This is a genomic window from Rhizobium sp. B21/90 (assembly GCF_019355815.1).
GTDB classification, from domain to species: domain Bacteria; phylum Pseudomonadota; class Alphaproteobacteria; order Rhizobiales; family Rhizobiaceae; genus Rhizobium; species Rhizobium rhododendri.
The window spans coordinates 2,988,280-3,442,447 of record NZ_CP072162.1 but is presented as its reverse complement, the minus strand read 5'-3'; the positions used below and the strand labels follow the sequence as shown (position 1 = coordinate 3,442,447).

Here is a 454,168-nt window from a genome sequence, read left to right as displayed (position 1 = left end):
GGCACCCTCGACGCTCTCGCTTTCGCAGCCGGGCATCGCTATCTCTGCCTGGAGCGGCGGCGAGGCTGCATCGATCGTGGAGGCGTCACGAATCTGATCCAGGGTCGGTGCAACGAAGCCGAGACGGACATAGGCCTTGCCCGCGCCATCGCGCAACCGCTCGAAGGTCAGCGCCCCGGTCGGCGGCGTTTCGTCGTCCAGATAGGGCGGAATGTGCCAGTGCAGACCAAGAAGCGCCGCGATTTCGGCCTGTTGGGTATCGCTGCCCATGAAGAGCAGGAAGTTGGCGTTCGGTGGTCCTTCCGCTGATTTCGCGTCCTTCGGGTCGGCAGCGATGGCGAGCAGTACCTGGTTGAGGAAATTCGAAACGTCGCGCGCAGCGAGGTAGGGTACACGGTTGCCAATGTCGTATTTGACCTGGCGCAGCTGCGACAGGCGGATGATGTCGGCAGCGCTCGATGCCTTCCCGAAGGCCACCTGGTCTGCAGGAAAACCATTGGCATATTGCAGCAGGAAAACCTGCACGATCGTGCCGGCTTCGACGATGGGTCCCTTCATGGAAACGCTTGCCGGCTTTCCGTCCTTTGCCGCCTTGGTCTCGATCGTCCAGGGCCGCTGTTCCATCGAGCAGGCAGGCGTCGCGCATCCGAGGATGGTGTCGAGCTCCTTCATCAAGGGCGCCGCCTTGGCCTTCATCGCATCGAAGCTGCCGCCGGCCGTGGCAAGGATGGCAGCTTCTGCCTTGGCCGGATCGACGGCCCCAAGGGAGGTTTCCGAGGCCGCGTAAAGCGCGTCGACATCCCTGGTCCCGTTGAACCCGACGGAAAGGCCGCAGCCGGGGAACATCGCCGATAACAGCACATTCCCGGTATCGATGGTGCGCTGGATGGCACCATTGGCCCAACCGAAGACGGAACCAGGGACAGGGCAACCGCTCTTGGGAACGAGGTTCTTGGCGCGCAGCATGGAAACCTCCCAGGCGGCGAGTTTCTCGGCCGCCACTTTTCCGTGCCCTGTCAGCATGCCGTCGGCGACGTCCCATGTCGGCCACTGCCGGGACGAATAATGCAGCAGCTCCCGGCTGCTGGTCTGCGGCCGGACGCCGTGACGCATGACTGCGATGTATTTGTCTGGGGAAAGCGCACCCGCGCCAGCGGGGCTCCCCGCAGCAGCAAACATCAGGCTGGCGATGACGAAGGATTTCAACGACATGGTTGCTCCATGGGAAAAGAGCGACCGGCCGCGTTATTGCAACGAAAAATGCCGCTCCGGTCGGAAGGTGACCGAAGCGGCATGTAATAGGATTACGTGAACATTGAGCGACAGTTTTGTGGCGGACATAGCCAAGCAAAGTTGTGGCAGATGCCGCCTCGGTGCCGAGGAAAGGACCGTCAGACTATGCGTTGTCGGTTCCGCGCAGGCAGTGCTGCCGGCACGGGCTCGATCAGTTGACGAATTCAACGACCACGCCGGGTTTGACCATGCCGGCCAGCTCTTCGGCATCCCAGTTCGTCAGGCGGACGCAACCGTGCGAGCCGACCTTTCCGATAAGGTCGGGCTCTGGCGTCCCGTGGATGCCGTAGGTCGGTTCGGTGAGGTCGATCCATACGCTGCCGACAGGGCCGTTCGGTCCCTTGGGTATCGTCAGGACCTTGTCGTTCTTGCCCTGCTTGAAGTTCTTGGCCGGGTCATAGCGATAGACCGGGTTGCGGGCGACGCCCTTGACCTTGTGCAGTCCCTTTGGCGATGGATTTTCCTCGCTGCCCACTGTCGCAGGATAGACGGCGATCGGCTTGCCTTCGGCGTTATACGCAAAAACCTGGCCACTCTTCTTATTGGCTTCGATGCGCTTGACCTGGCCCTGCATCGGCGGACCCGGCATCACCACCTGGATCGTCTTGCCAACCGCGAAATCGCTGCCTTCGTTGAGTTTTTCGAGCAGCGCCTGGGCCATGTGGAAACGCTCCGAAAGCTCCTCGGCGACGCTGGTGTAGCCCATGCTCTCCATCTTGGCTTTTTCGGCGTAGTCCGTCGGAATGTGATCGACGATGCCGGTGGCATCGTCAGCGGTGATCACGTAGCTCTCGATCACCGGAGCCTTGCCATCGAGACGGCTGGTGACATCAGGTCCAACCTTGCCGTCAGTCGCCAGCCCATTCATCGCTTCGAAGCCAGCGACCGCCTTGCTGACGTTCTCGCCATAGAAACCATCGATCACCCCCGGAGACGCGCCGGCGCGGTCGAGCAGCACCTGCAGGCGGACAATCGCCGGATCGGGATTGTCGGACGCTGTCGCCGGACGGTCCGCCGGGATCGACGCGAGCGACGAGGCATTGATTGCGTCGGGCTTCATCTCCTGAGCCGTGGCGGCAAAGGGGACGAGGAGGGCGAGGGTGGTGAGGAGCGCGGTTGTTTTCATGCTGCTCAATGGTCTCGAACCAAAGTTGTTCCGTCGCCGTAGCATATATCGTCGGTGCTCTCGTGCGACGCCCCATAGTCCCTTGCAAACCAACGCAATTTCCGTGCTTAGCGGCGGCAGCGAAGTGGCGAGTTCTCTAGCTCTTCCGGAATATGAAGCTGGCGGTCCAGCCCGTCACGACGGCGAGGAAAACTGCGAAGAAACCGTAGGCGATCGGTTGCTCATGGGCGGCGTCGGTGATGGTCTGTTCGATGCCGGTCTTGATGACCCGCAGCGGCAACGACTTTTCGGCGACGAACTTGCCGCTTTTGAAGAGATAGGCGCGCACAGTGTGTACGCCGTTGGGCACATTGGCCGGCAGGCGTAGCGTCGCCTTGAACAGGCTGGAGCTGACAAAGCGAACGCCGCCCGGATCGCGGTCGTAGAGGCCGCCGCTCTCTTGCAGCCTCCGGAACGCGTCGCGGAACTCACGCAGGTTTCCGACGTCGCCAACGAAGCCGACCGGGTTGAGCGGAATATGATCGAGGCCGATGCCGTGGTCGTTCAGTTCCAGCGGTGTCGTGACGCTGTCGACAGCACGCGTGCTCGATAGCGAATAGGCTTCCGGCACTCGCTCGAAGGTCATCGATCGCGTATTGACCCAGATACCGAACACCCGCTGCTTCTTGCGCACGGTGGCGTTCTCTCGTGGACCTTCCAGCACCACGACGATGTCATACTGGCCGATTGCCAGCAGCAGCTGGTCGGTGTTGCCGAGTGCGCCGAAAATCGTCAGGTCGGCGCCGGCGAAATCCGACGTGATGGCGATTTCGCTGGTCGAGGTACCGATCTCCATCGTCTCGGGCAGGGGCGTCGCCGGCGCGTCGAGCATCACCTGCGCCCGGGCGCCAAACGCTGCCAGCAGCAGGGCGGCGGCAAGGACAAGGGTACGTCCGATCATTGGCCGATGCCCTCCATGACGATGGAGTAGATATCGGTCGGCGTGACGATCAGCGCGATGGCAAGGCGCACGCCGACGGCGAGCACGAGAAGCCCGAGCAAGGCACGCAGCTGCTCGCCACGCAGCCGCTGGCCGACCCGCACGCCGTATTGCGCACCGATGACGCCGGCCACCATCAGCACGAAGGCGAGCACGATATCGACGGAATAGTTGGTGGCTGCCTGGACGATGGTCGTATAGCCGGTGACAAAGATGACCTGGAACAGCGATGTACCGACCACGACATTGGTCGGGATGCGCAGAAGGTAGATCATCGCTGGAACCAGGATAAAGCCGCCGCCGATCCCCATGGGGGTCAACACGCCGACGAAGAAACCGAGGCCGAAGACCGGAATGACACTGAGATAGAGCTTCGATTTCTTGAAACGCATTTTCAGCGGCAGCCGCTGCACCCAGTTATGGTGGCCGGGCCGCTTGGGCAGCGGCTTGCCCCTGCCGGCTGCGCGTCGCAGCGCATTGATGCTCTCCCACAGCATCAGCGTCCCGACCGTGCCGAGCAGGAACACGTAGAGAAGCGAGATGATCAGGTCGATCTGGCCGACGCGCCGCAGGATCACGAAGACCCAGAGGCCAAGCGTCGAGCCGACGAGGCCGCCGGCAAGCAGGATCGATCCGAGCTTCAGATCCAGTGAGCCGCGCCTGAAATGGCTGATGGCGCCGGAAACCGAGGAGGCAACGACCTGGTTGGAGCCTGTGGCGACGGCGACGATTGGGGGAATGTTGTAGAAGATCAGCAGTGGCGTGATCAAAAACCCGCCGCCGACGCCGAACATGCCCGAAAGGAAGCCGACCGCCGCGCCCATGCCGAGGATGATGAAGATATTGACCGATAATTCCGCTATCGGCAGGTAAATCGTCACGGCCGGACCCCAAATGAACTGCGCTCGTTCAGCAAACCCGGCGCCTAATGAAATTTCCCCTTTGAACGCGCGACGCTCATACGAAACCCTAGCCGGAACCCGTTAAGGAAAGTTTGGGTTTGGCGATGTTAAGTCAATCGCCATTCCTGGGCCGAAGCATTTTTCCGAAAGGTGTGGTAAATGCCACAACGCCCGATACCGCGCGGGAATGCTGTCGCTCATCGCGCCTTCTGGAACATCTCGAAAGACAACGAGAGAACAAACCCGACCAGAAACAGAATTCCAAACGATGATAGCGAGTATTTTACGCTGTCATCCGGAAATGCAATTCCCCAAAGATGCTGCGCCCCGACAATAGTCAGGCTGATGATCAACGACCTCAACGCGATGAGGGCAACATGACGCAAATCAGCACTCCGGATTAGGCTCCCCACTCACGGGGGGCGTTGATGCCGCCAGGACGAGGCTTCACGAGGAGAATATCTCCCGCCAGCGAGCCGCGTCAACGCTCGGGCAGACCTGGTTACCTGACGCCGATGAACGGCAAGGCGCCGCCGGGCGTCATCGAGGTAGGCAACTTGCCATCCCAACCATTGCCGATAGCCTGGTATTGAATAAGCGCGGGGTTGTCGCGGAGCGCCTCTCCCTTGGCCCGGATGGCGTTCGCATCGGCTTCGCCGCGAAGCGTGATGGCTTTGGCCTGGGCAGTCGCGAGTGCAAGCTGACTATCCGCATCGGCCTGCGCCTTGGTGACGGTGATCTGCGCCAGCTGCTTTTCGTTCTGCGCCTTCTGTGCCGATTTCTGAACCTCGACTTCCGCTGTCATGCGGGCTTCGATTGCTTCCTCGTATGGCTTCGAGAACTTGATGTTTTCCAGCTGTACGCCCTCGATCATGACCGGCCCCTTGACGGAGTCGCTGAGCGCCTGGCGGATATCGGTGTTTAGCTTGTCGCGCTGGCTGATGGCCGTTGCCGCCGTGTAGTGTCCAAAGACGTTTTTGACCTGCTGCTGGATGCGCGGACGGATCAGGCGGTCGGCAAGGCCCTCGGCGCTGCCGAACTGGCTATAGACATCGACGACCTGCGAAGGCGTAATGCTGTAATTGACGGAAAGCTGCATATGGGCAGGCTGCTGGTCCTGCGAGTAGGCTTCCGTGTCCTCGATCTTGATGATCTGTGTCTGGACTGGAAAGCGCGTAACGACCGTGACGAACGGCGTCTTGAAGCCAAGGCCCGGATCCGCCGTGCCAACGACTGCACCGAAGCGCGTGATCACACCGCGTTCGCCTTGATCGATGGTGTACCAGGAACCCAATATAACCGGCAGTCCGACCAGCGCGATGACTGCGACGCTGGCAATAAATTTGAGCGGTATGCGTGAGTCACTTTCGGTCATGGTACGTCTCACTGTCTGTTGCGGCGGACTTTCACTGGGCTAGAAGCGGCATAATCATATTATATGAAATAAACGAAGGCTCCACGGCAATGGCCAGACGCTCGGCTCTCATGACATCGATACTGCGCGCGGGGACGTTCGACGGAAACTTTCGTCCCAAAGGACCCGAACGACCGTCGTGCATCATGCCGGAGAGGCGGCCCCTGCCTTAAGCTCCGGATTGCTGTTTGCGCGCCGTTTTCCCAGCCTGTCGAGTAGCAGATAGATCACCGGGGTCGTGTAGAGCGTCAGGATCTGGCTGACGATCAGGCCGCCGACGATGGCGTAACCGAGGGGCTGGCGCAGTTCTGATCCCGTGCCATGTCCTATCGCCAAGGGAATTCCGCCGAGCAAGGCTGCCATGGTCGTCATCAGGATCGGCCTGAAACGCAGATGCGCCGCCTTGGTGATGGCCTGTTCGCTGGTCAGGCCCTCTTCTTTCTCTGCCTGGATAGCGAAATCCACCAGCATGATGCCGTTTTTCTTGACGATGCCGATCAGCAGGATGACGCCGATCATGGCGACGAGACCGAAGTCGAAGCCCGAAATCATCAGAGCCGCCAGCGCCCCGAGGCCTGCGGACGGCAATGTCGATAGGATCGTCAGCGGATGCAGCAGGCTTTCATAGAGCACGCCGAGGATGATGTAGACGACGATCAGCGACGCCAGGATCAGCAGCGGTACCGTCGCCAGCGACTCCTGGAAGGCCTTGGCGCTGCCGGAAAAGCTCGCCTGCAGCGATGCCGGTGGTTGCAACCCTTGTACCGCGGCCTCGATTGCCTGCGTTGCCTGTCCGAGTGCGACAGAGGGTGCCAGGTTGAACGAGATCGTCACTGCCGGCGATTGTCCCTGATGAGAGATCGAAACCGGCGACACCCCGTTCGTCGTCCACTTGGCAACAACTGACAGCGGAACCAGCGTGCCGCTGCTGGAGCGGACGGAAAGCTGGTCGAGCGTCGCGATCTTGCGCTGCAGGTCTGGTAGAACCTCGAGGATGACGTGGAAGGTGTCGGTCTGTGTGGAGTAGGAAGCCACCTGCCGCTGTCCGAAGGCATCGTAGAGTGTGTCGTCGATCGTTGCCGGAAGGACGCCGTAAAGCGAGGCAGCCGCCCGGTCGATATGGATCGACAGGTTGGGAGCCTCCGCCTGCTGGTCATTGCCGACGTCGCGCAGTTCCGGCAGGCTCTGCAGCTTGTTCGTCACCTTCGTTGCCCATTGCGAGAGCTCGCTGATGTTGCCGTCCTGAAGCGTATATTGATACTGGGTCTTGGCGGGCCGCGCGCCGATGTTGATATCCTGCGCGGACTGCATGAAGAGCTTGATGCCCTGCTGCTGGTTGAGCGCAATACCAAGCCGCTGGATGACCTCCTTGGCGCTTGCGTCGCGCTCCGACAGCGGTTTCAGCGTGATGTTGACATGGCCCTGGTTGAGCGCGTTGCCGCCATTGCCGCCGCCGATATCCATGAACACGCTATAGACAGCCGGGTCCTTCAGGATGATGGCGCTCACCCGCTCCTGCAGCTTGGCCATCTCGGTGTAGGAGATATCCGGCGAAGCCTGTGACTGGCCGGCAATGAAGCCCGTATCCTGCTCGGGGAAAAAGCCTTTGGGGATAATGAAGAAGAGGTAGCCGGTCAGCGCGACCGTGCCGAGGAAAACGGTCAAAGTCACATAAGGGTGGCGAAGCACTCGCGCCAGGCTGCGAGCGTAAAGCGACAGCAGCCAGTCGAAGAAGGCTTCTCCAGCGCGGTAGAGGCGACCGTGCTGCTCCTTTGGAACCGATTTGATGAAGCGCGATGCCAGCATAGGCGTCAGCGTCAGCGACACGAAAGCCGAAATTGCGATGGCTATCGTCAGTGTCACGGCGAACTCGCGGAACATCCGTCCGACGATGCCGCCCATAAGCAGGATGGGGATGAGAACGGCGATCAGCGAAAGGCTGATGGAAATGATCGTGAAGCCGATCTCCCGCGCGCCCTTCCGGGCCGCTTCTTTTGGCTCCAGACCCTCCTCGATCAGGCGGGTGATGTTTTCGAGCATGACGATAGCGTCGTCGACGACAAAGCCGACGGCCACCACCAGCGCCATGAGCGACAGGTTGTCGAGGCTGAAACCCAGCACCCACATCGGTGCGAGCGAGCCAACAAGGGCAATCGGCAGGGTAAGCGCCGGGATGATGGTAGCCCTGATATCCCGCAGGAACAGGAAGATCACCAGCACCACGAGCCCGATGGTCAGCATCAGCGTAAACTGGACATCCTCGACGGACGCCCGGATCGTCGATGTCCTGTCGGTCACGAGTTCCAGCTTGATAGCGCGTGGCAGCGATGCCTGCAGGGCGGGAAGCTGGGATTTGATTGCGTCAACGACGCCGATGACGTTTGCGCCCGGCTGCCTGAATACGTCGAGGGCGATCCCGCGCTCGCCGTTCGTCCAGTGTGCCATCTTCGAGTCTTCGGCGCCATCGACGGCGGCACCGATATCGCGGATACGCACCGGGCCGCCGTTGCGGTAGGCGATGACAGCATCGTTCCAGTCGGCCGACTTTGTGATCTGGTCGTTGGTGTAGATCGGAAAGGTCCGGGTCGGATCGTCGATGTTGCCCTTGGGGGCGCTGAGGCTGAGATTGCCGATGGCCGAGCGGACATCTTCTAGCGTCACATCTGATTGCGCGAGGCGGCCGGGATCGACACCGATGCGGATCGCTGGCTTCTGCTTGCCGCCGATATTGACATAGGCAACGCCGGAAACCTGGCCGATCTTGGTAGCGACATTCCGTTCAATGTACTCGTCGAGCTCCGGTAGCGTCAGCGTGTCCGAGGTCGCCGACAGCTGCATGACCGGCGCATCGGCGGGATTGACCTTCCGCACCGTTGGCAGGGACGGCATGTCCTTCGGAAGCGTTGCGGACGCCTCACTGATCGCCATCTGCACATCGCTCGCCGCGGTTTGTATGTCCTGGCTGAGTGCGAACTGGATGGTGATCGACGTGGTGCCGAGCGAGCTGCTCGACGTCATCTCGGTGATCCCGCTGACCCGGGAAAGCGCCTCCTCGATCGGCTGGGCAACGCTCGATGCCATCGTCTCCGGCGACGCGCCGGGAAGGCTTGCCGCGATCTGGATCGTTGGAAAGTCGATCTGCGGCAGCGCCGATACCGGCATCAGCGGATAGCAGATGGCACCGACGAGGAAGATACCGGCCATGATGAGACCGGTGGCGACGGGGTGATCGATAAAAAAGCTGAAGAAATTTGAGTCTTTAGGCTGAGCGGTCTGGGAGGGATCGATGCCGCTCATGGGGATTTCTTCTCCGCAAGTTCTCCGGTCGTGGAACCGGTCCAGGGGGTGACGCTGACCTTGACGCCGTCGCCGATGCGCGACTGGCCGTCCATGACGACCTGATCGCCTTCCGAAATACCCTTCGTTACCAAGGCTCGCGCATCGGTCACGAAGGCGGAGACGACATCGCGTTTCTCAACCTTGCCGTCTTTTCCGACGACATAGGCATAGAGACCCGACGGGCCGCGCGCCAAAGCCTTGTCGGGCACCACGACGCCGTCGCGAACCTCGACCGTCAAGCGCGTCGCAACCGGCAGGCCGGGCCACAGGCGGCTGTCGCCATTGTCGAAATCGGCACGAAGGTGGATCGACCCATTGCTCGCATCGACCGAATTGTCGATGACCGAGAGTTTGCCCTTGGCAAGTTGCCGGGTGCCATCTGTTGCCGATACCTCGACCTCGGCAATGCCCTGTTTCAGAGCATCCCGGATTTCCGCAAACCGATCGCCGGGAGCGACGAACGACACGCCGATGGGGTCCATCTGTGTGATAGTCACGATCCCCGTGGACGAACTTGCGCTGATAACGCTGCCCGTATCGACTTGGCGAAAACCGGTGCGGCCGGTGAAAGGGGCGACGATGGTCGCAAATCCGAGTTGGGTCTCGGCATTTTTGATTGCCGCATCGTCGTACTGGACGGCGGCGAAAAGCTGGTCGCTGGACGCATTTTTCTGCTCGACGGTTGCAGTGGACGCGATCCCCTTTTGCGCAAGGCCTGCATATCTCTCCGCATCCGCCTTGGCGCTGCGCAGCTGGGCCTCGTCCTGGGCTTTTTTCGCCCTGGCAGACGTCAGGTCGGATACCAGCTGGCGGTCATCCAGCCGCAGCAGGACTCTTCCTTTCTGGACGATCTCCCCCTCCGTGAAAGGGATTTCCATCACCTGCCCGTCTATGCGCGGACGCACCAGAACGGACTGGAGCGAAGACACCGTTCCAATACCGTTGATGACCCGGTGGATGGTTTCGCGCTTGGCGGTGATTGCCGTGACCGGGATGGGCGGCGCTTCCGTCGGTTCGCTATCGGCAGCAAAAGCACCACTGATGGGTTGGAGGATAAGAGCCGCGGCCAGGATGGCCATGCCACGAGACGCAGACGTCAGCGCAAAAAACTTCATTCGCCACCCTTGCTTGGATTTCGCTCTGTAACGCAGCAATCCGATTTTGGTTCATTCCGGTTAACTTTATGAGATTTGGGTAATCTATGCCGCCAGTGATGCGGGGCTGAAGAGACCTTTTTTCTCGACAATCTCGATACAAAAAAGCCCGACAGGATTTCTCCGGCCGGGCATTTGCGGATGAATGATCGATCTCAGGCGGGTTTGTTGCGGGCCAGCAGCTGCTTGACGACCTGATCGGTGATCTTGCCGTCTGGCGTCAGGCCGACCGATTTCTGGAAGCTTTTCAGCGCTGCAACTGTCTTGTCGCCCATGTTGCCATCAGGCGTGCCGGCGTCGAAGCCGTTGTTGTTGAGGATCGCCTGAATGTTGCGGACAGCCTTTTTCATATCGACCGAGCCGGTGTGGACGCTCTTGCCCGCCCATGCGTCGGGAATATCGGCCCGGTTGCTCTTGTCGTCCAGTGGCTGCTGCTTCCAGGCGTCGACCTTTTCCTTGGCGGCCTGCAGCTGGTCCGGCTTCAGGGAGTTGGCCACTTCATCGCGCTTCTGTGCCGCATCCTTGTCGCCGCCCTTTGCGGCAATAGCGAACCACTTGTAGGATTCTGTGAGATCCTGCTTCACGCCGTTGCCCCGTGCATAGAGGATGGCGAGGTTGAACTGGCTGTCGGAGACACCGAAATTGGCTGCTTTCGTAAACCAGTCGACGGCTGCGGCATAATCCTGCGCGCCGGCGGCTCCGGATGCGAACAGAACAGCCAGATTGTGCATGGAGCTGGCGTTACCCTGGTCGGCTGCCAGCTGGTAATATTGCTTGGCTTTTGCGAGGTCCCGGTCGAGGCCATTGCCCTTTTCATACATGCTGGCAAGACGGTACTGTGCCGGGGCAAAGCCCTTGTCGGCAGAGAGCTGGTACCAGCTTGCCGCCTGCTTCAGATCGGTCGGCAAACCACGGCCTTCGGTGAAGCGCGCGCCGATCTCGAAGAGTGCCAGAGGATCGCCCAGGCGGGCCGCATCTGCAAGTGCCGGTGGCTGGACGCTATCCGGAACGGCGATGACGGCAGCTGGAGTTGCCGGTGCCGTCGCATCGCCCGCGGTGTTGGCTGCAGCGACGTCCGGCGCGGTTGTCGCCGACGGCGTCGCATTTGCCATTCCGGGCGCCGGTGTGCCCGGCGAGGCCAGCGGCGGGCTGGCAGGATCGCTGCCGGCCGGAACGGGGGATGCCAAGGGGGCAGTCTGCGTCGCCATGCCAGGCTCTACTGGCGCAGCCTGTGTTGGGCCAGGGGCGGGCTGCGGCTGAACGGCGGCTGCAGGATCGGTTGCTGCCGGCGCCGGGGTCGCTGCCGAGGTCAAGGCGGACACTTCGGCGGGTGCCGGTGCCTGCTTGCCGGTCAACGAGTGGACCAGCGGAAACGCCATGAGCGCCAGCAATGCGGCGCCGACGGCGAGCAGAATCGGGCGGCGGTAGCGCGCGAAAGTTCCCGTCTTGCCGGGGCCCTTGACCGTGGGCGCTGTTCGCGATTGGTCGACTTCCATGGCAGCGGCCTGGGCAGCGCGGCGGGCGGCGGCGATGTAGTCGGCACGTTCGTTTTCGGTCTGCGGCTTGCCTGCGCCATTGCGGGCGGCATTCTGGCTGGCCCGCACCCTTTCGAGGATCTTCTTGATATCCGGCGCGCCGGAGCCGGGCTCCAGCAACTCGTTCGCCTCGTCGGCATGCATCATGTCGCCCGAATCGATCGACGGCGTCGGGTCGATCACCTGGCGGTCGGTCGAGGCCTCTGTGTCTGCCTTGCGGCCCGGTCGCAGACGCTTGCCGAGGGCTGCAAACAGGCTCGGCTTGCCGCCTTCGCTCTTGACCGCCGCCTTGATGCGCGCCTTGGTTTCGGCGTCCATCGGAATTGCGTCGGCGTTGGTGACATCAGCTACGCCCGGTACCGCAGTATCGGCAGCAGCTCGTGCCGCAGCGACGGTTGCCATCGGCACTGCAGCGGATGCGGTGCGGATCACCGGTCCGCTTTTCTGCGCAGGGGCGGCAGCACGGGCTTGCGGCGCATCGGCATATTCGAGCGGCGGCGGATTGAACTCGGCGGCCGGCATGCGGGCGGCGGGCTTGCTGCGCTCCATGTTGTCGAGACGGTCGGCGATCTGGACCAGCGTATTGTGCAGGGCTTCGAATGTGCGGTGCGTGCGCTCGTCGCTGCTGCGGCTGATGTCCTCGAGGTGACGAAGATCCTCGGCCAGCGCCGCCAATGCCGACATCTCGGCCGCAGGTGCCGCGCCGTTCATCGCGCCCTGCCGGGAATAGGCCTGCACGACAGTCTCGGCTGCCTGCCGAGCAGCTTCGATGACATATTCGTCGTTGGTGCTCATATAGTCTTCGATAGCGCTCATGCGCTGGTCGAATTCGACTGGAAAACCGTTGCGCGGCTCGCTCAAAAGTTCGGAGAGGTGGGCGATCTGGTCTTCCAGTCCGCGCAGGGCCAGACTGTCGGTGGGTGCTGCGGCAGTGCTTTCCTCCAGCCGGGAAGCAATATCGGCAAGCCGGCTCTCGAGCCTGACGACGACCGTCTCGTCGAAGGCCGACACCGGCGGATGCATGTCGATCTGGTCGATGCGGCGGGCCAATTGCTCCAGCCGTTCGGCAAGCACGTCGTTGACCGCACCTTGGTCGAGCGCGTCGATCTTGCGCGAGATATCGCTGAGGTGAACGGTGAGATCCGGCTGCGGCGCCTGGCTGTATGAGCTTTCCATCAGCCGCGACAGCTCGTTCAGTCGCTCTTCGAGGTTGATCGCGGTTTCCGCATGAGCCATGTCGTCGATGCGGTTGCTGAGGCTTTCGATACGGCTTGCCAGATCCATGGTCGGTTCGAAGCGCAGCATGGCTTCGCTGCTCATCACGTCGATCTGGTCGGCGAGGCTGCTGATACGGTTTTCGAGGCGCTGTATCAGCGCCGGATCGGCCGTGTTGGCGGTGCTGCGGCCGCTGGCGGCAATCGCCCGGCTGATTTCGTCGAGGCGCGCATCGATCGCGGTGAATTGCTCGGTCATGGCGCGGTCGCGCGGCTGCATGAGGTTGCCAAACTGCTCCATCGCGGTGGCAATGGAAATCAGCTTTTCTTCCAGCGCATGCACCGCAGGGCTATCGTTCATGCCGCCGAGCTGCCGCTTGATATCGTCGATGCGGTAGGCCAGCGCGACAAGCTCTTCCTGCAGGCCGGATGTGTCGATAGCCTGCAGCCGATCTTCCACGCTGTCCCAACGGCTCTCCATTCCCCGCACGGATTCCTCGCGGGCAAGTCCGTCCATCAGCGCGCGAAGATCGTCGAACTCTGCCTTCAGGGCGGCGGCCTCGGAGCCGTGGCTGGCACCGGTGTTTGCCAGCTGGTCGATGCTGTCGGCAAGACGCGTCAGATCGGCGCGCATGCTGTCTGCGAAATTATGGTCTTCGGCGGCGCCCTTGATCGTGCGGATCTCGGCCCGGAGTGCGCCCATCTCGCGCGCTACCCCGTCTGCGATGTCTTTCTTGAGGTCGTGGCGCAGGCTCACCAGGGCCTGGGCGATCTCGGTCATCGCATCCGCTGCAGGGCGGCTATCGGCCGCAACGCGGGCAACGGGCTGGCGCGAGGCCATGGGTTCTGAGGCGCGCGGTGCGAGCGGCGGACGGACGGGTGCCTCTTGCTCTGCGGCCTGGCTGCGGTCGCGGCTGGCCCCGAGTATGCGCTGGCGCTGGCGGATTTCGGCAAAGGGATCGGAGCGTGGAGCTGGCGCCGGTGCTTCGGCGCGCGACGGCCGGTCGTTAGCCTCGCGGCTGGCAACAGCGCGGTCCAGACGATTGGATCTCTCTGCGAGCGCCGGGCGGGCTGCAGACGACACGGCTGCCGCTGGTGCCTGCGGGCGCGGTGTTTCCAGACCGCCTGCTGCGCCCATCAGACCTTCGATGCGGGCCTCCAGACCCTCGATCGTGCGGCTGAGTGCATCGAGAGCCGTCCTGTCGTTCATCAGGGGAGGATGTGATGGAGATCCGCTCATCGTGTTGCTCACTTCGACATTTGACCCTTGCGGGCTGTTTCCCCCGGTACTCGCGCCGCTGCCATCGAAAACTGCAGTGACTGAAGAGCACCAGACGCAAGGGCGTATTACGGTACGCATTCCTGAGACCGGTGGAGATCGCTGTATTCCAAAAATCTAAACTGCTGCATGGAATACGGATCACTCCGCTCACGCCGCAAAATTCGCAAAACGTGGTAAAGAACCCGTTAACTTTCCCGAAAATTTCTTTAACCTTTGTTCAATGCGCACCAGCCCGGCCATTGCGGGCACAAGATATCTCAGAGGAAGCCGAGCCGCACTTTCTCCCGGTGCCAGCGCCTGGGGTCTCGCATACGGCGCCCATCGTCCCTCCGACACAAAAGTTTTACCCTCGGGTCATACATTTGACGTTTACGCGCACGTCAATATTTCATAGGCTTGTTGCAAAGACGGAGCCTTGGTCTCGTCTTTGCGAATTGGAGGATTTGAACGATGCCGGTCTATCGGGCGCCCGTCAGCGACACGCTGTTCATTCTCAACGATGTGCTCGGCCTCGAGCGCTATAATAATCTGCCGGGCTTTGCCGATGCGACGCCCGAGATGATCGAGGCCATCCTTGGCGAAGCCGCCCGGATGGCCGAGGAAGTACTGTTTCCACTCAATTATTCTGGCGATCAGGAAGGCTGCCGGCGCAGCGATGACGGCAATGTCTCGACGCCAACAGGTTTCAAGCAGGCCTATGAATCCTATTGCGCCGGTGGTTGGACAGGGCTTGCCGTGCCCGAGGAATTCGGCGGCCAGGGGCTGCCCTATACGCTGCATGCGGCCGTCGGCGAATATACCTCTTCAGCCAATATGGCACTTATGATGTATCCCGGCCTGACGCACGGAGCGATGGCTGCAATCTTCGTGCACGGCACGGAGGAGCAGAAGCGCACATACCTGCCGAAAATGGTCGAAGGCAGATGGTCGGGGACGATGAACCTGACGGAGCCCCATTGCGGCACCGATCTCGGCCTGCTGCGCACGAAGGCCGTGCTACAGCCTGATGGCAGCTACCGGATTTCCGGCCAGAAGATTTTCATCTCGGCGGGCGAGCATGACCTGACGGAGAATATCGTTCATCTCGTGCTTGCCCGCATCGAGGGCGCACCGGAGGGCACCAAGGGTATCTCGCTGTTCATCGTGCCGAAATTCCTGGTTGGCGAAGACGGTGCACCGGCCGGCAGAAACGGCGTCAGCTGCGGCGCCCTCGAGCATAAGATGGGCATTCACGCCAACGCCACCTGCGTGATGAACTACGACGACGCGACGGGCTACCTGATCGGCACCGAGAACCGAGGCTTGCCCGCCATGTTCGTGATGATGAACGAGGCGCGCGTCAGCGTCGGTCTGCAGGGCGTGTCGATCTCGGAAGTCGCCTACCAGAACGCCGCCGCCTACGCCCGCGATCGTATCCAGGGCCGCTCGCTGTCGGGGGCCAAGGCGCCGGACAAAAAGGCCGATCCGATCATCGTCCACCCCGATATCCGCCGGACGCTGATGACCATTCGAGCCTTCAACGAGGCCGGTCGTGCCTTCCTGCTGTGGACGGCCCTGCAATCCGACATCGCCCACCGCGCGACCGATGAAAGGGAGCGCCAATTGGCCGACGACATCCTTGGCCTTTTGACGCCCATCCTCAAGGGCGTCATGACGGACAAGGGTTTCGAGCACGCCGTCATGGCCCAGCAGGTGTTCGGCGGCCATGGCTATATCGAGGACAACGGCATGAGCCAGTATGTCCGCGATGCCCGCATTGCGATGATCTACGAGGGCGCCAACGGCATCCAGGCGCTCGATCTGGTCGGCCGCAAGCTCGGCCTCAACGGCGGCCGCGCGGTGATGGCGCTGTTCAAGGAGATCGGCGATTTCTGCGAGGAGAACCGCGCCGACGAAGCGATGGCGCCGTTCACCAAGGCCTTGAAAAAGAGCCTCGGCGATGCCCAGGCCGCGACCATGTGGTTCATGCAGAACGCCATGGCAAAGCCCGACAATGCCGGTGCCGGCTCCACCGATTACATGCACCTCTTCGGCCTCGTCGTGCTCGGTTACATGTGGGCGAAGATGGTCAAGGCGGCGCAGACAGGCCTTGCCTCCGGCGACGGTGCTCGTTCGGAGTTTTTCGAGACCAAACTGGTGACCGGGCGCTTTTACATGGAGCGCATCCTGCCGGAAACCGCGCTACGCCGGACCCGCGTCGAGGCCGGCGCAGACACCATGATGGCGCTGCCGGCGGAGGCGTTTTGATCTGCGGGAGCGGTATCTGTGGTCGAGTCCGCATCTTGTGCAGCATGATTGAAAGTTATATATTGATATAACTTTTGGAGGCGAAAATGGCGACATCGACACTTCGCAATGTGGGAGGCTCTGTCATGATGACGATCCCGAAAGCTGTCGTTGATGAGTTGGGACTGACAGCCAATACCAAGGTCGAGGTATTGGCAGAGGATGGGCGCGTCGTTGCGGTTCCGCACAAGCGGCCGAAGTACACGCTCGATGAGCTTTTGGCGCAGTGCGATCTTGATGCACCGTTCACAGAGGAAGATCGGCAATGGCTCGATGATGCACCGTCTGGCCGAGAGGTCATCTAGTGGATCGCGGAGACATCTGGCACGTCGATCTGGAACCGATCCGTGGACGTGAACAGGCCGGCGCGCGGTATGTGCTGGTGGTTACCAAGAAAAGCTTCAATGCCATCGGCACGCCGATAGTGGTGCCTATAACGACCGGCGGTGAGTTTGCCCGTTTCAAAGGATTTGCCGTGTCGTTGTCCGGCGCGGGAACGCGGAGTTCGGGTGTGATCATGTGCAATCAGTTGCGGTCGCTCGACCTTAGGGCGCGCGGCGGGAAATACGTGGAAAGTGTGCCCGATTTCATCATGTCCGAAGTTCTCGCCAGGATCAGTACGTTCTTCGACTGATATAAAAAGTTCGAATTTTGGTGCCCATGGCGCCAGGGAGAGAGACGATGACCGAGGTTTTCATTTACGATCATGTCCGCACACCCCGCGGTCGCGGCAAGAAGGATGGCGCGTTGCATGAGGTGCCGTCGGTGCGTCTCGCGGCCCGCACGCTGGAGGCGATCCGTGATCGCAACGGTCTGGATACGGCGACGGTTGACGACATCATCATGGGCTGCGTCGATCCGGTAATGGAAGCCGGCGCGGTCATCCCGAAGGCTGCGGCGTTCGAGGCGGGCTATTCGACCCGTGCACCCGGCATGCAGATTTCGCGCTTCTGCGCGTCCGGCCTGGATGCCGTCAATCTGGCTGCGGCCAAGATCGCCCAGGGCGCGGACGACATCGTCATTGCCGGCGGTGTCGAAAGCATGTCGCGGGTCGGGCTCGGGATGGGCGGTGGTGCCTGGTTCATGGATCCATCGGTCAATTTTCCAGCCTATTTCATGCCGCAGGGCGTCTCCGCCGATCTGATTGCCACAAAATACGGTTTCTCGCGTGCCGATGTCGATGCTTATGCGGTCGAGAGCCAGAAGCGTGCGGCGCATGCGTGGAAGAGCGGTTGGTTCGACAAGTCCGTCATACCGGTCAAGGACCAGAACGGCCTGACCATCCTTGCCCATGACGAACATATGCGCCCCGGCACGGATATGCAGGCGCTCGGCGCCCTCAATGCGTCCTTCCAGATGCCCGGTGAAATGGGCGGCTTCGAAGCTGTCGGTATCCAGGCGCATCCGGAAATCGAGCGCATCAACTACGTCCACCACGCCGGCAATTCCTCCGGCATCGTCGATGGCGCGGGCGTTGTCCTGCTCGGCTCCAGGGCTGGTGGCGAGAGCATGGGCCTCAAACCCCGGGCCCGCATCAAGGCCTTCGCCAACATCGGCTCCGACCCGGCACTGATGCTGACCGGCCCAGTCGATGTGACCGAAAAATTGCTCAAGCGCTCCGGCCTGTCGCTGGCCGATATCGATCTGTTCGAACTGAATGAGGCCTTCGCCGCCGTCGTTCTGCGCTATTGCCAGGCTTTCGACATCGATCACGGCAAAATCAACGTCAATGGCGGCGCCATCGCCATGGGCCATCCGCTCGGCGCCACCGGTGCGATGATCCTCGGTACCGTGCTCGACGAGCTGGAACGCCGGGATCTCAATGTGGCCCTGGTTACCCTCTGCATCGGCGCCGGCATGGGCACCGCCACCATCATCGAAAGGGTCTGATGGCTTCCTCCGCACCCCCCCCCTGATGGGGGGCAAGCGAGTGAGTGTGCAACCCGGCAACCACGAACATTTACTGGGAGAGGAATCCCGCGATGAGCAGCTATACCAATTTCACTGTCGAGACTGATGCAGACGGCATTTCGCTGGTCACCTGGGATATGCCAGGAAAGTCGATGAATGTGTTCACAGCCGAGGTCATGGAAGAGCTTGACGCCATCATCGATGCAAGCGTCGCCGATGCTGCCGTGAAGGGCGTGGTCATCACTTCGGGCAAGGCCAGCTTTTCCGGAGGCGCCGATCTGTCGATGATCAAGTCGATGTTCACCTTCTATAATGATGAGAAGGCGAGAGACCCTGCGACGGCGGCACAAAAGCTGTTCGACCTCGTGGGCCGCATGACCGGCCTTTTCCGCAAGCTCGAAACCTGCGGCAAACCATGGGTTTCGGCGATCAACGGCACCTGCATGGGCGGCGCCTTCGAGATGTCGCTCGCCTGCCACGGTCGTGTCGTCTCCAGCGCCAAGCATGTCAAGCTGGCGCTGCCGGAGGTCAAGGTCGGCATCTTTCCGGGCGCTGGCGGTACGCAGCGGGTTTCGCGGCTTGCCAATGCCCAGGACGCCCTACAGATGATGACGACGGGCGCCTCGCTGTCTCCGGCGCGCGCCAAGGCGATGAACCTCGTGCATCAGGTCGTCGAACCGGATCAGCTGATCGCTGCGGCAAGGCAGATGATCAGGGATGGACTGAAACCCGTCGCTCCGTGGGACGAAAAGGGCTTCAAGGTTCCCGGCGGCGGTATCTGGACGCCGGCCTCGGCCCAACTCTGGCCGGCAGCGCCTGCCATTCTCCGCCGCGAGACAGCGGGAAATTATCCGGGCGCGCTCGCCATCCTCAAATGCGTTTACGAAGGCCTGCAGGTGCCCTTCGATCTCGGCCTGAAGATCGAGCAGCGCTATTTCACCGAGGTCCTGCGGACGACCGAAGCGTTCTCGATGATCCGCTCGCTGTTCGTCTCGATGCAGGAGCTCGGCAAGGGCGCCCGTCGCCCGGCTGGCATCCCAAAGACGGCCCTGCGCCATGTCGGCATCGTCGGCGCCGGCTTCATGGGCGCCTCCATCGCCTATGTCACCGCCGCAGCGGGCCTGCGCGTAACCCTGATCGACCGCGATATGGACGCCGCCAACAAGGGCAAGGCGACCGGCGAGGGGCTCGTCAAGGATGCCATCGCAAAGGGTCGGTTGACGCAGGAGGAGGGCGCGGCCCTGCTTGCAAACATCACGCCTTCGACCGATTACAACGATCTCGGCGATGCCGATCTCGTCATCGAGGCCGTGTTCGAGGACCGCGATGTCAAGAAAGCGGTGATCGAGGCCGTCGAGGCGATGTTGCCGGAGAAGGCGATCTTCGCCTCCAACACCTCGACGCTGCCGATCTCGGGATTGGCGGCAAACTCGAAGCGCAAGTCCAATTTCATCGGCATCCACTTCTTCTCTCCAGTGGAAAAGATGATGCTGACCGAGGTCATCATGGGCAAGGAGACCGGCGACCGTGCACTGGCCGTGGCGCTGGATTTCGTCGCCGCCATCAGGAAGACGCCTATCGTCGTCAACGACACCCGTGGCTTCTACGTCAACCGCTGTGTCTTCCGTTACATCCATGAGGCCTATGACATGCTGATCGAAGGCGTGCCGCCGGCCATGATCGAGAATGCCGCCAAGATGGCCGGGATGCCCGTCGGACCGCTGTCGCTGAACGACGAGGTGGCCATCGATCTCAGCCAGAAGATTCTGAAGGCAACGGTAGCCGATCTCGGACCTGCCGCCGTCGATCCCGGGCACATCAAGCTCATCGACCGTATGGTCGACGAACTCGACCGTAGGGGCCGCAAGAACGGGCGTGGTTTCTACGACTATCCTGCCAAACCGGCGAAGAAGACGCTTTGGCCCGGCCTGAAGGAATTCTTCCCTCAAAAGAAGCCTGAGGATGTGGATGTCGGGGTCCTGAAGCAGCGCATGCTGGTGACAATCGCGCTCGAAGCCGCACGGACGATGGAAGAGGGCATTGTCACCGACCCCCGCGAGGCCGATGTCGGCTCCATCCTCGGCTTCGGCTTCGCGCCTTACACCGGCGGCACGCTGTCCTACATCGATGGAATGGGAGCAAAGGCGTTCGTGGCGCTTTGCGAAAATTTGGCGGCCGAGTACGGCGACGATTTCAAGCCGACGCCGCTGCTGATCGATATGGCCGCAAGCGGGGAAACGTTCTACGGACGGTTCGATCCGTACAAGGTGGAAAACGCAGCCTGACATAAGTCAGGTTGACTATCGCCGCATTTCGGGAACGGTCGTAGCGACGAAAGCGTCGTCGAAATCATGTGATCAAAGGTGAAAAGCGGCAGCGTCGCTTTTCTCGCGCATCAGGCAATCGGCTCGGTGCCGGTAGATCAGAGGCTGCTCCAGACGATCAGCCCGATGGCTGCCCAGATGCAGGCCGACAATTCGAAAGCTATGACATATGCTTTTGCACGATCGCTCATGAAATCCTCCTCCGCATGGTCTCCCAACCATGTATATTATTTAGTTCGATATTCCGCAGAAAGTCAAACGAACTTTGTCAATTTTGCGACAATTACGTGCCATTTGGCTGACGTCCGAAATAGAAGACAGCCCCGCGGAGTTCGGGGCTGTCGGTCTCGGGGCTGATCAGCCAATATAAGATTACTGGCAGTTCGAAGTCTGCGCGCTGTCGGCGTCGGACTTCATATTCGTCGTATTTTTGTTGGTTTTTGTAGCGTTGCAATCCTGCGACTTCCCGTCGCCGTTGCTGCCGCCGCTGTTGGTGCCGGTGCCATTCGTCATGCCACCGCTTGTGCCGCCGGTTCCCGTGTTCGAGCCCGGTGTTCCGGTGCTGGTGCCATTGCCTGTGCTATCGCTGCCCGAGCTGGAACCGGAGGCGCCGGATGTCCCGGAGCTGCTACCTGGGCTGCCGGTGCCGGCTGCCATCGCGCTTGTGGCCATTGCGAGCGTCAGAGCAGTCACTGCCAAGATCTTGGAATACATTGGGTATCTCCCTGGTTTGTTTTTTACAGACAACCAACCAGTGTTCGAACAGGTTGTTCCAGACTATGTGAAGGATTGCTGATGAAAAGCCACGGCGTGCATGTTTTGCCAGGATAGTTCTCATCGGCCGCAATTGCTGCGCGGCGACGATCGTCGTCGTCAGGGGAAAATGCGGAAGGCCGGCCACCAATGACTTGGCGGCCGGCCTCCTGTTAATTCGAGTGCCGTGTCAGGCTTTGATCGTCGACTGGCTCAGAATTCTTCCCAGTTCTCTGCTGCAGCCGAGCTGCCGCCTCCGAGGCCGACGGCGCCGGCAACCTTGGAAAGCATGCGTCGTGCGGGCGAAGGAACGGGCTTGTGGCTGGCATGGGCCACTTCAGGACGGCGCATCGGCGTTGCTTCGCGGCCTCCCCCGACATTGAATTCGGAGATGATCTCGCGCAACCGCTCGACTTCCCCGGCCAGAGCTGCGCTGGCAGCGGTCGACTCTTCGACCATGGCGGCGTTCTGCTGGGTCACCTGGTCCATCTGGTTGACCGCCGTGTTGACTTCGGCGAGCCCCACCGACTGTTCCTTGGCGGATGTCGCAATCGAATCCAGCTGTGTGTTGATCGATATGACCTGTTCTTCGATGATCTTCAGGGTATGTCCGGTTTCCTGCACGAGCTTGACGCCATTGCTGACCTCCTCGCCGGAATTGCGGATCAGGTCCTTGATCTCCTTGGCGGCCTGGGCAGACCGCTGCGCGAGTTCGCGGACTTCCTGGGCTACGACCGCAAAGCCCTTGCCCGCCTCGCCGGCACGAGCGGCTTCGACACCTGCGTTTAAGGCCAGAAGATTGGTCTGGAAGGCGATCTCGTCGATGACGCCGATGATGCTGGAGATCTGGTTGGAGGATTGCTCGATGCGCTGCATCGCAACGACCGTGTTGGAAACGACCTCGCCGGAGCGCCGCGCCGACTTGTTGGCCTCGATCGCTACGTGGCGGGCCTCTTCAGTCCGCTTCGAGGAGTTGGCAACGTTGATGGTGATCTGGTCGAGTGCCGCCGCAGTTTGCTCGAGCGATGCAGCCTGCTGTTCCGTGCGCCTGGAAAGATCGTCGGCACTCTGGCTGATTTCGCGCGCACCGTTGTCGATGGATCCCGTTGCAATGGAGACCGACCGCAAGCTGGAGGCAAGCTGGTCGACGGCAGCATTGAAGTCGGCACGCAGGCTTTCGAAGTCGCCGGCAAATGCTTCGTCGAGGCGGAAGGTCAGGTCGCCGCTCGAGAGATGCTTGAGCCCGTTTGCAAGCCCCGAGGTCGCCTGGGCCATTTCCTGGGCTCGCTGGCGATCGGCCTGGGCGACGCGGCTGCGTTCGGCCTCGCTTGCGGTGCGGGTCTGTTCGGCATCCCGCTCGAGTTCCTTGGCGCGCAGTCCATTATCCTTGAACACCTGGACCGCCTTGGCCATGGTGCCAATTTCGTCGCGCCGATCCACGCCGTCGACTGTTGCGTCGAGGTTGCCATTGGCAAGCACGTTCATGGTTTTGGCCAATTTCTGGATCGGGCTGACAAGCCACGAGCGAACGGCGAGGAAGCCAAGCACGAGCACCGCGACAAGACCAACGGCGACGATGATGAGGGTCGTCATGATCGTACCGTTCGTGACACTGGTAAGCCGGTCGCTTTCCTTGGAAGACGCATCCGCGATGTCAGTGACGAAAGACGAAAATTTCGGAGAGATTGCAGCGAATGCAGGTTGGCACTGGCTCAGGAAAAGTTGCTGTGAAGCGAGAACGTCGGTGGGGCTAGTGGCAGCTCGACCGGCAACAATCGCTGGTGCGCAGGTCGTGGAAAGAATTTGGATGCCTTCCGTTTTCAGTTGGGGCAGCGAAGCGTTCTCGGGTAACGCAGCGATCGCTTGGTCCATGAATTTGACAAAGCCATCGCTAGCCTCTTTGAGGCTTTTCTCGGAGCGCGCATTGAGCTCGTCCGTATTCGCCATCAAGATATCGCCGATCGACGCCCGCGCGGTTTGCAAACTGCGGTTGGCTCGGGCCGAATTAAGCGCGGCTGCCGACTCGTGATCCAGCAGCGCATTGTAGCCCGTGTCGATGCTGCTGAGCTGCTGGCCTGAATACAGCGAGACGCCGATGGCAAAGAGCCCGAAGCCTGCCATGATGAGCAAAAATTTTCCAATGATAGATATGTGTTTCACCTGCAACTCCGGCAAATCTGTTTTTCGGGGAGGGGTGCCACGAGCAAATCATTCACTGGGCAGACCGTGAGAAGCGGACGGTGAGGATGCTGCCGATTTTTGACAGAGGCGCCCTACCCACGAAACCCGCTGACCTCTGCTGGATGACGACTCAGCCATGCATATCAGTCGACTAAAATGTAGGACATACTTTCTAAGTAATTCTTAATTCTAAAGAGCAGGCCATGTATCTCTAAAATTGCCAATGAACAGCCGGAATATCGCGGCAAAAAATTGCGCTTTCGCAAGTCAGTGCCATTCCAGCATTAGAAATAAACGAAATAACGCATGAAAAAGCAAAGCCTGGCTGTCTGTTTATACACTAACAGTAATGATCCCTCGTAGTTTGAAAGCTCCATGGATAATCGGTTGCTGGAAATCGCGGTTAGCGTGTCGACAATGTGAATGCATTGAGTATCGCTAACCACTTCGGGGAACGACCTGAAAGTTGCTGCAATCGTTGATTCGTGACGCTTCGGGAGCCATCGCTCAAAGGTGGAAGTGGACCTGGGATTTTAGACTTTGACAGAGCCATTCCAGGTTGAATTTGCATTTTTTTGGGCCGCGCCCGCCACGCCGTTGCCCCATCCAAACGTCGGGTGTGCAAGGCCTTCCGGCATCCGATCAATGCACCCGTATCAGTAACCGGCTTTCGGCGGTGAGACTTTGCACTCGCTGTGGCTTGAAACAGCGACGGAGGTCGGATATAAACGTTGCCATCGATCTTGCTAGATGAACTTTGTTGCGGCCATTCCAGCCGTTGCTGGCGAACTTCCCTTCAAAATCGGTTTTCACCGCGATCCGGGCGTTTTCCGGGTTGCGTTCTTCTCTACTCGCGATTCGAAAAGGATATCGTTATGGCATCAGGTACAGTTAAGTGGTTCAACGCAACCAAGGGCTTCGGCTTCATTCAGCCTGACGACGGCGCAGCCGACGTTTTCGTACACATCTCGGCCGTTGAACGCGCCGGCATGCGCGAACTCCAGGAAGGTCAAAAGATCTCCTACGAGCTCGTTGCTGACAAGCGTTCGGGCAAGATGTCTGCAGACCGCCTTCAGGCAGCCTAAGACATTTTCATCACGGGCGGCAGGCTTTGCCAGCGTCCGTGACGACAGACTGGAAAGGCCGGGCTTTGTCCCGGCCTTTTTGCATTTGGCAGTTCGCGGTGGAGTGCTGCCTGCCTGTCAGAAGCGGTAGGTGATGCCGGTGCCGATCATGAGAGGATCGAGGTTGGCCTTGCCACTGACATGGCTTCCTCCAACGGTCGCGTCGAAGTCTGGCCGCAGGATCAGTTTCTTGACATCGACGTTCAGGCCCCAGTGTTGGTCCAGCATGTAGTCGAAGCCTGCCTGGAAGGCGACGCCGAACGTGTTCTTCACATTGAGGCTGTCGGCGCTGTTGCCGGACTGGTTATAGAACATCGTGTAGTTGATGCCGGCGCCGACATAGGGGCGAAACGCGCCGAGGCTGGTGACGTGGTACTGCAGCGTCAGTGTCGGTGGCAACATCCAGGTCTTGCCGATATTTCCGAGGCTGGAAATCGATCCCTGGCCATGGACTGTCGATTTGGTGGTGCCAAGTATCAGTTCCACGGCAATGTTGTCGTTGAAGAAATAGGACACATCCAGTTCCGGGATAACGGTATTGGAAAACGACAATCCGGAGCCGTCGATACCGTCGACCCGGCCTGAATCGCGCGGAATGACGCCAAGCGCCCTCAGCCTGATCTGCCAGGGGCTTTGCGCCTGCAGGGATATCGACGGATCTACGGTGGTGTCGGCTGCACCGGCCGATGTCGCCACTGCCAGCATTCCGGCAGCCAACAATATCCTGATCGGTTTATAAAATTTCATGGATCTACGTCCTTCGTGAGCGGAATTGCTTCCTGAAGGGCAATCATCGCGCGCTGGCGGGAGGCCGGGTTTGAGCGAGATCAAACGAGCACCCCGAGTGTTGCCAGGAGTTACCATTCTGCGCCAAGCTGTCGTATTTTCGCCACAGTTGGATGGGGCTCAACTTGAATATGAGGCTGCACGCCACTCTCCCGGTTGCAGAATGACTATTGAATTCAGTCGCAAAAGATGTTGCTAATCAAATCGGGATCAACGTACTGCCAATCCTAAAGGGGGGCGTCCATGCTCAATGAATTCAAATCTTTCATCGCCCGTGGCAACGTCATGGACCTTGCCGTTGGCGTGATCATCGGCGGCGCATTCAGCGGCATCGTCAAATCGCTGGTGGACGACATCATCATGCCGGTCGTCGGCGCGGTTTTCGGGGGCTTCGATTTCTCGAACTATTTCATCGGCCTTTCGAGTGCAGTCAATGCGCCGACACTGGCAGCCGCGCGCGCGCAAGGCGCAGTCTTTGCATACGGCAACTTCATCACCGTGCTCATCAATTTCCTGATTCTCGCCTGGATCATTTTCATGATGGTCAAGGGCGTCAACGCGCTGCGCCGGCAGGTGGAGCGCAAGGAAGAAACGACAACAGCCGCGGCACCTCCGCCGGCCGACGTCGCGCTGCTGACAGAAATTCGCGACCTTCTCGCCAGCCGGACTGCCGTATGATCGTGTTTACCGGAACCCGCCGCATTGCGGTGGGGTTTCTTCCATCACTGAAATCGATTGGTCATCCAAGCAAAGTCATGGGATTTCCGCGTCGAACTGCCTTATGAAGGCGGCTAACCGGAGACCCCAGCATGTCCATCGTAAACAGCCTCAGCCCGCGCGCGCTTGCAGCCCCCGAAAGCGGTATCGTCGAAGTCCTCAACTATGCACGTGGGCGGGAAGGCCTGCTGCCGCTCTGGGTTGGCGAGGGTGATTTGTCGACGCCTGATTTCATCAACCAGGCCGCCATGGCCTCGCTTGCCGCCGGCGACACCTTCTACACCTGGCAGCGCGGCATCCCGGAATTGCGCCAAGCGCTATCGGATTATTATGCCCGTCATTTCAACGTGGCGCTCTCACCCGACAATTTCTACGTCACCGGCTCAGGCATGCAGGCGATCCAGCTCTCCGTCCAGGCGATTACCTCGCCGGGCGACGAGATGATCTATTTGACCCCGGCCTGGCCGAACATTGCAGCGGCCCTCGAAATCGCCGGCGCACGCTCGGTCGGTGTCCAGCTCGATTTCGAAGGCGGCAAGTGGGCCCTCGATATCGGTCGCATCGAGGCCGCCATCACGCCGAAAACCAAGGGCCTGTTTCTCAATACACCGTCCAACCCCACCGGCTGGACTGCGAGCCGTGAGGATCTGACCACGATCCTGGCGCTCGCCCGCAAGCACGGTCTCTGGATCATGGCCGACGAGATCTACGCGCGTTTTCACTACGCAGGCGGTCGCGCGCCATCGCTGCTCGATACCAGGCAGCCGGATGATCGCATCCTCTTCGTCAATTCCTTCTCAAAGAACTGGTCGATGACCGGTTGGCGCATCGGCTGGATCGTCGCGCCGCCTGAAACCGGGCAGGTGCTGGAGAACCTCGTGCAATATTCGACATCTGGCGTTGCCCACTTCATGCAGATGGGCGCGGTCGCTGCGCTTAATGCCGGCGACGTGTTCGTGGAGAGCAACATCGAAAAGGCGACGCTGTCGCGGGATATCCTCTGCGAGGCACTGGTTGCCACCAACCGCGTCGAGACGCTGAAGCCCGACGGCGCGCTATACGCTTTCCTCAAGATCGACGGTATTACCGACAGCCGCCAGGCAGCGCTCGATATTGTCGACAAGACCGGCGTCGGCCTGGCACCGGGAACGGCGTTTGGGGCTGGCGGGGAACTGTTCCTGCGCGCCTGCTTCCTGCGCGATCCCCGACAGATCACCGCCGCCGCAGAGCGGTTGAGCAAGTATATCCTCAGCCTCTGATCGCCCACGCGAAAGTCTCCACACTCCCGGCACAGGCTCAGGAGTGTGTTCTTCCGCGCAAATTCGCTAAAAGCCTGTCTATCTCATCAAGACATTGCTAACTACGCCACCATTCTCCGACCCTTAAAGTTGTGGAAAGGTGGATTGATAATCAAATATCAAATGACGCGAGCCAATGCTCCCGCGATGACAAGCCAGGGATGCAAGACATGGCGATATTGGTAACGGGCGGTGCCGGCTATATCGGCAGCCATATGGTCTGGACCTTGCTGGATGCCGGCGAGGACGTGGTGGTGATCGACAGACTGTCGACCGGCTTCCGCTGGGCTGTGGCACCGGCTGCGCGTTTTTACCTGGGCGATGCAGCCGACGAGACCGTGCTGCAAAAGATCTTTGCCGAAAACGATATCGAAGCGATCGTCCATTTCGCGGGCTCGGCCATTGTCTCGTCCTCGATCAAGGATCCGCTCGCCTACTACGAGAACAACACCGGCAAGACGCGCGTGCTGATGAGCGCTGCCGTCAGGGCAGGGGTTCGCCATTTTGTCTTCTCCTCCACAGCCGCCGTCTACGGGCCGCAGCCGACGGGCGAACCGGTGCCGGAAACTGCCTCGCTCAATCCGGAAACACCCTATGGGCTCTCCAAGCTGATGTCGGAGTACATGCTGCGCGACGCCGCTGCTGCCTACGATTTCCGCTATGTCGCACTGCGCTATTTCAACGTCGCCGGAGCCGACCCGGAAGGCCGCACCGGCCAGTCGACGGAAGGTGCCACGCATCTCGTCAAGGTGGCCTGCGAGGCAGCACTCGGCCGGCGCCCGGCCGTCGATATCTATGGCACCGACTATCCGACCCATGACGGCACCGGCGTACGCGACTACATTCATGTCAGCGATCTCGCCGAGGCGCACCTGAAGGCCCTGCAGCACCTAAGGGCAGGCGGGCCTTCGCTGATTGCCAATTGCGGCTATGGCATGGGCTATTCCGTCCTCGACGTGCTCAACATGGTGACGCGGGTCCACGGACGCGCCTTCCGGATAAACCACGCGCCGCGCCGGCCGGGCGATGCAGCCTGCGTCGTTGCCGATGCAAGCTTCGCTCGGGATGTGCTCGGCTGGACGCCACGGCGTAACTGCATGGAAACCATCGTGCGCTCGTCGCTCGCGTGGGAAAATCATCTGGCGCAGCGCCGCGAGACCGACCGTTTCACGACCCCCACCCCCGTCGCCGTCTGCTGATATCGCAAGGGCATGCACAGAGCGCCTGCCGCCGCGCTCGTCGATCCCGGTGTCTTATTCTTAGATGCCGCTGGACAGACCGCCAGATGGTGCCCATCTCCTTCGCAAAAAGGGTGGAGTTCGGCAATGCAGGCAGCAGACGAGATCATCATCGAACGCAACGGCTCGGTCGGCGTCATCCGGCTTAACCGGCCGAAGGCGCTGAACAGCCTGACGCTATCCATGGTTCGGGCCATAGCCGGCAGCCTCGAAAGCTTCGCCGCCGATCCGGCGATTGCCAGTGTCGCTATCATGGGCGAGGGCGAGCGAGGACTTTGTGCCGGCGGCGACATCCGCGCCCTGCACCAGAGCGGCAGCACCGGCGGCGAGGACGCCACCAGCTTCTGGCGCGAGGAATTCCGGCTCAACCGGATGATTGCCGAATACCCGAAACCCTATGTGGCACTGATGGACGGTATCACCATGGGTGGCGGCGTCGGCCTCTCCTCCCATGGCAGCCACCGCATTGTTACCGAGCGGACGCGCCTGGCTATGCCCGAGACCGGTATTGGCTACTTCCCCGACGTCGGCGCCACGTGGCTGCTCTCCCGCGATGGAGGCGAGACCGGCACCTGGCTTGCCCTGACCGGCCTTGCCATCGGCGCTGCGGATGCGATCGATGCCGGCCTTGCCGACCATCACGTAGCCTCACAGGACCTCGCCGAGGCGATCGATGCCATCGGCCGATTGCAACCGGGCGCTTCGGCGGAAGACGTCCACACGGCGATTGCAGCCTTCGCCACGCCGCCGGAAGACGGCATCTTCGTCGCCAACGCCGGGACAATCGGCCGTGCGTTTGCCCATGACAGCGTCGAGGCCATCATGGCGGCGCTGGCCATGGAGCCTGACGCCTTCGCCGCCGACAGCCTGAAAGCCATCGCCACACGCTCCCCGACCAGCCTGAAGCTGACGCTGCTCCTGCTGCGCGCCGGGCGGAAAAGCCGGGATCTCGCCGAATGTCTGGAGCGGGAACTCGGCGCCTGCCGCCAGATCCTCAAGACTACCGATTTCTACGAGGGTATCCGCGCCGCCATCATCGACAAGGACCGCAATCCGCAATGGTCCCCCGACAGCCTCGATGCGGTGGACGAGGCGGCGCTGGAACGCTTCCTTGAGGTGTCCGAGGCAAAGCTGTTCGACCGGTAAAAACGGCTGCGTCGCCCCCGCTCAGTCCTTGGGCGTATATTCGACCATCATCGCCAGCACCTCGTCGAATTGTCCCGCCCGTTCGGCATTGCGAAAGTAGCGCACACGCTCGACGCTCACTTCTTCCGGCGATTGGTCGCCATTGCCATGGAGCAATGCCAAGACCTCGTCGGCAAATTCGCCGAGCGGCTGCGAGTTCGGGTCCAGGGATTGACCAGGTGTCAGCTCGGTCTGCACCTGAGGCGGAATGATCTCGATGATCTCGACCCGTCCCTTGAGCAGCGGGCGGATGGCGGCAGTGTAGGAGTGGATCGCTGCCTTGGAGGCGCTGTAGGTGGGCGAGGCCGGAAAGGGAACGAAGGCGGTGCCAGACGAAACATTGATGATCGCCGCATGCTTTTGCGCGGAGAGGTGGTCGATCAGCGCATTCGACATCCGGATCGGACCCAGCACATTGGTCACGATCATACGTTCCGCGTCGGCGAGGTCGCGCCTCCGGGTCGGGTTTTCGCTCTTGTAGGTCCCGGCATTGTTCACCAGCACATTCAGGTCTGGATAGGCAGCGACGATCTCGCCTATGCCCGTTTCGATCGCAGCGGCATCGTCGATGTCGAGTTCGTGCACGAAGATGTTGGCCCGACCCTGCGCTGTTTCCTCCAGCATCTCGCGGCGGCGCCCGGTGACGATGACGCGATTGCCGGCATCGTGCCAGCGCTGGGCAAGCGCACGACCGATGCCCGAACCACCGCCTGTGACGAGGATTGTGTTGCCGCTTGCCTTCATGTCGTTCTACTCCTTCATGAGATACCCGAAAATTCGGGATGCAGGAGATTACTCCTGCGAGAGTATTATCGTGAGAGTAAGATGTCGTCAATTCGGTTGTTCATTCTGTCGTCCTTCGATCTGCTCGGGCCCATGCATGGCCATCGGCTCCGTCTAGAAGCCGAAAACCGCTATGTATCGCTTTGGACAGACATATCGGTTGGTGCGGTCTACGGTGCAATGTCGAGGCTGGCGGAGGAGAAGCTTCTTCGTCAGGTCAGCGAAGAGCGTGATGGCAATCGTCCCGTGCGGCAGATCTATGAGATCACTGACGAGGGTCGGCGCGTTCTCTCCGATCTCCGCCGTTCGGGCCTCACCGACATCTGGTACAAACACGACCCGTTCGACCTTGCCCTGATCCGGCTCGATCCCGCCAGCGCCGCCGAACTGCCGCGCCTCCTCGATATCAGGTTGAAGGCGCTCGAAGCGCAGCTGGCGGAAGCCAACCGCATCAACGACTGGGCCGCTCCCTACATCGGCATCACCAAACGATCGGCGCTCAAGCACGGGCAGCATCGGTTGCGGGCCGAGATCGGCTATCTGCGCGAGGTGATCGCCGATATCGATGCCATCGTCGCCGAGGTGAGTGAGGGCAAAGTCTGACCGCTGCCGCCACAAGCCCCGCATTCGCGCCCGTCCTCGGCAAGGGTCGCAATTCGCGATGGCTGCCCGCAGCCCTGGCAGCCATCGCCGGTTTCGGGCTCGTATCAGCAGTGACACAACACTGCGGTCGAATCTAAGCCTTTGCCGGCAGGCGGGCGATCACCTTGATCTCGAAATCAAAGCCGGCGAGCCATGTCACCCCGATGGCAGTCCAGGCTGGATAAGGCTTTTCCCCGAGTAGCGCTGCTTGATCGGCATGATGGTGTCGAACTGGTTCTGCGGATCGGTGTGGAACGTCGTGACATCCATCACATCCTCGAATGTGCAGCCCGCTGCTTTGAGCACGGCAGCCAGGTTCTCGAAGGCACGTTCAACCTGGCCCTGGAATTCGGGTTCAGGTGTCCCGTCGATGCGGCTGCCAACCTGGCCGGAGACAAACAGCAGGTCGCCGGACTGGATCGCTGCCGAATAGCCGTGTGCTTCGTAGAGCGCATGTCTGTGAGGTGGAAATATTGCGTTTCGCGTGGTCATTTTATTCCTTCTGGCCACCGTGGGAGCTTCGCCATCAGGCTTCCCACAGCGGACAATTTGAGATACGTTACGTATGCGAAAGTAGATGACGTACGACGCGTATGTCAATACATATACGGTGCGTATGTGAAATTGGAATGAGGAATGGCAAAGCGGCGTGCCGAGACGATGGAAGAAAACCGGGGCAAGCTCATTGCCGCCGGGCGCAAGGCGTTTGCGGAAAAAGGCTATTTCGCCGCGTCCATGGACGAATTGACGGCTGATGCTGGCCTGACGCGCGGCGCGCTGTACCACAACTTCGGAGACAAGCGCGGACTGCTCGCCGCCGTGGTCAACGAGATTGATTCAGAAATGGCGCAACGGGCCAAGGCGATTGGGGCTGCGCAATCAGACGAGTGGCAGGGTCTGCTCGCGGAGGCGACGGCCTATATCCAGATGGCGCTGGACCCCGAGGTTCAAAGGATTGTTCTGCTGGACGGCCCCGCTGTCCTCGGAGACCCATCGAAATGGCCCAGTCAGGATAACTGCCTCGATGTGACAAGGCAGGCGGTGCAAAGGCTTATGGAAAAAGGAATACTCAAGCCCCTGGATGCCGAGGCGGTTGCCCGACTTCTCAGCGGGGCTGCGCTGAATGCCGCGCTGTGGGTCGCTGCAAGTGAAGATGCGGAGGCCGTCCTCCCGAAGGCCCTCGACGCGTTTCAGGCACTGGCCACGGGCCTGCTCTCCAGACCAGTGTGAGGCACATCAAAGCTTGTCGGCTAAATCCGCCAGAATTCGGAGCCCCGGCACCCCTCCGCGGCTCTTGAAGCGAAGTCCCCCGGAAACTGGTTTGTTGACAAAGATTTCCCGCAGTGATTGAAGTGGCACGGGTTACGAACACCTGCCGCCTGCAGACGCAAGTCACGGTGAAGTTCGGCAGACAGATTATCCTCACCCTCGAAGCATTTCGGTGGTGGCAATGCGGGCCCCCATCCTCAGCCGAAATGCCTCTCTGGAGGAGTGAGCAATGTCCACAGGACATTCTGACGACAACCTATTTCTGACTGCGCCCGTGCACAAAATATTTGCTGCTACCGCCTTGCCCATGGCTGCCATCATGCTGATGAATGGGCTTCTCGGTATCGTCGACGCCGCATTCCTCGGTCGGTTCGTCGGCACGAAAGCCATGGCTGCGGTCGGCATCGCCTTCCCCGTGCTCATGCTGACCATTTCCCTCTCCACGCTCGTCAGCGCCGGGATGTCCAGTTTGCTGGCTCGCCAGCTTGGCGCCTCTGCCCGCGACGCGGCTGCCGCGACCTTTGCGGCCGCCCATGGGCTTGCCCTGCTCATCGCCGCAATGCTGATCCTGATCTTTATGGTGGGAGGATGGAGCTTCGCGTTGCGAACGGCCGGATCCGACCGCTCCGTTGCGGAAATGCTTTGGGTTTTTCTGGCGATCAGTATATTCGGAACATCGGTGCAGTTCCTGCTGGGAATTCATGCCGATGCCTGGAGAAACGAAGGAAAAGCCGGATTGATGGCGCTCCTGTCGCTTGGCGTGACGCTCGCGAATATCGCGCTGAACTACATCCTGATCGTGCCGCTCAAGCTCGGGATCGCCGGATCGGCTCTCGGCACGATCCTCGCCCAGGCCATAGGGCTGGCACTTTTGGTCGGCTTGCGCCCCTTTGTCGACGGGATGATGCCCCTTGGGAGCCTCTGGCAGAACCGCTGGACGGGGGGATGGCGACGGCTGCTGGCGCTGGGCGCGCCGGTCAGTCTGGGTTTCATCGGCATTGCCCTTTCGGGAACGGTCGTGCTTCTTGCCTTGCGGCTCGGCGACGGCGCAAATTACGAGAAATCCATCGCTGCCTACGGCATCGTGACCCGCGTCTTCGGCTTCACCTTTTTGCCGATCATGGCGATCGCGATGGCCATGCAGAGCATCGTCGGCAACAATGTCGGTGCGCGGCTCTACGCGCGTTCGGATAATGTCCTGGGGATCGCGGTCGCAACGGCCTTGGTCTACTGTTTCGCGGTGGAGTTTTGTCTGCTCCTCGCGGGGAGCAGCATCGGCGCATTGTTCGTCTCCAATCCCGATGTGGTCGCTCAAACCGGAAGGCTTTTCCGGCCGATGGCGGCGCTCTATCTGGTGTCGGGGCCGGTTTTCGTGTTCGGACTGTATTTCCAGGCTGTGGGCCAGCCAGCGCTTGCGGGCTTGCTGACCGTGGCCAAGCCTTTCGTGCTGTTGCCGCTTCTCATTGCTGCGCTTGCTGTTTCAGGGGGCGCCGATTTGATCTGGTTCGCCTACCCTCTGGCCGATAGTCTCGCCGCAATTGTTGCCGTCCTGGTGCTGTCCTCCGCGTTCAAGACGCGAAGGCGCGCGGGCGCAATCGGCCTTGAGGGAATGGAGCGCGCGTCATGACTGTCAGAACCATTGCCGAAGCCAAGGCGCAGGCAAAGAAACTCAAGACCGCCCTGGCTGCCCAGGATGTGGTGCTGGGCCATGCCCAGGCGCTCGAAGTGATCGCCCACCAGTCCGGCGCACGCGACTGGAACACCCTGTCGGCGCGCTTGGCAAAGGCTGCCCCTGTACCTCTCAGCATCGGCCAAAGGGTGCAAGGCCGCTATCTCGGGCAACCCTTCAAGGGAGAGATCAAATCCCTGTCGTCCATGGGGAACCAGTACGCCGTCTCCGTCCGGCTTGACGAGCCGGTGGACACCGTGACCTTCCCCGGCTTCTCCAACATGCGCCGCGCGGTCAGGAGCGTTATCGACAGCCATGGAAACTCAATCCGGAAAACATCGAACGGAGCATTCCACCTGACCTTGGCACCGTTGTGAGGGGGCTCGAGGCAGGCTTCGGCCCGTTGACCCTGCTGCGGCCGTGCGGCTGGCGAGCCTCAAGCCGCTCCCGGCATGCGGGCGATCACCTTGCTTTCGAAATCAAACCCGGCGAGCTATGTCACTACGACCGCGGTCCAAGTCGAATAGGACTTCCCGTCGAAGAACTGCTGTTTGATCGGCATGATGGTTTCGAACTGCTTTTGCAGATCAGTATGGAATGTCGTGACATCCAGGACATCCGAACGTGCAGCCGGCAGCTTCGAGCACGGCTGCGAGGTTGGTGAATGCAAGTTGCACCTTGGCCTGGAAGTCGGGCTCGGGTGTTCCATCTGCGAGGCTGGCGACCTGACCGGAAACAAACAGCAGGTCGCCAGATCGGACGGCTGCGGACTAGCCGTGCGCTTCGTAGAGCGTATGTCTATTTGCGGGAGATATTGCGGTTCGCTGGGTCATTCTCTTCCTTAGATCGATTCTGAGATTGCTCAGCGTGCCAAGGAGATCGCTGCAGCGGAAAAGACGAGTGGCAGGGGCTGTTGGCAGAGGCGACGGCCTATATCGAGATGCCGCTCGACCCCGAGGTTCAAAGGATTGTCCTCCTCGATGGATCGGCGGTACTGGTAGACCCATCGGAATGGCCCAGCCAGGACAGCTGCCTTGAAGTGACGCGGCAGACGGTGGAAAGGCTAATGGAAAAGGGAATCATAAAATCTCTCAACGCGGAAGCGGCAGCTTGCCTTCTCATCGATGCTGCCCTGAATGCTGCACTATGGGTCGCCGCAAGTGAGGACGCCAAGGCCGTTTTGCTTAAGGCCGTGGAAGCCTTTCAAGCCCTGGCCACAGTTCTGCTCCGAACACCGCTGTAAGGCGATCTTAGTTTTTTGCTGACGCCAGTCGCTGGCATGGTGCCTAGCGCTAGTGATTTAACCACGCAAGCGTCACGAACAGGCCAATCCGCCAGAAGGCCTCCGGAGTCAAATATCGATGACCACTAATATTAAAAATAAGGAGTTAATAATATCGGATTCGTTCGGGATGTGGATCACCGGGCTATGGGGGAATATATTTTTTCAGAATCCTGACTTTACATTCGGTGAACACAAGCAGGCGTTCCTAAGTATTATCAAGGAGTTATTTGATGATGGTCGTGTGAGTTTTGTTAAGCCGGGCGCTGATGTCTACTATAACGAAAAGACAAACCCGAACCCAAAATACACAATTCAGCAACCAGAAAGCCATTGGGGTGTCTCTAGTGATGAAATTGTTGATTTTTTGCTCGCGGAATGGCCAGAAGATGCCTCTCACAGAGATGATCCGCAGCTAAACGGTTACTTTTACAAAGTGCCAGCTATAATCTGGAAAAATAACGACGGGGAGTGGTTTGGCTCCTAAATTAGCCCTCAATACCGACGCGGGAGCCCGCTTTCTCAGCGGAGCTTCGCTTTGTAGCCGCAATCAAAGACAATCGGTCCGGCTGCCAATGGCCTCGAAGAGCTGGTCACAAGTCTGTTTCAAAAACTGATGTGGCGCGAACTGAGTTTCGCTTGCAAATTCGATACGCCGGATAGTGCGGGGCACCGAATGCTTCCGCTCGCTGGTCCCCCCAGCACCCCTACCGCCACATCCCCCGCATCCGCGCGCCGACATTCACCCGGATCTGCCGTGCCTGCTGGGCGGCGGGTGAGCCTGAGCGGGCGGTGGGCCAGCCGCAGACTTCGAAGAACTGCAGCAGCGTTGCCGGGATGAAGCGGGTGCGGTTGGCATAGACGTGGCGGTCGCCCTGGGCGTTCTGGCCGTGGACGAAGAAGCGTTGCGGCAGCACCAGGTCTAGATTGTCCTTGGCGCGGGTCATCGCCACGTAGAGCAGCCGACGCTCCTCCTCGATCTCGGCGCTTGTACCGACGCCGAGATCGGAGGGAATGCAGCCGTCGATGACGTTCAGCATGAATACCTTGGTCCATTCCTGGCCCTTGGCGGAATGGATCGTCGAGAGGATGAGATAATCTTCGTCGAGCAGCGGAACTCCGGCCTGGTCGCTCGTCGCATCCGGCGGGTCGAGTGTCAGTTCGGTCAGAAAACGTTCCCGCGAGGGATAGCCCGAGGCGATCTGTTCGAGCTGCAGAAGATCCGCCTGCCGTGTCGCTGCATCCTCGTGCAAGCGCTCCAGATGTGGCGCATACCATTCCCGCACCAGACCGATTTCAGCCGGCCAGCCGGCCTTGCCCGATTTCACCGCCTGCAAGGTCTCGACAAAACTGGTCCAGTCATCGCCGCTGCGAGGCGGGGCGGGGATTTCGGTCAGCGCGGTAATCGGGCTCGCCTCGTCGTCCATCCGGTCGAGCACTTTTTGTGCTGTCGACGGCCCGACGCCGGGCAGAAGCTGCATCAGTCGGAAACCGGCCACGCGGTCGCGCGGGTTCTGGGCAAAGCGCAGGGCGGCCAGCATGTCCTTCACGTGGGCGCTGTCGAGGAATTTCAGGCCGCCGAACTTGACGAACGGAATGTTGCGCCGCGTCAGTTCGATCTCCAGCGGGCCGGAGTGATGCGAGGCCCGGAACAACACGGCCTGCTGTTTCAGGATGGTGCCGCCCTCGCGGTTTTCAAGCACCATGTCGGCGATGTAGCGGGCCTGGTCGGCCTCGTCGCGAACGGTCACCAGCTTCGGGCGCTGTGCCGACGTCCGCTCGGTGCGCAGGTTCTTGGTGAAACGCTCGGAGGCCAGATCGATGACGGCGTTGGCGGCGGCAAGGATCGGCTGCGTCGAGCGATAGTTGCGGTCGAGCGTGACGATACGGGCGGCCGGCGAAAACGATGCGGGGAAATCGAGGATGTTGCGGACCGTCGCGGCGCGGAAGGAGTAGATCGACTGGGCGTCGTCGCCGACAACCGTAAGGCCCTGTCCGCCGGGCTTCAGCGCCATCAGGATCGAGGACTGCAGCCGGTTGGTATCCTGGTACTCGTCGACCATCACATGGTCGAACCGGTCGCCAATGTCTTCGGCGATCAGCGGCTCATGCACCATATGTGCCCAGTAAAGCAGCAGGTCGTCGTAATCGAGTACGTTCTGCACCTGCTTCGCCTCGACATAGCTGGCAAAGAGTTCCCGCAGCTGGTTTTCCCAGGTGGCGCACCATGGGAAGACATCGCGCAGAACCTGGTCCAGCGGCGTCTCGGAATTGACCGCGCGCGAATAGATGGCAAGGCAGGTGCCTTTGGTCGGAAAGCGGTTCTCGGTCTTCGAACAACCGAGGTCGTGCCTGATCAGGTTCATCAGGTCGGCGCTGTCTTCGCGATCGTGGATCGTAAACGCTGGGTCGAGGCCGATCTGTTCGGCATAGTCGCGCAGCAGGCGCGCGCCGATGCCGTGGAATGTCCCGCTCCAGGCCAGCGCATCCGTCATGATTCCGGCTTTCGGGCCGAGCACCTGGGCGCAGATCTTCTCGACGCGGCGGCCCATCTCGGCAGCAGCCCGGCGCGAGAAGGTCATAAGCAGGATACGGCGCGGGTCGGCGCCCTTGACGATCAGGTGGGCAACGCGGTGGGCGAGCGTGTTGGTCTTCCCGGAGCCCGCGCCGGCGATCACCAGCAGGGGGCCGGACACATGGCTTCCGTCGATGTCGGTGCCGTGCTCGACGGCCAGCCGCTGCTCGGGATTGAGTTTTTCCAGATAGGCGGCGTTCATTGGCTCTCCTCTATTGCTCCGGAGCGGCCGCTGCCATGCCGTTATTGTATTTCCGAAGATTTTCGAAGCACCATTAGATTGCCCGAATGTTCGTTAAATGTTCTGAATCGGCGAAAACTGTCAAGCGAGCTTGGGCCGGTTTGACGCAACGACGCGCAGAATGGCGGCGGTCGGCTTTCGTTTACTTAATGAATCGGAAAGGTTAGCAATGTCTTTAATATTATTGCGTGCCCCGGGAGATGCGTCGGAATGAATGAGACGATTGCAGTCGGGTTACACCAGCCTGATGGGCCGGTCGGACTGCAGGATGGGCGCATTGCATGTGTCGAGATGGAAGACGGTCGCCGATGCGTATCGGTAATCGCACCGCACGGCCAACGCCGGGAAATCTGCCGACCGGGCGGACGTCCGTCCGGGTTGGCTGTCGATGGCGATGGCTGCTTCTGGGTGGCCGGCGGTCCGGAAAACTCGCTGGTGCGCCTGTCGCCCGAAGGTCGGATGCTCCAGATGATCGAAGGCAGCGAGACGGGACCCTTCGTCCTGCCGCGTGATCTCGCTTTCGGTCCGGACGGGCTTTTGTACATGAGCGACGCCGGCGTTCGGATCGCCGATCTCGTCATCGGCCAAACAATCCGGCCGGACTTTTTGAATGCGCCCTACAATGGTTGCATCTACCAGATCGATCCAGCCGACGGACGCGTGCTCCGGTCGCTGGCGGCGGGCCTGCTGCTGGCGAGCGGCATTGCCTTCGATTCGAACGGCTTGCTCTATTACAGCGAGATGCTGACCGGTAATATCTATCGTCAGGTGCTCGGGGGCCGGCAGGAAATCTTTGCCCACGCCCTGCGCTCGCCGATGGGTACGCGCCTGAAGGGACCGGCCGGCCTGGCCTTCGATCGTGACGACACGCTTTATTGCGCCGTGTATGGCCAGGGCGACATCTGCCTGATCGACACGTCCGGCAAGCTCTCTGGCCATATCCGCACCAACGGCACGTTGCCGAGCAACGTCGCCTTCACCGTCGATGGCAAGCAGGTGCTGATCACCGAACAGGAGCACGGCGCCATCGAGCGCATCCCGGCGCCCAAGCCGGGGCTGCCGCTGCACCGTCCAAAGATCTGATCCGGCTATGGAGTAAAGAAAAAGGGCGCCTCCTGCCGGCCAGCCCCTAACCGAAATATGGAACCCAGGTAGAGACTGGTGCCGAATCCCTTCCGGCATGGGTGTTTCGGGCGGTTTGTCTTGCCGGAAATATCTTCGTGAAGCATCCTGGGGACTCACCCGTCGCAAAACATTGGTTTTTGCGACGTCGAAAAGTTCAGCCGCAAAACTGTCGCATTAATTGGAAGATTTGCGACAAAGGTGAAAGGCTGCTTTTGGCCCAAAGCGGACAAGCCAGGGTGTGCAAGCTGTCCGGTTCATGCGGCGACTGTCGTCCTCATGATGCGATATACGCTTGCAGGCGGCAGGTTTGCATAGGTGGTGCTGATGCGAATAGCCTTGAGCCCCAGCCGCTGGAGTAAAGTATCAGCAATCCTCCACTAAGCAGGCGGCTGCATCAGCTCTATGGTGATACCATCCGGGCCGGAGATGTACGCGACCATTGTTCCGCATCGGGGGCCGGCTGGTATCGGCTGCGGCGAACCGTTCACTGCCCACCCCGCCGTCTCAACCCGCGCGATCGCCGTGCGGATATCCTTAACCGTGAAGGCGATATGAGCGGCGCCGATCGCACCCGCGCTACGAGGTGTCTGGCCCAGCGTACGGCCTGTCGAATACTCGAGAAGCTCGATAGGGTAGCCATTTGGAGCCGTCACCAGCGCCATTCGGCAACGGGGGTCGTCAACCCCGGTAGCCTCCCGTAGAAACTCCCCACCCATCTCTCCTCGGCGAGCAAGGTCGAAACCCATCGCCTCAGTCCAGAACTGGATCGCCTCCTCCAACGAGGCGACCGAGAAGCCCGTGTGGTCCACAGCTACTACGCCGGCATCTTCGGCCATCTTTAATCCTCACATATCTACCAGTTACGTCTGCCCGATCTAGCGACGGCTCGATAGCCTTACGAACTTTCTTTCGTCTCTCGACACCGTTCGGAGCATCACTTCAAGTCAGTTAATTCAGCAAAATGAAGATAATAAATCGCATGTTCCGCCTACCATCGAAATGAGAATTAACCCAGCCAGCAAATGCAGAGACTGAGTATCCACCGGAGGGCTTGGCCGGAATTCGTTATGCCAGGCCAAAAAACCACTCCTTTTATCCTTCAGCAGGTTCAAATTTCTTTCTTCGATGAAAGGCAGAAAATATCGTTCTTTTTGAAGAGCGAAACTCTGATGTTCCCGCTCAGCCTTGCGCAGGCACCATCGCGTCAGTGGTGGCTTTCTCTTTCCTCTGCTGCGTATCCAAACACCAGAACACACGACTATCTGTGCGACGACCTTCCAAATTAATGAATATCGAACGGTCCCGTGGAGCCGACGGCTTACTGCGATGACTGCTTTTGACGCAAAGCGGACGTGCTGTCGCAAATATCCTAACATCCTCGACAAGATCATCGATCCCTGACTTTTCAGGGGAATTTCTGTCGCAAAAGCCACTCGCAAAAGTGGGAGTTTCGCGACAGACATTTGCGACAGAAAATATTCCACATTTCAGTTAAAGGGCGCCTCCTGCCGGGGCGCCCTTTCTTTTCTATTCCGCTGCCGGAAGCTGCTTTTTCGGCTTGGCCGCTTCGGCTTCTGCTGCCTTGGCGTCGTTTGCGACGGTAACTGCGCGGTGGCGGGTGCGCCAGTCGCCGAGGAACAGCAGGATCGGCGCTGCGATGAAGATCGACGATGCACCGGCAACGAGGATGCCGAACACCATCGGAATGGCGAAGCTCGACACGGCGCTGCCGCCCCAGATCGCCATCGGGACCAGCGCCAGGAATGCGGTAGCGTTGGTGTAAAGGCTTCTGGCGAGCGTTTCGTTGATCGACTTGTCGATGATCTCGCGCAAGGGCATCGACTTGTAGAGACGCATGTTTTCACGCATGCGGTCGTAGACGACGACCTTGTCGTTGACCGAGTAGCCGACCATCGTCAGCACCGCGGCAATGGCCGTCAGGTTGAAGTCGAGGCCGGTGATGGCGAAAAAGCCTACCAGCTTGGTGACATCAAGCACCAAGGTCACGATGGCGCCGACGGCAAACGGCCATTCGAAGCGGAACCAGATGTAGAACAGCATCGCGAAGCTGGCGATGACCACCGACAGGATACCTGCCCAGGCCAGTTCGCCCGAAACCTTCGGGCCGATGACATCGGTGCCTTCGACCGTTGCTGTCGGGTCGATCTTGGTGACTTCGGCTTTCAGCTTTGTAACTGCTGCCGTCTGGGCCTCCTCGCCGCCATCCTGGCGCTGGGCGCGGACCAGAATGGTGTTCTTGTCGCCGAACGACTGCAGGGTGATTTCACCCAGGCCGAGTGTGTTCAGGCCTTCGCGGAACGTCGAAAGATCGGCCGTCCCTTGCGTCTTCACCGACATCTGGATGCCGCCACGGAAGTCGACGCCGTAGTTGAGGCCCGGATAGATGAACAGTCCGATCGAGGCGAGCGACAGGATCGCCGACACTGCGACGCCGAAGAAGCGGGCCTTCATGAACTGGATGTGCCGGTCGTAGGGTGAGAACCGGAACATCGACTGGATGTTGATGACCTTCAGCTTGCGGCGGCGGGCGATGGCGATCATCACGACGCGCACGAAGGCGACCGAGGTGAACATCGAGATGATCAGGCCGAGACCCATGGTAACGGCGAAGCCGCGAACCGGGCCAGAGCCGAAGTAGAACAGGATGGCGGCGGCAATGAGCGCCGTCATGTTACCGTCGATGATGGTCGAGTAGGCGCGCCGGAAACCGTTGTCGATAGCGGCAAAGGCTCCGCGTCCCTTGCGGGTCTCTTCACGGATACGCTCGTTGATCAGCACGTTGGCGTCGACCGCAAGGCCGATACCGAGAACGATACCCGCGATGCCCGGCAGCGTCAGCGTGGCGCCGACAAGCGTCAGGGCCGAGAAGGTCAGGATCGTGTGGATCAGCAGGGCGACGTTGGCAAGGATACCCCAGGTGCCGTAGAGCACGAAGATGAATAGGGCGACGAGGGCAAAGCCGACGAGGCCTGAATAGATGCCCATCTTGATGGCATCGGCGCCAAGATCGGCGCCTACCGTGCGCTCTTCGATGACGGTGAGCTTGGCGGGCAGGGCGCCGGCGCGGAGCAGAGCCGACAGCGTGGTTGCGCTTTCGGCGGTGAAGTTGCCCGAGATCTGGCCGGAGCCACCGGTGATCGGCTCGCGGATGACCGGCGCGCTCAGCACCTTGTTGTCGAGAATGATGGCAAATGGCTTGCCGACATTGGCACGGGTGATTTCAGCAAAGCGGTTGGCACCGGCGCTGTCGAAGCGGAACGTCACCAGCGGTTCGTGGGTATTCTGGTCGAACGAGACGCGGGCATCGGCGAGGCGGTCGCCGGAGAGCTCGACGCGATCCTGGATCGCATAGCTGTTGCCCTTGTCGTCCTTCATGACGGTGACGCCGGGGCCGGGGTTGGTGATGTCGCCGCTGTCAGACAGCATGTGGAACGACATTTTTGCTGTCGAGCCCAGCAATTCGCGCAGGCGCGAAGGATCCTGGGTGCCCGGCAGCTGTACGAGAACGCGGTTGTTGCCGATACGCTGGATGGTCGGCTCGGACACGCCAACCTGGTCGACGCGCTGGCGAATGATCTCGAGGCTCTGCTGGACGGCGGCATCGACGTTGGAATTGATGCCGACCTGCGAATAGGCAAGCGTGATGATGCCGTTATTCGAGGCCACGTTCAGGTCGGATTGGCCGGCGCTGATGCCGGTGGTGATGGTGTTTGCCAGCGTCTTCAGCTCGGTCACGGCCGCGTCGCTCTGCGACGGGTCGGTGAGCGCAATGACGACCTGCGTCGCATTCTGGACGACCGACTTGGTCTGGATGTTCTTCGCCCTCAGTACGCGGCGGGCATCCTGGACAAGCGTCTGCAGACGTTCATGTACCAGATCGCCTTCGTCGACTTCGAGAACGAGGTGCGAGCCGCCGCGAAGATCGAGGCCGAGTGAGACCTGGCTGTGGGGCAGCCAGGCGGGAATGCGGTTGAGAGCCGATTGCGGCAGGACGTTCGGCAGGGCGATGAGCATGCCAAGCACGATGATCACCGAGTAGGTGAACACGAGCCATGGAGAGGTGCGCATGATGTCTATCCTTGAATACGCGTTTGCCAGCGGGAAAAGCGCTGGCGCGTGTGTCTGGTGTAAGGGAGATGCGCCGAGGCGCGCGTTCGGTCAGGCGGAAGCAGCCGGCGGGCCACGGGCCAGGTAGGCGCGGACATTGCCGGGCCCGGAAAGAGATGAGGCCAGCGGTGGCAGGCACCCGGCGTCGTAGTCGAAAGTGTGGATCGGCGTGGCGAAGGCCAAAAGCGCAGCGTTGCCGTCATGCCAGCTGGCTTTGGGCTCGGCACTGCGCTCTGCAGCGACGACGCCTCGGGAATTGTCGCGCTGGGCGATGTAATGGGGCTGCTGGCTGCCCTTGGCCGCAGAGAAATTGTTGGTCTCTGTACTGGCGAACGTTGCAAAGCCGCCACCGAGGGCAAGACCCAGATAGGCAAAGAAAGCAACGATCAACGACGCCATCACGCGGGGCATCGCGCCGCGAGGCTGTCTCATCTCTTCGCTGTCGGCAATGCCGTCGTCGGACAGGCTCAAGGGCTAAACGACCTATTCACGTGTAGTTACAAGCGTGTCAGCTATTCTATCAGCCGACGGCGCATCTTCATAGAGAGGCCTGTCATGATGCACTTGGCGCAGCCGGTCAACCATCCCCAGCGCAATTTCCCGCTCGCCCATGATCACGGTATCGGCGCCATAGCGCGTCAGTTCGTCCACCTCGGCGTCCGAATGGGCCCGGGCGACGATCAGGATTGATGGATTGAGGCTGCGCGCCTGTTCGGCGACGCTGCACGCCTCGAAGGCATTCGGGATGGCGATCACAAGGCTACGGGCGGCGCTGAGATTGGCGAACCCCAGAACTTCCGCAGAGGCAGCATTGCCGGAAATTGCCTCTATGCCGCTGTCCCTGAGGTCAATGACGCGCTTTTCGGCATCTTCGATGACCAGGAATGGTGTACCGGAAGACAGGAGGTTCTGACCAACGATGCTGCCGACCCGGCCGTACCCGACGACCACGACATGTCCGGTGAGTGTCGTCGGGCCAGGGTCCCGCTCGGCGCCGATAACCGGCACCTCCTCTTCCGCAGCGTGCGTCTGTGCCGCTGCATCCGCTTCAGCACTGGCGTCCTGCAATGAGCTGTTTTTGGCATCGAGATGACGCTTGAGCCGGCCGCAGCCATAGAAGACGAGGGGGTTGAGGATGATCGAGATGATGGCGCCGGCAAGGATGAGGTCGCGTCCCTGCTCGGGCAGCAAACCGAGTTCGACTCCCATTGCTGCGAGGATAAAGGAGAATTCGCCGATTTGCGCCAGACTTGCTGAAATTGTCAGCGCCGTACCGATCGGTTTGCGAAATGCCAGCACGATCAGAAAGGCGGCGGCAGACTTGCCGACCACGATGATGAACACCGTCGCCAACACCAGCAGCGGATGCTCCAGCAGGATGCTGGGATCGAACAGCATGCCGACCGATACGAAGAACAGCACCGCGAAGGCATCGCGCAACGGCAGGCTTTCCTGCGCGGCGCGATGGCTGAGTTCGCTTTCGGCAAGCACCATGCCGGCAAAGAAGGCGCCGAGTGCCAGCGACACGCCGAACAGCTTGGCTGCACCGAAGGCGACGCCGAGCGCAATCGCCAGCACGCCAAGACGGAAAAGTTCGCGCGAGCCGGTATGGGCGGTGCGGTGCAGGATCCACGGAATGACGCGGCGCCCGAACACCAGCATCAGCGCCACGAACAGCGCCACCTTCAGCAAGGTCATGCCGATGATGCCGCCAATTCCGAGATCGAGATCGAACAGCCTGTTGACAGCGGCGGAAAGCGGCTCGACCGGCGCATGACCATCGCCGGAAATACTGGCGGCCGCGGGGATCAGCACCAGCGCCAGAACCATCGCCAGATCCTCGACAATCAGCCAGCCGACTGCGATCTTGCCGCGCTCTGTCTCGACGAGACGACGCTCCTGCAGCGCCTTCAGCAGCACGACGGTAGAGGCGACAGACAGCGCCAGGCCGAAGACGAGACTGCCGCCGAGCGACCAGCCCATCAATTCGCCGAGCCCCCAGCCGAGCAGTGTGGCAAAGGCGATCTGCACGAGAGCTCCCGGAACCGCGATGAAGCGCACCGACAGCAGGTCTTTCAGCGAAAAATGCAGGCCGACGCCGAACATCAGGAGAATGACGCCGATTTCAGCAAGCTCGGGTGCCAACCCCTGGTCGGCGACGAAGCCCGGCGTATAGGGGCCTGCAAGGACACCGGCGACGAGGTAGCCGACCAGCGGCGGCATGCGAAGCTTGTTGGCGATGGCGCCGAAGATGAAAGCCAGCACGAGACCCATGACGATCGTTGAGATCAAAGGTGTGTCGTGCGGCATCGTGGTGTCCCCCGGCTGGAAATCCTGTAAATAATATGACATATATGGTCTAGAGTGACCAATATGGGTATTTTTGAGCCGTGAATCAAGGCAGTAAGCCAGCTATTCTGACGCCAGCGCATTGTCGTGCGGCGCGCGGCTTCCTGGATTGGACGCAAAGCGACCTTGCGGAAAAAGCCGGCGTCTCGCGCAGCACCATACGCGACTACGAAGGCGCCCGGCACGACATCCATCGCGCCACCGAAGCACAGCTTAAACTGGCTCTAGAAGACGGCGGCGTCGTCTTTACCAACATCGATCCGCTTGGATGGACCGTCGGTTTGCGGAAGTGAAGCATCCACCAGGGTAGGAGTTAGACCTTCGAGCGACTTCGACTGCGAAGAAAGCTGACGATACTTTCCAGCCGGCAATCAATCCTGTCAACGCCTGAAGGTTTCATTCAAGATATTGGGACAGGTGGCTCGCTGCCACGAGGAAACGCGTCGGCTTCCGACAACGTATCGAATATCCATCGCGTGGCAGATCGCGATATTATTGAAGTTGCGTTTGCGAAGCTTGCTTAAAGAACCCGGAGGGCAACCCTTTGCCGCGAGTCGTCGATGCGGCTCAAAATGGTGAATGCAAACAGCGTTATGCTGGCAATGAGCGTAGCGCTCAGACCAAGAACAATCATTGCTCTTACCTCAAAGGGGCGTGGACGTGACTCTGACTTTACAGTTAGGCCACCAACCTTGCGTGTGACTTGTGGCTCTACTCTAGCAGCAATAATACTTCGCCGCATAAAAGATTTATTCGAATGCGCTCATCTTCGACGGTGTGTTAACCTTCAAGCAAGGAATTAACCATAAACATTGCGTTACACGTCGGAATGGGAAGATGTTGCTCCTCCCCACCAGGCATGACGCCGCCCCCTCGTACCGGATATTGGCCCGGATCTCTCCTAGACAGTTTCAACCTAGATGAACGCGTCGCGCATTGCCGTCGGGTCTCAAGATCCCCAATGCCCGTGCCCCATCGCAGACCGTTGATATTGAACGATTGCATAATTCCGCTGGGACATTCGTCCCGGCATCGCGGCGGGAATGGTTTTGACACAGGACTCGATACCAGAGCAGGGACAAAGGACGCAGGCAGGCAGCCTTCGCGATCGTTTGCGCTTTGCCGGCCTCGATGCCGACCAGTGCGAAGCGCTCCGCCGCCACCGCCCAATGCTCCAGTCGCATCTGAAAGCGGGCCTGCGCGATCTCTTCCACCGCTTCCAGTCCATGCCCGATGCGGCACGAAATTTCACCAGCGAAGCCCAGCTCGAGCGGCTGCACGATCTGCAATCGTCCCATTGGGATGTGCTGACGGATGCGCGCTTCGACAGCCTCTATGCCGAGCGGGTCAAAGTCCTCGCTGATTCCGAAAGCAAGATGGGTCTCGACCCGCGTTGGCACGTTGCCGGCCACGGTGTCATATTGGAGCATCTGCTGGCGGGCGTCATCGGCGATCTCGCCGGTGGTTCGATGTTGCCTGCAAGCAAGCGCCGTGCCCGGGAATCTGCGGAACTTGTGGCAAGCCTCGTCCGGCTTGTCATGGTCGACGTCGAAATCGCCGTGTCGTTGCGCTTCAATGAAATGCGCATCCAGCACCAGCGCACCTTGGCAGAGCAGCGCGTCACCGACCAGGCCGAGGCCCGCGCTATCTTCGCCGATGTCATCAGTGGTCTCGGTGAACGTGACCTGACGGTGCGCGCACCGACCGACGTCCCCGAAGCCTATGCCGAGCTTGTCGCAATGCTCAACACGACGCTCGAAGCCATACAGGGTGAATTCGGTTCGCTCTCCGCCCGTGTGCAGACGATAGAGACCGCCGCAGACCGCATCGCCGTCGACAGCCGCAGCCTCGATACATCAGCCGCCGACCACGCCGGGCAGTTGATCGCCAATGCACGGCTTCTGGCCGGGCTGGCAGATCAGGTGCGCGACAATGCTGCGACGACGCGCTCGGCCGAGCGGGAAGCGGTCAAGACGCGCAAGGCCGCCGAAGACAGTGGCCAGATTGTCGGCGAGGCGATTGCCGCCATGGCTGACATCGAGACCTCCGCCGAAAAGATCGGCCAGATCATCGGCAGCATCGACGAGATTGCCTTTCAGACCAACCTGCTCGCCCTCAATGCCGGCATCGAGGCAGCCCGGGCCGGGGATTCAGGCCGCGGATTTGCTGTCGTCGCCCAGGAAGTGCGGGCTCTAGCCCAGCGCTCCGCCGAGGCCGCCCGCGAGATCAAGACACTGGTGACCGGCACCAAGGCGCAGGTCGTTGCCGGCGTCCAGATGGTTGGCCGCACACAGGATGCCATCGGCGGCATCGTCCTCCAGGTTACCGGTATCAACGACGCCATCTCGGGTATCGCCGATGCGACCGATGCACAGGCAGCCGACCTTCGCGCGGTCACCGCAGAAGTCGACATGCTGGGCACGAAGGTCGCCGCATCGAGCAGCCTTGCCCGCAGTTCGGGCGATGAGGCCGATCACCTCCACACGGTGGTGGTCGAGCTCGGCCAGACGATCCGCGAATTCCGCGTGGCGCGCCAGAAGCAGTTTTCCAGCGACAGGGTTGCGCCGGTACGCCCGGACATCAGGCCCGTCGCACCGCTCGGCGAAGGGGCAGCCGGGGATCACTACGATTTCCCGTTGCGGGTCGCAGGCTTCGGGGGAGACCGGAGTGTCTACTGACGATCGCACCTCTCGGCCGCATGCGTCGAAGACAGAATTCAACCGACAAGGAAGGCAGTAATGGCAGCGAAGAAGGCAGACAAAAAGATCAGCCTGGTGGCAGTGCTGGACCTCAACGAGGCCTCGACGCTCCGCAGCAAGCTCATGGGGCTACGGGGAAACAATGTTGTGGTCGACGCCTCCGGCGTCGAACGGGTCGGCGCCCTCTGCGTCCAGGTGATCATGGCTGCTGCCAAGACCTGGGAAGAGGACAAGCTTTCCTTCACCTTTTCGAAGGTGTCGGATGCATTTCAGAAAACCATGCAGCTGATCGGGGTCAACATAGATCACCTGCTCGCAAAGGAGATCCGGCAATGAAGAAAAAAGTGCTCACCGTGGATGATTCACGGACAATTCGAAACATGCTGCTCGTCACCCTCAACAATGCCGGTTTCGAAACGATCCAGGCAGAGGACGGCATCGAAGGCCTGGAAGTGCTGGAAGGCGCCAATCCTGACGTCATCGTCACCGACATCAACATGCCGCGTCTCGACGGTTTCGGCTTCATCGAAGGTGTCCGCCGCAACGAAAAGTTCCGCGCCATACCGATCCTGGTGCTGACGACGGAAAGCGACGCGGAAAAGAAAAACCGCGCACGCCAGGCCGGCGCCACCGGCTGGATCGTCAAGCCCTTCGACCCGGTCAAACTGATCGATGCTATCGAGCGTGTAACCGCTTAATTAGGATTTCTTCCGATGGATATGAACGAAATCAAAGAGATTTTTTTCCAAGAGTGCGAAGAACAGCTCGCCGAACTGGAATCGGGTCTTCTGAAGTTGAATGATGGCGACCGCGATCCGGAAACCGTCAATGCCGTCTTTCGTGCCGTTCATTCCATCAAGGGTGGGGCAGGGGCTTTCGGTCTCGAAGACCTTGTTGCCTTCGCCCACGTTTTCGAGACGACGCTCGATTGCGTCCGCTCCAACAAGCTTGAGCCGAACCAGGACGTTCTGAAGGTCATGCTGAAGGCGGCCGATGTGCTCGCCGACCTCACCAACGTCGCCCGCGACGGCGGTACCGTCGACCAGAGCAGAAGCCGTGGCCTCGTCAAGGAACTCGAAGCACTGGCTCAGGGCGTCATGCCCTCCGCCTCGTCGCACCACCACGAGGCACCCGCGCCCAAATCTGTCGCGGTTGCTGCTCCCGTTGCTGCGCCCGCACCGAGCGACGACAGCGGCTTCCAGCCTGTGCCCTTTACCTTCGACGAGTTCGACGGCGCCGAGGATGTAGTGGCCGAGTTGCCGCAATACGATATCAGCTTCAAGCCTCGCAACGAGCTCTATGCCAAGGGCAACGACGCGACGCTCTTGCTGCGCGACCTGTCGCGACTGGGCGAGATGAGCATCCGCTGCAACATGCAGACGCTCCCCGCCTTGCAGGATCTCGATGCGGAAGGCGCCTATTTCAGCTGGACGATCTCGATCAAGACCGACAGGGGCGAAGACGCGGTCCGTACCGTATTCGAATTTGCCGAATGGGACTGCGAACTGGAGATCAAGGTCGCTGAAGATCTCGACGCAGCCGTCTCGGCTGAAGAGCTTCCGATGATACCGGTGCCGTTCGATCTCTCGTCGCTTGATGATGACGTTGCACCCGCAGACGATGAAGTGGCGTCCACGCCGGCCGCCGCCGCTGTCATGGCTGCGGACACCGCAAGCAATGTCACGCCTATCGCCTCGGCCGCTGCCCGTGCTGAAAAGAGGGAGCCGCCGGCAGCCGCCGCGAATGCAGCCGGTGCCAACAGCACCGTTGCCGCCGGCCAGACCATCCGCGTCGACCTCGACCGTGTCGACAGGCTTATCAATCTCGTCGGCGAACTGGTCATCAACCAGGCAATGCTCTCGCAGAGCGTCGTCGAGAACGATAGCAACGGTACATCGTCGATCAATATGGGCCTCGAGGAGCTACAGCAGCTCACCCGCGAGATCCAGGACTCGGTCATGGCGATCCGCGCCCAGCCGGTCAAGCCGGTGTTCCAGCGCATGTCGCGTATCGTCCGCGAAATTGCCGACATGACCGGCAAGCAGATCCGTCTCGTTACCGAGGGGGAAAATACCGAAGTCGACAAGACGGTTATCGACAAGCTCGCCGAGCCGCTGACCCACATGATCCGCAATGCCGTCGACCACGGCGTCGAGAGCCCTGAAAAGCGCATCGCGCTCGGCAAGAACCCCGAGGGCACGGTTCGCCTTACGGCCAAGCACCGCTCCGGCCGCATCCTGATCGAACTGGCCGACGATGGCGCCGGAATCAATCGCGAACGTGTCCGCCAGAAGGCTATCGAGAACGAACTGATCCCGTCCGACGCCAATCTGACGGACGAGGAGATCGACAACCTGATCTTCCTTCCAGGCTTCTCGACTGCCGACAAGATCTCCGACATCTCCGGTCGCGGCGTCGGTATGGACGTGGTCAAGCGCTCCATCCAGGCCTTGGGCGGCCGTATCAACATCACGTCCAAGCCGGGCCACGGCTCCGTCTTCACGATGAGCCTGCCGCTGACCCTCGCCGTCCTCGATGGCATGGTGGTGACTGTCGCCGGCCAGACCCTTGTCGTGCCTTTGACCGCCATCGTCGAAACCCTGCAGCCGGAAGCCGCCGCCATCCACTCCTTCGGCGCCAACCATCGCCTGATCTCGATCCGCAATTCCTTCTGCCCGCTGATCGACGTCGGCCGCATCCTGAACTTCCGTGCCACCCAGGCCAACCCGGTCGAAGGCGTCGCACTGCTGGTGGAATCGGAAGGCGGAGGCCAGCGCGCGCTCATGGTCGATGCCATCCAGGGCCAGCGCCAGGTCGTCATCAAGAGCCTCGAGGCCAACTACACCCATGTCCCGGGCATCGCGGCAGCGACAATCCTTGGCGACGGTCGCGTGGCCTTGATCCTGGACGTCGATGCCGTCGTGGCGGCTTCGCGCGGCCAGGCACTGAAGGCCGAGATGTCCTACGCGGCGGCGGGGTAAGATCATGTCCCAACCGCTCAAGGCTGCAGCACAAGGTATGCGCGAACTGATCGCCTTCCGCATCGGCGACCAGGAATTCTGCATCAATGTCATGTCGGTGCGAGAGATCCGCGGCTGGACGCCGGCAACGGGGATCCCGTACGCTCCACCCTATGTCCTCGGTGTCATCAATCTGCGCGGCGTCGTGCTGCCGATCATGGACCTGTCCGCCCGCCTCGGCATGCGGCCATCCGAACCGAGCGTCCGCCACGTCATCATCGTGACGCAGGTGAGAAGGCACACGGTCGGCCTGCTGGTCGAGGCCGTCTCCGACATTCTGACGATCAACGAAGACATTATCCAGCCGACGCCGGAAATGGCGTCCGACCTGCAGAAGCAGTTCGCCCGCGGGATCTTGTCGATCGATCGCCGGATGATCTGCCTGATCGAACTCGAAACCCTGTTCCCCGACATCGAAAGCCAAGCAGCATGAGTGTTATGGGATTTGCAGAAAGCCGGCAGTCGCCCGATGAAGTCCTTGCCAGTGGTGAATATCCGCTGACACGCCGGGACCTGATGGAAGTCGCCGCGATGATCTACGCCGATGCCGGTATCTCGCTCAACGAGACCAAGGCATCGCTCGTTTACTCACGGCTGTCGAAGCATATCCGCAATCTCGGCATTTCCGGCTTTCGCGAATATTGTCAGCTCGTGTCGTCGCCCGCCGGAGCTGCTGCCCGCAGGGAAATGCTGTCGCACCTGACCACCAATTTCACCCGCTTCTTCCGCGAAAATCATCATTTCGACCATCTGCGCACAGAAGTGTTGCCGGGACTGCTCGCCCGTGCCAAGGCCGGCGGCCGGGTGCGGATCTGGTCGGCAGCCAGTTCAGACGGTCAGGAGCCCTATTCGATCGCGCTCACCGTCCTGTCGTTGATGCCGAACGCTGCGGATTACGATTTCCGGATCCTGGCGACCGACATCGATCCGAAGATCTTGGCTATCGCACGCACCGGCGCCTATGACGAAGCGGCTCTCGAGACGGTCTCGCCTGCGATGCGCAAGCAATGGTTCCAGGAAGTCGAGATCCAGGGCCGCAGGAAGTTCCAGGTCGACGATCGCGTCAAGCGGCTGGTCACCTACAACGAATTGAACCTGATGGCACAATGGCCGTTCAAGGGCAATTTCGACGTCATTTTCTGCCGCAACGTCGTCATCTACTTCGACGAGCCGACCCAGGTGAAAATCTGGCAGCGCTTCGCCGGTCTTATGCCGGACAAGGGGCATCTTTATATCGGCCACTCCGAGCGCGTGTCCGGCCCGGCCAAGGACGTCTTCGACAATATCGGCATCACAACCTACCGCTATATCGGCAAAGGCGCGGGGAACAAGTCATGAGCGCTCCGGCCCGCGTCCTTGTCGTCGATGACTCCGCCACCATGCGGGGCCTGATCACGGCCATCCTCAGTTCCGATCCCGGGGTCAACGTCGTTGGCCAGGCGAGCGATGCCTTGGAGGCCCGTGCTGCCATCAAGGAACTCAATCCCGACGTCATCACGCTCGACATCGAGATGCCGAACATGAACGGCCTGGAGTTCCTCGAGAAGATCATGAAGCTTAGGCCGATGCCGGTGATCATGGTATCGACCATGACACACCGGGGCGCCGAGGCGAGCCTCGCGGCACTGGAGATCGGCGCCTTCGATTGCGTCGGCAAACCTGTCGCCGGCGAGCGCAACCCCTTCGGCGATCTCGTCGAAAAAGTGAAGGCTGCGGCCCGCTCGCAGCGCCAGTTTGCCAGCCAGGCGGCCCGCCAGGCTCCGGTAACGCCAACTGCCGTCGCCGACTTCCGGGTCGGCCGGAAGATCGTTGCCATCGGCTCGTCGACAGGTGGTGTAGAGGCGCTGATCGCCGTTCTGCAGAAATTCCCGGCAAACTGTCCGCCGACCGTTATTACCCAGCACATGCCGCAGACCTTTACCAAAAGCTTTGCCGAGCGGCTGAACCGTCTCTGCGCACCGGTGGTGCAGGAAGCCACCGACGGTGCACGGCTGGAGATCGGCAAGATCTATCTCGCCCCCGGTGGCGAGCGTCATCTGCAGGTCGCCAGTGCCTCGGCGCCGCATTGCCGCCTGATCGACCGCGATCCGGTAAACGGTCATCGCCCCTCCGTAGACGTCCTGTTCGATTCGGTTGCAGAACTGGCCGGGCGCAACGCCGTGGGTGTGATCCTGACCGGTATGGGTCGTGACGGGGCCGCAGGTTTACTAAAAATGCGCCATGCTGGTGCAAGAACCATCGGACAGAACGAAAAAACCTGCGTTGTTTACGGAATGCCAAGAGTTGCACACGAACTTGGCGCGGTTGAGCAGCAGCTTGCACTGTCTGCCATCGGTGACGAAATATTGAAAATGACAGCCGCCCGAAAGGAGAGCGAATAATGTCTCTTGCGGAGAAAATCAAAGTCCTGATCGTTGATGATCAGGTCACCAGCCGCCTACTCTTGAGTGATGCCTTGACCCAACTCGGCTTCAAGCAAATCACGTCGGCTGGCGACGGCGAACAGGGGATGAAGATCATGGCGCAACAGCCCCATCATCTTGTCATCTCTGACTTCAACATGCCGAAGATGGACGGCCTGGGCTTGCTCCAGGCGGTCCGGACGAATCCGGCCACCAAGAAAGCCGCGTTCATCATCCTGACCGCGCAGGGCGACCGTGCCCTGGTGCAGAAGGCGGCGGCCCTGGGTGCAAACAACGTTCTCGCCAAGCCCTTTACCATCGAGAAGATGAAGGCGGCTATCGAGGCTGTGTTTGGAGCCCTGAAATGATCACCGAGGGTGCAGTCCGGCGCGTGCACATCATACAAGGCGAGTACAAGGTTCTCAGCGACCCGGATGCGGTGCTGTCGACCATTCTCGGCTCGTGCGTGGCTGCATGTTTGCGTGATCCTGTCGCCGGTGTCGGCGGCATGAACCACTTTCTGTTGCCGGGCAATGCCGGCTCGCCGATGACCGGCGGAGATGCGACGCGCTATGGCGTCCATCTCATGGAATTGCTGATCAACGGGCTCCTTAAGCAGGGAGCCCGCCGCGATCGGCTGGAAGCCAAGATATTTGGGGGTGCGAAGACGATTGCGACCTTCTCGAATGTCGGCGAACAGAATGCCGCATTTGCCGTGCAGTTCCTGCGTGACGAAGGCATTCGTGTTGTCGGCTCCAGCACGGGGGGCGACCACGGGCGCAAGGTTGAATTCTGGCCGGTATCGGGTCGGGCGCGGCAATATCCGCTGACCGGTGCCGAAACCAAGAAGACGGTCGATCTTGAGCGCCGTCCGGTCGTTGCGGCCAGGCCTGTCGAAAACACGGTCGAATTCTTTTGAAAAGCGAGGTCTACTCATGAACGCTATCTCGTCAACGGAGGCTTCGACTGTCGAGGAGGCGCTGCCCGCCATCCTCATGCGGATAGTTTCTGAGTTGCATGACGTCGCCTACCTGATCGAGCGCATCGAGCCGCAACTGCTGGAACTGAAGGGCATCGACGCGCAGTCGCCGGATTCCATGAAGGTCATGCAGGGCATCGATCTCGCCGTGCAGAAAACCCGCGGCATCGCCGAGTTCATCGATACCTTCACGGCTGAAATTCCGGAAGCGTGGATCGTCGACGTCGCGACCGCACTGAGCCTGGTGAAGCTCTCCGAAATGCAGAGGGCCCTCGGCGGCGGAGTTCGTCACGGCCATTCGCAGCCGCTAAGTAAGGCTGCCGGCGACTTCGACTTCTTCTAGTCGCCACGAAAATCGAAACGCAAGACGCGGCCTCCCGCGGCTTACTCCGAGCCCGCGCAAACGCCGACTGCGTTGGAAGAAACGCTCGCGCAAGCTTCGCTGCCTATCTTCGCTGCAGGGCACAAAGCCAGTTTGGTCTTTGACGAAGCGTGCGAGAACAGAATGAATCTGTTAAATCAACTACTTCAGATATTGAAGAATGTTCAGAATCTAGGCCGAAACCGCCTTATGGCGTTGGGCGGCGTCGCAGTGCTTTCCATTGCCGTGGTTCTGGGCGCAGCCCTTTACGTCAATAAGCCCGCCCAGGAGACGCTTTACGTCGGCCTGGACAAGCCGGACCTCAACCAGATCAGCATCGCGCTTGCAGAAGCAAATATCGCATTCCAGGTCGGCACCGACGGTACCAGCGTCACCGTTCCTGCAGGCACCACAGGCAAGGCACGTCTGCTGCTCGCCGAAAAAGGCCTCCCCAACAGCACCAATGCCGGCTACGAACTGTTTGACAATGTCGGCTCTCTCGGCCTGACCTCCTTCATGCAGGAAGTCACTCGCGTTCGCGCTCTCGAAGGTGAGATCGGTCGCACCATCACCTCGATCAACGGCATCAGCGCCGCCCGCGTTCACATCGTCATGCCCGATGTCGGCAACTTTCGCAAAGCCGGGCAAAAGCCCACAGCCTCCGTCATGATCCGCGCCGGCTCCGAAGCCGGCCGCAAGTCTGCCCAGTCCATTCGCCATCTCGTCGCCTCGGCCGTGCCCGGCCTCGAAGTCGACGACGTTACGATCCTGGATTCCACCGGCCAACTGCTCGCCTCCGGCGACGATCCGGGCAACAATGCCCTCAACCGCAACCTCGGCATTGTCCAGAACGTCCAGAGCGAGGTCGAGAAGAACATCGACAAGGCGCTTGCTCCGTTCCTCGGTATGGACAATTTCCGCTCCAGCGTCACGGCGCAGCTGAATACGGACACGCAGCAGATCCAGTCGACGGTCTACGATCCGGAGTCCAAGGTCGAGCGCTCGGTCCGCACCACCAAAGAAAACCAGAAATCACAGCAGCAGCAGTCCGACACGGCTGCAACGGTCGAACAGAACATCCCCCAGGCGGCGCCCGCATCGGGTGGCGCCAGCCCGCAAAACAGTGACCAGACCGACAAGAAAGACGAGCAGACCAACTACGAGATCAACAGCACGACAACGGCCACGGTCCGTAACAGCTACAAGCTCGAGAAGCTTTCGGTCGCCGTCGTCGTTAACAAGGGTCGCATCGCCAAGATGGTTGGTGAACCCGCCGATCAGGCGAAGATCGACGCCTATATCGCCGACATGCAGAAGATCGTGGCGACGGCTGCCGGCCTCGACCCCAAGCGCGGCGATATCATTACCGTCAACGCCATGGATTTCCTCGACACCCAGTTGCTCGACGACACGGCCTCGAGCCCCGGCATCATGGACATGCTGAGCCGCAACATGGCTGGCATCATCAACTCGCTCGCCTTCGTCGTCGTCGCCTTCCTGATCATCATGATGGGCTTCCGTCCTTTGATCCGCTCGGTAGCCGGTGGACGCCTGGCCGGGACAGAAGCCGATAGCGCCCTTCCAGATGCAGCAGGCCTGGAACTGCCGGACTTTGCACCGGGCGGTGCCGGCGCCGGGGGTGCCCTGATGGACGGCTTCGGCTCCGACTTCGGCTTCGACAGCACCGACGACCTGCTGACGATGGGCGACGACGACGGCAACTTCAATCGCCGTGTCAAGGAAGGCCCGGAACGTCGCCTGTCGCGCATGGTGGAAATGAGCGAAGAACGCGCGGCGAAAATCCTCCGAAAATGGGCAGTCGACGTCGCCGCCTGACACAAGGGCCGGGTTCATTCCCGGCCTTTTTTCGTGATCGGCCTGATGCCTTCGTTCTTTGCAAAAGCCGGCCATTGATGGTTTTGCAGAATCGTTTTAACGTTCAATCGGGGTGTGGATTGAGGGGCCGGTTTTGATCAGATACTCAAAATACAGAGAATAGATGCTTCCGAAATCCTTAGAACTTGGAGGTCCGCTGCTCCAGGGTGTACGTTTGTTTATAGTGATTCGGGGACAGAGAGTTAAAGCACTCAAGGTCAGATTTAGTCCAGGCAGGACGTCCTAGCGCCCACGTTAAACGTTTAACATGGCAGGAAATGCAAATGGACATGAATATACTTCAGGCCAGCCGCAGCGAAGGGGATGTTATTATCCCAACGCTTCCCGCCAAGAGCATGACACGTGACCAGCTGATCTTGCGTCTCATGGACGTCGCAGGCTCCCCCTACATCCATTCGGGCTTGCGCGCCCTGACCGATTATATCGGCGCCTCCCACTATATGCTCGCCCGCTGCGACCTGCTCCAGGAAAGCGGCCTCGATTTCGTCATGTCGTCCGACTGGCCGTTCGATCTTGTCCGGCGTCTGGCATCCGATCTCGTCGGCGCCTACGTGCGGACCACCGAGCTTGAGAAGTGCATGTTGCTTTTCCAGCCGAGCTTTTCGGTTTTGCCAGACGACGTGACCTTGCCGGAAGGCTCGAGCCGCCAGTACTGCTCGCTGACACTCAATGTCGGCCGCACCCGGCTGTCGCTGATGCTGCTCTATCGCGACGGTTTTATCCTGTCGCCCGAGCGACTTCGTGAAGTCGGGTTGCTGACGGCCTATTTCGCGAGCTTCGGTCATTGCATCGAGGGCAAGGGCGAGCGCAGTTTCGAATTGACGGACCGGGAGCTGGAATGCCTGTTCTGGATCGCCGAGGGCAAGACGAGCGACGAAATCGCCATGATTCTCGGTATCTCACGCAACACGATCAACAATTACATAACCAGCGTCATGCGCAAGACCGCAACCAAGACCCGGTCCGAAGCGATCGCGTTTGCGGTCAGAAACAATCTGGTCTGAGGGGTCACGATGAAATACGCGCCGGACAGAACGACCGTATCGCGCGAACTGAAGATGACGCGGGTTCACCGTATCTCCAGCCGTTCCGACCTCTTTCCTCGCCTGGTCGCGATGCAAAAGCTCATCGACGCCCAGAATTTCGCAATTTACCGGGTCGCCGGTTCTGGCCTTCCCAACAGGCTGCGTCTTGTCTGTGAGCTGGAAAACTTCGGTCCGGCCAATCCGCTGGTCACGAAGGCCATTCTCGACGCTTATGGCGACGACATGCTGGAGCATCTCGAAAAATCGTTGTTGCCGCTCATGTGGAACGGCGTCGATGACGAGAGCACAGCGGAAGCCATCGATTTTGCCTCGTTCACATTGCGCCTGAAATCCAAGATGCTGCCCTATGCCGGCATCGCTTTCCCCGTCCGGCTGGGAACTGTCGGCAATGGCATCGTCCTGTTCACCGCTAATTTCATTGACGTCAGCAGCGACGTCATCGTCGACCTGCATGGTCGAAGCTGCCAGATCATGATGGATCTGCTATCGCTGGACGAACGGCGCAACTCGGCCGTGGAATCCCTGAGCGAACGGGAAATCGCCTGCCTGCAACTGGCTGGAGACGGACGGATCAGTGAAGAAATTGCGGACAAGCTTGGCCTCTCCGTGCACACGGTCAACGCCTATCTCGGCTCGGCAACGATCAAGCTCGACAGTGTCAACCGCATCCAGGCAATCGCGAAGTCCATCCGGCTTGGCTATATCAGCTGACATCACCGTCATCCATTCGGCCCGCAGGCCGAAACGCGCTTCACCCGGCGTGTGCCGGGTGAAGCTTGAGCTCTGGACAGTATCAGGCAGCGGCGAAAGGCACGGCCACGAAGGTCTTTGTGCCGTCCCGTTCGATCATCAGCAGAACTGACTTGCGACCGGCCTTGCTGGCCTGCGCCACCTCCGCCTGAACGTCATGGGCGTTGCGGGCCGGCTTCTGGTTGACCGAGACGATCACATCGCCTGGCTGGATGCCGGCGGACGCTGCAGCCTTGTCGGGATTGACGCTTTCCACCACGACGCCTGTGACGCTATCGGGAAGATTGAGCGACTGGCGAACTTCCGGCGTCAGTTCCGCAAGGCCGATGCCCAGCGCAGGCTTGTGGCTCTGCTGCATGTCGCCGCTCTCGACGGAAGCCTGCTCGTCGCCCTTGTCGTTACCGCCAACCGTTACCGGCAGGTCAACGGACTTGCCGTCGCGCCACACGGTCAGGCTCTCTTTCGTGCCCGGCGACAGGTCGGCTACGAAGCGCGACAGGTCCTTCGGCATTTTCACGGTCCTGCCGCCAAGTCCGGTGATGATGTCGCCGCTCTTGACGCCGGCATTTGCGGCCGGTGTCCCGTCGCTTACCTGCGCAACCAGGGCGCCCTGCGGCTGGTTGAGGCCGACGGCTTCGGCGATATCCTGCGTCACCGGCTGAATTTCTACGCCGAGATAGCCATGGTCGATCGAGCCGCTCTTCTCGAGCTTGGCGACGATGGTCTTGGCCTCGTCTGACGGAATTGCGAAGCCGACGCCGACGCTGCCGCCGTTCGGCGAGTAGATGGCCGTATTGATGCCGACCACCTGGCCGTTGCTATCGACCAGCGGACCGCCGGAATTGCCGTGGTTGATCGGCGCATCGATCTGGATGAAATCGTCGTAGGGGCCGCTGTGCAGGTCGCGGCCACGGGCGGAAACGATGCCGGCGGTGACCGTCGTGCCGATGCCGAAGGGATTGCCGATGGCGAGAATCTGGTCGCCGAGCTTCAGCTTGTCAGAATCGCCCCAAGCGATGGTGGCAAGGGGCTTGGGAGACTGGATCTTGATGACTGCGAGGTCGGACTTGGGATCGGCGCCGAGCAGCTTGGCCGGCAGTTCCCTCCCGTCATCGAGTGTCACCTTGATGTCGATGGCTTTGTCGATCACATGGTTGTTGGTGACGATCACGCCGTCCGAGCTGATGATGAAGCCGGAACCGAGTGCCTGGCTGTGACCCTGGCGGCCCTGCGGCGCCTGCTGCGGCATCGGCATGCCCTGGCCACCGAAGAACTGGCGGAACTGCTGGTCCATCGGCGAACTGTCGCTGTCGTCGCTGACATTGTCGGCTTTCATCGTCGTGGTGATGGTGACGACCGCAGGCTTGTCGGCGCTGACGATCGGCGCAAACGAACCGTTGGCGGCGATGATCCCGCCGACGGCGCCTGATTGGCCTGCAGCATTGGCGGCCGTGCCATTGAAGACCAGCGGCAGCGAGGCCGCGCCAAGGATGAAAGCAGCGCCAACGAGGGCTGCAGTACGGTGTCTCTGAAGAATTGACGACATGATATTGGTCCCTTGCGAGCGTGTGAACACGATGCCGGGCCGCCTGTCTCGCGTTAGCGGTCGATTGCATCAAAGGTTCGGGCAGGTCTGCCATGCAGCAGATGGGTTCGCCTGAACTTCGACGCCAAGTAATAGCCCGCTCGAAACAGGTGTCATGTTAAACATAAATAATCAGAATATGGCGGATATGACCACATTTTTGCCTATAAAGCGGGATTAGAGGCCGGAGTTACAGAAAAGTAATTCAAATCGCAGCCAGCATTACTTGACGGCAATGTTGGCCGCCATGCCGTGTAATGCTTCAGGGATGTGGGGCTGAACACGCTTGAAAAAAAACCAAGGCGACGGTCATGCGTCGCCTTGGTTTCGGATTTGGATGTCGGCAGTTCAGACGCTTCAGGCGTTCATCGCCGGGGATGTCGGTATGGTGTAACGTGCCTGGCTGAGGCTCTGGGCGAGCATAGCCGTATTTTCGTCCGGATCGCTCGACGGATTGTCGAAGGCGATGTGGTTGATCTCCACGCCGGCATGGTGTTCGGTCAACGCCAGCTTGGCGTAGACGGTTATGCCGACCGGTTTGATCTCGAGGTCGATGCTGACTTCCGCCGGGCCGCCCCATTCGAGGGCATAGTCGCCCCCTAGGCCAAAATTGACCGTGCCCGGAAGGAAGTAGAGTTCTGCGGCAGAGGCAACCAGGTCGGCAAGGTTGCCATAGGATTCAAAACGCAGCAGGGAAATCAGGTCCGCTGCGTCAAGCAGTCTCAGTTCGCTTGCCACAGGGCTAATGGCCTCGGCAAGGATCTGTTCGCGTTTTTCGGAGTAGGGGCATCTTTTCATTCGTTATGGTACCCGCTTATTATTTGATTTCGCCGCATAGATACGATGAATCAGTTCTGCGACGGCCTTAAAAAATACTGACGGGATGACACTATCGACCGAGACTTGCGCAAACATGGAGCGCGCCAGCGGCGGATCCTCGAACACGGGGATGTTGTTTTCCTCGGCAATTTCCCTGATTCTGAGTGCAATCAGGTCCTGGCCTTTGGCAACGACCACCGGCGCATCGTTTTCCGACCTGACGTAGCGCAGCGCCACGGCAAAGTGGGTCGGGTTGGCGATGACAAGTGTTGCGCGCGAAACGTTCTTCATCATGCGCCGGCGAGCCCTGTCGCGGGCGATCGATCTCTGGCGGGCCTTGACGATAGGGTCGCCCTGCGACTGCTTGAATTCGTCCTTGACGTCCTGCTTCGTCATGCGCAGCTGGTCGTACCAATGGTAGCGCGTCCAGAACAAGTCGATGATACCGACGATCGCGGTCGCCAGCAGCACGACCACGAGGATCTTCTTGATGATGCTCGCAAGCCGGACGAAAATCGTCTGTGGATCGGAAAACATCGAATCGATCGAGCTGAAGAACTCGCTGCGCAGCACGAAAAACATGATGATCCCGACAACGACGATCTTCATCATCGATTTGCCGAATTCCACCAGTCCGGGGACGCTGAAGATGCGCTTCCAGCCGGCAACGGGCGAAATGCGCGATATCTGCGGCCGGATGCGATCGAGCACGGGTGAGGGCAGGTGCTGGGCGACCGAGGAACTGATGCCGAACAGGAAGAACAGCACGACCGCCGGCAGCAGCAGGTTGCCAACTTCCCAGCCGATCTTGACGAACAGCGACATCACGTCCGAGCCGGTTTCCAGGCTCCATTGGTCCGGATTTTCGAACAGGTCGCGAAGCACCTGGCCCATCCGGGCCATCCGATCCGGCAGGAAGAAGATCATGTAGATGAATGTGGCAAGCATGGAGGCAAACAGCGTTGCCTCCCGTGACATCGGGATATTGCCCTTGTCTGTCGCTTCCCGAAGTTTTTTCTCGGTCGGATTTTCGGTCTTGCTGTCTTTGTCCTCGTCGGCCAAATCCGCTGCCCTTTTCAAACCGAAAGGCCGCGCATCATGCGCAGCCTGATATTTGGGGGAGTCTAGACCTCCCGGTCGCCGGGTTCAACTCGGGCTATGTGCCGTAACGGCCTTGTCAACAGCTGCGGTTAAGCGGCCTCGGTGTCGGCAACGACGGGTTCCTTGAGTTGGATCTGGCCGGAATTGGCCAGCCGGATCGCTTCCTGGGCAATTGCGCGGCGGGCGATGGCGATCTCGCGCGGGTTGATGCCGTTCGTACCGGCAGCAAGGTCCGATTCGATCATGCGGCGCTGACGCGGGCTGATCGAGGCAAGCACCGTCTCGCGCATCTCGCTGGAAGACCCGCGCAAGGCCATCGTCAGGATGTCTGCGGAGATGTCGTTGAGCAGCAGGACGCGGCCGCGCTGCGGCATCAGCATCAGGTCGTCGAACAGGAAGATCTTCGGGCGTACCTTGTCGACAGAAGCCTGGCTCAACGTTTCGAGCGAGCTCAGTAGCGTATCGACCTGCGGCTTCTCCATTTCGTTCATCAGTTCCGCAACCTTGGCCGAGCCGCCTGCGTTGCGTTCCATCTCGATCTCCGCCAACAGCGCCACGACGCGGTTTTCGATGATCTGTGCCGCCTTCGGACTGACGTCCTTGAGGTTGACAGTCCGGTTCATGATGTCGGCGCGCTGGGCGTCGGGGATCTGCATCAACACCTTGGCGCCGAACGACGATGGCATCATCGACAGGATGTAGGCGATGGTCTGCGGATGTTCTTTCAGGAGGAAGCTGCCGACAAAAGCCGGTTCGCCTTCGCCGAGGCGGTCCCAGATCGACGTTTCGAAGGCCTGGAAGGCTGTGCGACGGCCGAGCAGGCTGTCGACTTCGTCTGGCGTCAGGCCCTCCTCGAGAATGCTCTCGATGGCCTTGGCGTTATCCATCAGACCGGCACCCTCGGTGAACAGGTCTTCGAATTCGGCAACGAGGATCGCCAGTTCATCCGGGGGAATGGGGCGCAGCGACTGGGCGGACGAAATGATCAGCTGCAATTCGTGCTGGGTAAAATATTTCAACAAACGTCCCGCGACCTCCTTGCCCATGGCAAGAAGGACGGCCGCGGCTTTTTCAGCCTGAGATAACGGTTTCTCGGCTACAGCGCCGCCGAAATCGTCAAAGTCCATCATGGTCTTCTCCGTCCCAGACTTGGGGGGTATTAGGCTTTCTTCGTGCCCAAGACTTCAATTAGCTTGATCCCGAAGCGCGTATCGTCATTTTCCAGCACGGTGATTTCGCCGCGAGCAATCCGCCGGCCGTTGACCGTGATCTCGACCGGCTCGCCGATTTTCTTGTCGAGGGCGATGATCGCCCCTTCCGTCAAATTCATCAGGCCGGAGACCTGCATGCGGCTGCTGCCAAGCACGATCTGGACATCGATCGGGATGTCCATGATCAGGTCCATGTTCGAGGTCAGCGCGCTGCCTGGCGCCTGCTGTGTCTCGAACGACGAACCGCCGAAATCTCCGAGGTCGCTAAGATCCGAATCTGTCGATGCGCTATCATCGCCGAAATCGCCAAAACTGGAAAGGCTCATCGGCGAGGCTGCAGCGTCGTCGTCCTCAGCGCCGAAATCGCCGCCGAAGTCTGAAAGGTCGCCGGCATCCTTTTTCAGGACGCCGCGCAAACCGTCGATCGCATCGTTCAACTCGTCCTCGTTGCCGGGCAGGTCGAGAGCGTCTTCGCCAACAGTTTTTGTTTTCCTGGGTGCCATAACTTTACTATTCCATTTGAAACTTGCCTCAAGCTGCCGTTGGCAGCCCCGGGCTTTGGAAACCGATCAATTCATGAGGTGCTTGAGCAATTCGCTATCGGAGTTGACGGTGTCCTTGACACGCACCGTGTAGTTTTCGCCGGACTTGCCGAATTCGCAGATGTAGATGTCCTTGCCGTTGGCGCTGACCTCGACGTTCACATCGCTGCTGTCCATGAACGGAATGACGTCGCCGACGGCAAGCTTGGAGATTGTCTCCAGCGTCAGCGATTGCAGCCGGATGCGGGCGTCGATCGTCACATGGGAACGGTGAACCTGCTCCGTGATCTGTTGGGTCCAAGCTTCCGACTTCACCGTCTGGTTCTTCGCCTTCGGTGGCGTGACGACGGTTTTCAAGAGGACCTTCTGCGGCACCACCAGCATGAAATGCGATGTGGCGGCGCCCAGCTTGATCGACATCTTGATGGCTGCCGCATACTCGTCCGGCTGGCCTTCCGCCGGCGGCTTGCGGTCTTCGATATTCTGCGCTGGCTCGAGGTAGGGCTCGAAACCGCCCGGTGCGTTGACGGCGGAGCGCAGCACGCTGGCGATCTTGTCGAACACCATGACGGCAAGGTCGAGCTCCATTAGCGAGAGCGGCCGCAGCTTCGGCGTTGTGATGGTCTCGGGCATCGCGCCCAGCATCCGCTCCATCAGCGTCAGGATAAATCCGGCGCCGCAGCCGAGCACGAAGTTCGGCGACCAGTTGCGCAACGAGCCGTGGACGACGGCGACGTTCGCGCCGAGCCCTTCGATCAGCTCGTCCATGGCGCCGGTCTTGCTGCCGGCATAGGAGACGACGACGTCGATGCCGATCTCGCTCTTGATAAGGTCAGGCAGGAATTCGCTGTAGACCTGACCGATCGAGGCACAAAGTTTCTCGACCCGTTGGTGATCGCCCAGGCCGCCGGTCAGCTTGGCGAGAAGGGTCGGACTCATCGGCGTACGCGGTGTATCATCCATCATCAAGCTGCCTTGTTCTCGCCGCCCGGATTCATCATTTCCTGCTCGACGGCATCGATCGAGGGACGCTCATAAGCCGAAATTGTCTTGCGGCCGTATTCCAAGGCAACCTGCGGTACGGAGCCGTTCATGTAGGCGAGCAGCGTTTGCTTGACGATGACATAGAGGCGATGCTGCTTGCTGCGGACGATCTTGATCTGCGAAACCAGCGGCGCGCACACCGAATAGGACAGCAGGATGCCGAGGAAGGTGCCGACCAGTGCCGAGCCGATCAACTCGCCCAGCACTTCCGGCGGATCGTTGATATGGCTCATGGCCTTGATGACGCCGAGAACGGCCGCGACGATACCGATAGCCGGGAAGGCGTCGCCCATCGTCGTGATCGCGTAGAATGGCTTCATCTTGTCATGCAGGATGGTGTTGATTTCCTCGTCCATCAGCGCCTCGATCTCGTGTGAGCGGGCATTGCCGATGATGATCAGGCGGACATAGTCGCAGATGAAGGCCGTCAGTTCCTTGTTCTTCAGGATCGTCGGAGCCGTCTGGAAGATCGAGGATTCGTCCGGATTGTCGATGTGTGCTTCGATCTCGTTGCGCGACTTGGTGCGCAGGTCGCGCATCAGGGCATAGAGGACGCCGAGCACGTCGAGGTAGTTGCGTTCCTTCGGCACCGAATGCTTGAACGCCTCGCCCAGTGCCTTCCCGGAATCCTTGATGACTTTCATGGTGTTGGCCATGATGAAGCCGCCGAAGCCGGCACCCCCGATCACCAGGAACTCGAATGGCTGCATAAGCGCACCGAGATGGCCACCCATGGCCATAAAGCCACCGATGATGCAACCAAAGGTCACAACGAATCCGATTATGATGTTCATCGACGGTCCATACCTGACGTTGTTTCTGATGTCTGGAGTAGGTTGCCTATCTTGCGTGAGGCTGTTTCCCACGCCGTTTTTGCCAAGTCTTCCATAGTGTCAGCTTCGCACAAGGAAGTGCTGAGATAAGGCAGGGCAAGGGCATCCATGCCCATCTAACGAATGGACATGCACGTCACCGGCGGCTTCCATTTCCGTTATTCTCCAATGTCCGGAGGGCGTTGCCATGCAGTCTGGTATCTATGTGTCTCTATCCTCGCAGATGGCCCTCGAGCGGCGGCTGACGACGATCGCCGATAACATGGCCAATGTGAACACCACCGGCTTTCGCGGCACGGAGGTCAAGTTCAACCAGGTGCTGAGCAACACCGACAACAAGCTCGGCTCCAAGGTCGCCTTCGTGACGCAAGGCAACGATTATCTCTCAACCGAGTCCGGCGAACTGCAGAACACGGGAAGCCTCTTCGACTTCGCGGTCAAGGGCGATGCCTGGTTCGGCATAAATACCCCCGCCGGCACAGTTCTTACACGCGACGGACGGTTTTCGATGACATCGACTGGCGCGCTGGTATCGGAGCGGGGTTTCCCCGTGCTCGATCCCAATGGCGGCCAGATCCAGCTCAATCCGCAGGGCGGAGAGCCTAATGTCACGGCCAACGGCGAGATCTTCCAGAACAACAAGCAGATGGGCACGATCGGTCTCTACACTGCCGACCTCAGCAAGGGCTTCGTGCGCTATTCCAACAGCGGCATCATTGCCTCGCAGACACCGCAGGCGGTCGTCGACAGCTCCAAGGTGGGCGTTGCTCAAGGATATCTCGAAAATTCAAACGTCAACGGCATGCGCGAGATGACGCAGCTGATCGAAGTCAGCCGCGCCTTCGACAACATATCGACGCTGACGGGCTCGAGCGAAAGCTCGCTCGACGAGGCAATCAAGACCCTCGGCAGCAAGTCATCGTAAGGGGTCGGTAAATGGATCAACTCGAAGACACGATCTTGGATCCGCTGGACCTCGAAGATCCCGAGGAGACACCAGCTGCCCCCGTGCTGCCTGAGATACCGATTTCGCAGAAGCTCGGGCAACTCGCCGAGCTTGCCCGCTACTACGGCACCCCGGAGAACGCCGTTGCCCATGGCGGTCATGTCAGGACCATTGCCGCCGGCCACTATACGGTCTCCGGCCTCTCGCGGCACGTCCGGCTTGGCGAATTCGTCGGCCATCTGTCTCCGACGGGCGTCCACCTCGGCGAAGTCGTGCGGGTCGAGCAGGACCTGATCTTCGTCTGCCCGATCGAACCGGGCGAGCCGATCGGCATTCACGACAAGGTCATCCAGAAGGGTGCCTTCCGCATCAGCCCATCCAGCGACTGGTGTGGGCGCACGATCAATTCGCTGGGCGAGCCTATCGATGGGCTGGGTCCCTTGACGCAAGGCTCGACGCCCCGCTCGATCTCGAACCTCGCCCCGCCGTCGATGACCCGTCAGCGCGTCGAGACCGGGTTCAAGACCGGCGTCCGCGCCATCGATATCTTCACGCCGCTGTGCCTCGGCCAGCGCCTCGGCATTTTTGCCGGCTCCGGCGTCGGCAAGTCGACGCTGCTGTCGATGCTGGCGCGCGCCGAGGCTTTCGACAAGGTCGTCATCGCGCTGGTCGGCGAGCGTGGCCGCGAAGTCCGCGAGTTCATCGAAGACACGCTCGGTCCGCATATGAGCAAGTCGGTCGCAGTCGTCGCCACCAGCGATGAAAGCCCTATGCTGCGCAAGATGGCGCCGCTCGCAGCCATCACCATCGCCGAGCATTTTCGCGATGCCGGCGACAATGTGCTTCTGATCGTCGACAGCGTCACGCGCTTTGCCCACGCCATCCGCGAAGTCGCGACGGCGTCCGGCGAGCCGCCGATTGCCCGTGGCTATCCGGCCTCTGTGTTCACCGAACTGCCGCGCCTGCTCGAGCGTGCCGGTCCCGGCCCGGAAGGTACCGGGACGATCACCGCGATCATCTCGATCCTGGTCGACGGCGACAATCATAACGACCCGATCGCCGATTCCACCCGCGGCATTCTCGATGGCCATATCGTCCTGCAGCGCAGCCTAGCCGAAGAGGGACGCTATCCGCCGATCGATCCGCTGTCGTCTGTCTCGCGTCTTGCCCGCAAGGCATGGACGCCGGACCAGGAGAAGCTGGTGTCGCGGCTGAAGTCGCTCGTCCACCGCTTCGAGGAAACCCGGGATCTCCGTCTCATCGGAGGTTACCGGGCCGGCAGCGACGCGGACGTCGACATGGCGATCAAGCAGGTCCCGCTCATCTACGACGTTCTGAAGCAGTTGCCGAACGATCGCCCCTCGATCGATGCCTTCACCGACCTTGCAACGGCGTTGAAGAATGGTGCTGCCGCCCCGGCCAACGCAAGACCCAGAGGCTGACGTGAAAGCAATCGATACAGACGCCGGCGCAAAGCCGTTGACGGAGCAGAAGCGCAAGCGTGTCTTGCGTGGCGATACGGCGCTGAAGGGTGCCGGTCTGGCGCTGGCCGCACTGTCGGCTTTCTTCCCCTGGTATGTATTCCTGAACCCCGACAAGTTCGGCATGCAGGTGGCCGAGGGCGAACGCACCCGTGCTTTGCCGAGCAGCTGGGAGCAGCGCAACGTCTTCAGCGTCTCTCCGATGGGATTGGCCAACAGCAACGAGACGGACAGCAAGCCCCTGGTCGATACCGATCGATTGACCACGGCGACGACCGGCACCGCCGCTCCCGCCGACGTCAAAGGCGCCGATGCCGAAAACCAGCCGTTTCCGGGCTTGTCCGATTTTCGCCTGCTGCACGTTTCCAACGGGCGTGCGCTCATCCAGGATGCAGCCGGCATGTATGTCGTGAGGATCGGGTCTGTCCTTCCCGACAACAGCCGCCTTTCGCGCCTCGAGCAGCGCAAGGGCAAGTGGGTGATGATCACCTCGACCGGCGCTGTCTACGACGCCAACTGACGGCGCGCCTTTGGGCGCTTCGTTTCATGGAAAAACCTCCCGACGGAAGGACGGCAGCATCGCCCGCGCGGTGCTGGGCGGAGAGGCATATCGGCGACGGCCGCGCATATTCGAAGTTACGCAATCAAACGCGTTTGCCGCAAGTCCCACGCAAGATTACCGGCCTAGTGTCTAGGCATACGAATGGAGATGATCCCCATGCAACCGATCCAGCTTTTTGACCTAGCATCGCGCCAAGCAGAATGGTTGTCGGTGCGTCAGCAGGTGGTTGCAGGCAACATCGCCAACGCCAACACCCCCAAATTCCATGCCAAGGACGTCACGCCGTTCGAAGCCGTGCTCAACAACCAGACGGTTGGCATGGCGCGCACGAACCCGGCGCATCTTTCAGGCACCGAAATGGGCAGCACCGACAAAATCGGTGTCGAGGAAGCCTCTCTAAACCAGGAAATCGGTGTCCAGGAATCGGGCAACACCGTTGGCCTGGAATCCGAACTGACCAAGACCGGTGAAATTCAGCGGCAGTACGGTTTGAACACCGCCCTCGTCAGTTCCTTCAATCGCATGATGATGATGGTCGTGGGGAAATAAAAAATGGATCCATTAACTGCTGCCATGAAGGTGGCAGGCTCAGGTCTCGAAGCTCAATCGACCCGCCTGCGCATCGTTTCGGAAAATATCGCAAACGCCCGTTCGACGGGCGACACGCCGGGCGCCAACCCCTACCGCCGCAAGACGGTAACCTTTGGCGCCGAACTCGACCATACCAACAACCTGACCACGGTCGGCGTCAAGAAAGTCGGTCAGGACCAGGGCAAGTTCGTCGAGGAATACGACCCCGGCAATCCAGCTGCGGACCAGAGGGGCTACGTCAAGATGCCGAATGTCAACGTTCTCGTTGAAATGGCCGATATGCGCGAAGCCAATCGCTCCTACGAGGCCAATCTCCAGACGATCAAGCAATCGCGCGATCTAATCAATTCCACCATCGATTTGTTGAAGTCCTGATCATGATTGACGCTATCAAAAGTCTCACCTCACTTTCTTCGATGACGCGCGGCCTCGGCAGCGTTTCGGAAGATGCGTCCTCGTCGCTGACAACAGGCTTGATGCCCGGCCTGACAAGCGGCCTCGCGACGCCGGGTGCAACGCCTGGCGCCGACACCGGCATGAGCTTTGCTTCTGTCATGAGCAACATGGCCAAGGATACGGTCAGCACCCTGAAGGGAGCTGAAGCGGCTTCCTTCGCCGGGATCAAGGGCACCATGGGCACTCGCGAGGTGGTCGATGCCGTCATGCAGGCCAACCAGACCCTGCAAACGACCGTCGCAGTCCGTGACAAGCTTGTTTCGGCCTTCCTAGACATCACGAAAATGCAGATTTAACGGGATCGGACGAAGACATGAGAGCGCTTGCCATTGCGGCTACGGGCATGGATGCCCAGCAGACCAATCTCGAGGTCATCGCGAACAATATCGCGAACATCAACACGACGGCTTACAAGCGCTCCCGCGCCGAGTTTTCGGACCTTCTCTACCAGACGGAACGGGCCAAGGGCATCTCCAACCGCCCCAACCAGGCAGCCGTACCCGAGGGCGCCAATATCGGTCTCGGCGTGCAGACGTCCGCCGTCCGCAACATTCATATCCAGGGCGAGCTGTCGCAGACCGAGAACGATCTCGACGTCGCGGTCGTCGGTCGTGGATGGTTTCAGATCCAGATGCCTGACGGTACGACGGCCTACACCCGCGCCGGCTCCTTCAACAAGAGCGACACCGGCCAGATCGTCACCGTCGACGGCAATGTCCTGCAGCCCGGGATCACCGTTCCGAGCAATGCCAGCAAGATCACGATCAGCACCTCCGGCGAAATTTCCGCCACCATCGGCACATCGGCCACGCCGACGATCCTCGGGCAAATGCAGCTCGCCAATTTCGTCAACGAGGCAGGCCTGCAGCCAATGGGCAGCAATCTGTTCACCCAGACCCCGGCCTCGGGCGATCCCGTGGTTTCCAATCCCAATCTCGATGGCTTCGGCGCGATCAAGCAGGGCTACCTGGAATCGTCGAACGTCGACCCGGTGAAGGAAATCACCGAGCTGATTACGGCCCAGCGCGCTTACGAAATGAATTCCAAGGTTATCACCACGGCCGACGACATGGCCTCGGTGGTCAGCAAAAACCTCAAGTAGCAAAGAGAGAGCCGGACATGATCGTTCGCCAGGCAAAAAGCGTTGCAGTCGCGTGGCTCGCCGTCGTCGGCCTGGCCTGCGGATTCGTGCTGGCCCCCAGCGCCAGTGCGGAAGATCTGGGAATGGGCAAGGCGGTCGTCCCGACGGAAGCCATCTATCCCGGCGACGTCATCAGCAGCGGTCAGCTGGAAGAGGTGCAGATCACCAATCCAAACCTCACCGGCGACTTCGCCCGCTCGATCGACGAGGTCGTCGGTCGGGTGTCGAAGCGGACTTTGCTCTCCGGCCGGACGATCGCGATCTCTGCGCTTCGCCAGCCCTTTGCCGTGACGCGCGGTTCCAACGTCCGGCTGGTGATGAGCATGGGCGATATGATGATTTCGGCTGCCGGAACGCCCCTCGACGACGGTTCTATCGGTGACAAGGTCCGCGCCCGCAACATCGATTCCGGCATCATCGTCAACGGCACGGTCCTCGAGAACGGTACGATCCGTGTGGTAGCAAAATGAGAAGCCTGCGTCTTTTCCTGGCCATCCTGCTGATGCTACCGAGCCTGACCGCACCCGGTCCGGCGGCAGCGATGAGTTCGCGCATCAAGGACATTGCCTCGCTGCAGGCCGGCCGCGACAACCAGCTGATCGGCTACGGCCTGATCGTCGGCCTGCAGGGCACCGGCGACGGCCTGCGCTCGTCGCCGTTCACCGAGCAATCGATGCGCGCCATGCTCCAGAATCTCGGTATCTCGACACAAGGCGGCCAGTCCAGCGCGAAGAACACCGCCGCTGTCATGGTTACCTCGAACCTTCCCCCATTCGCCAGCCCCGGTAGCCGCATCGACGTGACGGTCAGCTCGCTCGGCGACGCAAGCTCGCTGCGCGGTGGTACGCTGATCATGACATCGCTCAGCGGTGCCGATGGCCAGATCTATGCCGTCGCGCAAGGCTCCGTCATCGTTTCGGGCTTTCAGGCCCAAGGCGCTGCAGCAACGGTGACCGAAGGCGTCACGACTGCCGGCCGCGTGCCCGGCGGTGCCATCGTCGAGCGCGAGCTGCCGTCGCGCTTCAAGGACTCGGTCAATCTTGTCCTGCAACTGCGCAACCCCGATTTCTCGACCTCGATCCGCATCGCCGACACAGTCAATGCCTACGCCTCGTCCCGTTTCGGTGCGCCGATTGCCGAAGCCAAGGATTCGCAGGAAGTGGCGATCGCTAAGCCGAAGACGGCTGATCTTACCCGATTGATGGCCGATCTCGAAAATCTCGAAGTCCAGACCGATACGCCGGCCAAGGTGGTCATCAACGAGCGCACCGGAACGATCATCATCGGCGCCGACGTCCGCGTCTCGCCGGTTGCCGTGAGCTATGGAACGTTGACCGTTCAGGTCAGCGAGAACCCGCAGATCATCCAGCCGCAGCCATTCAGCAACGGCGAGACGGCGGTCCAGGACCAGACCGATATCTCGGCGACCAAGTCCGGCGGCCGCGTCGCAGTCCTGCAGGGGCCCGACCTGAAGACCCTGGTGTCCGGTCTCAACAATATCGGCGTCAAGCCCGATGGCATCATCGCCATTCTCCAAGGCATCAAATCGGCTGGCGCACTGCAAGCGGAGCTCGTTCTTCAATGATGGGTAGAGACGTCCTCGTGCATCTTCGGGCCAACTGCAAGACTGTCGCCCTGGCGGCAGTCGGTGCGGCGCTGCTGACCATCCCCGGTGCGTTTGCCGAGGACACGGCAAAGCCGGCGGTCGATCCATCGAGCAGCCAGGACGAGATCCGCCAGTTCTGCACCAATATCGCGGAGCCGGCTCGCGACCAGCGCTACCTGCTGCAGAAGCAAGCGCTTGAAAAACTCCAGGCCGATGTCGACGCCCGCATTGCCATCATGGACCAGCGCAAGGCTGAGTACGAGGACTGGCTCAAGCGCCGCAACGATTTCCTTGCCAAGGCTGATGACGGCCTCGTCCAGATCTACAAGAACATGAAGCCGGATGCCGCCGCCGCCAGCCTCAACGACGTGAAGATCACCATCGCTTCGGCGATCATCATGAAGCTGAAACCAAGCCAGGCAAGCCTCATCCTCAGCGAAATGGACCCGCAGAAGGCGGCGACCGTGACCAACATCATGTCCAGCGCGTCTGATCCGAACACGTCGAAGGCCAAGGACACACAATGAACAAGTCGCTCCCCGTCACATTGGCTGCAATGGTGTTCCTCGGCGGTTGCCAGTCGCAGGCGATCAAGGAGATCGGCCGGGCGCCGGCCATGAGCCCGATCGGCAGCGGGCTGCAATATGCCCAGACGCCGCAGATGTCCCTCTATCCGAAGCGGCCTCATCAGGTGGCGCAAGGCTACTCGCTGTGGAGCGATTCCCAGGCGGCGCTATTCAAGGACGCCCGCGCGTTGAATGTCGGCGACATCATGACGGTCAACATATCGATCAACGACAAGGCCAACTGGGATAACGAGACCAATCGCGACCGGACCAACAAGAGCGGCATGAACTACGACGTCAACGCCAATATTCTGGGCTGGAACCCGAAGACGTCGGGCACCGGGACGTACGGCTCTGACACCTCAACCGATGCCAAGGGCAAGATGCAGCGCTCCGAGCAGGTCACACTGCTGGTGGCCGCCGTCGTCACCGGCATCCTGGAGAATGGCAACCTCGTCATCAGCGGCTCGCAGGAAGTCCGCATGAACCAGGAAATCCGCATTCTCAACGTCGCCGGTATCGTCCGGCCGCAGGATGTCACCGCCGAGAATACCATCTCATACGAGAAGATCGCCGAAGCCCGCATCTCTTACGGCGGTCGCGGTCGCCTGACGGAAATCCAGCAGCCGCCGCGCGGCCAGCAGGCCGTCGACCTTCTGTCGCCATTGTAACGGCTGCAGACGAGATACAACGAAAGGCGGACCGTCATGGCAGACGACGAAGACGGCAAGAAAAAGAAGAGCACCCTGATCCCGTTGATCGGCGGCGTGCTGGTGCTGACCCTGGTCGGCGCCGGCGGCGGCTGGGCCATCGGCAATATGGTCGCGCCGAAGATACTCACCGCTGAAAAGACCAAGGCAGCCGAGGCGAAGCCCGAGGCCGGCGGCAAGAAGGGCGAGGACGGCGCGCTGCCAACCGTTGTCCCCGAGGCCAACGGTATCCTCCAGCTCGACCCCATCACGTCCAACCTTGCCTACCCGTCGGAAAACTGGGTTCGGCTCGAGGTCGCGCTGATGTTCAAAGGCCCGACAGACGTCAAGATGGCGGAAGACATCCACCAGGATATCGTCGCTTACATCCGCACTGTTTCCCTCCAGCAGATCGAGGGTCCGCGCGGCTTTCAATATCTTAGGGACGACATTCAGGAACGTGTTGACCTGCGCTCGGAAGGGCGCGTATCGAAGGTGATGTTCAGAACCTTCGTCATCGAATGATTCGATTTCTATGCCTTTTCATCGCCATCATGGCGGTGCCCGAGTTGGCGGCGGCGCAACAGCTTCCGACAGACCTGTTCAACGCGCCTGTCAGCGGCTCGGCGGCGGCCTGGATCATCAGGACATTCGGCCTTCTGACCATCCTGTCGGTGGCTCCGGGCATCCTGGTGATGGTCACCAGCTTCCCGCGCTTCATCATCGCGTTTTCGATCCTGCGCTCCGGCATGGGCCTCTCGACCACCCCGTCCAACATGATCCTGCTAAGCCTGGCGCTGTTCATGACTTTCTATGTCATGGCACCGACTTTCGACCAGGCATGGAAGGATGGCGGCGCGCCGCTTCTGGCGAACCAGATCAACGAGACGGAGGCCGTGCAGCGCATTGCCGAACCGTTTAGAACCTTCATGTCCGCCAATACGCGTGAGAAGGACATCAAGCTGTTCGTCGATCTCGCCCAGGAGCGCGGCCAGACGGTCGTCGTCGACAGCAAGATCGACTACCGTGTTCTTATCCCGGCCTTCATGATTTCCGAGATCCGCCGCGGCTTCGAAATCGGCTTCCTCGTCGTCCTGCCATTCCTGGTGATCGATCTTATCGTCTCGACCATCGTCATGGCGATGGGCATGATGATGCTGCCGCCGACATCCATTTCGTTGCCGTTCAAGATCCTGTTCTTCGTGCTGATCGACGGCTGGAACCTGCTGGTCGGCAGCCTCGTCCGATCCTTCCACTGATCTGATTTGATGTAAGTCGTGACGGCAGCGCGCCGGCGCCGGAGTATCCCCCGGCGCGTGCGAACTATTCTGCGGCGATAGCGTGCGGGTTTTCGTCCTCTACCATGAACGGCACGGTGCGCGGGGGCAGGGCAGGTACATCGAAGTGCTCCGGCTCCAGCCCCTGTCTGCCGCGCTCGTACATCGTTTCAAAAGCCATCTGCAGGTGATCGCAGAAGCGCTCCGCGTCGAACAGCGGCATGACGTAGCGGTTGCGGATCAGCCGTTCCTTGTATTCCTGCACGCGAGCGCGATCGTTGGCCAGCGCAACGGCCATGTCCTCGTAGCCCTGCATGTCCGGGGCAACCAGTTCGGGTACGCCGATGGCATTCAGCAGGCTCTCGCTGACCCTGGAGGCGAAGTTCGTACCCTTGAGAGTGAGGACGGGCAGGCCGCCCCAGAGCTGTTCGGACGTCGTTGTATGGCCGTTGACCGGAAAGGTATCGATGCCGAGGTCGGCCAGCGCCTGGCGGTCGATATGCTCGTCATAGCGGATGCGGGTGGTGAATACGATGCGCTTGCGATGAATGCCGCGTGCCTCGAAGCGGGCGGAAAGATTGGCTTCCGCGCGCGGTCCGTTGCAGATGATCCAGAGCACGGTGTTCTTGGTTCGCCTGAGGATATTGCACCAGACGTCGACCATCTGGGAGGTAATCTTGCGGTTGCCGTTGAATGACGCAAACACGAAAGCGTCTTCCGGCAGGCCGTGCTTGGCACGGCTGGTCGGGCGCGGCTTCGGGCGATGGGTCGGATCGTTCGGCTGGTAGCATTCCGGCAACCTGCAGAACTTTTCGTGGAAATGCGCCTTGGAGTGATCGGGAAGCACATAGTGGTCGCCGATGATGTAGTCGAGGTCGATGTTGACGGTCGTGCCGGGAAAGCCAAGCCAGGCTACCTGGATCGGCGCCGGCATGTGGTTGAGGATCTTTGCCCTGGTATCCTTGGTGTGGCCCTTGAGATCGACGAGAATGTCGATGTTGTGCGACCGGATGAGATCGGCTGCTGCCTTGTCGCTCATGTCGCGGACATCGACGACACGGCCCCATTTGGAAAAATCGAAAGGTTGAGCCTGCTGGCTGTCCAGCGGAGAATGGTCGAACAGGACGATCTCGAAGCGATCCCTGTCCTGCAACTCGAGAACACGCTGCATCAGCTTCATCGTCGCATGGCCAGGCCAGAAGTCCGATGACAGATAGCCGAGGCGGATCTTCTCGCCCCATGTGTGCGGCATCTTGCGGCGCTTGTCGCTGTGTCCTTCGGCTATCGGCGACGAATCGTGCACCGCGAGCTTGTTCAGCGCCTCGTCGCCACACCAGTGCAGGTGGAAGAAGGGGTTGTCGTAGCGGACGTAGTCGAGCTTGCCCGCAGCCGTTGCCGCATAAACGGGTGCTGCCTGGATATCGATGGTGGCAAGATCCGAGAACTCGCGGCTGAAGATCAGGCTGAGCGTCCGGAAGGTGATGTTGTCGGGATATCGCTTGAAAAGCGTTGTCGCGATATGGCGGTTGCCATCGTCGTAGAGATCGTCGCTGAGAAGCTTGGCCGCCAGCGTCAGATGGCGCAGGTGCAACCCGTCTGCCAGGATTTTCTTGAGGCCGCCCAGCAGTGCCTTCTGCTGTCGCGCGAGCAGGATGGTGGCCAGCACATAGGCCACGTCGGGGTCCTTGAGCGCCAAAGGGAAGATCAGCGAGCCGATGGCTAGTGCTGCGTCTTCATTGCCGCTCTCGAAGTGCAGCAGCAGGGCCTCGCGCAGATATTCCTCCCGCACGGGCTTCTGGCGACCCGCGAGTTCGAACGAACTGGCCGCCTCGGATTTGAAGCCGAGTTTCTGCAGTGTCTTCCCAAGCAGGGCGTAGGTCTTCGGCGAGGTATCGACGTCGATCAGCGCGTTGAGCGCCTCGAGGGCCCGCGTGTAGTGGCCTTTTCGGTAGTGATCGGAGGCGATCGAAAAAGCAGCTTTGTAATTCAAGAGCCAAACTCCACGCGGATCGTGATGATAGTCAGGGACGGACGACGCCCGTCTCCAGAGATTCGAGTGCCATAATGGCGCCCGGACCTTGCGTCAGGCCGGAGCGTAAATTAGCGGATTCAGCAGTCGTTAATGATGACTCCAAGGACTCCGGCGGTTCCAAAAGGATTTAAGTAGTTGGAAATAAATAGATGTGATTTTGATCACACATGACGGGTTTGGTGTCCATTGCGATGGCACCGAGGCATGAAGCCGCTCCGTGATCGCCGGTAAAGAAGTCCGGTAATGTCCCTCCATTTGTATCCAGTCCAGGGGACAAGCCTAATGACGAGTATTCAGACCAACAACTCCGCAATGGCAGCACTGCAGACACTGCGGAATGTCAACACCAACCTGAACAGCACGCAGACCGCTGTTTCTACCGGCCTGCGCATTTCCAAGGCCTCCGACAATGCCACATACTGGTCGGTTGCCACGACGATGAAGTCTGACGTCGGCGCCCTCAGTGCCGTCTCCGATACGCTCGGTCTCGGTGCTGCAAAGGTCGACACAGCCTACACCGCAATGGACAGCGCCATCGACATTGTCGGCCAGATCAAGGACAAGCTCGTCACTGCCAAGGAAGGCAGCGTCGACAAGACCAAGGTTCAGGCTGAACTTACCCAGCTCCAGGCGCAGCTGAAGAGCGTTGCCCAGTCGGCTTCGTTCAACGGCGAAAACTGGGTCGTTGCCGCTTCCGGTGGCGATGCTTCGGTCGTCTCTTCCTTCGTTCGCAATTCCTCGGGCGGTGTGTCGGTATCTTCCGCAAGCTACACCTTCAACGCAGGTGCAAAGGGCAACGTTCTGTTCGGTTCGAGCGGTGGCAGCATCGATCTGACGTCGGGCATTCTCGGCACCAAGGACACCAGCGCCGGCAACTTCTCGGTCGCCAGCCTCGATATCTCCGGCATGACCGGCGGCCAGATCGACAGCGCCATGAACATGGTGGAAACAGCTCTGTCGTCGATGACAAGCGCTGCTGCACAGCTGGGTTCGCTGTCCAGCCGTATCGACCTGCAGACGACGTTTGCATCGTCGCTGAGCGACGCCATCACCTCGGGTGTTGGCAAGCTGGTCGACGCCAACATGGAAGAAGAATCGAGCAAGCTGTCTGCCCTGCAGACACAGCAGCAGCTGGCCATCCAGTCGCTGTCGATCGCTAACTCCTCGTCGCAGAGCATCCTGTCGCTCTTCCGTTAAGGCTAAAAATACCGATCGTTCGCGATCGGTAAACCTTCCTAAACAAAGAATTAACCGCGCCTCTCTAAGGCGCGGTTTTTTTTAATCTATTTCTTCTTTGACGTTCTTCTTTCCTTAACTGTATTGGTGTCATCTAGGCCTATGAAACGGTGAGTTAACCCTAACATTAAAGGTTAACAGGCATGATGCTGGATGCCGTTTCCGGCCCTGACCCGGAATGTCCCTTCTATTAACCAGTGCCAAAGGGGCAATGAATCCTATGACGAGCATCAACACCAACAATGCAGCAATGTCCGCTCTGCAGACACTGCGCAATGTCAATGCCAATTTGACGAACACGCAGACCGCCGTTTCGACAGGCCTGCGCATTTCCAAGGCTGCCGACAACGCTACCTATTGGTCGGTCGCTACCACGATGAAGTCCGACGTCGGCGCCCTCGGTGCCGTATCCGACGCCCTCGGCCTCGGTGCTGCCAAGGTCGACACAGCCTATACTGCCATGGACAGCTCGATCTCCATCGTCAGCCAGATCAAGGACAAGCTCGTCACTGCCAAGGAAGGCAGCGTCGACAAGTCCAAGGTCCAGGGCGAACTCACCCAGCTGCAGGCGCAGCTGAAGAGCGTTGCCACGTCTGCTTCGTTCAACGGCGAAAACTGGGTCGTTGCAGCTTCCGGCGGTTCCGCTTCGGTCGTGTCTTCCTTCGTTCGTAATGCTTCCGGCGGCGTTTCCGTCACCACGTCGGCCTTTGCCTTCGACGCCAGCTCGCAGGGCAACGTCCTGTTCGGCTCCGACGGCTCCGGCGGTGCCAACCTGACCACCGGTATCCTCGGCTCCGCCGAGACAATCGGCTCGTCGAGCTTCTCGGTCTACAGCCTTGACATCAAGGGCATGACAGGCGCCGGCATCGATAGCGCCATGAACATGGTTGAAGCTGCTCTGTCTGCCATGACGAGTGCTGCTGCACAGCTGGGTTCGCTGTCGAGCCGCATCGATCTGCAGACATCGTTTGCCTCTTCGCTCAGCGACTCCATCACCTCGGGTGTTGGCAAGCTGGTCGATGCCAACATGGAACAGGAATCGAGCAAGTTGTCTGCCCTGCAGACGCAGCAGCAGCTGGCCGTCCAGTCGCTGTCGATCGCCAACTCCTCGTCGCAGAGCATCCTGTCGCTCTTCCGTTAAGCGCCGCAGGGTAAAAGCTTCGGCCGCTGGTCGAACTCTTAAAAATAGGTTAACCGCGCCCCGCTAAGGCGCGGTTTTTTTATCTAAATTTTCATCAGGTGTTCAGTTTTCATTAACCATGATGGTGTCATCTAGGGTCATTGAAACGGCAAGTTAACCTCTGCGATTTGGGTTGCTAGGCATGATGCTGAAAGCTGTTTCCGGCACAGACCCGGAATGTCCCTTTTAATCACGCCGCCAAGGGGCAAAAATCTTATGACGAGCATCAACACCAATAATGCTGCGATGGCAGCCCTTTCCACATTGCGTGGAATCAACAGCAGTCTCCAGTCGACCCAGAGCGCTGTCTCTTCGGGCCTGCGTATTTCCAACGCTTCCCAGAACGCAGCCTATTGGTCGATTGCAACCACAATGAAGTCGGATATCGGCGCGATCGGCGCAGTATCGGACGCCCTCGGTCTGGGTGCTGCAAAGGTCGACACGGCCTACACGGCGATGGATAGCGCCATCGACATCGTCGGCCAGATCAAGAACAAGCTCGTCACCGCCAAGGAAGGCAGTGTCGACAAGGCCAAGGTCCAGGAAGAACTCGGTCAGCTCCAGGCCCAACTGAAGAGCGTTGCCGAGTCGGCCTCCTTCAACGGTGCAAACTGGGTTGTTGCCGCCTCCGGCGGTTCTGCTTCGGTCGTCTCCTCCTTCGTGCGCAACGGTTCGGGCGGCGTCGCTGTCACAGAGTCCTCCTACTCGTTCAACACAGGGTCGCAGGGCAACGTGTTGTTCGGCGTCAACAGTAGCGGCGAAGCCGAAACCAGCTCCGGCATTCTGGGCACGACCGAACACATCGGCTCCTCGGACTTCTCCGTTTACAGCCTCGATATCCGCGGCATGACGGGTTCCGGCATCGACAGCTCGATGAACATGGTGGAATCTGCCCTGCAGGCCATGACCACTGCTGCTGCCCAGCTCGGTTCGCTGTCCAGCCGTATCGACCTCCAGACGACGTTCGCCTCGTCGCTGAGCGATGCCATCACCTCGGGTGTCGGCAAGCTCGTCGATGCCAACATGGAACAGGAATCGAGCAAGCTCTCGGCGCTGCAGACGCAGCAGCAGCTGGCGGTCCAGTCGCTGTCGATTGCCAACTCCTCTTCGCAGAACATCCTGTCGCTGTTCAAGTAAGCGTACGCCTTACTACATAAGCCAATCACTGAGCCGCGCCCCAAGGGGCGCGGTTTTATTTTTACGATACATAAAAAAGGCCAGAGTTAACGATCTGTTAACCAAATTTGTGTCATCTCGAGCTAACGCAACGGTTGGTTAACCTGTCCTAATGGTCTGTTAACAGGCATGACGCCGGTCTCCGTTCCCGGCCCTTCCGGAATGTCCCTTCTAATTCACGCCGATCAAGGGGCACCTCGACATGACCAGCATTCTTACCAACGTTCCAGCCATGTCTGCATTGCAGACACTGCGCAGCATCAATACCAACCTGCAGGACACGCAGAGCCGGGTATCTTCCGGATATCGCGTCGGCAAGGCTTCGGACAATGCGGCCTACTGGTCGATTGCGACCACGATGCGCTCCGACAACAGCGCCCTTTCAGCTGTCTCCGACGCCCTTGGCCTTGGCGCCGCGAAAGTCGATACAGCCTACACGGCTATGGATAGCGCCATCGAGGTGGTCCAGAACATCAAGAACAAGCTCGTCACCGCCAAGGAAGGCAGCGTCGACAAGAAGGATGTCCAGGAAGAAATCTCCCAGCTCCAGCAGCAATTGGAAAGCGTTGCCGAGTCCGCGTCCTTCTCCGGCCAGAACTGGATGATCGCTTCAGACGGTGCCTCAGCCTCGGTCGTATCGTCGTTCGTGCGCACCAGCACCGGCGGTGTCGCGGTCAACAGCACCAGCTATCGCTTCAATGCCAGCTCGCAGGGCAATGTCCTGTTCGGCTCCAACGCCTACGGAGAGGTCAACACCTCCAGCGGCATCATCGGCAGCGGCTCCCTTTTTGGCGCGACGACATTTTCTGTCTACAGCCTCGATATCAAGGGCATGACCTCCGGACAGGTCGACAAGGCCCTGACCATGGTCGAATCAGCGCTGCAGGCGATGACCACAGCGGCATCGCAACTGGGCTCGCTTGCCAATCGCATTGATCTGCAGACGAACTTTGTCTCGGCGCTGGGCGACACGATCGATGCCGGCGTCGGCAAGCTCGTCGATGCCAATATGGAAGAGGAATCGAGCAAGCTGACTGCCCTGCAAACCCAGCAGCAGCTCGCCATCCAGTCCCTGTCCATCGCCAACAGCAGCGCCCAGAACGTCCTGTCGCTGTTCAAATAACGGCCCGCCATCCGGCGGTCTCAGAGGCCAAGCCTTGAGTGTAGCTTGCGCGGCAATTGCTAAGGTCGATTTAGCGCTTGCCGCGTGGCTTCATCGCTTGTTAATGATAATACGCAGCAGTTTGTTGCAAGCGACAGGCCAAGCCGGAGAACATCCGCGCAGGCTGGCATGAAGCCGAAAAGTCGCCGCCGGTCAGCCCGGCCTGGCACCTTCACACACATCGCGGGCATCATTCCATGAGCAGCTTGACCACGAACGCTTTTGCGCTTGGCGCACTCACTGTCTTGCGCGGTGTCAACAAGGACCTGAGCACGGCCCAGCAGCAGGTGTCGTCCGGCTACCGTATCGGCTCTGCCGCTGACGATCCGTCCTACTGGTCGATGTCCATGACGATGAAGTCGGACAGCTCGAGCCTTAAGACCATCGGCGACGCGATGTCGCTTGGCGCCAGCAAGGTCGACACCGCCTACACGGCGATGACCTCGGTGATCGACGTGCTGACGGAGATCCAGGCAAAGCTCGTCAGCGCGAGCGAGACGGGTGTCGACAAGGACAAGCTCAATACGGATATCCAGGCACTCAAGGCGCAGTTGCAATCCACCGTCGAATCCGCGTCCTTTGCCGGTTCGAACTGGCTGTACAATTCGCAAGGGGTCGCCGACACGAGCCAGTCGGTCATCAGCAATTTCGTTCGAGGTACCTCAGGCCAGGTCACGCTCAACACGATCGACTACGATTCCTCGCAGTCCCTGATGATCGACACGGCTGATCCCAGCCGCGGCTTGCTCACCAAGACCGTCGATGCCAACAGCATCGCTTCCGACGGCACAGGCACGGCGCGCAATTACTATCTTCTGGCGCCGGCAGGCTCGATAGGGACGTCTGGAGGCACGGAAATCTCGCTGAGCGCCGCCACGACGTCCGGCCAGGTGACCGACATGCTCAATGTCACGCATTCGCTGCTGACGGCAGCAACGTCTGCGGCATCGAACATGGGCGTCACTAAGGCGCGCATCGACAGCCAGACGACCTTCGTTGCGGGTCTTCAGGACGCCATCGACACCAGTGTCGGCGACCTCGTGGATACCAACATGGAAGAGGCCTCGGCGCGCGTCACGTCTCTGACGACAGCCCAGCAACTGGGCGTCCAGTCGCTTTCCATTGCAAACACGATGGCCAGCAAGATCCTGGTCTTGCTGCAGAACGGCTGAGGGTCGATCGAACGGGCCGGGTGGCATCATTCACCTTCGCACAAGTTTGAACTCCTACTTTCCCGTCATCGGGTACGAACCTGTCGGTCGAACGACTGGGCGTGCCGGACGGAATTTGCAGTCGCTTGACGGAACCGGAAGCGGAATGATCAACGTGTTGAACACCAAAGTCCCACCGACGGCGCCAGCCGCCGCACGTCTGAAGGCGATTTTCCAGCAAGCATTCAGGGTGGCATCATGACCCGGATGCTATCGCGTTACCTGAAGGACTTCGGTGCGGAGCAGCCGGCCCCGGCAGCACCCCCTGCGCCGGTGCTCAGAAGCATGCCGTTCGAAGACACCATGGTCTTTCCGGAGCCGGAAGAGCTACCGATAGTCGATCTCGCGGCCGAGCGTCGCGAAGCCTATGCCGAAGGGCATGAGGCAGCCACGCTTTCGTTGTCCGAGGCGCACCAGGAGGAACTGGACGCGATCATGCTCGCCCATGAAGCGGCGCTGGAAGAACTGAAACAGAAATTTGAAACCGAAGCGGTGGAGCGCATCGCCGAGAATTTCCAGCAGATGGCGACTGCAATCGGTCTCGCCGTCAGTGCCGAGGTTGCCCGCGCGCTATCGCCGATCCTCACCGAAACGCTCACGCAGAAGGCAATCGACGAACTCGCAGGCCGCGTCACGGCGGCGGTTCTCGACGGCGCTGTGGGCCCGATTGCCGTTAGTGGACGGCGCGTCATGTTCGACAGCCTTGCCGCCAAGATCGATCCGGACGGCGTGCTTCTGACCTTCGTCGAGGCGCAGGACGTCGACCTCTGCGTTACCATTGGCGACGCCGTGCTCGTGACCCGCATGTCGGCCTGGGCCGATAGCCTGAGGAACGTCCTTTCATGAGCGACGCTGAAAATCACCACAACGGCAAGAACGAAATCATCATCATCAAGCGGCACGGCGGCGGCGACCACGAGGGTGGCCACGGCGGCGCCTGGAAGATCGCTTATGCCGACTTCATGACCGCTCTGATGGCCTTCTTCCTGGTGATGTGGCTGGTCAATGCATCGAATGCGGAAACCAAGGCCTCCGTTGCGTCCTACTTCAATCCCATCAAGCTTGCCGATACCAAGCCTACCGAAAAAGGCCTGAAAAAGCCGGTAGACGCTGCGGAAGGCGAGCAGAAGCAGGAAAAATCCAAGGAAAATTCCGACCAGCAGACGAATGGCGCCTCGGCCGCTTCCGGCGAGGACCAGACGTCGACGGCCGGCGACCAGACCAACTATTCCGAAGCCGATTTTTTCGAGAACCCCTATTCGGTTCTGTCGGAAATCGCCCAGGAGGTAGGTCAGCAGGCCAATGTCAGCGCCAAGGGCGAAGGCGGTGCCAGCACCTCCGGTCCGGCAACCGGCGCCGACGGCGGCAAGGCCTACCGGGATCCCTTCGATCCCGATTTCTGGACGAAGCAGGTAAAGGTTACTCCTAGCTCCAAACCGGACGGCGGTGAAGCCAGCAAGACGGACGACGAGCCGAAGGGCGAGGTCGTTGCCATGGCAAAGGCCACCGCGTCCGACAACGGTCCGGTATCCGACAAGCCGCAGACACCCGAGACGCAGGCCTCTGCCAGCGATCAGGCGCAGCAACCGCCGCCCGACAATCCGCCGATCCCTGAAAAGATGCCCGAGGGTATGCAGAAGCCGATGGATGCTGCCGAGAAAGCAGCCGCCGATGCCGCGCAGGCTGCGGAGACCGCCGCGGAAAAGGCTGCCGATGCGGCAAAGCCAGTATCGACCGCCGCCGAGAAGCAAGACGCCAAGGCGCTGCAGGCCACCATCCAGAAGGAAATCGGTGGCGTCGCCGGGAAACTCGCCGAAGGTCTGATCGTCACCCCTGCCGAGGGCGGGTTGCTGGTAACCATTTCGGACCAGAGCAACGACCCGATGTTCAACATCGGCTCAGCCGTGCCGCGCAAGGAGATGGTTCTGGCAATGGCGAAGATCGGCAAGATACTCGCTGACCGGCCCGGCGCCATCGTGCTGCGCGGACACACCGACGGACGGCAGTACAAGGCTGGTGAGAGCGACAACTGGCGCCTGTCGCTGGACCGCGCCCAGAGCGCCTATTACATGCTCGTCCACGGCGGCCTCGATGAGAAACGCATTTCGCAGGTCTCTGGCTTCGCGGACCGTCGCCTGAAGATGCCCGAGGACCCGTTCAACAACGCCAATCGTCGTATCGAGATCCTGGTTCAGGGGAGCCAGGGATAGTTCATGGCGCGCAGGAAGCATCGATACGGGCTGACGCTCACCCTGGCTCTCGGCGCGTTTTCGCCGGGAGTAGGGCATGCCGACGACAAGGACCTGGCACCCTACAAGATGCTGAGATCCCTGCAGTTTGTGCAGGATTCCGTCGTGCTCGGCGATCACTCTGCCGAGGAGATGCAGCGCTTCATGCTGTCGACCATCGACGATCGCCTGCGATCTGCCGACAGGTCCGTCTTCGACGATGTCCGCAATGTCGACGCGGCGCTGGTGTATACGATGAGCGGCGGTAATCCGGACACTCTGGAATTCCTGATGGCACGCGATGTCGACGGTCATTTCGACAATCGCGTCGCAGATGTCCTGCGCAAATACCTGAGTGGCAAAGGCTTGCTCATCGTCAAGACGCTGGCCGACACGGCCAAGGAATATCGCGACAAGAAGATCGGTCCTTACCTGTCGCTGGTCGCAGCCAATGTCATGAGCGCCAAAGACCCGAAGGCTGCCCTTAAGCTCTACGACTGGGCGCGCCTGACGAGCCCCGGGACGATTGTCGAAGAGGCGGCCCTCAGGCGCTCGATGGCTTTGTCGACCGAGGCAAAGATGGTTCCGCAAAGCCTCACCTACTCGCAACTCTACGCCCGCCGCTTCCTGCATTCGCCCTATGCCAGCCAGTTTGCCGATCTCTTCGTAAAGCTCGTGGTCGATCACAACACCGAGATAAAGCCGGAGGACATAATCGATATCCTCTCGTTCATGGACGGGGCGCGAAAGCGTGAGGTCTATCTTCGTATCGCCAGGAGCGCGACGATTGCCGGCAAGAACGATCTCGCCCGGATGGCATCGGCCCAGGCGGCGGCTATTCCGAGCGATGGCAGCGACTCGTTCAACCAGCTTGCCAACTTCTACGGTGGCGTCGCCAATGTCTCGACGGACAAGGCTGACGCCGCGGCCCACGATATCAACGAAATTCCAGAGGGCGAGTTGAACGCCAGGGACCGGGCGCTGCGCGACGCTGCGAAGACGGTCGCCGACGCGGTGACGCGGCTTCCCGAGCCGCAAAGCTTGACGCAAGCTTCACTCACTAAGCCTGCTAACGGAGAGACCCGACACGATGGAGCCGCAAGCGTCGAGACGCTAGGGACGAAAAGTCCCGCTGCGGCGGCTGTCGGGCAAGGAGCCGCCGCAAGCGCGGCTCAACCCCATGATGGAGGGGGGCAGGATGCCGACTCTTCGTTCACCACATTCGTGACATCAAGCCAATCGAAGCTCGACGCGCTTGACGGACTTTTGAAGCAGGAAGGCAATTGACCATGGCCGGTATCGGTATCACCAGCGCTTCCGCCGGGTCTGATGTCGTTTCTCTTTCAAAAAGCAGCAGCCGGAGCAAGGGCTCGGGTAGCGATTCCCAGGGGTTCCAGGATGCGCTCAGCAGCTCCGGAAACAGCACGGACGCGAATGCCGCGTCTAAGCGCAGCGCCGCCGATACAAGTTCGGTCGACACGACCGCTTCTGAGCCCGATACCGGCAAGGCGACAGGCGATACCCTGCTTCAAGCCAGCAACTCGGCCACTGGGTCGGCCACCCCGGCGCCAGTCGGCGACGGCACGTTGCTTCCCGTACCTCCGGTCGCGCCACCCGTGCCCGGCGCCCCCCTCGTTTCGCTGCCCGCTGCCCCGGTGGCCGTGCCCGCTGCCCTCGCTCTTGTCGTCCCTGCAGATGATGGTGCTGCGGTGAAATTGCCAGCCGCCGATATCGCCCAGCAGCTGGCCGATGTCGTTGCCGGCGCGGCGACAGGCGAGCCCGCCACACCCGTCAAAGGCGATCTTCCCGGCGTCAAGGGCAGCAAAAGCGGCGCTGCCGCCGACGATAGCAAGGACGGTGATGCCAATGCATCAGACGCCAGTGTCGCCAGCGGCGCGGTGGCTGACGTGCTGTCGCTGCTCGGAGCCGGTTTGTCGGCCGCTGCCATCCCCGCGCAGACCTCCGCCAGCGTCCTTGCCGCAGCCGGGCAGCTCCACACCGGCAATGGCAAGATCGATCCCGGCGCGGCCTCTGTTGCAAATGCGCTTCCGGCCGACGCCGCGGACGACAGCGGCGACGCCGTTGCCGTGGGCATGGCCATGCTGGCGCCGTCAATGGGCAGCGCTGGCCAGGGCAATGCCGTTGCCGGCACATCTACCGACGGTGACGCCCCCGTAACGTTCAACGTCGATCGGGCGAGTGGCAAGGTACAGTCGCTGGATCTCTCAGCGAGCCGGAATGCGGACGATACGCCTCAGCTCGACATCAAATCGGCAGGTAGCGATACCGGGGCCACCGTCACTGTCCTCGACTCCCGACGCTTCGTCGGCCTCGCCGATGGCTCGAATTCGGCACTGGTTGCCAATTCGCTGACGGGCAACAAGGACTGGGCAGCGGCCATGCAGCCCAATGCGGCGCTGACCGGAGCATCGGCGACAACAAGTGCCAGCAAAGTCATGAACACTCTGAAAATTCAGATGAATCCGGATAATCTCGGGATCGTCACCGCGACCATGCGGCTTTCGGGCGAGCAGCTTTCCGTCGATCTCAAGGTCCATTCCGCCGAGGCCTACCGGCAGCTCAGCAACGACCAGAGCGCGATGATCGATTCATTGCGCCAGCAGGGCTATAGCGTCGATCGCATGACCGTGACCTATACCGCGCCGGACACATCGAGCAACAACCAGCAGAGCCCCCAGGGCCAGCAGCAGCAACAACCCGGCACAAGCCAGGGGCAGGGCAGCGATGGCCAGGCTCGCAGACACAATTCAGGACGACAGGCCGGTGATCAAGATGGTATCTCGCGCGCAGGCAACGTGGGTACGGACGATAGCGTTGCTGGCGGTGCTCAGCGGGCTCGTGCCGGGGGCGTCTATCTCTGACGCCAGCGCTTCCACCACGGAAGGAATGTGCGAGCGGGAAATCCAGGCGGCGGCGCTGAAATACGGAATTCCCGAAGGCATACTCTACTCGGTCGGGTTGACCGAAACGGGGCGCAAGGGCTCTCTCTACCCCTTCGCCATGAATATCGAAGGCAAGCCATTCTTCCCGGCATCTGAAAATGCGGCACTGCAGCTCTTCGCGCAAGCGCATCAGAGCGGTGCCAAATTGATCGATATTGGTTGTATGCAGATCAACCAATACTTTCATGGCGAGAACTTCGCGTCGGTCGAGGCGATGTTCGATCCCCACAGCAATGTCGAATATGCGGCCAAGTTTTTGAGCGTTTTGCACGACAAGCACGAGACCTGGACGATGGCGGTGGCGCGCTATCATGCTGGTCCGAACAACAACCCGGCGCAGAAGGTTTACGTCTGTCGGGTGATCGCCAATCTCGTCGCCACCGGTTACGGAAAATGGACGCCTAACGCAGCCACATTTTGCCGGGAATGACCCCCGATAAAGTTGTATTAATGCCACATTTTAGCGCTTCTCAATATGGCGAGAACGTGAACGAAAAAGGCATGGCAATAGCCGTCTTCAAAATGTATTAATTTTTCCACCGCTTTCTTGTGTTAAAATGATGCGCCACCCACTAGATATGGTTCAAATCGGGGCGTGAAACTTAAGCAATTATTAACTCTCGCCACTCACTTCCCACAGTTGTTCGCGATTCGCTCGATTCGTACCCATAGCGACATTGGAAACATCCACAACTGATTCGGAGGCGGCGAATGATCGTAGTGGTTGACGAACGCGGACTTGTTAAAGACGGCTACACATCTCTCTTTGGGCGAGAGGGAATTCCTTCAACGGGGTTCGACCCCAAGGAGTTTGGCGAGTGGGTCCAGACGGCGGCAGATAGCGATATCGCGGCAGTCGAGGCCTTCCTCATCGGCCAGGGCGAGCATGTACATCAGCTTCCCCGGGCGATCCGCGATCGGACACTTGCGCCGGTCATCGCGGTCAGCGATCACCCCTCGCTTGAAGCGACGCTTGCACTTTTTGATTGTGGTGTCGACGATGTCGTCCGTAAGCCGGTGCACCCTCGCGAAATCCTGGCACGGGCAGCGGCCATCCGCCGTCGCCTGAAGGCAGTCGCTAATTTCACTGACGTCGGTGGCATCCGGGTTTTCTCCGATGGTCGCGATCCGGAAGTGCATGGCGAAGTCTTCGCCCTGCCGCGCCGCGAGCGCCGCATCCTGGAATATCTGATTTCCAACCGCGGACGTCGCGTCACCAAGACGCAGATCTTCAACGCGATCTACGGCATCTTCGACGAGGAAGTCGAAGAGAACGTCGTTGAAAGCCATATCTCCAAGCTGCGCAAGAAGCTGCGCAAGAAGCTCGGCTTCGACCCAGTCGATTCCAAGCGTTTCCTTGGCTACTGCATCGACTGGAGCTAAGCCTGCGGCTTCGACTGGGAATGATTTCCAGTCGATTTTGAACTACCCGAAAAGCCGCCTCATGATGATCTGCTTTTCCTCTCCCCACCAGACAGCTTCACGCAAGGCCCATTGATTAGTCTTGCGATAACGGGAAAACGAGGATTTCAGATGAGTCTTTTCGGTAGCATGAAGACGGCGGTTTCGGGGATGAATGCCCAAGCAAACCGCTTGAGCACGGTCTCCGACAACATCGCCAATTCGGCAACGACGGGCTACAAGTCCTCGTCGACAAGCTTTTCATCGCTCGTCCTGCCGACCACGGCCGGCACTTACAGTTCCGGTGGTGTTGCCACCTCGGTACAGTATGCGATTTCACAGCAGGGCGGTCTCTCCTACACCTCGTCCACGACGGACTTGGCCATCCAGGGCGAAGGATTTTTCGTCGTCCAGGATGCGGCCGGAACCCCTTACCTGACACGCGCCGGTGACTTTTCGCCGGATGCAAACGGCAACCTGGTCAATGCTGCGGGCTATAGCCTTATGGGTTATTCCTACGGCTCCGGTTCGCCGTCGGTGGTCGTCAACGGCTTTGATGGTCTCGTGCCGATCAATACGGAATCGCAGGGCCTGACGGCTGTCGCATCGACCACAGCTTCGTTCTCCGGCAATCTCGATTCGACAGCCGCAGTCGCCACCGGCAACTTGCCCGCAAGCAACACTGCTCCGGTGACAACCGATACCAAGAAGACTTCGCTGATTGCCTACGATACCCAGGGCAACAAGGTGCAGTACGACTTCTACTACACGAAGACGGCGGCTGATACCTGGGACGTCTCGGTCTATCGCGGCTCCGATGCCGCCACCGGCGGCACGTCATCCTTTCCGTATTCATCTGCAGCAGTCGGCTCCGGGACGTTGGTCTTCGATTCCAGCGGCAAGATTACCAGTGGTGGTACGCTTGCCATCAGCGACCCGAATGCTGTCAGTGGTACACAAGACATCGCTGTCGACATCTCCGGCTTCTCGCAGCTCGCGGCCTCTTTCGGCGCGACCGGCAAGGCAGACGGTCAGGCACCGAGCGCAGTCAACAAGGTCACCGTCGGCACCGATGGCACCGTAACGGCGCAATATGCAGACGGCACCAGCAAGCCGCTGTATCGCATTCCGCTGGCCAATGTCGCGAGCCCGGACAATCTGACGGTTCTCAGCGGCAACGTTTACTCCGCCAATGGACAGTCAGGCGTCACGGTTACCGGTTTCCCGCAGTCGAGCGGTCTTGGCTACATCCAGGCAGGTGCGTTGGAAGAATCCAATGTCGATCTCGCCGGCGAACTGACGACGATGATCCAGGCACAGAAAAGCTATACGGCGAATTCCAAGGTGTTTCAGACCGGTTCGGATCTGATGGACGTTCTTGTGAACCTCGTCCGATAATAAATTAAGGTACTGCCGAGCATGACACTCACCCAGGCACTCAATACCGCGCAGGCGATCTTCAACAACACGGGCAAGCAAAGCGCCGTCGTGTCGAACAACATCGCCAACTCCAGCAACGCGGATTACACCCGACGTCAGGCGATGACTACCATCTCCGCCGACGGTGCGACGGTGGTACAGATTGCCCGCTCGGCAGAACCTTCGCTTCAGCGCCAGCTGCTCGCGTCAACCTCGGCAGATGCCGCCCAGCAGCGGCTTCTGACCGGCCTCGGCGACATCCAGTCGACGATCGGCGGCAACGACAGCGAGACAGCGCCGTCGACCTACCTTGCCAATTTCCGAGAGGCTCTCCAGGCTTATGCTGCGGCCCCGAACAGCAACACGACAGCGCAGGCGGCTGTAACGGCGGCCCAGGACGTTGCCAATTCGCTGAACCAGTCGACAGCATCGGTGCAGACCATCCGCACCAACGCCGACAAGGAAATCGCTACCACCGTCGGTACGCTGAACTCATTGCTCGGCCAATTCCAGACCGCCAACGATGCCGTCAAGACGGCGACAGGATCGGGTGCAGACGCCAGCAATGCGCTCGACCAGCGCGATGCGGTCCTCAAGCAGATCTCTTCCATAGTCGGGGTCAAGACGGTCAACCGCGCCAACGGCGACATGGCACTGTATACGTCTGACGGCGCGACCCTGTTTGAAACACTTCCCCGGGCAGTCACCTTCACCCCGACCAATGGCTATTCGGCCAGCAGCACCGGCAACAGCGTTTATATCGACGGCGTTGCCCTCGCACCGGGAAGTGGCGCCAACACCACGGCCAAGGGTACGCTGCAGGCGCTGCTTCAGATCCGCGACGTCGAGGCGCCGACCTATCAGAAGCAGCTGGACGAGATCGGCCGCGGCCTGGTCACGATGTTCTCCGAGACCAACACGACGGACGGTTCCAAGCTCCCCGGCCTGTTCACTTATACGGACTCCGGCGGCAATCCGGGCGACACGCCCACGTCTGCCACCGTCATCGACGGCATGGCGGCCTCGATCACCGTCAATCCGGCGGTCATTACCTCTGCGGACGGAAACCCGAACCTTCTGCGCGATGGTGGTATCAACGGTACCGACTACGTCAACAATACTTCCGGCGACGCAGGCTATTCCACGCAGCTGGATGCCTACGACACGGCAATGGGCACGGCCATAGACTTCGATCCGAGCGCCGGTGTCGACAGCAACTCCAGCATCATGGATTTTGCATCGAACTCGGTTGGCTGGGTGGAAAGCGAACGCAGCGCCGCATCGACCGCAGCTGAAAATACGGCAGCTTCCTCGTCTCGCTCGACGGAAGCCTATTCGAACGGAACGGGGGTCAACCTCGACGAAGAACTCACTTTGATGATGGACATCGAGCAATCCTACAAGGCCGGCACAAAAATCCTGAGCGCGGTCAACGATATGCTCACTGCCCTCCTTCAACTGAACTGACGGGTTAAGCCATGAAACTCTCCGCCATCTCAAGCAGTGCCATTCAGAACGCCATGCGGCTGACGATAAAGCAGTCGCAGAACGAGATGACCAAGGCCTCTCTGGAGGCAACGACTGGCGTCTACGCCGACATGGGCGTATCGCTGGGTGGCAACATCTCGCAGAGCATCGACATGACGCGCGACGTTTCCCGTCTCGACTCGCTTACGGCCAGCAATTCCACGGCGGCGGCGCGCATGACCGCGACGCAAAGCGGGCTTGCGGATATGACGAGCCAGTCACAGACGTTCCTAGATCAGCTGGTAGCCTTGCAGGGCAATCAGGATGCAAGCAGCATCGCGCTGTCCCAGACCACGGCGACATCGACGATCTCCTCCTTCGTCGCCGACGCAAACACGCAGCTGAACGGCCAGTACATCTTTGCGGGTACCAATACCGACGTCCAGCCTGTGACCGACCAGACCACGGCCGCAACGGCAGCAATACAGTCGGCACTGACAGATTACATGGCGGCCCAGTCGCCACCGGTGACTTCCAAGAGCGACCTGACTGCCGACCAGATGAACGATTTCATCAGCACCAAGGTGCAGCCGATGTTCTTGGACGACACGTCGCCGGCCCCGAACTGGAGCAGCTGGTCGAGTGCTTCCGACCAGAACATGACAAGCCGGATCAACAACTCCGAAGTGATCGAGACGTCGACCAACAGCAACGCTTCCGGCATGCGTTACATGGCGCTGTCGGCCACGGTCGCCAAGGCGCTGATGGGAACCGATATCAGCAAGGCGGCGCTAAACGCGGTGACGACGAACGCCATCAGCTTCGCCCGCCAAGGCATCGACGGCATGAATGCGCAGGCCAGCCAGCTTGGCCTGTCGCAGTCCCGGGTCACCAAGGCGAACGATGCCATCAGTGCCCAGAAGGACATCATAAACAACCGGATCGTCGACCTTCAGGGCGTCGATCCGTACGAGGCATCTACCAAGGTCAACAGTTTGGAAACCCAGCTGCAGACTGCCTACACCATCGTCTCGAAAATTCAGCAGTTGAGTCTCGTAAATTACCTTTGATGATCAAAGGGGCGTAATGACCAGGAAGGATGCATGAATGTATCAGTTCTCATATGCAGAAATCATGCAGGACGCAGTGGCCGACGCAAAGGAGCGGGAACGCCAGGTCCTTGATCGGTCGGTCGCTCTTCTGACGGCTGCGATGCAAAAAGAAAAATACGGTCGAGAATCGATCGAGGCACTTTTTTACACAAGACGTGTCTGGGTTGCCTTCATCGAGGATCTCAAGAACCCCGAAAATCAGCTTGATGTCACCCTGCGTGCCAACCTTATCTCTATCGCCATCTGGATCTTGAAGGAATGCGACAGGATAAGGCGACGGAAGTCGACAAACTACCAGGGCATCATCGACGTCACAACCATCATCAGGGATGGACTTAAATGAAAAGTACACTTCGCATATCGCTTAAAGCCGGCGAACGGATCTTCATCAACGGAGCCGTGCTGCGCGTCGACCGCAAGGTCGCTCTCGAATTCCTGAACGACGTGACATTCCTCCTGGAAAACCACGTTCTCCAGCCCGAGGACGCAACGACTCCATTGCGCCAGCTCTATTTCATCGCCCAGATGATCCTGATCAATCCGGAAGGCAAGGATCAGTCGACGGTGCTGTTCCGCAAGTCGATCGTCATGCTGCTCAGCTGCTTCAAGAATGAAGAAGTCCTGGCCGAACTGAAGCGCATCGACGGGCTGGTCGCGACCGGCAAGGCATTCGATGCACTGAAGTCTATCCGCGGCCTCTACGTCGTTGAAGACAGCATCCTCAACAGCCCGGAAATGCCGGCTGCCACCATCGAGCAGATCCGCCGGGAAATCGCACCATGGCGGTAACACCAGTCAGCACCGTCGCAGGTGCTACCGCGACGGGGGCCACGGCAACTGCTACCGCCACGGGGACAAGCAGCGCCGCAGCAACCAACGCGACGACTGCGGCGGCAAGCGCATCGCTGAACTACAACGACTTCCTTCAGCTGCTGATTGCCCAGATGAAGACGCAGGATCCGACGTCACCGATGGACGCCAGCGCGCAGATCTCGCAGCTCGCCAGCTTCTCGCAGGTGGAACAGCAGATCAAGACGAACGCCCATCTGGAAACTGTCCTGTCGAACCAGATGCTGTCCCAGGCGGCAAGCTACGTCGGCAAGACGATCGTCAGCGCCGATGCCACGGTAACCGGCGTCGTCAAGGAAGTCAGCGTCTATTCGGACGGTATCCTTGCAATTACCGCTGCCGGCGATAAGGTCCTGATACAGCCGGGAATCAGTGTCACCGACGGAACAGTGGTGAAGCCGACAGGCACGAGCACGACGACAGACACCGCTTCGACAGCCAAATAGAGCTTTCGATCTGGCTTCAGTCACTCCTGCTGTGGAGGTCCACTGAAACCGAAAATATATTGGCGCGGTCGCGGCTGGCGAGCGTGCCTTGAACACAGGAAATTGGCCGAGATGAACGAAGCCGATGCATTGGATATCTTTCAGGCGGCGATCTGGACCGTGCTGATATCGGCCGGTCCGGCGGTTGCCGCAGCGATGATCGTCGGCATCGTCATTGCGCTCGTCCAAGCGCTGACGCAGGTTCAGGAAGCGACCTTGACGTTCGTGCCGAAGATTGTCGCTGTTTTCGTGACGATCGGCATCACGGCGCCGTTTGTCGGTTCGCAGATCGGCATTTTCACTAATCTGGTCTTTTCCCGTATCCAGTCTGGCTTCTAGCGGACCAGATCGGGCTGCAGGCGTGTGAGCCATCCTCGCGCAAGCTTCATCCTGTAACTCGACAGGAGAATACGGCAAGCGGTTCGTCCGCCGGCCTCCTCTCATGAAGAGACGGACCTGAAGAATGGCGTTACCTCCTTCGCTGCCCCTGCCGAAAGTCGCCCCGAGTTTCCGCGACGTAGGATTTGCCGTCGGCATCGTCTCGATGCTCTGCATCCTGTTCCTGCCGATCCCGCCGTTCCTCATCGACATGGGCCTGGCTTTCTCGATCGCGCTGTCCGTCCTCATCCTGATGGTCGCGCTGTGGATCCAGAAGCCGCTTGAATTCTCGTCGTTCCCGACCATTCTTCTGATCGCCACGATGACCCGCCTGGCGCTGAATATCGCGACGACGCGCGTGATCCTGGCCCATGGCTACGAGGGCGACTATGCGGCCGGCGGCGTTATTGCAGGCTTCGCCAATCTCGTCATGTCCGGCGACTTCGTCATCGGACTGATCGTCTTCCTGATTCTCATCACCATCAACTTCATCGTCATCACCAAGGGTGCAACGCGTATCGCTGAAGTCGGCGCCCGCTTCACCCTCGATGCCATTCCCGGCAAGCAGATGGCCATCGACGCCGACCTTTCGGCCGGCCTCATCGACGAGCGAGAGGCACAGCGCCGGCGCAAGGAGCTGGAAGAGGAGAGTTCCTTCTTCGGCGCGATGGACGGTGCGTCGAAGTTCGTGCGCGGCGATGCGGTCGCCGGCCTGATCATCACCTCGATCAACATCTTCGGCGGCATCATCATCGGCTATTTCCGCCATGGCATGCCGATCGGCCAGGCGGCCGATGTGTTCGTCAAGCTTTCGGTCGGTGACGGCCTTGTGGCGCAGATGCCGGCGCTGATCATCTCGCTTGCAGCCGGCCTGCTCGTTTCGCGCGGCGGCACGTCAGGGTCCACCGACCAGGCCGTCGTCAACCAGCTGAGCGGCTATCCTCGTGCGCTCGGCGTTGCCGCCGGCATGATGTGCCTGCTGGCTATCATGCCCGGACTTCCGTTCATTCCGTTCATCACACTTGGCGGCATCATGGGCGCCGGCGCCTGGTTCATCCCGCGCCAGGCAGAGGCTCTCAACAAGCTCCGCCGCGACGCCGAAGAACAGAAGGTCAGCCAGTCCAAGGATCTCGAGAAGGATTCGGTCAAGAACGTCCTCAAGACCTCCGAGATCGAGCTGGCACTCGGCAAGATCGTCTCGACAAGGCTGCTCGGCGCCCATCAGGAACTGGCATTCCGCGTCGGCAAGATGCGCAAGAAGTTCGCCTCGCAATACGGCTTCGTGGTTCCGGAGATCAAGGTCACCGACGATATCTCCATTGCCGACAAATCCTACCAGATCCGAATCCACGGCACGACCATCGCGTCCAACCTGCTGCGCGTGGGCGAAGTCCTGGTGGTCACCGGCGCCGGCCGCAAGCCGACCGTTCCGGGCGACGATATCCGCGAACCAGCCTTCGGCATGCCGGCCGTCTCGGTCCTCGAAGCCTTCACGGAAGACCTCAAGCGCGAAGGCTTCCAGCCGATCGACAACGTCTCGGTGGTGCTCACCCACATGAGCGAAGTCATCCGGAACAACCTTCCGGCGCTGCTGTCCTACAAGGACGTCAAGATCCTGATCGATCGCCTCGACCCGGAATACAAGAAGCTCGCCGATGAGATCTGCTCCTCGCACATGTCCTACTCGGGCCTGCAAGCCGTGCTGAAGCTGCTGCTTGCCGAGCGCGTGTCCATCCGCAACCTGCATCTCATCCTCGAAGCGGTCGCCGAACTGGCGCCGCATGTGCGCAAGACCGAGCAGATCGTCGAGCACGTCCGGGTCCGCATGTCGCAGCAGCTCTGCGGCGACCTTGCCGACAATGGTGTGCTGCGCGTCCTGCGGCTGGGCTCGAAATGGGATCTGGTGTTCCACCAGGCATTGAAGCGCGATCCAAAGGGCGAAATCATCGAGTTCGACATCGATCCACGCAATCTCGAGGAATTCAGCGAGCAGGCGACGCGAGTTATCCGTGAATTCATGGACAAGGGCTTGCCTTTCGTACTTGTCACGTCGCCGGAAACACGCTCCTATGTGCGCATGATCATCGAACGCCTGTTTGCGACGCTGCCTGTCCTGTCGCATGTGGAATTGGCCAAGGGAATCGAGATCAAGATTCTGGGCGCTATTTCATGATTACAGACCCTCAGGGGACCGTCCTCGCACTCTTTTTGTGCTTCTGTCGCATCGGCGGCTGCGTTATGGTTCTCCCGGGGTTCTCATCGGCCCGCGTGCCGCAGCAGATTCGCGTGCTGCTGGCGGTGGCGCTGTCGATGGCGGTTCTGCCAGTGCTGTGGGACACTATCTATCCGAAGGCCTCACTCGGTGGGCCGCAATATGTGATGCTGATCGCCACCGAATCGCTGATCGGCGTGATGTATGGAATGATGGCCCGGCTCTATACGCTGGGATTGCAGTTCGCCGGGACGATCATCGCCATGATGATCGGTTTGACGTCTCCGGGCGGTGCCGATCCGGTGGAAGACGGCAGCGAAACCGCCATTTCCGGCGTGATTACCTTCTGCGGCCTGATGATCCTCTTCATCATGGATTTCCACCACTACGTTTTCCGCGCGCTTATCGATTCCTACACGCTGATCCCCTTCGGCGGTCATATCGAGATGCAGGCGACGCTGATCTCTTTTACCGATACCCTGCAGGCGACCACCTACATCATGCTGCGGCTTGCCAGCCCTTTTCTGATCTACGGCCTGATGTTCCAGGTTTCGATCGGCTTCATCAATAAGCTCGCACCTCAGATCCCGGTCTACTTCATCTCTACGCCCTATCTGCTGATGGGCGGACTTTTCATGCTCTATCTCAGTCTGGCGGCGATGATCAGCCAGTTTTCCGATGCGTTCCTCAGCGTCTACAACGGTCATTAGCGGGCAGGGCACGAAATGGCGGAACAGAGCCGATCCAAGAAACTGAAGCGCCTCGTGGCCGTCCAGCGCCATCTGGAGCAGATGGCCGAGCAGGAGCTGGCGGAAGCCATGCGCGTGCGCGCCGAGGTCGGGCACTCGATCGACCAGGTTGTGGATGCCATCGGCTCGATCGATGTGGTGCATATGGCCTTTGCCCAGCAATATGCCTGGCGACTGGGTCGCCTGACGCTGCGCGACCAGCAGCTTGAGGGCATGCAGGCGCTTATCGAGATGAATGTGCTGAAGGAGCGGACCAAGGCGGACCGGCTCGAGGAGCATATGATGGATGCCCGCGCCGCAGAATTGCGCGAATCCGACGACAATGCGGTCTACGATATCATCGATCAGCGATTTGCCGCCGTCGCACCAGCCTCCAGCAAGGTTCAAAAACCATAGTCGTCACGAGTTCATACGAAAGGAACGTGACGTGGCTATTTCGCCCCCCAGTGATTTGGTCCTGGATGTTGTAAGAGCAGCCGACCCGACAGACCTGCAGGCAGCGCAGGCCAAGCTTCAGGCCAACCGCGCAGCCTTTGCCGCCACCAGCCTTGCGGAAGCCGGAAACGGCTTTGCGTCGACGGTCGACGTTCTGAACAAGGCCGGCACGCAGGCGGGTCTTGCCAATGCCAACGAACGATCGACGACGGGCAAGGTGCCTGCCGCCTATCAGAAGTTCGAGGCCATGGTGCTCCAGAATTTCGTCAAGAACATCCTGCCAAACAGCGACACGCTCTACGGCAAGGGTACTGCCGGTGAAATGTGGAAGGGCATGATGGCCGAACAGCTCGGTAACACCATGGCCAAGGACGGCGGCGTCGGCATCGCAGCGAAGATGTACCACGAGCAGCTTTCCAAGACCCGGGGAACCGGCGCCGACCACGTCGAGACGAGCGACAACGACAAGCGGCAGGCACTCAGCATGATCGACGACTTCGAGCGCAAGACGTTCGGAACGCCGTCGGCAGAAAACGACAATACCGGTACGACCGTGACAAATCAGGATTCCCTGACGTCGCAGAAAGTGTAAGTGGGGCAAGGCTATGGAAATTATTTCGAACGACTACCGCATCAAGTCTGTCCTGGGCCGGCTGGAACTGATCATCGACAACGAGAACAACCGCATCGGCAAGGACGCGGAATTCGATCTCAAAGTCTCCAACGCCCACAAGAGCCGTTGCCTTTATGAACTGTCGATGCTGTTTCGCGATACCGACCCCGCTGAAATGGCAGCTGCCCACATCGAGCAGCTGCACGGCCTGAAGAAGAAGCTGGTGCTCAACGCGCGTCGCGTCGAAGCCCATCTGGAAGCCGTGCGCGCTGTGGCTGAAATTTTGAAGAATGCCGTGCAGGATGCCGATGCAGACGGCACCTATTCCCAGGAACAGTTCGCGGTGCGTCAGGCAGGATGATCAAGCTCGTCGCCACAGGCCTTTGGGTGTGCGTCGTCACCTTGGTGGCGGTCTACTTTTCCATCCAGATGGCGACAGCCCCGGCCGCAAGCCCGGATGCCAAGCCTTCTGCCAAGGAATTCGTCAAGGGCGAGTCGATCAATGTCCCGATCATTGGCGACACAGGCGTCAGCGGTTATTTTATCACCAAGATTTCCTACATGATGGACAAGGACAAGGCGAAGGATCTCGAAACACCTTTGCCGGCCCTGACGACGGATGCTTTGTTTACGCTGCTGGTCGGCAACAAGATGATCGATATGTCAAAGCCGAAGGCGTTCAATGTCGAAGCCTTTCGCGACGAGATCAAGAAGAACCTGAACGGCCATCTGGGCGGCGAGTATGTCGACAGCGTGGTGATCGAGCAGCTCGACTATCTCTCCAAGGACGAGGTGCGCGCCAACGAGGGCGCGCCTGTCAAGAAAAACATGAAGACGGTACCGATTGTCCCACCGGAAGCCCCGCCCGGCGGCGACGCGGTGAAGGCTGAGAAAACGCACTAAAACAGCGCGCCAATCGTGGAAAGTCGCTTGCCGCGGCCGACTGTTAACCTTTTCTTTCCTATCAAAATTTACAATCGGTTAATCATCCGAATCTGCCGCCGATTGATCGACGGTCCTGTGCGCGAGATCGGCCGTCATGGTACAGAGCGATTTTAAAAACAGAGTGTTCCAGTCCGACAACGACCGGACCGACACTACCTCCGACAGCCGCCAATCCGGGCTGAGCCAGGCCGAATTGCTGGATTTCCTGCAGCGGTCCCTGGCTGGCGAACCTTTTCCCGTTTCCGCTCCTGGTGCCCGCACCGCGCCGGAAGCGACAGTGCCGCTTGCCCTGCGGATTCGGGAAATTCTGCGCACCGATGACAGCCGACCGGCTGCTCCGGAGATGGACGAACCGGCTCAATCCATGGCGATAGACGAGCCAGCGCCCGTTCAGCCTGCGTCGGCCGAATCATCAGCGGTGGATGCCGCGTATTTCGACGCCGATTTGCAGCCCCCGACCGAGTACTCTCCGTCGCTCTCCGAGCCGCAAAAACGCGCAGCCATTTCCTGGGGATCTGCAGCCTTCATCCTCGCGGTCACGGCCGGAAGTGCTCTCGTGCCAATGATGCTTGCGACCCCGCCACACTACGCCGCCCAATCCCGCCTGCAGTTTCTGGGCGCTGCCCGCACGACGCCCGGCTTCGTGGAAGCGACCCTCCAGCGGATCACCTCGCAGCATGCGCTGGCGCAGGTCGTGACGCGCCTGAAACTGGATCATGATGCGGAGTTCAGCGGCGGAAAGGCGACGGCCTATAGCGTCGTCAGGGACCTCCTCACCGACAGCGGTGCTGCAGCCGACAGTTTTTCACGCGCCCAGCTTGCCCTCAAGCAAAGACTGACCATCGCTCCCGATCTGCAATCTGGCGCCATTGCGCTTGTGGCGCGGTCGGAAGATCCGGCAAAGTCTGCCCGCATCGCCAACCTTCTTGCCGACATCGCCGTCCGCGACGCTGCGACCAATCCTTTGGCTTCAGTGCCCGGCGCGGCTGAGCTTGCGCTCGAAAGCGACCGCAAGCGTTTCGACGACGCGACCTCCGCCCTTGCGAATTTCAAAGCGGCTGCCGGTGACGAGAAGATAGCCGCCGCGACCGATCTGATGGCCAGCCGCGAGGCTCTCGGCAACCGGCTTGCCACGGCAAACGCTGCAGTCCAGGCAGCTTCCATCCGCCTGACAGCGGCCAAATCTGTCAGGATGGCCGACGTGCTCGATGGTGCGATCTCCCCAGACCTCGGCTCGCCTGCAGCGCTCGAAGACCTGCGCAATCGCTATGCAGCGGCGAGGAGCACGCTCAGTCAGTTGTCGACACAGCTCGGCCCGCGCCACCCGCGCCTGATCGCGGCTCAGTCGAGCATCGATACCCTGGGGGCGTCGATCCTTGCTGAGATCCGCAAACTTGTGGTTGCCAGCGACGCCGAAGTCAAGACGACCACGGCTGAGGTGAAGCAGTTGAAGGATCGCCTCGCCGAACTCGATGGCCAAAAGGTCGATGTCGATCTCGAGGCATTCCGCCGGTTGCAGGAGAATGTCGAGACCGCCCGGCAGGCCTATGATGCAGCACTCACGGCATCTGAAGAAGCGGCCCCGCAATCGAAGCCCTCCGAGGTTCCGCTGGCGCTGACCACACCTGCCGTGCCCGCAGCAGCACCCATCGATGACGATATGACATGGCGGAGCCTTCGCAGCGCGCTCGGCGGTCTTGCCATCGCGCTGGCGCTCGTGGCCGCCCGTCTGCTGACCCGGAGATCGTTCCGACGCCCGTCGGACGACCATCACGCCGTCGATTTCGATAAGGTCGATCTACTGGTGGATTTTCCTCAGGATCAGGCGCCGGTTCGGGTGCCGCTGGATCAGCCGCAGAAATGTTTTGACGCCAGTGTCGCTGTTGCCAACGACCGCCTGGAACCGGTTGCCGGGCGCACAGAGCCTGAAGCAGCACTGGCCGCAATCATCGATGATGTGGCCTTGCTGCGCGAAAGGGTCGCCAACTACGCTTCGCGGCGCCAGGCCGCTGGCCGCTGAACAAGTCTTCCCGCCGTCTTGCAAATATCGTGTTTTGACATCATAGGGCGTAGACAGGCAAATCCCCGCTGCAGGGCAGGGCTAGATTGCCGCGGCATCGATATCCGGGAGAATACGCGTGGCGACAGTAATCGACGGCAAGCAGGTGGCGGCATCGGTCATCGAGGCCGTGAAGGCGGCTGCATCCGTGTTGGCAACGGAAACCGGCAAAAAAACCGGCCTCGCGGTCGTGATCGTCGGTGACGACGCCGCCAGCCACACCTACGTCGCCGCCAAGAGCCGCATGGCCAAGGAATGCGGTTTCAATTCAATCCAGCATACCTTGCCTCTGGAGACGAGCCAGGAAGAACTCGCAACCCTGGTTTCAACTCTCAATGCAGATCCGGCCATCGACGGCATCCTGGTGCAGCTGCCATTGCCGAAGCACCTGGATTCGGACGCAATCATCCAGTCCATCCTGCCTGAAAAAGATGTCGACGGCCTGCATGTCGTCAACGCCGGGAAGCTGGCCACCGGCGATCTGGCGACAGGACTGATCTCGTGCACGCCAGCCGGCGCCATGCTCTTCGTCCGCCAGACCCATGGTGACGATCTGTCGGGTCTCAATGCCGTGGTCATCGGTCGCTCCAATCTGTTCGGAAAGCCAATGGCCCAGCTCCTGCTCAATTCAAATGCGACGGTCACCATCGCTCATTCGCGCACGAAGGATCTGGCCACCGTCTGCGCCCGCGCCGATATCCTTGTAGCGGCCGTCGGCCGGCCCGAGATGGTCAAGGCCGACTGGGTGAAGCCGGGCGCGACGGTGATCGATGTCGGCATCAACCGCATTGCCGCACCGGAGCGCGGCGAGGGAAAGACCCGATTGGTCGGCGATGTCGCCTTTGCCGAATGCGGCGATGTCGCTGATGTCATCACACCCGTTCCCGGCGGCGTGGGCCCGATGACGATCGCCATGCTGATGGCAAATACGGTGATTGCCGCCTATCGCGGCGCCGGCCGGACCGCGCCGACATTCTGAAGCAACGTCAGGAGGCTGGTGCGGCCCCCGTGGATGCGCGCACGATAAGTTCGGCCTTCCAGAGTTCGTGTTCAGGGTAGGGGCCCTGGTTCTTGATCCCGCCGATCAACCGCTCCGCGACGCGGACGCCGGCTGCCCGCAGCGATGAACGGGTGGTCGTCAGCGGCACCGAGAAATTCTCCGGCTTCAAGAGCGCCAGCACGTCGTCATGGGCAATCAGCGAGATATCCTCGCCGAGCCGGAGGCCCGCCTGATTGACAGCGCGGATCGCCCCCAGCGCCAGAACGGTGCTGGAACAGAGGATGGCTGTCGGTCTTTCCGTCATCTGCAGGAAACGCTCCATTGCCACAAAGCCCTGTTCGTCGGTCATCGGCGTGTTGCTGACAGAGGTCTCGTCAAGCATAAGGCCGCGTTCGGCGAGCGCTGCGACCACGCCGTTTTGCCGGCGCATGGCGAAGTCGAGATGGGCCGGCCCGTTCATCAGCGCGAACCTCCGATGCCCGAGTTGCAGCAGCAGCCTTGCCGCATCGTAGAAGGCGGCCTCGTTGTCGATGTCGACGAACGGGTAGTCAGGCTCGCTCCCGAACGAGCGCCCGTGTACGACGAAAGGAATCGACAGCGATTTCAGCATGACGACGCGCGGATCATCGGCCCGCATATAGGCGACGAACAGCGCATCGACGTTGCCACTGACCGCCAGGCGCCGCAGGGCCGCCACTTCATCCTCCGGATGTGCCGGCATGATGACGAGGTGGAAATCGTGACGCAGCGCCTCCTCGCCAAGCCCTGTGAGAAATTCTCCGAAATGCACGTCGGAAGGATGGCCCGGCGCTGTCGGCATGACGAGCCCGATCGAGCCCGCCTTGCCCGTGGCTAGCCGTTGCGCCGCCGTATTCGGCCGGTAGCCGGTGTCGCGCACAGCGGCCAGCACCCTTTCGCGTGTCTCGCGGCTGACTTCCGGGTATCCGTTAAGGGCGCGGCTGACAGTCGTCTGGGACAGGCCGAGCATTTGCGACAGCTGTTTCAGGTTCACACCGATGACCTCCCCACGCGCATTCCATACAGTGGACAAAGGGCCACCCAAACCCGGCAGCTCCGCCCAAACGCCTCCCAAAGCGCTTTCAATTATGATGTCTTTGCCATCCTTGACTCAAGAAAAATCGCGTCATATTTCGTTTATTCGATGTTGCAATGCGAGATTTCGCATCTGCAGTTGTCGTTTCGTAAAATCGCTTGACTCACGAGAGCCGCAGTAGAATGAATTCGCAAGCCAAAGCGCTTTGAGGATAGCGTGTCACTCGCTGTTTTGTGGGAGATGCTTTTGGATATTGTGACGGGAGGGAAAATCACATGAAGACATCATTTCTGATGAGCATTGCTTTGGCCGCAGTGATGGCCGGCTCCGTATCGGCCGCCGACCTGAAGTTTAAGCCGAATGAAGACTCCAAGTTCAACTGGAAGAGCTACGACACCTTCAAGACGGCCCATGCCGATCTGAAAGGCCAGACGCTCACCATCTTTGGACCGTGGCGTGGCGAAGACGAAAAGCTGTTCGCCAGCGTTCTCGCCTATTTTACCGAAGCTACCGGCATTGACGCGAAATACTCGTCGTCGGAAAACTACGAGCAGCAGATCGTCATCGACACCCAGGCCGGTTCGCCGCCGAATGTCGCGATCCTGCCGCAGCCGGGCCTGCTCGCCAATCTCGCCAGCAAGGGCTACCTGACGCCGCTCGGCGACGACCAGGCCAACTGGGTGAAGACAAACTACGGCGCCGGCGACAGCTGGGTCAGCTATGGCACGTACAAGGGCAAGGATGGCAAGGATGCCTTCTACGCCTTCCCCTACAAGGCCGACCTGAAGTCGCTCGTCTGGTACGTGCCGGAAAACTTCGAGGAAGCCGGTTACAACGTGCCGAAGACGATGGAAGATCTGATCAAGCTCTCCGACCAGATCGTCAAGGACGGCGGCGTGCCGTGGTGCATCGGGCTCGGATCGGGCGGCGCGACCGGCTGGCCGGCAACCGACTGGATCGAGGATCTGATGCTGCGCACGCAGTCTCCGACCGACTACGACAAGTGGACCACCAACGAGCTGAAGTTCAACGATCCGAAGGTCGTGGGCGCTATCGAGGAATTCGGCAAGTTCGCCAAGAACGCGAAATATGTCGACGGTGGCGTTGCAGCCGTTGCCTCGACCGATTTCCGCGACAGCCCGAAAGGCCTCTTTTCGGTGCCGCCGAAGTGCTATCTGCACAAGCAGGCTTCGTTCATCCCGTCTTTCTTCCCTGAGGGAACGAAGCTCGGGCAGGACGCCGACTTCTTCTACTTCCCGCCCTATGCCTCGCATCCTGAGCTCGGCAAGCCGGTTCTCGGCGCCGGTACTCTGGCTGCGATCACCAAGGATTCGAAGGCAGCCCGTGCTTTCATCGAATTCCTGCAGACGCCTATCGCCCATGAAGTTTGGATGGCACAATCCGGCTTCCTGACGCCCTACAAGGCCGTCAACACCGGTGCCTATGCCAACTACACGCTGAAGAAGGAAGGCGAGCTTCTGACCTCGGCCACAGCCTTCCGTTTCGACGGATCGGACCTGATGCCAGGCAAGATCGGCGCCGGCGCCTTCTGGACCGGCATGGTGGATTTCGTCGGCGGCAAGTCCGCACAGGCCTCGGCAGACGATATCCAGAAGGCCTGGGACGGCATCAAGTAGGACCCTCATCTAAAAGCCGCCGCCGGTATCCGGCGGCGGTCAGGATGGCCGCCAGCGTCGGGGAGGACGACGATGGCGGCCGCCACAAGCAGCAATCAAATGCGCAAGGGGAGGGACTTATGATCTGGCAGATCGCTTCGGCACTGGGCGCCGTGGTCTTGGGCGTTACAGCCTGCGCCGCCTATTTCCTGTTTTCCAACAAGTTGCTCGATTTCGCATTCCCGGCCCGGGATGGCGACGACGTTTTCGTCGCATCACGCAATTTGCGCCGGCGCTCGATCATCCGCCCATGGCTGTTCATCGGGCCGGCACTGCTGTTGCTGGTCGTCTATCTCGTCTACCCGGTCGTTGCCACGTTCATCCTGTCCTTCTACGACAAGGGCGGCGAGCAGTATGTCGGGTTTGCCAATTACCAGTGGGCGATCGGCGACCGCGAGTTCCGCCAGGCCATCTTCAACAACATCCTCTGGCTCGCGGTTGTGCCGGCCGCCTGCACCTTCTTCGGCCTCGTCATCGCAGTGATGACCGACCGGATCTGGTGGGGAAATATCGCGAAAAGCATTGTTTTCATGCCGATGGCGATCTCCTTCGTCGGCGCCTCCGTCATCTGGAAGTTCATCTACGAATATCGTGGTGGCAACGACACGCAGATTGGCCTGCTGAACGCCATCGTGCAATTGTTCGGCGGCACGCCTGAGGTCTGGATCTCCATTCCCTTCTGGAACAATTTTTTCCTGATGATCATCCTCATCTGGATCCAGACCGGCTTTGCGATGGTCATTCTGTCGGCAGCCCTGCGTGGCATTCCGGAGGAGACCATCGAGGCTGCCGTCATCGATGGCGCCAACGGCTGGCAGATCTTCTGGAAGATCATGGTGCCGCAGATCTGGGGCACGATCGCCGTCGTCTGGACGACCATCACCATCCTGGTGCTGAAAGTCTTCGACATCGTGCTCACCATGACCAATGGTCAGTGGGACTCGATGGTGCTCGCCAACCTGATGTTCAACTGGATGTTCCGTGGTGGTGGCGACAGCGGTCGCAGCGCCGTCATCGCCCTAATCATCATGGTCGCCGTCATGCCGATCATGGTCTGGAACGTCCGGCGCGCCAACCAGGAAACGGGAGAGCACTGAGATGACCTTCGACAGAAGCTTCTTCCGCATCGGTCCCGCCCGGCTGTTCGTCCACGCCATGGTGCTTTTGATCGTCATCGTCTGGCTGGTGCCGACGCTCGGCATCTTCGTCACCGCGTTGCGCGACAAGGACCAGATTACCGTCTCCGGCTGGTGGACGGCCTTTTACGGCTCCTCGCAGACGACAGCAGTACGGCTCGACGCTGCAGACAAGCAGCAACCGGACGGTACAAACTACGTCATCTCAGGCTCGGTCTTTTCAGCCGCCGGTTCGCTCGGCAAGGTCAGTGCGTTCGGCGTCAAGGCGCAGGACCCCTCGGCCTTCAAGGCCGGCGAGCCCGCCGATATCGGTAACGGCGAAACGCTGCTGATCAACACCGACGGCACCTACAAATACACGAAGAACGCTGCCTTCGACGACACGCGCGGCAAGCGCATCTATATCTCCGTCGCCTCGCCGCCGGCCTTCACGCTGCAAAACTTCAAGTCGGTGGTGACGGGTGAGGGGATCGGCCAGTCCTTTATCAATTCGCTGACCGTCACCATCCCGGCCACCATCATCCCGATCCTGATCGCCGCGTTTGCGGCCTATGCGCTGGCCTGGATGGAGTTTCCCGGCCGATCGCTGATGATCGCGCTGGTGGTAGGGCTGATCGTCGTGCCGCTGCAGATGTCGCTGATCCCGCTGCTGCGGCTCTATAACGACATCGGCTCTTTCCTCGGCGTGCCCTCGAAAACCTATCCCGGCATCTGGCTTGCCCATACGGCCTTCGGCATGCCGCTCGCCATCTATCTGCTGCGCAATTACATCGCCGGCCTGCCGAAGGAGATCATCGAATCCGCCCGCGTCGATGGCGCCAGCGATTTCGACATCTTCGTCAAGATCATTCTGCCGCTGTCCTTTCCGGCGCTCGCCTCCTTCGCGATCTTCCAGTTCCTCTGGGTGTGGAACGACCTTCTGATCGCCATGGTCTTCCTCGGCACCGCCAAGGACCAGCTGGTACTGACCGGCAGCCTCAATGCGCTGCTCGGCTCGCGCGGCGGCAACTGGGAAATCCTCACAGCCTCGGCTTTCGTCACCATCATCGTGCCGCTCCTCGTCTTCTTCGGTCTGCAGCGCTACCTGGTGCGCGGTCTGCTGGCCGGATCTGTCAAGGGCGGCTGACGCCTACAATTCGCATTCAGACAGGATCTCCCGGGAATGACTATTGCTACTCCATCGATCACGACGGCCGACAAGAACTGGTGGCGCGGTGCTGTGATCTACCAGATCTATCCGCGCTCGTTCCAGGACTCCAACGGCGACGGTATCGGCGATCTCAAGGGCATCGCCGCCCGCCTGCCGCATGTCGCTTCGCTCGGCGCCGACGCCATCTGGGTGTCGCCCTTCTTCATGTCGCCGATGCGCGACTTCGGCTATGACGTCTCTGACTACGAGGACGTCGACCCGATCTTCGGCACGCTCGCCGATTTCGATTCGCTGATCGCCGAAGCGCATCGTTTGGGCATCAAGGTGATGATCGACTTGGTCATCTCCCACTCCTCCGATCGCCACCCGTGGTTCGTCGAAAGCCGCTCCAGCCAAGATAACCCGAAATCCGACTGGTATGTCTGGTCGGACGCCAAGCCCGACGGCACGCCACCCAACAACTGGCTGTCGATTTTCGGCGGTTCGGCCTGGGCCTGGGATCCGACCCGCATGCAATACTACATGCACAACTTCCTGACCTCGCAGCCGGATCTCAATCTCCATAATCCCGAGGTTCAGGATCGCCTGCTGCAGGTCGTCCGATTCTGGCTCGAGCGCGGCGTCGACGGCTTCCGTCTCGACACCATCAATTTCTATTTCCACGACCGCGAGCTGCGCGATAATCCGGCGCTGGCCCCGTCGCGCCGCAACGCCTCGACGGCACCGGCCGTCAACCCTTACAATTTCCAGGAGCACATCTACGACAAGAACCGGCCGGAAAATATCGCCTTCCTCAGGCGCTTCCGTGCTGTGCTGGAAGAGTTTCCGGCGATTGCAGCCGTCGGCGAGGTCGGCGACAGCCAGCGTGGCCTCGAAATCGTCGGCGAATACACCTCCGGCGATGACAAGATGCACATGTGCTACGCCTTCGAATTCCTCGCGCCCGACGCGCTGACCCCTCATCGCATCGAGGAGGTGATGAAGGATTTCGGCGCGGCGGCACCGGACGGCTGGGCCTGCTGGGCGTTTTCCAACCACGACGTCGTGCGCCATGTCAGCCGCTGGGGCAGCCTGGTGGCCGACCGTGAAGCCTTCGCCAAGCAATATTCGGCGATCCTGATGACGTTGCGCGGCTCCGTCTGCCTGTATCAGGGCGAGGAGCTTGGCCTGACCGAAGCCGAGATTGCCTTTCAGGACCTGCAGGATCCCTACGGCATCCAGTTCTGGCCGGAATTCAAGGGCCGCGACGGTTGCCGCACGCCCATGGTCTGGGACAGCCAGGTCGTGCAGGGCGGGTTCTCGACGGAAAAGCCATGGTTGCCGGTGCCTGTCGAACATATCCTGCGCGCCGTCAGCGTCCAGAGCGGCGATGAAAACTCGGTGCTCGAGCACTACCGTCGTTTCCTCGCGTTTCGCAAACAGCACCCTGCCTTCGCCAGCGGCGAGATTTCCTTCTATCCGCCGCAGGATGACGTGATGCTTTATACGCGCACGTTCGGCAACGAGACGATCCTCTGCGTCTTCAACATGAGCGCCTCGGATGGATCGGCCGAACTGCCGGAGGGAGCATGGGAAGCGCTGGCCGGCCATGGTTTCGCCAGCGAAATTTACGGCAATAAAATCGATATTCCGGCCTGGGGCGCTTATTTCGCGCGCCTCGCCTAAAGACAAGAACGGGAGGGGCTTGCGATGACTGGACTGGTTCTGAAGGATATCCGGAAATCCTACGGCGCGGTGAATGTGCTGCACGGCATCGACCTTGAAATCGCCCATGGCGAGTTCATCGTTTTCGTCGGGCCGTCCGGCTGCGGCAAGTCGACATTGCTGCGGATGATTGCCGGTCTGGAAAGCATCACCGGCGGCGAGATGATCATCGACGGTCGCGTCGTCAACCAGGTGCCGCCCTCGCGGCGCGGCATCGCCATGGTTTTCCAGTCCTATGCGCTGTATCCGCATATGACTGTCTACGACAACATGGCCTTCGGCATGCGCATTGCCCATGAGAGCAAGCAGGAGATCGATCGCCGTGTGCGCGCGGCGGCCGACAAGCTGCAACTGACCCAGTATTTGGACCGCCTGCCGAAGGCACTCTCCGGCGGCCAGCGCCAGCGCGTCGCCATCGGCCGCGCCATCTGCCGCAATCCGAAAGTCTTCCTGTTCGATGAGCCACTGTCGAACCTCGACGCTGCGCTGCGCGTCGCCACCCGCATCGAGATCGCCCGGCTGAACGATTCCATGCCGGATACGACGATGATCTACGTCACCCACGACCAGGTGGAGGCGATGACCCTTGCCGACCGTATAGTGGTGCTGTCGGCCGGCCGCATCGAGCAGGTCGGCCCGCCGCTGGAACTCTACGAGCGTCCGGCCAATCTGTTCGTTGCCAAATTCATCGGCTCGCCCGCCATGAACATCATCCCGGCAACGATCGCCGAGGCAGGCGTATCGACCGTGGTGACGCTGAAGGGCGGCAAGTCGGTAACGCTCGATATTTCTACCGATGCATCTGACAAGGGCGCCACGGCAAGTTTCGGTGTGCGCCCTGAAGACCTGCGGCTGGCAGAGGGCGACGACTACCTGTTCGAGGGTGAGGTGGCGATCGTCGAGGCCTTGGGCGAGGTGACGTTGCTCTACATCGAAGGTCTCGTCGACGGCGAGCCGATCGTCGCCAAATTGCCCGGTGTCGCCCCTGTCGAGCGCGGCCAGAAGATGCGCTTCATCGCCGACAAGGAAAAGCTGCACCTCTTCGACAGCGAAGGAAAGACCTATCGCTGGACGCGAGAAAGCGGTGCCTATTTTGCAACTTTCGCGACGTCAGCCTCGCACATCTAACAAAGTGTTAAATAACGGCTGCTATTCTTGAAGCACGCCGTAACATTTGAAGGCTCACGATCATGGCAGCATCCGTGCCGAAACCGCAGAACCATTTCCTGAACAAGGAAGAGTCTTTCATGTACGACCGCGAAGGTCGCTACAAGATGCAGGACACGATGAATGCGGCACGGATCGAATATACCGAAAAAGGCGTGATGCACCTCGCCTCACGCCGCTGTGACATCGTAAAAATTTCCATGAGCGGCGCCATTCTGGCGATCCTGACGCAGTATAACCTGCCGAAGCAATTCTATCTCGATATCCCGGACGCGCGCATCAACAAGGTGGGCTGCGTTCTGATGAAGGTTTTCCCCAACAACACCGTCGAGGTGCGCTTCCTGTCGCTGCTGAGCGAAAAGGAAATGAACAAGATATTCGTCTACAGCACCCACCCGGCCCACCGGAACCATGTGCTGGATATCCGGGGTTAGATCAGGAGGGCACTGTCGCCTCATGCGCCGACTGATTGCGCCATTTCGGCAATCTGGCCTCGACTTATGTCGTCGGCGCCTGCAGGTGTTTCTGCATGATCGAGTATGCCTTGCCTGACTTTTCGAAGGTCTCCACCATCGTCCAACCGTATTTGGCATAAAAGCTCGCCGAATTCGGCGTATAGAGAGACAGCCGCGCGATGCCCTCCCGAGAGGCTAGCGCTTCAAGCTCTGCTATCATTCGCGCGCCGTAGCCTTTACCCCTGTGTGGCGTGTCGACGTAGACGCCGGCCAGCCAGGGGTTCAGTTCCGGGCGTCCCTCGAGGTCATCGAGGCAAATGGCCGACATCGCAACGGGCACCTCGTCTTCGAGCATGACAAGCACGGTCGGCATCAAGCCCGAAACGTTGGCGCCCTCGACTTCGCGCGTCAACATCTCCTCGTGCGTGACGTCGCCGCCTTTGAAGAATTCTTCCCAGCGCCAGGTGCCAGTCGTGCGCAGGAGGTCCCGGCGTTCTTTTGTCGTCACGAAGGTCAGGGTCATGTCGCTCTGCCAAAGATGAGGAGGGGTGGTATGCCCTTAGGAGCAGTTTGCAAAAGCGATATGACGCTCGGACTCCGCCAGTTTGTCACGCAATATCTGTGTAGCCTGCGGCCCGGCCTCAGAGCTTGCGCGCTGCCAGGCGACGCTTGTCACGCTCGACATATTCGGCGCCGCGCGCGGTCAGCCGGAACTCGCGCTTCTGAAATTCGCCGCGGATCGTGATGAAGCCTTGCTCTTCGGCCTCCTTCAATGTCTTCAGGCTGGTGCCCTTGGGGGGAGACTGCCAATCCAGGCCTTCGGCGCTGTGCAGCAAAACCATGATCTTGATAATGTCGTTTCTCCATGGCCGATGCAAACAGCGGCGCTACGTGGTCGAATGCACGTCCCGAACGGCACCATTGATCTGGAAAGACAATGTCGAAGCCGTCGCGGGTTTCATCAGGAGCCAGTCTATAAAAGCCTGCCGTGCTTTGGTCAATTGACGCGCTGCGACGGGTCGGCTTGTCTGGAGATGCCGAGAGTTTTTCCGGTTTTGGCGCGATGCAGCCAACCTATCTGGCAGACACTTGCATCAACTCTATCCGATTGCCGAAAGGGTCGTTCACATACTCTCGCATAAATCCCTCGAGCGGCTGGTCCGACGTCGTCGCCATCAGTTCCACTGCGCCGGCGCCCGTCGGCCGAGGGCCAGCATATTCCGGAACTGCGGCAGGCTCGGGCTTCTGCCGCCGAGAAGCAGGGCCAGGAAGCCGGGTGCGACGAGGCTCAGCACGAAGGTGGCGCAGACTGAGGCAGCCAACCCGACGAACGGTGCTGTCGCGAAGAACAGCATGTGCGCTGTGCCGCCGATGCGAAACCCGAGGGTCTCGAAGCACATCCAGATGGCACCGGCGATTAGGGTATGGCCGCAAAAGGCAAAGAAGATCACCGGCTCGAATGCGACCGTGAAGGCAACCAGCCGGGGGAAGCGCAGCAGTGCCTTCGTTGCCCACCAGAAGAGGATGGCGCCGGCGAACCGGTCAACGAGCTGCAAAACGCGAAGCGCCCAGTCGTGCTCGTGGTCGCCGATCCAGTCGTAATTCGCATAGAATGGCAGGCAGCCGATCGCCAGCAGGATCGCAAACGACAGAGGTGCGAGAATGCGGCTGTGACGATCTATGATATCAGGCGACGCCATTCCTTTGGCAAAGGCGAGACCGATCGCAAAGAACAGCACGATCGCGCTGTTGGTGAATATTACGCCGTCTAGATTGAAAATACTGTTGGCAATCAGCAGTGCGAACAATACCCAGGGTTTTCTTTCAAGCGCATAGAGCAGGACCGGCGTCCAAAGAACGCAGACGAAGACGTCGCGCAGGAAATAGAGCGGCCCGTTGCGAGGGTAGCCCGAAATGCCGAAGAGATGCTGGGGGATGGCGCTGACCTCGGGAAGGGTAGCCGGCCCGTCCAGCACAGCATCCTTGGCAATGATCACCGCGCTCCACAGGGCGAGGGGAACGACGACGGTCAGGATCTTCCGGCCCACCTGATCGCTCCAGGATTTAGAGCCGGCGAGGATGACCAGCAGATAGCCGGAAACGATGCTGAGCAGGGGTACGCTCGATCGGCCGATGATCTCGCGTATCATCCAGATGATGCCGGAGCTTGAAAACGCGGTGGTCGGAGGGTCGATCAGATAGGGCGGGATATGCATGTAGATCACCGCCAGGATGCAGCAGACCCGGGCAATCTTGATCCGGCTCGACATTGTCGGTGAGATTGTCTTCGGTGAAGTTGTCTCGGCGATATCCGGTAAAGTTGTCTTTGAGACCATTGGTTTTTCGCTTTTCCGCTAGAGCCAAACTGGGTTTCGGGTCACCACTACACGCTGAATGAAAGGCATGCTACCAGAAATTGCCGACATAACCGGGTTATCTCACTGTTTATTCAGTGATATATTTTAGTCGATGGCGAAGTGCGGATAAGTTGGGTTGTATGTTGACGGTACAGGACCTCTTCACCGTCCGTATCTTGGTAAAAATTTGGGTTGTCATTTCAAACCGATAGAATGAGATTTATCGCGATTCCCTCAAGGGTTACACAGGATAGCGCGATCGGCGAGAGCGCATCGAAGCTCAGGCAGGAGAGAGTTCGCGATCGTTGTGAGGCCGCTATGACCTCGCCTGTCGAAATGCAGGCAAAACGCGCCTGAGGGTGCATGTCCCAACGACTGGCGGCCGAGGATGCCGTGACCTGGTACGGCAGTTTAGGTCGCAAAGACCCGGGTGTGCCGCAGCAAGCTTCAGGCGATCATACCGAAATGCGAAGCCGCTACCGGCCAGCCCGAGCTGGCTGGCCGCGCCTTGCCTCAGGAAAACACACCCGCGCCCTGGTCGGCCGGGCCGGCGGCGCGGCGGAAGGGGGCGAACAATTCGCGGCCCATGCCGTATTCGTTGTCCGACAAGTCGATCATGACTGGTGTGCGTTCCGCAAGGTCGGCGGCATCGACCATCAGTTCGAGCGTACCGGCGATAGCGTCGATGCGGATCATGTCGCCTTCCTGGATGCGGGCGATCGGGCCGCCGTCGACGGCTTCCGGCGTCACGTGGATCGCTGCCGGGATCTTGCCGGACGCGCCGGACATGCGCCCGTCGGTCAACAGTGCCACCCGGAAGCCGCGATCCTGCAGCACGCCGAGTGCCGGCGTCAGCTTGTGCAACTCCGGCATGCCGTTGGCCTTCGGACCCTGGAAGCGCACCACGGCGACGAAGTCGCGGTTGAGCTTGCCTTCCTTGAAGGCTTCCTGCAGCTCCTTCTGGTCGTGAAAGATGACTGCCGGCGCTTCGATGACGTGGCGCTCCAGCTTGACGGCGGAAATCTTGATGACCGCCTTGCCGAGATTGCCGCGCAGCATCTTCAGTCCGCCATTGCCCTGGAACGGCATTTCGATGCTGGCGAGCACCTTCGGATCGGCACTCTTCTCGGCTGACGGCTGGCGGGTGACCGTGCCGTTTTCGCCAAGCAGGGCGTCGACGGTGTAAGCCTCCAGCCCATGGCCGAACACGGTCCTGACGTCGTCATGGACGAGGCCGTGCTTCAGGAGCTGCTTGATGAGGAATCCCATGCCGCCGGCGGCGTGAAAATGGTTCACGTCGGCCTGGCCGTTCGGATAGACGCGGGCGAGCAGCGGCACGGCGTCGGAGAGCTCTGATATATCCTGCCAGGTCAGCATGATACCGGCCGCACGTGCCATTGCAACCAGATGCATGGTGTGGTTGGTCGAGCCGCCGGTTGCGTGCAGGCCGACGACGCCGTTGACGATCGAGCGCTCGTCGATCATCTCGCCGGCTGGTGTGTATTCGTTGCCGAGCGCGGTGATCGCCAGCGCCCGCTTCGTCGCTTCGCGGGTGAGCGCCTCGCGCAGGGGTGTGCCGGGATTGACGAAGGAGGCGCCGGGCATGTGCAGGCCCATGATCTCCATCAGCATCTGGTTCGAGTTGGCCGTGCCGTAAAAGGTGCAGGTACCTGGCCCATGATAGGATTTGGACTCTGCTTCCAGCAGTTCCGCCCTGCCGACCTTGCCTTCGGCGAACAGCTGGCGGACACGTGATTTCTCGTCGTTCGCAAGACCTGATGTCATAGGCCCGGCGGGAACGAAGATCGCCGGCAGATGGCCGAAGCTCATGGCGGCAATGAATAGGCCCGGCACGATCTTGTCGCAGACGCCGAGATAGAGCGCCGCGTCGAACATGTTGTGCGATAGGCCGACGGCCGCCGACATGGCGATCAGGTCGCGCGAAAAAAGCGACAGTTCCATGCCCGGCTGTCCCTGCGTCACGCCATCGCACATGGCGGGAACGCCGCCTGCGACCTGCGCAATGCCGCCGGCCTCGGTGGCTGCGGCCCTGATGATGTCTGGGTAGCGCTCGAAGGGCTGATGGGCCGACAGCATGTCGTTATAGGAGGTGATGATCCCGAGATTGGCAACCTGGTCTGCGGCCAGGGCATCCTTCTCGGAGGGGGAACAGACGGCGAAGCCATGGGCAAGGTTGGCGCAGCCGAGCGTGCTGCGCTGAGCGCCTTTGCTGCCTACCTCTCTCAGACGACCGAGATAGCGTTCGCGCGACGCTTTGGAGCGTTCGACGATGCGGGCGGTGATCGCGGATATGCGTGCGTCAGCGGACATGAGGAACCCCTGTCTTCAATCGGTTGCCGTGTTTTTGTGGCGGCGCGGACGCGGCCTTCGGGCTCCGGTCAGGGAGCCCAATAGATTTCGACCGGCGAGGCGGCCCGGCGCATGATGGCGCGGATCGGCATCTCGGTCTCTTCGCCGGCAGCTTCTGCCTTGGCGAGAACGTCTTTCTTGCTCTGCCCTTCGATATGCAGCACGAGGAGGCGAGCATCCTGAAGGCTGGCAAAGGTGAAGGTTAGGCGAGGTTCGCCAGCGCCTTCAGCTTCCATGGTGATGATGCCGCGTGGTGTCTGCGGATCAAGCGCCTTGGCAAGATTGCTACCGCCGGGAAAGAACGATGCCGTATGGCCATCGCCGCCCATGCCGAGGATGGCGATATCAAACGGATCGTCGATGCCCCTGGTCTCGGCCGTCGCAATGACGGCGGATTTTTCGGCATCCGCCGCCGGCTGGTACAGCGGCAGGAATTTGGCTGCCGCTGCGTTATTCTTCAGAAGGTGCTGCTTGACCAGAAGATGGTTCGAGCGTGGATTGTCGGCGGGCACGAAGCGCTCGTCGACCAGCGTAATCGTCACCTTGCTCCAGTCGATGGCGCGCGATGACAGCGCTTCGAAAAACGCCTTCGGCGTAGAGCCGCCGGAGACCGCAATGCTGGCCGTGCCCCGTGCGGCAACGGCAGCCGAAAGAGTTTCGGCAACCTTGTCCGCCAGACCGGTGGCGAGCGCCGCGCCGCTTTCAAAAGCATGCATGTTTGCTGTCATCGCAGTTGCCTCAGATTTCGTCGTGCCAGGTGCGTCCATCGCGCTCGATCAGCGCGATCGATTGGCTTGGTCCCCAGGTGCCGGATGTGTAGCCCTGAACCTGCTGCCCGGTGGTTTCCCAGCCCTTGAGGATAGGATCGACCCACTTCCATGCGGCTTCGACTTCGTCGCGGCGCATGAACAGCGTCTGGTTGTTGCGGATAACGTCCATCAGCAGGCGCTCGTAGGCATCGGCGCTGCGGACATGGAACGCGTTGGCAAAGCTCATGTCGAGCGAAACGTTGCGCAGGCGCATGCCGCCCGGGCCCGGATCCTTGATCATCAGCGACTGCTTGACACCTTCGTCCGGCTGCAGGCGGATGATCAGCTGGTTCTGCTGAACGCGGCCGGCAGCGGCGTCGAAGATAACGTGCGGCAAAGACTTGAAGGTGATGATGATTTCCGACATGCGGCCGGCAAGACGCTTGCCGGTGCGGATGTAGAAGGGAACGCCGGCCCAGCGCCAGTTGCCGATCTCGGCCTTGATGGCGACAAAGGTCTCGGTGTTGGAAACGCCGCCTTCCAGCTCGTCAAGGTAGCCCTTGACCGGGCCACCAGCCGAAGCGCCGGCGCGGTACTGTCCGCGCACGGTCGCGTGCTCGACATTGGAGGCGTCGATCGGCTTCAGGGCGCGCAGCACCTTGAGCTTTTCGTCGCGCACCGCTTCCTGGTCCATCGACGACGGAATTTCCATCGCCACCAGGCAGACGAGCTGCATGATGTGGTTCTGCACCATGTCGCGCAGGGCGCCGGCGGTGTCGTAGTAGCCGGCACGACCTTCGAGGCCGACCGACTCGGCGACCGTGATCTGCACGTGGTCGATGTGGTTGGCGTTCCAGAGCGGCTCATAGAGCGCGTTGGCAAACCGCAGCGCCATCAGGTTCTGCACGGTTTCCTTGCCGAGATAGTGATCGATGCGGAAGATCTGTTCTTCCTTGAACACCTTGCCGATCGTGTCGTTCAGTTCGAGTGCCGAGGCCAGGTCGCGGCCGATCGGCTTCTCGACGACGATGCGCGTCGATTTGGTGATCAGCTTGTGATCGCGGATCTTTTCCGAGATGTCGCCGAAAATGCCCGGTGCAACGGCCAGGTAGAAGGCGCGGACGCGATCCTTGCCGTCGTCGAGCAGCTTCTTTAGCTTGTCCCAGCCGGCATCGGACTTGGCATCGACCGGAATGTAGAACAGGCGTGCGAGGAATTTTGCGACTTCTTCCTCTTTGTACTCGCCCTTCTTCAGATGCTCCTTGAGAGCAGCCTTCGCGAAGTTCCGGTATTCCTCATCGGAAAGTGCGCTGCGGGATGCGCCGATGATGCGGGTCGGCTCGGTGAACTGGCCTTCGATCTGCCGATGATACAGGGCGGGCAAAAGCTTGCGCTCGGCAAGATCGCCACTGCCACCGAATACGACATAGTCAAAGGGATCGACGGGGATGATTTGGCTGCTCATGAGGTATCTCTCAATCAGACTGGGGTGGCGCCTTTTTAATCTAATCGATTTAAAAAGGCCAGTGTGCGTTGCAAGGAATCTCTACTCTGCTTGTAAAACGAATTGTGATCGGCGCAACGTCAAAAGGTCAAAACCTGTCGCGCAGCGCAAACCACGTCAGTGCGAGGAACAGAAGCGGCGCCCGGAAGCGCCCGCCGCCGGGGAAGGCAGGGATGTCGAGCGACCGGAATAGATCGAGGTCGGTCGAGCCGCCAAGCACCATGTCGGCATAGAGCTTGCCGCAGTAATTCGCCAGCATCACGCCATGGCCTGAATAGCCGCCGATCGAGGTGACGCCGGGCATGACCTCGCGAACGAAAGGTTGCCGCGTCATGGTGATGCCGACCGATCCGCCCCACGCATGGCTGATCTCGATGTCCTTGAGTTCCGGATAGATCTCCGAGATCTGCCGGACGATGTGTTGCTTGATGTCGCGCGGATTGTCGGCCGTATAGGCCTCGCGGCCGCCAAACAGCAGCCGGCCGTCCTTCGACTTGCGGAAATAGCGCACAACGAATCGCGAATCGGCCACGGCTTCCCCGCCGGGGATGATGCCGGGAAACTTGTCGAGCGGCACGGTGGTCCCGATGAACGAACGCAGCGGCATGACGTGGCCAGAGGTCACCGGTTCCAGATTGCCGATATAGCCATTGCAGGCGATGAGCACACGGCCGGCTGTTATCGTTCCGGATGGCGTGTCGATCATGGTCTTGCCGCCGGATTGGCGAATGGCGGTGGCCTTGGTCATCTCGAAGATCGAGGCACCTGCGGCCTGCGCCACGCGGGCAAGCCCGATCAGCAGCTTCAACGGGTGGATATGGCCGGTGCCTGTATCGCGCACGCCACAGAAATAGCGCGTCGATCCGAGCCTCTCCTGCGTTTCCGCCTGGTCCATGAACGTCATGTGCGGATAATCGTAGCGCGTGGCGGCGATCTCGGCATTCTCGATATAGGCCTGCCGATACCCCTTCTTATGGGCAACATTCATCTGGCCCGGCATGTAGTCGATGTCGATCCCGTTTTCCTTGGCGAAATCGAGAAGGTTGTGCTTGGCGCGCTCGGCAAGATCGAACAGCGCCTTGGAGCGCTCGTAGCCGAGCGTCTCCTCCAGCTCTTCCGGCCACCAGCGCTGGCCCGTGCCAAGCTGGCCGCCGTTACGCCCCGAAGCGCCATCGCCAAACCGCTCTGCCTCGATCAGCACGACGTCGACGCCCGCCTTGGCAAGATTATAGGCGGCCTGCAGCCCGGTATAACCGCCGCCGACGATGGCGACGTCGGCCGTGCGCGAACCGTCCAGGGCAGGATAGGTCGGCCTTTCGCCGGATGTCGCCTGGTACCAGGAAAGGCCGGGGGCGATGGGGCTTTGCCACGTATCGGATAATGCCATCAGCAGTGTCTCGTCTTAAACGTTGAGCAGCAGGAACTCACGCTCCCACGGGCTGATCACCTGCATGAAGGTCTCGAATTCGCCGCGCTTGACGCCCGCGTAGAGCCCGATGAACTCGCGGCCGAACACTTCCTCGAATGCCGGTTCGCCTTCCAGAAGGGCAATGGCCTCCAGCAGGCCGCGCGGAAGGTCGATCGATCCCTCGTTGGCCGAATCCTCGGTCGGTGCCGTCGGTTCGATCTCGCGGGTGATCCCGAGCAGGCCGGAGGCGAGCGATGCCGCCAGCGCCAGATAGGGATTGGCATCGGAACTTGGAAGCCGGTTCTCGACGCGACGGGCCTGCGGGTCCGAGACAGGAACTCGGAAGGCGGTGGTGCGGTTATCGTAGCCCCAGGCGTTGTTCACCGGGCAGGACATGTTCGGCATCAGCCGGCGATAGGAATTGACGTAGGGCGCCAGCATCGACAGCGCGCTCGGCACGTATTTCTGCATGCCGCCGATGAAGTGGAAGAACGCCTGCGATGGCGAGCCGTCTTCGTTGGAGAAGACGTTGCGGCCGGTCTCGATGTTGACGATCGACTGGTGGATATGCATCGCCGAGCCCGGCTGCGCCTGCATCGGCTTGGCCATGAAGGTGGCGTAGATATTGTGCTTCAGCGCCGCTTCGCGGATCGTCCGCTTGAACATGAAGACCTGGTCGGCGAGTTCGATCGGGTCGCCATGACGAAGGTTGATTTCCAGCTGCGCCGGACCTTCCTCGTGGATCAGCGTGTCGATCTCGAGGCCCTGCTTTTCGGAGAAGTGGTAGATATCGTCGATTAACTCGTCGAATTCGTTGATGCCGGCGATCGAATATCCCTGGCCGGCGAGGATCGTCCGTCCGGAACGGCCCTTTGGTGGATGCAGCGGATAGTCGGGGTCGTCGTTCTTGGCCACGAGGTAGAACTCGATTTCGGGCGCCACCACCGCTTTCCAGCCACGCGCCTGGTAGAGCGCCATCACCCGCTTCAAAAGGTTACGCGGCGTATAGGACACCTGCTGGCCGTCGGAGTCGACGATGTCGCAGATCACCTGGGCCGTCGGGTCGCTTTCCCACGGAACCACTGACAGCGTCGAAAGGTCAGGTACGAGCTTGAGGTCGCTATCGCGCGGCTCATAGCGAAAGCTCTCGGTCTCCTCCGGATATTCGCCCGAGATCGTGTGGCGGTAGATGGCCGAGGGCAGGGCCAGCGAGGTATTCGACGTGAACTTCGATGCCGGCATCATCTTGCCGCGCGGCACGCCGGCAAGGTCAGGGGTGATGCATTCGATATCCTCGATGCCGCGCACCCTCAGCCATTGGACCGCTTCCTTCCAGTCGGACACTCCACGAGCCGACCGCAAGCTCGGCGGAACGCTCTTCGATTTGGATACGGGCTTGGCGGGTTTAAGCAGGCTCTTTTTGGATGGCATGAAACACCGGGTTCGCATTGATCTAGGGCGACATCATAACGGCAGTTTGCTAATTGGCGAGTGACAACCTGCCGTGTTTTCCGCAAATGACAAGTCGGAGGCCGGCTCCAAAGCCTCAAGGTGGCATGCGAGAAGGAATTTAGCGTGGATCGCAAATGTGATGTCGTCATTATCGGCGCAGGCGCTGCCGGCATGATGTGCGCCATCCGCGCCGGCCAGCGTGGACGCTCGGTGATTGTGCTCGACCATGCCGCTGCACCCGGCGAGAAAATCCGAATCTCCGGGGGCGGGCGTTGTAATTTCACCAATATCCACACGACGCCGAAGAACTTCCTCTCTGCCAACCCGCATTTCGCCAAGTCCGCCCTGGCGCGTTTCACGCCGCAGGATTTTGTCGCCATGGTCGATCGCCATCGCATCGCCTGGCACGAAAAGACGCTCGGCCAGCTGTTTTGCGACGACAGCGCCAAGGATATCGTCCGGATGCTGATGGAGGAGATGCGCGACGCGGATGTCATGCTGAAGCTTAAGACGACCGTATCGGATGTCGCACCTTCGGGCGGTGGTTTTGTCGTCTCGACCGACGAAGACACGATAGAAGCAGCGTCGCTGGTCATTGCCACCGGCGGCAAGTCTATCCCCAAAATGGGAGCGACCGGCTTTGCCTACAGGATCGCCGAGCAATTCGGGCTGCCGCTGATCGAGACACGCCCCGGTCTGGTGCCGCTGACGCTCGATCCGTCGCTTCTGGAGCGCCTGGCACCTCTTTCCGGTATCGCAGCGCCTGCCGAGATCCGCTGCGGCAAGACCGGCTTTCGCGAGGCGCTGCTGTTCACGCACCGCGGCCTCAGTGGCCCGGCTGTACTCCAGGCCTCTTCCTACTGGCGCGAGGGCGAGGAAATCACACTGGTTATCGAGCCCGAGATCGACGTGCTTGCAAAGCTGAAGGCTGCGAGACAGGCAAACGGGCGCATCGCGGCGCAGACAGCACTCGCCGAATTCCTGCCGAAGCGCCTGGCGCAATACGTTGCCGAAGCGGAGGGTTTCACCGGTAATCTCGCCGACCAGCCCGACAAGCAGTTGCAGCGACTGGCCGCAGCAGTCCAGGACTGGAAGATCAAGCCCGCCGGCTCGGAAGGATACCGCACGGCAGAGGTGACACTTGGCGGCGTCGATACCAAGGCGCTCGATTCGCGCACCATGCAGGCAAAGGATGTGCCGGGACTGTTCTTCATCGGCGAATGCGTCGATGTTACCGGCTGGCTCGGCGGCTACAATTTCCAGTGGGCCTGGGCCTCGGGCCACGTGGCTGGCGAAGCGGCGTAAGCTTAATTAGCTGCGAAGCACATTCAAGACTTGTTAACAGCCGTGCTCCATGATGTACTTTATCGCTGTTGAAGGTCTGCCCAATATTAGTGGTTGCAGGCTGGCCGCATCAGCGGTTATCGTGTCAGTGTCGAAATGGGATACGTGCTCATGAACAAGACATCGCGTCGCGCTCGCGCAATTGCAATCGCTGAAACCCGGGACAGTGCCAAGCTGTTCGCTGTCCGCTTCGCGATGCTCGCGACCGGTGCGACGGCAGCCTGTATCGCCTACATGGTCTCTCGCGCCATCTAACGGGCTTCACTAGGGACGTCGTCGTCCGTGCGACACCGCGTTCTCCAGCTGTGCCCTGCTCTGACCTTCGCATCTCCCGCGGTCAAAAGAGTTTCTTTCAAACTTAGCGTACTAACCTTCTTTATCCGAATATTAACGGGTTTTCGGCAGTATTCGCCTTAGATAAGGGGCGTTTCTCCGGCAAGCAGAAACGACGCAATGATTGCCTCCTGCCACCACGCGGGACCCCGCCTGTGATCCAAAAATTCAGGGGATACACCCAGTCAGCGCCGCCGCGCCGACGGAGCGGTTGTGTATGGAAGGCAAGGCCCGAATGTTGATTGATAAAGTTCTGTCGCGTTTCAAGATCAAGACCAAAGTCCTACTCTTCGTATTGCCATTCGTGATCAGCATCTCGGCCGTTGGCTTGACCGGTCTCTACGCCTCAGGACTGTTGCAGGGACGCATGGAGATTTCCAACAGCGTGCTGCAGTCGCTGACGGGCTTCAAGAACCTCTACGCTTCCATGGACGACTTCCTGCGCATCACCAACGAGCAAGCGCGCGACAAACTGTATGCCGACGTCAAGTCGCAGCAGGCAGTGCTCGCAGCGACGCTCGACCAGGTCGGCGTGAGCGCACAGGGCCATGATGAACTTGCCGATGCGACGACCAGAACGGCCGATATCAGCAATGTCGTCGGCAGCCTCTGGACCCTGCATGATCAGGAACTCAATTTCCGCAAGTCGATAGACGATGCGCAGCGCGTGCTGATCGGCACCCGCTTCAATGTCAATTTCCAGGCACAGCAGTTGCAGGACGCGATGCGCAGCGACGAGGCCGATGCCACCGCGACGCTTCGGTCCGCAGACCGCCTGCTCAAAGGCGGAGACGCCCTGGCAAGCGTAACCGATGATTTCGGGAAAGGCGCCACGCCGGCCGACAAATTGAAGATAGTCAAGGATCGCTTGCCGGATATCGCCAAGGCGCAGCGCTCGATTGAACTCGCCATCCCGCAGAACCAGAAGAGCATGGTGACGTCGCTCGCAGGCACGATCAAGGACCTGACGACCCTGGTCAATGGTGTCGACGCCGCTGCTGCCACGGATCAGACCGTGACCGATGTCGGCCGGCTGCTTTCCCGCTTCCGCCAGATGTCGACCTACACGCAGCTTGCCGCAACCCAGATGATGCGCAAGGCCACCACAACCTTTGTCGAGATCGACACCCGCATCGTCCAGACCAATTCCGTTCTCGAAGACATTCGTCGCCTCGAAGCATCGATCTATTCGCTGCAGCTCGTGCTCGGCGAATTCCTCGCCAACACCAGCAAGGACAACCTCGTTCGTCTCCGCCAGGAAATCGCCAAGCTCGGCACGGACATGAACACGCTCGACCAGAGCGCCAAGGGCATGGACTTTGCCGCAGACCTCGACACGGCGATCGTGCCGGTTCTGACCTCCATGGACAGCGATGGCGGCAAGCTGGTCGACATCATCGACCAGCGTATCGCGGAATATGCCAATGCCCGACAGCAGCTCGACCAGATCTGGGGCAAGCTGACTACATTCGCCCAGACGCAGAAGCAGAGCGCCGGCGCCGAACGAGAGCAGGCAAACTCCATCTCGGTGCTTGCAACGGTCCTCGGCATCATCCTGTCGATTGCCGGCGGCATCGCGCTGGTGCTGACGCTGCAGCGGCCGATCGGCCAGATCACCGCCGCCATGCGCCGCATCGCCGATGGCCGGCTTGAAACCGCCATCTCGGGCGAACAGCGGCATGATGAAATCGGCGACATCGCCCGTGCTCTTGGCATCTTCAAGGAAAATGCCATCGCCAAGATCCGCATCGAGGAGCAGAGCGACGAAGAACGTGCTGCTGCCGAACACGAGCGGCAGCGCAACGACGCCGAAAAGCGCGAGCTCGACCGCCAGATCGACTTCGCGGTCAACGCCCTCGCGGGTGGCCTCGATCGCCTGGCCCAGGGGGATATCTCCACCACCATCGAAACGCCGTTCATCGGTCGCCTCGAACAGCTGCGCCGCGACTTCAATGCATCGATGCTTCGCCTGCAGCAGACCCTCAGCCAGGTCCGCGACAATGTCGAACTGATCCAGAACAACGGCAACCAGATGGCGGCCTCCGCCGAGGACCTGTCGAAGCGCACCGAGCAGCAGGCGGCCTCGCTCGAGGAAACGGCAGCGGCCGTCGAGGAGATCACGGTCACCGTGCGCTCATCTGCCGACCGTGCCAAGGACGCCGATGTCATCGTGCGCGAGGCTAAGCGCAGTGCCGACGATAGCTCCGTCGTCGTCAACAATGCCATCGACGCGATGTTGCGCATCGAGGATGCCTCCACCGAAATCGGCAAGATCATCGGCGTCATCGACGAGATCGCCTTCCAGACTAACCTCCTCGCTCTCAATGCAGGCATCGAAGCGGCCCGCGCCGGAGAGGCTGGCAAGGGCTTCGCAGTCGTCGCCATGGAGGTTCGCGAGTTGGCTCAGCGTTCCGCCGCAGCCGCACAGGAGATCAAGACGCTGATCAACAAGTCGACCCGCGAGGTCACCGCCGGTTCGCAGTTCGTACAGCAGACCGGGACCGTCCTGTCGCAGATCAGCAGCCAGATCGTCACCATAAGCCAGCACGTCGAGATGATCGCCCGTGCCAGCCACGACCAGTCGAATGCCCTGCAGTCAGTCAATTCGACGGTCAACCAGATGGACCAGATGACCCAGCAGAACGCGGCCATGGTCGAGGAAACATCGGCAGCCAGCCGCGAACTGGCGACCGAGGCGGACTCGCTGATGCACCTCATCCAGCAGTTCAAGATCGAGGCCGAAAACGAACGCGGCTACCACCGCGCGGCCTGATAAAGCATTCCATCAACAGCAATTAGAACGACCGGGAAATGTTTCCCGGTCGTTTTTCGTTGACGGTCCTCCTTCACGGCTCGCCCGCGATCCCAATGGTGGCGGCAGGCCGCAGCAACGCGATCTTGCCAGCTCCGCCCAGCAGCCTGCCGGCTTTGCCAATCGTCGCCGAAAAAAGCGGCACGCTGTGCGGGCCCCGCGAAAATGCCCAGTTCGACTGACGGTTTCCCCCTTGTGGCCTTCTGAAATCCTTTCTAGTCTGATCAGAAAAACAGAGGGTTGGGCATTGTCTCGATGCCCGTGAACGGAACAGGAGAGAAAATGAAAGCCATTATCGCACGCCTGGCTGCCACAGCTCTTGCAGTGGTCGGCCTGGTTGCCTCGGCGGAGGCTGCCGACCGTGTCGTCAATGTCTACAACTGGTCTGATTACATCGACGATTCCATTCTCGCCGATTTCACCAAGGAAACCGGTATCAAGGTCGTCTATGACGTCTATGATTCGAACGAGACGCTGGAAGCCAAGCTCCTGGCCGGCGGCACCGGATACGACGTCGTGGTGCCGACAGCGACCTTCCTGCAGCGCCAGATCGCTGCCGGTGTCTACCAGAAGCTCGACAAGTCCAAGATCCCCAACCTCTCCAACATGTGGTCTGAAATCACCGATCGCGCCCAGAAGTACGATCCGGGCAACGACTATGCCGTCGACTATATGTGGGGCACCACCGGGATCGGCTACAACATCGACAAGATGAAGGCCATCCTCGGCACCGACGAACGGCCGAACTGGGATGTGCTCTTGAAGCCGGAAATGGCCGCCAAGTTCAAGGATTGCGGTATCTACATGTTGGATTCGCCGTCCGATGTGCTGCCCTCGGTGCTGGCCTATCTTGGACTCAATCCGGACAGCCGCGATCCGGCCGAGCTGAAAAAGGCGCAGGACGTTCTGACGGCCGTCCGCCCCTATATTCGCAAATTCGATTCGTCCAACTACATCAGCGCTCTGGCCCAAGGCGACATTTGCCTGGTGCTCGGCTATTCCGGCGATATCTTCCAGGCTCGCAGCCGGGCGGAAGAAGCCAAGAACAATGTCAAGATCGGCTACTCGATCCCGTCTCAGGGTGCCCAGATGTGGTTCGACATGATGGCTATCCCCAAGGATGCCCCGCATGTGGCCGAGGCGCATGAGTTCATCAACTACATCATGAAGCCCGAGGTCATCGCCAAGGCATCGAACTTCGTCTTCTACGCCAACGGCAACAAGGCCTCGCAGGCGTTCGTCGACAAGGCGATCCTCAGCGATCCAGTTATCTACCCGCCGGACGACATGATGAAGAAGCTGTTCACCACGACGCCCTACGACAACAAGATACAGAAAACCGTGACCCGGTTGTGGACCACGGTCGTCACCGGTCAGTAGCAGAGCGAATACCGGCCCGGGCCCCTAAAGTCCGGGCTTTTTCATGCTGCAGCGCCCGTGGGGGCGTCGACAATGCATCGCATCATTCGGGGATCATGATGAAGTCTCTCGGCAACATCCGCCGCTCTTTCGCGCCATGGACGGATCCTGCGGCAAAACCGTTTATCTCGGTGCGCAATGTCACCAAGAAATTCGGTGACTTCACAGCCGTCGACAATCTCTCGCTGGATATCTACCATCGCGAATTCTTCGCTCTTCTCGGCGCCTCCGGCTGCGGTAAGTCGACGCTCCTGCGCATGCTCGCCGGCTTCGAGCAGCCGACATCGGGTGAAATCATCCTCGATGGCCAGGATCTTGCCGGCACGCCGCCCTATCGGCGACCGGTCAACATGATGTTCCAGTCCTACGCGCTTTTCCCGCACATGACGGTCGAGAAGAACATCGCTTTCGGCCTGCGCCAGGATGGCATGAGCAAGGCCGAGATCGCAGAGCGCGTCGCGCAGATGTTGAAGATGGTGAAGCTCGAGCAGTTCGCCACCCGCAAGCCCAACCAGCTGTCCGGCGGCCAGCGCCAGCGCGTCGCCCTGGCGCGTTCGCTCGCCAAGCAGCCGAAGGTGCTGCTGCTCGACGAGCCTCTCGGCGCGCTGGACAAGAAGCTGCGCGAGGAGACCCAGTTCGAGTTGATGGACCTGCAGCAGAGCCTCGGGCTCACCTTCGTCGTCGTTACCCATGACCAGGAAGAAGCGATGACGATGGCAGATCGTATCGCCGTCATGAGCCACGGCAAGGTGGCGCAGGTAGCAACGCCTGCGGAAATCTACGAGGCGCCGAATTCCCGTTTCGTCGCCGGCTTCATTGGTGACGTCAATATTCTGGACGGCAATGTCGTGTCCTCGCAGCCGGGCGTTGCCGAGATCGCAGTCGACAACGCCTTCACGCTGCGCACGGCGACATCAGATGCACCCGCCGTCGGCAGCCGCGCCGGCTTTGCCATCCGTCCCGAAAAGCTCCGCGTCACCCGCAACCCGCCGGCCAATGCCGGTGTCAATGCCGCAGAGGGTGAAATCTGGGACATCGCGTATCTCGGCGACATGACCGTGTTCCACGTCAAATTGCAGGGCGGCCAGGTCGTCAAGGCGTCTTCGCTCAACGCGGTGCGCTCCGTCGACGACCCCTTCGGCTACGACCAGCAGGTATGGGTCTCCTTCGATGAAAATGCCGGCGTGCTGTTGAAGGATTGAGATCATGGGAACGTTCGGTTCAGCGCTCTACCGCCGCCTTGTGATCATCATCCCCTATCTTTGGCTGCTGATCTTCTTCCTGGCACCGTTCTTCATCGTCTTCCGCATGTCGCTGTCGACCTCGGCGACCGCGATGCCGCCTTACACACCCGTCTTCTCGACGTCGAACGGCCTCAGTGGCTTCATCGATAACCTCCGGCAGCTTTCCTTCGACAACTACGTATGGCTGACCGGCGATCCCCTCTATTTCAAGTCATATGTCTCGAGCGTCACGATAGCCGCCATCTCGACCCTGCTGACCCTGCTGATCGCCTATCCGCTGGCCTATGGCATGGCACAGGCGCCGCGCACGATCCGGCCGACCCTTTTGATGCTGGTGATCCTGCCATTCTGGACCAGTTTCCTGATCCGCGTCTACGCCTGGATCGCCATCCTGAAGCCGGAGGGCCTGCTGAACCAGGTGCTGCTCTATCTCGGTATCATCCACGAGCCCCTGATCATCCTCAACACCAATACCGCCGTCTATATCGGCATCGTCTACTCGTACCTGCCGTTTATGGTGCTGCCGCTCTACTCCGCGCTCGAAAAGATGGATCACACGCTGATCGAGGCAGCCCAGGATCTCGGCTGCCCGCCGATCACGGCTTTCTGGCGCGTGACCTTTCCGCTGTCGTTGCCGGGCGTCATTGCCGGCTGCATGCTGGTCTTCATTCCGGCTGTCGGCGAGTTCGTCATACCCGATCTGCTCGGCGGTTCGCAGACATTGATGATCGGCAAGACGCTATGGAACGAGTTCAACGCCAACCGGGACTGGCCGGTGTCCTCGGCGGTTGCGACCATCCTTCTCATCATCCTCGTCGTACCGATCGTGTTCTTCCAGAATATCCAGGCGAAAGCCGACGAGCAGGGGAGATAGACGATGGTCAAATGGTCCCGCTTCAACATCGTCTCGGTCACCCTCGGCTTTGCCTTCCTCTACTTGCCGATAGCGCTGCTGGTCATCTTCTCGTTCAACGAGTCCAAGCTGGTAACGATCTGGACCGGCTTCTCGGTGAAATGGTATGTCCAGCTGATGCACAATCAGGCGCTGCTGGACGCAGCTTGGGTCACGGTGCGGGTCGGACTGCTGTCGGCGACGCTGGCAACCGTGCTCGGTACGCTCGCCGCCTTCACGCTTGTCCGCTACACCCGTTTTCGCGGCCGGATGCTGTTTTCCGGCATGGTTTACGCGCCGCTGGTCATGCCGGATGTCATCACCGGCCTTTCGCTGCTGCTGCTGTTTGTCGCCATCGACTTCGATCGCGGCTTCTGGACGATCACGCTCGCACACACGACGCTGACCATGTGTTTTGTCGCCGTCGTCGTGCAGTCGCGGCTGATGAGCTTCGACCAGTCGATCGAGGAGGCGGCGCTCGATCTCGGCGCCACGCCGCTGCGAACATTCCTGGAGATAACCCTGCCGATCATCTCACCGGCTGTGTTTTCAGGCTGGATCCTGGCGTTCACGCTGTCGCTCGACGACCTTGTCATCGCGAGCTTTACCTCGGGCCCCGGGGCCACCACGCTGCCGATGAAGATCTACAGCCAGGTGCGGTTGGGCGTCACGCCGGAGATCAACGCCGTCTGCACCATCCTGATCGCCATCGTGGCAATTGGTGTGATTTGCGCCTCTGTTGTCACGAAAAGACGGGAAATCCAGCGCCAGCGTGACGAGCATGCCGCCAACGCGCTGTGATTAGGGCTGCGTTGCCTTTTGCTGAACCGGCGATACCGGCGAGACGATCGCGTCCGGCCATGTGCCGCCGATAAAGAATGGCAGCACCGGCAGGTCGGCTCCCTCCGCCGCATTGGTGGCATCCAGCACACCGGATAAAGCCAGCGAGTTGGTGCGGAACGGCACGATGCCGGAAAGCGACAAGGTCTCGTTTCGCCCGACGATCCTGGCGTTCTGCACATCGACCGACCCCTTGGCAAAGCTCGCATCGAGATCGATGGTCTGGAAATCGAAGGTCGAATCCGCGACGTCGCTGAGGTGGAAGAATTTCTTCTGGGCGGCAAGGGCACGGAATGTCGAGACATTGAACTGGCGGAAGGCACCGGCCTTCGACCAGTAGCGCAGCTTGCCGGCCACGTCCCCGAGATTGGCGGCCCAGATCGGCTTGTTGGTCATCAACGACAGGTCGAGCGAGCCATTGGCAAGCGGCAGCGGCCCCTGCAGGTTAAGGCGGGTGATGAGGCTGGCAAAATCGGCATCGCGGATCGAAATCTGCAACTTGCCGCCGCCATCGAAGTTGCGCTCGGTGACTTCGAGATGGGCGGTCAGGTCCCCGCCTTCAAAGCCACTGTCGCCGATGTCGAACTTGGCCGTGCCGCCGGCCACCAGCAATCCTGCGCCGATATTGTCGAAATTGAAGGGCCCGAGCGACGCGCTTTTTGCCGACAGGCGCAGATCGAGGTCCAGCCTCTGCAGCGGATTGCCGTTCAGCAGCGTGTCGATAGCCGTGCTGGCGGCAAGTCGCATCGAAAAGGCGGCGAGGAACGGATTAAGGTTCATCTTGTCGAAGGCAAGCGTGCCTGAAATCTTCGGCTTCCCGGTACTGGTATAGCCATAATCCATGACGCCGGAAGCGGCGGCGTCGTTGAGCACGAAGTTCAGGTTGTTAAAGCGAATGCCGTCCGTGACTGTCAAGACATCGGCATTCATCGACAGGTTCTTGAGTGTAGCGCTGCCGGGCAGGCGCTCGCCGCTCCAGGCGAGGAAGGACGGCATGTCGGGAATGGCGAGGTCCAGATTTCCGGACAGCGCTGAAAAATCGGACATGTTGGTAATGCCGGTAAAGGTTCCGCGGATCAGCGGTGAGGAAAACGTCGTCTTGGCGTCGACATTCTTGCCGGCAAACAGCAGCAGCGGCTGTTCCGAGAAGAAATCGACCTTGATGTCCTGGCCGTTGAGGCGGGCAAGCAGCACGGCGCTCATCGGCTTCGACAGTCGTGGCCAGGAAATATCGGCATTGACCCCGTCGAGCCTGAAGAGCCTGCCGGTCTTGTCGTCGGTCAGTTCGACCACGCCATCCTCGACCGTGACGCCGCCGATCTTGGCGTCCTGCGATTTGGTGATCACGGTGCTGCCGGTCGGGGATCTCTCGACCCGGTCGATGGCCTTGCCGAGCAGTCCGGCATTGGTCCAGTCGATCAGCCCGGTATCGTCGCGGCGCACGTAGACGACCGGCCGCAGGAAGTGGAATTCGTGGAAATCGGCCTTTCCGCGCAGGGCGGCCAGCAGCGAGAAGTCGGCGGACAGGCTGTCGACATGACCGAGCACCTTGCCACCGGCAGTGCGCTCGCGGATCGTCACCTGGTTCAGCGTGACGCGCGGCGTCGGCCAGAAGTCGATCGCCGGGGATCCCTCGATCTCGGCGCGATAGCCGGTCCAGCGCGACAGGGCTTCCTCTATCCCGGAGCGCACCAGGCCGCTGGAAATGAGGAAGGGTGCCGTGGCTCTAAACACGACGGAAACGATGATGATGGTGAGAACGACGATGCCGGTCGTGCGCGCGACGGCTGGAAGCCAGCGTTTCATCGACCGCAAGGCGGGCCGCCACCTCTTGTTACCTGACGCCGTCATGTTGATGCAGAAACTTTCAAACCGTTGCGCATGATTTCGCCTGCGTTTGGCGGATATAGGAAATGCCGATCATATGCAAACGTCGCATCCTGACACGCCGCCAACCTCTGATATTAATATTGCTGCGCGGCGTGGTAGAGAGCGTCGAGCGGGAGGGATGGGAATGCAGGACGAGCAGCCGTTATGGTCTTTGTCTGAGGTCGAGCGTCGGAAGACGCCGATGTTCGCGTTCATGCAGCATTGCAATGCAAGGCATGGGCTTTCCCTCGATGATTTCGAAAGCCTGCATGCCTGGTCGATTGTTGATCGCGAAAGCTTCTGGACCGCCGTCTGGGAGTTTTGCGGCATCAAGGGCACCAGAGGTTCGCGGGCTCTAGTCGATGGCGACAACATGCTGGACGCGCGTTTCTTCCCAGACGCGGAACTGAATTTTGCCGAGAACCTTCTCACCAGAAGCGGTCCTGGGGATGCACTGATCTTTCGCGGCGAGGACAAGGTCAGTTCACGCTGGTCCTGGGACCGGCTACGCGCCGAAGTGTCGCGTCTGCAGCAGGCCTATCGTGCAATCGGCATCGGCAAGGGGGATCGCATCGCGGCAATGATGCCGAATATGCCGGAGACCATTGCCTGCATGCTGGCCGCAGCATCCATCGGCGCAATCTGCTCGTCCTGTTCGCCTGACTTCGGCGAGCAGGGCGTCATGGACCGTTTCGGCCAGATCGAACCGAAGCTGTTCATCGCCTGCAGCGGCTACTGGTACAATGGCAAGCTCCAGGATGTCGCCGACAAGATCCGCGCCGTGACGCAGCGCCTCGGTGTCGCCTCTGTCATCATCCCCTATGCCGGGGATGCGGATGCCGTGGCGGCCATGACGCCTGATGCCACGACGCTCGATGCCTTCCTCAAGGCGTTCACGCCGAAGCCTGTCGAATACGAGGCATTGCCCTTCGCCCACCCGCTGTTCATCCTGTTTTCGTCGGGCACCACGGGCGTGCCGAAATGTATCGTTCACTCGGCGGGCGGCACGCTGCTGCAATTGGTCAAGGAGCATCGCCTGCACTGCGGTGTCATGCCTGACGACAGGGTATTCTATTTCACCACCTGCGGCTGGATGATGTGGAACTGGCTAGCGGTCGGCCTTGCCGCCGGCGCGACGCTCTGCCTCTACGACGGCTCACCCTTTGCGCCCGATGGCAACGTCCTCTTCGATTATGCCGCAGACGAGAAGTTTGCCATTTTCGGCACCTCGGCGAAATATATCGATGCCGTACGCAAAAGCGGATTGCGGCCGAACGCCTCGCACGACCTATCCCACCTGCGGCTCATCGCCTCCACCGGCTCGCCGCTGTCGCCGGAGGGTTTTTCCTTCGTCTACGAGGGCATCAAGGCCGATGTCCAGCTGGCATCGATCTCCGGCGGAACGGATATCGTCTCCTGCTTCGTGCTCGGCAATCCGCTGCAGCCCGTATGGCGCGGCGAAATACAGGGCCCGGGGCTGGGACTGGCCGTCGACGTCTGGAACGAGGATGGCCAGCCGGTGCGGCTGGAAAAGGGCGAACTTGTCTGCACCAAAGCCTTTCCGTCGATGCCCATCATGTTCTGGAACGATCCCGACCGCCTCAAATACCGGGCCGCCTATTTCGAGCGCTTCGACAACGTCTGGTGTCATGGCGATTTCGCCGAATGGACGCGGCATGGCGGCCTCGTCATTCACGGCCGATCCGACGCCACCCTCAATCCCGGCGGCGTCCGCATCGGCACTGCGGAGATCTACAATCAGGTCGAGCAAATGCCCGAGGTGGCGGAAGCGATCTGCATTGGCCAGGATTGGGAGGATGACGTGCGGGTCGTGCTGTTCGTCAAACTGGCCACCGGCGTCACGTTGACCGACGATCTCGCCACCGCGATCAAGGCTCGCATCCGAACAGGTGCCACGCCGCGCCATGTGCCGGCGAAAATTGTTGCCGTCGCCGATATCCCCCGTACTAAATCCGGAAAGATCGTCGAACTCGCGGTGCGCGAAGTGGTGCATGGCCGGACAGTGCGCAACAAGGAAGCGCTCGCCAATCCGGAGTGCCTGGCACAATTCGCTGATCTCGAGGCATTGAAAAATTAACCGAACGCAAATGCGCAATAGTCACGGGTGAGAGATTGCCGGTCTTTTTAAGATTGTGTTAGGAGATAGCGATCAAGCTACCCTCAGTTGCGCGGCGTCTAATATTCACTCCGCGCACGGCCCGACCATGGAGAACTCCCAGATCTGCGGGTCTCTATCTCCAATCAACAGCATGACTTAGGGCGGCCCTCGGCCGCCCTTTTTTAATGCATCGGCCTAATCGGCAAGAACGCGTGGCGAGGGGAAGGTGACTTCCACCAGAGTGCCTTCGTTAGGAGCGGAGTGGATGGAAAACAGCGCCCTGTTGGCATCCACCATCGCCTTGGTCAGCGGCAAGCCGAGACCGGTGCCGTCGCCGCGCTGGCGCGAGTTTGTTGCCACCTGGCGAAACGGCTTCATTGCCTGTTCCAGTTCCGTGCGCGTCATGCCCACGCCCGTGTCGCGGATGCGCAGCACAACGCTGCCATTGCCCTCGTAGGACGTCGAAACCACGATCTGGCCGCCGGAAGGCGTGAAGCGGATGGCGTTGGAAAGGATATTCAGGGCAATCTGCTTGATCGACCTCAGATCGGCAACGACATTCGGCACTGACTGCGACAGGCCGGTGCGGATAATCACACGCTGTCCGTTAGCCTGCGGCTGGACGATCGATACGGCTTCGGCGATGGCCTCGTTGAGGCCGACGGCGCCGAACTCGAGCTCCATCTCGCCGGCTTCGATCTTCGAGATGTCGAGAAGATCGTTGACGATATCGAGCACATGGCGGCCGGAGCGACCGATGTCGCCGGCATATTCGACATAGCGTGCGTGTCCCATCGGCCCGAGCCGCTCGCTGGCCATCATGTCGGAAAAGCCGATGATGGCATTGAGGGGTGTGCGGATCTCGTGGCTGACGCGGGCAAGAAAATCGCTTTTGTGGGCGTTGGCTGTTTCGGCCGCACGCTTGGCATTGCGCAGGTCTTCCTCCGTGCGCTTCCACTGGGTGATATCGCGGATCACGGCACAGTAGCCGTTCGACGACGTCAGCACGCCCATCGTCATGAACAGCGGCACGAACCCGCCGGACGCCTCGCGCCCGATGACCTCGCGTCCGTCGTTCAAAACGCTGGCCACGCCGTTGCCGGTGAGCCCGCTCAGATAATCGAGCACGGCTTTCTGGCTCTCGTGGGCAAAGAGCATGACGAAGGGTTTGCCGCGCGTCTCCTGCTCATCATAGTTGAAAAGCGCGCTGGCCGAGCGGTTCATCGACCTTATATCGCCCTCCGGCCCGATGATGGCGACGCCATCTGTCGCGGTCTCGAGGATCGATTTCAGTTCCTCGACCTCGACCTGCAGCTTGGCAACCTTTTCAAGCATGCGTTCCGGACGAGGCTCCTCGCGGCTGTCGATCCGCGTCGTCAATATCGCCTCGCCATCCTTCTCGACAGGCATCAGCGCCAGCATCAGTGCGCTGGCATCCTCCCAGCGGATGGATTGAAGACGGGCGGTGACCGGCACCAGCGCGTCGTCGGCTCTGACCACCATCATGACGCCGGAGCGCTCTGTCTTATCCTGCAAATCCTCCCGCTGCAGCAGCGCATCGATGCCACCAACCCCCTCCAGCTCCGCCAGCGAGGCATAGCCCGTCAGCCGCATGAACTCGGGATTGGCGTGGATCAGCGTGTCGCCGGCATGGACGAGGACCGCGACCGGCAGCTGATCGACCACAGCAGCCGACAGCCCGTCGGTCATTTTCACGCGCGGCGGAATGGCAGTGTTGAGAACGTCGAGTGCGTTGAATTCGTCGCCGCTTTCGCGTCCCTCGGCAGCATCGGCAGCTTCGGGCGTCTCGGAGCCTTCGATATCGTCGTTAGCCGCCAGCAACGCCGTCGGGTAAAACGCCTCGAGCTCTACCTCGGGTGCACCCCGTTGCTCGCTCTCGTCGTCTGTCGGGCTGACAGGGGCGGCATCCGTCGGCCCCTCTGGCTCTTCGCCACGCTTGCCGAACGGCTCGAGTTGCTTGGCGATCTCGCGGAAGGCAGCCTGTTCGGCAAGCGACAGGCCGTCAGTGAGGTTATGCCGCCGTTCATGCAGCTGGATGATCTTGTCGGAAAGCCTGCGGGCGGGCGTCTCTGCTATCTTCAGGGCAGGCGGTTCGACGTGGAATGGCAGCTCCGGCTCATTGGGTTCGAATATCCGCTCGGACGGTCCATCCAGCCGCGCGACGCTATCAGGCACATGCTCCGGCTCGACGGCGGCCGTTTCGTTCTCGTCAGTGCTCTCGTCGAAAACCACCGGATCTGCGACCGGAGCTTCCTCATCCGGATGCTCCGGGTGCAATGAATCAGCCGCTTCGTTGCCTGACGCGGTATCATCGATGGCCGGCAACCCGAGGGTCAGCCCCGTCCGCAGCGGATCCTCCGCCGCATCCGACAGGCGGACGACGCCAAAACCACGAAAGCCGTCGAACTCACGACTGCGCGTATAGGTCGGCAGGGCCGCGAGATCGACGGGAACGGTCAGGGTCGTTCCCTCGACCGGCCAATGGATGGTGCGCCCCGACCATGTGTCGCGACGGGCAAGCAACTCGGCGATCTTGCCATCGGGATCGAGGTGGAACAGTGCCGCGATATCGGCAAAGGCGACGCCCGCGAGCGCCTTGGCATGCGGGCCGACGGCCTCTGCGAATTCCCGCGAAATCTCGCTGAAATGGCCCTCTGCGTCGATCTTCCAGACGAAGCGCGTCGCCCGTCCCTGCCGATTGAAAACGAAATGCTGCGGCTGATCGGTCTGGGGTGCTGCAGCCGCAACGGCGTCCGCTCCGGTTGCGGGCTCGGCGATGTCGACCGATGCAGCTGGTGCTGCTTCCTGTTCGGACGCAGCCGGCTCCGATGGCTCGATCTCGGCATTGGCAGTGAGGGGTTGCCCTTCACTCGGCTCCCGATCAGGCACTTCCCGCTCAACGCTTGCGTCATCCGTCGAAGCACCCTCGGTGTCGTCCGCTGACAGCTCTATGTCAGGCGTCAGTTCCGAGCCCCGCTCGGGCGATGCCTCGACCGGATCCTCGACATGCGTTTCCGCATCCTCATTCGTCAGGGCCGCAGTCTGCTCGTCCTCGGCAATCTGGTGATGGGCGTCGTCGCCATCGTCCTGCACGGCAGGTGTCGCCGGTTGCTCGGGCTCCTCGACGGCGCTCGGATCGCTTTGTTCGATGTCGGCAATTTCTTCCGGTTCGTCTTCGACATCTTCGATCTCGGCAAGAGCATCGATCGCCGCCGAGAACTCCCGTTTCCCGGGATCTATCTGATTGACTAGTTCGTCGGCGCTCGAAGATGGAATGGCGGCGTCGGTTCCAGCTTCTTCCGAGGCGCTCTCGACGTCGCCGCGATTTTCATGAACATCGGCAGGCGCTTCTGCGGCGGTAGTCGCCGTAACAGCAGCTGGCTCGATATGGGCGGAGCCATCATCGGCGACGGCTGCCGTCGTTTCGGCCTCTGCCACCGGCGTTGCCAAGGTTTCGGCCGCCGCTGGCACCACTGCCGAAACGGTTTCAACGGGATCGAGATGGCCGATGACCATTTCGACGACAAACAGTAGGTTGAGCGCAGGGGTATCGGACAGGCGGCCAATGGCAGCGGGCAGATAGCCCTGGCCGGTCCGGATCGGCCTTTTGATAAGCCGCTCCGGCTGGCCACCGGCCATTGTCACCAGCATGCCCGCAGTTTCCGTCGTGATCCCGAGGGCTGCGAAACCGGGCGAGGCGGCGATGATCTCCCCGTCGCGGCCGATGACGGCGATATGGGTGTCGGGATCGTCGAACCCGTCGAGCATCCGCTGCGCACGCTCGGTGGTCTCCAGCGGTTTTGCGGAAACCGGGCAGGAAAACAGAATTGCGTCTTCGCCGGCAGGGGTGCGGATCTTTTCGACCGCCGCATTGGTAACAACACGCTGGAACCCTGCCGCTATCCGGATCAGGAAGCTGCGAGTATCGCCGACGGCGACCAGCTGGTGCGCAGTGGCTGCAATCTGGCGGAAGGATACGTCACCGGCCTTTGCGCCCTGGTCGAGAAAATCATAGATGGCAGCATAGCCGAAAAGGTCGGCGCCGGCGCCGTTTGCCCACAGCACCCGGTCGAGTTCGACCGAGAACAGCGCCATCGCTTCGCCGCGCGCAAACCGGTCGCGGATGCTCGGATGAACGGCAATGTCGATGAACGGATACTGTACTGCCGGCATTGTCCAACCTGATGTTCGAGCCGAGGCCTTCTCGCATTAACGCTTTGTTAATATAGGTGACGCTCCGTCCGGTCCAGCAAGTGCCGATGCTTTCGCCAGAAAGGGTTAATGGACGGCCCCGATATGCCGCCGCAAGCTCTCCGCAATGCCGAAGACACGGCATACCCGCTTCCAGACATCATTCTCGGCGTTGCTACCTTATCCACAGCCTGCCGATTTTCAATCGCCCCCGATGCGTCATCCACGGCCTTGAGGCCCCATTGGCGCCCAATCCGGCAACGAATATCCGTGCGGAACGAAAAGAGGTTCTTTCAAGCACGACCGCAGCCGACATCGCGCCGCCGGGCCTGAGCCGGGGCCTATCGGCATTTTTCTCAATTCGCCGAGATAGGGCTTGAAAAAAAACTGAACTCCCAGTATTTCACCCGAGTTGCGTCCAGACGCGGCATGTGCGGTTGTAGCTCAGTTGGTTAGAGCGCAGGTTTGTGGATCCTGAGGTCGGTGGTTCGATTCCACCCAACCGTACCATTATTTTCTCTTTCTTTATGACGCTTCGTTTTAGTCAATGGACGGACGCCCGTATTGGGTTGATGCCCTGATCTGCGGCACAAACCATTTCCACCAAAAAAACCTCATAAACCACGCTTTGCCTGCTGGCGTTGACGCTATTCGGTCTTAAACTGGGCGCAGATGCGGATTGGTGACGTCGTCGTCTCCAGTCCAGTTTTCAAGCCCGGTGAAAGTTTTCATGCGTATCCTGCTTATCGAGGACGACCATATCCTTGGCTCATCGTTGAAGAAGGCCATGGAGAAACATGCCTATGGCATCGACTGGCTGCGGGACGGCGAGGCGGGGCTTGCGGCGGCCGAGGCGTCGGAGTTCGCAGCCATCGTGCTGGACCTCAACCTGCCGAAGCTGAATGGCATCGGCGTCCTCAAGGCGCTGCGCAAGCAGGGGAACGATGTGCCCGTCCTGCTGCTGACCGCGCTCGACAGCGTTCTCCAGAAGGTCGACGGCCTCGACCAGGGCGCCGACGACTATATGGTCAAGCCTTTCGATCTCGACGAGTTGCTGGCCCGTTTGCGCGCCCTGATCCGCCGCCGCGAGGGGCGCGTCGAGACGACCATCCGGTGTGGCGAGGTCGAGGTCGATCCCGCCGCGATGGTGGCGCGCCGCAACGGACAGTCGGTGCCGCTGACGGCCAAGGAATTCCATCTGCTCAAGCTGCTGATGGAACGCAGCGGCCGCTACGTCACGAAGAACGATATCGAGTATGCGCTCTACGACGCCCAGAACGCTGTAGAAAGCAACACTACCGAGGTGACGATCTACAATCTGCGCAAGAAGCTGGGATCGGAATTCATCAAGTCGATCCGCGGTGTCGGATACATGATCGAGCGATGACCCGGGCAACGCTCACCAGCAAACTCTATCTGCGCATCATTCCGGTCATCGTCATTGCCATCAGCGTGATCGGATTGCTGGCGTTCAAGAGCGCCCGGCACGAAATCGACAATATTTATGATGCCCAGCTGATCAACGAGGCCAATGTTCTGTGGGGATTGCTGCAACGGCCGCTGTTGCGCCAGACGGACGATCCGCCCCGCAGGATCGACGATATCGACTTCAAGATGGACAACCAGCTGTCCTTCAATCAGGACGCCGACGACTACGCCGACGCGCATATGGTTCGCGCCTGGAAAGACGGGAAAATCCAGGTTTTCAGCAGCACCGCCTTCCAGGCTGACATGCCCGAGCAGAAGGCCGGATTTCATACGATAAATTACAAGGGCGAGCGCTGGCGGGTGTATGCCTTGCCCATTCCCAATACGACGATTGCCATGGAGGTCGGCGAGAAGATCGCGCTGCGCGACCGGCTGATATCGAATATCCTGCGCAACCTGGTGTTTCCGCTCTTTATTCTGCTGCCGATCATCGCCTTCCTGATCTGGCTCGGCATCAACAGGGGGCTTGCCCCGATGAGCGACTTCGTTCGGCAGATCCGCCTGCGCTCGCCCGACGACCTCTCGGCTATACCCGTCGAGGGCTTGCCGCTGGACCTGATGCCGCTCGGCACCTCGATCAATCAACTACTCGACAAGCTCGGTCACTCGCTCACCCTCGAGCGACGGTTTTCGGATCTCGTGGCGCATGAGTTGCGCACGCCGCAGGCAGGCGTCAAGCTGCTGCTGCAGATGCTGCGTGACACGGAGGCGGGTCGCGAGAGGGATGCCATCGTCGCGGATCTCGTCGAAAGCAACAATCGGGCGATGCACCTGATCGAACAGCTTCTGCGACTGGCGCGGGTCAGCCATCATCCGCTCAAGCTCGGTGCGGTTCCGCTCTACCACCTTGTGGCGTCCATCGCTGCCGGTTTCGGCAGCCGCATCACCGCCAAGCGGCTCGACCTTTCCCTGCAGGGCAGCGAAGACGCCGAGGTGCTGACGGACGAATCCCTGCTGCAGTTGATGATCAGCAACCTGCTCGACAATGCGCTGAAATATACGCCGGAGGATGGCAGGGTCGAGGTGACGATCATGCCGGAGGGCGAGGCATGGTTCCTGTCCATCGACGACACCGGTCCGGGCATCCCGGCAGACCAGAGGTCGGCGGTTTTCCAGCGGTTCTACAGGGTAGACTCGCCGCAGGAACAGGGATCGGGACTGGGTCTGGCGATCGTGGCAGACGTGGCGACCCGCCTGGCTGTCACCATCGAGCTGTCGACGCCAAGCTGGGGATACGGCCTCAGCGTCCGGGTGCGCTTGCCCGCACCTGCATGAGGCGGCCTCGGAGCAGCTGCAGCCATCAGTTTCATATCATCGACGCTTGCTAGTCACGCGCGCTCTTGCAAACAGGAAACCAGACGTTGTCGCGCAAAACGGCCATCATCGTTGGCAACGGAGAATTGCCGACCGACCTATCGCCTGTTGTCGATGCGGCCGATTTCGTCTTGCGCTTCAACGAGCCGAAACTCTCCATCGACATGAGCGGAACGAGGACCGACCTCTTGATGCTGGCGACGTCCAGCAAGCCGATGCAGCGGCGCCTCCGCGATCCGGCCTTCTATACCAGTCCGACATTCCAGGCGGCCAAGACCGTCATGCTGGTCTATCATCCGGCGATCCTGCGCACCTATCATCCGAAGCCAAATATATTGTCGTGGCTGAAGGGCCGCAGGTCTGACTGGACGCAGCAGACGATCGAGCGCGTCGGGTCGGCGGGAAAAGAGATCCGCATCATGCCGCCGCAGTTCTACAAGGCCGGGTGCACAGAGCTTGGCCTGTCCGAGGCCGACATGCATCGGATATTCCCGAGCACCGGCTTTTTCGGACTTTACCATTGTCTGCAGCAGTTTCCCGCCGACCGGTGGGACATAAACCTCTGCGGTTTCAGCTGGGAGGGATGGAAGCGCCACAGCTGGGACGGTGAGCGGCAGTGGGTGGCAAACCACGTTGCCGAGGGCCGGCTCACATTGATCGAGCCTTGATCGACGACGAGGCTGCCGCCGGCCTTCAGTTTGGCTTCACTTTCACCTAAGGCATCGATCAGATCCGTCTTCTAGACCGTCCATGGCCACGAAAACGAGGACGTATCGATGCACAACGCCTATCACCTGGAACGGCCGCAGACCCTGGGCCTGCAGAAGCGTGCGACGAGCGTCGAGTCTGGCCTGTCCTTGAAGGTGGAGCCGTCTGCAAGGCCGCAGACGATCAAGGCATTCATCGTCCACCTCGGTCGGGCAAAGCAGCGTGCGGGCCAGGTCGAGCGGCTTGTGGAAACCTTGCCGGTGCCGGCCGAAATCATCGATGCCGTCGATGGCCTCGCTCTCAGCCAGGCCGACAGGGAGCGGGTCTACCACCGCAATCTGCACAAGCCTGCCTATCCCTTCCAGTTGAGCAACTCCGAGATCGCCTGCTTCCTGTCCCATCGGAAAGCCTGGGCGGCCATCGTCGAGCAGGGGCTGGATGCGGGCTTTGTCATCGAGGACGATGTCGAGCTGACGGCCGATTTCCCAGCAGCTTTTGCGGCTGCCAGCGCATGCCTGACGCCGGGCGCATTCGTGCGCTTTCCCTTCCGGGACAACCGTGAGAGCGGCGAGGAAGTGTTTGCGCAGGATGCCGCCCGCGTCATCCGCCCGCAGGTCATCGGCCTCGGGATGGTTGCCCAGCTCGTCAGCCGTGGCGCCGCGATCCGCCTTCTGCAGGCAACCGAAATATTCGATCGGCCGGTCGACACGATGGTGCAGATGGAGTGGCTTTTGCATCTGTCACCGCTTACGGTGCTGCCGGGTGGCGTTCGCGAGATATCGTTCACCCTCGGAGGCACAAGCATGAAGCGCCACAGCACCTTCGCCGAGAAACTGACCCGCGAGGTCATGCGCCCGCTGTACCGGGCCAAGGTGGCATTTCGTTCGCGATACTTCGTCTGAGGATCAGGATTGCCCGTTCCCATCCTCACCTACCACCAGATCGCCGTTCCCCCGTCGCGTCGGATACCGTTTCGGAGCATGGCCGTGCATCCGGATGATTTCCGGCGGCAGATGCATTTACTGAAACGGTTTGGTTTCCAAGGCCTGTCGCTGCGCGAGGCGCTGCCCTACGTCAACGGCAAGAAGAAGGGCAAGGTCGTCGCCATCACCTTCGACGACAGCTATGCCAACGTTCATGAAAATGCCTTGCCGGTGCTGCGCGACTGCGGATTTACAGCGACGAATTTCGTCGTCGCCAATCAGATCGGTGGCCGCAACGAATGGGATATTCCGCTGGGCGTCCCGCCGTCGGCTTGCATGAACCTTGCACAATTGCGCGAATGGACGGCCCTCGGCAACGAGATCGGCTCCCACACGATGGATCACGCCCGCCTGCCGGACCTGTCGGCCGAGGATGCATGGAACCAAATTTTCCTGTCGCGGGTTGCGCTGGAGGATACGATCGACGACGAAGTCTCCTCCTTCTGCTTTCCCTACGGCGACGAGCGCTCCCTGCACCGTCAACTGGCGATAGAAGCCGGCTACAGCGTTGCGACGACGACGTGGCGACGGCGGGCGGGCAAGTGCGATGACCCGTTCGGGCTGCCGCGGCTGACGATCCGCCGCAACGATTCATGGCTACATTTCCTGAAGAAATGTCTTGTTGGGTAGTCGGGGGAGCGTGCGTTTGCCGGGATCAGAAGCGCTGAAGCGAAACGCGTCGGAATGGCTTGTCGTCCTGCTATGGGTTGTGACCGCATCGGCGACGCTGATTGAAAACGACGCCTATCGCTACAGCGGCATTCTTCTTTTCGCCTACGGCCTGTATCGCTATCTCGCAATGGCAGAAAGACCGGCTGTCGGTTTGCCGGCATGGCTCTGCGTCGGATGGGGCAGCTACGCGCTCGGCCGCTTCCTGCTGCAATATCTTCTGGGAGCGGGCCATCCCGAGGGGGATGGCGAACTCATGTACGCGATGCCGCTGGCGTTCCCGAGCCTCGGCTTTGCGATGTTCATCGGCTGGCAGCAAATGCAGAAGGTGATCGCCACCTATTTCGGCGTTGCTCTTGCCACCTTGCTGCTCACCACCCGTTACCGGGCGATCATGGCCGGTGAAACCGTGCGGCCGCTGATCCAGCACAATCAGATCCACGGAGCGGTATGCTGCGGCGTCATCCTGATCTCCGCCTGCTTCTGGTTCATCCATTGTCGCAAATGCCCGACGGTCTCAAGGCAGTTGAGGACCTATGCCAGCATCGTCGCGCCGCTTGTCGCAATGCTCTGCATCTTCTGCATCTACGGGGCAAAATCCAAAGGCGTCTGGCTGGCGCTCGGCTTCTCCGCCCCCTTGCTGCTCCTGTCTATCGTCGGCTGGTTTCGCTCGAAGGCCGGACTGGCCTTCATCGGGTGCTTCGTGCTGTTGCTCGCAGTTGGCGGTTACTTCGTCTGGGGCAATCTGGAGAAAACTGCCGGACCGACCTTCATGGCGACCACGGGGCTCTATCAGGACATCGCTGCCGGAGAGCCGATCGGCAAGGCCGTGGCGGCCCGTATCGATGATGCGACGACGCCAAGGGCCATGGACGAGCGCCTGCAACTCTGGTCGAACGCCTGGGAACTCGTTGCCAGTGCGCCGCTGTTCGGCCTCGGAAACGCCTGGGAACCGCGCTGGCACAAGACCCACTATACGTCGGTCGACTACAACGCCATGCACAACGGATATCTGGAAATTCTCGTGCGGTATGGCGCGGTTGGTAGCGTATTTCTGGCTTTCATGGCTGTGGTCATGCTGCTTCAGGTCCAACGTGCCGCAAAGCTCGGCCTCGTTCCCCCGGCTGCCTTCCATGGCTACCTTCTCGTGCAGATATTCTTTGCCATCACGCTTCTCAGCAACTCCAACAATCGGCTGGCAATTGGTGAAACCATCATCATGCTGAGTTTCACGTTCGCGTTGGCCTGTAATCTCAGGATCCGTGCCAGCGCCAGCGAGGCGCGCGAAGGCATTGTCCTGGAGCGAGCTGGCACTTAAGTCTTCCGCAAGCCCAGCCGCCCACCGCATGTGTGGCAAGACGGGCTGCGGGGAGGGCGATCATGGCAAGCGGGAGCAAAAACCGAGGGTCCGGTTTGTGGCCAGGAATGAAGCATCCGACCATGCCGAGGCAGAGTGACAACCAGAACACCTTCAGTGTGCTGACATCGGCACAAGCGAGAAAAGCATAGGACGCGAAAAACATCGCTGTCCCGCAGGTGGAGCGCGCAATGATGGCGCAGGGGTCGTTTGCCACGTCCGTGAATGTTATCGTCGAATGCATGCCGCCGCTCCCCGTCTATACGCTAGCAAAGACGAAGTGACCAATCCAGTCGTTCTGCAGCGGTACATGGAGTAATCGCTTCTCTTGCCGATCGCCGATCCGTTCAGTCGCGGCCAAGGTTGCAGATTTGTCATGGAACTGCTCCGACCGATTTCCGTTGAATGGATGACGGGAGATTTACATGAACAAGACACTTCTCTACGGCGCCACGAAAGTCGATGGTTCCACCGCCGTATCAAGCCTCGATATCTATCAGTGGAAACGCCGTGTGCTGGTGATTTTCACGGACACCGACAACGCGCGCGGCAGCCGGCAGGAAAACCTGCTGCTCTCCGACAGGGAGGGACTGCAGGAGCGTGATCTGGTCGTCCTGAAAGTGACGCAAGACAACGCGGTTGCGGTTTTCGGTGATGCCGGCCCGCTGGAGGCGGACCGTCTCCGGGAAGAACTGGAAGCTCCGGAAGCCGGCATCTTTGCCGCGATCCTGATCGGCAAGGACGGCAGCGTCAAACTGCGTGCGGTCGAGCCCGTCGCCTGCGAGGAACTGTTCGAGATCATCGACGGAATGCCGATGCGCGCCGCCGAGACCACGCGCCAGCAAGATCTCTGATTTCCAATCCGCAACCCTGTGAAAGGAGCACCAATGTCTCAGCCCCTGAAGCCCGAAGAACAGCCCCCGATGCCGGCGCCGGGATGGACGCCTGTCCCGCCCATCGGCGAGCCAGAGCCTGACACCCTGCCGGACGAGGTGCCGCTGCCCAATCCGGACGAGAACGACGATCCGCCGATGCAGGTGTAATCCGGCTCGTCAGAGAAACATGCCCCTTTCGTCGGTGACCAGTTCCTGAAGATAGTCGACGACGGTCCGGACGCGTATCAGGTCGCGTGCGGACTCATGATATGTCGTCCAGTAGGCCCGGCGTATGCTGGCGTCCGGCAGGATCTGGATCAATTCCGGATATTGGCGGGCAATGTAGTCGTGGAGGATACCCACCCCTGCGCCGGAACGCACCGCTTCGGTTTGGCCGATAGCCGTCGAGATTTCGAATGACGCATCCCAATTGCGCATCACCTCGTTGGTAAAGGCGAGGGACGCGGTGAAAATCAGATCCTCGACATAGCCGATCCGGAGATGCGATTTCAGAGCGTCCACGCTGCCGGGCACTCCGGCGCGGTCGAGATAGGCCTGCGAGGCATAGAGGCCGAGTGAATAGTCGGTGAGTTTCGCCGATATCAGGCGCCCTTGCTCCGGTCGCTCCAGCGTGATCGCGATGTCGGCTTCGCGCTGCGAGAGCGAGAACGAGCGCGGCACGGGGACCAGCTGGATGCGCAATTCCGGATGCCGGGCGATCAGCTTGCCGAGCCTCGGTGCGAGGAACGATACGCCGAAGCCGTCAGGTGCGCCGATACGCACCGTTCCGGCTACCGTGCTGTCGAGGTGCCCGACGCTCGCCTGCGCGCGCAGCATCTCGGCCTCCATCCTTTCCGCAGCATGCAGGAAGATTTCACCCTCGGCCGTCAGTTCGCAACCGTTGGTCCGGCGCACCAGCAGCCGCGTCTTCAGCCGCTGCTCGAGCGTCGTCACCCGGCGGCTGAGCGTTGCGTGGTTGACGCCGAGCCGTTTAGACGCGGCGAGGATCTGCCCGGTCCGGGCGACGGCGAGAAACATGCGAACGTCGTCCCAGTCCATGATCGACCTTATGTCTATTTATGCACAACGGTTGATTATAGCAGCACATTGATTTGTGCAAATTGAAGTGCGAATGTCGGCCGTCGCAAAACCAACAGAAACCAGGGTAGGAGGCACCATGCGCGAGATCGGTCATTTCATCGGCGGCAAGGCCGTAGCCGGCACCAGCGGCCGCACCAGCAATATCTTCAATCCGGCCACCGGCGAGATCCAGGCAACCGTCGCGCTGGCCAGTGTCGACGAGCTGCGCGCAGCCGTCGCCAATGCCAAGGCAGCGCAGCCGAAATGGGCCGCCACCAACCCGCAGCGCCGCGCCCGCGTCTTCTTCAAGTTTGTCGAACTGCTCAACAAGCACATGGACGAGCTGGCCGAGCTGCTGTCGCGCGAACACGGCAAGACCATCGAGGATTCCAAGGGCGACATCATTCGTGGCCTGGAAGTCTGCGAATTCGTCTGCGGCATCCCGCACCTGCAGAAGGGTGAGTTCACCGAGGGCGCAGGTCCGGCCATCGACATGTATTCCATGCGCCAGGCCGTCGGCATCGGCGCCGGCATCACGCCGTTCAATTTCCCCGCCATGATCCCGATGTGGATGTTTGCTCCGGCCATCGCCTGCGGCAACGCCTTCATCCTGAAGCCCTCCGAGCGCGATCCGTCCGTGCCGATGCGTTTGGCCGAACTCATGATCGAAGCCGGTCTGCCGGCAGGCATCCTCAACGTTGTCAACGGTGACAAGGGCGCGGTCGACGCCATCCTCACCGATCCCGATATCGGCGCCATCTCTTTCGTCGGCTCCACGCCGATTGCCCGCTATGTCTACGGCACGGCGGCGATGAACGGCAAGCGGGCGCAGTGCTTCGGCGGCGCCAAGAACCACATGATCATCATGCCCGACGCCGATCTCGACCAGGCTGCGAACGCCCTGATGGGCGCCGGCTACGGCTCGGCCGGAGAGCGCTGCATGGCGATCTCGGTCGCCGTCCCGGTTGGCGAGGAAACCGCCAACCGTCTTATCGCCAAGCTGACGCCGATGGTCGAAGCCCTGCGCATCGGCCCCTACACAGATGAAAAGGCCGATCTCGGCCCGCTCGTCACCAAGGAAGCCCAGGCCCGCGTCACCGGCCTGATCGATCGCGGTGTGGAAGAGGGCGCCAAGCTCGTGGTCGATGGCCGCGGCTTCAAGCTGCAGGGCTATGAAGACGGCTATTTCGTCGGCGGCTGCCTGTTCGACAACGTTACGCCGGACATGGACATCTACAAGACCGAAATCTTCGGACCTGTTCTCTCCGTCGTTCGCGCCAAGAACTATGAAGAAGCGCTCGAACTGCCGATGAAGCACGAATACGGCAACGGCGTCGCCATCTATACCCGCGACGGCGATGCCGCCCGCGACTTCGCCTCGCGCATCAACATCGGCATGATCGGCATCAACGTGCCGATCCCTGTGCCGCTTGCCTACCACTCCTTCGGCGGCTGGAAGGCATCGAGCTTCGGTGACCTCAACCAGCACGGCTCGGACTCGATCAAGTTCTGGACCAAGACCAAGACGATCACCGCCCGCTGGCCATCCGGCATCAAGGACGGTGCCGAATTCGTCATGCCGACGATGAAGTAAAAGTCTTCAAGTGATCGACTTATCGACGGGCTCCCCTCAAGGGAGCCCGTTGACGTTGAGAGCCTGTGATGAAAACGAGTAAACGTGAACGAAAATTTCATCTTTTGGAATTGTTCAAAACTACCGTTGGTCCTATATACTTGGCTGAGGCTTTGATTCAGGAGACTGGCATGCGTTTGACCAAACAGACCAACTACGCGGTTCGCATGCTGATGTACTGCGCTGCCAACGAGGGCTACCTCAGCCGTATTCCTGAGATCGCCAAGGCCTATGGCGTTTCCGAGCTTTTCCTCTTCAAGATCCTGCAGCCGTTGACCAAGGCCGGCCTCATCGACACCGTGCGTGGCCGAAATGGCGGCGTGCGTCTCGGTCGTGCTGCCGACAAGATCAGCCTCTTCGATGTCGTCAAGGTCACCGAGGATAGTTTTGCAATGGCCGAATGCTTCGAGGACGGCGCTGTCGAATGCCCGTTGGTCGATAGCTGCGGCTTGAACTCGGCGTTGCGCAAGGCGCTCAATGCCTTTTTCGACGTGCTGGCAGATTATTCGATCGACGATCTCGTCAAGGCCCGTCCGCAGATCAACTTCCTGCTCGGCATCACCGATCGCGATCACAATGCCCTGAACAAGCGCATCGCCATCGCCGCCCCGGCAGCCTGAAGCTCTCCTCCGTCGCTCCGTCGTTTGATATGACAGCGCCTCCGCCATCGCGGATGCGGCCAGGTTGGGCTGTGACAAGTCCGTGCTGGCGCATCGTTCTTGGCCTGGTTGGAAGTACTTTAGCCCGCTTCAATTCGGAATCGCCTGTTCGGCCTGTCTAAAGCAACTAGTCAGATTTTGTTGTGTCTGCAGAAGGCGCGAATAAAACATCTGCTAAACTTGACCATCCGGAAAATTTTTGCCTTTGACATGTTGCTTTCGCCTCACAAATGTCGTTCCATCGCCACGCTCTGCGGATTGCATGGCCGCAAACACACAACTTCGAATAAGAACAAATTTGGGAAACGGCACCATGAAAAAGATCTCTGTTCTCTTGGCAGCGACGGCCCTGGCTTCGGTCATGGCAACGTCCGCCTGGTCTAAAACCCTGGTATACTGCTCGGAAGCATCGCCAGAGGGCTTCGACCCTGGCCTCTACACCGGCGGTCAGACCTTCGATGCGTCGTCGCGGACGGTTTACAATCGCCTGGTCGAGTTCAAGCATGGCGGCACCGAGATCGAGCCGGGTCTTGCCGAGAGCTGGACGATTTCTCCCGATGGCAAGGAATACACCTTCAAGCTGCGCCCGGGCGTCAAGTTCCAGACCACGGATTTCTTCACCCCGACCCGCGAGCTGACCGCCGACGACGTGATTTTCTCGTTCAATCGCCAGCTGAAGTCTGACAATCCCTGGAACAAGTACGTCGAAGGCGCATCCTGGGAATATTCCGCCGGCATGGGCTTCCCCGATCTGGTCAAGTCGATCGACAAGGTCGATGACCACACCGTCAAGTTCGTGCTGAACAAGCCCGAAGCGCCGTTCCTCGCCGACCTTGCGATGGACTTCGCATCGATCCTGTCGAAGGAATATGCCGACAAGCTGCAGGCTGACGGCAAGATGCCAATGTTGAACCAGCAGCCGCTTGGCACTGGTCCGTTCACCTTCGTCGCCTACCAGCCCGACGCCGTCATTCGCTACAAGGCCAACGACACCTATTGGCATGGCAAGGAAAAGATCGACGATCTCGTCTTCGCCATCACCACGGATGCTGCCGTTCGCGCCCAGAAGATGAAGGCCGGCGAATGCCATATCATGCCTTACCCGAACGCCGCCGACGTGGCTGATCTGAAGAAGGACCCTAACCTCAACGTGCTCGAGCAGCCTGGCCTGAACGTCTCGTTCCTCGCCTACAACACGATGGTTGCCCCTTTCGACAAGCCTGAAGTGCGCCGCGCGCTCAACATGGCCGTCAACAAGCAGGCTATCGTCGACGCCGTATTCCAGGGTGCGGCTGCCGTTGCCAAGAACCCGATCCCGCCGACAATGTGGTCGTACAACGATGCCGTGAAGGACGACAAGTACGATCCGGAAGCTGCCAAAAAGGCCCTCGAGGCTGCCGGCATCAAAGACCTGAAGATGAAGATCTGGGCCATGCCCGTCTCGCGTCCCTACATGCTGAACGCCCGTCGTGCAGCTGAACTGATGCAGTCGGATCTTGCCAAGATCGGCGTCACCGTCGAAATCGTCTCCTACGAATGGGCCGAATACCTCAAGCTGTCGAAGGACAAGGCCCGTGATGGCGCCGCCATCCTCGGCTGGACGGGCGACAATGGCGATCCGGACAACTTCCTCGACACGCTGCTCGGCTGCGAAGCCGTCGGCGGCAACAATCGCGCTCAGTGGTGCAACAAGGACTTCGACAAGCTGGTGAAGGCTGCCAAGCAGACCTCCGACCAGGCCGAACGCACCAAGCTGTACGAAGAGGCGCAGGTCGTCTTCAAGCGCGAAGCCCCATGGAACACGCTCGACCACTCCATCGCCTTTGCGCCGATCAGCAAGAAGGTCACGGGCTACTTCATGGACCCGCTCGGCATTCACCGCTTTGACGGCGTGGATATCGCTGAATAAGATAGTACCCTAAAATCCGGTTCCCGGGCTTCATCCGGCGGTCAGGTCTCCTGATCGCCGGTGAATTTTTTGGATATATACGCCATGCTGCGCTTTCTCCTCGGACGCATCGCCATTCTGATCCCCACTTTCCTCGGGGTCTCGCTGATCGCGTTCTCCTTCATCCGGCTTCTGCCGGGCGATCCCGTGATGCTGATGTCCGGCGAACGGGTCATGTCCGATGTGCGTCATGCCCAGATCATGCACGATCTCGGCTTCGACAGGCCGATGTACATCCAGTATTTCTCCTATCTCGGCAACTTGCTGCACGGAGATTTCGGCACCTCGATCGTCACCAAGCGGTCGGTGCTTAGCGAGTTTCTGACGCTGTTTCCGGCCACGCTCGAACTGTCGCTCTGCGCCATTCTCCTGGCAATCTGTCTTGGCGTGCCGGCCGGTGTGTTCGCCGCCGTCAAGCGTGGCACCTGGTATGACCAGTCGATCATGGGCGTGGCGCTCGTCGGCTATTCCATGCCGATCTTCTGGTGGGGCCTGCTGCTGATCATCTTCTTCTCGGGCTATTTGCACTGGACGCCCGTTTCCGGTCGTATTTCGCTCATGTACTTCTTCAAGCCGGTGACGGGCTTCATGCTGATAGACAGCTTGCTGTCCGGCCAGCCCGGCGCCTTCAAGTCGGCAATGAGCTATCTGATCCTGCCGACCGTCGTGCTCGGCACCATCCCGCTCGCGGTCATCGCCCGCCAGACGCGTTCGGCCATGCTCGAAGTGCTCGGCGAGGACTATGTCCGCACCGCCCGTTCCAAGGGCCTGACGCCGTTTCGCGTCATCGGTGTGCATGCGCTGCGCAACGCCATGATCCCGGTCATCACCACCATCGGCCTGCAGATCGGCGTGCTGCTGGCCGGCGCCATCCTGACCGAGAGCATCTTCTCATGGCCCGGTATCGGCAAATGGATGGTCGATTCCGTCTTCAAGCGCGATTATGCGGTGGTCCAGGGCGGTCTTCTGCTAATCGCCGGCGTCATCATGCTCGTCAATCTGCTGGTCGATGTCACCTATGGTTTCATCAACCCTCGCATTCGTCACTAGGAGAGGCTGCATGAGCTCGGTCAGCACCAACACCGGCCATCCCTCCGCGCTTTCGGAGTTCTGGTACTATTTTTCCCGCAACAAGGGCGCCGTCATCGGACTTGCGGTGTTCCTTATCGTCCTCTTTCTGGCGATCTTCGCGCCATTCGTAGCGCCGCACGGCCCGAGCGACCAGATCCGCGAGAAGCTGCTGATGCCGCCGGCCTGGATGGCGGGCGGCGAGTGGTCGCATGTGCTCGGCACCGATGCCGTCGGTCGTGACATCCTGTCGCGATTGATCTTCGGCGCCCGCTTCTCGCTGTTCATCGGCTTGGTGGTGGTGACGCTGTCTGTTCTGACGGGCGTCGTCATCGGCCTGATCGCCGGCTTTTTCCGCGGCTGGCTCGACATCGCCATCATGCGGGTGATGGACATCATCCTGGCCTTTCCGTCGCTGCTGCTGGCACTGGTGCTGGTGGCGGTCCTCGGCCCCGGCCTCGTTAACGCGATGATCGCCATCTCGCTCGTCAACCAGCCACATTTCGTGCGCCTGGCGCGCGCCTCCGTCATGACCGAGCGCGAGAAGGAATATGTCATCGCCTCACGGGTGGCCGGTGCCGGCACCATGCGGCTGATGTTCAAGACCATCCTGCCAAACTGTCTCGGGCCGCTGATCGTCCAGGCGACGCTCGCCTTCTCGGCGGCGATCCTCGATGCGGCCGCCCTCGGCTTCCTCGGCATGGGCGCCCAGCCACCGACGCCGGAGTGGGGCACGATGCTCGCCGAGGCACGGGAATTCATTCAGCGCGCCTGGTGGGTGGTGACCTTCCCGGGTCTTGCCATCCTGATCACGGTGCTTGCCATCAACCTGATGGGCGACGGCCTTCGCGATGCCCTCGATCCAAAATTGAAGAGGTCGTGATGTCCCTTCTCGATATCCAAAATCTGACCGTCGAATTCCAGACCTCGTCCGGTGTGTTCCGCGCCGTCGACGGCGTGTCGCTCACCTGCGACAAGGGCGAGATCCTGTCGATCGTCGGCGAATCCGGTTCCGGCAAGTCGGTGGCGATGCTGGCCGTCATGGGCCTGCTCCCATGGACGGCGAAGATCACCGCCGATCGCATGATGTTCGACGGCAACGACCTGCGCGGCATGTCCGGTCGCCAGCGCCGCAGCATCATCGGCAAGGACATGGCGATGATCTTCCAGGAGCCGATGTCCAGCCTCAACCCGTGCTTCACGGTCGGCTTCCAGATCGGCGAGACCCTGCGGGTCCACATGGGTCTAGATCGCAAGGCAAGGCGCGCCCGCTCCATCGAATTGCTGCAGTTGGTCGGCATTCCCGCCCCGGAGGAGCGTCTCTCCAACTTCCCCCATCAGATGTCCGGCGGCATGAGCCAGCGCGTGATGATCGCCATGGCGCTCGCCTGCGATCCGAAGCTTCTGATCGCTGACGAACCGACAACGGCGCTCGACGTCACCATCCAGGCCCAGATCCTCGATCTGCTCGTGCGCTTGCAGCAGGAAAAGGGCATGGCCCTTGTGCTCATCACCCACGACATGGGCGTGGTGGCCGAAACCGCCGAGCGCGTCCAGGTCCAGTACGCCGGCCAGAAGGTCGAGGAGCAGCCGGTCAAGGAACTGTTCCGCGACCCGCATCACCCTTATACCGCAGCGCTGCTGTCGGCACTTCCGGAACGGGCCGTCGTCGGCCAGCGCCTGCCGTCTATCGCCGGTGTCGTTCCCGGCCAGCACGACCGTCCGCCGGCCTGTCTGTTTGCGCCGCGCTGTTCGTTCGCGACCGCCGAATGTGATCGCGCGGTCGTCCGCCAGGGCGCCGATCTCGGCAATGCCCTGTGCAATTATCCGCTGGTCAAGGGCGTCCCGCTCAACCATCCCGGCGTTCGTGTCGCAGAATCTGCAGGAGACGTCCGATGACCGGCGCCGTTCTCGAAGGGCGCGATCTCGCCCGCTACTACACCGTCAATCGTGGCATGTTCAAGCCGGACGCCACCGTCAAGGCGCTGAACGGCGTCAGCTTCAGCCTCTATTCCGGCAAGACGCTGGCCGTCGTCGGCGAATCCGGTTGCGGCAAGTCGACGCTCGCAAGGCTCGTGACCATGATCGAGGATCCGACGGCTGGCGAACTGCTGATCGACGGCAAGCCGGCCCGCATCGGCGACCGTAGCCTGCGCAGCCAGGTGCAGATCGTCTTCCAGAACCCCTATGGCTCGCTCAACCCGCGCCAAAAGGTCGGGGCCATTCTCGAAGAGCCGCTGAAGATCAACACAACGGAAGATGCAGCCACCCGCCGCGCCAAGGCGGAGGCGATGATGGAGCGCGTCGGTCTGCGCCCCGAGCATTATGATCGCTATCCGCACATGTTCTCCGGCGGCCAGCGCCAGCGCATCGCCATCGCCCGCGCGCTGATGCTGCGGCCGAAAGTGCTTGTGCTCGACGAGCCTGTCTCGGCGCTCGACCTGTCGATCCAGGCGCAGGTGCTGAACCTGCTAATGGATCTGCAGAAAGAGATGGGGCTCGCCTACCTGTTCATTTCCCATGGCCTGTCGGTCGTCCGCCATATAGCCGATGACGTCATGGTCATGTACCTCGGCCGCCCGGTCGAAACCGGCAGCGCTGCCGATGTCTTCGCCCATCCCCGCCATCCCTACACAGCGGCACTCCTGTCGGCGACGCCGATTGCAGATCCCGAACGCGCCAAGACCCGCATCCGTCTTCAGGGCGAACTGCCGTCGCCGCTCAATCCGCCGACTGGCTGCCACTTCAATCCGCGCTGCTGGAAAGCGCAGGATCTCTGTCGGACAAACGAGCCGCTGCTTGACCAGGCTGCGGCGCATGGGTTTGCCTGCCATTTTCCGCTGGACTGAACACGAGTAACAGGACCGCATGCAATGAGTGAACCAATCGGCCCCCGGGCTATCGTCGTCATGGGCGTCAGCGGCAGCGGCAAGACCTCGATTGCCGAGGCAATTGCCGGCAAGCTGGTCTTCAAATTCGTCGAAGGGGATGCCCTGCATCCGTCTGCCAACGTCGAGAAGATGAGCCGTGGCACACCTTTGACGGATGAGGATCGCTGGCCCTGGCTCGACCTGATCGGTGCCGAGATAGCCGCAGCCGTCGCTCGCGGCGAAGGCATCGTCGTGACATGCTCGGCGCTGAAGCGCATCTATCGCGACCGCCTGCGGCGCGAAGCCGGCGGGGCGCTTGCCTTCGTCTATCTCGAAGGCTCCCGCGCCTTGCTCAACACCCGCATGGGCGAGCGCAAGGGCCACTTCATGCCGACATCGCTGCTCGAAAGCCAGTTGGCGACGCTGGAAGTGCCGACCGGCGAACCCGGCGTGGTCACCGTCGATATCGACGACAGCATCGACGGCATCGTCGCTGCGGCAGTCAAGGGTCTCGCTGCAATCGGCTGACCAGAACTGGTCAGCCGTCTGCCCGCGACAGCACTCTGCGCTCGAAGAAGAAGTAGGGGCGGAGTCGCACGCCGAGCACGTTGCCGGCGAAAGCGGCAACGGCCCAGAGATAGCCGTGAAGACTGCCGGAGGCTATGCCGGAGAAATAGGCGCCGATATTGCATCCGTAGGCGATGCGGGCGCCATAGCCGAGCAGAAGCCCGCCGACGACAGCCGCGAGAATCGAGCGCAGCGGAATGTCGAGGCTCGGCGCAAACCGCCCGGCAAGCGACGATGCCAGCATCGCGCCGGCAATGATGCCGAAATCCATCACCGAGGTGACATCGGCAAAGACGCTGTCCGTCAGAGCTTTCGCATTGGCCGGCGTCTGCCAGTAGGCCCAGGCGGTCGGATCGATGCCGATGAGCGCTGCGCCCTTGGCGCCCCAGAGCGCGAATGCGGATGTGATACCCCAGGGACGACCGGCAATCGAAAGCGTCGCGAAATTCAGCAGTGCCAGCGCGACCGCACCGAGGACGAGCGGCCATGGACCGCGCAACAGGCGCTGCAGGCCGTGATGCCTGGCTGGCGGTTCGGTCTCGAGTGCCCCGTGCCGGCGCTTTTCCACCATGACCGTCAGCCCGGCGATGACTGCAAAGATGGCGAGCGACACCGCAATGCCGCCAACTGCGCCGAAACTCTGTACCAGCGAAATCGGTGGAAGCGCGGGCAGGCTCACCCACCAGTCGAAGTTGACGGTTCCCAGTACCGAGCCGACGATAAAGAAGAGAAGCGTGACCAGCATTCGGGCATTGCCGCCGCCAGCGGTAAACAGCGTGCCTGAAGCGCAGCCGCCGCCGAGTTGCATGCCGATACCGAACATGAAGGCACCAACGATGACGCCGATCCCGGCCGGCGAGACCGAGCCCTTCACCTCATGGCCGAACAGCGACCCGCTTGCAAGGAATGGAAAGAACAAGATGACAGCGAGCGCCAGCAGGATCATCTGCACCCGCAGCCCGCGTCCTCGCCCATCGACGATGAACACCCGCCACGCGGAGGTGAAACCGAAGGCAGCGTGGTAGAGCGCAATGCCGAGTGCTCCACCGACGAGGAACAGCGCACCTTGGGCCGGGCCGTAGAAATAGCCCAGAAGCACTGTGCCCAGTACCAATGCGGCGAGCGATCCTACGCCCGGCGCTCCCAGCAGTGGGGCTTTGGTCTCGTTGATGGACGGCGAGGCGACAGACATGACATGCTCCTGATTGCAGAAAGCACTTTTACGCCTGTTCCTATCCGGGCGAGAGGAACACTATTCTTCAGTTGTGCGAAAAAGCGAACGAGCATGCCACGACTGCGGGCAACGGAGACATGATTGTCGCCCCTCAGGGCCGAAAGCGCTCCGGTCCATAGGCCGAAATATCGATGAACGGCGCTTCACCGGTGATCATCTCGGCCAAAACGCGACCGGTGACCGGGCCAAGCGTCAGACCGTGATGCGCATGACCGAAGCCGAACCACAAGCCTTGATGGCGCGGTGCCTTGCCGATGACGGGCATCATGTCGGGCGTGCACGGACGGGCACCCATCCATGGCTCAGGATCCAGCCGCTCGCCGAGCGGGAAGATGGTGCGGGCAACCTTTTCAGCGCGGTCGAGCTGCACCGGCGTCTTCGGCGCATCGCGGGATGCAAATTCGGCGCCTGTCGTCAGCCTGATGCCCTGGTTCATCGGCGCCAGGAAATAGCCGCGCTCCTTGTCCAGCGTCCAGTTGTTGAGAACCGCGTTGCCCTCGGTCGCATAATGCATGTGATAGCCGCGCTTGACGCCAAGCGGAAAATTGTAGCCCAGGCGGTAGGTCGCGGTGTCGGCCCAGGGACCGAGCGCCAGCACGGCATCGTCGGCCTGTAAGGGGCCTTCCGAAGTCATCACGCGCCAGCCCGATCCCGACTGGCCGAGCGAGGCTGCGTCGCCGCGCACGAACCGGCCGCCGAGGCTCTCGAAATAGCGCATATAGGCGTTTGTGAGCCCGGCCGGATCGAGCACGGACCACGGATCCTTCCAGCGCAGACCGCCGACGAACTGGCCCATGATATTCGGCTCGGCACGAGCGACGTCGGCGGGGGTCATCGCCTCGAAATCCACCGCGTATTCGCGTTTCAGCTTGGCGGCCTCGGCAAATTCCTCGTCGCGCTTGGCCTCGGTGCGAAAGATCTCCATCCAGCCATCCTTACGGATCAGATGTTCGGCGTCTGAGGCCTGGATCAGGTCGGCATGTTCGAGGATCGAGTTCTCGATCAGCGGCGCATAGGCCCGGGAGATCAATGCATGCCGCTTGGCATTGGAGTTCCACCAGTACTTCGCGAGGAAGGCCAGTTGGCCGGGCAGGGCGCGCAGATGATAGTGGGCATCGATGCGGTTGTTTAGCGCATATTTCAGCAGCAGGCCGAACTGCTGGGGGAAACCATAGGGAACGACACCTTCGCGCTGGATCAGCCCGGCATTGCCGAAACTCGTTTCCTGGCCGGGCGGCTTGCGGTCGATCAGCGTCACCTGCCGTCCGCGGCGCTGCAGGTGTATTGCGGTCGATACGCCGACGATGCCGGCGCCAAGCACGATTGCGTCTTTTGTCATAATTCCCTGCGGTCGGTCAGCATTTTCAAACCCGGAAAGTGCCTGTCGAATTGCTGCGTTGCAAATAAAAAATTGAGACCGTGCAAGCTTAAAGCATCGCGTCCCTCAATGCCTTGTTCTCGGCCTTGATGCGGACGGTCAACATCGCTGCGTTGAGCAGGGAGAAAACGAGGGCAAACAGTGGCAGTCCGAACACCAGCGGCAGGGCTGGGATCTCGCCGACGACGATCACATAGTTCGGATGGCTGAAGAAGCGGTAGGGTCCCGTGACGATCCTTGGGGTATTCGGCAGGACGATGATCCGCGTCGTCCATCGCCCCCCGAGCGTGGCAAGAATCCAGACGCGTAGCAGCTGCAGAACGGCAAAGACCGCCAGCCAGAACAGGTTGATGGGCTGGTTCCAGCCGAATATCCACAGGCCAACCAGCCAGGCCGCGTGCATGACGACCATATAGGGGTAATGCTCCGCCCCTATCTCGCGTCCGCCTTTGGCCATCAGCGCCTTGGTGTTGCGCTTGGCGTGCACCAGTTCTGCCAGGCGTTGCAGGGTGACGAAGGTCAGGAGTGCAATGGCAGGCAACATCAGGCGACCCTCTTCAGCGTGACGCAACTGGCCGTGAAGCCCGGCCCCATGGCCACCATCGCCGAGCGCTCTGGCAGGCCTGCGGCAATGGCCCGTTCGAGCACGAAAAGCACGGTCGGCGACGACATGTTTCCATATTCGGAGATGACCGCGCGCTCGTGGTCGAGCGATCCCGGCTCCAGCCCGAAGGTCGCTTCCAGCGCGACCAGGACCTTGGCGCCGCCGGGATGGCAGATGAACCGGTCGATATCGGAAAGTGCCAGCCCCGAGCGCGCCAGGATCGAGGCGATTGCCGGGCCGACCTCGGCTTCTGCGAACGGCGGCAGCGACTGCTCGAGGATGATGCCGAAGCCGGCGTCGTCGATCTGCCAGCCCATGATACCGAGCGTATCCGGAAACAGGTGCTCGCCCGTCGTCTCCACCTCGGCCAGCCCGCCGGGACCTGCGCGCAGGATACAGGCAGCGGCACCGTCGCCGAACAGCGCGGTGGCGATGATATTCGGCTTGGTCGGGGCATCCAGCCGGAACGACAGCGAACATAGTTCGATGGCGACGAACAGCACGGCCGCCCCGGGCCGGCCCCTGGCCATGCGCGTGGCGATGCCAAAGCCGGAGACACCGGCAGCACAACCCAGCCCGAAAACGGGAACGCGCTCGATATCGGCGCGGAAACCCATCTGTCCGGCCAGCCGCGCCTCGAGGCTTGGCGTCGCAAAGCCGGTCGACGATACGGTGACGATGCAGTCGATATCGGCCGCCGTCAGACCAGCGTGATCGAGCGCCTTTGTGGTTGTCTCGACGAAAAGTGCGCTGGCGACCTCGGCATAGGCGGCGAGCCGGTCTTTCCAGGCATGCGGTTCGGAGAACCATGACAAAGGTCTCGCCGAATGCCGCTTGGTAATCCCGGCATTGTCGAAGACGCGCGAGAGTGGCTTGAATTCGCGGTAGCGATCCGAAAACAGGCGGGCCGCCATCTCCTTGGCTTCCGACTGCAGGATGACGTGCTCGGGCGTGGCGACGGCCAGTCCGACGAGCTTAACTTGGTCTGTCAAAAACTGTCTCCTTTGGCGCTGTTCGCGCGCTGCTGCCGACAACACCTGGTACGTTCGAATATTCGATGTGGGGCGATCACTTGGTCGTGAGAACAGGCAAACGAGTGATGCACGGAAATAGTTGCTCAACCGTCGAATAATCCATCGGCCTCGGGTGTTCTCCTGCCGCAACGTTCAATTCAGCCAAGGAGACCTTCCCATGACGAACACTGCAATTCGCTTCGCAACCATTGCTCTCGGTGCCTGCCTGACCCTCGGCACCCTGACATTGCCTGTCTTTGCCGCCGGCGACAGCGAAAGCGCGCCGCCGACCTGCAAGAAGGGCGAGGTCTACGACAAGAAAGAAAAGAAGTGCGTCAAGCAGTCCGGCGCCAACATCAGCGATGAAGATCGCGCCGACTATGCTTATGCGCTGGCCAAGGAAGGCCGTTACGAGGAAGCGCTGGCCATGCTCGATACCGTGAAGGACCAGAACAACGCCGAGGTGCTGAACTATCGCGGCTACGCAACCCGCAAGCTCGGCCGCACCGACGAGGGCATCTCCTACTACCTGCAGTCGGTCAAGCTCGATCCGAAATACGCCAAGGTCCGCGAATATCTGGGCGAGGCCTACGTCATCAAGGGCCAGGTCGATCTCGCCAAGGATCAACTGGCCACCATCCAGTCGATCTGCGGTACCGGCTGCGAAGAGTATCAGGACCTCCACGAAGCCATCGAGCATCCTGCCAAGATCTGATCTCCCCTCTCGGCATCATCAGGCCGGTCACGATCAACGGCGTCTGCGAAAGGGCATCCGCTTGTCAGTCGCTCCTTTGACATTTCCGCCCTATGGTCGGATGACGGTTCCGGCCTATAGTCGGACAACAGCGCAGTCGCCGGTAAACCCGGCGGCTCGCAGCACAACCTTGCCTGCGGAGGATGCCATCGCCAGCGAAGACGACATCAGGGCCGGCTTGTCGCAGCATCTGAAGCGCCTCTGGCGCTATGCCATCGTGCTCTCCAGGCAGCGCGACGTTGCCGACGATCTCGTCCAGGCAACATGCGTGCGGGCCCTAGAGCGAGCCGGCCAATACGATCCCGGTACAAGGCTTGATCGCTGGCTGTTCGCGATCCTGCATTCGATCTGGCTGAACGAGGTGCGTTCGCGGCGGGTCCGGATGGGCCAGGGCTTTGTCGAGGCTGACGAAATCCTCGTGTTCGACGGCGCCGCGCAGACGGAAACGCATCTCATGGCCGTACAGGTCATGCGCAAGGTCCAGGACCTGCCGGAGGCCCAGCGGACTGCTGTCTTTCTGGCCTATGTGGAAGGCCTATCCTACCGCGAGGTGGCGACCGTCCTCGACGTGCCCATTGGCACCGTGATGAGCCGGCTGGCCGCCGCAAGGGCCAAACTCGCGGAGAACATGGCGCCATCGGACGGCGAGAGACGATCGAACGAGGAACGGCGATGAGCACCCGCGACAGAAATCATGGTCTCTCCGACGAATTGCTGACCGCCTTCATCGATGGTGAACTCGGCGCCGACGAGGCTGCAAGGGTGGAGGCGCTGATCGGCGCCGATCCTTCGGTTGCCGAGCGCTTCGACCAGCTCAGCCGCGCCGATCTTCCCTATGCCGCTGCCTTCGAGCCGCTTCTGGACGCAGCGCCGGGCGACCGGCTGGAGGCCATGCTCGCATCCATTCCACCCGTAAAAGCCAGTCATCGATTTACCGCCGCCATCGGCCGGCGCGGTTTCCTCGCCGCGGCAGCCGCCTGTGTCATTGCCGGCATTGCCATCGACCGTGCCGTCATCGGTGTCGATCGCCGATTGAACCAGCCGGGCGAGGGCGCCGAATGGCGCGCTGTCGTCGCCGACTATGTCGCGCTTTACAGCCCGGATACGCTGAGTGCGCCCGCAGGCGACAGGGCGGCGCAACTGGCGGAACTCGACCGGGTCGGATCGAAGATCGGCCTTTCCCTCAGCCCCGAGGCCATCGCTCTTCCCGGTGCCGATTTCCGTCGAGCTCAAGTGCTGCAATACGACGGCGAACCGCTGGCCCAGATCGCCTATCTCGACCCGGAGGACGGCCCGATGGCGCTGTGTATCGTCAAATCTGCAGGCGCTGCCGCAGGACCTGAAACGGAACGCCGTCACGGCATGAATGTCGTCTACTGGTCGGCCAGAGGACACGCCTTCATGCTGATCGGCCACGCCGACGCCGACCGTATGAAGATCGCGGCGGAGCAGGTGCGGGCCAGGCTTTCCGCATGAGACGGTAGCATGGTGGCTCAACCGGCACTGTATTCAAAAAGAATTTGGCGAAAGCCGCGCATGCTGGTATCCTCGCACCAACGAAAATCAAATGAGTGCCAGCTGCATGCCGTTACGGCCTTGCGCGGTGCGATGGAAGACACACGTGGAAGACCCCGACAGCGGCTCAAAGCCGCAAACAGGCGGGGCGTCGGTAGCAGAGCGTGGGAAAAAACCTTCCCGGCGCGCGAGGCGAAAGCGTGGCGGACCTCCGCGCGAAATAGCCTCCCCTGCGGAACCAGGCCCGATCAGCGCCGCTGATCCCGCCATGCGCCCCAAGGATAACAAAAGCACCCAGCCGCATGGCAAGCGGAAGCGTCGCCGTCGTGCCAATGGCGGCGAGCGCACGACCGTCGCGGTGGCCGATGCAACGATCCATGTCATGACGATTGTCGAGGCACATCCCGAGCGGCCGTCGCCGGCTCAGGCTCCCAAAAACGGTGCGAACCGACGCAAGCATCGTGGCAAGCGTGGTTTGCAGGGGCGTCCCCTCGCGCAGGAAAAGCCGGCGCATGTGGTCCCTCCAGCCCACGGCGCACCAAATGCCCGCAATGCCGCGCAGCACCATGTGCATGGCCGGCATCAGCCGCAGACCCATGCCGATCCGAAGCCTGCCGCCGACAGCATCGATCATCATCACCAGCAGCCGGTCGATCTTTATGCGGCGCTGGATCTCGGCACCAACAACTGCCGGCTGCTGATCGCCCAGCCGACGCGTCCCGGGCAGTTCCGCGTCATCGATGCATTCTCGCGCATCGTCAGGCTCGGCGAGGGGCTCGGTGCCAGCGGGCGGCTTTCGACCGATGCCATGGACCGCGCCGTGGAAGCGCTGCGCATCTGTGCCGCGAAACTGAAGGCGCGCGATATCCGCCGGATGCGGTTGATTGCCACCGAAGCCTGCCGCGCCGCCGAAAACGGCGAGCTGTTCCTTGCGCGCGTTCTCGAAGAAACCGGCCTCGAACTCGAGATCATCGACCGGGAGACAGAAGCGCGCCTTGCCGTCTCCGGTTGCTCCTCGCTGGTCGGCCCGGAAGCCCGCTCCGTGGTGCTGTTCGACATCGGTGGTGGCTCGTCCGAGATTGCCGTCATTCGCATCGACGATCACCGCTCCAGCCGCCTTGCCAACCACATCACCCACTGGACGTCGCTGCCGGTCGGCGTCGTCACCCTGTCGGAGCGTCACGGGGGGCGCGACGTCAGCCCTGTCGTCTTCGAGGCGATGATCAACGAGGTCGAGGGCATGCTCGACAAGTTCGATTGCCCGCCATCGCCGCTTGCCATGCGCGACAGCGCGGATTTCCACCTGATCGGCACCTCCGGGACGGTCACGACGCTCGCCGGCGTCCATCTCGATCTACCGCGTTACGACCGCCGCAAGGTCGACGGCGTCTGGCTGTCCGACGACGAGGTGACGGCAATGCAGGCAAAGCTGCTCTCCTGGGATTTCGCCGGTCGCGCTGCCAATCCGTGCATCGGGCCCGATCGTGCCGATCTGGTTCTGGCTGGCTGCGCCATTCTCGAGGCCATCCGCCGCCGCTGGCCGAGCCCGCGCATGCGCGTCGCCGATCGTGGATTGCGTGAAGGCCTGCTCACCGACATGATGGCAGATGACGGGGTCTGGCGGCGCGGTCGCTCGCGCCGCGGCTATCGTCCGAACAATTGAAGGGGTCGTATCGATGACCAAACCACCCGTAGGTGCCAACCGCACCGGCCGCAAGCTTGGCCAGCGCGTCACCAAGAAGAAGATGAAAGCCTCGTCGCGCCAGTGGCTGCATCGGCACATCAACGATCCCTACGTGCAGCGGGCGCAGCTCGAGGGTTATCGCGCCCGAGCCGCCTTCAAGCTGCTGGAGATCGACGAGAAGCATCACATCCTCAAGGGTGCGCAGCGCATCATCGACCTCGGTGCCGCTCCCGGCAGCTGGTCGCAGATCGCTGCCAAGGTGACCGGCTCGACCGACGAGGACATCCGCGTCGCCGCGATCGACTTTCTCGAGATGACGCAGCTGCCGGGTGTCAAGATCCTGCAGCTCGACTTCCTCGACGAGCACGCGCCGCGCCTCCTGATCGAGGCGGTTGGCGGCCAGCCGGATATCGTTCTCTCCGACATGGCAGCCCCGACCACTGGCCATCATCGCACCGACCACCTGCGCACCATGCATCTCTGCGAAGTTGCTGCCTATTTCGCCATCGAGGTGCTGGCCGAAGGCGGCCATTTCCTGGCGAAGACCTTCCAGGGGGGCGCCGAGCGTGACCTGCTGACGCTGCTCAAGCAGAACTTCAAGCAGGTCGTGCACGTCAAGCCAGCGTCGTCGAGGCAGGAATCGGTCGAGATGTTCCTGCTTGCCAAGGGCTTCAAAGGTCGCAAGGCAGATATCGAAGAAGAGACGAATTAAGCCTAGTTTCCAAATTATTCAAAGCATGACTATGAATAGCCAGTCTCTCTGGCTAATCTTTGCGGATGCTGCTTTACGTCACCATCGGAACCAACGATATCCATCGCGCCGGCGATTTCTACGATGCTGTTCTGGCGGGCCTCGGCTACAGGCGCCAGCGGGATTCGGAGGAAGAGATCGGCTATGCTGCCGATGGCGACAGCCGTTGCCGCCTCTGGGTGGTAATGCCCTTTAACCGGCGCGCGGCCAGCATCGGCAATGGCTCGATGGTTGCGCTGGATGCGGAAAGCCGCGCCGCCGTAGATGCCTTCCATGCGCAGGCGCTGGCCCATGGCGGCAGCGACGAGGGTGCCCCCGGCCTGCGCTCCTATCACGCCAACTTCTACGCCGCCTATGTCCGCGATCCCGATGGCAACAAGCTCAGCGCAGTTTGCGAGCAACCTTCCTGATCGAGGGCTGACGCGTCACTCTGCGGCGGGCGTCTGCGGCACGGCCAGAACCTCAGCCTTGCTGGGTCCTGCCCCATGGCCAGAGAGCAGGGCACCGGCGTTGCGGTCGAGGCGCAGGAACGGCAGCGTTGCGATGACGGTCAGCACCGAGAGCGTGAAGAAGGCGATGTGGAAATCGGCGACCTGCAGGCTGGTGCCGCTGAAGAAGGTCGTCGTCTCCAGGATCGCGGCGGCCACGGCAACGCCGAGCGCCAGGCTGACCTGCTGCATTACCGAGCTCATCGACGTCGCCTGGCTTGCCTCCCGGTCATCGACATCGGCAAAGGCCAGCGCATTGATCCCCGTAAAGAAGAACGACCGCGAGAAGCCGCCGAGAAGCAGCACGCCGATGATCACGAGGTGAGACGTCGTTGGCTCGAAGAAGCCGATGGCAATCGTGGTCATGGTCGTGACGCCGGCGGCCGTCAGCAGTGCGGTCCGGAAGCCGAAGGCGGCAAAGACGCGCTTGGCGATAAACTTGGTGCTGATCGCCCCGATTGCGCCGGCAAAGGTGATCAGCCCCGATTGGAACGGGTTCAAGCCGAATCCAAGTTGCAGCATCAGCGGCAGTAGGAACGGCATGGCGCCGATGCAGATGCGAAACAGAATGCCGCCGGTGACCGAGGCGCGGAAGGTCGGCTTCCGCAGCAGTTTCAGATTGAGGATCGGCGACGGATGATTGCGGGCGTGGCCGACATAGAGAAGGCCGCAGACAAAGCCGATGACCACTGCCGAGATGCCGATATAAGAGGGCAGGGCCGGCAGGCTGATGACGGACATGCCGAAAACGATGCCGGCAGCAGCGAACGAGGTCAGCAGGAAGCCGATGATATCCAGCTTCGGCGGCGCCATGGCCTCGACTTCCGGCAGGAATATGGTCGCAAGGATAACGCCGACGATGCCGACCGGGACATTGATCAGGAATATCCAGTGCCAGGAGAAGTAGGTGGTGATGAAGCCACCGAGCGGCGGGCCGGCGAGGGGCCCGACCAGCGCCGGGATGCTGAGCAGCGCCATCGCCGAGACCAGATCGCTGCGCTTCGTGGTGCGCACCAGCACCAGTCGCCCGATCGGCGTCATCATCGAGCCGCCGACGCCCTGCAGGAAGCGCGAGCCGACGAACTCCAGCAGGCTGCCCGATGCGGCGCAGAAGATCGATCCGACGACGAAGACGCAGATGGCAATGCGGAAAATCCGCTTGGCGCCGAAACGATCCGCCATCCAGCCGCTGATCGGGATGAACACCGCGAGCGCCACCATGTAGGAGGTCAGCGCAAGCTTCAGCGTGATCGGCCCGACATGCAGATCCGCCGCAATCGCCGGCAGTGCCGTGGCGATCACCGTCGAGTCCATCTGTTCCATGAAAAGTGCGATAGCGAGGATGAGCGGGACGATGCGATTCATAGGCTGGTGCCTTGCATGGGATGCCGTCGTGGAGATGCCGCCTGGGCGGTAGCCGCTCTCTATTCCTCCGCACTTCCTCTGCCAATCCCCTAATAAGCCTGCTGTCGCCATCGGGATCACGTCTTCGTGAAATCGCTTGCCAACCTCGCTGCCTGTCTAGTTTTGACATGTGCCATCAGCATGAAAATGCTAATCGCACCGAGCCGCGCGGGCACGCATCCGATCTTCGGTTGGAGAGTTCGCGCGCATTGTTGGCGGCATTGCCGCACTGTAGGAGCAAGACTGTATGACTGTTTTACCGCTGCCGGAAATCAACCAGTTCAAACTGGGTGCGCTGAAATTCACGGTCATCAAGGACGGCGTCAGCATTCTGGATAGACCCTGGGAAACCTTCGGCGTCAATCAGAGGCCCGAGACGGTGCAGGCACTGCTGGCAGACAACTTTCTGCCGACCGACCGCTTCGTCAACAGCTATTCGCCGGTCATCATCGAAAACGGCAAGGACGTGATCCTCGTCGATACCGGCTTTGGCGCGGCGATGCGCGAAAAGGGCGGCGGTCGCCTGGCGGCCGGCATGAAGGCGGCCGGCTATGCACCGGAGAGCATCACCCGCGTCCTGCTCACCCACCTGCACGGTGACCACATCGCAGGCTTGATGGAGGACGGAAAGCCGGCCTTCGCGAATGCCAGCTACACAGCCGGTCGCATCGAATATGACTTCTGGACCGATGAGGCTCGGCAGGGAACTCCTGCTGAAGGCAACCAGAAAAGCGTGCTCGCCAACGTCGTGCCGCTGGCGGAGAAGATCACCTTCGTCAACGACGGAGATACGGTGGTGCCCGGCATGACAGCCATGCTGGCGCCCGGCCATACGCCCGGCCACATGGTCTTCCACGTCGAGTCCGAGGGCGAGCAGATCGTGCTGACGGCAGATACCGCCAACCACTATGTCCTGTCGCTGCAGCAGCCGGACTGGGAGGTCCGTTTCGATCTGGACAAGGTGCAGGCCGCCCAGACACGCCGGCGTATCTTCGATCTGATTGCCAAGGACCGCATCCCGTTCCTTGGCTACCACATGCCGTTCCCGGCGGTCGGTTTCGTCGAGAAAATCGACACCGGCTTCCGCTTCGTGCCGAAAAGCTATCAATTCGACTTCTGACGGCAGCCGACAGGGCAAGGCCCCAATGCCCACGCATACATCATCCATGAAACTACGACCGGTGCCATCGGCTCCGGTCGTCGTGGCCTCTCGCCGTCTCTTGCATAGCTGCGTTGCAACCGCGCGACTGCGTTTTGCTATTTCCATCGGTCCGCGGACGTGGTACCAGCCCTCGCCAACTTCTTAATCAATTCTTGCATCACCGCCGGGGCGGATAATCATTCCGGGGGTGCTCCGCATTTTCTTAAAGACGAGGAATTGGCATGGCCCGCATCATTGAAACAGCAACTGGGCTCGAAGCCCTGACCTTTGACGACGTGCTTCTGCAGCCCGGACATTCCGAAGTGATGCCCGGCCAGACCAATGTCTCGACCCGCATCGCCCAGGATATCGAACTGAACCTGCCGATCATCTCGGCGGCGATGGACACCGTCACGGAAGGTCGCCTCGCCATCGCCATGGCCCAGGCCGGCGGCATCGGCGTCATTCACCGCAACCTGACCCCCGCGGCTCAGGCCGAGCAGGTCCGCCAGGTGAAGAAGTTCGAAAGCGGCATGGTCGTCAACCCGGTGACCATCGGTCCCGACGCCACGCTTGCCGATGCGCTCGGACTGATGAAGCACTACCACATTTCCGGCATCCCTGTCGTCGAGAGCCCTGGCAGCGACACCGAGAAGCCCGGTCGCCTGGTCGGCATCCTTACCAACCGCGACGTCCGCTTCGCCTCCGATCCGAACCAGAAAATCTACGAGCTGATGACCCGTGAGAACCTCATCACGGTGAAGGAAAACGTCGATCAGCAGGAAGCCAAGCGTCTTCTCCACTCGCACCGCATTGAAAAGCTGCTGGTCGTTGACGCCGAAGGCCGCTGCGTCGGCCTGATCACCGTCAAGGACATCGAGAAGTCGCAGCTCAACCCGAATGCCTCCAAGGACAGCCAGGGCCGCCTGCGCGCCGCCGCTGCCATCAACGTCGGCGACGACGGTTTCGAGCGTGCCGAACGGCTTATCGAGGCCGGCGTCGACCTGCTGGTCGTCGATACCGCCCACGGCCATTCGCAGCGCGTCCTGGATGCCGTCACCCGCGTCAAGCGGCTGTCGAATTCGGTGCGTGTCATGGCCGGCAACGTTGCCACCTATGACGGAACGCGTGCCCTGATCGATGCCGGTGCCGATGCCGTCAAGGTCGGGATTGGCCCGGGCTCGATCTGCACCACCCGCATCGTTGCCGGCGTCGGCGTGCCGCAGCTGGCAGCCATCATGTCGGCCGTCGAGGCAGCACAGGCCCAGAATATCCCGATCATCGCCGATGGCGGCATCAAGTTCTCGGGCGATCTGGCCAAGGCCATCGCCTCCGGTGCGTCAGCCGTGATGATCGGCTCGCTGCTGGCCGGCACTGATGAGAGCCCGGGCGAGGTCTATCTTTACCAGGGCCGCTCCTTCAAGGCCTATCGCGGCATGGGTTCCGTCGGCGCCATGGCGCGCGGCTCGGCAGACCGCTACTTCCAGGCGGAGGTTCGCGACACCCTGAAGCTGGTGCCCGAGGGCATCGAGGGCCAGGTGCCCTACAAGGGCCCGGTCTCGGGCGTCCTTCACCAGCTCGGCGGCGGCCTGAAGGCGGCCATGGGCTATGTCGGCGGCAAGGACATCGCCGATTTCCAGCAGAAGGCGACCTTCGTGCGCATCTCCGGCGCTGGCCTGCGCGAAAGCCACACCCACGACGTGACGATCACCCGCGAAAGCCCGAACTATCCTGGCGGCGGTCTCTGATTGATGCAGCCGGACGGCGGGCCTCTGAAACGGTGGATCTCGGGCCTGGCGGCGCTTTGCGTAGCGCTGGCAGCCTGGATTTATATGGGTTTCGTGCTGCCATTCCGGGCTGCCGCTGCGGGTCGAGATGTCCTCGCGATCCGCATAGCGGGCTACGAGGCCGCCGACGTCCGTGACATGGCGGAATTTCTGCGCACCCACCCCGATGCGGCGGCCATCCAGCAAGGACTGGATACCGGGCCGGCGCTGGTGTTCGCGATGGCGTCCTCAGCCCTGCTTTTCCTGCTGCTGAAGCGCGTTAAACCCGGCGGCATTTTTTTCGGCAGACCGATTCCTCCGGCCGGCGTCTTCCTGCTGTTCTGCCTGCCCATCCTCTACGGACTGGTCGGCTGCGGTGAGACGATCCTCGCCCTCCTGACCTTTCCACCAGCCGTCCCCTCGGAGCAATCGCTGGCATTTGCCTCCGCGGTCATGCCCGTGCTCGGGCGACTTAAGTTCCTGACGCTGGTTGTGGCCGTCATACTGCTTATCCGCTTCGCCGTCCTCAGCCGCCAGCCCGAACCGGATTGATAGGCCAGTTGCTGGGCTCGTGGGCAATCCGAAAGCTGCCGCAAAGTGATCGGCGGATACCCGTTGCAGGCGCTGGCAGGCGCGTGTTTTTTCGACTAGAGCAGCGTCATGTTCCCGCAGTTCTTGGAGTCGCTGCATGACCGGCTATGAAATGTTTTGGCCCTTGGTGGCGCAGACCGTTCTGGTGTTTATCCTCTACGGCCTGCTCAGCCTGCGCCGCTCTGCTGCCATGAAGAGCGGCAGGGCCAAGATGGAGCAATTCCGAGAAAATCGCGACGAGCCAGCCGAAAGCCTGGTGGTGCGCAATGCCATCGCCAACCAGTTCGAATTACCGGTGCTGTTCTACGTCGTCTCCATCGTCCTGTTCATGACCCAGGCCGACAATCTTCCGGCGGTCGCGCTTGCCTGGTTCTTCGTGGCGATGCGCTATGGCCACGCCTATGTGCATGTCACCAGTAACAACCTGCGCTATCGCAGCCCCCTGTTTGCCTTGAGCTTTCTGGCGCTCGTCGGCCTCTGGGTATGGCTGGCGGTATGGCTCGCCTTTTCCTAATCAGCCGGCCACCGGTGCTGGGCTTGCCGCAATGACGGCGTCTGCCAGCGCCTGCATGTCGATGTCGCTCTGGTTGTTGCGCCGCCACGCCAGCCCGATCTCGCGTGACGGCTGAGGCTCCGCGAAGGGGACGATGCGGATGCTGGTACGGCCGGTCTCGGTGGCGACGGCCATTTCGGGGATCAGCGTCATTCCCATGTCGTGCGACACCATCTGCAGCAGCGTCGTCATCGACGTCGCCCCGAAATTGATAAGGCTGCGCTTGCCGGCGCCGCAGACGGAAAGCGCCTGTTCGCGCAGGCAATGGCCCTCTTCCAGCAGCAGCAGGCGGTCGACATCCACTTCGTTTTCGGTGAGCGGCGACATCAGCACATCATCGCCGTTCTCGGCCATCGCCATGAAGAACCGGTCGGTGAAAAGCGATCGGGTGCGAATGCCGTCGCCCTCGAGCGGCAGCGCCGCAATGACGGCATCCAGCCTTCCTTCGGCGAGATCCGCCAGCAGCCGGCTGGTCACCGCCTCCTTCAGTTCGATCTCGACGTTAGGATAGGCGCGGCGCAGGTAGGGCACGAACTGCGGCACCAGGTAAGGTGCGACGGTCGGAATGATGCCGATGCGGATCAGCCCGTCGAGCACGCCGCCCTCTCGCCGCACCGACCGCTCGAGCCGATCGACCTCATGCAAGATGGTGTGGACATGGGTTAGCACCTCCTCCCCCTTGCGCGTCAGGATTGTGCTGCCGCGCGTGCGCTCCACCAGCTTGGCACCGAGATAATTCTCCATCTCCATGATCTGCGCGGAAAGTGCCGGCTGGCTGATGTGGACGAGATCGGCGGCCCGGCCGAAATGGCGGGTAGTGGCAAGGGCTTCGAAATAGCGCATCTGGCGTAACGTCAACATGATAGGAATTCCTGATCGAAGTTACATTTAATAAGATTGGAAATTATCGAAAGTCAATGGGACAAGATGCGACCGAACCTGCAGGAGGGTTCAATACGCATCTGAGCCATGCCGGAAATGGATGCAAAAAAGACATTCTACAATCCGTTCGACCTGACGAAAGTCTGGCCACCCTCGGAGTGTCCGCCGATCGAAATCGGCGTGATCGAACTGAACCGCAATCCGGAAAACTACTTCTCCGAGATCGAGACGCCGCGTTCTCGCCGTCGAACATCGCCGCTGCCATGGGCGAGATCGTCGAGCGTCAGCTGGCCCATTTCAAGCTGGTGCATCCGGAATACGAGGCCGGTGTCCGTATCGCGCTCAAGAACGCGCACGGCTACGAAGCCGATACGATCAGCGCCGCCGCAGAGTAGGGCTTTTTGCTGCGAAAACAGAGTTTGGAAATCGGGGCTTTTGCCCCGATTTCTGTTTCAGGCGGACCCTGCCAGATGGGCGATTACCAGCTCGGAAGCACCAGGGCGGCCTTGGAGCGCGGCAGGTAGCGGTTGAGGCCCTTGCTGTCGGCTTCACTCTCTTCGCCCGTGGCGGCCGGCGTGATGTTATCCAGGCAGGCCGAGATATGCGCGGTGATGGCGTTCATCAGCGATGCGGAGACACCCGGCCGCTTCATGATGCCGATCTGCACCGGCGGCAGTGCTGGAAAGCCATCTGCGTGGCTGAGAACCTTCATGCCGTTGCGCAGCGCCGATTCCGGCATCACCGACACCGCAAGGCCCGCCAGCACTGCAGATGCAATGACGGTGCACGACCAGCTCGTGAACAGCACCTGATATTCGCGGCCGACAGCATCGAGCGACGAACAGCTGACCTGCCGCCACGGGCAATCCCGCCTGCCCAGCGCCAGCGGCACCGGTGCGTCGTCACGCAGCGGATGGTTGGCCGAACTCACCCAGCAGAGCGGCTCGGTCCTGACCACGTCGGACACACGTTCGCGCGGATTGTGGGTGACGAGCGCGATGTCGAGTTCGCCGCGCGCCATCTTCTCGGCGAGGTCGACCGACGGCTCGCAGACGATGTAAAGCTCGACATTCGGATGGGTCTTGGCAAAGCGGCCGATGATCTCCGGCATATAGCGGTCGGCGTAATCGTCGGGCGTGCCGATGCGCAGCGTGCCTTCCAGCCGGTTATCGTCGAAGGCCGCAATCGCCTCGTTGTTGAGGCGGATGATGCGCCGCGCATAGTCGAGCAGCTTTTCGCCCTCGGCCGTCAGCCGGTTGCCGCGACCGTCCTTGATGAACAGCTGCTTGCCAACCCGCTCCTCGAGCCGGCGCATCTGCATGGAGACCGCAGACTGGGTCTTGAAGATCCGATCGGCCGCCTTGGTGAAGCTGCCTGTGTCTACAATGGCGATAAAGGTCTGCAACTGGTCGATGTCGAGCGGCGCTGCCATCGTCTCACCTATGAAAAGAGTTGATGACAAGCATTAGAAACATTCGTTGGACTGATCAATAGCCATTTGGCATCTTCCAACTGCAAATTGCATCGCAATCGAACGGCAGCGTCGTCGTTCGCGCCCGATCAACACCACCTGATCTCCCGGATCCCCCCATGAGGAGGGTGGTTTTTGCGTGCCTTGGGAAGGATAGTCAAATGAGCACGACGGAACTGAGACTGCCAATGAAGACCGCCACACGCACCCTGCCGCTTGCAGCCCGCGTGACCTATGTCTTTGCCATGCTGATCTCTGCAGGCCGCGTGTTTCGTCATCGCACCGAAATCAATCGGCTGCAGGATCTCGACGACAACCAGCTGCGTGACATCGGATTGACCAGGGGCGAGCTGAACAGGGCCCTCATGGGTTCCTCGTTCTTCGAAGACCCGTCGTTGCACCTGACGCAATCCGCCCGGCGCCGTGCGCGCAGCTTCGGCAGCGATGATTTTCGCGGCTGAGAATTCAAGTTTCCCCGCAGGGTGATAGCCAATTGCCCTGCCTCTTGCCCGGTGTCCGGCCTAGCCGACACCGGGTTTTTTTGTGCCGGCCCCGCGCGTGCCGAATACTCTAATACTGGTATTCGTCGAACACCGGCTCCACAGACTGGTTCCAACGACCGTTGTAGCGCGTCAGCATGTCGTCGGAGAGGGTCGCCTTATTGGCCAGCACTTCTTCGAGAGGCGCGAGGAACAGGCTTTCGTCCTGGCCTTCGCTGTTGAGACGGGCACGGGATTTTAGGCCTGCGCGCGAGATCGAAACCACGTCATGGGCGATGTCGAGCAGCGAGCGACCGCCAAAGCTTGCAGTCAGGCCCTGCACAGGCACCGCGTTGCGCAGCGTCTCGACCTCGTCGAAGCCCCAGCCCTTGGTCAGCTCGTCAGCCGCCGACAGGGCAGCATCGTCATAGAGCAGGCCGACCCAGAAGGCCGGCAGGGCACAGATCCGGCGCCAGGGGCCACCATCCGCACCGCGCATTTCCAGGAATCGCTTCAGCCGCACATCGGGAAACAGGGTAGAGAGGTGGTTGGTCCAGTCGCCCATGGTCGGCTCCCACGATGCAATCTCGCCCTTCAGCGCCCCGTTCATGAACTGGCGAAACGTCACGTGGGTACAGTCGTGGTAGCTGCCGTCACGAACGATGAAGTACATCGGCACGTCGAGCGCCCATTCGACATAATGCTCGAAGCGGAAATCGTCGCCAAAGGTGAACGGCAGCAAGCCGGAACGGTTGTTGTCCGTATCGCGCCAGATATCGCCTCGCCAGGAGGAAAGGCCGTTGGGCTTGCCTTCGGTAAACGGCGAGGCGGCAAACAGCGCGGTCGCCAGCGACTGCAGCTTCATCGATACGCGCATCTTCTGGCGCATGTCGGCCTCCGAGGAAAAGTCGAGGTTCACCTGGATGGTGCAGGTGCGGTACATCATGTCCAGACCCTTGCTGCCGACTTTCGGCATGTAGCGGGTCATGATGTCATAGCGCGATTTCGGCATGCGCGGCGTTTCGGCCAGCGTCCATTTCGGGCTACCACCGACGCCGAGAAAGCGGATACCCATCGGCTCGGCAACTTCGCGTACGGTTGCGAGGTGCTGGTTGGATTCCTTGCAGGTCTGGTGGATTGTCTCGACCGGCGCCCCGGACAGCTCGAACTGGCCACCGGGTTCGATCGATATCGCACCCATGCCCGATGGTTCGGCCAAGCCGATGACATGGCCGGCATCGATGATCTCGTCCCAACCGAGCTTTTCGCGCATGCCTTTCAGAAGGGCCGAGATGCTGGCATCGCCGAAATAGGGAACCGGGCTGTTGTCGGCGCGGAAAAAGGCGAACTTCTCGTGCTCGGTGCCGATGCGAAAGCTGTCCTTCGGCTTGCTGCCGGCGTCGAGATATTCGGTCAGTTCCGACACCGATGCGATCGGGGTCTGGTCGGTCGTGTCGCGGGCCATGAAGCTACCTTGATCTCGGAACGGTGCCTGTGCGGAAGACAGACATAAAGAATGGCTGATAGGGCTGGACTCAGTTACGGTGCAAGTGAATTTGTTTCAAGGCTTGTTCAAAAAAATACGATCTCGCCCAAATTTGTACAGTGCCTTTAGTATTTATTGCCAATCGCCGATCGCTGCCTGTATCACCGCCATCGCAGCCACCGCTGCGGTGTCGGCCCTGAGAATGCGGGGCCCGAGCGGAATGGCGGTCACGAAATCCAGGGATCGCAACCGAGCGCGTTCGTCCTCAGAAAACCCGCCCTCCGGCCCGACCAGGAGTGCCAGCTTTGTCTCCTTTATGGACCGCAGCAGCGGCAGCGGGTTCTGTCCTGCATCGCCCTCATCGCAATAGATGATCCGGCGCTCGCTCGGCCAGCGATCGAGCAGATCGTTGAGCTTCACGGGCTCGGCTACCTCGGGGATCGCCAGGATGCCGCATTGCTCGGCTGCCTCGACGGCGTTGGCGCGCAGCCGGTCGATGCTGCCGATCTTGCCCTGCACATGCTGTGTCATCACCGGCTGCAGAATGCCTGCGCCCATTTCCACGGCCTTCTGGACCAGATAGTCGAGACGGCCGACTTTCAGCGGCGCGAAGAGATAGTGCAGATCCGAAGGTGCGGGCTGCGGGCGGGTCTGCAAATGCGGGATCAGCAGCAGGCGCTTGCGGGTCGGAAAGGCGAGCTTGGCCTGCCATTCCCCGTCGCGGCCGTTGAAGATCAAAATCTCCGCATCCGCTTCGAGCCGCAGCACGTTGGCCAGATAGTTGAATTGCTCTACGCCGACCTCGACGGGTTGGCCCTCTGAGATATCGGCGGCGACGAACAATCGCTGCATACGAAAATTGGCGCGCATGAAAACCCTGGCTGTTAGACGAAGAGCGCGAACATAACCGAATAAACCCCGGCCGCAAGCAGGGCTGCCGCCGGCACCGTCACGATCCACGCGCCGATGATCGTCAGGAAATGCGACCGGCGTACCAGCCGTCGGCGGCTGATCTCGTCCGGATTGTAGACTTCCTGTTCCTCGATATCCCAGTGCTCCGCCTTCATCCGCATATAGGCCATCCGCCGTTTCGAGTTGCGGGTGTACCATTCACGGAAGAATCCGACGCCGAAGACCGCGCCGATTGCGACATGGGTCGAGCTGACCGGCATTCCGAACCAGGAAGTGACGATAACGGTCAGCGCCGCCGAAAGAGCGACGCAATAGCCACGCATCGGGTTGAGCTTGGTGATCTGCTCGCCGACCAGCCGGATCAACCGGGGCCCGAACAGCAGGATGCCGACGGCAATGCCGCAGCCGCCGATCAGGACGACCCAGAACGGCGCTGGACCGGCGGGTAAGGTCCCCGCAGAGCGCACGATCGCGCTCAGTGGACCGACGGTGTTGGCGATATCGTTGGCGCCATGGGCAAAGGACAGCAGCGCCGCCGAGCAAATCAACGGCAGCCGAAACAGGCCGCGCAAGGCGCTGTTCTTGTTCTCGAGGCCGACTGACTGGCGCGCCACCAGCGGTCGCGCCATCAGCCACACCAGCAGGCCGACGGTGATGCCGATCGTCAGAACCGTTGCCGGGGAATAGGGCGCGGCGCGCGTCAGCACCATGACGAGGTAGGAGGCAAAGGTGCCTGCCATCGTCCCCGTCAGGATCGGAATCCAGTAGCGGGCCGCACTTATCTTGTCGTCGCGGTAGATGATGAAGGTCTTGATCAGGTACAGAAAGCCTGCGGCAATCGCCCCGGCGATCATCGGCGTCAACATCCAGGTGACCGAGATGGCGATGACCGTGCGCCAGTGGATGGTATCCACACCGACGCCGGCAATCCCCGCACCGATGACCGCCCCGACGATGGCATGCGTGGTGGAAACAGGCGCCTTCAGCCAGGTTGCCAGATTGATCCAGACGGCGGCGGCAGTGAGCGCCGAGATCATCACCCAGGCGAGCAGGCCGCTCTGGGCGATCCGCGAGGTGTCGATGATCTCCGAGGATATGGTCCGCACCACAGGCCCGCCGGCGATGGTGGCGCCCAGCACCTCGACGACCGCTGCCATCACCAACGCCTGCCGCATGCCGATGGCGCGCGCACCGACGGCAGCGCCCACCGTATTGGCCACATCCTTCGCGCCGATGTTGAGCGCCATGTAGCCAGCCAGCGCCACGCCGGCAATGACCAGCGTCGCGCCGGGTCTGTCGAACACGTAGATGCCGGCAAACAGCATGGCAACGCCGAGGAATATCAGCGCATAGCCGGGCGCGATCAGCGGCTTTACCACGTGATCGGCGGCGTCCTCGACATAGGTGAGCTTGTCGAGATCCTTGTCGAGAGTTGGCTTTATCAATCCGGCCGGCCGCTCAGACATGCTTTTTCCTCGACGTTGAGGCGCAATGCTGTGAGGTCACGACGTGGAACTGCGGTCGGTGTCTTCGGCCTGGCCGGTAAGTCCCATCCGCTGCTGGAAGGCGAGGATGAGATCGCGCAGTTCCGGTTCACGGACGCGCCTGACGGCTTCGTTGCAGGAAACCCATTCGAGCGTGCGTTCGCCCTTTTCCTTGAAATTCTTGGCAAGTTCGGTGACGGCAAGGGCATAGACCTGCACTTTGCACGGCACGGTCAGGCCGTCCTTCATGACCTTGGGGTAGGTGAAGAAGCCGAGAGATGTGGCTTCCACTTTTCCGCGCACGCCGGCCTCCTCGTAAGCCTCGCGGGCGGCCACTTCATGCGACAGCTTGCCTGACATCGGCCAGCCCTTGGGAATGACCCAGCGACCGGTATCGCGGCTGGTCATCAGCAACATTTCCAACTCGCCTGTCTTCTTTTTAAAGCGATAGCACAGGGCTGCGTACTGCTGCCGCGGCGGGCGGCGCAACATCAGATGCATATCGGTGGCGAGTCGGGCTAGGAGAGTCAACGGGCGGTTCACCTTAGTAATTTTCGCGAGGAATCATTAAACAAGTTTATTCTACATCAACCTGGGCTAGAACCTATGAAAAAGCGGTTTGGGCCCGGCTTCCAAGGTTGATTATCAGCAAATCCGCGTCTCCATCGTCAGAATGCGCCGCCGTTCGTCCCTGTGACGACGAGACGCGAGATAGCCGATGGAGGAGGGTCGGTGACACCAGACGTAAGATGGACGCGGTAACTCTCAATCGTCCGGGGGCCTCTATAGCTTCACTTTTACGATATTGCAAAAATTAAAGAGTTTCCCTTAGTGTCTCAATGTCTCTGCTCCGGACGTGGAATGCGGAGCGTATTTCAGTGCAACGGGGATTGCCGACATGTGGCGTCGACTACTGCTTTCTATCGGCATCTGCGCGGTTGCGGTGCCTGCTTTGGCCGCCGACCGTTTCTACTGCGCAGCCGACGACGCCTCCATCAAGTTCAGCATAGACAGCGGCTTTTCAGACGGTGCGGGCCACAAGCTCAATCATTTCCGTGGCCTCATGGTCGGCAAGTCCCCTCTCATTCCAGAAGACTTCCGCAAGCTGCCGCTCGAATCCACACAGTTGACGCAGTATTGGGCCTATGCTGGCGAAGTGCGGCTTGCTGTCGCAGCCTTTAACGGCAATGGCGACAACGCGGCCAGTGCCGAGCTTGTCATCGTCGCATCAGGCAAGGAAGATGGAACCCCGATGCCGGGCAGCTATGTCCTGACAATCTCGACGCCGGACGGTGCCAAGCCGGCCAAGCTGAACGGCCGGCTCACCTGCAACGCCAAGTGACGGGCCGCCAAACTCGCCGCTCTAGAACTTGAACGAAACGCCGAAGTTGATGGCATTGGTGAAGACGCGCGTCTTCAACGTGTCGCCACTGTCGATGGAAACGTTGTCGACAAAGGAGTAATTGCCTTTGTATTCGACGAACGTCGCCCAGTGCTTGCTGATATCGTAGCTCACGCCTGCCTGCGCCTGTAGCGCAAGTCCGCCGAATTCATAACCGAATGTCCGACCGGAGGGACGCGTGACTTCCACGTGCGGTACGTTGATGCCCGCGCCGGCACCCACATAGGGCGTCCATCTGCGGGAGGGGTCCTGAAAACGATAGAGCGCGTTGGCCGTCAGCAGATTGAGCCCGTCCGTGAACTCGAAGTGCGACCAGCCCGGTGTGTTGCCGAGGTCGCCATAGACCTTGGCGTGGGTGTAGTCGAGCGACACGCCCCAGTTCGGCTGGTTCAGTTCGTCCAGCCACCATGTTCCGCGAACGCCGTAATAAGGCGGGTTGCTGAAGGATTTGCCGGACCAGTTCGGATCGAAATCGACGCCGTCTGACGTGGTGACATTGCTGCCGGTCGCTCCCTGCACCCCGCCATAGGCCGAAAACATCATGTCGGCAAAAGCGTGGTCGGCAACGGTAAGAACCGTAAAGAACGCCACGGCAGCAAAGGCCGACTGGCGAAGTCGATTGGCACGGCGCATGAAGAACCCCCGGATGATTCAGTCATCCATTGATGTCGGGATTTCATGACATGGCTATTACAACAGGTGGTAGAGTGGCCATTTGCTGACCTTGTTCGCCAAGATTGCTGGTTTTGCGACGGAGAATTCGGTCGCAAAACTCAGGTTCGGATTGCTAGAGTTTGCGACGTTACTCGCCGCCACCGTTCGTCGGAGGCTCCAAGCCGAAGGTCTTTTTGTGACCGTCCCAGCCCGTGGTCCTGACGAACTGCTCCCAGCCAAGGCAGTCCGGATTGATCCGCCGGCTCCATTCAAGGTCGCGATCGCCTCGGAAGTAGCCGTACTCCACCGCAAATTCGGCCATGCCGATGATCTCGCGCACAAGTTCTGGGCTTTCGGCAAAATGCGGGAAGTATCGAAGCAACTCTTCGGTTCGGTAAGCCGAGGCGTAAACCGCCTTTTGACCGGTGACGCGAGTAAAAGCCTCGATCATCTCTGCCGGCGAGATGACGTCGCCAATCACCGGCAGCGTCAGGCCGGAATAAGTGCCGGGATGATCGAATATCTCAAGGACTGCCGGTCCCGTCGCAGTTAACGGGTCGACAAAAGGTGCCTTGAAGTGCTCGGGCAAATAGATAGGAAATACCAGCGTGTCGCCATCCATGCGGGGCGCGTAATATTCCAGGAGATTTGTGTAAAAGAACGCAAGCTCGATAAACGAACTCAGGATCGGCAACCCACGGATATAGCCTTCGACCCTGCTTTTGTCGGTGAAGTGTGGCGCAAACTTGATGCCGCCCGTGATTTGGTCGACATTCTCCAAAGTGCTGAAGACCACATGCTGGACGCCGGCCTCGACGGCGGCATCCGCCAGGTCCTTGCCGATGTCGAACTCGTATGTTGCTGGCGGCGCCACGCCCGGGGTCATGAGGAATGCCCCGTGAGCGCCCCTGAACGCGTTGACGAAATCCATTTTGCGGCCTTGCGCGAGTGGGACTGCGAAAAGCTCAGCCCCTTGTGCCGCCAAGGCAAGCGCCTCGGGAGAACCGACGTTGCCGGTGAGGGCGCGCACATGATAGCGCCCGCTTTTTAGCAGCGAGTGGGCCACGCTACGGCCCTGTTTGCTCAGACTTCCTGCGATTGCGACGATAGGTTTGCTGTTCGATGGCATGCAGATCTCCCATGCATTTGGCGTCAATAGAAGCCCATGGGATGGCAGGCGGCATGGTATTTGTGAAATCGATTTAATTCTGGGTTACAATCCATCTGATGGATATCAAGCGTATGGATCTCAACCTGCTCGTCAGCCTGGAAGCTTTGATCATCGAGCGAAATGTCACGAAGGCTGCAAGACGGCTGAACTTAAGTCAGCCAGCGCTCAGCGCGCAGCTGAACCGCCTCCGCGATGTCTTCGATGATCCATTGCTCGTTCCGGGACACCGCGGAATGATCCCGACTGCGAAGGCGTTCGAATTGCTGGAGCCATTGCGCGCGGCGCTGGAACAGCTGCGCAGCACTCTTGATAGTCACAAGAGCTTCGCACCCACGAGTGCCGACCTCGTTGTTTCAATTGCATGCACCGACTATGTCGAGGCGGCGGTCGTCCTTCCCCTCATATTGGCGTTGCGCGAGAAGGCCCCAGGCGTACGGATCGCCGTGCATCGGCTAAACCCGCCGAGACTGGACCAGCAGCTTTCGGATGGCAATGTCGATCTGGCGATCGCCACGCCCGATGGCAGCCATCCACACCTGCGCACGCGGCATCTGTTCGAGGAAACCTACGTTCTCATAGGTCGAGAAGGCCATCCGCATCTGGAGAACAGCCTTTCCGCCGAAGGGTTTGCCGAGCTGGAGCAACTGATCGTCTCGCCGTCCGGCGGCGCATTCACAAGCCCTGTTGATGCAATGCTGGGGACATTTGGTCGTCAACGCAAGATAGTCGCCTCGGCAGCGTCTTTCCTTGTCGTCCCGGAGATCGTCGCTGCCAGCGACCTTGTCGCGCTCGTGCCGCGCCGCTTGCTGCAGCGTCAGCTCCCCCACCTGACCATGATCGACGTCCCATGGCTATCTGAACGATTTACGGTGGAGTTGGTGTGGCACGATCGAACCCATGCGCACCCCGGCCACCAGTGGATCCGTGAACTAATCTACGATCTCATGGTCGATTAAATCGAGAGTGCCAAGCGAGGGGATTGGCGGAAGCCAGGTATGGTTTGGAAAATGACCATTGCGAGAGGGCCGGACACGAATGCCCGGCTCTCTCGAATCCGTCCGACAATCAGCCGCCGAAGCCGCCGAAGAGGGTGCGGAGCACGTCCATGCCGTGGTCCTTGTAGCTGACTTCGCCCTGCTTGTTGCCGGGGCCGACGACGATGACCTTGGTGCCGACGGGCACGTGGTCGTAGAGATCGGCGACATCGGCGTTCATCATGCGGATGCAACCCGACGAAAGGTTGAGGCCGATGGTCCAGGGCTGGTTGGTGCCGTGGATGCGGAAAATCGTGTCGTGGCCGTTCTGGTAGAGATACATGGCGCGGGCGCCGAGCGGGTTGGCTTCGCCGCCTGGCACGGAGGCCGGCAGCGGATGGCCTTCCCGGGCTTCGCGCACGCGCATTTCCGCCGGTGGCGTCCAGACCGGCCATTCCGCCTTGCGGCCGACCGTGACGATCCCCGACCAGCCGAAGCCGTCACGACCGACGCCGATGCCGTAGCGCGTGGCGCGGTTGTTGCCCTCGACGAGATAGAGGAACTTGTTGTTGGTATCGACGATGATCGTGCCAGGCGCCTCATTGGTGACGAGGCGGACGAGACGCTTGTGGAATTCCGCAGGCACGGTCCGGTTCGGTTTGACGTTGCGAACCGCGTCGTTGGCCGTCGTCATCGGGGCGGCCGTCGTCACAGCGATCATGGACGTCAGCGCAATCGCTGTTGCGGCCATCAGCCGAATAACTTGCTTCATCCTGGAGTTCCTCTGGTGCAAAGACCGAGAGGCTAATCAAACCGATTAGAATTTCAAGATCTACAGCATCGGCAGAGGCATTTTTGGGTAGCGTCGAGCCGTCATCTGATCAGCTCGTCGCCACCCATGGTAAAATTACATCACTATGACGCGGGTGCCGACCTTTACGCGGTCGAAAAGATCGCTGACATCCTCGTTGCGCAACCGGATACAGCCGGACGAAACGGCGCTGCCGATGGTCCAGGGCGCGTTCGTGCCGTGGATGCGGTAGAGCGTCGATCCGAGATACATGGCGCGGGCGCCGAGCGGGTTGCCCGTGCCGCCTTCCATGTGGACCGGCAGGTAGTGACCCTTGGCAGCTTCGCGGGCGATCATCTCCGAAGGCGGTGTCCAGCCCGGCCACTCTTCCTTGCGGGTGATGGTATGGGCGCCGGCCCATTCGAAGCCGGGCTTGCCGACGCCGACGCCGTAGCGCCGGGCCTTGCCGCCGCCGGTCACCAGGTAGAGGAAGCGGTTGTCGGTATCGATGACGATGGTGCCCGGCCGTTCCTTGGTCTGGTAATCCACCATTTGCGGCAGATACTGCGGATCGAGGGTCGAGCGGATGACAGGCATGCCGGGTCGCACATTGGCGACCGTCTGTACCGGCCTGCCGCCGAACAGCGGACGCGAAGCCCGCTGCTGGAATAGCCCGCGCGGCTGGACCGGAACCGGGCGAGGGTACACCACCGGCTGGACGGAGGCGCCGCCGAGTTGTGTCACCCAGGGGGCCGTGAGATCGGCGCTGACGATGACCGGCGGGCGTGTCTGGTAGCGGTCGGTGGCAAGGGCAGGCGGGGCAAAGGCGGCGACGAGGCCGGCCGCAAGCAAAATAGACTGTTTCATCATCGGACGGACTCTCTACAATGGACCGAAGATCGGGCGTTCTGGCGCTCGGTTCGGAAAACATCGTGACATTGCCCTGCCCATGAATGGTAAACGGCGGTTCATGAAAACGCCGGCAGACATGTAAACCTTTCGTCAGGGTTAACCATCGGTTTGGAAAGACGGTTTGCAAATGGTAAAGTACCGAACGAATTGGGAAGCCTGATGACTGCAACGGGATTGATCACCGGCGACGACGGCCGGGAGCGCTGTTTCTGGCACGCAAACCTGCCCGATTATCTGCGCTATCACGACGAGGAGTGGGGGCGTCCCGTCACCGACGATATCAGGCTGTTCGAGAAGATCTGCCTCGAGGGTTTTCAGTCCGGCCTGTCCTGGCTGACGATCTTGCGCAAGCGCGACAACTTCCGCCACGCCTTTGCCGGGTTCGATTTCCATCAGGTTGCCCTGTTCGGAGAGGCCGACATCGAGCGCTGCGTCGCCGATGCGGGCATCATCCGCCATCGCGGCAAGATCGTCTCGACGGTCAACAACGCCCGTCGTGCCATAGAGCTGAAAGAGGAGTTCGGGTCGCTCGCGCGTTATTTCTGGAGCCACGAGCCGAAGCCCGACGAGCGACCCGCAGTTGTCGACCGCGCAAGCCTTTCGGCCAATCCGACGACGCCCACCTCCGTGCGTTTATCCAAGGACCTGAAGAAACGTGGCTGGACTTTTGTCGGCCCAACGACAATCTATGCCTTCATGCAGGCCATGGGTCTGGTCAACGATCATCTCGAGGGCTGCTATTGCCGGGACAGTGTGGAAAAGATGCGCAACGCGCTGGTGCGGCCGTGAGAAGGCTCTGCTTGTCGCTCGGCCTGTGGCTCGCCGCCACCGGTCTTGGCTCTGTGGCCCACGCCGAGGATGCCAGGGCGCCGCAGTTGCAGATGCCTGAACTCGACCGCGGCGAGGAGCTTGAAAAGCTCGGCTTTCCCGCCGTCACCGAAAAGCTCACCGGCTGGACGAAATTCGGCAAGGGCAAGGTCTACACCCTGCCGATCAAGGCCGGCCAGCATGTGAAGATCACCTTTGCGTCGAAGAGCCAGTATGCCTTCATGGCCATATTCGACCTGACCTCGAGCGCCGACGAAGCCTTTTTCGGCACCGATGAGGACGGCATGACTGCCGATGTCACCGTCAGCGCCGATACGACTTGGTTCATCAAGCCATACTATTCCCGCGTCACCCGGCGGCGTGGCCTCGGCGCACCTTATTCGATCCTCATCGAGCCGCTGCCATCGGGCCTGCCGCAGCAATCGGCTCCGGCTGGCGACGCGGACAAGGCGCCTTCCCTGTTTCCGCCAAAACCAGGCACCCCGGCGCCTGCCGCCAACAAGCCGTCCCTGTTCCGGCCCTAGCGGATCGGGAGCCTCAGGCGGCAGACAGCTTTGCGATCAACGCTCTGAGCTCGCCCAGATGCTCTATCTTGTGGAAGCGCGGTGCGTCCTTGGGTTCGTCGACATGTTCGTAGACCCAGGTCAGCGCATGCGGCACGAAAACGCCGTAGCTGCCGGCAGCGATGGCCGGGACGATGTCGGATTTCAGTGAGTTGCCGACCATCATCGCCCGCTCCGGCCCGTCGCCGACTTTGGCGAAGATCCGGCGATATGTGGTTGCCGTCTTGTCCGAGACGATCTCGACGGCATCGAAGAAATCGCCAAGACCGGATTGCGCCAGCTTGCGCTCCTGGTCGAACAGATCGCCCTTGGTGATCAGCACCAGCAGGTAATGTCCGGCCAGTGCCTCGAGGGTTTCGCGCGCATGCGGCAGGGTTTCCACCGGATGCGACAGCAGGTCCCGACCGATATCGAGGATCTCGGCGACAACCCTCGCCGGAACAGTGCCTTCGGTGATCTCGATGGCCGTCTCGATCATCGACAGGGTGAAACCCTTGATGCCGAACCCGTAATGGGCAAGGTTGCGGCGCTCGGCGGCAAGCAGCCGCTCCGACACCCTGTCCCCCTCGGCGTAGTCGGCGAGCAATTCGGTAAAATGCTTTTCGGTCAGCTGGTAGAAGTGTTCGTTCTGCCAGAGCGTATCGTCGGCATCGAAGCCGATGGTGGTCAGCGGACGCACGGTCATAGCCATCTTCCTCGTCGGTTCTTCGGGCAGACTTTATCCCTTCCGGCAAGCGAGACAAGCATCCTCGAATACATCACGGCTGCGTGAAACCGGTACATCGTATCGTTGAAGTCGGGGCTCCCCGCGTTATCTTGCCTCAGCAGCAAGGCCTGCAGGCGATCCGCTTGCGAGCGGACAGCAGCGTCGATACGCCTGCGGAGTGTCCAATTGCGGCCGAACGAAAGGAATTTCAAATGCGCTACAATCAGCTTGGCAACACCGGCATGTTCGTCTCCGAACTCTGCCTGGGCACCATGACCTTTGGCGAGGCCGGCGGCGGCAGCACCTGGGGTGCAATTGCCGACGTCGACCAGGATGCAGCCGACAAGATCGTCGAAAAGTCGCTTGCGGCCGGCGTCAACTTCATCGATACCGCCGACGTCTATTCCTTCGGCGTTTCCGAGACGATCCTCGGCCAGGCGCTGCAAAACCTGGAAGTGCCGCGCAAGGACGTGGTTATCGCCACCAAGGTTTTCGGCCCCATGGGTGAAAAGCCTAACGATCGCGGCGCCTCGCGCGGCCACATCATGGATTCCGTAGAGGCCAGCCTCGAGCGGCTGCAGGTCGATCATATCGATCTCTACCAGATCCACGCGACCGACTCGGTGACCCCGATCGAAGAGACGCTGCGTGCCTTCGACGATCTCGTCTCCGGCGGTCTGGTGCGCTATATCGGCGTATCGAACTGGCAGGCCTGGCGCATCGAAAAAGCGCTCGGCATCTCCGAGCGTCGCGGCTTTGCCCGCTTCGAGACGGTGCAGGCCTATTACTCCATCGCCGGCCGCGACATCGAGCGCGAGATTGTGCCGATGATGGCGGAAGAGAAGATGGGCCTGATGGTCTGGTCGCCGCTCGCCGGCGGGCTGCTATCCGGCAAGTACGGCCCGGGCGCACCCGGTAACGGCGAAGGTCGCCGCGCCAGCTTCGATTTCCCGCCAGTCGATAAGGACCGCGCCTGGGCCTGCGTCGCCGCCATGCGTGAAGTTGCTGCCAAGCACGATGCCAGCGTTGCCGAAGTGGCGCTTGCCTGGATCCTCGCAAAACCTTTCGTCACCAGCGTCATCATCGGTGCCAAGCGGGTCGAACAGCTCGACCAGAACCTCAGCGCCGTCGATCTCAGGCTGGATGCCGAAGATATGGCAAGGCTCGACGAGATCAGCGCACTCGATGCCGAATATCCGGGCTGGATGATGCCGCGCCAGAACGCCGCTCGCCGTCCCCAGCCTTTCGATCCGAAGGCCTGATCGCGCAGACTACGAAGCCGTCCCGCTCTGTCGGGGCGGCTTTTCTCCTAAAGGAATGTTTCCGCAATCGGCTCCCAGCCATTCGGACCCGGACGAAACTGCGGAATATGCGCGAGGCTTTGAACCAGGGCGCTGTCGGCGCCAAGCGTCTTCTGCCAGTCGCGCGCCTCGGTCAGGATCACGCCGACACCGACGACCTCGCCGCCTGCCTTGCGCACCAGTTCCATCGAGCCCTTCAGGCTGGAGCCGGATGCGACGACATCGTCCACCATCACGACGCGCTTGCCGGCCAGCAGCGGAACCGCCTGACGGTCGAGCAGCAGGCGTTGTTCGCCCTTGGAGGTGATCGATGTGATCGTCTGCACGAGCGCATCGCCAAGATGGATTTTCGGCGATTTCTGCAGGATGACGTAGCGATCAAGCCCCAGCGCCCGGCTGACCTCGATTGCAACCGGAATGCCGAGCGTGGCTGCCCCGACGATGACATCCGGCCTCAGCGGCGCCAGCTTGGCGGCCAGTTTTTCCCCGACATGTGCGCCGAACCTGACGCCGAGATCGATCACCATCATCAGCGAAATGGCAAAATCCGGTTTTATCGGCACGATTGGCAGATCAAGCCGATAGCCGGCGACATCGACGGTCCAGTGCTGGGTTTCGATGGCGGCGGGATCTGTCATGGGGTCGGCCTCGGGCGGGGATGAAAGCGTGATTGCGCTGGTGCCGGTCTTACTTCCCGTGCGCCTTCAGCCAGGCCTCCATTTCCTTTATCTCCTTCTGCTGGGCCTCGATGACGCCCTTCGCCAGTTTGCGAAGTTCCGGATCCTTGCCGTATTGCAGTTCGACCTTCGCCATCTCGATGGCACCCTGATGATGGGGGATCATGCCGCGCACGAAATCGGCGTCGGCATTGCCGCTGTAGGTCAGGCCCATGTCCTTGTGCATTTTCGCGTTGGCAGCCGCAAAGGCCTGGCTCGACGGGCTCTGGTCACCCATCGGCTTGCTCATATCCATCTTTGACATGTCTTCGGCAAAGACGGTGCTGGAGGCAAAGGCGAGTAGGGAGGCCAGGAGGATGGTTTTCGTGAGCATAGAATTCCTCGTTCGGGGATGGGTCGAAATTTGGGTGAAGTCAGTTAGTTCAGATTTTGGCCGCCTTGCGCAAAGCCTCGTTGATACGGCTCTGCCAGCCCTTGCCGGTGGCCTTGAAGGCATCGATGACATCGGGATCGAGCCGCAGCGAGATTTGCCGCTTCGGCGCCTCGACCGCCGGTCGCCCCCGGGCCCGGCGAATGCTTTCCGCCAGATCCGGGAAAACCTCGGCAAACGGACGGGCATTCTTGAAGTCTTCCTCGGTCCATTCAGGATTGTCGGAAACCTCCTCCCAATCCTGGTCTGAATAGCCCCGGCCATTCTGGAAGTCGCTCCGCATTTCAGTTTTCTTTGTCATTCAACAGGCTCCTTTCGGCTTTGTGCGCAGGCCGCATCGATATTACCGAGACCGCCTCGCGCCCGAGAACGGCGAAGATGACTGCGGTCGTACCGTCATGTCGTCGCCCGATGGCCTTGAACCGTCCGAGTTTTGCCGGTTGCAAAAGAGCTGCAAGAAAGAAATCCGCGTCGAGTTCGGCGAAATCGAGGCCGTGCTTGTCGAAATTTGCGAGCCGCTTGCGCTCGTCCCACGTAATTTTCATCGCAAGAATACCCCCGAAGTGAATATTTGTCGATAATAAAAGTGCTACAATAAAACTTGCATCCTGCGCTATCCGCGCGACAGGCGGGCGGCGATCACCTGATGGACGATCTGGTAGTCCCGGCTCTCCTCGCCGAGCGGCGCCACCGGCCATGTCCAGCGCTCGATGGCCTCGGGCGGTGCGATGCCGAGCAGCAGGTCTGCCTGCTCGTGGATCTTGCCTGTCCGGTCGATGACGGCGTAGGCGATATCGGTGACAAGGCAGCTGCGACAGGGCAGGACGGCGAGGTCGGCAAGATGTGCGCCGACGAGGCGTGCCGCCGCATCCGCCGGCATGGTGCCTTTGCTGTCTTCGGATAGTCGCCGCTGCACGCCCCGGCCGATCTGCGACAGGAGGTTGGCTGACACAACGAGGTCGAGGTAGGGAACCTGCCGCAAAAAGCCGAGCGGTTCGAGGGCTTTCCCGGCGGCGAGCTGGTCATAGCCCGAGAGGTCGCGCTCGATCAGGCGGACGTTGCCGAGACGCCGGGCCTTCAGCCAGAGCCGCAGCGATGCCAGATGCACGAGATCGACCAGCACGACGGTATCGAAAGCCTGGGACAGTTCGACAATCGGTACATCGCGCAGCAGGCCTGAACCGAGCACCACGGCGGTGCGCCGCTGGGTAAGATCGGCCATTGCATCGAGCATAGCCTTCTGGCTGCGCATCTCGTGCTCTGCCCAGGCCGCTCGGCAGCGTCCGGCTCGCGACCAGAGGCTGACGGAAGAGCGGACGAACCGTCGAAACGGCTTGCCGGTGAGGGGCAGGGTGGCGATTTGCTGCAGCGTTTCGGCAATCATCGGCAGGCAGCGTCGGGCAAGGGTGGGGCCAAAACCAGGATGGCGGATTTTGCGGGTGGCGGCATGGCGGTTTGCTGGAGCATCGATGTCGGCCTTCCCGGAAAGATATCGGCGAGGGTGGCATTTTTCCCAGGCAACCGCCAGCCGCCGAATTGCCGTTGCAACCCTTGCCGCAATCGGCCCGATCCGCTAGGAAACCGCCACTGTCACAGGACCGGAATGCAGCGCCATGAACGACAAGCCGAAGAAGCCCCAGAAGCTGAGAGCCCGCCTGCCGCGCGGTTTTGGTGATCGCACTGCTGCCGATATCCATGCCACCAACGAGATGGTCGCAAAAATCCGCGAGGTCTACGAGCGCTACGGTTTCGACCCGATCGAGACGCCGCAATTCGAATACACCGATGCGCTCGGAAAATTCCTGCCTGACAGCGACCGTCCGAACGAAGGCGTGTTCTCGCTGCAGGATGACGACGAGCAGTGGATGAGCCTGCGCTACGACCTGACGGCGCCGCTCGCCCGCCATGTCGCGGAGAATTTCAACGAGATCCAGCTGCCCTACCGCACTTACCGCCAGGGCTACGTCTTCCGCAACGAAAAGCCCGGCCCCGGCCGCTTCCGCCAGTTCATGCAGTTCGACGCCGACAGCGTCGGCGCACCCGGCGTCCAGTCCGATGCCGAAATGTGCATGATGATGGCCGACACGCTGGAAGCGCTTGGCATCAAGCGCGGTGACTACGTGATCCGGGTGAACAACCGCAAGGTTCTAGATGGGGTCATGGAAGCAGCGAAGATCACAGATCCGGCGCAGAAGCTCACAGTACTCAGAGCTCTGGATAAGTTTGACAAGTTCGGCTGGGCTGGCGTGAAGCTGCTGCTTGGTGATGGTCGTAAGGATGAGAGTGGCGACTTTACTAAAGGCGCCGGCTTGAATGATGACCAGATAAAGGTGCTTGAGTGGTACATCAACGTTGATGAACTGGCAGATGGCGGTCTCAAGCAGAATTTAGATTTTGTAAGTTCCTTAGAATACTTGTTTGCCGATAAAAGCGAGATCGGTACCGAGGGCTTTGCAGAGCTGAAGACAATCGCATCTATCATTACGTCTGCTGGTTACCTTAGAGACCGAATTCGCATCGACACCTCCGTCGTCCGTGGCCTCGAATACTACACCGGCCCCGTCTACGAAGCCGAACTGACCTTCGACGTCACCAATGAAAAGGGCGAAAAGGTCGTTTTCGGCTCGGTGGGCGGTGGCGGTCGATACGATGGGCTCGTGTCGCGTTTCATGGGCCAGCCTGTGCCGGCCACCGGCTTCTCCATCGGCGTTTCGCGCCTGATGACGGCGTTGAAGAACCTTGGCAAGCTCGGTCAGGACGAGGTGCTGGCACCTGTGCTCGTCACCGTCATGGACAGTGATATCGAGTCTCTGGGAGGCTACCAGCGGCTCACGCAGGCGCTTCGTGGCGCCGGGATCCGTGCCGAAATGTACCAAGGCAGCGCCAAGAAGAAGATCGGCGACCAGCTGAAATACGCGGACCGTCGCGGTTGCTCGATCGCCATCATCCAGGGCGGCAACGAGCGGGCCGAGGGCGTGGTGCAGATCAAGGACCTGATCGAGGGCAAGCGCCTTTCCGGCGAGATCGAGGACAACGCATCCTGGCGCGAGGCGCGGGTGGCGCAGGAGATCGTGCCGGAAGCCGAGATTGTCGCCAAGGTGCAGGCGATGCTGGCAGCCCAGGCGGAGGACCGCAAGCGGGCGATGCAGGGGCAGCAGGCATGACGCGGGCAAGCGCCCGGGGGGAGATCGCCTGATGCCGCTGATCGATCTCCCGACTTTTGCGCCCGAGTTGCTGGCCGAATTTTCGGCCCGTCGCACCAGCCGCATCGACACACCCGTCATCCAGCCCGCCGAGCCGTTCCTGGACATGGCCGGCGAGGATCTGCGCCGCCGGATCTTCATGACCGAGAGCGAGACGGGCGAAAGCCTTTGCCTGCGCCCGGAGTTCACCATTCCCGTCTGCCTGCGCCACATCGAAACGGCGACAGGCACGCCGAAGCGCTACTCCTATCTGGGCGAAGTCTTCCGCCAGCGCCGCGAGGGCAGCCACGAATTCTACCAGGCCGGCATCGAAGATCTCGGCGACATCAATATATCGAGTGCCGACGCGCGTGCCATCGGCGATGCCACCGGCATCCTCACCCGCCTTTTGCCCGGCCGTCGCCTCAAGGTGACGCTCGGCGATCAAGCTGTGTTCGAGGCAGTCGTGCAGGCGCTCGGCCTGCCGCTCGGCTGGCAGAAGCGGCTGATCCATGCATTCGGCGATACCGCGCAGTTGCAGGCGTTGCTCGCCCGTCTGGTCAGCCCGCAATTCGTCACAGATCTCGACGACGACGTCGCCCGGCTGGTGGCGGAGGATGACGAGGCAGCGCTTGTTGCCCACATCGACGGGACGATGCAGAAGACCGGATATTCGACCAACGCCAGCCGCTCGCCGCAGGATATCGCCCGCCGGCTGAAGGAAAAGCTGCTGCTTTCGGAAACACGGCTCGACGATGCGGCCTATGGTGTGCTCGAGGAGTTCCTGTCGCTGAACGTGCCGCTGTTCAATGCGTCTGCAGCACTTGCCGGCTTTGCCGATGCGGCAGGCCTGCGGCTCGGCAATGCGCTGTCGCGCTTCGACGGCCGGGTGGCGGCGCTTGCCAATGCCGGCGTCGATCTCACCACCATCGAATACCGCGCCGCATTCGGACGGCCGCTGGATTATTATACCGGGCTGGTCTTCGAGGTCGCAGCCGAGGGATCGCCTGCGGTACTCGCCGGCGGTGGTCGCTTCGACCGGCTGATGGCGCTGCTCGGCGCCCAGAACCGCATTCCGGCTGTCGGCTTCGCGCTCTGGCTCGATCGCATCGAGAGTGAGAGGGCGCCGGCATGACCGTGACCATTGCCTTGCCCTCCAAGGGTCGCATGAAAGATGACGCGTCCGACATTTTCGCGCGCGCCGGCATGCCCATCGTCGCCGTCGGCAACGACCGTTCCTATCGCGGCCGTGTCGAAGGTTGGGACGGCGTCGAGATCGCCTTTCTCTCGGCATCCGAAATCTCCCGCGAGATCGGCAACGGCAGCGTCGATTTCGGCGTCACCGGCGAGGATCTCATTCGCGAGGGTCTGGCGGAAGCCGACAAGCGCGTCGAGTTTTGCGCCCGGCTCGGCTTCGGGCGGGCCGATGTCGTGGTCGCCGTGCCGGAAATATGGCTCGATGTCGATACCATGGCGGATCTCGGTGACGTCGCTGCCGATTTCCGGAGCCGCCGTGGCCGCCGCCTGACGATCGCCACCAAGTATGCCCGGCTGACCCAGCAGTTCTTCTCGAGCCAGCACGGCATCCAGCTCTACCGCATCGTCGAGAGCCTCGGCGCCACAGAAGGCGCGCCGGCCTCGGGTTCGGCGGATATCATCGTCGACATCACGTCCACGGGCTCGACGCTTGTGGCGAACCACCTGAAGGTGCTGTCTGATGGCATCATCCTCCGTTCGCAGGCCTGCCTTGTCAGGGCCCGGAAGGATAGCCACGCCGATGACCCGCTGATCGCCCGGATCGTCGCCGCAGTCAAAACAGCACTGCCGGAATAAACAACATCCCGACAACAGAATGGCCCACCGTGCGGATACGGTGGGCCCCAGACTGCTGACAAAGCTATGATCTAACAACTCTGCAGGTCACTCGGGAAATTGAGCCGGTTGTCAAACTCCCCTCATCCTCGCCCTTGTGGCGGGGATCCAGTCAGCTCAAGTCTTTGAGCTGAAAGAGTCTTTTGACCCGACAGACGTCGCGTCGCTGGATCCCCGCCACAAGGGCGAGGATGAGGGAGAGCAAGGTATCGCTTTCGTCAAACACGCTTTTTCAGGGTTTGTCAGCAGTCTGAGGCCCACCGTGCGGACACGGTGGGCCTTTTTGCATTGCGAGCGTTTAGGCTATCAGGCTGCGAGCGGGTAGGATCCGCGGCGGGCGTCGAGCGAGTAGGCGCCTGGACCGACTGTGGCGAGGAAAATGTAGGCGCCGGCAAGCGTGAAGTTCTTCATGACCATGATCTGGTTGAGCGCGTTGATCCAGCCCAGTGCCGCGTCCGGAAAGCCCGGAACGTTGACGGTCGGGAGGTGGAAGACCACTGCGGTGAAGATGCAGAATGCAGCGATTGCCCAACCGACGATGCGCACCTGGAAGCCGACGAGGACGCAGAGGCCGGTGACGAGTTCGAACAGGCCGGCAACGTAGGTCAGTAGCGTCGCACCCGGCATACCGGCGCCAGCGATCATGCCGGCAGTTCCGGCCGGGTCGGTCAGCTTGCCGAAGCCGGCGAAGATGAACATGAATGCCAGCAGGACGCGGGCAACGAGAATGATGATATTGTTGGTATTGGACATCGGACCCTCCGGATGTGCATTGCCGATCGCGGCAATCTCTGGAGCGCTTATTCGCTATTTTGCGTCCGTTGAAAAGATGAACGATCAAAGACGCTTCGTTCGCAAATAGTGAACGCGATGAGCGCCTGTTGACTTTGCAAACCGCGCCGGCAGGTTATGATATCGTTTCCCGTCAGACATATCCAAAAAGGCAATTCCCATGGCAGATCTGTCCTCCTTCCCGATCACCCGCCGCTGGCCGGCGAACAATCCCGATATCATCCAGCTCTATTCCCTGCCGACGCCGAATGGCGTGAAGATTTCCATCGCGCTGGAGGAATTGGAACTGCCCTATGAGGCGCATCTTGTCTCGTTCGGGACCAATGACCAGAAGACGCCTGAATTCCTGTCGCTCAACCCGAATGGCCGCATCCCGGCGATGATCGATCCGGATGGACCCGACGGCAAGCCTATCGGCCTGTTCGAGTCCGGTGCGATGCTGGTCTACCTCGCCGAAAAGACCGGCAAGCTGATGCCGACGGATGCTGCCGGTCGCTATGACGTTCTGCAGTGGGTGTTCTTCCAGATGGGCGGCATAGGCCCGATGTTCGGGCAATTCGGCCATTTCTTCAAATATGCCGCCGACAAGGTCGCCAACAACAGTTACCCGGTCGAGCGTTACCGCGACGAGACGAAGCGCTTGCTGGGGGTTCTGGAAGAACGCCTGAAGGGTCGGCAGTGGCTGATGGGCGATCTCTATACCATCGCCGATATCGCTTGCTTCCCGTGGGTGCGCGGCGTCGACGTCTTCTACGGCGGCAAGGATGTGCTGGGTCTTGCCGATTTCCCGGTGGTCATGGATTGGGTGGCGCGCTGCACGGCACGTCCGGCCAGCCAGAAAGGCCTCGAAATCCCGAAGCGTGACTGATCCCGGGATTGGTGGAACTTGCGGAGCCGGCACCGTTGCGCTGGTTCCGCAGCACTTTACTGGCGGCTGCCTGTGCTTTCGGATGCGCCGATCTTGAACCGCGGGAACAGGAAGACGCCGACCATGCTGCCGGAGTAGCGCTCCTCGGTGCCGATGGACTCGCCGATGCAGAAAACCGGCTGCCGCTGTCCGCCTTCGGCAAGCACGGTTGTGGAGAAGCAGAACGAGGAGGACGAGGTCGCTGCCTGTTCGAAAAGTTCCAGAATGCGGGAATGGTCGCGGCTGTCGTAGCAGCGCATCAGGTTCAGCAGGCCGCATTCCGTCACGTGCAGGCCGTGCAGTATCGTGCTGAGGCTGCCGAGCTTGATCACACCGCTGGCGAGATCGCCGATCCAGCGCTCGGACACGCAAAACTGGCTTAGAAGTTCATGGTCTTCCTCGACGCCACGGGATCCCTCGATGAAAGGCGCCGCAAGATTGGCTTTGGCAATCTTAAACAAAACGTTCCCCACTCCCGTGCGGCCACTCCCTGGCCAAGTACACTATCAGATTGTATATTTCCCGTCTCGCCTCAGATAGAAAAGCGAACGATTTGTAGCCGATGCCACGCGTTATTACTATAATCGCAGACATGGCGTTCAGGTTAGACACTTGAAAACCGTAACGCTCAAGTAGCGAAATTTGTTTCGCAAGAGCCGCAAAGCATCTTTAGACTGCAACTTGTTGGGAGCGAAGGTCTTTCGCAGATAACCTGCCGTTTTCCGCGCCCTGGTTCATCAGGGTCCGTTTTATAGAAGAATTATTAAAAACAGCAATGGGCCAAACGACGAAAACACGTCATATGTGCGTGTCAAAGCATATACTTAATGATCGTTTGCTGTTCAAGGTAAACCGGCTTTCGACTGGTCGTGTGCAAAAGCAGGAATTGAGAAGACATCGTCAAGAGACCGGATGCACGGCAGGAAACCATCGCTTCGCTCCCAATGCATGCGTGGAAAGGGGAGGGGAGTTCTTTTGACATGAGCCTGTCGCTCATTCTCCAGGCGTCTCGGGCGCACTCTAGTCCGGGGACCAGAGCCCGTGATTTTGTCGACAGCACCGAGCTAACTTTGCGGAGACGGGATCAGAGGAATTGCCGGGATGCAATCTATGGGAGAATCGCACGGTATTCTTCTGCGTCGTCCCGAGGCGGCGGACAAAAAAGGGCGACCCGAAGGCCGCCCTCTCGATAGTGCGGTGATCCGAAGGATCACATCATGTCCATGCCGCCCATGCCGCCCATGCCGCCGCCCATTCCGCCGCCCATGCCGGCGCCGGAGTCCTTCTTAGGAGCTTCAGCAATCATGGCTTCGGTGGTGATCAGCAGCGAGGCAACCGAGGCTGCGTTCTGCAGAGCCGTACGGACAACCTTGACCGGATCGACGATACCCATGGCGATCATGTCGCCATATTCGCCGGTCTGGGCATTGTAGCCGTAGTTGTCGGTGTTGCTTTCGAGGATCTTGCCGACGATGATCGAGCCTTCGTCACCAGCATTTTCTGCGATCTGGCGAACCAGCGACTGCAGAGCCTTGCGGATGATGTTGATGCCGGCCGTCTGGTCGTCGTTGGCGCCCTTGATGTTGAGGACGACAGATGCGCGCAGAAGTGCGGTACCGCCGCCGGGGACGATGCCTTCCTGTACGGCAGCGCGCGTTGCGTTCAGCGCGTCGTCGATACGGTCCTTCTTTTCCTTGACTTCAACTTCGGTCGCACCGCCAACGCGGATGACGGCAACGCCGCCAGCGAGCTTGGCAAGACGTTCCTGCAGCTTTTCGCGGTCGTAGTCAGACGTGGTTTCTTCGATCTGAGCCTTGATCTGCGCGACGCGGCCTTCGATGTCGGACTTCTGGCCCGAACCGTCGACGATCGTCGTGTTTTCCTTGGTGATCGAGATCTTCTTGGCGCGGCCGAGCATTTCGAGCGTAACCGACTCGAGCTTGATGCCGATGTCTTCGGAGATCACAGTGCCGCCCGTCAGGATGGCGATGTCTTCGAGCATTGCCTTGCGGCGATCGCCGAAGCCAGGAGCCTTGACAGCAGCAATCTTCAGGCCGCCGCGCAGCTTGTTGACGACGAGCGTTGCAAGAGCTTCGCCTTCGACGTCTTCAGAGATGATGAGGAGCGGCTTGCCGGTCTGAACGACAGCTTCGAGAACAGGCAGCATTGCCTGCAGGTTGGAGAGCTTCTTCTCGTGAAGGAGAATGTAAGCGTCTTCCAGTTCGGCAACCATCTTTTCTGGATTGGTCACGAAGTAAGGCGAGAGGTAGCCGCGGTCGAACTGCATGCCTTCGACGACTTCGAGTTCGGTTTCGGCGGTCTTGGCTTCTTCAACCGTGATGACGCCTTCATTGCCGACCTTCTGCATCGCTTCAGCGATGTACTGGCCGATTTCCTTTTCGCCGTTGGCAGAGATCGTGCCGACCTGGGCCACTTCGTCCGAAGTGCTGATCTTCTTTGCCTTGGATACGATGTCCTTGACGACTTCGGCAACGGCGAGATCGATGCCGCGCTTCAGGTCCATCGGGTTCATGCCGGCAGCAACAGCCTTGCCGCCTTCGCGGACGATGGCCTGGGCCAGAACGGTTGCAGTCGTGGTGCCGTCGCCGGCGATGTCGTTGGTCTTCGAAGCAACTTCGCGGACCATCTGGGCGCCCATGTTTTCGAACTTGTCTTCGAGCTCGATTTCCTTGGCGACAGAAACACCGTCCTTGGTGATGCGCGGAGCGCCGAAGGACTTGTCGATGATGACGTTGCGGCCCTTAGGACCGAGCGTGACCTTTACTGCGTCAGCGAGGATGTCGACGCCGCGCAGCATTTTTTCGCGCGCAGTACGGCCGAACTTAATTTCTTTAGCTGCCATGTTAAAAACTCCCGGGCTGATGCCCAATTGGTTTTATGGAATTGTTGACGAAGAAAACCGGCTGGATCAGCCGATGATCCCCATGATGTCGGCTTCCTTCATGATGAGAAGGTCTTCGCCGTCGAGCTTGACTTCAGTGCCCGACCACTTGCCGAACAGGATGCGGTCGCCAGCCTTGACGTCCAAAGGAATGATCGTGCCCTTGTCGTCACGAACGCCGGTGCCGACAGCGACGATTTCGCCTTCCTGCGGCTTTTCCTTGGCGGTGTCAGGAATGATGATGCCGCCCTTTGTCTTGGCTTCAGATTCGACGCGGCGTACGACGACGCGGTCGTGCAGCGGGCGGAAATTGGTGGTTGCCATTGTCTAATCCCTCGATCGAATGACATTCACGGACCACGGGGGATCCGTATGGGTAGTGTTGGCACTCAGCCTCGGCGAGTGCTAACGACCTGCATTTAGGGACGGCGGTCGCGGGAGTCAATAACAGCGATAGTGAATTTTTGTACCGGAATTGTGACCCCGGCCAGAATTGCACGAACCCGTTGCTGGCCATGCAAGCGCATCCGCCATGCGACTGCGGCAATTCGGCGTCCCGGGCGAGCGGTGCTTTTTCAGACTTGTAATCTTGAAGCTGGTTTGCGATGTCAGCCGCAACGTCTTTTACCGGAAGAACAACGGCATGGCCAAGCGTATCGATAGCCTCCGCGACCTCACCAGCGCCTATGACGTCGTCCTGTGCGACGTCTGGGGCGTACTTCACAACGGCGTCGTGGCCAATGCAGATGCTTCGGCGGCGCTGGAGGCTGCCCGTGGGCGAGGCCAGACCGTGGTGCTGATCACCAATTCCCCGCGTATCTCGCCGCAGGTCGTCGAGCAGTTGCGGACCATCGGCGTTTCGGACGGTGCCTATGACCGTATCGTCACATCCGGCGACGTCACGCGCACGCTAATCGCCGAGGGTCCGAAGTCGGTGTTTCTGCTCGGCCCGGACCGCGATGTCGCCCTGATCGAGGGCCTTGGTGTGGACCGTGTTTCCGCTGACGAAGCGCAGTCGGTGGTCTGCACCGGCTTTTTCGACGACGAGACCGAGACCCCGGAAGACTATACCGACATGCTGAAGGCCTTCGCGGCTCGCAACGTGCCGATGATCTGCGCCAATCCGGATCTAATCGTCGAGCGCGGCCACAGGATGATCCCGTGCGCCGGCGCCATGGCTGCCTATTACAACCAGATGGGCGGCCAGACCCGCGTTGCCGGCAAGCCGCACCGGCCGATCTATGAGGCGAGCCTTGCGGCCGCCCGCGAGGTGCGCGGCGATTTCGATCTGTCGCGTGTTGTCGCCATCGGCGATGGGATGCCGACGGACGTGCGGGGCGCACTCGGCTATGGTCTGGACTTGCTCTATATCAGCCAGGGGATCCATGCCGGCGAATACACGATTGACGGCAAGGCGGATGAAGCAATCCTGCATGCCTTCCTGGACAGGGAGCAGGCGTCACCGACATGGTGGATGCCGACGCTCGCCTGAAACAGTCTGGATATTGACGCTATGACCGTTTTTCATCGAAACGAGACCCGTGAACAACTGCCGGCGCACCTGCGCGGTGGCGTGATCGCCATCGGCAATTTCGACGGCGTCCACCGTGGCCACCGGTCGGTGCTGGATCGGGCGCTGGAGATTGCCAGGGCACGCGGCGTTCCGGCACTGGTGCTGACATTCGAGCCGCATCCCCGCTCGGTGTTCCGCCCGGACGAGCCTGTCTTCCGTCTCACGCCTGCGCCGCTGAAGGCGCGCATCCTTGAGGCGCTCGGCTTTGACGCCGCCATCGAATATCCGTTCGATCGCGAATTTTCGCAACGCTCTGCAGACGAGTTCGTCAGCACGATCCTGATCGACTGGCTCGGCGCCTCCGAAGTCGTCACCGGCTTCGATTTCCATTTTGGCCACGGCCGCGAAGGCGGTCCGGCCTTCCTGATGAACGCCGGCAGTCGCCATGGTTTCGGGGTGACGTTGATCGACGCCTTTCGCGACGAGAATGCCGAGGTGGTGTCCTCGAGCCGTATCCGCGCATTGCTGGTGGACGGTGAAATGTCCGAGGCCGCCGGTCTGCTCGGCTATCGCTACCTCGTGGAAGCCGACGTCATAGGAGGCGAAAAACTCGGGCGCACGCTCGGCTATCCCACGGCCAACATGCGGCTGCCACCGGAAACCGAACTGCGCAACGGCATCTATGCCGTGCGCTTCCGCACTGCCGACCGTGTTATCTACGATGGCGTCGCCAGCTACGGACGCCGCCCGACTGTGACAGAAAACGGCGCGCCGCTGCTCGAAACCTTTTTGTTCGATTTCAGCGGCGATCTCTACGGGCAGCACTGCTCGGTGTCGTTTTTTGGCTATCTGAGGCCCGAACTGAAGTTCGACGGACTGGAGCCGCTGATCGCCCAGATGCGCAACGACGAGGCCGAGGCGCGGGCGTTGCTGTCAGGCGTCGCACCTCTCGGCGAACTCGACCGCATCCTCAATTCCTGATGCTGCGCCGCGCAATCGAATTGTGGGGTTTGTAAGGCAAAATTGCTTGCGCAGCCAAGCTTAGCGTTTATGTCTTGGGCATTCTAGAAGCGGAATCGCCGCGCTAAAATGTCCGAAAGGCACTGCTCATCATGGACAAACGTTCCGGAAAGGCAGCCCTCTGGCTGCTCGTCATTCCCTACATCGGGCTCCTCTGGGTGCCGTTCTACAATTTTCGCGATCCGGTGCTGTTCGGGTTTCCGTTCTTCTACTGGTACCAGCTTCTCTGGGTGCCGCTCACGGCTCTGCTGACATACATCGCTTACCGGAGCACGCGCCATGACGACTGATATCAATCCAACGGCGCTCGCCGTCTTCCTGTTCTTCTTCGCGCTGGTCACCATCATGGGCTTTGTCGCCGCCCGTTGGCGCAAGCCGGAGACACTGGCCCATATTGACGAATGGGGCCTCGGCGGCCGTAATTTCGGCACCTGGATCACCTGGTTCCTCGTCGGCGGCGATTTCTACACCGCCTACACGATCATAGCAGTGCCGGCGCTGGTCTATGCCGTCGGCGCCTACGGCTTCTTCGCGCTACCCTATACGATCGTCGTCTATCCCTTCGTCTTCATGGTCATGCCTGTTCTCTGGAAGCGCGCCAAGGACCATGGCTATGTCACCGCCGGCGATGTCGTGCACGGCCAGTACGGCTCGCGCGGCCTGGAGCTGGCCGTGGCGATCACCGGCGTCATCGCCACCATGCCATATATCGCATTGCAGCTGGTGGGCATGACCGTCGTGCTCAAGGCGCTCGGCCTGCACGGCGAACTGCCGCTCGCCATCGCCTTCATCATCCTTGCGGTCTACACCTACTCGTCCGGTCTTCGTGCGCCGGCGCTGATCGCCTTCGTCAAGGACATCATGATCTATATCGTGGTGATCGTCGCGGTCGCCGCCATTCCGATGAAGCTCGGCGGCTACGCCAGCGTCTTTGCCGCAGCCGACGCCGATTTCCAAGCCAAGGGGTCCGGCAGCCTGTTGCTCGGCAGCAATCAGTATGTCGCCTATGCCAGCCTTGCGCTCGGCTCGGCACTTGCCGCCTTCATGTATCCGCACACACTGACCGGCATCTTCGCCTCCAACAGCGGCAACACCATCCGCAAGAATGCCGTGCTGCTGCCAGCCTACACGCTGCTGCTCGGCCTCCTGGCGCTGCTCGGCTACATGGCGCATGCCGCCCATCTCACGGTCTCAAGCCCGAACGAAGTGGTGCCGGCGCTGTTCCAGTCGCTGTTTCCGAGCTGGTTCACGGGCTTTGCCTTCGCAGCGATCGCCATCGGTGCGCTGGTGCCGGCTGCCGTCATGAGCATCGGTGCGGCCAACCTCTTCACCCGCAATTTCTGGAAGGCCTACGTCAATCCCGACGTCAGCCATGCGGGCGAGGCGCAGGTCGCCAAGATCGCCTCGCTGGTGGTCAAGGTCGGCGCGCTGCTGGTCATCCTGTTCCTGCCGACGCAGTTCGCCCTCGACCTGCAGCTGCTCGGCGGCATCTGGATCCTGCAGACCCTGCCGGCTCTTGTGTTCGGCCTCTACACCAACTGGTTCCGGGCACAGGGCCTCCTTGCCGGCTGGTTCGTGGGCTTCTTCGGCGGCACCTATCTGGTGTGGATCAACGGCTGGAAGCCGATGCAGGCCATCGCCTTCGGCGGCGCGCCCGTCATGATCTACATCGGCCTGCTGGCCCTTGCGGCAAACATCGTCGTCGCTTCTGCAGTGAACGCGGTGACGAAGGGTAGGGCCGTCGCACAGGCCTGACGGATCGAGCCTGGCCGTGGGTGGCAACGCCCGCCTCCTGGCAAACCCTGAAGAAGCTTGGTTGACGAGAGCTATCCCCACTCTCCCTCTTCCTCGCCCTTGTGGCGGGGATCCAGCGACACGGCGTCTGTCGGGTCAAAGGACTCTTTCAGCTCAAGGACTTGAGCTGAATGGATCCCCGCCACAAGGGCGAGGAAGAGGGAGAGTTTGGCAACCGGCTCAATTCCCGACTGACCTGTAGACTTGTTGGATATTGCCTTTGTCAGCCGTCTGGCCCGGGGGCTGCAACGCCTGCTGTCTCTTGCTCCCATTGACCCTACAGCTGCAGGAGACGGCTGTCGAAAGGATAGGATTTACTCTCCTCGATCCGGATTTCACCGGCGCGGGGATGCTGCGGGTTGATGAGAATGTTGGCCGCCGGCGGCATGATCGCTGACGGCACGCGGATCAGGCAAGCCTCGCCGCTCCGCAGGAGCTGGCTGCCTTTCGAGCGGGTGCGATTGATGTCGTCGAAATCGCCCTGATCGATGTCAATGTCGACTATTGGCAGATCGTCCGGACTTGAAATCCGCAACAGCTGGAAGGTCTCCGGAATCTGCTCAAGGCTGACCTGCACGAGCGTCTCCAGCAATGCAGTGGACGGATGATCGCAGCAATAGACGACAGGTATGCCCAGGTCGTGCCATCGGCCTGGCGCGACCAGCCCACCGCGACCGGAGAGGTCCGCGTAGTTGGATATGCGCCAGAGGATTGTCATCAGACATAAATGCCGTAGTCTATCTGATACAGCGACGTCTCGACCAGACGGGCTCCGGTCTCCGATTCCAGCAGGTCGATCGGGGCGATCCCTTTCAGCGCGCGATTGGGCTTGCGCAGCCAACTGTGGGCCTTGTCATGGTCGCCAAAAACCTTGTCTGCCAGCTCGCTGATGCGCAATAGGCGCTGGGCGCTGTCGTTTTCGGCAAGCGTCAGAGGCTCGCCTTTCTCGACACGCCGCGCAAGCGTTCTGCGCGGCGCCACGAAACGATGGATCTCCTCCGTCGAGAAGCCATGCTCTCTGAGTTGACCGACTGCCTTCGCCTCGAACGAGGGCCAGGCATTGTCGGTCACCATCACAAGTGCCGCTTGTGTCGACCTGCCGCCAGCTATCGGAAAACTATCTGCCATGGGGATGCTCCGTGCCATTTGCCAGTCATCATACGCGCAAATGGCCAAATCTTCAATCGTCGCTTTCGCCGCCGCCAACCTCTTCCTTTTCCCCCGAAAACCGCTTATGAACCGGCGGTAATGACCCAATTTTGGCTGGCAGTAGCGATACGAATTATAGGCCCGGCTTTCCGCGCGCATTAGCTGCCGGAAGGTCCGGGTTCTTGGCGCTTCCCCCAAGCGCTCCTCCGCCACCGAAAATTTCCCGATTGGATGCGCCCGCTTGGGGCTGCAAGAGACGATTGTCAGCACAATGACCGATACGCCTGAAAAGATCGACTATTCGAAGACCCTTTACCTCCCCGAAACCGAGTTCCCGATGCGCGCAGGCTTGCCGCAGAAGGAGCCGGAAATGGCGGCGAAATGGAAGCAGATGGGGCTCTACAAGAAGCTCCGCGCTTCTGCTGCCGGCCGCGAAAAGTTCGTCCTGCACGACGGCCCTCCCTATGCCAACGGCAACATCCATATCGGCCACGCGCTGAACAAGGTGCTGAAGGACGTCATCACCCGCTCGTTCCAGATGCGCGGCTTCGATGCGAACTACGTGCCCGGCTGGGATTGCCACGGCCTGCCGATCGAGTGGAAGATCGAGGAAAAATACCGCGAGAAGGGCAAGGACAAGAACGAGGTCCCGGTCAACGAATTCCGCCAGGAATGCCGCGACTTCGCGCAGGGCTGGATCGACATCCAGTCGGAAGAATTCTGCCGTCTCGGCATCGAGGGCGATTTCGACAATCCCTACACGACGATGGCCTTCCACTCGGAAGCCCGCATCGCCGGCGAACTGTTGAAGATCGCCAAGTCTGGCCAGCTCTACCGCGGCTCCAAGCCGATCATGTGGTCAGTGGTCGAGCGCACCGCGCTGGCCGAGGCCGAGGTCGAATACCACGAGGTCGAGAGCGACACGATCTGGGTGAAGTTTCCGGTGGTGAGTGCCGCGCTCGGAGCAGGTGCTCGCTGGGTTGATGAAAGTGACCTGCCGCAACTTGCGGAAGATGATCTGGCTATCAAAAAAGATTTGCTTGGCGCCAATGTTGTAATCTGGACGACCACGCCGTGGACAATTCCTGGCAACCGGGCCATCGCTTATTCATCGCGTGTGGCCTACGGTGTCTACGAAGTGACGGCATCAGAAAATGATTTTGGCCCGCGTCCGGGCGAAAGGCTGATTTTTGCAGATAATCTTGCCGAAGACTGCTTTGCGAAAGCCAAGCTTCAGTTCAGTCGTCTGCGAGGCGTTTCCGCCAAGCAGCTCGCCGCCATTACCTGCGGGCATCCGCTTGCGGCACTCGGCTACACCTTCAAGGTCCCCCTCATCGACGGCGACCACGTTACCGACGATGCCGGTACCGGTTTCGTGCACACCGCCCCGTCCCACGGTCGCGAAGACTTCGAGGCGTGGATGGCGAATGCGCGCCAGCTGGAAGCCCGTGGCATCTCGTCGAAGATCCCGTTCCCGGTCGACGATGCCGGCTTCTACACCGAGGATGCATTCGGCTTCGGCCCCTCGGCGGAAGGCGGTGCTGCTCGCGTGCTGGACGACAACGGCAAGAAGGGCGATGCCAACAAACGCGTCATGGAGGCTTTGATCGCTGCCGGCAACCTCTTTGCCCGTGGCCGCATCAAGCACGATTACCCGCATTCCTGGCGCTCCAAGAAGCCGGTCATTTTCCGCAACACGCCGCAGTGGTTCGTCTACATGGACAAGCAGCTGGACGACGGCAAGACGCTGCGCATCCGCGCGCTGGAGGCCATCGACCAGACCCGCTTCGTACCGGCCGGCGGCCAGAACCGTCTGCGCGCCATGATCGAGCAGCGCCCGGATTGGGTGCTGTCGCGCCAGCGCGCCTGGGGCGTGCCGATCTGCGTCTTTGCCGATGAAGAAGGCAACGTGCTGCTGGACGATGCCGTCAACGAGCGCATCCTTGCGGCCTTCGAAAAGGAAGGCGCCGACGCGTGGTTTGCCGAAGGTGCCAAGGATCGCTTCCTCGGCAACGAGCATGATGGCGACCGCTGGCAGATGGTCACCGATATCCTCGACGTCTGGTTCGACAGTGGCTGCACCCACACCTTCACGCTGGAAGACCGGCCGGACCTGAAATGGCCGGCCGACGTCTATCTCGAAGGCTCCGACCAGCATCGCGGCTGGTTCCATTCGTCACTGCTGGAAAGCTGCGCGACGCGTGGCCGCGCGCCTTACAACGCTGTCGTCACCCATGGCTTCACTATGGCCGAGGACGGTCGCAAGATGTCGAAGTCGCTCGGCAACACAGTCACCCCGCAGGAAGTCATGGGCCAGTCCGGTGCCGATATCCTGCGTCTCTGGGTCATGAACACCGATTATTGGGAGGATCAGCGTCTCGGCAAGACGATCATCCAGACCAACATCGATGCCTACCGCAAGATCCGCAACACGCTGCGCTGGATGCTGGGAACGCTGGCCCACGATCACGGCGACGACATCGCCTATGCAGACTTGCCGGAACTAGAGCAGCTGATGCTCAACCGCCTGTCCGAACTGGATAAGGTGGTGCGAGGAGGCTACGACGAATTCGATTTCAAGCGCATCGTCCGCTCGCTGTCCGATTTCGCCAATGTCGAACTGTCGGCCTTCTATTTCGACATCCGCAAGGACGCGCTCTATTGCGATGCGCCGTCGAGCCCTAAACGCCGTGCGGCCCTCTATGTCATCCGCAAGCTGTTCGATTGCCTCGTCCTGTGGTTCGCGCCGATGATGCCGTTCACCACCGAGGAGGCATGGCTGTCGCGCGATCCCAATGCTGTCTCCGTGCATCTTGAGCAGTTTCCGACGATTCCCGGCGAATGGTCGAACGAGCCAGTTGCGGAAAAGTGGAAGAAGGTTCGCACTGTTCGTCGTGCCGTCACCGGCGCGCTGGAGATCGAGCGCAAGGACAAGCGCATCGGCTCCTCGCTGGAAGCTGCCCCCGTCGTCCATGTCGGCGATCCCGAGCTTCTGGCGGCGTTGGAAGGTCTCGATTTCGCCGAGATCTGCATCACCTCGGATATTTCCGTCGTGGCAGGCGAGGGACCGGCAGAAGCCTTCCGGCTTGAGGACGGAACCAAGGTCGCCGTCGAGCAAAAACTTGCCGAAGGCGTCAAATGCGCCCGCTCGTGGAAAATCACCAAGGACGTCGGATCTGACCCGGCTTATCCCGATATTTCCGCCCGCGACGCAGCCGCAATGCACGAATTGGCGGCTTTGGCGTGAAGAAAATTACCGGATGAATTGCGTTAACTGCGTTCATCCGGTAAAAGCTGCCTGAAATTGGCCGAAGTTTTGCGCGAAGGGGCGTAGAACCGTGGTGGGCAATGAGTGCGCCGGCACGGCTGGGAAGGGTTTTCATGAAAGCGTTGCATAGGGTTCGTGTTGGCGTCTGCTTGGCTGCTTTGTTGGCAGGCTGCGGCGCGATGTCCGGCTGCATGAGCAGCCCGACCTACGGCACCGACAAGACATCGGGCGAACAGCTGTTCGATGACATCGCCGATATCGGCTCGATCTCGGCTGCGACGCCCAAGGAAAATGCCGTCAAGTATCCGCCTCGTCCGGGCCTCGTAGTGCCGCCGGCCAATGGCAGGTCGACCCTGACGCAGCCGCAGCAGTCGCTGGCCTCCTCTGACAATCCGAACTGGGTCGAATCGCCTGAAGACGCCCGCAAGCGTCTCGTTGCCGATGCAGACGCCAACAAGAATTCCGCCACCTACCGTTCGCCCTTGGTCTATTCCGATAGCCACGCCAACCAGATGACGCAGGCGCAGCAGACCGCGGCCTATCGCGAGGCGCGCAAGCAGCAGGACGGCACATACATCGACCAGCGCCGCTACCTGATCGACCCGCCGGCACAGTACCGCCAGGTTGCCGATCCAGCCGCCCTCAACGATCTCGGCACGCCGGAATCGAAGAAGGAAAAGAAGCGCCTGAAGGATGCCGAAGCAGCCCAGCAGACCAGCAGCTGGTGGAAGCCATTCCAGTAATCGAAGCCTGAGCGCGCTATTCGCCGCGCCGGGCCTGGAAAAAAGCCTTGAGGATATCGCTGGCATCGCTTTCGGCGAGGCCTGAATAGACCTCCGGACCGTGATGGCATGTCGGCTGCGCAAAGAAGCGCACGCCATTGTCGATGCCGCCGCCTTTCGGATCCTCCGCGCCATAGTAGAGCCTGCGGATGCGGGCGAACGAAATTGCCGCGGCACACATCGTGCAGGGCTCCAGCGTCACGTAGAGATCGGCATCGACCAGCCGCTCCTGGCCTAGCGTCGCGCTGGCAAGCCGGATCGCCACGATTTCGGCATGGGCGGTGACATCGTTCAATTCCCGGGTTCGGTTGCCGGCCCTGGCGATGACGGTGTTGTTGAGAACAACCACGGCGCCGATCGGCACTTCGCCACGCTGTCCGGCGGCGCGGGCTTCATCCAGCGCCAGCGCCATGAAATGATTTGTCCTCGCCATCAAGATTTTCCACTTAACCGAAGCGGCGTGACCTGATAGGACACGCCAAAGACCAATTTGGTCTAAAAACTCAGGCAAACATCAAATGACATTCAATGACAAGCCCAAGCGGCCTGGGTCCAAGCCCTTTCTTCGTGATAAGCCGATGCCGAAGCGCGAAGACACCAACGCTGCAAAACCCGCGCCTTCGAAGCTGACCAAGGCGAATATCCCGGATGACGCCGAGCGTATCTCCAAGGTGATGGCACGCGTCGGCGTCGCCTCCCGCCGCGATATCGAGCGGATGATCATGGAAGGCCGCGTCAAGCTGAACGGCGTGCAACTCGACAGCCCGGTCATCAACGTCACCCTGACGGACAAGATCGAGGTCGATGGCGTGCCGATCCGTGGTATCGAGCGCACCCGTCTGTGGCTCTACCACAAGCCTGCCGGCCTGGTGACCACCAATGCCGATCCGGAAGGCCGCGATACCGTATTCGACAACCTGCCGGACGACCTGCCGCGCGTCATGTCGATCGGCCGCCTCGACATCAACACCGAAGGCTTGTTGCTGCTGACCAACGACGGCGGCCTTGCCCGCGTGCTGGAATTGCCGACCACCGGCTGGCTGCGTCGCTACCGCGTCCGCGCCCACGGCGAGATCGACCAGGATGCGCTCGACAAGCTGAAAGAAGGCATCGCCGTCGATGGCGTGCTCTATGGCTCTATCGAGGCAACGCTCGACAAGGTGCAGGGCTCCAACGTCTGGATCACCATGGGTCTTCGCGAAGGCAAGAACCGCGAAATCAAGAACGTCCTCGGCGCTCTCGGCCTCGAGGTTAATCGCCTGATCCGCATTTCCTACGGCCCGTTCCAGCTCGGCGACCTGCCGGAAGGCCAAGCTGTAGAAGTCCGTGGACGCACGCTCCGCGACCAGCTCGGTCCGCGCCTCGTCGAAGACGCCAAGGCGAATTTCGATGCGCCGATCTACAACGTGAGCGGTGGCGACGCAGCTGACGACGACGAAGCGCCCGCCTCCCGTCCGCAGCAGCGCGATGACTGGGTCAAGCGCGAAAAGTCCAGCGACAAGCGCGCTCCCGCCCGTGGCCATCTCGATACGAAGCGCGAAGACAGCAAGGGCGGTGCCCGTGGCAAGGACGACGACCGTCCGAAGCGCGCACCGATGACGACGCCGCGCCGCAGCGCCAATGTTTGGATGGCGCCCGGCGCCCGTCCTCTTGGCGAGAAGGCAGCCGAAAAGGTGGCCAAGAACCTCGAACGATATGGCCCTTCGACCCGTGGTCCGCGCGTGCGCCCCGGCTCCGAGCGCCCGGATGAAGGTCCGCGCGTCCGTGTCAGTCGCGTCAGCGACAGCGAAGGAGAATGGATCCGCGCCACTGACGATTCCGACGACGCCAAGGGCAAGGGCGGCGGTTTCGGCCGCAAGAGCGCCGGCGGCGACCGTCCGCCACGCGGCGACAAACCGTTTGGCGACCGTGCCCCGCGCGGCGACCGGCCCCAGGGCGCAAAGTCCTTCGGTGATCGTCCGGCCCGCAGCGACAAGCCATTTGGTGATCGTGCTCCGCGTGCCGATAAGCCGTTTGGCGACCGCCCGCGTGGCCCGAGCCGCCCGCGTACCGAGGGCGAGGATCGCCCACGGACCAGCTCTTTCCGCAGTGACAGCCGCTCGGATGCCCCTCGTAGCGATCGTCCCTCCGGCGATCGGCCACCGCGCGGTGATCGTCCACAAAGCGATCGTCCTCGTGGCGACCGCCCTTATTCCGGCAGGCCGCGCACTGAAGGCGAGGATCGTCCCCGTGCAAAGCCGTTCCGCTCCGACGCTCCGCGTGGCGATCGTCCTGTCCGCAGCGAACGTCCGCAGGGCGAACGTTCCCTTGGTGACAAGCCGAGAAGCGACCGCCCGACGCGGTCCTTCGATGGCGACCAGCGGTCCGAGCGTCCGGCAAGGACTGAACGTCCCTCCGGTGAGCGCTCGTATGGCGACAAGCCGGCCGGTGCAAAGCCAGCAGGCCGTCCTTATACAGGCAAGCCAGCCGGTAAATCCTTCGGCGGCAAGCCAGCGGGCAAGCCGGGTGCAAAGAGCTTTTCCGGCAAGCCACGCGATGGTGCCGGCAGCGGTCGTCCGGCAGGGGGTGCTCCAAGGGGCGGCCCGAAGGGCAAGAGGGGCTAACGGACGGTGAGGATTGTCGGCGGAGAGTTTCGCGGTCGGTCTCTAGCCGTGCCCAAGTCCAACGCGATCCGGCCAACGGCTGACCGGACGCGCGAGAGCCTGTTCAATATCCTGAGCCACGCCTATCCCGAGGCGATCGACGCGACGCGCATGATGGACCTCTTCGCCGGTACCGGCGCGGTCGGCCTCGAGGGTGCCTCGCGCGGCTGCCGTCACGTGCTGTTTGTCGAAAGCAGCGTCGAGGGGCGCGGCCTCCTTTGGGAAAATATCGATGCGCTCGGCCTGCACGGCCGAACGCGGATGCTGCGCCGCGACGCCACCGATCTCGGCAGCGTCGGCAATCTCGAGCCGTTCGACTTCCTGTTCGCGGATCCACCTTATGGCCATGGCCTCGGCGAGAAAGCCTTTGCGGCGGCAGCAGATGGCGGCTGGCTAGTGCCGGGTGCTCTTGCGATCCTCGAAGAGCGTGCCGATATCGTCGTCAATGTGCCGCCTGCCTATATGTTGCTGGAGGTGAGGACCTTCGGTGACAGCAAGATGCATTTTTTCCGCTACCAGCCGGTTTGAGTTATGAATACGATCACCAGACTGGGTGATGAGATCACCGACACCATGGACACCTACAGATCGTCTCTGCCATCCGTGGCCGTATCCTTCGGCGGCGGCGGTGCACGTGGGCTTGCCCATATCCACATCATCGAGGCGCTGGACGAACTCGGCATCCGGCCGGTCGCCATTTCCGGCTCGTCGATCGGCGCTATCATGGGTGCAGGCATGGCGTCTGGCATGAGCGGGCTCGAGATCCGCGACCACGCTCTCTCCAGCATCGGCAACAGGAAGGCTGTCGCCAACCGGATCTGGGGTCTCAGGCCGAAGTCGGTACGCGGCCTGAAGATCGGGCAGTTCGATCTCGAGCGCGTGCTGCGGGCTTTTTTGCCGCATCAGGTGCCGGATAGTTTCGACGGTCTCCGCATTCCGATGAAGGTGATCGCTACCGATTATTATGGCCAGGCCGAGGTGGTCATCGAAGATGGCGATCTTATAGAGGCCTTGGCCGCTTCCGCCGCCATTCCGGCCGTTTTCATGCCCGTGCGGCGAAACGACCGCGTCATGATCGACGGCGGCATTATCAATCCAGTGCCTTACGAGCATCTGATGGATCTTGCCGATATCGTCATCGGCGTCGATGTTGTCGGCGCGCCGGATGGTGACGGTACTCATGTGCCGAACCGTATGGAAAGCCTGTTCGGCAGCGGCCAGTTGATGATGCAGACGGCGATTGCCCTGAAGCTCCGCCTGCGTCCGCCGCAGATCTTCCTGTGCCCCGCAGTCGGGCGTATCGGCGTTATGGATTTTCTCAAGGCTCGCGAAATCCTCGCCATGTCCGTCGGCATCAAGGACGAGCTGAAATATGCGCTCGACGAGATCCTGACCGCACGCCAGACCTAGAGACTCGCTGGCTCCGACAGATCGTCGCTGGCATCGATGACTTCGACCGACCGCTTTGGCTTGATCAGCGGTTCCGGCTTGACCGGCTTCGAAAACAGCATGTCGGCACCTGCCTGCGGACCTTCCGTCGTCTGCAGAATCAGCCGCTGCTCGTCGCGCCTGCGAATATCTTCCTGGATCGCCATTGCCTCCGCTTCACCGACTCCGAGTTCCTCAAGGGTCCGCCGGCCGAACAACAGACCTGATTCCAGCGTCTCACGCAGCTCGTAATCGACGCCCGCTTTTCGCAGCGCGATGGAGTGGATACGGTCGTAGCTGCGCACGAAAATCCGGGCATGGGAATATTCAGCCTGCACCAGTTCGACGATCTTGTCGGTGATTTCCCGCGTGTGGGTGCAGATGACCACGATCTTGGCGCGGTCTATGCCGGCGGAGCGCAGCACGTCCTTGCGGGTTCCATCACCGAAATAGATGCGAAAACCGAAGGACGACGCCTGCCGGATGCGGTCGGCGGAAAAGTCGATCACCGTCACCTCGCGGCCTCCGGCAAGCAGGATCTGTGCGGCGATCTGGCCGAAGCGCGAAAAGCCGATCATCAGCACGTCGGCACCGGCGCCCTCGAAATTCTCGTCGATCTCTTCATGCGCATCGCCTGACATCAGTCGCTTCGAGAGCGCCACGGCAAGGGGCGTCAGCGCCATCGACAGCGTGACGATGGCGATCAGCAACGAGGCGGTGCTGTCGGAAAGCAGTCCGCCGGTGGACGCGGCTGTGCTGAACAGAACGAAGCCGAATTCGCCGCCCTGGGGCAGCAGCAGAGCGATGCGGATGGCGTCGTTATGCGACGAGCCCGATATCCGGCAGAGGGCATAGATGACAAGCGCCTTGACCGCCAGCAACACCGGCACGGCCATGAGTATGAAAAATGCGTGATCGTAAATCACCTGAAGCTGCAGCGACAGGCCGACGGCAATGAAGAAAATCGCCAGCAGCACGCCGCGAAACGGTTCGATATCCGCCTCCAGCTCGTGCCTGTACGAGGATTCTGCCAGCATCACCCCGGAGAGGAAAGCGCCCATTGCCATCGACAGCCCCGCCATTTGCATCAGCGTGGCCGAGCCCAGCACGACGAACAGTGCTGCTGCGATCATCGCCTCGCGGGCGCCGGTCCGGCCGATCACCTGGAACAGCGGCGTCAGCAGGTAGCGGCCGACCACGATCATGCCGGCTACCGCGCCTATGGCGATGGCAAGATCGGTCAGGGGATGGGCTTCCTGCTTCGGCCCGTCGAGCACAGTGATCAGTGCCAGCAGCGGCACGATGGCGAGATCCTGGAACAGCAGCATCGAGAAGGATCGCTGACCGTAACGGGTATTGATATCGCTCTGGTCGTCGAGGATCTGCATCGCGAAGGCGGTGGACGACAGCGCCAGGCCGAAGCCGGCAATGACACTGCCGCGCCAGTCGACCATGCCCGTAAGCCATGCGGCGAGCGTAAGGGCCATGCCGGTGAAAATGACCTGGGCGCTTCCGAGGCCGAAGATATCCCTGCGCATCTGCCAGAGCCTGGTCGGCTTCAGTTCGAGGCCGATGATGAACAGCAGGAATACGACGCCAAGCTCGGCTACGCCGAGAACAGCTTCGCCGTCGCTGATGCCATGCAATACGGGGCCGATGACGACGCCGGCCGCCAGGTAGCCGAGCACCGTACCCAATCCAAGCTTCTTGAAGATCGGCGCTGTAACGACGGTACCGCCGAGCAGCAACAGCGTTTCGGTGAAGAAGGCGTTGGGGGCTGACATGGTCTGTATCTTTCCGTAGGTAGGCAGTGCATATGCTGTCGAGCCCCAAGAATCGACACGCTCGGCCTTGATGCTTTCGGTACTGCACAATAAATGGAAGACGAAGGAAAGGCCAACTCATGTCCTCTGAAATCGATTCCGCAACACTACTTTCCCGCGCCGGCCAACTGATAGATCTCGCCCGCAAGGCCGGTGCCGATGCCGCCGATGCGGTCGTCGTGCGTTCCCGCTCGCAATCGGTGAGTGTGCGCCTCGGCAAGGTCGAAGGCACCGAGTCCTCCGAGAGCGATGACTTCTCGTTGCGTGTCTTCGTCGGCAACCGGGTCGCCAACGTCTCGGCCAATCCGGGTTTCGATCTCCAGGTTCTGGCCGAACGCGCCGTTGCCATGGCGAAGGTGTCTCCGGAAGATCCGTTTGCGTGTCTCGCGGACGACGACAAGCTGGCCCGCAACTACCCCGATCTCGATCTCTACGACCCGACCGAAGTCTCCACCGACCAGCTGCGTGAAGCCGCGCTGGCGATGGAGGAGGCAGGGCTTGCCGTCAAGGGCGTCAGCAAGTCCTCCGGCTCCGGCGCATCGGCCGGCATGGGCGGCATGGTGCTGGTGACCTCCCGCGGCTTCGAAGGTGCCTACATGGGCTCGCGGTTCGGCCGATCCGTCAGCGTCATCGCCGGCGAAGGCACGGGCATGGAGCGCGACTACGATTTCGACAGCCGTCTCTACTTTGCCGATCTGGATTCCGCCGAGGACATCGGCCGCCGCGCCGGAGAGCGGGTGGTCAAGCGCATCAATCCGCGCCAGGTTCCGACCGGCAAGAATGTCACCGTGGTCTTCGACCCCCGCGTCGCCCGCAGCTTCGTCGGACACATCGGCGGCGCCATCAACGGCTCCTCGGTCGCCCGCAAGTCGAGCTTCCTGCGCGACAAGATGGGCCAGCAGGTGCTGAAATCCGGAATGTCCATCACCGACGATCCACTCATCGTCCGCGGCTCCGCCTCGCGTCCTTTCGATGGCGAAGGCGTCAGCGGCCAGCGTCTGGTGATGATCGAGGATGGCGTGCTCAAGCACTGGTTCCTGTCGACATCGACCGGCCGGGAAATCGGCATGCCGACAAACGGCCGTGGCGTTCGCGGCGGCACAACCGTTACGCCATCGTCCACCAATCTTGCGCTAGAGCCCGGCGAGATGTCGCCGGAAGAGCTGATCAAGAGCGTCAAGGACGGGTTCTACGTCACCGAACTGATCGGCCAGGGCGTCAACATGATCACTGGCGAATACAGCCGTGGCGCAACAGGTTTCTGGATCGAGAACGGCGAACTGACATTTGCAGTGTCGGAGGTGACCATTGCCTCCAATCTCAAGGACATGTTCATGCGCTTCACGCCGGCCAACGATATCGACCGGAGCTTCAGCACCGCAGCGCCGACCATAGCCATCGAAGGCATGACGCTGGCCGGCCTCTAAAGTGCCTGTGTTTGGAAGTGCATAAAAACAAAGAGATAGAGCATTTTTGCGTTTCCGTGAAACGCTGAAATGCCCTAGGGCGTTACGGGAACAATAGCATGGCCGAGAGCGCAACGTTCAGCTCGCAAAGTGACCTGGACCTGATTGTCCAGGCGGCCCAGGAGGCCGGCGAAGTGGCACTCGGCTTCTTCCAGCAGTCTCCGGAAGTCTGGTGGAAAAATGGTGGGCAATCGCCCGTCAGCGCCGCGGACTATGCCGCCAACGATGTGCTTTCCAGAGTGCTGCAGGCGGCCCGGCCGGATTACGGCTGGCTCTCCGAAGAGACCGACGACGCATCCGATCGCCTCCAGCGCCGCACGTTGTTCGTCGTCGATCCGATCGACGGGACGCGCGGGTTTCTGGCTGGCTCGGAGATCTGGTGCATCAGTGTCGCCGTCGTTACCGACGGGCGCCCTGTTGCCGGCGTTCTGTTTGCGCCAGCGCTCCGCGAACTCTATGTCGCCGGGCTCGAAGGGCCTGCGCTCAAGAACGGCAATATACTCAAGGTGTCCGAGCCAAGAGCCGGCGATGTCCATCGGCTGGCAACTGCTGAAGACATGATTGCTGGCTTTGGCGCGGCGTTCCGCAGCACCGTGCAGCGCGTGAAGCACATCCCATCGCTTGCCTACCGCCTCGCCATGGTGGCCGACGGAAGGCTGGAAGGTACATTGGTCAAGCGCGATTCCCATGACTGGGATCTGGCCGCAGCCGACCTGATCCTGCAGCGTGCCGGGGGGCAGCTTGTCGACCTTGCCGGCGACCTGCTCGTCTACAACAAGGCTGTGGTAAAGCATGCCGAACTTTGTGGTGCCGGAGAGGCCCTGATGCCGGAATTCCTGCATCAGCTTGCCTCCCGACGAGACGGTTGACCTTTCACCCAAAATCGCTCAGATGAGCGTTGGGGGAGCGATAGGAAAGAAAGACAGATATGACTGACTCCAGCGCTAAAAAGCAGCTTCTGCATCTCGTTTTCGGCGGCGAGCTCGAAAATCTCAACGACGTGAATTTCCGTGATCTGAGCGGCCTCGACATCGTCGGTATTTTCCCCGATTATGCCAGCGCGCACATGGCCTGGAAGGCCAAGGCTCAGCAGACTGTCGATAACGCTCATATGCGATATTTCATCGTTCACATGCATCGCCTGCTCGATCCGCAGGATTCGGCCTCTCCCAAAGGCTGATTGCGGAAACCATTGATACAGCCGTGATTGTCGCGGGTCGGTCATAAATTTGCCAAGCATCTGGTTTTACTGCTCTTTTCGAGCTGAAACTTTATTTAGTCCAGTCGCAACAGTTTGGGTTTTGGCATTGATGACGATCACCACGGATCGGAGGCTTCTGCGATGAGCAGCTTTAGGGCGCGTATGGCGCTGAAAGCCTATCGTCTCGGCGGCGTCGCGATCTCGCCACTGATGACGCCCTACCTTGCGCTGCGTGCGACCAACGGCAAGGAAGACAAGGCAAGGCGTGGCGAGCGCTTCGGCTATGCCAGCGCCAACCGCCCGCAGGGTCCTCTGATCTGGTTCCATGCCGCAAGCGTCGGCGAAACCTCGGCCGTCGTGCCGCTGATCCGCGAAATCCGCCAGCGAAACATCCACGTGCTGTTGACGACAGGTACAATGACGTCGGCGCAGGTGACCCGCGAGCGTCTCGGCAATGACGTCATTCACCAGTATGTCCCGCTCGACCTGAAGCCTGCCGTCGCCCGCTTCCTCGACTACTGGCAGCCGGATTGCAGCATCATCGCCGAATCCGAGATCTGGCCGACGACGATCGGTGAACTCGTGGCGCGGCGTATCCCGCAGATCCTCGTCAATGCCCGCATGTCGGACAAGTCCTTCAGCCGCTGGCAGCGCCATCCGTCGCTGGCTGCAGCGCTGCTGGAAAATATGGCACTGGTTCTGGCGCAATCGGATGTCGATGCGGAGCGTTTTCGCGACCTTGGTGCGCTGCAGGTGAGCACCTCCGGCAACCTCAAGGTTGATACCGACGCACCGCCCTATGATGCGGCGGTGCTGGCCGATTACATGCGGCAACTCGGCACCCGCAAGACCTGGGCTGCCGTCTCGACCTTTGAGGGAGAGGAGAATGCTGCCGCCGTCGTCCACCGCACCCTCAAGGCGCGCGACGATCTGCTGACGATCCTCGTCCCGCGGCATCCCGAACGTTGCGACGATATCGAGAAGATGCTGCTGGCACAGGGGCTGAAAGTTGCCCGCCGGACCCGCAACGATCCGCTGACCGCCGATGTCGATGTATTCCTCGGCGACACCATCGGCGAAATGGGCCTTTACCTTCGGATGACCGAGGTGGCTTTCGTCGGCCGCTCGCTTTTCGAGAACAAGGGTGGCCAGAACCCGATCGAGCCGGCAATGATGGGCTGTGCGATCCTGACAGGCGGCCACGTGCAGAATTTTCGCGAGTCCTACCAAAGGCTGGCGCGCAGCGGCAGCGCCCGCATGGTTCGCGACACAGAAATGCTGGCCAAGGGCGTCCACTACCTTTTGACCAACGACACCGCCCGCGCCACCATGATCGAGGCCGGCTTTACGGCGGTGCACGAGATGCGCGGCGCCCTGACGGCGACGATCAAGGGGCTCGAGCCCTATATCAATCCACTGACGCTCAAAGCCCGGCTGCTGCCGAAGGCCGCGCAGGCTTGAGGACTTCCTGGTGACTGACGAACGACTGGCCACCATCCGGGGCATCCTTTTTGACAAGGACGGCACGCTGCTCGACTACAACAAGAGCTGGCTGCCGGTGAACCGGCAACTGGCGCAGATCGCCGCCGGCGGCGAGGCCGCGCTGGCGGACCGATTGTTGCTTGCCTGCGGCATGGACCCTGTGTCCGGCCACGTCGTTCCAGACAGCCTGCTCGCAGCCGGCAACACCCGCCAGATTGCCGAAGGACTGGTCGCCGCCGGTTCGACCCTCGACCTCGACGATCTCACGCGCCAACTTGACGACCTGTTTTCCGGCGCTGCCCAGTTTGCCGTTCCGGTCACGGATCTCGCCGCCTTCTTCGGCCGTCTGAAGGCGAGAGGATACCGTCTTGGCGTCGCCTCCAGCGACAATCAGACTTCCATACGTGAAACTGCCCGGCATTTCGGGTTTCTCGACTGCCTCGATTTTATTGCCGGCTATGACAGCGGGTTCGGCGTCAAGCCTGAGCCCGGCATGGTGCTCGGCTTCTGCGAGGCCACAGGCCTGTCTCCGGGCGATGTAGCCATGGTCGGCGATAACAATCACGATCTCCACATGGGACGTAACGCCAGCGTCGGGCTCACCATCGGCGTCCTGACCGGCACCGGTTCGCCGGAAAGCCTTGCCGCCGCGGCAGACTATTGCCTCGATGACATCACGGGGCTCGAGCCGCTTCTGCCCGACGCCCTGATGTCGCGCTAACCGCTTGCATTCAAGCGCAAACTGCCATCTCTTTGCCGATAATCGAACAGGGGATCACATGGTATCGGAAGCACCGCCATTCTGGTGGACGAAGCCCGATTGGCGCGCGCGCCTGCTTTGGCCGGTGTCGTACCTCTATGGCCGCATCGCCGGCAAGCGCATGGCCAATGGCCGGCGAGCTTCCGTCCCGGTTCCAGTCATCTGCGTCGGCAATTTCACGGTCGGGGGCGCCGGCAAGACGCCGACTGCGCTCGCTCTAGCCCGTCAGGCAAAGGAAAAGGGGCTGAAACCCGGCTTCCTCAGTCGTGGCTATGGCGGCTCGGCGCGTGGCATCACCGTCGTCGACCCGGATAAACACACGGCTGTGGTAGTCGGCGATGAGCCGCTGCTTCTTGCGCGCGAAGCCCTGACGGTGATTTCACGGCGACGCATCGAAGGAGCCCGTCGCCTGGTCGAAGAGGGCGCCGATCTCATCATCATGGACGACGGTTTCCAGAGCGCCCAACTCGCCATCGATTATGCGCTGCTGGTGATCGATGCCAACAGCGGCATCGGCAATGGACATATCGTACCCGGAGGACCGTTGCGCGCGCCCCTTGGCGAACAGCTCCGGCATACGTCCGGGCTGCTCAAGGTCGGCAGCGGCAAGGCTGCCGATGCGGTGGTGCGGATGGCAGCTCGCGCCGGCAAGCCGTTTTTCACCGCCGTCCTGAAGGTGCGGGGGCAGGAGGGTTTGGCCGGCCAGAGCGTACTGGCCTTCGCCGGTATCGCTGACCCGCAGAAGTTCTTCCGCACAGTCGAATCCACCGGTGCCACAATCGTCGTCCATCGGCCTTTCGGAGACCACCAGCACTTAAGCGATGCGGCAATTACCGATGTTCTCGACACGGCAAGACGCCACGACCTGAAGATCGTCACGACATCGAAGGATTATGTGCGTTTGCTTGGCAGATCCGGCGCTGCGCAACAACTGGTTGCCGAGAGCCTTGTCATTGAGGTCGAGATGACCTTTTCGGACCACCGCGCCGCGGATCTCATCATCGACAACGCCCTCGCAGGCTGCCGTAGCCGGAGGCTCGCGGCAGGCACCTCCGGGACCAAGGGCTAGCGACGCTGGTTGGGCAGGATACCGGCGCGCTTGTCGGCCTCAAACGAGGCGATGGCGTCGGCATAGGGTTCCTGGCGGGCAACGCTCCAGTAGCGGAGTTCGTCGAGCGGAATGCGCTGTCCGGTCATAGCGCAGATAACATGGGAGCCGGGCGCCAGCAGCTGGAAGTCGCCGTCGAGATAGCGCACCTTCGCTTCGCGGTTTCCGCTTCCCTCTAAAAGGTTCATTTCCGTCGTTCTCCTGCCATCGCCTGCCTTAGCGCGGCGGCGGGCATATTTCCAGCTTTTTCAGCTCCGGCCGAACAGCCGCTCGATATCGCTGAGCTTGAGCTCGATATAGGTCGGTCGCCCGTGGTTGCATTGGCCGGATCCGGGCGTTGCTTCCATCTGCCGCAACAGCGCGTTCATCTCCTCCGGGCGCAGTTGCCGTCCGGAACGCACCGAGCCATGACAGGCCATGGTCGCCGCGACATATTCCAGCTTTGCGCCCAGCAGCGATGACGTATCCCATTCGGCAATCTCGTCGGCGAGCTGGCGGATCATTCCCTGCGCATCGACCTCGCCCAGCATCGCCGGCGTTTCGCGCACTGCGATTGCTCCCGGTCCGAAGCGCTCGATGGCAAGTCCCAGATTGCCGAAGCTTTCGGCATGCACCATCAGCCGGTCGCAATCCTCTTCCGGCAGATCGATGATTTCGGGGATCAGCAGCACTTGAGACGGCATGCGCCTGGAATGCAGCGCCTTGCGCATTTCCTCGAACACCAGCCGTTCATGGGCCGCGTGCTGGTCGACGATGACCAGTCCATCTTCCGTCTGTGCGACGATGTAGTTCGCATGGATCTGCGCCCGGGCCGCGCCGAGGCGGTGCTGTGGCTGTGGTGCATCCGGCTGGAGGCCGGCATGGCCTCTGTCTACGCGCGCCGCCGGGGCCGATAGGTCCTCGAATGTTGCCTGCGCCGGTTCGCCGAAGCCGCTTGCCACCAACGTTGCATCGTATGGGCGCGATGGCGAAGTCTGTGGTGACCACGGTGTTGAAGGCGGGGAGGGGCGCCACGCCGCCTGGGCGCCGCCCCGGAAAGAGCGGAGCATGCTGTCGGCGCCGGTGGTTGCGGCCCGGTCGCCATCGCGCGACAACGCCTCGCGAATGGACCCGACGATCAGTCCGCGCACGAGGCCGGGATCGCGGAACCGCACATCGGATTTCGCCGGGTGGACGTTGACGTCGACCAGCGCCGGATCGATGCTGATCGACAGCACCGCCACCGGATAGCGCCCCGACGGAATTGTCTCGGCATAGGCGCCGCGGATCGCCGAGAGGATCTGCTTGTCCTGCACCGGTCGGCCATTGACGAAGGCGTACTGATGCGCTGCGTTGCCACGATTGAAGGTCGGCACACCGGCATAGCCCTTCAGACCGACGTCCTCGCGCTCGGCATCCAGCGCAATGGCATTGTGCTTGAAGTCCTCGCCGAGCACCTGCGCCATGCGCGCCAGCCTGTCGTCGCCGGTTGCGGCAAACTCCAGTGTCGAGCGGTCGGAGCCCGAGAGCACGAAGCGCACATGCGGAAAAGCGATGGCCATCCGCTTCACGACTTCGGTGATAGCTGCTGCCTCGGCACGTTCCGTCTTCAGGAATTTCAGGCGGGCGGGCGTTGCGAAAAAGAGGTCGCGGACCTCGACGATGGTACCGGGATTGGCGGCTGCCGGCCGCAGGTGCAGCAGCCTGCCGCCGGCGACGGCGATTTCGGCGCCGTCCGCGCCATCCGCCCTGCGGCTCGAAATCGACAAGCGCGCCACCGAGCCGATCGAGGGCAACGCTTCGCCGCGAAAGCCGAGGGTGCGGATGTTGTCGAGCGTATCCGATATCTTCGAGGTGCAGTGTCGGCGTACGGCAAGTTCGAGATCGTCCCGGTCCATGCCGCTGCCGTTGTCGCTGACCCGCAGCAGTGCCTTGCCGCCACCGGCAGTGGCGATCTCGATACGCGTTGCGCCGGCATCCAGTGCGTTTTCGATGAGTTCCTTGACCGCACTCGACGGCCGCTCGATGACTTCGCCGGCGGCGATCTGGTTCACCAGGGTTTCGGAAAGCTGCTTGATGTTCATGGCAGCATTTTCCCGGATTCTTGACCCCGTGGAAAGGAGAAACTGTCCGCTCAGGGCGCCGTCCACCTTATTCCGCGACGCAACATGTTCGCATCGCCATTAATCGGACCTTAATACTAAAAAGGCAGATTTCCGTTATTGTTTGAAATGATTGCAGGCGGTGCATCGCACCTGATCTCGGCGCGTGATGGCCAGCTGGAAACCGTCACATATACTGGCCGGCATCCGTCTGTTTCAAACAGCTTGCCAGCATGCTTACCGCAATTCGGCGCCGGCCAGACCGTGCCCGCCTGAGGGCCTCTCAGTGATCGATGCCATAGGGGAATCGGACGAATGACTGCCGAGTTTGAGAAGGCAGTGCTCTCCGTCAATGACGATGCGCCTGCCGATGGCACGCTGCAGACGGCGCTTTTCGATGCGATTTGCGAGGGGCTGCAGTCCGCATTCTTCGTCTACGATAAAAACGATACGCTGCTCTTTGCCAGCCGCCAGGTTCTGAATTTCTACCCGATTTCCGAGCACCTGTTGCGGCCGCAAACCCGACTGCGCGACTTCCTCGGTGCCGTCTTCGACACCGGTATCCGCCAGCGCGACATTGCCGGCAAGCGACCCGTTCCGAGCAGCCGCGAGGACTGGCTGTCTCAGACGATCGCCACCCACTGGCGCGAACGGTACGAATTCACCGAGCGCCATGGCGCCGATCGCTGGGTACGCTTTACCAAGCGCCGGCTCTCCAGCGGCTACGGTGTCTGCATCATCACCGATATTTCCGAGACCCGCAAACGCGAGGAGCAGTGGCGGGCGGACCTCGAGCGCGTTCAGCTCACCGAGGATATCCTCGACAACCTGCCCTTTCCGCTGTTCGTGAAGGACAGGGACCTGACCTACGTCGCCGTCAACAAGGCGCTCTGCGACAAATACCAGAAGTCCGCCGACGAGATCCTCGGGCGCAAGAGCAGCGACCTGTTTTCCACCGATGTCGCCCAGCGGTTCGGTGAAAGCGACCAGCATGTGATCGACACCGGTGACCTGTCGATTTCGCGCCAGCGGCAGATCGATCGCAGCGGCATGGAGCGGGACATCGTCACGCGCAAGCTCCGGATCGGCAAGCCCGGCCGCTATTTTCTCGTCGCCACGATGCAGGATTTGCCGACCGACGGCGGCGATTTCGACGAGTTCGGCCTTGCGTCCGCCATCACCGAATCCGGCGACCGCAGCTATCGGCGGGCCTATGTCCCGGTCGAGACGCTGCAGGCAGCCCTGCACAGACTGCCCGCCATGGAAACGTTCACCCCTGAAACGTTCAACGGTCAGAAGATACTCCTCGTTACCAACGATCTTGCGGCTGAATCGACGGCCCTGAAGATGCTTGCCAAATACGGGTTCGAGGCTTGCGTGGTGCGCAGTGAGGGCGAGGAGGCGGCGTTTCTCGATTTTGCAAGCTCGCTCGGTGTTCGAATCGATCTGGTCGTCATCGACAACCAGATCGGCGTGCGCGGCATGGAGCTGGCCGAACGCCAGAATATCGCGGCCCTCTGCCTCGACGGCGCGCAACTCGCCAACGAATTGACCTTCCGGATTGCCCGGTATTTCAACCGCAACATGCGCGGCAAGAGGCTCGCGCCGAAACATCCCGATGAAAAAATCTGGCCGATCTCGATCAGCACGGAAGACAACAGCTGCGAGATTCTGGTCGCTGAAGACAATGCCATCAACAAGATCGTCTTTTCGCAGATCCTCGAAGGCCTCGGCTATAGCTACAAGATCGCTTCCACCGGCGATGAGGCGGTGAGGATGTGGACCGAATACCGTCCCCAGCTGATGCTGATGGACATCACGCTGCCCGGCCTCAACGGGTTCGAGGCAACCAGGCTGATCAGGGAGGTCGAGGCAGGTTCGGCCAGTCGAACACCGATCGTCGGCGTCCTGACCCAGGCGCTCGACCAGGATCGCGATGCGTGCTTTGCATCCGGCATGGACGACGTCATCCTGAAACCCGTGAGCCCCGACATGCTGCAACTGGTGTTCCTCAAGCATCTCGGCAACGCACAGGCCCGCGAAACTGCTTAGCCACAAGCGCGCGCAGCCTCTCCCGCCCGGTCTCGCCAGGGCGTCGCTATCCATTTTTTAAGACTTAGCCGGCATTCTGCCTCATGGGTGGGAGACGTGTCGGAATTGCAGATGAAATCACCGGATTTGCCGCCCTTGCCCGTTAGCCAGACTGAGCTGCAGGCCATGGCATATACCGATCCGTTGACCGGGTTGGGCAATCGGTATCGCATGCGCGACCGCGTACGGCTGCTCGCGGAAGAGCGTGCCAGCGATCCTGCGCCCTTTACAATCGCCATTGCCAACCTGGATGCCTTCAAGCCGATCAACGACTTGTTCGGCGCAGAAGCCGGCGACGAAATCCTCTGCCAAGTCGCCCACCGTCTCAAGGCATGCATTCCTGATGGCGCAACCGTGACCCGTCACGATGGCGACGAATTCGCCTTCGTCCTGCCGCTGGTGTTCGAGCGTGTCGGCGGCGAGAAATTCGGCCAGATGATCCGCGAGGTGCTTTCCGCGCCCTACGACCTCGGCGACCGCAATGTCCGCCTCTCGGCGTCCTTTGGTCTTGCCATACACCCCTTTGCCGGCGACAACTTCGATGCCCTGCTGAAAAGCGCAGAGACCGCCCTTTACCGGTCGAAGCGTCGGGGTCGCGGCCAGATCACGGTCTATTCCAATGAAATCGCCGAGGAGATGAAGCGGGCGACGCAGCTGGAGCAGGCCCTGCGAAACGCCATCATCTCCGACGCCATCGATGTTCACTTCCAGCCGATCGTTTCGCTTGCCAACGACACCGTGGTCGGCTTCGAAGCGCTCGCCCGCTGGAGCGATCCGGATCTCGGCTTCGTTTCTCCGGCCGTCTTTGTGCCGCTGGCCGAGGAGCGCGGCTTTATCGATGCTCTCTCCGAGACCTTGCTGCGCAAGGCTGCGGAGGCAGCACTCGCCTGGCCGCGCGAATTGTTCCTGTCGTTCAACCTTTCGTCGGCGCAGCTGATGGATCCGGGAACCTCCAGCAGCGTGCTGGCAATTCTTGCGCGCGTCGGCTTTGACCCGCGCCGGCTCGAGCTGGAAATCACCGAGACCGCAGTCATGACATCTGCCGAGACGGCCCACCAGATCATCACCGACCTGCGCGCCGCCGGTGTCCGCATCTCGCTCGACGATTTCGGCACGGGTCAATCCAGCCTTGGCCGGCTGCGCGAGTTCATTTTCGACAAGGTCAAGATCGATCGCGCCTTCGTCTCGCGCATCAACAGCGACCGCGCATCCGAACATATCATCAAGGCCATTCTCGCCATGTGCGAAGGGCTGGACCTCGAGGTGGTGGCCGAAGGCATCGAGGACAGCGACGAGGCCGAAAAGCTGCGTTCCCTCGGCTGCGGCATGGGGCAGGGCTATTTCTACGGCAGGCCCGTCGATGGCGCCGCCACGCTGCGTTATCTGCACGAACGCTATTACGCGCTGAGCGATCACGCCAACGCCTGACACTCCAGGGTGTCTGTTTCGATCGCGCCGCTGCGCGACCACCGCGCGCCGCCGATAGGCCTCGCATTCTGCATCCAGCTCGGCAATGATGTCTGTCATGACGAACCCTTGGCATGCAGAGAAGACATATCATGGCCGAACCGACTGACCCCCTGCTGCAACCCTATCAGCTGAAGCATCTGACGCTCAAAAACCGCATCATGTCGACGGCCCACGAGCCGGCCTATTCCGAAGGTGGAATGCCCACCGACCGCTATCGCCTGTACCACCGCGAAAAAGCCAAGGGCGGTATCGCACTGACGATGACCGCGGGCTCTGCCGTGGTCTCGCCCGACTCGCCGCCGGCATTCGGCAACCTGCACGCCTACAAGGACGAAATTGTTCCGTGGCTGAAGGCGCTCACTGACGACTGTCATGAGTTCGGGGCAGCTGTCATGATCCAGCTGACCCATCTCGGCCGGCGCACCGGCTGGAACAAGGGCGCCTGGCTGCCTGTACTGGCGCCGTCGGCGATCCGCGAGCCCGCCCATCGCGCCTTCCCGAAGGAAGCCGAAATCTGGGATATCGAGCGCATCGTCGCCGATTATGCGGCTGCGGCGGTGCGGATGCAGTCCTCCGGTCTTGATGGTATTGAGCTCGAGGCCTATGGCCATCTCATGGACGGCTTCTGGTCACCGGCCACCAACCACCGCGACGACGCGTTCGGCGGATCTCTCGAAAACCGCATGCGTTTTTCGACTATGGTCACGGAAGCGGTCCGCAAGGCCGTCGGGCCTGACTTCATCGTCGGCATCCGCCTGGTGGCCGACGAAGACTGGGAGAAGGGACTGTCTCGCGAGGAAGGCGTGGCCATCGCCAAGACGCTTGCCAGCGGCGGCCAGATCGATTTCCTGAACATCATCCGCGGCCATATAGACAGCGATGCTGCGCTGAACGAAGTCATCCCGATCCAGGGCATGCGCGCGTCGCCGCATCTCGATTTTGCCGGTGATATCCGGGCGGCTACCAAGTTCCCGGTATTCCACGCTGCCCGCATCGCCGATGTCGCCACGGCCCGCCATGCGATCGCCGAGGGCAAACTCGATATGGTCGGAATGACGCGGGCCCACATCGCCGATCCGCATATCATCAACAGGATCATGGCAGGCGAGGAGGCCCGCATCCGGCCCTGCGTCGGCGCCACCTACTGTCTCGACCGCATCTACGAAGGCGGCGAGGCGCTGTGCATCCACAACGCCGCCACCAGCCGCGAGGCAGAGATCGGCCATGACATTGCGAAAGCCGAAATTGCCCGCAAGGCCGTCGTAATCGGCGCCGGACCGGCCGGCCTCGAGGCGGCGCGCGTTCTAGCCGAACGCGGGCATCATGTCGACGTTCTCGAGGCAAGCGGGCAGGCGGGTGGGCAGATCAATCTCCTTGTCCGCAACTCCAGACGCAAGGAAATGATCGGCATCGTCGACTGGAGGCTGCAGGAGCTCGAGCGTCTCGGCGTCATGATCCACTACGACACCTATGCCTCGGCAGACGAGGTGCTGCCGTTTGCTCCGGACCTCGTGGTTGTCGCCACCGGTGGCATCGCCCAGTCGCCGGAGCTGGAGGCCGGTGACGAGCTGGTGACCTCGAGCTGGGATATTCTCGCCGGCGCCGTCAAGCCGGAGGGCAGCGTGCTGTTGTTCGACGACAACGGCGGCCATCCCGGCATGTCGGCTGCAGAGGTTATCGCCATCGCCGGCGCAGACCTCGAACTGGTCTCGCCGGAGCGCTTTTTTGCGCCGGAGATGGGCGGTATGAACCACGTCCCCTACGCCAGGATCTTCGCCGAGAAGAACGTCCGGGTGACGATCAACACGCGCCTCAAATCGGTGCGGCGCGAGGGAAATGGCCTTGTGGCCGTGCTGGGGTCGGATTATTCGGAAAAGACCCGGATCGAGCGCCGCGTGTCGCAAGTGGTGGTCGAACACGGGACCATGGCCAACGCCGAGCTTTACGATGAACTGAAGCCCTTGTCGCGAAACCTCGGAGCGATCGATTACGGTTCGCTGATCGCACGAAAGCAGCCCTTGCGGACGAGCAATCCCGAGGGCAGCTTCGACCTGATCCGCATCGGCGACGCAGTCTCCAGCCGCAACGTCCACGCCGCAATCTACGACGCTCTGCGATACTGTTCGCTGCTATGACGTCGCATAGCAAAACGGCGGCGTTTTCACGCCGCCGCCGATAATCTATCGTCTGCTATAACCCGCCGTCGGGTTACTTGGTGGTCGTGGAACCGTCAGCCGGAGCGGTCGTCCCGCCGGCCGGAGCCGTTGTTGCCGGTGTCGAAGACGACGATTCGGAGGACTGCATTGCCAGCGTCTTGAATTCCGGAGCCGACTTCAGCGTGTCGGCCGACTCGGATGTCGTCAGCTTGACGGTACCGTCGGTGTTCTGGGCGATCGAAATGTTGCTGATCGGAACTGCGACGTTCTTGGCGCCGATACCCAGGAACCCGCCGACGCCGACCACGGCCGCAACGATGCCGCCATTCTTCTGCATGATGAGGTCGCTCACCTTGCCGATGCTTTCATTGGCACCATTGTAGACGGACTGGCCGATATAGGTGTTGGCACTGACCTGATCGGGCGACTGCTGGGTGATGTAGGAACCCGTGGAAGTTGCAGCCGGCGCGTCTGTTGACGGTGCCGTTGCCATCGGTGTCGTGGTTGTCGAAGGTGTCGTTGAAGTCTGCGCGAAGGCGACTGGAGCAAAGACGGAGGCAGCTGCAAAGGTAGCGCCGGTAGCGACAGTGGTCATAAACTTGGTATTCATCGTCAATCTTCCTTTCGAGTGGATCGGTTGACCCCCGACATGGGCGGCGCCTGTCTCAGGCTCACCATCATCATGCCGGTTCTTATAGGAAATGGACGAATCTACGCTTTGTTCCTCGAAAAAACGGATGAAATTAGTGTTTTGCGGTAATCCTCAAGAAAGGCCGGAATGGCGCTTACTGGCGCAAAACGTCTGTCTGCGGGGCTTTCTCACCGCGTGCAAAAGGCGCCGGACAGTCGCCGGCGCCTTTCGAATTCCCGCAAATTAATCGCGATATATTAGAGAATGTAAGCCGGATCGAAGACGCCCTTGACCGTGATCCCGAGCTCCATGAGGGCACCAGCCTGCGGTTGTGTCGCCCGAGCCTCGTCATCGAGCCCTTCCCAGGCAGTCGTCACCACCAGGCGATCCGCATTGGGGCCGACGAAGGCCGGGCATGAGGGCTGCATGGCAGGCACGCGATGGCGCTCGATGCGCAAGCCATCCGGGCTGTAGCGATCGACGAAGCCCGATCCCCAGCGAGAGTTCCAGATGTAGCCGTCGGCATCGCAGACCGAACCGTCGATGCCGCCGATATCCTCCGAGCTGTCGACCAGCACCGTTGGCTCGCCGATGGGCAGGCCGGTCGCGGGGTCGACGAGGACACGCATCAGCCGGCTGATCCGCGTGTCGGTGTAATAGCCGAACGATCCGTCCGGCGAAAAGCAGATGGAGTTCGGGATGCTGATGCCATCGAATATCTTCGTCACCTTGCCTGCCGCAACGTGATAGATCGCGCCTGCCTGCATTTCCGCCCGCTTGCCCATGGTACCGATCCAAAGCGCGCCGGAAATATGCGTTCTGCCGTCGTTGGAGCGGTTTTCCGGCTTGTCCGCTTCGAGCGGCAGATAGAAGGTCAGGGCGCCGGTGGCGATGTCGCGGATGAACAGACCCTGTTCCGTTGCCAGCAGTTGCCTGTCCGCGTCGATACGCGCGAGGACGCTTGCCATCATCGGCAACTCGTGGACCTTCTTCCGGCCGCTGCCGAGCTGCAGTTCATGCAGTTCCTTGCCGAGAATGTTGAACCACCAGACCGTATCGGTCGCGGGATCGTAGGTCGGGCCTTCCCCAAGCACCGATGCGGTGTCGCACAGGATGTTGCCCTGGAATTCGTGAATGTCCGTCATGCCGTCACGCTCCTACTGCTGCATCATAGGCTGAGATGGTAACGCGCGCCCGCTCGGCAACATCGGCGGCAGTCATTCCGGGCTTGTAGAGGCTGGTGCCGAGCCCGAAGGCGAGGATGCCCACCTTGGTGTAGTCGGCAAAATTCTGGTCGGAAACGCCACCGACGGCGGCAATCGTCAGTTCCGGTGGCAGGATGGCGCGGATGCCGGTAATGCCGGAAGCGCCGAGCACGCCGGCCGGGAAGAACTTGAGGCCGGTAGCACCGGCGCGGGCGGCCGACAGGGCCTCCGTTGCGGTGAAGCAGCCGGGCATGGTCACCATGCCGAGGTCGCGACCACGGCTGATGACGGCAGGTTCGACATTCGGCGTTACCAGCAGCTTGCCGCCGACGGCATCGAGCCTGTCGACGTTCTCGACATCCAGCACGGTGCCGGCGCCGATGAGGCAATCGGCCGGTGCCATCTTGGCGGCCATTTCGATGGAGCGAAACGCGTCCGGCGAATTCAGCGGGATTTCGATGGCCGTCATGCCGGCTTCGATCAGCGCGCCGACGATGGCTTGCGTCTCTTCCGGCTTGATGCCGCGCAGGATGGCGATCAGCGGACGTTTCATCGGCGGGAAGGGGATACGGGTCATACGGCTGTTCTCTCATCGTTTGGCCAGATTGCCTTGGCGGCAGCGGAAAGCCCGCGTCGTACGGCGGCATCGGCGTCGATTGACTGATAGGATATAGATAAGGATTTGAAAGCAGTTTCATAGAGCGATTGCAGGCCGCCCGAGGCGACCAGCGTGATTGTCGCACTGTCGCCGGCAGAGGACAGGGCGCCCGCGATCTCGGCGCCGATCAGCGTTCCGGAAATCCAGGCCTTGGCGCCGGCAGGCGAAAGCCCGTGCAACAACTGCCCGGAGCGGGCACCGAACAGAAGGCTGGTCGCCATTGTCGGCTGCCTGAAAATCGCGCCCACCGCAGCCTCGAACGCTGGGGTATCGGGTTCGCCGGCACCGGCGATAGCCTGCGCCAGAATGCTGTGCTTGCTGATGACGTCGAACAGTTCGCCGGTCATGAAGGTCGAGAAGCCAGAAACTGTACCATCAACGACGCGGACCCATTTCGAATGGGTACCGGGCATGCAGACAATCTGCTCGCCGCGACTTTCGCCGGTGAGCGCTCCCAGCAGCTGCGTCTCTTCGCCGCGAATGACGTCGGGCGCCTCGCGAGCGCGCTGGGCGAGGCCCGGAAGAATGCGGATGTCCCGGTCCTGTCCGGGCACGGACACGGCCCCGGTAAGGATTGCCGAGAGCGCGGTCGGCGTGTCGATATAGCCGGCCTCGACCCAGCCTTGCCTGGCACCGGCCATGCCGCAGATGATCACGGGTACGTCGGCCGGAACCGAGAGGCTGTCGAGATGCCCCTGCAGGACGCCGGCAAAGCCGAGGCTCGCTGCGGTCGTCATGCCTTCGCCGCTGCGACGCTCGCCGAGAATGTTGCCATCCGTCCCGATCAGCCACAGTCGAAAGCTGCTGGTGCCCCAATCGACAGCCACATAGGCTGGTCTTTCCATCAGAAAACGCCTCCGTCAACGATAATGGACTGCGCCGTGATGCCGGCTGCGAGGTCCGATGCAAGGAAAAGGCAGGGACCGACGAGGTCCTCTGCCGTGAGAACATGTTTAAGGCACTGGCGGTCGACCATCCTGGCGATGCTTTCGTCGGTCAGCCACAATTCCTTCTGGCGCTCGGTGACGATCATGCCGGGCAGGATCGCGTTGACCCGGATGTCCTCAGGACCCAGTCGGCCAGCCATGCTTTTGGTCAGGCCGATAATGCCGGCTTTGGCAGTCGCGTAGATCGGCACGTCGGGCATGTTGAGCATGAAGGCGATCGACGAGAAATTAATAATCGCGCCACCGCCACCAGCCCGCATCAGCGGCGCGACGGCCTGTGACACGAAGAACATCTGCTTCAGGTTGATGGCCTGGCTGTCGTCCCAATCCGCCTCCGATACCGTATCGAACTGATGCCGACCGTCCCATCCGGCATTGTTGACCAGCACCCGGATCGCGTCAAAGTCGGATTCGATGGCGGCAACGGTGCTCCTGATGGACGATACGTCGCGCAGGTCTGCATGATAGTAGGAGACAGGATGGGCCGAGCTGTTCGAGATCCGAGCGGCCAGCGCCCGGCTCGCGGTTTCGGCAATGTCGATAAAGGCAACCCGTGCGCCCTGCATCGCGAAACCTTCGACCAATGCTGCCCCGATGCCGGAGCCTCCGCCGGTAATGAGGACGGCCTTGTCTTTGAGATCGGCAATTTGCGCAGACGGTGTCTTCAAAATATCCTCCTGTCGCATCGAATTCCATTATTCGGAACTCAATTTGACTATTTGGAATTATCCGACTAGCGTCCAGCTGTGTCAACCGGCGATGCATCCATTTCGTCGCCCTTCGTAAAGGCAAGAGCATGGCGGGGAGCGAGCGAGCGACGACAGCAGACACCGGCACGCTGGGCAAGGTCATGGCGTTGCTGGACATCATTGCCCTGGCGGACACGCCGATGCGCTTCACCGATATTCTGGAGATTTCCGGACAGCCAAGGGGCACGCTGCACCGGCAACTCGGCCATATGGTGCGCGAAGGCCTGCTGGAGGTGGACAGGGATGGGCGATATCGCCCGGGCCTGCGCCTTCTCACCTTCGCAGCCCGCAGCTGGGCCGGAAGCGATATCAGGCGCATCGCCGAGCCGCATCTCGCTTTGCTCCACGACCAGACAGGCGAGACCGTCCACTTCGGCATTCTGCAGGATCTGCAGGTCATCTACCTCGACAAGGTCGAAGGCCGACAGTCCGTGCGGATGTATTCTCATATCGGCAATGCTGCACCCGCCTATTGCACCGGCGTCGGCAAGGCCGCGCTCTCGACGCTGAGCGATGCCGAGCTCCATGCCCGGGCCGCGCGGATGGAATTCGTAGCTTTCACGCCGCGTACGCACCTGACGGAGGCGACGCTGCTCGAAGAGATCAGCGATATCCGGCTGCGGGGCTTCGCTCTGGATAGGGAAGAACATGAGGCCGGCATATGCTGCGTTGCCGCCGCTATCCCGCCGGTCGGCGCGCGTCCACCGTCAGGAATCTCGGTCACAGGGCCGGCCTATCGTGTCACCGAGGATAGGTTGCGCCAATGGGCGCCGCTGGTGCAGGCGGCAGCGATGTCGATCTCTACCGATATCGACATTCGACTCGGTCCGCGTTCGAAGTTCTAGGCGATAGCATCAGGTGGTCCCGGCAACCGGCAATAGAACCGCGACTGGGGACAAAGATATGGTGCTACTCTTTTACTTGGATTTTGTAGTTGAGTAATTGCCTCATCTTGGCCATGTTGACGCGCCGCTTGCTGGCGCATGTTTTCGAACGCGCCGGCTTGGGAAATCGTGATTTCGTTTCGATTTTGCGTGTAGAAGATAGTATCATGGGGCTCATGGATCAGGCGGTACTCAGCTCGCACGATTTCGTTTCTGAAATTGCGGGCCTGAAAACACAGTTCGACGTCTTCAGATTCTTGAAGCGTGTCGCCGACGCCTATCGTTGCCGGACATTCTTGGTCCTGAACCTGCCGCCGACCACCTCTTTCGCATTGCAGAGCAACACAGTCGTTACCAACTGGCCCCCGGAACTCCTCACGCTCTACGACCAAGAGCGTCTCCTGGTGAACAGCACGGTGATGCGTCACCTGCGCAATTCCACCCTGCCGTTTTGTTTCGACTCGTCGAGCCCCGATATGGAGCGCGACGATGGAAAGACGAAAACGATTGTCGGGCTGCTGGAGCGGTTTCGCATTCCGCGCGGTGCGTATTTTCCAACGCACGATGCCTCCGGTCTTCGTGGCGCAGTTTCCTTTTCAGGCGAGCGTGAAGCCTTTACGCCTCACGAAATGCGCGATCTCAGCTATATTGCCATTCATATCTTCGAGCAGCTCGGCACGATCCGCAACATTGATACGCGCCTGACGGACCCGCTGACCGACCGCGAGATCGACTGCCTGACCTGGACGGCAGCCGGCAAGACCAGTGCCGAGATCGCCGAAATTCTCGGGCTGTCCGAGCACACGGTCAATCACTATCTCAACCGCACGACCAAAAAGCTCGACACTGTCAACCGCACCCAGGCTGTGGCGAAGGCGTTGCGCATCGGCATCATCAAGTGAAAGTATCTGCGTAATATTTATGCAGTGATTTACTGGTCGCCTAAGAAAATGGCTCTGCTCCGGCTGAATTTCTTCTTGCGCCGTTCCGGGCTTCGCCCTGCGCCCCTTGAAATCAATGCATTTTTTGTTTCATCCCAAACTGGCACGCTTTCTGCATCATCACTTTCAGGTCCAGAGGGGACTTTCATAACAGCGCCGGTCAACGGGCGCGGATGATACAGGCCGCTGTCGACAACGTGATGCTCCTCCCAGCACCGTTCGAGACAGCGGCCTTCATATTTTGGGATCTTGAAACTCTTGTAAAATCAGCACTGCCTCTTGGCAGATGCGCATGAAGGTCTATGACTGGATTGACAAAAGCAGGGAGTTTTGCCGCATGGCCGACGTCACGAAGGAACAGGTTCTCGAAACGCTGAAGACCGTTCACGGGCCAGACACCGAAAAGAACATCGTCGAACTCGGCATGGTCTCGGACATCTTCATTTCCGATGCAAAGGTCTATTTCTCCATCACCGTTCCGGCTGACCAGGCGACCGAGTTGGAGTCGCTGCGCCTGGCAGCAGAGCGTGCCGTCAAGGAAATCCCTGGCGCCAAGGGCGCTCTGGTGACTCTGACCGCCGACAAGAAGGCTGGATCCGCACCCCCGAGGCCGACACCCCCAAAGCCGGGCCCGGCCCCAGCTCCCCATAGCCACGGCCATTCCCACGCGCAGCCGGCAAAGGCTGCATCGCCTCCGTCGCGCGGCGCAAAGATCGGCGTACCCGGCATCGGAGCCATAATCGCTGTCGCATCAGGCAAAGGCGGCGTCGGCAAGTCGACGACGGCGGTCAACCTTGCTCTGGCGCTGCTTGCCAACGGTTTGCGCGTCGGCGTGCTCGATGCCGATATCTACGGTCCGTCCATGCCACGGCTGCTGAAACTCTCCGGTCGCCCCCAGCAGATCGAAAACCGCATTATCGTGCCTATGGAGAATTACGGCCTGAAGGTCATGTCGATGGGATTCCTGGTGGAAGAGGAAACCGCGATGATCTGGCGCGGGCCGATGGTGCAATCGGCCCTGATGCAGATGCTGCGCGAGGTCGCCTGGGGCGAGCTTGACGTGCTCGTCGTCGACATGCCGCCCGGCACTGGCGATGCTCAGCTGACGATGGCCCAGCAGGTGCCGCTCGCCGGCGCCGTCATCGTCTCGACGCCGCAGGACCTGGCGCTGATCGATGCCCGCAAGGGCCTCAACATGTTCCGCAAGGTCGAGGTGCCGGTGCTCGGCATCGTCGAGAACATGAGCTATTTCATCGCCCCCGACACAGGCGCACGCTACGATATCTTCGGTCACGGCGGCGCCCGGCTGGAGGCGGAGCGCATCGGCGTGCCGTTCCTCGGCGAGGTGCCGCTGACGATCAACATCCGCGAGACATCCGATGCCGGCACGCCGCTTGTGGTCTCCGAACCGGACGGGGTGATTGCCGGCGTCTATCGCGACATCGCCACCAAGGTGTGGGCGCAGGTGACCGGCCAGCCTCTGCGCGCCGCGCCGGCAATCGTCTTCGAATAGCATGCACGTGCCCCATAGTGCCGCCGCATTGCCTTGTCGGCACAATGTGCTACCCATGCCGTCGCGCCGTTTCTGCGGTCAAAGCGCACGGGAAAAGGGGTTGGACTTGATTCTTTGTCCGCTATGCTGCATATGCGCCGCCGATGCGATGGTCGCCGGATATGCCCTGGGGCAGCGGGCGGCTTGTTGGAAACTTCGGTTCGTGGCCGCGCAAGGGAATTGTGCGCCGCCCGCGAAATTGGTACTGCAACGCAGTGGAGCATGGATACGCCTTCCCGACAGGATCGGCAGAACGCGTCCCGGAGTTTTATGAAATTTTCAGAGATTTCGTCCCTAGGATCGCAGTCGTCGCGCATGCAGCGCCATGACGTCGGCTGTCTGCCCCGCCGTTTCCGGTCCATGGCAGGAGTAGGCCATTGATCACTGCCTACCGTTCCAACTGCAAATCGGTGCCGCGCGCCGATATCGTTGCCGCCAGCACCATCTCGGACGACATCGTCTGGATCGATCTGGTCGACCCGACCCGCGAGGAAGAAGACAAGCTCGAGGCGCTGCTCGGCATCCAGGTTCCGACCCGTGACGATCTGAAGGACATCGAGCCATCGAGCCGCCTCTACAACGAGAACGGCGCCGTCTTCCTGACCGCATCCCTGGTATGGAAAGCCGACTCCGAGCTGCCGAGCCTGACCGACGTCGGCTTCATTCTCGTCGGCAACAGGCTGGTGACGATCCGCTATGCCAATCCGAAATCCTTTGCCCTGTTCATAGCAGCACTGCACCGGATCCCGGAAGACATGCGCAGCGGCGCCGCCTTGCTCGCCAAGCTGATGGAAACCATCGTCGATCGTACCGCCGAGATCCTCGAGCAGGCCGTGTCGCGGATCGATGTGCTGTCGACCCACGTGTTCGGCGACAAGGCGCGGAAAGTCCGCCGTCCTTCGAACTATCTCGAGGAAAAGCTGCGCGACGTCGCCGGCCACCACCGTCTGGTGAGCAAGTCGCGCGATAGCTTGATGTCGCTGTCGCGACTTCTTACCTTCATGCATACGATCCCGGCTGTTCAGCAGGATCGCGAGACCAAGGATCTCTGTCGCAACGTGACGCGGGATGTCCAGTCTCTTTCGGAACATGCGTCTTTCATTGCCGGCAATATCACCTTTCTGCTGGATGCTTCGCTCGGGTTGATCAATATCGAGCAGAATTCCATCATCAAGATATTCTCGATTGCTTCCGTCGTGTTCCTGCCGCCGACGCTGGTTGCGTCTGTCTACGGCATGAATTTCGAACATATGCCCGAGTTGCACTCGACGTTCGGGTATCCTGCCTCCCTCGTGTTGATGGTGGTCTCGGCCGTCGTCCCGTTCTTCTTTTTTCGTTGGAAAGGCTGGCTCTGAGAGCCTAGTGGTCCCGAATGTCTCACGAAATCGATCATTCTCCTGACAGGAAGATGAGCCCGCGCAAACTCTTCTACCTGACGCTCGGCTCCGTCGGCGTCGTCTATGGCGACATTGGCACGAGCCCGCTCTATGCCTTTCGCGAGGCATTGAAGCCGGTTGCCGCCGACGGCCTGACGCGCGGCGAGGTGATCAGCCTCGTGTCGCTGATGTTCTGGGCGCTCACCATCATCGTCACCTTCAAGTATGTCCTTTTCCTGCTGCGCGCCGATAACGACGGCGAAGGCGGCACACTCTCGTTGCTGGCGCTGCTGCTGAAGACCGCCAATGGCCATACCGCCGTGCTGATGTTCCTGGGGCTGAGCGGCGCCGCGCTCTTCCTCGGCGATGCGATGATCACTCCGGCGCTGTCGGTTCTCTCGGCGGTCGAAGGCCTGAAGCTGGTGACGCCGCACTTCGGGCCCTATGTGGTGCCGATTGCCGTCGCCATCCTGGCGCTGCTGTTTGCCATCCAGTCGCATGGTACCGGCGCCGTCGCCCGCTATTTCGGGCCCATTACCGCCGTCTGGTTCATCGTCATCGGCGTCGCCGGCCTGCTGCGTATTCCGGACGACTACGGCATCCTCAACGCCTTCAATCCCTGGTACGGCATCACCTTCCTGATGCACGAGGGCATTCTCGGCATCATCGTGCTCGGGGCGGTCTTCCTGACCGTTACCGGTGCGGAAGCGCTTTACGCCGATCTAGGCCACTTCGGTCGCCGACCCATCCAGTGGGCCTGGTTTGCGCTGGTCTTCCCGTCGCTGACGCTGAACTACCTCGGCCAGGGCGCCATGGTGCTGCGCGAGCCGCTCACCATGTCCGATCCGTTCTTCCTGATGTTCCCACACTGGGCGCTGCTACCGGTCGTATTCCTTGCCACCTGCGCCACGATCATCGCCAGCCAGGCGGTCATCACCGGGGCGTTCTCGCTCACCCGCCAGGCGATCCATCTCGGCTTCCTGCCGCGCATGGAGATCCTCTTCACCTCTGAGACCAATACCGGCCAGATCTTTCTGCCGTCGGTCAACACGCTGCTGTTCTTCGGCGTGATCTTCCTCGTGTTGAGTTTCCAGACCTCCGATTCGCTGTCGACCGCCTACGGGATCTCTGTGACGGGCGCGATGGTGGTGACTTCCGTCATGGCTTTCGAGTTCGTCCGCGTTCGCTGGAACTGGTCGCTGCCTCTGACCATCGTCGTGCTGATGCCGCTGTTCCTGCTCGAGATGGTCTTCCTCGGCGCCAACCTGCTGAAGGTCCACGACGGCGGCTACATTCCGGTCATGATCGCCACCGCCTTCACGGTCGTCATGTGGACATGGCGACGCGGCACGGCGATCCTGATGGAAAAGACTCGTCATACGGATATTCCGCTGCCGTCGTTCGTCAGTTCCATCGAGCGGAAGAGCGACCACTCGCCGGCTTCCGTTCCGGGCACCGCCATCTTCCTGACCAGCGACCCCGAATCCGCGCCCGCAGCACTGCTTCACAATCTGAAACACAACCATGTTCTGCACGAAAAGAACGTCATCCTGACCATCCGCACGGTCAACAAGCCAAGGGTCGCCAACAGCGACCGCTACACGGTGCAAAAGGTCTCAGAGCGGTTTTCACGTGTCGAGCTACGTTTCGGATTCATGGAATCGCAGAACGTCTCGCAGGCACTGGCCGCCTTGCGCAAATCCGGATTGAAGTTCGACATCATGTCGACCTCCTTCTATCTCGGACGCCGCAAGCTCGTGCCGGATGCAAAATCGGGCATGCCGCACTGGCAGGACCGCCTGTTTATCGCGCTCGCCAATGCCGCGACCGACCCGTCCGACTATTTCCGCCTGCCGGCCAACCGCGTGGTCGAACTCGGCTCGCACGTCATCATCTGATCGGCGGGGGATCTCGGCGAAATTAACCATCCATCAAGGTTAATAGGACATTATCTGCTAATGTTCCCGTCGGTGATGGAGTGGGTGTTGCGTCGCATGAGTTCGTACCAGGCCAAGCCTCGCCGGCAACCCAGAAACTGGCTTTCGCCCGCAGTCTTCGGCTGCTGCGCCTGGCTGATTTTCCCCTCCGTATCAGCGCAGGCCGACATTGCCGGGCTGCTCTCCGGCTCCGACGATTCGGGCAGCAACTGGCGCATGGTGCTGACGACGTCGCCGGCCGGCTCCATCCATCAGGCGGAGCTTGCCTTCGCCAATGCCGACGAAAGCGGCATCGAGGGTGGCGGCATGCTGTTGCCGGATGGGCGGCGTATTGCTTTCCAGTCCAAGGAAAAAGGCAGCGACCCGCGCCCGGACGAAGACCGCGTCCGCCGCCGCGACAAGAAGGGCAGGGTGACGGACGTCGTTCCCATGTCGCCGCCGAAAGATTTCACCGCCGGCTCCATCCTGCAGCGCACGACGCTGCTGTTCCACCCGGAACTCGACGTGCCCACCTCCGGCACCGGCGAGAAGACGGCGTTCGTCAAGGACGATATCGGCGACGGCGGCGTGCAGACAGCCTTCCTGTTTTCCAAGCAGGAGCCCCTGAAGGCCGATGGCGGTGTTCCACCCATTCTCGCAAGCCTCGTCACCAATCCTGTCGCCGACAGTCTGGCGCTGGGCTATGCCGAGCCCGGGCCCGACTATGCCACCGTCTCGCCCTTCGACAGCATCCTGAGTAAGCAACCTGCCGACAGCGGCCGTTTCGTGCCGCAGATCGGCGCCAAGGACCATCTCTGGGCGGCAAGCGTGTTGCCTGCAGCCGTATTTTCACCGGACGAACAGCAGTGCCTTGCGACCGGCATCTATTTCGAGGCCCGTGGCGAATCGGTGAAGGGGCAGGCGGCCGTGGCGCAGGTCATTCTTAACCGGGTCCGCAACCCGGCCTATCCGAAAACCATCTGCGGCGTCGTCTACCAGAACGAGGACTGGACCAACGCCTGCCAGTTTTCCTTCGCCTGCGACAAGGTCAAGGACCGCGTTAATTCGCCCGTTCATTGGCAGATCGCCCGCCAGGTGGCGATGGCGGTGACGGCCGGCAAGATCTGGCTCCCGGAAGTCGGCTCCGCGACCCATTACCATGCAGTCTACGTCAAGCCGCGCTGGGCGGCCGAGATGGTCAACGTCGGCCGCATCGGCATGCATCTCTTCTATCGGACGTATGGCGGCGGCTGGAGCTGACCGCCCGACCCCCGGGACGCGGCGCCCGCGGCAGCGGGTGCGACTTTCTGTCGTGATTTCGCAAAGCTCCCTTCAAGCGCATATAAGTCGATGATTTGCCTGCCTTTATTAATGGCGGGACATGTGCTTTCTACGTCTTGACTATGCTTTTCCATAAAACTATGTTCGCCCGAGTTCAAAACGGGCCGAAAGGTGGCTAAGCCTCCAGTTCGTTCTTAGGTTATCGGGGAAGGGTAGCGTTAAGGAACGGCAGCAGGGAGGGCGCCATGGTGGGGGATCAGGACGAAGGTCTTGAAAAGCGTAGGGCGCAATTGGGAGCCGAACTGGCAAACAAACGCGCTGCGACGGGGGAAGCCGAACGGGGGGAAGCTCGGGCTCAGGCCAGCCGCAAAGGCTATGCTCAAGCACTGAAACTCTCCAGCGAATTCGTTTCTGCCATCATTGTCGGCGCACTCATCGGCTACTTCTTGGACCGTCTGGCTGGCACCGGACCGTGGGGCATGATTATTTTCCTGCTCCTCGGGTTTTGTGCTGGTGTGCTGAATGTCTTGCGTATGGCCGGGAAGGTATCCACCCCAACGGTCGGCGACAGCAAGTCGGACAGGAAATAGGCAACAAGACTGCGCATCAGCGCATGTCTTCGAAGCATGGATATCCGCTGCTGAGGCGGGCAAGTGAGAGAGAACGCGCGGTGGCCAACGGTCCGATTCATCAATTCCAGATCAATAAGATCGTTCCGATCGAAATCGGCGGGCTGGATTTCTCATTCACCAATTCGTCGCTGTTCATGGTCGCATCGGTCGTTCTGGCTGGCGGATTTCTCTATTTCGCAACGGCGTCGCGCAGCCTGATCCCGGGCCGCGCCCAGTCCGTCGCCGAAATGTCCTACGAATTCATCGCCAATATCCTGCGTGAAGGTGCTGGCTCCGCCGGTATGAAATTCTTCCCGCTGGTCTTCACGCTGTTCATGTTCGTGCTGACCGCCAACCTGCTTGGCATGTTCCCCTATTTCTACACGGTAACAAGTCAGATTATCGTCACCTTCGCGTTGTCGATGCTGGTGATCGGCATTGTCGTGGTCTACGGCTTTTTCAAGCACGGCCTCGGCTTTCTGAAATTGTTTCTGCCGCAGGGCGTTCCCGCAGTGCTGCTGCCCCTTGTCATTTCGATCGAGGTTATCTCGTTCCTGGCCCGGCCGATCAGCCTTTCCGTCCGTTTGTTTGCCAACATGCTGGCTGGTCACATCACGCTCAAGGTGTTCGCAGGCTTCGTTGCCTCGCTTGGAGCCCTTGGCGCGCTCGGCATCGGTGGTGCCATCCTGCCTCTCATCATGACCGTCGCTCTGACGGCCCTCGAATTTCTCGTGGCATTCCTGCAGGCCTACGTATTTGCAGTGCTGACATGCATGTATCTGAACGATGCGCTGCATCCGGACGGCCACTGAGAAGTAAAGTCGTTGGTGCCGCGTGCACCAGTTAAAGCCAAAACCTATCAATCTAAGGAGTTTCTAACATGGACGCAGAAGCAGCAAAGTTCATCGGCGCCGGTATCGCTTGCATCGGCATGGGTGGCGCAGGCATCGGCCTCGGCACGATTTTCGGCAACTACCTGTCGGGCGCTCTTCGCAACCCGTCGGCTGCCGATGGCCAGTTCGGCCGTCTGATCTTCGGTTTCGCCGTTACGGAAGCTTTGGGCATCTTCTCGCTGCTCGTTGCTCTCCTCCTCCTCTTCGCCGTTTGATTTGTACGGTTTGATGGATCACGGCTTGCGGGAAGCGAGCCGTGATTCTTCGTATTTGCACCACTGGAGGTGAGCATGTTTGTGACTCCGGCTTATGCTGAAGAAGCCGCGCCGGCACCCGGCGAAGTGCACACGGAAACGGGTGTGGCCCCAGGCCATCACGCGTCTTTCCCGCCCTTTGACCCCAAGACATTTCCGTCTGCGCTGCTTTGGCTGGTGATTACATTCGCCATCTTCTACATCGTCATGCAGAAAGTCCTCGTGCCACGCGTTGGCGGGATCCTCGAGAGCCGGCATGCCCGGATCGCGCAGGATGTCGAGGAAGCCGCACGCCTGAAGGCCGAAGCCGACGCCGCTGTCGCGACCTATGAGCGCGAACTGGCAGAAGCCCGTGCCAAGTCCAATGCTATCGGTGCCGCAGCCCGCGCCGAAGCAAAGGCGAAGGCGGAAGCCGAACGCCGTGCCATCGAGGCAAGCCTGGCCGAAAAGATCAAGACCGCCGAAGCACGGATCGCCGAAATCAAGGCGAAGGCATTTGCCGACGTCGGCGCTGTTGCCGAAGAGGCTGCGTCATCCGTGGTCGAGCAGCTGATCGGTGTGCCGGCTTCGCAGTCCGAGGTTGCCGCTGCTGTCGCCAACGTCAAGCAGGAGGCATAAGCCATGGAATTCCATCTGGACGAAACCTTCTTCGCTCTCGTTGGCCTGCTGCTGTTCATCGCCCTCATCGTCTACATGAAGGTTCCCGGCATGATGGCGAAGTCGCTCGACGAGCGCGCCGACCAGATCCGCAACGATCTGTCGGAAGCCAAGCGTCTGCGCGAGGAAGCCCAGCATCTGCTGGCCGAGTACCAGCGCAAGCGCAAGGAAGCGGAAGTCGAGGCGGCCAATATCGTTGCCTCTGCCGCTCGCGAAGCCGAGTTGCTGACAGCCGAAGCCAAGAAGAAGACGGAAGAATTCGTCGAACGCCGCACTGCAATTTCCGAGCAGAAGATCAAGCAGGCAGAGCTCGACGCCATCAAGGAAGTTCGCGCTGCCGCTGTCGACTTGGCAATCGCCGCAGCCCAAACCGTCATCGCCAGCAAGGCAGACGCCGGTGTTCAAGCGAAGCTGTTCCAGGCAGCGCTTGGCGACGTCAAGGCAAGCTTGAACTAAGCTTTGTACACATCAATGCGAAAGGCCGGGCATCGTCCCGGCCTTTTTGCATTTAGGGGGTTTCGTTGGCGAGGACATCCTTGCGCATCGGCCGGAAGCTCATGCGGTGCAAAGGGCAGGGGCCGACAAGCTCGATGCTGCTGCGATGAACGGCGGTGGCATAGCCGGCATGGGCTGCAAAGCCATAGGCCGGAAATACCATGCCGGCCCTGACCATCATCCGGTCGCGCGTCACCTTGGCAAGAATCGAAGCTGCAGCGATCGACAGCGACCGCCGGTCGCCCTTGACCACAGCCCTGCCCGAACAGGGGAGGCCTGGTGGCACGTCGAGCCCGTCGACAAGCACGAAGCCTGCCGGGATCGCAAGACCGCAGACAGCCCGCCGCATGGCATCGAGGCTCGCCTTGCGAATATCGGTCGCGTCGATGCGCCCGGCGCTGGACGATGCGATTGAGATCGTCGATGTCGCAATGATGAATTCGAACAGCTCTTCCCGTCGGGTCGCAGACAATTGCTTGGAATCGTTCAGGCCTTCGGGAATGTTATCGGGATCGAGGATGACGGCGGCAGCAACGACAGGCCCGGCGAGAGGACCTCGGCCTGCCTCGTCCGTGCCGGCAACCGGCCAGTGGCCTGCCTTGCGCGCCGAGTGCTCGAGCGTGAAATCCGGGACGAGCGGCAGGTCTTCGAAGAGCTGGGGAGAATCGGGTGGCGTGCGACGTGTCATGCGGCTGACCCTCGCACGCCAACCCGATTTCCTGCAAGTCCCCCGGCATTGGGGCGGCCAAGCCGGGGGATATCCTTTGGACAGTCAGGGCAACCGTCCGCAGGAATGGGGTTTTCAGAGCAGCGACAACTGAACGCCACTGCCATCCGGCGGAACGAACAGATCGGTGCGCAGCCGAATGCTGCGGCGCGTAAGACCGAGCCTCTTGGTGGCCATCTCGAACCGGCGGCTGATCTGCCAGGCGTAGGGTCCGGCACCCTTCATCCGCTTGCCAAAATCCGCATCGTAATCCTTGCCACCGCGCATCTCGCGGACCAGCGACATCACATGCCGGTACCGGTCCGGATAGTTCTGCAGCAGCCAGTCGCGGAACAGCGGGCTGACCTCGAGCGGCAGGCGCAGCATCACATAGCCGGCCTCCTGAGCCCCGGCCGCCTTGGCCGAATCGAGGATCTTCTCGAGTTCATGGTCGTTGAGTGCCGGGATCATCGGCGCCACCATGACCGAAGTCGGGATGCCGGCTGCGGAAAGCATCCGGACTGCCTCCAGTCTGCGTGCCGGCGTCGAAGCGCGGGGCTCCATGGTGCGCGCAAGCTTGCGGTCGAGCGTGGTGACCGACAGCGAGACGCGCACGAGGTTCTTTGCCGCGAGTTCGCCAAGGATATCGAGGTCGCGCAGCACCATCGCCGATTTGGTGACGATGGATACCGGATGGTTGGCCCGGTTCAGCACCTCCAGGATCTGGCGCATGATCCGCCATTCCTTCTCGATCGGCTGATAAGGATCGGTATTGGTGCCAATGGCAATGACCTTCGGCTCGTAGCCGGGTTTGGCCAGTTCTCTTTCCAGCAGCTTCGGCGCATCCGGCTTGGCAAACAGCTTGGCCTCGAAATCCAGCCCGGCAGACAGCCCCATATAGGCGTGCGTCGGGCGCGCGAAACAGTAGATGCAGCCATGCTCGCAGCCACGATAGGGATTGATCGAGCGATCGAAGGGAATGTCCGGCGACGTATTGCGGGTAATCGCCGTGCGCGCTTTCTCGATCTGCACCTCGGTCCTGAAGGGAGGCAGGTCTTCCAGCGACTGCCAGCCGTCGTCGACGCTCTCGCGGCTCGATGGTTCGAAGCGACCGCCAGGATTGAGCCCAGCACCGCGACCACGCCGCCGGTCGATGTCGATCCGCAGACCGGACGAAACGATCAGTGCATCAGCCATATCTGCCGTGTTGGCAAGCGCGAATGCGGCCTGCCCTGCAAGGGACTGTTGGTTCATCGGTGGCTCCAGCGGCAGGGGATGCCCGTGCATCCCGATGTCTGACCTTGATTAAATTCCTATCGCAGCAATGAGAACAATGCAAGAACAAAATGCGGAAAACTGCGCTAGCATTCGATTATGCACCGCACTATAAACGAGCGATGTTGACAGTCATAATCGAATGCCGGGATCAGGAACCCGAATTGGCGCAGACACTTGCGTCCCTCGTCGCGGGTGCGATCGAGGGCCTGGTCTGTGACGTCGTGGTTCTCGACCATGGCTTAAGCGATGGCACCGAGCGCGTCGCCGATGCCGCCGGCTGCCGCTATCATACCGAATGGGATCTCGGCGAGATCCTGCGCTCCGCACGCGGCGAGTGGCTGCTCCTGGTAGAACCCGGCGCGCGCCCGCAGGCCGGCTGGATAGACGAGATCGGCGAGTATATGGCACTGAACAAGTTGCCTGCCCGCTTCACCGCTTCGCGTGGATACAGGCGGCCGTTGCTGCAGCGCATCGGTCGGGCGGTGTCGCCGCTGGAGTTCGGCTTCCTCATTTCAAAGGCTCAGGCCGTGGCCGCTGCCAGAAGCGGCATGACGCTGGCAGAACTTGCCAGGGGCCAGAAGCCCGGAAAGCTGTCGAGCGAGATCATCCCGTCCTGGGTGGCGGCGCGCTCGGTGCGCTGATCTGGCTGGCCTCTTTGATCAGACGGATTGCCCGCCGCGCTTGAGGTGCTCGTCGAGGCGAGGCATGATCTCGATGAAATTGCAGGGCATGTGACGGTAGTCGAGCTGTGCCTTCAGGATGCCATCCCAGGCATCCTTGCAGGCCCCGGGCGATCCCGGCAGTACGAAGATGAAAGTGGCATTGGCCAGCCCTGCCGTCGCCCGCGACTGGATCGTCGACGTGCCGATCTTGTCGTAGGAGATGCGATGGAAGACCGCCGAAAAACCCTCCATGCGCTTTTCAAACAGCGGCTCCAGCGCATCCGGCGTCACGTCGCGGCCGGTAAAGCCGGTGCCGCCGGTAGTGATCACCACATCGACTGCGGGGTCCGTGGTCCAGGCTTCCACGGTAGCGCGGATCTGTGCGATATCGTCGGGCACGATGGCGCGGGCGGCCAACCGATGGCCGGCGTCTGCAATGCGCCTCACCAGAGTGTCACCGGATTTGTCGTCTTCGGCTGTGCGGGTGTCGGAGACGGTGAGCACGGCAATGCCGACTGGCACGAAAGGCCGCTGTTGCGTCGAGCCTGTCATCGGAGATCTCCTGCGGTTGTCTGCGTTGCCTGAAAATACCAGTCCGGCCTGTGGCTGTGAAGCGAAGCGGCCGCAGCTTTGGCTGCATCCAGATCGTCAAACAGGGCAAAACAGCTGGCACCAGAGCCGGACATCCTGACGAGCCTGGGTCGTTGCCCGGCCATCAATACCGATAGCTCGCCGATCTCGGGGCAAAGTGCACGCGCCGGCGGTTCTAGATCGTTGCGGAGGCTGTCGATCACGGAAAGCCACTCGTGGCTACTCTTCAGTTGCCGGTGTTCGAAACCGAACGGTGGATTGTTCTTCTCCCTCAACTGACGAAAAACCGCCGGTGTCGATACCCCGACCAGAGGGTTGCCGATCAGCAAGCCGAAGGAGGGAAAGTCCGGCAGCACGTCGATCTCCTCGCCGATGCCACGGGCGATCAGCGGCCGGCTCGTCAGACACATCGGCACGTCAGCCCCGAGTTGCAGCGCAAGAGCCTTCAGCTTATCCGGCGTGAGAGTGATGTTCCAAAGCCGCATCAGCCCGCGCAAGGCCGCAGCGGCATCGGCCGAGCCGCCACCTATGCCGGAGGCGATGGGCAAGCTTTTCTCGAGATGAATCATCACCGGCGGTGCACTGCCGCCAGATGCCTGCCGCAAAAGATCGCGCGCCCTGATCACGAGGTTGCTAGTGGGTTGCTCCTGCGGGCCAAGAGACGTTGCGAACCGTCCGGATATCTCGAAACCGTCAGCATCGGCGGAGCGGAACCCCAGCCGGTCGCCATGATCGGTAAAAGTCACCAGCATGTCGAGCAGGTGGTAACCGTCGCCCCGAAGTCCCGTCACATGCAGGGCAAGGTTGATTTTCGCGGGCGCCTCTTCCGTGAGGTCGAAGGCGCCCGCGTCAAAAATCGATAGCATCGGTCGTCAGGATTTCTTGTCGACTGGCGGGGTCTCGGCCGGGACTGCTGCCGGCGGCTTGGATTTCTCCGCAGCCTTGGGGTCGTCGAGCGGCGGCAGGCCGTTGGCGATCTTGTCCTTCAGACGCGGCAGGTCGGCCTCTTCCGGCTTGTAGGTAATCGCCCGGTTCCACTGGTAGACGGCCTCGAGACGACGCCCGACGCGCCAGTATGCATCGCCGAGATGGTCGTTGACGGTGACATCGCCGGCTTCCAGCTGCACGGCGCGTTCCAGTTCCTTGACCGCATCGTCGAAGCGGTTGAGGCGGAAATAGGCCCAGCCGAGCGAATCGACGATGTAGCCGTCGTCAGGTCGCGCATCGACAGCCTTCTTGATCATCGCCAGCCCCTCGTCGAGGTTGCGGTTCATGTCGACCCAGGAATAGCCGAGATAGTTGAGCACCTGCGGCTGGTCGGGGTTTAGCTCGAGCGCCTTCTTGAAGTTCGGCTCGGCAATGTCCCACTTCTTCAGGCGCTCATAAGCGATAGCGCGCTGGTAGAAGATGTTCCAGTCGGCTTTGGTCGGCACTGGGCCGATGACCTCGACAGCCTTGTCATAGTTGTCGGCCATCGCCTGGTAGTTCTTGGCCTGAGACAGCACGTTGCCATAGGCAAGGTAGCTGCGGATATCCTTCGGATCGGACTCGATCAGCGACTTCAGGTGCTTGAGTGCATCTTCGGACTTGCCGCCCTGTGCCAGCGCCAGCCCGAGTTGCAGTTCAGAGATGCGGGCCATTGGCGATCCCGGCGGCACCTGCTTGTAGAAGGCGATGGCGCGGTCCATCTGGTCCTGCTTTTCGGCAATGCCGCCGAGCAGCACCAGCGTGTCCGAGCTCTTCGGGTCCAGCGCATTCGCCGTCTCGAGGTACAGCGATACCACGTCTTCGGCGCCATCGCGGTTTAGCGCGGCGGCAACGGAGAACAGCACGGATGCGGCCCCCTGCGAGGCGTTGGTCACGGCCTGCTCCGGCTTTTCACCCTTGCCGATGCTGTCGCGCAGCGCGTTCAGCGGCGCAAAATTGCTGATCATGCTGTCGCCGACGGAGATTGCGTCCAGCGCCTTCTGCTTGTTGCCTTCCTTGGCTTCGAGCGAGGCAAGCGCCATGACGGCGCGCATGTAGGTGTCCGGTGCCGTGGCGCCGCCGTCCTTGTCGAGCACGGCGCTGTTGAGGTGCGTGCGAGCCGATTTGGTATCGCCGATGACAAGGGCGATGGTGCCGGCCTGGTAGTTCTTGAAGATGTCGAACCAGTTCGGCCCCTGCATCTTGTCGACCATCGCCAGCGCTTCCTTGCCGCGTCCGGCGCCGACCTGCGCCCAGGCGGCAAGCAGCCCGTTCATCATCCGGTCGAGGTCGTTCGGGCCGGTGTATTTGAGGATAGCCTGGGCTGCGCTGTAATCGTGGCGGCGCATGGCGTCCATGCCGCGCACGATTGTGGTGATCCGCTCGACCGTCGGGTCGGACTTCAGTTCGTTGGCATATTTGACGCCTTCGTCGATATTGCCGTTGAGCAGCAGCGAAATCATCAGGCGTTGGCGGATTTCCGGGTTGCCCGGCTCGATCATCAGCGCCTTTTTGTAGAGCGCTATGGCGTTGATGTAGTCATGGTCGACATCGGCCGTGCGGGCGGCAAGAAAGGCGCCGGAAAAGGTATCGACGCGGTCCGGCTCGAAGGTCACCGTATCGCTCGCATCCACTGCCTTCTTGGACGTATCTTCGGCGTGCAGCACGTTGATTGCAGTCACCGAAATGAACGCGGCGAGAGCTGCGCTCGAAAGCAAACGAATGGCAAGTGTTTGCCGCATTAGAGAACCTTTCTTGGAGGGCAACCGGAAGCCGGTCGCGCCATGCATTCTTTCAGCACTGATTCACAACAGGATGGCTTTTTTGAAGCGGCCCCGCAAGAAATACAGCTCGTCGCTTGTCAGTTAACGCGCTCGATGCAGAAGTCGATGACTTCCATCAGGGCCGATTTGCCGGGGCTGTCCGGCAACGGTGCCAGGGCATCTCGCGCAATCGTGCCGTAGTGGACGGCCCGTCCGATGGTGTCGTTGAGGGCGCCGTACTTGGTGATCAAACCCAAGGCCTTTTCGAGATTGGCGTCGCTGCTGTTACCGTTCTCGATGGCGTCGCGCCAGAAGGCACGCTCTTCCTCGGTGCCCCGGCGATAGGCGAGGATGACAGGCAGGGTGATCTTGCCCTCGCGAAAATCGTCGCCGACATTCTTGCCGAGATCGACGGCCTTGCCACCATAGTCGAGCACATCGTCGACCAGCTGGAAGGCGAGACCAAGATTGGTCCCGTAGGATTTCAACGCATTGCGGCCTGATTTGCCGCCATTGGCAACGATCGGCCCGACTTCCGCAGCCGCAGCAAAAAGCGCCGCCGTCTTGGCGCGGATGACCGAGAGATAGTCGTCCTCGGTGGTCTCCATGTTCTTGGCGACCGACAGCTGCAGGACTTCGCCCTCGGCAATGACACAGGCAGCCGTCGACAGCACGTCGAGTGCTTCCAGCGACCCGACATCCACCATCATGCGAAATGCCTGGCCGAGCAGGAAGTCGCCGACCAGCACGCTCGCCTGGTTGCCCCAGATCATGCGGGCCGTGGAGCGGCCACGGCGCAGATCGCTTTCGTCGACCACGTCGTCGTGCAGCAGCGTTGCCGTATGCATGAACTCGACAGAGGTCGCCAGCTTGACGTGGTTTTCGCCCTTGTAGCCAAACAGCGCTGCAGAGGCGAGCGTCAGCATCGGCCGCAAGCGCTTGCCGCCGGAGGAAATCAGATGCTCCGCGACCTCCGGGATCATCTGCACATCGGATCCAGCCTTGGAAAGGATCAACTGGTTGACACGCTCCATATCTGCCTTGGTCAGGTCGACCAGCGGCTTGACGGAGGCCAGTCTGTTTTTGCTTTCTTCAAGCGGTATCACGACGCCCAACGTCCCGAACTCCTGTTCATTTTGTGAAAACGACAATAAGAAGGGGCAGGGGACGCGGCAAGGGGCGAATTGTCCGGTCGCGCAAAATTGACAGGAAACGCCAGGTTCATGCACGAATTGATACGCACCAACGATCCCGTCACGCTTTCATTCGCCGAAAGCCTGATGAAGGATGCGGGTATCCGCTGCATGGTTGCCGATGAGGCAATGAGCATTCTCGAAGGCTCGCTCGGCATGCTGCCGCGTCGCTTCCTGGTCGACGGGGAGCGCGCCATCGAGGCCCGCCGCATCCTGATAGACGCCGGCCTTGGCGACGAGTTGCGCGCCGAGCGGCGCTGAGAGCGGCGATGAGCGAACCCGGCGAAACAATCGACGCTTTTCATCGCGGTGCGTTCCATATCGTCCAGCCGAAGGGCCGGGGACATCGCGCCGGCATGGATGCCATGCTGCTGGCCTCACTCGTCGACGATAACCGCGCCATCAGGGTTGCCGATCTCGGCGCCGGTGCCGGCGCTGCCGGTTTTGCCGTTGCCTCACGCCTCGAGCGTGCCGAGGTCACGCTAATCGAACGGTCTCCGGAAATGGTCGCCTTTGCCGAAAAGGGCCTCGCGCTGTCCGAAAACAGCCGTTTTGCCGGCCGGATATCGGTCGTCAGTGCCGATGTCACGCTGACAGGCAAGCGACGCAATGCTGTGGGCCTTGCCGACAACAAATTTGACCACGTCATCATGAATCCGCCCTTCAACGACGGCAGCGATCGGCTGACGCCCGACCCCCTCAGGGCGGAGGCGCATGCCATGACGGAAGGCCTTTTCGAGACCTGGCTGCGCACAGCCAGCGCCATCCTGGTCCCTGGCGGCCAGCTTTCGCTGATTGCCCGTCCGGAATCGATGGGCGAGATCATCGCTGCCTGCGGCCGGCGTTTCGGCGGGATCGAGATCACTGCCATCCATCCTCGCAACGGCGAAAGTGCGGTGCGGATCCTGGTGACCGCGATCAAGGGATCGAGGGCCCGCCTTGCTCTGCGCTTTCCGCTCGTCATGCACGAGGAAGGCGGCAACCAGTTCATGCCCTTCGTCGACGATCTCAACAACGGACGTATTGCCTATCGTCGACGGTAATGGATATATCTCTTTTTTTTCAAGTATTTCCGGACGCAAAACCGCTCAGCGCTTTTGCTGGAATTGCTAGAAGAAGATGTCTCCCAGTAGCTTGATGTTCAGAAGGGCAATGGCGAAGGCAATCAGGTAGGCAATTGCACTCAGCCAGCGCGGAGCCACCAGGGCACCCATCTTCGCCTTGTCGGCGGTAAACATCACCAGCGGGAAGACGGCGAAGGAAAGCTGCAGGCTGAGCACCACCTGGGTCAGGATCAGCAGTTCCGACGTGCCCTCGTCGCCGAACCAGATGGTGACGATAGAGGCCGGGATGATGGCCAGACCGCGCGTCACTGCCCGGCGGATCCACGGCTTCAGCCTGATCTGCAGAAAGCCTTCCATGACGATCTGGCCTGCCAGCGTCGCGGTCACCGTCGAATTGATGCCGCAGCAGAGAAGAGCAATGCCGAACAGGGTCGGCGCAATCGCCATGCCCAGCAGCGGTGCCAGCAGCGAGCTCGCATCGCCGAGTTCGACCACATCGGTCTTGCCGTGGGCATGGAAGGCGGCAGCGGCAAGGATCAGGATCGCAGCGTTGATCAGCAGCGCAAAGGTCAGCGCCACCGTCGAGTCGATCGTTGCAAACGTCAGCGCCTCGCGCTTTTCCGGCAGGGTCTTGCCGTATTTGCGGGTCTGGACGATGCCTGAATGCAGATAGAGATTGTGCGGCATGACGGTCGCCCCGAGGATGCCAAGCGCCAGGTACAGCATTTCCGGATTACGAACGATGTCTGTGGTCGGCAGGAAGCCACGGATGACGCCGCCCCAATCCGGATCGGCAAGTGCGATCTGGAAGGCGAAGCAGCAGGCGATGACGCCAAGCAGGGTAATGATCAGTGCCTCGATCCAGCGGAAACCGAGCCGCTGCAGATAGAGAATAAGAAATACGTCGAGCGCCGTCAGCAGCACACCCAGTTCCAGCGGCATGCCGAAGATCAGGTTGAGCCCGATGGCGGTGCCGATGACTTCAGCGATATCGGTGGCGATGATGGCGATTTCGGCGAGTGCCCAGAGCGGCACCGCGACATAGCGCGGGAATGCATCGCGACAGGCCTGCGCCAGGTCCCGGCCGCTGGCGATGGCGAGCCGGGCGCACAGCGCCTGCAGCACGATGGCCATCAGGTTGGACAGAAGCGCCACCGAGAGAAGCGCATAACCGAATTTCGAGCCGCCGGCGAGCGACGTCGCCCAGTTGCCGGGGTCCATGTAGCCGACCGCCACAAGATAGCCCGGCCCGGCAAACGCCATCATCCGGCGCAGCTTCGATCCGCTCTTCTGGGTGTCCACCGAACCATGCACGTCGGCAAGGCTGAGATCGAGGCTGTCCTGCCGCCAGCCGGCATCGGTTTTCGGTTTGATCGCGTCCATGGTGTCCTCGTCTGTATGCTGCAATGCAAGACTAGTTGTTTAGAATGATAATGCAAGTCATTCGCAACAAGAAATTTATGTGACGAGAAAATTTGCCGTGGCGGGGGTCATTTGCGGCAGCAGAGCGATGAGATGGTCAGGCTGATCGGGGGCGGAGGGATAGCGCGCGCATCGGCTTCGGTAGGCGCGGCCGCGTGGTGCGATACCGCCGGATAACAGCGCTACAAGGCCATAAATCGTGTCGGTATTCAGCTATGGGCAAGATGTTTATATTTATTGTTAATAATTTATACGTCATATATTCGTCATCAAACAGTCATGAAGACGCGTCCTTGACCCCTGCGCCCCATGTTCGCAAGGGTTGGCCGGGAAGGGGCATCTTTGGCAATCATCTGCTTTGCAAATAGCCGGTCGGAAATCGGAGGGCGCGCTGCCGCTGCCGTAGCGAGCGAGCTATTGAACGAGGGGTTTGGTGCCGCACTTTACGACTGCCTGGAACGGTTTGCTCTGGAAACCCACCTGCAATTTCCGCGCGACACATCGGTGCGAAATCCGGTTTGTGGAAGGCAGTTCATCGAAGAGACCAGAGCCCTCGCCCGAACCCATGAACATCTTGTCATCGACCTCTCCGGTGCCGGGGACCAGATCGCCGCGATCGCCTTTGCCATGGCGGATCTCGTGCTCATTCCCTTCCTCCCCCATCAGCCGGACGCCGCTCCGTTCGTAAGGACAATCGAGCTCCTCGACATACTGTCCTCCCACCGCTCGCAACCTCTGCGCCGTGCAGTTTTCCTCGCCAGCCACGACAGCATCAGTCCACGCGTGCATCTGGAGATTTCCGGCCAACTGATCCGCCGCGGCCTCGCAACATTCCCAGTGTCCTTCCAAGACCCGCCAGAGCAAGTCGTGGCAACCGGCAAAGTGCGATGCATCGATCACACTGAAGTCGCTGCCGAGAACGCCGCATCCTTCCTCAAGGCCGACATCGCACGCTTCACACAATACGCCCTCAACGCAGCCCTCCACCCAAACCACTCCACCACCTGCGCGCTGGCGGCCAGCTGATAAGGCTGTGGGCGCGTAAAAGTTACGGATCAAGCGCCTAAGTCCAGACCGCGCTACCTACTTCGCCACGGGAGTAGGAGGCACTTGCGCTACCTTCAGCCTGATTTCATTTTCGCCTAATATCGGGGTGATGCTTGTGGCATGCCGCCTGCCCACTCGTCGTCCACGAAGGTGATTGCAATGAAAAACGATTTGCCTTCCCGGTCGTCGCGCTCATGCATCCTGGCAAATCTTGCCGTTCAAACGCTTCTGTGCGCAGCGAGTATTCTAGTCCTCGCCCGAGAAGGCCATGCCGACCAACCCATGGAAAGGGTTGAAAGCATTCATTACGAAGTCGCACCGGATTATACATACAAGTTTACGATGGTCATCGACGACTTCGTGCAAAAGCAAGCGCAGATCAAGGATCTGTCGCAGTTTGCAATGACATATGACCCTGCCAGAACGTCGTTTCGTTTTATAAAAGGGTGGGTCGATGGACCCGACGGCGTTCGTCACGAACCGGCACCGGATGCCATATTCACCCGTCCAAGCGCCGCCTCGCGCGACGCACCGGGCTTCGTCTCCTCCGTGACGACGACGATTGTAATGCCAGCGGTGACAACCGGCAGCCATGTTCAATACGAGATCGAGGAGGTCATCTCCAAACCGTCCCTGATGGGCTTCAACGCGGCGGCATGGCTCGACCCGTTTCGAGACGCCAACGAGCAGGTGGTCATTGACATGCCTGCCGCACTTCCTTTCACCAGCGCCAGCCAGGGTGGTTTCGCAGTCTCCGACACGACGGCGAACGGCATTCGTCATATCGTGGCGGATGCCAGCGTGAGAAACGTGTCGGCCGGCGACAGAGAGCAGCACATGGCAGCTCTTCTGGAGTTCGAGCCGCTGTTTCTCGGCACCTCGCTGCGCAGTTACAACGAAGCCGGCGACATCTACTACCGCGTCAACAAGGGCAAGCCGGTTGTCACGGCAGAGATCGACGCGCTCGCCAAGAGTATCGTCGGAGATCGCAAGGGGCTCGACGCAGCACGCGCTATCTATGACTGGTGCGCCAAGAACATCCGCTATCTCGCCGTTTATATGAGCGATGACGACGGCTACGAATCGCATGACGCCGCGACCATCTTGAAAAACGGTTATGGCGATTGCAAAGACCACGTTACGTTGATGCAAGCCCTTCTTTCTGCAGAAGGCATCCGCTCCCAGCCGGCACTCATCGACTGGAGCAATCGGGCCAGACCACTTCCGCTCTGGTCGCCCTACGAGATCAATCACGCGATAATTTATCTGCCCGACTTCGATGTCTTCGCCAACCCGACCAGCCCCTTCACCCCGTTTGGTGTCCTCGATCAGGGACTGAGCGGCAAGCTCGCCATTGTCGCTGGCGAGCATTCCGAGGTGCGACGCACGCCTGAGATGACGCCGGAAACCGCGCAATTCGTCACCAAGGGCTCCATACGCATCAACGACGACGGAACCATCCTCGGCCAGGCGACCGCGACCATGTCACCCAGCATCGAAATGTCGCTCCGCTCGGCCCTGCAAAACCCCGATGAAAACAACCGCCGGATCGACCGCAAGCTCCGCAACACACCCGAAGGCGGCTTTGGCCGGCTTGTGACGAGCGGGCCGGAGGACATGGATCATCCTTTCAAACTCACGATGGACTGGCATAGTCCCCATGGCATGGACCCGACGGGTGGTGCGTTCGTGCTGCCATCGCCGCCGCTGTTCGACCCGATCGATGAGCTTCGATCGTTTCTCGACCGGAAGGGCAGGCGGGTTACGCCGATGGAGTTGCCCGTGCGTGATCTCAAATGGGCTTATAGCGTCGCCATGTCCGCCTCTTTCTGGATCGCTACTGCGCCCAGGGATGTCGATATCAGCAACGAAGTTGGGTCTTACAAGGCGATCTACCAACGCCAGGACGACTGCCTGGTCGTCCAACGTCAACTTGTCCTGAAGGCGAGAGAGCTCGAACCTTCCGCCTACGCCGATCTGGAGCGCCTTATCTATGCAGCGCAGAACGACTTTACAGCCATCGTGACGACAGGCGCCAGACAGATCGGATCTCCCGAGACGAGTGCAGACAGCTCCAAATGCCATCCTTGATCCGCTCCGTAATCTGATTGCTCCACCGCTTGCGCAGAACGCCACGAATCTGCAGCCAGTCACCCCGCAAATCAGGGCGCGCTGCGCTCTTCGCCCGCTTTCGTCCCGTCAGCCATTGTGTTTGCCGTTTCAATCCATACATGCTTGTGACTTGAACGGGACCAAAACAAGGGTTTGACGATGGCTGGACTGCTGAGACGACTGCTGCCGAAGCGATTTCGCAAGGAGGGGACGGTGATCCCCGTTGTTCGCCTCAGCGGTACGATCATGGCAGGTGGCAGCCCTTTCCGGCCAGCCCTCAATCTGGCCAGTGTGGGCCACGCTCTCGACAAGGCGTTTTCGATGAAGGCATCACCTGCGGTTGCCATTGTCCTCAACTCACCGGGTGGCTCGCCCGTCCAGTCGCGCATGGTCTACAATCGCATCCGCGACCTCGCGGTCGAAAAGAAGAAGAAGGTGCTCGTGTTCGTCGAGGATGTGGCTGCTTCCGGCGGCTACATGATTGCGCTCGCCGGCGACGAGATCATCGCTGACCCGACCTCGATTGTCGGATCTATCGGCGTTGTCTCCGGCGGCTTCGGTTTTCCCGAACTGCTGAAGAAGATCGGCGTCGAGCGGCGTGTCTACACCGCCGGCAGCAACAAGGTGATCCTCGATCCTTTCCAGCCGGAAAAGGAAAAAGACATCGACTACCTCAAGAGCCTGCAGCTTGAGATCCACACGATTTTCATCGACATGGTCCGCGAGCGCCGCGCCGGCCTGATCAAGGCGGACGATGATACGATCTTCTCCGGCCTGTTCTGGACGGGAACAAGGGGACTGGAGCTCGGCCTCATCGACGGCCTCGGCGAAATGCGCCAGGAGCTGAAGAAACGCTATGGCGAAAAAACGAAAATCGAGCTCGTCTCGTCGTCGCGTGGTCTGTTTGGAAGAAAGGCGCCAAGTATCGCCTTGCCCGGCCTTGACAGCATTGCCGCAGGTCTTGCATCCGGGCTTGCGGAAGCCGCAGAAGAAAAGGCACTATGGGGCCGATACGGATTATAACAACGGAACAGCCCCGGCATGGCGCAGCTCATTTTCATCATCGTTATCGGCAGCGTCTGCTGGCTGATCTACAAGCGCTTCATCAACGCGGCGCAGCGGCTGCAACAGCAGTCGCAGCGCCAGGAGCGCGAGCGCAGCACCGGCGCCATGGGCACGCTCGTCAAGGATCCGTTGACGGGCGAATACCGGCTGAAGAGGGACGAGGAATAGCGGGTCGCGGGATGCTAGTTCCGGATCAAACCTGCGAAATGCGTGCAGTGCCAAATGATTGACCAGGCTAGCTGCACCGCGAGTGCATCGCTAGCGCCGATGCCGGACCCGCGAAACCCAATCGGCTCCTGCATAGCTGATGCAGACTATTAGGATAGTGCGTGTTGGGTCGTCGACGGTGAAACAAACAACTGCTTTTTCAGAGGCCGGTATAGCGCGTAACCCGGGATAGATTTCGTCACGCACGGTGCCGATTTTCGGAAAGTCTGCGAGCGACGCAATGAAATTCACGATTTCATCTGTCTTTGCCAGTCCGACTGCAATGCCGGCATAGTCCGAAATCATCGAAACGGTCTCAAAAAGATCGTCTTCGACCGCCGGGTGCCTACGGATCGTATAGCGCATGGATGGCCTTACATGTTGTGTTGCGCGCTCAGCTTTTTCTTCACGCGCTCGGCCATGTCAGCGCCGTCCCACGGTAACCAGTCACCGACAGGCAAGGCCATCCGTCGCCGGATTTCATCTGTCAGTCCCACAGGATCTTCGGCGGAAGTTTCATTTTGAAGCATCATCCGGGCAATGCCAGCTTCCACCACGCTCGAGATCGACGGATAGATACCCTCCTCGACCAGTCGTTCTGCATAGCGCAAATAGTCTTCGGTAAGGGTAATCTCTGTCTTGACGTTCATTGTCCTTCTCCGATGAAGCCGGTGTTTCTCTATACTTGTTATCTTGACCCCTGTCCCCTCCCATGGCACCAGTCGCGCTTCTTACCGCAATTCGGATCCCCATCATGACGGCTGCAGCCATTCCCGATCACATGAACCCGAAGCGCTCGTTCCAGGCGCTGATCCTGACGTTGCATGCCTATTGGGCGGATAAGGGTTGTGCGGTCCTGCAGCCCTATGACATGGAAGTCGGCGCCGGTACCTTCCATCCCGCGACGACGTTGCGCGCGCTCGGTCCGAAGCCTTGGAAGGCAGCCTATGTGCAGCCGTCGCGCCGCCCGTCCGATGGCCGATACGGCGAAAACCCCAATCGCCTGCAGCACTATTACCAGTATCAGGTGATCCTCAAGCCGAACCCGCCGAACCTGCAGGAATTGTATCTCGGCTCGCTGGCCGCCATCGGTCTCGATCCGCTGCTGCACGACATCCGCTTCGTCGAGGACGATTGGGAAAGCCCGACGCTGGGCGCCTGGGGTCTCGGCTGGGAGTGCTGGTGCGATGGCATGGAAGTCTCGCAGTTCACGTACTTCCAGCAGATTTGCGGCATCGAATGCGCACCCGTCGCCGGCGAACTGACCTACGGTCTCGAGCGGCTGGCCATGTATGTGCAGGGCGTCGATAACGTCTACGACCTCAATTTCAACGGCCGCGAGGGCGACGAGAAGATCTCCTATGGAGACGTCTTCCTGCAGGCGGAGCAGGAGTATTCGCGCCACAATTTCGAGTTCGCCAACACCGAGATGCTGCATCGCCACTTCATCGACGCAGAGAAGGAGTGCCTGGCGCTTCTGGCATCAGGCGCGCCGGGCGAGGGCGACAAACGGGTCCTGCACAAATGCGTCTTCCCGGCCTATGACCAGTGCATCAAGGCCAGCCACGTGTTCAACCTGCTCGATGCGCGCGGCGTGATCTCGGTCACCGAGCGCCAGAGTTACATCCTGCGTGTGAGAACGCTCGCCAAGGCTTGCGGCGAGGCCTTCCTGCTGACCGATGCTGGCGGCGCCACCGTCATGCAGGCGGCCTGAACCGCTCGTAGATCGACCCTTAAATGACGCATGACATCGGCGCCGGGAACGCATAGGGTCCGACGCAATTCTCTGTCGTTCCGGGGGCTTGACGATGTACATTATTCTGGGCGTGGCTGTGCTGGCCGCGATCTATGTGATCTTTGTCTACAACGGTCTCGTGCGTGCCCGGCAGGTGGCCGAAGAAGCCTGGTCCGGCATCGACGTGCAGCTGAAGCGCCGCGCCGACCTGATCCCCAACCTGATCGAAACCGTGAAGGGCTATGCCACCCACGAAAAATCGACGCTGGAGGAGGTGGTCTCCCTGCGTAACCAGGCGCAGGCCGTGCCATCAGGCGATGTCGCCGCTCGCGGTGTCGCCGAAGGGCTGCTCGGGCAAGCTCTCGGCCGGGTCATGGCGCTGGCCGAAGCCTATCCCGACCTCAAGGCCAACCAGAATTTTGCCGAGCTGCAGGCCTCGCTGGAAACGATGGAGAGCGAGTTGCAAATGGCGCGGCGCTATTACAACGGCGCTGCCCGCGACCTGAACGTCAAGGTCGAGAGCTTCCCGAACAATCTCGTGGCCGGCCCCTTCGGTTTTGCCAAGCGTCCTTATTTCGAAGTCACCAACGAGGCCGACCGCGCCGTTCCCACAGTAAAATTCTAGATCTTTCCCCTTTCGGAATGGTTTTGCGACGGATATGGAGGCGATAGAACCTGTTGCCGGGTTACCGTTTCGTTGGCAGATGGAAGAGATTGACGATGGGCAGAGCGAAACTCACGATTATCCCGCCGGGCAAGCCGCTCACCGGTCGCGCCATGCCGCCGGGATCGAAGTCGATCACCAATCGCGCGCTGCTTCTGGCCGGCCTCGCCCAGGGCACAAGCCGGCTGACCGGCGCGCTGAAAAGCGACGACACCCGCTACATGGCCGGCGCCCTGCGCGCCATGGGCGTCAGCGTCGAGGAGCCGGATAACACGACTTTCATCGTCACCGGTACGGGTGTGTGGTCTGCGCCGGAAAAGCCGCTGTTTCTTGGAAATGCCGGCACTGCGACGCGCTTCCTGACGGCGGCGGTGGCAAGCGTTGCTGGAACCGTCGTCGTCGATGGCGACCAGCATATGCGTAAACGGCCTATAGGGCCGCTGGTCACCGCATTGAAATCACTCGGCATCGACGTTGAAGCTCCGACAGGATGTCCACCTGTGACAGTGCGTGGCAACGGCCATTTCGGCTCTGGCCGGGTGGAAGTCGATGCCGGCCTTTCCAGCCAATATGTCTCGGCATTGTTGATGGCTGCACCTCTGGCATCGCCGGGCGCAAACCAGCCCGTCACCGTAACCCTTGCAGGTGCAGACATCGGCGCGCGCGGCTATGTGGACCTGACCCTGGATGTAATGCAGGCTTACGGAGCCAAGGTTGAGCAGCGCGACGGCGTCTCCTGGACCATTCAACCGACCGGCTACACTGCAACTGATTTCCACATCGAGCCGGATGCTTCGGCCGCCACCTATCTCTGGGGCGCCGAGGTGCTCAGCGGCGGGGCCATTGACATCGGAACGCCGGCAGACGCGTTTACCCAGCCGGATGCCAAGGCGTACGCGGTGATCTCGGCGTTTCCGCATATGCCTGATGTCATCGACGGATCGCAGATGCAGGACGCTATCCCGACCATCGCCGTGCTGGCCGCTTTCAACGAGACGCCGGTGCGCTTCGTCGGCATCGCCAACCTGCGCGTCAAGGAATGCGATCGCATCCGCGCCCTGTCGACCGGCCTGAACGCCATCCGCGAAGGGCTGGCGACGGAGGAGGGCGACGACCTGATCGTTGCTGCCGATCCGAGCCTCGCCGGGCAGCGTCTGGAAGCGGAAATCGATACCTTTGCCGATCACCGCATTGCGATGAGCTTTGCGCTGGCTGGTCTTGTTATCGACGGGATTACCATTCTGGATCCCGATTGCGTTGCCAAGACATTCCCTGACTACTGGCAGGTGCTGGCATCGCTGGGGGTGACTTATACGGACGACGCCAGCTAGCGAAACCGTTTCGCGGCGCGCGCTACACTGGGTTCGGGGGAACGCATCGTGATACGGATTGCCGCACGTCTTTGTCTGCTGTGTCTTGGGCTGCTCGTTGCCGGGGCTGCATCGGCGCAGGAGGTCATCACCGCCTTCCAGCAGGCCATCATCCTCGACAAGGACGCCTCGATGCAGGTGACCGAGACAATCGGCGTCAATGCCGAGGGTCGCGATATCCGCCATGGCATTTTTCGCGATTTCCCGCTGACGTTCCAGGATGCGACCGGCAGGACAGCGACCGTCGATCTTACGGTTCAATCGGTTAGCCGCGATGGCAGCCCTGAGCAATGGCGCAGCGAGAGTATCGAAGGCGGCATCCGCATTTATATCGGGTCTGCCGACGTCACCCTCAGCCCCGGACGCCATGAATTTCAGCTCACCTACAAGACCAACCGCCAGACCCGCTATTTCGACGACCACGACGAGCTGTACTGGAACGTCACCGGTACCGGATGGGTGTTCCCGATCCTGCAGGCGTCGGCAACGGTCATGCTGCCCGAAGGTGTCAGGCCGCAGGGTCTCGATTTTGCCACCGGGCCGCTTGGATCAAAGGGCAGGAATGCCCGGGTCAGCGAGGACGGCAGCGATGTCGTTTTCGAGACCACCCGGCCGTTGGCGCCAAAGGAAGGCCTGACGATCGCCATCAAGCTGGCAAAGGGCGCCGTCGATGCTCCGAGCGTCGACCAGCAGCGCGCCTGGTTCCTGCGCGACAACAGCGACCTGATCATCGCCGGCATCGGCCTGTTGCTGGTGCTGGCGTACTATAGACGCAGCTGGGTCAAGGTTGGCCGCGACCCCGACCGCGGTGTCGTCGTACCCCGCTGGGATGCACCTGAAGGAACCTCGCCAGCCTTGGTCAACTATATAGACAATCGCGGCTTTTCCTCCGGCGGCTGGACCGCACTGTCCTCCGCCGCGCTCAATCTCGCCGTCAACGACTACGTCGTGCTGGAAGATCTTGACAGCAGCATCGTCATCCGCCGCACGGCCAAAACTGCAGCCGGCAAGCTCGATGCCGGCGAGCAGACGTTGCTGAACGCGATTGGCGGCAAGGACGACGCGCTGGTCATCGACAAGGCCCACGGCGAAAAGGTTCAGGCAACCGGCGAGGCGTTCCGCGACGCGATCGAGAAGGAACATCGCGACGCTTACTACAAGAGCAACGCGCTCTACACGTTCGGTGGCATCGTGCTGTCGCTGGTGGTGTTCGTCTGCATCGTCGTTTTCGGCCGGCTGCACGAAAATGCAATGCCGCTGATCATCGTGCCCGGCATGCTGTCGGTTTTCGGCGTCGCGGTCGCCGCCTTCATTGGAAGGTCGTTCCGTCCCAATGCAGGCACGGTGCGCAAGGTCTTCGCGGTACTGGTCTTTGCCTTCATCGCCTTTGTCGCCGTCTCTGTCGTCGCCATCCTCTTCGCTGCGCAGACCTCGTCGCCCGCCATCGTCGGCGACCTGCCGCTGACGGTCGCGATCATCGGCATCTTCGCTGCCAATTGCGTCTTCTTCTTCCTGATGGGCGCGCCGACTGCCCTCGGCGCCAGGGTGATGGATGGCATCGCCGGGCTCCGGCAGTACCTGACGCTCGCCGAAAAGGACCGGATGAACATGCAGGGCGCTCCGACCATGTCGCCGAAGCATTTCGAAACGCTGCTCCCCTATGCGGTGGCGCTCGGCGTCGAAAAGCCCTGGACTAAAAGCTTCGAGAGCTGGTTTGCCGCAGCCGCCATCGGCGGCGTTGCTTACGCGCCAGGCTGGTACGGCGGCAGCTTCGGTGCCGACAGCTTCTCAGACCGCATCGGCGGCTTCTCCTCATCGATGGCCTCGACCATAGCCTCGACGATCCCGGCTCCCGTCTCCACCTCCGACAGCGCCTTCTCCAGCAGCGGCGGTGGCAGCTCATCCGGCGGCGGCGGCGGCGGCGGCGGTGGAGGCGGGGGCGGTTGGTGAGTTGAGGGAGCGCGGCGAAGCCCAACCCCACGGCTTGACCTAGTTATGTATCATGGTATGATACGGTGAAATGGAAGCTGAATGGTAATTCTTTCGTTCAAGGATGGGTCGACGCGCGCCGTTGCTTCCGGCGTTGTGCCGAAAGGCTTTCCCGCCGACCTTGCGCGACGTGCTATTCGCAAGCTGACCATGATCGAATATGCCAACCAGCTTTCGGACCTACGTTCGCCGCCCGCAAATCATCTCGAGGCGTTGAAGGGAGATCGTGCCGGCCAGCATTCCATCCGCATCAACGATCAATGGCGGATTTGCTTCGTCTGGACCGATGCTGGCGTCGAAGATGTCGAAATTGTCGATTACCACTGAGGACGACGCAATGAAGCACATTCTCCCACCGGTGCATCCGGGTGAAATCCTTCGGGAGGAGTATCTGGCACCGCTTAAAATGAGCGCCGGTGCCCTCGCGCGCAAGCTGAACGTCCCGCGAACGCGCATCGAGCGTCTGGTCGCCGAGGAAACGCCGGTGACCATCGATACCGCGTTGCGGTTGGCCCGCTTTTTCGACACGACGCCGGAGTTTTGGATGAATATGCAAACTGGCTACGAACTGAAGCGCCAGGCGGAGGAAAAGAGAGCCGAGATCGCCGCTATCCCAGTCCTCCATGTCGCTTGAACATGGCCGGGTCATCGCTGATTTAAACGATTGCCTTGATGACTTTTGCTGCCGGGCTTGCTAAGCCCGCCGCAATCATTGGCAGCAACGCAAAGACCATTTCCCATGCCCGATCTCCTGCTTGAACTTCGCTCCGAGGAAATTCCGGCCCGCATGCAGCGCAAGGCCGCGGGAGACTTGAAGAAGCTTGTCACCGACGCACTGGTCGATGCTGGCCTGTCCTACGAGGGTGCGCGGGAATACTGGACGCCGCGGCGCCTGACGCTCGATATTCGCGGACTGACCGCGCGTTCCGCCGATGTCCGCGAGGAGCGCAAGGGACCGCGTCGCGATGCCAACGCCCAGGCGATCGAAGGTTTTCTGCGCGCCGCTGGGTTGTCGTCCATCAACGAAGCGCAGATTCAGAGCGATCCCAAGAAGGGCGAATTCTACGTCGCAATCATCGCCAGGCCCGGCCGCGCTGCCGAGGAGATCATTGCCGACGTCATGCCTGGCATCATCCGCAATTTCCCCTGGTCGAACCCGATGCGCTGGGGTGCCGCTTCTGCAAAGCCCGGCTCGCTGCGCTGGGTCCGCCCGCTGCAGTCGATCGTCTGTACCTTCGGCACTGAGCATGAAGGCACTGTCGTCATCCCGTTCGAGATCGACGGTATCGTCGCGTCCGACGTCACCTATGGCCACCGTTTCCACGCGCCCGCAGCGATCACCGTCAAGCGCTTCGACGACTATGTTGCCGGCCTGGAGAGAGCCAAGGTCATCCTCGACGCCGAGCGCCGCAAGGAAATCATCGCTGCCGATGCAGCAAACCTGGCCTTTGCCAGCGGACTGGAACTGGTCGACGATCCAGCCCTGCTCGAGGAGGTTTCCGGCCTCGTCGAATGGCCGCAGGTGCTGATGGGCGAGTTCGAGGCGGATTACCTGACGATCCCCTCCGAAATCATCCGCCTGACGATCAAAACCAACCAGAAGTGCTTCGTCACCCGTCCCCAGGGCAGCGAGACGCTTTCCAACAAGTTCGTGCTGATCGCCAATATCGAGGCCAGCGACGGTGGCGCGGAAATCATCCACGGCAATGGCAAGGTCGTGCGCGCCCGGCTATCCGACGCGCTGCACTTCTGGAAGCGGGACCAGGGCGATCTCCCCGACCTCAACACGCTTCAGGCGTCGGCTGCAAAATTCAATCTCGACCTCGGCAAGCCGCTCGACCAGCGCATGGCCAAGCTCGATGCCCTCAACGTCACCTTCCACGCCAAGCTCGGTAGCCAGGGCGAGCGCGTTGCGCGCATCCGCAAGCTCGCTGCAGCACTGGCAGCGGTGACCGGTGCCGATGCAGGCCTCGTAGACCGCGCCGTCGTGTTGGCAAAGGCCGACCTGCGCACCGAAGCCGTTGGCGAATTCCCGGAGTTGCAGGGGCTGATGGGCCGGAAATATGCGGCTCTCCAGGGCGAGGACCCGTCTGTCGCTGCTTCCATCGAAGATCACTGGAAGCCGAACGGCCCATCTGACCGGTTGCCGCAGGATAAGGTCGGACTGACCGTGGCGCTAGCCGACAAGCTCGACACGCTCGTCGGGTTCTGGGCGATCGACGAGAAGCCGACTGGCTCCAAGGACCCCTATGCCCTCCGCCGCGCAGCGCTCGGCGTCGTGCGTATCGTGCTCGAACAGCGCATCCGCCTGCCGATCATGCGCTATCTTAGCGACCACATGGCGATAGTCGATGAATCCGTCGAAATGGCCGGCCTCCGCCAGCAGATGCAGGAGCATCCGGACGGACTGATGAAGTTCGGCCACGCGAACGGCGAGCAGATGCTGGCGCGCGAGCGCGACCTGCTGTCGTTCTTCCATGACCGGCTGAAAGTCTATCTGCGCGATCAGGGCGCCCGCTACGATCTGATCGATGCGGTCCTGACACCAGAGACGGACGACCTGCTGATGGTGGCCCGCCGCGTCGAGGCCCTGACCTTCTTCATCACCTCCGAAGACGGCAAGAACCTGCTTGCCGGCACCAAGCGTGCAACCCAGTTGCTTGCGGCCGAGGAAAAAAAAGGTACCGTCGTCGCCGATGCCGTGACCCCGGCTTTGTTGACACTCGATGCCGAGAAGGATCTGTTTGCGGCCGTCGCCAAGGCCTCCGGGGAGGCGTCTTCCGCTATCGCCACGGAGGACTTCCGCTCGGCGATGACGGCATTGTCGACGCTGCGCCTGCCCGTCGACCGGTTCTTCACGGATGTCCTGGTCAACGACGAGGACGTTGCCGTGCGTGGCAACCGCCTGGCGCTGCTTCGCCTGATCCGCGAAGCCACTGGCACGGTTGCCGATTTCTCAAAGATATCCGGCTAGATTAACTATCGGCGGCCCCGGTGAGCCGCCGATCAGTACATAAAAATTTGCGTCTGGTTCCAGCGGCGGATGACTGGCTCCCCGAGGTCGTGCTCGTATCCGAGCACGCTGATGCTCGCCGTGTCGAGAACCAGCAGCGCGCCGCCTTCTGGCGGCAGGCCGATCCAGCGGGCGCTGAGCACACGCAGGAAATGGGCGCTGGAAAAGATCAGCACGCGGTCGTTTCGCGCCCGCAATGCGGCAATGATGCTGTCTGCCCGCGCACCGACATCGGCGGCAGCTTCGCCCTCAGGGGCACCATCGCGAAACAGATGCCAGTCCGGACTTGTCTTCAGGATGTCCTTCGTCGTCACCCCTTCATAGGCACCGTAGTCCCATTCCGCCAGGTCCGCCTTGATCTCCCGCCGGTCACCAAAACCGGCGAGGGCGCAGGTGTTCGATGCGCGCATGGACGGGCTCGACCAGACGGCGTCGAAATGCTGGCCCTGCAGCCGGTCGGCCAGTTTCACGGCCGCTGCTTCGCCTGCTGCGGTCAGCGGAATGTCGGACCGGCCCGTATGCTGTCCGGAAAGGCTCCACGCCGTCTCGCCGTGCCGCACCAGGGTGATTTCAGGCCATGCACTGCTCATGTCGCTACCTTTCGCTCATCTGCGGCTGTCGCATCCGATAACCCCATATCGCGGCGGCGGTGCTGCCAAGTCAACTGCCGATAACGTGATGTGCGCGACAGGTCCACCGCAGGCAAAAACCGCCGGATCGCTCCGGCGGTTGTGGAAAGATCGTCGATTTTTCCGGGCATCAGGCAGCGCGGCGGGCCTGCTGCATGGTGGGGCGGCCATCGGAGATGCGGAAGCCGCGGATCAGGTCGAGCAGCTCCTCGGTGTCGCTGGCCAGCGTTTCGGCCGAAGCCGTGGTTTCTTCCGCCATGGCTGCGTTCTGCTGGGTGGCGGCGTCGAGCTGGTTCATGGCCGTTGAAATGGAGCGCAGCGTCGTATCCTGTTCGGAGGCGCTGTGGGCGATCTTCGAGACGATCTCGTTGGCCGCCTTGATCTGGCCGGAGATGCGCTTCAGCGCCTCGCCGGCGTCGCCGACCAGGCGCACGCCGTGCTCGACCTGCGTCGAGGACCGGGCGATCTGCTCCTTGATTTCCTTGGCGGCCGCTGCTGAGCGTTGCGCCAGTTCGCGGACCTCCTGGGCGACCACGGCAAAGCCCTTGCCGGCTTCACCGGCGCGTGCAGCCTCAACACCGGCATTGAGCGCCAGCAGGTTCGTCTGGAAGGCGATCTCGTCGATGACGCCGATGATCTTGCCGATCTCCGTGGACGACTGTTCGATGCCGCTCATGGCGCCGATCGCCTGTGCCACGACGCCATCGCTGCGCGAGGCCTCGACGCTGATGGTGTCGACGCGCTTGCTGGCCTCATGGGCGCCTTCCGCTGTCTGGCGGACGGCAACGGTGAGCTCATCGAGAGCCGCCGATGTTTCCTCGAGGCTGGCGGCCTGGCGTTCGGTACGCTGCGACAGTTCATTGGAGGCGCGGCGGATCTCTTCCTTCGAGACGCCGATGTCGTTGCCCTTGGAGTTGACGCGGCTCATCGCCGCCTCCAGATGCGACAGGGCTTCGTTGAAGTTGTTGCGCAGTCCGGCATAGCTGGCGCCGAGGTCGCCGCAGCGGATTGTCAGGTCGCCCTTCGCCAGTTGCTCGAGCGATTGGCCGATGGTCGCGACGACGCGTGCCTGCAAGTCGGCCTGGTCCTGCTGATGGCGAACGTTCTCCTGGCGCTCGGCACTGATCTGTCGTTCCTGGGCTTCCTGAAGTTCGGCCAGCGCATGCCGCTCGCGGATTTTCTGCTGCAGCGATTGTGTCGCCTTCGCCATCATGCCGACTTCGTTGTGCAGGCCGGTGTGCGGGATCGCAAGCGTAACGTTCTCGTCCGCGACGGCATTCAGTGCGCCGCGTACATCGGCCAGTGGCCCGGAGATGCTGCGGATCACATACAGTGCGGCAGCGATGGCGATCACGAAGACCGCAAGGCCGACCAGCAGCGTTTGCCAGATCGTCGCCCGTACCTGCGCTTCCAGGTCGTCCATGTAGACGCCGGTCGCAAGCGTGATGTGCCACGGCGCAAAGACCTTGGCATAGGCGCTCTTGCGGAAGAATGCATCGGCTGGCTGTTGCGGCTTGGGTCCGTAGAAATCGACGACGCCACCGCCGGCCTTTCCGACCTTGACGAGTTCGTCGCGATACATGTTGCCTTTCGGATCCGGCTTGCCCTTGTTGCTCAGCCCGACCTTGGAAGGATCGTAGTGGATTTTGAGGACGACGTCGTCGTCATAGCCGAAGAGGTATCCATCCGGTTCGAAACGGATATGCGAAAGCTCGTCGAATGCCTGCGCCTGCGCCTGCTCGTGCGTCAGCGTGCCGGCTTTTTCCCGATCGTAATATTGCTGGAGGATAGACAGCCCGGACTCGACCTGCGTGCGCAGCAGTGCGTAGCGCTCGTGGTAGATGGCTGCCGCAGAACTCTGGATTTGATAATAGGTGACGCCAGCAAAGGCGATCATCAGGCCGGTAACCAGCATCATCAGCTGGGTCGAAATTCGCAGGTTCTTCATCAGGCCTCGCAACGGAATAGGTTCGATTATCCCGGTGCGGTATCCTACCGCTTGATCCTGCGCCGTCGATCATGGCGCATCTGTTGCTGCTGAAGTCACATGCTGCTTCCGGTACGGCGAAGTTGCATCGCGTTCACCTAACAATGCTTTAAAGCTGTCCATATTTAGGGCTTTTATCGGCATTAACAGAGGTGATTGTCACCGTAACGGCGCATCCGAGAGTTTTCAGCCCCGAATGCTGCGAGAAACGGCGGTGAGGGCGAATATCTCTCGGCATCTGCGAAAAACAAAAATGCGCCCCTGCTTCTCTTCAGGGACGCATCTTTCTGCCTTTCGGCGCACCCCTATCGACTGGAGTTCGATGGGGAGGGGAATGAGCGGGCTACTGAAGGCGCAACTGGAAATCCGAGGTGTCGAGAGGCTTGGCCAGCGGCGTGGCTGCGGCGATCGCTGCCGTCATCGCACTGCGATCGATGCCGTCAGGCGATACCCCGGCTGCGGCCAGTGCTTCCGGCGACGCCTTACTGATGAATACGACCGGCGATCCGCCCAGCCAGGCTTCGGTGCGGACGACCTTCTGCTCGCCGTTGATCTGGCGCACCACGGTCGTCTGCGTCCCCACCGGCAGTTCGGGAACCACATAGCTTTTCTTGGCGACCGCCTGCTTGATCGGCGCGCAATCGACGCAGACCTTCGACTGGATGCTGTCGCCGCTGGTGCGCGTCGCGCCGTCGAGCGTCAGGAACGACGATGCAGATGCGGAGCCGCAGATCAGCATGGCTGAACTGCTGATCAAAACGAATGCTGCACTCAGGATCGTGGGACGCATGAAACTCTCCATCGGATACTGCGAAGAGATTAGCGCGCCTTTGTTTCCATCCGGTCAGCGGAATCGGTAAAACTTTATCGGAAACGCGGATTTGGGGTAGAAAAGGGCCGTCCAGTCAGGCCTTTTCGCGCTCGATTGCCCGCCAGCCGATATCGGTGCGGCTGAAGCCGTTGTCCCAGACCACCTGCTCTGAAAGCGAATAGGCGCGCTTCTGGGCCTCGCCGACGCTGCTGCCCAATGCCGTCACCCCGAGCACCCGGCCTCCGGTCGCCACCAGCACACCGTCCTTCAAAGCTGTCCCGGCATGAAACACCTTCGCACTGTCGCTGTCTGCGGGCAGGGCGGCGATGACGGAGTTTTTCGCATAAGTCCCGGGATACCCCTTCGAGGCCATGACGACGGTCAGCGCCGCATCGTCGCTCCATTCGGCGGTCACCTTGTCGAGCGTGCCGTTGGCGCAAGCGAGCAGCAGCGGCAGAAGATCGCTTCTCAGCCGCATCATCAGCACCTGGCATTCTGGATCGCCAAAGCGGACATTGTATTCGATCAGTTCCGGCCCCTTGGCGGTGATCATCAGGCCGGCAAAGAACACGCCGGAAAACGGCATGCCACTTTCGGCCATGCCGCGCATCGTCGGCTCGATGATCTCCTTCATCGTCCGCTCGATCAACTCGGGCGTCATCACTGCGGCTGGCGAGTAGGCTCCCATGCCGCCGGTGTTCGGGCCGGTATCGCCGTCGCCGACGCGCTTGTGGTCCTGGGCGGTGGCCAGCGCCAAAGCGTGAGTTCCGTCGCTGAGGCAGAAGAAGCTTGCTTCCTCGCCATCGAGAAAGGCTTCGACGACGACTTCCGCACCCGCCGACCCGAAGGCGCCGTCGAAACAGTCGTCGACAGCAGCAATCGCCTCGTCCAGCGTCATCGCCACGGTGACGCCCTTGCCGGCAGCAAGACCATCGGCCTTGACGACGATGGGCGCGCCCTCGGCGAGAATATAGGCCTTCGCCTTGCCGGCATCGTCGAAACGCTGGTAGGCGCCGGTCGGGATATTGTAGCGGGCGCAGATGTCCTTGGTGAAACCCTTGGAACCCTCGAGCTGCGCAGCAGCAGCGGACGGGCCGAAGACGGCGATGCCGGCCTCGCGCAAGCGGTCGCCAAGCCCCGCAACCAGCGGCGCCTCGGGGCCAACGACGACAAAATCGATGGCTTCCGAGAGGCAGAAGGCGGCAACGGCGTCGTTGTCTTCGGTATCGACGGCCACCAGCGTTGCATGCTCGGCGATGCCGGGATTGCCGGGAGCGGCGTAAAGCTTGGTCAGCAGCGGCGATTGCGCCAGCTTCCAGGCCAGCGCATGCTCGCGTCCGCCCGATCCGATCAACAGAACTTTCATCGCCTGCCCCTTTGTTGCCAGAACTTGGCGGTTAAGCAGCCCTGCCGCAAAGGTCAAGCGGCAATTCCTGTGGAGTCCACCAGAAGCACCGACTGAGATCATTGCCTTGCCGCTTTCTCGGACTATGGTCGCCGCAATCAGACGCAACGCAGAGATCCCCATGGCCGCAGACATCCGCTCCATCGCAGCAATCATTTCCGCCGAGATCAATGCCCGGCCTGAGCAGGTGGTTTCGGCGGTCGGCCTTCTCGACGAGGGCTCGACGGTGCCGTTCATCGCCCGCTACCGCAAGGAAGTGACCGGCGGGCTGGATGACGGGCAGTTGCGGACGCTGGCCGAGCGGCTCGTCTACCTGCGCGAGCTCGAGGCACGGCGCGCCTCGATCAGCGACAGCATCACCAGCCAGGGCAAGATGACCGACGAGCTGCAGCGCAAGATCGCAGGCGTAACCACGAAGGCCGAGCTCGAGGATATCTACCTGCCGTTCAAGCAGAAGCGCCGCACCCGCGCCGAGATCGCCCGCGAGCGCGGTCTAGGGCCATTGGCGGAGGCAATCCTGAAGGATCGCAGCCGTGAACCCGCGCAGCTTGCCGAGGGCTATGTCGCCAACGAGGTGACCGATGTGAAGATGGCGCTCGAGGGTGCCCGCGACATCATTGCCGAGGGCATCGCCGAAAATGCCGATCTCCTGAAGACCTTGCGCGCCCATATGCGTCAGAATGCCCAGCTGCGCGCCAAGGTCGTCGATGGTAAGCAGGAGGCCGGCGCGAAGTTCTCCGACTATTTCGATCACACCGAGCGCTGGGCAACGGCTCCCGGCCATCGGGCTCTCGCCATGCTGCGCGGCTGGAACGAGGAGATGCTGACGCTGACGATCGAGATCGACGCCGATCTTGCGTCACCCTTCAAGCCGGTCGAGCGGATGATCGCCACGGCCTACGAGATCGGCGCCCAGAAGCCCGGCGACCGCTGGCTGATGGAGGTCGCAAGCTGGACATGGCGCGTCAAACTGTCGATGTCGCTGTCGCTCGACCTGATGCGCGAGCTGCGTGAACGGGCCGAGCAGGAGGCGATCCACGTATTTGCGCGCAATCTCAAGGACCTGCTGCTCGCAGCACCCGCCGGCGCTCGCGCCACCATGGGTCTCGACCCCGGCATCCGCACGGGCGTCAAGGTTGCCGTCATCGATGCCACCGGCAAGCTGCTCGAGACCGCCACCGTCTATCCCTTCCAGCCGCGCAACGATGTGCGCGGTACGCTGGCGACGCTCGCCGCGCTGGCAGTCAAGCACAAGGTCGAGCTGATCTCGATCGGCAATGGCACCGGCAGCCGGGAAACCGAAAAGCTGGTGAGCGACATGCTGCTCGAATTGCCCGGCGCCAAGCCTACCAAGGTCATCGTTTCCGAAGCGGGCGCCTCGATCTATTCGGCATCGGAAGCGGCAGCCCTGGAGTTCCCGAATCTCGACGTGACGTTGCGCGGCGCAGTATCGATTGCCCGGCGGCTGCAGGATCCGCTGGCCGAACTGGTCAAGATCGAGCCGAAATCGATCGGCGTCGGCCAGTACCAGCATGATGTCGACCAGCAGAAGCTGTCGCGCTCGCTGGATGCCGTCGTCGAGGATGCAGTGAATGCCGTCGGTGTCGATCTCAACACGGCCTCGGCGCCGCTGCTTGCCCGCGTTTCAGGCCTTGGTGCGGCGATTGCAGAATCCATCGTCCGCCACCGCGACGAGGCCGGACGTTTCGAAACCCGGCGCGATCTCCTGAAGGTCGCGCGGCTTGGGCCCCGGGCCTTCGAGCAATGCGCCGGCTTCCTGCGCATCACCGGCGGCAAGGAGCCGCTCGACGCCTCCTCGGTGCATCCGGAAGCCTATGGCGTCGCCAAGAAGATTGTCGCCGCCTGCGGTCGCGACCTGCGCAGCTTGATGGGTGACAGCGCCGCGCTGAAGGCGGTCGATCCACGCGCCTTCGTCGATGAACGCTTCGGCCTGCCGACCGTGCGCGATATCTTGGCCGAGCTCGAAAAACCCGGCCGTGACCCGCGCCCGAGCTTCAAGACGGCAACCTTTGCCGAGGGTGTCAACGAAATCAGCGACCTAAAGCCAGGCATGATGCTGGAGGGCACTGTTACCAATGTCGCGGCCTTCGGCGCCTTCGTCGATATCGGCGTACACCAGGACGGTCTGGTTCACGTCTCGCAGCTGGCGGACCGTTTCGTGAAGGATCCTCATGAGGTGGTGAAGGCCGGCGACGTCGTGAAAGTCCGCGTCGTCGACATCGATGCCAAGCGCAAGCGCATCGCCCTCAGCATGCGCAAGGACGCCGGCGATGACGCCGCGCCACCGGCCCGGGAGAACCGTAGCGGTCCCGAAACGCGGGTGATGCCCGCAAAGCAGCAGGGCAATCGCCCGGCACCGCAGACGCAGGGCAGCTTCGGCGCGGCGCTCGCCGATGCGCTCAAGCGAAAATAGTCACTTAGCTTATATATTTGCAAGAATGTCACACTCCGGCAATGTTCGTGCCGGAGTGCCTGTACCGCCGTTCGTAAGCTTGCCAGACTATCTTGAGGGGATAATGTTTCCTGATTGTCTGTCATATGATTGCGAGGCGTCATGGCGTCGTCACTGCTTGCTCTTGTCACCAAAATTATCCGCAAAGGCTCCCTTCAGATCACGCTCTCCAACGGCGAGACGCATCTGCTCGGTGATGGCACCGGCCAGACAGTTGCGGTGCGCACCGCCGACCGCGAGGCGGAGGACGCCATCGCCACAGATCCGACGCTGAAGCTCGGCGAAATGTTCATGGAAGGCCGGTTCATCCTCGAACAGGGCGACATCTATGATTTCCTGTCGCTGGTGAAGCTCAACACCACGGACGAGTTGTTCGATCTCAAGATCGCCATGAAGCTGATCGGCCGCATTGCCTGGCAGCAGCTGAAGAGCCGCCTGCCGGTCAACCGCAGCAAGCACAATGTCGCCCACCACTACGATCTCTCGGCCAAGCTTTTCGACCTCTTCCTCGACGAGGACTGGCAGTATTCCTGCGCCTATTTCGAGCCGCCGGGCATCGGTCTCGACGAAGCCCAGCTCGCCAAGAAGCGCCATATCGCTGCCAAGCTGCGGCTCGAGCCCGGTCAGTCCGTGCTCGAGATCGGCTCCGGCTGGGGTGGAATGGGGATGTACCTGGCGGAATCGACGGAGAATGTCGATTTCACCGGCATCACGCTCAGCGAGGAGCAGCTTAAGGTGTCGCGCGCGCGCGCTGCAAAGCGCGGCCTTTCCGACCGGGTGCGTTTCGAACTGCAGGATTATCGCTACCTCAGCGGACGCAAGTTCGACCGCATCGTCTCGGTGGGCATGTTCGAGCATGTCGGCATCGGCAATTATCGCAAGTTCTTCAGCAAGGTCTCCGAGTTGCTCGCCGATGACGGGGTGATGGTGCTCCATTCCATCGGTCGCCCGAGGCCAAGCTTCTCCACCAACGCCTTCATCGAGAGATACATCTTTCCCGGCGGCTATATCCCGTCTCTGGCCGAGACGACGCCGGCTCTGGAAAAGGCCAACCTGCTGGTCAAGGACATCGAAATCCTGCCGATGCATTACGCCTATACGCTGCGTCACTGGCGAGAACGTTTCATCGCCCGCAAGGAGGAAGCCGTCGCCCTCTATGACGAGAAATTCTTCCGGATGTGGGAGTTCTACCTGGCAGGTTCGGAGATGGCCTTCCGCTGGGAGCAGCTTTTCATCTTCCAGATCCAGATCGCCAAGGACCAGTTCGCGGTTCCCGACAACCGGAATTACATTGCCGAAAACGAGGCTAGGCTGAAGGAATTCGAAGCTCGCCGCGCACCGTTGGAAAAGGTCGTGTTCTGATCCCCGCGTCCTTGCCATGACTGTCTGCGGGCGAACAGGGTCGGCGCTTGGTTAAGCAAGTGGTAATGCGATCCGGATAAGTTTAGGCATTCCGGGCTCTTGCCTTTGTATTGCGTAGTAGGATTTCCCATGGCCAAGACCTCGAGTCTGCTGATTTCGTTTGGATTTTTTGCGACAATGGCAGGGGCCGCCACGGCTGGCGACGGTCGTGCCTGGTGGTCCGGCGATTGGTATGTCAGCGTCGGCGCTGCCGGCTTCGTCGGTCCCAAATTCGAGGGCGCCAAGCACAACAAGTTACAGTTTTCGCCGCTGATCTCCTTCGGCAAGCAAGGACCTGCGCCGCGATTTACCTCGCGCAACGACAATCCGGCTTTTGCATTGCTCGATACCGGGACATTTCGGGCCGGCATCGTCGGCAAGTTTGTGCCGAGCCGGGATTCGAGCGACGGGCGTGAACTGCGCGGGCTGAAGGATGTCAAATGGGGCGCAGAGGCCGGTGGCTTCGTCGAGGTCTACCCGACCGACTGGATCCGCGCCCGTGCCGAAGTGCGCCAGGGTATCCGCGCCCATAACGGCATCGTTGCCGATGTGGCGGTTGATGCCTTCACCGACATCGCCCCTGATCTGCGGCTCTCCGGTGGACCGAGGGCAACCTTCGCGACGGCGAACTATTTCGATACCTATTACGGTGTCGACGGCAAGGAATCGGCGGCCAGCGGGCTCGATCGCTACAATCCCGGCGGCGGCCTGAAATCCGTCGGTGTCGGCGGTGCGCTGACCTGGCAGGCAACCAAGAATTTGAGCACCAGCTCCTTCGTGGAATACCAGCGGCTGAAGGGTCCTGCAGCCGACAGCAGCCTGGTGCGTGAACGCGGCGACAAAAACCAACTCGTCATCGGCCTGTCCGCCACCTACCGCTTCGGCTTCACGCTGAACTGATAAGGCGCCCGTCGGAACAGTTCGGCGAAAGTGCTTGGCAGTTTTGCGTCTGGAAGTGCGTGAGAGCAGATAGGTCCAACATTTTCGCATTTCCGTGAAACGCTGAAATGTTCTAGACATTTCCCATGAGCAACAGCCACGATTTCCGCGACCGAGTCGCCGATGCGCCATCCGATAACTTCGTCTACAGGGCATTGCCGCCTTGGCTGTGGCCCTATGCCCAGCTGGCACGCTGGGACCGGCCGATCGGCTGGCAGCTGCTGCTATGGCCGTGCTTCTGGTCGGTGACCTTGGCCGCCAATGCCGCCTTGACGCTGGGCGAGTTCGTCGGTCCGCTGCTGTTCTACCATCTCATCCTCTATTTCATCGGCGCGGTGGCGATGCGCGGTGCCGGCTGCACGTTCAACGATCTCATCGATCACGATATCGATGCTTCCGTGGCGCGCACCCGCTCGCGGCCTTTGCCGTCAGGCCGTGTCAGCCGCAAGCAGGCAAAGATATTCATTGCATTGCAGGCTCTCGTCGGACTGTTCGTTCTCCTGCAGTTCAACTGGTTCTGTGTGGGCCTCGGCTTGCTGTCGCTGGGACTGGTGGCGGTGTACCCCTTTGCCAAGCGCTTTACCGACTGGCCGCAGTTCTTCCTCGGGCTTGCCTTTTCCTGGGGCGCGCTGATGGGCTGGGCCGGCATCTTCGGCAGCCTGTCGCTGCCGCCGATCCTGCTCTACATCGCCGCTATTCTCTGGACCATTGGCTACGACACCATCTATGCCCATCAGGACAAGGAGGACGACGAACTGATCGGCGTCCGCTCGACGGCGCGACTGTTCGGCGAAAAGACGAAGGTATGGCTCGTGGGCCTCTATGGCGCGGCGCTGGTGCTGATGTTCCTTGCCTTCGCGCTGGCCGGCGCAGGTCTCATCGCATTTCTTGGCCTTGTCATCGCCGGCGGCATGTTTGCCTACCAGATCGTCGTCCTCGATATCGAAGACGCGCCACAGTGCCTGATCCTGTTCCGCTCGAACGGCAGGGTGGGCGCCATCATCTTTGCCGGCTTGCTGTTGTCCATGGCGCTTTCCACCCCCGGATAAAACGCAAAACCCGGCGCAGGCGCCGGGTTTCAGGGGAGGGGGACTTGATCCTCAGTCGCGGGCGATGATCTCGCGACCGGCGATCTTGAGTGTGACGCCCATCTTGCCCGATATGCGACGAACCAGGAAGCGGGGGCGTCTGTCGGCAAAGAACGAATGGCGGCGGCGCGGCTGGGTTTCGTTGGTACGCACACCGCCGAGATGATCTTCGAGCAGGCGAGCGACGCCATCCGCTTCGACCATCATCATCGGGATATTGAAGGCTTCGGACCATGTGCGCCAGTCGGCAGCGATGTCGCTGAGATCATGGGCGACGAGCAGCGGGATGCAGAGATCCGGATCGTCATGGTGCAGTTCGAGCGTCACGGTCACTTCGCCGTCGCCATGGTCGATGGCCCGGGCGGCAACGCCCTTGAAGGCGCGCTTCGGCAGGGCAATCGAAAGCGGCAGTCCGCTCGATGGCAGCACCTTGCGCAGCACGGCACCGCGGGAGTCGATGGTGATCGTCACGTCGCCGGTAGCACCGCGCATGGCATAGCTGACATGCTGCGGGAAGCGGTTTGGATCGAGCCGCAGTGTCGTTCCGGCCCAGACAGGCTTAAGGACGGTATTGGTCATCGTTTTCTACCCTTGTCTTATCATGAGAGCCGGTTTTCCGGTCTTCTTGACGGAGAACTTTCGCCCTCTCGATGACCCGAGACTAGGCGCACCCCCTTCCAGACAGCTTAAAAATTGCGGTTAAGAAAAGTTTGCGTCGTCAAATGGTTAGCAAAAACGAAGTCGCCAGGGTTTCCATAATATGAATATGTGCCGATGCGCGTCGTGCCACTCCGGCGCAGCGTCGTGGCGGCCGATGTAAAGTCCCGGGTAAGGTTTGGGGGCGATAATCGGCAAGATTCGAAAACGGTCTCGAGTGTAGACTTCAAGGTGCGCGTAGATGACATCGACCTATCTGAGCTACACGCTCGATACAAAGAACATGACGTCGACCCTTGCGCGCGTTGCCTCCCAGCCGACGACGAAGCGGGAAGTCGACTACTACAATGCCAATATCGGCAAGGTGAAAACCGTCGACGACCTGATGGACAACTACCAGCTCTACAGCTACGCGATGAAGTCGTACGGGCTGGAGGACTTCACCTACGCCAAGGCGTTCATGAAGCAGGTGCTGACCAGCGACCTCAGCGACAGCAGCAGCTTTGCCAATCGCCTGAACGACCCGAAATACAAGGCCATTGCGGCAGCATTCAATTTCGGCGCTTCTACCGCGACGACGGCGCAATCGAGCGACACCCTGACGACGATGTTCGGTTCGACGTCGACATCGACTTCGTCTGACACGACGGATGCGGCCATCGGCCTCTACCAGCAATCCTTCACCGACGAAGAAACGGCGGCAAAGACTGCCAGCGACGCCTATGACGCGGCCATCGGCTCGGTCAAGAATGTCGACGACTTCCTCAGCGATACCGATCTCAGGGACTATGTGCTGAAAGGCTACGGCATCGACCCGACCAATATTTCGAACAGCTTCCTGAAGTCGATGCTGACCAGCGACGTGTCGGATCCGAACAGCTTCGTCAACGTCAACGGCAGCGCCGCCGACAAGGCGATGGCGGCGCAGTTCAGCTTCAATGCCGACGGATCGATCGCCACCACCACGCCGGATGCGGACAAGAGCTACTACGAGGCCAATATCGGCACGGTTACATCGGTGGACCAGCTGGTGTCCGATCCACGGCTGTTCGATTACGTGAAGACGGCCTACGGCATCGATCCGTCGCTCACGGGTGCGAAGTTCGTGGCCTCCGTGAAGGACCCCGGAACCGCTTCGGATAACGGCCTGACGAGCGTGCTGACCGAGTTCAATTTCGGCAGCGACGGCACTGTCGCAACGGGCGCGTCTGCCCAGACCGCCGACCAGATCAGCACCACATCGACAAACTACGCCGCCAACTATACCAGCCAGATACAGACGTTCAGCCAGAAGGCTGCCGTCATGGAGGCCTACAACACCACCGTCCCGTCATTCGTCACCTCCGTCGCCGCAGCTGACGATGCTGCCTACTACAAGGCGCATATCGGCTCGGTGACGTCGGTCGAGGACCTGACCTCGGATACGCGCCTGTTCGACTACGTCAAGATCGCCTACAACCTGCAGTCGCTGGATGCGCAGGCGTCGGACAACACGCTCAAATACGATCTCGAGACGTCGGTGGAAGACCCCACCTACGCCAAGCTCGTCGGCTTTTCGGGCGTGGTCGCCCAGTTCAACTTCCAGTCCGACGGGACGGTGGCCTCCGGCACCGTGGCGCAAACCTCCACGCAGCTGGCTGCAGCGACCACGGCATTTTCAGCCAACTACCAGTCGGAGCAGACCACGGCGGAGGCGGATGCCGTGGCGAACTACGAGACCCGCATCGCCAAGGTCAAGAATATCAACGAGTTCTTTGCCAGCAATGCGACGGCTGACTCCAGCACAACCAACGATAATCTGCCGGAACTCTACCAGATGGCGCTGCGCTCCTACGGGATCGGCGAAAACGAGATTTCCAAGGCGCAGATGAAGAAGATCATGGAGAGCGATCCCTATGATCCGAAAAGCTATGTCAACACGCTGAAGGACGATCGCTTCGTCAAGCTCGCCAAGGCTTTCAATTTCGACAGCGCCGGCACGATCAAGCCGCAGGTGACGGCGCTCTCGACGACTCAAGTCAACAGCTACATCTCTGAATATTCAACCGAGACGCGACGCGGATTGACGGGTTCGGCACTGACGGCGGCAACGGCCACCGTCAAGAAGGATGCCACCTACTTTACCACCAACATCGCCAAGGTGACGAGCGTTTCAGACCTTCTGGCCGACCCAAAGCTTACCGACTTCATCCTCAAGGCCAGCGGTATCGATCCCAAGAAGGTGACAACAGACACACTGAAAAAGGCCTTTGCGTCGGACCCCGACAATTCGAAAAGCTTCCTCAACACCACCGCCGGTGCCCAGTTCAAGGACATTGTCGAAGCTTTCAACTTCGGCACCAACGGCACCATGGTCGATACCAAGCTCGGCAGCGCCCAGAACAAGGGCGCACTCGACGCCACCAACGAACTCTACCTGCACCAGACCCTCGAATCGCAGGAAGGCGACAACAACCCCGGCACGCGCCTTGCCCTCTATTTCCAGCGCCAGGCACCGAATATCAATTCCGTCTACGACATCATGTCCGACACGGCGCTCTATTCGGTCATCACCACCACTTTCAGCCTGCCGAGCGCGATTTCGTCGATGAACGTCGACGACCAGGCGACGCTGCTGAAGAAATTCGTCAACGTTGACGATCTTCGCGATCCAACGAAACTGAACAAGCTGCTGGAGCGCTTCTCGGTCGAATACGATCTGCAGAACAATACCGGCAGCACCTCCTCGTCGGCCCTGTCGATCCTCCAGGGGTCTTCGAAGTCTATCGGCATCAGCGCCGATACGCTGCTCTCCATCGCCCAGCTTTCGACTTCCTGATCGCAACGGAACGCCCGCGCCGACCGTGCATGCCGCAGTCGTCAGGACCTGCCTTGGCGTCGATGGCGGCTAAAATATTTATCTGTGCCAGCCAGCCAAAAAGCCCGCAAAACATGAGTTTTTGCATCCAGCCCTTCAAACTGCCACCAATTCGGAAGGAACTTATTAACCGTCCCTGGCCTATTCGATTGGGGTAGCTATCGGCCAATCAATGACTGGATTGCAGGTCTTATGCGTTTTTCCAAAACCAACTTTTCCAACGGCGAAACGGATTTCCAGCGGGACGTCCATGCCGACGCCGAACGTGCCGAAGCGGAACTGCGGGAAGCCCAGCAGATCGCCGAGCGCCGGGCCTACCTGGAGCAGAAGCTGATCCAGGCGCGCGAAGCCAAGCGCCGATCCGAAATCGCCCACCAGCAGCGCGCCGACCAGCTGAAGGCGGCGCAATTGCGCCAGCCACAGGTAACGCCGGTCGCTGCTCCGGAAGCAGGCCTTTCCCCGACCGGTCGCACCAATATGCCGCTGGTGCCACCCCTGGTGCCAGCCGATGCCGTACAGGATTGGCAGACTGCCTTTTCGCTGGCACCGAATGTCCGTTTCACGCGGACACCCGAAAGTCTGATCAGCCGCAAGAAATCGCCGGACTCGGACGTTAACGAGACGGAGCAGACCATCCAACAGACCGCAGTCAAACAAGCCATCATCAGCCCCGAGGCACCAGCAACGTCGCAACCTGCCGAGGCTGCACGCACGAGCGTGGAAACACCGCGCCAGATCGAGACGCCGCGCCCTGCTACGCCGATGCCATGGAACAACAGGCTCGTCGAGGATATCTTCACGCCGGCATCCACGCCTGTTCCACCGCTGACCGCCTGGCAGCGCCAGCCCGTCGCCGTCGTGCCGCAGGCGCAGCTGGCCTCGCATCTGGCCAACCTGTCGGACTTTGCCTTCTGGGACGTCATGCCTTTCGACGGCGAACTCGCTCCCCCGGTAGCAGCAACGGCACCGGCATTCGTTGCGCCTCCGATGTCCGCTCCACCGATCGAGACGACGCAACAATCGGCGACATCGCTCTACCGCATCATCGACTGGCAGCCCTCCGGCCGCGCAGCCACACCGGCGCCGGTCGTGCCAGTGCCGGAGGCTGCAGTCGTCCAGCCGAACGAAGTCGCCGAGCCTATCGTCCTGACACCGCTGGCGCCGGCAACCGTTGCCGCACCTCCGGTCGTCGCTGCCGTCGTTCTGCCCAAGCCAGCCACAGTTGCAGCCCCGGCAAAGCAGGCCCCGGCCGCGCAGGTCGTTGCTCCCGCCCCGAAGGCTGGCGTTGTCGATGCTGCACCGAGCCGCCGCATCCCGGTCGCGACCCGCAGCGACCGCCCGGTCAGCCCCGCGCCGATGGAATGGCGCCCGGTCTCTGTTGCCAGTGACGGCGAATACGAGCTGCCGCCGCGCGAACTGCTGCAGGAGCCGCCGGAACGGGTCGGCGTCATCATGACCCAGGAAGCCCTGGAGCAGAATGCCGGCCTTCTCGAAAACGTGCTGGAAGACTTCGGCGTCAAGGGCGAGATCATCCATGTTCGCCCCGGTCCGGTCGTCACCCTCTATGAATTCGAGCCGGCCCCCGGCGTCAAATCCTCGCGCGTCATCGGCCTTGCCGACGATATCGCCCGCTCGATGTCGGCGCTGTCTGCCCGTGTCGCCGTCGTGCCCGGTCGCAACGTCATCGGCATCGAACTGCCGAATGCAACGCGCGAAACCGTCTACTTCCGGGAGATGATCGAATCGGAAGATTTTGCCCAGAGCAGCTTCAAGCTGGCGCTCGGCCTCGGCAAGACCATCGGCGGCGAACCCGTTATCGCCGAACTTGCGAAGATGCCGCATCTGCTCGTCGCCGGCACCACCGGCTCCGGCAAATCAGTTGCCATCAACACGATGATCCTGTCGCTGCTCTACCGCATGACGCCGGAAGAATGCCGCCTGATCATGGTCGACCCGAAGATGCTCGAACTCTCCGTCTATGACGGCATCCCGCATCTGCTGACGCCTGTCGTTACCGATCCGAAGAAGGCCGTGCTGGCGCTGAAATGGGCCGTGCGCGAGATGGAGGATCGCTATCGCAAGATGTCGCGCCTCGGCGTCCGCAACATCGACGGCTACAATGCCCGCGTGGCCATTGCCCGCGAAAAGGACGAGACGATCCTCGTCACCGTCCAGACCGGTTTCGACCGCACCACGGGCGCACCGACGGAAGAGAGCCAGGAACTCGATCTGGCCCGAATGCCCTACATCGTCGTTATCGTCGACGAGATGGCCGACCTGATGATGGTCGCCGGCAAGGAAATCGAAGGCGCCATCCAGCGTCTGGCGCAGATGGCCCGTGCCGCAGGCATCCACCTGATCATGGCAACCCAGCGCCCGTCGGTCGACGTCATCACCGGCACGATCAAGGCCAACTTCCCGACCCGCATCTCCTTCCAGGTCACCTCGAAGATCGACAGCCGCACGATCCTCGGCGAGCAGGGTGCCGAGCAGCTGCTTGGCCAGGGCGACATGCTGCATATGCAGGGTGGCGGCCGCATCTCGCGCGTCCACGGTCCCTTCGTATCCGACGAGGAAGTCGAGAAGGTCGTGGCCCACCTGAAGATGCAGGGCCGTCCGGAATACCTGGATACCGTCACTGCCGGTGAAGAGGACGAGGAAGAGGAAGAAGACGGCGGCGCCGTGTTCGACAAGAGCGCCATGGGTTCCGAGGATAGCGACGACACCTACGAGCAGGCGATCAAGGTCGTCATGCGCGACAAGAAGTGCTCGACCTCCTACATCCAGCGTCGCCTCGGCATCGGCTACAACCGCGCCGCCTCGCTCGTCGAGCGCATGGAAAAGGAAGGCCTCGTCGGCCCCGCCAACCACGTCGGCAAGCGCGAGATCATCTCCGGCAACCGCAACGCCACGCCGATGCCGCCGCAAGACGACATGGATTGAGCAACAGGCGGCGGCGCGTCTGCGTCGCCGGCCGCTAGACCACCACGACCTTGCCGGGGTTCATGATCCCGGCAGGGTCGAAGCTTTTCTTGATCCGGCGCATCAGTTCCATTTCGATCTCCGGCCGGATCGATGCCAACTCGTCCCGCTTCAGCTGGCCGATGCCGTGCTCCGCCGAGATGGAGCCCTCGTGCTTCATCACCAGCCCGTGGACGATCCGGTTCATCTCCCGCCAGCGACCGATGAATTCCGCCTTGTCGGCCCCGACAGGCTGCGAGATGTTGTAGTGGATATTGCCGTCGCCCATGTGGCCGAAAGCGCAGATGCGGGCGCCCGGCATGGCCGCCATGACAGCTTGCTCCGCCTCGTGCATGAATGCAGGGATCTGCGACACCGGCACCGACACGTCGTGCTTGATCGAGCCGCCCTCGGGCTTCTGGGCGCCGGACATGCTTTCGCGCATGTGCCACAAGGCCTTCTGCTGCGCCTGAGAGCTGGCGATCGTCGCATCCTGCACCAGCCCGGCCTCGAAACCCTGTTCCAGCAGCGCCGACATCATCCGCTCGGCGGTTTCGGCTGAATCCGAGGTGGAGATGTCGATCAGCACATACCACGGGTGGACGGTCTCCAGCGGATCGCGCACGCCGTCGATATGGCGGACGGTGAACTCGACGCCAATGCGCGGCATCAGCTCGAAGCCGGTCAGCGCCGGACCGCAAAGACCGGATGCATTCCTGAACAGCGACAGCGCATCCTCGACCGACCGGATGCCGGCAAAGGCGACCTGATGCCCCAGCGGCTGCGGAAAAAGTTTCAGGACCGCGCCGGTGATGATGCCGAGCGTGCCCTCGGCGCCGATGAACAGGTCACGCAGGTCATAGCCGGTATTATCCTTTTTCAGCCGCCGCAGCCCGTTCCAGATCTCGCCGGTCGGCAGCACGACTTCGAGGCCGAGGCAGAGCTGGCGCATGTTGCCATAGGCAAGCACGGCCGTGCCTCCGGCATTGGTGGCGAGATTGCCGCCGATCCGGCATGATCCTTCCGAACCGAGCGACAGCGGAAACAGACGGCCGCAATCCTCTGCTGCCTTCTGCACGTCGGCAAGGATGCAGCCGCCATCGACCACCATGATCCCGGCAACCGGATCGACCTCGCGAATGCGGTTCATCCGTTCCAGCGAGACGATCACATCGGCGCCGTTGTCGCGCGGCGTCTGGCCGCCGACGAGGCCGGTATTGCCCGTCTGCGGTACGATCGCCGTTCCCGTTTCGGAGGCAAGCTTCAGAATGGCCGAGACCTCCTCGACCGAACCGGGCTTCAGCACCAGCGGCGAGGCGCCATGATAGAGCCCGCGATTTTCGACGAGGCGAGGGGCGATGTCGGCCGCCTCGCGCAAGACATGGGCAGCGCCGACGATGGCAGCAAAGCGGTCGAGCAGGGCGGGAGAGGGGGTGGCCATGCGTGCTGGTCCTTGTCTTACTCGGAAACTCTGGTCTAGTCGCGGGGTGCCGCGGCGCGGCGCAGCCGGTCGTTGATCGCTTCGCCGAGACCGTCTTCCGGGATGGTGGTGAAAGCCATCCCGATAACGCCCGTGGCGTCGGCACGTTTCATGAAGTCGAAAAGGTTGGCTGCAGCTTCGGTGAGATCGCCGGAGGGGCTGAGGTTGAAAATGACGGACGCTTCCTCCTCGCCAGCCACCGGCTTGCTTCCGAAGCGGATCAGCGCCTCGCCGGCGGTGACCTCGGTGGCGTCCAGTCTGACCATTGCGTGCGGGGCGTAGTGGGAGGCCATCATGCCGGGGGCCTCTATCGCCGGGCTAGCGCCTTCCTTGCGCGTCAGTGGAATGCCGGCCACGCGCTCGATGTCTTCCGCCGTCAGCCCGCCCGGACGCAGCAGCCGCATCCCGCCGCCGCTATCGATCTTGACGATCGTCGATTCGACACCGACGTCGCAGGCGCCGCCATCGAGAATGAGCTCGATCTTGCTGCCGAGATCGGACTCGACATGGGCAGCGCTGGTGGCGCTGATCCGGCCGGATGTGTTGGCACTCGGGGCCGCCAGAGGTCGGTCGAAGGCGCGGATAAGGTCGGCGGCGAAGCCATCGGGAACCCGGATGCCGACACTGTCGAGGCCCGCGGTCGCCAGCGCATGGATGTTGCTTTCCGGTTTCAACGGCAGCACCAGCGTCAGCGGCCCCGGCCAGAAGGCTTCGGCCAGCTTGCGCGAGATCGGGTCGAACACCGCGTGCCTCTCCGCCATGGCAAGATCGCTCATGTGGCAGATCAGCGGGTTGAAGCTCGGCCGGCCTTTGGTCTCGTAGATACGGGTGATCGCCACCGGATTGGTCGCATCGGCGGCAAGCCCATAGACGGTCTCGGTCGGCAACGCGACCGGAAACCCGTCGGCGAGCAAGGCCGACGCCCGAAAAATCGCGCCGTCCCTGTCGTGGAAGATGTCGATAATCTCTGCCATGCCCGACCCGTTTCCTGATCGATCTGTCCTTAGGCCTTTCCGGTGGTGGAGGGCAAGTGCCACGAGGTCGCCGGGTCGTTCGAACCGCGACGATCGCTCTAATTCAGGAACCCTCGCCAACCGCCATCAAGCAAATTTGATAAGGCGAAGCCCAATGCCGCCTTGCTGGTCGCAGCAATGATCCCAGCATGGATTTCACCAGATGCTTGATCCACGCTGCCTCAGAGGAACAATCACAATGAACCGGCATACAGGCGATTTCGTCGTAACGGGCAATGCCGTCATCCGTAATGAGATCAGCGGCGTCACCTACGTGAAGCCGGGCGCCAACCTGGTTTCACGCGGCAGGCTATCGGGCGGACTGATCATCGAAGCCGGCGGAAACGCCGTCATTTCCGGCGAGGTGGGTCGCAATCTGCTGAATGAGGGAAATCTGGTTCTCAAAGGCCATGTCGCCGGAAAGCTCATCGGGCAACGGCGCTGTTGTGATGCAATCCGGCGCCACCGTAGCCGGCAACGATCTTCCTCCTGAAAATGTCACCCAAAGTTCATCGGCGTAATCGAGGGCGACAGGCTAGGCTCACCTGCTTGAAGCAAAGGCATCAAGCGCGAGCCGCATTTCCTTTCTCGACATCGGGCCGCCGTGGCCTTCCTGTTCGATAATGAGCAATCTGCTGTTTGGCCAAGCTTGATGCAGCCGCCATGCCGTTACGAGCGGTCCGCTGAAGTCTCGGCGACCGTGGATCAGAACGGCGGGGATATGCTGGATCGAGCCCATCCTTTCAAGAATAGTATCGCCGCCCCGCAGGAAGCCGTCATTGGCCCAGTAATGGGTGACCAGAGTTGCAAAGTTTGCTGCACGTATTTCGTCGAAACGCCGGGGATGCGGTGCCCAGTTCGGATCGAGGGAGACATGCGTGGACTCCCAGTCGTTCCAGCAACGAGCGGCGGCCCTGCGATCGTCCGCGTCCGATGAAGCAAGCCTGCGTGCGTAGGCGTCGACGGGTCGCTCGGTTCCGGTGCGCCCGGAGGCTCGTTCGAACTGATCCCAGGCTTCCGGGAACAGGCACCCGACACCTTCGGTAATCCAGTCGACTTCTGCGCGGCTCGTCGTCGTGACTGCCATGAGAACAAGCTCGGAAACCCGGTCCGGATGCGACTGCGCATAGGCCAGAGCCAAAGTCGAACCCCAGGAGATCCCCGCGACCAGCCAGCGTTCCACTGCAAGATGGTGCCGCACCGCCTCGATGTCTCTTATCAAGGCCTGTGTGGTGTTTCCGGAGAGTTCGTTCAGATCGTCGATCGCCAGCGGTCGGCTACGCCCGCATCCTCTTTGGTCGATACCGATAAGGCAGTATCCTGCGGGATCGAAGAGCTCCCGGTAGCTCCCCGAGCCGAGGCCGCTGCCCGGTCCGCCGTGCAGGTAGAGGGCGCACTTTCCGTCGGGGTTTCCCGATTTCTCCCAGTAAATCTCGGTCTTGTCGTCAACCTTCAGCAGGCCGTGAGCCAGCAGGTTATCTCTCGGGTCGCTCATGAGGTTGTAGTCCGGGGTCTTGAAGAGGCTTTCCGAGTTCGACGCGGCCGGGGCGGCGCGGTCGCTCACCCAATGCACCTACGCTCAAAGCTGGCGGATGATGTCGCGGAGTTGTTCGTTGCGGGCGCCAAGCAGCAAGACGTTGCGGATTGCCGTTTGCGGATCGACGGTGCGAAACAGTACGCCGTTGCCGCGCACGGCGCGGTTGATGCCAAGAGCCTTGTCATCGTTGCTCTGAATCTGCTCGACGGCGACCGCGAAGTACATGCGTGGATGCCGCTGGTCGATCTTGACGAAGCTGGACTCGCTGTCGTCGATCTCGGCGTAGAAATTGGCGATGTAAAAGGCCCAGCTGACATTCTTGTACTCGGCGAACTGCGTTCGTGACGCCGTCACGTGGCAGTAGCCGAGGTGCGGCCTCTCGGCGAGTGTCCGGTGAAAGACTAGTTTTGGAAATTGGATCGCCCTGTGAAAGCCGTTCAGCCGCTCGTGCGTCTTTTCGCCGGCGGCCTGCAGAAGGAGTGCGGTGCGCTCGGCGACGGCATCGTAGCTGAGATAGCGCCGGTCTTTTTCCCGCCTGTCCTTTTCGCGCGTGATGCGGCCGGTCCGCAGGAACTCGCTGTGGATGGCAGCCGGGGCTGGCGGCTGGACTGCGGCTTCTGCCTTGGCATCGAAATATCTGAGCTTGGCCATGCTGCGCGCTCGCGGTTCAAAATCGTACCTACAGGCTACGCTGTCATCGTTAAGAACGCATGAAATCGCCTTTGCTACGATGCTCCACCCGCTATCTCAGGCTAAAACGTATTTGCGGCGTGCCAAGCGCATTTATGTCGCAAACAGGCATTTGCTACCAGGTCGGTTTGAATGCGGAAGCGGCGCGTCTCCGTCCTCTATTCTCCGTCGGTCGTAAACGCTTGTTCTGCAATGCATGCAGTCCCCACCGATGCGTATCTCGGGCGGCTTTTCCGCTGTCGTCAATTTCCGTGCTTATGTCGCATAGAAGCCACGTCGTAATCGGGCGCGATGTTTATATGGGGAAAGGTCGCAGGAGACCGTCCGCAAGAAGCGTTTTGCTGGCAGCGCGGTCGAAAACGGCAAGAGGTCGGGGTCGGTAAAACGCCTCTGGTCGCAAGTCCGGAAAGGCGGCATGATGTCTCGTCAGGCGAATCTCGTGCTGGCGCGGTGTTTGAGGCAATGCGTTTTGAAATGGGCCGCAGTCGGCGGTCGAAAGGTCACAGGGCAGGCCGATCTCGGCTCGCTCCTATCATTTTATCCCGCTGGTCGGCGATAGGCACGAGGACATCAGGATGGATATTCGCAACACGATGCTGCGGCAGCTGAAGAACCGCCGCGAGGGATTCAGCCTCGAGCAGCCCTTCTATATCGATCAGGATTATTTCAAGATCGATATGGAGATGATCTATTATCGCGACTGGCTGTTCATGGGTCATGATTGCGAGGTGCCGCGTGCCGGCAACTACATCACCGCCCAGGTCGGCGAATATCCTATCGTCATCGTCCGTGGCCGCGACAAGGTCATCCGCGCTTTCCACAACAGCTGCCGCCATCGCGGCTCGCGCGTCTGCTCATCGGATCGCGGCTCTGCAGCCAAGCTCGTCTGTCCCTACCATCAGTGGACCTATGACCTCGACGGTTCGCTGCAGTTCGCCCGCCAGATGGCCGACAGCTTCGACAAGAGCCAGTACGGCCTGAAGCCGATCCATTGCGAAAGCGTGGCCGGCTATATCTTCATCTCGCTGGCGCAAACAGCACCTGATTTCCAGCCCGTTCGCGACAGCATCGCCCCCTACATGATGCCGCACCGCCTGAGCGAATCCAAGATCGCCTTCCAGAGCACCATCATCGAGAAGGGCAACTGGAAGCTGGTCTGGGAAAACAACCGCGAGTGCTACCACTGCGCCGCCAACCACCCCGAGCTTTGCCGCACCTATCCGGAAGCTCCGACGGCAACCGGCGTTCAGGGCGCCGGCGACGATCCGGTCATCGCTGCCCACTGGGCGCATTGCGAGGCCGGCGGCCTGCCGAGCGAGTTCAAGATGGACCCGACCGGCCAGTTCCGTGTTGCCCGCATGCCGCTGATCGAGGGTGCCGAGAGCTACACCATGTCCGGCCAGCGCGCCGTCAAGAAGCCGCTTTCGGACGACGTCACCATGAGCAACATCGGCACGATGCTGCTGTTCCACTATCCGTCCACCTGGAACCACATGCTGGTGGACCATGCGATCTCCTTCCGCGTGCTGCCGCTCAACGCCGAGGAAACCGCCGTCACAACCAAGTGGCTGGTCCACAAGGATGCGGTCGAGGGCGTCGACTACAATCTCGAGGAACTGACCCACGTCTGGACCGAGACCAACGACCAGGACCGCCGCATCGTCGAGGAAAATGCTTTCGGCATTCACTCCCCTGCCTACGAGCCCGGTCCTTATTCGGAGCTGCACGAGGGCGGCGTGGCGCAGTTCGTCGAATGGTATGCTGATTTCATGACCAGCCGTCTGCAGGGCGAGCAAGCCAAGCTTTCGGTCGTGGCCTGAGCATGAGCGTAGCGGGAACAGCGCGTCACCTTCACCTCGACCAGATGCAGCCCTGGAGCGACAGGCAGCACCTGCTCGAATGCCTGTCTGTGACGCCGGAGGCGCCCGATGTGATGACCTTCACGTTCCGCTCCGACAAGGACAACTGGTTTCGCTATCTGCCGGGCCAGTTTGTCACGCTGGAACTGCCGGTCGGGCCGGAGCCGCTGATGCGGACCTATACACTGTCGTCCACCCCGACGCGGCCTTTCTCGGTCGCCGTCACTGTCAAGGCGCAGAAGGACAGCATCGGCACGCGCTGGATGTTCGACAACCTGAAGCCTGGCATGCGTATCCGCGCCTTCGGGCCGCTCGGCGATTTCACCCATATCCGCCATCCCGGCGAGAAGTACCTGTTCATCTCGGCCGGTTCCGGGATCACGCCGATGATGTCGATGACGCGCTACATGAGCGATGTCGCACCGCTTTCCGATATCTCTTTCATCAATTGTGCCCGTGGCCCATCGGAAATCGTCTTCCGCTCCGAGCTTGAATATCTCGCCCGCTTCATGCCCAACCTCAATCTCGGCTTCATCGTCGAGGAGCGCGGCCAGATGGAGCTGTGGTCCGGCCTGCGCGGCCGCATCGACAAGGCGAAGATCGCGCTGCTGGCCCATGATTTTCTCGACCGCACTGTGTTCTGCTGCGGCCCCGACATGTTCATGAATTTCGTCAGCTCCAGCCTCGAGGCTGCCGGCTTCGACATGAGCCGCTACCATCAGGAAAGCTTTCGCCCGGCCTCTGCCGACCTTGTGCCTGAACCCGCCGTCGGCCCGGAGGGCGAGGTCGCCACCTCGATCCGTTTCACCATGGCCGGCAAGGACGTTGTCTGCGCGCCCGGCCAGACCATCCTGCAAGCCGCCCGTGGTGCCGGCATCCGCATCGGCGCCGCCTGCGAATCCGGCCTCTGCGGCACCTGCAAGGTGATGAAGCTTTCCGGCGATGTCGAGATGAACCACAATGGCGGCATCCTCGACGACGAGATCGACGAGGGCTACATCCTCGCCTGCTGCTCGCGCCCGAAGACGGACGTCCAGATCGAAGCGTAAGCGCAGGGCTCGTCAGAAATCCTGGTAGTTGAGAGCCGTGACCTGTACTTTTGCTGCCGGGCCGGGTGCCGATGCCAGCATCGACGGCGTATCGATGCGTGGGGGCACGAGATCGCCCTGCGGCCATATCCTTGCCAGCTGGGTCTTCGTCATCGATGCCATGTTCACATCGATATCCGGCAAGGTTCCGGCCACGCGGTAGGGGCAGCGGCGCGACGAGCAATTGTCGGCGGAGGAGAACTGCCACATCGCATAGTCCGTCCAGTTGCCGAGCGGAAACGTGCCTTCGACGTCGGGCTTGTAGCGCGCATACCAGAGCGGCAGGCGCGACAGGATCTGGTAGTCGCTGCGGTGGTCGGCGATGAATCTTGCGACCACATCGTTGGCATAGAGGATCGGGTAGCGGCCGGTGCGCTCCTTGATATGGATCGCGAAGATCTGGGCGTCGGCCGGCGACATGAACTGTTGCGGATCTAGCCCGTCGATGTCGAGCACCATAAGCTCGTCCGCCTTAGGGTCGGCGTAATCGAGGAAATGGTTTGCCTGGTCGATGGGATTGCCGGGACGGCCGAGGTGGTAGGCGCCCCACAACATGCCGTTCGATTTGGCGATGAGCCGCCGGGTGCGAAAGAGCTCGCGGCTGACGGCATATTTGCGCCACATCGTCTTGCAGTGACCGACCGTATCGCCGGAATGGTCGCTCGTTTTGCAGGCGTAATCTTCCGGCAGACCGTCGGAGGCCTTCGAGACGAAGCCGCTGATGCGCGTATCCTGCAGCAGCGCATCCCAGTCGATGCTGTTCAGCTCGTAGGCGTCGATGATGAGCGCGTGTTCGGGATCGTTCCAGGGCTGGCGTTCGCCGGCCACCGCCAGCCTGTTTTGCGCCGGCAGCGCCAGGATCAGAAGAGAACCGATAATCAGGGTGAGAACTGTTCGCTTTCCCATGGTCTGTCGAGGGTAGGCGCATATGGTTAATGCGCCGTTAAGGGTTGCATGCTGCCCCGGCTGCGGGTGTGTCGGTGGGCTGAATTTGGAACTTTCCGCCCACAAGTTCGTTTTATCGACACCAGATTTACGGATTGGAGACGAAAATGTTAAAGATACGTACCAGAGCCGTCACGCTCGCTCTTGCAGCAGCAGTTGCTGTTACGAGTTTTACCCCGTCCTTCGCGCTGCCGATGCCATCCGTTTCGGCAGCCCCGCCAGCGGTCTCCGGCGCGGCGTCTTCTGATGTCCAACAGGTGCAGTACTGGCGCCATCGGGGCGGCGGCTATTATAGAGGCGGCTACGGTCGCGGTTACTACGGCGGCTATCGCGGATACCATGGATACCGCCACGGCTACCGTTACCACGATGGCTATTGGTTCCCTCTGGCAGCCTTCGGCGCCGGTGCGCTGATCGGCGGCGCTATCGCCAGCGAGCCACGCACCTACGCGCGCCCCGCAGCTGGCATCAATCCACGCCATTACGAGTGGTGCGCAAACCGCTATCGCTCGTATCGTGGTTACGACAACACCTTCCAGCCGAACCACGGCCCGCGCCAGCAGTGCCTGTCGCCCTTTTATTGATAACCAGGTGATCAGACTGCAAAGTGCCCGGTTAACAGCCGGGCATTTTTTATGCGCTACAGAATGCGCACCCGCCGCAGCAGCCACCAGGCGAGCAGGATGGACGCGCCGATGATCGCGACCGCATAGGCAGTCCCGTGCTCGCTGCCGGCAAAGGGCAGGGCGGTTGTGTTCATGCCGAAAAAGCCGGTTACCAGCGTTGGCGGCAAGAGGAAAGCCGTCATCAGCGACAGGATATAGAGATGCCGGTTCGTCTCGGAGGAAAGCTTGGAGTCGATTTCCTCGTGCAACAGCCGCGCTCGCTCCTGTAGGGCATAAACATCGTGGTCGACCGTCTCCAGCCGCGTCGTCAGCCGCCCCGCCACGTCGTCGAAACCATCGGGCATCTCGTCGTCGTCGGAAGCCGCTGCCCGGCGCATGAGAGACAGGATGGTGCGCAGGTGTCGATGGACGCGGACGATGGTGCGCCGTACCGGAGCCAGCCGCCGCCGCTCGTCGCGAAAAGTGGCATCGTAGACCACGTCCTCGATCTGGTTCATTTCCTCCGTGGTCTCGATGACCAGCGCGATCAGCGTCCGCTGGAACTCGACGACCAGCGCCTCGAAGATATCCAGCGGCCGATGAAAGCGCGCCGGGTTCTTTTCGATGGTGGCGCGCACCCGCTCGACGCTGCGCAAGGGCTGCAGGCGCGTGGTGATGATGAAGCGCTCGGAGATGGCAAAGTGCAGCCAGCCGATGTCGCGCGTATCCTGGTCGAAATCGAGCTGGAAATCCACCAGCGTGCCGAAGATCACCTTTTCGTCGACGGTGATGGTGGCATGCGTATCATGCGTCGTCAGGGCTTGGCGCATATCGTCGGTAAGGCCCGGGAAGTCTTCCAGGAAAGCAGCGACACGGGCATCGACGAGATTGAGATGCAGCCAGACGAAGCCCTCCAGCGACATCAGGGCAGAGCGTTCGATGGTATCGGGGAGGCGCTCGGATCGACCTCTATCGGGCGAAAGATGGTGTGCCCAGACAAAGCCCGGAATGGTCGGATTGAATATTGTCGTCATGCTGCATCGCCGTTTAAGGTAAACATGTGCATAGGCCCTGCTTGTGACAGCTTCTTAGCAGCTGCGCGACCCACCTGCAGGAAAAAACGCCGGCCGGAGGTGGTCGGCAGCATCGGCATGATCGGGAGGAGACCGAATGTACAAGGCGCCTGTCGCGGAAATCGCGTTCACGCTTCGCCACGTGGCGGGGCTGGACCAGGCCATCGAGATTGGCTCGCTCGGTGATCTCACTGTCGATGTCGCCGACGCCATCCTTGAGGAGGCAGCCCGCTTCACCGACAACGAAATCGTACCGTTGGCAGCCATAGGCGACACCGAGGGCGCGCGACTGGTCGACGGCGCTGTCGTCCTCCCCGAACGCTGGCCGAAACTCTATCGCGACTGGTCGGCCGGCGGCTGGAACGGCCTGACGGCATCGCCGGAATTCGGCGGTCAGGGTCTGCCGCAAATGCTGAATGTCGCCACGCTGGAAATGTGGAACGGCGCATCGATGGCCTTCGGCCTGGCGCCGACGCTGACGATGGGCGCCATCGAGGCCCTGTCGGCCCATGGCAGTCCGGCGTTGAAGGATCGTTATCTCGCCCGCATGATCTCCGGCGAATGGACCGGCACCATGAACCTGACGGAGCCGCACGCCGGCTCCGACGTCGGGGCGCTGACCAGCCGTGCAGAACGCCACGAGGACGGCAGCTACCGCATTTTCGGCCAGAAGATCTACATCACCTGGGGCGATCACGACGCAGCCGACAACATCATCCATCTGGTACTCGGCCGGTTGCCCGATGCTCCCCCGGGCACGCGGGGCATATCGCTGTTCCTGGTGCCGAAGTTCCTCGTCGAGGCGGACGGGTCGCTCGGTGCCCGCAACGATCTCTTCTGCCACTCGCTCGAGCACAAGCTCGGCATCCATGGCTCACCGACCTGTACCATGATCTACGGCGATGGCAGGTTCGGCGAGACACCGGGCGCCATCGGCTGGCTGGTCGGCGAGGAAAACCGCGGCCTCGCCTGCATGTTCACGATGATGAACAACGCGCGGCTCGCCGTCGCCATGCAGGGCGTCGGTGTCTGCGAAGCCGCCACCCAAAAGGCCCTTGCTTATGCCCGCGAGCGCCGGCAAGGGCGGGCAGCGGGACATAAGGGTGGATCGATGAGCCCGATCGTCGAGCACCCCGATGTCGCCCGCATGCTGCTGACGATGAAGGCGCTGACAACAGGCGCACGCGCCATCACCTATGCCTGCGCCCACGCGATCGATCTTTCCCATGCAGGCATCGACACAAACCATTGGCAATCCCGTGCCGCGCTGCTCACCCCCATCGCCAAGGCCTTTGCCACCGATTGCGGCGTCGACGTCGCCTCGCTCGGCATCCAGGTGCATGGCGGCATGGGCTATATCGAGGAGACCGGTGCCGCGAGGCTTTGGCGCGACGCCCGAATTGCGCCGATCTATGAGGGCACCAACGGCATTCAGGCGATCGACCTCGTCACCCGCAAGCTGCCGCTGGACGGAGGCCATGCTGTGCGAGGGCTGATCGGCGAGTTGCAGGCGATTTGCGAGAGTGTCGCGGCGGCTGGATTGCCGGCCTTCGGGGCGACGGCGGACAGGTTGCGGATGGCGATGGCGGACCTCGATGCTGCAACGGATTGGCTGCTGGCAGCGCATGCCGGAGACCGTGTCGAGGAGGCGCTTGCCGGCGCGACACCCTATCTGCGGCTGTTCGGGCTGGTGCTGTCAGGCTGCTACCTCGCCAAGGGAGGCCTCGCGGTGACCGACGACGGGGAGGTCGGGGGACGCATCGCACTTTGCCGCTTTGCCGCAGAAAACCTGCTCCCTGAAACCGCAGCGCTGAAAGACCAGGTAATGCGCGGTGCTGACAGCCTCATTGCCGCGCGCGCCCTGCTGACATGACCTGCTGACATGAGGAGCCATTCATGACCGACCATATCCTGATCGAAACTCCGGAGGCCATGCCTCATGTCCGGGTGATCCGCTTCAACCGGCCGGAAAAGAAGAACGCCATCACCCGCGCCATGTATGCCGCAATGACCAAGGCCCTGCAGGCGGCGAGCGCGGAGGCAAGCGTTCGCGTCGTCGTCTTCCTCGGCCAACCCGGCTGCTTTTCGGCCGGCAACGACATGTCCGACTTCCTGGCCTTTGCCATGGGCGGAGCGATGGGTACGGAGGTGCTGGATTTCCTCAATGCGCTCGCCGGTTTCGACAAGCCGCTGGTCTCGGGCGTCGACGGCATGGCCATCGGCATTGGCACGACCATCCATATGCATTGCGACCTGACGCTGGCATCCGGCCGCAGCACATTCCGCACGCCCTTCGTCGATCTGGCGCTGGTGCCGGAGGCAGCCTCCAGCCTCATCGCGCCACGGCTGATGGGCTACCAGCACGCCTTCGCGCTGCTGGCCGCCGGAGAACCGCTGACGGCGGAGGAAGCCCGGCGCGACGGGCTGATCTGGAAGGTGACCACCGAGGAAGCTCTCGAGGAGGAGACGCTGGCGGTCGCCGCAAAATTGGCCGCCAAGCCGCCGGGCGCCCTGAAAATCGCCCGCGACCTGCTGCGCGGCCATCAGCAGGATATCAAGGCGCGGATCGCCGAGGAGGCCGGGCATTTCGAAGCGCAACTGCGCACCGCAGAAGCCCGCGCCGCGTTCGAAGGCTTCTTCAAACGCTGAATTCGGAAGAGGCCTCGCTTACTTCTCGAGCGAGACCACCACTTCGACGTGGGATGTCCAGAGGAACTGATCGATCGGCGTGACCTTGGTGATGCGATAGCCGGCCTCGACTAGGATGGCGAGGTCGCGCGCCAGGGTCAGCGGATTGCAGGAGACCGCGACGATCTTCTTGACCGCCGAACGCGCCAGTTCCTTGACCTGCGCTTCGGCGCCCGCGCGTGGCGGATCGAAGACGACGGCGTCGATATACTTGAACTCCGCCGTCATCAGCGGCCGGCGGAACAGGTCGCGCCGCTCCGTGCTGACCGGCTTCAGGCCCTGCGTCGTGCGAGCGGCAAGATCGAGAGCCGCCAGCGCCTTGCCGTCGGATTCGGCGGCATGGACGCGGCCGAGACGGGCAAGCCGCAGCGCGAAGGTGCCGGAGCCGGCGAACAGATCGACGATGCGCTTGGCCTTGCCGATATGGGCGACAACCAGATCGGCCATCACGTCTTCGGCTTGCTTGGTCGCCTGGGTAAAGGCACCGGGCGGTGGCGAGACCTGCACGCCGCTGAAATCGATCATCGGCTTGGTCTTCTCGAGGATGATTTCGTCGTTCAGCGAAATGCGGGCGATGCCGCGCAGCGACAGTATGGTTTCGATGGCGGCGCGACGCTGCTCGTCCGAGAGCGCCTTGATGCCGTCGACGGCGATGTCGAGGCCGGCCAGCGTTTCCAGCACGCTGATGCGGAAAGCTTCTGCATTGATCGACAACGCCTTTGCCACCATGCGGATCGCCGGCAGCTTGCCGACGATATCCGGTGACGAGATCGGACATTCCTCGATGGCGACGATGTGATGGCTGTCGGTCTGGTTGAAGCCGATCAGCACGTCCTTCTCGGTGCGGCGTGCGGCAAACACCACGCGCCGGCGCTGGCCCGGATGGGCCGCCACGAGGTCGTCGACGTCAGGCGTCAGGCCCTTCGACTTAAGCGCGTCGATCACCAGCTGCCGCTTGAATGCCCGATATGGTACATCGGCGTAATGCTGCAGCGTGCAGCCGCCGCAGGTGCCGTTGATGCCATCGGGACCGAAGTGCCGGCACGGCGGCTCCTGCCGGTCGGGCGATGCCTTGAGGACGGACATCAATGTGCCCTTGTCCTTGATCCGGGCAATCGCGACGCTCTCGCCGGGCAGGGTGAAGGGCACGAAGATCGGGCCGTTGGCATCATGGGCGATACCATCGCCCTGGCCGCCAAGCTTGTTGATGGTAACTGTTTCGGCGCTCATGGCTTGCGTCCCGCCAATAGGAATTCATGGTTTCCGTCGCCGCCGGCAATCGGCGAGGGGATAAGGCCAAGCGTTTCCCAGCCCATTTCGTCGACCAGCCAGCGCTCGAGGTCGGCAGCCACGTCGGGCGCCGTTTCCGGTAGTTTCAACAGGCCGGCCTTGCTGACGGCTTCGCGGCCGGCCTCGAACTGCGGCTTGACCAGCAGCACGCAGAAGGCGCCGGCTTCGGCAAGCTCGAGGGCCGGCACCAGCGCCAGCTTCAGCGAGATGAACGACACATCGGAGACGATGAAGGTGATGGCGCGGTTGTCGATATCGTCCGATGTCAGGTAGCGGGCGTTGAGGCCCTCGATGCTGGTGACACGCTCGTCGCCGGCGACGCGCGGATGGATCTGGCCATGGCCGACATCGATGGAGGTGACATGTGCGGCGCCGCGCTGCAGCAGTACTTCGGTAAAGCCGCCGGCGGATGCGCCGACGTCCAGACAGTCGTGACCGGCCGGATCGAGCTTGAAATGGTCGAGCGCCGCGACCAGCTTCAGCGCCGCGCGCGAAACGTAGTCCTGTGCGGGATCGTCGATTTCGAGCACGACATCGTCGGCAAAGGTCATGCTTGCCTTGGTGATGACCTTGCCGTCGACCTTGACGGTGCCACGCTGGATGGCGTCACGGGCGCGGGATCGGCTAGCCACGAGGCCTCGCGACAGGACAAGCTGATCGAGGCGGTACTGGGGAGGAAATTGTTCTGACATGGCCTGTCCATGACCGCCAATGCCATCAGTTGCAAGCTTTTTATATGTCTCAAGCCGATCTCCGCCTGTTTCCAACGCCTGCCGGCCCGGAATCCGCCTGCGTCATCAGCTGCCCGCCAACGAAACAGGCACTGGCATCACGAAGTCCCGGCGACGACCTCCCCGATGACCGCGACGGTCTTAATGTCTGCCGGAATGCTTGGGGATCGTGCTTCGGTGCGCAACCATCGCGCTATCGAAGTTAAACGATTGGAAAGCTATGAGCGCTAACGTTGCGGCCATTGCGATGGCCCCTCGAGGGCCAAGCCCGCCATGATGGCATCTGCCAGGTCGCGCCTATCCGATCATGTTTCATCAATTTGACCTCTCGCTGCGTTCCATGGCGCCGCGAGGGATGTTCTCTGAGGACAGCGCTCAGGAGGCGCTTGGCGATGTCTGCTAAAAATCTCTCTCTGAATGGCAAGCTGGCGATTACGTTCGTCGCGCTCATTCTGCTTTTCGTTTCCGTCTCGGCCTTCGTCTATTCGAAGGCCCGCATATCGGCCGCAGCCGCCATCGAACAGGCGCAGTCACAGAAATTCGTCAACCTCGTCGACGACTCCCTGCAGGCCATGCTGGAGCAGGCGGTCAATCTGCGCGGCTTCCTTCTTTTCCGCAGCAACAGCACCTATGGCGATCTCTTCGCCAACCGCGAGCGGATGCTGAAAAGCATCACGGCAGCCAAGGATGCCGCCGGCGGCCATGCCGATATGCAGCAGGCCCTCGATACCATGCAGAAGACGGCCGATCTCTATTTCCATCAGCTGGCCGAGCCCCAGGCGAAGGCCCGCAAGGAAACCGAGATGCCGGTCGACCAGATCGTCAAGATCGGTGTCAATGAAGCCAAGGGCCAGCTGGACGGCTTCCGCGATGCCGCAGCCAAGGTCAAGCAGATCGCCCGCAGCCAGGCCGATGTGCTGGCCGCGACGCAGGCCAAAGCCAACAGCGACCTGAGCTGGACGCTCATCCTCGGCGGTATCGTTGCTTCGCTCGCTGCCGCCATCCTCGCCTTTCTCCTGTCGCGCACCATCGTCAAGCCCATCGTCGGCATGACAGCGGCCATGGGTCGGCTGGCCGGCGGCGACAACAACGTCGAGGTCCCTGGCTCCGGACGCGGCGACGAGGTTGGCCGGATGGCTGAAGCCGTGCTGGTGTTCAAGGATGCCGCAATCGAGAAGTTGCGCCTTTCCGGCGAAACCGAGCGGATGCGCAGCGACGCCGAGCGACGCCGCCACATGGACGACGACCAGAAGGCCCGCGAAGAAGCAGAACTGCGTTTCGCCATGGACGCGCTGGCCGCCGGCCTGTCGACATTGGCAAGCGGCGATGTCGCTGCACGCCTCGAGCAGGTCTTCGCCCCGCAATTCGACAGCGTCCGCATCGATTTCAACAACGCCGCTGAAAAGCTCGACGTGACGCTGCAGTCCGTCGGCGACAATGCCTCCGCCATCAGTGCCGGTGCCGACGAGATCCGCACCGCCGCCGACGACCTTGCACGCCGTACCGAACAGCAGGCAGCATCGGTGGAGGAAACGGCCGCAGCCCTCGAGCAGGTGGTAACGACCGTGCGCGACTCCGCCAAGCGCGCCGAAGACGTCGGCCATCTCGTCGAGCGTGCCCGTCTTGGCGCCGAGCGCTCCGGCGACGTCGTCCGCAAGGCGGTATCGGCGATGCACGAAATCGAAAAATCATCGGGCGAAATCAGCAACATCATCAGCGTCATCGATGACATCGCCTTCCAGACCAACCTTCTCGCTCTCAACGCCGGTGTCGAGGCTGCGCGTGCCGGCGAGGCTGGCAAGGGCTTTGCCGTCGTCGCCCAGGAAGTCCGCGAACTCGCCCAGCGCTCGGCAAAAGCTGCCAAGGAGATCAAGGCGCTGATCAACACGTCGGGCACGCAGGTCAACGCCGGCGTGGCGCTGGTCGGTGAAACCGGCAAGGCGCTGGAAGCGATCGTTTCCGAAGTCCGCGAGATCAACCAGAACATCGCCGCCATCGTCATCTCGACCCGCGAGCAATCGACCGGCCTCCAGGAGATCAACCTCGCCGTCAACGCCATGGACCAGGGCACCCAGCAGAATGCCGCCATGGTCGAGGAACAGACGGCAGCAAGCCATTCGCTCGCAAGCGAAGCCAGCGCTCTCGACGACCTGCTCCGTCAGTTCAAGCTGAGCAAGGGCCGCCAGGCACAGACATCGAAGCCCGCCGCCTTCTCCCCGAAGCCTGCAATTGCACCGAGGCCCGCTGCGTCCTCATCGAGGATTACCGCCGCCACGGACCGTACCCGCGCGGTAGCCTCACCGGCCCGCGCCCTCGGCCAGACCCTCGCCAAAGCCTTCAGCGGCGGCAAGCAGTCCCCCGCCAGCGCCCCGGCCCAGGAAAACTGGGAAGAATTCTGAGAGCCGGCTTATAACACTGAGTTCAACGAAAGGGCGGTGCAGCAGCATCGCCCTTTCTAGTTTGGCGCGGCGGGTGTGGCGGTGCCACGCATCCGTGCCACGTCGCGCCGGGGCGTCTCCCGGTGGGTGCGGCGATAATCGCGGCTGAATTGCGAAGGGCTGTCGTAGCCCACCCGAAAGCCAGCTTCGGCCGCAGTCAGCCCCTCGATCATCATCAGCCGCCGTGCCTCCTGAAGACGGATCTGCGTCCGGAATTGCAGCGGGCTCATCTCCGTCGTCGTTCGAAAATGCTCGTAGAAGGACGACGGGCTCATGCCGGCGATATTGGCGAGATCCTGGATTGCAAACGGCGCTTGAAAGTTCCGGCAGATATAGTCGATGGCGCGGCCGATCTGGTTGAGGCGGCTTTCGCCATTGGCAATCTGCCGCAGCATGGCGCCCTGCGGCCCGCCCAGCAGGCGATAGAGGACTTCCCGTTCGACGAGCGGTGCCAGCGCCGCCGCTTCCTCCGGTTCGTCCAGAAGCATCAGCATCCGCGCAACAGCATCGATGAGCTTCGGCGTCGTGGCGCTGAGGCTGGCCGCCGGGGTATTGTCGACACGCGCGGGTGTCATCGACACCATCTCGGCGAGAATGCTGGCGTCGAACTCGAGCTTGAAGCAGAGATACGGTTCGCAGGCGCTTGCCTCGATCACGGCGCCGATGACGGGCAGGTCGATGCCAACGACCAGATAATGAGCCGCGTCGTAGACAAGACTGGTCTCGCCGATCACGGCCCGCTTGCGACCTTGGGCAACGATGCAGCAGGAGGGCCTATAGAGTGTGTGGACGGGCTCCGTTTCGGCCGAACAGCGGATCAGCCCTACGCGGGGGATGGCGGTATCGTAGCTGCCGTCTTCCGGTGCGTGGCGGTCGATTAATCCTGCGAGTTCGGCAATTCTTTCCATCGCCGTACTCTGTCCCGGGGAAAGCTTGTTGCCAAGACCACGAGGACGCTTTCGGAGGATCGTGCAAGAAATTCGGAAAAGCTGTCTACCGCCATCTTGGTCTTGAAGTCAGTTTGTCGCCACCAAAGACGGCAATTCCGTCGTCTCTTGGCTGGAAGGACATCGCAATGACAGGCATCAGGGACAAGGTGGTTCTGATCACCGGCGCAAGCAGCGGCATCGGCGCAGCCGTGGCCATCGAACTCGCCGCAGCAGGCGCTCGCGTCGTCATCGGGGCAAGACGCAAGGACCGGCTCGACGCGCTGAAGGCAGAGATCGAAGCCAGCGGCGGAACGGTGCTTTCGCAGGCTCTCGATGTCACCAGCCGCAGGGACATGGACGCCTTCGTTGCAGCCGCCATGGAGGCATTCGGTCGTATCGACGTGCTCGTCAACAATGCCGGGATCATGCCGCTGTCGCCGATGGCGTTGCTCAAGGTCGAGGAATGGGACCGCATGATCGATGTCAACATCAGGGGCGTTCTCTATGGCATCGCTGCCGTGCTGCCGATCATGAACCGGCAGGAGGCCGGGCAGATCATCAACGTCTCGTCGATTGGTGGGCTCGCGGTGTCTCCGACAGCCGCCGTCTATTGCGCCACTAAATATGCTGTCAGGGCCATTTCCGACGGCCTGCGGCAGGAAAATACCAAGCTGCGCGTCACCTGCGTCTATCCGGGCGTTGTCGAGTCGGAACTGGCGGATGCGATAACCGACCCAGCCACGGCCGAAGCCATGGTCGCCTATCGCAGCATTGCGTTGAAGCCCGAAGCCATCGCCCGGGCTATCCATCATGTCATCGCCCAGCCCGGGGATGTCGATACGAGCGAGATCGTCGTCCGCCCTACGGCTGCCGCATGATGACAGATCCATCACGCAACGATGAGGTCCGGACAATGCCCCATCCCTATGTCGGCTTGTGGATGACTGCCGATGGCGTCATCCGACACCGTCTTCTCCCGGACAACCGCTACGATGAAGCCCGTGGACGGCACGAAAGCGCCTATCGTGGCCGCTACAAAGTAAGCGGCACCCACATCGAATACTGGGACGATACCGGCTTTACGGCCGATGGCGATTTCATCGACGGCGTGTTGCACCACGCCGGGATGGTTCTTTATCGCGCCGGCTGACCCGGCACATCGCCGATATCAGCCGGCGATGCCGGCGATATTCGGGCGTCCGAGCGCCTTGAAGACAGTCTGGACGATGTTGGCGCGGTCGAGTCCGGCATAGGCGAGCATCGCCTCGGGCTTCGCCTGCTCCATCCAGATGTCTGGCATGACGAGCGAGCGGATCTTCAGGCCGATATCGAGCAGGCCGTCTGTAGCGAGGAACTGCAGCACATGGCCTGCAAAGCCGCCGACGGAACCTTCCTCGATGAGGATCAGCACCTCGTGATGGCGGGCCAGCTGGCGGATCAGGTCGTGGTCCAGCGGTTTTGCAAAGCGCGCATCGGCGACCGTCGTCGACAGGCCGGCAGCATCGAGATCCTCGGCGGCCAGCAGGCTGTCGGCCAGCCGCGTCCCAAACGACAACAGCGCCACTTTCGAACCTTGCTTGACGATGCGGCCCTTGCCGATCTCGAGGATCTCGCCACGCTCCGGCATCTCGATGCCGACACCTTCGCCGCGCGGGTAGCGGAAAGAAATCGGACCCTCGTCATAAGCGGCGGCAGTGCGCACCATATGCTTCAGCTCCGCCTCGTCGGATGCGGCCATGACGACGAAGCCGGGCAGGGTGGCAAGGAAGGTGGTGTCGAACGAGCCGGCGTGGGTCGGGCCATCGGCGCCCACGAAGCCGGCTCGGTCGATGGGGAAGCGCACCGGCAGCCCCTGGATTGCCACATCGTGCACCACCTGGTCGTAGGCGCGCTGCAGGAAGGTCGAATACAGCGCCGCAAATGGCTTGAAGCCTTCGGTGGCAAGACCTGCAGCAAAGGTCACCGCATGCTGCTCGGCGATGCCGACGTCGAAACAGCGCTTCGGGAAGATCTCTGCCAGCTTGTCGAGGCCGGTTCCGTTCGGCATGGCGGCGGTGATGCCGACGATCTTGTCGTCGAGCTTTGCCTCCTGGACGAGGGCGTCGGCAAAGACGCTGGTATAGCTCGGTGCGTTCGGCTTCACCTTGGCCTGCGTCCCGGTGATCACGTCGAACTTGTTGACGCCGTGATACTTGTCGGCGGCAGCTTCGGCCGGCGCATAGCCCTTGCCCTTCTGCGTCACGACGTGGATCAGCACCGGCCCTTGAGCATTATCGCGGACATTGCGCAGCACCGGCAGCAGATGCTCGAACGAATGCCCGTCGATGGGGCCGATGTGATAGAAGCCCATCTCCTCGAACATCGTGCCACCCGTTACATATCCGCGCGCGTGCTCGACGGCGCGGGTGATGGCGCGGTCGACGTTCTTGCCGAGATAGGCGGTCAGCTTCTTGCCGATTTCCCGCATGCCCATATACGTCCGGCCAGATGCCAGCCGCGCCAGATAGGCACTCATGGCGCCCGTCGGTGGCGCGATCGACATGTCGTTGTCGTTGAGGATGACGATCAGCCGTGCGTCCAGCGCGCCGGCATTGTTCAGCGCCTCGTAGGCCATGCCGGCAGACATTGCGCCATCGCCGATGATGGCGATCACCTTGCGGGCGGTGCCGTCGAGTTCCGCTGCCACCGCCATGCCGAGGCCGGCCGAGATTGACGTCGACGAATGGGCCGCGCCGAAGGGATCGTATTCGCTCTCCGCCCGGCGGGTAAAGCCGGACAACCCGCCTTCCTGGCGCAGCGTCCGGATGCGGTCGCGGCGTCCAGTAAGGATCTTGTGGGGATAGCACTGGTGGCCGACGTCGAAGATCAGCCGGTCGTTCGGCGTATCGAATACCTTGTGGATGGCAATCGTCAGCTCGACAACTCCGAGGCCAGCACCGAGATGGCCGCCGGTGCGCGACACGGCATCGATCATCTCGTCGCGCACTTCACGCGCAAGCTGCGGCATGTCTCGGTCTTCCAGCTTGCGAAGGTCGGCGGGAAAGTCGACCTGATCCAGCAGCGGCGTCTTGGGCGATGATGTCACAGGCTGGAGCCTCTTCTTATGTTCTTGGACGGGCGGCCCGCCATACCCGAAAATAGATCGTTGCGAAAGAAGCCGTTTCAAGGGGCTGCGGCAAGTTGGTCCCCTTCGGCCTGCGGGGCGAGTTAGCCTTCCGGCAGCGGAATGAATTCTTCCTCGTCGCCAGGGACGATATCGAAGCGGCCGGTACGCCACTCTTCCTTCGCCTGTTCGATACGCTCCTTCGAGGACGATACAAAATTCCACCAGATATAGCGTTTCGAGCTGAGTGCCGCACCCCCGAAAAGCATCAGGTGGCAGCCTTTTTCGGCGGCCTTCAGCGTGATCGCGTCTCCCGGGCGAAAGACCAGCAGTTGATCCGCCTCGAAACGGTCGCCAGCCACCATCAGCGCGCCCGACAGAACATAGACGGCGCGTTCTTCGTGGTCGGCTCCAAAGGGAAACGAACGGCTGGGCTCCAGTGCGAGGTCGACATAGAGCGTGTCGGAAAACACCTTCACCGGCGATGCCAGGCCGTCGAAGTTGCCGATGATCACACGCCCGGTGGCGCCGTCGCTGTCGATGACAGGCATGGCGTTTTTATCGGTGTGCGAGAAGGATGGGTCGATCTCTTCCTTGTCCTCAGGCAAGGCAAGCCAGGTCTGCACGCCCGAGATCGATAGCGGATGGCCGCGCAAATTGTCGGGCGTGCGCTCGGAGTGCACGATGCCCCGGCCTGCCGTCATCAGGTTGAGATCGCCGGGCCGGACGATCTTCTCGGTGCCGAGGCTGTCGAGGTGGCGGATCTCGCCGTCGAACAGGTAGGTGACCGTGGACAGCCCGATATGGGGATGCGGCCGGACATCCATCGCCTGGTCTGCCCGCAGCACCGCCGGTCCCATCCGGTCGAAGAAGATGAACGGCCCGACCAGCCGGCGCCGGCTCGTCGGCAAAGCCCGCCGCACGGAAAAACCGCCGATATCCGCCGTGCGCGGAATGATCAGCTGTTCAATGGCATCGGAGGCACTGGCATCGCCGGGAAGAGGGTCTTTGCCGGGGAAAAAGGACATCGGGATCTCCTGTCGGTGACGGCAGATTACCCGCACATCCATTGCAAGCCAATCGTATAAGGCAAGATCCAGGTCCGACGAAAGCCCTGCAAATTGGGCAACTCTGTCAGCGGATGCGTGCTCCCAAACGTGGAAGCGTTACTGGCCGTCCAGCGGCTCGACGCCGACAGGCTTGCCGGCTCGGTCCAGGCGGATCTTTTCGATGCGGTTTTCAGCGGCGGAGAGCAGCGCTTCGCAATGCTTCTTCAAGGCTTCGCCGCGCTCGTAGATCTCGATGGATTCGTTCAGCGCCACGTCGCCGCGTTCCAGCCGCGCGACGATGCTTTCGAGCTCGGCAACAGCCTTTTCGAACGAGTAGTCGGACACATCCGGCTTGGCACTGTCAGTCATCGTCAACCCTTCATCATACGCAGAATATGCAGGCCCGCCGATTCGGCCAGCCCCTCCAGATCATATCCGCCTTCGAGCAGGCTGACGACCCGGTTCTTGGCGCTCTTGTCGGCCATTTCGAGAACGCGCCCGGTCGCCCAGTCGAAATCCTCGCCGGTCAGGTTGATCTGCGCCAATGGATCGCGGTGGTGGGCATCGAAGCCGGCCGAGATGATGATCAGGTCCGGCCGGAAGTCGTCGAGCGCTGGCAGCACGCGCGACTTGAACGCCTCGCGGAAATGGTCGCTGCCGCTGTTTGGCGACAGCGGTGCATTGACGATGGTGCCTTTGCCGCCGGTTTCCGTCTTGGCACCGGATCCCGGATAAAGCGGCATCTGGTGCGTCGAGCAGAACAGCACGGACGGATCGTCCCAGAAGATGTCCTGCGTGCCGTTGCCGTGGTGCACGTCCCAGTCGACGATGGCAACGCGCTCGGCACCGTAGGTTCGCTGCGCATGGCGCGCGGCAATGGCGGCGTTGTTGAAGAAGCAGAAGCCCATCGCCTTGTTTTTCTCGGCGTGGTGGCCGGGCGGGCGGGAGGCCACGAAGACATTGTCGGCAGCCCCGGTAAACACGTCGTCCACCGCAGCCATCGCCGCGCCGACGCCGGTCAGCGCCGCCTGCAGGCTTTTCGGGCTGGCGTAGGTGTCCGCTTCCAGCTGGTTGATCTGCCCTTCGCCGTCCTCGGCGTCGGGGATCGAGCGCATCACAAATTCCAGGTGCTCTTCCGGGTGGGCGAGCAGGATGGCGTCCTCGTTGGCCTGCGGCGCATCGCGCCGTTCCAGCCGGGCGAAATTGGGATGCTCCAGGGCAATGTTTATCGACCGCAGCCTGTCGGATCTCTCCGGATGGCCATCGGGCGTGATATGCTCCAGGAAAATCGGATGTTCGTAAAGACGCGTGCTCATGCGGTCAGCCTAACTATGAAACATCTCATCTAGCACGGCAGATGGGAACGATCACCACAATGTCAACAAATGCGCTTAACCACGAGGGGGAAAGGCCCGTTTACTTTCGGCCGAGGCGGTGCTTAAGCTTTCATTAAGGACAGCGTGTCCGTCAAGGTTGTGTAATGAGTAGAGCCCAGCGAGCAGACATCACCGAAATGCGCGTTCCACCGCGCGATGTCGACAGGTTCGGCCAGATGTTCATCGCCTCCTACATTTCGGAGGCCGAAACCGCGCTGTCGAACTTCTGGCGTGAACGGCCCGAAGTCCGCGACGAGCCGATATACATCCCGACCCGCGCCTCATGCTCGCTACACAGGGGGCTCAGATACGACGAGTTTGCCCGCTTCTCGGTGACGGTCAACAAGATCGGCGGCAAGTCGGTCGGCTTCCTGGTGATGGTCGAGGCGGGCAACGAACTGGCCGCCGAAGTAGAGATCCTCTGGCTCGCCGTACGTGGCGAGGAGCACGAGCCGTCGCCGCTGCCGGAAGACACCCGCGACTGGCTCTACAAATATCTCGACTGATCAGTTCCGCTGCGGCAGCAGCGGATAGCCGGCCATGACCGCGCGGCCGACCAAGGCTGCGACGACCGCCTTGACGATATCGCCGGGCACAAAGGCCAGCGAGCCGAAGAAGGCCTTGCTGAAACCGATATTGGCGGCAATGGCGAGATAGGCGATCCCGAAGGCATAGAGCACGACCACGCCGCCAGCGACGGAAGCGATGAAGAAACCGATGCCCTGTGCGAGGCCAGACTGCTCTGTCTTGACCAGTCGCTCGGAGAGCATGCCGGTCACGAACGCCGCAAAAATCCATCCGACCAGGAAGCCTGCCGTCGGGGCAACGAAGACCGCGAGCCCGCCACGGCCGCCCGACAGCACCGGCAGGCCGATGGCCACCAGCAGCACGACGATCAGCGCGGCGATTGCCCCGCGTTTGGCCCCGAGCACGACGCCGGCCATCATCACGCCCAGCGACTGCGCGGTGATCGGCACCGGAATGACGCCGAGCGAGATCGGCGGCAGAAGTCCGAGCGCCACGATGATCGCTGCGAAAAGGGCGGAGAGGACGAGGTCGCGGGTGCTCATGGGGGGCTCCAAAATCAACTGTTACTTTTTCAATGCCGCCGAATGCCGCGCGCGTCAATCGCTGCGGCGATGGCGTCTGCGTCCCGCAGCGTCAGAATGATCAGCGGCACCAGCGTTGTCCGCACCCGGATCGTCAGCCCGCGCGCCTGATGCGCCTCCCGGATCGCCGCATAGCGACCGACGATCTCAGGCACGAAGCGGACCACAAGACCGACCGCAAGACCGATATCGGCGGCCTTCACCAGCCCTGTCCGTTCAAGCGGCATCGCCGCCCAGGTGATTTCGTCCATGAAGTCGGCAATGGTAGTCGTCGCCGTCACCGTGGCGGCAAACAGCGTCAGCGTTACCAACCTGAGGACGGTGACCAGGGCCTGATCCCACGGATTGAATAGCAGGCTGAACAGGCTGACGAAGGCAATGGTCAGCAGCACCGGCCGCAAGCGCTGCAGCGCCTCCTTCCAGCCCAATCCGCAGGTAAAATAGAGAAACGCCCCTGCCAGTAGCGCCACGCCCAGCACGCCGGGGTGACCGGTCGCAAACAATGCGATACCGAGCAACGCCATGACAATGAGCTTCAGCCTTGCGGAAAGGCGATGCATCCAGCTGTCGGCATCGACATAAAGCGATTGCATCAGCGGGCGATCTCCCGGTAGAGCGCAATGCTGTCGCCGGGTGATCCGTCGGCGACGAGCCGTCCCTTGTCGAACAGCAGCACGCGCTCGAAATTCTCGATCAGTTCGAGGTCGTGGCTGATGACGATGACGTTTTCAGGCAGTTCGCCGATCATTCTCTCGACCCGCCCACGGTTGCGAAGATCGAGCTGGTTGGTAGGCTCGTCGAGGATCAGGATGTCGGGGCCGGTGACCAGCACCGAGCACAGTGCCGCCAGCTGCAGTTCGCCGCCGGAAAGCTCGTGGGCGCGGCGGTCGGCCAGGTGCCGGGCGTCAAGGCGCTCGAGCACGGCATCGACGGCAGCCGCAATCTCCGGCTTGCCGAGCCCGCGATTTTTGAGGCCCAGCGCGATATCGTCACGCACGACCGGCAGGATGATCTGGTTCTGCGGCGACTGGAAGATGAAGCCCACCTTGCCAAGCACCGCCTTGGCATCGGCGACGGTATCGAGCCCATCGACCACCACGCGGCCCGTCGTCGGCTTGGCGAGCCCGTTTATCATCCGGGCGAAACTGCTCTTGCCGGAGCCGTTGAGGCCGATGATGCCGATGCGCCGCTCGATCAGCGTCACGCTGAAAGGCTGAAGCGCGACCTGCTGGCCGAACTGCAGTCCCGCCTGCTCGAAGCGAATATCCAATGTAGGCCCTCGTGAAACGGAGACGCTGTCCTATAGCCGGTAAATGCGGGGTGGCAAATATAGAAGGCTGCCGTTTGATATGCTGCCGATAAAGGGCCATCCTCTTCGCATGACGATTCTGATTTCAAACAGCGACGCCCGCCGCGTCTTCCTGGCCCGTCAGGGGCTGGCGACGCCACCCAACCGCGCGCTCGACAAAGCCGGCCTGCTGCAGCTGATCAAGGACATCGGCTTCGTCCAGGTCGACAGCATCGGCACCGTCGAGCGCGCCCATCACCAGATCCTGTTTTCCCGCAACCAGACCTATCGGCGCGAGCACCTGACCGAACTCCTCGAAAAGGACGGTGCGCTTTTCGAGCACTGGACGCACGATGCCTCGATCCTGCCGAGCGATTTCTTCGTCTACTGGAAACACAAGTTTCGCCGCGAGGACGCCCTGATCATCGAGCGCTGGCGCAAGTGGCGGGGCGAGGGGTTCGAAGCCGCCTTCGAGGAAACCTTCGAGCGGGTTGCCAAGGGCGGCGCGATCATGGCCCGCGAGATCAAGGCCGACGGCCATGTGTCGGGCGGCTGGTGGAACTGGCATCCGAACAAGACGGCGCTGGAATATCACTGGCGCACCGGCAAGTTCGCCATCGCCGGCCGCCGCAATTTCCAGAAGATCTACGATCTCGTCGAGCGCGTCATCCCCGCCGAATTCCTGGCTGGAGAGGTCGACCACGACGCTTTCGTCGACTGGGCCTGCCGCAGCGCGCTGCAGCGCCTCTGCTTTGCCACGTCAGGCGAGATTGCCGCCTTCTGGAACCTGCTGACGCCCCAGGAGGCCAAGGCCTGGGTCGATGCCCACCGCCAGGAACTCTGCGAGGTGCTGGTCGAACCGGCGCTCGGCGGCAAGCCGCGTCCATCCTTTGCGTTTGCCGGTTTCGAGGAGGCCATCGAGCACCATCCGGATCCGCCGGCCCGCCTGCGCGTGCTCAGCCCCTTCGATCCGGCGCTTCGCGACCGTGATCGCACGCAGCGGCTGTTCGGTTTCTTCTATCGTATCGAGATCTTCGTACCGGAGGCCAAGCGGGAATACGGCTACTACGTCTTTCCGCTGCTCGAAGGCGACCGGCTGATCGGCCGCATCGACATGAAGGCCGACCGCAAGGCCGGTACCCTCGAGGTCAGGCGCCTATGGCTCGAGCCAGGCGTGCGCGCCTCCAGCGGCAGGCTCGAAAAACTTAGCGCAGAACTCGAGCGCATCGCCCGGTTTACCGGCGTCGAGCGCGTGGTGCTGCTCGACGGCTGGCGCGGGTGACGTTATCCGTCCCTGTCTCGCTCATACGCCAGGGCGCACAGAAGCGCGCCGCAGTGTTGTCGAGTGGCCTCAGCAGATCTCGGTTTGCGCGATCTTGATGCCGAAACCTTCGAGCCCGACATAGTGGCGCGAGCGCGTCGTCAGCAGCTTGATCGAGGTGACGCCAAGATCTTTCAGGATCTGCGCGCCCAGTCCGATTTCCAGCCATTCGCTGTCGCGGGTCTGGGCTTCGGCATGGGCCTCGCGATCTTGCCGTGTCTTGCGGCCATTGTCGTGGTGACCGACGCCGACGGAGCCTTCGCGTAGGTAGACGATGATGCCGCGGCCCTCGTCAGCGATCTTCTTCATATAGTGCTCGACCGGGCGGCCCTTGCCGAAGACGTCGCTGGCGACGTTTTCCGGGTGCAGGCGCACGGGCACATCGACGCCGTCCCGGATATCACCGAAGACGACGGCGAGATGCTGCATGGTATCCCATGGCAGCGAATAGGTGTGGGCGCGGGCCTTGCCGAAGGCGGTCTCGATATCGAAGCTCGAGCCGAGTTCGATAAGCGTTTCCTTGCGCTGGCGATAAGCGATGAGGTCGGCGACCGAGATCGACTTGAAGCCATGGGTTTCGGCAAAGGTCGACACCTGTGGGCCACGCATCACGGTGCCGTCGTCGTTGACGAGTTCGCTGATGACGCCGATGGGGGGCAAGTTCGCCAGCCGGCAGAGATCGACGGCAGCTTCCGTATGGCCGGAGCGCATCAGCACGCCGCCTTCGCGGGCGATCAGCGGGAAGATGTGGCCGGGGCGGACGAAATCTCCGGGGCCGACATTGGGGTTTGCGAGGTTGCGGACCGTCAGGTTGCGGTCATCGGCGGAGATCCCCGTCGTCGTGCCGTGCTTGAAATCGACTGACACCGTGAAGGCGGTGGTGTGGGCGGAGTCGTTTTCCGCCACCATGGCATTGAGGTTCAGCCGCTTGGCTTCCTCGCGCGGCATCGGCGTGCAGACGATACCGGAGGTGTGTCGGACGATGAAGGCCATCTTTTCTGGCGTGCAGTGGACGGCCGCGACGATCAGGTCGCCTTCGTTCTCGCGGTCGTCGTCATCCATGACGACGACGATCTCGCCGGCTTCGAAAGCTCTGATGGCATCGACGACGCGCTTCTGGTCGTAGGGCATGGAAACGTCCTTATGTCAGCCGGCCGGTCTGGCCTCGGTCTCTCAGATAATGATCGGCGATTGCACAGGCAACCATCGCCTCGCCGATCGGCACTGCGCGGATACCGACGCAAGGGTCATGGCGGCCCTTGGTGCGCAGGTCGACATTGCGTCCGTCCTTGTCGATTGTCTGGCGTTCGGTGAGGATCGACGAGGTCGGCTTGATGGCGAAGCGGGCAATCAGCGGCTCGCCTGTCGAAATGCCGCCAAGTACGCCGCCGGCGTGGTTGGACAGGAAGATCCGCTTACCGTCGTTGCCCATGCGCATCTCGTCGGCGTTCTCCTCGCCGCTCAGTTCAGCCGCGGCAAAGCCATTGCCGATCTCGACGCCCTTGACGGCGTTGATCGACATCAGCAGCGAGGCGACATCCTGGTCGAGCTTGCCGTAGATCGGTGCGCCTAGGCCGGCCGGAACGCCTTCGGCGATGACCTCGACGACAGCGCCGATAGACGAGCCGGCCTTGCGGATGGCGTCGAGATAATCTTCCCAGACGGGCACTATCTCGGCGTCGGGCGCAAAGAACGGATTCTGGTCGACCTGTGCCCAGTCCCAGTTGTCCCGGTTGATCTTGTGCTTGCCGATCTGCACCAAGGCTGCGCGAACGGTGACGCCGGGCACCACAAGCCGGGCAATGCCGCCGGCCGCAACCCTGGCTGCCGTCTCGCGGGCAGAAGAGCGACCGCCGCCGCGATAGTCGCGGATGCCGTATTTCAGGTCGTAGGTATAGTCGGCATGGCCGGGACGATACTGGTTGGCGATCTCGCCATAATCCTTGGAGCGCTGGTCGGTGTTCTCGATCAGCATCGAGATCGGCGTGCCCGTGGTCGTCATGGTCACACCGTCATCGTCCAGCATCACGCCGGAGAGCACCTTGACGATGTCGTCCTCGCGCCGCTGGGTCACGAACCGCGACTGGCCGGGCTTGCGCTTGTCCATCCAGACCTGCAGTTCGGCCAGCGTGAACCGCAGCCCAGGAGGGCAGCCGTCGACCACGCAGCCGAGCGAGGGGCCGTGGCTTTCGCCCCAGGTGGTAACGCGGAACAGATGACCAAACGTATTATGCGACATGGGGAACGACCGGCTTGCCTTTGGGCCTGCCTGTCAGTGCGACGGGCGCGGCTTGATCTTCGAATTGCGGCACACTCTTAGGACAAAATCAGGCCGAGGCAAAAGGCTTTCTTTGCCGGAGAACTGTTGGAGAAACACAATTGCGAACACTTGCGGACGGGCGCGCCACGCTCCGCGGCGATGCCATCATGGCGGCAAGCCGAGCGCTGCAATCATAGTTTGAAGTGCCATGACCGGGACCGATCGCGAAATGGGCTTACCCGCCGCCGTTTGACCTTTGTCGACAAAGCCTGTCCCTGGTTAATCCGAACTTAATGAAACGCTTAAAGATGATTCATCATTAAGGCGGTAAAAGCCTTTGTTACGAGCAACTTCAGCCATATTCGGAAGGCTATTGGTCAACATCAGAACGACCGAATTTGGAAGAGGTTGGTAAAATGCGATTCTTTGTTGCCACATTATTGGCCACAGCCAGCTTTCTTGCGCCGGTTGCAGGCTTTGCCGAAAGCGCCGACGTCGAGGCGGTCATCCGGAAGGTCGATCTGAAGAATCGGAGCCTGACGCTGGACGACGGCAAGACCTACCAGGCCCCGCCCAGTTTCGACTTCAACGGGCTAGAGGTCGGGCTCAAGGTCATCGTCTTCTATACCGAAGTCGACGGCAGGCGCGTTATCAACGATCTGGATATCGTCTAGCGACAGGCGGCAGGATCAGTCGATCCAGCCGATGGTCCTGTCCTGCAGTTCGATCCTCAGGATCTTGTCCTGGGGGATCTCGCCCTCGGCCGCTTCTTCCTTGGGTATCTCGGCGACGAGGCGGAACAGCGAGCGGATGACGCCGCCATGGGCGACGCAGACGGTCGGTTTGTCGACCGATTGCAGCCACGAGCCGACCCGCCATGACAGGATCTCGTAGCTCTCGGCATTTTCGCCCGGCGGGATGAAGTCCCACTTGCCGGTGTTGCGCTCGACAAGTCGCTCGGGCTGGGTGATTTTCAGTTCCTTGAGGGTGGAGCCTTCCCAGGCGCCGAACGACACCTCGACCAGCCGCTCGTCCGTGCGATAGTCCTCGGGCGGGAGCCCCATTGCCGCACGGGCGATCTCCATCGTCGCCCTCGTCCGGGCAAGCGGGCTTGCAACGTAGTCGAAATTCAACGCTTCATCACCGAGCAGGGCAGCCAGCGTCAAACCGTTGACGCGGGCCTGCTCGCGGCCAATATCGTTGAGATCGATGTCGCGCTGGCCCTGAAGCCGGCGCTCGGCGTTCCAGTCCGTCTGGCCGTGGCGGATGACGTAAAGCGTCAAAAATGCATTCCTGTCTGAAATCAGTCCTTGATGACGGAAATATCCGGCGCATCGACGGCCTTCATGCCGACGACATGATATCCGCTGTCGGCATGATGGATTTCGCCGGTGACGGAACGCGACAGGTCGGAAAGCAGGTAGAGACCGACGTCGCCGACTTCCTCGATGGTCACGGTGCGACGCAGCGGTGCGTTATACTCGTTCCACTTGAGGATATAGCGGAAGTCGCCAATGCCTGACGCGGCCAGCGTCTTGATCGGTCCGGCCGAAACGGCGTTGACGCGGATGTTCTTCGGTCCGAGATCGACGGCCAGGTACTTTACGCTGGCTTCGAGTGCGGCCTTGGCAACGCCCATGACGTTGTAGTTCGGCATGACCTTCTCGGCACCGTAATAGGTGAGGGTCAGCATGGCGCCGCCATCGGTCATCAGCTTTTCAGCGCGACGGGCAATCGAGGTGAACGAGAACACCGAAATCTGCATGGTCTTGGCAAAGTTGTCGGCAGACGTATCGACGTAGCGGCCGGTCAGTTCGTCCTTGTCGGAAAAGCCGATAGCGTGCACCACGAAATCGATCTTGCCCCAGAGCTTCTCGACATTGTCGAACACGGCGTCGATGGTGGCTTCGTCGGAAACATCGCAATGGCCAGCCAGATGACCGCCGATTTCGGCTGCCAGCGGCTCGACACGCTTCTTCAGCGCATCGCCCTGATAGGTTAAAGCAACCTCGCCGCCCTGCGCATGGATTGCCTTGGCAATTCCCCATGCGATAGAGCGGTTATTTGCCACGCCAAAGATGACGCCGCGTTTGCCTGCCATCAGGCCTGTTGCTTGAGCCATAGTCTGCTCCCTTGAACTTCAATCGACCCTGCCTATGGCATAGGCGGTTCGAGGGTTCAAGCTAGGCTAGCATCATCAACTGTTAGGGAACGTAATAAAGGGTGCTCGCGCTACCGAAATGCTACAGAAACAATCCATCCTTCATGCTGCGCATCAAATCCGTCATCTTGTGATCGGGTTTTTCCCAAAGCATCAGCCGCAATTCGACCACCAGATCGCCTTTGCCGCCCTCGTCATTGGCAAGGCCTTCGCCCGGAATGCGGATGGTGTGGTCTGAGCCGGACCATGGGGGCACGCTGACGGCGAGCCTGCCGCGCGGTCCCTCGATCGAGGTTTCCCATCCGAGCACTGCATTTTCGATGGTCACCGGCAGGGTGGTGTGCAGATCGAAGCCCTTGACGCTGAACCGCTCGTGCGGTTCCAGATGCACGGTAACCGCCACGTCGCCCCGCAGCATGCCTTGCAGCTTCAGCCCTTGCCCCTTGAGGTGGACGACCTGGCCGTCGCTCATGCCGGCAACCGCTTGGAACCGCACTTCCTTGCCGTCGGCAAGCGGTACGGTGATCCACTGCGCCTTGATGATGTCGTCGAGCGTGATGCGGGCTTCGGCGGCAATCTCGGGGGCTTTTTCCTGAATGGGGGGAGCAGCACCGGTGATGCGCCGGACGAGCGATGTCAGCATGCCGAAAGGCGGGAGGGCGATGATGGCGGCAAGGGTGCTTGTCGCAACCGCCGGCTCGACCTCGGGGGCTGCAGGCTCGGCAGCCTCCGACTCGGGAGCATCCGCCGCCTTCTGTGCCGTTGCCGGCTTTTCCGTCTGGGCTGCGGCGCGGGCGCCGAAAATACGTTCGACCATGTCCTCGGCTGTTTCCGGGGCAGCGGTGCCATCGGGTGCCGCAGAAGGCGAGGCGGAGGGCGAGGGGGCGGCAGAGGCTGCGGCCGCCGCCGCCGCTGCTTTCTGGGCCTTCTGGGCGTTGGCCCGCTCCAGTTCTTCCATCAGCCGTTCGGCTTTGGCACGCGCCACCTTGGCGCGTTCTTCGGCTTCGCGCGCCGCCTGGCGCTGCTGCATGATGGTCGGACCGTTGCCCTTGGCTGCGGACGACATATTGATCACCTGATCGTAGCGGCTGCGTTTCTTCGGATCCTTCAAGGTCTCGTAGGCGCGGCCGACTTCGGCGAACCGGGCCGTCGCCGTCGGGTCGTCGCGGTTGTGATCCGGATGGATGGCCTTGGCCATGGACCGCCAGGCTGCCTTGATCTCGTCCACGTCGGCGTCCTGTCTGACGCCCAAAGTCTTGTAAGGATCACGCATGTGTTCGATCGCCGCTTTTTTGCTGGTACGCCATGTCAAACATGCCGTTTCCACTTCACTGACGCCTCGGTCGGTCCCGCCGAAGCGGAATCCGTGGCATATATATTGTGATCCTGCGGGACAGTTGCTAATCAGGTGTTACAGTGGGCGCCCAGTGGCCTGCGATCTCCGGCGATGGTTATTCATTCACTAAAAATTGGGGTAATAACAGACCGGACTGTTAAGGATGCGGGCGGGATTTGCCGATTTGACGCATTTGGCGCCTCGCTTGCCAACGACCGGCCAATTCACAAGCAGGACGGCTTATGCAGGAAATCTGGATCGACTATCTCAACGCCATGGACGTCAAGGCGCTGGCGCTCACCAACGACGATATCCTCGGTGCCGTCTCAAAAGCCCTGGACGCGCAGGGGCGCGGCGAAACAGTCATCGAACCACGCGTCCATCTCGTGCCGGAAAGTTCGGACAAGGGGCACTTCAATGTGCTCCGCGGCTACGTGAAGGCGCTCGGCTATGCCGGCGTCAAGGTGGTCGGGGATTTCGTCGACAACTACAAGGTTGGCCTTCCCTCGGAGATGGCGGTGCTCAATCTCTTCGATCCGCAGACCGGCGTGCCCAAGGCCATCGTCGATGCCACCGCCATCACCGACATGCGCACCGGCGCCGTGACCGCTATCGGTGCGCGGCATCTGGCCCGCAAGGACAGCAAGATCCTCGGCCACATCGGCGCCCGCGGGACATCCTACTGGAACGTCCGTCTGCTGGACCACATCTTCGATTTCGACGAAATCCGCATCCATTCCCGCCGTCCGGAAAGCCGCGATGCCTTTGCTGCGCGTCTCGAGCAGGATCTCGGCAAGAAGATCGTCGTCACCGAAACCTGGGAAGACTGCCTTGACGGTGCCGACATCATGATCGAGGCAAGCCGCCTGCCGGAACCGACGCCGTTGTTCAAAACCTCCTGGGTCAAGAAGGGCGCCTTCGTCGTACCCTACGGCACGATGAGCGCGCTGGAGTTCGATCTCACCGACATCATGGACAAGGTCGTCGTCGACGACTGGGGCCAGTGCGGTCCCGGTCGCCCCTATGGCGCGTTGCGCCGCCATGTCGACGAGGGCAAGGTGACGGCGGAAAACCTGCATGCCGAAATCGGCCAGATCGTCTGCGGCGCAAAGCCCGGCCGGGAAAGCGACGACGAAACCATCCTGTTCTGGCATCGCGGCCTTTCGACCACTGACATTGCACTCGGGGCTGCCATGGTCGACAAGGCCCGGCGGCTTGGCATCGGCCAGCGGCTGCGCTTTGCCTGAGGATCCAGAGGACATGAAAGTTGGCAAAGGCCGGGTAGGCGTGATCTTCGACCGCAGCGGCGGCAGTGTCGAGGCCGTCTGCGCCATCGCCCGTCGGCAGGCCACAGTCTCGGTCGACAGCATCGCCATCTCCGGCATCGATGCCGCCTATGCCTGCCTCGTGCGCCACGCCGCGCAAGGCGAAGCCATTTACGGTGTCAGCACCGGCCTTGGCGCCGCCGTCGATACGCGCATCGATCCGGCGGAAGGCTCCGGCCAGTCGGCCATAGCGCGCCCCCGTGCAGTCGGCGTCGGCCGGTTCGCAGAGGTCGCGGAAGTCCGGGCGATGATGGCGAGCCGGCTTGCCCGCTTCTGCCTCGGCTATTCCGGCGTCTCGTCTCCTGTCGCCCTGACGCTCGCCGAAATGCTCAATCGGGGCATCCATCCCCGCGTGCCGATGACCGGCTCCATCGGCGAGGCGGATCTTGCACCGCTCGCCCATATCGCCTTGACGATGACGGGGGAGGGTGTCGTCCTCTCCGGAGAGGACAAGCTTCAGTCGGGCGCCGAGGCCTTTGCGTCGGCCGGCCTGGACCTGCCCGTCTTCGGCATCAAGGACGGCCTGTCGCTGATTTCCTCGAATGCTGCATCTGTTGGGCTCGCCTGCCTGCTGCTCGAAGACATCGGCTACGTCTTCGATGCCCACATCGGCGCGGTGGCGCTATTGTTCGAGGGGTTCCGGGCCAGCATCGATCCGCTCCATCCCCTTTCCGACCGTCTGCGACCGGGCCCCTGCCAGGGCGAGGTGGGCGCTGCGATCCGGGCGCTGCTCGAGGGCGGCGATCTCGTGGCCGGCAACGGCGCGAGGCGGTTGCAGGACCCCCTCAGCCTGCGCTGCGCCCCTGCCGTCTCGGGCACGGCGCTGCATGCCTTCCGGTCCGCATTTGCCGCCACCGAACTCGAACTTCGCTCCAGCGACGATAATCCGTCGGTCATCGCCGATGAGGATATCGTGCTGCCGACCGGCAATTTCGATCCGACCCACATGGTTCTCGCCTTCGATACGCTGGGCCTCGCACTTGCGCGTCTGGCGGCGATGGCGGCGGAGCGGATGATGAAGCTGCTGTCGCCCGGTTTCTCGGACCTGCCGCGCTTTCTCGCCCCGGCGCAACCTGGCGCCAACGGCTTTGGCGCGCTGCAAAAGACCATCGCCGCGCTGACGGCGGAGATCGGCCATCTCGCCATGCCGATGCCGTTCGTGGTGACGCCGGTGGCTGACCGCGTCGAAGACTATGCCTCGATGTCGATGTCGGTCATCGACAAGACGAGGCAACTGGTGGCGAAGTGGCGCTATCTGACCGCGATAGAGCTGATCGTAGCCGCCCGTGCCGTGGATCTCAGGGAAGGCATCGTGCTTGGACACGGCGCGCAATCCCTGTTTGAAAACATTCGCGCCATCGTGCCCCCGCTCGTCGCGGATCGCTCCTCGAGCGACGATATCCATGCGCTCGCCGACGCCATAGAGACGGCCCGGCTTCTTCCGCCACAGGCCCCAGGCAACGCCACAGCTCAGTTATAAAAGAAACGCCGCCGTAAAGTCTCGGGTAAGCTTACGCTGCTACAATAGAAAATCCTATTCGATCTGACGCAAGCTGTGGGGCCACGCGATCATGACATCGACCTACCAGAGCTTTACGCTCGATACCCGTAATATGACGTCGACGTTGTCGCGAGTGTCCTCGCAGACGACGACCAAGCGCGATATCGACTATTACAATGCCCATATCGGCAATGTGAAGACGCTCGACGATCTCATGGGCGACTACCAGCTCTACAGCTACGCCATGAAAGCCTATGGCCTGGAAGACTTCACCTATGCCAAGGGCTTCATGAAGAAGGTCTTTTCCAGCGACCTCAGCGATGCCACCAGCTTTGCCAACCGCCTGAACGATCCGAAATACAAGCAGATTGCCGCCGCCTTCAACTTCGGTGCATCGGGCACGCCAACGGCGCAGACGGCTGCGACCTCGACGAAGATGTTCGGGGCAGCCGCCACCAAGACGACCGACGCATCGATCGGCCTCTACCAGCAGTCCTTTGCCACGGAAGAGGCCGCGGCGAAGACCGAGACGGACTATTACGACGCCAATATCGGCTCCGTCAAAACAGTCGACGACTTGCTGAAAAACACCCGCCTCAGGGATTACGTGCTGAAGGGCTACGGCATCGATCCGACGAACGTCTCGAACAGCTTCCTGAAGTCGATGCTGACGAGCGACCTCAGCGATCCCGCAAGCTTCGTCAACGTCAGCGGCAGCGCGGCCGGCAAGGCGATCACGGCGCAGTTCAATTTCAATGCCGACGGCACCATCTCCACCACGACAGCCGACGCGGACAAGGCCTATTACGAGGCCAACATCGGTGCGGTGAAGTCGGCGACCGATTTCGTCTCCGACCGTCGGCTTTTCGATTATGCCAAGGCAGCCTTCGGCGTCCCCTTGAAAGTCACGGATGTGCAGTTCGCCGCTTCGGTGGCCGACGCTGCCACGGCGGAACGATACGGCCTGACCTCGACACTGGCGCAATTCAACTTCCAGGCGGATGGAAAGGTGGCCGATGGCGCCGTGATCCAGACCGCCGCCCAGATCAGCACGACATCCGCAAACTATGTTGCCCAGTATAAGAGCCAGGTCCAGACCCTCGGTCAGCGCTCGGCAGTCATGGACGCCTATAACGACACGGTGCCTACCTTCGTTACCGGCGCCGCTGCGGCCGACGATGCCGCATACTACAAGGCAAACATCGGTTCGGTGACGTCTGTCGAGGAGCTGACACACAACAAGCGGCTCTTCGACTACGTCAAGATCGCCTACAATCTGGAGGGGCTCGACGGGCAGGCGAATGAAAATACGCTGCGCTATGACTTCGAGAACGCTGTGGAAGACCCGGTCTATGCCAAGCTGATCGGTTTTTCCGACGTGGTCGCGCAGTTCAATTTCCAGTCCGACGGCACCGTCGCATCGGGCACGCAGGCCCAGACCGCCACCCAGCTCGCAGCCGCGACAAAATCCTACACCACCAACTACAAGGCGGAACAGGCGGCCACCACCGTCGATGCCGTGGCCAACTACAAGACCCGCATCGCGGCCGTGAAGACCATCGACCAGTTCTTTGCGAGCAACGCCACCGCCGACAAGAGCAAGGCAAACGACAATCTCCCCGAACTCTACCAGATGGCGTTGCGCTCCTACGGTATCGGCGAGACTGAGATCTCCAAGGGCCAGATGAAGAAGATCATGGAGAGCGATCCCTATGATCCGAAAAGCTACGTCAACACCCTGAAGGACGACCGTTTCGTCAATCTGGCAAAAGCGTTCAATTTCGACAGCGAGGGCAAACTGAAGCTGCCGGTCACGGCTCTCTCGACCACGCAGATCAACGCCTACATCTCGGAATATTCCAAGGACAGCAAACGCGGACTGACCGGCCCCGCTCTCACCAAGGCGGTCGCCCAGATCAAGACCGACGCCACCTATTTTGCGACCAAGATGGCCGATGTCACCAACCTGTCCGACTTCCTGAAGGACAGCAAGCTGACGAACTTCGTGCTGACGGCCAACGGCCTCGATCCGAAGAAGATCACCGCCGACACGCTGAAAAAGGCATTCACCTCGGATCCCGCCAAGGCCAACAGCTTCATCAACACTGCGGCGGGAGCGCAATTGAAGCCCATCGTCGACGCGTTCAACTTCGGCATCGACGGCAAGCTCGTGGACACCAAGCTCGGCTCGGCGCAAAACAAGGGCGCCCTGGATTCGACGAACGACCTCTACCTTCACCAGACCCTGGAAAAGCAGGAGGGCGAAACCAACGACGGCATCCGGCTTGCGCTCTATTTCCAGCGCCAGGCGCCTGCCATCAATTCCGTTTACGACATCATGGCCGACAGCGCGCTGTATTCAGTGATCACCACCACCTACAGCCTGCCCAGTGCCATTTCGTCGATGGATGTCGACGCGCAGGCAAAGCTCCTGAAGAAATTCATCAATATCGACGACCTGCACGACACGAAGAAGCTGAACAAGCTGCTGCAGCGCTTCTCGGTGGAATACGACCTGAAGAATAACAACACCGGATCGTCGTCGGCGCTCTCCATCCTGCAGCCCTCCGGATCCTTCGGCGTGAGCGCCGACACGTTGCTGTCGATCGCCCAGCTTAAGCGTGGCTAGTTTTATCAAGGGATAGGCGGTTGCCGAGCCATAGTCCGCAATGGGCTCGGCCGGGCCGATGCGCGGCTAGACCCGGTATTGTTAGCCCTGTGGCTGGAAAGCCAGGACCTGCCACTCGTTGTCGCCGACAAGGCATGTCTTGCCGTAGAAATTGGCGATCCCGTCATAGGCGTGACGGGTGGTCCGGAACTGCCGGCAAACCTGGCCGGTCGCATTGTTTTCGACAATCGTATCGATCACGCCGGCGCTGCCGGTCGAGGCATTGGCCCAGGCCAGAGGCTGGCCCTTGAGCTTGCTGAGATCCGCCGATGTCACGGCGTTGCGCACGGTGACTTCGTCGGACACGGTATCGGAGGCGGGTGGCGTCTTCGAGACGGCACCTGTGGTCACCGACTTGTCCACCTTGGCGGAACTGAAAAGATCCATTCCGCCGGTGGTGCAGCCGGAAAGCGACAGAAGAGCGATGCCCATGGCAGCGATGATGCCGCGCTTTGAAAGCAGGCCCTTTGTATAGACTGTCGATCTTGTTATGACTTTCACCCGTATGTTGCTGGGCCAGACAAACCTGGACACTTTGATTAAAATCCGGAGCGCTTAACCAATATGTCGGAAAACGAGTTAACAAGCAGTGACTTCACCCTGCAAAACGAGCCTTTTGTGCTGTTTTCGAGCTGGTTGGAAGAGGCGCACGCCTCTGAGTTGAATGATCCGAATGCAGTTGCGCTGGCAACGGTGGATGAAGATGGTTTGCCAAACGTCCGCATGGTCCTCCTGAAGGGTTTCGATCACCAAGGATTCGTATTCTATACAAATTTCGAAAGTCAGAAAGGCCAAGAACTGCTTTCGGCGAAAAAAGCGGCCATGTGCTTTCACTGGAAATCGCTGCGACGCCAGGTGCGGTTGCGCGGTCGCGTCGAAGTGGTGACCAACGAAGAGGCCGACGAGTATTTCAAATCCCGGCCGCGCGGCAGCCGCATCGGCGCCTGGGCGTCGAAACAGTCACGGCCGCTGGAAAGCCGGTTCGCGCTGGAAAAGGCTGTCGCGGAATATACGGCGCGCTACGCCATCGGCGAAATCCCGCGTCCCGAAAACTGGTCCGGCTTCCGCATCCGCCCGCAGTCGATCGAGTTCTGGAAGGACGGCAAGTTCCGGCTTCACGACCGCATTGAGTTCCGCCGAACGGCCGAGGATGCGGCCTGGGATAAGGTACGCATGTATCCCTGACCGGTCATCCCTTTCCGACCATCCGCATGGGAATGCCGGAAGCCAGGGCCTCGACGTAACGGGGCTTCTGGTAATATCCGTTCAGTGAAATACGCGGCAGCAGCGTCATCGGCGCTGCTGCCGTGGAAGGCACGGTGCCCGGTCGCGTCGTCACGCCGACGGTGAAACCAAGGCTCGCCGCGATCTGTCCCTCGCGTGCGGATACCGCGCTGGCCGTACCGTAGGGATAGGCAACGGTGGTCGGGCGTCGGCCGGTGATGGCCGCCACATAGTCTGCCGATTCGCGGATGTCGAAGGCGACTTCCGCGGGGCTGAGCCTTGCGAGCGCCCGATGGCTGACCGTATGGGCGCCGAGAGACACCAGGGGGTGGCGTGCCAGTGCCTGAAGCTCGCCAAAATCCATGATCAGCGCGCGCACGATCTCCAGCGGCTGGATGCCTTCATCCTCTGCCAGCCAGTCGATGGCCGATACCGCCTCCATCTCGTCCGTCCCGTGCACGAAAGCTGCAAACCGCTCAAATGCCAGTTGCTTTTGCTCGAGGTCGCCGAGATCAAGCCGTTCCAAACCCCTGCCGAAATCGAAGGCGAGGGTGTGGCGCTCCCTGAGGAGAACGGAAAGCGTCTCCCACCACATGCTGTGGGTTCGCTCGGAAAGCCCCTTGGCAACGAAGATCGTCACCGGCACGCTGTGCCGCTCGAACACGGGCAACGCATGCTCGACATTGTTGCGGTTGCCATCGTCCAGCGTGAATGCGGCAAAGCGGGTGGCCCCGCCAGCGGCTATGCGTTGCGGCAGTTCGTCGAGGGCCACGAAGATCCGCCCCTCCGCCTTCAGTTCGCGGATCGCCCGGTCGAGAAACTGCGGCGTGACTTCGAGGTGCCGGTTCGGCGAGAAGGGGAGGGGACTGTAAGGTCGCACATGGTGAAGGGTGAAGATCGCGCCGACACCGGCGGCCGCTTTCATTGCCCCGAGCGATTTCAACAGCAACGCCGCATCCAGCCCTGCGCCGACAGCCGTCCGCTTGAGCCGGCGTCGGAGCTCTGGGCTGATGAGGTTTGCCATGATGTCGGTCCGGGTCTGGGGTCATGGCCGGGCTCGGCCGCGTCCAGAATAGGCCGATGCCACTTAACCCTTGCTAAATTATGCTTAAATTCGTCGATATTAACCTGCCCTTTACCGTGACACGTAAAATTGGCGGTCAAGCGCGATTATTGCCTCGATATCGCGCCAAAATCACGCTTTTGTCGCATAATTGCACAGCCGGCCGTCGCGGCGAGCTGGCATTTGTTTCGGTTGGGGACAGGTATGAAGAAAATCTGGGTGGCTCTCTCGGCAGCTGTCGTGCTGGCGAACTCGTCTATTGCCGCCTATGCCGGCAGTGCCTACTTCATAATGGATGCGAAGAACGGCAAGGTCCTGGCGTCGCAGAGTGCCGACGAACTGAACCATCCGGCATCGCTTACCAAGATGATGACCCTCTATCTGGCCTTCGAGGCGCTGCATCGCGGCAAGCTCGGCTGGAACTCCGAACTCAAGGTGTCGAGCAACGCCGCCGGCAAAAGCCCCACCAAGCTCGGCCTGCGCCCCGGCAGCACCGTCACCGTCCGCGAAGCCGTCAATGGCATGATCATCAAGTCGGCCAACGACGCAGCCACCGTCATGGCAGAAGCGCTCGGCGGCAGCGAAAGCAACTTCGGCCGGATGATGACGGCCAAGGCCCGCCAGCTCGGCATGAGCCGGACCACCTTCGTCAATCCATCGGGTCTCCCCGATCCTCGCCAGATCACCACCGCCCGCGACATGTCGACGCTCGCCGTCGCGCTGATCAACGACTATCCGACCGAGTATCGCCTGTTTTCGCAGACCGGCTTTGTCTATCGCGGCCGGCCGATCCGTGGCCACAACAACCTGATGTACCGCTACAAAGGCATGGACGGCATCAAGACCGGCTACACCAATGCCTCCGGCTTCAACATCGTCAGCACGGTTCGCGACGGCAATCGCCGCCTCATCGGCGTCGTCCTCGGCGGCCCCACGGCGCGTGCCCGCGACGACAAGATGGCCGGATTGCTTAATCGATACATGAGCCAGGCATCGTCCGGCGGCGGCAGCCGTCTGGTCGCAAGTATCGGTGGCCGGGCTGCTCCCCGTGAAGTCGAAGTCGCATCCGCATCGCCTGACATCGATGTGCCGGCTCCCCTGGCGCCGCGCCGTACCACCGTCATCACCCGCACGGTCGCCACGGCGACCGGTCTTGCCGTGCCGATCGAACGGCCGCAAGCGATGCAGGAAATAGTCAACAGGGCCGAGGCTGAAGACGATGCGCCGTCGGCTGAGATGACGGCATCGACCGGCTCGTCTGGTGGTGCCTGGCAGGTGCAGATCGCCGCCACGCCTTCTGCCAAGGCGGCCAAGGATCTGCTGGCGACAGCACAGGCGAAGACCGGCGGCCCGCTGCTCAACGCCTTTGCCTATACGGAGGAAGCCGGCAAGGGCTCGAAGAAAGTCTATCGCGCCCGCTTCGTCGGCTTCGAAAGCCGGGCTGCCGCAGACAATGCCTGCAGCGCGCTGAAGAAACATGATTTCAAATGCATGGCGATGCCGGGCTGAAGCCGGATACGCCTCTTTTCCTTTACACCCGTCGGGATAGACGCCGACGGGTGAATCATGCATCTCTCCATCAGAACGTATGGAGAACGAAATGCTTGGCGATCTATCTGCGAAATTCGAAGAAGCGTCCCGGTCTTATGCCGAGCAGAACGGCATCATCCGCGACGCTGAGTGGTTCTTGCTTAAGCTGCAGGAAGAGGTCGGAGAACTGACGCAGGCCTTCAACCACAAGACCGGCAGGGGCCGTCGAAAAGGCCTATCGGACGAGCAGCTTGCAGAGGCCATGGAAGATGAAGCCGCCGACGTGCTGGGCCACATCCTGCTGTTTGCAAAGGCCCACGATCTCGACATCGCAGCCGCTGTCGAGCGGAAGTGGCGGTTCACGCCCGATATCCGCTGAAAGCCATCACGGCTGGACCACATCCGATATGGCCGACCGCATCGATTTCCGAGCCTTAAGCCTTCGTCCCACCCACAGTCACCTGATCCATCCGCAGATGCGGCTGGCCGACGCCGACGGGGACCCATTGACCGCCTTTGCCGCAATTGCCGATGCCGGTGTCGAGGCTGGTGTCGTTGCCGATCATCGAGACGCGCTTCATCGCATCCGGGCCGTTGCCGATCAGCATGGCGCCCTTGATCGGCGCGCCAATCTTGCCGTTTTCGATCATGTAGGCTTCGGTGCAGCCGAAGACGAACTTGCCGGAAGTGATGTCAACCTGGCCGCCGCCGAAGGAAACTGCGTAGATGCCCTTCTTGACCGACGCGATGATTTCGGCCGGTGTCTTGTCGCCGGACAGCATGAATGTGTTGGTCATGCGCGGCATCGGCACGTGGGCATAACCCTGCCGGCGGCCGTTGCCGGTTGGCTGCATGCCCATCAGCCGGGCGTTCTGGCGGTCCTGCATGTAGTTGACCAGCTTGCCGTTCTCGATCAGCACGTTGTAGGCCGACGGCGTGCCTTCGTCGTCGATGGTGATCGAGCCGCGGCGGTTTTCGATGGTGCCGTCGTCGACCACGGTCACTCCCGGCGCGGCGACCATTTCACCCATCAGCCCGGCAAAGGCGGAGGTCTTCTTGCGGTTGAAATCGCCTTCGAGCCCATGTCCGACGGCCTCGTGCAGCATGACGCCCGGCCAGCCGTTGCCCAGCACGACGTCCATCGTACCAGCCGGCGCTTCCAGCGCGTCGAGGTTGACCAGCGCCTGGCGCAGCGCCTCGTCGGCTCCGTAGTGCCAGCTGTCTCCGGTGATGAAATCGCCAAAGCCGACTCGGCCGCCGGTGCCGTAAGAGCCGGATTCCTGCCGGTCGCCATCGCCGACCATCACTGAAATATTGATGCGTGTCATCGGCCGGATATCGCGGACGCGGTGGCCGTCGGCGCGCAGGATGTCGACGACCTGCCAGGAGGCAGCGACCGATGCAGTGACCTGGCGGACCTTGCCGTCCTTGTCGCGCAGATAGCTGTCGATCTGCTGCAGGAGCTTGGCCTTGTCCTCGAAGCTCGGGCTGCCGATCGGGTTTTCGTCGCTGTAGAGCCGAGTGTTGGTGCGCTGCGGGGCGGCGGCGTAGGAGCCGGCATAACCGCGCGTCACGGCGCCGACGGCATCGGCCGCGCGCTTGAGTGCCGCTTCCGAGAGATCGCCGGCATGGGCATAGCCGACCGCCTCGCCGGCGACGCTGCGCAGGCCAAAGCCCTGTTCGGTGTTGAAGCTGCCGCCCTTCATCCGTCCGTTGTCGAATGTCAGCGATTCCGACTGGACGTGTTCGACGAAGAGTTCGCCATCGTCGGCGCCGTTGAGCGCATCGGCGACGATGCTGCGCAGCTTGGTTTCGTCGGTGTCGAACAGGGTAAGCAGATCGGTGTTCATGAAATTGGTACTCCGTTCATGCCGATGTAGGTCCGGCGCGCAGGCAGAGCAAGCCCGGCGATCAGGGAAGGGCCGTATAACCTTCGGCAAAGCCTTTCAGGTCGACGGGAATGCCGATGCCTTCTTCCTGCGTCTGGAAGACGGTGAAGGTCGCGGTCGTGCCTTTGCGCAGGGTGCCGAGCAATTGCTCCTCGAGCACGACTTCGGCGTAGCAGCCATCCGAGAAGCAGCGGGCGAAATAGGCGTTGCCGATGTCGGCGCCATCGATGTACAGGCCGAGACCGTTCGGCAGCAGCACGCTCAGTGGCGCCTGTACCCTGAGCAGTCCGGTCTTGCCGCCGGGCGCCTTGGACACGGCAACCGAAATCTGCATCTCCGGCCGCTCCTGCGACACGACGCTCTGCATCAGCACGCATTTCTTGTCGGGGCTGTTGTCCGCAGTGCCGCAGACTTCCGTCCAGGCGCCGAAGGTGGTCTTCGCCTGGCTGGAAGCGGGTGGAGGCGTGGCGGGTGCGGGAGCCGGTGCCGGCTGTGCTTCAGGGGCGGGGGCAGGCGCTGCCGGTTGCGGGGCGGGCGTCGTCTGCGCCGTGGCGGGTACGCTGGCGACCGCCCATGCAAGAAGCGCCGCGGCGACAGTGCGGGGTACCCAAAAGCCGGCAAGTAAACCAAACCGCATTGAAGCCTCTTCCAAGAAGGTCGCGCGCCCCGCAGAACGGGACGCCATGAACCGTTAAGTCCCGGCGATCACGCCGGAGACATCACGGCAGGACATCGTAGCCTTCGCCAAATCCCTTGAGATCGACGGGGATACCGATCTTATCCTTATCCGCAGCCTCGCGTACGGAAAAGACCGCAGTTGATCCGGAGCGCAGCATTTTCAAAAGATTATCGTCCAAAGCGACTTCCGCATAGCAGCCATCGGCAAAACAGCGCACGAATTGCGTCTTGCCGAGGTCTTTTCCATCGACGATCAGCCCGAGGCCACCATCGGTCGGCTGGAAAGGATTGAGCAGAACGCCGAGCGGCGCCAGCACGCGCAGGATCTTCGCCTTGCGGTCGGCCGTTTTCAGCACCACGACGGAAAGCCCGACCTCCGGCCGGTCCTCGGCGATCACATTCTGCATCAGCGCGCACTGGTTGGTCTGGGCGCCGGCAGGCTTGTCGCAGATCACAGACCATGCGCCGTGCATCGACTGGACGGTGCCGGGCGGCTGCTGTCCGCCCTGCGGCACAGGCACTTGTTGTACAGGCACCTGCGCCGGCGCCGGTGTCGGCGTGGCGGTCTGCGGCTGCTGGGCGAATGCGGGCAGTGAAGCCGAAGCGGCGATGCCTGCCGCCAGCAACCCAAGCCGCGCGAGGGAACGAAAACCCATGGAAACCCCTAGTTTCGAATCATTGCGGCCATTCTTGCGGGTGCACCCGTCAAATGAAAGCCCTGGACGCTGGATTCCATTTTCACTGCGGCGGAAATAGGACCTGCAGGCGCTTTTGTCCAAGGCTCCTGCACTGCCGCTCGGTGATTTTTCGTAAAGTTACACAATAGTTCGCGCATCTTAGCCCTGCCGAAAGATTAGACCGAGCAAAAATGCCGCACAGGCAAACACTCGGGAATTGTTGCTGCCACGGTGAAACTGTGGTTTGAAGAAGATGAGGAATGGTGGGATTCTGCGTTTGAACGGAGAGGGTTCAAGCGCTTTAGGGAGATACATCGTCATGAAGAGGACCAATGCTGTTCTGGCGTCGCTCGCCTGTCTGCTCTTTACGACCCGTAGTTTCGCCGATCAACCGATGCCGTGGCAGATGGGGATGCAGCCCTCGGCAACGCCGATCATGAGCCAGGTGCGATGGTTCGAGCAATATACGCTCTGGTTCATCGTGCCGATTACGCTGTTCGTGCTGGCCCTCCTCATCATCGTCATGATCAAGTTTCGCGCCAGCAAGAACCCCGTCCCATCGCGCACCAGCCACAACACGCTGATCGAAGTCGCATGGACCATCGGACCGGTGCTGGTGTTGCTGTTCCTTGCCGTCCCATCCTTCGACCTTCTGACCGCGCAGCTGACATTCCCGAAAAATCCCGACGTCACCGTCAAGGTCACGGGGACGCAGTGGCAGTGGAACTACGAATACGAGAACACCGGCGATACGCCGCTGGCCTTTGACTCCTACATGCTGAAGGATCCGGACCGCGCCGCATCCGGCAAGACTGACAAGGCGATCTATCCGCGCCTGCTTGCCGTTGACAACGAACTCGTGCTGCCGGTCAACAAGGTCGTCCGCGTGCTGGTGACGGCGGCGCCGACCGATGTCATCCATTCCTTTTCCATGCCGTCATTCGCCATCAAGACCGACGCCGTGCCCGGCCGCCTGAACGAGACCTGGTTCAAGGCCGAGCGTGAAGGCATGTTCTACGGCCAGTGTTCGGAGCTCTGCGGCAAGGACCATGCGTTCATGCCGATTGCCATCCGGATCGTCTCCGAGGACAGATACAAGCAATGGCTGACCGTCGCCTCGAGCGACCTGGGCAAGGCCAACAAGGCGCTTATGGCCGAGGTCGACACGCCGTCTAAGACGGTCGATGTCGCCGCGAACGTCGCGCAGTAATCCGGGGGGAGATGATTAACATGGCTGGTTCCGCCACACACGACAAGCTGTCCGATGCTCACGGTCACGACGACGCCCATGCGCATGGCGAACAACACGCGCACAAGCCGAGCTTTGCCAATCGCTGGCTGTTCTCGACCAACCACAAGGACATCGGCACGCTTTACCTGATCTTCGCGATCATCGCCGGCGTCATCGGCGGTATCCTGTCCGTGCTGATGCGCATGGAGCTGCAGGAGCCGGGCATCCAGATCTTCAATGGTCTCGCCGCCATGGTCTACGGGTACTCCGGCGATGCCGCCATTGACGGCGGCAAGCAGATGTACAACGTCTTCACGACCGCGCACGCGCTGATCATGATCTTCTTCATGGTCATGCCGGCGATGATCGGCGGCTTTGCCAACTGGATGGTGCCGATCATGATTGGCGCGCCGGACATGGCTTTCCCGCGCCTCAACAACATCTCCTTCTGGCTGATCGTCCCTGCCTTCATCCTGCTGCTGATGTCGATGTTCGTCGAAGGTCCGGCAGGCGCCTACGGGGCCGGCGGCGGCTGGACGCTCTATCCGCCCTTGTCTTCGACCGTCGGCCATCCCGGACCGGCAGTCGATCTGGTGATCTTCGCGCTGCACATCGCCGGTGCCTCGTCGATCCTCGGCGCCATCAACTTCATCACCACCATCCTCAACATGCGCGCCCCCGGCATGACGCTGCATAAGATGCCGCTGTTTGCCTGGGCCGTGCTGATCACCGCCTTCCTGCTGCTGCTGTCTCTGCCGGTTCTGGCCGGTGCGATCACCATGCTGCTGACGGACCGCAATTTCGGCACAACCTTCTTTGCGCCTGAAGGCGGCGGCGATCCCGTGCTGTTCCAGCACCTGTTCTGGTTCTTCGGCCACCCGGAAGTCTACATCCTGATCCTGCCCGGATTCGGAATGATCAGCCACATCGTCTCGACCTTCTCGAAGAAGCCGATCTTCGGCTATCTCGGCATGGCCTATGCCATGGTCGCCATCGGTGCCGTCGGCTTCGTCGTGTGGGCGCATCACATGTATGCTGTCGGCCTGTCGCTCGATACGCAGCGCTACTTCGTCTTTGCCACCATGGTCATCGCGGTGCCGACCGGGGTGAAGATCTTCTCCTGGATCGCCACCATGTGGGGCGGCTCGATCTCGTTCCGCACGCCGATGATCTGGGCTATCGGCTTCATCTTCCTGTTCACCGTCGGTGGCGTCACCGGCGTGCAGCTTGCCAATGCCGGTTTCGACCGTCCGGTCCACGATACCTACTACGTCGTCGCCCACTTCCATTATGTTCTGTCGCTCGGTGCCGTGTTTGCAATCTTTGCGGCCTGGTACTATTGGTTGCCGAAGATGTGCGGCTACATGTACAATGAGAAGATCGGCAACCTGCACTTCTGGGTGATGTTCGTCGGCGTCAACATGGTGTTTTTCCCGCAGCATTTCCTCGGCCTTGCCGGCATGCCGCGCCGCTACATCGATTATCCGGACGCCTTTGCCGGCTGGAACTTCGTGTCCTCGATCGGCTCCTATATCTCCGGCGTCGGCGTGCTGATCTTCCTTTACGGCGTCTACGACACGTTTGCGAAAAAGCGCGTTGCCGGTGATAATCCCTGGGGCGAGGGCGCAACCACACTCGAATGGCAGCTTTCGTCGCCGCCGCCCTACCACCAGTGGGAAGAGCTCCCGCGCATCAAATAATCGCTTTCGGAGCGCCGCCCGACGGGCGGCGTTTTGATCGAGACAAAACTGGACTGTGTAATGACCGTTATCGACAACCACGAGATCCTGGCTTCCGAAGGCGACCTCGGCCTGTCGCAGGCCAGTGCGCGCGATTACTTCGAGCTTCTGAAGCCGCGCGTGATGCAGCTCGTGGTGTTCACCGCGCTGGCCGGCCTGGTGCTGGCGCCCGGTCACATCAATCCGTTCATTGCCGTCATCTCGATCCTCTGCATCGCCGTTGGAGCCGGTGCCTCCGGCTCCCTCAATATGTGGTATGATGCAGACATCGACGCCATCATGACCCGCACCGCCAAGCGGCCTATCCCGTCCGGCCGCGTGACCGGCTCGGAAGCGCTCGGCTTCGGACTGGTGCTGTCCGGCTTCTCGATCACCATTCTGGCGCTCGCCGTCGGCTGGCTGCCTGCCGCCATTCTCGCCTTCACGATCTTCTTCTACGCCGTCGTCTACACGATGTGGCTGAAGCGCTCGACGCCGCAGAACATCGTCATTGGCGGTGCTGCCGGCGCATTTCCGCCGGTCATCGGCTGGGCCTGCGTCACCGGCACCGTGCCGATGGAAAGCATCGTCCTGTTCCTCATCATCTTCCTCTGGACGCCGGCCCACTTCTGGGCGCTGGCACTGTTCAAGATGAAGGATTACGGCTCCGTCGGCGTGCCCATGCTGCCGAATGTCTCGGGCATTCCGACCACCAAGAACCAGATCGTCGTCTACGCCGTGCTAACCGCCGTTGTCGGTGTGGCACCGACCATGATGGGCATGTCCTCGATCGGCTACGGGATCGTCGCCGGCATTCTCGGCGCCATCTTCGTCTACTGTTCGATCACCGTCTGGCGGATGCCGGAAACCGATGTGAAGATGGTCCCGGCCAAGCGGATGTTCGCCTATTCGATCTTCTACCTCTTTGCCATCTTCTCGGCCCTGATGATCGACCGTCTGGTGACGGTGCTGGCCTCGGGCACCGGAGGCTGGTTCTGATGGAAACCGTCAAGCTCACCGCCGCCCAGAAGAAATCGAGACGCGGGCGCAATGTCGCTCTCGGACTGGTGCTTGCGGGGCTGGTGGTGATTTTCTACGTGATGACGATCATCAAGATCGGCACGGGACATTAAGGGAGAGGCTCTTTGGAGGAGGAGACGTCAGGGAGAGCAAGATCGGTCGGGCGCAACAACGGCCTGATCGTTCTGATGTGCCTGAGCTTCGTGGTCGGCATGGGCGCGATGAGCTATGCCGCTGTGCCGCTCTATCGCATGTTCTGCCAGGTCACCGGCTTCAACGGTACGACGCAGCGCGTCGAGCAGGCTTCGACCGTAGTGCTCGACAAGCGCATCCGCGTCACATTTGATGCCAACGTCGCCTCGGGCGTGCCCTGGGACTTCAAGTCGATGCAGCGCGAGGTCGATCCGAAGATCGGCGAGACGATCATGATCAAGTTCGTCGCCGAGAACAAATCAGACCAGCCGACCCGCGCGCAGGCGATCTTCAACGTCTCGCCGATCGAGGCCGGCGCCTATTTCAACAAGGTGCAGTGTTTCTGCTTTAACGAGACGGATCTTGCGCCGGGGGAAAAGCGCGAGATGCCGGTGGTTTTCTACATTGATCCGGAGATTACCAAGGCGGCGGAAACCAAGGACATCGGCACGCTGACGCTGTCCTATACGTTCTATCCGCGGGATGACGCCAAACCCGTGGCATCGAACGAGGCTGCGGCCAAGGTCGGGGTGAAGAAGCTTTAGGGAGGAGGGCATCCGGTTTACCGGCTGCCTTAAGGGAAAAGTTACTCGGGGATTGCTGATATGGCTGACGTACACCAGAAGAACCACGATTATCACATCATCGATCCGAGCCCCTGGCCGATCCTTGCGGCGATCGGCGCGCTCGTCATTACCTTCGGTGGCGTGGCCTATATGCGCTATCTCAACAACAGCCCGTTCAAGCTGTTCGGCATCGATTTCGCCAGCCCCTGGCTGTTCTTCATCGGCCTCGTCGTCATCCTCTACGTCATGTACGCCTGGTGGGCAGATACGGTGAAGGAAGCCCATGAGGGCGCCCATACCCGCGTCGTGTCGCTGCACCTGCGCTACGGCATGATCATGTTCATCGCTTCGGAAGTGATGTTCTTCGTCGCCTGGTTCTGGGCCTATTTCGACGTCAGCCTGTTTCCGAACGAAGCCATCCAGGCCTCGCGCGTCATATTCACCGGCGGACAATGGCCACCGAAGGGTGTCGAGGTGCTCGATCCCTGGCATCTGCCGATCTACAACACCATCATCCTCCTGCTGTCGGGCACGACCGTCACCTGGGCCCATCACGCGCTGCTGCACAACGACCGCAAGGGCATGATCACCGGTCTGGCGCTTACGGTTGCCTTGGGCGTACTGTTCTCCAGCGTCCAGGCCTATGAATATGCCCACGCGCCGTTTGCCTTCAAAAGCTCGATCTACGGCGCTACATTCTTCATGGCGACGGGTTTCCATGGCTTCCACGTGCTGATCGGCACCATCTTCTTGGCTGTCTGCCTGATCAGGGCGATGCGTGGCGATTTTACGCCGACCCAGCATTTCGGCTTCGAGGCCGCCGCCTGGTACTGGCATTTCGTCGACGTGGTCTGGCTGTTCCTGTTCTTCGCCATCTACATCTGGGGCGGCTGGGGCGCACCCGTCGCCGGATGACGAAGGCGGCGATGGCACGTCCTTGACGCTGGTGCCTGTTGGATGTCGCCCTAAGGCGAGTAGAGTTTTGCGGGGCGGGAGCAAGGCTTTTCGTATCCCGCCTGGAAGGCATGACATCATGGTCAACGACACTGCCCATTTCCCGCCGGTTGATCCCATCAGGGTCGGCCTCCGGGGTCGCTGCCCGCGATGCGGACAGGGTGCGTTATTCGATGGTGTCCTAGCGCTGAAGCCTCGTTGCGCTGCCTGCAACCTCGATTTCTCCTTCGCCGACAGTGGCGATGGCCCGGCTGTTTTCGTCATCCTCATCGTCGGCTTCATCGTCATCGGTCTGGTCCTCTGGCTGCAGGTCAATTACGGCCCGCCAATCTGGGTCCACGGGATATTGTTCGGCCCTCTGACCATTCTCCTGTCGCTTTTGTCGCTGCGCTGGAGCAAGGGCATCTTCGTGGCGCTGCAATACCGTCACGATGCCAGCGAAGGACAAATCGAACGTGACTGACGTGCCGATGCAAAAGCCGGGGGCAAATATCGCCTGGCAGGTTTTCAAGGTCCTGCTGCTTCTCTCGGTTCTTGCCGTGCTGCTTGCACTTGGCACATGGCAGGTCCAGCGTCTCAAGTGGAAGGAAGGCCTGATTGCCGATATTGCCGAACGACAGGCTGCAGCACCGGTCCCGCTAGGCGATATCGAGGCGATGGCTGTCCGCGGCGGCGATATCGAATACCGCCGCGTGACGACGTCCGGTCGTTATCTCAACGACAAGGAGCGCCATTTCTTCGCCACCTATAACGGCATGTCGGGCTTCTACATCTACACACCACTCGAGCTCGATGGCGGTCGCCTGCTCTTCGTCAACCGGGGCTTTGTTCCCTACGACCAGAAGGAGCCGAAGACCCGCGAAAAAGGCCAGCTCTTCGGCATGCAGGCCGTGGCAGGCCTCGCCCGCGCCAAATTGCCCTCCAAGCCGTCGTCGCTGCTGCCGGACAACGACATTGCCAAGAACATCTTCTACTGGAAGGATTTGGACGTGATGGCCTCCAGCGTCGGGCTGGATGCTACAAGGGTGCTTCCCTTCTTCGTCGATGCCGATGCAACGCCCAATCCCGGCGGCCTGCCGGTCGGCGGCGTCACCATTGTCGACCTGCCCAACGACCATCTGCAATACGCCGTCACCTGGTACGGCCTGGCGGCAGCGCTGGTCGCCATCGTCGCGATTTCCTGGCTGCGCAAACGCCATCCTGATGCGCCGGCGCAGTAGGCGCGTTTCGCGCAACCCTGTGCGGATGCAATAGAATTGCTTCAATTCATCGGCACTTTAGGCTAGATGGGCGGGCAGGGCGCACCTATCTGTGGTTTGCCCTTGTCCCCGGGCTTTTGGAAAAGACATGAACATCGCCGTTTCGAAACCTGCCCTGACCATTCGCCTCTGCGGCCCGCGCGGCTTCTGCGCTGGCGTCGACCGGGCCATCCAGATCGTCGTGCTGGCGCTCAAGGCCTATGGCGCGCCGGTCTATGTCCGCCACGAGATCGTCCACAATCGCTACGTCGTCGAAGGTCTTGAGGCCAAGGGCGCGATCTTCGTCGAGGAACTCGGCGAAATCCCGCCGGAGCATCGCAAGCAGCCTGTCGTCTTCTCCGCCCATGGCGTTCCGAAATCCGTGCCGGCCGATGCCGACAGCCGCAACCTCTTCTATCTCGATGCCACATGCCCGCTGGTCTCCAAGGTCCACAAGCAGGCCATGCGCCACAACCGGCTCGGCCGCCACGTCGTCCTCATCGGCCATGCCGGCCACCCGGAAGTGATCGGCACGATGGGGCAACTGCCCGAGGGCACGGTATCGCTGGTCGAGACGAGTGCCGATGTCGATGCTTACGTACCGGTCGATCCCGACAATCTCGGCTACGTCACGCAGACGACGCTGTCGGTGGACGACACGGCCGGCGTCATTGCCCGGCTGCAGGAGCGCTTTCCGAACCTGACCGCGCCGTCAGCCGATTCGATCTGCTATGCCACCACCAACCGCCAGGAAGTGGTGAAGCAGGCAGCACCCGGTTGCGACCTCTTCATCATCGTCGGCGCGCCGAATTCCTCCAATTCGAAGCGCCTGGTCGAGGTTGCGTTGAGGGCGGGTGCAAAACAATCCGTTCTGGTCCAGCGCGCGTCGGAAATCGACTGGGACAATATCGGCGATATCGCTACGGTAGGCCTGTCCGCCGGCGCCTCCGCCCCGGAGGTAATCGTCAACGAGATCATCGAGGCTTTCCGGCACCGCTACGATGCGGCGGTCGAACTTGCCGAGACGGTCAAGGAAACCGAGAACTTCCTGGTCAATCGCGAGCTGCGGGATGTCGAGCTGACGACTGCCGACATGGCTTTCGTCAACGGCGAATAAACAACATCAGCGACGCCAACCCAGGAATAATCCGTGGCCGTTTATACAGACATCACCGAAGACGATCTCAAGACCTTTTTGACCCAGTATGATTGCGGCGAACTCACCTCCTACAAGGGGATCGCCGAGGGCGTCGAGAATTCGAATTTCCTGCTGCACACGACGCGCGAGCCGCTGATCCTGACGCTCTATGAAAAGCGCGTCGAAAAGGACGACTTGCCGTTCTTCCTGGGCCTGATGCAGCATCTTTCGGCGCGCGGCCTGTCGTGCCCGCTTCCCCTGCCGCGCCGCGATGGCGCTCTTCTCGGCGAACTCTCCAGCCGCCCTGCCGCGTTGATTTCGTTTCTCGAGGGCATGTGGCTGCGCAAGCCCGAGGCGCACCACTGCCGCGAGGTCGGCATCGCGCTTGCAAAGATGCATGTCGCAGGCGAGGGCTTTGCCATCGCCCGGCCGAACGCGCTCTCCTGCGCCGGGTGGCCGCCGCTGTGGGACAAGTCCGAAGCCCGCGCCGACGAGGTCGAGCCCGGCCTGCGGGATGAGATCCGGTCGGAGTTGGCTTTTTTCGACGCAAACTGGCCTAAGGATCTTCCCTCGGGCGTTATCCATGCAGACCTGTTCCCCGACAATGTCTTTTTCCTCGGCGACCAGCTTTCCGGGCTGATCGATTTCTACTTCGCCTGCAACGACATGCTGGCCTATGACGTTTCGATCTGCCTCAATGCCTGGTGCTTCGAAAAGGACGGCGCTTACAACGTCACTAAGGGTCTGGCCATGCTCGACGGCTACCAGAGCATCCGGCCGCTCAGCGACGCCGAGATCGAGGCGCTGCCGACGCTGGCAAGGGGCTCGGCGCTGCGCTTCTTCCTGACGCGGCTCTACGACTGGCTGATGACGCCGGCCGGAGCCATGGTCACCAAGAAGGACCCTCTCGAATATCTGCGCAAGCTGCGCTTTCATCGCACGGTTGCCACGGGCGCCGAATATGGGTTGGCCAAAGCATGAAACATGTCGATATCTTCACCGACGGTGCCTGTTCCGGTAACCCCGGCCCGGGCGGCTGGGGCGCAGTGCTGCGCTACGGCGATGTCGAGAAGGACCTCTGCGGCGGCGAGGCCGAGACGACCAACAACCGCATGGAACTGATGGCGGCGATCTCGTCGCTGGGTGCGCTCAAGGATGCCTGCGAGGTCGATCTCTACACGGACTCGAAATACGTCATGGACGGCATTTCGAAGTGGATCCACGGCTGGAAAAAGAACGGCTGGAAGACCGCCGACAAGAAGCCGGTGAAGAACGCCGAGCTCTGGCAGGCGCTGGACGCAGCCTATAACCGCCACAAGGTCACCCTGCATTGGGTCAAGGGCCATGCCGGCCACATCGAGAACGAGCGCGCCGACGAACTCGCCCGAAAGGGCATGGAGCCGTTCAAGAAGCGCTGAAGCCGGCTGCAACACGAACAACAAGCATGTTGCCGCCCGTCGTTTTCCCGGTATGGTGCGGCGGTCACCCGGGAGGTTTCACATGATCCTGCACTGCGTATTTTTGCGCTTCAAGGCCGCCGTCACGGCGCCGGAAAAGCAATCCATATTTGAAGCGATCGTCGCATTGAAGCAGGTTATTCCAGGCATTCTCGACGTAAAATATGGCCCGAATGTCTCGCCGGAAGGCTTGCATGGCGGCTTCGTCGATGGCTTCGCCGTGACCTTCGAAAGCGGCGCTGCCCGCGATGCCTATCTCGTCCACCCCGAGCACGTCGCCGTCGGCGAACGCATCGTCTCGTCCACCGATGGCGGCCTGGCCGGATTGCTGGTGTTCGATCTCAATATCTGAAAACGGTGCAGGTAGAAGGATCTGGAGGGATGTCCGGCATCCCTCCAGCTGTGTCTGATCAGAGCTGCCCGATCATCGTTGCTGCGGCCGAGACCGTCGCTTCGCCGGGGTTTTCCTCGACGTTCAGTGTTTTGACGACGCCATCTTCTACCAGCATCGAGTAGCGCTTCGAGCGCACGCCAAGACCGCCGCCGGAGAGGTCGGCGTCGAGGCCGAGCGCCTTGGTGAAGGCGGCATCCCAGTCGGCGAGGAAATGGATCTTGCCCATGCTGCCCGATTGCTGTGCCCAGGCACCCATCACATGCCAGTCATTGACAGAAACGACGGCAACTTCATCGACACCCTTCGCGAGGATGGCATCGAGGTTCTCGAGGTAGCCCGGCAGATGGTTCAGCGAGCAGGTTGGCGTGAAAGCGCCGGGGACGGCAAAAAGCACGACGCGCTTGCCCGAAAACAGCGTGTCCGTCGAGATCTCGGTCGGGCCGTCGGTCGTCTTTTCCTTGAACGTGGCGGCGGGAATTTTCTCGCCGATGGCAATAGTCATGCGTCTCTCCTGGTTTTTTCTGTCCCGTGCGTCTGAACGCCCGTCGATATCTATGACCGCTCTACTCCATGGCAAGCGTCGTTTCCATCGCGCGGCTGCCGTCCACGACCAGTATGCCCCAACTCTTGCCGTGCACAACATAGGTCTTCGGCAATTTGCCGATTGTCAGGGCAACATCGACATCGCGACCGTTACGGCTGGCGCTGGCCTGCTTGAAAAACACATAGCCGCTGGGGCCGGTCACATAGACCTGGGGAATGCCGTCGCCAGCGTCCGGTAGCGTCAGATGCAACGACAATGTCTTGCCGTCGGGCGAAAGGCTGTGGCTCCTGACGCCGAAATCGGCCGAAGGTTTCTGTGGAAGCGCTGCCGCTGCAGCGGTGACGATGGCTGCATCCCCGGCATCGGCGGACGAACCCGGCGGCGGCAATGCGACGCTCATGGTTGCCTGGAAGGGAACGCAGATATCCTTGCAGACGCCGATAAAGGCCGTGATGTCGAGTTTTCGCTCGCCGGCCGCATTGATATCGAGCGGCAGGCTGATGGGGGCGTCGTAACCGACCTCGTGGACATTGCCGAGCGAGATGACCTTTGGCGCCGGATAGCCGATATTGTCGATTGTCGCCTTGCTTCCCGCAGGCAGCGTGAGTTGCGGCGGGATGCCGCTTTCTCCGGGCTCGCGCCAGTAGGTGATCCAGCCGGCACCCGGCTCGATCTGCAATGCAGCCTTCACGTGGCCGCTGGCGTCGGCGGGCATTGCCACCAGCCGCATCCGGCCACCATCGCTGGTGGCCCAGTCGCTTGTCGCCGCATGAGCAGCGGAGACCAGCATCAGGGAGATCGCAAAAACACCTGCGGCCGACATCGGGATCCGGAAAAGTCTGGGATAGGAAATCATGGAAACAGCGTTAGACGAAGGCGGCCGCACGCGCATCATGCGATTTTTAGCAATCGATCATTTTCAGTTGATTGATCCGTCACATTACCCCATCTTTATCCGGGGGGGATGATAAAGAGCAGTGAGGAGACAGGATGTCGTTATCGACGCTAAAGTACAAAGGTGCACGCGGCTTTCTCGACGGTCAGTTTCTGATCGCAATGCCGGGAATGGCGGACAGTAACTTTGCCCGGACGGTTGTCTATATCTGTGCCCATTCGGATGCCGGAGCGATGGGTTTCATTATCAACCGGTCGCAGAACCTCAGCTTCACCGATGTTCTTCTGCATTTGGACATGATCAAGACTGACGATGCGATCATGCTGCCGGATCGTGCCCGCAGTTTCCCGATCCAGACGGGCGGCCCGGTCGAGAGCGGTCGTGGCTTCGTCCTGCACTCCGACGATTACAAGAGCGAGAGCAGCATCGCTGTCAGCGACGACATCAGCCTGACGGCAACGCTCGATATCATCCGCGCCATTTCCAACGGCAACGGCCCTAAAAAGGCGACGATGCTGCTCGGCTATGCCGGCTGGAGCGCGGGGCAGTTGGAGGCGGAAGTCAGCAACAACGGCTGGCTGAATTGCGCGCCGAGTGAAGACCTCATCTTCGACCGCAGCCTGGATGACAAATACGAGCGGGCGCTGGCATTGCTCGGCGTCACGCCGGCGATGTTGTCGAGCGAAGCAGGCCACGCCTGATAAACCACTGCCGCCACTGGAACGATATCCGACTGTTGACGTTTTTCCTGTACGACGCACGCATCGTTCGTCGCCAACCAGGGAGTGAGACACATGGGTAGCACCAGCGACAAGATTTCCGGTAAGGCCAATGAATTGACCGGCAAGGCGAAGGAAGCCGTCGGCAAGGCCACTGGCGACAACGAGACGCGTGCCAAGGGCGCCGTTCAGGAAGCCAAGGGGAAGGCCCAGGTTGCCGAAGGGAAGGCCAAGGACAAGCTCAAGGACGCCGTCGATCGCGCTTGAGCGAACTGGATAAAGATCTCAGGCCTGCCGCGCCAAAGCGTGGCGGGCTTTTCGATATTTAAGACCGTCGTCGAAAAGGACCGGGCCCATGCGATTGTTTGACTGCGACTCCTGTGGACAGTCGGTGCATTTCGACAATCGCCAGTGCGTCCGCTGCGGCCACCGCCTGGGTTTCGTTCCAGACCGGCTGAAGATGTACGCGCTGGAACCCGACCAGGAGCCGGACTGGCACATCGTTTCGGAACCGTCTCGCTCGCTGCGCTTTTGCTCTAATGCCGCCCTGGATCTCTGCAACTGGATGGTCGATTCGGACGATCCGCAAGGCTTTTGCGCGGCCTGCCGCCATAACAGGCTGGTGCCGAATACCGGGACATCCGAGGGTGTCGACCGCTGGCGCCGGATAGGGCAGGCACAGCGCCATCTGTTTTATTCGCTTTTGCGTCTCGAACTGCCGCATCCCGATCGCAGCGAAGATCCGCAGGGCGGGCTGGTGTTCGATTTCCTCGAGGACAAGATCAACAGCGCCGGCTTCGTCGTGCCCGCCATGACCGGCCACGACGACGGCCTGATTGCCATCCGCGCGGCCGAGGCGGACGACGTGACGCGCGAAATGGCGCGCATGTCGATGCACGAGCCCTACCGGACGCTGCTCGGCCACTTCCGCCACGAGACCGGTCATTTCATCTGGAACAAGCTGGTCCGCGACGTCAATAATTTCGACGGCTTCCGCGAGGCGTTCGGCGACGAGCGCGAGGACTACGGCGCAGCACTGCAGCGCCATTACGAGAACGGGGTGCGTCCGGATTGGCAGCGGAGTTTCATCAGCGCCTATGCCAGCTCCCACCCTTGGGAGGATTTCGCCGAGTGTTTTGCGCACTACCTCCACATCGTCGATACGCTGGAGACAGCCCGTGCCTTCGGCATCGCGGTCGATCCCCGCGGTCATGAGGAGATGGCGTCGGAGGTGGATTTCAATCCCTACAGGGCGCACGATGCCGAGCAGCTTGTGTCCGCCTGGGTGCCGCTCAGTGTTGCCGTCAACAGCATCCAGCGGAGCATGGGGCAGCCGGACTCGTACCCGTTTGTCCTCTCCCCGCCGGTCGTGAGAAAACTCGATTACCTGCTGCGGCTCATCCGTGACGCAGCTGCAGGTCAGCCAATGCAGGCGGCCTGACCAGCGCGAGGCGGGGAGGCATGCCTCAGGCGCGCCTTGTCAGCGGAAAACGTTCCTTCAGCAATCGCAGCACCGATTCAGAGCCCATCGGCGGTCCGAACAGGAAGCTCTGGCCATAGGTACAGCCCATCTTGGCGAGCTCCAGCGCATCTTCCTCGGTCTCGATACCCTCAGCGACGACTTTCATTCCAAGTTCGCGCGCCATCGAGATCACGGAGCGCAGCAGCACGGATTTCTTGTCGCTCTCGTCGCGCACCAGCCCCTTGTCCAGCTTGATCGTGTCGAAGGGGAAGCGGGTGAGGTAGGAGAGCGACGAGTAGCCGGTGCCGAAGTCGTCGAGTGCGAGGCCGAGGCCTGCTTCGCGCAACTTCGCCAACACGAGACGCGCCTGTTCCGGATTTTCCATGACCATGGTTTCCGTCAGTTCGAGCTTGATGCGGGACGGATCGCAATGGGTCTTGGCAAGCAGCGCCCGGACGTCGTCGTAGAGTTCATTGTTGAGCAGCTGGGCGCTCGACAGGTTGACGGATACGAACAGCGGCAACTCGCCCGTCTGGCGTGTCCAGGCCATCAGGTCGTTTGTCGCCTGCTCCATGGCGAACATGCCGAGCGGGCCAATGATATCGGTCGCCTCGGCAATCGGGATGAATTCGGTGGGCGAAATGTTGCCGCGTTTCGGATGCTCCCAACGCATCAGCGCCTCGAAGCCGGCGATCTCGGCATCTTCCAGCCGGACGATGGGCTGGTAGACCATCGACAGTTCCTTGCGCTCGACGGCGCGACGGAGATCGGATTCCAGTTGCAGGCGGTCGGTGCCGAAGTTGCGGAAGGCCGGCAGGAAAGGTTCGACCTTGTTGCCGCCGGCGCGCTTCGAGCGATACATGGCAAGCTCGGCGTCGCTGAGCAATCCGGCAGCGCTTTCCTGCTGGTCGACCCAGGAAGTCAGCCCGATGGAGGCGGTCAGCACGATTTCGCGATTGGCAAAGTTCAGCGGCACCATGATGGCCTTGCTGACGGCATCGGCGAAATCCGCCACCTTGGTCGGATCGCGCTCGGACACCAGGATCAGGCCGAACTGGTCGCCTGAGAGCCGCGCCAGCGTGTCCTGCGGCTTCAGTAGGCGGCGCAGGCGACGTGTCAGGGCGACCAGAATGTTGTCGCCGGCCGCAACGCCCAGCGCATCGTTGACCATCTTGTACCGGTCGATATCGATGACCATCACCGTCGGTCGGACCAGATCGCCGGCGGGGGCAAGGGTCAGCACGGCCTGCAGTCGGTCGAGGAAAAGCTGCCGGTTCGGCAGTCCGGTGAGGTTGTCGTGCAGCGCGTCGTGCAACAGGCGCTCGACGGAATTCTTCTGCTCGGTGACATCGACCACTGTACCAACGCAGCGAATGATTTCGCCGTTCGATCCCAGCACCGGCCGGGCGCGGATGGCCAGCCAATGGAAATGGCCGTCCTCGGCGCGGATGCGGAACTCGTGGTTCAGCCTGCCACGACGATGTTCCAGCAGCACGTCCAGCGTCGCCCGGAAGCGGTCGCGGTCGTCGGGGTGCAGCCGTGGCAGCCAGTTGCGCGCAGCACCGTGCATGCTACCGGGCGAGAGGCCGAGCTTCTGCGAGATATCGGGAATGGTGACGACCCGGTCGCGCGCCACGTCCCAGTCCCAGACGGTATCGCCGGAGCCGGTGAGTGCCAGCGATTGGCGCTCCAGATCGGAAAACAGGCCCTGCTGGAAGGCGCCGCCGGCAAAGGCGTGCTGCATGACGGTAAAGCCGATCAGAAGTACGATGAGCACCAGACCGCCGCCGAGTGCCGGCTGGATGATGTCGTTGTCGAGCTTGCCGGTGACCGTCAGCCAGGCGCCGAACAGCCAGACGAGGATGAGCGCCCAGGCCGGCACCAGCAGGATCGCCCGGTCATAGCGGTTGATACCGAGATAGACGATGAGCAGGATGCCGGCGGTTGCCGTTAGCGCCATCGACAGGCGGGCGATGCCGGCGGCAATCGACGGATCGTAAATTGCCACGCCGAAAAGCAGCGCCAGCCCCAATATCCAGGCTAGCGTGACATAGCCGAGATGGGCGTGCCAACGGTTGAGATTAAGATAGGTGAACAGGAAGATCACCAGGCTGGAGGCCAGCGCCACCTCGACGCAGGCCCTCCATATTCGCTGGTCCCCGGATGTGATGCTGATCAGCTTGCCGAGAAAGCCGAAGTCGACGCAGATATAGCCGAGCACCGCCCAGGCAAGAGCCGCGGTAGCCGGCAACATCGACGTACCCTTGACCACGAAGAGGATGGTGAGAAACACCGCCAGCAGGCCGGAAATGCCGAGCACGATGCCACGATAGAGCGTGAAGGCGTTGACCGTATCCTTGTAGGCGTTAGGCTCCCACAGATAGATCTGCGGCAATTCCGGGGACGACAGTTCGGCGACGAAGGTGATGACGGCGCCGGGATTGAGTGTGATGCGGAACACGTCAGCCTCGTCGCTCGGCTGCCGGTCGAGCGCAAAACCTTCACTCGGTGTGATGGCGATGATGCGCTGCGAGCCGAGGTCGGGCCAGAACATCTTTGAATTCACCAGGCGAAAATGCGGGGCGACGATGACGCGCTCCAGCTGTTCTTCCGAGACGTTGGCCAGTGCGAACACCGCCCAGTCGCCCTGGTGACCCGGCGAACTCGAGCGCACCTCGATGCGGCGGCGGATACCGTCGGCACCGGCAGCGGTCGACACCTGGAAGGCCTCGCCCTGGTTGGCGTAGATCTCCGTCGTCTTCGTCAGGTCGAGCGCCGTATCGTCGCGCGATATCTTCACCGGCTCCGCAGCCCGCGCGCCGGTCGCAAGCATGGCGGTCATCGCAAACAGGGCAACGAGGAACGCGATCAGGGAATGGCGAAGGAAGTGTGGTTGGGAAGGAGTGTCGGCAATCATCAGCGTGTGGTCTTCCCGAGCGGGTCCGTGTCTGTGGCCAAGCGAGAAAACATCACGTGATCACGCCATTGGCCGTTGATTTTCAAGTAGCCGCGCAAATGGCCTTCCCGTTGGAACCCGGCCTTCTGCAAAAGCCGCACGCTACGCTCATTCTCCGGAATACAGGCTGCCTCGATACGGTGCAACTCCAGCCCGGAAAAGATATAGGGTATAACTATCTCAAGTGCGGCGAACATATGGCCTTGGCCGGAATAGCGCTCGCCCATCCAGTAACCGATCATGCAGCTCTGCGCGGCACCGCGCCTGATATAACCGACAGTGAGCCCGCCGAGCAGAGTGGAGTTGTCGCGCTTGAAGACCAGAAACGGTACTGCCTGGCCGGAGTTGTACTCCTGCTTGCCCCGCACGACGCGGGTCCGGTAGGCGCCCTCGGTCAGTTCGTCGGTACGCCAGGTCGGCTCCCACGGTTCCAGGAACCGGCGGCTCTCGGCCCTGAGCTTCTGCCACTGGCTGAAGTCGGAGTTGCGCGGCAAGCGGAGAATATGGTCGGCGCCCTCAAGTTCGATCGTGTCCGGCTGCCGAGACAGAAACCGAAAAACCGACTTTGGCATTCGTCCATGTCTCCCGGAACTGGATCGTGGGGGGCCTCCGGCTGGGATCAGCCGTTGGCGGCTTTGGATGCCTGGCGTGGTGTGGCCAGCGAGGCGATGATGTCTTCCATCGGCGCCAGCTCGTCGAGCGGACCGATAGCGGAGAGGGTCGGCACGGCGTCGAAGAAGAGGCGGCCGGCGAGATCGGTCAGCCGCTGGATGGTGATGCCCTCCAGCCGTTCCATCATCTCCGGATTGGGGATCGGGCGGCCGTAGAGCATCATCTGCCGGGCGACCTGTCCGGCCCGTGCGGCAGGACTTTCCTGACCCATGAGCAGCTGGGCCCGGATCTGGGCGCGGGCGCGGTCGATTTCCTGCTGGTGGATCTTGTCGGCGGATTTGCGCAGCTCATCGACGATCACAGGCAGCAGTTCCGGCAGGTTTTCGCCGCCGGTTGCGGCATGGATGCCGAAAATGCCCGTGTCGGAAAAGCCCCAATGGAAGGCATAGACCGAATAGCAGAGCCCGCGTGTCTCGCGGACTTCCTGGAACAGCCGCGACGACATGCCCCCGCCAAGGATGTTGGCAAGAATCTGCGAGCAGTAGAAATCCCGCGCGTGGTAGGCGCGGCCCTCGAAGCCGAGCAGGATCTGAGCATCCATGAGGTCGCGCGTCTCGCGGACGCTGCCGCCGACGTAGCGGGCTGTCTCGATGACGGGCGCTGCAGATGGCGCTGTCGGAAGGCTTGCAAAGCGGGTCTCGACCTGCTTGACGAAGCTGTCATGATCGACTGCACCGGCTGCCACCACGAACATCCGGTCGCAGGTGTAGTTGCGTCCGAGATAGCCGCGGATCTGCTCCGGCGTGAAGCCGAGCACGGTTTCCGGCGTGCCGAGGATGGCGCGTCCCAGCGTCTGGTCGCGATAGGCGACTTCCGAGAATTTGTCGAATACGACGTCGTCCGGCATGTCGTTGGCAGCGTTGATTTCCTGCAGGATAACCTGCTTTTCGCGCTGTAATTCGTCCTCGTCGAAGGCCGATTCCGTCAGGATGTCGGCGAGAATATCGACAGCGAGCGGCACGTCTTCTTTCAGCACGCGCGCGTAATAGGATGTCGTTTCCGTTGATGTCGCGGCATTGACCTCGCCACCGACATTCTCGATTTCCTCGGCAATTTCGCGTGCCGTACGGCGAGCCGTGCCCTTGAACGCCATGTGTTCCAGAAGGTGGGCAATACCGTGTTCGGCTTCGGTCTCGTTACGCGATCCCGACTTGATCCACACACCGAGTGCGACGCTTTCAAGATGCGGCATCAACTCGGTTACTACCGTCAGCCCGGATTTCAGCCGGGTGCACTCAACTGTCATATTAGATCTTTCTGCGCTTAACGTCTTGAGGCCTGAACATGGTCACCGATAAAGCTTTCCACGGCTTTGAGGTCGGGATCCAGGATGTCGAAGCGCTCCTCCCTGTGCATCAGATCAGCAAGCCACGTCGGAAGCGCCGGGTCAATACCGGAGGCTGATTTTACTGCGGCGGGGAATTTTGCGGGATGGGCGGTGGCCAGCGTCACCATCGGGCTGTTCGGCTTTTCAAATTTACTGGCGACGAAGACGCCGATCGCGGTGTGCGGGTCCAGCAGGTAGCCGGTGTCAGCATAGGTCTGGCGGATGGTCTCGGCCACCTGTTTCTCGGTCGCCCGGCCGGCACGGAAATCGCGCTTGATGAAGCGCATGGCTTCCGGGGCGATGTCGAAACCGCTCGACTGCTTGAGGCTTTCCATGGCGGCGCGCACCCGGGAGGCATCGCGGCCATTGGCCTCGAAGAGCAGCCGTTCGAAGTTGGACGAGATCTGGATATCCATCGACGGCGAGGTTGTCGCCTTGACGGCCCGCATCTCGTAGCGGCCGGTCTTCAGCGTCCGCGCCATGATGTCGTTCTCGTTGGTGGCGACCACCAGCTTGTCGATCGGAAGGCCCATCTGCTTGGCGACATAGCCGGCAAAGATATCGCCGAAATTGCCGGTCGGCACGGTGAACGAGATCTTCCGGTCCGGGCTGCCGAGCGCCACGGCTGTCGTGAAATAGTAGACCACCTGCGCCATGATGCGCGCCCAGTTGATCGAGTTGACGCCGGAAAGGCCGACGCCGTCGCGGAACGGCGCGTCGTTGAACATCGCCTTCACGAGGTTCTGGCAATCGTCGAAATTACCGTTGATGGCCAGCGCGTGAACGTTGGAAGCCGTCGAGGATGTCATCTGCCGCTGCTGCACCGGCGAGACCTTGCCATGCGGGAAGAGGATGAAGATGTCGGTGCGATCGCGCCCGGCAAAGGCGTCGATGGCCGCACCGCCGGTGTCGCCCGATGTGGCACCGACAATCGTTGCCCGCGCCCCGCGCTCGGCCAGCGCATAATCCATCAGCCGCGCCAGCAGCTGCATGGCGACGTCCTTGAACGCCAGTGTCGTGCCATGGAAGAGCTCCATGATAAAGCTGTTCGGGCCTGTCTGCACCAGCGGTACGATGGCCGGATGGCGGAAGGTGGCATAGGCCTCGTCGATCATGCTACGGAATATCTCTTCCGGAATTTCGCCGTTGGTAAACGGCAGCAGCACGCGGAAGGCAATTTCCTGGTAGCTCTTGCCGCGAAAGCCCCGGATGTCCTTCTTGCTCAGTTGCGGCCATTCACGCGGAACGTAGAGACCGCCGTCGCGTGCGAGGCCTGCCAGCAGTGCATCGCAGAAACCGAGGGCAGGGGCTTCTCCCCGGGTTGAGATATATTCCAAGGTCTTTACCTCTGATGTGGACGGTCGGACGGAAGATGGGTTGTCTGAAGTCTATGCCGGAAACGGCCCGTAGATGCGCCTTTTTGCGCCAAATCCGCGGCCTGATTTTCGCAACCGTACGATTGTGCACGCCTCCGTCGAAGCGCGCCGGAAGCCGTTGCAGCGGAGGGATTTCGAAAATTGAACCAAAACGAAGCGTACCCAATCGATTTTTCGAAGCGCCGCTGATATAGACCATCGCCAAGTGCGATGAAAGGCCCGCAATTCAACCCGGGCTTGGCAAATTCATATTGTGTACAGGGTGATTTATCGTGTCAGGCAGAGCTTCGCGTCTACTTCTCGCCGTATCGTTGACAGCAGCATTGAGCGGCTGCAGCTCGCTTGGGCTCGGTAGCAAGGACAGTAAGGACCCCGCAACGCAGATCAGCGTTGCGCCGGAAGGAACGGCATCCGCCACGCCTGCCACCCAACCAGTGGGGCAGGCCTATGTCGCCGGAAAGTGCCCGCAAATCGTCATTCGCGACGAGGGTGCGATTTACAAGACCTACGCCAAGGGCGCCAAGGACGATGCATCGCAGCTCGCCTACCAGGCTTCTCTGGTGCAGGGCACACGCCAGTGCACCACCGACGGCACGGCGCTCAACATGACGGTCGTGGTGCAGGGCCGCCTCGTTGCGGGTCCCATGGGCGGTTCCGGCAGCGTCAACCTGCCGATCAAGGTTTCCGTCATGGATGGCCAGACCGTGCTCTACAGCGACACGACGAATTACCAGGCCTCGATCCCGCCCGGCGAGGGCTCGGCGCAGTTTCTCTATACCGACAACAAGATCCGCGTGACCGGCGGCGCGGCCGGCTTCGTCAGCGTCTACGTCAGCTTCGAGCAATCGCCCGCCGCCCCGACCAAGACCGCCCGCACCGTTCGCAAGAGAAAATAACGGCCGTCGCCAGGGCTACAGATACTTGGGTCGTATCCCTAAGAGAATGCCCGCACAGGGCGGGCATTTCATCAAGGAACCGGTTGATATCCTAGCGCAGGATATCGAGCCCTTTACGCTCAACAAGATCGAGAATCTTGATAGCGGTGCTATTTGGTTTTTTGCTTCCTTGTTCCCATGCGGCAACGGTTATCTTTTTAACGTTGATGAAGCTTGCAAATACAGCTTGGCTTGCCTTTGTGGCTGCTCTGATCTTCTTGATTTCATCGGGAGAATAGTCACGCAAAGGAGGGAGGCAAAGCGCGTCGAACTCTCTCATCGTCATGTCGTCCACTAAACCCGCTTCGTGCATTCGCTCAGCAGACTTATGTACGTTTTTCAGAATCCGGCTCATTACACTCAATCTCCAGTATGATGTTCTTTTTGATCATCTCAGCCAGCTTCTTGTCATCCGCAGTCATATAGACATTGCATAGCTTTCGAAGGGCAGCCTTCTCATTCTTCGTGATGTTATCAGTCTCGTTCTTCGCGAAGCCGTGTACAAAAATGAGCCTATCAGCTTGCCGATGGCCAACGAGAGTTCGATAACCTCCTGACTTGCCTCGGCCTGGCGCGGCAACCCGTTTCTTTACAAGAAACCCACCGAGGCGGGCGTCCACGAGGCCGTCTTCAATCTCTTTTGCAGCCGCGCACAGCATAGCATCTGTCACGCCGTATTCGACGGCCCAGTTGTTAAACTCTACGTCCTTCAAGACTCTCACAGGAAATGACTATATCACTCCGTGATATAGTCATCAAGGTGGTGCCTTAATCTACGTTCTGTCTCCGCGCTTCAACGTGGCCATCAGCCGATATCCAACGCGTAGGCTCAGAGGACGCCGTCCCATTCGGCGAGGGCTGCAACGACGCCCGGCAGGTCCGTCATCCGCGAAATCACGGTTTCGGCACCGGCATCGGTCAGCCGGTCGGCGTGCGACGGGTAGGTGTGGGAGGCGCCGGTAAAGCCGATTACCCGCATGCCTGCTTCGCGGGCGGCGTGCACGCCATGGACGGAGTCCTCGACGACGACGACCTGCGACGGCGAGAGATCGAATTGCGCTGCGCCATGCAGGAAGATGTCCGGCTTCGGCTTGACGCGGTCGGGGCCGAGATCCTTGGCCGAATAGATATGCGGCGCGAAGGAGGAGTGCAGGCCGACCTTGGTCAGCATCATCTCAAGACGCGCAGAACTCGAATTCGAGCAGATGCAGCGCGGCAGATCGATGCGTGACAGGGCCAGTTCGATGCCGGGAATGGCGGTCACGTCGTTGGCAAGGCGCAGGTCGAGAAGTTTTTCCGAGCGTTCGAGCAGCGACGCCGAAAACGGAATGCTCGCTTCCCGCTCGACTTCGAAGAGGATGTTCTGCCAGGTCATGCCCGAGAAGCGCTCGCCCATTTCCTCGACGCTGATCGGGTATCCTGCCTCGGTCAGCAGCTTGGATTCGACCTCCGCCGCGATGATTTCCGAATCGACGAGGACGCCGTCGCAGTCGAAGATGATGAGGTCGAAGCCAGTGTTCATGTCGATCAAGCCTTTGGATGAGCAGCTTTGGATGAGATGGTGCGGCTTTACACGACGGGGTCCGAAAGCTCAACCGATGCGCGGGCATGCCTGGCCTGCGGGTGAGGGGAGGCTTTCTCTTCTCGACAAGGCTCCGGTGCCTCAGTAAGGATCGCCGCATGGCCCGGGAAAAAGACGACACCATCGCAAACCGCATCAGCCGGGTGCTTGCCGAGCGCATCATCCATGGCGAGCTTGCGGCCGGCCTGCGTCTTCGGCAGGACCACATCGCCGAGGAATTCGGCGCCAGCCACGTGCCGGTGCGCGAGGCCTTTCGCCTGCTCGAGGCGCAGGGGCTTGCCATCAGCGAGCCGCGCCGCGGCGTGCGGGTCGCCTCCTTCGATCTGCGGCAAGTCCGCGAAGTGGCCGAGATGCGCGCCGCCCTCGAGGGGCTTGCTCTCAAGCACGCCGCACCGCATCTGACGCCGGCGATACTCGATGCCGCCGAAGAGGCGACGCGGGAGGGCGACGCGGCTGCCGACGTCCGCGCCTGGGAGGCCGCCAATCGCCGCTTCCACCGCCTCATCCTGACGCCTTGCGGCATGACGCGCCTGCTCGCCGCGATCGATGACCTGCACGCCGCCAGCGCCCGCTTTCTCTTCTCCGCCTGGCAATCGGGCTGGGAAACGCGCACCGACCAGGATCACCGCGCCATCCTCTCGGCCCTTCGTCATGGCAAGGCCGACGATGCCGCCGCGATCCTCGGGCAGCATGTCTTGCGCATCGGCAAGGCGCCATCGCGCGCTCCGGGTGGCGCGCCGCAAGAAATTTTCGTCATCGTCGGCTGATTCCAAAATTATAGATAATCGTGTGTCTGCCAGTCTTTTTCGAGGCTTGGGTATGTGAATTCCTGCGACCAAATGCTGCCTCGATTGCGGGAAAACTCGTCTATGGCACTTGCGCACCCATGAAGTCTTGCGCATAAAATAGATAGTCACTGAAATTATCTATAATATGGAGCAATCATGTCCCAATCCCACCCCATCTCGATTTTCGATCCACTGCGGCTTGGCAGTCAGTCGCGCCCGATGCAGGCGCTTTTCGTCTTGGCAGGCACGATGGTCCTCGCCCTCGCATCGCGCCTCTCGGTGCCGATGGTGCCGGTGCCGATCACCATGCAGACCTTTGCCATCACCATGATCGGCGCGCTGTACGGTTGGCGCCTGGGCGTCATCACGGTACTTGCCTGGCTCGGGCAAGCCGCCGTCGGTCTTCCCGTGCTCGCCGGCGGTGCTGGCGGACTTGCGCCGTTCTTCGGGCCGACAGCCGGTTATCTCGTCTCGTTTCCGATCATCGTGGCTTTGGCCGGTTGGTTTGCTGAAAAAGGCTGGACCGGCGCCCGCTACGTCCGCAGCTTCCTCGCCCATCTCATGGCCAATTTCCTCGGCCTTGCCATCGGCGGCGCATGGTTGGCAGTGCTGATGGGCGCGGAGAAGGGCTGGTTGTTCGGCGTGGCGCCCTTTATCCTCGGCGGCGTGCTCAAATCTGCCCTTGCTGCGGCGATCCTGATGGGCATCGGCAATCGGAGCAGCGAGACTGGCGCGCGTTGACGGTCAGGCTTCGGCTCCATCACCTGCTGTGCATGCTGACCTTTATCGGTGAGGGCTACGATCCGGCCTTCACCGAGAACTACCGCAGCATCGCGCGGCGGTTGACGGAAGGCGAGGACATCCTGCTCGTCTTCGGCCCGGACGACATCTGCGCGCCCCTTTTGGATGGCCCGGATGCCCACTGCCTCCTTGCCAGCGTGGATATCCGGGATAACGCAGCAGCCGCGTCCATCTCGGCGCTGCTGGGTCGCAAGGTCGGGGCCGGATCGACGCTGCTGCCCGATGCCGCGCTGCTTGCCGCCCTTCGGACGGCTTTTGCAGAGGGCACGATACGGCAGGCCTGTAGCGGTTGCGAGTGGGACGGGCTGTGCAGCCGCATCGCCTCCGGCTGCTATTCCGGAATACTCGTCGATCCCGCCAGTTGATCCACGGGGAAGTGTTTGAGAAACTGCCGCTCTCCGGCGGCAGAAAACAGGATCGAGCGGCTGCCCTCCGCGCGACGCGCCCAGCCTTCGTCGAGAAATCGGCTCAACAACGCCTTGCCGAGGCTGCCGGCCAGATGCGCCCGCCGTTCGCTCCAGTCGAGGCACGAGCGGCAAACCGGCCGCCGCGATGCCTTGAGCAACGACGCATCGATGCCGATATCTCGGAGGCGAGTTTCACCCGTCGCTGTCAACGACAATCCGTCGCCGAGCGTATCGATCGATCCGCTGGCGATCAGGCTGTCGAGCATCCGCACACCGTAGTCGCCGGCCAGATGATCGTAGCAGATACGTGCCTTTCGCAGCGCCGGTTCCTTCGGCCCCGGCTGATGGCGCAGATGCCCGCGACCGGCCGCAAATCCCATGATGCTTTCCAGCAATTTGCCGACGCTGTCGTCGGCCAGTGTGAAATAGCGATGGCGACCCTGCTTCTGCTGGGCGAGCAGCCGTCCTGCTTCCAGCTTTGCCAGATGCGAGCTTGCCGTCTGGACGGTAATCCCGCCCGCTGCCGCAAGCTCGGTTGCCGTCAGCGCCTTGCCGCCCATTAGCGCGGTCAGCATGTTGGCGCGCGCGGGATCGCCGATGAGCGCGCCGATCTGGGCAATGTCCGGTCCTTCTTTCATACTTCGACCGTAGCCGAAGCATTGTCGTTTCGCAACATGGCAAAACGACGAGGCAGAAAAGGAGCGTCACCATGATCACCTGTTTCATCCGCTACGAAATCGACCCCTTCAGCGGCGAGGCATTTGCCGAATATGCCCGCAACTGGGGCCAGGCAATTCCGCGCTGCGGCGGCGATCTCATCGGCTATTTCGGACCGCACGAGGGCTCGGCAACGACAGCCTACGGTGTCTATTCCATCGAAAATCTCGCCGTCTATGAGGCTTACCGCACCAGGCTGGCCGCAGACCCTATCGGCCGGGAAAACTATGCCTTCGCCAGGCGCGAGCGCTTCATCCTGAAGGAGGACAGGATATTCCTGAAGAACGTATCGCTGCCGCACGCGGCAAAGGTGCAGCCATGATCGCCGTCATCTTCGAAGTCCTGCCCTATCTCGGCGAACGCCACACCTATCTCGATCTTGCCGGCGAACTCAGGGAGGAACTCGAGAAGATCGACGGTTTCCTCTCGATCGAGCGCTTCGAAAGCCTGACGATGCGCGGCAAACTCCTGTCGCTGTCCTTCTGGCGCGACGAGGAGGCGGTCAAGACCTGGCGAAACCTCGAAGTCCACCGTGCCGCCCAAAAGGCCGGCCGCAACGACATCTTCGCCGACTATCGCCTGCGCGTCGCCCACGTCGTGCGTGATTACGGGATGAAGGATCGAGCCGAGGTGCCGGAAGATAGCCGCGAGAGGAGTGATGGGGTGGAAACTACGAGTTGGTAGGGATTCTACGCAGCTTTTGTTTGTGCTCTCATCTTATGGATTGCACTCCTCAGGCCTGCGACGTCGCCGATAATTGTATCCCATATAATCTCGTCGGCGATACGATGATATTCGTGCCTCAAGATATTTCCAATCGCTCGGATCGCTTGCCACTCGATCTCAGGTGTGAGCCTCTTGAGATCTTCAGGGATATGACGGCTTGCCTCCGAGACAATTTCTATTGCCCTTTGCAGACCGAGCTCGGTGAGGAGGTCCATCATGACCTTCTCACGGCTTCTTCCCGCCACAGTCTCTTCAATAAAATCTATCATTCCAAGTATATCATCGAAAATAAGTTGAATATCTCTGGCCATCTAAAATATCCGTATTGCTGAACTTTCTATTCTGTCTTTCAACTTGTGATGCAGACTGTTGCGCGTGGTAACATCGACGTCGGTAGGTAGCGCGTCCTCAAGAAGAAGCTTTATGCTGGCAAGATTGATCAACGAGAATTTCTTTGTCCTGTCATAATCAATAAACACATCGAGATCGCTCGTCGGGCCGGCCTCGTTGCGGGCCACCGAGCCGAACAGGAAAAGCGAGGTCGCGCCGAGCGCCTTCAGCGCATCAGCCTGCTGTTTTAACGCTTCGATGGCCTCATCTCGGGTCATGGCGGCATCATAGCAAATAAGCAGATCCCGTGCCACGCCGAAATAAATTCCCAAATCGGTCCGCGCTTCAGGGTTTGGTAACCAACTTAGGTAACCATACCGGACAGTTAAAGCGTAATGCGTAAGCGTAAGAGCGAGTATCCCATGGCGTCAGTTTTCCCGCTTGCCGACCTCAAGATCTCCGAGAGGCCGGGGTCCTGGATCGACACGATCATCAAGGGCGACTGCGTCGCCGCGTTGGAGGCACTGCCCACCCATTCCGTCGACGTGATCTTTGCCGACCCGCCCTATAACCTCCAGCTTGGCGGCGCGCTTCACCGTCCCGACCAGTCGCTGGTCGATGCGGTCGATGACGAATGGGACCAGTTTGCCTCGTTCGAGGCCTATGACGCGTTTACCCGCGCGTGGCTGCTCGCCTGCCGCCGCGTTCTGAAGCCGACCGGCACCCTCTGGGTCATCGGCTCATACCACAACATTTTCCGCGTCGGCTCGATGATGCAGGATCTCAATTTCTGGATCCTCAACGACATCGTCTGGCGCAAGACCAACCCCATGCCGAACTTCAAGGGTCGTCGCTTCCAGAATGCCCATGAGACGATGATCTGGGCGAGCCCGAGCGCCAAGGCCAAGGGCTATACCTTCAACTACGATGCCCTGAAGGCCTCGAACGACGACGTGCAGATGCGCTCCGACTGGCTGTTCCCGATCTGCAGTGGTGGCGAGCGGCTGAAGGGTGAGGACGGAAAGAAGGCCCATCCGACCCAGAAGCCGGAAGCGCTGCTGGCCCGTGTCATCATGGCCTCGTCGAAGCCCGGCGACATCATCCTCGACCCGTTCTTCGGCACAGGCACCACAGGCGCCGTCGCCAAGCGTCTCGGCCGCCACTTCGTCGGCATCGAGCGCGAGCAGGAATATATCGACCACGCTGCCGCCCGCATCGCTGCCGTCGATACGCTCGGCAAGGCGGAACTCGTCGTCATGACCGGCAAGAAGCAGGAGGTGCGCGTCGCCTTCAACGTGCTGGTCGAGAACGGCATGATCCGCCCCGGCCAGGTGCTGACCGATAGCCGTCGCCGCTACAGCGCCATCGTGCGCGCCGACGGCACGGTTGCATCCGGCGGCGACGCCGGCTCGATCCATCGCCTCGGCGCCAAAGTCCAGGGTCTCGACGCCTGCAACGGATGGACCTTCTGGCATTTCGACGACGGGAAATCCCTGCGCCCGATCGACGAACTCCGCTCCATCATCCGCGCCGATCTGGCGAAAGCCGAAGCCTGACGGCCTCGCTGGATCCCACGCTCACCGCCTGCCGATTGTACCTCCAGTTGCGGCAGGCGGCGCGAAGACGCCCAGGGTGACGAGCCCTGGGCGTCCTGCATTTCAGCCTGTTGTTCAGAACGCCTGATAATCAGTCACTGCGACGCTGACCACCTGGCCGTCCTCGTTGAAGGTGATCGTTTCCTCGCCTTCGCGCACCAGCGGCTTGCCAGTCACCGCGTGGGTCGCCCGCACCGACCAGACGGCGCGGCCGGACAGCGGCGTCAGCGTTTCGACGAGGCTGTTGACGCCCACCTGATCCGGATAGGTCTCGAAATATTGGCGGATTGCCGCAAGCACCGCCTCGCGGCCAACAAGGCTGCCGACGCCGTTCGAGACATAGGTGGCTTCGGGCGCGAAAAACCGCTCCATGGCCGCATAATCCATGCCGTTGACGGCTTCATGGAAGAGTTCGATGCGTTCTGCCGGATCGAATTGCATGGTCTCAAACCTCGATGCCAAATGTTGCAAGATCGGCGCGCAGCTTGTCCGCGCCGGTGAAATGGACCGCGTTCCAGCCGGCAGCCCTCGCACCTTCGACGTTGGCAAGCGAATCGTCGATGAAGATTGTCGATGCCGGATCGAGGCCGAAGCTCTTCGCATGGGTCTCGTAGATCGCCACGTCCGGCTTGATGAGCTTGATGTCGCCCGACACCGTGACGCCGCGTGTCTTGGTGAGGAACGGAAACCGCTCCTGAGCCTCGCGAAAGGTGTCGGAGGCGAAGTTGGTGAGCAGCGTCACATCGCGGCCCTCGGCAATCAGTTTCTCCATGATCGCGACACTGTCTTCGTAGTGGTGCGGCACCATCTCGTGCCAGTGCTTGCGAAAGGCGCGGATCTGCTCGGCGCGCTCGGGATGTTCGGCGATCAGCAGGTCCTCCGCCTCCTGCCACGTGCGGCCCCGGTCCTGCTCGATGTTCCATTCGTGGGTGCAGACATTGGCAAAGAACCAGTTGCGCTCCGCCTCATCGGGAATGACACGGGCGAAGGGGAGGTTCGGATCGTAGTGGATCAGGACCTTGCCGATGTCGAAAACAATATGCTGTATCTGGGGCGTCATCGAAACCTCTCATGCGCTAATCGAAAGCACGGGGAATAGCCTGGGCGATCGCTTTTTTCATGACGGTCGGCAAGGCCTGTGCGTCAAGATTTATAACCGGCTCCCACCATCCGTCATTGCTTTTGGATCTGGCGCCGACGGAAGCGCGGAAAATCGACAGCCGCAGCTCGAAATGCGTGAAGACGTGCACGACGGTGCCGCAGGCCTGCCACTCGGCAGCGAAGGGTGCGGCATCCACAGTCATGTCGCCGTCGATCCGCGCCGTCCACGCTGTTGTCGGCACCTCCGTCATGCCGCCGAGCAGGCCGCTGTCGATCCGCCGTCGCAGGAGGATTTCGCCGGCATCGTTGACCGCAACGAAGGCCGCACCCTGGCGCACCGGCTTTGTCTTTTTCGCCGCCTTCACCGGAAAATGCTCCGGGTCATGCAGCGCAAGAGCCTCGCAGCTGCCATTGAACGGACAGAGCGCACAGGCCGGCCGCTTCGGCGTGCAGATCGTCGCACCGAGATCCATCATCGCCTGTGCGAAGTCGCCGGGCCTGACCGCTGGCGTCAGCGCCACCACCTTCTGCTTCATCAGCGGTTTTGCCGCCGGCAAGGGTGTGGAGATGGCATAGAGCCTGGAGATGACGCGCTCGACATTTCCGTCCATGACTGCCGCCTGCCGGTCGAAGGCGATGGCGGCAACGGCTGCCGAAGTATAGTCGCCGATGCCCGGCAGGGCACGCAATCCCTCTTCTGTATCAGGAAAGCGGCCGCCATGCTCCCCGGCCACGGCATCGGCGCATTTTTTCAGATTGCGAGCCCGGGCGTAGTATCCGAGGCCTGCCCATGCAGCCATGACGTCGTCGACAGGAGCGGCCGCGAGATCGCCCACTGTCGGCCAGCGACTGACGAACTTGGCGAAATAGGCCTTCACTGCCGCGACTGTCGTCTGCTGCAGCATCACCTCGGACAGCCAGATATGATAGGGATCGGGCAGAATTCCGCTGGCGGCCATCGAGGGCGAGACACGCCAGGGCAGGTCGCGGTGATGCCGGTCGTACCAGGCAAGCAGCACTGCGGCGGACGGAAGCGTAAGCTGTTTCAAGGTCATCATTTGCCGCATCAGGGAGATATGGCCTATACTTGGCCGAGCTGCGTCGGCGGATCAAGGTCCGCAGCGCCAAACAATGACCCCCGAGGCGTGCTGTCGATGAGTTATCCCCGCAAAGGCGCCAAGCAGATCTCCGAAGTGGCGAATGGCCTCATCGATCCGGTACTGGCGCGCCGGGCCGGCATCAGCACCGCCTTGCTCGGCTCCTGGGACGATATCGTCGGCGCCGATTTTGCCGATTGCACCCGCCCGGAAAAGATCGCCTGGGCCAAGCGTAACGGTCCGGGCGAGGGCGGCTACCAGCCCGGCGTGCTGACCATCGCGTGCGAAGGGGCCCGCGCCCTGTTCCTCACCCACGCCCAGGGCGAGTTGCTCCAGCGCATCAACGGCTTCTTCGGCTTTGCCGCCGTGCACCAGATCCGCATCGTCCAGAAGCCGGTCTCCCAGCACGCCAAGCGCTCGCGCGCGCCGCTGCCGCTGAAAGGCGCCGCCGCGGTGAAGCTCGAGGGGATGATGGAGGGCATCGAAAGCGACAAGCTGCGAGCCGCCGTCCAGAGGCTCGGGACGGCTGTGCTGGGTAAGCGCAGTGCCGGCAAATAATTTGGAAGCTTTTCGTCTGCAGATACAGGTGCTATACACGTATAGCACCGGGAGATATGTCCATGCTTGCCCTGCGTTTGCCTCCTGACATTGAAGCAAGACTAGATGAGCTCGCCAAACGCACCGGGCGGAGCAAGAGCTTCTATGCGCGTCAAGCGATATTGGAACACTTGGACGATCTGGAAGACCTCTACGTCGCCGAGCAGAGGCTCGAAGAATTCCGTAGAGGCGACAGTGATAGCATTTCTCTCGCTGAGTTGATGGCGCGCCATGGCGTGGAGGATTGAGTTTCAGCGGCCGGCGGAACGCGATCTTGAAAAGCTCGATCATGAGAGCGTGAAAAGGATACTCCGTTTCCTTCACACGCGTGTCGCCAGCCTCGAGGACCCCCGGTCGATAGGGGAGGCGCTTCGCGGATCGGAACTTGGAAACTTCTGGAAGTATCGTGTTGGAGACTATCGCATCATTGCCGACATAGACGACGGCACCGTTCGGATATTGGTCGTCCGCATTGGCAATCGGAAGGACGTCTATCGCCGCTGATCGAAAGGAACGATCATAGGGCCGTGGCAAAAGTCGGTCCGGGAACATTCGTCGGACTGCATGGCCTAAAATAATCCTCCCACAGCAAACGCGTATTCGTCCCACCGGTCACAATTCTTTGAAGAAAGTTCCTGTCCCCTGCCTTGTTCGCGGCACGGAGCCGTTATATCGCAGATATCAACAGACGATTTTCTCTTAACACGGGTGATATATGCCGATGTCTGACATGCTTCTGACCAAACGCCATCTTCTCGGCGGTGCTGCCCTCGGCGCATTCGCAATGGCGCTGGCCGCGACCGGTGCCGGCACTGCGGTTGCCGCAACCGCGCCGACCCCTGAAGGCACGGTCGACATGGCGCAGGCGCTGCAGCCTGGCAAGTCGCCCGACATGGCGGTGGGCGACCCGAATGCCAAGGTCAAGATCATCGAATACATGTCGACGACCTGCCCGCATTGCGCCCATTTCGCAGCCACCACTTTCGATCCGATCAAGACCAAGTATATCGACACCGGCAAGGTCTACTTCATCATCCGCGAATTCCCGATTGCCAGCCAGGATCAGGATCCGGCAGCCTATGCCGCTTTCATGCTGGTACGCTGCGCCCCGAACGGCCCATCCGTGCCGCTGCTCGAGACATTCATGAAGCAGCAGATGCAGTGGGCCGGTCCCGCGGTCACCGATGTTCGCGCTTCGCTGCTTCAAATCTCCAAAATCGCCGGTTTTACACAAGACAGCTTCGAAGCCTGCTTGAACAACGGTGCACTTGTGGATGATATAAACGCCGTGCGGGCTCGCGGCGTCACGTTCGGCGTCAACGGCACTCCCACCTTCCTGATCAACGGGAAGCGTTACTCCGGGGATATGTCGGTTGATTCAATGTCGGCCATCATCGACAGCATGCTCTGACCCGCGCCACGTTTCAATGACGGGCAGCGGAGGCAGTCCTGCGCCCGTCATGTATCTCCCAGGGGAACCGTTCTCGAGGCGCGTCGGCAGCCTATGGCAAAGTGTCGGCAAGGTGCCGTTCACGTCGCGCTGCGCTGTTTCCTCCCCTCATTCCTGTGCTTGTCACAGGAATCCAGCCAAGGCGCGTCTGCGCCTTGAGAAGACTCTCCTGCAATCGAAAAACGACCTCTCGCGCCCAAGGACTTGGGCGCACTGGATTCCTGTGACGAGCACAGGAATGAGGGAGGAGAGGGTGGCACCCTTTCATGTCCAATCGAGACCAGGCGCGCCAGCCTTCCCGCACATCTCGCAGATGCGAACGCCTTACGGGCGACATGCCACTCGAGCTGACAGAGGCGGGTACACCACCCCGACCTCGCAATGAAATTCAACAAGCTCCGTCTCGTCGGCTTCAAGTCCTTCGTCGAACCCTCGGAATTCGTCATCGAGGGCGGCTTGACGGGCGTTGTCGGGCCGAACGGCTGCGGCAAATCCAATCTCGTCGAAGCCCTTCGCTGGGTGATGGGCGAGAATTCCTACAAGAATATGCGCGCGTCAGGCATGGACGACGTGATCTTCTCCGGCTCTGGCCATCGTCCGGCACGCAACACGGCAGAAGTGGCGCTCTATCTCGACAATTCCGACCGCACCGCACCCGCCGCCTTCAACGACAGCGATGAAATCCAGATCACCCGCCGCATCGAGCGCGAGCAGGGCTCCGTCTACCGGATCAACGGCAAGGAAGCCCGAGCCAAGGATGTGCAGCTGCTGTTCGCCGATGCCTCGACCGGCGCCCGCTCGCCGTCGATGGTCGGCCAGGGGCGCATCGGCGAATTGATCCAGGCCAAGCCCCAGGCACGCCGCCAGCTGCTCGAGGAAGCTGCCGGCATTTCCGGGCTCCATTCCCGCCGCCACGAAGCGGAGCTCCGCCTGCGCGCTGCCGAAACCAATCTCGAACGGCTAGACGACGTCACCACCCAGCTCGATAGCCAGATCGAGAGCCTGAAGCGTCAGGCCCGCCAGGCCAACCGCTTCAAGATGCTGTCGGCCGACATCCGCGCTCGCGAGGCGCTGCTACTGCATATTCGATGGGTGCAGGCCAAGCAGGCCGAGGGCGAGGGCGAGAGCGCCCTGAACCAGGCGACGGTCGTCGTGGTGGAAAAGGCGCAGGCCCAGATGGAAGCGGCAAAGGCGCAGGCCGTCGCCGGTCTGAAAATGCCGGAGCTGCGCGAGGCCGAGGCCAAAGCCGCCGCCGGTCTGCAGCGTCTGCAAATCGCCCGCACCCAGCTGGAGGAAGACGTAGGCCGCATCCTGCGCCGTCGCGACGAACTGATGCGCAGGCTGGCCCAGCTCGGCGAAGACATCAAGCGCGAGGAACAGCTGGTGGTCGACAATGCCGCCATCCTTGAACGCCTCGATGCCGAAGAGGCGGAGCTTTTGGACATGCTCGCCGATTCCGGCCGGTTTTCGGAGGAGAGCCGCACCGCATTCGAGGCCGCAGCCACGACGCTTGCCGAAAGCGAAGGGCTGTTCGCCCGGCTGACGGCGGAGCGCGCCGAGGCTGCCGCCGTCCGCAACCAGCTGGAGCGCGCCATCCGCGATCTCGGCGACCGCAAGATGCGACTTGAGCGGCAGATGGCCGAGGCAAACGGCGAACTTGCATCTATCGCTGAGAAGATGGCAAGTCTGCCGGATCCGGTCGACCGACGCGAGCAGGTCGAAGCCGCCGAAATCGGTGTCGAGGATGCCGAAACTGCCGCCCAATCTGTAGAGGCGGCGCTGGCAAAAGCCCGCGGCACCGAGGCCATGGCCCGCCCTCCGGTGGAGCAGGCCCGCACCCGCCTCAACGCTCTCGAAACCGAGGCCCGCACCATTGCCCGCATGCTCGACGGCGGCGGCGCTGCCGGGGGCTTTCCGCCGGTTGCCGACGATATCAGCGTCGATCGCGGCTTCGAGACAGCGCTGGGGGCAGCGCTCGGAGACGACCTCGATACGCCGCTCGATCCAGGCGCGCCTGCCCACTGGTCGGACAACGGCGATGGCTCCAACGATCCTGACCTACCTGAAGGCGCAACTCCGCTCACCGCCCATGTCGGCGCACCATCGGCCCTGAAACGCCGGCTCCGGCAGATCGGCCTCGTCGCCGGCGGCGATGCCGTGCGGCTGATGGCGGTCTTGAAGCCCGGCCAGCGGCTAGTCACCCGCGAAGGCGCTGTTTTCCGCTGGGACGGCCACATCACCGGCGCCGATGCGCCGAGCGCAGCAGCCCTGAGGCTCGCCCAGCGAAACAGGCTTGCCGAGCTGCAGGCGGAAGTCGAGCTCGCCGCCGAGATCCTGGCGGAAGCCGAGGCGCTGCTGGCGGCTGCAGCCGACGCCATCCGCGCGGAAGAGCGTCGCCTGGCTGAAGCTCGGGAACGCGGCCGTATCCTGGCGCGTCAGCTTTCCGATGCCCGTGAGGCATTGGCGGCAGCAGAGCGCGCTTCTGGCGATCTCATTCGTCGTCGCGACGTTCTCAATGAGGCCGTAAGCCAGCTGACGGCGCAGATCGAGGATCTGGCGATCCAGGACGAGAATGCCCGGATCGAGATCGAGGATGCACCAGACCTCACCGTCATCGACGCGCAATTGCGCGACCAGCAGGCCACTGTTGCGACTGACCGTGGCGTGCTGGCCGAGGCGCGTGCCCGCTACGAAGGCCTCAACCGCGAGAATGAGGCCCGCCAGCGCCGGCTTATGGCCATCGGCCAGGAGCGCGAGACGTGGCGCCAGCGCGTGGCGAGCGCCGACGGCCACATCCAGACGCTGCGCGACCGCGAATCTGAGGCCCGCGAGGAAGCCGCCGAACTGGAGCTTGCGCCCGATGAGTTCGACGACAAGCGCCGGGCGCTGATGAGCGAATTGCAGAAGATGGAGGAAGTCAGGCGTGGGGCTGCCGACCGCCTGGCGGAGGCGGACATTGTCCAGCGCGAGGCCGACAAGCAGGCGACAACGGCGCTCTCCGAGCTTGCCGAAAGCCGGGAGCGGCGTGGCCGGGCCGAGGAACGGCTGATGTCTGCCCGCGAAAGGCGGCTGGAAAGCGAAGCCCGCATCCGCGAGGCCCTCAACGTTGCCCCGCACGAGGCGCTGCGCATCGCCGGCAACCCAACCGGAGGCGAGGCGGACCTGCGCGAAGTCGAACGCGAGCTGGACCGGCTGAAGATCGAGCGCGAGAGGCTGGGCGCCGTCAACCTGCGGGCCGAGGAAGAGAGCAAGGAGCTCAGCGACAAGCTGGCGGCGCTCATCAAGGAGCGCGACGATATCATCGACGCCATCCGCAAGCTGCGCGGCGCCATCCAGAGCCTCAACCGCGAAGGCCGCGAACGGCTGATCGCCGCCTTTGATATCGTCAATGTCCAATTCCAGCGGCTGTTCACCCATCTCTTCGGCGGCGGCACGGCCGAGCTGCAGCTTATCGAATCCGACGATCCTCTCGAGGCCGGCCTCGAAATCCTCGCCCGCCCGCCCGGCAAGAAGCCGCAGACCATGACGCTGCTCTCGGGCGGCGAGCAGGCACTGACCGCGATGGCACTGATCTTCGCCGTGTTCCTGACGAACCCCGCACCGATCTGCGTGCTCGACGAGGTCGACGCGCCGCTCGACGACCACAATGTCGAGCGCTACTGCAACCTGATGGACGAGATGTCCGCCTCGACAGACACCCGCTTCGTCGTCATCACCCACAATCCCATCACCATGGCCCGCATGGACCGCCTCTTCGGCGTCACCATGGCCGAACAAGGCGTCTCCCAACTCGTCTCCGTCGATCTTCAAACCGCGGAACGGCTGCGCGAAAGCGCGTGAGCCGGAGGTCTGGTTGCATTGCCATCACGGCGGATGGCCCGGCGAGACCACCGAGACAACAGTCCGCAAGACCGATGCAACGAGCAGTCATAACTCCCGATGGGGTGTCCAGCCGGCAATCCACAGCGCCCGCAGTCGGTCGCCGTCATTTTCGAAATGGTCGCCGTCAAGGCTGCAGCGCGCCACGCGGTCGGCGCGGAAGCGTCCATTCTGGTAACGGGATGGTGTGCTCTCTGATAGTTAACGTTCGTATCTGGCTCGGAGTCGATCTCACTGATTGTTGGGCTTTTAAGTGAGATGGAACCGTTTTCCCGCTGGACCGTTATCTGTCCAGCAGTTGACCTCTGCTTCAAAACAACCGGTTTCCCCTGACCGGTCGCAAAAGCCTCGCAGTAGCGGTACGCCGTTCTGGGAGGCTTTTTTATGGTGCGGTGATCGATAAAGTTAGCTGGCCGTTCGAAGTCGCACTCGCGCTGCAAAGCGGAACCCACCACCGGAGGAACCCGATGTCTGATTTCACTGCGTCGCTCCGCGTTGTCGAACCCTATCCCGGCATTTTTGCCTATTACGACGGACGGATCGAGGGCAGGCGGCTTCATTCGGACAGGCCGAACTGGCTGGACGACGGGGCTTATTCGCTGGGGATTGCCTCCTATGCCATCATCGACGGGGCCGAGGCGCTGGTCTACGATACCCACATGTCGCTGGCCCACGCTGCAGCGATCCGCGACCATCTGGAGGCGCTGGGTGCACGGTCGATCCGCGTCGTGCTCAGCCATTGGCACACCGACCATATCGCCGGTAACGCCGCGTTTGCCGATTGCGAGATCGTTGCACTGAAGGGTACTGCTGATGCGATGGCGGCCAATCGCGAAAAGCTGGAGAACGGCGATCCACCCATTGCGCCTGTGGTCATGCCCACCCGTCTTTTTGAGACGAAACTCGAGCTGGCGGTCGGCAAGCGTCGCATTGAACTTCATCATTTCGACATCCATAGCGCCGACGGCAATGTCCTCTGGTTGCCGGATGAGGGCATATTGCTCGCCGGCGATACGCTGGAAGACACGGTGACCTACATCTCCGAGCCGCAGAATATTGCCAACCACATCCGCGAACTCGCGCGCATGCGCAAATGGCCGATCAAGCGCATTCTGCCCAATCACGGAGCCTTGGGGCGCATCGCCGACGGTGGCTACGAGCCCACGCTGATTGATGCCAACCGCCGATATCTCGTCGCGATGAGCGACATCGCGGCCGGGAAAACGGTTCCGGATCATGATCTTGCAAGCTTTGTCGCGGATGATGTCGCAACTGGCGCAATCCTGTACTTCGCGCCCTATGAAGCCGTCCATGCCGAAAACATCGTAGCCGTCCGGTCGGGCCGCAAGCCGGAAAGGTGACAATGGCCATCCGGCAACTGAAACTTGTCCCGTAATCATCCGTTCCTGTCGTGATCCTTGCGGATAAGCAATGAGAATATAAGTGTTTTCGTAACTATTCACGGATAGTGTTTTTGCATGAAAAATCATTGCGTTAAACCAAAAGAGGAAGGAAGGCTCGACTCCGAGCGGCTCAGGCTCGAAACGCTGGAGATGCTGGGTTTGCTGGATCCTGTGGCCGAACGTGACTTCGATGTGCTGGTCTCGATGGCGCGACGCACCCTCGGCTGCAGCGTCGCCCTGCTTTCTCTCGTCGGCTCCGATCGCCTGTTGTTCAAGGCAAGTGCCGGTGTACAGTTTGCCGATACACCGCGCGAACATTCGTTCTGCTCGACTGCGGTCGCGCTGGAAGAGCCGTTGATCGTGCCGGATGCCAGTGTTGATCCGCGTTTCTCAGAACATCCGCTTGTGAAAGGTGCGCCTCACATTCGTTTTTATGCCGGCGTGCCGATACGCGCTAAAATCTCCTACGGCAGCGATGTGTCCGTAGCGATCGGCACCGTGTGCGTCGTCGACGAAAAGACGCGTGTCCTCAGTGCGGAAGAACTGGCTTCCATCGCAGATATTGCGCATCTGGTGGAATCGATCATCGATGCACGACTGACCGCACTGTTCACCGCGCAGATTGCCGATGAAAGCGAAGGCCTCGTCCGCAGTCTCTACCGCGAGCAAAGACAGCTCAAACAGGCCGAGCGCATGGCCAACATCGGCTCATGGCGGCTGGTGCTCGGCAAAAATCGGGCAGAGTGGTCCGACCAGGTTTTCGCCATTCACGAGTTGCCGGTGGGCCAGATGCCGCCGCTTGAAAAGGCATTGGATTTTTATCCGCCACATGCCCGCGAAACCGTGTCTGCCGCTATCGAGCGGGCACTCCAGACAGGCGAACCCTTCGAAGTCGAGACCGACTTCATCACGGCAAAAGCCAATGCCCGCAGGGTGCGATGCCTCGGTGAAGTCGAGATCCGCGATGGCACACCGGTGGCACTGATCGGCGTCTTTCAGGACGTCACGGCTCGATACCATATGGAGCAGTCGCTCCGCCGCATCGCCGGAACTGACGATCTGACCCAACTGGCAAACAGGGCGCAATTCAACCTCGTTCTCGACGAGCGGCTGGATCATGCGCGGGCGCACAATGAAACTCTGGCACTGCTGCTGATCGACCTCGATGGTTTCAAGGCGATCAACGATCAGTGTGGCCACCTTGCCGGAGACGACCTTCTGCGTCTCATCGGCGAGCGGCTAAAAGCGCCGTATCTCTCCCGCTGCTTTGTCGCGCGGCTTGGCGGCGACGAGTTCGTCGTCGTCGTTTCGGACCCGGCCGATGTCACCGACTTCGAAAACCTGCTCTCGCGTTTACTTTCCGACCTGAGGCACACCGTCACCAAGGGGAAGGGGCTGCTGCACATATCCGGCAGTATCGGGATATGCTGGCTGGACGACACGGTCACCAGCCGCAGCGATCTGGTGCAACGCGCCGACGTCGCCCTTTATGCTGCAAAACAGACCCAGCGCGGCACCGCCCAGGCACATGTCCCCGAGAAGTGGCAGGAGTCGCTGGGACTGTAATTTGCCTCGACGCTGCATCGCCCGCGAACGTGGATGATGAAGCGATGCCGGTGCACAGGGCTGAGGCGAAACAATCTTCACTGCCTACATAGCCGGGCATTCGCCCCAAAAGCGCCGTTCAACTCGACCGACAAGGTACCCATGGTGGGCTGAGAGGTCGACGCCAAAAAAGAACACCGCCGGCTGGGCCGACAGTGTTCCGATGCTTCTGGGCCCGCCCTGGAGCAAGCCGGGTGCTTTCGCTTAGTACTGGTCGTCGTTGGATCGGTCAGACGAGCCGCTCATCTTTTCGATGATCTGCATCAGCGTATCCGAGCAGACCTTGGTCGGTTCGTCGTCCGCGCATTTGACATCGATCTTCGTCCGACCGTCCTCGATGCGGAAATGTGCGGCCTTCGACGGTGGCGGTGGCGGACGGTGGTGCCCGCCCATACCCATATCGCGGCCCATCTCGCGAGGGCCGGGCGGCGGTGGCGGCGGCGCATCGCGACCCGGCATGGGCGGCGGTGGAGCATCGTTGGCGTCGCTCATGACTTCCGGCACTGCGGAATGCGGCGGTGGCGCCATCTTTTCCTGTGCTGCCGGAGGGGCAGGCGGCGTCGGCTGCGGCGAAGCCGTCTGGGCAAAGGCCGATGTCGTCAATGCGGCGATGGCTAATCCGGTCACTATAATGGACTTCATTGGGTTTTCCTCGTGCGTTGATAGCACCAGTTAACCCTGCGGACGCCATTTCGTTCGGGCGTGCTCGAGATTTTGTCGCGGAGCGGGGCGGTTTGTCGGTGCGGACTGCGTCTGGCGACGCTGTAGGATCGCTATTCAGATTATTGATGAAAGCATTTCGGTGGCGCGATGGATTTCCTCGGTCGTGGAAAATAACATAGCTGCTCCTACCGCGCTTGCCTCGTACTGAACGGTGTCCATATGCCTCTTCTCGATGCGAATGCAATCAATCCCATCACTCTGCCTGACGGAACTTTGTATCGCGATACTGTCTATCTTAAAAACGTTGTCAGCCATCCGCGCATGGAGATCGGCGAGTACAGCTATTTTACGCACTCCGGCAAGCCTGAAGACACTGCCGAAATACTTGCTCCCTACCTCGGGCATAGCGTCCGCGAGAAGCTGATCATCGGCAAGTTTGTCCAGATCGCGAGAGGTGCATATTTTATCACCAGTTCAGCCAACCATCCGATGGCGGGCCTCACAACCTATCCATTCCGTATCTTTAGCCCCGAGACCTTCGGATACAAAGATCTGCCGGTGAAGGATACCGTTGTCGGGCATGACGTATGGATCGGCCATAATGCTGCTATCATGCCGGGTGTGCACATCGGCGCTGGAGCGATCATCGCTGCTGCGTCCGTGGTCGTTCGAGACGTTCCACCTTACGCCGTTGTAGGAGGAAACCCTGCCGCGGTCATTCGGATGCGATACCCCGAAGAAGTCATCAGCGCGCTTCTGGATATTGCGTGGTGGGATTGGCCGGTCGAAAAAATCGAAGCGAACTTGGTCGCGCTCGAAAATGGCGATCTCGATGCTCTAAAAACTGCTTGAGAATGAGGTAAGCGCAGTTTGCGGGGACCGCATCCTGTTATCTTCCTCGTGCCCGAAGCTGCTGCGACCATCTTTTATATCGCATCGCAACATTCCGCCGTATTTGTCGCCTTTCAATTCTTCGGGGATCGATTACGATTGGCCTTTGAGGGGCGTGCGCAATGGTAAAGTGGGTTTACACATTCGGCGACGGCAAGGCGGAAGGCCGGGCCGGCGATCCCGAGCTTCTGGGCGGCAAGGGCGCCAATCTGGCGGAAATGTGCAACCTCGGCCTGCCTGTGCCGCCGGGGCTCACCATCATTGCCGATGCCTGCTGCCTGTACCTCGGCAATGGCCGCAATTTTCCCGACGAGATGAAGCACGAGGTCATGGCGGGCCTTGCACAGATGGAGGCGATTGCCGGGCGACGGTTTGGCGGCGCCGAGCGTCCGCTGCTGGTGTCGGTGCGCTCCGGTGCCCGCGCCTCCATGCCGGGCATGATGGATACCGTGCTCAATCTCGGCCTCAACGACGAGGCAGTCGAGGCGCTGGCAATCGATTCCAGCGACCCGCGCTTTGCCTGGGACAGCTATCGCCGCTTCATCCAGATGTATGCCGATGTCGTCATGGGCATCGACAACGAGGTTTTCGAAGAAATCCTCGAGGACGAGAAGGGCCGGCTCGGCCACGAATTCGATACCGATCTGACAGCCGGCGAGTGGCAAGCGGTGGTCGTCCGCTACAAGGCCGTCATCGAGGAGGATTTCGGCAAGACCTTCCCGCAGGATCCGCATGACCAGCTCTGGGGTGCGGTCGGCGCCGTCTTTGCCAGCTGGATGAACCCGCGCGCCGCCACCTATCGGTTGCTGCACAATATTCCGGAAGCCTGGGGCACCGCCGTCACCATCCAGGCGATGGTGTTCGGCAATCTCGGCGACGAATCGGCAACCGGCGTCGCCTTCACGCGCAATCCGTCCACCGGCGACAAGGAGCTCTACGGCGAATTCCTGGTCAAGGCGCAAGGCGAGGACGTGGTCGCCGGCATCCGCACGCCGCAGAGCCTCACCGAGGCTGGCCGCATCGCCTCTGGCTCCGATCGCCCGTCGATGGAAAAGCTGATGCCGGCAGCCTTCGCCAGCTTCAGCCGCATCTGCGCCGAGCTCGAGGCCCATTACCGCGACATGCAGGACATCGAATTCACCGTCGAACGCGGCAAGCTTTGGATGCTGCAGACCCGCGTCGCCAAGCGCACGACGCAGGCGGCGATGAAGGTCGCCGTCGACATGGTCGCGGAGGGAATCATCAGCGAGGACGAGGCCGTTATCCGCATCGATCCCTCGACGCTCGACCAGCTGTTGCATCCGACCATCGATCCGCGCGTCTATCGCGAAGTCATCGGCAACGGCCTGCCGGCATCGCCCGGCGCTGCCACCGGCGCCATCGTCTTTTCCGCCGATGAAGCGGTCGCTGCAAGGGCGGAAGGCCGCAAAGTGATCCTCGTGCGCGTCGAGACCAGTCCGGAGGACATCCACGGCATGCACGCGGCGGAGGGCATCCTCACCACGCGCGGCGGCATGACCAGCCATGCGGCCGTGGTAGCGCGGGGCATGGGCATCCCTTGCGTCGTCGGCGCCGGCAATCTCCGTCTCGATGTCCGTAACGAGCGGCTGATCGCCCCCGGCATGTCGTTCGGACGCGGCGACATCATCACCATCGACGGTTCGGCCGGCCATGTCGTTAAGGGCGCGGTGCCCATGACCCAGCCGGCGCTCTCCGGCGATTTCGCCCGCATCATGGCCTGGGCCGACGGAACACGTCGCATGACGGTGCGCACCAATGCCGACACGCCGGCCGATGCGCGCGCCGCACGGGCGTTCGGCGCCGAAGGCATAGGCCTTTGCCGCACCGAGCACATGTTCTTCGAAGGCGACCGGATCCATGTGATGCGCGAGATGATCCTTGCCGAAAACGAGGCCGGACGACGCGCCGCCCTCGACAAGCTGCTGCCGATGCAACGCTCCGATTTCACCGAGCTGTTCGCGATCATGCACGGCCTGCCCGTTACCATCCGCCTGCTCGATCCGCCGCTGCACGAATTCCTGCCGAAGACCGATGCCGAGATCGCCGAAGTCGCCGCCGCCATGAACATATCGCCTGTCTTCCTGCGCCAGCGGGTCGATGCGCTGCATGAATTCAACCCGATGCTCGGCCATCGCGGCTGCCGGCTGGCGATTTCCCACCCCGAAATCGTCGAGATGCAGGCCCGGGCCATCTTCGAGGCGGCGGTCGCAGCGGCGCGCGCGACCGGGGCTGCGGTGGTGCCGGAAATCATGGTGCCGCTGGTCGGTCTCAAGTCCGAGCTCGACTACGTCAAGGCGTGCATCGATGCGGTTGCCGCCGCAGTGATGGGCGAGGCGGGCATGAGCATCGACTATCTCGTCGGCACGATGATCGAATTGCCGCGCGCAGCCCTCAGGGCCCACGTCATCGCCGAGGCTGCCGAGTTCTTCTCCTTCGGTACCAACGACCTGACCCAGACGACCTTCGGCATGTCGCGAGACGACGCCGCCGCCTTCATCCCCACCTATCAGCGCAAGGGGATCATCGAGCGCGACCCGTTCATCTCGCTGGATTTCGATGGGGTTGGCGAGCTGATACAGATTGCCACGGAGCGCGGCCGGCGCACCCGGGGCGACATCAAGCTCGGCATCTGCGGCGAACACGGCGGCGATCCCGCCTCGATCCATTTTTGCGAATCGATCGATCTCGACTATGTCTCCTGCTCGCCGTTTCGTGTGCCCATCGCAAGGCTTGCGGCCGCCCAGGCAACGATCAAGGGACGGAAGTGACGATGCGAGGCGTTTCGTTTACCAAAACCGTGCTCTAAACAGAGGCTCGATACTGTCCTTTCCGGCCGCCGATCCGATGAGCCCCCGATGACCATTCGTTTCGATCGACCTATCTCCGGTGCTGCAAAAGCGGCGCGACTGGTCGCCGCCTTCGCGCTGGTGCTGTGCATCCTGACGTTGCTCGACCATCGCTTCGGGCCCTTGACCACGCCCTATCTCGCCCTCTTCCTGCTGGTGTCGGCAGTCCTTGCAGCCGTGGCAGTGCTTCTGGCTGTCATCGGCCTGGCGCAGCTCTGGAAAACCGGCGCAGTTGCCGGTGTCTCGTCAATGAAGGCGCTGGTCTATGCCGCGCTCCCGCTGGCGCTGCTTGGGCTTGCGACGCAACGATACGTCACCCGTCCACAGCTTTTCGATGTGACGACCGATCTTGCCAATCCGCCGGCCTGGCTTGCCCAGCCGCGCGTCGATGCACTCTGGCTTTCAAGAGACGCAAGGATCACGCCCGCCACCCGCGAGGCGCAGGGCATGGCCTATCCGGAACTGACGGGCCGGCGCTACGAGGGGGCGATGGACCGTGTGCTGCTGGCGGTGCGGAAAGTCGCGCGACAACGCGGCATCGCCTTCGTCAGGGCCGAAGGCACGGAGATCCGCGACCCCACCATCGACGACCTGCCGGTCAAGCCGCAGCGCGGCGGCCCGATCGTCGTGGCGCCCGATATCGGCCCCATCCCGATGAAGCGGCCGGAGGGCGTGCTGGAAGGGGAGGATCCGATCGCCACGCTGATCCAGCGCGTCACCGACGTGACGTTGCAGGGCGAGACAAGGACGAAAATCATCGGCCTGCCGCTCGACGTGGTCATCCGCCTGCATGAGGAAGCTGAGACGACGCTGGTCGATATCCGCGTTGCATCGCGCTACGGCGCCCATGATCTCGGCGTCAGCGCCGGCGTGGCCGAGGCCTATCTGAAGGCTCTCGATGCGGAGCTTCTGGGAATCGCCGGCAACTGAGCGTTACGCCAAAAACCGCGCCCGCTCCTGCGGCGTCGGCACGTAGCAGCTTTCGCGCCTTCCGGCGATATCGAGGCGGTGGCGGGCGATGAAGCCATAGAGCCTATCGCGCCATCCGCGTGGAACGATGCGCACCACGCCGGCCAGCGACCACGGCAGGCCGAGCCCGGCCAGCACCCGCAGCGTCGCATCGGATTTCAGATAGGCCCGACCGTTCTCGATCAGCATGTTCGTCTCGTAGTCGCGGGTCTCGAGGCCGTAATGCCGATAGAGCGCATCGCCGAGCGGCGTCTGCGCGGCGATGAACCGGTAGCGACCCCTGCGGTCCTGGTTGAGGACGAAGCGGACCCAGGCCGAACAGAAGACGCAATGGCCGTCGAAGACGATGATCGGCCGTCCGTCGTCGAAATCGGGAACGGCAGCATCGTCGCGATAGCTGAAGTCTCTTGTGCGCGCCATGGTCATCCCTTTTGTGCAGGCCAGTATCTGTGAGCCTCAGGCGGCCGGGCGGTAGGTGCCGAGCAGCGATGGCGGGCCGTCGGTCGCGACCACTCCCTTTTCCACCAGATCTTCCAGATGCGCCAGCACGGAAAGCGCGGCAGCGCCATGCAGGCGAACATCGGTATCGCGGTAGATTGCCCGCACCATGTCGGAAATCAGCCGGTCGCCGGCCTTGATGCGCTCATGGATCGCCCTTTCGCGCATCCGCCGGTGCGTGCGCAGGCCGCGCATGAAGGAGGCCGGCTCGCGCACCGGCCCGCCATGGCCGGGAAAGAAGATCTTGTCGTCGCGCGCAAGCAGCCGCTCGAGCGAGGCCATGTAATCGGCCATCGCCCCATCCGGCGGCGCCACGACGCTGGTCGCCCAGGCCATGACGTGGTCGGCCGAAAACACGATGCCGGATCCTTCCAGCGCAAAGCAGGCATGGTTGGCGCAGTGGCCGGGCGTCAAAAGCGCCGTCAGCGCAAAGCCGTCGCCGAAAATCGTCTGGTCGTCGGCCACCGCGATATCCGGCACGAAATCGATGTCGGCGCTTTCCGCGAACGGATTGATTTCACCCTCATGCAAAGGGCGTGCGGCCCGGTGCGGTCCCTGTCCGACGGTAAGCGCGCCCGTTTCCTGCTGCAGTCGCCGTGCCAGCGGCGAGTGGTCGCGGTGAGTATGGCTGACAAGGATATGGCTGACGGTGCGGCCGGCAAGCACGGCCATCAGTGTCTCGAAATGGGCAGCACTGTCCGGCCCGGGGTCGATGACCGCCACGCACGAGCCGGCGCCGACGATGTAGCTGTTGGTGCCATGGAAGGTGAAGGCGCTCGGATTTTCGACCGTCAGCCGCTCGACGCCGGGAGCCACAGGCACGCCACGGCCATAGCCGGGATCGAAGGAGCGGTCGAAGTCGGGGCTTGCCATGTCACTCTGCCAGTTCCCGCCCGGCACAGGCCGAACGATCCAAAGTACGTTTCCCCTTCCGCCGTAGCATAGCGCCCCCCGAACATCAGAAAAATATGCTGTCTTGCAAAACTTAGTGATTGTGACGGCGGCTCCGCTTTGCTAATCAGGCCTCGGTTCGGCGACACGGTCGCCCGACCATGCTGGGGCGTCGCCAAGCGGTAAGGCAACGGCCTTTGATGCCGTCATACCCTGGTTCGAATCCAGGCGCCCCAGCCAGCGACTTTTTATATAACAAAAACAGACGCATAAGGTTCATTAGTAAGCACTAAGTGTTACATTGTAGTGTTTGTTACACTTGGTCTATGTCGGGCTTGATGCATCCAACTCCTTCCTATCTTCAGCTTGGGTTAGCCAAGCTTTGACACCACTGCAATTTCCTAGTTTAAATTGAGTTAATGCACTCCTTGATTGGGCATCGGCATGTCGGCTTTATTGACAGTGACATCGGCTAATTCGCGGCGCATTCGAGCGTTTCGCGCCTCTATGATCGACTCTTTGCCTCGCGTGCCCAATAACAAAGAAACATTGGCAGCGCTTTGGGACGCACCTGTTCGTGAAGTAATACTGGATTTCCTTACGTGGCGGCAGCGCTTTGTTCCTGCTCGCCCGCGCATGGTAAGATTTTGGTCAGGAGGCGTAACGGAACAATCTCTTACAGCGTTACGATCAGAGATTCTTCCGCTTCTAAAAAAAGCAGCTGCAGGTGGGGATCTTACACCGCATCTCTCAAAACTCGTGAATACAAAAGGCCTTGTTCTCTCCGGTGCCAATCCTGATGATCAGCGCAAACACTTGGATGGTGTGCTTATCAGAAACGGCCTCCATCATTTCCATATAGGAACTGAGGCACGTGACGGCACGGTTGCTAGAAGCGACCGCCTTGTCTTCGCTCACGTGTTGAAGGACGAATTTCGGGTAGTCTCAATCTCGGACCATGACGCGTTCGAATTCGGGACCGACGAGCATGAGCGGTTCTTTTCAATATGCCAAAATTATATTTCAAAAGACTTGAAAGCTGGCGAGGCGTTCATGGTGAACCCAGTCATGTCGTCGGGGCATGATATGCAACTTACGCTCTTCAGCAGGCAATGCGAGGCTGAGATCGCTAGCCGCGACCCAACGCTCGACGATCCTGCAGCTATAGATCGATTATATGACACTTCGCCTTTAGCCGCTCGACCTAAAAAAGTCAGGTTGGCGTGGCATTTTGAAGATCTGAAATTCGGATTGCTCGAAAAACAAACGCGAAAGTTCTTTTGCATCTACCCTTTTTTTGACAGGTGAAGCGCTCGTCTAAATTCCTACCCAACGCATCATCAAGAACTCATGCCGTTTGAAAAATTCAAACCGCCGACAGTTTTAACGTTCTGCGTAAGTGCCCGTTGATTAAATCGGGCTAGAAGGCAACCTAGTTCTAGGGAGGCACTTAATGAGTATAAGACCCGCGGCCAATGGCGAATTTGAAGTCGTGAACGACGAGACCGGCAAGGTTGTTTTCGGTCCTGACACCTACGACGAATGCGTTTATTGGATAGATCCAAGCAAGCGCCCCAAGGGCCCCAAGGGCCCTGGGTTCTGAGCCGGCGATGTTGAGTTCATTGCTACTTCACTAGCGGGAGCCATGTCCCGCTAGTTGGTCAGCACCACTTAAGCCTAACGATTTCAACGAATTTTCCATGCTGTCGTATTGGAATCTATCTTCGGCTGCGTCGTGCTTCCTTTCTTTTGGCCCCCGTCGTTAGCCGTTGGTCAGAATGTGTGAACTCATGACAAAGTGACTATTCATACTCAGTTCGACGGCCTGTGCGATACAGGCAACAGCCCAATTTTTGAGGACAGCCGCAATCTTGTAGGCATAAAAAACTGTCACGGGCTCCGCTCATCTCACTCTTTGTTGGTCATCGCCCTAGCTTCGTTCGTCGCATCGCGAACTATCAAGTCGATGGTGCCAATCATCACGTCGTCTGCCTCTTTCGCTGTGAGGCCTTCGTATTTGCTTTCCATCGTAGCTCCAAAAGTGAAAACGGCCCGCCGTAATTGGCGGGCCGTGCGCTCGAGCTGATGTTACAAACCGTTCGCCATCACGTCGATGAGGATTTCACGAAGCTCGCGCTTCGTAGCCTTCCGCAAGCCAAGGGCGACAAGGTGGGCCCTCACATAGCATTCTGCTTCGTCCCAATCCGGGGCTTCGTCGGCCTGACGAGTGAGGATCTCGGCGCGCTTTGCGGCGAGGGGATCGTCCATAGTTCGATGCGCACCTGAAACCATGCTTTTCAGTTCAGGGGAGAGGGCCATTATGCGCTCCCCTTCGCCGCCTTCGGCATTTCGGAAATTAGCATCCGCGCGACACATTCAACCGTCATGCCGCCCTTCTGCGTTGCCTTGTGGTAGAGCTTGCCGTTTACCTCGCGGTAGACGTATACAACCGGAGCGGTATTTCGGAGAAGCTCATAGATGAAACCGTCGATTGCGCCCGTTTCAATCAAGGGGCCGTGGGTGCTGGCGACGGACATTACGCTGCCTCCTTATGTGCCGGGTGAATAACATGAACAATGTCAGCGTTTTCTTCATGGCATGAGAAGACGAAGAACACCGGGCCGTCCGGCGTGTCATGAATACTCATCTCAAGCGTGGAATCTTTATGTGCGATAAAGCGCGGTGCCGCATCGTCGCCACCGTCGATCATGCGACCGAAGGCGGCAAGCACCAAACCACCCTGGGAACGGCGCGTGAGCCAGTGAGAATTATAGGCTACAGGGTTGAGGTTAAACGCCGTGCCGTCATCGCCTGCCAGCGGCTCAACGATGTTCTTCGGGGTTTCGATGCTGTTGCTGATGCTGGCCGGGTGAACTCCCTCAACTACCTCGTCGTAGTCCCTATGTGCCAGCACTACCAAGCCGTGCGGTGAGTTCATGTATGTTGGTTTCCACGCAGAACTGAGCCGGTTAGGCGCATAATTTCCATTGAGAATTGAGCCATGTGAACCTTCCCCCAACGCGGCGAGCGACGGGGGCAACGGAGTGATCCACATGGGACTTTTAAACATCATCCGTCGGATGGCGCTGCGTGAGAAGCAGTCGATCCGGGAGATCAGCCGGCGCACCGGGTTGTCACGCAACACGATCGCGAAGTATTTGAATGCGGGCACGATTGAGCCGACGTTCACGGTACCGGAACGACCGAGCAAGCTTGATCCTTTTGCCGATAAACTATCTGGCTGGCTGAAGACCGAGGCCGGGAGGTCGCGCAAGCAGCGCCGAACCTTGAAGCAGCTTCATGCCGATCTGATGGCTCTCGGATTTACCGGCTCCTATGGTCGGGTTGCCGCGTTCGCCCGTGACTGGCGGACTGAGCAGCAGACAGCGGGCCGCGGCATATTCATTCCTCTGTCTTTCCGCCCAGGCGAAGCGTTCCAATTCGATTGGAGCGAAGATTATGCCGTGATAGGCGGCGAGCGCACGAAGCTGCAGGTCGCCCATATCAAACTATCACACAGCCGGGCATTTCTGGTCAGGGCCTATCTACTGCAAACGCACGAGATGCTCTTCGACGCCCACTGGCACGGGTTCCGTGTGTTCGGCGGCGTGCCTGGCCGCGGCATTTACGATAACATGAAGACAGCGGTCGATCGTGTCGGTCGTGGCAAGGAACGGCAGGTCAATATCCGTTTCCTCGCGATGACGAACCACTACGTCTTTGCGCCCGAGTTCTGCAATCCCGCCGCGGGTTGGGAGAAGGGTCAGGTCGAGAAGAATGTCCAGGATGCCCGACCGCGGCTGTGGCAACAGATGCCGGACTTTCCGGATCTGGCGGCATTGAATGCCTGGCTGGAACAGCATTGCCAGGACCTGTGGCGCGACACAGCGCACGGCACCTTACCCGGCACGATCGCGGATGTCTGGGCTGATGAGCGGGCAGCATTGATGTCGCTCCCCGCCATGTTTGATGGCTTCGTCGAGCAGAGCAAGCGCGTCTCGCCGACATGCCTGATCACCTTCGAGCGGAATCGTTACAGCGTGCCAGCATCGTTTGCGAACCGGCCCGTCAGCCTGCGAATCTATCCCGAGAGACTAGTCGTTGCGGCCGAGGGCAATATCCTATGCGAGCATGAGCGCGTCATTGAGCGCAGCCACGACAAGCCGCCGCGAACGATTTACGACTGGCGACATTACCTTGCCGTCATCCAGCGCAAACCCGGTGCCCTGCGCAACGGTGCACCCTTTCTGGAACTGCCGGTGGCCTTCAGACAGTTGCAAGATCAGATGCTTCGCCGCCCCGGCGGTGATCGTGAGATGGCCGATATTCTGGCCCTTGTCCTTCATCACGACGAACAGGTCGTCCTCAGGGCTGTGGAACTGGCCCTGGATGCGGGGGTGGCGACCAAGACGCATGTGCTGAACCTGCTGCATCGGCTGATCGACGGCAAGACAATCGATGGTCCCGACATCGATACGCCACAGGCGCTGACCTTGGTGCGTGAACCCGAGGCCAATGTCGAACGCTATGATGGCCTACGCGCCAGGATCGTAGGGGGTCGCCATGCGTCATGACCCCGCAAGTGCTGCCGTCGTCATCATGCTACGGAGCCTGAAGATGTATGGCATGGCCCAAGCCGTTACAGACCTTATCGAGCAAGGGGCTCCTGCCTTTGATGCGGCCGTGCCCATCCTGTCACAGTTGCTGAAGGCCGAGATGGCCGAGCGCGAGGTCCGCTCCATCGCCTATCATATGAAGGCCGCTCGCTTTCCTGCGTACAAAGACATCTCCGGCTTCGACTTCGCTGCCAGCGAGATCAACGAGGCCACCGTGCGCCAACTGCACCGATGCGAGTATATGGATGGGGCGCAGAACGTTGTCCTAATCGGTGGCCCTGGCACTGGAAAAACGCATGTTGCGACCGGTCTTGGAATCCAAGCGATCGAGCATCATCGCCGAAAGGTCCGCTTCTTCTCGACCATCGAACTGGTCAATGCTCTCGAGCAGGAGAAGGCCAAGGGCAAGGCGGGCCAGATCGCGGAGACCCTGGTGCGCCTCGATCTGCTCATCCTGGACGAGTTGGGATACCTGCCGTTCAGCGCCTCAGGCGGAGCGCTGCTCTTCCACCTGTTGAGCAAGCTCTACGAACGCACCAGCGTCATCATCACCACCAACCTCAGCTTCAGCGAATGGGCAACAGTCTTCGGCGACGCCAAGATGACCACGGCTCTGCTCGACCGTCTGACCCACCGTTGCCATATCCTGGAAACAGGAAATGACAGCTTCCGCTTCAAGGCCAGCTCGGCTGCAGCAGCGCAGAAGAAAGGAGAAAAAGCCAACCCCTTGACCAAACCCTGATCAAAAAACCATACTCAGAGGTGGCTCACTTCTCGGTGGAAAAACCGGCTCAGTTCCGCGTGAAAACCAACATTCATGTATTCGATATGACTGTAACTGGTGTCAATGTCACTGACCGGGCCTGAAAGGGATTTCACATAAGCCATGTATTCGTCATGACATAAGGTGTCGTGGGTATACGTTGCGGCAAATACCGTAACCGTGCTATTTTCGAGCGTCATCGCGATTTCCTTTCGATGTTGCGATGCTTAAAACTGCGGGGCGGCCAAGCGGTGCCTGAGAAACGTTGCTTGGCTGTTCCCATTTCTAAAGGGCTATTCGCCCGACGCCCTCGTCTGAGGGCGGGTGTTGCGGACGCGAGTGTTGAGCCGATCGCGCATTTTCTTAAGATGCTCTAGATCGTCCAGAAACTTGTTCGCGTCCGTGCCGGTAAGCTGTGGCTTTTGGATTTCACTAATCCGCGTCTCTAGCTCACGTCGCTTATAGACTGCGATGTCCTGGGCAAGGGTCTCGACCACTTCCTCAAGGACGCTGAGCACAAGTTCAGCTTTACCGAGTGAATTGAACGCGGCGTTGAAATCATCCTCGTCAATGTCAGCGACATCGGCAGGCTGTATCCCCTTGTCATCTTCGAAGCTCCACCACTCATTGCCGAGAATGAGGTAGTGTGCGCCGAAACCGGTGCGCCGGTCCTCAGCCATGAATTCAGAGAATGGCTTTCGGAATACCGAGGTGTTCAGTTCTCGCTCGCGTGCGAGGTTTTTATCCCTCTTTCGTTTCCGAGACTCCCGTTTGTAGTCTGCCCACGACTTTCGCATAACCGTTACTCCTCTCGCTGGACAACTAATGTCCAAGAGCATTGGACATTACAAGTCCAATCGATTGTCCAACGGCTAATTCGTGGCTTTCGTCCAGGTCGCCAGCATCGCATTGATTTTGGGCTGAACACGCCGCAATGCCTCTTTGCGATCCACTCCTTCCAATAGGAGTTGATCGTAGTCAGTCAAGCGATGTCGGAGCGTCGTCTGCATGACGATGCCCACGGCCTTGCCTAGCGACACGCGGCTCCAATCCCTCTTTGCGATCTCGGCGACGAAGTAGCGCACGGCGAAGTCAGGGCAGCCGGGATGCTCACGACGTATGTGCTTTTCGATGGTCGCATCCTTGAACCTCGTCATGGCCCATCCCGCCGACGGTTCTTAACAGCGTAATAGATGCAACTGGCGATCTCGTTGGCCCGTCGCTCCACAGTGACGAATTCCCACTCTTCCTGCGGCATCTCTCTAATGGACACGAACGCTTCAGAAAGCATTTCTGAGATCGTGGTTACTAGCAGGCGGTCGGCCTCTTTGACTGTGAGACCCTCGTAACGATTGGACATCGAGGATCCTCACGCCGCAACGAGCGTTAGAACAGGTCGCTCGCGATAAGCGCAGTAGATCGGCCATACGCCAAGCTCGCCAAGAACTTCGATGATCCGGGTGCGCAACTCGTCGGGCGCTGCCGGATCGAACGTCCGTGCAATCTCTTCGAGCTGATCGACCTGGTGATGGTAGGTGTCTGAATTGATGTAGGTAGGCTGCATGTCGGTTGTGGTCCCCACGCCCATGAGCGGGCAAGGGATTCATGAATCATAGTCGATCCATTTGCAAGCGTGAAGTATCTCAAGTTATTGATAACAATACGAAATAAGTAAGTGCTTACTTACTGTTTCCAGAAGTCGGCTAATTGCCGGGCGCAATGCAAAGGCGCTTCAGCGACCCTGAGATGAAAGAGATTTTCCCGGTGCCAAGGAGTGCTGAGGTGGCGTTGGTAGACTTCTGAAGGTAAGCAAACCAACCGTGGCCGTCATAGAGCGTGCCGAGGTAAGACTGAGTCACCCGGACGATATTGGCAGCCCGAAGCTTTCCCCCGGCCTTGGACAGCGCGACATCAATCGCCGCGAGGTGTTCTTCGGTGAATGACGTGGGAACAATGACACCATGGAGGTGAAGCCGTCCGACCGGAGAGACCTCAAAGGTGAATGCGTAGGGTAATGACACGCCCGTCGCCTTCTTCAGTTCCCTGTTGATGTAATGAGACATCTGGCGAGCCGGGTCGGCATTCTGCTCCAAAGTGCCCTGAAGGCGTGATGAGAGGTTGAGCGTGAAAGAGATTGCGCCTGCTTGATCTGCGGCGACGAATGCGCGTGCGAGCTTCTGGTAAGCCCACAACTTCCGCCAAGGCAACTTGAAGATCGGCAGCGTCGCCGCGACCGCTTCATTGAGCTGCTTGCTTTGTCGAGGGGTAGATGGAGAGGTTAAGGGTGTGAGGGGTGATGAAGTGGAAGGTGAAGGAGTAGGGTGGGGAGTGCCTACTAGCGACGATGCATCGAACCGCGCTGCAATGCCTGCGCTCGCAGCGACTTTGCCCGTTTGAGCGGGGCCGGATTTTGTCGCAAAATTGCACGCGCCAACGTCGGCAAGGGCGCGGTCGAGTGAGGCGATAATGTCTGCGAATTGATCCATGGCTCGGCTCTAAATCTTCAAAGCCGCGAGATAATGGTTGACCAAATAGGAATGTTATCCTATAAAGTCATCACTGTCTTGAAGCGGCAGTATCTCCCGCCCTCGGTGTTTCGTCCACACCGGGGGCATTCTCGTTATAGCGCAAACCGTGGCGAAGTGCCCCGGCTTCTGCATCTAGCCATCATACCGCATTTTAGAATGTAAGTGAATCCTCACCTCAGCGGTTGCGGGAGGATAGGTAGTTTCCCGGACGGCTCTGCCGACGCAATTCGTCTGCAACGGCAGTGCGCATGGTAACTTCCATCTGCTTGCTCATCTTAGCCGCCAAGTCAGCATTCTGCTCCGGGGTTCCTGCGCTCCCGTTCACGGTGATCGGTGCCGAGATGGAAATTTGCTGCGAAGGTGAGGCATTGCTGTTCGCGGACTTCAAGTCGGGCTTGCGGATCGATGGCGCACTACCGACAAAACCTCCTAAAGCGAAACCCTTCAATGCACCTTGATGCATGGCTTCAAGATTGCCGACACCGATCTTGCTGGTAGCCTTCTTGCTCATGACGTATTCACCCTTGTGGACAACGCCAGCCGGTTCATACTTGCCGCCATCGCCGGTATAGCCGCCTTTGTCGAACAGGCCGATGATAGACCCGCCCGCAGCGAGAGCCGCCTGTCCACCACCACCCAAACCGAACAATCCGCCAAAATTCTTGAGGGTGAAGATCTTGTCGAGCACATTGTTCAAGATCGCATCGCCGATCTTTGCCAAGGCGTTTGAAAGAGCTTCTGCACCGCTCTTGCCGCTGGCAAGGTCGGTGATTAAGCCCTTCGTTGCATCACGGGCCGTGCCAATTGCTGCCTCTGCGGAGCGCTTCACCTCGTCCTGCTTTTCCTGAAGCTCCTTGGCTGCCGCGCTGGCGTTTCCGTATGCCTTCGCCGCCGCATCGATTTGCGAAGCCATTTCGGGCGTGACGGTCTTGTTCGCCTTTTGTGCGGCGTTCATAAGCTGTTGCTTAGCTTCCGCCGTGGCGACAGCCCGGCCGTAATCGTCAACGAGCGGATTGAGCGCAGCCTGGGCAGAGGTCGCGGCCTGCAACGCGCTCGTGCGGGCCTGCAGCTGCTGAAGCTCACTGGCAAATCCGTCGCGCGACTTTCCACCACCACGAGAGCCACTTCCTTTACCACCACTCGCCGGGACAGCGTAGTCGGCAAGACTGATGGGTTTTACAACCTCCGCTGCTGCCTTAGGTTTCACCGTGAGTTCAAGCGGGGCCTGTTTAGGTGCAACCGATGCCCTGATCTTTTCCGCAGTCAGTGCGCCGGTAAGGCTGCTGTCCTTAATGATCGCATCGATAGCGGTCTGTCGCTTCTGTGCTGCCGTTCCACTGCTGCTGGTGCCGAAGGCATCATCGATGCGGCTTTGCACCGCGTCCTGGCTATACATACCGCCGACCTTGACCGTGTCGCCGGGGACAAGGGACATGATACCCTTGCCGAGACTTCCAAGGCCGCTGATCGAACCGATCTTGCTCGCCCATGCGTTCAAGGTTGCGATGCTGTTGTTAACGGCGGTCGTGACGGCTTCGATCTGCTTGATCAGACTGTCAAAGTTTACAGAGGAAATCTCTGCCGCGACTGTATCGACGATGCCAGAGAACTGCCTTGCCGCTTCAGCAGACGTGTTAAACTTGCCAGCGGCATCGATAAGCACATTTTGAAGGCGAACAAAACTTGAGGAAATGGTCGTCTCAGAGTTCGCGACCTGCGACTGAAGAGTCGGCATACCGGCGAGGAAGGCCCGGAAGAATGCTTCAGAGGAAACCTTGCCATCCTTCACAAGCCGGGTGAGGCCAGAGACCGAGCCGCCCGCTTCGGTCATGCCAGCGGCAACTGCCTGAAGCAGCGGGCGTGCCCCGTCGATAAGCGAGTTAAATTCTTCGGCCTGAATCTTGCCGCCGCCGAGTGCCTGCGAAAGCTGAAGCAGCGCCCCGGCGCTTTCAGTGGCCGACTGACCCGAAACGCGCATTGCGAGAGAGACGCCATCGGAAAACTTCAGCATGTCCGCCTGATTGGCGTTCAAATCCTTAGCTGCCCCGGAGACACGGCTGTAAAGCGTCACCAATGCTTCAAGAGGGGTGGCGTTCTTCTGGGCGCTGGCGAACAGGGCGTCATAGACGCCGGTCAAATCCTTGCCAGCCAATCCGGTGGTCTTGAGCTGGTTCTGAATTTTGATCGAGCTGTCGATCATATCCTGGGCAGCCTTTGCAGACACAATGCCAGCAAAGATGCTGCCGATGCCGCTCAAAGCGTTCCGGATGCCAGCGCCAGTGTTGGCGAACGACTGCTCGATCTTCGAAGCCGACTGCTTGGCGCGGCTCTCCATCTGCTGAAAGCTATTGCTGGTCACGCTTTTCGCGCGGGCCATGTCCTTCTCATACTTCGTCAGGCGCGCCTCAAGGCTTACAAGAAGCCGCTGTTCATCACTCATTTCAATATTCCTATGCTGCTTCTGACCAGATGCGGTCTAATTCGTCGGGGTCCATGTCGAGGATTGAACGCCGGTTATCGTTCGCAGCCGCACGCGATACGGCCATGGCTGCGGCAACCGCGCCGTCGATGCGGTCGGTCTTCCTGCCCTTGTGCATTCGCACGAGGCCGGTGTCGTTTCGCGTAGCGACAACGCTATCAAAGTGATGGCGAAGGACCGGGTGCCCGTTGTGGCGGATCATGCGACCGTTCACCGTGCGCTCAAGATCGCCGATGGCCGGACCCATGGTGAGCGGCCCCTGCCGCATTTCGATAGCGGGTAAGCCGTCATCGTGAAGACGCTGCATGGTCATTCGGGCAAGGTGCGGGTCGAAGGCGATTTCCTGCACGTTGTCGTTGTCGGCGCAAATCTCGCGAATGTGCTGTTCTACGGCCTCCGGTTCGATAACCGGCCCGTCAATCACGGTAATCAAACCTTCGTCGCGCCACTGCTCGTATGGCACGCCGTCACGCTGGGCGCGGCCCTTCAGGTCTTCGCCTGGCACAAAGAACCACGGATGCACCGCGATACGTCCATCGTCATGTCGCCAAGCGCAGACAACGGCAGTCAAATCGCCGTTCACTGACATATCGACGCCTAGGAAGCAGGGCAGGGCAGCAAGCTCGGCAAGATCGAAATGCGGATCAAGACCAGCATCATAGGTCGTCATGTCGAAGATCGGGTCGCGGGAATTCGCCTGCCACATATTGAGGTTGAACTGTTGGAACGCAAAGCGCTCGGCAGGCCGGTCGGCTGCTTCCTTGGCAGCGGTGCGAAGCGCGTTAAGGTTCGGAAACCCATTTGCAAGGCCGGGGTTACAACGATGCCAAACGGCCTCATCTTGCCAATCGTCGCCGGGTGCCGCTTCGAAGATGATCGGAAGATAGGCCGGGTTGTCGATCTCGCCAAGCGCGACACGCCTGGCGTAGTCATATTCGGTGAAGCCAAGGTTTTCGGAGCCGCGCCCGGCAGTCGTGGCGATGACCATAAGCGTGCCGCTGGTCTTCACCATACCAGACTTCAGGGCTTCCCATAGGTCGCGGCCCTTCCAGACGTGGATTTCATCGACCAGCACGAATGCGGGCGTCTTGCCGTGTTGGGCAGCGCCGTCGCTCGAAATGGCCTGAAGCTCGACGCCTTCGGACTTGAACGCGATCTTCTTCGCGCTGTTATGGGCGTCATAAATGCGGGTCGCAGCGACAAGGCGCTTGTCCATACGGACGATGTTCGCCGCTTCCTTGAAGCCAAGTCCGGCTTGCTCACGGTCGGACGCGGCAAAGATGACCTGTCCGGCTGGAACGCGCTCCGGGCCGATGGTGTGAAGCAGGGCGAGGGCAGCGGCAAGGCTAGTCTTGCGATTGCCGCGCGGGATCATCCAGAAGACAGTTTCGACAATACGGCGTCCGTCCGGGTGACGGGGTCCATAGATGCGCCGAACAATCCGCTCCTGCCAATCGTGAAGCTGGAAGGCGGACTTCGGCTCTGTGCTGTTCGGGTGCCTCAGCAATCGAAGAAATTGCACGGCACGTTCACCATGCCCGAAAGGGTCATCGATCGAACTGCCGTTGAAGATCCAAGCCGGGTAGGTGCTAGCCATCATCGCACCTTCAGCGGATTATCGCTGTCGTCGTCATCGTTCGCAACACCACCGACGCGGGCGCGCGATACGGGCGAGAGGCCATATTCGGCGGCAAGCTGCCGGGCGGTCTGCATTGCCTTGTCCTGAAGGCGGCAGAGTTTCAGGTCGATCTCGCCGGAGGCGCGAAGGGCATCCTCGATCTCACGGACAAGGCCACGGGCGCGGCAGTAGTCTTCGACGCCACCCAAGTCGCCAGGCGTGACGATGCCGCGCTCGATCAAGCCGGGCATGATCCGCTTCCATTCGGCACGGGCAAAGGTCGAAAGTGCCTTCGGTGCTGAAGGCGCCTTCGCCAGAGCGTTGCTATCGCGAGTAACGGGCGGCTTAACTCCGCGAAGATGGGTCATGACGTGGCAACCGCCCTCAATTCGAGGGCACGACGCCTGCCAATTTCGGTGATTTCCTTCAGGTCGTAGACCGTGTCATTGCAGGTGACGCGGTCGGCGGTTGTGATGGCAGGCAGATAGCGGACGCGGAAAACGACGCTGCCGTTCTCTGCCTCGCCGAAGCCGGTGAAGAATTCGGTCGCCGACTGCGTGACGATCTCGGCACGCACCGTGGCGACATTCGTCCAATCGTTGGACACGCTGCCGGACGGTGCGACGATCTCGGTCTGCCGTTCGATGGCGATGGTGCGATCAAGCTTCCCGGCGCGCATTATACGATCCACCGGACAAGAGCTTCGACAGAGAGGACGCCGTGACCATAAGAGGGGTCGGGGTCGCGCGGATAGACGGCGCGAGTGATGCGAAAATGATCGCAATAACCGCCTTCGATGGTCATGATCTTGTCGAGCGCGGTCGTGACGGCGAAGGCAATCTCCCTTGCGGCATCCTCGCCAGAGCCCAACGTCCAGACATGCAGGTCGAGCGATACCCACGCGGCGCGCTGGGCGGTGTAGTCGCGTCCGTGAAGTTCGGTGCTGCCGTTGCTCATAATGATGCACGGCGTCTTGTCGGGGCGCGATCCACCAGCCCGAATATGGTCGGCAGGAACAAGCGTTGCGACTGCCGGGTCGGCTATCAGGGCGCTGCGGATGGCCGTCTGAAGGGCGAGGGTGGGTTCGATCATTACTGTTTCCAAGCGTCTTTGACTGCCTTCTTGGCAGCACGATTTATGCGGTCCTGAAGGCGCTTACGAAGCAGCCTGTAGGCAGGCCAAAAGAACGGCTGCGCCTCGCTATGTGCGGTTCCAAATTCGACCAAATGCGCGTAGCGAACTTCCTTGTCGCCAGCCGTCACGATGACTTCGGTTTCTCCGGCGACACGAGATCCCCCCGGCTGCGAGTAGGCAGGCGTGGTATGACCAGGCATGGTGATGGCGATGCTGTTGATTAGCGCGCCGGTATCGCGGGAGCTTTCGGCAAGATGCTCCTGGGCGTCGGCAAGCTCATGCGCGGACGCTACCAGGGCCGGGATGACGGCCTTACGGGGTGCTGCCTTGATGCGGTCGAAGGCTTCGAGCGTCTCTTTCAAGCCGTTACTCACCATTGCCGAACCACTCTTCGCGGTAGGAGTCGGCTAGGCTGATCACGCCGTAGGGCGCAAGCTGCATGGAAATGCCGAAGGCAACGGCCTCGCGTTGCTCGTAATAGAACGCGACCAGCTTCAGCACGGCGAGCTTCAGGTCTGCCGGAACGGGATCGAAGTTGGCGAGCTGCTTGCCGATGTAGTTACCAAGCCAGACTTCAGCCGCATCGATATAGAGCTGAATAAGCTCGTCGTCGGTCGTGCCGTCAATGTTCATGTGAAGTTTCGCAAGCGAAAGCGTGACGCTGCTCATGCGTTTTCAGCCTCTTCAGAAAAAGTTATATTCGGGGTCTCTTGTGCGGTCCCCCATGCGCCGGTCTCCCGCGCATGGCGCAAGTTGAACACCACCCCGGCGGGAACTATATTGATCATGTGAGCCCGAATTCGCTGACAGAAAGACCCGGCAAAAAGGATTTCATATGCCATTGGACCCAAAGAATCTTAAAGACATTGATATTGATGCACTGCGAGAGCTCCATCGTTTGAGCCGTAAACCAGGGCCGTCGGCTGACCTGATCGCCTATGCAGATTTGTGGGCGTTCGGGCTGCTTACAGGCGGGCATTCTCACGCGGAGATCACGGAAGCCGGGCGCGAATATCTCAAGAAACATTGGTAGTAGAGCACTCCTGCCGTTGCTTGACGCTGTTGTGACAGGGTGCACAAAGCGGTTGCCAATTTGCATGGTGCCAGAACAACGCCTGGTCGCCACGGTGCGGAATGATGTGGTCCACGACAGACGCATGACCGTTGCAGCCGGGCATAGCGCAGTGCGGGTGCATGGTGAGGAAGTCGGCGCGGGCTTTGCGCCATCGATGGTTGTAGCCGCGTGCGCTTGCTGAAGGACGGATGGCGTCGTGGCGAGCATTGCGTTCGCGGGTGGCCGAACGCTGGCACTCGCACACATCATTATGGGCGACTACGCGACCACAAGAACAGATCCGGCTAGGCTTGCTCATGCGCCACCTGCGATCTTTGACTTAAGGGCGCGAAGGGCGTTTCGGTCGAATTCGGGATCGAGGCCGGCGGCAATGTTGCGTGCGGCTTGATCGGGTTCGGGCTGATGATCTTCTTTGTCATCGCCGCTGCCGTGAATAGTCTTGAGCATGGCGATATGGCCGATGAAGGCGCGGCTGATCTCGGTCGGCGTGGCATTCCAAGTGGTTTCGGGTGTCCAGCCAAGCCAGCCGGTCGCCATCTGATAGAGGTCGGCGTAGAAATCGGCCCATGCGACGAGCTTGCCACCACCTTCGACGCGCTCTTCTTTCGGATCGGGCGCGGGCATGAACATGAGCACGAGTTCAGCGAGCGGCTGGCATACAGCATCGAGGAAAGAGGAAAGCGGCCTTCCAGAGTTCCCGCCCAGGAAGGTCGCTGCATCCTGCCGGGAGAACGACGCAGCGAGGATGATTTCAGAAATGACGGTGAGGCTGCCTTCGTCTAATGCCCTGAAGATTGCAGGGAAGCCGAAGCGAGCCTCAAGAGTAGCTGCGGCCCGCAAGGAAGGGCGAAGCGACACTGTGTTTCCACCGTGCGCAATCGTCACCAGTTCATATGCGGGCCGCGAGTTCATAATTAGGCGGCGACCTTCAGCTTCACAAAGCGGTCAGGGTGCGTCACGTCAGCGCCGACGCGCTTGCGGGCGTGGAAGCGGACCTGACCGACTGCGGCGAGGCTGTAAGGGTCGCGAAGGGTAGACAAGCCGACGCGGTCGATAATGCGATAGCCGGACATGTCGCCGAAAAGGATCGGATACTTGCCGGCGCCGATGTCATCCATATCCGGCATTTCGACAATCGGACGGCCAAGCAGGCTGAGCGTGCCGCCTGCCGTGATCGGATCAAGCACCAGGTAGCGGCCCGTGCCGTCCTTCCACTGGCGAATGACAGCAAGGGTGTTGCGGTTCATAAGCCAGACGCCGGACTGCGCATGCGTGGTCGGGATCTGGTGATACATGCCAATGATCACGTCGGCAGGATTGGAAGTGGGGAAGGCGGCCGCGACGCCGGTCTTGATTTCCTTGATGCCGGAAGCAGCCATGATACCCTTCGGCTGGCCTACGCCCGTGCCCTTAACGAATGCCAGCCCTTCGGTCTTGCCGAAGCTTTCGGCGTAATCGGCGAGCAGTTCGCCTTCCAAGCCATAGGCGTTGTCTTCCAGGAGCTGGTTTGAAATATCGGTGTGCGTCGCAATTTCAAACGGCGTGAGGGTGATCTGCTCGAAGGTCATATCGGACGCAGTGCGCGGATCAGTTTCAGCCACCCACGTTGCGGCGGTGCCGGACACGCGGCGCGGATACTTGATTTCGGGCGAAGAAATGCCGACAACGCGGGCATAGCTGCGGATCGGTGAATACTCGTTGAGAAGCTTGATCAGCTCGTTCCCGAACTCTTCCGGTGCAAGATACCCGCCGTTGGCATCCGTGGAGACGGTCAGGGCCTTCACTTCGTCCGGGCTGATCCGTTCGATGCCACGGCGAAGGAAGGACACGAACGCCTTGCGCTCGTCGTTGTCGTTGGCAGCGGCAGGATGATTGCCGTTGGCAGCGATCGGACGATTGGACTTCGCTTCCAGCTTGTCCATACGGGTCTTGATGGCCTTCAGTTCTTCGGGGGTGACAACCGGGTCCGACTTGGCAACCGGGGTGTTCTCGTTTTCGTTTTCCATATTTTCCTCGATCTGTGATTTGATGACGGTAATGCGTGCGCCCGGATGAACGGGGCGGCTACAAAGGCTGATTTCGTTGACGGTGATTGACTTGAAGACGCGACCACCTGCGGTGCGCGGTTCGAAGCCGGTGTGACGGAAGCCGATAGACAAGCCGCCGATCTTCCCCGCTTTCAGCTGCCGGTGTGCATCGCGGGCGGGTCCTATACCTTCCACGAACAAGCGCCCCTTCACTTCAAGGCCCTTGTCGGTTTCGGCGTAGGTTTCCCAGACACCGACAACTTTCTGCTGGTCATGTTCCATGACCATAGGCACGCTGTTGGCGAAGCCGATGGTGCCTTTCTCGATCACGTCGCCGACGCTGTCCGGAGCGTCAAAAGGCCACGCGATGCCGGTCACGGTGCCGGTGTCGTCAACCGAAACTTCGGCTTTGATTTCGATGTTCTCGGCTTCGATCACAGGCCAGACTCCGCAAGCGCTTCGGCAACGGCTGCATCGACTTCGGTCTTGCCGTTCCAACGGGCGTCGAGGATCTCGAAGGCGAGCAGATGGATCTCGATCACCGGGCGAGGCATGGCATAGGTATCGATAAGGATCTGAGCTTCAGCCGGTGACGTGCCCCCGCCGATAAGCCCGGTGCGGACAATCTCGACGATGTCGGTGAAGTGAAAGTCCTGGCGCAGGAAGCGGCGATACAACTCGCCGATGCCGACGCCGGTCTTGCGCTCAAGTTCAAGAATCATCTCGGTCGTGAGGGCGAACGTTTTTTCGCCGTCGCCGAAGTAGACGGTATGCTGCATTATTCGGTTTCCTGCGGCTGCTGGCGATCTGCCGGGCCGGTCGTGTATGGATTTTGAAGCTCGTCACCGCCCGGCAGTGCGGGCAGGTTCATCGCGGCGCGGACTTCGTTTGGGGTCATGGCGCGCATGGCGACAAGCTTGCCGAAGATCTCGGCCCGGCCTGCGGCGTCGGCGCGCTGAAGGTCGTCGATCACGAATTCGAAATAGAGCGTATCGCGCTCTTCGTCCGTGAGCAGCACGGTGGCATAGGCGTCCTGCCACTTGTCGAGCCACGGGCGAAGGCAGAGCTGAAGGAAGCTAGCGGCCATCTGTTCGGCGTTGGACCAGGTGGCGCGTTCAAGCTGAAACAACATGCTTGGCGGCACGCCGAAGACGCGGGCGATCTCGTTGATCTGCTCAAGACGGTTCTCAATAAACTGAGCGTCTGTGCTGGTCATTGCGGGTTGTTCAAACTTCCAACCGGAGTCGAGCAGCAAAGGATCGCCGTTGGCGCTACTCTTCCACTTGCGCCAGGACTTAAGGATATTGCCGATAGCCAGCGCGCCAGCTTCGCCACCCTGCGGCTTTTCATTAGTGATGATGCCGCTCGGCCGAGCGCCAGAGCCAAAGAACTGTGATGCGTGGCGCTCCAAGATGGCAGCGACGCCGATGGCCTCACGGCCAAGCTTGATCGGGGACACGCCGCCGAAGGCAGGGATATAAGCACGTCGCGGTAGGAAAGCCGGACTTGGCCGCGCTCCGTCGAGACTAGATAGAACGGTTCGCCGTCGAACTCGATCTGCCGCTGCACCTTGGAAGGGTCTAGGCGGTGGAGTTCGAGCGGACGGTCATCAGCCGCACGGGCTACCTGCGCATAGCCAGCGCCATGAAGAAGGGCGTCAACGGTGAGGTCGACGCGGAGCTGCCCGGCGCTGGTCCACTCGTTTGCTCGGCTATGGGTGATCTTGTTGGCGCTGTGGTCGTTCGCTGCTTCCTTGCTGTCATCGATCTCCCGGTAGAGCTTGCAAGGTAGCGAGCCGATAGTTTCGGAGATTAACCGCACGGCCTGAAGAACGGCCGGAATGTGCATTGCCGAATAGCCAGTAACAGCCACGCCGGACGACATAGGAATGACGCCGAAGATTTCATTGATCGCCGGATCGCTGAGAGGGTATGCTTTCTGCTCTCCTTGAAGACCTAGAGCCTTCTTCGCGTTCGATAATACACCGGCAAGCATCAAGCAGTCCGTCCTCAATTCAACTTGAGGCGGAGTGTCTCATATCAGGAACTCCTTGTGAATCCCAATGATGACTATTTTCCTATAAAAATAGGAAATAAATCACATTAAATGCACAAGTTTCAGGTTTGGATAGGCTATTGCATCAATCAGCTCGACACGCTGCTGAAGCATCCCCTGCTTTGTGGTGCCGTATCCACGAGTAATTGCGCTGCCAGACGTATGGCCGAAGATGTAGCCAAATTGTTCATCAAGGTATCCAGCACGACGGACGGCATCGATAGCACCATGACGGAAGGAGTATAGCGACAGCCCCCGCCCAACCTTGATCTTGATCCGCGTAAGGTAGCGCCCGAACTCGCGGCTGAAGTCGGCGATCATCTGCCCGCGCGTGTTTCGCTCTGCCATTGGGAAGAGGCGCGAAGAGCCCGCCTTTTTTATGCTTGCGTGGTAATCAAGAAGACCAAGCTTGATAAGCTCCTTATGAATTGGAACGATGCGTTGGGAGCCGCTGGTCTTCACGCTTTTGACGTGAGTGTCGTCGCCTTCGTCGCCTGTTTCCGTGATATCCATAATCCAATGCCCGAACTCCTCCCGAACGTCTGAAAGGGTTAGCTGCGCAATCTCTGCCGGTCGAGCGCCGGAGAATAACATGATCAGCGGAACCCAAAAACGATGGTCTCGGATCATGACGTTGCCGGGCTTGTCCCAAAAGCGTGGTGCTTCGTCGCTCTGACATCCCGTGAAGAGCGGCGATTTGAACAAGAGGTTCATCTGGTCGGAGTTGAACGGGTAGACCTTTTTCCGCTTGTCTTTCGGTAACGACATGCCATCCACCGGATTGGCGTCGATGTAGCCTTCGGACACAAGCCAATTGCAGAAAGCGCCAAGACTTGAAAGATAGCGGTTGACGGTGCGCGGCGTCAGGACAGGCTTCCTCTCTTTCTCGTTTGCCGCCACAATTTGCGACATTTTTAACCCGGCGAAGACGCTCGTCTCGCTTGCCTTGACCGGATACTGCATTAGCAATTCCTTCCAATCGCGGACGGCCTTCTTATCGATGCGGTGAACGGGCAGGGTGCTACCGACGCAGTCAAGGAAGGTGCCGATGTCGCGCCGTGCTTGCTTGAACGTATCAGCGGTGATGCTTCTAGGGTTTTGCCGTTCATACTTGGCGAACAATTCCATTATCGTCTCGCCTGATGCCGCGACTTCGCGGGCCGATCCGATGACAGGCTTCACGATTGGATCTTTGGGCAAGCCGGTGTAATCGCCCTTGTCGCGTTCGATGGTGCGGGTAAGACCTTCGACTTCAGCCCTGGTCAACAGGGTGCAAAGCTCCCGATAGTCGTCAGAATCCGCCGCGACTATGAGGCGATTGTCGGTGATGAACTTTGCGGCGGCGGGCTCTATGAGCTTAATGTCGCCGGTCGTCAACGCGCGCTTGAGGGCGGCTAAGCGCCGGGTCCGGTAGTTCGCGTCATCGGTGCGCGCCCTCAACATAAGTTCATGATCAGTATAAGCGTTGATCATCCCTATGAAGTCGTCGCCGTTGATCTCGCCTTTGTCGATCCGGCGATAAAGGTCGTCACGCTCCGCGTTGATCTCAATGTCGGAGGGAAGGGCTAAGCGTCGTTCTTCGTCGCGTTTGAGCGTCGCCTCATAGTGCTGCCAAACCGCAACGGCCTTGTCGTCGGTTGTGATGTCGCGCCGGGAGCGAAGGTCGGCAAAGTGAAGGTTCCAAGCCTCGACAACTGGCCACATGAGGCGCTTTGCGTCGTTCGGCTCCTTCGTGCCAAGAGCCTTCACAAGTTCCTTCTTACCTACAAGATCCACCAGATCGATGGGAACTTTGATGCGCGCATAATAGCTAGCGCCACGTCGAAGAAGAAAGCTGATGCGTGCCATTTCAGTCCCCGTGTATCATGCCGGTGTTACAGTCCGGTGTTACAACGTTGTCAGAAATAGGTCAATAAAGACAATTGCTTGAGGCAAAACAATCTATTAATGAAAGTTGGATTATGTTCCAGGCGCCCCAGCCAGCAACTTGAGACCCATTCTAGCGTAACACTAACGAACGGCAGGGTAGAGACTTGGAAGCCATCGCTCGATGACATCGAGTGGGAAGCCGAGGCGGACTTTGCCCTTGGGGCTATCGGATACCAGCACGCCCCGTTCAAGCAGGCCGGTCAGAACCGTACGCGCTTGTCTCTCCTGGTAGCCGGTGAGCGCCTGCGCCTGGGATCGGGAAAATTCTCCTGCCAGCACCGCTTCGCGCAGCAGCGGCCAACTACCCTTGGGCAGGCGCTGAATCTGCACTTCCTCGGCACACCAGACTTCGATCCGGTTCAGTAACTCTTCGGGCTGAAGCAATCCCTCCATGAAGGTCACCTGATCGACGCAGCACGAGAGGAAGAACGTGGTGAAATCGGTCAGGCCTGCCTGTGTAAGGTTACCTCGACCATCGAGGTCGCCGCGGCGTGGCTGATCCGCCCGCGCCAGCAGGCGTTTGTAGTCATCAACGTTTCGTGCAAGGCCGCGCGACACGGACCAGAGTTCCGAGCCTATCCCGAGGTCCCGCAGCAGCGCATGTGAAAACAAGCGGGTGACGCGACCGTTGCCGTCGAAGAAGGGATGAATCCATGCGAGGCGATGATGGGATGCTCCGACGCCGATGATCTTCTGAAGCTTGGAAAGCATATTCATGGAATAGGTTTCGACAAAACGATGAAGCAATGACGCGATCATCGCGGGTTCCGGCGCAATATGGTCGCCAACCCTGACATGCCGCGTCCGAAGCTCACCGGGGACCATTCTGATTTCCTCGCCGGTGTCAGGATTTGCGACGATCAGCAATTCTTCCGGCAGGCGCCGGCAGAATTCGCCGTGAAGCCAGCAGATTCCCGCCACGGACAGGACCGGGAACGGCATGTCACCGTGGTCGATGAGCTGCTGGACCTCTATGTGCGCGCGTGCTTCGAGCTGCAGGTTTCTTTTTTCAGTCTCCGCCGCATACTCGCCGGCCATCGCACGATCAATATCGATTGGTAGCGTGTTATGTCCCTCGATGAGGTTCGAATAGTAGCAGTTCATCGAGCGAACCAAATCGCCAACCGATGCGCGCAAAACCGGATGCAGTCGCGCGGCAAAACGACTGGCTGCCGAGGTCAGCTCGATTGCCAGGTCCTCCAGTTCCCGGTTGCTGTCAGGAAGCAACGGTTCCATGCTTGCAAGCGAAACCATTTTGCCGCTTTCTCTGCCGATAAATAGATGATGTTTATCATAGCTATAGAAGGCAATGTCTGCAATCGTTTTGCCGATGTTATTGCCGCATCGGAATTTCCTGCTTTCGCCGTTCCGGGGGATGCGGCGAGGCCAGTCCAGACTTCATCTGGCCCCCATCGCCATGCCCTCGGTCGTCACCAAACTCTTGTGTCCGCATCGCTCGTCATGGCATGAGGAGATCTTTGTGCAGGAGGCGGGTTTATGATCGGAGCGCTGTTGGCGGCAAGGCGGTGGACGGCCTGGGTGTTGGTTGCTTGCCTTTTCGCAAGTGCGCCGGCCAGTGCCACGCCGGTGCTGGTCGTCGATACGGCAACACGCCAGGTCCTGTACCAGGAGGACGCAGGCGCGCCATGGTATCCGGCCTCTACCACCAAGCTGATGACGGCGCTGGTTGTTTTCGAAGCCCTGCGTGCCGGTCAGGTCAGCCTTACGACACCTGTGGTCATGACGCGCAATGCCACGAAGCAGGCTTTTCTCGAATCCGGCCTGACCCTTGGGCGAACGATGACGCTCGAGGACGCGCTGTTTGCGGCGCTCACGGCATCGGCCAACGATGTCGCCGTCGCCCTTTCCGAAGCGGTGGCGCCCGATGAGGCGTCGTTCGTCCAGCGCATGAACGCGGAGGCCGTGCGCCTCAAAATGACCGGCACCCACTTTTCCAGTCCCAACGGCCTGTTCGACCGGAAAAACTATACGACCGCACGCGATCTTGCGATCCTCGGAATGGAGATCGACCAGATGTTTCCCGAGTATCGGCGCTTCTTCGCAGCGACGGCTGTGACGATCGACGGCAAGGAGATCAAGTCCAACAATGCGTTGCTGACCAGCTTCAATGGCACGATCGGCATGAAGACCGGCTTCCTCTGTGCTTCCGGTCGAAACTATGTCGGGCTGGCCACGCGGAACGGGCGGCGCGTGATGGTGGTTCTTCTCGGCGCCACGACGGAGCGGGAGCGCAACGAACGGGCGGCGCTTTATCTGACGCAGGCCTTCGAGGGCCGGCTGTCTCCGTCAGGACCCGTCGACGATGTCCAAAATCGCACCGATATCGCACCGGAGGACATGCGTATCCGCCTCTGCACGGCCAAAGCAGCAGCCTATGAGGCCAGTCGCGATGCGCTTTATCCGATGGGCTTGCCGGGCCAGGAGACCTATCTGCGGGACCAGATCCCCGGCCAGGTCCACGAGATCAGAACGTGGCCCACAGAAATCGTACCCGACGTGCCAGCCCCTCCGCGCCGTCCCTCGTGATCCGGAGGATGGGCCGGTTCTGAGAGGCCGCTTTGCGGTGATGTCAGCAATGCGAGGTCACCGGCTGGAGACCAGCCGTCCTCACTGCGGCTGTTTCACCGCATAGCGCAGATGCAATGCGCCGTGGCCGAGGGGTTCGCAGGAGATCAGCGAGAGCTCGGCTTTCCCCGTCAGGCCTTCCTCGCCGTAGGCGATGATGCGGTCGCTGCCATCGCGTGCCTCGAGAGCCGGCGCAACGACGAAACTGAGTTCGTCCACCAGTCCGGCGGCGATCAGCGAGCCGTTCACGGCGGCACCGCCTTCCAGCAGAATACGGGTGATGCCGAGTTCGCGGCCGATGAGGTCGAGCATCGCGCCGATGTCCATTTCCGGCGTTTCCGACACGACATAGGAGACGCCGTCGGCAGTCAGTTCGGCCAGATGGCTGTCGGGCACGTCGCGTCCCAGCAGCACGACGACATGGTCGCCATAGAGCGCGTCGCTTGAAAAATGCAGTTTGCCCGAGCGGTCGAGCGCAATCGCGAAACTCGTGGCGGCTGTGTTGGCAAAGTGATGCGGCCGCCTGACATCGAATGGTGCCGCCGGTGGATGGGCGCCGGCCTTGGAAATCTCGGCCATCGTCACGCGCCCGACCATCCAGGCATTGGCATCGTGTGCCTTGTGCACCTTCTCATACAACGCCGACCAGTCGGAGCGGCTCCCATCCGGGCTTGTCGTCCAACGGCTCGGATGCAAGCTGCCATCCGGCGATGTGAGCATGAGGCAAATAACGCGAGGTCTCATCTGGCCAATCCTTTGTATCGAAAGTCTGTGATGGACCCATATAGGCAGCGGCCCGGGATCGAAAAGATCCGCCAGCCTTGCCTGCTTCCGGACGCAATCAAAAATATGTGGCGAACATAGTTACATAAACTGCCCGCGAAAGGACTCTTTCCGACAAAACCCCTGCCGCAATTCAGGGTCTCTATAGGGCAACTGAAACAGCCACGGAGAGAATCATGACTTCGCAGCAGCAGACCTGGTACAGGGCCGGCAGCGACATCGTCGCGCGGGCAGGATTTTCGCTTGTCATGTGCGGCGCCCTGGCGGCCGTCATCTATGTGACCCACCGCAACGGTTCGGAAGAGCTGGCCGCCGCATCGATGAACAATGCGCCGAGAGTTGCGATGGTGCTTCCCGGAATCGCGGAAAACCCCGGTGCCTCCGTGGCGCAGGCGGCGATCGACGCCAGTCCGGCAGCAGCGCCCGTGGTCGCCAATATTCCGATCCCCACCTTGCGCGTCGTAGCAGCGGCTGATCCGGCTCCCCGGCATGCGCCCGTGCCCGCCAAGCGGGCGGTGAGGGAGGCGGTCGTCGCAAGCGCCGGTACCGTCAGCTTCGAGAGTTGCCTGCCGGGCTGCGAAACGAAGGATCCGCTGATCGTCGGCCACGTCGCCGCGCCGAAGGTGCCCGCCGCGTTCCCGGACGACGGCGACGCACTGGTGGAACAGGTCAGTTTGCAGGATAGGGAGCCGGGTCTCCTCGGCAGGGCGATGGATGCGCCTAGCCTCGTCTATCGCACCGGACGCAAGGCTTTGACGAGCCTGGTCGCTGCAGCCATGTAAACTCAGCGGCAATGCAGGGCAAATCTCTGCCCTGCGGCATCACCGTCAGGCGAGCAGATCGCGGACCATCGGTGCAACCTTGGTCCCGTAGAGTTCGATGCAGCGCATCAGCTTTTCGTGGGGAAGCGGGCCCGCGCTATATTTGAGGTCGAAGCGGCCGACATCGAGCGCCTTGATCGTTGCAGCGATCTTGCGCGCCACAGTCTCCGGCGAGCCGACATAGAGCGAGCCGTGGTCGATTTCCTGGCGGAACTCCGATGCCTCCATCGGCGGCCAGCCTCGTTCCGCACCGATCTGGTCGCGCATGCGCTTGTAGTCCGGCCAGAATTCGGCCCGCGCCTGCTCGTCCGTGTCGGCGACATAGCCCGGCGAGTGCACGCCGATCGCTTGCATCGGCAGCTTCAGCTGGTCATAGGCCCGCTTCGAGAGGTCGACATAAGGCACGAAACGTTTCGGGTCGCCGCCAATGATCGCCAGCATCAGGGGAAGGTTGTGGCGTGCCGCGCGCACGACAGACTCAGGGCTTCCCCCGACACCGATCCATGTCCGCAACGACCCCGTCTCGATCGGCGGAAAGACCTGCTGGTTGGTCAGTGGCGGGCGGATGGTGCCCTTCCAGCTGACCGACTTCTGCGAGACCAGGGCCGCGAAAATCTCTAGCTTTTCCTCGAAAAGCGTTTCGTAATCGCGCAGCGCGAAGCCGAAGAGCGGGAACGACTCGGTAAACGAACCGCGCCCGAGAATGACCTCCGCGCGCCCGTTCGAGAGTGCGTTGATAGACGAGAAGCGCTGGAACACCCGGATCGGGTCGTCGGAGGAAAGCACGGTGACAGCCGAGCCGAGCCGGATACGGGTCGTGCGCATGGCCGCAGCAGCCAGCAGGATTTCGGGCGCGGACACGGCAAAGTCCGCGCGGTGATGCTCGCCGATGCCGATGAAGTCAATGCCCAGGGTGTCGGCCAGCACCGCCTCTTCGACGACATTGCGCAGCACCTGCGCATGGGTGAGCGGCACGCCGTCGGCAGACGAAGTGACGTCGCCGAAAGTATCAAGGCCAAGTTCGATCGATGTCATGGGCGTACTCTGATGGTTCTGGGGTGGGACGATAGGCTTGCCGGATGGCGTTCAGGCACGGAGGTGGGCATCGCGCCAGGGTTGTTCAAGCCGGCACGCTGGGTGCCGCCCCGCAAAGCCCGAAAATGCAAACAGGCGGCCCGGAGCCGCCTGCGCCATGTCCATCCTGTCGGCAGCGTCCTAGCTGGCGGCGGGAGGAGGTGTCGGGATGAGCAGTTCGGCGCAATAGGATGGGCCGTTCACGCCGGGCATGTCGCCAACGATGCGGATCGAGCGGATAACGTAGTCCGACGAGGTGGTTATGTCAGCCTTGCAGCTGAGATTGACGGTGCGGGCTGGCTTGCCCGGCGTTCCATCGGCAGTCTTGGTCTCGACGCGGACCTTCTTGTAGCCGCCGCGCCAGTTGTAGACCCGGCCGCCGCCGTCGTCATGGTCGGAGATCGGAGGGCCGTAGGCGGCAAAGAACTTGCCGGCAGATCTGCCAGACCAATAGTCCTGAACGGGATTGGCCTTCATCATCGGAATGGTGGCAACGTTCGAAACGGTCGTGCATCCGGCGAGGGCCATCATCAGCCCCGCCGCAGAAAACATGCGGATGTTCATCGTATCGTCCTTGAGCTCGTTCTCGCGCATTGACTGCCGGAAAAGCCGCTGTCCCGCGCCGTTCCCGTCTGTCCCACCCACGGCTTTACCGCCAAAGTCGATAAAAGCAAATTATCATTAGCGGCCTTGTCACGAATTTGATGGGAGTGTTGCGCCAGATGCACGTCTGGCCGCTCGCAACCGGCGTGCGCGCCGCTGCGGGTGAGGGGTATCCCGGTCGCCAGCCCCGAGGCAACGCCATTGCGCTGTCCCGGGGGCAAGTTCTATCGGTTTGGTGCTATTTGACGGCGACCAGCGACGAAAGGATCGACGTCAGTTCCTTGTCGTGCTTGCTGCCGGAATCCTTAGATCCCCAGTAGGTGACGACAAGCAGCTTGCCGGGAACAGGCGACAGGAAGGCGAGTTCCACATCGACGGCACCATCATTGTCGGTGCCCTGCCAGCCGAGCGTCGACATTTTCATGCCGTTGATGGTGTTGTCTCCCTCGTCCTTCTGGGTTGCAGGATCGATCTTGACGCCGCTTTTCGTCAGGAAATCGATCGCATCGCTGACGACCTTGTCGGAGGATTTCTCGTCAGCGACGTCGATCGAGAAGTAGACTGCAGAATCGTCCGAGGTCGCATCGATGCCGGTCTCGGTTTCTTTCGGCGCCCAGCTATGGGGAATGGTGACGGACGCAATCGGTGCATCGCTCGGAAATTTCAGCGTTTCCGCCTGTGCAAGAAGCGGGAAGCCGAGAGCCATGGCGGAGGCGACGAGAAGTAATTTGTTCATGGGAAAATCCTTGGGGCGCGGTCGGCGTATTATTAGCGAGGCAAAGAGGCGACCACGGCTTTGCTCGTGATCAGCTTGCGGTAAATTCGGCGAAAAATCGACACAATGTTGAGTGGCAGTAGCGACCAAATTTGGGTTGTTTTTCCAAACCAGAAAGCGGAAGTGGCCTGAAGCCCGAATGGCCGCAATCGCAGAGCACGCCCCACGGCACCGGCGGAGCAAATCGCTGCTGATTGCCGCGAATGACGGAACGATCAGAAGCCAAGCCCGTTACTAGCCAAAAGCAATTCTCGGAGCACATCATGTCCAACCCCCACACTGAGACAGGCGGCCCGCACAAATCCGACCGGAATTTTGTGTCCGGCAGGCAGGCCGCTCAGACCCAATACGCCGAAGGCGGAAACGCCAGCTACGGCTCCATCAGGCAGGAAGAAGATGGCGAGGCGCTCCAGACGCAGAGCACCAACACCCTCGTCATGCTGCAACTGGCCTCGTTCGAAGGCCGTGCCATGTAAGGCAACAAGGTGTGTCCCGCTTCGCGAAATTCTTGATAAGCGACAGCGCAGGGCACCGCACGGGCCAAGCCGACAATCACCGGAGAAATCACGTCCCGGCCGACGGAGGTCTAATCTTGAATCCCGATATATCGAGATCTATATCGGGAACATGGACAACAAATCTCACGACGGCGGTCGCCAGCACGGACACCACGGCAAGCATCACCAACATCTCAGGGGCAGGGAGGGCAAACGTCCTTTCGACTATGGGGAGCTGCGCCTTCTCCTTCTCACGATGATTGCCGACAATCCCTCGCATGGCTATGACCTCATGAAAGCTATCGAGGAGCGCATGGGCGGCAGCTATTCGCCGAGCCCGGGCGTAATATATCCGACCCTCGCATGGCTTGAGGACATGGGCTACGCTACCATCGACATCGACCAGCCTGGCCGGAAGCGATACCGCATCACCTCCGAAGGCGAGGCATTTCTCATCGCCAACAGGGCGTCCGCAGACGAGCTCGTCGCGCGCGTCGGGACTGTGCGTGGCGATGGCGTCGTGCCTGTCCCTGCGGCGATCATTCGAGCCATGGAAAACGTCAAGCTGGCTCTGCGACTTCGGCTTCGCGGTCCGCTGGAAGACCATTCGGCTGAAATTATCGCCAGCGCGCTGGATGCCGCGGCGAAAACGATCGAACGCTCTTGAGGGCGCCGTCAAAGGTGACGTCTCGTCCTGGCGAAGCTGCCGGTTCGAAAGCGTCTGAACCCGCCGGCCCCGCTGGCGGACCGCAGCCATCCGGCAGCAGCCTCCGCGACAAGCTGGGCAATCTGCGGCTTCTTGCGCGGCTTGTCGCCCAAATCTGGAGAACGAGTCGATGGCTGACGCTTGCCAGCATGTGCCTGAGGCTCGTGCGCGCCCTCCAGCCGGTCCTCGCCCTCTATGTCGGCAAGCTCATCATCGACGAAGTGGTGCGCCTGGCCGCAACCCATTCCGCCTCATCAAGTCTCTCTGAGTGGTGGGCCAGCGGGCGACTGAACGTCATTCTTCCGTTGCTGGCGCTGGAATTCGCACTTGTTTTCGCTCTCGACCTGCTGACGCGGGCAACGACGCTGGTCGATTCTATCCTCGGCGAGCGTCATTCCAATACGGTGAGCGTCGAGCTGATGCAGCATGCTGCAAAGCTGGACCTGCGTCACTTCGAAAGCCCGGAATATCAGGATAGGCTCGAGCGCGCCCGACGCCAGGCGGCCGGTCGCAATGCGCTGTTGCCGCAGATGTTCGGGCAGGCCCAGGACATGATTACCGTCGCCACGCTGGCCGCCGGGCTGCTGGCCTATGCACCGTGGCTCATTCTGCTGCTGGCGCTATCCTTCGTTCCGGCCGTCTGGGGAGAAACGCGCTTCAACATCAGGTCTTACGACCTCACGCGCGGCCGGACACCGGAGCGTCGGCAGCTCGAATACATTCGTTTCATCGGTGCCAGCGCCGGCACCGCGAAGGAGATGAAGCTCTTCGGCCTCGGGACGTACCTCGTCGACCGCTTCAAATCGCTGTCCGAGACGATATTTGCAGAAACACGAACGCTGTCGATTCACCGGGCGATCTGGGGATCGCTGCTCGCCGCGATCAGCACCCTGACCTACTACGGTGCCTACGCCTACATCGTCTGGCAGACCATCGTCGGTGTATTTTCGATCGGTGACCTCGCATTTCTTGCCGGAGCGTTCCTGCGCCTCAACGGGCTCTTCCAGAAGATACTCCTCGGGTTCACGCAGATTGCCGGGCAATCGCTGTATCTCGACGATCTCTTCTCGTTTTTTGAAATCAAGCCGACGATAAGTTCGCCCGTTGATCCAAAGCCATTTCCGCAGCCGATACGCGATGGCATCGTGTTCGACGACGTCGGGTTTCGATATCCGGATACCGACATATGGGCCGTGCGGGGCCTCAGCTTCATATTACGTGCCGGCGAGACCTTGGCGCTGGTCGGCGAGAACGGAGCTGGCAAGACGACGATCGTCAAACTGCTGACGCGCCTCTACGATCCCGACGAAGGTCGGATCACCGTCGATGGCGTAGATCTTCGGGAAATGGACATCGCGGAGATCCATGCCCATGTCGGGGTCATCTTCCAGGATTTCACGCGCTACAGCTTCACGGCGGCAGACAACATCGGTGTCGGACGCATCGAGGCGCGGACCGACATGGAGAGGATCGAGGGCGCCGCCGAACTGAGCCTTGCCGACGCTGTCATCAGCAAGTTGCCGCTCAAATACGAACAGCCGCTCGGCCGTCTGTTCAACAAGGGGCGCGATCTCTCCGGTGGCGAATGGCAGAAGCTCGCTATCGCGCGAGCCTATATGCGGAATGCCGAGCTGGTGATCCTCGACGAGCCGACGGCGGCCTTGGATGCCAAATCGGAGGCGGAGGTCTTTTCCCGGTTCAAGAGCCTGGCCGAAAAGACGACGGCGGTCCTCATTTCGCATCGCTTCTCGACTGTCCGGATGGCGGATCGCATCCTCGTCCTCGAAAACGGCAGTATTCTGGAGAGTGGAACCCACACCGAGTTGCTCCAGCAAGGCGGGCGGTATGCGCAACTCTTCGAGCTTCAGGCGGCTGGATACCGTTGAACCGGTGAGTGCAGGATTGCTCCGGTTTTCATCCATACCCTGCTGGTCCCGCTTGCCGTCAGCGCTATAGTCGCCGCCCCGGACTGTCTTTCGAAAAGCCTTACGCTATGTTGCCCTCATGCGCACCGTAGGAGGAGCTACGCCATGGAATACCGCCGTCTCGGAAAATCAGGGTTGAAGGTCAGCGAGTTCTCGTTTGGATCGTGGGTCACGTTCGGCAAGCAGGTCGATGGCAGCGATGCCGTCAGCCTGATGGCGCACGCCTACGACAGCGGGGTCAATTTCTTCGACAACGCCGAAGGTTACGAGAGCGGCAAGTCCGAACTCGTCATGGGCGAGGCCCTCAAAACACTCGGCTGGAGCCGCGACAGCTTCATCGTTTCCAGCAAGGTGTTCTGGGGCGGCCAGAAGCCAACGCAGCGGGGTCTTTCGCGAAAGCATGTCACCGATGCTGCCCATGCCGCACTGAAGCGACTGCAGGTGGAGTATTTGGATCTGTATTTCTGCCACCGCCCGGACATCGATACCCCGATCGAGGAAACGGTTCGCGCCATGCACGATCTCGTCACCCAGGGGAAAATCCTGTATTGGGGGACATCCGAATGGTCGGCCCAACAGTTGACGGAAGCCTACGCCGTGGCCCGCGACCTGCGCATCACGCCGCCGACGATGGAGCAGCCGCAGTATAACCTGTTCGAGCGTCAGAAGGTCGAAGCCGACTATCTGCCCCTCTACGATCTGATGGGACTGGGTACGACGATCTGGTCGCCGCTGGCTTCCGGCGTTTTGACCGGGAAATACAACAAGGGCATTCCCGACGACGGGCGCATGAACCTACCGGGCTATGAGTGGCTGAAGGAAAAATGGTCGAGCGAAGACGGTCGCGCCCAGCTCTCGAAAGTCTCCGAGTTGGCCGACCTTGCCGGTGAAATCGGAATCTCCATCACCCATCTGTCGCTACTGTGGTGCCTGTCGAACCGCAATGTTTCGACCGTGATCCTGGGCGCATCCCGCCTGAGCCAGCTCGAGGACAATCTTGCGGCGCTCAGCCATAAGGACAAGCTCACCACCGATGTCCTGGAGCGCATTGAGGCCATCTTCGGAAACAAACCCGCCGCGCCGCAGCGGTTCTGAGTGGAAAAAGCCGGACAGGCGCTCGTAGCGGGAACATCAGCAATGATTTCTACCGCCCGGGCGTCGAACCGTTTCCGAACCGCATTTAAAAATAGATTTCCATCGGTTGGTTTCCTAACTAAAGGCGGCTTGCGCGTCCCGATCTATTTCACTGGAAAACCTCTGATCCATGTTCAACATCATTCTCGGACTGCCATGGCTTCTGGTCGTGGTGCGCTTCATCGAACCGTTGCCATGGCCATGGTCGATAAAATTGCTTCTTGCCGCCGTTCTGCTGATTGCATCACAATTCCTGCTGTTCTGCCGTCTTTCGTCGGGATCGGTTTTCTCGCCCGAGTTTCCAAGGCCGATCATCATTGCTTTCAACGTGCTTTTTGGCGCCACAGTCCTGCTTGCGGTATTCCAGATCGGCCTCGACCTGGTCTCGATTGTCCTCTGGCCGATAAAGGGTGCGTTTCCAGTCATTTGGCCTGAGTTCAGATACGGAATGGGGATTGTTGCGCTTTGCCTTGCCATGTTTGGTTTGAGCCAAGCCATCTGCGTTCCAGCACTCAGGGATATCGAAATTCCGGTATCCGGTCTTCCCGCCGCCTTTGATGGATATCGCCTCCTGCAGTTGACCGATCTCCATATCAGCAGACTGTTTCCCGGGCGCTGGGCAGAAGCGGTGGTGTCGAAGGCGAACGCTCTCGATGTGGACCTGATTGTGATGACGGGGGACCTTATCGACGGCGATGTCGAGCACCGACGTCTCGATGTCCAGCCGGTCGCGAAACTGCGGGCGCGGGACGGTGTCTGGGCCATTCCCGGCAACCACGAGTACTTCTTCGACTATAAGGAATGGATGCGCGAATACCGGGTGCTGGGACTTCAGCCACTTTTGAACCAGCATGTCGTCATCGAGCGCGACGGAGCGAAGATCGTCATCGCAGGCGTAACCGACCGCTCCGCCGAACATTCGGGCAATGTTGGGCCGGATTTGCCGGCGGCCATTCTTGGTGCTCCCGAAGGGGCACCGGTTATCCTGCTCGATCATCAGCCGATGGAAGCGGCAAGTGCTGCCAGGGCAGGGGTCTCGCTTCAGCTTTCCGGCCACACCCATGGAGGAATGGTCGTCGGGCTTTCCAGCCTTGTGGCGAGGGGCAATAACGGGTTCGTTTCCGGCCTTTACAAGGTGGGAGGCATGCATCTCTATGTGAACAACGGCACGGGGCTTTGGCCGGGTTTTGCCCTGCGTTTGGGAAAGCCGGCGGAACTCACCCGCCTCACTCTCCGGTCCGCGTAGCAGACCGGAATTTCGGCATTACGAGAGCTGTCATTGACGGTTACGTTGCTGCTATCCGCGGTGGGACAACCGTTTCAATCGCCGGCGTCAAAACATCGCCGGTCCATTGCGATTTGAGCATGCCTCAAGCTGCGAGGTCTTGATGATCCTGCAGGCTGTCAGAATGCGAAGCCAAAAGCTGGCGCGCGACAATGTCGTGGTTGAGCCAGAGAACAGGGCCGGATGGCTGCGAGGTCTCTCCGAATATCAGTTTCCCGGTGGCTTCCACAACTAGAGTGCTCAGGCGGTCGCTGATCAGCGCCTTCCCATCGCGGTGCATCTGGGTGATTTCGCTGGACGCCCCGATGACAAGATCGGTCTGCTTCTGGCTGTTTGCCATAGGCCACGCCGAAAAGTCGTAGAAGGGGCGCATGACGTCGTTCGCCTGCATTTCGGCGATCTTGCGGAAGACATCTTCCATCGTAAACCCGTCCGCGAGAAGCTGTCCGCAGGCTTGCCACTGGTCGTCGACCCATTGACCGCCGCCCTCCTGCTTGAGCGCCAGCAGCAGCGGAATGAGCGGCAGTTCGATGCCCGTGAAGACATCCGAGGAATTCGTCCGGATTTCGGGGCAGTTGTAGACTGTCGCTTTGATCCCGGCTTCCCAGGCGCGCGTCGCGATGCTTTCAAGCCGCATCTTGGCGTAGCCCTGGGTGTAGTTGGTGTAAGTCTGCCAGCGATACTCGCCATCGATCAGCACTGCGGAGCCATGATAGCCGTAGGCGGTGTACCTGACCGTGCCGCCCGATTTCTCGATCCTGTCGCGTATGGCGGAGCTGAACTCGATGAGATGTCCGAAAGTGTCGGCCGACACCTCGTCGAAATTCTGCAGGATGAGCTTGCCCATATCGCTGTCGAGCAGGGTCTGCGACGACATGTGGCGCGCTCCGCGCCCTTTGTAGATGCGGTTGGCCAGCACGAGGAAGACCTTGGCCTTCGGAATGCCTCCGGCCATCGTATGGGCGAAAAATACGTTCTTGCCATCGGCGATCATGCCGTCAAGCACATCCATCACCTGGGCAAGCGCACTGGTAAACCGGGCTGTCCCCGTCGCGCGACAGCGCGCCACGTAGTCCCAGTCGAGTTTCTCGTCCTGCCAGGTCTCGAGCGTCATCTCGCCAAGCAGATCGGTGGGTGTCGGACCGCCGGCGGGAGCATCCATATCGAAGCCTGCCATCAGCGGGATATTGATGATCCGGCCGCCCAGGCGAGCTTCGGCAGCTGAGAGTTCTTCGGCATCGAGCGGGCGCAGGCGACCGCTTTCATCGCGGCGTCCAACCGTGACACCGACAATCTCCATTCCAGCAGCACGTGCCTCGTCAAGCAGGCCCGTTGCATAACCGCGACCGAACAATTCGCCGAAAAGCACGAAAACGTCGCCTTTGCCGAAGACCGTATTCTTGGCCAGGCGACTGACAGCTATTGGCTTATCCATGAGTTTCACTCTTGATCATGCGTCATAGCGCGACGCGTCTCGATGATTTCACCCCCAGATGCCCTGATAAAGCGAAAAACAAAACTCATTTAAAGTGACCAAACATTTCACAGCGTGAACTGCCGCCCGAAATTGCGCACGAATGCAGGAGCTGAAATGTTGACCCAACGTCGTGTCATCACCAGATAACGATCTATCGGAGGCCTATTTGACCGATCCACAGCACGTTTGAAGGAATTCAAGATGAGCACGCCCACCACCGCGATCGAAACTTTGAGCGTTCACGAGCGCGAGGATTTGCTTGTCGGGTTGGCCATTGCCCTCGAGGGTGTTGCCAAAGAAGCACTGGTGGAAGGCAACAAGCATTTCGCTGCGGTCTCGCAGGGAATGGCCGATGCGATTCGCGTCAATGCCGACGACTGGGCTCGTGAAGATGTCGAGAATGCTGGCTTTGCAGCTCAGCAGGCGTCGGAAATGCTGTCGAGGTTCAGGGTCGAGCATCCGCACCGCGTCGTGACCTACGCACTGAATTAGGCCGTCAGCGCTCGCGCGTGACAAGCTTTCCACGACGGAGATCTCGACTCTATCGGCACCGAGCCTTTGCAAGTCGCGCTATCCCGGATGAGGCCGGCGCTTTTCCGACATACCAGCAACGCAGACGGCAACCGGTGTTGACTTCGATTATGGCGACGCCCATTTCGTCGGGATGCCAAGGACCGAAAAGACCGATGCCCCGGAACTGCTCAAGGAGTGGGCGCTGTCCCCAGCGACGACACTTGGCTCATCCGTGCGCGCCAAGGGAATTCTTCTTGAAGTCCGGGCGCGGCTGCCTTTGGCGATCCGGAAATCTCTGGATATCGACGGCTCGATACTGAGACTGGTAATGCCGGAAACCTCGAAGACCGTTTTTCGCTCAGTGTCGGCTGTTGTCACCGAGGCGCTCGCAGATATCGAAAGCCTTCCGGTCATCCCGCGCGAGATTCAGGATATCCTGACGATCACGACCACGGAAAGGCACCGGTGGCTGAAGGACGGGCGACTGCAGAGTGCCGGAATTCGCACGGTCAGACTGCGCGGGCGGGCGAAACAGATCACGTTCCACGTCTTCGATCCAAGGTTTGTCGAGGATCTGCTCAACCGCAGCGTGGTGGACGAGTGGCGCGAAGACGATGTTATCGCTGCCGCCGAGAAAAGGCGGCAGGCTTCCTGGAAGAGAAAGCTCACCCGTTCGCTGAAGACTGAAAAAACGCCGACTAATTCTGCAAACGGCGGTGACGATGCCCGTTCGCCACTGAGCGGCTGGGAAGAGTTTGGGCGCGATGGCCTTCTGCGCTAGGTGGCTTCACGGAAATTTCGAGATCGCTCGATACTTCGAGACGCTTCTATCCGTCGGCGCTATCCTGCCGCTGCCGGCAAATTTTATGCACTCTGCCAGCGACCAATTCCTCCGACTTGCCATGACGGCCATCGGCGGCAATTCTAAACACGTCAAAATGGGAGAGAGAAAGAATGGAACTGGGTCTCAAAGGGAAGAATGCTGTCATCACCGGAGGCAGTGTCGGAATTGGCCTGGCGATTGCGGAAGGACTTGCCGCGGAGGGCGCCAACGTCATTCTGGCTGCACGAGGCCAGGAAAGAGTTGAGGCAGAGGCCGCCCGCATCGCTTCCAAATACGGGGTGTCTGCGACAGGCATCGCTGCCGACGTTGCGACTGCCGAGGGAACGAACAGCGTCATCCGCGCCGCTGCTGAAGCCGGGGGAGCGGATATCCTCATCAACAATGCTGGCACCGGCTCAAACGAGACGGTCATGGAGGCCGATGACGAAAAGTGGCAATTCTACTTCGACCTGCATGTCATGGCTGCGGTCCGGCTTGCCAGGGGTCTTGCGCCCCAAATGCGGGAAAAGGGCGGCGGCGTTATTTTGCACAACGCGTCCATATGCGCCGTGCAACCGCTTTGGTACGAGCCCATCTACAATGTCACCAAGGCCGCCTTGATGATGTTCTCGAAAACTCTTTCCACCGAGCTGATCCCGCAGAACATAAGGGTGAACTGCGTGAACCCCGGCCTCGTCCTGACGCCGGACTGGATCAAGACCGCCAAGCAGCTGACTGCCGATAAAGGTGGCGACTGGCAGGGTTACCTCGATTCGGTGGCGAACGAACATGCGCCCATCAAAAGGTTCGCCACTCCGCAGGAAGCCGCCGACATCTTCGTTTTCCTGTGCTCGGACCGCGCGAGCTATTCCGTCGGCTCGACCTATTTCGTCGATGGCGGAATGCTGAAGTCTATGTGAATTTTGGCCTGTCTCGGTCGCACCATCAGTCCAGGTGCGGCCGAGCAGCGTCGGTTCTCGCGGTCACCGAAAGTATGGGCTGTGCGCAAGCCGCCGACCACCATGGATGCTAACGAACCTGCCCGACGCAACCTGCAAACCCATCAGAAAGACTGCCACGACGGTTTCTCCTGCGGCCGGGAATCGTACTCGTCACGCGACTTTCGAAACTGGTCCGAATTCTCGACGACCCATGTCCAAAGGGGAATCATGCGGATCAGCAGCCCCATCCCCAGCTCGGTAAGCTCGTATTCCACGCGGGGCGGCATCTCCACGAGATCATAGCGCGCGACCAGCCCATCTCTCTCGAGTTGGCGGAGGGTGCGTGTCAGCATCCTTTGGGTCACACCATGCATTCTTCGCCCGATATCCGCATGGCGCAGTCTGCCATAGACACCCAGGGTGTGGATGACGCCCAGCGACCACCGGTTGCCTGCATGGGTGAGGACCTCGCGCCTCACCCCGTCCTCATCCTCGCGAAGGCCGTCGCAGACGGCTTGGGAGTAGCTGAGGATTTCGTCTCTGGTCATCGTCCTGCCCTCCGGTATCACGCGTGTACCTTCTTACGACCCTGTCTGGAATATGCCAGTTACCCGTTCACACGAACGATGTGACGACAAAGGATTTCCAAGATGAACACTTCTCGAACTGCAAACTCACAGTCGATCCTGGTAATCGGTGCCGGAGAACTCGGCATGCCTGTTCTACGCAATCTGGCGCGCAAGGCCATGCATCGTCCGGACACAACGATCAGCGTTCTCTTGCGGGCCGCAACTGTGGAATCGACGGACACGGTAAAACAGCGTGACGTCTCCGAAATCCGCGCACTGGGGATCGAGATTGTCACCGGCGACATTCTTGCTGCTTCAGTCAGCGAATTGGCGGCAATCTTCGCTCGTTTCGATACGGTGATCGGCTGCGCAGGTTTCTCTGCGGGTCGAAACACGCCAATGAAGCTTGCGAAAGCTGCGCTGGATGCCAATCTCAAGCGATATTTCCCATGGCAGTTTGGCGTCGATTTCGACGTGATCGGTCGCGGCAGCCCTCAGGACCTGTTCGACGCCCAGATCGATGTGCGTGACCTCCTGCGTGGCCAGGACAAGACCGACTGGGTGGTGATTTCCACCGGGATGTTCACCAGCTTCCTGTTCGAACCGGTCTTCGGGGTCGTCGATCTTAAAAAGAACGTGGTCAATGCACTTGGCAGCCTGGATACCGAGGTTACGCTGACAACTCCAGACGATATCGGTGCCTTGACCGCAGAGGTGGTCTTTGCACAGCCGACGATCCGCAATGAAATCGTCTATCTTGCCGGCGACACCCTGACCTATGGTGAGGTTGCCGACACGCTCCAGAAGGTGCTTGGGCGCCCGTTTGCAAAGGCAGAATGGACAGTTCCGGATCTCCTATCTGAACTTGCGCAGGACCCCGACAATCACATCCGGAAATACCGGGCGGTCTTTGCCGAAGGCAAGGGCGTGGCATGGCCGAAGCGCAACAGCTTCAATGAGCAAAATGGCATCGATGTGATGACAGCCAAGGAGTGGATCAGCGAAAATCTTCGCTCCTGACAGCGATGCGGTTCAAGTGCAGGGCCGGGCGCGAGTTGCGTGCGACCCCTGAAGCTGAAGCTCTCGCATACGCCGATCATCCAGCCGGAGCTTCTTCCTTCTCGGAATGGCGTTCGGAGAGAAAGTCGCCCAGCCCTTTGAGGCCATCGATGTGCTCGCAGAAGGTATTCACGGCCACCAGCAACGGTACAGCGACAAGCATTCCCACGGCCGACCACAGCCATGCCCAGAAGGAAACGGCGATGAAGACGACCACGGTGTTCAGCCGGAGACTTCTTCCGATGAAGTAGGGCGTGATCAACTGGCCTTCGATGCTCGTCAAGCCGAGATAGAGGACGCCGACAGCGAGCGACCAGCCGGGCACGTCGAATGACACCAGCGCGACACTCATTGCGACAAGGATCCCGGCGAACGCGCCGAGATAGGGGACGTAATTGAGAAGAAACGCAAGCACCCCGAAAATGATGGGGCTCGGCATGCCGACAGCCCAGAGCAGCAGCGCAACGGCAACGCCGAGCCCGCCATTGATGATCGTGATGGTCAACAGATAGCGAGACAACTTGCGCTCGATATCGTGTGCGATGCGCATCGCCCGCTTCTTGTCCTTGAACGTCGGCATGACATGCACGAGCTTCTCGTAGAACATGTCGCCTGACGCCAGAAGGAACAGAAGCAGTATCAGCGTAAAGATGAACTGCGCCATCGCTGCGGGAGCAAAGAGAGCAGCGCTTGCGATCATGCTGCTGTCGCGAACCTCCACCTGCTGGACGTCGGCCGAATGGCTGCGGGTCAATTCTCCGAGGCGGGTTGCGGCATCCATGATCCCTGAAAAGGTGCTGGAGAGACCACTGAGCTTGCTTTGCACATCCTTCTGGATCTGCGGCGCGCGCTCCATCCATCCGCTGACGGGAATGGCCAGAGCGCCTATCAGGGCGAGAAACCCGAAAAACAGAACGGCGACGATCACCAGCGACGTCAGTGTCGAAGACACGCCACGCCGGTCAAAGAATCGTCTGATCGGCCCAAAGACCATGGCGAGCAGAAACGCCAGTACGATGGGCACCAGGAATTCCTTTGCACTGCTCAATGTAAACACCGAGCCGTAAAGGAAGAGACCAATAATTGCCCATCTGGGCGCGGCGCGAACGGCGGAGACTTTCGAGCCATCCCCGCGGTCCTCTGGCAACATGTTCACGTCTGACAAATCATTTCCCCGATGTCGGCGGACTACAACCAGCCGACGATAGTGAAGTGGCGCTGCCGTCACAAAAGGCAATCGAACCCGGTTTCTTGGAGCGGCGGTCCTGTCTGAAGAGCCCTCGACCCTGGGAGGCATTCAGCAGTCCGTCGCGGCGACAGATTGAACGCCCGATGCGGTGTGGGTCGCTTTCTGCGATCCCCGGATACCAAGCTCGGACGGCGATGCGATCACGAGAAACGCCATAGCCTGGTTGGGAACGGCGTGGTTCCTCGGTGGCAGAAAGCGCATCACATTTTTCGTGGCGCGCATGTGAGCACGGCAAACCTCAAGATGTCCTATCGGTTCCGCGTCTGTCCGGTATCGCTCAAAAGGGGTCGTAAGGCACTTGCCGTCCGGCCAATCGGGAACGCCTGAGCCAAAAGCACGTTAGCCAGGGCAAATGGAGGACTACAAATGAACAAGATAATTCTCACCGCAGCGCTTCTCATGGTTTCTACCTCGGCCTTCGCTCAATCGGCTGCCGAAAGCACAGGCGTCAATTCGCTGATGGGCAATGCTCCGAAGACGGAAGACTTTGTTACCGAGGCCGCCACCAGCGACATGTTCGAGATCGCGGCGAGCAAGTTGGCTGTCGAAAAGGCCGATCCCGCCACCAAGGCCTTCGCCCAGCAGATGATCGCCGACCACACCAAGACCTCGGCCGAGATGAAGGCGATGGTCGATTCCGGCAAGGTAAAGGCTGCAATCCCGACCGCCATGACGTCATCGCAGCAGGGCATGATCGACAAGCTCAACGGTCTACAGGGCGACGACTTCAACAAGCAGTACCATTCCGACCAGGTCGCGGCCCACAAGGACGCCGTCGACCTCTTCAAGCGCTACGGCGACGGCGGCGACAATGCCGACCTGAAGACGTGGGCGACGACGACACGCCCCGCATTGGAGCATCATCTGATGATGGCGCAGGACCTGAACAAGTAAGCTACGGACAGGGCGGCGGACACTCCGTCGCCCGTTCACCGTTGCGATGTAAAGTTTGCGGACGGTGCCCCAATGCCCCTACCGACAAGAGCGGCGAGCCTAGACAGCAGACTATCAGAGGTCTGAGCGGGCCTCTCCTGGTTGAAATGTCATCAAGGCAAACGAGCCGAGCGGCATGCCCAACAATTTCCGCTTATGGGCATGAAAGCTCTCTGAATTGCCGCAGGCACTCCGGTGCATCTGATCTCCATAACCGCAGCTCACTCAGCCGTCGCTACGGACCCGTCTGCCGTTGGCATCGAACAAGCGCGCATCCGATGGATCGAACGTCACTGTAATCGACTGCCCGACCTTGGGCGCCGGCCCCCGACCGCCTTGGACGACCAGGGACACGCCCGGCTGAACCTGCCCGTAAAGATAAGTCGCACCACCCAGGAATTCCGTAAAGTCGACGGTGAGACTGAGGCCCGGCTCGGCGCCGCGGCTTAACCGCAGATGCTCTGGTCTTATGCCGAACTGCAGTTCACCGTTTGCGGGGAGGCTAGCAGGTGTCGCGAACGGCAGGCGCTGGCCGCCGATCAGGAGCGAGCCGGCCTCGCAGCTCGCCGGCAGGATGTTCATCTTGGGGCTGCCGATAAAGCCGGCAACGAACAGGTTGTCGGGATCGTTGTAGAGGTCGAACGGGGAACCGATTTGTTCGATACGGCCAGCTCTGAGAACGACGATCTTGTCTGCCAGCGTCATGGCTTCGGTCTGGTCGTGTGTGACGTAGATCATCGTGTTGCCGAGTTGCTTGTGCAGCCGTGCGATCTCGATGCGCATGCCCACCCGCAATTCGGCATCGAGGTTGGAGAGCGGTTCGTCGAACAGAAAGACCTTGGGATCGCGCACGATGGCTCGACCGATAGCAACGCGTTGGCGCTGACCGCCGGAGAGCTGTCCAGGACGGCGATCGAGCAAAGGAGACAAATGCAGAATTTCGGCCGCCGCCTGCACCATGTCGGCGACTTCCTTCTTCGGCCGATGCGCCATGCGCAAGCCAAAGCCCATGTTCTGGGCGACGGTCATGTGCGGATAGAGCGCATAGGACTGGAATACCATGGCAATGCCGCGATCCGAGGGATCGGCATCCGTGACGTCGCGTCCGCCGATGAGGATTTCGCCCCGGCTTGTCTCCTCCAGTCCGGCAATCAGCCGCAGAAGCGTCGACTTTCCACATCCGGACGGCCCCACGAACACGACGAATTCGCCGGCCGCAATGGAAAGGTCGATGTCATGGATGACGTCGACCGCGCCGAAGCTCTTGGAGACGCCCCTCAGATCGACGCCGCTGGTCTGGGCTGAAAGGTGAGATGCCACTCTCATGTCCACCGCATTCATCGACCACCCTCCGTCCGGATCCAGACCAGCATCTCTCCCGCCGCGCGATTGTCCCACAGATGATATGGAACCGCCCGGATTTCCGCCTCCTTCCGGCGAGGCGGCCTTTCCGTGTAGAGGCTTTCGCCAGCGGCCACTTCGCGCAGACCGGTCGTTACAAGTGCCGGGATGCCACCAAGTGCGTTCACGGGCTCGCAGCGAAAGCGACTTTTCGGCTGAAGGACGAGGGAGTTCAGGTTATCGCCGTTGTCAACGCCCTCAAGGCAATAGACCAGCGGGCCCCGCTGGAGCGCCACCCGTCCCTGGTCGACCCCCGCCTTCGGGTGCGCGTATAGTTGCTGTACCGGCATCTCTAGATCGAGTTCCACAACATCTCCCGACTTCCAGAGGCGGGACAGCCTCGCATACCCCTTCTGCTCGACGGCAGCTCGGTCGACCGGCGCGGCGTTGACACGGATCGTCACGCCCGGTGACCAGGCCGGCAGGCGCAGGGAAAGAGTGAATTCGGCCGGCTGCTGCGGCTCCAGCGTCAGCCGGATGGCGCCATCCAGGGGATATATGGTTTCCTGGCGGATACGAACAGCCGTTCCTGCCGTCTCCAGATCCGCAATGCCCTCGCAGTAAAGATGCACGGCGATTTCGTTTTCCGACTCGCCGTACATGTATGTGCCGACCGACGCTACCAGCCGGGCGATGTTCGGCGGGCAGCAGGGGCAGCGATGCCAGGTCCAGCGATGATGCTTGCCACGGCTTTCCAGCGGATTGTCATAGAAGAAGCGGGTGCCGTCGATGGAGAGACCGACCAGAGCACCGTTGTAGAGCGCCCGCTCCATGACGTCAGCATAGGCGCGATCGGGACCCAGCCCCAGCATGCGGCTGGCCCAGAAGACCAGCGCCACGGCAGCACATGTCTCGGCATAGGCCGTTTCGTTTGGAAGGTCGTAGTCGAAGGTCAGTCCCTCGTTGTGGGCAGAGGGGCCGAAACCACCTGTGACGTAGAGGTTCTTCTCGGTAAGGTGCGCCCAGATCGCCTCGAGCGCAGGTTTCAGACTGTCGTCGCCAAACTCGGTCGATACATCGGCCATCCCGGAGTAGAGGTAGGCGGCGCGCACGGCATGGCCGACCACATGGCGCTGCTCGCGCACCGGCACATGGCTCTGCGAGTACTCGTAGGTCGCAAAGTGATAATCGGCCGGATCCCGGCCCCGCGCGCGGGCTTCCCGGTCGTAATAGTGCTCGCCATCAGGCCGTTGGCCACGCTCGTTGACGAAGAAGCGGGCAAGCTCGAGATAGCGTTGCTCGCCGGTGGCGCGCCCGAGCTTGACAAGCGCAAGCTCGATTTCGGGATGTCCGCAATAGCCCGGCTTCTGGTCTTTTCCGGGCCCGAAGACGGTCGCTATATGATCGGCGTAGCGCGCCATGATATCCAGCAATTTGCGCTTGCCGGTGACGTGATAATAGGCAACGGCCCCCTCCATCAGGTGGCCGGCATCATAGAGCTCGTGGCAATCGCGCAGGTTGGTCCAGCGCTTGCCGGGTTCGATCCGCTGGTACCAGGAATTCAGGTAGCCATTCTCGTCCTGCAGTCGTCCATAGGCATCGACGATCTCGTCGATCCGGGCCTCGAGCGCGGCATCCGGCTTGTGCAGCAGCCCATAGGCGGCCGCCTCGATGCTCTTGCCGAAGTCGGAGTCCCAGAACATCTGGGTGCTGACAGTATCATTGCCCTGCTGGTAGGGAATGCGCAGCCCGGGGTTTGGCCTGTCCGGATCGACCTGGTCCAGCATGCCCGCTTCGATGCAGCGGTCGAGCAGGGTGTGCGCGGTGGCGGTTGCGATGGTTTCGATGCGGGGACCGAAGAAGCCGCCGACGCGCACCTGATGGACAGCGGGTGGGCGAAATTTTGCATTCTGGCGGATCGTGTCGGCGGCGGAGGAAGGCATGCTCATGATGTGGGTCCTCTGTTGGATTGGTGTGCGCCTATTTCACCGCGCCGGCCGTGAGGCCGCGGATGTAGTAGCGCTGGAGAGCGAGAAAGAGCAGCAGGCAGGGGATCATCATCACGGTAACGCCCGCCTGCACGGCGCCCCAGTCGACTGAGCCATAATGGCCGGAGCGCACGGCCGTAACGAGCACCGGAAGCGTGTAGCGGTCCTGATCGGTCAACAGCACCAGCGCTGCCAGGAATTCGTTCCAGGCGTTCAGGAAGGCGAAAAGGCCGACCGAAACGACACCCGGAAACACCAGCGGCCCCATGACATAGACCAGCGCCCGCAGTCCCTTCACGCCATCGATGCGCGCCGCCTCCTCGATCTCCTTGGGCACTGCGTCGAAGGCATTGCGCATCATGAAGACCGAGAAAGGCAGCTGCAGCGTGACATAGATGAGGACGAGACCGCTCAGCGTATTCTGCAGCCCGAGCTTGGCGAGGATCAGGAACAGCGGTGTCAATATGGATTGAAACGGCACCATGATCGTCGACAGAATGAGAACGAAGGCCACCGCCTTGAACGGAAAGCGGAAGCGCGAAAATCCGTAACCGGCAAAGACCGAGACCACGACGGTGAGCAACGCCGTGGCGACGGCGACGAAAAGGCTGTTGCCGGCGTAATGCAGGATGCCGGCGCCGAAATCCTCCAGTCTCCCGTAGTTGCCAAAGCCAAGTCCCTGGATCGAAAGCAGCCCATTTCCCGCCATGGCGGGCGGTCGGAACGATGCCAGCAGGACAAGCGCAATCGGCGCCAGAAACAACAGTGCAACGAGCAGGCAGGTGGTGTGAAACAGGACTCCGTAAAGCCAGGCATTGCCGCGTCTGCGTGCCGGCGCAAGCTTTATTGCGTGAAGCGTTGCGGTCATCGTCATCGCGCGGTCTCCCTGTCACCCAGCAGTCGCAGCTGGATCACGCTCAGCACCACCAAAATGGCAAGCAGCACCATCGACAGCGCCGCACCATAACCGAGACGGAAGGACACGAAGGACTGGCTGAAAATCCAGTAAACTGCGGTGATCGTCTTGTTCTGCGGTCCGCCGGCAAGAATGATGTAGAATTGGTCGAAGGCGAGCATGGAGCCGGACACGCACAAAATGAGTGCAAGGGCAAAGGGACGGCGCACCAGCGGCAGCGTAATGAAGCGGAACCGCTGAAGCGCGTTCGCGCCGTCGATCCGGGCGGCCTCCGTGAAGTCGGCCGGAATGGAGTGCAGTCCGCTCATCAGGATGACCATGTAGAAGCCCGCCATCTTCCAGATCACCATGGCGGTGACCGACCAGAAGGCGGGTGCAAAGGTGGCGAGAAGGTTCACGCGGCCATCCGTGAGCCCCAGCGCCTCGGCCAAAGGGGAAAACAGTCCGCTGTCGACATTCGACAACCAGCTCCACAATAGGCTCGCCGAGGCGAAACCGATCACCACCGGCAGAAAAAACGCGGTACGATAGAAGCCGGCGAACGGTCGTGGCTTTTCCACCAGGAGGGCCAGCGCAAAGCCGACCAGCAGAAGGCCGATCGTGGCTGCGATGGTGTAGCGGATGGTGAAGGCGAGCGCGTTCCAGAAGTTGATGTCGTTCCAGAGCGCCTTGTAGTTGGCAAAGCCGATCCAGCGCGGCACGCCGATCAGCGGCCAGTTGTGCAGCGACATCCAGGCGGTCATGCCAAGAGGCACGAGAAAGAAGACGAGGACCAGCGCCAGCGCCGGAGCCACGTAGAGAAGTCCCATCCAGTCGCGACGCGGCTTGCGCCGAGGACGCAGAGAGGCATTGGGCGCGCCGCTTGGCGTCGCCAGAGTATTGACTGACATCGGTCTGGTCCTCCGCTGATATCCATGCAGCGGAGCCTCACGGCTCCGCCTTTCAGGATCGAGCCTTCAGGGCGCGGTGTCGACGATCGACTGCATGGCGCTCTGCGCGGCCTGGATCGCCGGTTCGATCGCATCCGGTCCACCGAAGAAGGCCGTGTTCAGCATGGTGATCCATGGGCCGTTGGCGGAGTTGATCAGATCGTTAAACACAGTGGAATAGGGCGTCCGGCCCTTGGCCATCGCGTCGGCAGCAATCAGATAGCGTGAATCGAGGCCTGCCAGCGCTTCCTTGGCGATATCGCTACGGATCGGCAGCGAACCGTTGCGGGCAAGCAGCTTCTGGCCGTCGAGCGAATAGGAGAACTCGAGGAACGCCTTCACCGCCTCCATTTTCTTGGTCCCCTTGGAGACGACAAAATTGTCGCCGCCGGCAAAGGAGGAGGAGCCGCCGTCCTTGCCCGGAAGGGGGGCGACGCCGTATTCGAGATCTGGACTTTGCGAATTGAGCGCGCCGATGGCGAAGGAACCGGACGGCGTGATGCCGATCTTGCCGGTGGCGAAGGCAGAGAAGAAATTCGCCCCCGTGTCCGTTTGTGCGCCTGCCGGAATGAGCTTGTCTCTTGCCATGCCCTGATAGAAGGCGATCGCATCCCGCATCTGAGGCGTATCCAGCGTAACCTTGCGGCCATCGGCGGAGAAGATGTCGCCGCCCGACGCCCATATGAGCGGCGTGAAGGTGAAGATATTGCAGCCGCCGCAGTTGCCGGAGAAGTAGAAGCCTTTGATATCTCCCCCGAGGGCATTGACCTTTTCCGCATCGCTACGGATTTCCGCCCAAGTCGCCGGCCCCTTGTCGGGATCGAGACCAGCCTGCTTGAACAACTTCTTGTTCCAGATGAGCACCGAGCCATCAGCGGAGAACGGCACGCCATAGATGCGGTCGTTGTAGGTCCCGACTGAAATGTGCGCCTTCGACAGAGCGTTGAAATAGGGCAGGGACTTTGCAAAATCGGTCAAATCCTCCAATTGACCGGCCGCGGCAAAGGCGGGCGTGTAGATCAGGTCGAGCGATAGGGCATCAGGTGCCGTCCCGCCGGCCGCTGCCACGGCGTATTTTTGCACGAGTTCATTGACCGGCACGATCTGCAGATCCGCGTGATGCTCCTTCTGGCTGTTGTTGAATGCATCGACGAGCTTCGGCATGAAGGTCGAGCTGTCGGACCGCGTCCAAAGCGTGAAAGTATCCGCGCTGGCGGATAGCGGCATAGCGAGCGACGCTGCCACAAGGCCGCTGAACCCCAATATCCATTTCTTCATTTCATTCCCCTCCCAGTTTTGCACCCGGCTTCGGGTGCGGTTAAATCCTATTCAGTCGACGGCTCCTCCGAACCGCACGATTGACGCACCTTCAAGCGGCACGGAAGACGGCGCTGCCCGGCCTCCACGGGCTTGCCGTCAATGAGATCAAGTAGCGTGACGCCAGCCTGGCGCCCCAACTCCTTGAGGGCCATATCGACTGTCGTCAGCGGCGGACGCGTGGCCGTTGCAAAAATCTCCCAGTTGTCGAAGCCGACGACGGCGATGTCCTCCGGCACCCTGACACCCGCAAGCGTCAAGGCGTCGATCAGCCCGCGGGCGATCTGGTCGTTGCCGCAAAACACGGCATCGGGCCGATCAGACACTGGCTTTGCAACGAGCAGCTGTCCGCTTTCGTAGCCAAAGCGTTCGGACCATTCGCCGGACAGCGCCGGGCCGAAGCAGGGGAGCGCCGCTTCGGAAAGTGCCCTCAACCAACCCTGTTCGCGCAGGCCGACGGCGCCAAAGCTGCGCGGACCCGTCACATGCGCAATGCGAGTGCGACCGAGGCTGACGAGATGGGCGACGGCCGCATGCGCGCCTCCCTCGTCGTCGGGGACAAAACCGATGGCGCCTGGAGGACAGGCCGCATTGACGTAGACGACAGGCATGTGAACGGCAGGAAGATCGACCGGCAGCACACGGTCGATACGCTTTCCGGAAACCACCAGCCCGTCGACGCGCTTGTCCTCCATCGCTTCCAGATTGAGCCGCACGCGCTCCGGATCGTCGTCAATGGCACACAGAAAGACCGACACTCCACGATCTGCCATCGCGGACGACAGGCCGGCGGCAATTGGGAGGGTAAAGCGACCGTATGTGTCATTGGTGAGAAGGCCAAGGGTGAATGAGCGCTGGTGAACGAGCGCGCGCGCCATGGCGTTCGGGCGAAAACCCATCTTCTGCGCGATATCCTGTATGCGTTTCCGGGTCTCGACCGTCATCCGGCCGCGCTCGTTTAGGGCCTTGGATGCAGTGGAAACCGATACGTTCGCAGCAAGCGCAACGTCTTTGATCGTGATGCGCGCGGCGACCTCTGTCCTGTCGCCGGACAACACTGCCACGCCTTTGCTATTTTCGTTCAATACCACCGGACATCAACATATCTGGAATGAAAAACCGTTTGCTCATTACAGAAAAACCGTTTTCTCATCTTTGGTCAAGCGCTTTTTCTCGTTCTTCATGACGTACGGGATTAAAACCTTCGAGCAATCTTGGCGTTGCCAGACGCGCCTATGCCGGAGCAATGGTTGCACAAGAAACGCACCGCAAACGAATTGCCGCTTTTCGGAAAGATACGAGGCGACATCTGTGGAGATTTCATCCAACTTGTGTAGCCATGCCCTCGGATGCATTGGGTTGCGGCTATGTCAAACGAAGCGTCTTGAGCGCGGTTATCCTTCGGATCGAAATAGCTGGCCTGTTCGTATGATCCAGTCTGTCCGCGGACATGCGTTGCCAGAATGTCCCGAAGATTTTGCCGTCCGGTAACGTGTCTCGCTACGTCGACCACCGTTGGGGCTGCGCCGGTTGGCGCGTGGGCCACACATCCATGGCTGATACGATCGTCCATGCTGTTGAACTTAGCTTCCGGGACCAGGCCGCTGTTGGCGCGCGCGGGCATTCGCTACTTCCCTGACACCGGAGTGAAGTGGCGTTGCAAGCGCCGACGGGCATCGGCCGAGGACGATTTGAGCAATGGCAATGACGCGGAGACGTTTCATGGGTGAAGGTGGCAAGGCAACGGCTGCCGTAGTAATCGGCGGGGGTGCTGCCCGGGCAGGCTCGCGACCGGTCGACGTCATCATCGTCGGAGCCGGATCTGCGGGATCCGTGCTTGCGACACGGCTCAGTGCCGATGCCAATCGTCACGTGCTGTTGCTGGAGGCAGGCCCCAGCTTCACACCGACGGGCTACCCGAAAAGCCTGACCGACGCCGGCACTGTCGGTACGCCCGATTTCGACTGGCACTACCACAGCGACGACAAGGAGAGGCTCGGCCATGATATTCCGCTGCCGCGCGGCCGGGTCGTCGGCGGCAGCTCGGCAGTCAACGGTACTGTCGCCATGCGGGCACGACCGTCAGATTTTGCGCGCTGGGCAGCGCGTGGAATTAAGGGATGGTCCTGGAATGAAGTGTCTGCCGCGTTCAAGGCGCTGGAGAACACCCCGACCGGCGACAGCGCCGTGCACGGTCGATCCGGTCCTTTCCCGATCAGGCAGCGCATCCTTAGCGAACTGACGCCGTCGTCGAGAGCGTTCGTCCAGGCCGCCCGCCACCTTGGCCTTGCCGATGTGCAGGATTTCAACAGCGACGCTGCGGACGGGGCAGGGGCATACCCGCTGAACGTCATCGACGAAATGCGGATGAACACGGGCATCGTCTATCTGACGGCCGAGGTCCGTGCCCGTCCGAACCTTGCGATCCGCAGCGGGTCCGAAGTGGACAACCTTGTCTTCAGCGGTCATCGCGCCACCGGAGTTCGGTTGGTCTCGGGAGAAGTCCTCACAGCAGGCGAAATCATCCTTTCGGGCGGGGCGTTCGGAAGTCCGGCCATTCTACTTCGCTCCGGCATCGGTCCGGCCAGCGATCTGCGTGCTCTGGAAATCCCGGTGCTGGCGGATCTGCCGGTGGGCGCACGTCTCCAGGACCATCCGTTCTTCTACAATGTCTACGCCCTGAAGGCTTCGGAAAAGGCCATGAGACCTGCGGCCGGCGCGCTTGTCTGGACGGGCTCATCGTCGTCGGTCGGCGGCGAACTCGATCTTCCGGTGTCCGCCACGCACTTCATCGACCCGAAGATCAGCGCCACCGGTGGAGCGATCGTTCTTGCCGCCGCCGTAACCCTACCACGGTCCATTGGCTCCTTCCATCTGACGTCGCGCGATCCGCACATCGCGCCGCGCATTCACTACAATTTCTTCGACGATCCCAGCGATCTCGACAGGATGGTGGAGGCGGTCAGACTCTCCCGCGAGATCGGCAGAACCGCGCCCTTCACAGGCATGGTTGACCACGAGATGGCACCGGGGGTTGGCGTCCAGAGCGACGCGGACCTGCGCGCCAACATCGTCGCCAATATCGCGGCCTACCAGCACCCGACATCGACGGTCCCGATGGGGCCGGACACAGACGACACCGCAGTCGTCGATGCCTTCGGGCGCGTGCGCGGGTTCCAAGGCCTTCGTGTCGTCGATGCCTCCATCCTGCCGGACATTCCATCGGTTCCAACCAACGTCACCACCATCATGGTAGCCGAGCGGATCGCCGCCCGCATCCTCGCCTAGCTCCGATTTTCCTCCGTTTCAGACCCCCTCAGAAGGACGCCTCCCATGTCGCAGACAACATCCAGGAACTGGCTGATCACCGGCGTATCGTCGGGCCTTGGCCGCACCCTTGCCGAAGCCGCGCTGGCGCAAGGCGATCATGTCGTTGGCACGGTTCGCAAGGCCGCCAACAAGGCCGAGTTTAAGGCTGTCGCACCGGGCCGCTCGTCTGCCGTCGTCCTCGACGTCACCGATGTTGCTTCCGTGGATGCCGGGCTCGCTGAGGCGGCCACCCTGTTCGGTGGCCGGATCGACGTCCTCGTCAACAATGCCGGATGGGGGATGCTGGGCGCGGTCGAGGAGACCAGCGAGACCGAGGCGAAGGCGGTGTTCGACACCAACTTCTTCGGCCAGCTCAATGTCTTGCGGGCGGCACTGCCGATCATGCGGGCTGCAAGAACCGGTCACATCGTCGCCGCATCCGCCGTCGGCGGGTTTACGGGCTTTGCCGGGCTTGGGGTGTACTCTGCGGCAAAGGCTGCGGTCGACATCATGAACGAGGCTTTGGCGCAAGAGGTCGCGCCGTTCGGCATCAAGGTGACGATCCTGACGCTGGGCATTTTCCGCACCAACTTCGCCTCGTCATCGCTGAAGCATGTCGGCCAGACGATTGCCGCCTATGAGGACAATCCGGTCGGCAAATTCCGTGGCTTCATGGACCAGATCGCCGGCAAGCAGCCGAACGATCCCCAGCGCGGTGCCGAGGCAATCCTTAAGCTCGTCGCTTCCGAAAATCCGCCGCTGCATCTAGCCCTTGGAGAAGACGCGGTCGCGGTCATGGAACGCAAGATGGCGTCGATGAAGAGCGATATCGATGCCTGGCGCGAAGTCAGTGTATCGGTCGTGTTCCCGAAATAACCAAACAGAACGTCTCGCCGATCACTCGACTTCACCCAGGAGCATTCCCATGACATCCCTAAAAGGCAAGGTGGCGCTGATCACCGGTGCATCGCGTGGCATCGGCCGGGCGATCGGCGAGCGTCTCGGACGCGAAGGCGCGACAGTGGCGATCAACTATCGCAGCCGTCCCGAGGAAGCGGCGGACGCGGTTCGGGCGGTCGAGGAGGCCGGCGGCGTGGCGCGCGCCTTCCAGGCGGACGTTGCCAACACGGCAGACATCGGCCGATTGTTTTCGGAGGTCGATGCTGCCTTCGGTGGCCTCGACATCGTCGTCGCCAATGCAGGACTACCGTTCATCGGCGTGGCAGTCGTTGACGTCAGGGAGGAGGATTTCGATCGGATCTTCGGACTGAACGCCAAGGGTTCGTTCTTCGTGCTTCAGGAAGCGGCCAAGCGCGTACGCAACGGCGGACGGATCATCGATATTTCGACATCGACAACCGCGTTCACGGCACAGGGGATGGGGCTGCATGCGGCTTCGAAGGCCGGATCGAAGCTGATTGTGGAGGTCCTTGCGATTGAGCTCGGCCATCGTGCGATCACGGTCAACTCGGTCATGCCCGGGGCGACCAACACGGAGTTCATCAAGGATGCGCCGCAGGAAGAGCGTGACCGTATTGCTGCCGGTTCGCCGCTCGGACGCCTTGGCGAGCCCGACGAAATCGCCGATGTCGTCGCCTTCCTTGCCTCCGATCAGGCGCGCTGGCTGACCGGGCAACACATCCTGGCGAACGGTGGAGCGAGGGTATGAGCAAGAGCTATGTCGCCGTCTACACCGCCACCATCGGCACAAGCCCGGAGCGGATCTGGGCTGTAGTCCGCGATTTCGCAACGGTTGCGTCGTGGAACCCCATTGCCTGCGAGAGCCGTCTGGTGGGCAAGGGCGAAAGGGAGCTGATCACGGCCGACGGAACGCTTGTCCGCGAGCGGATGATCAAATGTGACGACGATGCCCGTCATCTCACCTACCAGATGGTGACATTCCCCATCCCCGTTACCGAGCAGACAAACCAGATCCTTGTCGTTGCAGGCAAATCTGAAGACGAGACGAGCATCCGGTTCGAGGCGTCGTTCATTCCGGCCGACGGGGTGGATTCGAATGTGATCCAGGGCATCAATCTTTCAGCGTTTGCGTCGGCATCTGAAGGTCTTGCCCGTCATTTGGGGGTTGCTCTGGTGAGAGCGTCTCTCTAATGCTGGTTGTGGTCTCTCTAGAATGGGGCTCTCGAACACGGGTCTTGGCGGGATGTCCGTCAACCTGCTGAAGGACTGTCTAGTGCTTGACCTGAATGACGTCCGCTACTTCGTTCAGGTTGTCGACAGCGGAGGGCTGACAGCTGCAAGCCGTAGCACGGGTATTCCGAAGTCGACCCTGAGCCATCGGCTCCAGCAGCTCGAGGCAGGCCTGGGTGTGCGGCTGGTCAACCGAACGTCACGGGCGCAGACTCTGACCGAGGCGGGTTCCTCATTCTATCGCCACGCGCTTGTCATGCTCCAGAGCGCAGAAATGGCGGAAAATTCGGTTCGCCAAAGGCTGGATGAGCCGACGGGGGTCGTCAAGTTTACCACGGCGATCGCGACCTCCATGTATGTCCTGCGCCATATCATACCGCAGTTTGCGATCGATCATCCCAAGATCCAGCTCGTCCAGCACACGGGCGACGAGCAGACCGACATCATCGGCGGCGCCTTCGACCTGGCGATCCGGGCCCACGAGGGACAAATGACCGACTCGGCCCTGGTGCAGCGTACATTGTCTCCGGCACCCTGGTTCATCTTCGCGGCTCCCAGCTATCTCCAGCATCGCGGTGAGCCGATCACGCCGGACGATCTTTTGGAGCATGACCTTCTGGCGATGTATCGTCCCGGGCAGGCGACCGTCTGGAAGCTCAGCCATCCCTTGATGGGCGATCGCTCGCTTGCGGTCCGACCCCGGATGGCGGGCAATGACCTGATGATGCTGAAACAGGCGGCGGCGGACGGGATCGGCATCACGGCGCTTCCGGGGTACATTTGTCGGGAGGAATTGCTCGAGGGAAAGCTGCAAAGGGTGATGCCGGAATGGCTGGCGGGCAAGGCGGTCATCACGGCGGTATTGCCTTTCCGGGATTATGTGCTGCCATCGGTGCGTGCGTTTCTAGATTACCTCATCATCGAGCTGCCCAAAGTGGTCAACCCGGATCCCGGCTCACCATAGTTCGCCATTTGTCAGCAATCTCAGTCGGAGCCCTCATGTCCCAGTCCAAGTCGCTGCACTTCGTGACCCTTCTCGGAAGCCTGCGTCATGGCTCCTACAATGCCGCCATCGCACGCGCCCTGCCGTCCTTGTCCCCCGACGGTGTGACGATCGCAGCGCTTGGTTCGATCGGTTCGTTTCCGCTCTATGACGAGGATTTGGAGAAGACGGGGTTCCCGGCCGATGTGATGGCCATGGGCGACACGATCCGTCTGGCCGATGGCGTCATCATCGTCACGCCGGAGTACAACTACTCCGTCCCCGGCGCTCTCAAGAACGCTCTGGACTGGCTTTCGCGTCTCCCGAACCAGCCGTTTGCGGGCAAGCCAGTGGCGATCCAGACGGCGTCACGCGGCATGCTGGGCGGCGTCCGCGCCCAGTACCATCTCCGACAAATCCTTGTGTATCTGGATGCAGCCGTACTCAACAAGCCGGAGGTGATGATCGGGCATGTCCCCGGCAAGGTCGATGGAGAGCCGCCCGAGCTCACCGATGAAGAGACGCGCCAGCACCTGTCAAAGCAGATTGCCGCATTCGCGCACTTCTCTGAAGGTACAAAGACCAGCATTTAATCACCTTCATGAAACTTTAAGATGTCTGTCTTGCCGCGCTCATCGGAACGAGGGCTTTGATCGTTCATCTCCTCGGACATACCGTCTTGGATAGGCAGGCTAATCATTCCGTCAGATTTCTTTAACTGAGAGAGACCGATCCAAATTGAGAGATCGGGCCATCAGCTTTGAAATGGATGATCAGGCACATAACCCAACGGTGCATGCTAAAGCCCGTCGATCCCTCTAGCGGCAAGATCTACAGCAATGGCTGGAAGCAGCCGGGTCGCGGAACCCGGTCGAAGGCCTGCGGCAAAGTGCTTGCGGCGGATTTCTCTATGCCGCGCTCATCAGTCCAGGGGGTCTGAGCCTCGACGTCTTTCTCAAGGGGCACCGATGCCTGTTGCGAAACGCGCGGGTCGTCGAGTTCTTGGAGAATTAAGCAAGCTCCAGCGGAATAACCAGCTGCCTTTCAAAACCGAACCCGGGGCCGGAATTGCCCCATAATCACCGAGGATATGAATATGAAACCGACATACGTGCATCGCGAAAAACCCGATGCCTACCTGTTCCTTGGCGTCGTCATGCGCGTGCTCCTCACAAGCGAGGACACGGGTGGGCAGTTTACAATGATCGAGGGGACGATGCCGCCCGAGGGCGACGGCGGTCTCCACGTTCATCGCGACGAAGACGAGAGCATGACACTCCTGGAGGGCGCGCTGGACGTGACGGTCGGGGACGTCAACTTCCGGCTGGAAGCGGGCCAGTCGTATTTCGCCCCGCGCGGCGTCCCGCACAGGTTGCGAAATACGGGTACGCTTCCCGCCCGAGGTCTCCTCGTGACGACGCCGGGTGGCTTCGATTCCTTTGTCGCACGAGCGGGCATTCCGGTTCACAACGGAGTGGTGCCGATATTGCCGCCACCTTCGCCTGAAGGGATGGGAGCGCTTCTCGAATTGGCGGCCCAGTACGGGATTACAGTTCTGGAACCGCCGGCGGGCCTTCCTTCCTGAAGTCGCTCCGAGAGCTTGCCGGGCATTCGTGCCTGGCAAGCTTTCGGGTTTTGACAGGCACGGCACCAATCGACCCCGCATGGGTTTTGATGTCCGCTTTTGAGCTCACGCTCTGAAGCACATGGTCGGCGCGCCCGTCCCCCGACCTCAATACGCCGAAAACCGCGATCTCATTGCCGCTTCCTCCTGGACGATGCGGATGATCAGCGGGATGGCGTAAAACGGCAGGCCGGCAGCCAGGGTGAGGGGAGCGTTCATGAGCAGAGCGAAGCCGATCAACTCCGGCAGGATATTCAGGAAGTAATTCGGATGTCGCACCCACCGGAACAGCGCATGGGTGACCAAAACGTGCTCACGGGCAATCAGGAGCTTCACCGTCCAGAGGGGGCCGAGCAGCCGGACCACGACCACCAGCGCTACGACCCCGATCGTATACAGAATGACGCCAATCCAGAAGGCGGCGTCAATGGGGTGCGCCTGGAAGGCACCTTCTGTCATGGCGCTGATATAGAAGGCGATGTGTGCGAGCGCCAGGATCGCTGTATTGCGCGCACCGATCTCCACGGCACCCTCTCGCTTCAACGCCGCCTCGTGGCGAAGCGATACGACGAGCATGGCGACACGGAAGGCAACCGCAACCATGCAGAAAATGATGAGACCCAGGGGCATATGAAATCCTTTCAATTGAGCGTCTTGCCGATGAACGCAACACCGGCGAAACCGGTGGTCGCTGCCCGAAGGCCTGCCTCAAGCCGTCTGCATGAGAAGGCACGGTCGCCCGGCAATGATACGCAGTGTGAGCCGAATGTTGGTGGGGGGCAGGATGACGTTATAAACCTTCAAGCCCACGGCTGCGTATTGCCGCGGCTTGATCGCGCGCCGGGTCGTCAATGTGTCGGGTGACGGGACACCTGTCGTTCAAGTGGACAGGCGCGGTTTGACCTCGCGACCGAGCAGTTCGATCGACCGCAGCATCGCCGGCTGGTCGCTCGCTGCAGAACTCATCTGGAACGTCAGGCGGTCGATGCCACCCAGTTCCTCGGATGTCTGCCGGATCTTGGTCGCCACCGCATCGGGATCACCGACGAGGAACGCTCCACCGGGACGAACCAGGTTGTCGAACTGGGCGCGGGTCGACGGTGGCCAGCCCCGCTCGAGGCCGATCTTGGTGAACATCGCCTGCCATCCGGGGAAGAACCGATCCTCCGCCTCGCGCTGGGATTCTCCCACGAAGCCAAGGGCATGAATACCGACGCGCAGTGTTTCGGCGGTGTGCCCGGCGCGCGCTCCGGCCTCCCGGTAAAGGTCGACCAGCGGTCGAAACCGCCTGAACTCGCCGCCGATGATTGCAACCATCAGCGGAAGGCCCAGCAGGCCGGCTCGAACGAAGGATTGCGGCGTGCCACCCACTCCAAGCCATATCGGCATCTTTTTCTGCGCAGGTCGTGGGTAGACACCCTGGCCGTCAAGCGGAGCACGGAAACGGCCGGACCACGTCACATTCGTCTCGTCGCGCAGGGCAAGCAGCAGCTCCAGCTTTTCTTCCGACAGTGCGTCGTAATCCCTGAGGTCAAGACCGAACAGCGGATAGGCCTCGATCGAGGATCCCCGGCCCACGACGATTTCTGCCCGTCCCCGGGAAATCAGGTCCAGTGTCGCAAACTCCTGGAAGACGCGGACAGGGTCGGCGGCGCCGAGCACCGTCACCGCGCTCGTCAGGCGGATGGATTTCGTCCGGGCCGCGGCTGCGGCAAGGATCACGGCAGGTGCACTGTCGAGATAGTCGCTGCGGTGGTGCTCGCCAATGCCGAACACGTCCAGTCCTGCCGTATCGGCCATCACGATCTCGTCGAGCAGGAACCCCATACGGTCCATATCGCCGACGCCAGGGACGGTCGCGGCAAAACTGTCAATTCCGATTTCCAAGATGTAGTCCCTTCATGCGCAACGTCGATGGATTGGAGAAGCGATCTTAGGCGATGACACCCGCCATCGGAAGGGCGACCGCCGGGACGCACCGTCCAACACATCGGACGCAGGCGATTTCCCGATAGCGTTCATGCATGTCGCGCCAGGGGGATCCGACCTCGAACATGCAGCATGCCCTTTAAGTATTGTCGATTATCGCGCGCAGGCCGCGACTTCCTCCCACGCTCTGCGGGCAAGGCCGCCGCAAGCCAAAACCGCCTCCTGGAAACAGCCTTGAACAAAGCCCAGCGTGATTTAGGAAGCCAATTTGCCGAAAAGGTCTAGTACACCGACTGCAAAAATAATGACTGTCGGAACCAGCATCTAAGGGTCAAAACGCCTAGAAAAATTCGGGAAAAAACATTTAAAATCAAACTGGTCGGAGTGGAGTGATTCGAACACTCGACCCCCACGTCCCGAACGTGGTGCGCTACCAGACTGCGCTACACTCCGTGACCAGTGGCGCTTACTTAAACCAGCCGTTTTGGTTAGACAAGGCCGAATCTTCGGGGCGCTGTTTTTTGGATGGTCAGGCCGATTTGGCGCTCGGCAACAGGCACGACATCGCTTTGTGCGAGGGGCAGGGTGGGCGCGATATGGGCCCACCCTGGCAGGTGGCTACTTCTTTGCGAGGCCCGGCAGAGTGACCTGGAAGACCTGGAACATCGTGTCGACATCGGCGCCGCCTTCGCCCTTGTAGGCGGCTCCGACCTGGTAGCCGTCCTGTGTCAGGAAGTCGTTATCGTTGGCGACAAACAGGAAGTAATCGTCGGGGAGTTTCGGGTCGAGGACGCTGGCGAGCGACATGGCTTCCCATTTTTCAGAGAGGTTGTTGCGGTCGTTCGGTGCGCCGTTGTGGAGACCGAAGCGGGCAAGCTGCGCCTCGTCGTTGAGGTCGATGAACGGCGTGCGCTTGGCCGGCGTGACGGACGGGTCGAGCACGCCTTTCGGTGCCACCGGCTTGTCGGCGTCGAAGGCGGTGCCGGCGATATCGGTGGCGGCGGAGACATCCACGAGGTCGATGGCGCGGTGCAGCGACTTGTCGCCCTTGACGCCATAGCCGTTGTTGCTGTCGCGGGCGAGCATCAGAAATGTGGTCGGCGACAGCGCGACGATCTCGCTCTGGGCGGCCACCACGGTCTTGCCCTTGGCATCGGTGAAGACGGGCAGCGGCACGACATATTCGTGCACCAGTTTCAGATGGTCGACATCGCTCGCGTCATAGAAGAGGGCGCGCGTGTTCTGGCGCGTGCTGCTGCTGTCGCCGCCATCCTGGCGCGTGGCTGATTGCAGCACGGCGATGACAGTCTTGCCATCCGGCGTCATCGCCATGCCTTCGAGGCCCTGATTGTTCTGCCGTCCGGTCTGCGGATCCTTGGGTTCCGGTGCCTTTTCGCCCGGGCCGGGATTGTTCGAGGCGAAATTCGGCTTGCCGTCACGCATCGGGATCAGCGCTGCCGGCGGCTGCGTTGCCGAGACGAGCCGGCCGTCTGCCGAGAAATGATAGATGTTCGGGCCGTATTCGTCGCTGATCAGCATCGAGCCGTCGGCAAGGCGGGCGATGGCCTCGTTGTCGAGGGAGATCTTGCCGTTGGACGCCTGCGGCAGCATCGGCAGCGTTGCGCTTGCCGGCCGCACACCGGCTGACGGATCGAGACCGGTCATGTCGGCGCCCTTGTCGTCTTTCAGAAGCATGGTGCTGGCGAGCGTCGCTACCACGCCGGATTGTTCCTTGCCCGAGGCAGGGGCGGCACCCGGCGCAGTCGGCGTCATCTGGATGTCGATGGTATTGAGGCGGGGCCGGTAATCCGTCGTGCCGCTGACATTGTATCCCCGGTCCGGCAGCAGCCAGAGCTTGCCCTTGTAGCCCTCGGCCGTGCGCGTCCAGGTGGCGGGGTCTATCGCCATGCCGGAGCCGGAGCCGAATGTCTCGCCGAACGAATCCCGCTGGCTGGCGGGAATGCGGCCGATACCGACGAGGCCCTTGTTGACGAGGGTCTGGCCAGCGGCCGGCGCGGTATCGTCGGCGCGGCCCGGAGCCACGGCAAAGGCCGTCAGGAGGGCTGTCGAAAGCAGGATCGTCTTCAATACCGGGGTCTTCATCGCAATATCCTCCATCAATGATCGGCACCGCATCGGTTGCGGCTTCGGAGATGGAGCTGTCTTTTTCAAGAGACCGACAAAGCCCCGCCACCGTCTGGGGACGGTTTATGGCGGCAACATGATAGCTGGATGACAGGTTTTGGAATGTTGATATCACAACCCATGCGGATTGTTCTGCAAGCGCGATGGCGCGGCCGCAGATACCAGTCGCTCAGTCCGTGGCGCTGCGGCGGAAGACCGAAGGTAGGCGCGTCCTGTCGATGACCGCGCCAAGGGCAACGCCCCACATGCCGCTCGCCATGTTGACGATGATGTCGAACGGGCGACCGTCATTGCCGATGGTCAGCACATGGGCCAGACCGAGCGCACTGACGGTGGCGATCATCATCAGGAAGGCAAAGGATGGTGAGTCCGGGTAGGCCAGTCGTGCGAGGCAGCCTGCGATGCACAGCGCGACGATGTGGTAGATGTTGAAAGGATTGCCAATCTCGGCCTGCCAATTCACATGCGCCAGCGTCAGCGCGACGAGGGCTGCGATATAAATCCAGACGCTGAATTTCAAAACGCGATTGGTGTCCATGAGGAGAGGATATATCAGCGACTTGAGGCAAGACTAGCATCGGCACCGCTATATCAGCCCTTTCGGGTCACACAAATTGTGTACGCGCGATATAAATGTCGAAACAAATATAGGATGTTGAGCCATTCTGCGGGCGGAATTCCGCCATGCTTCGGATCTTGCGCCGCCTCAGGGTGATCCACCCCCGTCAGGCTTCGTAGAGAAAAAGGTAAGCCGAGCGTGAGTGCAAGGTACGGCCGCAAGGTCGGGATCACGAGGTCAGGAGCGTCGTTGCAGGACAGCGTTGGAATGGAGCCAGGCACCAGGCGGAACAAGCGGACCCGGGTCAGGCTCAGGGACGTGGCGCAGAAGGTGGGTGTGAGCCCCATCACCGTGTCCCGTGTGTTGCGTGCACCCGATAAGGTCTCCGCAGAATTGCGCGAAAACATCCTCCGGGTCATCGATGACATGGGCTATGTGCCCGATCTGGCCGCACGGGCACTCGCCGGCCGACATAGCGGCATCATCGCGGTTCTTGCCCCGGCGATCAACAGCCAGATCCTCTCCGATGTCATGAGTGGCATCGAAGCCCGCGTGCGCAACACCGGCCTGCACACGCAATATGCCAATACGGTGTACAGCGGCGGCGAGGAGACGGGCCAGATCCGCAACCTCCTGACGCAGAACCCGGCCGGCATCCTTCTCGTCGGCACCGAATGCTGCGAGCGGATTGCCCCGACCGTTATTTCGGCGACCTGCCCGGTATCCTACATCATCGATCACAGCCAGAAGCCCGAAGAGCCCATGGCTGCGGCCATCGACCACGAGGCCGTCGGCGAGGCAGCCACGCGTCATCTTGTGTCCGCCGGTTATCGCCGCATCGGCTTGCTCGGCGGCTACCTCGATGTCCGGTCGAACCGGCGACGGCAGGGTTACGAAAACGTGCTGCAGGCAGCAGGCATCCACGATCCGGACCTGATGCTCATGGAGGATGAACCGACCAGCGTGGCCCTCGGTTGCCGGTTGTTCTCAGAGCTTCTGGCGCGGGCGCCCGATGTCGATGCGGTGCTCTGCCAGAACGACGATCTGGCGCTCGGCGTGCTGTTCGAATGCCAGCGTCGCGGCATCAGCGTGCCCGGCGATCTCGGCATCTGCGGCATCAACAATCTCGAATTCGCAGCCTCCTCCCATCCGGCCATCACGACCGTCGATATCCCGCGCTTCGAACTCGGTTTCGAGGCCGCCGACTTGCTGATCCAGGCGATAGGCGGGGGGGAAGTGGCCAGCCGGCGCAAGCTGGGCTTCAAGCTGCTCGTGCGTGGAACGACGCGGTAAGGGGTGAGGTCAGGGGCGCGCCACCTGCCTTGTGCAGTTCTATCAGATGTCGCTTGCTGCGTCAGACCAGAGATCGGCTGCCTCTGACGCAGTCATCCGGCGGATTTTTGCCTCGTCCCGACGGCTGGCGAAGAGGTCGCTTGCCATGATCTGTTCGGCAAGGTCTGCCGGCAGGGACAGGAGCACGCGCGTCTGGTCCGGATCGTAGGCGCCGAGGTCGGCGCGCTTGCCGGAGATCATGCCGCCGGCCACCGTGTTGTTGGTGTCGGCATCGATCAGGATGAACGCACCCGTCGAGCGGCTCTGCTCGTAGGGATCGAAGATCGCCAGCTCGTCGAAGATCAGCTGGACCTTGCCGATGGCGTTCATCGGCAGGGCCTTGGCGGGGTTCCAGGCTCCGCTGACCAGTTCCAGCTGGCTGACGGGGAGCACCTGCACCCGCTGGCGGCGGCTGCCGCTCTTCAGCCAGTAGCGCTTGCCGGAGTGAATGCCTTCCGGCTGCAGCGCGACGATCTGCGCATCGAAGGAAAGGCCGACCTGCGGCTGGTGGTCGATGGCAACGATCATGTCGCCGCGCGACACGTCCACCTGCCGGTCGAGAACTAGGGTGATCGCATCTCCCGCCACCGCCGCATTGCGCACCAGGTCGAAGGTGACGATCTTGGCGACGTTGGCGACCATGCCGGACGGCAGGATCATCACGCTGTCGCCGGGTTTTACCGAGCCGCCGGCAACGGTGCCCTGATAGCCGCGAAAGCTTTCGCCGGGCCGCGACACACGCTGCACGGACATCCGGAAGCCGACCGCCTGCGACGAGCGAACCGTCGCCAGTTCCAGCGCCTCGACCAGCGTCGGGCCGGTGTACCACGGCATGGATGCCGCGCCGGAATAGACAACGTTTTCGCCCTTCAGCGCTGACATCGGGATCGTGGTGATCTGCCGGACGCCGAGCGTCGCGGCGAATTCCTTGAAATCATGGGCGATCTTGTCGAAGCCGGCGCGATCGTAGTTGGTGAGGTCGATCTTGTTGATCGCCAGCACGAACTGCTTGATGCCGAGCAGCGAGGCAATCGTCGCGTGGCGGCGCGTCTGCTCCAGAATGCCGACGCGGGCATCGATCAGCAGGATGGCGAGATCGGCCGTCGAGGCCCCCGTCGCCATGTTGCGGGTATACTGTTCGTGGCCGGGCGTGTCGGCGACGATGAAGGAGCGGTTGTCGGTCGCAAAGTAGCGATAGGCGACATCGATGGTGATGCCCTGTTCGCGCTCGGCCTGCAATCCGTCCAGCAAGAGCGCGAAATCGGGCAGCCCGAGGTCGTTCTGCTTGCCGGTGGAGTCCCGGCGCAGCGTTGCGGCCTGGTCTTCCTTGATGGCCTTGGTGTCCCAGAGCAGGCGGCCGATCAGCGTGGACTTGCCATCGTCGACGCTGCCGCAGGTGATGAGACGCAGCGGGCGGGTGTCGCGCACGGCTTTCAAAGGCTCGGCCGGGGCGAGATGGACGACGTTTGCGGCACTGGCGACAGTCATCTCAGAAATATCCTTCACGCTTCTTCTTTTCCATGGAGCCGGACTGGTCGCGATCGATCGCGCGTCCCTGCCGTTCGGAAACCGTTGCAATTTCGAGTTCGCCGATCACCTCGTCAAGGGTGGTCGCCTCCGACCGGATGGCGCCGGTCAGCGGGAAGTCGCCAAGCGTGCGGAAACGGATCATGCCTTCCTGGCGGACTTCGCCGGGCAAAAGCTCCAGCCGCGGATCCTCGGCGAGGATCATCATCCCGTCGCGCTCCACGAAGGAGCGCTTCTTGGCGTAGTAGAGCGGCACCAGCGGAATCTCCTCGGCCTGGATATACCGCCAGATGTCGACCTCGGTCCAGTTCGACAGCGGAAAGGCGCGCACGCTCTCACCCTGGCGGATCATGCCGTTGTAGATGTTCCAGAGCTCTGGACGCTGGTTGCGCGGGTCCCATCGATGATCGGGGGTGCGGAACGAGTAGATACGCTCCTTGGCGCGGCTTGCCTCTTCGTCACGTCGTGCGCCGCCAAAGGCAGCATCGAACTTGCCGGCGTCGAGCGCCTGGCGCAGGCCTTGCGTCTTCATGATGTCGGTAAAGGCGGACGAGCCGTGGGTGAAGGGGGTGATGCCCTCGGCAGCGCCGCGCGGATTGATATGCTCGATCAGGTCGAGATCGTAGGTCTTCGCGATGTTGTCGCGAAAGGCGATCATCTCGGAAAACTTCCAGCCGGTGTTGACGTGCAGCAGCGGGAAGGGGACGCGGCCGGGATAGAAGGCCTTGCGCGCCAGATGCAGGAGCACCGACGAATCCTTGCCGACCGAATAGAGCATGACCGGCCGTTCGAACTCAGCCGCCACTTCCCGGAAGATATGGATGGATTCGTTTTCCAGCGCTTTCAGGTGCGGATCGAGCGGCGGCTTTACGCTCTGCGGATTGTGCAGTTCCGTATCCGGACGGCTGTCGGCCATTGTCTACTCCAACTCTGTCGTCTCCGGCCGCAGGTTGGGCCGGCATAAAAGGGAATTGCGTCTCGCAAGTCGCGATTGGAATTTGCAGAGACGCGGGGGAAGGTTCAAGCGGAAACGACAGGATCCTCGGAAACATGCAGGCCGCATTCGCGCGTTTCGTCGTTTTCCCACCACCAGCGGCCGGCGCGTTCCGGCTCGCCTGGCTTGATGGCGCGGGTACAGGGCTCGCAGCCGATCGATGGGTAACCGCGTGCATGCAGCGGGTTGATCGGCACGGCATTGTCGACGACATAGGCGCGGATGCGATCGATATCCCAATCGGCGAGCGGGTTGATTTTCAGCAGGTGCCGTTCTGCATCGTACTCGGCAAACGGCGTATCCGACCGGTTGGCCGACTGGCCGCGTCGAAGGCCAGTGACCCAGATCGTCGCGCCGGCGAGCGCGCGGGCAAGCGGCAGCACCTTGCGCACGCCGCAGCAGGCATGCCGTGCCTCGACGCTCTCATAGAAACCATTGATCCCGTAGCGCGCCGCAAAGGCGTCGATGTCGGCTTGTTCGGGCTCGAAGCGTTGGATCGAAATGTCGTAGCGGCTTTCTGTCTCGTCGATGAGCGCCAGTGTTTCTGCAAACAGCCGGCCCGTCTGCAGCGTCGAGACGTCGATTGGAAAACGGTGCGTGCCGATCTCGGCGGTGATCACCTGATCCTCGATGCCGAGGCTGGTGGTGAAGACCGCGCGGCCGAGGCTGGCAGCCAGCGACAGTCGGCCGGCAAGGTCGAGACCTGCCAGCGCAGCGTTCAATGTTTCCGTATCTTCGATGGAATTGATGGCAGTCATCGGAAAACCTTGTCTGAAAGTGCACGCAGCATCGCAGACGATGACCGAAAAAGACAGGAATGGGATTTCTTAAACGCTTCGGTGTGAGCAAATATCTCTCACAACGGCCTACGCAGCGCAAAAGCAACCGCTTTTGCCGCAACCGGCGCCTCTCGGGCTGGCGCTGTCAGCAAGAACAGCGCTTATATCTACCAATCTAGTAGAGTTAATCGCCGGATGTCAAACTGATTTCTGCTGCAATCTTCAATTTTGTAGCCGTTTCGGCCGCACGCGTTCAATTCCGGTTCAGGCAACATGCGCCAAAAGGGGTGTTCACCAAGCAAAAGGCGCCACTGCGCCGTGGATGAATGGCATTGCAGATGATCACGCAGAAGGCAAAATACGCATTGAGGGCGCTGGCCATCCTGGCGCGTGCCGATCAAGGCGAGCCAATGCTGATCTCCGAGATCGCCGCACAGCAGAAGATCCCGAAGAAATTCCTCGAGCAGATCCTGCTGGAGCTGAAGCACCGTGACATCGTCGAAAGCCGGCGCGGCAAGCAGGGCGGCTATCTGTTGCTGAAACCTGCCGAAGAGATCACATTCGGTGAAATCCTCCGCATCATCGACGGTCCTATCGCCCCGCTGCCCTGTCTGTCGCTGACAGCCTATCGCCGCTGCAGCGATTGCGATGGCGAGCAGGGTTGCGAAATCCACCATGTCTTCGCCAAGGTCGCGGATGCCATGCGCAAGGTCCTGTTCAACACCACCATCGCCGACGCCATCCGCCGCCCGGAAAGCGCCACGGTCACAAGGCTGCTGGCCTGATCAGGCGGAACTTGCGTCGGTCCGCGCGGCATCCTTGTCATGCGTCCGTCGTGCGCGGATGGCGGCGGCGATGTAGACACGCGAAAGCCCGTGATAAAGCGGCTCCGGCGACAACATCCGTGACGTCACATAGCCCAGCATCGACACCGCCATGATCGGGATGACCGCCTGATGATCGCCGGTCATTTCGAGGATAATGACGAAGGCCGTCATCGGCGCCTGCACGACACCGGCAAAATAGCCCGCCATCCCGAGGATGGCGGCAAGCGCGATGCTGGTGCCCATGAGGTGCCCGACGGTGCTGCCAAAACCCGCGCTGACTGCGAGCGACGGCGCAAAGATCCCGCCCGGAATGCCTGAAATCATCGACAAAAAGCTTGCCAGCAGTTTTTCCACGAAGAACAGCAACGGCAGCGAATGCCCCTCGACAGCGCCGCGCGCCTGCTCGTATCCGGTACCAAACGTATTGCCCTTGGAGATGACGCCGATGACAGCCACCGCCAGCCCGCAGCCGCCGGCCATGATGAGCATGCGCAGGAGAGGTTGCGGCTGTGCCCAGCGGCGGATGCGCAGGCCAAAATGCAGGGCAAGGCCGCTGAAACCGGCACCGAGCGCGCCGCCGCCGATACCGCAGACCAGCACCAGGCCCCAATCGGCAAGGAAAGTCGGCGACGTCACCGCCGTGCCGAAATAGTTGTAGCTGCCGGAGAGCCCGAGAGCCGCAAGCCCGGCGAGGATCACCGCCGTCAGCACCAGCCCGTTGGCACGGGCCTCGTAGGTTCGGCTCATTTCCTCGATGGCAAAGACGATGCCGGCCAGCGGCGTGTTGAAGGCGGCCGCGATCCCGGCTGCGGAGCCCGCAAGGATCAGCCCGCGTGCCTGTGCCATGCCGCCGAACCGCGCCGCGGCCAGCATGATGGCGGCGCCGACCTGGACAGTCGGCCCCTCGCGACCGATCGAGGCGCCCGACAGCAGGCCGAGGATCGTCAGCAGGATTTTCCCTGCCGCCACCCGCAGCGACAGCAGCCGCACCCGGTCATCCTCCTGATGCAGGTGCCGCGCTGCAATCGCCTGCGGAATGCCGCTTCCCTGCGAATTCGGAAACAGCGTGATGGCAAGCCACGCCGACAGCACGAACCCGACCGGGGTGATGACGAGAGGCAGCAGAAACCCCCAGTCGCCGGAGGTCGTCACCGCACCGAAAAGCCGCTGCGCCATGTCAGCCGCCTTGGCAAAGCCGACACTGATCAGCCCGATGGCGACAGCCCCCGCCCAGAACACCAGCCGCGTCCGCCACGTCCCGTGCGACCCCCACACGGCACGGGAGCGGCGCAGGAACTTCGATTTTCGATAGGAGGAGGAGGGCATGGGAGCTCTGGACTGCTGAAAAACTGGCTGAGTTCGGGCAAATTGAGCCTCTGGGCGAAGACCCCCTTATCGACCCCGCTGGCGCGTCTTGCAAGTTGGAATCGGTCGGGGTCAGCGCGCGTTATTTGACAAGCGCCTGTTGCATTCTACAATGCATCGCAATTGCAACGCATGGAGCGGCTCATGAAAACGGCATCCCTTCCGTCACTGCGCGTCGATCCCGAACTACGCGCAGCGGCTGAGAGCGTCTTGAAGGACGGCGAGACGCTGTCGGCATTTGTCGAGGCTTCTATCCGGGCACAGATAGATTTCCGACGCACGCAGGCGCAGTTTATCGCACACGGCCTGGCATCGCTTGAAGATGCAAAGAAAACAGGAATTTATTTCAGTTCGAAGGAGGTTCTCGACGAATTGAAGGGAATGCTCGATGCCAGGTCTTCGGAAAAGCATTCCTTGTGACCTATGCGGTCAGGACGACGGCAAAGGCCCGGGAAGATATCAAACGTCTATACGCTTATCTGCTGCAGCGCGATGAACAAGCTGCCGTGCGGGCCTATGCGGCGATTGAAAAGGCCATGGTCATGCTGGAAACGTTTCCTTTCAGCTGCCGTCGAGCGTCTGGCGGCGATTCTCTCTTAAGGGAGCTTGTCGTACCCTTCGGCGCGGCCGGATATGTGCTTCTGTTCGAGATAGAGGACAGCCAGACAGTCACCGTCGCGGCCATCCGCCACCAGCGGGAAGAAGACTACCACTGAGCCCGCCGATCGATGCCCATGTTGCTTTGACGATCCAGCCCCCTGTCTCATGGAGCGGCCACAGCGACCGCTTTCTAAAATGCTGGTTTCTGAGCCTTGAGGCCAACGACCGCTCACCGAAGGGGCTTCAGTCTTTTCGTCGATCTCGATGATACCAGCAGAACTCGCACTTCATTGGTTAACGCGCTGCCAGACGATCTCTCACCGAAAGCGCCGGTCGATTGGCAGTGTGAAGGACCATGCTGTGGCCTTTTTGCGCGCGCCGCGTCTTAAAATTCTCCTGAGCAGGCGAATTGCTAAACCTGCAGGCGGTTTCGGGGGCGGGATTGGCGTTTCAGGCTCGGGATCGTTCGGGTCGCCGAAGCGCTCGATGTAGAGATCCGCATACAGGCTCGGGATGGGTGGCATGACGAAGGCTTCCCCCGGTTTGACACAGGACTTGATTGTCTTTGAATCGATTCAATTTCATGCATCTCTGTCGGCCTGTCAAGCCAAAGTTGAATCGATACAAACGGCGCGGTATGCTTCGCTTTCGGTGCAGGCAGGGGTAGGGCATGAAGGAAAAGAGCGCAAAACTTGCCGATGTGGCGCGGGTGGCGGAGGTCTCGCAGGGGACCGCCTCCAATGTCTTCAACCGTCCTGAGGTGGTGCGCGAACAGGTCCGCGAGCATGTCCTGAAGGTCGCTGCCGCGTTGGGCTACAGGGGGCCTGACGTAAAGGGCCGCTTGCTGCGAGCAGGGCGCGTCAATGCGATCGGCGTGGCAACGGTCGAGCCGCTGTCCTATTTTTTCGAAGATCCTTGGGCGCGAGCGATCATGACGGCGATTGGCGACGTCTGCGATGAGAGCGGAACCGGGATTGCGCTGGTGTCAGCGAAAAACCAGGAAAAGCTGGCCTGGAATGTCAACAGTGCCCTGGTCGACGGGTTTATCCTGCTCTGTGTCGAAGGTGGAGAAAGGTTGGTCGACCTGACACGCCGGCGGCAGTTGCCCTTCATCGCGCTGGCGCTTGGCGAGGACGACGCCTCGGTCCCGCGGATCGGCGTCGATAACAGGGCGGGCGCGGCTGCGGCTGCGCGGCATCTGGGCGAACTCGGCCACAGGAATGTCGCCATACTGGCCATCGGAAACCACGATGTTCCGCAGGGGCTGTTGCCGCGTTCGCGGATCGACGAGGTTTTGGGCGGCAGCATGCGGGAGCGGATGCGTGGCTACTGGCAAGGGATGGAGACGTTCGGTATCGGGCCCGACGATATGCCGGTCTTCGGCACGCTGAACGACCAGCCGACGGTCGAGGCTGCAATGACGGCGCTGTTCTCGATGCCTGCGCCGCCAACCGCCGTTTTGGCCATGTCCGACCACAGCGCCATGCTGGCGCTGCAGTGGCTCGCGGCTCGTGGCATCGCCGTGCCCGGCGAAGTGTCCGTGGTCGGCTTCGACGGCGTGCCGGAAGCGGCTCTGTCACAGCCCGCTTTGACGACCGTAGTCCAGCCGCTGCCGGAAATCGCGCGACGCGCGGTGGCGTCCATACTCGACGCCACCATGCCGGCGGATGGGGATGTCATGGCGGTCGAACTGGTCGTCCGCAAAAGCACAGCCGCGCCCGGGCGATAGGCCAAAGGCGCGGCCGTCGAGACAGGATTACCGGTCGCTGATGTCAGCGCGCGGGTTGGTCCAGGGTTGCTGGTTGGAGCGGGCGAGCGGCTGGCGGCCGAGGATGTGGTCGGCGGCTTTTTCGCCGGCCATGATCGATGGGCCGTTGAGGTTGCCGTATGTCAGCGACGGGAAGATCGACGAGTCCGCGACGCGCAGGCCGTCGACGCCGATGACGCGCGTTTCGGGGTCGACGACGGCCATCGGGTCGTCTTTCGATCCCATCTTGCAGGTGCCGCAGGGGTGATAGGCGCTTTCCAGGTGTTCGCGCAGGAAGGCGTCGATCTGCTCGTCTGTGGTCACCTCGGCGCCCGGCTGGATTTCAGGTCCCCGGTAGTGGTCGAAGGCCTTCTGGCCGAAAATCTCGCGCGTCAGCCGGACGCAGTGGCGGAATTTCTCCCAGTCTTCCGGATGGCTCATATAGTTGAAGCGGATCACCGGATCGGCCTTCGGGTCGGAGGAGCGCAGCGTCACGGCACCGCGGGACTTCGACAGGTTGTAGCCGACGTGGACCTGGAACCCGTGGCTCTTGGCGGCCGCCTTGCCGTCATAGCTGATGGCCACGGGCAGGAAATGATACTGGATGTCGGGCTGCTTGATGCCGGGCGCCGAGCGCAGGAAGGCGCAGGCCTCGAACTGGTTGGAGGTGCCAAGTCCCGAGCGGGTAAAAAGCCACTGCGCCCCCGCCACGCCCTGCCAGAACCATGGCAGCCAGGAATAGAGCGATACCGGTTTGGTCGAAACCTGCTGGAAATAGAACTCCATGTGATCCTGCAGGTTGGCGCCGACGCCCGGCCTGTCGACCTTTACCTCGATGCCCATCTCCTTCAGATGCGCTGCCGGCCCGATGCCCGACAGCATCAGCAGCTTTGGCGAATTGAACGAAGATGCAGCCACGATCACTTCCCGGTTGGCCTTGACAACCTCGATCTTGCCGCCGCGCTCGATCTCGACGCCGGTGGCACGGCCATTCTCGATGACGATCTTCCGGGCAAGGCAGCGGATCAGTGTGACGTTCGGCCGCTTCAGGGCAGGGCGCAGATAGGCATTGGCGGCCGACCAGCGGCGGCCCTTGTAGATGGTCTGCTCCATCAGCCCGAAACCTTCCTGCTTCGAGCCGTTATAGTCGTCGGTGGTCTCGAAACCTGCCTGCTTGCCGGCCTCCACGAAGGCGTGGAACAGGGGATTGGTGAAGCCGCCGCGCTGTACATGCAGCGGCCCGTCGGTGCCCCGCCAGCCCTCTTCGCCGCCATGGCTGTTTTCCATGCGCTTGAAGTAGGGCAGCACGTCGGCATAGGCCCAGCCCCGCGCGCCAAGCTCCTCCCAGCGGTTGAAGTCTTCGGAATGGCCGCGCACATACACCATGCCGTTGATCGACGAGGAGCCGCCGAGCACCTTTCCGCGCGGCGCGGTGATCCGCCGGTTGTTCAGGTGAGGCTCCGGCTCGGAGTGATATCCCCAGTTGTAGCGATCCATGCTCATCGGCCAGGCGAGCGCCGCCGGCATCTGGATGAACGGCCCGAAGTCCGTGCCTCCATATTCCAGCACGATCACCGAATGCCTGCTGTCTTCCGACAGCCGATAAGCCATGGCCGACCCTGCCGAACCGGACCCGATGATGACGAAATCTGCTTGCTGCATAGGGGCTCCAGACGTCTATGGAAAAGGGCGACAAATGTATCGCGATGCGCTATCATTGTTGAAGGCGGTATAGCTCAGGGCGATGGTGTCGGAATGAAGGACGTTGTCGTATCCCGACTTGCCGACAAAGCACTTATGCGCATGCAGCCAAAACGGCGGCTGGCGATTATTGAAAAAGTCAAAGCCTATGCGCGCGGAGAGATTGTCGACATCAAGAAGATGAAAGGCGGAAATCTCTACCGTATCAGGGTCGGACAGGATCGCGTCATCATCGACGACAAGGGTAGGATTGTCGTGGTCATCGATGCCGGTCCGCGGGGCAGTATCTACAAGGAGTGATCCACAATGGGCGATATCAAGAGGTTCGAAATCGACGGCAAACCCTATGTGCTGTTGAGTGAAGAGGATTATGAGGATCTCGTCGATGGACTGAGGGCGAATGCTGTCCTGGCCGGGATTTCTGCAGGAGAAGAAACCTGGCCCTTGGAGATCGTTGAGGCGCGTGCCAATGGCGGAAATGCCGTTCGTATCTTCCGAAACTATCGCCGCATGACTGTTACCGAACTTGCCACGGCCGCCGGAATTTCGCAGCCCTATCTCTCTGAGATCGAGGCAGGCAAAAAAACCGGCAGTGTCGATGTCCTGAAGCGTATCGCTAACGCCCTCAAGGTCGATCTCGACGATCTCGTCGTCAACGTGGCGGACTGATCCATCCATGGTCAATACGGCGCCTCGACCTTGCCCATGGCCACATACACCGTTTTCAGCTCGGAATAATGCTCCAGCGCTGCCAGTGAATTCTCGCGGCCGAAGCCGGATTGCTTGGAGCCGCCGAAGGGGATTTCGACCGGGCAAAGATTGTAGGTGTTGATCCACAACGTTCCGGCTTCAAGCCGGTCGACGATGCGATGGGCGCGGGTGATATCGGCGGTGAAGACGCCGCCGGAGAGGCCGAACTCGGTGCCGTTGGCCCGCGCGATGACCGCCTCTTCGTCATCGAAATCGAGCACGCACATGACAGGCCCGAAGATCTCTTCGCGGGCGATGGTCATGGTGTCGGTGACATCGGCAAACACCGTCGGCTGGATGTAATAGCCTTCACTGGCGACGTTGCTGGGGATGCCGCCGCCGGCAACCAGCGTGGCGCCCTCGGCCTTGCCTGCCGCGATATAGGCGAGCACTTTGTCGCGCTGGGCGAGCGACACCATCGGCCCGACCTGCGTCGCCTCGTCCATGGGATCGCCGATCACCATCGCCTCGGTGCGCGCCTTCAGGCGCTTCAGGAACTCGGCCTTGATCGCGGTATGGACGAAGACGCGGGTGCCGTTCGAGCAGACCTGGCCGGTCGAATAGAAGTTTCCGAGCATGGCGCCGCCGATGGCGCTGTCGATATCGGCATCGTCGAAGACGATCAGCGGCGATTTCCCGCCGAGTTCCATCGTCACATGCTTCAGGCTGCCGGCGGCCGCCGCTGCCACCTTGCGGCCCGTCGGCACCGAGCCGGTCAGCGACACCTTGGCGACATCGGGATGGTTGACCAGCAGCGGCCCGGTATCGCGGTCGCCCTGTATGACGTTGTAGAGGCCCTTCGGAAGCCCGGCTTCATGCAGGATTTCGGCGATCTTCAGCGCCCCCAGCGGCGTATTTTCCGATGGCTTGAAGACCATCGCATTGCCGCAGGCCAGCGCCGGCGCACCCTTCCAGCAGGCGATCTGCTGCGGGTAGTTCCACGCGCCGATGCCGACGCAGACGCCGAGCGGGACGCGCTTGGTGTAGGCGAAGTCGCCGCCGAGCGGGATGTAGCTGCCGTTCAGGCCGGCTGCGATGACGCCGCCGAAAAACTCGAAACTGTCGGCGCCCGAGGTCGGGTCGGCGACGATCGTCTCCTGGATCGGCTTGCCCGTATCCAGCGTCTCCAGTTCCGACAGTTCGCGATTGCGTTCCCGCATGATGTCGGCGGCGCGCTTTAGGATGCGACCGCGCGCCGTCGGGCTCATTGCCGCCCATTCCGGCTGGGCACGCTTGGCCGAGGCGATCGCCTTCTCGATGATGGCCGGCGTTGCCGCATGCAGCCGGGCGATGACTTCGCCGGTGGCCGGATAGAGGCTTTCGAACACCGCTCCCGCCGGATCCTCCACATATTCGCCATCGATGAAGTGCGAGGCTTTCGGTTGGGCTTTCATCTTATTCTCCGCGCGGATAGCGTTTGGATTCTTCGAGGGTATCGAGGTTCATGTGGTTGCGCATGTAGCGCTCCGAGGCCTTCTGCAGCGGCTGGTAGTCCCAGGGATAGTAGGAGCCGTTGCGCAGCGCCTCGTAGACGACCCAGCGTCGCGCCTGACTTTCGCGCACCGCGGCGTCGAAGGCGCCCATGTCCCAACGTTCCTCGCGCTTGCGCCGGAACAGGGCGACGACTTCGGCAAAGTCCGGATCGTCGGCGAGATTGGTGAGTTCCAGCGGGTCGGTGTCGAGGTCGTAGAGAAGATCAGGGTCGAGCATGCAGTGGATGTATTTCCACTTGCCCTCGCGAATGCAGACGAGCGGCGCGTAGGAGCCTTCCGCCGCATATTCCATCAGTACCGGCTCGGTGCGCTCGCCGCCATTGATGACAGGCCTCAGGCTCATGCCGTCTGTCCAGGGCATGATCTCCTCCATGGATATGCCGGCAAGGTCGGCCATGGTGGGAGTCACGTCGAGGTTGGAAGTCGGCGCCAGATGCAGCCCCGGGGTGACGCCGGGGCCGGCCATCATCAGCGGCACCCGTGAGGAGCCCTCGAAGAAGTTCATCTTGAACCAAAGCCCGCGCTCGCCGAGCATGTCCCCGTGGTCCGAACAGAACAGGATGAGCGTGTTGTCGAGCATCCGCGTGCGCGTCAAAGTGTCAATGAGCTCGCCGACCTTGTCGTCGAGATAGGAGATATTGGCGAAATAGGCCTGGCGGGAGCGGCGGATGTGCTCCTCCGTGACCTCGAAATTCTTATAGTCGCAGGAGTGGATGATGCGTTTCGAATGCGGGTCCTGCTGCTCGTCCGTCAGCATCCCGACTTCGGGCATCAGCTGGTCTGAGCCCTCGTAGAGATCCCAGTATTTCCGGCGCGCGACGTAGGGGTCGTGCGGATGGGTGAAGGACACCGTCAGGCACCACGGCCTGCGGCTCTGGTCGTCGTTCTCACGGCTGAGATGATAGAGTTTCTGGTTTGCCAGAAACGCCACCTCGTCGTCATATTCCATCTGGTTGGTGATCTCGGCGACGCCGGCACCGGTCACCGAGCCGAGATTGTGATACCACCAGTCGATGCGCTCGCCCGGCTTGCGGTAATCCGGCGTCCAGCCGAAATCGGCCGGATAGATATCCGTCGTCAGCCGCTCCTCAAAGCCGTGCAACTGGTCGGGCCCGACGAAATGCATCTTGCCGGACAGCGCCGTGTAGTAGCCGGCGCGGCGAAGGTGATGGGCGTAAGTCGGGATCGACGAGACATATTCGGCGGCATTGTCGTAGACACGGGTGCGGCTCGGTAACTGGCCGGCCATGAACGAGGCGCGGGCAGGGGCGCAGAGCGGCGACGAAGTGTAGTTGTTGGCAAAGCGTGCCGAGCGGGCTGCCAGTGCCTTGAGGTGCGGCGCATGCAGGAACTCCGCCGGACCATCCGGAAAGAACTTTCCGTTGAGCTGGTCGACCATGATGATCAGGATATTCGGCTTGGTCTCGGTCACGGCGTCGATCCTTTGCCAAGGGCGGTCAGATGAGTGTTGATGTAGTCTTCGGTCAGCGCAATAGAGGCTTCGATACCCGTCGGCACCGAGCGCAGACTTTGCCGGATATAAAGCCCGTCGATCATCGCAGCCGCGCCTTCGGCCATGCGTTCCGCGTCATCAGCAGTGCAAAGCGGCCGGAGGTTGGCGAGCAGGTTGGAGCGCAAGCGGCGCGCATAGATCACCAGGAAGCGCCGCGTTTCCTCGGAGCGCTGCGCCTCGGCATAGAAGGCCAGCCAGGCGGCAATTGTATCCGGGGCGAACTGGTTTGCCTGGAAACTGACGCGGATCATGGCCGACAGCTTTTCGCGCGGTCCTGCTGCCGCCTTGAGCGCCGTCACGGTGTCGTTGCGCAACTGGCTTAGAAGCGAGCGGATGGTTGCCTGCAGCAGGCGCTCCTTGCTGCCGAAATAATGATGGGCCAGTGCCGCCGAGACACCGGCTTCCCGGGCGATCTCGGACATGGTGACGCTTAGCGATCCGTGATCGCCGATCACCCTGAGGGCGGCGTTGACGAGCGCCTCGCGACGCACTGGCTCCATTCCGACTTTCGGCATCGTCGTCTCCTGATGACGATCATCGTATTTTTGATTGAGCCATCAATCAATAAAAATCGGAAGCCCGCGAATTGATTTCGATCAGTGTGCCCGGAAGGCTTTTTGCGCTAGGATGGGTTTCCGGACGTGGATTTCACGATACGTAAAAGTAACAGGAACGGGTGTCGTCATGGTCATGGGTTTGAACGAACTGCCGCACGCCTCCGCCCATGCCAAGTGGGGCTGGTTCGTGGCGCTGGGCGTCCTCTTGTTGCTGCTGAGCGGCATCGCCTTCGGCAACCTCTTCGTCGCCACCGTCGTCTCGGTCTACTACGTCGGGATGCTGATGCTGCTCGGCGGTATCGTCTATCTCATTCATGCCTTTCAGGTGCGGGGTTGGGAGCATAGCCTTCCATGGATCCTCAGCGGTCTGCTCTACACGCTGGCCGGCATCTTCGCCTTCATGAACCCGCTGCTGGCCTCGGCGGTCTTTACCCTGATGCTTGCAATAGCACTGGTCATTGCCGGCGTCCTGCGCATCTGGGTCGGCCGCAGGATGAAGCCGGCGAAGGGCTGGGGGTTCATTCTCCTCAGCGGCATCGTGACGATGGTGGCAGGCTTCGTGGTCGCGCTCGGCTGGCCCGTCAACAGCCTGTGGATCCTCGGCCTGTTCCTCGCCGTCGACCTGATGTTCCAGGGCTGGACGCTGATCGCCTTCGGGCTTGGCCTCAGGCGCTGATAGAAGAAATCGCCCGTTGGTTCCGCCTTTTGACAAGCTTGGCGCGCAGGCATAACGTGAAAGCGTGGCAGCACAGCGTGAGGCCCGTATCTCCCGCCGCAAGCCACCCTTGAGTGAACCCGAGTGAACCTTGAACGCAGGCATGATGCCTGCGCGGATCTGGCAGTTCTTCGGCCAGACACGGCAAAGAGAGGCAATGTCATGCCTATGGTCACTGTTTCCATCTCTCCAATGCAAGTCGCCGGCATCCGCGCCGCCGTCGACAACGGCAATTACGCATCCGGCAGCGAAGTCGTGCGCGAGGCGCTGCGCATGTGGGACGCGGCACGCAAGCGCGGCGATCTCTGCGATGCACACCATCTGGCGACGGGTTTGCCCGATGGAGCCGGCAGGGACGACAGGCGCGTCGCCGATATGCTGGCCGACTTCGACGCATCGGTTGCGGCCCACAATTGAAGCTGCTGCGTGAAGGCCAAAAAGCTAAACTATTCCTGTAGGTTGGTGCATGCCGGCCTGAACGCCGGGATAGGGCTTTTTGTCATCAAAACTTCACGAACCGGAAAGCTTTTATTGACGCCTGACAACCATCTTCAACCACAGCGACATCGCGTGGGGCAGTGGAGACGAGCATGTCTGGGAGTATGGTCAAGGAGGTGGCAGTGCGGCGCCATCCCTTCGATGCCGCCAGATGGACGCTCATAGAAACCGCCTTCCAGCCGATCGTCGATATCCGCACCGCTGCGGTCTTCGGTTATGAAGCGCTGATGCGCGGCCATGACCGGATCGGTTTTGCTGACCCCATCGCCGCTCTCGACGAGGCCGAGCGCACCGGCCAGTTGTTCGGGCTCGAACAGATGATGGAGCGGCTGGCGCTTGGCGCCTTCTCCAGTCTCCCGAACCGGGCCGAGGCGACGCTTTTCCTCAATCTTGACGCCCGGCTCATTCCGCAAGGCCTGCTGCTGGTCGAGGGTTTGCTGCAGCTTTTGAAGACGCGGTGCATTCCGCCGTCTTCCGTCTGCTTCGAGTTTTCCGAGCGCTTCGACAACAGTGCGTTTCCGGAGATCGCCGGCCTGATCGCCTACATGCGCAAGTCCGGTTTCAAGCTGGCTATCGACGATTTCGGCGTCGGTCATTCGGAAATGCGGCTGCTGTGCGACCAGGTGGTGGACTATATCAAGGTCGACCGGCATTTCGTCACCGGCGCCGATACCGCGATGCGCAAACGGCATTTCCTGAAAAGCGCCGTCTCCATGGCTCACATGCTGGGCGCCCGCGTCATCGCCGAAGGCATCGAGACCGAAGGCGAACTGGCGGTTTGCCGGGATCTCGGCGTCGATATGGCCCAGGGCTGGCTTATCGCCCGGCCGATGGCCGATGTCAGCCAGTGGCATCCGCGCCTGTCGCATTTTCCCGATCACAAATCGACCGCCACGCCCCTGCAGTCGCTCGACGACATCCTCATCCGCAAGCAGATCGAGGTTCTGCCGACCGTGTTCGAAAACGAGCCGATCGATACGGTGTTCGAACTCTTCCGTCGCAATCCGCGACAGGCTTATTTCCCGGTGCTGAATGCCAACAACGAGCCGCGCGGCATCATCCACGAATACAGCCTGAAGGCCTATATCTATCAGCCTTTCGGCCGGGATCTGCTGAAGAACAAGGCCTATGAGCGGACCATTTCGCATTTCATGGAGCCAGCGCCCGTCGTCAGCATCAATTCGACCGTCGATGACCTGATGGGGATCTTCGCCGATGTCGACGATGCTACCTGCCTCGTCGTCATCGAGGACCTGCGCTATGCCGGCGTCGTCTCCGCCGCATCGCTGGTCAAGGCGATGACCGAAAAGCAGTTGAAGACGGCGCAGGACCAGAACCCGCTGACCGGCCTGCCGGGCAACCATGCGATCCGCGATTTCATGCGCATGACGGCCGGCGGCACGGTCGATGCCATCCGCTATTTCTGCTATTGCGACTTCGATGCCTTCAAGCCGTTCAACGATGCATACGGTTTCCACATCGGCGATCATGCCATCTCGCTGTTTGCAGCCCTGATGCGCCGCCATTTCCTGCTGGGCACTCATTTCCTTGGCCATGTCGGCGGCGATGACTTTTTCATTGGCGTCATCGGGGGCAGCCGCGAGGAACTGACCGAGACGCTCGACCGGCTGCGCGCCGACTTCAGCAACGATGTCGCCGCACTTTATCCGTCCGACGACCGGGAGCGTGGCTATATCACCGGCCATGACCGCAGCGGCGCGGAAACGATATTCTCGCTGATGCGCTGCTCGATCGGCGTCGTCGAATTGCCGGAAGGCACGGTTATCGACGACATCGGCAATGTGAGCAAGCGCATCGCCGGCCTGAAGACCAAGGCCAAGGAAAGCGCCAGCGGTCTGGTTTTCGAACAACTCTGCGAGACCAATTGACGCCCCACGACGTCGCGCCTTTTATTTCCGCTCCCGCTGACCTATGTGCGTCTCTCCCTGATGTCATGGAGAGCCAGATGCCTTTGCCAACTGATATGCGCTGCGTCGACCTGCCGTCCTTCGGCGCCCCCGAGGTGATGACCATTGTCCGCAAGCCGCTGCCGGTGCTGAAGCCCGGCGAGGTTCTCGTGCGGGTCGAGGCAATAGGCGTCAACCGCCCCGATGTCGCCCAGCGTCAGGGAAACTATCCGGCCCCGAAGGATGCAAGCCCGATCCTCGGTCTTGAAGTGTCCGGCGAGGTCGTCGATGTCGCACCCGGCGTCACCGAATTTGCCATCGGCAACAAGATCTGCGGGCTCGCCAATGGCGGCGCCTATGCCGAATACTGTGCCGTTCCCGCCTCCCAGGCGCTGCGCTTCCCGAACGGCTACGACGCAGTTCGCGCTGCGGCGCTGCCGGAAAACTACTTCACCGTCTGGGCTAATCTCTTCCAGATGGCGGGGCTGACCGAGGGCGAGAGCGTCCTCATACACGGTGGCTCCAGCGGCATCGGCACCACGGCAATCCAGCTTGCCTGCGCTTTCGGCGCCGAGGTCTTCACCACGGCCGGCTCCAAGGATAAATGCGACGCCTGCGTCAGGATCGGCGCCAAGCGGGCGATCAACTACCGCGACGAGGATTTCGTCCAGGTCATCAAGGCGGAGACAGAAAGCGGCGTCGACATCGTTCTCGACATGGTCGGTGCGGCCTATCTGGAAAAGAACCTTGCTGCCCTTGCCAAGGACGGGTGTCTGTCGATCATCGCCTTCCTCAGCGGCTCAATCGCCGAGAAGGTCAACCTGGCGCCGATCATGGTCAAGCGCCTGACGGTCACGGGCTCGACGATGCGGCCGCGCACGGCGGAAGAAAAGCGCGCTATCCGCGACGATCTCCTGTCGCAGGTCTGGCCGCTGCTGGATGCCGGCACCATCGCCCCGCTGATCCACCACACATTTGCCTTCGAGGATGTCGTCGAAGCCCACAAGATGATGGAAACCAGCAGCCACATCGGCAAGATCATGCTCCGCATGGAATGAGCGGACGCATCGGCCTCTTGTGAGCCGGGGGCAGCGCGAACGTTGGCGCGATGACGGTTGGCAAGCGTCGCCCCAAACGCTATCACCGCTCGACCCCACCAGCATCGGATGCCATCATGACCAATCCCGTCACCGTCGAAGTTACCCGTGGTTTGCTTGTCGAGAGCCGTCATCGCGGCACGATCGTTGTCGTCGACGGTGATGGCGGCGTGGTGTTTTCACGCGGCGATATCGATGCCGGCGTGTTTCCGCGCTCCGCCTGCAAGGCGATGCAGGCCCTGCCGCTGGTCGAAAGCGGCGCTGCCGATGCCTATGGTTTCGGCCACAAGGAACTGGCGCTGGCCTGTTCCTCCCACAATGGCGAAGACGAGCATGTGGCGCTGGCAGCCTCGATGCTGGCGCGCGCTGGCCGCGATGTCGAGGCGCTGGAATGCGGCGCCCACTGGTCTTCCAACCAGAAGACCCTGATCCACCAGGCCCGCACGCTGGAGAAGCCGACGGCGCTCCACAACAATTGCTCCGGCAAGCACTCCGGTTTCGTCTGCGCCTGCTGCCACCAGGGCATCGATAGCAAGGGCTACGTCGGCTACGAGCATCCGCTGCAGCAGCAAATCCGCGACACGATGCAAGACCTGACCGGTGCCACACTCGGCGCCGACGTCTGTGGCACGGACGGCTGCTCGATCCCGACCTATGCCGTGCCGCTGCGCGCTCTCGCGCACGGCTTTGCGAAGATGGCGACCGGCCAGGGTCTCGGCGCGTTGCGTGCCAAGGCCTCGCGCCGGCTGATCGAGGCCTGCATGGCTGAGCCCTTCTATGTCGCCGGCAGCGGCCGCGCCTGCACGGAACTGATGCAGATCGCACCCGGCAAGATCTTCTGCAAGACCGGCGCCGAGGGCGTGTTCTGCGCTGCCATCCCGGAACAGGGCGTCGCCATCGCCGTCAAGTGCGACGATGGCACCGGCCGCGCAGCCGAGGCAATGATCGCCGCAACGCTCGCCCGCTTTTTCGAGACCGATGGCGAGATCCACGCCGGCCTGATGGCCATGGCGACAAAGTCGATGCACAACTGGAACGGCATTCACGTCGGCGACGTCCGGGCGACGATCTAAGCCCACCGAATTTGCCGAGCCAGTCGCTCACGCCAGTTGGATCGCCAGCCCGGCATCGCGATAGGGCTGGAGGTCGGCCTCCGGCAGCGGTCCGGGCAGGATCATGCCGGCCACGGATGCCAGCGGCAGGATATGGCACGGCGACGATGCGTCGAGCTTGTCCGGCGTCGCCAACACGAATGTTTCGGCGGAACATGCCGAGATATGCCGCTTGATGGCCGCCTCCTCGAAGTCGCCCGTCGAAAATCCATGGGCGGGGTGGACGGCGGTAACCCCGAGAAAAAAGATATCCGGCCGCACCAGTGAAATCGTTGCCATCGCACTCGCTCCGGTTGAAACCATCGAATGTTTGTAGATCCGGCCGCCGATCAGAATGACCTCGGCCGTCGGATGATGCTCCAGTACGCCGGCAATCGTCGGGCTGTGCGTTATCACGGTGAAGGCAAAGCCCCGTG

433 protein-coding genes, 3 tRNA genes and 6 pseudogenes (2 of these 442 running past the window's edge) are annotated in these 454,168 nt (G+C 61.0%); 258 read left to right on the top strand and 184 right to left on the bottom strand.

Annotation, left to right across the window (positions count from 1 at the left end; genetic code table 11):
- The 8 genes from J5278_RS16640 to J5278_RS16605 form a co-directional block, all read right to left on the bottom strand.
- On the bottom strand, window positions 1–1,212 hold the 5' portion of the coding sequence (locus J5278_RS16640) for a histidine-type phosphatase (RefSeq protein ID WP_209182780.1). 78 nt of this gene lie to the left of the window's left edge; the window shows 1,212 of its 1,290 coding nt (coding positions 1–1,212); its start codon is at window positions 1,210–1,212; its stop codon lies beyond the left edge, outside the window.
- Between the two features lie 232 nt (window positions 1,213–1,444).
- Window positions 1,445–2,428, bottom strand: coding sequence for a L,D-transpeptidase (locus J5278_RS16635; protein ID WP_247748967.1), 984 nt, complete (start codon window positions 2,426–2,428; stop codon window positions 1,445–1,447).
- A gap of 127 nt (window positions 2,429–2,555) precedes the next feature.
- Window positions 2,556–3,359, bottom strand: coding sequence for a TIGR02186 family protein (locus J5278_RS16630; protein WP_219258289.1), 804 nt, complete (start codon window positions 3,357–3,359; stop codon window positions 2,556–2,558).
- Window positions 3,356–4,279 carry a sulfite exporter TauE/SafE family protein gene (locus tag J5278_RS16625; RefSeq protein WP_209182783.1) on the bottom strand — a complete coding sequence of 308 codons (924 nt, stop codon included), beginning with the start codon at window positions 4,277–4,279 and terminating at the stop codon, window positions 3,356–3,358. Before J5278_RS16625 ends, J5278_RS16630 begins: the two co-directional genes overlap by 4 nt.
- 523 nt (window positions 4,280–4,802) lie before the next feature.
- Entirely contained in the window at window positions 4,803–5,675 is an 873-nt protein-coding gene (locus tag J5278_RS16620) for a prohibitin family protein (protein WP_209182784.1), read from the bottom strand.
- 183 nt (window positions 5,676–5,858) lie between these two features.
- Window positions 5,859–9,011 carry an efflux RND transporter permease subunit gene (locus J5278_RS16615; RefSeq protein WP_209182785.1) on the bottom strand — a complete coding sequence of 1,051 codons (3,153 nt, stop codon included), beginning with the start codon at window positions 9,009–9,011 and terminating at the stop codon, window positions 5,859–5,861.
- Window positions 9,008–10,168: an efflux RND transporter periplasmic adaptor subunit gene (locus tag J5278_RS16610; protein ID WP_247748968.1), complete on the bottom strand. Its 1,161-nt coding sequence runs from the start codon at window positions 10,166–10,168 to the stop codon at window positions 9,008–9,010. The genes J5278_RS16615 and J5278_RS16610 overlap by 4 nt, the downstream gene beginning before the upstream one ends.
- Window positions 10,169–10,362: 194 nt before the next feature.
- Complete coding sequence (locus J5278_RS16605) at window positions 10,363–14,196, bottom strand: peptidoglycan-binding protein (RefSeq protein ID WP_209182786.1); 3,834 nt, start codon at window positions 14,194–14,196, stop codon at window positions 10,363–10,365.
- A gap of 492 nt (window positions 14,197–14,688) precedes the next feature.
- Between J5278_RS16605 and J5278_RS16600 the strand changes: the two genes are divergently transcribed.
- From J5278_RS16600 to J5278_RS16580, 5 genes are all read left to right on the top strand, one after another.
- Window positions 14,689–16,485, top strand: a complete 1,797-nt coding sequence (locus J5278_RS16600) for an acyl-CoA dehydrogenase C-terminal domain-containing protein (protein WP_209187324.1) — start codon at window positions 14,689–14,691, stop codon at window positions 16,483–16,485.
- 86 nt (window positions 16,486–16,571) lie between these two features.
- Window positions 16,572–16,829, top strand: coding sequence for an AbrB/MazE/SpoVT family DNA-binding domain-containing protein (locus J5278_RS16595; protein WP_209182788.1), 258 nt, complete (start codon window positions 16,572–16,574; stop codon window positions 16,827–16,829).
- Window positions 16,829–17,158 carry a type II toxin-antitoxin system PemK/MazF family toxin gene (locus tag J5278_RS16590; protein WP_209182789.1) on the top strand — a complete coding sequence of 110 codons (330 nt, stop codon included), beginning with the start codon at window positions 16,829–16,831 and terminating at the stop codon, window positions 17,156–17,158. The genes J5278_RS16595 and J5278_RS16590 overlap by 1 nt, the downstream gene beginning before the upstream one ends.
- A gap of 47 nt (window positions 17,159–17,205) precedes the next feature.
- Complete coding sequence (locus J5278_RS16585) at window positions 17,206–18,414, top strand: acetyl-CoA C-acetyltransferase (protein ID WP_209182790.1); 1,209 nt, start codon at window positions 17,206–17,208, stop codon at window positions 18,412–18,414.
- A gap of 92 nt (window positions 18,415–18,506) precedes the next feature.
- Window positions 18,507–20,720, top strand: a complete 2,214-nt coding sequence (locus tag J5278_RS16580) for an FAD-dependent oxidoreductase (RefSeq protein WP_209182791.1) — start codon at window positions 18,507–18,509, stop codon at window positions 20,718–20,720.
- A gap of 411 nt (window positions 20,721–21,131) precedes the next feature.
- On the opposite strand, the gene J5278_RS16575 is transcribed toward J5278_RS16580, so the two are convergent.
- Both J5278_RS16575 and J5278_RS16570 read right to left on the bottom strand, forming a co-directional pair.
- The gene (locus tag J5278_RS16575; RefSeq protein ID WP_209182792.1) at window positions 21,132–21,473 is read right to left on the bottom strand and encodes a hypothetical protein; all 342 of its coding nucleotides are present in this window, start codon (window positions 21,471–21,473) and stop codon (window positions 21,132–21,134) included.
- A 252-nt stretch (window positions 21,474–21,725) separates the two neighbouring features.
- Entirely contained in the window at window positions 21,726–23,672 is a 1,947-nt protein-coding gene (locus J5278_RS16570) for a methyl-accepting chemotaxis protein (protein ID WP_209182793.1), read from the bottom strand.
- 896 nt (window positions 23,673–24,568) lie between these two features.
- Here J5278_RS16570 and J5278_RS16565 point away from each other — a divergent pair.
- Window positions 24,569–24,778: a cold-shock protein gene (locus J5278_RS16565; protein WP_111216728.1), complete on the top strand. Its 210-nt coding sequence runs from the start codon at window positions 24,569–24,571 to the stop codon at window positions 24,776–24,778.
- Between the two features lie 117 nt (window positions 24,779–24,895).
- Here J5278_RS16565 and J5278_RS16560 read toward each other — a convergent pair whose 3' ends face one another.
- Entirely contained in the window at window positions 24,896–25,564 is a 669-nt protein-coding gene (locus J5278_RS16560) for an OmpW family protein (protein ID WP_209182794.1), read from the bottom strand.
- Between the two features lie 282 nt (window positions 25,565–25,846).
- Here J5278_RS16560 and mscL point away from each other — a divergent pair, with 282 nt between their 5' ends.
- The 4 genes from mscL (at window position 25,847) to J5278_RS16540 (ending at window position 30,002) form a co-directional block, all read left to right on the top strand.
- Entirely contained in the window at window positions 25,847–26,281 is a 435-nt protein-coding gene (gene mscL / locus J5278_RS16555) for a large conductance mechanosensitive channel protein MscL (RefSeq protein ID WP_142823973.1), read from the top strand.
- Window positions 26,282–26,412: 131 nt separating this feature from the next.
- Complete coding sequence (locus J5278_RS16550) at window positions 26,413–27,579, top strand: pyridoxal phosphate-dependent aminotransferase (protein ID WP_209182795.1); 1,167 nt, start codon at window positions 26,413–26,415, stop codon at window positions 27,577–27,579.
- A gap of 209 nt (window positions 27,580–27,788) precedes the next feature.
- Window positions 27,789–28,817, top strand: a complete 1,029-nt coding sequence (gene galE / locus J5278_RS16545) for a UDP-glucose 4-epimerase GalE (RefSeq protein ID WP_209182796.1) — start codon at window positions 27,789–27,791, stop codon at window positions 28,815–28,817.
- Window positions 28,818–28,943: 126 nt separating this feature from the next.
- Entirely contained in the window at window positions 28,944–30,002 is a 1,059-nt protein-coding gene (locus J5278_RS16540) for an enoyl-CoA hydratase/isomerase family protein (RefSeq protein WP_209182797.1), read from the top strand.
- Window positions 30,003–30,023: 21 nt separating this feature from the next.
- On the opposite strand, the gene J5278_RS16535 is transcribed toward J5278_RS16540, so the two are convergent.
- Window positions 30,024–30,785, bottom strand: coding sequence for an SDR family oxidoreductase (locus J5278_RS16535; protein ID WP_209182798.1), 762 nt, complete (start codon window positions 30,783–30,785; stop codon window positions 30,024–30,026).
- 81 nt (window positions 30,786–30,866) lie between these two features.
- Between J5278_RS16535 and J5278_RS16530 the strand changes: the two genes are divergently transcribed.
- Entirely contained in the window at window positions 30,867–31,427 is a 561-nt protein-coding gene (locus J5278_RS16530; protein WP_209182799.1) for a PadR family transcriptional regulator, read from the top strand.
- 133 nt (window positions 31,428–31,560) lie between these two features.
- On the opposite strand, the pseudogene J5278_RS16525 reads toward J5278_RS16530, so the two are convergent.
- Window positions 31,561–31,958 (bottom strand): annotated as a pseudogene (locus tag J5278_RS16525) (RidA family protein).
- Window positions 31,959–32,102: 144 nt separating this feature from the next.
- On the opposite strand from J5278_RS16525, the gene J5278_RS16520 reads away from it, so the two are divergent.
- The 3 genes from J5278_RS16520 (at window position 32,103) to J5278_RS16510 (ending at window position 34,781) form a co-directional block, all read left to right on the top strand.
- Window positions 32,103–32,696 carry a TetR/AcrR family transcriptional regulator gene (locus J5278_RS16520; RefSeq protein ID WP_209182800.1) on the top strand — a complete coding sequence of 198 codons (594 nt, stop codon included), beginning with the start codon at window positions 32,103–32,105 and terminating at the stop codon, window positions 32,694–32,696.
- A 268-nt stretch (window positions 32,697–32,964) separates the two neighbouring features.
- Complete coding sequence (locus tag J5278_RS16515; RefSeq protein ID WP_209182801.1) at window positions 32,965–34,362, top strand: MATE family efflux transporter; 1,398 nt, start codon at window positions 32,965–32,967, stop codon at window positions 34,360–34,362.
- Entirely contained in the window at window positions 34,359–34,781 is a 423-nt protein-coding gene (locus tag J5278_RS16510) for a glyoxalase superfamily protein (RefSeq protein WP_209182802.1), read from the top strand. Before J5278_RS16515 ends, J5278_RS16510 begins: the two co-directional genes overlap by 4 nt.
- Before the next feature lie 116 nt (window positions 34,782–34,897).
- On the opposite strand, the pseudogene J5278_RS16505 reads toward J5278_RS16510, so the two are convergent.
- Window positions 34,898–35,237, bottom strand: a pseudogene (locus tag J5278_RS16505) (Rid family hydrolase).
- A 12-nt stretch (window positions 35,238–35,249) separates the two neighbouring features.
- Between J5278_RS16505 and J5278_RS30975 the strand changes: the two are divergent.
- Both J5278_RS30975 and J5278_RS16495 read left to right on the top strand, forming a co-directional pair.
- Window positions 35,250–35,647 (top strand): annotated as a pseudogene (locus J5278_RS30975) (TetR/AcrR family transcriptional regulator); the annotation flags it as partial.
- Between the two features lie 118 nt (window positions 35,648–35,765).
- A complete protein-coding gene (locus tag J5278_RS16495; RefSeq protein ID WP_209182804.1) occupies window positions 35,766–36,173 on the top strand; it encodes a hypothetical protein in 408 nt (135 codons plus the stop codon).
- Window positions 36,174–36,393: 220 nt separating this feature from the next.
- Here J5278_RS16495 and J5278_RS16490 read toward each other — a convergent pair whose 3' ends face one another.
- Window positions 36,394–38,463 carry an ATP-dependent helicase gene (locus tag J5278_RS16490; protein ID WP_209182805.1) on the bottom strand — a complete coding sequence of 690 codons (2,070 nt, stop codon included), beginning with the start codon at window positions 38,461–38,463 and terminating at the stop codon, window positions 36,394–36,396.
- Between the two features lie 249 nt (window positions 38,464–38,712).
- Between J5278_RS16490 and J5278_RS16485 the strand changes: the two genes are divergently transcribed.
- Window positions 38,713–39,585 (top strand): SMP-30/gluconolactonase/LRE family protein, encoded by an 873-nt coding sequence (locus tag J5278_RS16485; RefSeq protein ID WP_209182806.1) that lies wholly within the window; start codon window positions 38,713–38,715, stop codon window positions 39,583–39,585.
- A 296-nt stretch (window positions 39,586–39,881) separates the two neighbouring features.
- Here J5278_RS16485 and J5278_RS30970 read toward each other — a convergent pair.
- The 5 genes and pseudogenes from J5278_RS30970 to ybaL form a co-directional block, all read right to left on the bottom strand.
- Window positions 39,882–39,986, bottom strand: a pseudogene (locus J5278_RS30970) (phospholipid methyltransferase); the annotation flags it as partial.
- A gap of 18 nt (window positions 39,987–40,004) precedes the next feature.
- On the bottom strand, window positions 40,005–40,463 hold the full coding sequence (locus J5278_RS16480; RefSeq protein ID WP_209182807.1) for a VOC family protein: 459 nt from the start codon (window positions 40,461–40,463) through the stop codon (window positions 40,005–40,007).
- Between the two features lie 691 nt (window positions 40,464–41,154).
- Complete coding sequence (secD, locus tag J5278_RS16475; protein ID WP_209182808.1) at window positions 41,155–43,716, bottom strand: protein translocase subunit SecD; 2,562 nt, start codon at window positions 43,714–43,716, stop codon at window positions 41,155–41,157.
- A 90-nt stretch (window positions 43,717–43,806) separates the two neighbouring features.
- Window positions 43,807–44,226, bottom strand: coding sequence for a hypothetical protein (locus J5278_RS16470; protein WP_209182809.1), 420 nt, complete (start codon window positions 44,224–44,226; stop codon window positions 43,807–43,809).
- Between the two features lie 12 nt (window positions 44,227–44,238).
- A complete protein-coding gene (ybaL, locus tag J5278_RS16465) occupies window positions 44,239–46,065 on the bottom strand; it encodes a YbaL family putative K(+) efflux transporter (RefSeq protein ID WP_209182810.1) in 1,827 nt (608 codons plus the stop codon).
- An 80-nt stretch (window positions 46,066–46,145) separates the two neighbouring features.
- Here ybaL and J5278_RS16460 point away from each other — a divergent pair, with 80 nt between their 5' ends.
- From J5278_RS16460 to visR, 14 genes are all read left to right on the top strand, one after another.
- Window positions 46,146–46,397, top strand: coding sequence for a helix-turn-helix transcriptional regulator (locus tag J5278_RS16460; protein WP_142823988.1), 252 nt, complete (start codon window positions 46,146–46,148; stop codon window positions 46,395–46,397).
- 756 nt (window positions 46,398–47,153) lie between these two features.
- Entirely contained in the window at window positions 47,154–48,782 is a 1,629-nt protein-coding gene (locus J5278_RS16455) for a globin-coupled sensor protein (RefSeq protein WP_374108242.1), read from the top strand.
- Between the two features lie 60 nt (window positions 48,783–48,842).
- Window positions 48,843–49,139 carry an STAS domain-containing protein gene (locus J5278_RS16450; RefSeq protein ID WP_111216772.1) on the top strand — a complete coding sequence of 99 codons (297 nt, stop codon included), beginning with the start codon at window positions 48,843–48,845 and terminating at the stop codon, window positions 49,137–49,139.
- The gene (gene cheY1, locus J5278_RS16445) at window positions 49,136–49,501 is read left to right on the top strand and encodes a chemotaxis response regulator CheY1 (protein WP_111216774.1); all 366 of its coding nucleotides are present in this window, start codon (window positions 49,136–49,138) and stop codon (window positions 49,499–49,501) included. The genes J5278_RS16450 and cheY1 overlap by 4 nt, the downstream gene beginning before the upstream one ends.
- A gap of 15 nt (window positions 49,502–49,516) precedes the next feature.
- The gene (locus tag J5278_RS16440) at window positions 49,517–51,784 is read left to right on the top strand and encodes a chemotaxis protein CheA (protein WP_142823990.1); all 2,268 of its coding nucleotides are present in this window, start codon (window positions 49,517–49,519) and stop codon (window positions 51,782–51,784) included.
- A gap of 4 nt (window positions 51,785–51,788) precedes the next feature.
- Complete coding sequence (locus J5278_RS16435) at window positions 51,789–52,256, top strand: chemotaxis protein CheW (protein WP_111216778.1); 468 nt, start codon at window positions 51,789–51,791, stop codon at window positions 52,254–52,256.
- Window positions 52,253–53,161: a protein-glutamate O-methyltransferase CheR gene (cheR, locus tag J5278_RS16430; RefSeq protein ID WP_209182812.1), complete on the top strand. Its 909-nt coding sequence runs from the start codon at window positions 52,253–52,255 to the stop codon at window positions 53,159–53,161. The genes J5278_RS16435 and cheR overlap by 4 nt, the downstream gene beginning before the upstream one ends.
- Complete coding sequence (cheB, locus tag J5278_RS16425) at window positions 53,158–54,204, top strand: protein-glutamate O-methylesterase CheB (protein ID WP_142823992.1); 1,047 nt, start codon at window positions 53,158–53,160, stop codon at window positions 54,202–54,204. The genes cheR and cheB overlap by 4 nt, the downstream gene beginning before the upstream one ends.
- Entirely contained in the window at window positions 54,204–54,593 is a 390-nt protein-coding gene (locus J5278_RS16420) for a response regulator (protein ID WP_111216784.1), read from the top strand. Before cheB ends, J5278_RS16420 begins: the two co-directional genes overlap by 1 nt.
- Window positions 54,590–55,144 carry a chemoreceptor glutamine deamidase CheD gene (cheD, locus tag J5278_RS16415; protein ID WP_111216786.1) on the top strand — a complete coding sequence of 185 codons (555 nt, stop codon included), beginning with the start codon at window positions 54,590–54,592 and terminating at the stop codon, window positions 55,142–55,144. Before J5278_RS16420 ends, cheD begins: the two co-directional genes overlap by 4 nt.
- Window positions 55,145–55,160: 16 nt before the next feature.
- Window positions 55,161–55,547 (top strand): hypothetical protein, encoded by a 387-nt coding sequence (locus J5278_RS16410; RefSeq protein ID WP_142823993.1) that lies wholly within the window; start codon window positions 55,161–55,163, stop codon window positions 55,545–55,547.
- A gap of 162 nt (window positions 55,548–55,709) precedes the next feature.
- Window positions 55,710–57,401 carry a flagellar basal-body MS-ring/collar protein FliF gene (gene fliF, locus J5278_RS16405; protein ID WP_142823994.1) on the top strand — a complete coding sequence of 564 codons (1,692 nt, stop codon included), beginning with the start codon at window positions 55,710–55,712 and terminating at the stop codon, window positions 57,399–57,401.
- A 323-nt stretch (window positions 57,402–57,724) separates the two neighbouring features.
- Entirely contained in the window at window positions 57,725–58,465 is a 741-nt protein-coding gene (gene visN, locus J5278_RS16400; protein ID WP_209182813.1) for a transcriptional regulator VisN, read from the top strand.
- Between the two features lie 9 nt (window positions 58,466–58,474).
- On the top strand, window positions 58,475–59,218 hold the full coding sequence (gene visR / locus J5278_RS16395) for a transcriptional regulator VisR (RefSeq protein WP_209187329.1): 744 nt from the start codon (window positions 58,475–58,477) through the stop codon (window positions 59,216–59,218).
- Window positions 59,219–59,300: 82 nt separating this feature from the next.
- On the opposite strand, the gene J5278_RS16390 is transcribed toward visR, so the two are convergent.
- From J5278_RS16390 to motA, 7 genes are all read right to left on the bottom strand, one after another.
- Complete coding sequence (locus tag J5278_RS16390) at window positions 59,301–60,803, bottom strand: DegQ family serine endoprotease (RefSeq protein ID WP_209182815.1); 1,503 nt, start codon at window positions 60,801–60,803, stop codon at window positions 59,301–59,303.
- 396 nt (window positions 60,804–61,199) lie between these two features.
- The gene (locus J5278_RS16385) at window positions 61,200–61,640 is read right to left on the bottom strand and encodes a hypothetical protein (RefSeq protein ID WP_111216798.1); all 441 of its coding nucleotides are present in this window, start codon (window positions 61,638–61,640) and stop codon (window positions 61,200–61,202) included.
- 3 nt (window positions 61,641–61,643) lie between these two features.
- Window positions 61,644–62,723, bottom strand: a complete 1,080-nt coding sequence (gene flhB / locus J5278_RS16380; protein ID WP_209182816.1) for a flagellar biosynthesis protein FlhB — start codon at window positions 62,721–62,723, stop codon at window positions 61,644–61,646.
- Window positions 62,724–62,851: 128 nt separating this feature from the next.
- Window positions 62,852–63,892 (bottom strand): flagellar motor switch protein FliG, encoded by a 1,041-nt coding sequence (gene fliG / locus J5278_RS16375; RefSeq protein WP_209182817.1) that lies wholly within the window; start codon window positions 63,890–63,892, stop codon window positions 62,852–62,854.
- Window positions 63,893–63,921: 29 nt separating this feature from the next.
- The gene (gene fliN / locus J5278_RS16370) at window positions 63,922–64,476 is read right to left on the bottom strand and encodes a flagellar motor switch protein FliN (protein ID WP_142824000.1); all 555 of its coding nucleotides are present in this window, start codon (window positions 64,474–64,476) and stop codon (window positions 63,922–63,924) included.
- Window positions 64,477–64,542: 66 nt separating this feature from the next.
- Window positions 64,543–65,478 (bottom strand): FliM/FliN family flagellar motor switch protein, encoded by a 936-nt coding sequence (locus tag J5278_RS16365; protein WP_209182851.1) that lies wholly within the window; start codon window positions 65,476–65,478, stop codon window positions 64,543–64,545.
- A 2-nt stretch (window positions 65,479–65,480) separates the two neighbouring features.
- Window positions 65,481–66,353, bottom strand: a complete 873-nt coding sequence (motA, locus tag J5278_RS16360) for a flagellar motor stator protein MotA (RefSeq protein WP_142824001.1) — start codon at window positions 66,351–66,353, stop codon at window positions 65,481–65,483.
- 226 nt (window positions 66,354–66,579) lie between these two features.
- On the opposite strand from motA, the gene flgF reads away from it, so the two are divergent.
- The 13 genes from flgF to fliP all read left to right on the top strand — a co-directional run bounded on the left by flgF (window position 66,580) and on the right by fliP (window position 75,689).
- A complete protein-coding gene (gene flgF / locus J5278_RS16355; protein ID WP_142824002.1) occupies window positions 66,580–67,317 on the top strand; it encodes a flagellar basal-body rod protein FlgF in 738 nt (245 codons plus the stop codon).
- An 11-nt stretch (window positions 67,318–67,328) separates the two neighbouring features.
- The gene (gene fliI / locus J5278_RS16350; RefSeq protein ID WP_209182819.1) at window positions 67,329–68,780 is read left to right on the top strand and encodes a flagellar protein export ATPase FliI; all 1,452 of its coding nucleotides are present in this window, start codon (window positions 67,329–67,331) and stop codon (window positions 68,778–68,780) included.
- 1 nt (window position 68,781) lies between these two features.
- Entirely contained in the window at window positions 68,782–69,339 is a 558-nt protein-coding gene (locus tag J5278_RS16345) for a flagellar protein (protein ID WP_257623376.1), read from the top strand.
- A gap of 198 nt (window positions 69,340–69,537) precedes the next feature.
- Window positions 69,538–69,930 (top strand): flagellar basal body rod protein FlgB, encoded by a 393-nt coding sequence (gene flgB, locus J5278_RS16340; protein ID WP_142824005.1) that lies wholly within the window; start codon window positions 69,538–69,540, stop codon window positions 69,928–69,930.
- 3 nt (window positions 69,931–69,933) lie between these two features.
- Window positions 69,934–70,347, top strand: coding sequence for a flagellar basal body rod protein FlgC (gene flgC / locus J5278_RS16335; protein WP_142824006.1), 414 nt, complete (start codon window positions 69,934–69,936; stop codon window positions 70,345–70,347).
- A 101-nt stretch (window positions 70,348–70,448) separates the two neighbouring features.
- Window positions 70,449–70,724 (top strand): flagellar hook-basal body complex protein FliE, encoded by a 276-nt coding sequence (locus J5278_RS16330; RefSeq protein ID WP_374108284.1) that lies wholly within the window; start codon window positions 70,449–70,451, stop codon window positions 70,722–70,724.
- A gap of 17 nt (window positions 70,725–70,741) precedes the next feature.
- The gene (gene flgG, locus J5278_RS16325; protein ID WP_111216819.1) at window positions 70,742–71,530 is read left to right on the top strand and encodes a flagellar basal-body rod protein FlgG; all 789 of its coding nucleotides are present in this window, start codon (window positions 70,742–70,744) and stop codon (window positions 71,528–71,530) included.
- A gap of 17 nt (window positions 71,531–71,547) precedes the next feature.
- Entirely contained in the window at window positions 71,548–72,039 is a 492-nt protein-coding gene (gene flgA / locus J5278_RS16320) for a flagellar basal body P-ring formation chaperone FlgA (RefSeq protein WP_142824008.1), read from the top strand.
- Window positions 72,036–73,154 carry a flagellar basal body P-ring protein FlgI gene (locus tag J5278_RS16315; protein WP_111216822.1) on the top strand — a complete coding sequence of 373 codons (1,119 nt, stop codon included), beginning with the start codon at window positions 72,036–72,038 and terminating at the stop codon, window positions 73,152–73,154. The genes flgA and J5278_RS16315 overlap by 4 nt, the downstream gene beginning before the upstream one ends.
- Window positions 73,151–73,702, top strand: a complete 552-nt coding sequence (locus tag J5278_RS16310) for a MotE family protein (RefSeq protein WP_209182821.1) — start codon at window positions 73,151–73,153, stop codon at window positions 73,700–73,702. Before J5278_RS16315 ends, J5278_RS16310 begins: the two co-directional genes overlap by 4 nt.
- Window positions 73,699–74,412: a flagellar basal body L-ring protein FlgH gene (flgH, locus tag J5278_RS16305; RefSeq protein ID WP_209187330.1), complete on the top strand. Its 714-nt coding sequence runs from the start codon at window positions 73,699–73,701 to the stop codon at window positions 74,410–74,412. Before J5278_RS16310 ends, flgH begins: the two co-directional genes overlap by 4 nt.
- A 36-nt stretch (window positions 74,413–74,448) precedes the next feature.
- Window positions 74,449–74,955, top strand: coding sequence for a flagellar basal body-associated protein FliL (fliL, locus tag J5278_RS16300; RefSeq protein WP_209182823.1), 507 nt, complete (start codon window positions 74,449–74,451; stop codon window positions 74,953–74,955).
- Window positions 74,952–75,689, top strand: a complete 738-nt coding sequence (gene fliP / locus J5278_RS16295; RefSeq protein ID WP_142824011.1) for a flagellar type III secretion system pore protein FliP — start codon at window positions 74,952–74,954, stop codon at window positions 75,687–75,689. The genes fliL and fliP overlap by 4 nt, the downstream gene beginning before the upstream one ends.
- Before the next feature lie 64 nt (window positions 75,690–75,753).
- Here the strand turns inward: fliP and J5278_RS16290 are convergent, their stop codons facing one another.
- Entirely contained in the window at window positions 75,754–77,697 is a 1,944-nt protein-coding gene (locus J5278_RS16290) for a glycosyl transferase (RefSeq protein ID WP_209182824.1), read from the bottom strand.
- 324 nt (window positions 77,698–78,021) lie between these two features.
- On the opposite strand from J5278_RS16290, the gene J5278_RS16285 reads away from it, so the two are divergent.
- The 26 genes from J5278_RS16285 to folD all read left to right on the top strand — a co-directional run bounded on the left by J5278_RS16285 (window position 78,022) and on the right by folD (window position 103,998).
- On the top strand, window positions 78,022–78,936 hold the full coding sequence (locus tag J5278_RS16285) for a flagellin (protein ID WP_142824013.1): 915 nt from the start codon (window positions 78,022–78,024) through the stop codon (window positions 78,934–78,936).
- A 259-nt stretch (window positions 78,937–79,195) separates the two neighbouring features.
- The gene (locus tag J5278_RS16280) at window positions 79,196–80,116 is read left to right on the top strand and encodes a flagellin (protein ID WP_142824014.1); all 921 of its coding nucleotides are present in this window, start codon (window positions 79,196–79,198) and stop codon (window positions 80,114–80,116) included.
- 255 nt (window positions 80,117–80,371) lie between these two features.
- Window positions 80,372–81,292, top strand: a complete 921-nt coding sequence (locus J5278_RS16275; RefSeq protein WP_142824015.1) for a flagellin — start codon at window positions 80,372–80,374, stop codon at window positions 81,290–81,292.
- A 241-nt stretch (window positions 81,293–81,533) separates the two neighbouring features.
- A complete protein-coding gene (locus tag J5278_RS16270; RefSeq protein ID WP_142824016.1) occupies window positions 81,534–82,454 on the top strand; it encodes a flagellin in 921 nt (306 codons plus the stop codon).
- Window positions 82,455–82,690: 236 nt separating this feature from the next.
- Window positions 82,691–83,665 (top strand): flagellin, encoded by a 975-nt coding sequence (locus J5278_RS16265; protein WP_209182825.1) that lies wholly within the window; start codon window positions 82,691–82,693, stop codon window positions 83,663–83,665.
- A gap of 237 nt (window positions 83,666–83,902) precedes the next feature.
- A complete protein-coding gene (locus tag J5278_RS16260) occupies window positions 83,903–84,550 on the top strand; it encodes a hypothetical protein (RefSeq protein WP_209182826.1) in 648 nt (215 codons plus the stop codon).
- Window positions 84,547–85,914 (top strand): MotB family protein, encoded by a 1,368-nt coding sequence (locus tag J5278_RS16255; protein ID WP_209182827.1) that lies wholly within the window; start codon window positions 84,547–84,549, stop codon window positions 85,912–85,914. The genes J5278_RS16260 and J5278_RS16255 overlap by 4 nt, the downstream gene beginning before the upstream one ends.
- A gap of 3 nt (window positions 85,915–85,917) precedes the next feature.
- Window positions 85,918–87,219 carry a chemotaxis protein MotC gene (gene motC / locus J5278_RS16250; RefSeq protein WP_209182828.1) on the top strand — a complete coding sequence of 434 codons (1,302 nt, stop codon included), beginning with the start codon at window positions 85,918–85,920 and terminating at the stop codon, window positions 87,217–87,219.
- 2 nt (window positions 87,220–87,221) lie between these two features.
- Window positions 87,222–88,814, top strand: coding sequence for a flagellar hook-length control protein FliK (locus J5278_RS16245; protein WP_209187331.1), 1,593 nt, complete (start codon window positions 87,222–87,224; stop codon window positions 88,812–88,814).
- On the top strand, window positions 88,726–89,325 hold the full coding sequence (locus J5278_RS16240) for a transglycosylase SLT domain-containing protein (RefSeq protein ID WP_142824451.1): 600 nt from the start codon (window positions 88,726–88,728) through the stop codon (window positions 89,323–89,325). The genes J5278_RS16245 and J5278_RS16240 overlap by 89 nt, the downstream gene beginning before the upstream one ends.
- Before the next feature lie 281 nt (window positions 89,326–89,606).
- A complete protein-coding gene (gene rem / locus J5278_RS16235; RefSeq protein WP_209182853.1) occupies window positions 89,607–90,278 on the top strand; it encodes a transcriptional activator Rem in 672 nt (223 codons plus the stop codon).
- A 150-nt stretch (window positions 90,279–90,428) separates the two neighbouring features.
- Window positions 90,429–91,694, top strand: a complete 1,266-nt coding sequence (locus J5278_RS16230; protein WP_209182854.1) for a flagellar hook protein FlgE — start codon at window positions 90,429–90,431, stop codon at window positions 91,692–91,694.
- Between the two features lie 21 nt (window positions 91,695–91,715).
- Complete coding sequence (gene flgK, locus J5278_RS16225; protein ID WP_209182855.1) at window positions 91,716–93,182, top strand: flagellar hook-associated protein FlgK; 1,467 nt, start codon at window positions 91,716–91,718, stop codon at window positions 93,180–93,182.
- Between the two features lie 11 nt (window positions 93,183–93,193).
- Window positions 93,194–94,252, top strand: coding sequence for a flagellar hook-associated family protein (locus J5278_RS16220; RefSeq protein ID WP_209182856.1), 1,059 nt, complete (start codon window positions 93,194–93,196; stop codon window positions 94,250–94,252).
- Window positions 94,253–94,289: 37 nt separating this feature from the next.
- Window positions 94,290–94,637: a flagellar biosynthesis regulator FlaF gene (flaF, locus tag J5278_RS16215; protein WP_111216860.1), complete on the top strand. Its 348-nt coding sequence runs from the start codon at window positions 94,290–94,292 to the stop codon at window positions 94,635–94,637.
- Entirely contained in the window at window positions 94,634–95,083 is a 450-nt protein-coding gene (gene flbT / locus J5278_RS16210) for a flagellar biosynthesis repressor FlbT (protein ID WP_111216862.1), read from the top strand. Before flaF ends, flbT begins: the two co-directional genes overlap by 4 nt.
- Window positions 95,074–95,589, top strand: coding sequence for a flagellar hook assembly protein FlgD (gene flgD, locus J5278_RS16205; protein WP_142824026.1), 516 nt, complete (start codon window positions 95,074–95,076; stop codon window positions 95,587–95,589). Before flbT ends, flgD begins: the two co-directional genes overlap by 10 nt.
- 111 nt (window positions 95,590–95,700) lie before the next feature.
- Window positions 95,701–95,967 carry a flagellar biosynthesis protein FliQ gene (gene fliQ / locus J5278_RS16200; RefSeq protein WP_111216865.1) on the top strand — a complete coding sequence of 89 codons (267 nt, stop codon included), beginning with the start codon at window positions 95,701–95,703 and terminating at the stop codon, window positions 95,965–95,967.
- 124 nt (window positions 95,968–96,091) lie between these two features.
- Window positions 96,092–98,179 carry a flagellar biosynthesis protein FlhA gene (flhA, locus tag J5278_RS16195; RefSeq protein ID WP_142824027.1) on the top strand — a complete coding sequence of 696 codons (2,088 nt, stop codon included), beginning with the start codon at window positions 96,092–96,094 and terminating at the stop codon, window positions 98,177–98,179.
- On the top strand, window positions 98,176–98,928 hold the full coding sequence (gene fliR / locus J5278_RS16190; RefSeq protein WP_142824028.1) for a flagellar biosynthetic protein FliR: 753 nt from the start codon (window positions 98,176–98,178) through the stop codon (window positions 98,926–98,928). The genes flhA and fliR overlap by 4 nt, the downstream gene beginning before the upstream one ends.
- Window positions 98,929–98,943: 15 nt before the next feature.
- Entirely contained in the window at window positions 98,944–99,363 is a 420-nt protein-coding gene (locus J5278_RS16185; RefSeq protein WP_142824029.1) for a hypothetical protein, read from the top strand.
- 31 nt (window positions 99,364–99,394) lie between these two features.
- The gene (locus J5278_RS16180; protein ID WP_111217405.1) at window positions 99,395–99,994 is read left to right on the top strand and encodes a rod-binding protein; all 600 of its coding nucleotides are present in this window, start codon (window positions 99,395–99,397) and stop codon (window positions 99,992–99,994) included.
- Window positions 99,995–100,007: 13 nt separating this feature from the next.
- A complete protein-coding gene (locus tag J5278_RS16175; protein ID WP_111217407.1) occupies window positions 100,008–100,376 on the top strand; it encodes a hypothetical protein in 369 nt (122 codons plus the stop codon).
- Window positions 100,373–100,918 carry a flagellar basal body-associated FliL family protein gene (locus J5278_RS16170; protein WP_142824030.1) on the top strand — a complete coding sequence of 182 codons (546 nt, stop codon included), beginning with the start codon at window positions 100,373–100,375 and terminating at the stop codon, window positions 100,916–100,918. The genes J5278_RS16175 and J5278_RS16170 overlap by 4 nt, the downstream gene beginning before the upstream one ends.
- 136 nt (window positions 100,919–101,054) lie before the next feature.
- The gene (locus J5278_RS16165) at window positions 101,055–102,980 is read left to right on the top strand and encodes a hypothetical protein (protein ID WP_209182858.1); all 1,926 of its coding nucleotides are present in this window, start codon (window positions 101,055–101,057) and stop codon (window positions 102,978–102,980) included.
- Window positions 102,981–103,098: 118 nt separating this feature from the next.
- Window positions 103,099–103,998: a bifunctional methylenetetrahydrofolate dehydrogenase/methenyltetrahydrofolate cyclohydrolase FolD gene (gene folD, locus J5278_RS16160; protein WP_209182859.1), complete on the top strand. Its 900-nt coding sequence runs from the start codon at window positions 103,099–103,101 to the stop codon at window positions 103,996–103,998.
- Between the two features lie 7 nt (window positions 103,999–104,005).
- On the opposite strand, the gene J5278_RS16155 is transcribed toward folD, so the two are convergent.
- Window positions 104,006–105,031, bottom strand: coding sequence for a LacI family DNA-binding transcriptional regulator (locus J5278_RS16155; protein ID WP_142824033.1), 1,026 nt, complete (start codon window positions 105,029–105,031; stop codon window positions 104,006–104,008).
- A 317-nt stretch (window positions 105,032–105,348) separates the two neighbouring features.
- Between J5278_RS16155 and J5278_RS16150 the strand changes: the two genes are divergently transcribed.
- From J5278_RS16150 to J5278_RS16125, 6 genes are all read left to right on the top strand, one after another.
- Complete coding sequence (locus J5278_RS16150) at window positions 105,349–106,710, top strand: ABC transporter substrate-binding protein (RefSeq protein ID WP_142824034.1); 1,362 nt, start codon at window positions 105,349–105,351, stop codon at window positions 106,708–106,710.
- A gap of 119 nt (window positions 106,711–106,829) precedes the next feature.
- Window positions 106,830–107,846, top strand: a complete 1,017-nt coding sequence (locus J5278_RS16145) for a carbohydrate ABC transporter permease (protein WP_209182923.1) — start codon at window positions 106,830–106,832, stop codon at window positions 107,844–107,846.
- A gap of 1 nt (window position 107,847) precedes the next feature.
- Entirely contained in the window at window positions 107,848–109,011 is a 1,164-nt protein-coding gene (locus tag J5278_RS16140) for a carbohydrate ABC transporter permease (RefSeq protein ID WP_209182860.1), read from the top strand.
- 36 nt (window positions 109,012–109,047) lie between these two features.
- Window positions 109,048–110,700 carry an alpha-glucosidase gene (locus J5278_RS16135; protein ID WP_209182861.1) on the top strand — a complete coding sequence of 551 codons (1,653 nt, stop codon included), beginning with the start codon at window positions 109,048–109,050 and terminating at the stop codon, window positions 110,698–110,700.
- Window positions 110,701–110,724: 24 nt separating this feature from the next.
- Window positions 110,725–111,867 carry an ABC transporter ATP-binding protein gene (locus J5278_RS16130; protein WP_209182862.1) on the top strand — a complete coding sequence of 381 codons (1,143 nt, stop codon included), beginning with the start codon at window positions 110,725–110,727 and terminating at the stop codon, window positions 111,865–111,867.
- A gap of 62 nt (window positions 111,868–111,929) precedes the next feature.
- Window positions 111,930–112,340, top strand: a complete 411-nt coding sequence (locus J5278_RS16125; protein WP_209182863.1) for a hypothetical protein — start codon at window positions 111,930–111,932, stop codon at window positions 112,338–112,340.
- Window positions 112,341–112,404: 64 nt separating this feature from the next.
- Here J5278_RS16125 and J5278_RS16120 read toward each other — a convergent pair whose 3' ends face one another.
- From J5278_RS16120 to J5278_RS16085, 8 genes are all read right to left on the bottom strand, one after another.
- Entirely contained in the window at window positions 112,405–112,884 is a 480-nt protein-coding gene (locus J5278_RS16120) for a GNAT family N-acetyltransferase (protein ID WP_209182864.1), read from the bottom strand.
- A gap of 118 nt (window positions 112,885–113,002) precedes the next feature.
- Complete coding sequence (locus J5278_RS16115; RefSeq protein WP_209182865.1) at window positions 113,003–113,203, bottom strand: hypothetical protein; 201 nt, start codon at window positions 113,201–113,203, stop codon at window positions 113,003–113,005.
- 333 nt (window positions 113,204–113,536) lie between these two features.
- Complete coding sequence (locus J5278_RS16110) at window positions 113,537–114,697, bottom strand: acyltransferase (protein ID WP_209182866.1); 1,161 nt, start codon at window positions 114,695–114,697, stop codon at window positions 113,537–113,539.
- Between the two features lie 534 nt (window positions 114,698–115,231).
- Window positions 115,232–117,049 (bottom strand): phosphogluconate dehydratase, encoded by a 1,818-nt coding sequence (gene edd, locus J5278_RS16105; RefSeq protein WP_209182867.1) that lies wholly within the window; start codon window positions 117,047–117,049, stop codon window positions 115,232–115,234.
- 68 nt (window positions 117,050–117,117) lie between these two features.
- Window positions 117,118–117,816, bottom strand: a complete 699-nt coding sequence (pgl, locus tag J5278_RS16100) for a 6-phosphogluconolactonase (RefSeq protein WP_209182868.1) — start codon at window positions 117,814–117,816, stop codon at window positions 117,118–117,120.
- 10 nt (window positions 117,817–117,826) lie between these two features.
- Complete coding sequence (gene zwf / locus J5278_RS16095; protein ID WP_142824043.1) at window positions 117,827–119,302, bottom strand: glucose-6-phosphate dehydrogenase; 1,476 nt, start codon at window positions 119,300–119,302, stop codon at window positions 117,827–117,829.
- Between the two features lie 127 nt (window positions 119,303–119,429).
- Window positions 119,430–120,728: an FAD-binding oxidoreductase gene (locus J5278_RS16090; RefSeq protein ID WP_209182869.1), complete on the bottom strand. Its 1,299-nt coding sequence runs from the start codon at window positions 120,726–120,728 to the stop codon at window positions 119,430–119,432.
- Window positions 120,729–120,743: 15 nt separating this feature from the next.
- Entirely contained in the window at window positions 120,744–122,180 is a 1,437-nt protein-coding gene (locus J5278_RS16085; RefSeq protein WP_209182870.1) for a glutamine synthetase family protein, read from the bottom strand.
- A gap of 192 nt (window positions 122,181–122,372) precedes the next feature.
- On the opposite strand from J5278_RS16085, the gene J5278_RS16080 reads away from it, so the two are divergent.
- The 7 genes from J5278_RS16080 (at window position 122,373) to J5278_RS16050 (ending at window position 131,046) form a co-directional block, all read left to right on the top strand.
- Window positions 122,373–123,506, top strand: coding sequence for an NAD(P)/FAD-dependent oxidoreductase (locus tag J5278_RS16080; RefSeq protein WP_247749001.1), 1,134 nt, complete (start codon window positions 122,373–122,375; stop codon window positions 123,504–123,506).
- A 150-nt stretch (window positions 123,507–123,656) separates the two neighbouring features.
- Window positions 123,657–123,800, top strand: coding sequence for a hypothetical protein (locus J5278_RS16075; RefSeq protein ID WP_209182872.1), 144 nt, complete (start codon window positions 123,657–123,659; stop codon window positions 123,798–123,800).
- 313 nt (window positions 123,801–124,113) lie between these two features.
- On the top strand, window positions 124,114–126,651 hold the full coding sequence (locus J5278_RS16070; RefSeq protein WP_209182873.1) for a methyl-accepting chemotaxis protein: 2,538 nt from the start codon (window positions 124,114–124,116) through the stop codon (window positions 126,649–126,651).
- 321 nt (window positions 126,652–126,972) lie between these two features.
- A complete protein-coding gene (locus J5278_RS16065) occupies window positions 126,973–128,070 on the top strand; it encodes a polyamine ABC transporter substrate-binding protein (protein WP_209182874.1) in 1,098 nt (365 codons plus the stop codon).
- A gap of 98 nt (window positions 128,071–128,168) precedes the next feature.
- Entirely contained in the window at window positions 128,169–129,311 is a 1,143-nt protein-coding gene (locus J5278_RS16060) for an ABC transporter ATP-binding protein (protein ID WP_209182875.1), read from the top strand.
- Between the two features lie 4 nt (window positions 129,312–129,315).
- Entirely contained in the window at window positions 129,316–130,227 is a 912-nt protein-coding gene (locus J5278_RS16055; RefSeq protein WP_209182876.1) for an ABC transporter permease subunit, read from the top strand.
- A 3-nt stretch (window positions 130,228–130,230) separates the two neighbouring features.
- Window positions 130,231–131,046 (top strand): ABC transporter permease, encoded by an 816-nt coding sequence (locus J5278_RS16050; protein ID WP_209182877.1) that lies wholly within the window; start codon window positions 130,231–130,233, stop codon window positions 131,044–131,046.
- On the opposite strand, the gene J5278_RS16045 is transcribed toward J5278_RS16050, so the two are convergent.
- Window positions 131,047–132,936 carry an AsmA-like C-terminal region-containing protein gene (locus J5278_RS16045; RefSeq protein ID WP_209182878.1) on the bottom strand — a complete coding sequence of 630 codons (1,890 nt, stop codon included), beginning with the start codon at window positions 132,934–132,936 and terminating at the stop codon, window positions 131,047–131,049.
- Window positions 132,937–133,099: 163 nt separating this feature from the next.
- Between J5278_RS16045 and J5278_RS16040 the strand changes: the two genes are divergently transcribed.
- On the top strand, window positions 133,100–135,052 hold the full coding sequence (locus J5278_RS16040; RefSeq protein WP_209182879.1) for an acetoacetate--CoA ligase: 1,953 nt from the start codon (window positions 133,100–133,102) through the stop codon (window positions 135,050–135,052).
- A gap of 216 nt (window positions 135,053–135,268) precedes the next feature.
- Here the strand turns inward: J5278_RS16040 and J5278_RS16035 are convergent, their stop codons facing one another.
- A complete protein-coding gene (locus J5278_RS16035) occupies window positions 135,269–139,267 on the bottom strand; it encodes an ATP-binding protein (protein WP_209182880.1) in 3,999 nt (1,332 codons plus the stop codon).
- 451 nt (window positions 139,268–139,718) lie between these two features.
- On the opposite strand from J5278_RS16035, the gene J5278_RS16030 reads away from it, so the two are divergent.
- The 9 genes from J5278_RS16030 (at window position 139,719) to J5278_RS15990 (ending at window position 146,847) form a co-directional block, all read left to right on the top strand.
- Window positions 139,719–139,795, top strand: a tRNA-His gene (locus tag J5278_RS16030).
- A gap of 220 nt (window positions 139,796–140,015) precedes the next feature.
- Window positions 140,016–140,672: a response regulator gene (locus J5278_RS16025; RefSeq protein ID WP_111217455.1), complete on the top strand. Its 657-nt coding sequence runs from the start codon at window positions 140,016–140,018 to the stop codon at window positions 140,670–140,672.
- On the top strand, window positions 140,669–142,048 hold the full coding sequence (locus J5278_RS16020; RefSeq protein WP_209182881.1) for a HAMP domain-containing sensor histidine kinase: 1,380 nt from the start codon (window positions 140,669–140,671) through the stop codon (window positions 142,046–142,048). Before J5278_RS16025 ends, J5278_RS16020 begins: the two co-directional genes overlap by 4 nt.
- Window positions 142,049–142,134: 86 nt before the next feature.
- Window positions 142,135–142,755: a glycosyltransferase family 29 protein gene (locus J5278_RS16015; RefSeq protein WP_209182882.1), complete on the top strand. Its 621-nt coding sequence runs from the start codon at window positions 142,135–142,137 to the stop codon at window positions 142,753–142,755.
- 108 nt (window positions 142,756–142,863) lie between these two features.
- Entirely contained in the window at window positions 142,864–143,697 is an 834-nt protein-coding gene (locus tag J5278_RS16010) for a glycosyltransferase family 25 protein (protein WP_209182883.1), read from the top strand.
- 9 nt (window positions 143,698–143,706) lie between these two features.
- Window positions 143,707–144,408, top strand: a complete 702-nt coding sequence (locus J5278_RS16005; RefSeq protein WP_209182884.1) for a polysaccharide deacetylase family protein — start codon at window positions 143,707–143,709, stop codon at window positions 144,406–144,408.
- A 16-nt stretch (window positions 144,409–144,424) separates the two neighbouring features.
- Window positions 144,425–145,765 (top strand): O-antigen ligase, encoded by a 1,341-nt coding sequence (locus J5278_RS16000; protein ID WP_209182885.1) that lies wholly within the window; start codon window positions 144,425–144,427, stop codon window positions 145,763–145,765.
- A 464-nt stretch (window positions 145,766–146,229) separates the two neighbouring features.
- Window positions 146,230–146,658, top strand: coding sequence for a DUF4174 domain-containing protein (locus J5278_RS15995; protein WP_209182886.1), 429 nt, complete (start codon window positions 146,230–146,232; stop codon window positions 146,656–146,658).
- Between the two features lie 33 nt (window positions 146,659–146,691).
- Window positions 146,692–146,847, top strand: coding sequence for a hypothetical protein (locus tag J5278_RS15990; RefSeq protein WP_164498230.1), 156 nt, complete (start codon window positions 146,692–146,694; stop codon window positions 146,845–146,847).
- Between the two features lie 9 nt (window positions 146,848–146,856).
- Here the strand turns inward: J5278_RS15990 and J5278_RS15985 are convergent, their stop codons facing one another.
- Window positions 146,857–147,738, bottom strand: coding sequence for a LysR family transcriptional regulator (locus J5278_RS15985; RefSeq protein ID WP_142824062.1), 882 nt, complete (start codon window positions 147,736–147,738; stop codon window positions 146,857–146,859).
- A gap of 118 nt (window positions 147,739–147,856) precedes the next feature.
- Between J5278_RS15985 and J5278_RS15980 the strand changes: the two genes are divergently transcribed.
- The 8 genes from J5278_RS15980 (at window position 147,857) to J5278_RS15945 (ending at window position 156,465) form a co-directional block, all read left to right on the top strand.
- Window positions 147,857–149,353 carry a CoA-acylating methylmalonate-semialdehyde dehydrogenase gene (locus J5278_RS15980; protein WP_209182887.1) on the top strand — a complete coding sequence of 499 codons (1,497 nt, stop codon included), beginning with the start codon at window positions 147,857–147,859 and terminating at the stop codon, window positions 149,351–149,353.
- A 170-nt stretch (window positions 149,354–149,523) separates the two neighbouring features.
- Window positions 149,524–150,012 carry an iron-responsive transcriptional regulator RirA gene (gene rirA / locus J5278_RS15975; RefSeq protein ID WP_142824064.1) on the top strand — a complete coding sequence of 163 codons (489 nt, stop codon included), beginning with the start codon at window positions 149,524–149,526 and terminating at the stop codon, window positions 150,010–150,012.
- A 352-nt stretch (window positions 150,013–150,364) separates the two neighbouring features.
- Window positions 150,365–151,960, top strand: a complete 1,596-nt coding sequence (locus J5278_RS15970) for an ABC transporter substrate-binding protein (protein ID WP_209182888.1) — start codon at window positions 150,365–150,367, stop codon at window positions 151,958–151,960.
- 84 nt (window positions 151,961–152,044) lie between these two features.
- Entirely contained in the window at window positions 152,045–153,049 is a 1,005-nt protein-coding gene (locus J5278_RS15965) for an ABC transporter permease subunit (protein ID WP_142824066.1), read from the top strand.
- Between the two features lie 10 nt (window positions 153,050–153,059).
- Window positions 153,060–153,950: an ABC transporter permease subunit gene (locus tag J5278_RS15960; RefSeq protein WP_142824067.1), complete on the top strand. Its 891-nt coding sequence runs from the start codon at window positions 153,060–153,062 to the stop codon at window positions 153,948–153,950.
- Window positions 153,950–154,966 (top strand): ABC transporter ATP-binding protein, encoded by a 1,017-nt coding sequence (locus J5278_RS15955; protein WP_209182889.1) that lies wholly within the window; start codon window positions 153,950–153,952, stop codon window positions 154,964–154,966. The genes J5278_RS15960 and J5278_RS15955 overlap by 1 nt, the downstream gene beginning before the upstream one ends.
- Window positions 154,963–155,916, top strand: a complete 954-nt coding sequence (locus J5278_RS15950) for a peptide ABC transporter ATP-binding protein (protein WP_209182890.1) — start codon at window positions 154,963–154,965, stop codon at window positions 155,914–155,916. Before J5278_RS15955 ends, J5278_RS15950 begins: the two co-directional genes overlap by 4 nt.
- Before the next feature lie 24 nt (window positions 155,917–155,940).
- Window positions 155,941–156,465: a gluconokinase gene (locus J5278_RS15945; RefSeq protein ID WP_209182891.1), complete on the top strand. Its 525-nt coding sequence runs from the start codon at window positions 155,941–155,943 to the stop codon at window positions 156,463–156,465.
- 10 nt (window positions 156,466–156,475) lie between these two features.
- On the opposite strand, the gene J5278_RS15940 is transcribed toward J5278_RS15945, so the two are convergent.
- The 4 genes from J5278_RS15940 to J5278_RS15925 all read right to left on the bottom strand — a co-directional run bounded on the left by J5278_RS15940 (window position 156,476) and on the right by J5278_RS15925 (window position 160,712).
- On the bottom strand, window positions 156,476–157,696 hold the full coding sequence (locus J5278_RS15940; protein WP_209182892.1) for a YeeE/YedE family protein: 1,221 nt from the start codon (window positions 157,694–157,696) through the stop codon (window positions 156,476–156,478).
- Window positions 157,697–157,829: 133 nt separating this feature from the next.
- Window positions 157,830–159,077: an FAD-binding oxidoreductase gene (locus tag J5278_RS15935; protein WP_209182893.1), complete on the bottom strand. Its 1,248-nt coding sequence runs from the start codon at window positions 159,075–159,077 to the stop codon at window positions 157,830–157,832.
- Between the two features lie 88 nt (window positions 159,078–159,165).
- The gene (locus J5278_RS15930; RefSeq protein ID WP_209182924.1) at window positions 159,166–159,663 is read right to left on the bottom strand and encodes an isoprenylcysteine carboxyl methyltransferase family protein; all 498 of its coding nucleotides are present in this window, start codon (window positions 159,661–159,663) and stop codon (window positions 159,166–159,168) included.
- Window positions 159,660–160,712, bottom strand: coding sequence for a type III polyketide synthase (locus J5278_RS15925; RefSeq protein ID WP_209182894.1), 1,053 nt, complete (start codon window positions 160,710–160,712; stop codon window positions 159,660–159,662). Before J5278_RS15925 ends, J5278_RS15930 begins: the two co-directional genes overlap by 4 nt.
- Window positions 160,713–160,911: 199 nt before the next feature.
- On the opposite strand from J5278_RS15925, the gene J5278_RS15920 reads away from it, so the two are divergent.
- From J5278_RS15920 to J5278_RS15895, 6 genes are all read left to right on the top strand, one after another.
- Window positions 160,912–161,448, top strand: coding sequence for a tetratricopeptide repeat protein (locus J5278_RS15920; RefSeq protein ID WP_209182895.1), 537 nt, complete (start codon window positions 160,912–160,914; stop codon window positions 161,446–161,448).
- A gap of 100 nt (window positions 161,449–161,548) precedes the next feature.
- Complete coding sequence (locus J5278_RS15915; RefSeq protein WP_209182925.1) at window positions 161,549–162,163, top strand: RNA polymerase sigma factor; 615 nt, start codon at window positions 161,549–161,551, stop codon at window positions 162,161–162,163.
- Window positions 162,160–162,963, top strand: a complete 804-nt coding sequence (locus J5278_RS15910; protein ID WP_142824074.1) for an anti-sigma factor — start codon at window positions 162,160–162,162, stop codon at window positions 162,961–162,963. The genes J5278_RS15915 and J5278_RS15910 overlap by 4 nt, the downstream gene beginning before the upstream one ends.
- 106 nt (window positions 162,964–163,069) lie before the next feature.
- On the top strand, window positions 163,070–164,665 hold the full coding sequence (locus tag J5278_RS15905) for a Ppx/GppA phosphatase family protein (RefSeq protein WP_247749002.1): 1,596 nt from the start codon (window positions 163,070–163,072) through the stop codon (window positions 164,663–164,665).
- 13 nt (window positions 164,666–164,678) lie between these two features.
- Window positions 164,679–165,398: an RlmE family RNA methyltransferase gene (locus J5278_RS15900; RefSeq protein ID WP_142824076.1), complete on the top strand. Its 720-nt coding sequence runs from the start codon at window positions 164,679–164,681 to the stop codon at window positions 165,396–165,398.
- 65 nt (window positions 165,399–165,463) lie between these two features.
- Entirely contained in the window at window positions 165,464–165,847 is a 384-nt protein-coding gene (locus J5278_RS15895) for a VOC family protein (protein ID WP_111217509.1), read from the top strand.
- A gap of 15 nt (window positions 165,848–165,862) precedes the next feature.
- Here J5278_RS15895 and J5278_RS15890 read toward each other — a convergent pair whose 3' ends face one another.
- Window positions 165,863–167,290, bottom strand: a complete 1,428-nt coding sequence (locus J5278_RS15890) for a DHA2 family efflux MFS transporter permease subunit (RefSeq protein WP_209182897.1) — start codon at window positions 167,288–167,290, stop codon at window positions 165,863–165,865.
- Between the two features lie 286 nt (window positions 167,291–167,576).
- Here J5278_RS15890 and J5278_RS15885 point away from each other — a divergent pair, with 286 nt between their 5' ends.
- The 4 genes from J5278_RS15885 to J5278_RS15870 all read left to right on the top strand — a co-directional run bounded on the left by J5278_RS15885 (window position 167,577) and on the right by J5278_RS15870 (window position 171,341).
- Window positions 167,577–168,449: an MBL fold metallo-hydrolase gene (locus J5278_RS15885; RefSeq protein WP_209182898.1), complete on the top strand. Its 873-nt coding sequence runs from the start codon at window positions 167,577–167,579 to the stop codon at window positions 168,447–168,449.
- Between the two features lie 263 nt (window positions 168,450–168,712).
- Window positions 168,713–170,218, top strand: a complete 1,506-nt coding sequence (gene guaB / locus J5278_RS15880; protein WP_209182899.1) for an IMP dehydrogenase — start codon at window positions 168,713–168,715, stop codon at window positions 170,216–170,218.
- A gap of 3 nt (window positions 170,219–170,221) precedes the next feature.
- Entirely contained in the window at window positions 170,222–170,788 is a 567-nt protein-coding gene (locus J5278_RS15875; RefSeq protein ID WP_209182926.1) for a hypothetical protein, read from the top strand.
- 136 nt (window positions 170,789–170,924) lie between these two features.
- On the top strand, window positions 170,925–171,341 hold the full coding sequence (locus J5278_RS15870; protein WP_209182900.1) for an MAPEG family protein: 417 nt from the start codon (window positions 170,925–170,927) through the stop codon (window positions 171,339–171,341).
- Here J5278_RS15870 and J5278_RS15865 read toward each other — a convergent pair whose 3' ends face one another.
- Complete coding sequence (locus tag J5278_RS15865; protein ID WP_209182901.1) at window positions 171,342–172,241, bottom strand: hydrogen peroxide-inducible genes activator; 900 nt, start codon at window positions 172,239–172,241, stop codon at window positions 171,342–171,344.
- A 108-nt stretch (window positions 172,242–172,349) separates the two neighbouring features.
- Here J5278_RS15865 and J5278_RS15860 point away from each other — a divergent pair.
- Window positions 172,350–172,657, top strand: a pseudogene (locus tag J5278_RS15860) (catalase); the annotation flags it as partial.
- Window positions 172,658–172,740: 83 nt separating this feature from the next.
- On the opposite strand, the gene J5278_RS15855 reads toward J5278_RS15860, so the two are convergent.
- Window positions 172,741–173,694, bottom strand: coding sequence for a LysR substrate-binding domain-containing protein (locus tag J5278_RS15855; RefSeq protein WP_111217523.1), 954 nt, complete (start codon window positions 173,692–173,694; stop codon window positions 172,741–172,743).
- A gap of 200 nt (window positions 173,695–173,894) precedes the next feature.
- Between J5278_RS15855 and J5278_RS15850 the strand changes: the two genes are divergently transcribed.
- A complete protein-coding gene (locus tag J5278_RS15850) occupies window positions 173,895–174,194 on the top strand; it encodes a DUF1127 domain-containing protein (protein WP_142824082.1) in 300 nt (99 codons plus the stop codon).
- A gap of 109 nt (window positions 174,195–174,303) precedes the next feature.
- On the opposite strand, the gene J5278_RS15845 is transcribed toward J5278_RS15850, so the two are convergent.
- From J5278_RS15845 to J5278_RS15830, 4 genes are all read right to left on the bottom strand, one after another.
- Window positions 174,304–175,677, bottom strand: coding sequence for a glutamate--cysteine ligase (locus tag J5278_RS15845; protein WP_111217527.1), 1,374 nt, complete (start codon window positions 175,675–175,677; stop codon window positions 174,304–174,306).
- Window positions 175,678–175,830: 153 nt separating this feature from the next.
- Entirely contained in the window at window positions 175,831–176,568 is a 738-nt protein-coding gene (locus J5278_RS15840) for a 16S rRNA (uracil(1498)-N(3))-methyltransferase (protein ID WP_209182903.1), read from the bottom strand.
- Between the two features lie 14 nt (window positions 176,569–176,582).
- A complete protein-coding gene (locus J5278_RS15835) occupies window positions 176,583–178,076 on the bottom strand; it encodes an inorganic phosphate transporter (RefSeq protein ID WP_209182904.1) in 1,494 nt (497 codons plus the stop codon).
- A 36-nt stretch (window positions 178,077–178,112) separates the two neighbouring features.
- Window positions 178,113–178,625 (bottom strand): NUDIX hydrolase, encoded by a 513-nt coding sequence (locus J5278_RS15830; RefSeq protein WP_202617129.1) that lies wholly within the window; start codon window positions 178,623–178,625, stop codon window positions 178,113–178,115.
- Window positions 178,626–178,992: 367 nt separating this feature from the next.
- Here J5278_RS15830 and J5278_RS15825 point away from each other — a divergent pair, with 367 nt between their 5' ends.
- A complete protein-coding gene (locus J5278_RS15825; RefSeq protein WP_209182905.1) occupies window positions 178,993–179,436 on the top strand; it encodes a hypothetical protein in 444 nt (147 codons plus the stop codon).
- Window positions 179,437–179,457: 21 nt separating this feature from the next.
- Here the strand turns inward: J5278_RS15825 and J5278_RS15820 are convergent, their stop codons facing one another.
- Together J5278_RS15820 and J5278_RS15815 are read right to left on the bottom strand one after the other, a co-directional pair.
- Entirely contained in the window at window positions 179,458–180,129 is a 672-nt protein-coding gene (locus J5278_RS15820) for an outer membrane protein (RefSeq protein WP_209182906.1), read from the bottom strand.
- Between the two features lie 169 nt (window positions 180,130–180,298).
- The gene (locus tag J5278_RS15815) at window positions 180,299–181,279 is read right to left on the bottom strand and encodes an NmrA/HSCARG family protein (RefSeq protein ID WP_209182907.1); all 981 of its coding nucleotides are present in this window, start codon (window positions 181,277–181,279) and stop codon (window positions 180,299–180,301) included.
- Window positions 181,280–181,392: 113 nt separating this feature from the next.
- Between J5278_RS15815 and J5278_RS15810 the strand changes: the two genes are divergently transcribed.
- The gene (locus tag J5278_RS15810) at window positions 181,393–182,277 is read left to right on the top strand and encodes a LysR family transcriptional regulator (RefSeq protein WP_247748969.1); all 885 of its coding nucleotides are present in this window, start codon (window positions 181,393–181,395) and stop codon (window positions 182,275–182,277) included.
- A 109-nt stretch (window positions 182,278–182,386) separates the two neighbouring features.
- Here J5278_RS15810 and J5278_RS15805 read toward each other — a convergent pair whose 3' ends face one another.
- Together J5278_RS15805 and J5278_RS15800 are read right to left on the bottom strand one after the other, a co-directional pair.
- Window positions 182,387–183,067 carry a L,D-transpeptidase gene (locus J5278_RS15805; RefSeq protein WP_209182908.1) on the bottom strand — a complete coding sequence of 227 codons (681 nt, stop codon included), beginning with the start codon at window positions 183,065–183,067 and terminating at the stop codon, window positions 182,387–182,389.
- A 135-nt stretch (window positions 183,068–183,202) separates the two neighbouring features.
- Window positions 183,203–183,955, bottom strand: a complete 753-nt coding sequence (locus J5278_RS15800; protein ID WP_209182909.1) for a L,D-transpeptidase — start codon at window positions 183,953–183,955, stop codon at window positions 183,203–183,205.
- Between the two features lie 201 nt (window positions 183,956–184,156).
- Between J5278_RS15800 and J5278_RS15795 the strand changes: the two genes are divergently transcribed.
- On the top strand, window positions 184,157–184,786 hold the full coding sequence (locus tag J5278_RS15795; protein ID WP_209182910.1) for a DNA-3-methyladenine glycosylase I: 630 nt from the start codon (window positions 184,157–184,159) through the stop codon (window positions 184,784–184,786).
- Between the two features lie 92 nt (window positions 184,787–184,878).
- Window positions 184,879–185,349 carry a hypothetical protein gene (locus J5278_RS15790; RefSeq protein ID WP_142824459.1) on the top strand — a complete coding sequence of 157 codons (471 nt, stop codon included), beginning with the start codon at window positions 184,879–184,881 and terminating at the stop codon, window positions 185,347–185,349.
- Between the two features lie 13 nt (window positions 185,350–185,362).
- Here the strand turns inward: J5278_RS15790 and J5278_RS15785 are convergent, their stop codons facing one another.
- A complete protein-coding gene (locus J5278_RS15785; protein WP_209182912.1) occupies window positions 185,363–186,073 on the bottom strand; it encodes an HAD family hydrolase in 711 nt (236 codons plus the stop codon).
- 233 nt (window positions 186,074–186,306) lie between these two features.
- On the opposite strand from J5278_RS15785, the gene J5278_RS15780 reads away from it, so the two are divergent.
- Window positions 186,307–187,356, top strand: coding sequence for an aldo/keto reductase (locus J5278_RS15780; protein WP_142824094.1), 1,050 nt, complete (start codon window positions 186,307–186,309; stop codon window positions 187,354–187,356).
- Window positions 187,357–187,403: 47 nt separating this feature from the next.
- Here the strand turns inward: J5278_RS15780 and J5278_RS15775 are convergent, their stop codons facing one another.
- From J5278_RS15775 to J5278_RS15755, 5 genes are all read right to left on the bottom strand, one after another.
- A complete protein-coding gene (locus J5278_RS15775; protein ID WP_209182913.1) occupies window positions 187,404–188,033 on the bottom strand; it encodes a phosphoribosyltransferase family protein in 630 nt (209 codons plus the stop codon).
- A 49-nt stretch (window positions 188,034–188,082) separates the two neighbouring features.
- The gene (locus tag J5278_RS15770; RefSeq protein WP_209182914.1) at window positions 188,083–188,445 is read right to left on the bottom strand and encodes a DUF305 domain-containing protein; all 363 of its coding nucleotides are present in this window, start codon (window positions 188,443–188,445) and stop codon (window positions 188,083–188,085) included.
- Between the two features lie 49 nt (window positions 188,446–188,494).
- Window positions 188,495–188,803 carry a BrnA antitoxin family protein gene (locus tag J5278_RS15765; RefSeq protein ID WP_209182915.1) on the bottom strand — a complete coding sequence of 103 codons (309 nt, stop codon included), beginning with the start codon at window positions 188,801–188,803 and terminating at the stop codon, window positions 188,495–188,497.
- Window positions 188,787–189,047 (bottom strand): BrnT family toxin, encoded by a 261-nt coding sequence (locus tag J5278_RS15760; RefSeq protein ID WP_209182916.1) that lies wholly within the window; start codon window positions 189,045–189,047, stop codon window positions 188,787–188,789. Before J5278_RS15760 ends, J5278_RS15765 begins: the two co-directional genes overlap by 17 nt.
- Before the next feature lie 68 nt (window positions 189,048–189,115).
- The gene (locus J5278_RS15755) at window positions 189,116–189,886 is read right to left on the bottom strand and encodes a hypothetical protein (RefSeq protein ID WP_209182917.1); all 771 of its coding nucleotides are present in this window, start codon (window positions 189,884–189,886) and stop codon (window positions 189,116–189,118) included.
- A 229-nt stretch (window positions 189,887–190,115) separates the two neighbouring features.
- Between J5278_RS15755 and hisS the strand changes: the two genes are divergently transcribed.
- The 3 genes from hisS to hisG are packed head-to-tail and all read left to right on the top strand — an operon-like array spanning window position 190,116 to window position 193,517.
- Window positions 190,116–191,666: a histidine--tRNA ligase gene (gene hisS / locus J5278_RS15750; RefSeq protein ID WP_209182918.1), complete on the top strand. Its 1,551-nt coding sequence runs from the start codon at window positions 190,116–190,118 to the stop codon at window positions 191,664–191,666.
- A gap of 31 nt (window positions 191,667–191,697) precedes the next feature.
- On the top strand, window positions 191,698–192,819 hold the full coding sequence (locus tag J5278_RS15745; protein ID WP_209187335.1) for an ATP phosphoribosyltransferase regulatory subunit: 1,122 nt from the start codon (window positions 191,698–191,700) through the stop codon (window positions 192,817–192,819).
- Window positions 192,816–193,517 carry an ATP phosphoribosyltransferase gene (hisG, locus tag J5278_RS15740; protein WP_209182920.1) on the top strand — a complete coding sequence of 234 codons (702 nt, stop codon included), beginning with the start codon at window positions 192,816–192,818 and terminating at the stop codon, window positions 193,515–193,517. Before J5278_RS15745 ends, hisG begins: the two co-directional genes overlap by 4 nt.
- A gap of 345 nt (window positions 193,518–193,862) precedes the next feature.
- On the opposite strand, the gene J5278_RS15735 is transcribed toward hisG, so the two are convergent.
- A complete protein-coding gene (locus J5278_RS15735; protein ID WP_209182921.1) occupies window positions 193,863–194,309 on the bottom strand; it encodes a DoxX family protein in 447 nt (148 codons plus the stop codon).
- Window positions 194,310–194,508: 199 nt separating this feature from the next.
- Here J5278_RS15735 and J5278_RS15730 point away from each other — a divergent pair, with 199 nt between their 5' ends.
- Window positions 194,509–195,216 carry a glutathione binding-like protein gene (locus J5278_RS15730; protein ID WP_209182922.1) on the top strand — a complete coding sequence of 236 codons (708 nt, stop codon included), beginning with the start codon at window positions 194,509–194,511 and terminating at the stop codon, window positions 195,214–195,216.
- 56 nt (window positions 195,217–195,272) lie between these two features.
- Here the strand turns inward: J5278_RS15730 and J5278_RS15725 are convergent, their stop codons facing one another.
- The 3 genes from J5278_RS15725 to groES all read right to left on the bottom strand — a co-directional run bounded on the left by J5278_RS15725 (window position 195,273) and on the right by groES (window position 198,481).
- The gene (locus tag J5278_RS15725) at window positions 195,273–195,716 is read right to left on the bottom strand and encodes a hypothetical protein (RefSeq protein ID WP_202617130.1); all 444 of its coding nucleotides are present in this window, start codon (window positions 195,714–195,716) and stop codon (window positions 195,273–195,275) included.
- A 749-nt stretch (window positions 195,717–196,465) separates the two neighbouring features.
- Window positions 196,466–198,118, bottom strand: coding sequence for a chaperonin GroEL (gene groL / locus J5278_RS15720; RefSeq protein WP_142824104.1), 1,653 nt, complete (start codon window positions 198,116–198,118; stop codon window positions 196,466–196,468).
- Window positions 198,119–198,184: 66 nt separating this feature from the next.
- Entirely contained in the window at window positions 198,185–198,481 is a 297-nt protein-coding gene (gene groES, locus J5278_RS15715) for a co-chaperone GroES (RefSeq protein WP_142824105.1), read from the bottom strand.
- 319 nt (window positions 198,482–198,800) lie between these two features.
- Between groES and J5278_RS15710 the strand changes: the two genes are divergently transcribed.
- From J5278_RS15710 to mctP, 4 genes are all read left to right on the top strand, one after another.
- The gene (locus J5278_RS15710) at window positions 198,801–199,649 is read left to right on the top strand and encodes a TIGR01459 family HAD-type hydrolase (protein ID WP_209182931.1); all 849 of its coding nucleotides are present in this window, start codon (window positions 198,801–198,803) and stop codon (window positions 199,647–199,649) included.
- A 21-nt stretch (window positions 199,650–199,670) separates the two neighbouring features.
- Complete coding sequence (locus tag J5278_RS15705; RefSeq protein WP_209182929.1) at window positions 199,671–200,651, top strand: bifunctional riboflavin kinase/FAD synthetase; 981 nt, start codon at window positions 199,671–199,673, stop codon at window positions 200,649–200,651.
- 131 nt (window positions 200,652–200,782) lie between these two features.
- Window positions 200,783–200,980: a DUF3311 domain-containing protein gene (locus tag J5278_RS15700; RefSeq protein WP_111217578.1), complete on the top strand. Its 198-nt coding sequence runs from the start codon at window positions 200,783–200,785 to the stop codon at window positions 200,978–200,980.
- Window positions 200,970–202,445, top strand: coding sequence for a monocarboxylate uptake permease MctP (gene mctP / locus J5278_RS15695; protein ID WP_219258287.1), 1,476 nt, complete (start codon window positions 200,970–200,972; stop codon window positions 202,443–202,445). Before J5278_RS15700 ends, mctP begins: the two co-directional genes overlap by 11 nt.
- Window positions 202,446–202,761: 316 nt before the next feature.
- On the opposite strand, the gene J5278_RS15690 is transcribed toward mctP, so the two are convergent.
- Together J5278_RS15690 and J5278_RS15685 are read right to left on the bottom strand one after the other, a co-directional pair.
- Window positions 202,762–203,202, bottom strand: coding sequence for an RES family NAD+ phosphorylase (locus J5278_RS15690; RefSeq protein ID WP_209182932.1), 441 nt, complete (start codon window positions 203,200–203,202; stop codon window positions 202,762–202,764).
- Window positions 203,202–203,612 (bottom strand): antitoxin Xre/MbcA/ParS toxin-binding domain-containing protein, encoded by a 411-nt coding sequence (locus tag J5278_RS15685; protein WP_209182933.1) that lies wholly within the window; start codon window positions 203,610–203,612, stop codon window positions 203,202–203,204. The genes J5278_RS15690 and J5278_RS15685 overlap by 1 nt, the downstream gene beginning before the upstream one ends.
- 292 nt (window positions 203,613–203,904) lie before the next feature.
- Here J5278_RS15685 and ileS point away from each other — a divergent pair, with 292 nt between their 5' ends.
- Both ileS and J5278_RS15675 read left to right on the top strand, forming a co-directional pair.
- Window positions 203,905–206,880, top strand: a complete 2,976-nt coding sequence (gene ileS / locus J5278_RS15680; protein WP_209182934.1) for an isoleucine--tRNA ligase — start codon at window positions 203,905–203,907, stop codon at window positions 206,878–206,880.
- A 134-nt stretch (window positions 206,881–207,014) separates the two neighbouring features.
- The gene (locus tag J5278_RS15675) at window positions 207,015–207,644 is read left to right on the top strand and encodes a hypothetical protein (protein WP_142824109.1); all 630 of its coding nucleotides are present in this window, start codon (window positions 207,015–207,017) and stop codon (window positions 207,642–207,644) included.
- 16 nt (window positions 207,645–207,660) lie between these two features.
- On the opposite strand, the gene J5278_RS15670 is transcribed toward J5278_RS15675, so the two are convergent.
- Entirely contained in the window at window positions 207,661–208,116 is a 456-nt protein-coding gene (locus tag J5278_RS15670; RefSeq protein WP_209182935.1) for a nucleoside deaminase, read from the bottom strand.
- A gap of 145 nt (window positions 208,117–208,261) precedes the next feature.
- Between J5278_RS15670 and J5278_RS15665 the strand changes: the two genes are divergently transcribed.
- Genes J5278_RS15665 through J5278_RS15655 form a run of 3 tightly spaced genes read left to right on the top strand, consistent with a single transcriptional unit; the run spans window position 208,262 to window position 211,735 of the window.
- Window positions 208,262–210,286 carry a pseudouridine synthase gene (locus J5278_RS15665; RefSeq protein ID WP_374108571.1) on the top strand — a complete coding sequence of 675 codons (2,025 nt, stop codon included), beginning with the start codon at window positions 208,262–208,264 and terminating at the stop codon, window positions 210,284–210,286.
- Window positions 210,287–210,292: 6 nt separating this feature from the next.
- On the top strand, window positions 210,293–210,853 hold the full coding sequence (gene rsmD, locus J5278_RS15660) for a 16S rRNA (guanine(966)-N(2))-methyltransferase RsmD (protein WP_209182936.1): 561 nt from the start codon (window positions 210,293–210,295) through the stop codon (window positions 210,851–210,853).
- Between the two features lie 3 nt (window positions 210,854–210,856).
- Entirely contained in the window at window positions 210,857–211,735 is an 879-nt protein-coding gene (locus J5278_RS15655) for a patatin-like phospholipase family protein (protein WP_374108240.1), read from the top strand.
- Here the strand turns inward: J5278_RS15655 and J5278_RS15650 are convergent.
- Complete coding sequence (locus tag J5278_RS15650) at window positions 211,732–213,537, bottom strand: monovalent cation:proton antiporter-2 (CPA2) family protein (protein ID WP_209182937.1); 1,806 nt, start codon at window positions 213,535–213,537, stop codon at window positions 211,732–211,734. The two genes, J5278_RS15655 and J5278_RS15650, sit on opposite strands and share 4 nt — an antisense overlap.
- A gap of 119 nt (window positions 213,538–213,656) precedes the next feature.
- On the opposite strand from J5278_RS15650, the gene J5278_RS15645 reads away from it, so the two are divergent.
- From J5278_RS15645 to lpxK, 6 genes are all read left to right on the top strand, one after another.
- Window positions 213,657–215,003, top strand: a complete 1,347-nt coding sequence (locus J5278_RS15645; protein WP_209182938.1) for a TldD/PmbA family protein — start codon at window positions 213,657–213,659, stop codon at window positions 215,001–215,003.
- Between the two features lie 98 nt (window positions 215,004–215,101).
- A complete protein-coding gene (locus J5278_RS15640; RefSeq protein WP_209182939.1) occupies window positions 215,102–215,911 on the top strand; it encodes a 3'(2'),5'-bisphosphate nucleotidase CysQ in 810 nt (269 codons plus the stop codon).
- A 59-nt stretch (window positions 215,912–215,970) separates the two neighbouring features.
- Window positions 215,971–216,222, top strand: coding sequence for a DUF4170 domain-containing protein (locus tag J5278_RS15635; protein WP_111217599.1), 252 nt, complete (start codon window positions 215,971–215,973; stop codon window positions 216,220–216,222).
- Between the two features lie 162 nt (window positions 216,223–216,384).
- Window positions 216,385–217,704, top strand: coding sequence for a lipid IV(A) 3-deoxy-D-manno-octulosonic acid transferase (gene waaA, locus J5278_RS15630; RefSeq protein WP_142824117.1), 1,320 nt, complete (start codon window positions 216,385–216,387; stop codon window positions 217,702–217,704).
- A 25-nt stretch (window positions 217,705–217,729) separates the two neighbouring features.
- Complete coding sequence (locus tag J5278_RS15625) at window positions 217,730–218,446, top strand: HAD family hydrolase (protein WP_209183017.1); 717 nt, start codon at window positions 217,730–217,732, stop codon at window positions 218,444–218,446.
- A 58-nt stretch (window positions 218,447–218,504) separates the two neighbouring features.
- Window positions 218,505–219,554, top strand: a complete 1,050-nt coding sequence (gene lpxK, locus J5278_RS15620) for a tetraacyldisaccharide 4'-kinase (RefSeq protein ID WP_209182940.1) — start codon at window positions 218,505–218,507, stop codon at window positions 219,552–219,554.
- Here lpxK and J5278_RS15615 read toward each other — a convergent pair.
- Window positions 219,551–219,781 (bottom strand): DUF2093 domain-containing protein, encoded by a 231-nt coding sequence (locus J5278_RS15615; protein ID WP_142824119.1) that lies wholly within the window; start codon window positions 219,779–219,781, stop codon window positions 219,551–219,553. The two genes, lpxK and J5278_RS15615, sit on opposite strands and share 4 nt — an antisense overlap.
- A gap of 60 nt (window positions 219,782–219,841) precedes the next feature.
- The gene (gene mutL, locus J5278_RS15610) at window positions 219,842–221,656 is read right to left on the bottom strand and encodes a DNA mismatch repair endonuclease MutL (RefSeq protein WP_209182941.1); all 1,815 of its coding nucleotides are present in this window, start codon (window positions 221,654–221,656) and stop codon (window positions 219,842–219,844) included.
- A 333-nt stretch (window positions 221,657–221,989) separates the two neighbouring features.
- On the opposite strand from mutL, the gene J5278_RS15605 reads away from it, so the two are divergent.
- The 3 genes from J5278_RS15605 (at window position 221,990) to J5278_RS15595 (ending at window position 227,370) form a co-directional block, all read left to right on the top strand.
- Window positions 221,990–223,726 carry a response regulator gene (locus tag J5278_RS15605; RefSeq protein ID WP_209182942.1) on the top strand — a complete coding sequence of 579 codons (1,737 nt, stop codon included), beginning with the start codon at window positions 221,990–221,992 and terminating at the stop codon, window positions 223,724–223,726.
- A gap of 111 nt (window positions 223,727–223,837) precedes the next feature.
- Window positions 223,838–225,193: a bifunctional diguanylate cyclase/phosphodiesterase gene (locus tag J5278_RS15600; RefSeq protein WP_209182943.1), complete on the top strand. Its 1,356-nt coding sequence runs from the start codon at window positions 223,838–223,840 to the stop codon at window positions 225,191–225,193.
- Between the two features lie 131 nt (window positions 225,194–225,324).
- Complete coding sequence (locus J5278_RS15595) at window positions 225,325–227,370, top strand: NADH:flavin oxidoreductase (RefSeq protein ID WP_209182944.1); 2,046 nt, start codon at window positions 225,325–225,327, stop codon at window positions 227,368–227,370.
- Between the two features lie 73 nt (window positions 227,371–227,443).
- On the opposite strand, the gene J5278_RS15590 is transcribed toward J5278_RS15595, so the two are convergent.
- The 5 genes from J5278_RS15590 to J5278_RS15570 form a co-directional block, all read right to left on the bottom strand.
- Window positions 227,444–228,001 carry a PRC-barrel domain-containing protein gene (locus J5278_RS15590; RefSeq protein WP_209182945.1) on the bottom strand — a complete coding sequence of 186 codons (558 nt, stop codon included), beginning with the start codon at window positions 227,999–228,001 and terminating at the stop codon, window positions 227,444–227,446.
- 278 nt (window positions 228,002–228,279) lie between these two features.
- The gene (locus J5278_RS15585) at window positions 228,280–229,167 is read right to left on the bottom strand and encodes an SMP-30/gluconolactonase/LRE family protein (RefSeq protein ID WP_209187337.1); all 888 of its coding nucleotides are present in this window, start codon (window positions 229,165–229,167) and stop codon (window positions 228,280–228,282) included.
- Between the two features lie 4 nt (window positions 229,168–229,171).
- On the bottom strand, window positions 229,172–229,804 hold the full coding sequence (locus J5278_RS15580) for a 2-dehydro-3-deoxy-6-phosphogalactonate aldolase (RefSeq protein ID WP_209206720.1): 633 nt from the start codon (window positions 229,802–229,804) through the stop codon (window positions 229,172–229,174).
- Complete coding sequence (locus J5278_RS15575) at window positions 229,801–230,730, bottom strand: 2-dehydro-3-deoxygalactonokinase (protein WP_209182948.1); 930 nt, start codon at window positions 230,728–230,730, stop codon at window positions 229,801–229,803. Before J5278_RS15575 ends, J5278_RS15580 begins: the two co-directional genes overlap by 4 nt.
- A complete protein-coding gene (locus tag J5278_RS15570; protein ID WP_142824128.1) occupies window positions 230,730–231,518 on the bottom strand; it encodes an SDR family NAD(P)-dependent oxidoreductase in 789 nt (262 codons plus the stop codon). Before J5278_RS15570 ends, J5278_RS15575 begins: the two co-directional genes overlap by 1 nt.
- Before the next feature lie 110 nt (window positions 231,519–231,628).
- On the opposite strand from J5278_RS15570, the gene J5278_RS15565 reads away from it, so the two are divergent.
- The 11 genes from J5278_RS15565 to J5278_RS15515 all read left to right on the top strand — a co-directional run bounded on the left by J5278_RS15565 (window position 231,629) and on the right by J5278_RS15515 (window position 242,402).
- On the top strand, window positions 231,629–232,426 hold the full coding sequence (locus tag J5278_RS15565; RefSeq protein WP_209182949.1) for an IclR family transcriptional regulator: 798 nt from the start codon (window positions 231,629–231,631) through the stop codon (window positions 232,424–232,426).
- Window positions 232,427–232,632: 206 nt separating this feature from the next.
- Complete coding sequence (locus tag J5278_RS15560; protein ID WP_142824129.1) at window positions 232,633–233,367, top strand: LuxR family transcriptional regulator; 735 nt, start codon at window positions 232,633–232,635, stop codon at window positions 233,365–233,367.
- A gap of 376 nt (window positions 233,368–233,743) precedes the next feature.
- Window positions 233,744–234,919 (top strand): Mrp/NBP35 family ATP-binding protein, encoded by a 1,176-nt coding sequence (locus J5278_RS15555; protein WP_142824130.1) that lies wholly within the window; start codon window positions 233,744–233,746, stop codon window positions 234,917–234,919.
- A gap of 416 nt (window positions 234,920–235,335) precedes the next feature.
- Window positions 235,336–236,313 carry a magnesium/cobalt transporter CorA gene (gene corA / locus J5278_RS15550; protein WP_142824131.1) on the top strand — a complete coding sequence of 326 codons (978 nt, stop codon included), beginning with the start codon at window positions 235,336–235,338 and terminating at the stop codon, window positions 236,311–236,313.
- 17 nt (window positions 236,314–236,330) lie between these two features.
- Entirely contained in the window at window positions 236,331–238,232 is a 1,902-nt protein-coding gene (locus tag J5278_RS15545) for a potassium transporter Kup (RefSeq protein ID WP_209182950.1), read from the top strand.
- Between the two features lie 96 nt (window positions 238,233–238,328).
- Window positions 238,329–239,510 (top strand): cell wall hydrolase, encoded by a 1,182-nt coding sequence (locus tag J5278_RS15540; protein WP_244615286.1) that lies wholly within the window; start codon window positions 238,329–238,331, stop codon window positions 239,508–239,510.
- Window positions 239,511–239,776: 266 nt separating this feature from the next.
- Window positions 239,777–240,121, top strand: a complete 345-nt coding sequence (locus J5278_RS15535; RefSeq protein WP_142824132.1) for an AtpZ/AtpI family protein — start codon at window positions 239,777–239,779, stop codon at window positions 240,119–240,121.
- A gap of 80 nt (window positions 240,122–240,201) precedes the next feature.
- Window positions 240,202–240,954 carry a F0F1 ATP synthase subunit A gene (locus J5278_RS15530; protein ID WP_111217911.1) on the top strand — a complete coding sequence of 251 codons (753 nt, stop codon included), beginning with the start codon at window positions 240,202–240,204 and terminating at the stop codon, window positions 240,952–240,954.
- Between the two features lie 68 nt (window positions 240,955–241,022).
- Window positions 241,023–241,250 (top strand): F0F1 ATP synthase subunit C, encoded by a 228-nt coding sequence (locus J5278_RS15525; RefSeq protein ID WP_111217634.1) that lies wholly within the window; start codon window positions 241,023–241,025, stop codon window positions 241,248–241,250.
- Between the two features lie 75 nt (window positions 241,251–241,325).
- Window positions 241,326–241,907 carry a F0F1 ATP synthase subunit B gene (locus tag J5278_RS15520; protein ID WP_209182951.1) on the top strand — a complete coding sequence of 194 codons (582 nt, stop codon included), beginning with the start codon at window positions 241,326–241,328 and terminating at the stop codon, window positions 241,905–241,907.
- Between the two features lie 3 nt (window positions 241,908–241,910).
- Entirely contained in the window at window positions 241,911–242,402 is a 492-nt protein-coding gene (locus J5278_RS15515) for a F0F1 ATP synthase subunit B (RefSeq protein ID WP_111217638.1), read from the top strand.
- Between the two features lie 52 nt (window positions 242,403–242,454).
- On the opposite strand, the gene J5278_RS15510 is transcribed toward J5278_RS15515, so the two are convergent.
- Both J5278_RS15510 and J5278_RS15505 read right to left on the bottom strand, forming a co-directional pair.
- Window positions 242,455–243,129, bottom strand: a complete 675-nt coding sequence (locus tag J5278_RS15510; RefSeq protein WP_209182952.1) for a ribonuclease HII — start codon at window positions 243,127–243,129, stop codon at window positions 242,455–242,457.
- A 114-nt stretch (window positions 243,130–243,243) separates the two neighbouring features.
- Window positions 243,244–244,401 (bottom strand): PA0069 family radical SAM protein, encoded by a 1,158-nt coding sequence (locus tag J5278_RS15505; RefSeq protein WP_219258286.1) that lies wholly within the window; start codon window positions 244,399–244,401, stop codon window positions 243,244–243,246.
- Window positions 244,402–244,544: 143 nt separating this feature from the next.
- Here J5278_RS15505 and J5278_RS15500 point away from each other — a divergent pair, with 143 nt between their 5' ends.
- Window positions 244,545–245,066, top strand: a complete 522-nt coding sequence (locus J5278_RS15500; protein ID WP_209182954.1) for a glycosyltransferase family 2 protein — start codon at window positions 244,545–244,547, stop codon at window positions 245,064–245,066.
- Between the two features lie 18 nt (window positions 245,067–245,084).
- On the opposite strand, the gene moaB is transcribed toward J5278_RS15500, so the two are convergent.
- The 4 genes from moaB to J5278_RS15480 form a co-directional block, all read right to left on the bottom strand.
- Window positions 245,085–245,639, bottom strand: a complete 555-nt coding sequence (gene moaB, locus J5278_RS15495; protein ID WP_209182955.1) for a molybdenum cofactor biosynthesis protein B — start codon at window positions 245,637–245,639, stop codon at window positions 245,085–245,087.
- The gene (locus J5278_RS15490) at window positions 245,636–246,544 is read right to left on the bottom strand and encodes a 4-(cytidine 5'-diphospho)-2-C-methyl-D-erythritol kinase (protein WP_209182956.1); all 909 of its coding nucleotides are present in this window, start codon (window positions 246,542–246,544) and stop codon (window positions 245,636–245,638) included. Before J5278_RS15490 ends, moaB begins: the two co-directional genes overlap by 4 nt.
- A 6-nt stretch (window positions 246,545–246,550) precedes the next feature.
- Complete coding sequence (locus J5278_RS15485; protein ID WP_209182957.1) at window positions 246,551–248,386, bottom strand: tetratricopeptide repeat protein; 1,836 nt, start codon at window positions 248,384–248,386, stop codon at window positions 246,551–246,553.
- A gap of 119 nt (window positions 248,387–248,505) precedes the next feature.
- A complete protein-coding gene (locus J5278_RS15480) occupies window positions 248,506–249,522 on the bottom strand; it encodes a polyprenyl synthetase family protein (protein ID WP_142824140.1) in 1,017 nt (338 codons plus the stop codon).
- A 108-nt stretch (window positions 249,523–249,630) separates the two neighbouring features.
- On the opposite strand from J5278_RS15480, the gene J5278_RS15475 reads away from it, so the two are divergent.
- Window positions 249,631–249,861, top strand: coding sequence for a DUF2007 domain-containing protein (locus J5278_RS15475; protein ID WP_209182958.1), 231 nt, complete (start codon window positions 249,631–249,633; stop codon window positions 249,859–249,861).
- Window positions 249,862–249,869: 8 nt separating this feature from the next.
- Complete coding sequence (locus J5278_RS15470) at window positions 249,870–250,643, top strand: tRNA1(Val) (adenine(37)-N6)-methyltransferase (protein WP_209182959.1); 774 nt, start codon at window positions 249,870–249,872, stop codon at window positions 250,641–250,643.
- A gap of 66 nt (window positions 250,644–250,709) precedes the next feature.
- On the opposite strand, the gene J5278_RS15465 is transcribed toward J5278_RS15470, so the two are convergent.
- Window positions 250,710–252,047, bottom strand: a complete 1,338-nt coding sequence (locus J5278_RS15465) for an Nramp family divalent metal transporter (RefSeq protein ID WP_209182960.1) — start codon at window positions 252,045–252,047, stop codon at window positions 250,710–250,712.
- A 456-nt stretch (window positions 252,048–252,503) separates the two neighbouring features.
- Here J5278_RS15465 and J5278_RS15460 point away from each other — a divergent pair, with 456 nt between their 5' ends.
- The 4 genes from J5278_RS15460 (at window position 252,504) to J5278_RS15445 (ending at window position 256,478) form a co-directional block, all read left to right on the top strand.
- Window positions 252,504–253,112 carry a hypothetical protein gene (locus J5278_RS15460; protein WP_209206717.1) on the top strand — a complete coding sequence of 203 codons (609 nt, stop codon included), beginning with the start codon at window positions 252,504–252,506 and terminating at the stop codon, window positions 253,110–253,112.
- Window positions 253,113–253,415: 303 nt separating this feature from the next.
- Window positions 253,416–255,224 carry a DUF3857 domain-containing protein gene (locus tag J5278_RS15455; protein ID WP_219258285.1) on the top strand — a complete coding sequence of 603 codons (1,809 nt, stop codon included), beginning with the start codon at window positions 253,416–253,418 and terminating at the stop codon, window positions 255,222–255,224.
- 180 nt (window positions 255,225–255,404) lie between these two features.
- On the top strand, window positions 255,405–256,268 hold the full coding sequence (locus J5278_RS15450; protein ID WP_209182963.1) for a S49 family peptidase: 864 nt from the start codon (window positions 255,405–255,407) through the stop codon (window positions 256,266–256,268).
- 18 nt (window positions 256,269–256,286) lie between these two features.
- Window positions 256,287–256,478, top strand: a complete 192-nt coding sequence (locus J5278_RS15445; protein ID WP_142824147.1) for a hypothetical protein — start codon at window positions 256,287–256,289, stop codon at window positions 256,476–256,478.
- A 90-nt stretch (window positions 256,479–256,568) separates the two neighbouring features.
- Here the strand turns inward: J5278_RS15445 and J5278_RS15440 are convergent, their stop codons facing one another.
- Together J5278_RS15440 and J5278_RS15435 are read right to left on the bottom strand one after the other, a co-directional pair.
- On the bottom strand, window positions 256,569–256,883 hold the full coding sequence (locus tag J5278_RS15440) for a type II toxin-antitoxin system RelE/ParE family toxin (RefSeq protein ID WP_142829223.1): 315 nt from the start codon (window positions 256,881–256,883) through the stop codon (window positions 256,569–256,571).
- Window positions 256,884–256,891: 8 nt separating this feature from the next.
- Complete coding sequence (locus tag J5278_RS15435) at window positions 256,892–257,167, bottom strand: hypothetical protein (protein ID WP_142824148.1); 276 nt, start codon at window positions 257,165–257,167, stop codon at window positions 256,892–256,894.
- Between the two features lie 104 nt (window positions 257,168–257,271).
- On the opposite strand from J5278_RS15435, the gene J5278_RS15430 reads away from it, so the two are divergent.
- The 7 genes from J5278_RS15430 (at window position 257,272) to glyS (ending at window position 265,249) form a co-directional block, all read left to right on the top strand.
- Entirely contained in the window at window positions 257,272–258,231 is a 960-nt protein-coding gene (locus J5278_RS15430; RefSeq protein ID WP_209182964.1) for a glycine--tRNA ligase subunit alpha, read from the top strand.
- Between the two features lie 94 nt (window positions 258,232–258,325).
- The gene (locus tag J5278_RS15425; protein WP_209182965.1) at window positions 258,326–258,877 is read left to right on the top strand and encodes a LemA family protein; all 552 of its coding nucleotides are present in this window, start codon (window positions 258,326–258,328) and stop codon (window positions 258,875–258,877) included.
- 95 nt (window positions 258,878–258,972) lie between these two features.
- A complete protein-coding gene (locus tag J5278_RS15420) occupies window positions 258,973–260,247 on the top strand; it encodes a 3-phosphoshikimate 1-carboxyvinyltransferase (RefSeq protein WP_209182966.1) in 1,275 nt (424 codons plus the stop codon).
- 48 nt (window positions 260,248–260,295) lie between these two features.
- Window positions 260,296–262,236, top strand: coding sequence for a DUF2207 domain-containing protein (locus J5278_RS15415; protein ID WP_374108239.1), 1,941 nt, complete (start codon window positions 260,296–260,298; stop codon window positions 262,234–262,236).
- An 81-nt stretch (window positions 262,237–262,317) separates the two neighbouring features.
- Window positions 262,318–262,602, top strand: coding sequence for a type II toxin-antitoxin system RelE/ParE family toxin (locus J5278_RS15410; RefSeq protein WP_209182967.1), 285 nt, complete (start codon window positions 262,318–262,320; stop codon window positions 262,600–262,602).
- Between the two features lie 10 nt (window positions 262,603–262,612).
- On the top strand, window positions 262,613–262,909 hold the full coding sequence (locus J5278_RS15405) for a HigA family addiction module antitoxin (protein ID WP_209182968.1): 297 nt from the start codon (window positions 262,613–262,615) through the stop codon (window positions 262,907–262,909).
- A 105-nt stretch (window positions 262,910–263,014) separates the two neighbouring features.
- Window positions 263,015–265,249: a glycine--tRNA ligase subunit beta gene (glyS, locus tag J5278_RS15400; RefSeq protein WP_219258284.1), complete on the top strand. Its 2,235-nt coding sequence runs from the start codon at window positions 263,015–263,017 to the stop codon at window positions 265,247–265,249.
- A 32-nt stretch (window positions 265,250–265,281) separates the two neighbouring features.
- Here glyS and J5278_RS15395 read toward each other — a convergent pair whose 3' ends face one another.
- From J5278_RS15395 to purD, 4 genes are all read right to left on the bottom strand, one after another.
- On the bottom strand, window positions 265,282–265,878 hold the full coding sequence (locus tag J5278_RS15395) for a histidine phosphatase family protein (protein ID WP_142824153.1): 597 nt from the start codon (window positions 265,876–265,878) through the stop codon (window positions 265,282–265,284).
- A gap of 169 nt (window positions 265,879–266,047) precedes the next feature.
- Window positions 266,048–267,865 (bottom strand): methyl-accepting chemotaxis protein, encoded by a 1,818-nt coding sequence (locus J5278_RS15390; protein WP_209182970.1) that lies wholly within the window; start codon window positions 267,863–267,865, stop codon window positions 266,048–266,050.
- Window positions 267,866–268,247: 382 nt separating this feature from the next.
- Window positions 268,248–268,694, bottom strand: coding sequence for a plant virulence effector HPE1-like domain-containing protein (locus J5278_RS15385; protein ID WP_209182971.1), 447 nt, complete (start codon window positions 268,692–268,694; stop codon window positions 268,248–268,250).
- Window positions 268,695–268,809: 115 nt separating this feature from the next.
- A complete protein-coding gene (gene purD / locus J5278_RS15380; protein WP_209182972.1) occupies window positions 268,810–270,081 on the bottom strand; it encodes a phosphoribosylamine--glycine ligase in 1,272 nt (423 codons plus the stop codon).
- Between the two features lie 160 nt (window positions 270,082–270,241).
- Here purD and J5278_RS15375 point away from each other — a divergent pair, with 160 nt between their 5' ends.
- From J5278_RS15375 to ubiA, 4 genes are all read left to right on the top strand, one after another.
- Window positions 270,242–272,554 (top strand): Tex family protein, encoded by a 2,313-nt coding sequence (locus tag J5278_RS15375; protein ID WP_209182973.1) that lies wholly within the window; start codon window positions 270,242–270,244, stop codon window positions 272,552–272,554.
- A 141-nt stretch (window positions 272,555–272,695) separates the two neighbouring features.
- Window positions 272,696–273,955 carry a cyclopropane-fatty-acyl-phospholipid synthase family protein gene (locus J5278_RS15370; RefSeq protein ID WP_209182974.1) on the top strand — a complete coding sequence of 420 codons (1,260 nt, stop codon included), beginning with the start codon at window positions 272,696–272,698 and terminating at the stop codon, window positions 273,953–273,955.
- Window positions 273,956–274,084: 129 nt separating this feature from the next.
- Complete coding sequence (locus J5278_RS15365) at window positions 274,085–274,894, top strand: MipA/OmpV family protein (protein ID WP_209182975.1); 810 nt, start codon at window positions 274,085–274,087, stop codon at window positions 274,892–274,894.
- 125 nt (window positions 274,895–275,019) lie between these two features.
- Window positions 275,020–275,982 (top strand): 4-hydroxybenzoate octaprenyltransferase, encoded by a 963-nt coding sequence (ubiA, locus tag J5278_RS15360; RefSeq protein ID WP_209182976.1) that lies wholly within the window; start codon window positions 275,020–275,022, stop codon window positions 275,980–275,982.
- 51 nt (window positions 275,983–276,033) lie between these two features.
- Here ubiA and J5278_RS15355 read toward each other — a convergent pair whose 3' ends face one another.
- Window positions 276,034–276,600 carry a DUF6101 family protein gene (locus J5278_RS15355; RefSeq protein WP_111217689.1) on the bottom strand — a complete coding sequence of 189 codons (567 nt, stop codon included), beginning with the start codon at window positions 276,598–276,600 and terminating at the stop codon, window positions 276,034–276,036.
- 319 nt (window positions 276,601–276,919) lie between these two features.
- On the opposite strand from J5278_RS15355, the gene J5278_RS15350 reads away from it, so the two are divergent.
- Window positions 276,920–279,496 carry a DUF1217 domain-containing protein gene (locus J5278_RS15350; protein WP_209182977.1) on the top strand — a complete coding sequence of 859 codons (2,577 nt, stop codon included), beginning with the start codon at window positions 276,920–276,922 and terminating at the stop codon, window positions 279,494–279,496.
- Between the two features lie 516 nt (window positions 279,497–280,012).
- Window positions 280,013–282,478: a DNA translocase FtsK gene (locus tag J5278_RS15345; protein WP_247749036.1), complete on the top strand. Its 2,466-nt coding sequence runs from the start codon at window positions 280,013–280,015 to the stop codon at window positions 282,476–282,478.
- 34 nt (window positions 282,479–282,512) lie between these two features.
- On the opposite strand, the gene J5278_RS15340 is transcribed toward J5278_RS15345, so the two are convergent.
- On the bottom strand, window positions 282,513–283,937 hold the full coding sequence (locus J5278_RS15340) for an FAD-binding oxidoreductase (RefSeq protein ID WP_209182979.1): 1,425 nt from the start codon (window positions 283,935–283,937) through the stop codon (window positions 282,513–282,515).
- 35 nt (window positions 283,938–283,972) lie between these two features.
- Complete coding sequence (locus tag J5278_RS15335) at window positions 283,973–284,950, bottom strand: L-threonylcarbamoyladenylate synthase (protein ID WP_209182980.1); 978 nt, start codon at window positions 284,948–284,950, stop codon at window positions 283,973–283,975.
- Window positions 284,951–285,188: 238 nt separating this feature from the next.
- On the opposite strand from J5278_RS15335, the gene J5278_RS15330 reads away from it, so the two are divergent.
- Complete coding sequence (locus J5278_RS15330) at window positions 285,189–285,482, top strand: hypothetical protein (RefSeq protein WP_142824164.1); 294 nt, start codon at window positions 285,189–285,191, stop codon at window positions 285,480–285,482.
- 48 nt (window positions 285,483–285,530) lie between these two features.
- Here the strand turns inward: J5278_RS15330 and pip are convergent, their stop codons facing one another.
- A complete protein-coding gene (gene pip / locus J5278_RS15325; RefSeq protein WP_257623375.1) occupies window positions 285,531–286,553 on the bottom strand; it encodes a prolyl aminopeptidase in 1,023 nt (340 codons plus the stop codon).
- 15 nt (window positions 286,554–286,568) lie between these two features.
- Window positions 286,569–287,177, bottom strand: a complete 609-nt coding sequence (locus J5278_RS15320; RefSeq protein WP_209182981.1) for a DUF6656 family protein — start codon at window positions 287,175–287,177, stop codon at window positions 286,569–286,571.
- A gap of 614 nt (window positions 287,178–287,791) precedes the next feature.
- Here J5278_RS15320 and J5278_RS15315 point away from each other — a divergent pair.
- Window positions 287,792–289,036, top strand: coding sequence for an SRPBCC family protein (locus J5278_RS15315; RefSeq protein WP_142824166.1), 1,245 nt, complete (start codon window positions 287,792–287,794; stop codon window positions 289,034–289,036).
- Window positions 289,037–289,038: 2 nt separating this feature from the next.
- The gene (locus tag J5278_RS15310; RefSeq protein ID WP_209206711.1) at window positions 289,039–290,124 is read left to right on the top strand and encodes a hybrid-cluster NAD(P)-dependent oxidoreductase; all 1,086 of its coding nucleotides are present in this window, start codon (window positions 289,039–289,041) and stop codon (window positions 290,122–290,124) included.
- A gap of 12 nt (window positions 290,125–290,136) precedes the next feature.
- Here the strand turns inward: J5278_RS15310 and J5278_RS15305 are convergent, their stop codons facing one another.
- Window positions 290,137–291,069, bottom strand: coding sequence for a glycoside hydrolase family 25 protein (locus J5278_RS15305; RefSeq protein WP_209182983.1), 933 nt, complete (start codon window positions 291,067–291,069; stop codon window positions 290,137–290,139).
- Between the two features lie 146 nt (window positions 291,070–291,215).
- Between J5278_RS15305 and J5278_RS15300 the strand changes: the two genes are divergently transcribed.
- A complete protein-coding gene (locus J5278_RS15300) occupies window positions 291,216–291,692 on the top strand; it encodes a BA14K family protein (RefSeq protein ID WP_209182984.1) in 477 nt (158 codons plus the stop codon).
- A gap of 56 nt (window positions 291,693–291,748) precedes the next feature.
- Here the strand turns inward: J5278_RS15300 and J5278_RS15295 are convergent, their stop codons facing one another.
- Window positions 291,749–292,747 carry a transporter gene (locus J5278_RS15295; protein WP_209182985.1) on the bottom strand — a complete coding sequence of 333 codons (999 nt, stop codon included), beginning with the start codon at window positions 292,745–292,747 and terminating at the stop codon, window positions 291,749–291,751.
- A 136-nt stretch (window positions 292,748–292,883) separates the two neighbouring features.
- Between J5278_RS15295 and J5278_RS15290 the strand changes: the two genes are divergently transcribed.
- On the top strand, window positions 292,884–294,659 hold the full coding sequence (locus J5278_RS15290; protein WP_209182986.1) for an acyl-CoA dehydrogenase: 1,776 nt from the start codon (window positions 292,884–292,886) through the stop codon (window positions 294,657–294,659).
- A gap of 23 nt (window positions 294,660–294,682) precedes the next feature.
- The gene (locus tag J5278_RS15285) at window positions 294,683–295,435 is read left to right on the top strand and encodes a crotonase/enoyl-CoA hydratase family protein (protein WP_209182987.1); all 753 of its coding nucleotides are present in this window, start codon (window positions 294,683–294,685) and stop codon (window positions 295,433–295,435) included.
- Between the two features lie 18 nt (window positions 295,436–295,453).
- Here the strand turns inward: J5278_RS15285 and J5278_RS15280 are convergent, their stop codons facing one another.
- Together J5278_RS15280 and J5278_RS15275 are read right to left on the bottom strand one after the other, a co-directional pair.
- The gene (locus J5278_RS15280) at window positions 295,454–296,704 is read right to left on the bottom strand and encodes a class I SAM-dependent RNA methyltransferase (RefSeq protein WP_209182988.1); all 1,251 of its coding nucleotides are present in this window, start codon (window positions 296,702–296,704) and stop codon (window positions 295,454–295,456) included.
- Complete coding sequence (locus tag J5278_RS15275) at window positions 296,701–297,456, bottom strand: TlyA family RNA methyltransferase (RefSeq protein ID WP_142824174.1); 756 nt, start codon at window positions 297,454–297,456, stop codon at window positions 296,701–296,703. Before J5278_RS15275 ends, J5278_RS15280 begins: the two co-directional genes overlap by 4 nt.
- Before the next feature lie 431 nt (window positions 297,457–297,887).
- Between J5278_RS15275 and J5278_RS15270 the strand changes: the two genes are divergently transcribed.
- Window positions 297,888–299,894 (top strand): methyl-accepting chemotaxis protein, encoded by a 2,007-nt coding sequence (locus J5278_RS15270; RefSeq protein WP_209182989.1) that lies wholly within the window; start codon window positions 297,888–297,890, stop codon window positions 299,892–299,894.
- Between the two features lie 56 nt (window positions 299,895–299,950).
- Here the strand turns inward: J5278_RS15270 and J5278_RS15265 are convergent, their stop codons facing one another.
- Window positions 299,951–300,841 carry an AraC family transcriptional regulator gene (locus J5278_RS15265; RefSeq protein ID WP_209182990.1) on the bottom strand — a complete coding sequence of 297 codons (891 nt, stop codon included), beginning with the start codon at window positions 300,839–300,841 and terminating at the stop codon, window positions 299,951–299,953.
- Between the two features lie 167 nt (window positions 300,842–301,008).
- Here J5278_RS15265 and J5278_RS15260 point away from each other — a divergent pair, with 167 nt between their 5' ends.
- Both J5278_RS15260 and J5278_RS15255 read left to right on the top strand, forming a co-directional pair.
- A complete protein-coding gene (locus J5278_RS15260) occupies window positions 301,009–301,740 on the top strand; it encodes an SDR family oxidoreductase (protein WP_209182991.1) in 732 nt (243 codons plus the stop codon).
- Entirely contained in the window at window positions 301,740–302,012 is a 273-nt protein-coding gene (locus J5278_RS15255) for an Atu4866 domain-containing protein (RefSeq protein WP_209182992.1), read from the top strand. The genes J5278_RS15260 and J5278_RS15255 overlap by 1 nt, the downstream gene beginning before the upstream one ends.
- An 18-nt stretch (window positions 302,013–302,030) precedes the next feature.
- On the opposite strand, the gene dxs is transcribed toward J5278_RS15255, so the two are convergent.
- The 4 genes from dxs to J5278_RS15235 form a co-directional block, all read right to left on the bottom strand.
- Complete coding sequence (gene dxs, locus J5278_RS15250) at window positions 302,031–303,947, bottom strand: 1-deoxy-D-xylulose-5-phosphate synthase (RefSeq protein ID WP_209182993.1); 1,917 nt, start codon at window positions 303,945–303,947, stop codon at window positions 302,031–302,033.
- A 122-nt stretch (window positions 303,948–304,069) separates the two neighbouring features.
- A complete protein-coding gene (locus tag J5278_RS15245) occupies window positions 304,070–304,993 on the bottom strand; it encodes a pirin family protein (RefSeq protein WP_209182994.1) in 924 nt (307 codons plus the stop codon).
- A 138-nt stretch (window positions 304,994–305,131) separates the two neighbouring features.
- Complete coding sequence (locus J5278_RS15240; RefSeq protein ID WP_209182995.1) at window positions 305,132–305,383, bottom strand: exodeoxyribonuclease VII small subunit; 252 nt, start codon at window positions 305,381–305,383, stop codon at window positions 305,132–305,134.
- Between the two features lie 2 nt (window positions 305,384–305,385).
- On the bottom strand, window positions 305,386–306,330 hold the full coding sequence (locus tag J5278_RS15235; RefSeq protein WP_209182996.1) for a histone deacetylase family protein: 945 nt from the start codon (window positions 306,328–306,330) through the stop codon (window positions 305,386–305,388).
- Between the two features lie 164 nt (window positions 306,331–306,494).
- Between J5278_RS15235 and J5278_RS15230 the strand changes: the two genes are divergently transcribed.
- Window positions 306,495–306,896, top strand: coding sequence for a thioesterase family protein (locus J5278_RS15230; RefSeq protein WP_209182997.1), 402 nt, complete (start codon window positions 306,495–306,497; stop codon window positions 306,894–306,896).
- Here J5278_RS15230 and J5278_RS15225 read toward each other — a convergent pair whose 3' ends face one another.
- Genes J5278_RS15225 through J5278_RS15215 form a run of 3 tightly spaced genes read right to left on the bottom strand, consistent with a single transcriptional unit; the run spans window position 306,897 to window position 308,769 of the window.
- Entirely contained in the window at window positions 306,897–307,460 is a 564-nt protein-coding gene (locus J5278_RS15225) for a biotin transporter BioY (RefSeq protein WP_209182998.1), read from the bottom strand.
- Window positions 307,461–307,489: 29 nt separating this feature from the next.
- Window positions 307,490–308,092: an energy-coupling factor transporter transmembrane protein EcfT gene (locus J5278_RS15220; protein WP_209182999.1), complete on the bottom strand. Its 603-nt coding sequence runs from the start codon at window positions 308,090–308,092 to the stop codon at window positions 307,490–307,492.
- A complete protein-coding gene (locus J5278_RS15215) occupies window positions 308,092–308,769 on the bottom strand; it encodes an energy-coupling factor ABC transporter ATP-binding protein (protein ID WP_209183000.1) in 678 nt (225 codons plus the stop codon). The genes J5278_RS15220 and J5278_RS15215 overlap by 1 nt, the downstream gene beginning before the upstream one ends.
- A gap of 109 nt (window positions 308,770–308,878) precedes the next feature.
- Here J5278_RS15215 and J5278_RS15210 point away from each other — a divergent pair, with 109 nt between their 5' ends.
- Window positions 308,879–310,069 carry a winged helix-turn-helix domain-containing protein gene (locus J5278_RS15210; protein WP_209183001.1) on the top strand — a complete coding sequence of 397 codons (1,191 nt, stop codon included), beginning with the start codon at window positions 308,879–308,881 and terminating at the stop codon, window positions 310,067–310,069.
- Window positions 310,070–310,138: 69 nt separating this feature from the next.
- Here the strand turns inward: J5278_RS15210 and ribB are convergent, their stop codons facing one another.
- The gene (ribB, locus tag J5278_RS15205) at window positions 310,139–311,239 is read right to left on the bottom strand and encodes a 3,4-dihydroxy-2-butanone-4-phosphate synthase (protein WP_209183002.1); all 1,101 of its coding nucleotides are present in this window, start codon (window positions 311,237–311,239) and stop codon (window positions 310,139–310,141) included.
- A gap of 10 nt (window positions 311,240–311,249) precedes the next feature.
- Window positions 311,250–312,347 carry a chorismate synthase gene (aroC, locus tag J5278_RS15200; protein ID WP_209183003.1) on the bottom strand — a complete coding sequence of 366 codons (1,098 nt, stop codon included), beginning with the start codon at window positions 312,345–312,347 and terminating at the stop codon, window positions 311,250–311,252.
- Window positions 312,348–312,784: 437 nt separating this feature from the next.
- On the opposite strand from aroC, the gene J5278_RS15195 reads away from it, so the two are divergent.
- Entirely contained in the window at window positions 312,785–313,042 is a 258-nt protein-coding gene (locus J5278_RS15195; RefSeq protein ID WP_209183004.1) for a DUF1344 domain-containing protein, read from the top strand.
- A gap of 15 nt (window positions 313,043–313,057) precedes the next feature.
- Here J5278_RS15195 and J5278_RS15190 read toward each other — a convergent pair whose 3' ends face one another.
- The 3 genes from J5278_RS15190 to J5278_RS15180 all read right to left on the bottom strand — a co-directional run bounded on the left by J5278_RS15190 (window position 313,058) and on the right by J5278_RS15180 (window position 315,802).
- Window positions 313,058–313,651, bottom strand: coding sequence for a histidine phosphatase family protein (locus tag J5278_RS15190; RefSeq protein ID WP_209183005.1), 594 nt, complete (start codon window positions 313,649–313,651; stop codon window positions 313,058–313,060).
- Window positions 313,652–313,671: 20 nt separating this feature from the next.
- Window positions 313,672–314,490, bottom strand: coding sequence for an enoyl-ACP reductase FabI (fabI, locus tag J5278_RS15185; protein ID WP_209183006.1), 819 nt, complete (start codon window positions 314,488–314,490; stop codon window positions 313,672–313,674).
- 121 nt (window positions 314,491–314,611) lie between these two features.
- Entirely contained in the window at window positions 314,612–315,802 is a 1,191-nt protein-coding gene (locus J5278_RS15180) for a DnaJ C-terminal domain-containing protein (RefSeq protein WP_209183007.1), read from the bottom strand.
- Window positions 315,803–316,107: 305 nt separating this feature from the next.
- On the opposite strand from J5278_RS15180, the gene J5278_RS15175 reads away from it, so the two are divergent.
- The 3 genes from J5278_RS15175 to J5278_RS15165 all read left to right on the top strand — a co-directional run bounded on the left by J5278_RS15175 (window position 316,108) and on the right by J5278_RS15165 (window position 321,320).
- Complete coding sequence (locus J5278_RS15175; protein ID WP_209183008.1) at window positions 316,108–317,112, top strand: ornithine cyclodeaminase family protein; 1,005 nt, start codon at window positions 316,108–316,110, stop codon at window positions 317,110–317,112.
- Between the two features lie 13 nt (window positions 317,113–317,125).
- Complete coding sequence (hutH, locus tag J5278_RS15170) at window positions 317,126–318,670, top strand: histidine ammonia-lyase (protein ID WP_209183009.1); 1,545 nt, start codon at window positions 317,126–317,128, stop codon at window positions 318,668–318,670.
- A gap of 91 nt (window positions 318,671–318,761) precedes the next feature.
- Window positions 318,762–321,320 carry a DUF1217 domain-containing protein gene (locus J5278_RS15165; protein WP_209183010.1) on the top strand — a complete coding sequence of 853 codons (2,559 nt, stop codon included), beginning with the start codon at window positions 318,762–318,764 and terminating at the stop codon, window positions 321,318–321,320.
- Window positions 321,321–321,401: 81 nt separating this feature from the next.
- On the opposite strand, the gene J5278_RS15160 is transcribed toward J5278_RS15165, so the two are convergent.
- The gene (locus J5278_RS15160) at window positions 321,402–321,860 is read right to left on the bottom strand and encodes an RT0821/Lpp0805 family surface protein (RefSeq protein ID WP_142824196.1); all 459 of its coding nucleotides are present in this window, start codon (window positions 321,858–321,860) and stop codon (window positions 321,402–321,404) included.
- 63 nt (window positions 321,861–321,923) lie between these two features.
- Between J5278_RS15160 and pdxH the strand changes: the two genes are divergently transcribed.
- Entirely contained in the window at window positions 321,924–322,544 is a 621-nt protein-coding gene (gene pdxH, locus J5278_RS15155) for a pyridoxamine 5'-phosphate oxidase (RefSeq protein ID WP_209183011.1), read from the top strand.
- A gap of 4 nt (window positions 322,545–322,548) precedes the next feature.
- Here the strand turns inward: pdxH and J5278_RS15150 are convergent, their stop codons facing one another.
- Window positions 322,549–323,595, bottom strand: a complete 1,047-nt coding sequence (locus tag J5278_RS15150; protein ID WP_219258338.1) for a polysaccharide deacetylase family protein — start codon at window positions 323,593–323,595, stop codon at window positions 322,549–322,551.
- Between the two features lie 255 nt (window positions 323,596–323,850).
- Here J5278_RS15150 and J5278_RS15145 point away from each other — a divergent pair, with 255 nt between their 5' ends.
- Entirely contained in the window at window positions 323,851–325,155 is a 1,305-nt protein-coding gene (locus J5278_RS15145) for a D-alanyl-D-alanine carboxypeptidase (protein WP_209183012.1), read from the top strand.
- Window positions 325,156–325,246: 91 nt separating this feature from the next.
- Complete coding sequence (locus J5278_RS15140) at window positions 325,247–325,555, top strand: MazG nucleotide pyrophosphohydrolase domain-containing protein (protein WP_209183013.1); 309 nt, start codon at window positions 325,247–325,249, stop codon at window positions 325,553–325,555.
- Window positions 325,556–325,610: 55 nt separating this feature from the next.
- Here J5278_RS15140 and tldD read toward each other — a convergent pair whose 3' ends face one another.
- The 3 genes from tldD to J5278_RS15125 form a co-directional block, all read right to left on the bottom strand.
- The gene (tldD, locus tag J5278_RS15135; RefSeq protein ID WP_209183014.1) at window positions 325,611–327,026 is read right to left on the bottom strand and encodes a metalloprotease TldD; all 1,416 of its coding nucleotides are present in this window, start codon (window positions 327,024–327,026) and stop codon (window positions 325,611–325,613) included.
- A gap of 61 nt (window positions 327,027–327,087) precedes the next feature.
- Window positions 327,088–327,702, bottom strand: coding sequence for an invasion associated locus B family protein (locus tag J5278_RS15130; protein ID WP_209187346.1), 615 nt, complete (start codon window positions 327,700–327,702; stop codon window positions 327,088–327,090).
- 82 nt (window positions 327,703–327,784) lie between these two features.
- Window positions 327,785–328,399, bottom strand: coding sequence for an invasion associated locus B family protein (locus J5278_RS15125; RefSeq protein ID WP_142824202.1), 615 nt, complete (start codon window positions 328,397–328,399; stop codon window positions 327,785–327,787).
- 340 nt (window positions 328,400–328,739) lie between these two features.
- Between J5278_RS15125 and coxB the strand changes: the two genes are divergently transcribed.
- The 12 genes from coxB to J5278_RS15070 all read left to right on the top strand — a co-directional run bounded on the left by coxB (window position 328,740) and on the right by J5278_RS15070 (window position 338,286).
- Window positions 328,740–329,630, top strand: coding sequence for a cytochrome c oxidase subunit II (gene coxB / locus J5278_RS15120; RefSeq protein WP_142824203.1), 891 nt, complete (start codon window positions 328,740–328,742; stop codon window positions 329,628–329,630).
- A 20-nt stretch (window positions 329,631–329,650) separates the two neighbouring features.
- Complete coding sequence (gene ctaD, locus J5278_RS15115) at window positions 329,651–331,351, top strand: cytochrome c oxidase subunit I (protein ID WP_142824204.1); 1,701 nt, start codon at window positions 329,651–329,653, stop codon at window positions 331,349–331,351.
- Between the two features lie 60 nt (window positions 331,352–331,411).
- Complete coding sequence (locus J5278_RS15110) at window positions 331,412–332,368, top strand: heme o synthase (RefSeq protein WP_142824205.1); 957 nt, start codon at window positions 331,412–331,414, stop codon at window positions 332,366–332,368.
- A complete protein-coding gene (locus tag J5278_RS30965; RefSeq protein ID WP_142824206.1) occupies window positions 332,368–332,502 on the top strand; it encodes a hypothetical protein in 135 nt (44 codons plus the stop codon). Before J5278_RS15110 ends, J5278_RS30965 begins: the two co-directional genes overlap by 1 nt.
- Window positions 332,503–332,577: 75 nt before the next feature.
- Window positions 332,578–333,126 (top strand): cytochrome c oxidase assembly protein, encoded by a 549-nt coding sequence (locus J5278_RS15105; RefSeq protein WP_244615291.1) that lies wholly within the window; start codon window positions 332,578–332,580, stop codon window positions 333,124–333,126.
- Between the two features lie 60 nt (window positions 333,127–333,186).
- Window positions 333,187–334,062 carry a cytochrome c oxidase subunit 3 gene (locus J5278_RS15100; protein ID WP_142824208.1) on the top strand — a complete coding sequence of 292 codons (876 nt, stop codon included), beginning with the start codon at window positions 333,187–333,189 and terminating at the stop codon, window positions 334,060–334,062.
- 118 nt (window positions 334,063–334,180) lie between these two features.
- Window positions 334,181–334,564 carry a DUF983 domain-containing protein gene (locus J5278_RS15095; protein WP_142824209.1) on the top strand — a complete coding sequence of 128 codons (384 nt, stop codon included), beginning with the start codon at window positions 334,181–334,183 and terminating at the stop codon, window positions 334,562–334,564.
- 7 nt (window positions 334,565–334,571) lie between these two features.
- Window positions 334,572–335,321 carry an SURF1 family protein gene (locus J5278_RS15090; RefSeq protein ID WP_247749039.1) on the top strand — a complete coding sequence of 250 codons (750 nt, stop codon included), beginning with the start codon at window positions 334,572–334,574 and terminating at the stop codon, window positions 335,319–335,321.
- 127 nt (window positions 335,322–335,448) lie between these two features.
- Window positions 335,449–336,456, top strand: coding sequence for a 4-hydroxy-3-methylbut-2-enyl diphosphate reductase (gene ispH / locus J5278_RS15085; protein ID WP_209183022.1), 1,008 nt, complete (start codon window positions 335,449–335,451; stop codon window positions 336,454–336,456).
- A 33-nt stretch (window positions 336,457–336,489) separates the two neighbouring features.
- Window positions 336,490–337,458 (top strand): homoserine kinase, encoded by a 969-nt coding sequence (locus J5278_RS15080; RefSeq protein WP_209183023.1) that lies wholly within the window; start codon window positions 336,490–336,492, stop codon window positions 337,456–337,458.
- On the top strand, window positions 337,455–337,895 hold the full coding sequence (gene rnhA, locus J5278_RS15075; protein ID WP_209183024.1) for a ribonuclease HI: 441 nt from the start codon (window positions 337,455–337,457) through the stop codon (window positions 337,893–337,895). The genes J5278_RS15080 and rnhA overlap by 4 nt, the downstream gene beginning before the upstream one ends.
- An 82-nt stretch (window positions 337,896–337,977) precedes the next feature.
- The gene (locus tag J5278_RS15070) at window positions 337,978–338,286 is read left to right on the top strand and encodes a Dabb family protein (RefSeq protein ID WP_111217796.1); all 309 of its coding nucleotides are present in this window, start codon (window positions 337,978–337,980) and stop codon (window positions 338,284–338,286) included.
- 58 nt (window positions 338,287–338,344) lie between these two features.
- Here the strand turns inward: J5278_RS15070 and J5278_RS15065 are convergent, their stop codons facing one another.
- Together J5278_RS15065 and J5278_RS15060 are read right to left on the bottom strand one after the other, a co-directional pair.
- Entirely contained in the window at window positions 338,345–338,830 is a 486-nt protein-coding gene (locus J5278_RS15065) for a peroxiredoxin (protein ID WP_209183025.1), read from the bottom strand.
- A gap of 61 nt (window positions 338,831–338,891) precedes the next feature.
- Entirely contained in the window at window positions 338,892–339,728 is an 837-nt protein-coding gene (locus J5278_RS15060; protein WP_247749005.1) for a protein-disulfide reductase DsbD domain-containing protein, read from the bottom strand.
- 134 nt (window positions 339,729–339,862) lie between these two features.
- Here J5278_RS15060 and J5278_RS15055 point away from each other — a divergent pair, with 134 nt between their 5' ends.
- The 3 genes from J5278_RS15055 (at window position 339,863) to J5278_RS15045 (ending at window position 341,927) form a co-directional block, all read left to right on the top strand.
- Entirely contained in the window at window positions 339,863–340,468 is a 606-nt protein-coding gene (locus J5278_RS15055) for a YqgE/AlgH family protein (protein ID WP_209183026.1), read from the top strand.
- A gap of 93 nt (window positions 340,469–340,561) precedes the next feature.
- Window positions 340,562–340,753 carry a CsbD family protein gene (locus J5278_RS15050; protein ID WP_111217804.1) on the top strand — a complete coding sequence of 64 codons (192 nt, stop codon included), beginning with the start codon at window positions 340,562–340,564 and terminating at the stop codon, window positions 340,751–340,753.
- Between the two features lie 88 nt (window positions 340,754–340,841).
- Entirely contained in the window at window positions 340,842–341,927 is a 1,086-nt protein-coding gene (locus tag J5278_RS15045; RefSeq protein WP_209183027.1) for a putative zinc-binding metallopeptidase, read from the top strand.
- A gap of 25 nt (window positions 341,928–341,952) precedes the next feature.
- Here the strand turns inward: J5278_RS15045 and J5278_RS15040 are convergent, their stop codons facing one another.
- The 4 genes from J5278_RS15040 to thrC form a co-directional block, all read right to left on the bottom strand.
- Window positions 341,953–344,790 carry a sensor domain-containing phosphodiesterase gene (locus J5278_RS15040; RefSeq protein WP_247749041.1) on the bottom strand — a complete coding sequence of 946 codons (2,838 nt, stop codon included), beginning with the start codon at window positions 344,788–344,790 and terminating at the stop codon, window positions 341,953–341,955.
- A gap of 74 nt (window positions 344,791–344,864) precedes the next feature.
- Window positions 344,865–345,476, bottom strand: coding sequence for a GNAT family N-acetyltransferase (locus J5278_RS15035; protein ID WP_209183029.1), 612 nt, complete (start codon window positions 345,474–345,476; stop codon window positions 344,865–344,867).
- Between the two features lie 47 nt (window positions 345,477–345,523).
- Window positions 345,524–346,822 carry a pitrilysin family protein gene (locus J5278_RS15030; protein WP_142824219.1) on the bottom strand — a complete coding sequence of 433 codons (1,299 nt, stop codon included), beginning with the start codon at window positions 346,820–346,822 and terminating at the stop codon, window positions 345,524–345,526.
- A gap of 17 nt (window positions 346,823–346,839) precedes the next feature.
- Window positions 346,840–348,240 carry a threonine synthase gene (thrC, locus tag J5278_RS15025; RefSeq protein ID WP_142824220.1) on the bottom strand — a complete coding sequence of 467 codons (1,401 nt, stop codon included), beginning with the start codon at window positions 348,238–348,240 and terminating at the stop codon, window positions 346,840–346,842.
- Between the two features lie 311 nt (window positions 348,241–348,551).
- On the opposite strand from thrC, the gene J5278_RS15020 reads away from it, so the two are divergent.
- Entirely contained in the window at window positions 348,552–349,175 is a 624-nt protein-coding gene (locus tag J5278_RS15020) for a hypothetical protein (RefSeq protein WP_209183030.1), read from the top strand.
- Between the two features lie 91 nt (window positions 349,176–349,266).
- Here the strand turns inward: J5278_RS15020 and J5278_RS15015 are convergent, their stop codons facing one another.
- From J5278_RS15015 to J5278_RS15005, 3 genes are all read right to left on the bottom strand, one after another.
- On the bottom strand, window positions 349,267–349,569 hold the full coding sequence (locus tag J5278_RS15015) for a DNA-binding transcriptional regulator (protein WP_209183031.1): 303 nt from the start codon (window positions 349,567–349,569) through the stop codon (window positions 349,267–349,269).
- Window positions 349,541–349,936, bottom strand: coding sequence for a type II toxin-antitoxin system RelE/ParE family toxin (locus tag J5278_RS15010; RefSeq protein WP_257623373.1), 396 nt, complete (start codon window positions 349,934–349,936; stop codon window positions 349,541–349,543). Before J5278_RS15010 ends, J5278_RS15015 begins: the two co-directional genes overlap by 29 nt.
- A 107-nt stretch (window positions 349,937–350,043) precedes the next feature.
- Complete coding sequence (locus tag J5278_RS15005; protein ID WP_111217934.1) at window positions 350,044–350,736, bottom strand: HAD family hydrolase; 693 nt, start codon at window positions 350,734–350,736, stop codon at window positions 350,044–350,046.
- Window positions 350,737–350,894: 158 nt separating this feature from the next.
- Here J5278_RS15005 and J5278_RS15000 point away from each other — a divergent pair, with 158 nt between their 5' ends.
- The 3 genes from J5278_RS15000 to J5278_RS14990 all read left to right on the top strand — a co-directional run bounded on the left by J5278_RS15000 (window position 350,895) and on the right by J5278_RS14990 (window position 352,750).
- Window positions 350,895–351,563 carry a GntR family transcriptional regulator gene (locus J5278_RS15000; RefSeq protein ID WP_209183033.1) on the top strand — a complete coding sequence of 223 codons (669 nt, stop codon included), beginning with the start codon at window positions 350,895–350,897 and terminating at the stop codon, window positions 351,561–351,563.
- Window positions 351,564–351,740: 177 nt separating this feature from the next.
- Entirely contained in the window at window positions 351,741–352,325 is a 585-nt protein-coding gene (locus J5278_RS14995; protein WP_209183034.1) for a biotin transporter BioY, read from the top strand.
- A complete protein-coding gene (locus tag J5278_RS14990; protein ID WP_209183035.1) occupies window positions 352,322–352,750 on the top strand; it encodes a DUF1284 domain-containing protein in 429 nt (142 codons plus the stop codon). Before J5278_RS14995 ends, J5278_RS14990 begins: the two co-directional genes overlap by 4 nt.
- Here J5278_RS14990 and J5278_RS14985 read toward each other — a convergent pair.
- Window positions 352,717–353,430, bottom strand: coding sequence for a helix-turn-helix transcriptional regulator (locus J5278_RS14985; RefSeq protein WP_209183036.1), 714 nt, complete (start codon window positions 353,428–353,430; stop codon window positions 352,717–352,719). The genes J5278_RS14990 and J5278_RS14985 overlap by 34 nt on opposite strands.
- A gap of 71 nt (window positions 353,431–353,501) precedes the next feature.
- On the opposite strand from J5278_RS14985, the gene J5278_RS14980 reads away from it, so the two are divergent.
- Window positions 353,502–353,831: an NIPSNAP family protein gene (locus tag J5278_RS14980; protein WP_209183037.1), complete on the top strand. Its 330-nt coding sequence runs from the start codon at window positions 353,502–353,504 to the stop codon at window positions 353,829–353,831.
- Window positions 353,828–354,193 (top strand): antibiotic biosynthesis monooxygenase, encoded by a 366-nt coding sequence (locus J5278_RS14975; protein ID WP_209183038.1) that lies wholly within the window; start codon window positions 353,828–353,830, stop codon window positions 354,191–354,193. The genes J5278_RS14980 and J5278_RS14975 overlap by 4 nt, the downstream gene beginning before the upstream one ends.
- 5 nt (window positions 354,194–354,198) lie before the next feature.
- Here the strand turns inward: J5278_RS14975 and J5278_RS14970 are convergent, their stop codons facing one another.
- Entirely contained in the window at window positions 354,199–354,546 is a 348-nt protein-coding gene (locus J5278_RS14970) for a DUF86 domain-containing protein (protein WP_209183039.1), read from the bottom strand.
- Window positions 354,547–354,843, bottom strand: coding sequence for a nucleotidyltransferase family protein (locus tag J5278_RS14965; RefSeq protein ID WP_142824229.1), 297 nt, complete (start codon window positions 354,841–354,843; stop codon window positions 354,547–354,549).
- Between the two features lie 144 nt (window positions 354,844–354,987).
- Here J5278_RS14965 and J5278_RS14960 point away from each other — a divergent pair, with 144 nt between their 5' ends.
- A complete protein-coding gene (locus J5278_RS14960; protein ID WP_209183040.1) occupies window positions 354,988–356,121 on the top strand; it encodes a site-specific DNA-methyltransferase in 1,134 nt (377 codons plus the stop codon).
- A 114-nt stretch (window positions 356,122–356,235) separates the two neighbouring features.
- Here the strand turns inward: J5278_RS14960 and J5278_RS14955 are convergent, their stop codons facing one another.
- The 3 genes from J5278_RS14955 to mutY are packed head-to-tail and all read right to left on the bottom strand — an operon-like array spanning window position 356,236 to window position 358,319.
- Complete coding sequence (locus J5278_RS14955; RefSeq protein WP_111217840.1) at window positions 356,236–356,601, bottom strand: nuclear transport factor 2 family protein; 366 nt, start codon at window positions 356,599–356,601, stop codon at window positions 356,236–356,238.
- A 4-nt stretch (window positions 356,602–356,605) separates the two neighbouring features.
- On the bottom strand, window positions 356,606–357,220 hold the full coding sequence (locus J5278_RS14950) for an HAD family phosphatase (RefSeq protein WP_209183041.1): 615 nt from the start codon (window positions 357,218–357,220) through the stop codon (window positions 356,606–356,608).
- Between the two features lie 16 nt (window positions 357,221–357,236).
- A complete protein-coding gene (mutY, locus tag J5278_RS14945) occupies window positions 357,237–358,319 on the bottom strand; it encodes an A/G-specific adenine glycosylase (RefSeq protein ID WP_374108238.1) in 1,083 nt (360 codons plus the stop codon).
- Window positions 358,320–358,415: 96 nt separating this feature from the next.
- Between mutY and J5278_RS14940 the strand changes: the two genes are divergently transcribed.
- The 7 genes from J5278_RS14940 to J5278_RS14910 all read left to right on the top strand — a co-directional run bounded on the left by J5278_RS14940 (window position 358,416) and on the right by J5278_RS14910 (window position 367,253).
- Entirely contained in the window at window positions 358,416–358,916 is a 501-nt protein-coding gene (locus J5278_RS14940; protein WP_209183042.1) for a DUF721 domain-containing protein, read from the top strand.
- A 62-nt stretch (window positions 358,917–358,978) separates the two neighbouring features.
- Window positions 358,979–359,203 carry a DUF6290 family protein gene (locus tag J5278_RS14935; protein ID WP_209187348.1) on the top strand — a complete coding sequence of 75 codons (225 nt, stop codon included), beginning with the start codon at window positions 358,979–358,981 and terminating at the stop codon, window positions 359,201–359,203.
- Window positions 359,187–359,459: a type II toxin-antitoxin system RelE/ParE family toxin gene (locus tag J5278_RS14930; RefSeq protein ID WP_209183044.1), complete on the top strand. Its 273-nt coding sequence runs from the start codon at window positions 359,187–359,189 to the stop codon at window positions 359,457–359,459. Before J5278_RS14935 ends, J5278_RS14930 begins: the two co-directional genes overlap by 17 nt.
- A gap of 211 nt (window positions 359,460–359,670) precedes the next feature.
- Window positions 359,671–360,366 (top strand): DsbA family protein, encoded by a 696-nt coding sequence (locus J5278_RS14925; RefSeq protein WP_209183045.1) that lies wholly within the window; start codon window positions 359,671–359,673, stop codon window positions 360,364–360,366.
- A 420-nt stretch (window positions 360,367–360,786) separates the two neighbouring features.
- Window positions 360,787–364,245 carry a chromosome segregation SMC family protein gene (locus J5278_RS14920; protein WP_209183046.1) on the top strand — a complete coding sequence of 1,153 codons (3,459 nt, stop codon included), beginning with the start codon at window positions 360,787–360,789 and terminating at the stop codon, window positions 364,243–364,245.
- Window positions 364,246–364,751: 506 nt separating this feature from the next.
- Entirely contained in the window at window positions 364,752–365,645 is an 894-nt protein-coding gene (locus J5278_RS14915) for an MBL fold metallo-hydrolase (protein WP_209183047.1), read from the top strand.
- Between the two features lie 117 nt (window positions 365,646–365,762).
- Complete coding sequence (locus J5278_RS14910; protein WP_209183048.1) at window positions 365,763–367,253, top strand: diguanylate cyclase domain-containing protein; 1,491 nt, start codon at window positions 365,763–365,765, stop codon at window positions 367,251–367,253.
- 243 nt (window positions 367,254–367,496) lie between these two features.
- Here J5278_RS14910 and J5278_RS14905 read toward each other — a convergent pair whose 3' ends face one another.
- Window positions 367,497–367,934, bottom strand: a complete 438-nt coding sequence (locus J5278_RS14905; protein ID WP_209183049.1) for a hypothetical protein — start codon at window positions 367,932–367,934, stop codon at window positions 367,497–367,499.
- A 240-nt stretch (window positions 367,935–368,174) separates the two neighbouring features.
- Between J5278_RS14905 and J5278_RS14900 the strand changes: the two genes are divergently transcribed.
- From J5278_RS14900 to J5278_RS14890, 3 genes are all read left to right on the top strand, one after another.
- Window positions 368,175–368,807 (top strand): CatB-related O-acetyltransferase, encoded by a 633-nt coding sequence (locus J5278_RS14900; RefSeq protein WP_142824241.1) that lies wholly within the window; start codon window positions 368,175–368,177, stop codon window positions 368,805–368,807.
- Window positions 368,808–368,968: 161 nt separating this feature from the next.
- Window positions 368,969–371,635, top strand: a complete 2,667-nt coding sequence (gene ppdK, locus J5278_RS14895) for a pyruvate, phosphate dikinase (protein ID WP_209183050.1) — start codon at window positions 368,969–368,971, stop codon at window positions 371,633–371,635.
- A gap of 87 nt (window positions 371,636–371,722) precedes the next feature.
- Window positions 371,723–372,643, top strand: a complete 921-nt coding sequence (locus J5278_RS14890) for a DUF1499 domain-containing protein (protein WP_209183051.1) — start codon at window positions 371,723–371,725, stop codon at window positions 372,641–372,643.
- A gap of 3 nt (window positions 372,644–372,646) precedes the next feature.
- Here the strand turns inward: J5278_RS14890 and J5278_RS14885 are convergent, their stop codons facing one another.
- Window positions 372,647–373,108 (bottom strand): thiol-disulfide oxidoreductase DCC family protein, encoded by a 462-nt coding sequence (locus J5278_RS14885; RefSeq protein ID WP_209183052.1) that lies wholly within the window; start codon window positions 373,106–373,108, stop codon window positions 372,647–372,649.
- A gap of 30 nt (window positions 373,109–373,138) precedes the next feature.
- Complete coding sequence (locus J5278_RS14880; RefSeq protein ID WP_209187351.1) at window positions 373,139–374,053, bottom strand: MBL fold metallo-hydrolase; 915 nt, start codon at window positions 374,051–374,053, stop codon at window positions 373,139–373,141.
- 183 nt (window positions 374,054–374,236) lie between these two features.
- Here J5278_RS14880 and J5278_RS14875 point away from each other — a divergent pair.
- From J5278_RS14875 to J5278_RS14865, 3 genes are all read left to right on the top strand, one after another.
- A tRNA-Gln gene (locus J5278_RS14875) sits at window positions 374,237–374,311 on the top strand.
- A 204-nt stretch (window positions 374,312–374,515) separates the two neighbouring features.
- A complete protein-coding gene (locus J5278_RS14870; protein WP_209183054.1) occupies window positions 374,516–375,379 on the top strand; it encodes a hypothetical protein in 864 nt (287 codons plus the stop codon).
- Between the two features lie 145 nt (window positions 375,380–375,524).
- Window positions 375,525–375,674, top strand: a complete 150-nt coding sequence (locus J5278_RS14865) for a hypothetical protein (RefSeq protein ID WP_219258283.1) — start codon at window positions 375,525–375,527, stop codon at window positions 375,672–375,674.
- 485 nt (window positions 375,675–376,159) lie between these two features.
- Here the strand turns inward: J5278_RS14865 and J5278_RS14860 are convergent, their stop codons facing one another.
- The 3 genes from J5278_RS14860 to J5278_RS14850 are packed head-to-tail and all read right to left on the bottom strand — an operon-like array spanning window position 376,160 to window position 377,009.
- Window positions 376,160–376,390 (bottom strand): hypothetical protein, encoded by a 231-nt coding sequence (locus tag J5278_RS14860; protein ID WP_209183055.1) that lies wholly within the window; start codon window positions 376,388–376,390, stop codon window positions 376,160–376,162.
- The gene (locus tag J5278_RS14855) at window positions 376,390–376,608 is read right to left on the bottom strand and encodes a hypothetical protein (RefSeq protein WP_209183056.1); all 219 of its coding nucleotides are present in this window, start codon (window positions 376,606–376,608) and stop codon (window positions 376,390–376,392) included. The genes J5278_RS14860 and J5278_RS14855 overlap by 1 nt, the downstream gene beginning before the upstream one ends.
- A complete protein-coding gene (locus tag J5278_RS14850; protein ID WP_219258282.1) occupies window positions 376,608–377,009 on the bottom strand; it encodes a hypothetical protein in 402 nt (133 codons plus the stop codon). Before J5278_RS14850 ends, J5278_RS14855 begins: the two co-directional genes overlap by 1 nt.
- Before the next feature lie 115 nt (window positions 377,010–377,124).
- Between J5278_RS14850 and istA the strand changes: the two genes are divergently transcribed.
- Both istA and istB read left to right on the top strand, forming a co-directional pair.
- Window positions 377,125–378,645 (top strand): IS21 family transposase, encoded by a 1,521-nt coding sequence (gene istA / locus J5278_RS14845; RefSeq protein WP_209187055.1) that lies wholly within the window; start codon window positions 377,125–377,127, stop codon window positions 378,643–378,645.
- Window positions 378,635–379,429, top strand: coding sequence for an IS21-like element helper ATPase IstB (gene istB / locus J5278_RS14840; protein WP_167130286.1), 795 nt, complete (start codon window positions 378,635–378,637; stop codon window positions 379,427–379,429). Before istA ends, istB begins: the two co-directional genes overlap by 11 nt.
- A gap of 14 nt (window positions 379,430–379,443) precedes the next feature.
- Here the strand turns inward: istB and J5278_RS14835 are convergent, their stop codons facing one another.
- The 13 genes from J5278_RS14835 to J5278_RS14775 form a co-directional block, all read right to left on the bottom strand.
- Complete coding sequence (locus tag J5278_RS14835; RefSeq protein WP_209183099.1) at window positions 379,444–379,650, bottom strand: hypothetical protein; 207 nt, start codon at window positions 379,648–379,650, stop codon at window positions 379,444–379,446.
- Window positions 379,651–379,743: 93 nt separating this feature from the next.
- On the bottom strand, window positions 379,744–380,247 hold the full coding sequence (locus J5278_RS14830) for a hypothetical protein (RefSeq protein WP_209183100.1): 504 nt from the start codon (window positions 380,245–380,247) through the stop codon (window positions 379,744–379,746).
- 75 nt (window positions 380,248–380,322) lie between these two features.
- Window positions 380,323–380,607 (bottom strand): DUF2293 domain-containing protein, encoded by a 285-nt coding sequence (locus tag J5278_RS14825; RefSeq protein ID WP_209183101.1) that lies wholly within the window; start codon window positions 380,605–380,607, stop codon window positions 380,323–380,325.
- Window positions 380,604–380,810, bottom strand: coding sequence for a hypothetical protein (locus J5278_RS14820; protein WP_209183102.1), 207 nt, complete (start codon window positions 380,808–380,810; stop codon window positions 380,604–380,606). Before J5278_RS14820 ends, J5278_RS14825 begins: the two co-directional genes overlap by 4 nt.
- 9 nt (window positions 380,811–380,819) lie before the next feature.
- Window positions 380,820–381,014: a hypothetical protein gene (locus J5278_RS14815; RefSeq protein ID WP_209183103.1), complete on the bottom strand. Its 195-nt coding sequence runs from the start codon at window positions 381,012–381,014 to the stop codon at window positions 380,820–380,822.
- Between the two features lie 139 nt (window positions 381,015–381,153).
- Entirely contained in the window at window positions 381,154–381,936 is a 783-nt protein-coding gene (locus tag J5278_RS14810) for a hypothetical protein (protein ID WP_209183104.1), read from the bottom strand.
- A 217-nt stretch (window positions 381,937–382,153) separates the two neighbouring features.
- Window positions 382,154–384,418, bottom strand: coding sequence for a tape measure protein (locus J5278_RS14805; RefSeq protein WP_209183105.1), 2,265 nt, complete (start codon window positions 384,416–384,418; stop codon window positions 382,154–382,156).
- 10 nt (window positions 384,419–384,428) lie between these two features.
- Window positions 384,429–386,057 carry a terminase large subunit gene (locus J5278_RS14800; protein WP_209183106.1) on the bottom strand — a complete coding sequence of 543 codons (1,629 nt, stop codon included), beginning with the start codon at window positions 386,055–386,057 and terminating at the stop codon, window positions 384,429–384,431.
- The gene (locus tag J5278_RS14795) at window positions 386,054–386,443 is read right to left on the bottom strand and encodes a phage terminase small subunit P27 family (protein WP_209183107.1); all 390 of its coding nucleotides are present in this window, start codon (window positions 386,441–386,443) and stop codon (window positions 386,054–386,056) included. Before J5278_RS14795 ends, J5278_RS14800 begins: the two co-directional genes overlap by 4 nt.
- Window positions 386,440–386,754: a phage head closure protein gene (locus J5278_RS14790; RefSeq protein ID WP_247749757.1), complete on the bottom strand. Its 315-nt coding sequence runs from the start codon at window positions 386,752–386,754 to the stop codon at window positions 386,440–386,442. Before J5278_RS14790 ends, J5278_RS14795 begins: the two co-directional genes overlap by 4 nt.
- The gene (locus tag J5278_RS14785; protein WP_209183108.1) at window positions 386,754–387,167 is read right to left on the bottom strand and encodes a DUF3168 domain-containing protein; all 414 of its coding nucleotides are present in this window, start codon (window positions 387,165–387,167) and stop codon (window positions 386,754–386,756) included. The genes J5278_RS14790 and J5278_RS14785 overlap by 1 nt, the downstream gene beginning before the upstream one ends.
- Window positions 387,167–387,586 (bottom strand): HK97-gp10 family putative phage morphogenesis protein, encoded by a 420-nt coding sequence (locus tag J5278_RS14780; RefSeq protein ID WP_209183109.1) that lies wholly within the window; start codon window positions 387,584–387,586, stop codon window positions 387,167–387,169. Before J5278_RS14780 ends, J5278_RS14785 begins: the two co-directional genes overlap by 1 nt.
- Window positions 387,576–387,878, bottom strand: a complete 303-nt coding sequence (locus J5278_RS14775) for a head-tail connector protein (protein WP_209183110.1) — start codon at window positions 387,876–387,878, stop codon at window positions 387,576–387,578. Before J5278_RS14775 ends, J5278_RS14780 begins: the two co-directional genes overlap by 11 nt.
- 166 nt (window positions 387,879–388,044) lie before the next feature.
- Here J5278_RS14775 and J5278_RS14770 point away from each other — a divergent pair, with 166 nt between their 5' ends.
- Entirely contained in the window at window positions 388,045–388,242 is a 198-nt protein-coding gene (locus J5278_RS14770; protein ID WP_209184140.1) for a hypothetical protein, read from the top strand.
- 336 nt (window positions 388,243–388,578) lie between these two features.
- Here the strand turns inward: J5278_RS14770 and J5278_RS14760 are convergent, their stop codons facing one another.
- The 7 genes and pseudogenes from J5278_RS14760 to J5278_RS14735 all read right to left on the bottom strand — a co-directional run bounded on the left by J5278_RS14760 (window position 388,579) and on the right by J5278_RS14735 (window position 395,549).
- The gene (locus J5278_RS14760) at window positions 388,579–389,124 is read right to left on the bottom strand and encodes a hypothetical protein (protein WP_247750555.1); all 546 of its coding nucleotides are present in this window, start codon (window positions 389,122–389,124) and stop codon (window positions 388,579–388,581) included.
- Window positions 389,125–389,198: 74 nt separating this feature from the next.
- Window positions 389,199–390,749 (bottom strand): phage major capsid protein, encoded by a 1,551-nt coding sequence (locus tag J5278_RS14755; protein ID WP_209183112.1) that lies wholly within the window; start codon window positions 390,747–390,749, stop codon window positions 389,199–389,201.
- Window positions 390,746–391,090, bottom strand: a complete 345-nt coding sequence (locus J5278_RS14750; RefSeq protein ID WP_209183113.1) for a gene transfer agent family protein — start codon at window positions 391,088–391,090, stop codon at window positions 390,746–390,748. The genes J5278_RS14755 and J5278_RS14750 overlap by 4 nt, the downstream gene beginning before the upstream one ends.
- Window positions 391,090–391,770, bottom strand: coding sequence for a phage portal protein (locus J5278_RS30960; RefSeq protein WP_257623372.1), 681 nt, complete (start codon window positions 391,768–391,770; stop codon window positions 391,090–391,092). Before J5278_RS30960 ends, J5278_RS14750 begins: the two co-directional genes overlap by 1 nt.
- Window positions 391,771–391,850: 80 nt before the next feature.
- Window positions 391,851–392,159, bottom strand: a pseudogene (locus tag J5278_RS30955) (phage portal protein); the annotation flags it as partial.
- A 249-nt stretch (window positions 392,160–392,408) separates the two neighbouring features.
- A complete protein-coding gene (locus tag J5278_RS14740; RefSeq protein ID WP_209183114.1) occupies window positions 392,409–394,214 on the bottom strand; it encodes a DUF6538 domain-containing protein in 1,806 nt (601 codons plus the stop codon).
- A gap of 162 nt (window positions 394,215–394,376) precedes the next feature.
- On the bottom strand, window positions 394,377–395,549 hold the full coding sequence (locus J5278_RS14735; RefSeq protein WP_209183115.1) for a Fic family protein: 1,173 nt from the start codon (window positions 395,547–395,549) through the stop codon (window positions 394,377–394,379).
- A 243-nt stretch (window positions 395,550–395,792) separates the two neighbouring features.
- Between J5278_RS14735 and J5278_RS30950 the strand changes: the two genes are divergently transcribed.
- Entirely contained in the window at window positions 395,793–396,842 is a 1,050-nt protein-coding gene (locus J5278_RS30950) for a D-alanyl-D-alanine carboxypeptidase family protein (RefSeq protein ID WP_247749007.1), read from the top strand.
- 81 nt (window positions 396,843–396,923) lie between these two features.
- Here J5278_RS30950 and J5278_RS14725 read toward each other — a convergent pair whose 3' ends face one another.
- Entirely contained in the window at window positions 396,924–397,625 is a 702-nt protein-coding gene (locus J5278_RS14725; RefSeq protein WP_209183116.1) for a RibD family protein, read from the bottom strand.
- 215 nt (window positions 397,626–397,840) lie between these two features.
- Between J5278_RS14725 and J5278_RS14720 the strand changes: the two genes are divergently transcribed.
- Window positions 397,841–398,446: a hypothetical protein gene (locus J5278_RS14720; protein ID WP_209183117.1), complete on the top strand. Its 606-nt coding sequence runs from the start codon at window positions 397,841–397,843 to the stop codon at window positions 398,444–398,446.
- 45 nt (window positions 398,447–398,491) lie between these two features.
- Here J5278_RS14720 and J5278_RS14715 read toward each other — a convergent pair whose 3' ends face one another.
- From J5278_RS14715 to J5278_RS14705, 3 genes are all read right to left on the bottom strand, one after another.
- Window positions 398,492–399,520 (bottom strand): LLM class flavin-dependent oxidoreductase, encoded by a 1,029-nt coding sequence (locus J5278_RS14715; protein WP_209183118.1) that lies wholly within the window; start codon window positions 399,518–399,520, stop codon window positions 398,492–398,494.
- Window positions 399,521–399,700: 180 nt separating this feature from the next.
- On the bottom strand, window positions 399,701–400,204 hold the full coding sequence (locus J5278_RS14710) for a hypothetical protein (protein WP_307877459.1): 504 nt from the start codon (window positions 400,202–400,204) through the stop codon (window positions 399,701–399,703).
- 196 nt (window positions 400,205–400,400) lie between these two features.
- Entirely contained in the window at window positions 400,401–400,898 is a 498-nt protein-coding gene (locus tag J5278_RS14705; RefSeq protein WP_209183119.1) for a histidine kinase, read from the bottom strand.
- A 302-nt stretch (window positions 400,899–401,200) separates the two neighbouring features.
- Here J5278_RS14705 and J5278_RS14700 point away from each other — a divergent pair, with 302 nt between their 5' ends.
- The 5 genes from J5278_RS14700 to J5278_RS14680 all read left to right on the top strand — a co-directional run bounded on the left by J5278_RS14700 (window position 401,201) and on the right by J5278_RS14680 (window position 406,445).
- Window positions 401,201–401,413 (top strand): hypothetical protein, encoded by a 213-nt coding sequence (locus tag J5278_RS14700; RefSeq protein WP_209183120.1) that lies wholly within the window; start codon window positions 401,201–401,203, stop codon window positions 401,411–401,413.
- Window positions 401,414–401,564: 151 nt separating this feature from the next.
- Entirely contained in the window at window positions 401,565–402,101 is a 537-nt protein-coding gene (locus J5278_RS14695) for a PadR family transcriptional regulator (RefSeq protein WP_209183121.1), read from the top strand.
- A 14-nt stretch (window positions 402,102–402,115) separates the two neighbouring features.
- Window positions 402,116–404,026 carry an ABC transporter ATP-binding protein gene (locus tag J5278_RS14690; RefSeq protein WP_257623371.1) on the top strand — a complete coding sequence of 637 codons (1,911 nt, stop codon included), beginning with the start codon at window positions 402,116–402,118 and terminating at the stop codon, window positions 404,024–404,026.
- A 144-nt stretch (window positions 404,027–404,170) separates the two neighbouring features.
- Window positions 404,171–405,160, top strand: coding sequence for an aldo/keto reductase (locus J5278_RS14685; RefSeq protein ID WP_209183122.1), 990 nt, complete (start codon window positions 404,171–404,173; stop codon window positions 405,158–405,160).
- Between the two features lie 169 nt (window positions 405,161–405,329).
- Window positions 405,330–406,445: a metallophosphoesterase gene (locus tag J5278_RS14680; RefSeq protein ID WP_209183123.1), complete on the top strand. Its 1,116-nt coding sequence runs from the start codon at window positions 405,330–405,332 to the stop codon at window positions 406,443–406,445.
- Window positions 406,446–406,569: 124 nt separating this feature from the next.
- Here the strand turns inward: J5278_RS14680 and J5278_RS14675 are convergent, their stop codons facing one another.
- The gene (locus J5278_RS14675; protein ID WP_209183124.1) at window positions 406,570–407,919 is read right to left on the bottom strand and encodes a hypothetical protein; all 1,350 of its coding nucleotides are present in this window, start codon (window positions 407,917–407,919) and stop codon (window positions 406,570–406,572) included.
- Window positions 407,920–408,162: 243 nt separating this feature from the next.
- Between J5278_RS14675 and J5278_RS14670 the strand changes: the two genes are divergently transcribed.
- The 3 genes from J5278_RS14670 to J5278_RS14660 all read left to right on the top strand — a co-directional run bounded on the left by J5278_RS14670 (window position 408,163) and on the right by J5278_RS14660 (window position 410,217).
- Window positions 408,163–408,453, top strand: coding sequence for a hypothetical protein (locus J5278_RS14670; protein ID WP_209183125.1), 291 nt, complete (start codon window positions 408,163–408,165; stop codon window positions 408,451–408,453).
- Window positions 408,454–408,625: 172 nt separating this feature from the next.
- Window positions 408,626–409,255 (top strand): hypothetical protein, encoded by a 630-nt coding sequence (locus tag J5278_RS14665; protein ID WP_209183126.1) that lies wholly within the window; start codon window positions 408,626–408,628, stop codon window positions 409,253–409,255.
- 173 nt (window positions 409,256–409,428) lie between these two features.
- On the top strand, window positions 409,429–410,217 hold the full coding sequence (locus J5278_RS14660; RefSeq protein WP_209187353.1) for an SDR family NAD(P)-dependent oxidoreductase: 789 nt from the start codon (window positions 409,429–409,431) through the stop codon (window positions 410,215–410,217).
- 143 nt (window positions 410,218–410,360) lie between these two features.
- Here the strand turns inward: J5278_RS14660 and J5278_RS14655 are convergent, their stop codons facing one another.
- A complete protein-coding gene (locus J5278_RS14655) occupies window positions 410,361–410,786 on the bottom strand; it encodes a helix-turn-helix domain-containing protein (RefSeq protein WP_209183128.1) in 426 nt (141 codons plus the stop codon).
- 102 nt (window positions 410,787–410,888) lie between these two features.
- Here J5278_RS14655 and J5278_RS14650 point away from each other — a divergent pair, with 102 nt between their 5' ends.
- On the top strand, window positions 410,889–411,827 hold the full coding sequence (locus J5278_RS14650; protein WP_209183129.1) for an aromatic alcohol reductase: 939 nt from the start codon (window positions 410,889–410,891) through the stop codon (window positions 411,825–411,827).
- A gap of 76 nt (window positions 411,828–411,903) precedes the next feature.
- Here J5278_RS14650 and J5278_RS14645 read toward each other — a convergent pair whose 3' ends face one another.
- Complete coding sequence (locus J5278_RS14645) at window positions 411,904–412,890, bottom strand: AI-2E family transporter (RefSeq protein ID WP_257623370.1); 987 nt, start codon at window positions 412,888–412,890, stop codon at window positions 411,904–411,906.
- A gap of 591 nt (window positions 412,891–413,481) precedes the next feature.
- Here J5278_RS14645 and J5278_RS14640 point away from each other — a divergent pair.
- Window positions 413,482–414,009, top strand: coding sequence for a DUF4142 domain-containing protein (locus J5278_RS14640; protein WP_209183130.1), 528 nt, complete (start codon window positions 413,482–413,484; stop codon window positions 414,007–414,009).
- Between the two features lie 264 nt (window positions 414,010–414,273).
- On the opposite strand, the gene J5278_RS14635 is transcribed toward J5278_RS14640, so the two are convergent.
- The 6 genes from J5278_RS14635 to J5278_RS14610 form a co-directional block, all read right to left on the bottom strand.
- Window positions 414,274–415,368: an ABC transporter ATP-binding protein gene (locus tag J5278_RS14635; RefSeq protein WP_307877458.1), complete on the bottom strand. Its 1,095-nt coding sequence runs from the start codon at window positions 415,366–415,368 to the stop codon at window positions 414,274–414,276.
- A gap of 17 nt (window positions 415,369–415,385) precedes the next feature.
- Window positions 415,386–417,338: a glycoside hydrolase family 127 protein gene (locus tag J5278_RS14630; protein WP_209183131.1), complete on the bottom strand. Its 1,953-nt coding sequence runs from the start codon at window positions 417,336–417,338 to the stop codon at window positions 415,386–415,388.
- A 31-nt stretch (window positions 417,339–417,369) separates the two neighbouring features.
- A complete protein-coding gene (locus J5278_RS14625) occupies window positions 417,370–418,245 on the bottom strand; it encodes a carbohydrate ABC transporter permease (protein ID WP_209184067.1) in 876 nt (291 codons plus the stop codon).
- A gap of 2 nt (window positions 418,246–418,247) precedes the next feature.
- Complete coding sequence (locus J5278_RS14620; RefSeq protein ID WP_209183132.1) at window positions 418,248–419,183, bottom strand: carbohydrate ABC transporter permease; 936 nt, start codon at window positions 419,181–419,183, stop codon at window positions 418,248–418,250.
- A 66-nt stretch (window positions 419,184–419,249) separates the two neighbouring features.
- The gene (locus tag J5278_RS14615) at window positions 419,250–420,500 is read right to left on the bottom strand and encodes a sugar ABC transporter substrate-binding protein (RefSeq protein WP_209183133.1); all 1,251 of its coding nucleotides are present in this window, start codon (window positions 420,498–420,500) and stop codon (window positions 419,250–419,252) included.
- 47 nt (window positions 420,501–420,547) lie between these two features.
- Window positions 420,548–421,603 carry a LacI family DNA-binding transcriptional regulator gene (locus J5278_RS14610; RefSeq protein WP_257623369.1) on the bottom strand — a complete coding sequence of 352 codons (1,056 nt, stop codon included), beginning with the start codon at window positions 421,601–421,603 and terminating at the stop codon, window positions 420,548–420,550.
- A gap of 658 nt (window positions 421,604–422,261) precedes the next feature.
- Between J5278_RS14610 and J5278_RS14605 the strand changes: the two genes are divergently transcribed.
- The 7 genes from J5278_RS14605 to J5278_RS14575 all read left to right on the top strand — a co-directional run bounded on the left by J5278_RS14605 (window position 422,262) and on the right by J5278_RS14575 (window position 428,566).
- On the top strand, window positions 422,262–423,827 hold the full coding sequence (locus J5278_RS14605; protein ID WP_209183134.1) for a GMC family oxidoreductase: 1,566 nt from the start codon (window positions 422,262–422,264) through the stop codon (window positions 423,825–423,827).
- Between the two features lie 45 nt (window positions 423,828–423,872).
- Window positions 423,873–424,724 carry an oxidoreductase gene (locus tag J5278_RS14600; RefSeq protein WP_209183135.1) on the top strand — a complete coding sequence of 284 codons (852 nt, stop codon included), beginning with the start codon at window positions 423,873–423,875 and terminating at the stop codon, window positions 424,722–424,724.
- 49 nt (window positions 424,725–424,773) lie between these two features.
- On the top strand, window positions 424,774–425,517 hold the full coding sequence (locus J5278_RS14595; RefSeq protein ID WP_209183136.1) for an SDR family oxidoreductase: 744 nt from the start codon (window positions 424,774–424,776) through the stop codon (window positions 425,515–425,517).
- A complete protein-coding gene (locus J5278_RS14590) occupies window positions 425,514–425,960 on the top strand; it encodes an SRPBCC family protein (RefSeq protein ID WP_219258281.1) in 447 nt (148 codons plus the stop codon). The genes J5278_RS14595 and J5278_RS14590 overlap by 4 nt, the downstream gene beginning before the upstream one ends.
- A gap of 82 nt (window positions 425,961–426,042) precedes the next feature.
- Window positions 426,043–426,963 (top strand): LysR substrate-binding domain-containing protein, encoded by a 921-nt coding sequence (locus J5278_RS14585; RefSeq protein WP_209187354.1) that lies wholly within the window; start codon window positions 426,043–426,045, stop codon window positions 426,961–426,963.
- A gap of 35 nt (window positions 426,964–426,998) precedes the next feature.
- Window positions 426,999–427,574, top strand: a complete 576-nt coding sequence (locus tag J5278_RS14580) for an NADPH-dependent FMN reductase (RefSeq protein ID WP_209183138.1) — start codon at window positions 426,999–427,001, stop codon at window positions 427,572–427,574.
- Window positions 427,575–428,077: 503 nt separating this feature from the next.
- Window positions 428,078–428,566, top strand: a complete 489-nt coding sequence (locus J5278_RS14575) for a cupin domain-containing protein (RefSeq protein WP_209183139.1) — start codon at window positions 428,078–428,080, stop codon at window positions 428,564–428,566.
- Window positions 428,567–428,713: 147 nt separating this feature from the next.
- On the opposite strand, the gene J5278_RS14570 is transcribed toward J5278_RS14575, so the two are convergent.
- From J5278_RS14570 to J5278_RS14550, 5 genes are all read right to left on the bottom strand, one after another.
- Window positions 428,714–429,235 carry an isoprenylcysteine carboxylmethyltransferase family protein gene (locus J5278_RS14570; RefSeq protein WP_209183140.1) on the bottom strand — a complete coding sequence of 174 codons (522 nt, stop codon included), beginning with the start codon at window positions 429,233–429,235 and terminating at the stop codon, window positions 428,714–428,716.
- A 249-nt stretch (window positions 429,236–429,484) separates the two neighbouring features.
- Window positions 429,485–430,492 carry an Atu2307/SP_0267 family LLM class monooxygenase gene (locus J5278_RS14565; RefSeq protein WP_209183141.1) on the bottom strand — a complete coding sequence of 336 codons (1,008 nt, stop codon included), beginning with the start codon at window positions 430,490–430,492 and terminating at the stop codon, window positions 429,485–429,487.
- Window positions 430,493–430,910: 418 nt separating this feature from the next.
- A tRNA-Pro gene (locus J5278_RS14560) sits at window positions 430,911–430,987 on the bottom strand.
- Between the two features lie 165 nt (window positions 430,988–431,152).
- The gene (locus J5278_RS14555; protein WP_209187355.1) at window positions 431,153–432,637 is read right to left on the bottom strand and encodes an esterase-like activity of phytase family protein; all 1,485 of its coding nucleotides are present in this window, start codon (window positions 432,635–432,637) and stop codon (window positions 431,153–431,155) included.
- 211 nt (window positions 432,638–432,848) lie between these two features.
- On the bottom strand, window positions 432,849–433,217 hold the full coding sequence (locus J5278_RS14550) for a hypothetical protein (RefSeq protein WP_247749010.1): 369 nt from the start codon (window positions 433,215–433,217) through the stop codon (window positions 432,849–432,851).
- A 270-nt stretch (window positions 433,218–433,487) separates the two neighbouring features.
- Here J5278_RS14550 and J5278_RS14545 point away from each other — a divergent pair, with 270 nt between their 5' ends.
- Window positions 433,488–434,531 carry a LacI family DNA-binding transcriptional regulator gene (locus J5278_RS14545; protein ID WP_247749011.1) on the top strand — a complete coding sequence of 348 codons (1,044 nt, stop codon included), beginning with the start codon at window positions 433,488–433,490 and terminating at the stop codon, window positions 434,529–434,531.
- A gap of 42 nt (window positions 434,532–434,573) precedes the next feature.
- Here the strand turns inward: J5278_RS14545 and cysN are convergent, their stop codons facing one another.
- The 3 genes from cysN to J5278_RS14530 all read right to left on the bottom strand — a co-directional run bounded on the left by cysN (window position 434,574) and on the right by J5278_RS14530 (window position 437,849).
- Window positions 434,574–436,058 carry a sulfate adenylyltransferase subunit CysN gene (cysN, locus tag J5278_RS14540; protein ID WP_209184070.1) on the bottom strand — a complete coding sequence of 495 codons (1,485 nt, stop codon included), beginning with the start codon at window positions 436,056–436,058 and terminating at the stop codon, window positions 434,574–434,576.
- A 1-nt stretch (window position 436,059) separates the two neighbouring features.
- Window positions 436,060–437,013 (bottom strand): sulfate adenylyltransferase subunit CysD, encoded by a 954-nt coding sequence (gene cysD / locus J5278_RS14535; protein WP_209183144.1) that lies wholly within the window; start codon window positions 437,011–437,013, stop codon window positions 436,060–436,062.
- Window positions 437,014–437,117: 104 nt separating this feature from the next.
- Complete coding sequence (locus tag J5278_RS14530; RefSeq protein ID WP_209183145.1) at window positions 437,118–437,849, bottom strand: phosphoadenylyl-sulfate reductase; 732 nt, start codon at window positions 437,847–437,849, stop codon at window positions 437,118–437,120.
- 359 nt (window positions 437,850–438,208) lie between these two features.
- Here J5278_RS14530 and J5278_RS14525 point away from each other — a divergent pair, with 359 nt between their 5' ends.
- On the top strand, window positions 438,209–438,655 hold the full coding sequence (locus J5278_RS14525) for an Rrf2 family transcriptional regulator (RefSeq protein WP_142824480.1): 447 nt from the start codon (window positions 438,209–438,211) through the stop codon (window positions 438,653–438,655).
- Here the strand turns inward: J5278_RS14525 and J5278_RS14520 are convergent, their stop codons facing one another.
- Window positions 438,656–440,023: a chloride channel protein gene (locus J5278_RS14520; RefSeq protein WP_209183146.1), complete on the bottom strand. Its 1,368-nt coding sequence runs from the start codon at window positions 440,021–440,023 to the stop codon at window positions 438,656–438,658. It lies immediately after the preceding gene.
- 183 nt (window positions 440,024–440,206) lie between these two features.
- Here J5278_RS14520 and J5278_RS14515 point away from each other — a divergent pair, with 183 nt between their 5' ends.
- The 3 genes from J5278_RS14515 (at window position 440,207) to J5278_RS14505 (ending at window position 442,391) form a co-directional block, all read left to right on the top strand.
- Window positions 440,207–440,482 (top strand): YlcI/YnfO family protein, encoded by a 276-nt coding sequence (locus J5278_RS14515; protein ID WP_209183147.1) that lies wholly within the window; start codon window positions 440,207–440,209, stop codon window positions 440,480–440,482.
- Complete coding sequence (locus J5278_RS14510; protein WP_209183148.1) at window positions 440,479–440,778, top strand: type II toxin-antitoxin system RelE/ParE family toxin; 300 nt, start codon at window positions 440,479–440,481, stop codon at window positions 440,776–440,778. Before J5278_RS14515 ends, J5278_RS14510 begins: the two co-directional genes overlap by 4 nt.
- Before the next feature lie 554 nt (window positions 440,779–441,332).
- Window positions 441,333–442,391, top strand: coding sequence for a LacI family DNA-binding transcriptional regulator (locus tag J5278_RS14505; protein WP_209183149.1), 1,059 nt, complete (start codon window positions 441,333–441,335; stop codon window positions 442,389–442,391).
- A 27-nt stretch (window positions 442,392–442,418) separates the two neighbouring features.
- On the opposite strand, the gene betA is transcribed toward J5278_RS14505, so the two are convergent.
- A complete protein-coding gene (betA, locus tag J5278_RS14500; RefSeq protein WP_209183150.1) occupies window positions 442,419–444,071 on the bottom strand; it encodes a choline dehydrogenase in 1,653 nt (550 codons plus the stop codon).
- A 93-nt stretch (window positions 444,072–444,164) separates the two neighbouring features.
- On the opposite strand from betA, the gene J5278_RS14495 reads away from it, so the two are divergent.
- Complete coding sequence (locus J5278_RS14495; protein WP_209183151.1) at window positions 444,165–444,410, top strand: type II toxin-antitoxin system RelE/ParE family toxin; 246 nt, start codon at window positions 444,165–444,167, stop codon at window positions 444,408–444,410.
- Between the two features lie 6 nt (window positions 444,411–444,416).
- Window positions 444,417–444,779, top strand: a complete 363-nt coding sequence (locus tag J5278_RS14490; RefSeq protein WP_209187356.1) for a helix-turn-helix domain-containing protein — start codon at window positions 444,417–444,419, stop codon at window positions 444,777–444,779.
- Between the two features lie 11 nt (window positions 444,780–444,790).
- Here J5278_RS14490 and betB read toward each other — a convergent pair whose 3' ends face one another.
- The 3 genes from betB to betI are packed head-to-tail and all read right to left on the bottom strand — an operon-like array spanning window position 444,791 to window position 448,381.
- The gene (gene betB / locus J5278_RS14485; RefSeq protein WP_209183153.1) at window positions 444,791–446,254 is read right to left on the bottom strand and encodes a betaine-aldehyde dehydrogenase; all 1,464 of its coding nucleotides are present in this window, start codon (window positions 446,252–446,254) and stop codon (window positions 444,791–444,793) included.
- A gap of 1 nt (window position 446,255) precedes the next feature.
- Entirely contained in the window at window positions 446,256–447,785 is a 1,530-nt protein-coding gene (gene betC, locus J5278_RS14480) for a choline-sulfatase (protein WP_209183154.1), read from the bottom strand.
- Entirely contained in the window at window positions 447,782–448,381 is a 600-nt protein-coding gene (betI, locus tag J5278_RS14475) for a transcriptional regulator BetI (protein ID WP_209183155.1), read from the bottom strand. Before betI ends, betC begins: the two co-directional genes overlap by 4 nt.
- A 169-nt stretch (window positions 448,382–448,550) precedes the next feature.
- Between betI and J5278_RS14470 the strand changes: the two genes are divergently transcribed.
- The 5 genes from J5278_RS14470 (at window position 448,551) to J5278_RS14450 (ending at window position 453,713) form a co-directional block, all read left to right on the top strand.
- Window positions 448,551–449,099, top strand: a complete 549-nt coding sequence (locus tag J5278_RS14470; RefSeq protein WP_209183156.1) for an HdeD family acid-resistance protein — start codon at window positions 448,551–448,553, stop codon at window positions 449,097–449,099.
- Window positions 449,100–449,300: 201 nt separating this feature from the next.
- Complete coding sequence (locus tag J5278_RS14465) at window positions 449,301–449,555, top strand: type II toxin-antitoxin system ParD family antitoxin (RefSeq protein WP_209183157.1); 255 nt, start codon at window positions 449,301–449,303, stop codon at window positions 449,553–449,555.
- 185 nt (window positions 449,556–449,740) lie between these two features.
- On the top strand, window positions 449,741–451,525 hold the full coding sequence (locus J5278_RS14460; RefSeq protein ID WP_247749048.1) for a GGDEF domain-containing protein: 1,785 nt from the start codon (window positions 449,741–449,743) through the stop codon (window positions 451,523–451,525).
- Between the two features lie 77 nt (window positions 451,526–451,602).
- Window positions 451,603–452,601: an NAD(P)H-quinone oxidoreductase gene (locus J5278_RS14455; protein WP_209183159.1), complete on the top strand. Its 999-nt coding sequence runs from the start codon at window positions 451,603–451,605 to the stop codon at window positions 452,599–452,601.
- Between the two features lie 116 nt (window positions 452,602–452,717).
- Window positions 452,718–453,713: an asparaginase gene (locus tag J5278_RS14450; RefSeq protein ID WP_209183160.1), complete on the top strand. Its 996-nt coding sequence runs from the start codon at window positions 452,718–452,720 to the stop codon at window positions 453,711–453,713.
- Between the two features lie 27 nt (window positions 453,714–453,740).
- Here the strand turns inward: J5278_RS14450 and J5278_RS14445 are convergent, their stop codons facing one another.
- Window positions 453,741–454,168, bottom strand: the 3' portion of a protein-coding gene (locus J5278_RS14445; RefSeq protein ID WP_209183161.1) for a DeoR/GlpR family DNA-binding transcription regulator. Its footprint extends 328 nt past the window's final position; 428 of the gene's 756 nt are visible here — the last part of the coding sequence; its start codon lies beyond the right edge, outside the window; it ends in the stop codon at window positions 453,741–453,743.

Bases quoted from the DNA above. Each gene is read 5' to 3' on its own strand.
- J5278_RS14495 (WP_209183151.1), top strand. From the start codon at position 444,165: ATGAAGGACGTTGTCGTATCCCGACTTGCCGACAAAGCACTTATGCGC.
- J5278_RS16595 (WP_209182788.1), top strand. From the start codon at position 16,572: ATGGCGACATCGACACTTCGCAATGTGGGAGGCTCTGTCATGATGACG.
- mscL (WP_142823973.1), top strand. From the start codon at position 25,847: ATGCTCAATGAATTCAAATCTTTCATCGCCCGTGGCAACGTCATGGAC.
- J5278_RS15645 (WP_209182938.1), top strand. From the start codon at position 213,657: ATGTCCTCTGAAATCGATTCCGCAACACTACTTTCCCGCGCCGGCCAA.
- waaA (WP_142824117.1), top strand. From the start codon at position 216,385: ATGAGCAGCTTTAGGGCGCGTATGGCGCTGAAAGCCTATCGTCTCGGC.
- J5278_RS16550 (WP_209182795.1), top strand. From the start codon at position 26,413: ATGTCCATCGTAAACAGCCTCAGCCCGCGCGCGCTTGCAGCCCCCGAA.
- fliN (WP_142824000.1), bottom strand. From the start codon at position 64,476: ATGGCACCCAGGAAAACAAAAACTGTTGGCGAAGACGCTCTCGACCTG.
- J5278_RS14465 (WP_209183157.1), top strand. From the start codon at position 449,301: ATGCCTATGGTCACTGTTTCCATCTCTCCAATGCAAGTCGCCGGCATC.
- J5278_RS16010 (WP_209182883.1), top strand. From the start codon at position 142,864: ATGCACAACGCCTATCACCTGGAACGGCCGCAGACCCTGGGCCTGCAG.
- J5278_RS15795 (WP_209182910.1), top strand. From the start codon at position 184,157: ATGACTGCAACGGGATTGATCACCGGCGACGACGGCCGGGAGCGCTGT.
- J5278_RS15765 (WP_209182915.1), bottom strand. From the start codon at position 188,803: ATGACAAAGAAAACTGAAATGCGGAGCGACTTCCAGAATGGCCGGGGC.
- J5278_RS14655 (WP_209183128.1), bottom strand. From the start codon at position 410,786: ATGACCAGAGACGAAATCCTCAGCTACTCCCAAGCCGTCTGCGACGGC.
- J5278_RS15685 (WP_209182933.1), bottom strand. From the start codon at position 203,612: ATGGCAGATAGTTTTCCGATAGCTGGCGGCAGGTCGACACAAGCGGCA.
- J5278_RS16585 (WP_209182790.1), top strand. From the start codon at position 17,206: ATGACCGAGGTTTTCATTTACGATCATGTCCGCACACCCCGCGGTCGC.
- J5278_RS16575 (WP_209182792.1), bottom strand. From the start codon at position 21,473: ATGTATTCCAAGATCTTGGCAGTGACTGCTCTGACGCTCGCAATGGCC.
- J5278_RS15735 (WP_209182921.1), bottom strand. From the start codon at position 194,309: ATGTCCAATACCAACAATATCATCATTCTCGTTGCCCGCGTCCTGCTG.
- J5278_RS14555 (WP_209187355.1), bottom strand. From the start codon at position 432,637: ATGAAGACCCCGGTATTGAAGACGATCCTGCTTTCGACAGCCCTCCTG.
- J5278_RS15350 (WP_209182977.1), top strand. From the start codon at position 276,920: ATGACATCGACCTATCTGAGCTACACGCTCGATACAAAGAACATGACG.
- zwf (WP_142824043.1), bottom strand. From the start codon at position 119,302: ATGAGCAGCCAAATCATCCCCGTCGATCCCTTTGACTATGTCGTATTC.
- J5278_RS14600 (WP_209183135.1), top strand. From the start codon at position 423,873: ATGTCGCAGACAACATCCAGGAACTGGCTGATCACCGGCGTATCGTCG.
- J5278_RS15390 (WP_209182970.1), bottom strand. From the start codon at position 267,865: ATGAAGAACCTGCGAATTTCGACCCAGCTGATGATGCTGGTTACCGGC.
- rirA (WP_142824064.1), top strand. From the start codon at position 149,524: ATGCGTTTGACCAAACAGACCAACTACGCGGTTCGCATGCTGATGTAC.
- J5278_RS15070 (WP_111217796.1), top strand. From the start codon at position 337,978: ATGATCCTGCACTGCGTATTTTTGCGCTTCAAGGCCGCCGTCACGGCG.
- J5278_RS15900 (WP_142824076.1), top strand. From the start codon at position 164,679: ATGACCAAACCACCCGTAGGTGCCAACCGCACCGGCCGCAAGCTTGGC.
- J5278_RS16560 (WP_209182794.1), bottom strand. From the start codon at position 25,564: ATGAAATTTTATAAACCGATCAGGATATTGTTGGCTGCCGGAATGCTG.
- J5278_RS15945 (WP_209182891.1), top strand. From the start codon at position 155,941: ATGAGTGAACCAATCGGCCCCCGGGCTATCGTCGTCATGGGCGTCAGC.
- J5278_RS16265 (WP_209182825.1), top strand. From the start codon at position 82,691: ATGAGCAGCTTGACCACGAACGCTTTTGCGCTTGGCGCACTCACTGTC.
- J5278_RS16070 (WP_209182873.1), top strand. From the start codon at position 124,114: ATGTTGATTGATAAAGTTCTGTCGCGTTTCAAGATCAAGACCAAAGTC.
- J5278_RS15475 (WP_209182958.1), top strand. From the start codon at position 249,631: ATGCACGAATTGATACGCACCAACGATCCCGTCACGCTTTCATTCGCC.
- cysD (WP_209183144.1), bottom strand. From the start codon at position 437,013: ATGGCCGACAGCCGTCCGGATACGGAACTGCACAATCCGCAGAGCGTA.
- J5278_RS16080 (WP_247749001.1), top strand. From the start codon at position 122,373: ATGATGTGCGCCATCCGCGCCGGCCAGCGTGGACGCTCGGTGATTGTG.
- J5278_RS15125 (WP_142824202.1), bottom strand. From the start codon at position 328,399: ATGGGTTTTCGTTCCCTCGCGCGGCTTGGGTTGCTGGCGGCAGGCATC.
- ctaD (WP_142824204.1), top strand. From the start codon at position 329,651: ATGGCTGGTTCCGCCACACACGACAAGCTGTCCGATGCTCACGGTCAC.
- J5278_RS15565 (WP_209182949.1), top strand. From the start codon at position 231,629: ATGGCGGGGAGCGAGCGAGCGACGACAGCAGACACCGGCACGCTGGGC.
- J5278_RS14830 (WP_209183100.1), bottom strand. From the start codon at position 380,247: ATGCGAAAGTCGTGGGCAGACTACAAACGGGAGTCTCGGAAACGAAAG.
- J5278_RS16450 (WP_111216772.1), top strand. From the start codon at position 48,843: ATGGCAGCGAAGAAGGCAGACAAAAAGATCAGCCTGGTGGCAGTGCTG.
- flgC (WP_142824006.1), top strand. From the start codon at position 69,934: ATGGATCCATTAACTGCTGCCATGAAGGTGGCAGGCTCAGGTCTCGAA.
- J5278_RS14575 (WP_209183139.1), top strand. From the start codon at position 428,078: ATGAAACCGACATACGTGCATCGCGAAAAACCCGATGCCTACCTGTTC.
- J5278_RS14550 (WP_247749010.1), bottom strand. From the start codon at position 433,217: ATGGACACCAATCGCGTTTTGAAATTCAGCGTCTGGATTTATATCGCA.
- mutY (WP_374108238.1), bottom strand. From the start codon at position 358,319: ATGATGACCTTGAAACAGCTTACGCTTCCGTCCGCCGCAGTGCTGCTT.
- flgA (WP_142824008.1), top strand. From the start codon at position 71,548: ATGATCGTTCGCCAGGCAAAAAGCGTTGCAGTCGCGTGGCTCGCCGTC.
- groES (WP_142824105.1), bottom strand. From the start codon at position 198,481: ATGGCAACCACCAATTTCCGCCCGCTGCACGACCGCGTCGTCGTACGC.
- J5278_RS15540 (WP_244615286.1), top strand. From the start codon at position 238,329: ATGAGTTCGTACCAGGCCAAGCCTCGCCGGCAACCCAGAAACTGGCTT.
- J5278_RS14775 (WP_209183110.1), bottom strand. From the start codon at position 387,878: ATGAGCAGCGTCACGCTTTCGCTTGCGAAACTTCACATGAACATTGAC.
- J5278_RS16145 (WP_209182923.1), top strand. From the start codon at position 106,830: ATGATCTGGCAGATCGCTTCGGCACTGGGCGCCGTGGTCTTGGGCGTT.
- J5278_RS14900 (WP_142824241.1), top strand. From the start codon at position 368,175: ATGCCTCTTCTCGATGCGAATGCAATCAATCCCATCACTCTGCCTGAC.
- J5278_RS15000 (WP_209183033.1), top strand. From the start codon at position 350,895: ATGGCCCGGGAAAAAGACGACACCATCGCAAACCGCATCAGCCGGGTG.
- J5278_RS15655 (WP_374108240.1), top strand. From the start codon at position 210,857: ATGAATACGATCACCAGACTGGGTGATGAGATCACCGACACCATGGAC.
- J5278_RS16580 (WP_209182791.1), top strand. From the start codon at position 18,507: ATGAGCAGCTATACCAATTTCACTGTCGAGACTGATGCAGACGGCATT.
- J5278_RS15590 (WP_209182945.1), bottom strand. From the start codon at position 228,001: ATGAATACCAAGTTTATGACCACTGTCGCTACCGGCGCTACCTTTGCA.
- J5278_RS15345 (WP_247749036.1), top strand. From the start codon at position 280,013: ATGCCGCTGGTGCCACCCCTGGTGCCAGCCGATGCCGTACAGGATTGG.
- J5278_RS16420 (WP_111216784.1), top strand. From the start codon at position 54,204: ATGTCTCTTGCGGAGAAAATCAAAGTCCTGATCGTTGATGATCAGGTC.
- J5278_RS14975 (WP_209183038.1), top strand. From the start codon at position 353,828: ATGATCGCCGTCATCTTCGAAGTCCTGCCCTATCTCGGCGAACGCCAC.
- lpxK (WP_209182940.1), top strand. From the start codon at position 218,505: ATGGTATCGGAAGCACCGCCATTCTGGTGGACGAAGCCCGATTGGCGC.
- J5278_RS14525 (WP_142824480.1), top strand. From the start codon at position 438,209: ATGATCACGCAGAAGGCAAAATACGCATTGAGGGCGCTGGCCATCCTG.
- J5278_RS15490 (WP_209182956.1), bottom strand. From the start codon at position 246,544: ATGCTATCGATTTTTGACGCGGGCGCCTTCGACCTCACGGAAGAGGCG.
- flbT (WP_111216862.1), top strand. From the start codon at position 94,634: ATGAAAAGTACACTTCGCATATCGCTTAAAGCCGGCGAACGGATCTTC.
- J5278_RS14515 (WP_209183147.1), top strand. From the start codon at position 440,207: ATGAAAACGGCATCCCTTCCGTCACTGCGCGTCGATCCCGAACTACGC.
- mutL (WP_209182941.1), bottom strand. From the start codon at position 221,656: ATGAACATCAAGCAGCTTTCCGAAACCCTGGTGAACCAGATCGCCGCC.
- J5278_RS15985 (WP_142824062.1), bottom strand. From the start codon at position 147,738: ATGGACTGGGACGACGTTCGCATGTTTCTCGCCGTCGCCCGGACCGGG.
- J5278_RS15395 (WP_142824153.1), bottom strand. From the start codon at position 265,878: ATGAGCAGTGCATGGCCTGAAATCACCCTGGTGCGGCACGGCGAGACG.
- J5278_RS15355 (WP_111217689.1), bottom strand. From the start codon at position 276,600: ATGACCAATACCGTCCTTAAGCCTGTCTGGGCCGGAACGACACTGCGG.
- J5278_RS15060 (WP_247749005.1), bottom strand. From the start codon at position 339,728: ATGATTTCCTATCCCAGACTTTTCCGGATCCCGATGTCGGCCGCAGGT.
- J5278_RS15570 (WP_142824128.1), bottom strand. From the start codon at position 231,518: ATGCGACAGGAGGATATTTTGAAGACACCGTCTGCGCAAATTGCCGAT.
- J5278_RS16385 (WP_111216798.1), bottom strand. From the start codon at position 61,640: ATGAAAAGATGCCCCTACTCCGAAAAACGCGAACAGATCCTTGCCGAG.
- J5278_RS15290 (WP_209182986.1), top strand. From the start codon at position 292,884: ATGTACAAGGCGCCTGTCGCGGAAATCGCGTTCACGCTTCGCCACGTG.
- J5278_RS16240 (WP_142824451.1), top strand. From the start codon at position 88,726: ATGGTATCTCGCGCGCAGGCAACGTGGGTACGGACGATAGCGTTGCTG.
- J5278_RS14590 (WP_219258281.1), top strand. From the start codon at position 425,514: ATGAGCAAGAGCTATGTCGCCGTCTACACCGCCACCATCGGCACAAGC.
- J5278_RS15315 (WP_142824166.1), top strand. From the start codon at position 287,792: ATGGATATTCGCAACACGATGCTGCGGCAGCTGAAGAACCGCCGCGAG.
- rnhA (WP_209183024.1), top strand. From the start codon at position 337,455: ATGAAACATGTCGATATCTTCACCGACGGTGCCTGTTCCGGTAACCCC.
- J5278_RS16435 (WP_111216778.1), top strand. From the start codon at position 51,789: ATGTCCCAACCGCTCAAGGCTGCAGCACAAGGTATGCGCGAACTGATC.
- visN (WP_209182813.1), top strand. From the start codon at position 57,725: ATGGACATGAATATACTTCAGGCCAGCCGCAGCGAAGGGGATGTTATT.
- J5278_RS14790 (WP_247749757.1), bottom strand. From the start codon at position 386,754: ATGCGCGCCGGGAAGCTTGATCGCACCATCGCCATCGAACGGCAGACC.
- visR (WP_209187329.1), top strand. From the start codon at position 58,475: ATGAAATACGCGCCGGACAGAACGACCGTATCGCGCGAACTGAAGATG.
- J5278_RS15875 (WP_209182926.1), top strand. From the start codon at position 170,222: ATGCAGCCGGACGGCGGGCCTCTGAAACGGTGGATCTCGGGCCTGGCG.
- J5278_RS16515 (WP_209182801.1), top strand. From the start codon at position 32,965: ATGTCCACAGGACATTCTGACGACAACCTATTTCTGACTGCGCCCGTG.
- cysN (WP_209184070.1), bottom strand. From the start codon at position 436,058: ATGACTGTCGCCAGTGCCGCAAACGTCGTCCATCTCGCCCCGGCCGAG.
- J5278_RS14630 (WP_209183131.1), bottom strand. From the start codon at position 417,338: ATGAGCATGCCTTCCTCCGCCGCCGACACGATCCGCCAGAATGCAAAA.
- J5278_RS14490 (WP_209187356.1), top strand. From the start codon at position 444,417: ATGGGCGATATCAAGAGGTTCGAAATCGACGGCAAACCCTATGTGCTG.
- rem (WP_209182853.1), top strand. From the start codon at position 89,607: ATGATCGTAGTGGTTGACGAACGCGGACTTGTTAAAGACGGCTACACA.
- J5278_RS16365 (WP_209182851.1), bottom strand. From the start codon at position 65,478: ATGGATGATACACCGCGTACGCCGATGAGTCCGACCCTTCTCGCCAAG.
- J5278_RS16060 (WP_209182875.1), top strand. From the start codon at position 128,169: ATGAAGTCTCTCGGCAACATCCGCCGCTCTTTCGCGCCATGGACGGAT.
- J5278_RS15585 (WP_209187337.1), bottom strand. From the start codon at position 229,167: ATGACGGACATTCACGAATTCCAGGGCAACATCCTGTGCGACACCGCA.
- purD (WP_209182972.1), bottom strand. From the start codon at position 270,081: ATGAAAGTTCTGTTGATCGGATCGGGCGGACGCGAGCATGCGCTGGCC.
- J5278_RS15855 (WP_111217523.1), bottom strand. From the start codon at position 173,694: ATGGCAGCGCCGCTCGACATCGACCAGTTGCAGACCTTTATCGCCATT.
- galE (WP_209182796.1), top strand. From the start codon at position 27,789: ATGGCGATATTGGTAACGGGCGGTGCCGGCTATATCGGCAGCCATATG.
- J5278_RS15240 (WP_209182995.1), bottom strand. From the start codon at position 305,383: ATGACTGACAGTGCCAAGCCGGATGTGTCCGACTACTCGTTCGAAAAG.
- J5278_RS15760 (WP_209182916.1), bottom strand. From the start codon at position 189,047: ATGAAAATTACGTGGGACGAGCGCAAGCGGCTCGCAAATTTCGACAAG.
- J5278_RS15915 (WP_209182925.1), top strand. From the start codon at position 161,549: ATGACGGTTCCGGCCTATAGTCGGACAACAGCGCAGTCGCCGGTAAAC.
- J5278_RS14740 (WP_209183114.1), bottom strand. From the start codon at position 394,214: ATGGCACGCATCAGCTTTCTTCTTCGACGTGGCGCTAGCTATTATGCG.
- J5278_RS15790 (WP_142824459.1), top strand. From the start codon at position 184,879: ATGCCTGAACTCGACCGCGGCGAGGAGCTTGAAAAGCTCGGCTTTCCC.
- istB (WP_167130286.1), top strand. From the start codon at position 378,635: ATGCGTCATGACCCCGCAAGTGCTGCCGTCGTCATCATGCTACGGAGC.
- J5278_RS15230 (WP_209182997.1), top strand. From the start codon at position 306,495: ATGAGTAGAGCCCAGCGAGCAGACATCACCGAAATGCGCGTTCCACCG.
- fliG (WP_209182817.1), bottom strand. From the start codon at position 63,892: ATGATGGACTTTGACGATTTCGGCGGCGCTGTAGCCGAGAAACCGTTA.
- J5278_RS15165 (WP_209183010.1), top strand. From the start codon at position 318,762: ATGACATCGACCTACCAGAGCTTTACGCTCGATACCCGTAATATGACG.
- J5278_RS16285 (WP_142824013.1), top strand. From the start codon at position 78,022: ATGACGAGTATTCAGACCAACAACTCCGCAATGGCAGCACTGCAGACA.
- J5278_RS14915 (WP_209183047.1), top strand. From the start codon at position 364,752: ATGTCTGATTTCACTGCGTCGCTCCGCGTTGTCGAACCCTATCCCGGC.
- J5278_RS15595 (WP_209182944.1), top strand. From the start codon at position 225,325: ATGGCCGAACCGACTGACCCCCTGCTGCAACCCTATCAGCTGAAGCAT.
- ubiA (WP_209182976.1), top strand. From the start codon at position 275,020: ATGAGCAACAGCCACGATTTCCGCGACCGAGTCGCCGATGCGCCATCC.
- J5278_RS15385 (WP_209182971.1), bottom strand. From the start codon at position 268,694: ATGCGTCCCACGATCCTGAGTGCAGCATTCGTTTTGATCAGCAGTTCA.
- J5278_RS14605 (WP_209183134.1), top strand. From the start codon at position 422,262: ATGGGTGAAGGTGGCAAGGCAACGGCTGCCGTAGTAATCGGCGGGGGT.
- J5278_RS16120 (WP_209182864.1), bottom strand. From the start codon at position 112,884: ATGACCCTGACCTTCGTGACGACAAAAGAACGCCGGGACCTCCTGCGC.
- J5278_RS16045 (WP_209182878.1), bottom strand. From the start codon at position 132,936: ATGACGGCGTCAGGTAACAAGAGGTGGCGGCCCGCCTTGCGGTCGATG.
- J5278_RS15905 (WP_247749002.1), top strand. From the start codon at position 163,070: ATGCCGTTACGGCCTTGCGCGGTGCGATGGAAGACACACGTGGAAGAC.
- J5278_RS16165 (WP_209182858.1), top strand. From the start codon at position 101,055: ATGGTACAGAGCGATTTTAAAAACAGAGTGTTCCAGTCCGACAACGAC.
- J5278_RS16275 (WP_142824015.1), top strand. From the start codon at position 80,372: ATGACGAGCATCAACACCAATAATGCTGCGATGGCAGCCCTTTCCACA.
- J5278_RS15835 (WP_209182904.1), bottom strand. From the start codon at position 178,076: ATGTCTGAGCGGCCGGCCGGATTGATAAAGCCAACTCTCGACAAGGAT.
- J5278_RS14695 (WP_209183121.1), top strand. From the start codon at position 401,565: ATGGACAACAAATCTCACGACGGCGGTCGCCAGCACGGACACCACGGC.
- J5278_RS16270 (WP_142824016.1), top strand. From the start codon at position 81,534: ATGACCAGCATTCTTACCAACGTTCCAGCCATGTCTGCATTGCAGACA.
- flgK (WP_209182855.1), top strand. From the start codon at position 91,716: ATGACACTCACCCAGGCACTCAATACCGCGCAGGCGATCTTCAACAAC.
- edd (WP_209182867.1), bottom strand. From the start codon at position 117,049: ATGTCCGCTGACGCACGCATATCCGCGATCACCGCCCGCATCGTCGAA.
- J5278_RS15130 (WP_209187346.1), bottom strand. From the start codon at position 327,702: ATGCGGTTTGGTTTACTTGCCGGCTTTTGGGTACCCCGCACTGTCGCC.
- J5278_RS15910 (WP_142824074.1), top strand. From the start codon at position 162,160: ATGAGCACCCGCGACAGAAATCATGGTCTCTCCGACGAATTGCTGACC.
- J5278_RS15255 (WP_209182992.1), top strand. From the start codon at position 301,740: ATGACAGATCCATCACGCAACGATGAGGTCCGGACAATGCCCCATCCC.
- J5278_RS14930 (WP_209183044.1), top strand. From the start codon at position 359,187: ATGGCGTGGAGGATTGAGTTTCAGCGGCCGGCGGAACGCGATCTTGAA.
- J5278_RS16185 (WP_142824029.1), top strand. From the start codon at position 98,944: ATGGCGGAACAGAGCCGATCCAAGAAACTGAAGCGCCTCGTGGCCGTC.
- J5278_RS16535 (WP_209182798.1), bottom strand. From the start codon at position 30,785: ATGAAGGCAAGCGGCAACACAATCCTCGTCACAGGCGGTGGTTCGGGC.
- J5278_RS16245 (WP_209187331.1), top strand. From the start codon at position 87,222: ATGGCCGGTATCGGTATCACCAGCGCTTCCGCCGGGTCTGATGTCGTT.
- J5278_RS15940 (WP_209182892.1), bottom strand. From the start codon at position 157,696: ATGTCTGTCGCCTCGCCGTCCATCAACGAGACCAAAGCCCCACTGCTG.
- J5278_RS14470 (WP_209183156.1), top strand. From the start codon at position 448,551: ATGGTCATGGGTTTGAACGAACTGCCGCACGCCTCCGCCCATGCCAAG.
- J5278_RS14460 (WP_247749048.1), top strand. From the start codon at position 449,741: ATGGTCAAGGAGGTGGCAGTGCGGCGCCATCCCTTCGATGCCGCCAGA.
- J5278_RS15665 (WP_374108571.1), top strand. From the start codon at position 208,262: ATGCCGAAGCGCGAAGACACCAACGCTGCAAAACCCGCGCCTTCGAAG.
- J5278_RS14820 (WP_209183102.1), bottom strand. From the start codon at position 380,810: ATGTCCAATCGTTACGAGGGTCTCACAGTCAAAGAGGCCGACCGCCTG.
- J5278_RS14750 (WP_209183113.1), bottom strand. From the start codon at position 391,090: ATGCAGCATACCGTCTACTTCGGCGACGGCGAAAAAACGTTCGCCCTC.
- J5278_RS15330 (WP_142824164.1), top strand. From the start codon at position 285,189: ATGAACCGGCATACAGGCGATTTCGTCGTAACGGGCAATGCCGTCATC.
- J5278_RS14450 (WP_209183160.1), top strand. From the start codon at position 452,718: ATGACCAATCCCGTCACCGTCGAAGTTACCCGTGGTTTGCTTGTCGAG.
- J5278_RS15950 (WP_209182890.1), top strand. From the start codon at position 154,963: ATGACCGGCGCCGTTCTCGAAGGGCGCGATCTCGCCCGCTACTACACC.
- J5278_RS14855 (WP_209183056.1), bottom strand. From the start codon at position 376,608: ATGTCCGTCGCCAGCACCCACGGCCCCTTGATTGAAACGGGCGCAATC.
- J5278_RS15785 (WP_209182912.1), bottom strand. From the start codon at position 186,073: ATGACCGTGCGTCCGCTGACCACCATCGGCTTCGATGCCGACGATACG.
- J5278_RS16065 (WP_209182874.1), top strand. From the start codon at position 126,973: ATGAAAGCCATTATCGCACGCCTGGCTGCCACAGCTCTTGCAGTGGTC.
- J5278_RS16565 (WP_111216728.1), top strand. From the start codon at position 24,569: ATGGCATCAGGTACAGTTAAGTGGTTCAACGCAACCAAGGGCTTCGGC.
- J5278_RS15065 (WP_209183025.1), bottom strand. From the start codon at position 338,830: ATGACTATTGCCATCGGCGAGAAAATTCCCGCCGCCACGTTCAAGGAA.
- J5278_RS15780 (WP_142824094.1), top strand. From the start codon at position 186,307: ATGCGCTACAATCAGCTTGGCAACACCGGCATGTTCGTCTCCGAACTC.
- J5278_RS15560 (WP_142824129.1), top strand. From the start codon at position 232,633: ATGGGGCTCATGGATCAGGCGGTACTCAGCTCGCACGATTTCGTTTCT.
- cheY1 (WP_111216774.1), top strand. From the start codon at position 49,136: ATGAAGAAAAAAGTGCTCACCGTGGATGATTCACGGACAATTCGAAAC.
- J5278_RS15520 (WP_209182951.1), top strand. From the start codon at position 241,326: ATGTTTGTGACTCCGGCTTATGCTGAAGAAGCCGCGCCGGCACCCGGC.
- J5278_RS15650 (WP_209182937.1), bottom strand. From the start codon at position 213,537: ATGTCAGCCCCCAACGCCTTCTTCACCGAAACGCTGTTGCTGCTCGGC.
- J5278_RS16140 (WP_209182860.1), top strand. From the start codon at position 107,848: ATGACCTTCGACAGAAGCTTCTTCCGCATCGGTCCCGCCCGGCTGTTC.
- J5278_RS15990 (WP_164498230.1), top strand. From the start codon at position 146,692: ATGTCTCAGCCCCTGAAGCCCGAAGAACAGCCCCCGATGCCGGCGCCG.
- fliF (WP_142823994.1), top strand. From the start codon at position 55,710: ATGAATCTGTTAAATCAACTACTTCAGATATTGAAGAATGTTCAGAAT.
- J5278_RS15615 (WP_142824119.1), bottom strand. From the start codon at position 219,781: ATGAACCTTTTAGAGGGAAGCGGAAACCGCGAAGCGAAGGTGCGCTAT.
- J5278_RS15755 (WP_209182917.1), bottom strand. From the start codon at position 189,886: ATGATTGCCGAAACGCTGCAGCAAATCGCCACCCTGCCCCTCACCGGC.
- aroC (WP_209183003.1), bottom strand. From the start codon at position 312,347: ATGTCGCATAATACGTTTGGTCATCTGTTCCGCGTTACCACCTGGGGC.
- J5278_RS15430 (WP_209182964.1), top strand. From the start codon at position 257,272: ATGACGGCTGCAGCCATTCCCGATCACATGAACCCGAAGCGCTCGTTC.
- J5278_RS14870 (WP_209183054.1), top strand. From the start codon at position 374,516: ATGTCGGCTTTATTGACAGTGACATCGGCTAATTCGCGGCGCATTCGA.
- J5278_RS16230 (WP_209182854.1), top strand. From the start codon at position 90,429: ATGAGTCTTTTCGGTAGCATGAAGACGGCGGTTTCGGGGATGAATGCC.
- hisS (WP_209182918.1), top strand. From the start codon at position 190,116: ATGAACGACAAGCCGAAGAAGCCCCAGAAGCTGAGAGCCCGCCTGCCG.
- ppdK (WP_209183050.1), top strand. From the start codon at position 368,969: ATGGTAAAGTGGGTTTACACATTCGGCGACGGCAAGGCGGAAGGCCGG.
- J5278_RS14955 (WP_111217840.1), bottom strand. From the start codon at position 356,601: ATGCAATTCGATCCGGCAGAACGCATCGAACTCTTCCATGAAGCCGTC.
- J5278_RS15440 (WP_142829223.1), bottom strand. From the start codon at position 256,883: ATGCGCTATACGATCCGTAGGCACCCGGCGGTCGAAGACGATCTTTTT.
- J5278_RS15090 (WP_247749039.1), top strand. From the start codon at position 334,572: ATGCAAAAGCCGGGGGCAAATATCGCCTGGCAGGTTTTCAAGGTCCTG.
- J5278_RS15045 (WP_209183027.1), top strand. From the start codon at position 340,842: ATGCGATTGTTTGACTGCGACTCCTGTGGACAGTCGGTGCATTTCGAC.
- J5278_RS14725 (WP_209183116.1), bottom strand. From the start codon at position 397,625: ATGAGACCTCGCGTTATTTGCCTCATGCTCACATCGCCGGATGGCAGC.
- J5278_RS15260 (WP_209182991.1), top strand. From the start codon at position 301,009: ATGACAGGCATCAGGGACAAGGTGGTTCTGATCACCGGCGCAAGCAGC.
- J5278_RS15805 (WP_209182908.1), bottom strand. From the start codon at position 183,067: ATGAAGCAAGTTATTCGGCTGATGGCCGCAACAGCGATTGCGCTGACG.
- flgH (WP_209187330.1), top strand. From the start codon at position 73,699: ATGAACAAGTCGCTCCCCGTCACATTGGCTGCAATGGTGTTCCTCGGC.
- J5278_RS14735 (WP_209183115.1), bottom strand. From the start codon at position 395,549: ATGGTTTCGCTTGCAAGCATGGAACCGTTGCTTCCTGACAGCAACCGG.
- J5278_RS14675 (WP_209183124.1), bottom strand. From the start codon at position 407,919: ATGGATAAGCCAATAGCTGTCAGTCGCCTGGCCAAGAATACGGTCTTC.
- moaB (WP_209182955.1), bottom strand. From the start codon at position 245,639: ATGACAGGCTCGACGCAACAGCGGCCTTTCGTGCCAGTCGGCATTGCC.
- J5278_RS16540 (WP_209182797.1), top strand. From the start codon at position 28,944: ATGCAGGCAGCAGACGAGATCATCATCGAACGCAACGGCTCGGTCGGC.
- J5278_RS16090 (WP_209182869.1), bottom strand. From the start codon at position 120,728: ATGGCATTATCCGATACGTGGCAAAGCCCCATCGCCCCCGGCCTTTCC.
- J5278_RS14810 (WP_209183104.1), bottom strand. From the start codon at position 381,936: ATGGATCAATTCGCAGACATTATCGCCTCACTCGACCGCGCCCTTGCC.
- J5278_RS15575 (WP_209182948.1), bottom strand. From the start codon at position 230,730: ATGGAAAGACCAGCCTATGTGGCTGTCGATTGGGGCACCAGCAGCTTT.
- J5278_RS15275 (WP_142824174.1), bottom strand. From the start codon at position 297,456: ATGTCAGAACAATTTCCTCCCCAGTACCGCCTCGATCAGCTTGTCCTG.
- J5278_RS15675 (WP_142824109.1), top strand. From the start codon at position 207,015: ATGAAAGCGTTGCATAGGGTTCGTGTTGGCGTCTGCTTGGCTGCTTTG.
- J5278_RS14680 (WP_209183123.1), top strand. From the start codon at position 405,330: ATGTTCAACATCATTCTCGGACTGCCATGGCTTCTGGTCGTGGTGCGC.
- J5278_RS14570 (WP_209183140.1), bottom strand. From the start codon at position 429,235: ATGCCCCTGGGTCTCATCATTTTCTGCATGGTTGCGGTTGCCTTCCGT.
- J5278_RS15100 (WP_142824208.1), top strand. From the start codon at position 333,187: ATGGCTGACGTACACCAGAAGAACCACGATTATCACATCATCGATCCG.
- J5278_RS15640 (WP_209182939.1), top strand. From the start codon at position 215,102: ATGGCCGAGAGCGCAACGTTCAGCTCGCAAAGTGACCTGGACCTGATT.
- J5278_RS15515 (WP_111217638.1), top strand. From the start codon at position 241,911: ATGGAATTCCATCTGGACGAAACCTTCTTCGCTCTCGTTGGCCTGCTG.
- flgG (WP_111216819.1), top strand. From the start codon at position 70,742: ATGAGAGCGCTTGCCATTGCGGCTACGGGCATGGATGCCCAGCAGACC.
- J5278_RS16620 (WP_209182784.1), bottom strand. From the start codon at position 5,675: ATGACCGAAAGTGACTCACGCATACCGCTCAAATTTATTGCCAGCGTC.
- J5278_RS15850 (WP_142824082.1), top strand. From the start codon at position 173,895: ATGAGCACGACGGAACTGAGACTGCCAATGAAGACCGCCACACGCACC.
- J5278_RS14815 (WP_209183103.1), bottom strand. From the start codon at position 381,014: ATGCAGCCTACCTACATCAATTCAGACACCTACCATCACCAGGTCGAT.
- betB (WP_209183153.1), bottom strand. From the start codon at position 446,254: ATGAAAGCCCAACCGAAAGCCTCGCACTTCATCGATGGCGAATATGTG.
- J5278_RS14715 (WP_209183118.1), bottom strand. From the start codon at position 399,520: ATGACATCGATCGAACTTGGCCTTGATACTTTCGGCGACGTCACTTCG.
- J5278_RS15500 (WP_209182954.1), top strand. From the start codon at position 244,545: ATGTTGACAGTCATAATCGAATGCCGGGATCAGGAACCCGAATTGGCG.
- J5278_RS16050 (WP_209182877.1), top strand. From the start codon at position 130,231: ATGGTCAAATGGTCCCGCTTCAACATCGTCTCGGTCACCCTCGGCTTT.
- J5278_RS15095 (WP_142824209.1), top strand. From the start codon at position 334,181: ATGGTCAACGACACTGCCCATTTCCCGCCGGTTGATCCCATCAGGGTC.
- J5278_RS14805 (WP_209183105.1), bottom strand. From the start codon at position 384,418: ATGAGTGATGAACAGCGGCTTCTTGTAAGCCTTGAGGCGCGCCTGACG.
- J5278_RS15225 (WP_209182998.1), bottom strand. From the start codon at position 307,460: ATGAGCACCCGCGACCTCGTCCTCTCCGCCCTTTTCGCAGCGATCATC.
- J5278_RS14670 (WP_209183125.1), top strand. From the start codon at position 408,163: ATGAGCACGCCCACCACCGCGATCGAAACTTTGAGCGTTCACGAGCGC.
- J5278_RS15845 (WP_111217527.1), bottom strand. From the start codon at position 175,677: ATGGCCCGCGACACGACCGACCAGACCCCGATCGCATCGGTGTCGGAA.
- coxB (WP_142824203.1), top strand. From the start codon at position 328,740: ATGAAGAGGACCAATGCTGTTCTGGCGTCGCTCGCCTGTCTGCTCTTT.
- J5278_RS14965 (WP_142824229.1), bottom strand. From the start codon at position 354,843: ATGACCCGAGATGAGGCCATCGAAGCGTTAAAACAGCAGGCTGATGCG.
- J5278_RS15270 (WP_209182989.1), top strand. From the start codon at position 297,888: ATGTCTGCTAAAAATCTCTCTCTGAATGGCAAGCTGGCGATTACGTTC.
- J5278_RS14580 (WP_209183138.1), top strand. From the start codon at position 426,999: ATGTCCCAGTCCAAGTCGCTGCACTTCGTGACCCTTCTCGGAAGCCTG.
- J5278_RS15180 (WP_209183007.1), bottom strand. From the start codon at position 315,802: ATGCGTGATCCTTACAAGACTTTGGGCGTCAGACAGGACGCCGACGTG.
- J5278_RS16410 (WP_142823993.1), top strand. From the start codon at position 55,161: ATGAACGCTATCTCGTCAACGGAGGCTTCGACTGTCGAGGAGGCGCTG.
- J5278_RS15815 (WP_209182907.1), bottom strand. From the start codon at position 181,279: ATGCCATCGAACAGCAAACCTATCGTCGCAATCGCAGGAAGTCTGAGC.
- J5278_RS16440 (WP_142823990.1), top strand. From the start codon at position 49,517: ATGGATATGAACGAAATCAAAGAGATTTTTTTCCAAGAGTGCGAAGAA.
- J5278_RS14625 (WP_209184067.1), bottom strand. From the start codon at position 418,245: ATGACCGCAACGCTTCACGCAATAAAGCTTGCGCCGGCACGCAGACGC.
- J5278_RS15110 (WP_142824205.1), top strand. From the start codon at position 331,412: ATGACCGTTATCGACAACCACGAGATCCTGGCTTCCGAAGGCGACCTC.
- J5278_RS15175 (WP_209183008.1), top strand. From the start codon at position 316,108: ATGCAGGAAATCTGGATCGACTATCTCAACGCCATGGACGTCAAGGCG.
- J5278_RS15465 (WP_209182960.1), bottom strand. From the start codon at position 252,047: ATGGACGCGATCAAACCGAAAACCGATGCCGGCTGGCGGCAGGACAGC.
- J5278_RS14705 (WP_209183119.1), bottom strand. From the start codon at position 400,898: ATGAACAAATTACTTCTCGTCGCCTCCGCCATGGCTCTCGGCTTCCCG.
- J5278_RS15960 (WP_142824067.1), top strand. From the start codon at position 153,060: ATGAGCTCGGTCAGCACCAACACCGGCCATCCCTCCGCGCTTTCGGAG.
- J5278_RS15580 (WP_209206720.1), bottom strand. From the start codon at position 229,804: ATGACCCGTATCCCCTTCCCGCCGATGAAACGTCCGCTGATCGCCATC.
- fliI (WP_209182819.1), top strand. From the start codon at position 67,329: ATGGATCAACTCGAAGACACGATCTTGGATCCGCTGGACCTCGAAGAT.
- J5278_RS15005 (WP_111217934.1), bottom strand. From the start codon at position 350,736: ATGAACACTGGCTTCGACCTCATCATCTTCGACTGCGACGGCGTCCTC.
- J5278_RS14940 (WP_209183042.1), top strand. From the start codon at position 358,416: ATGAGTTATCCCCGCAAAGGCGCCAAGCAGATCTCCGAAGTGGCGAAT.
- J5278_RS15220 (WP_209182999.1), bottom strand. From the start codon at position 308,092: ATGCAATCGCTTTATGTCGATGCCGACAGCTGGATGCATCGCCTTTCC.
- J5278_RS16615 (WP_209182785.1), bottom strand. From the start codon at position 9,011: ATGAGCGGCATCGATCCCTCCCAGACCGCTCAGCCTAAAGACTCAAAT.
- J5278_RS15870 (WP_209182900.1), top strand. From the start codon at position 170,925: ATGACCGGCTATGAAATGTTTTGGCCCTTGGTGGCGCAGACCGTTCTG.
- ribB (WP_209183002.1), bottom strand. From the start codon at position 311,239: ATGCCCTACGACCAGAAGCGCGTCGTCGATGCCATCAGAGCTTTCGAA.
- J5278_RS15420 (WP_209182966.1), top strand. From the start codon at position 258,973: ATGGGCAGAGCGAAACTCACGATTATCCCGCCGGGCAAGCCGCTCACC.
- ybaL (WP_209182810.1), bottom strand. From the start codon at position 46,065: ATGCCGCACGACACACCTTTGATCTCAACGATCGTCATGGGTCTCGTG.
- J5278_RS15470 (WP_209182959.1), top strand. From the start codon at position 249,870: ATGAGCGAACCCGGCGAAACAATCGACGCTTTTCATCGCGGTGCGTTC.
- J5278_RS16020 (WP_209182881.1), top strand. From the start codon at position 140,669: ATGACCCGGGCAACGCTCACCAGCAAACTCTATCTGCGCATCATTCCG.
- J5278_RS14835 (WP_209183099.1), bottom strand. From the start codon at position 379,650: ATGACGCTCGAAAATAGCACGGTTACGGTATTTGCCGCAACGTATACC.
- cheD (WP_111216786.1), top strand. From the start codon at position 54,590: ATGATCACCGAGGGTGCAGTCCGGCGCGTGCACATCATACAAGGCGAG.
- J5278_RS14720 (WP_209183117.1), top strand. From the start codon at position 397,841: ATGACTTCGCAGCAGCAGACCTGGTACAGGGCCGGCAGCGACATCGTC.
- J5278_RS15105 (WP_244615291.1), top strand. From the start codon at position 332,578: ATGTGCCTGAGCTTCGTGGTCGGCATGGGCGCGATGAGCTATGCCGCT.
- J5278_RS15370 (WP_209182974.1), top strand. From the start codon at position 272,696: ATGGCGTCGTCACTGCTTGCTCTTGTCACCAAAATTATCCGCAAAGGC.
- istA (WP_209187055.1), top strand. From the start codon at position 377,125: ATGGGACTTTTAAACATCATCCGTCGGATGGCGCTGCGTGAGAAGCAG.
- J5278_RS16495 (WP_209182804.1), top strand. From the start codon at position 35,766: ATGACCACTAATATTAAAAATAAGGAGTTAATAATATCGGATTCGTTC.
- J5278_RS15140 (WP_209183013.1), top strand. From the start codon at position 325,247: ATGCTTGGCGATCTATCTGCGAAATTCGAAGAAGCGTCCCGGTCTTAT.
- J5278_RS14995 (WP_209183034.1), top strand. From the start codon at position 351,741: ATGTCCCAATCCCACCCCATCTCGATTTTCGATCCACTGCGGCTTGGC.
- J5278_RS15040 (WP_247749041.1), bottom strand. From the start codon at position 344,790: ATGACCGCCATGCTTGCGACCGGCGCGCGGGCTGCGGAGCCGGTGAAG.
- J5278_RS16110 (WP_209182866.1), bottom strand. From the start codon at position 114,697: ATGGTCTCAAAGACAACTTTACCGGATATCGCCGAGACAACTTCACCG.
- J5278_RS15195 (WP_209183004.1), top strand. From the start codon at position 312,785: ATGCGATTCTTTGTTGCCACATTATTGGCCACAGCCAGCTTTCTTGCG.
- tldD (WP_209183014.1), bottom strand. From the start codon at position 327,026: ATGAACACCGATCTGCTTACCCTGTTCGACACCGACGAAACCAAGCTG.
- J5278_RS14530 (WP_209183145.1), bottom strand. From the start codon at position 437,849: ATGACTGCCATCAATTCCATCGAAGATACGGAAACATTGAACGCTGCG.
- J5278_RS14865 (WP_219258283.1), top strand. From the start codon at position 375,525: ATGAGTATAAGACCCGCGGCCAATGGCGAATTTGAAGTCGTGAACGAC.
- J5278_RS14615 (WP_209183133.1), bottom strand. From the start codon at position 420,500: ATGAAGAAATGGATATTGGGGTTCAGCGGCCTTGTGGCAGCGTCGCTC.
- J5278_RS15145 (WP_209183012.1), top strand. From the start codon at position 323,851: ATGAAGAAAATCTGGGTGGCTCTCTCGGCAGCTGTCGTGCTGGCGAAC.
- J5278_RS15525 (WP_111217634.1), top strand. From the start codon at position 241,023: ATGGACGCAGAAGCAGCAAAGTTCATCGGCGCCGGTATCGCTTGCATC.
- J5278_RS16115 (WP_209182865.1), bottom strand. From the start codon at position 113,203: ATGGTTTTGCTGCACAGCGCCGAAGGCCTGGATTGGCAGTCTCCCCCC.
- motA (WP_142824001.1), bottom strand. From the start codon at position 66,353: ATGAACATCATAATCGGATTCGTTGTGACCTTTGGTTGCATCATCGGT.
- J5278_RS16135 (WP_209182861.1), top strand. From the start codon at position 109,048: ATGACTATTGCTACTCCATCGATCACGACGGCCGACAAGAACTGGTGG.
- J5278_RS15280 (WP_209182988.1), bottom strand. From the start codon at position 296,704: ATGAGCGCCGAAACAGTTACCATCAACAAGCTTGGCGGCCAGGGCGAT.
- J5278_RS15375 (WP_209182973.1), top strand. From the start codon at position 270,242: ATGGCCGCAGACATCCGCTCCATCGCAGCAATCATTTCCGCCGAGATC.
- fabI (WP_209183006.1), bottom strand. From the start codon at position 314,490: ATGGCTCAAGCAACAGGCCTGATGGCAGGCAAACGCGGCGTCATCTTT.
- J5278_RS16025 (WP_111217455.1), top strand. From the start codon at position 140,016: ATGCGTATCCTGCTTATCGAGGACGACCATATCCTTGGCTCATCGTTG.
- J5278_RS15050 (WP_111217804.1), top strand. From the start codon at position 340,562: ATGGGTAGCACCAGCGACAAGATTTCCGGTAAGGCCAATGAATTGACC.
- J5278_RS15710 (WP_209182931.1), top strand. From the start codon at position 198,801: ATGGCCAAGCGTATCGATAGCCTCCGCGACCTCACCAGCGCCTATGAC.
- J5278_RS15235 (WP_209182996.1), bottom strand. From the start codon at position 306,330: ATGAGCACGCGTCTTTACGAACATCCGATTTTCCTGGAGCATATCACG.
- J5278_RS16310 (WP_209182821.1), top strand. From the start codon at position 73,151: ATGATGGGTAGAGACGTCCTCGTGCATCTTCGGGCCAACTGCAAGACT.
- J5278_RS14935 (WP_209187348.1), top strand. From the start codon at position 358,979: ATGCTTGCCCTGCGTTTGCCTCCTGACATTGAAGCAAGACTAGATGAG.
- J5278_RS14660 (WP_209187353.1), top strand. From the start codon at position 409,429: ATGGAACTGGGTCTCAAAGGGAAGAATGCTGTCATCACCGGAGGCAGT.
- J5278_RS16255 (WP_209182827.1), top strand. From the start codon at position 84,547: ATGAGCGACGCTGAAAATCACCACAACGGCAAGAACGAAATCATCATC.
- J5278_RS15445 (WP_142824147.1), top strand. From the start codon at position 256,287: ATGGCGCAGCTCATTTTCATCATCGTTATCGGCAGCGTCTGCTGGCTG.
- flhA (WP_142824027.1), top strand. From the start codon at position 96,092: ATGGCGTTACCTCCTTCGCTGCCCCTGCCGAAAGTCGCCCCGAGTTTC.
- J5278_RS14505 (WP_209183149.1), top strand. From the start codon at position 441,333: ATGAAGGAAAAGAGCGCAAAACTTGCCGATGTGGCGCGGGTGGCGGAG.
- J5278_RS15030 (WP_142824219.1), bottom strand. From the start codon at position 346,822: ATGACAGTTGAGTGCACCCGGCTGAAATCCGGGCTGACGGTAGTAACC.
- J5278_RS14860 (WP_209183055.1), bottom strand. From the start codon at position 376,390: ATGGCCCTCTCCCCTGAACTGAAAAGCATGGTTTCAGGTGCGCATCGA.
- J5278_RS14960 (WP_209183040.1), top strand. From the start codon at position 354,988: ATGGCGTCAGTTTTCCCGCTTGCCGACCTCAAGATCTCCGAGAGGCCG.
- motC (WP_209182828.1), top strand. From the start codon at position 85,918: ATGGCGCGCAGGAAGCATCGATACGGGCTGACGCTCACCCTGGCTCTC.
- J5278_RS15605 (WP_209182942.1), top strand. From the start codon at position 221,990: ATGACTGCCGAGTTTGAGAAGGCAGTGCTCTCCGTCAATGACGATGCG.
- J5278_RS16485 (WP_209182806.1), top strand. From the start codon at position 38,713: ATGAATGAGACGATTGCAGTCGGGTTACACCAGCCTGATGGGCCGGTC.
- flaF (WP_111216860.1), top strand. From the start codon at position 94,290: ATGTATCAGTTCTCATATGCAGAAATCATGCAGGACGCAGTGGCCGAC.
- J5278_RS15365 (WP_209182975.1), top strand. From the start codon at position 274,085: ATGGCCAAGACCTCGAGTCTGCTGATTTCGTTTGGATTTTTTGCGACA.
- J5278_RS15965 (WP_142824066.1), top strand. From the start codon at position 152,045: ATGCTGCGCTTTCTCCTCGGACGCATCGCCATTCTGATCCCCACTTTC.
- J5278_RS15285 (WP_209182987.1), top strand. From the start codon at position 294,683: ATGACCGACCATATCCTGATCGAAACTCCGGAGGCCATGCCTCATGTC.
- J5278_RS15820 (WP_209182906.1), bottom strand. From the start codon at position 180,129: ATGCGCCGTGCCAATCGACTTCGCCAGTCGGCCTTTGCTGCCGTGGCG.
- J5278_RS16260 (WP_209182826.1), top strand. From the start codon at position 83,903: ATGACCCGGATGCTATCGCGTTACCTGAAGGACTTCGGTGCGGAGCAG.
- J5278_RS16605 (WP_209182786.1), bottom strand. From the start codon at position 14,196: ATGAGCGGATCTCCATCACATCCTCCCCTGATGAACGACAGGACGGCT.
- J5278_RS15425 (WP_209182965.1), top strand. From the start codon at position 258,326: ATGTACATTATTCTGGGCGTGGCTGTGCTGGCCGCGATCTATGTGATC.
- J5278_RS16490 (WP_209182805.1), bottom strand. From the start codon at position 38,463: ATGAACGCCGCCTATCTGGAAAAACTCAATCCCGAGCAGCGGCTGGCC.
- J5278_RS15920 (WP_209182895.1), top strand. From the start codon at position 160,912: ATGACGAACACTGCAATTCGCTTCGCAACCATTGCTCTCGGTGCCTGC.
- ileS (WP_209182934.1), top strand. From the start codon at position 203,905: ATGACCGATACGCCTGAAAAGATCGACTATTCGAAGACCCTTTACCTC.
- J5278_RS15995 (WP_209182886.1), top strand. From the start codon at position 146,230: ATGAACAAGACACTTCTCTACGGCGCCACGAAAGTCGATGGTTCCACC.
- J5278_RS14910 (WP_209183048.1), top strand. From the start codon at position 365,763: ATGAAAAATCATTGCGTTAAACCAAAAGAGGAAGGAAGGCTCGACTCC.
- J5278_RS15705 (WP_209182929.1), top strand. From the start codon at position 199,671: ATGACCGTTTTTCATCGAAACGAGACCCGTGAACAACTGCCGGCGCAC.
- J5278_RS15980 (WP_209182887.1), top strand. From the start codon at position 147,857: ATGCGCGAGATCGGTCATTTCATCGGCGGCAAGGCCGTAGCCGGCACC.
- J5278_RS16150 (WP_142824034.1), top strand. From the start codon at position 105,349: ATGAAGACATCATTTCTGATGAGCATTGCTTTGGCCGCAGTGATGGCC.
- J5278_RS15405 (WP_209182968.1), top strand. From the start codon at position 262,613: ATGAAGCACATTCTCCCACCGGTGCATCCGGGTGAAATCCTTCGGGAG.
- J5278_RS15810 (WP_247748969.1), top strand. From the start codon at position 181,393: ATGGATCTCAACCTGCTCGTCAGCCTGGAAGCTTTGATCATCGAGCGA.
- J5278_RS16510 (WP_209182802.1), top strand. From the start codon at position 34,359: ATGACTGTCAGAACCATTGCCGAAGCCAAGGCGCAGGCAAAGAAACTC.
- J5278_RS14785 (WP_209183108.1), bottom strand. From the start codon at position 387,167: ATGATCGAACCCACCCTCGCCCTTCAGACGGCCATCCGCAGCGCCCTG.
- J5278_RS16610 (WP_247748968.1), bottom strand. From the start codon at position 10,168: ATGAAGTTTTTTGCGCTGACGTCTGCGTCTCGTGGCATGGCCATCCTG.
- J5278_RS15340 (WP_209182979.1), bottom strand. From the start codon at position 283,937: ATGGCCACCCCCTCTCCCGCCCTGCTCGACCGCTTTGCTGCCATCGTC.
- J5278_RS15510 (WP_209182952.1), bottom strand. From the start codon at position 243,129: ATGACACGTCGCACGCCACCCGATTCTCCCCAGCTCTTCGAAGACCTG.
- betA (WP_209183150.1), bottom strand. From the start codon at position 444,071: ATGCAGCAAGCAGATTTCGTCATCATCGGGTCCGGTTCGGCAGGGTCG.
- J5278_RS16520 (WP_209182800.1), top strand. From the start codon at position 32,103: ATGGCAAAGCGGCGTGCCGAGACGATGGAAGAAAACCGGGGCAAGCTC.
- J5278_RS14640 (WP_209183130.1), top strand. From the start codon at position 413,482: ATGAACAAGATAATTCTCACCGCAGCGCTTCTCATGGTTTCTACCTCG.
- J5278_RS16280 (WP_142824014.1), top strand. From the start codon at position 79,196: ATGACGAGCATCAACACCAACAATGCAGCAATGTCCGCTCTGCAGACA.
- J5278_RS14595 (WP_209183136.1), top strand. From the start codon at position 424,774: ATGACATCCCTAAAAGGCAAGGTGGCGCTGATCACCGGTGCATCGCGT.
- flgB (WP_142824005.1), top strand. From the start codon at position 69,538: ATGCAACCGATCCAGCTTTTTGACCTAGCATCGCGCCAAGCAGAATGG.
- J5278_RS15600 (WP_209182943.1), top strand. From the start codon at position 223,838: ATGAAATCACCGGATTTGCCGCCCTTGCCCGTTAGCCAGACTGAGCTG.
- secD (WP_209182808.1), bottom strand. From the start codon at position 43,716: ATGCGCACCTCTCCATGGCTCGTGTTCACCTACTCGGTGATCATCGTG.
- J5278_RS14970 (WP_209183039.1), bottom strand. From the start codon at position 354,546: ATGGCCAGAGATATTCAACTTATTTTCGATGATATACTTGGAATGATA.
- J5278_RS15775 (WP_209182913.1), bottom strand. From the start codon at position 188,033: ATGACAGATCCCGCCGCCATCGAAACCCAGCACTGGACCGTCGATGTC.
- J5278_RS15555 (WP_142824130.1), top strand. From the start codon at position 233,744: ATGGCCGACGTCACGAAGGAACAGGTTCTCGAAACGCTGAAGACCGTT.
- J5278_RS15310 (WP_209206711.1), top strand. From the start codon at position 289,039: ATGAGCGTAGCGGGAACAGCGCGTCACCTTCACCTCGACCAGATGCAG.
- fliL (WP_209182823.1), top strand. From the start codon at position 74,449: ATGGCAGACGACGAAGACGGCAAGAAAAAGAAGAGCACCCTGATCCCG.
- J5278_RS14800 (WP_209183106.1), bottom strand. From the start codon at position 386,057: ATGATGGCTAGCACCTACCCGGCTTGGATCTTCAACGGCAGTTCGATC.
- J5278_RS15935 (WP_209182893.1), bottom strand. From the start codon at position 159,077: ATGACAAAAGACGCAATCGTGCTTGGCGCCGGCATCGTCGGCGTATCG.
- J5278_RS15730 (WP_209182922.1), top strand. From the start codon at position 194,509: ATGGCAGATCTGTCCTCCTTCCCGATCACCCGCCGCTGGCCGGCGAAC.
- J5278_RS16125 (WP_209182863.1), top strand. From the start codon at position 111,930: ATGGCAGCATCCGTGCCGAAACCGCAGAACCATTTCCTGAACAAGGAA.
- J5278_RS15320 (WP_209182981.1), bottom strand. From the start codon at position 287,177: ATGGCCAAGCTCAGATATTTCGATGCCAAGGCAGAAGCCGCAGTCCAG.
- J5278_RS14620 (WP_209183132.1), bottom strand. From the start codon at position 419,183: ATGTCAGTCAATACTCTGGCGACGCCAAGCGGCGCGCCCAATGCCTCT.
- flgF (WP_142824002.1), top strand. From the start codon at position 66,580: ATGCAGTCTGGTATCTATGTGTCTCTATCCTCGCAGATGGCCCTCGAG.
- J5278_RS14880 (WP_209187351.1), bottom strand. From the start codon at position 374,053: ATGGCAAGCCCCGACTTCGACCGCTCCTTCGATCCCGGCTATGGCCGT.
- J5278_RS14795 (WP_209183107.1), bottom strand. From the start codon at position 386,443: ATGACCCATCTTCGCGGAGTTAAGCCGCCCGTTACTCGCGATAGCAAC.
- J5278_RS15450 (WP_209182963.1), top strand. From the start codon at position 255,405: ATGGCTGGACTGCTGAGACGACTGCTGCCGAAGCGATTTCGCAAGGAG.
- J5278_RS15895 (WP_111217509.1), top strand. From the start codon at position 165,464: ATGCTGCTTTACGTCACCATCGGAACCAACGATATCCATCGCGCCGGC.
- ispH (WP_209183022.1), top strand. From the start codon at position 335,449: ATGAACATCGCCGTTTCGAAACCTGCCCTGACCATTCGCCTCTGCGGC.
- J5278_RS15305 (WP_209182983.1), bottom strand. From the start codon at position 291,069: ATGGGAAAGCGAACAGTTCTCACCCTGATTATCGGTTCTCTTCTGATC.
- J5278_RS15970 (WP_209182888.1), top strand. From the start codon at position 150,365: ATGAAAAAGATCTCTGTTCTCTTGGCAGCGACGGCCCTGGCTTCGGTC.
- J5278_RS15840 (WP_209182903.1), bottom strand. From the start codon at position 176,568: ATGCGCGCCAATTTTCGTATGCAGCGATTGTTCGTCGCCGCCGATATC.
- J5278_RS15700 (WP_111217578.1), top strand. From the start codon at position 200,783: ATGGACAAACGTTCCGGAAAGGCAGCCCTCTGGCTGCTCGTCATTCCC.
- J5278_RS15745 (WP_209187335.1), top strand. From the start codon at position 191,698: ATGCCGCTGATCGATCTCCCGACTTTTGCGCCCGAGTTGCTGGCCGAA.
- J5278_RS15335 (WP_209182980.1), bottom strand. From the start codon at position 284,950: ATGGCAGAGATTATCGACATCTTCCACGACAGGGACGGCGCGATTTTT.
- J5278_RS16315 (WP_111216822.1), top strand. From the start codon at position 72,036: ATGAGAAGCCTGCGTCTTTTCCTGGCCATCCTGCTGATGCTACCGAGC.
- J5278_RS15055 (WP_209183026.1), top strand. From the start codon at position 339,863: ATGTCGTTATCGACGCTAAAGTACAAAGGTGCACGCGGCTTTCTCGAC.
- J5278_RS14780 (WP_209183109.1), bottom strand. From the start codon at position 387,586: ATGGTGAGTAACGGCTTGAAAGAGACGCTCGAAGCCTTCGACCGCATC.
- groL (WP_142824104.1), bottom strand. From the start codon at position 198,118: ATGGCAGCTAAAGAAATTAAGTTCGGCCGTACTGCGCGCGAAAAAATG.
- J5278_RS14455 (WP_209183159.1), top strand. From the start codon at position 451,603: ATGCCTTTGCCAACTGATATGCGCTGCGTCGACCTGCCGTCCTTCGGC.
- J5278_RS16035 (WP_209182880.1), bottom strand. From the start codon at position 139,267: ATGCCGGCAGTACAGTATCCGTTCATCGACATTGCCGTTCATCCGAGC.
- J5278_RS15295 (WP_209182985.1), bottom strand. From the start codon at position 292,747: ATGACGACAATATTCAATCCGACCATTCCGGGCTTTGTCTGGGCACAC.
- J5278_RS15455 (WP_219258285.1), top strand. From the start codon at position 253,416: ATGGAAAGGGTTGAAAGCATTCATTACGAAGTCGCACCGGATTATACA.
- J5278_RS14520 (WP_209183146.1), bottom strand. From the start codon at position 440,023: ATGCCCTCCTCCTCCTATCGAAAATCGAAGTTCCTGCGCCGCTCCCGT.
- J5278_RS14980 (WP_209183037.1), top strand. From the start codon at position 353,502: ATGATCACCTGTTTCATCCGCTACGAAATCGACCCCTTCAGCGGCGAG.
- J5278_RS14925 (WP_209183045.1), top strand. From the start codon at position 359,671: ATGCCGATGTCTGACATGCTTCTGACCAAACGCCATCTTCTCGGCGGT.
- J5278_RS16600 (WP_209187324.1), top strand. From the start codon at position 14,689: ATGCCGGTCTATCGGGCGCCCGTCAGCGACACGCTGTTCATTCTCAAC.
- J5278_RS16075 (WP_209182872.1), top strand. From the start codon at position 123,657: ATGAACAAGACATCGCGTCGCGCTCGCGCAATTGCAATCGCTGAAACC.
- J5278_RS14950 (WP_209183041.1), bottom strand. From the start codon at position 357,220: ATGACGCCCCAGATACAGCATATTGTTTTCGACATCGGCAAGGTCCTG.
- J5278_RS15885 (WP_209182898.1), top strand. From the start codon at position 167,577: ATGACTGTTTTACCGCTGCCGGAAATCAACCAGTTCAAACTGGGTGCG.
- J5278_RS14825 (WP_209183101.1), bottom strand. From the start codon at position 380,607: ATGACGAGGTTCAAGGATGCGACCATCGAAAAGCACATACGTCGTGAG.
- J5278_RS14850 (WP_219258282.1), bottom strand. From the start codon at position 377,009: ATGAACTCACCGCACGGCTTGGTAGTGCTGGCACATAGGGACTACGAC.
- J5278_RS15015 (WP_209183031.1), bottom strand. From the start codon at position 349,569: ATGAGCCGGATTCTGAAAAACGTACATAAGTCTGCTGAGCGAATGCAC.
- J5278_RS14885 (WP_209183052.1), bottom strand. From the start codon at position 373,108: ATGACCATGGCGCGCACAAGAGACTTCAGCTATCGCGACGATGCTGCC.
- J5278_RS14905 (WP_209183049.1), bottom strand. From the start codon at position 367,934: ATGAAGTCCATTATAGTGACCGGATTAGCCATCGCCGCATTGACGACA.
- mctP (WP_219258287.1), top strand. From the start codon at position 200,970: ATGACGACTGATATCAATCCAACGGCGCTCGCCGTCTTCCTGTTCTTC.
- J5278_RS14685 (WP_209183122.1), top strand. From the start codon at position 404,171: ATGGAATACCGCCGTCTCGGAAAATCAGGGTTGAAGGTCAGCGAGTTC.
- J5278_RS15245 (WP_209182994.1), bottom strand. From the start codon at position 304,993: ATGTCCTTTTTCCCCGGCAAAGACCCTCTTCCCGGCGATGCCAGTGCC.
- J5278_RS15300 (WP_209182984.1), top strand. From the start codon at position 291,216: ATGTTAAAGATACGTACCAGAGCCGTCACGCTCGCTCTTGCAGCAGCA.
- J5278_RS15410 (WP_209182967.1), top strand. From the start codon at position 262,318: ATGGTAATTCTTTCGTTCAAGGATGGGTCGACGCGCGCCGTTGCTTCC.
- J5278_RS15825 (WP_209182905.1), top strand. From the start codon at position 178,993: ATGTGGCGTCGACTACTGCTTTCTATCGGCATCTGCGCGGTTGCGGTG.
- J5278_RS15485 (WP_209182957.1), bottom strand. From the start codon at position 248,386: ATGCGGCAAACACTTGCCATTCGTTTGCTTTCGAGCGCAGCTCTCGCC.
- J5278_RS15890 (WP_209182897.1), bottom strand. From the start codon at position 167,290: ATGAATCGCATCGTCCCGCTCATCCTCGCTATCGCACTTTTCATGGAA.
- J5278_RS16170 (WP_142824030.1), top strand. From the start codon at position 100,373: ATGATCAAGCTCGTCGCCACAGGCCTTTGGGTGTGCGTCGTCACCTTG.
- J5278_RS15505 (WP_219258286.1), bottom strand. From the start codon at position 244,401: ATGAACCAACAGTCCCTTGCAGGGCAGGCCGCATTCGCGCTTGCCAAC.
- flgD (WP_142824026.1), top strand. From the start codon at position 95,074: ATGGCGGTAACACCAGTCAGCACCGTCGCAGGTGCTACCGCGACGGGG.
- cheB (WP_142823992.1), top strand. From the start codon at position 53,158: ATGAGCGCTCCGGCCCGCGTCCTTGTCGTCGATGACTCCGCCACCATG.
- J5278_RS16530 (WP_209182799.1), top strand. From the start codon at position 30,867: ATGTCGTCAATTCGGTTGTTCATTCTGTCGTCCTTCGATCTGCTCGGG.
- J5278_RS14700 (WP_209183120.1), top strand. From the start codon at position 401,201: ATGTCCAACCCCCACACTGAGACAGGCGGCCCGCACAAATCCGACCGG.
- J5278_RS14890 (WP_209183051.1), top strand. From the start codon at position 371,723: ATGACCATTCGTTTCGATCGACCTATCTCCGGTGCTGCAAAAGCGGCG.
- J5278_RS16055 (WP_209182876.1), top strand. From the start codon at position 129,316: ATGGGAACGTTCGGTTCAGCGCTCTACCGCCGCCTTGTGATCATCATC.
- J5278_RS14650 (WP_209183129.1), top strand. From the start codon at position 410,889: ATGAACACTTCTCGAACTGCAAACTCACAGTCGATCCTGGTAATCGGT.
- J5278_RS15210 (WP_209183001.1), top strand. From the start codon at position 308,879: ATGACGATTCTGATTTCAAACAGCGACGCCCGCCGCGTCTTCCTGGCC.
- guaB (WP_209182899.1), top strand. From the start codon at position 168,713: ATGGCCCGCATCATTGAAACAGCAACTGGGCTCGAAGCCCTGACCTTT.
- J5278_RS15770 (WP_209182914.1), bottom strand. From the start codon at position 188,445: ATGCTCACGAAAACCATCCTCCTGGCCTCCCTACTCGCCTTTGCCTCC.
- pdxH (WP_209183011.1), top strand. From the start codon at position 321,924: ATGTCGGAAAACGAGTTAACAAGCAGTGACTTCACCCTGCAAAACGAG.
- J5278_RS16175 (WP_111217407.1), top strand. From the start codon at position 100,008: ATGGAAATTATTTCGAACGACTACCGCATCAAGTCTGTCCTGGGCCGG.
- J5278_RS16330 (WP_374108284.1), top strand. From the start codon at position 70,449: ATGCCCGGCCTGACAAGCGGCCTCGCGACGCCGGGTGCAACGCCTGGC.
- J5278_RS30965 (WP_142824206.1), top strand. From the start codon at position 332,368: ATGGAAACCGTCAAGCTCACCGCCGCCCAGAAGAAATCGAGACGCGGG.
- J5278_RS15535 (WP_142824132.1), top strand. From the start codon at position 239,777: ATGGTGGGGGATCAGGACGAAGGTCTTGAAAAGCGTAGGGCGCAATTG.
- J5278_RS16130 (WP_209182862.1), top strand. From the start codon at position 110,725: ATGACTGGACTGGTTCTGAAGGATATCCGGAAATCCTACGGCGCGGTG.
- pgl (WP_209182868.1), bottom strand. From the start codon at position 117,816: ATGACAGCAAACATGCATGCTTTTGAAAGCGGCGCGGCGCTCGCCACC.
- J5278_RS15265 (WP_209182990.1), bottom strand. From the start codon at position 300,841: ATGGAAAGAATTGCCGAACTCGCAGGATTAATCGACCGCCACGCACCG.
- hisG (WP_209182920.1), top strand. From the start codon at position 192,816: ATGACCGTGACCATTGCCTTGCCCTCCAAGGGTCGCATGAAAGATGAC.
- hutH (WP_209183009.1), top strand. From the start codon at position 317,126: ATGAAAGTTGGCAAAGGCCGGGTAGGCGTGATCTTCGACCGCAGCGGC.
- J5278_RS15635 (WP_111217599.1), top strand. From the start codon at position 215,971: ATGACTGACTCCAGCGCTAAAAAGCAGCTTCTGCATCTCGTTTTCGGC.
- fliR (WP_142824028.1), top strand. From the start codon at position 98,176: ATGATTACAGACCCTCAGGGGACCGTCCTCGCACTCTTTTTGTGCTTC.
- J5278_RS30950 (WP_247749007.1), top strand. From the start codon at position 395,793: ATGATCGGAGCGCTGTTGGCGGCAAGGCGGTGGACGGCCTGGGTGTTG.
- J5278_RS15435 (WP_142824148.1), bottom strand. From the start codon at position 257,167: ATGAACGTCAAGACAGAGATTACCCTTACCGAAGACTATTTGCGCTAT.
- J5278_RS14770 (WP_209184140.1), top strand. From the start codon at position 388,045: ATGCCATTGGACCCAAAGAATCTTAAAGACATTGATATTGATGCACTG.
- J5278_RS15690 (WP_209182932.1), bottom strand. From the start codon at position 203,202: ATGACAATCCTCTGGCGCATATCCAACTACGCGGACCTCTCCGGTCGC.
- J5278_RS14665 (WP_209183126.1), top strand. From the start codon at position 408,626: ATGCCAAGGACCGAAAAGACCGATGCCCCGGAACTGCTCAAGGAGTGG.
- J5278_RS15670 (WP_209182935.1), bottom strand. From the start codon at position 208,116: ATGGCGAGGACAAATCATTTCATGGCGCTGGCGCTGGATGAAGCCCGC.
- fliP (WP_142824011.1), top strand. From the start codon at position 74,952: ATGATTCGATTTCTATGCCTTTTCATCGCCATCATGGCGGTGCCCGAG.
- J5278_RS16085 (WP_209182870.1), bottom strand. From the start codon at position 122,180: ATGCCATCCAAAAAGAGCCTGCTTAAACCCGCCAAGCCCGTATCCAAA.
- J5278_RS16220 (WP_209182856.1), top strand. From the start codon at position 93,194: ATGAAACTCTCCGCCATCTCAAGCAGTGCCATTCAGAACGCCATGCGG.
- glyS (WP_219258284.1), top strand. From the start codon at position 263,015: ATGCCCGATCTCCTGCTTGAACTTCGCTCCGAGGAAATTCCGGCCCGC.
- J5278_RS15800 (WP_209182909.1), bottom strand. From the start codon at position 183,955: ATGATGAAACAGTCTATTTTGCTTGCGGCCGGCCTCGTCGCCGCCTTT.
- J5278_RS16040 (WP_209182879.1), top strand. From the start codon at position 133,100: ATGCAGGACGAGCAGCCGTTATGGTCTTTGTCTGAGGTCGAGCGTCGG.
- betI (WP_209183155.1), bottom strand. From the start codon at position 448,381: ATGCCGAAAGTCGGAATGGAGCCAGTGCGTCGCGAGGCGCTCGTCAAC.
- J5278_RS15955 (WP_209182889.1), top strand. From the start codon at position 153,950: ATGTCCCTTCTCGATATCCAAAATCTGACCGTCGAATTCCAGACCTCG.
- J5278_RS16390 (WP_209182815.1), bottom strand. From the start codon at position 60,803: ATGTCGTCAATTCTTCAGAGACACCGTACTGCAGCCCTCGTTGGCGCT.
- fliQ (WP_111216865.1), top strand. From the start codon at position 95,701: ATGAACGAAGCCGATGCATTGGATATCTTTCAGGCGGCGATCTGGACC.
- J5278_RS15035 (WP_209183029.1), bottom strand. From the start codon at position 345,476: ATGCCAAAGTCGGTTTTTCGGTTTCTGTCTCGGCAGCCGGACACGATC.
- J5278_RS16480 (WP_209182807.1), bottom strand. From the start codon at position 40,463: ATGGCCGAAGATGCCGGCGTAGTAGCTGTGGACCACACGGGCTTCTCG.
- J5278_RS14920 (WP_209183046.1), top strand. From the start codon at position 360,787: ATGAAATTCAACAAGCTCCGTCTCGTCGGCTTCAAGTCCTTCGTCGAA.
- J5278_RS16630 (WP_219258289.1), bottom strand. From the start codon at position 3,359: ATGATCGGACGTACCCTTGTCCTTGCCGCCGCCCTGCTGCTGGCAGCG.
- cheR (WP_209182812.1), top strand. From the start codon at position 52,253: ATGAGTGTTATGGGATTTGCAGAAAGCCGGCAGTCGCCCGATGAAGTC.
- J5278_RS15545 (WP_209182950.1), top strand. From the start codon at position 236,331: ATGTCTCACGAAATCGATCATTCTCCTGACAGGAAGATGAGCCCGCGC.
- J5278_RS14985 (WP_209183036.1), bottom strand. From the start codon at position 353,430: ATGAAAGAAGGACCGGACATTGCCCAGATCGGCGCGCTCATCGGCGAT.
- J5278_RS15865 (WP_209182901.1), bottom strand. From the start codon at position 172,241: ATGTTGACGTTACGCCAGATGCGCTATTTCGAAGCCCTTGCCACTACC.